This is a genomic window from Sphingobium sp. TA15 (assembly GCF_037101235.1).
GTDB lineage: Bacteria > Pseudomonadota > Alphaproteobacteria > Sphingomonadales > Sphingomonadaceae > Sphingobium > Sphingobium indicum.
Window position 1 is genome coordinate 1,850,901 of record NZ_AP025355.1, and the last position, 450,072, is coordinate 2,300,972.

The 450,072-nt window shown below is 65.3% G+C and carries 447 protein-coding genes, 4 tRNA genes, 7 pseudogenes and 3 riboswitches (2 of these 461 running past the window's edge); of the genes and pseudogenes, 203 read left to right on the forward strand and 255 right to left on the reverse strand.

Annotation, left to right across the window (positions count from 1 at the left end; all coding sequences use genetic code 11):
* Positions 1-603 carry the 3' portion of a dienelactone hydrolase gene (locus Sj15T_RS09180; RefSeq protein ID WP_013040742.1) on the forward strand. 321 nt of this gene lie to the left of the window's left edge, so 603 of the gene's 924 nt are visible here — the last part of the coding sequence; the start codon falls outside the window, past its left edge; its stop codon occupies positions 601-603.
* A gap of 257 nt (positions 604-860) precedes the next feature.
* Here Sj15T_RS09180 and Sj15T_RS09185 read toward each other — a convergent pair whose 3' ends face one another.
* Positions 861-1,652, reverse strand: coding sequence for a sulfite exporter TauE/SafE family protein (locus tag Sj15T_RS09185; protein ID WP_020818272.1), 792 nt, complete (start codon positions 1,650-1,652; stop codon positions 861-863).
* Positions 1,653-1,830: 178 nt separating this feature from the next.
* Here Sj15T_RS09185 and Sj15T_RS09190 point away from each other — a divergent pair, with 178 nt between their 5' ends.
* Positions 1,831-2,505 carry a glutathione S-transferase family protein gene (locus tag Sj15T_RS09190; RefSeq protein ID WP_013040744.1) on the forward strand — a complete coding sequence of 225 codons (675 nt, stop codon included), beginning with the start codon at positions 1,831-1,833 and terminating at the stop codon, positions 2,503-2,505.
* 250 nt (positions 2,506-2,755) lie between these two features.
* Here Sj15T_RS09190 and ndk read toward each other — a convergent pair whose 3' ends face one another.
* The 3 genes from ndk to Sj15T_RS09205 all read right to left on the reverse strand — a co-directional run bounded on the left by ndk (position 2,756) and on the right by Sj15T_RS09205 (position 5,166).
* Positions 2,756-3,178, reverse strand: coding sequence for a nucleoside-diphosphate kinase (ndk, locus tag Sj15T_RS09195; RefSeq protein ID WP_007684133.1), 423 nt, complete (start codon positions 3,176-3,178; stop codon positions 2,756-2,758).
* A gap of 93 nt (positions 3,179-3,271) precedes the next feature.
* Positions 3,272-3,721 carry a DNA polymerase III subunit chi gene (locus Sj15T_RS09200; protein ID WP_013040745.1) on the reverse strand — a complete coding sequence of 150 codons (450 nt, stop codon included), beginning with the start codon at positions 3,719-3,721 and terminating at the stop codon, positions 3,272-3,274.
* Positions 3,721-5,166 carry a leucyl aminopeptidase gene (locus Sj15T_RS09205; RefSeq protein ID WP_013040746.1) on the reverse strand — a complete coding sequence of 482 codons (1,446 nt, stop codon included), beginning with the start codon at positions 5,164-5,166 and terminating at the stop codon, positions 3,721-3,723. Before Sj15T_RS09205 ends, Sj15T_RS09200 begins: the two co-directional genes overlap by 1 nt.
* 177 nt (positions 5,167-5,343) lie before the next feature.
* On the opposite strand from Sj15T_RS09205, the gene lptD reads away from it, so the two are divergent.
* The 4 genes from lptD to rsmA all read left to right on the forward strand — a co-directional run bounded on the left by lptD (position 5,344) and on the right by rsmA (position 10,931).
* Complete coding sequence (gene lptD, locus Sj15T_RS09210; protein WP_013040747.1) at positions 5,344-7,608, forward strand: LPS assembly protein LptD; 2,265 nt, start codon at positions 5,344-5,346, stop codon at positions 7,606-7,608.
* 86 nt (positions 7,609-7,694) lie between these two features.
* Positions 7,695-9,080: a peptidylprolyl isomerase gene (locus Sj15T_RS09215; RefSeq protein ID WP_013040748.1), complete on the forward strand. Its 1,386-nt coding sequence runs from the start codon at positions 7,695-7,697 to the stop codon at positions 9,078-9,080.
* Positions 9,058-10,083 (forward strand): 4-hydroxythreonine-4-phosphate dehydrogenase PdxA, encoded by a 1,026-nt coding sequence (gene pdxA / locus Sj15T_RS09220; RefSeq protein WP_041386001.1) that lies wholly within the window; start codon positions 9,058-9,060, stop codon positions 10,081-10,083. Before Sj15T_RS09215 ends, pdxA begins: the two co-directional genes overlap by 23 nt.
* Before the next feature lie 5 nt (positions 10,084-10,088).
* On the forward strand, positions 10,089-10,931 hold the full coding sequence (rsmA, locus tag Sj15T_RS09225) for a 16S rRNA (adenine(1518)-N(6)/adenine(1519)-N(6))-dimethyltransferase RsmA (protein ID WP_013040750.1): 843 nt from the start codon (positions 10,089-10,091) through the stop codon (positions 10,929-10,931).
* Positions 10,932-11,009: 78 nt separating this feature from the next.
* Here rsmA and Sj15T_RS09230 read toward each other — a convergent pair whose 3' ends face one another.
* From Sj15T_RS09230 to Sj15T_RS09265, 8 genes are all read right to left on the reverse strand, one after another.
* A complete protein-coding gene (locus Sj15T_RS09230; RefSeq protein WP_148225557.1) occupies positions 11,010-11,414 on the reverse strand; it encodes a hypothetical protein in 405 nt (134 codons plus the stop codon).
* 258 nt (positions 11,415-11,672) lie between these two features.
* Positions 11,673-12,191, reverse strand: coding sequence for a tetratricopeptide repeat protein (locus Sj15T_RS09235; protein WP_037510035.1), 519 nt, complete (start codon positions 12,189-12,191; stop codon positions 11,673-11,675).
* A gap of 92 nt (positions 12,192-12,283) precedes the next feature.
* Positions 12,284-13,459 (reverse strand): RsmB/NOP family class I SAM-dependent RNA methyltransferase, encoded by a 1,176-nt coding sequence (locus Sj15T_RS09240; RefSeq protein WP_013040753.1) that lies wholly within the window; start codon positions 13,457-13,459, stop codon positions 12,284-12,286.
* Between the two features lie 123 nt (positions 13,460-13,582).
* Positions 13,583-15,040: an IMP dehydrogenase gene (gene guaB, locus Sj15T_RS09245; RefSeq protein ID WP_013040754.1), complete on the reverse strand. Its 1,458-nt coding sequence runs from the start codon at positions 15,038-15,040 to the stop codon at positions 13,583-13,585.
* 252 nt (positions 15,041-15,292) lie between these two features.
* The gene (locus Sj15T_RS09250) at positions 15,293-15,985 is read right to left on the reverse strand and encodes an amino acid racemase (RefSeq protein WP_025161047.1); all 693 of its coding nucleotides are present in this window, start codon (positions 15,983-15,985) and stop codon (positions 15,293-15,295) included.
* A gap of 59 nt (positions 15,986-16,044) precedes the next feature.
* On the reverse strand, positions 16,045-16,842 hold the full coding sequence (locus Sj15T_RS09255) for an NAD(P)(+) transhydrogenase (Re/Si-specific) subunit beta (RefSeq protein WP_148225558.1): 798 nt from the start codon (positions 16,840-16,842) through the stop codon (positions 16,045-16,047).
* An 8-nt stretch (positions 16,843-16,850) separates the two neighbouring features.
* Positions 16,851-17,117 carry a proton-translocating transhydrogenase family protein gene (locus Sj15T_RS09260; RefSeq protein ID WP_041386507.1) on the reverse strand — a complete coding sequence of 89 codons (267 nt, stop codon included), beginning with the start codon at positions 17,115-17,117 and terminating at the stop codon, positions 16,851-16,853.
* A 134-nt stretch (positions 17,118-17,251) separates the two neighbouring features.
* Positions 17,252-17,359, reverse strand: a complete 108-nt coding sequence (locus tag Sj15T_RS09265) for an aa3-type cytochrome c oxidase subunit IV (RefSeq protein ID WP_021223190.1) — start codon at positions 17,357-17,359, stop codon at positions 17,252-17,254.
* Positions 17,360-17,529: 170 nt separating this feature from the next.
* Between Sj15T_RS09265 and Sj15T_RS09270 the strand changes: the two genes are divergently transcribed.
* Together Sj15T_RS09270 and Sj15T_RS09275 are read left to right on the forward strand one after the other, a co-directional pair.
* A complete protein-coding gene (locus tag Sj15T_RS09270; protein ID WP_013040757.1) occupies positions 17,530-18,975 on the forward strand; it encodes a sigma-54 dependent transcriptional regulator in 1,446 nt (481 codons plus the stop codon).
* A 123-nt stretch (positions 18,976-19,098) separates the two neighbouring features.
* On the forward strand, positions 19,099-19,725 hold the full coding sequence (locus Sj15T_RS09275) for a hypothetical protein (RefSeq protein WP_013040758.1): 627 nt from the start codon (positions 19,099-19,101) through the stop codon (positions 19,723-19,725).
* 225 nt (positions 19,726-19,950) lie between these two features.
* Here the strand turns inward: Sj15T_RS09275 and Sj15T_RS09280 are convergent, their stop codons facing one another.
* The 9 genes from Sj15T_RS09280 to Sj15T_RS09320 form a co-directional block, all read right to left on the reverse strand.
* The gene (locus Sj15T_RS09280) at positions 19,951-20,454 is read right to left on the reverse strand and encodes an asparaginase domain-containing protein (RefSeq protein ID WP_013040759.1); all 504 of its coding nucleotides are present in this window, start codon (positions 20,452-20,454) and stop codon (positions 19,951-19,953) included.
* A gap of 67 nt (positions 20,455-20,521) precedes the next feature.
* Positions 20,522-21,334 (reverse strand): pyrroline-5-carboxylate reductase, encoded by an 813-nt coding sequence (locus tag Sj15T_RS09285; RefSeq protein WP_013040760.1) that lies wholly within the window; start codon positions 21,332-21,334, stop codon positions 20,522-20,524.
* 11 nt (positions 21,335-21,345) lie between these two features.
* Positions 21,346-21,852 carry a YbjN domain-containing protein gene (locus Sj15T_RS09290; RefSeq protein WP_013040761.1) on the reverse strand — a complete coding sequence of 169 codons (507 nt, stop codon included), beginning with the start codon at positions 21,850-21,852 and terminating at the stop codon, positions 21,346-21,348.
* A 91-nt stretch (positions 21,853-21,943) separates the two neighbouring features.
* Entirely contained in the window at positions 21,944-22,234 is a 291-nt protein-coding gene (locus Sj15T_RS09295; protein WP_007683948.1) for an accessory factor UbiK family protein, read from the reverse strand.
* Between the two features lie 46 nt (positions 22,235-22,280).
* Positions 22,281-22,829 (reverse strand): TspO/MBR family protein, encoded by a 549-nt coding sequence (locus Sj15T_RS09300; protein ID WP_007683946.1) that lies wholly within the window; start codon positions 22,827-22,829, stop codon positions 22,281-22,283.
* Between the two features lie 20 nt (positions 22,830-22,849).
* Positions 22,850-25,954: an efflux RND transporter permease subunit gene (locus tag Sj15T_RS09305; protein WP_013040763.1), complete on the reverse strand. Its 3,105-nt coding sequence runs from the start codon at positions 25,952-25,954 to the stop codon at positions 22,850-22,852.
* Positions 25,955-25,966: 12 nt separating this feature from the next.
* Positions 25,967-27,025, reverse strand: coding sequence for an efflux RND transporter periplasmic adaptor subunit (locus Sj15T_RS09310; RefSeq protein ID WP_007683943.1), 1,059 nt, complete (start codon positions 27,023-27,025; stop codon positions 25,967-25,969).
* Between the two features lie 59 nt (positions 27,026-27,084).
* Positions 27,085-27,849, reverse strand: coding sequence for a TlyA family RNA methyltransferase (locus Sj15T_RS09315; protein WP_013040764.1), 765 nt, complete (start codon positions 27,847-27,849; stop codon positions 27,085-27,087).
* Complete coding sequence (locus Sj15T_RS09320; RefSeq protein ID WP_013040765.1) at positions 27,849-29,870, reverse strand: protein-disulfide reductase DsbD domain-containing protein; 2,022 nt, start codon at positions 29,868-29,870, stop codon at positions 27,849-27,851. Before Sj15T_RS09320 ends, Sj15T_RS09315 begins: the two co-directional genes overlap by 1 nt.
* Before the next feature lie 77 nt (positions 29,871-29,947).
* Between Sj15T_RS09320 and Sj15T_RS09325 the strand changes: the two genes are divergently transcribed.
* Entirely contained in the window at positions 29,948-31,600 is a 1,653-nt protein-coding gene (locus Sj15T_RS09325; RefSeq protein WP_013040766.1) for an alkaline phosphatase family protein, read from the forward strand.
* A gap of 259 nt (positions 31,601-31,859) precedes the next feature.
* Here Sj15T_RS09325 and epsC read toward each other — a convergent pair whose 3' ends face one another.
* The 9 genes from epsC to Sj15T_RS09370 all read right to left on the reverse strand — a co-directional run bounded on the left by epsC (position 31,860) and on the right by Sj15T_RS09370 (position 40,565).
* Positions 31,860-32,864: a serine O-acetyltransferase EpsC gene (gene epsC, locus Sj15T_RS09330; protein WP_013040767.1), complete on the reverse strand. Its 1,005-nt coding sequence runs from the start codon at positions 32,862-32,864 to the stop codon at positions 31,860-31,862.
* Positions 32,865-32,969: 105 nt separating this feature from the next.
* Positions 32,970-34,289 carry an ATP-binding protein gene (locus Sj15T_RS09335; protein ID WP_007683938.1) on the reverse strand — a complete coding sequence of 440 codons (1,320 nt, stop codon included), beginning with the start codon at positions 34,287-34,289 and terminating at the stop codon, positions 32,970-32,972.
* A complete protein-coding gene (locus Sj15T_RS09340; protein ID WP_007683937.1) occupies positions 34,286-34,996 on the reverse strand; it encodes a response regulator transcription factor in 711 nt (236 codons plus the stop codon). The genes Sj15T_RS09335 and Sj15T_RS09340 overlap by 4 nt, the downstream gene beginning before the upstream one ends.
* Before the next feature lie 165 nt (positions 34,997-35,161).
* Positions 35,162-36,019, reverse strand: coding sequence for a TorF family putative porin (locus Sj15T_RS09345; RefSeq protein ID WP_013040768.1), 858 nt, complete (start codon positions 36,017-36,019; stop codon positions 35,162-35,164).
* A 298-nt stretch (positions 36,020-36,317) separates the two neighbouring features.
* Positions 36,318-37,814: a SulP family inorganic anion transporter gene (locus Sj15T_RS09350; RefSeq protein ID WP_013040769.1), complete on the reverse strand. Its 1,497-nt coding sequence runs from the start codon at positions 37,812-37,814 to the stop codon at positions 36,318-36,320.
* A 4-nt stretch (positions 37,815-37,818) separates the two neighbouring features.
* Positions 37,819-38,517 carry a carbonic anhydrase gene (locus Sj15T_RS09355; protein WP_013040770.1) on the reverse strand — a complete coding sequence of 233 codons (699 nt, stop codon included), beginning with the start codon at positions 38,515-38,517 and terminating at the stop codon, positions 37,819-37,821.
* 206 nt (positions 38,518-38,723) lie between these two features.
* Positions 38,724-39,434 (reverse strand): response regulator transcription factor, encoded by a 711-nt coding sequence (locus Sj15T_RS09360; RefSeq protein WP_007683919.1) that lies wholly within the window; start codon positions 39,432-39,434, stop codon positions 38,724-38,726.
* A complete protein-coding gene (locus tag Sj15T_RS09365) occupies positions 39,431-39,883 on the reverse strand; it encodes a hypothetical protein (protein ID WP_013040771.1) in 453 nt (150 codons plus the stop codon). The genes Sj15T_RS09360 and Sj15T_RS09365 overlap by 4 nt, the downstream gene beginning before the upstream one ends.
* A gap of 91 nt (positions 39,884-39,974) precedes the next feature.
* On the reverse strand, positions 39,975-40,565 hold the full coding sequence (locus Sj15T_RS09370) for a hypothetical protein (RefSeq protein WP_013040772.1): 591 nt from the start codon (positions 40,563-40,565) through the stop codon (positions 39,975-39,977).
* Positions 40,566-40,841: 276 nt separating this feature from the next.
* On the opposite strand from Sj15T_RS09370, the gene Sj15T_RS09375 reads away from it, so the two are divergent.
* The 3 genes from Sj15T_RS09375 to Sj15T_RS09385 all read left to right on the forward strand — a co-directional run bounded on the left by Sj15T_RS09375 (position 40,842) and on the right by Sj15T_RS09385 (position 45,067).
* Positions 40,842-41,936, forward strand: a complete 1,095-nt coding sequence (locus tag Sj15T_RS09375; protein WP_013040773.1) for a glycosyltransferase family 4 protein — start codon at positions 40,842-40,844, stop codon at positions 41,934-41,936.
* A 61-nt stretch (positions 41,937-41,997) separates the two neighbouring features.
* Positions 41,998-44,247 (forward strand): amylo-alpha-1,6-glucosidase, encoded by a 2,250-nt coding sequence (locus tag Sj15T_RS09380; protein WP_013040774.1) that lies wholly within the window; start codon positions 41,998-42,000, stop codon positions 44,245-44,247.
* Positions 44,248-44,317: 70 nt separating this feature from the next.
* Complete coding sequence (locus tag Sj15T_RS09385) at positions 44,318-45,067, forward strand: SDR family NAD(P)-dependent oxidoreductase (RefSeq protein WP_013040775.1); 750 nt, start codon at positions 44,318-44,320, stop codon at positions 45,065-45,067.
* Here the strand turns inward: Sj15T_RS09385 and Sj15T_RS09390 are convergent.
* Positions 45,064-45,264 (reverse strand): hypothetical protein, encoded by a 201-nt coding sequence (locus tag Sj15T_RS09390; RefSeq protein WP_338756027.1) that lies wholly within the window; start codon positions 45,262-45,264, stop codon positions 45,064-45,066. The two genes, Sj15T_RS09385 and Sj15T_RS09390, sit on opposite strands and share 4 nt — an antisense overlap.
* A 190-nt stretch (positions 45,265-45,454) precedes the next feature.
* On the opposite strand from Sj15T_RS09390, the gene Sj15T_RS09395 reads away from it, so the two are divergent.
* From Sj15T_RS09395 to Sj15T_RS09410, 4 genes are read left to right on the forward strand one after another with little or no spacing between them, the layout of a single operon-like run.
* Complete coding sequence (locus Sj15T_RS09395; RefSeq protein WP_049775092.1) at positions 45,455-47,062, forward strand: MBL fold metallo-hydrolase; 1,608 nt, start codon at positions 45,455-45,457, stop codon at positions 47,060-47,062.
* Between the two features lie 11 nt (positions 47,063-47,073).
* Positions 47,074-47,745, forward strand: a complete 672-nt coding sequence (locus Sj15T_RS09400; RefSeq protein WP_013040778.1) for an NAD(P)H-dependent oxidoreductase — start codon at positions 47,074-47,076, stop codon at positions 47,743-47,745.
* A 7-nt stretch (positions 47,746-47,752) separates the two neighbouring features.
* The gene (locus tag Sj15T_RS09405; RefSeq protein WP_013040779.1) at positions 47,753-49,240 is read left to right on the forward strand and encodes a thymidine phosphorylase family protein; all 1,488 of its coding nucleotides are present in this window, start codon (positions 47,753-47,755) and stop codon (positions 49,238-49,240) included.
* Complete coding sequence (locus Sj15T_RS09410; RefSeq protein WP_013040780.1) at positions 49,237-50,121, forward strand: ribose-phosphate diphosphokinase; 885 nt, start codon at positions 49,237-49,239, stop codon at positions 50,119-50,121. The genes Sj15T_RS09405 and Sj15T_RS09410 overlap by 4 nt, the downstream gene beginning before the upstream one ends.
* 160 nt (positions 50,122-50,281) lie before the next feature.
* Here Sj15T_RS09410 and Sj15T_RS09415 read toward each other — a convergent pair whose 3' ends face one another.
* Entirely contained in the window at positions 50,282-51,478 is a 1,197-nt protein-coding gene (locus Sj15T_RS09415) for an IS256 family transposase (protein ID WP_007684572.1), read from the reverse strand.
* Positions 51,479-51,677: 199 nt separating this feature from the next.
* Here Sj15T_RS09415 and Sj15T_RS09420 point away from each other — a divergent pair, with 199 nt between their 5' ends.
* The 11 genes from Sj15T_RS09420 (at position 51,678) to Sj15T_RS09470 (ending at position 59,941) form a co-directional block, all read left to right on the forward strand.
* The gene (locus tag Sj15T_RS09420; protein WP_041386007.1) at positions 51,678-52,007 is read left to right on the forward strand and encodes a DUF308 domain-containing protein; all 330 of its coding nucleotides are present in this window, start codon (positions 51,678-51,680) and stop codon (positions 52,005-52,007) included.
* Between the two features lie 180 nt (positions 52,008-52,187).
* Positions 52,188-52,490, forward strand: coding sequence for a hypothetical protein (locus Sj15T_RS09425; protein WP_148225559.1), 303 nt, complete (start codon positions 52,188-52,190; stop codon positions 52,488-52,490).
* Positions 52,487-52,981, forward strand: a complete 495-nt coding sequence (locus Sj15T_RS09430) for an Hsp20/alpha crystallin family protein (RefSeq protein WP_013040783.1) — start codon at positions 52,487-52,489, stop codon at positions 52,979-52,981. The genes Sj15T_RS09425 and Sj15T_RS09430 overlap by 4 nt, the downstream gene beginning before the upstream one ends.
* Before the next feature lie 59 nt (positions 52,982-53,040).
* Positions 53,041-54,039 (forward strand): efflux RND transporter periplasmic adaptor subunit, encoded by a 999-nt coding sequence (locus Sj15T_RS09435; protein WP_013040784.1) that lies wholly within the window; start codon positions 53,041-53,043, stop codon positions 54,037-54,039.
* Positions 54,036-55,286 (forward strand): ABC transporter permease, encoded by a 1,251-nt coding sequence (locus Sj15T_RS09440; RefSeq protein ID WP_013040785.1) that lies wholly within the window; start codon positions 54,036-54,038, stop codon positions 55,284-55,286. The genes Sj15T_RS09435 and Sj15T_RS09440 overlap by 4 nt, the downstream gene beginning before the upstream one ends.
* Entirely contained in the window at positions 55,283-55,975 is a 693-nt protein-coding gene (locus tag Sj15T_RS09445; RefSeq protein ID WP_013040786.1) for an ABC transporter ATP-binding protein, read from the forward strand. The genes Sj15T_RS09440 and Sj15T_RS09445 overlap by 4 nt, the downstream gene beginning before the upstream one ends.
* Positions 55,972-57,237: a DUF4010 domain-containing protein gene (locus Sj15T_RS09450; RefSeq protein ID WP_013040787.1), complete on the forward strand. Its 1,266-nt coding sequence runs from the start codon at positions 55,972-55,974 to the stop codon at positions 57,235-57,237. Before Sj15T_RS09445 ends, Sj15T_RS09450 begins: the two co-directional genes overlap by 4 nt.
* Positions 57,238-57,300: 63 nt before the next feature.
* Positions 57,301-58,218, forward strand: a complete 918-nt coding sequence (locus tag Sj15T_RS09455) for an MBL fold metallo-hydrolase (protein WP_041386515.1) — start codon at positions 57,301-57,303, stop codon at positions 58,216-58,218.
* Positions 58,215-58,652: a YeeE/YedE thiosulfate transporter family protein gene (locus Sj15T_RS09460; RefSeq protein ID WP_013040789.1), complete on the forward strand. Its 438-nt coding sequence runs from the start codon at positions 58,215-58,217 to the stop codon at positions 58,650-58,652. Before Sj15T_RS09455 ends, Sj15T_RS09460 begins: the two co-directional genes overlap by 4 nt.
* Complete coding sequence (locus tag Sj15T_RS09465) at positions 58,652-59,125, forward strand: DUF6691 family protein (protein ID WP_338756029.1); 474 nt, start codon at positions 58,652-58,654, stop codon at positions 59,123-59,125. Before Sj15T_RS09460 ends, Sj15T_RS09465 begins: the two co-directional genes overlap by 1 nt.
* Before the next feature lie 15 nt (positions 59,126-59,140).
* Positions 59,141-59,941, forward strand: a complete 801-nt coding sequence (locus tag Sj15T_RS09470; RefSeq protein ID WP_013040791.1) for a sulfite exporter TauE/SafE family protein — start codon at positions 59,141-59,143, stop codon at positions 59,939-59,941.
* Between the two features lie 16 nt (positions 59,942-59,957).
* On the opposite strand, the gene Sj15T_RS09475 is transcribed toward Sj15T_RS09470, so the two are convergent.
* Together Sj15T_RS09475 and Sj15T_RS09480 are read right to left on the reverse strand one after the other, a co-directional pair.
* Positions 59,958-60,401, reverse strand: a complete 444-nt coding sequence (locus Sj15T_RS09475; protein WP_013040792.1) for a potassium channel family protein — start codon at positions 60,399-60,401, stop codon at positions 59,958-59,960.
* A 43-nt stretch (positions 60,402-60,444) separates the two neighbouring features.
* Complete coding sequence (locus tag Sj15T_RS09480) at positions 60,445-60,657, reverse strand: NUDIX hydrolase (protein ID WP_148225560.1); 213 nt, start codon at positions 60,655-60,657, stop codon at positions 60,445-60,447.
* Between the two features lie 485 nt (positions 60,658-61,142).
* On the opposite strand from Sj15T_RS09480, the gene Sj15T_RS09485 reads away from it, so the two are divergent.
* The 3 genes from Sj15T_RS09485 to Sj15T_RS09495 all read left to right on the forward strand — a co-directional run bounded on the left by Sj15T_RS09485 (position 61,143) and on the right by Sj15T_RS09495 (position 63,526).
* A complete protein-coding gene (locus Sj15T_RS09485; protein WP_013040795.1) occupies positions 61,143-61,550 on the forward strand; it encodes a hypothetical protein in 408 nt (135 codons plus the stop codon).
* 67 nt (positions 61,551-61,617) lie between these two features.
* Positions 61,618-62,949, forward strand: a complete 1,332-nt coding sequence (locus tag Sj15T_RS09490; RefSeq protein WP_013040796.1) for a DNA methyltransferase — start codon at positions 61,618-61,620, stop codon at positions 62,947-62,949.
* A gap of 136 nt (positions 62,950-63,085) precedes the next feature.
* Complete coding sequence (locus tag Sj15T_RS09495; RefSeq protein ID WP_013040797.1) at positions 63,086-63,526, forward strand: DUF5681 domain-containing protein; 441 nt, start codon at positions 63,086-63,088, stop codon at positions 63,524-63,526.
* A gap of 41 nt (positions 63,527-63,567) precedes the next feature.
* Here Sj15T_RS09495 and Sj15T_RS09500 read toward each other — a convergent pair whose 3' ends face one another.
* From Sj15T_RS09500 to Sj15T_RS09510, 3 genes are all read right to left on the reverse strand, one after another.
* Positions 63,568-64,224, reverse strand: coding sequence for a hypothetical protein (locus Sj15T_RS09500; RefSeq protein WP_013040798.1), 657 nt, complete (start codon positions 64,222-64,224; stop codon positions 63,568-63,570).
* Complete coding sequence (locus Sj15T_RS09505) at positions 64,221-65,042, reverse strand: hypothetical protein (RefSeq protein WP_013040799.1); 822 nt, start codon at positions 65,040-65,042, stop codon at positions 64,221-64,223. Before Sj15T_RS09505 ends, Sj15T_RS09500 begins: the two co-directional genes overlap by 4 nt.
* Positions 65,043-65,523: 481 nt before the next feature.
* Positions 65,524-67,473, reverse strand: a complete 1,950-nt coding sequence (locus Sj15T_RS09510; RefSeq protein ID WP_013040801.1) for a hypothetical protein — start codon at positions 67,471-67,473, stop codon at positions 65,524-65,526.
* Positions 67,474-67,844: 371 nt separating this feature from the next.
* On the opposite strand from Sj15T_RS09510, the gene Sj15T_RS09515 reads away from it, so the two are divergent.
* Both Sj15T_RS09515 and Sj15T_RS09520 read left to right on the forward strand, forming a co-directional pair.
* Positions 67,845-69,389 carry a CehA/McbA family metallohydrolase gene (locus Sj15T_RS09515; RefSeq protein ID WP_041386012.1) on the forward strand — a complete coding sequence of 515 codons (1,545 nt, stop codon included), beginning with the start codon at positions 67,845-67,847 and terminating at the stop codon, positions 69,387-69,389.
* A complete protein-coding gene (locus Sj15T_RS09520) occupies positions 69,376-70,560 on the forward strand; it encodes a DUF2235 domain-containing protein (protein WP_013040803.1) in 1,185 nt (394 codons plus the stop codon). Before Sj15T_RS09515 ends, Sj15T_RS09520 begins: the two co-directional genes overlap by 14 nt.
* Before the next feature lie 179 nt (positions 70,561-70,739).
* On the opposite strand, the gene Sj15T_RS09525 is transcribed toward Sj15T_RS09520, so the two are convergent.
* The 5 genes from Sj15T_RS09525 to Sj15T_RS09545 all read right to left on the reverse strand — a co-directional run bounded on the left by Sj15T_RS09525 (position 70,740) and on the right by Sj15T_RS09545 (position 73,456).
* Entirely contained in the window at positions 70,740-71,231 is a 492-nt protein-coding gene (locus Sj15T_RS09525; protein WP_253720714.1) for an IS5 family transposase, read from the reverse strand.
* Positions 71,129-71,497: an IS5 family transposase gene (locus tag Sj15T_RS09530; RefSeq protein ID WP_013040805.1), complete on the reverse strand. Its 369-nt coding sequence runs from the start codon at positions 71,495-71,497 to the stop codon at positions 71,129-71,131. The genes Sj15T_RS09525 and Sj15T_RS09530 overlap by 103 nt, the downstream gene beginning before the upstream one ends.
* A 535-nt stretch (positions 71,498-72,032) precedes the next feature.
* Entirely contained in the window at positions 72,033-72,617 is a 585-nt protein-coding gene (locus Sj15T_RS09535) for a hypothetical protein (protein WP_049775093.1), read from the reverse strand.
* The gene (locus tag Sj15T_RS09540) at positions 72,617-73,003 is read right to left on the reverse strand and encodes a hypothetical protein (RefSeq protein ID WP_013040808.1); all 387 of its coding nucleotides are present in this window, start codon (positions 73,001-73,003) and stop codon (positions 72,617-72,619) included. The genes Sj15T_RS09535 and Sj15T_RS09540 overlap by 1 nt, the downstream gene beginning before the upstream one ends.
* Before the next feature lie 156 nt (positions 73,004-73,159).
* A complete protein-coding gene (locus Sj15T_RS09545) occupies positions 73,160-73,456 on the reverse strand; it encodes a DUF2513 domain-containing protein (protein ID WP_081440656.1) in 297 nt (98 codons plus the stop codon).
* A 72-nt stretch (positions 73,457-73,528) separates the two neighbouring features.
* On the opposite strand from Sj15T_RS09545, the gene Sj15T_RS09550 reads away from it, so the two are divergent.
* A protein-coding gene (locus Sj15T_RS09550) for an IS5 family transposase (RefSeq protein ID WP_115288555.1) occupies positions 73,529-74,286 on the forward strand; the annotation gives its coding sequence in 2 pieces (ribosomal slippage) (positions 73,529-73,865 and positions 73,865-74,286; 759 coding nt in all).
* Between the two features lie 174 nt (positions 74,287-74,460).
* On the opposite strand, the gene Sj15T_RS09555 is transcribed toward Sj15T_RS09550, so the two are convergent.
* A complete protein-coding gene (locus Sj15T_RS09555; RefSeq protein WP_148225562.1) occupies positions 74,461-74,649 on the reverse strand; it encodes a hypothetical protein in 189 nt (62 codons plus the stop codon).
* A 229-nt stretch (positions 74,650-74,878) separates the two neighbouring features.
* On the opposite strand from Sj15T_RS09555, the gene Sj15T_RS09560 reads away from it, so the two are divergent.
* From Sj15T_RS09560 to Sj15T_RS09580, 5 genes are all read left to right on the forward strand, one after another.
* The gene (locus tag Sj15T_RS09560) at positions 74,879-77,161 is read left to right on the forward strand and encodes a TonB-dependent receptor (protein WP_253720656.1); all 2,283 of its coding nucleotides are present in this window, start codon (positions 74,879-74,881) and stop codon (positions 77,159-77,161) included.
* Positions 77,162-77,344: 183 nt separating this feature from the next.
* Positions 77,345-77,806, forward strand: a complete 462-nt coding sequence (locus Sj15T_RS09565; protein ID WP_013040812.1) for a helix-turn-helix transcriptional regulator — start codon at positions 77,345-77,347, stop codon at positions 77,804-77,806.
* Positions 77,807-77,872: 66 nt separating this feature from the next.
* A complete protein-coding gene (locus Sj15T_RS09570; protein WP_013040813.1) occupies positions 77,873-78,217 on the forward strand; it encodes a hypothetical protein in 345 nt (114 codons plus the stop codon).
* 392 nt (positions 78,218-78,609) lie between these two features.
* Positions 78,610-79,056, forward strand: coding sequence for a JAB domain-containing protein (locus Sj15T_RS09575; RefSeq protein ID WP_161601885.1), 447 nt, complete (start codon positions 78,610-78,612; stop codon positions 79,054-79,056).
* A 194-nt stretch (positions 79,057-79,250) separates the two neighbouring features.
* A complete protein-coding gene (locus Sj15T_RS09580; RefSeq protein ID WP_013040815.1) occupies positions 79,251-79,913 on the forward strand; it encodes a S24 family peptidase in 663 nt (220 codons plus the stop codon).
* Positions 79,914-79,920: 7 nt separating this feature from the next.
* On the opposite strand, the gene Sj15T_RS09585 is transcribed toward Sj15T_RS09580, so the two are convergent.
* Both Sj15T_RS09585 and Sj15T_RS09590 read right to left on the reverse strand, forming a co-directional pair.
* On the reverse strand, positions 79,921-80,202 hold the full coding sequence (locus tag Sj15T_RS09585) for a hypothetical protein (RefSeq protein WP_013040816.1): 282 nt from the start codon (positions 80,200-80,202) through the stop codon (positions 79,921-79,923).
* A 392-nt stretch (positions 80,203-80,594) separates the two neighbouring features.
* Complete coding sequence (locus Sj15T_RS09590; RefSeq protein WP_013040818.1) at positions 80,595-82,202, reverse strand: hypothetical protein; 1,608 nt, start codon at positions 82,200-82,202, stop codon at positions 80,595-80,597.
* Positions 82,203-82,355: 153 nt separating this feature from the next.
* Between Sj15T_RS09590 and Sj15T_RS09595 the strand changes: the two are divergent.
* The 7 genes and pseudogenes from Sj15T_RS09595 (at position 82,356) to Sj15T_RS09625 (ending at position 91,134) form a co-directional block, all read left to right on the forward strand.
* Positions 82,356-83,234 (forward strand): annotated as a pseudogene (locus Sj15T_RS09595) (bacteriophage abortive infection AbiH family protein).
* 101 nt (positions 83,235-83,335) lie between these two features.
* Positions 83,336-84,661 (forward strand): HEPN/Toprim-associated domain-containing protein, encoded by a 1,326-nt coding sequence (locus Sj15T_RS09600; RefSeq protein ID WP_013040821.1) that lies wholly within the window; start codon positions 83,336-83,338, stop codon positions 84,659-84,661.
* A gap of 377 nt (positions 84,662-85,038) precedes the next feature.
* A complete protein-coding gene (locus tag Sj15T_RS09605; RefSeq protein WP_013040822.1) occupies positions 85,039-86,853 on the forward strand; it encodes an AAA family ATPase in 1,815 nt (604 codons plus the stop codon).
* Positions 86,850-88,118, forward strand: a complete 1,269-nt coding sequence (locus Sj15T_RS09610; protein ID WP_041386023.1) for an ATP-dependent helicase — start codon at positions 86,850-86,852, stop codon at positions 88,116-88,118. Before Sj15T_RS09605 ends, Sj15T_RS09610 begins: the two co-directional genes overlap by 4 nt.
* A gap of 417 nt (positions 88,119-88,535) precedes the next feature.
* Positions 88,536-89,075: a DUF3489 domain-containing protein gene (locus Sj15T_RS09615; protein ID WP_013040825.1), complete on the forward strand. Its 540-nt coding sequence runs from the start codon at positions 88,536-88,538 to the stop codon at positions 89,073-89,075.
* Positions 89,075-89,476, forward strand: a complete 402-nt coding sequence (locus Sj15T_RS09620) for a DUF2924 domain-containing protein (protein WP_013040826.1) — start codon at positions 89,075-89,077, stop codon at positions 89,474-89,476. The genes Sj15T_RS09615 and Sj15T_RS09620 overlap by 1 nt, the downstream gene beginning before the upstream one ends.
* The gene (locus tag Sj15T_RS09625) at positions 89,473-91,134 is read left to right on the forward strand and encodes a recombinase family protein (RefSeq protein WP_013040827.1); all 1,662 of its coding nucleotides are present in this window, start codon (positions 89,473-89,475) and stop codon (positions 91,132-91,134) included. Before Sj15T_RS09620 ends, Sj15T_RS09625 begins: the two co-directional genes overlap by 4 nt.
* A 190-nt stretch (positions 91,135-91,324) precedes the next feature.
* Here Sj15T_RS09625 and Sj15T_RS09630 read toward each other — a convergent pair.
* The 5 genes from Sj15T_RS09630 to Sj15T_RS09650 all read right to left on the reverse strand — a co-directional run bounded on the left by Sj15T_RS09630 (position 91,325) and on the right by Sj15T_RS09650 (position 93,811).
* Positions 91,325-91,401 (reverse strand) — tRNA-Arg (locus Sj15T_RS09630).
* 34 nt (positions 91,402-91,435) lie between these two features.
* Positions 91,436-91,918 (reverse strand): DUF1178 family protein, encoded by a 483-nt coding sequence (locus tag Sj15T_RS09635; protein WP_007683721.1) that lies wholly within the window; start codon positions 91,916-91,918, stop codon positions 91,436-91,438.
* On the reverse strand, positions 91,915-92,745 hold the full coding sequence (locus Sj15T_RS09640) for a carbon-nitrogen hydrolase family protein (RefSeq protein WP_013040828.1): 831 nt from the start codon (positions 92,743-92,745) through the stop codon (positions 91,915-91,917). Before Sj15T_RS09640 ends, Sj15T_RS09635 begins: the two co-directional genes overlap by 4 nt.
* A 5-nt stretch (positions 92,746-92,750) precedes the next feature.
* Positions 92,751-93,008 (reverse strand): glutaredoxin 3, encoded by a 258-nt coding sequence (grxC, locus tag Sj15T_RS09645; RefSeq protein ID WP_007683719.1) that lies wholly within the window; start codon positions 93,006-93,008, stop codon positions 92,751-92,753.
* A gap of 44 nt (positions 93,009-93,052) precedes the next feature.
* Complete coding sequence (locus tag Sj15T_RS09650; RefSeq protein ID WP_041386027.1) at positions 93,053-93,811, reverse strand: ComF family protein; 759 nt, start codon at positions 93,809-93,811, stop codon at positions 93,053-93,055.
* Between the two features lie 40 nt (positions 93,812-93,851).
* Here Sj15T_RS09650 and Sj15T_RS09655 point away from each other — a divergent pair, with 40 nt between their 5' ends.
* Entirely contained in the window at positions 93,852-94,700 is an 849-nt protein-coding gene (locus Sj15T_RS09655) for a class I SAM-dependent methyltransferase (protein WP_041386537.1), read from the forward strand.
* Between the two features lie 21 nt (positions 94,701-94,721).
* Here the strand turns inward: Sj15T_RS09655 and Sj15T_RS09660 are convergent, their stop codons facing one another.
* From Sj15T_RS09660 to Sj15T_RS09670, 3 genes are read right to left on the reverse strand one after another with little or no spacing between them, the layout of a single operon-like run.
* On the reverse strand, positions 94,722-95,531 hold the full coding sequence (locus Sj15T_RS09660) for an SDR family NAD(P)-dependent oxidoreductase (RefSeq protein WP_013040831.1): 810 nt from the start codon (positions 95,529-95,531) through the stop codon (positions 94,722-94,724).
* A 14-nt stretch (positions 95,532-95,545) separates the two neighbouring features.
* Complete coding sequence (locus Sj15T_RS09665; RefSeq protein WP_013040832.1) at positions 95,546-96,736, reverse strand: zinc-dependent alcohol dehydrogenase; 1,191 nt, start codon at positions 96,734-96,736, stop codon at positions 95,546-95,548.
* Positions 96,736-97,305, reverse strand: coding sequence for an SRPBCC family protein (locus tag Sj15T_RS09670; RefSeq protein WP_013040833.1), 570 nt, complete (start codon positions 97,303-97,305; stop codon positions 96,736-96,738). The genes Sj15T_RS09665 and Sj15T_RS09670 overlap by 1 nt, the downstream gene beginning before the upstream one ends.
* Positions 97,306-97,483: 178 nt before the next feature.
* On the opposite strand from Sj15T_RS09670, the gene Sj15T_RS09675 reads away from it, so the two are divergent.
* From Sj15T_RS09675 to Sj15T_RS09695, 5 genes are all read left to right on the forward strand, one after another.
* Positions 97,484-97,768 carry a hypothetical protein gene (locus tag Sj15T_RS09675; RefSeq protein WP_013040835.1) on the forward strand — a complete coding sequence of 95 codons (285 nt, stop codon included), beginning with the start codon at positions 97,484-97,486 and terminating at the stop codon, positions 97,766-97,768.
* A 108-nt stretch (positions 97,769-97,876) separates the two neighbouring features.
* Positions 97,877-98,389 carry a hemerythrin domain-containing protein gene (locus Sj15T_RS09680; RefSeq protein WP_013040836.1) on the forward strand — a complete coding sequence of 171 codons (513 nt, stop codon included), beginning with the start codon at positions 97,877-97,879 and terminating at the stop codon, positions 98,387-98,389.
* 143 nt (positions 98,390-98,532) lie between these two features.
* Positions 98,533-98,697 (forward strand): hypothetical protein, encoded by a 165-nt coding sequence (locus tag Sj15T_RS09685; RefSeq protein ID WP_013040837.1) that lies wholly within the window; start codon positions 98,533-98,535, stop codon positions 98,695-98,697.
* Positions 98,698-98,820: 123 nt separating this feature from the next.
* On the forward strand, positions 98,821-100,701 hold the full coding sequence (gene htpG, locus Sj15T_RS09690; protein ID WP_013040838.1) for a molecular chaperone HtpG: 1,881 nt from the start codon (positions 98,821-98,823) through the stop codon (positions 100,699-100,701).
* Between the two features lie 105 nt (positions 100,702-100,806).
* Positions 100,807-102,048: an FAD/NAD(P)-binding oxidoreductase gene (locus tag Sj15T_RS09695; RefSeq protein ID WP_013040839.1), complete on the forward strand. Its 1,242-nt coding sequence runs from the start codon at positions 100,807-100,809 to the stop codon at positions 102,046-102,048.
* 12 nt (positions 102,049-102,060) lie between these two features.
* On the opposite strand, the gene Sj15T_RS09700 is transcribed toward Sj15T_RS09695, so the two are convergent.
* Positions 102,061-102,534: a 2'-5' RNA ligase family protein gene (locus Sj15T_RS09700; RefSeq protein ID WP_031286122.1), complete on the reverse strand. Its 474-nt coding sequence runs from the start codon at positions 102,532-102,534 to the stop codon at positions 102,061-102,063.
* A 138-nt stretch (positions 102,535-102,672) separates the two neighbouring features.
* On the opposite strand from Sj15T_RS09700, the gene Sj15T_RS09705 reads away from it, so the two are divergent.
* Entirely contained in the window at positions 102,673-103,092 is a 420-nt protein-coding gene (locus tag Sj15T_RS09705) for a hypothetical protein (protein ID WP_013040841.1), read from the forward strand.
* 64 nt (positions 103,093-103,156) lie between these two features.
* Here the strand turns inward: Sj15T_RS09705 and metA are convergent, their stop codons facing one another.
* From metA to Sj15T_RS09720, 3 genes are all read right to left on the reverse strand, one after another.
* Positions 103,157-104,089: a homoserine O-succinyltransferase gene (gene metA, locus Sj15T_RS09710; protein WP_013040842.1), complete on the reverse strand. Its 933-nt coding sequence runs from the start codon at positions 104,087-104,089 to the stop codon at positions 103,157-103,159.
* 43 nt (positions 104,090-104,132) lie between these two features.
* Positions 104,133-104,239, reverse strand: a riboswitch (SAM-I-IV-variant riboswitch).
* Positions 104,240-104,386: 147 nt separating this feature from the next.
* A complete protein-coding gene (locus tag Sj15T_RS09715) occupies positions 104,387-105,355 on the reverse strand; it encodes a diacylglycerol kinase family protein (RefSeq protein ID WP_007683697.1) in 969 nt (322 codons plus the stop codon).
* 9 nt (positions 105,356-105,364) lie between these two features.
* On the reverse strand, positions 105,365-105,859 hold the full coding sequence (locus Sj15T_RS09720) for a DUF2141 domain-containing protein (protein ID WP_007683695.1): 495 nt from the start codon (positions 105,857-105,859) through the stop codon (positions 105,365-105,367).
* A gap of 130 nt (positions 105,860-105,989) precedes the next feature.
* On the opposite strand from Sj15T_RS09720, the gene lptF reads away from it, so the two are divergent.
* On the forward strand, positions 105,990-107,213 hold the full coding sequence (gene lptF, locus Sj15T_RS09725; protein WP_013040843.1) for an LPS export ABC transporter permease LptF: 1,224 nt from the start codon (positions 105,990-105,992) through the stop codon (positions 107,211-107,213).
* 3 nt (positions 107,214-107,216) lie between these two features.
* Entirely contained in the window at positions 107,217-108,320 is a 1,104-nt protein-coding gene (lptG, locus tag Sj15T_RS09730) for an LPS export ABC transporter permease LptG (RefSeq protein ID WP_007683689.1), read from the forward strand.
* A 1-nt stretch (position 108,321) separates the two neighbouring features.
* On the opposite strand, the gene Sj15T_RS09735 is transcribed toward lptG, so the two are convergent.
* Positions 108,322-109,389: a fatty acid desaturase gene (locus Sj15T_RS09735; protein ID WP_013040844.1), complete on the reverse strand. Its 1,068-nt coding sequence runs from the start codon at positions 109,387-109,389 to the stop codon at positions 108,322-108,324.
* A gap of 158 nt (positions 109,390-109,547) precedes the next feature.
* Here Sj15T_RS09735 and Sj15T_RS09740 point away from each other — a divergent pair, with 158 nt between their 5' ends.
* Positions 109,548-110,705, forward strand: a complete 1,158-nt coding sequence (locus Sj15T_RS09740; RefSeq protein ID WP_013040845.1) for a hypothetical protein — start codon at positions 109,548-109,550, stop codon at positions 110,703-110,705.
* Between the two features lie 401 nt (positions 110,706-111,106).
* On the opposite strand, the gene Sj15T_RS09745 is transcribed toward Sj15T_RS09740, so the two are convergent.
* Entirely contained in the window at positions 111,107-112,009 is a 903-nt protein-coding gene (locus Sj15T_RS09745; protein ID WP_013040846.1) for a diacylglycerol kinase family protein, read from the reverse strand.
* Positions 112,010-112,075: 66 nt separating this feature from the next.
* On the opposite strand from Sj15T_RS09745, the gene Sj15T_RS09750 reads away from it, so the two are divergent.
* On the forward strand, positions 112,076-112,957 hold the full coding sequence (locus Sj15T_RS09750; RefSeq protein ID WP_013040847.1) for a metallophosphoesterase: 882 nt from the start codon (positions 112,076-112,078) through the stop codon (positions 112,955-112,957).
* A 180-nt stretch (positions 112,958-113,137) separates the two neighbouring features.
* On the opposite strand, the gene xth is transcribed toward Sj15T_RS09750, so the two are convergent.
* The 6 genes from xth to Sj15T_RS09780 form a co-directional block, all read right to left on the reverse strand.
* Positions 113,138-113,908 (reverse strand): exodeoxyribonuclease III, encoded by a 771-nt coding sequence (xth, locus tag Sj15T_RS09755; RefSeq protein ID WP_013040848.1) that lies wholly within the window; start codon positions 113,906-113,908, stop codon positions 113,138-113,140.
* 66 nt (positions 113,909-113,974) lie between these two features.
* Positions 113,975-114,301, reverse strand: a complete 327-nt coding sequence (erpA, locus tag Sj15T_RS09760) for an iron-sulfur cluster insertion protein ErpA (RefSeq protein ID WP_007683676.1) — start codon at positions 114,299-114,301, stop codon at positions 113,975-113,977.
* A 76-nt stretch (positions 114,302-114,377) separates the two neighbouring features.
* Complete coding sequence (locus Sj15T_RS09765) at positions 114,378-115,100, reverse strand: M23 family metallopeptidase (protein WP_338057847.1); 723 nt, start codon at positions 115,098-115,100, stop codon at positions 114,378-114,380.
* A 108-nt stretch (positions 115,101-115,208) separates the two neighbouring features.
* Complete coding sequence (locus Sj15T_RS09770; protein ID WP_013040850.1) at positions 115,209-116,018, reverse strand: ferritin-like domain-containing protein; 810 nt, start codon at positions 116,016-116,018, stop codon at positions 115,209-115,211.
* Positions 116,015-116,476 carry a thioredoxin-dependent thiol peroxidase gene (bcp, locus tag Sj15T_RS09775; protein ID WP_013040851.1) on the reverse strand — a complete coding sequence of 154 codons (462 nt, stop codon included), beginning with the start codon at positions 116,474-116,476 and terminating at the stop codon, positions 116,015-116,017. The genes Sj15T_RS09770 and bcp overlap by 4 nt, the downstream gene beginning before the upstream one ends.
* A gap of 2 nt (positions 116,477-116,478) precedes the next feature.
* Positions 116,479-119,166, reverse strand: coding sequence for a bifunctional [glutamine synthetase] adenylyltransferase/[glutamine synthetase]-adenylyl-L-tyrosine phosphorylase (locus Sj15T_RS09780; protein WP_013040852.1), 2,688 nt, complete (start codon positions 119,164-119,166; stop codon positions 116,479-116,481).
* 82 nt (positions 119,167-119,248) lie between these two features.
* Here Sj15T_RS09780 and Sj15T_RS09785 point away from each other — a divergent pair, with 82 nt between their 5' ends.
* Entirely contained in the window at positions 119,249-119,440 is a 192-nt protein-coding gene (locus tag Sj15T_RS09785) for a hypothetical protein (protein ID WP_013040853.1), read from the forward strand.
* A 268-nt stretch (positions 119,441-119,708) separates the two neighbouring features.
* Here the strand turns inward: Sj15T_RS09785 and Sj15T_RS09790 are convergent, their stop codons facing one another.
* A complete protein-coding gene (locus tag Sj15T_RS09790; protein WP_013040854.1) occupies positions 119,709-120,047 on the reverse strand; it encodes an antibiotic biosynthesis monooxygenase in 339 nt (112 codons plus the stop codon).
* A gap of 106 nt (positions 120,048-120,153) precedes the next feature.
* Entirely contained in the window at positions 120,154-120,807 is a 654-nt protein-coding gene (gene fsa / locus Sj15T_RS09795; RefSeq protein ID WP_013040855.1) for a fructose-6-phosphate aldolase, read from the reverse strand.
* 144 nt (positions 120,808-120,951) lie between these two features.
* Between fsa and Sj15T_RS09800 the strand changes: the two genes are divergently transcribed.
* Positions 120,952-121,617, forward strand: a complete 666-nt coding sequence (locus Sj15T_RS09800) for a DUF2490 domain-containing protein (protein WP_013040856.1) — start codon at positions 120,952-120,954, stop codon at positions 121,615-121,617.
* A 45-nt stretch (positions 121,618-121,662) separates the two neighbouring features.
* Positions 121,663-123,834 (forward strand): primosomal protein N', encoded by a 2,172-nt coding sequence (locus tag Sj15T_RS09805; protein WP_013040857.1) that lies wholly within the window; start codon positions 121,663-121,665, stop codon positions 123,832-123,834.
* Here the strand turns inward: Sj15T_RS09805 and ada are convergent.
* Positions 123,827-124,906: a bifunctional DNA-binding transcriptional regulator/O6-methylguanine-DNA methyltransferase Ada gene (gene ada, locus Sj15T_RS09810; RefSeq protein ID WP_041386540.1), complete on the reverse strand. Its 1,080-nt coding sequence runs from the start codon at positions 124,904-124,906 to the stop codon at positions 123,827-123,829. The genes Sj15T_RS09805 and ada overlap by 8 nt on opposite strands.
* A gap of 117 nt (positions 124,907-125,023) precedes the next feature.
* On the opposite strand from ada, the gene Sj15T_RS09815 reads away from it, so the two are divergent.
* From Sj15T_RS09815 to Sj15T_RS09855, 9 genes are all read left to right on the forward strand, one after another.
* Positions 125,024-126,574, forward strand: a complete 1,551-nt coding sequence (locus tag Sj15T_RS09815) for a serine protease (RefSeq protein WP_013040859.1) — start codon at positions 125,024-125,026, stop codon at positions 126,572-126,574.
* A gap of 216 nt (positions 126,575-126,790) precedes the next feature.
* Positions 126,791-127,345, forward strand: a complete 555-nt coding sequence (locus Sj15T_RS09820; RefSeq protein WP_013040860.1) for a F0F1 ATP synthase subunit delta — start codon at positions 126,791-126,793, stop codon at positions 127,343-127,345.
* A gap of 10 nt (positions 127,346-127,355) precedes the next feature.
* Entirely contained in the window at positions 127,356-128,885 is a 1,530-nt protein-coding gene (gene atpA, locus Sj15T_RS09825; protein ID WP_013040861.1) for a F0F1 ATP synthase subunit alpha, read from the forward strand.
* Positions 128,886-129,004: 119 nt separating this feature from the next.
* Entirely contained in the window at positions 129,005-129,631 is a 627-nt protein-coding gene (locus Sj15T_RS09830) for a LysE family translocator (protein ID WP_013040862.1), read from the forward strand.
* A gap of 3 nt (positions 129,632-129,634) precedes the next feature.
* Complete coding sequence (locus Sj15T_RS09835; protein WP_013040863.1) at positions 129,635-130,519, forward strand: F0F1 ATP synthase subunit gamma; 885 nt, start codon at positions 129,635-129,637, stop codon at positions 130,517-130,519.
* A 25-nt stretch (positions 130,520-130,544) separates the two neighbouring features.
* Positions 130,545-131,990, forward strand: a complete 1,446-nt coding sequence (atpD, locus tag Sj15T_RS09840) for a F0F1 ATP synthase subunit beta (protein ID WP_013040864.1) — start codon at positions 130,545-130,547, stop codon at positions 131,988-131,990.
* A gap of 161 nt (positions 131,991-132,151) precedes the next feature.
* The gene (locus Sj15T_RS09845; RefSeq protein WP_007683647.1) at positions 132,152-132,406 is read left to right on the forward strand and encodes an ATP synthase F1 subunit epsilon; all 255 of its coding nucleotides are present in this window, start codon (positions 132,152-132,154) and stop codon (positions 132,404-132,406) included.
* A gap of 251 nt (positions 132,407-132,657) precedes the next feature.
* The gene (locus Sj15T_RS09850) at positions 132,658-134,184 is read left to right on the forward strand and encodes a CpaF family protein (RefSeq protein WP_013040865.1); all 1,527 of its coding nucleotides are present in this window, start codon (positions 132,658-132,660) and stop codon (positions 134,182-134,184) included.
* Positions 134,185-134,309: 125 nt separating this feature from the next.
* Positions 134,310-135,116, forward strand: coding sequence for a class I SAM-dependent methyltransferase (locus tag Sj15T_RS09855; RefSeq protein ID WP_007683645.1), 807 nt, complete (start codon positions 134,310-134,312; stop codon positions 135,114-135,116).
* A 234-nt stretch (positions 135,117-135,350) separates the two neighbouring features.
* Here the strand turns inward: Sj15T_RS09855 and Sj15T_RS09860 are convergent, their stop codons facing one another.
* Positions 135,351-136,166, reverse strand: a complete 816-nt coding sequence (locus Sj15T_RS09860; protein WP_007683644.1) for a CoA ester lyase — start codon at positions 136,164-136,166, stop codon at positions 135,351-135,353.
* A gap of 74 nt (positions 136,167-136,240) precedes the next feature.
* On the opposite strand from Sj15T_RS09860, the gene Sj15T_RS09865 reads away from it, so the two are divergent.
* Together Sj15T_RS09865 and Sj15T_RS09870 are read left to right on the forward strand one after the other, a co-directional pair.
* Positions 136,241-137,212, forward strand: a complete 972-nt coding sequence (locus Sj15T_RS09865; RefSeq protein WP_007683643.1) for an SPFH domain-containing protein — start codon at positions 136,241-136,243, stop codon at positions 137,210-137,212.
* Between the two features lie 11 nt (positions 137,213-137,223).
* Complete coding sequence (locus Sj15T_RS09870; protein ID WP_031293183.1) at positions 137,224-137,670, forward strand: NfeD family protein; 447 nt, start codon at positions 137,224-137,226, stop codon at positions 137,668-137,670.
* Here the strand turns inward: Sj15T_RS09870 and Sj15T_RS09875 are convergent.
* Positions 137,621-138,622, reverse strand: a complete 1,002-nt coding sequence (locus tag Sj15T_RS09875; RefSeq protein ID WP_013040867.1) for a LysR family transcriptional regulator — start codon at positions 138,620-138,622, stop codon at positions 137,621-137,623. The two genes, Sj15T_RS09870 and Sj15T_RS09875, sit on opposite strands and share 50 nt — an antisense overlap.
* Before the next feature lie 167 nt (positions 138,623-138,789).
* Between Sj15T_RS09875 and Sj15T_RS09880 the strand changes: the two genes are divergently transcribed.
* Genes Sj15T_RS09880 through Sj15T_RS09895 form a run of 4 tightly spaced genes read left to right on the forward strand, consistent with a single transcriptional unit; the run spans position 138,790 to position 142,775 of the window.
* Positions 138,790-139,905: a phosphotransferase family protein gene (locus tag Sj15T_RS09880; RefSeq protein ID WP_253720657.1), complete on the forward strand. Its 1,116-nt coding sequence runs from the start codon at positions 138,790-138,792 to the stop codon at positions 139,903-139,905.
* Positions 139,902-141,179 carry an acyl-CoA dehydrogenase family protein gene (locus Sj15T_RS09885; RefSeq protein ID WP_007683637.1) on the forward strand — a complete coding sequence of 426 codons (1,278 nt, stop codon included), beginning with the start codon at positions 139,902-139,904 and terminating at the stop codon, positions 141,177-141,179. The genes Sj15T_RS09880 and Sj15T_RS09885 overlap by 4 nt, the downstream gene beginning before the upstream one ends.
* Positions 141,176-141,919, forward strand: coding sequence for an SDR family oxidoreductase (locus tag Sj15T_RS09890; RefSeq protein ID WP_013040870.1), 744 nt, complete (start codon positions 141,176-141,178; stop codon positions 141,917-141,919). The genes Sj15T_RS09885 and Sj15T_RS09890 overlap by 4 nt, the downstream gene beginning before the upstream one ends.
* 28 nt (positions 141,920-141,947) lie before the next feature.
* The gene (locus Sj15T_RS09895; RefSeq protein ID WP_021223215.1) at positions 141,948-142,775 is read left to right on the forward strand and encodes an SDR family oxidoreductase; all 828 of its coding nucleotides are present in this window, start codon (positions 141,948-141,950) and stop codon (positions 142,773-142,775) included.
* A 94-nt stretch (positions 142,776-142,869) separates the two neighbouring features.
* On the opposite strand, the gene Sj15T_RS09900 is transcribed toward Sj15T_RS09895, so the two are convergent.
* From Sj15T_RS09900 to Sj15T_RS09910, 3 genes are read right to left on the reverse strand one after another with little or no spacing between them, the layout of a single operon-like run.
* Positions 142,870-144,303 carry an efflux transporter outer membrane subunit gene (locus Sj15T_RS09900; protein ID WP_013040872.1) on the reverse strand — a complete coding sequence of 478 codons (1,434 nt, stop codon included), beginning with the start codon at positions 144,301-144,303 and terminating at the stop codon, positions 142,870-142,872.
* Positions 144,300-145,907, reverse strand: a complete 1,608-nt coding sequence (locus tag Sj15T_RS09905; protein ID WP_013040873.1) for an MFS transporter — start codon at positions 145,905-145,907, stop codon at positions 144,300-144,302. The genes Sj15T_RS09900 and Sj15T_RS09905 overlap by 4 nt, the downstream gene beginning before the upstream one ends.
* On the reverse strand, positions 145,904-146,932 hold the full coding sequence (locus Sj15T_RS09910) for an HlyD family secretion protein (RefSeq protein ID WP_148225563.1): 1,029 nt from the start codon (positions 146,930-146,932) through the stop codon (positions 145,904-145,906). The genes Sj15T_RS09905 and Sj15T_RS09910 overlap by 4 nt, the downstream gene beginning before the upstream one ends.
* A gap of 88 nt (positions 146,933-147,020) precedes the next feature.
* On the opposite strand from Sj15T_RS09910, the gene Sj15T_RS09915 reads away from it, so the two are divergent.
* Positions 147,021-147,656 carry a TetR/AcrR family transcriptional regulator gene (locus Sj15T_RS09915; RefSeq protein ID WP_013040875.1) on the forward strand — a complete coding sequence of 212 codons (636 nt, stop codon included), beginning with the start codon at positions 147,021-147,023 and terminating at the stop codon, positions 147,654-147,656.
* A gap of 64 nt (positions 147,657-147,720) precedes the next feature.
* On the opposite strand, the gene Sj15T_RS09920 is transcribed toward Sj15T_RS09915, so the two are convergent.
* Positions 147,721-147,795: transfer RNA gene (locus tag Sj15T_RS09920), tRNA-Gln, on the reverse strand.
* Between the two features lie 298 nt (positions 147,796-148,093).
* Here Sj15T_RS09920 and Sj15T_RS09925 point away from each other — a divergent pair.
* From Sj15T_RS09925 to Sj15T_RS09935, 3 genes are all read left to right on the forward strand, one after another.
* Entirely contained in the window at positions 148,094-148,615 is a 522-nt protein-coding gene (locus Sj15T_RS09925) for a MarR family transcriptional regulator (protein WP_013040877.1), read from the forward strand.
* 72 nt (positions 148,616-148,687) lie between these two features.
* Positions 148,688-149,002: a hypothetical protein gene (locus Sj15T_RS09930; protein ID WP_013040878.1), complete on the forward strand. Its 315-nt coding sequence runs from the start codon at positions 148,688-148,690 to the stop codon at positions 149,000-149,002.
* 58 nt (positions 149,003-149,060) lie between these two features.
* Entirely contained in the window at positions 149,061-149,963 is a 903-nt protein-coding gene (locus tag Sj15T_RS09935) for a DMT family transporter (protein WP_041386545.1), read from the forward strand.
* Between the two features lie 174 nt (positions 149,964-150,137).
* Here the strand turns inward: Sj15T_RS09935 and Sj15T_RS09940 are convergent, their stop codons facing one another.
* Positions 150,138-150,893, reverse strand: coding sequence for an enoyl-CoA hydratase (locus Sj15T_RS09940; RefSeq protein ID WP_007683622.1), 756 nt, complete (start codon positions 150,891-150,893; stop codon positions 150,138-150,140).
* A gap of 118 nt (positions 150,894-151,011) precedes the next feature.
* On the opposite strand from Sj15T_RS09940, the gene Sj15T_RS09945 reads away from it, so the two are divergent.
* The 11 genes from Sj15T_RS09945 to Sj15T_RS09995 all read left to right on the forward strand — a co-directional run bounded on the left by Sj15T_RS09945 (position 151,012) and on the right by Sj15T_RS09995 (position 161,885).
* A complete protein-coding gene (locus Sj15T_RS09945; RefSeq protein WP_013040880.1) occupies positions 151,012-152,001 on the forward strand; it encodes a bile acid:sodium symporter family protein in 990 nt (329 codons plus the stop codon).
* 144 nt (positions 152,002-152,145) lie between these two features.
* Entirely contained in the window at positions 152,146-153,303 is a 1,158-nt protein-coding gene (locus Sj15T_RS09950) for an aromatic ring-hydroxylating dioxygenase subunit alpha (RefSeq protein WP_013040881.1), read from the forward strand.
* Positions 153,300-154,910: an NAD(P)/FAD-dependent oxidoreductase gene (locus tag Sj15T_RS09955; RefSeq protein WP_041386547.1), complete on the forward strand. Its 1,611-nt coding sequence runs from the start codon at positions 153,300-153,302 to the stop codon at positions 154,908-154,910. The genes Sj15T_RS09950 and Sj15T_RS09955 overlap by 4 nt, the downstream gene beginning before the upstream one ends.
* 58 nt (positions 154,911-154,968) lie before the next feature.
* A complete protein-coding gene (locus tag Sj15T_RS09960) occupies positions 154,969-155,964 on the forward strand; it encodes an aspartate carbamoyltransferase catalytic subunit (RefSeq protein WP_013040883.1) in 996 nt (331 codons plus the stop codon).
* A gap of 106 nt (positions 155,965-156,070) precedes the next feature.
* Positions 156,071-157,294 (forward strand): dihydroorotase, encoded by a 1,224-nt coding sequence (locus Sj15T_RS09965; protein ID WP_013040884.1) that lies wholly within the window; start codon positions 156,071-156,073, stop codon positions 157,292-157,294.
* Between the two features lie 168 nt (positions 157,295-157,462).
* Positions 157,463-157,538: transfer RNA gene (locus Sj15T_RS09970), tRNA-Trp, on the forward strand.
* 170 nt (positions 157,539-157,708) lie between these two features.
* A complete protein-coding gene (secE, locus tag Sj15T_RS09975; RefSeq protein WP_007683611.1) occupies positions 157,709-157,915 on the forward strand; it encodes a preprotein translocase subunit SecE in 207 nt (68 codons plus the stop codon).
* Positions 157,916-157,974: 59 nt separating this feature from the next.
* Positions 157,975-158,511 carry a transcription termination/antitermination protein NusG gene (nusG, locus tag Sj15T_RS09980; protein WP_007683610.1) on the forward strand — a complete coding sequence of 179 codons (537 nt, stop codon included), beginning with the start codon at positions 157,975-157,977 and terminating at the stop codon, positions 158,509-158,511.
* A 204-nt stretch (positions 158,512-158,715) separates the two neighbouring features.
* Entirely contained in the window at positions 158,716-159,147 is a 432-nt protein-coding gene (gene rplK / locus Sj15T_RS09985; protein WP_013040886.1) for a 50S ribosomal protein L11, read from the forward strand.
* Positions 159,148-159,151: 4 nt separating this feature from the next.
* Entirely contained in the window at positions 159,152-159,850 is a 699-nt protein-coding gene (gene rplA / locus Sj15T_RS09990; protein WP_013040887.1) for a 50S ribosomal protein L1, read from the forward strand.
* Positions 159,851-160,154: 304 nt separating this feature from the next.
* Positions 160,155-161,885, forward strand: a complete 1,731-nt coding sequence (locus Sj15T_RS09995; RefSeq protein ID WP_013040889.1) for a DEAD/DEAH box helicase — start codon at positions 160,155-160,157, stop codon at positions 161,883-161,885.
* Positions 161,886-161,927: 42 nt separating this feature from the next.
* Here the strand turns inward: Sj15T_RS09995 and ybaL are convergent, their stop codons facing one another.
* The 3 genes from ybaL to Sj15T_RS10010 are packed head-to-tail and all read right to left on the reverse strand — an operon-like array spanning position 161,928 to position 164,232.
* Positions 161,928-163,586 (reverse strand): YbaL family putative K(+) efflux transporter, encoded by a 1,659-nt coding sequence (gene ybaL / locus Sj15T_RS10000; protein WP_007683606.1) that lies wholly within the window; start codon positions 163,584-163,586, stop codon positions 161,928-161,930.
* Between the two features lie 58 nt (positions 163,587-163,644).
* On the reverse strand, positions 163,645-163,782 hold the full coding sequence (locus tag Sj15T_RS10005) for a hypothetical protein (RefSeq protein ID WP_007683605.1): 138 nt from the start codon (positions 163,780-163,782) through the stop codon (positions 163,645-163,647).
* Between the two features lie 51 nt (positions 163,783-163,833).
* Positions 163,834-164,232, reverse strand: a complete 399-nt coding sequence (locus tag Sj15T_RS10010) for a hypothetical protein (protein ID WP_041386032.1) — start codon at positions 164,230-164,232, stop codon at positions 163,834-163,836.
* Between the two features lie 199 nt (positions 164,233-164,431).
* Between Sj15T_RS10010 and rplU the strand changes: the two genes are divergently transcribed.
* The 6 genes from rplU (at position 164,432) to Sj15T_RS10040 (ending at position 169,293) form a co-directional block, all read left to right on the forward strand.
* The gene (gene rplU, locus Sj15T_RS10015; RefSeq protein WP_007683601.1) at positions 164,432-164,728 is read left to right on the forward strand and encodes a 50S ribosomal protein L21; all 297 of its coding nucleotides are present in this window, start codon (positions 164,432-164,434) and stop codon (positions 164,726-164,728) included.
* A 30-nt stretch (positions 164,729-164,758) separates the two neighbouring features.
* The gene (gene rpmA, locus Sj15T_RS10020) at positions 164,759-165,028 is read left to right on the forward strand and encodes a 50S ribosomal protein L27 (protein WP_007683600.1); all 270 of its coding nucleotides are present in this window, start codon (positions 164,759-164,761) and stop codon (positions 165,026-165,028) included.
* 273 nt (positions 165,029-165,301) lie between these two features.
* Positions 165,302-165,892 carry a GNAT family N-acetyltransferase gene (locus Sj15T_RS10025; protein WP_013040891.1) on the forward strand — a complete coding sequence of 197 codons (591 nt, stop codon included), beginning with the start codon at positions 165,302-165,304 and terminating at the stop codon, positions 165,890-165,892.
* Between the two features lie 123 nt (positions 165,893-166,015).
* Complete coding sequence (gene obgE, locus Sj15T_RS10030; protein ID WP_013040892.1) at positions 166,016-167,107, forward strand: GTPase ObgE; 1,092 nt, start codon at positions 166,016-166,018, stop codon at positions 167,105-167,107.
* A gap of 121 nt (positions 167,108-167,228) precedes the next feature.
* Positions 167,229-168,359, forward strand: coding sequence for a glutamate 5-kinase (gene proB / locus Sj15T_RS10035; RefSeq protein ID WP_013040893.1), 1,131 nt, complete (start codon positions 167,229-167,231; stop codon positions 168,357-168,359).
* A gap of 4 nt (positions 168,360-168,363) precedes the next feature.
* Positions 168,364-169,293, forward strand: a complete 930-nt coding sequence (locus tag Sj15T_RS10040) for an NAD(P)-dependent oxidoreductase (RefSeq protein ID WP_013040894.1) — start codon at positions 168,364-168,366, stop codon at positions 169,291-169,293.
* A 94-nt stretch (positions 169,294-169,387) separates the two neighbouring features.
* Here the strand turns inward: Sj15T_RS10040 and folP are convergent, their stop codons facing one another.
* Positions 169,388-170,509, reverse strand: a complete 1,122-nt coding sequence (gene folP / locus Sj15T_RS10045; protein ID WP_013040895.1) for a dihydropteroate synthase — start codon at positions 170,507-170,509, stop codon at positions 169,388-169,390.
* A gap of 44 nt (positions 170,510-170,553) precedes the next feature.
* Positions 170,554-171,678 (reverse strand): site-specific DNA-methyltransferase, encoded by a 1,125-nt coding sequence (locus Sj15T_RS10050; RefSeq protein ID WP_041386034.1) that lies wholly within the window; start codon positions 171,676-171,678, stop codon positions 170,554-170,556.
* A 289-nt stretch (positions 171,679-171,967) separates the two neighbouring features.
* On the opposite strand from Sj15T_RS10050, the gene Sj15T_RS10055 reads away from it, so the two are divergent.
* The gene (locus Sj15T_RS10055) at positions 171,968-172,309 is read left to right on the forward strand and encodes a metalloregulator ArsR/SmtB family transcription factor (RefSeq protein WP_013040897.1); all 342 of its coding nucleotides are present in this window, start codon (positions 171,968-171,970) and stop codon (positions 172,307-172,309) included.
* A gap of 57 nt (positions 172,310-172,366) precedes the next feature.
* Here the strand turns inward: Sj15T_RS10055 and Sj15T_RS10060 are convergent, their stop codons facing one another.
* Both Sj15T_RS10060 and Sj15T_RS10065 read right to left on the reverse strand, forming a co-directional pair.
* Positions 172,367-173,164: a nucleotidyltransferase family protein gene (locus Sj15T_RS10060; RefSeq protein WP_013040898.1), complete on the reverse strand. Its 798-nt coding sequence runs from the start codon at positions 173,162-173,164 to the stop codon at positions 172,367-172,369.
* Positions 173,165-173,200: 36 nt separating this feature from the next.
* A complete protein-coding gene (locus Sj15T_RS10065) occupies positions 173,201-174,730 on the reverse strand; it encodes a M23 family metallopeptidase (protein WP_013040899.1) in 1,530 nt (509 codons plus the stop codon).
* 431 nt (positions 174,731-175,161) lie between these two features.
* On the opposite strand from Sj15T_RS10065, the gene Sj15T_RS10070 reads away from it, so the two are divergent.
* The 4 genes from Sj15T_RS10070 to Sj15T_RS10085 all read left to right on the forward strand — a co-directional run bounded on the left by Sj15T_RS10070 (position 175,162) and on the right by Sj15T_RS10085 (position 179,414).
* The gene (locus Sj15T_RS10070; protein WP_253720658.1) at positions 175,162-177,777 is read left to right on the forward strand and encodes a helicase-related protein; all 2,616 of its coding nucleotides are present in this window, start codon (positions 175,162-175,164) and stop codon (positions 177,775-177,777) included.
* Entirely contained in the window at positions 177,770-178,066 is a 297-nt protein-coding gene (locus Sj15T_RS10075) for an RNA-binding S4 domain-containing protein (protein ID WP_013040901.1), read from the forward strand. Before Sj15T_RS10070 ends, Sj15T_RS10075 begins: the two co-directional genes overlap by 8 nt.
* 202 nt (positions 178,067-178,268) lie before the next feature.
* Entirely contained in the window at positions 178,269-178,607 is a 339-nt protein-coding gene (gene fdxA, locus Sj15T_RS10080; RefSeq protein ID WP_013040902.1) for a ferredoxin FdxA, read from the forward strand.
* Between the two features lie 279 nt (positions 178,608-178,886).
* On the forward strand, positions 178,887-179,414 hold the full coding sequence (locus tag Sj15T_RS10085; RefSeq protein WP_007683582.1) for a CarD family transcriptional regulator: 528 nt from the start codon (positions 178,887-178,889) through the stop codon (positions 179,412-179,414).
* 513 nt (positions 179,415-179,927) lie between these two features.
* Here Sj15T_RS10085 and Sj15T_RS10090 read toward each other — a convergent pair.
* Both Sj15T_RS10090 and Sj15T_RS10095 read right to left on the reverse strand, forming a co-directional pair.
* Entirely contained in the window at positions 179,928-180,176 is a 249-nt protein-coding gene (locus Sj15T_RS10090) for a hypothetical protein (protein ID WP_013040904.1), read from the reverse strand.
* A 70-nt stretch (positions 180,177-180,246) separates the two neighbouring features.
* The gene (locus Sj15T_RS10095) at positions 180,247-180,714 is read right to left on the reverse strand and encodes a hypothetical protein (protein WP_007683580.1); all 468 of its coding nucleotides are present in this window, start codon (positions 180,712-180,714) and stop codon (positions 180,247-180,249) included.
* A gap of 128 nt (positions 180,715-180,842) precedes the next feature.
* Here Sj15T_RS10095 and Sj15T_RS10100 point away from each other — a divergent pair, with 128 nt between their 5' ends.
* The 3 genes from Sj15T_RS10100 (at position 180,843) to ahpF (ending at position 184,196) form a co-directional block, all read left to right on the forward strand.
* Complete coding sequence (locus Sj15T_RS10100; protein ID WP_013040905.1) at positions 180,843-181,481, forward strand: TetR family transcriptional regulator C-terminal domain-containing protein; 639 nt, start codon at positions 180,843-180,845, stop codon at positions 181,479-181,481.
* A gap of 323 nt (positions 181,482-181,804) precedes the next feature.
* Positions 181,805-182,368 carry an alkyl hydroperoxide reductase subunit C gene (gene ahpC, locus Sj15T_RS10105; RefSeq protein ID WP_013040906.1) on the forward strand — a complete coding sequence of 188 codons (564 nt, stop codon included), beginning with the start codon at positions 181,805-181,807 and terminating at the stop codon, positions 182,366-182,368.
* 247 nt (positions 182,369-182,615) lie between these two features.
* Positions 182,616-184,196 carry an alkyl hydroperoxide reductase subunit F gene (ahpF, locus tag Sj15T_RS10110; protein WP_013040907.1) on the forward strand — a complete coding sequence of 527 codons (1,581 nt, stop codon included), beginning with the start codon at positions 182,616-182,618 and terminating at the stop codon, positions 184,194-184,196.
* Between the two features lie 241 nt (positions 184,197-184,437).
* Here the strand turns inward: ahpF and Sj15T_RS10115 are convergent, their stop codons facing one another.
* The 5 genes from Sj15T_RS10115 to glmM form a co-directional block, all read right to left on the reverse strand.
* Positions 184,438-185,046 (reverse strand): L,D-transpeptidase family protein, encoded by a 609-nt coding sequence (locus Sj15T_RS10115; protein ID WP_013040908.1) that lies wholly within the window; start codon positions 185,044-185,046, stop codon positions 184,438-184,440.
* Between the two features lie 79 nt (positions 185,047-185,125).
* Entirely contained in the window at positions 185,126-185,725 is a 600-nt protein-coding gene (locus Sj15T_RS10120; RefSeq protein WP_013040909.1) for a ribonuclease HII, read from the reverse strand.
* Positions 185,718-186,491 carry a bifunctional hydroxymethylpyrimidine kinase/phosphomethylpyrimidine kinase gene (thiD, locus tag Sj15T_RS10125; RefSeq protein WP_007683569.1) on the reverse strand — a complete coding sequence of 258 codons (774 nt, stop codon included), beginning with the start codon at positions 186,489-186,491 and terminating at the stop codon, positions 185,718-185,720. The genes Sj15T_RS10120 and thiD overlap by 8 nt, the downstream gene beginning before the upstream one ends.
* Positions 186,488-186,712 carry a DUF1272 domain-containing protein gene (locus tag Sj15T_RS10130; RefSeq protein ID WP_013040910.1) on the reverse strand — a complete coding sequence of 75 codons (225 nt, stop codon included), beginning with the start codon at positions 186,710-186,712 and terminating at the stop codon, positions 186,488-186,490. Before Sj15T_RS10130 ends, thiD begins: the two co-directional genes overlap by 4 nt.
* Positions 186,712-188,052: a phosphoglucosamine mutase gene (gene glmM, locus Sj15T_RS10135; protein WP_013040911.1), complete on the reverse strand. Its 1,341-nt coding sequence runs from the start codon at positions 188,050-188,052 to the stop codon at positions 186,712-186,714. Before glmM ends, Sj15T_RS10130 begins: the two co-directional genes overlap by 1 nt.
* 89 nt (positions 188,053-188,141) lie before the next feature.
* On the opposite strand from glmM, the gene Sj15T_RS10140 reads away from it, so the two are divergent.
* The 6 genes from Sj15T_RS10140 to ispZ all read left to right on the forward strand — a co-directional run bounded on the left by Sj15T_RS10140 (position 188,142) and on the right by ispZ (position 195,467).
* On the forward strand, positions 188,142-189,515 hold the full coding sequence (locus Sj15T_RS10140; protein ID WP_013040912.1) for an amino acid carrier protein: 1,374 nt from the start codon (positions 188,142-188,144) through the stop codon (positions 189,513-189,515).
* Between the two features lie 570 nt (positions 189,516-190,085).
* Positions 190,086-191,486, forward strand: a complete 1,401-nt coding sequence (locus Sj15T_RS10145) for an amino acid permease (RefSeq protein ID WP_338756037.1) — start codon at positions 190,086-190,088, stop codon at positions 191,484-191,486.
* 40 nt (positions 191,487-191,526) lie between these two features.
* Positions 191,527-192,327, forward strand: a complete 801-nt coding sequence (gene dapF, locus Sj15T_RS10150; protein ID WP_013040915.1) for a diaminopimelate epimerase — start codon at positions 191,527-191,529, stop codon at positions 192,325-192,327.
* Between the two features lies 1 nt (position 192,328).
* A complete protein-coding gene (mtaB, locus tag Sj15T_RS10155; protein ID WP_013040916.1) occupies positions 192,329-193,657 on the forward strand; it encodes a tRNA (N(6)-L-threonylcarbamoyladenosine(37)-C(2))-methylthiotransferase MtaB in 1,329 nt (442 codons plus the stop codon).
* Between the two features lie 107 nt (positions 193,658-193,764).
* Entirely contained in the window at positions 193,765-194,697 is a 933-nt protein-coding gene (ftsY, locus tag Sj15T_RS10160) for a signal recognition particle-docking protein FtsY (RefSeq protein ID WP_013040917.1), read from the forward strand.
* Positions 194,698-194,801: 104 nt separating this feature from the next.
* Positions 194,802-195,467 (forward strand): septation protein IspZ, encoded by a 666-nt coding sequence (gene ispZ, locus Sj15T_RS10165; protein WP_013040918.1) that lies wholly within the window; start codon positions 194,802-194,804, stop codon positions 195,465-195,467.
* Between the two features lie 34 nt (positions 195,468-195,501).
* Here ispZ and Sj15T_RS10170 read toward each other — a convergent pair whose 3' ends face one another.
* A complete protein-coding gene (locus Sj15T_RS10170; RefSeq protein ID WP_013040919.1) occupies positions 195,502-196,059 on the reverse strand; it encodes a urate hydroxylase PuuD in 558 nt (185 codons plus the stop codon).
* Between the two features lie 213 nt (positions 196,060-196,272).
* On the opposite strand from Sj15T_RS10170, the gene Sj15T_RS10175 reads away from it, so the two are divergent.
* Positions 196,273-196,887: a superoxide dismutase gene (locus Sj15T_RS10175; RefSeq protein ID WP_013040920.1), complete on the forward strand. Its 615-nt coding sequence runs from the start codon at positions 196,273-196,275 to the stop codon at positions 196,885-196,887.
* A 123-nt stretch (positions 196,888-197,010) separates the two neighbouring features.
* Entirely contained in the window at positions 197,011-197,448 is a 438-nt protein-coding gene (locus tag Sj15T_RS10180) for a hemerythrin domain-containing protein (RefSeq protein ID WP_007682318.1), read from the forward strand.
* 2 nt (positions 197,449-197,450) lie between these two features.
* On the opposite strand, the gene Sj15T_RS10185 is transcribed toward Sj15T_RS10180, so the two are convergent.
* Complete coding sequence (locus Sj15T_RS10185) at positions 197,451-197,789, reverse strand: DUF1636 domain-containing protein (protein ID WP_013040921.1); 339 nt, start codon at positions 197,787-197,789, stop codon at positions 197,451-197,453.
* On the reverse strand, positions 197,762-198,310 hold the full coding sequence (locus Sj15T_RS10190) for a J domain-containing protein (RefSeq protein WP_013040922.1): 549 nt from the start codon (positions 198,308-198,310) through the stop codon (positions 197,762-197,764). The genes Sj15T_RS10185 and Sj15T_RS10190 overlap by 28 nt, the downstream gene beginning before the upstream one ends.
* A 529-nt stretch (positions 198,311-198,839) precedes the next feature.
* On the opposite strand from Sj15T_RS10190, the gene Sj15T_RS10195 reads away from it, so the two are divergent.
* The gene (locus Sj15T_RS10195; RefSeq protein WP_013040924.1) at positions 198,840-201,173 is read left to right on the forward strand and encodes a patatin-like protein; all 2,334 of its coding nucleotides are present in this window, start codon (positions 198,840-198,842) and stop codon (positions 201,171-201,173) included.
* Positions 201,170-201,778: a hypothetical protein gene (locus Sj15T_RS10200; protein ID WP_013040925.1), complete on the forward strand. Its 609-nt coding sequence runs from the start codon at positions 201,170-201,172 to the stop codon at positions 201,776-201,778. The genes Sj15T_RS10195 and Sj15T_RS10200 overlap by 4 nt, the downstream gene beginning before the upstream one ends.
* A gap of 4 nt (positions 201,779-201,782) precedes the next feature.
* Here the strand turns inward: Sj15T_RS10200 and Sj15T_RS10205 are convergent, their stop codons facing one another.
* Complete coding sequence (locus Sj15T_RS10205; RefSeq protein ID WP_007681938.1) at positions 201,783-202,070, reverse strand: 4a-hydroxytetrahydrobiopterin dehydratase; 288 nt, start codon at positions 202,068-202,070, stop codon at positions 201,783-201,785.
* A gap of 86 nt (positions 202,071-202,156) precedes the next feature.
* On the opposite strand from Sj15T_RS10205, the gene Sj15T_RS10210 reads away from it, so the two are divergent.
* The 4 genes from Sj15T_RS10210 (at position 202,157) to Sj15T_RS10225 (ending at position 204,991) form a co-directional block, all read left to right on the forward strand.
* Positions 202,157-202,582, forward strand: coding sequence for a metallopeptidase family protein (locus Sj15T_RS10210; protein WP_007681931.1), 426 nt, complete (start codon positions 202,157-202,159; stop codon positions 202,580-202,582).
* The gene (ccmA, locus tag Sj15T_RS10215) at positions 202,579-203,187 is read left to right on the forward strand and encodes a heme ABC exporter ATP-binding protein CcmA (protein WP_013040926.1); all 609 of its coding nucleotides are present in this window, start codon (positions 202,579-202,581) and stop codon (positions 203,185-203,187) included. The genes Sj15T_RS10210 and ccmA overlap by 4 nt, the downstream gene beginning before the upstream one ends.
* Positions 203,184-203,831 carry a heme exporter protein CcmB gene (locus Sj15T_RS10220; RefSeq protein WP_013040927.1) on the forward strand — a complete coding sequence of 216 codons (648 nt, stop codon included), beginning with the start codon at positions 203,184-203,186 and terminating at the stop codon, positions 203,829-203,831. Before ccmA ends, Sj15T_RS10220 begins: the two co-directional genes overlap by 4 nt.
* A gap of 263 nt (positions 203,832-204,094) precedes the next feature.
* Positions 204,095-204,991, forward strand: a complete 897-nt coding sequence (locus Sj15T_RS10225; protein ID WP_013040928.1) for a DMT family transporter — start codon at positions 204,095-204,097, stop codon at positions 204,989-204,991.
* A 10-nt stretch (positions 204,992-205,001) separates the two neighbouring features.
* Here Sj15T_RS10225 and Sj15T_RS10230 read toward each other — a convergent pair whose 3' ends face one another.
* Positions 205,002-205,283 carry a chorismate mutase gene (locus tag Sj15T_RS10230; protein WP_007682458.1) on the reverse strand — a complete coding sequence of 94 codons (282 nt, stop codon included), beginning with the start codon at positions 205,281-205,283 and terminating at the stop codon, positions 205,002-205,004.
* 155 nt (positions 205,284-205,438) lie between these two features.
* Here Sj15T_RS10230 and Sj15T_RS10235 point away from each other — a divergent pair, with 155 nt between their 5' ends.
* The 4 genes from Sj15T_RS10235 to Sj15T_RS10250 all read left to right on the forward strand — a co-directional run bounded on the left by Sj15T_RS10235 (position 205,439) and on the right by Sj15T_RS10250 (position 210,206).
* Positions 205,439-206,467 carry a polyprenyl synthetase family protein gene (locus tag Sj15T_RS10235; protein ID WP_007682456.1) on the forward strand — a complete coding sequence of 343 codons (1,029 nt, stop codon included), beginning with the start codon at positions 205,439-205,441 and terminating at the stop codon, positions 206,465-206,467.
* A gap of 124 nt (positions 206,468-206,591) precedes the next feature.
* Entirely contained in the window at positions 206,592-207,371 is a 780-nt protein-coding gene (locus Sj15T_RS10240; protein WP_013040930.1) for a TSUP family transporter, read from the forward strand.
* Positions 207,372-207,412: 41 nt separating this feature from the next.
* On the forward strand, positions 207,413-209,869 hold the full coding sequence (gene hrpB, locus Sj15T_RS10245) for an ATP-dependent helicase HrpB (protein WP_041386550.1): 2,457 nt from the start codon (positions 207,413-207,415) through the stop codon (positions 209,867-209,869).
* 58 nt (positions 209,870-209,927) lie between these two features.
* Positions 209,928-210,206: an ETC complex I subunit gene (locus Sj15T_RS10250; protein ID WP_007682450.1), complete on the forward strand. Its 279-nt coding sequence runs from the start codon at positions 209,928-209,930 to the stop codon at positions 210,204-210,206.
* 144 nt (positions 210,207-210,350) lie between these two features.
* On the opposite strand, the gene Sj15T_RS10255 is transcribed toward Sj15T_RS10250, so the two are convergent.
* Positions 210,351-210,905 carry a Pycsar system effector family protein gene (locus Sj15T_RS10255; protein ID WP_013040932.1) on the reverse strand — a complete coding sequence of 185 codons (555 nt, stop codon included), beginning with the start codon at positions 210,903-210,905 and terminating at the stop codon, positions 210,351-210,353.
* Between the two features lie 81 nt (positions 210,906-210,986).
* Between Sj15T_RS10255 and Sj15T_RS10260 the strand changes: the two genes are divergently transcribed.
* From Sj15T_RS10260 to Sj15T_RS10270, 3 genes are all read left to right on the forward strand, one after another.
* Positions 210,987-211,229: an acyl carrier protein gene (locus Sj15T_RS10260; protein ID WP_007685626.1), complete on the forward strand. Its 243-nt coding sequence runs from the start codon at positions 210,987-210,989 to the stop codon at positions 211,227-211,229.
* A gap of 149 nt (positions 211,230-211,378) precedes the next feature.
* On the forward strand, positions 211,379-212,596 hold the full coding sequence (locus tag Sj15T_RS10265) for an aminotransferase class I/II-fold pyridoxal phosphate-dependent enzyme (RefSeq protein ID WP_013040933.1): 1,218 nt from the start codon (positions 211,379-211,381) through the stop codon (positions 212,594-212,596).
* Positions 212,597-212,718: 122 nt separating this feature from the next.
* Positions 212,719-214,710 (forward strand): ATP-binding protein, encoded by a 1,992-nt coding sequence (locus Sj15T_RS10270; protein ID WP_013040934.1) that lies wholly within the window; start codon positions 212,719-212,721, stop codon positions 214,708-214,710.
* Here Sj15T_RS10270 and Sj15T_RS10275 read toward each other — a convergent pair.
* Positions 214,667-215,548 (reverse strand): hypothetical protein, encoded by an 882-nt coding sequence (locus tag Sj15T_RS10275; protein ID WP_013040935.1) that lies wholly within the window; start codon positions 215,546-215,548, stop codon positions 214,667-214,669. The two genes, Sj15T_RS10270 and Sj15T_RS10275, sit on opposite strands and share 44 nt — an antisense overlap.
* A gap of 255 nt (positions 215,549-215,803) precedes the next feature.
* Here Sj15T_RS10275 and Sj15T_RS10280 point away from each other — a divergent pair, with 255 nt between their 5' ends.
* Positions 215,804-216,577, forward strand: coding sequence for a hypothetical protein (locus Sj15T_RS10280; protein ID WP_013040936.1), 774 nt, complete (start codon positions 215,804-215,806; stop codon positions 216,575-216,577).
* Positions 216,578-216,608: 31 nt separating this feature from the next.
* Here the strand turns inward: Sj15T_RS10280 and Sj15T_RS10285 are convergent, their stop codons facing one another.
* The 27 genes from Sj15T_RS10285 to Sj15T_RS10415 all read right to left on the reverse strand — a co-directional run bounded on the left by Sj15T_RS10285 (position 216,609) and on the right by Sj15T_RS10415 (position 247,441).
* Complete coding sequence (locus tag Sj15T_RS10285) at positions 216,609-217,256, reverse strand: DUF938 domain-containing protein (protein ID WP_013040937.1); 648 nt, start codon at positions 217,254-217,256, stop codon at positions 216,609-216,611.
* Positions 217,253-218,824: an aminomethyl-transferring glycine dehydrogenase subunit GcvPB gene (gene gcvPB / locus Sj15T_RS10290; RefSeq protein WP_041386037.1), complete on the reverse strand. Its 1,572-nt coding sequence runs from the start codon at positions 218,822-218,824 to the stop codon at positions 217,253-217,255. Before gcvPB ends, Sj15T_RS10285 begins: the two co-directional genes overlap by 4 nt.
* Positions 218,825-218,978: 154 nt before the next feature.
* Complete coding sequence (gene gcvPA, locus Sj15T_RS10295) at positions 218,979-220,337, reverse strand: aminomethyl-transferring glycine dehydrogenase subunit GcvPA (protein ID WP_013040939.1); 1,359 nt, start codon at positions 220,335-220,337, stop codon at positions 218,979-218,981.
* A 124-nt stretch (positions 220,338-220,461) separates the two neighbouring features.
* Positions 220,462-220,833 carry a glycine cleavage system protein GcvH gene (gene gcvH, locus Sj15T_RS10300; RefSeq protein ID WP_013040940.1) on the reverse strand — a complete coding sequence of 124 codons (372 nt, stop codon included), beginning with the start codon at positions 220,831-220,833 and terminating at the stop codon, positions 220,462-220,464.
* 61 nt (positions 220,834-220,894) lie between these two features.
* Positions 220,895-222,046 carry a glycine cleavage system aminomethyltransferase GcvT gene (gene gcvT / locus Sj15T_RS10305; RefSeq protein WP_021223548.1) on the reverse strand — a complete coding sequence of 384 codons (1,152 nt, stop codon included), beginning with the start codon at positions 222,044-222,046 and terminating at the stop codon, positions 220,895-220,897.
* A gap of 178 nt (positions 222,047-222,224) precedes the next feature.
* A riboswitch (glycine riboswitch) is annotated at positions 222,225-222,324 on the reverse strand.
* A gap of 131 nt (positions 222,325-222,455) precedes the next feature.
* Positions 222,456-223,613, reverse strand: a complete 1,158-nt coding sequence (locus Sj15T_RS10310) for a deoxyguanosinetriphosphate triphosphohydrolase (RefSeq protein WP_041386552.1) — start codon at positions 223,611-223,613, stop codon at positions 222,456-222,458.
* A 68-nt stretch (positions 223,614-223,681) separates the two neighbouring features.
* Positions 223,682-225,460 (reverse strand): tetratricopeptide repeat protein, encoded by a 1,779-nt coding sequence (locus Sj15T_RS10315; RefSeq protein WP_041386039.1) that lies wholly within the window; start codon positions 225,458-225,460, stop codon positions 223,682-223,684.
* 123 nt (positions 225,461-225,583) lie between these two features.
* Positions 225,584-227,053, reverse strand: a complete 1,470-nt coding sequence (ftsZ, locus tag Sj15T_RS10320) for a cell division protein FtsZ (protein WP_013040944.1) — start codon at positions 227,051-227,053, stop codon at positions 225,584-225,586.
* Positions 227,054-227,164: 111 nt separating this feature from the next.
* Entirely contained in the window at positions 227,165-228,451 is a 1,287-nt protein-coding gene (gene ftsA / locus Sj15T_RS10325; RefSeq protein WP_007685600.1) for a cell division protein FtsA, read from the reverse strand.
* Positions 228,452-228,457: 6 nt separating this feature from the next.
* On the reverse strand, positions 228,458-229,405 hold the full coding sequence (locus Sj15T_RS10330) for a cell division protein FtsQ/DivIB (protein WP_007685597.1): 948 nt from the start codon (positions 229,403-229,405) through the stop codon (positions 228,458-228,460).
* Positions 229,398-230,363, reverse strand: a complete 966-nt coding sequence (locus tag Sj15T_RS10335; protein WP_013040945.1) for a D-alanine--D-alanine ligase — start codon at positions 230,361-230,363, stop codon at positions 229,398-229,400. The genes Sj15T_RS10330 and Sj15T_RS10335 overlap by 8 nt, the downstream gene beginning before the upstream one ends.
* On the reverse strand, positions 230,360-231,307 hold the full coding sequence (murB, locus tag Sj15T_RS10340; RefSeq protein ID WP_013040946.1) for a UDP-N-acetylmuramate dehydrogenase: 948 nt from the start codon (positions 231,305-231,307) through the stop codon (positions 230,360-230,362). Before murB ends, Sj15T_RS10335 begins: the two co-directional genes overlap by 4 nt.
* Complete coding sequence (locus Sj15T_RS10345) at positions 231,304-231,501, reverse strand: hypothetical protein (RefSeq protein WP_013040947.1); 198 nt, start codon at positions 231,499-231,501, stop codon at positions 231,304-231,306. Before Sj15T_RS10345 ends, murB begins: the two co-directional genes overlap by 4 nt.
* Positions 231,501-232,922, reverse strand: coding sequence for a UDP-N-acetylmuramate--L-alanine ligase (murC, locus tag Sj15T_RS10350; RefSeq protein WP_013040948.1), 1,422 nt, complete (start codon positions 232,920-232,922; stop codon positions 231,501-231,503). The genes Sj15T_RS10345 and murC overlap by 1 nt, the downstream gene beginning before the upstream one ends.
* Positions 232,923-233,061: 139 nt before the next feature.
* Positions 233,062-234,228, reverse strand: a complete 1,167-nt coding sequence (murG, locus tag Sj15T_RS10355; RefSeq protein WP_020821206.1) for an undecaprenyldiphospho-muramoylpentapeptide beta-N-acetylglucosaminyltransferase — start codon at positions 234,226-234,228, stop codon at positions 233,062-233,064.
* Complete coding sequence (locus Sj15T_RS10360; RefSeq protein WP_007685587.1) at positions 234,225-235,427, reverse strand: putative peptidoglycan glycosyltransferase FtsW; 1,203 nt, start codon at positions 235,425-235,427, stop codon at positions 234,225-234,227. Before Sj15T_RS10360 ends, murG begins: the two co-directional genes overlap by 4 nt.
* A gap of 25 nt (positions 235,428-235,452) precedes the next feature.
* Positions 235,453-236,778, reverse strand: a complete 1,326-nt coding sequence (gene murD / locus Sj15T_RS10365) for a UDP-N-acetylmuramoyl-L-alanine--D-glutamate ligase (protein ID WP_041386041.1) — start codon at positions 236,776-236,778, stop codon at positions 235,453-235,455.
* Between the two features lie 5 nt (positions 236,779-236,783).
* On the reverse strand, positions 236,784-237,857 hold the full coding sequence (mraY, locus tag Sj15T_RS10370; protein WP_007685584.1) for a phospho-N-acetylmuramoyl-pentapeptide-transferase: 1,074 nt from the start codon (positions 237,855-237,857) through the stop codon (positions 236,784-236,786).
* Entirely contained in the window at positions 237,857-239,233 is a 1,377-nt protein-coding gene (murF, locus tag Sj15T_RS10375) for a UDP-N-acetylmuramoyl-tripeptide--D-alanyl-D-alanine ligase (protein WP_013040951.1), read from the reverse strand. The genes mraY and murF overlap by 1 nt, the downstream gene beginning before the upstream one ends.
* Before the next feature lie 109 nt (positions 239,234-239,342).
* Complete coding sequence (locus tag Sj15T_RS10380) at positions 239,343-240,785, reverse strand: UDP-N-acetylmuramoyl-L-alanyl-D-glutamate--2,6-diaminopimelate ligase (RefSeq protein ID WP_013040952.1); 1,443 nt, start codon at positions 240,783-240,785, stop codon at positions 239,343-239,345.
* Positions 240,785-242,485 (reverse strand): penicillin-binding protein 2, encoded by a 1,701-nt coding sequence (locus Sj15T_RS10385; protein ID WP_013040953.1) that lies wholly within the window; start codon positions 242,483-242,485, stop codon positions 240,785-240,787. The genes Sj15T_RS10380 and Sj15T_RS10385 overlap by 1 nt, the downstream gene beginning before the upstream one ends.
* Positions 242,486-243,139, reverse strand: coding sequence for a hypothetical protein (locus tag Sj15T_RS10390; protein ID WP_013040954.1), 654 nt, complete (start codon positions 243,137-243,139; stop codon positions 242,486-242,488).
* Positions 243,136-244,116, reverse strand: a complete 981-nt coding sequence (rsmH, locus tag Sj15T_RS10395) for a 16S rRNA (cytosine(1402)-N(4))-methyltransferase RsmH (RefSeq protein WP_013040955.1) — start codon at positions 244,114-244,116, stop codon at positions 243,136-243,138. Before rsmH ends, Sj15T_RS10390 begins: the two co-directional genes overlap by 4 nt.
* Complete coding sequence (locus Sj15T_RS10400) at positions 244,113-244,610, reverse strand: division/cell wall cluster transcriptional repressor MraZ (protein ID WP_013040956.1); 498 nt, start codon at positions 244,608-244,610, stop codon at positions 244,113-244,115. The genes rsmH and Sj15T_RS10400 overlap by 4 nt, the downstream gene beginning before the upstream one ends.
* Before the next feature lie 185 nt (positions 244,611-244,795).
* Positions 244,796-246,046: a hypothetical protein gene (locus tag Sj15T_RS10405; protein ID WP_013040957.1), complete on the reverse strand. Its 1,251-nt coding sequence runs from the start codon at positions 246,044-246,046 to the stop codon at positions 244,796-244,798.
* Positions 246,047-246,097: 51 nt separating this feature from the next.
* Positions 246,098-246,403 (reverse strand): hypothetical protein, encoded by a 306-nt coding sequence (locus Sj15T_RS10410; protein ID WP_013040958.1) that lies wholly within the window; start codon positions 246,401-246,403, stop codon positions 246,098-246,100.
* 42 nt (positions 246,404-246,445) lie between these two features.
* Positions 246,446-247,441, reverse strand: a complete 996-nt coding sequence (locus Sj15T_RS10415) for a cysteine synthase A (protein ID WP_013040959.1) — start codon at positions 247,439-247,441, stop codon at positions 246,446-246,448.
* Between the two features lie 174 nt (positions 247,442-247,615).
* Between Sj15T_RS10415 and Sj15T_RS10420 the strand changes: the two genes are divergently transcribed.
* Positions 247,616-248,584 carry a cell wall hydrolase gene (locus tag Sj15T_RS10420; RefSeq protein ID WP_013040960.1) on the forward strand — a complete coding sequence of 323 codons (969 nt, stop codon included), beginning with the start codon at positions 247,616-247,618 and terminating at the stop codon, positions 248,582-248,584.
* A 389-nt stretch (positions 248,585-248,973) separates the two neighbouring features.
* A complete protein-coding gene (locus Sj15T_RS10425) occupies positions 248,974-249,102 on the forward strand; it encodes an entericidin A/B family lipoprotein (protein WP_025160740.1) in 129 nt (42 codons plus the stop codon).
* 40 nt (positions 249,103-249,142) lie between these two features.
* Here Sj15T_RS10425 and tatC read toward each other — a convergent pair whose 3' ends face one another.
* The 9 genes from tatC to Sj15T_RS10470 all read right to left on the reverse strand — a co-directional run bounded on the left by tatC (position 249,143) and on the right by Sj15T_RS10470 (position 256,529).
* On the reverse strand, positions 249,143-249,928 hold the full coding sequence (tatC, locus tag Sj15T_RS10430) for a twin-arginine translocase subunit TatC (protein WP_013040961.1): 786 nt from the start codon (positions 249,926-249,928) through the stop codon (positions 249,143-249,145).
* Positions 249,925-250,371, reverse strand: a complete 447-nt coding sequence (gene tatB, locus Sj15T_RS10435) for a Sec-independent protein translocase protein TatB (RefSeq protein ID WP_013040962.1) — start codon at positions 250,369-250,371, stop codon at positions 249,925-249,927. The genes tatC and tatB overlap by 4 nt, the downstream gene beginning before the upstream one ends.
* Positions 250,372-250,400: 29 nt before the next feature.
* Entirely contained in the window at positions 250,401-250,631 is a 231-nt protein-coding gene (locus tag Sj15T_RS10440) for a twin-arginine translocase TatA/TatE family subunit (RefSeq protein WP_007685564.1), read from the reverse strand.
* A gap of 29 nt (positions 250,632-250,660) precedes the next feature.
* A complete protein-coding gene (gene scpB, locus Sj15T_RS10445; RefSeq protein WP_013040963.1) occupies positions 250,661-251,254 on the reverse strand; it encodes an SMC-Scp complex subunit ScpB in 594 nt (197 codons plus the stop codon).
* Complete coding sequence (locus tag Sj15T_RS10450; RefSeq protein WP_007685561.1) at positions 251,251-252,033, reverse strand: ScpA family protein; 783 nt, start codon at positions 252,031-252,033, stop codon at positions 251,251-251,253. Before Sj15T_RS10450 ends, scpB begins: the two co-directional genes overlap by 4 nt.
* 37 nt (positions 252,034-252,070) lie before the next feature.
* Positions 252,071-253,084 (reverse strand): beta-N-acetylhexosaminidase, encoded by a 1,014-nt coding sequence (nagZ, locus tag Sj15T_RS10455; protein WP_013040964.1) that lies wholly within the window; start codon positions 253,082-253,084, stop codon positions 252,071-252,073.
* Between the two features lie 257 nt (positions 253,085-253,341).
* The gene (locus Sj15T_RS10460; protein WP_013040965.1) at positions 253,342-254,058 is read right to left on the reverse strand and encodes an SPOR domain-containing protein; all 717 of its coding nucleotides are present in this window, start codon (positions 254,056-254,058) and stop codon (positions 253,342-253,344) included.
* Positions 254,059-254,077: 19 nt separating this feature from the next.
* Positions 254,078-255,805, reverse strand: a complete 1,728-nt coding sequence (argS, locus tag Sj15T_RS10465; protein WP_013040966.1) for an arginine--tRNA ligase — start codon at positions 255,803-255,805, stop codon at positions 254,078-254,080.
* A gap of 115 nt (positions 255,806-255,920) precedes the next feature.
* Positions 255,921-256,529 carry a hypothetical protein gene (locus tag Sj15T_RS10470; protein ID WP_025161076.1) on the reverse strand — a complete coding sequence of 203 codons (609 nt, stop codon included), beginning with the start codon at positions 256,527-256,529 and terminating at the stop codon, positions 255,921-255,923.
* A 154-nt stretch (positions 256,530-256,683) separates the two neighbouring features.
* On the opposite strand from Sj15T_RS10470, the gene ispH reads away from it, so the two are divergent.
* The 3 genes from ispH to rnhA are packed head-to-tail and all read left to right on the forward strand — an operon-like array spanning position 256,684 to position 259,071.
* Complete coding sequence (gene ispH, locus Sj15T_RS10475; protein WP_013040968.1) at positions 256,684-257,631, forward strand: 4-hydroxy-3-methylbut-2-enyl diphosphate reductase; 948 nt, start codon at positions 256,684-256,686, stop codon at positions 257,629-257,631.
* 4 nt (positions 257,632-257,635) lie between these two features.
* Positions 257,636-258,628, forward strand: coding sequence for a homoserine kinase (thrB, locus tag Sj15T_RS10480; RefSeq protein WP_007685547.1), 993 nt, complete (start codon positions 257,636-257,638; stop codon positions 258,626-258,628).
* Positions 258,625-259,071, forward strand: coding sequence for a ribonuclease HI (gene rnhA / locus Sj15T_RS10485; protein WP_007685546.1), 447 nt, complete (start codon positions 258,625-258,627; stop codon positions 259,069-259,071). The genes thrB and rnhA overlap by 4 nt, the downstream gene beginning before the upstream one ends.
* A 12-nt stretch (positions 259,072-259,083) precedes the next feature.
* Here the strand turns inward: rnhA and Sj15T_RS10490 are convergent, their stop codons facing one another.
* Entirely contained in the window at positions 259,084-259,596 is a 513-nt protein-coding gene (locus tag Sj15T_RS10490) for a CAP domain-containing protein (protein ID WP_007685545.1), read from the reverse strand.
* Positions 259,597-259,717: 121 nt separating this feature from the next.
* Between Sj15T_RS10490 and hemW the strand changes: the two genes are divergently transcribed.
* Positions 259,718-260,893 carry a radical SAM family heme chaperone HemW gene (hemW, locus tag Sj15T_RS10495; RefSeq protein WP_013040970.1) on the forward strand — a complete coding sequence of 392 codons (1,176 nt, stop codon included), beginning with the start codon at positions 259,718-259,720 and terminating at the stop codon, positions 260,891-260,893.
* A gap of 68 nt (positions 260,894-260,961) precedes the next feature.
* Here hemW and Sj15T_RS10500 read toward each other — a convergent pair whose 3' ends face one another.
* The 9 genes and pseudogenes from Sj15T_RS10500 to Sj15T_RS10540 form a co-directional block, all read right to left on the reverse strand.
* Positions 260,962-262,467, reverse strand: coding sequence for a M56 family metallopeptidase (locus Sj15T_RS10500; protein WP_013040971.1), 1,506 nt, complete (start codon positions 262,465-262,467; stop codon positions 260,962-260,964).
* The gene (locus Sj15T_RS10505; protein WP_007685539.1) at positions 262,464-262,841 is read right to left on the reverse strand and encodes a BlaI/MecI/CopY family transcriptional regulator; all 378 of its coding nucleotides are present in this window, start codon (positions 262,839-262,841) and stop codon (positions 262,464-262,466) included. Before Sj15T_RS10505 ends, Sj15T_RS10500 begins: the two co-directional genes overlap by 4 nt.
* A gap of 368 nt (positions 262,842-263,209) precedes the next feature.
* A complete protein-coding gene (gene grxD, locus Sj15T_RS10510) occupies positions 263,210-263,542 on the reverse strand; it encodes a Grx4 family monothiol glutaredoxin (RefSeq protein WP_007685536.1) in 333 nt (110 codons plus the stop codon).
* Positions 263,543-263,597: 55 nt separating this feature from the next.
* The gene (locus Sj15T_RS10515; RefSeq protein WP_013040973.1) at positions 263,598-263,831 is read right to left on the reverse strand and encodes a BolA family transcriptional regulator; all 234 of its coding nucleotides are present in this window, start codon (positions 263,829-263,831) and stop codon (positions 263,598-263,600) included.
* Positions 263,832-263,850: 19 nt separating this feature from the next.
* Entirely contained in the window at positions 263,851-264,174 is a 324-nt protein-coding gene (locus Sj15T_RS10520) for a DUF1476 domain-containing protein (RefSeq protein WP_007685532.1), read from the reverse strand.
* Positions 264,175-264,234: 60 nt separating this feature from the next.
* Positions 264,235-264,828, reverse strand: a complete 594-nt coding sequence (gene leuD / locus Sj15T_RS10525) for a 3-isopropylmalate dehydratase small subunit (protein WP_007685530.1) — start codon at positions 264,826-264,828, stop codon at positions 264,235-264,237.
* A gap of 109 nt (positions 264,829-264,937) precedes the next feature.
* Positions 264,938-266,392, reverse strand: coding sequence for a 3-isopropylmalate dehydratase large subunit (leuC, locus tag Sj15T_RS10530; protein WP_013040974.1), 1,455 nt, complete (start codon positions 266,390-266,392; stop codon positions 264,938-264,940).
* Between the two features lie 96 nt (positions 266,393-266,488).
* Positions 266,489-267,173: pseudogene (locus Sj15T_RS10535) on the reverse strand (glutathione S-transferase family protein).
* A 220-nt stretch (positions 267,174-267,393) separates the two neighbouring features.
* Positions 267,394-268,986 carry an isocitrate lyase gene (locus Sj15T_RS10540; RefSeq protein WP_013040976.1) on the reverse strand — a complete coding sequence of 531 codons (1,593 nt, stop codon included), beginning with the start codon at positions 268,984-268,986 and terminating at the stop codon, positions 267,394-267,396.
* 150 nt (positions 268,987-269,136) lie between these two features.
* On the opposite strand from Sj15T_RS10540, the gene Sj15T_RS10545 reads away from it, so the two are divergent.
* Positions 269,137-270,534 (forward strand): helix-turn-helix transcriptional regulator, encoded by a 1,398-nt coding sequence (locus tag Sj15T_RS10545; protein WP_013040977.1) that lies wholly within the window; start codon positions 269,137-269,139, stop codon positions 270,532-270,534.
* Positions 270,535-270,784: 250 nt separating this feature from the next.
* Here Sj15T_RS10545 and Sj15T_RS10550 read toward each other — a convergent pair whose 3' ends face one another.
* Positions 270,785-270,988 carry a hypothetical protein gene (locus Sj15T_RS10550; RefSeq protein WP_013040978.1) on the reverse strand — a complete coding sequence of 68 codons (204 nt, stop codon included), beginning with the start codon at positions 270,986-270,988 and terminating at the stop codon, positions 270,785-270,787.
* Between the two features lie 99 nt (positions 270,989-271,087).
* On the reverse strand, positions 271,088-272,026 hold the full coding sequence (locus Sj15T_RS10555) for a right-handed parallel beta-helix repeat-containing protein (RefSeq protein WP_041386045.1): 939 nt from the start codon (positions 272,024-272,026) through the stop codon (positions 271,088-271,090).
* A gap of 199 nt (positions 272,027-272,225) precedes the next feature.
* On the opposite strand from Sj15T_RS10555, the gene Sj15T_RS10560 reads away from it, so the two are divergent.
* Together Sj15T_RS10560 and Sj15T_RS10565 are read left to right on the forward strand one after the other, a co-directional pair.
* Positions 272,226-273,740, forward strand: coding sequence for an ABC transporter substrate-binding protein (locus tag Sj15T_RS10560; protein ID WP_041386047.1), 1,515 nt, complete (start codon positions 272,226-272,228; stop codon positions 273,738-273,740).
* A 32-nt stretch (positions 273,741-273,772) separates the two neighbouring features.
* On the forward strand, positions 273,773-274,195 hold the full coding sequence (locus tag Sj15T_RS10565; protein ID WP_007685512.1) for a DUF4112 domain-containing protein: 423 nt from the start codon (positions 273,773-273,775) through the stop codon (positions 274,193-274,195).
* A 75-nt stretch (positions 274,196-274,270) separates the two neighbouring features.
* On the opposite strand, the gene nadC is transcribed toward Sj15T_RS10565, so the two are convergent.
* From nadC to Sj15T_RS10585, 4 genes are all read right to left on the reverse strand, one after another.
* Positions 274,271-275,119: a carboxylating nicotinate-nucleotide diphosphorylase gene (nadC, locus tag Sj15T_RS10570; RefSeq protein ID WP_013040981.1), complete on the reverse strand. Its 849-nt coding sequence runs from the start codon at positions 275,117-275,119 to the stop codon at positions 274,271-274,273.
* On the reverse strand, positions 275,116-275,301 hold the full coding sequence (locus Sj15T_RS10575; RefSeq protein ID WP_013040982.1) for a hypothetical protein: 186 nt from the start codon (positions 275,299-275,301) through the stop codon (positions 275,116-275,118). The genes nadC and Sj15T_RS10575 overlap by 4 nt, the downstream gene beginning before the upstream one ends.
* Positions 275,301-276,287: a quinolinate synthase NadA gene (gene nadA / locus Sj15T_RS10580; RefSeq protein WP_013040983.1), complete on the reverse strand. Its 987-nt coding sequence runs from the start codon at positions 276,285-276,287 to the stop codon at positions 275,301-275,303. The genes Sj15T_RS10575 and nadA overlap by 1 nt, the downstream gene beginning before the upstream one ends.
* 118 nt (positions 276,288-276,405) lie before the next feature.
* Positions 276,406-277,284, reverse strand: a complete 879-nt coding sequence (locus Sj15T_RS10585; protein WP_041386555.1) for an MBL fold metallo-hydrolase — start codon at positions 277,282-277,284, stop codon at positions 276,406-276,408.
* A 65-nt stretch (positions 277,285-277,349) separates the two neighbouring features.
* On the opposite strand from Sj15T_RS10585, the gene Sj15T_RS10590 reads away from it, so the two are divergent.
* A complete protein-coding gene (locus Sj15T_RS10590) occupies positions 277,350-278,246 on the forward strand; it encodes a tyrosine recombinase XerC (RefSeq protein ID WP_013040985.1) in 897 nt (298 codons plus the stop codon).
* A 60-nt stretch (positions 278,247-278,306) separates the two neighbouring features.
* Here Sj15T_RS10590 and Sj15T_RS10595 read toward each other — a convergent pair whose 3' ends face one another.
* The 4 genes from Sj15T_RS10595 to rsmI form a co-directional block, all read right to left on the reverse strand.
* Positions 278,307-278,906: a DedA family protein gene (locus Sj15T_RS10595; protein ID WP_013040986.1), complete on the reverse strand. Its 600-nt coding sequence runs from the start codon at positions 278,904-278,906 to the stop codon at positions 278,307-278,309.
* Between the two features lie 13 nt (positions 278,907-278,919).
* Positions 278,920-279,894: a glutathione synthase gene (gene gshB, locus Sj15T_RS10600; protein ID WP_013040987.1), complete on the reverse strand. Its 975-nt coding sequence runs from the start codon at positions 279,892-279,894 to the stop codon at positions 278,920-278,922.
* 141 nt (positions 279,895-280,035) lie between these two features.
* Entirely contained in the window at positions 280,036-280,389 is a 354-nt protein-coding gene (locus tag Sj15T_RS10605) for a YraN family protein (RefSeq protein ID WP_007685502.1), read from the reverse strand.
* Complete coding sequence (gene rsmI / locus Sj15T_RS10610; protein ID WP_013040988.1) at positions 280,386-281,243, reverse strand: 16S rRNA (cytidine(1402)-2'-O)-methyltransferase; 858 nt, start codon at positions 281,241-281,243, stop codon at positions 280,386-280,388. The genes Sj15T_RS10605 and rsmI overlap by 4 nt, the downstream gene beginning before the upstream one ends.
* Before the next feature lie 56 nt (positions 281,244-281,299).
* Here rsmI and Sj15T_RS10615 point away from each other — a divergent pair, with 56 nt between their 5' ends.
* On the forward strand, positions 281,300-282,454 hold the full coding sequence (locus tag Sj15T_RS10615) for a penicillin-binding protein activator (protein ID WP_013040989.1): 1,155 nt from the start codon (positions 281,300-281,302) through the stop codon (positions 282,452-282,454).
* A 37-nt stretch (positions 282,455-282,491) separates the two neighbouring features.
* On the opposite strand, the gene Sj15T_RS10620 is transcribed toward Sj15T_RS10615, so the two are convergent.
* The gene (locus tag Sj15T_RS10620) at positions 282,492-283,271 is read right to left on the reverse strand and encodes an ABC transporter ATP-binding protein (RefSeq protein WP_013040990.1); all 780 of its coding nucleotides are present in this window, start codon (positions 283,269-283,271) and stop codon (positions 282,492-282,494) included.
* Positions 283,265-284,260: an iron ABC transporter permease gene (locus tag Sj15T_RS10625; protein ID WP_013040991.1), complete on the reverse strand. Its 996-nt coding sequence runs from the start codon at positions 284,258-284,260 to the stop codon at positions 283,265-283,267. Before Sj15T_RS10625 ends, Sj15T_RS10620 begins: the two co-directional genes overlap by 7 nt.
* A gap of 95 nt (positions 284,261-284,355) precedes the next feature.
* On the opposite strand from Sj15T_RS10625, the gene Sj15T_RS10630 reads away from it, so the two are divergent.
* Positions 284,356-285,231: an ABC transporter substrate-binding protein gene (locus Sj15T_RS10630; RefSeq protein WP_013040992.1), complete on the forward strand. Its 876-nt coding sequence runs from the start codon at positions 284,356-284,358 to the stop codon at positions 285,229-285,231.
* 7 nt (positions 285,232-285,238) lie between these two features.
* On the opposite strand, the gene Sj15T_RS10635 is transcribed toward Sj15T_RS10630, so the two are convergent.
* Positions 285,239-287,059: a TonB-dependent receptor gene (locus tag Sj15T_RS10635; protein WP_013040993.1), complete on the reverse strand. Its 1,821-nt coding sequence runs from the start codon at positions 287,057-287,059 to the stop codon at positions 285,239-285,241.
* Between the two features lie 171 nt (positions 287,060-287,230).
* Positions 287,231-287,445, reverse strand: a riboswitch (cobalamin riboswitch).
* Positions 287,446-287,524: 79 nt separating this feature from the next.
* Here Sj15T_RS10635 and Sj15T_RS10640 point away from each other — a divergent pair.
* Positions 287,525-288,064 carry a molybdenum cofactor guanylyltransferase gene (locus Sj15T_RS10640; RefSeq protein ID WP_013040994.1) on the forward strand — a complete coding sequence of 180 codons (540 nt, stop codon included), beginning with the start codon at positions 287,525-287,527 and terminating at the stop codon, positions 288,062-288,064.
* Between the two features lie 78 nt (positions 288,065-288,142).
* Here the strand turns inward: Sj15T_RS10640 and cobA are convergent, their stop codons facing one another.
* The 10 genes from cobA to Sj15T_RS10690 form a co-directional block, all read right to left on the reverse strand.
* On the reverse strand, positions 288,143-288,925 hold the full coding sequence (gene cobA / locus Sj15T_RS10645) for a uroporphyrinogen-III C-methyltransferase (protein ID WP_013040995.1): 783 nt from the start codon (positions 288,923-288,925) through the stop codon (positions 288,143-288,145).
* Positions 288,912-291,518, reverse strand: coding sequence for a nitrate reductase (locus Sj15T_RS10650; RefSeq protein WP_013040996.1), 2,607 nt, complete (start codon positions 291,516-291,518; stop codon positions 288,912-288,914). The genes cobA and Sj15T_RS10650 overlap by 14 nt, the downstream gene beginning before the upstream one ends.
* A gap of 130 nt (positions 291,519-291,648) precedes the next feature.
* Positions 291,649-291,984: a nitrite reductase small subunit NirD gene (nirD, locus tag Sj15T_RS10655; RefSeq protein ID WP_007687600.1), complete on the reverse strand. Its 336-nt coding sequence runs from the start codon at positions 291,982-291,984 to the stop codon at positions 291,649-291,651.
* Positions 291,985-291,989: 5 nt separating this feature from the next.
* Positions 291,990-294,521 (reverse strand): nitrite reductase large subunit NirB, encoded by a 2,532-nt coding sequence (gene nirB / locus Sj15T_RS10660; RefSeq protein ID WP_013040997.1) that lies wholly within the window; start codon positions 294,519-294,521, stop codon positions 291,990-291,992.
* A gap of 292 nt (positions 294,522-294,813) precedes the next feature.
* Entirely contained in the window at positions 294,814-296,070 is a 1,257-nt protein-coding gene (locus Sj15T_RS10665; protein WP_007687596.1) for a nitrate/nitrite transporter, read from the reverse strand.
* Positions 296,071-296,459: 389 nt separating this feature from the next.
* A complete protein-coding gene (locus tag Sj15T_RS10670) occupies positions 296,460-297,662 on the reverse strand; it encodes a CmpA/NrtA family ABC transporter substrate-binding protein (protein ID WP_041386557.1) in 1,203 nt (400 codons plus the stop codon).
* A gap of 5 nt (positions 297,663-297,667) precedes the next feature.
* Positions 297,668-298,246 (reverse strand): ANTAR domain-containing protein, encoded by a 579-nt coding sequence (locus tag Sj15T_RS10675; protein WP_007687592.1) that lies wholly within the window; start codon positions 298,244-298,246, stop codon positions 297,668-297,670.
* A gap of 207 nt (positions 298,247-298,453) precedes the next feature.
* Complete coding sequence (locus Sj15T_RS10680; protein ID WP_007687590.1) at positions 298,454-299,983, reverse strand: DHA2 family efflux MFS transporter permease subunit; 1,530 nt, start codon at positions 299,981-299,983, stop codon at positions 298,454-298,456.
* Between the two features lie 12 nt (positions 299,984-299,995).
* Positions 299,996-301,147 carry an EmrA/EmrK family multidrug efflux transporter periplasmic adaptor subunit gene (locus Sj15T_RS10685; RefSeq protein WP_013041000.1) on the reverse strand — a complete coding sequence of 384 codons (1,152 nt, stop codon included), beginning with the start codon at positions 301,145-301,147 and terminating at the stop codon, positions 299,996-299,998.
* Complete coding sequence (locus Sj15T_RS10690) at positions 301,140-302,681, reverse strand: efflux transporter outer membrane subunit (RefSeq protein ID WP_013041001.1); 1,542 nt, start codon at positions 302,679-302,681, stop codon at positions 301,140-301,142. The genes Sj15T_RS10685 and Sj15T_RS10690 overlap by 8 nt, the downstream gene beginning before the upstream one ends.
* A gap of 154 nt (positions 302,682-302,835) precedes the next feature.
* Between Sj15T_RS10690 and Sj15T_RS10695 the strand changes: the two genes are divergently transcribed.
* Entirely contained in the window at positions 302,836-303,411 is a 576-nt protein-coding gene (locus Sj15T_RS10695) for a TetR/AcrR family transcriptional regulator (protein WP_007687586.1), read from the forward strand.
* 53 nt (positions 303,412-303,464) lie between these two features.
* On the forward strand, positions 303,465-304,088 hold the full coding sequence (locus tag Sj15T_RS10700) for a response regulator (protein ID WP_020821195.1): 624 nt from the start codon (positions 303,465-303,467) through the stop codon (positions 304,086-304,088).
* Positions 304,089-304,194: 106 nt separating this feature from the next.
* Here the strand turns inward: Sj15T_RS10700 and Sj15T_RS10705 are convergent, their stop codons facing one another.
* Genes Sj15T_RS10705 through argH form a run of 5 tightly spaced genes read right to left on the reverse strand, consistent with a single transcriptional unit; the run spans position 304,195 to position 308,859 of the window.
* The gene (locus Sj15T_RS10705) at positions 304,195-305,148 is read right to left on the reverse strand and encodes a zinc transporter ZntB (protein WP_013041003.1); all 954 of its coding nucleotides are present in this window, start codon (positions 305,146-305,148) and stop codon (positions 304,195-304,197) included.
* Positions 305,145-305,903 (reverse strand): bifunctional precorrin-2 dehydrogenase/sirohydrochlorin ferrochelatase, encoded by a 759-nt coding sequence (locus Sj15T_RS10710; protein WP_013041004.1) that lies wholly within the window; start codon positions 305,901-305,903, stop codon positions 305,145-305,147. Before Sj15T_RS10710 ends, Sj15T_RS10705 begins: the two co-directional genes overlap by 4 nt.
* Positions 305,903-307,183: a diaminopimelate decarboxylase gene (gene lysA, locus Sj15T_RS10715; protein WP_013041005.1), complete on the reverse strand. Its 1,281-nt coding sequence runs from the start codon at positions 307,181-307,183 to the stop codon at positions 305,903-305,905. Before lysA ends, Sj15T_RS10710 begins: the two co-directional genes overlap by 1 nt.
* A gap of 33 nt (positions 307,184-307,216) precedes the next feature.
* A complete protein-coding gene (locus Sj15T_RS10720) occupies positions 307,217-307,480 on the reverse strand; it encodes a hypothetical protein (protein ID WP_041386559.1) in 264 nt (87 codons plus the stop codon).
* A complete protein-coding gene (argH, locus tag Sj15T_RS10725) occupies positions 307,480-308,859 on the reverse strand; it encodes an argininosuccinate lyase (protein ID WP_013041007.1) in 1,380 nt (459 codons plus the stop codon). Before argH ends, Sj15T_RS10720 begins: the two co-directional genes overlap by 1 nt.
* Before the next feature lie 55 nt (positions 308,860-308,914).
* Here argH and Sj15T_RS10730 point away from each other — a divergent pair, with 55 nt between their 5' ends.
* Entirely contained in the window at positions 308,915-309,490 is a 576-nt protein-coding gene (locus Sj15T_RS10730; protein ID WP_013041008.1) for a TlpA disulfide reductase family protein, read from the forward strand.
* Between the two features lie 81 nt (positions 309,491-309,571).
* On the opposite strand, the gene Sj15T_RS10735 is transcribed toward Sj15T_RS10730, so the two are convergent.
* Positions 309,572-309,790, reverse strand: coding sequence for a hypothetical protein (locus tag Sj15T_RS10735; protein ID WP_253720659.1), 219 nt, complete (start codon positions 309,788-309,790; stop codon positions 309,572-309,574).
* A gap of 2 nt (positions 309,791-309,792) precedes the next feature.
* Here Sj15T_RS10735 and Sj15T_RS10740 point away from each other — a divergent pair, with 2 nt between their 5' ends.
* Together Sj15T_RS10740 and Sj15T_RS10745 are read left to right on the forward strand one after the other, a co-directional pair.
* Positions 309,793-312,354, forward strand: coding sequence for a TonB-dependent receptor (locus Sj15T_RS10740; protein ID WP_013041010.1), 2,562 nt, complete (start codon positions 309,793-309,795; stop codon positions 312,352-312,354).
* 64 nt (positions 312,355-312,418) lie between these two features.
* On the forward strand, positions 312,419-312,820 hold the full coding sequence (locus tag Sj15T_RS10745; RefSeq protein ID WP_013041011.1) for a RidA family protein: 402 nt from the start codon (positions 312,419-312,421) through the stop codon (positions 312,818-312,820).
* A 27-nt stretch (positions 312,821-312,847) separates the two neighbouring features.
* Here the strand turns inward: Sj15T_RS10745 and Sj15T_RS10750 are convergent, their stop codons facing one another.
* The 10 genes from Sj15T_RS10750 to Sj15T_RS10795 form a co-directional block, all read right to left on the reverse strand.
* Complete coding sequence (locus Sj15T_RS10750) at positions 312,848-313,243, reverse strand: hypothetical protein (protein WP_013041012.1); 396 nt, start codon at positions 313,241-313,243, stop codon at positions 312,848-312,850.
* Between the two features lie 93 nt (positions 313,244-313,336).
* Entirely contained in the window at positions 313,337-313,921 is a 585-nt protein-coding gene (locus tag Sj15T_RS10755; protein ID WP_013041013.1) for a hypothetical protein, read from the reverse strand.
* A gap of 24 nt (positions 313,922-313,945) precedes the next feature.
* A complete protein-coding gene (locus Sj15T_RS10760; RefSeq protein ID WP_013041014.1) occupies positions 313,946-314,497 on the reverse strand; it encodes a demethoxyubiquinone hydroxylase family protein in 552 nt (183 codons plus the stop codon).
* Positions 314,494-314,979 (reverse strand): disulfide bond formation protein B, encoded by a 486-nt coding sequence (locus Sj15T_RS10765; protein ID WP_013041015.1) that lies wholly within the window; start codon positions 314,977-314,979, stop codon positions 314,494-314,496. Before Sj15T_RS10765 ends, Sj15T_RS10760 begins: the two co-directional genes overlap by 4 nt.
* A gap of 141 nt (positions 314,980-315,120) precedes the next feature.
* Positions 315,121-316,470, reverse strand: coding sequence for a S41 family peptidase (locus Sj15T_RS10770; protein ID WP_013041016.1), 1,350 nt, complete (start codon positions 316,468-316,470; stop codon positions 315,121-315,123).
* 223 nt (positions 316,471-316,693) lie between these two features.
* On the reverse strand, positions 316,694-317,683 hold the full coding sequence (locus Sj15T_RS10775; protein WP_013041018.1) for a nucleotidyltransferase family protein: 990 nt from the start codon (positions 317,681-317,683) through the stop codon (positions 316,694-316,696).
* Positions 317,680-318,543, reverse strand: a complete 864-nt coding sequence (locus Sj15T_RS10780) for an HprK-related kinase A (RefSeq protein WP_013041019.1) — start codon at positions 318,541-318,543, stop codon at positions 317,680-317,682. The genes Sj15T_RS10775 and Sj15T_RS10780 overlap by 4 nt, the downstream gene beginning before the upstream one ends.
* Positions 318,540-318,821 carry an HPr-rel-A system PqqD family peptide chaperone gene (locus Sj15T_RS10785; protein WP_013041020.1) on the reverse strand — a complete coding sequence of 94 codons (282 nt, stop codon included), beginning with the start codon at positions 318,819-318,821 and terminating at the stop codon, positions 318,540-318,542. The genes Sj15T_RS10780 and Sj15T_RS10785 overlap by 4 nt, the downstream gene beginning before the upstream one ends.
* Before the next feature lie 67 nt (positions 318,822-318,888).
* Positions 318,889-320,073, reverse strand: coding sequence for a glycosyltransferase (locus tag Sj15T_RS10790; RefSeq protein ID WP_013041021.1), 1,185 nt, complete (start codon positions 320,071-320,073; stop codon positions 318,889-318,891).
* A 97-nt stretch (positions 320,074-320,170) separates the two neighbouring features.
* On the reverse strand, positions 320,171-320,587 hold the full coding sequence (locus Sj15T_RS10795) for a hypothetical protein (protein ID WP_013041022.1): 417 nt from the start codon (positions 320,585-320,587) through the stop codon (positions 320,171-320,173).
* A gap of 98 nt (positions 320,588-320,685) precedes the next feature.
* Here Sj15T_RS10795 and Sj15T_RS10800 point away from each other — a divergent pair, with 98 nt between their 5' ends.
* The 7 genes from Sj15T_RS10800 (at position 320,686) to phoB (ending at position 328,020) form a co-directional block, all read left to right on the forward strand.
* Complete coding sequence (locus tag Sj15T_RS10800) at positions 320,686-321,942, forward strand: ATP-binding protein (RefSeq protein WP_013041023.1); 1,257 nt, start codon at positions 320,686-320,688, stop codon at positions 321,940-321,942.
* A 155-nt stretch (positions 321,943-322,097) separates the two neighbouring features.
* Positions 322,098-323,150 (forward strand): substrate-binding domain-containing protein, encoded by a 1,053-nt coding sequence (locus Sj15T_RS10805; protein WP_013041024.1) that lies wholly within the window; start codon positions 322,098-322,100, stop codon positions 323,148-323,150.
* Between the two features lie 10 nt (positions 323,151-323,160).
* Positions 323,161-324,555, forward strand: a complete 1,395-nt coding sequence (gene pstC / locus Sj15T_RS10810; RefSeq protein ID WP_013041025.1) for a phosphate ABC transporter permease subunit PstC — start codon at positions 323,161-323,163, stop codon at positions 324,553-324,555.
* Positions 324,555-325,799: a phosphate ABC transporter permease PstA gene (gene pstA, locus Sj15T_RS10815; protein ID WP_013041026.1), complete on the forward strand. Its 1,245-nt coding sequence runs from the start codon at positions 324,555-324,557 to the stop codon at positions 325,797-325,799. Before pstC ends, pstA begins: the two co-directional genes overlap by 1 nt.
* 5 nt (positions 325,800-325,804) lie before the next feature.
* Positions 325,805-326,605 (forward strand): phosphate ABC transporter ATP-binding protein PstB, encoded by an 801-nt coding sequence (gene pstB, locus Sj15T_RS10820; protein WP_276525108.1) that lies wholly within the window; start codon positions 325,805-325,807, stop codon positions 326,603-326,605.
* Between the two features lie 18 nt (positions 326,606-326,623).
* A complete protein-coding gene (gene phoU / locus Sj15T_RS10825) occupies positions 326,624-327,316 on the forward strand; it encodes a phosphate signaling complex protein PhoU (RefSeq protein ID WP_013041028.1) in 693 nt (230 codons plus the stop codon).
* Positions 327,317-327,318: 2 nt separating this feature from the next.
* Entirely contained in the window at positions 327,319-328,020 is a 702-nt protein-coding gene (gene phoB, locus Sj15T_RS10830; RefSeq protein WP_013041029.1) for a phosphate regulon transcriptional regulator PhoB, read from the forward strand.
* Between the two features lie 48 nt (positions 328,021-328,068).
* Here the strand turns inward: phoB and Sj15T_RS10835 are convergent, their stop codons facing one another.
* From Sj15T_RS10835 to Sj15T_RS10860, 6 genes are all read right to left on the reverse strand, one after another.
* Entirely contained in the window at positions 328,069-328,248 is a 180-nt protein-coding gene (locus tag Sj15T_RS10835; protein ID WP_013041030.1) for a Trm112 family protein, read from the reverse strand.
* The gene (locus Sj15T_RS10840) at positions 328,245-328,853 is read right to left on the reverse strand and encodes an LON peptidase substrate-binding domain-containing protein (RefSeq protein ID WP_007687538.1); all 609 of its coding nucleotides are present in this window, start codon (positions 328,851-328,853) and stop codon (positions 328,245-328,247) included. Before Sj15T_RS10840 ends, Sj15T_RS10835 begins: the two co-directional genes overlap by 4 nt.
* 13 nt (positions 328,854-328,866) lie before the next feature.
* Positions 328,867-329,778, reverse strand: a complete 912-nt coding sequence (locus Sj15T_RS10845) for a tetratricopeptide repeat protein (protein WP_007687531.1) — start codon at positions 329,776-329,778, stop codon at positions 328,867-328,869.
* A 250-nt stretch (positions 329,779-330,028) separates the two neighbouring features.
* On the reverse strand, positions 330,029-330,427 hold the full coding sequence (locus Sj15T_RS10850; RefSeq protein ID WP_049775172.1) for a DUF2141 domain-containing protein: 399 nt from the start codon (positions 330,425-330,427) through the stop codon (positions 330,029-330,031).
* Between the two features lie 35 nt (positions 330,428-330,462).
* On the reverse strand, positions 330,463-331,188 hold the full coding sequence (locus tag Sj15T_RS10855; protein ID WP_041386053.1) for a sterol desaturase family protein: 726 nt from the start codon (positions 331,186-331,188) through the stop codon (positions 330,463-330,465).
* A gap of 64 nt (positions 331,189-331,252) precedes the next feature.
* Positions 331,253-332,143 (reverse strand): prephenate dehydratase, encoded by an 891-nt coding sequence (locus tag Sj15T_RS10860; protein ID WP_013041033.1) that lies wholly within the window; start codon positions 332,141-332,143, stop codon positions 331,253-331,255.
* A gap of 186 nt (positions 332,144-332,329) precedes the next feature.
* Between Sj15T_RS10860 and Sj15T_RS10865 the strand changes: the two genes are divergently transcribed.
* Positions 332,330-332,953: a cytochrome c family protein gene (locus Sj15T_RS10865; protein ID WP_013041034.1), complete on the forward strand. Its 624-nt coding sequence runs from the start codon at positions 332,330-332,332 to the stop codon at positions 332,951-332,953.
* Between the two features lie 97 nt (positions 332,954-333,050).
* On the opposite strand, the gene Sj15T_RS10870 is transcribed toward Sj15T_RS10865, so the two are convergent.
* The gene (locus tag Sj15T_RS10870; protein WP_013041035.1) at positions 333,051-333,854 is read right to left on the reverse strand and encodes a kinase; all 804 of its coding nucleotides are present in this window, start codon (positions 333,852-333,854) and stop codon (positions 333,051-333,053) included.
* A 1-nt stretch (position 333,855) separates the two neighbouring features.
* The gene (locus Sj15T_RS10875; protein ID WP_013041036.1) at positions 333,856-335,172 is read right to left on the reverse strand and encodes a hemolysin family protein; all 1,317 of its coding nucleotides are present in this window, start codon (positions 335,170-335,172) and stop codon (positions 333,856-333,858) included.
* A 151-nt stretch (positions 335,173-335,323) separates the two neighbouring features.
* Between Sj15T_RS10875 and Sj15T_RS10880 the strand changes: the two genes are divergently transcribed.
* Entirely contained in the window at positions 335,324-336,004 is a 681-nt protein-coding gene (locus tag Sj15T_RS10880) for an OmpA family protein (protein WP_007687515.1), read from the forward strand.
* 41 nt (positions 336,005-336,045) lie between these two features.
* On the opposite strand, the gene Sj15T_RS10885 is transcribed toward Sj15T_RS10880, so the two are convergent.
* From Sj15T_RS10885 to Sj15T_RS10900, 4 genes are read right to left on the reverse strand one after another with little or no spacing between them, the layout of a single operon-like run.
* Positions 336,046-337,560 (reverse strand): Ppx/GppA family phosphatase, encoded by a 1,515-nt coding sequence (locus Sj15T_RS10885; RefSeq protein WP_007687514.1) that lies wholly within the window; start codon positions 337,558-337,560, stop codon positions 336,046-336,048.
* Between the two features lie 5 nt (positions 337,561-337,565).
* Positions 337,566-339,704 carry an RNA degradosome polyphosphate kinase gene (locus tag Sj15T_RS10890; RefSeq protein ID WP_025771596.1) on the reverse strand — a complete coding sequence of 713 codons (2,139 nt, stop codon included), beginning with the start codon at positions 339,702-339,704 and terminating at the stop codon, positions 337,566-337,568.
* Between the two features lie 27 nt (positions 339,705-339,731).
* On the reverse strand, positions 339,732-340,346 hold the full coding sequence (locus Sj15T_RS10895) for a chromosomal replication initiator protein DnaA (protein WP_013041039.1): 615 nt from the start codon (positions 340,344-340,346) through the stop codon (positions 339,732-339,734).
* Entirely contained in the window at positions 340,343-341,566 is a 1,224-nt protein-coding gene (locus Sj15T_RS10900) for a heavy-metal-associated domain-containing protein (RefSeq protein WP_148225600.1), read from the reverse strand. The genes Sj15T_RS10895 and Sj15T_RS10900 overlap by 4 nt, the downstream gene beginning before the upstream one ends.
* 151 nt (positions 341,567-341,717) lie before the next feature.
* Between Sj15T_RS10900 and purM the strand changes: the two genes are divergently transcribed.
* The 5 genes from purM to nadB all read left to right on the forward strand — a co-directional run bounded on the left by purM (position 341,718) and on the right by nadB (position 346,973).
* On the forward strand, positions 341,718-342,812 hold the full coding sequence (purM, locus tag Sj15T_RS10905) for a phosphoribosylformylglycinamidine cyclo-ligase (RefSeq protein ID WP_013041041.1): 1,095 nt from the start codon (positions 341,718-341,720) through the stop codon (positions 342,810-342,812).
* An 88-nt stretch (positions 342,813-342,900) separates the two neighbouring features.
* Positions 342,901-343,848 (forward strand): phosphoribosylglycinamide formyltransferase, encoded by a 948-nt coding sequence (purN, locus tag Sj15T_RS10910; RefSeq protein WP_013041042.1) that lies wholly within the window; start codon positions 342,901-342,903, stop codon positions 343,846-343,848.
* A gap of 133 nt (positions 343,849-343,981) precedes the next feature.
* The gene (locus Sj15T_RS10915) at positions 343,982-344,923 is read left to right on the forward strand and encodes an ABC transporter ATP-binding protein (protein ID WP_013041043.1); all 942 of its coding nucleotides are present in this window, start codon (positions 343,982-343,984) and stop codon (positions 344,921-344,923) included.
* Positions 344,920-345,360, forward strand: a complete 441-nt coding sequence (locus tag Sj15T_RS10920; RefSeq protein ID WP_013041044.1) for a DUF559 domain-containing protein — start codon at positions 344,920-344,922, stop codon at positions 345,358-345,360. Before Sj15T_RS10915 ends, Sj15T_RS10920 begins: the two co-directional genes overlap by 4 nt.
* Positions 345,361-345,368: 8 nt before the next feature.
* Positions 345,369-346,973 (forward strand): L-aspartate oxidase, encoded by a 1,605-nt coding sequence (nadB, locus tag Sj15T_RS10925; RefSeq protein ID WP_013041045.1) that lies wholly within the window; start codon positions 345,369-345,371, stop codon positions 346,971-346,973.
* A 275-nt stretch (positions 346,974-347,248) separates the two neighbouring features.
* Here the strand turns inward: nadB and Sj15T_RS10930 are convergent, their stop codons facing one another.
* A complete protein-coding gene (locus tag Sj15T_RS10930; RefSeq protein ID WP_013041046.1) occupies positions 347,249-348,085 on the reverse strand; it encodes an alpha/beta hydrolase in 837 nt (278 codons plus the stop codon).
* A 157-nt stretch (positions 348,086-348,242) separates the two neighbouring features.
* Here Sj15T_RS10930 and Sj15T_RS10935 point away from each other — a divergent pair, with 157 nt between their 5' ends.
* Complete coding sequence (locus Sj15T_RS10935; protein WP_007687495.1) at positions 348,243-349,412, forward strand: serine hydrolase; 1,170 nt, start codon at positions 348,243-348,245, stop codon at positions 349,410-349,412.
* Between the two features lie 118 nt (positions 349,413-349,530).
* Here the strand turns inward: Sj15T_RS10935 and metH are convergent, their stop codons facing one another.
* The 4 genes from metH to Sj15T_RS10955 all read right to left on the reverse strand — a co-directional run bounded on the left by metH (position 349,531) and on the right by Sj15T_RS10955 (position 355,344).
* Positions 349,531-352,143, reverse strand: coding sequence for a methionine synthase (gene metH / locus Sj15T_RS10940; protein ID WP_013041048.1), 2,613 nt, complete (start codon positions 352,141-352,143; stop codon positions 349,531-349,533).
* Between the two features lie 119 nt (positions 352,144-352,262).
* A complete protein-coding gene (locus tag Sj15T_RS10945; RefSeq protein WP_013041049.1) occupies positions 352,263-353,309 on the reverse strand; it encodes a homocysteine S-methyltransferase family protein in 1,047 nt (348 codons plus the stop codon).
* Between the two features lie 137 nt (positions 353,310-353,446).
* The gene (gene metF, locus Sj15T_RS10950) at positions 353,447-354,376 is read right to left on the reverse strand and encodes a methylenetetrahydrofolate reductase (RefSeq protein WP_013041050.1); all 930 of its coding nucleotides are present in this window, start codon (positions 354,374-354,376) and stop codon (positions 353,447-353,449) included.
* A complete protein-coding gene (locus Sj15T_RS10955; RefSeq protein WP_013041051.1) occupies positions 354,373-355,344 on the reverse strand; it encodes a metalloregulator ArsR/SmtB family transcription factor in 972 nt (323 codons plus the stop codon). Before Sj15T_RS10955 ends, metF begins: the two co-directional genes overlap by 4 nt.
* A gap of 214 nt (positions 355,345-355,558) precedes the next feature.
* On the opposite strand from Sj15T_RS10955, the gene Sj15T_RS10960 reads away from it, so the two are divergent.
* A complete protein-coding gene (locus Sj15T_RS10960) occupies positions 355,559-355,786 on the forward strand; it encodes a hypothetical protein (protein WP_007687485.1) in 228 nt (75 codons plus the stop codon).
* Positions 355,787-355,916: 130 nt separating this feature from the next.
* Here the strand turns inward: Sj15T_RS10960 and Sj15T_RS10965 are convergent, their stop codons facing one another.
* On the reverse strand, positions 355,917-356,333 hold the full coding sequence (locus tag Sj15T_RS10965) for a glycine zipper 2TM domain-containing protein (RefSeq protein ID WP_007687483.1): 417 nt from the start codon (positions 356,331-356,333) through the stop codon (positions 355,917-355,919).
* Between the two features lie 230 nt (positions 356,334-356,563).
* Here Sj15T_RS10965 and Sj15T_RS10970 point away from each other — a divergent pair, with 230 nt between their 5' ends.
* The gene (locus Sj15T_RS10970; RefSeq protein ID WP_013041052.1) at positions 356,564-357,553 is read left to right on the forward strand and encodes an esterase-like activity of phytase family protein; all 990 of its coding nucleotides are present in this window, start codon (positions 356,564-356,566) and stop codon (positions 357,551-357,553) included.
* A 178-nt stretch (positions 357,554-357,731) separates the two neighbouring features.
* On the opposite strand, the gene rpmB is transcribed toward Sj15T_RS10970, so the two are convergent.
* Complete coding sequence (gene rpmB, locus Sj15T_RS10975; RefSeq protein WP_007687480.1) at positions 357,732-358,025, reverse strand: 50S ribosomal protein L28; 294 nt, start codon at positions 358,023-358,025, stop codon at positions 357,732-357,734.
* A gap of 148 nt (positions 358,026-358,173) precedes the next feature.
* Between rpmB and Sj15T_RS10980 the strand changes: the two genes are divergently transcribed.
* Together Sj15T_RS10980 and Sj15T_RS10985 are read left to right on the forward strand one after the other, a co-directional pair.
* A complete protein-coding gene (locus Sj15T_RS10980; protein WP_013041053.1) occupies positions 358,174-358,395 on the forward strand; it encodes a hypothetical protein in 222 nt (73 codons plus the stop codon).
* Between the two features lie 97 nt (positions 358,396-358,492).
* On the forward strand, positions 358,493-358,951 hold the full coding sequence (locus Sj15T_RS10985; protein WP_041386567.1) for a nucleoside deaminase: 459 nt from the start codon (positions 358,493-358,495) through the stop codon (positions 358,949-358,951).
* On the opposite strand, the gene Sj15T_RS10990 is transcribed toward Sj15T_RS10985, so the two are convergent.
* The gene (locus tag Sj15T_RS10990) at positions 358,913-360,814 is read right to left on the reverse strand and encodes a hypothetical protein (protein WP_013041055.1); all 1,902 of its coding nucleotides are present in this window, start codon (positions 360,812-360,814) and stop codon (positions 358,913-358,915) included. The two genes, Sj15T_RS10985 and Sj15T_RS10990, sit on opposite strands and share 39 nt — an antisense overlap.
* A gap of 44 nt (positions 360,815-360,858) precedes the next feature.
* On the opposite strand from Sj15T_RS10990, the gene Sj15T_RS10995 reads away from it, so the two are divergent.
* Positions 360,859-361,275, forward strand: coding sequence for a GtrA family protein (locus Sj15T_RS10995; RefSeq protein WP_013041056.1), 417 nt, complete (start codon positions 360,859-360,861; stop codon positions 361,273-361,275).
* An 85-nt stretch (positions 361,276-361,360) separates the two neighbouring features.
* Here the strand turns inward: Sj15T_RS10995 and Sj15T_RS11000 are convergent, their stop codons facing one another.
* The 4 genes from Sj15T_RS11000 to Sj15T_RS11015 all read right to left on the reverse strand — a co-directional run bounded on the left by Sj15T_RS11000 (position 361,361) and on the right by Sj15T_RS11015 (position 364,250).
* Complete coding sequence (locus Sj15T_RS11000; protein ID WP_013041057.1) at positions 361,361-361,654, reverse strand: GIY-YIG nuclease family protein; 294 nt, start codon at positions 361,652-361,654, stop codon at positions 361,361-361,363.
* 117 nt (positions 361,655-361,771) lie between these two features.
* Positions 361,772-362,572, reverse strand: a complete 801-nt coding sequence (locus Sj15T_RS11005; protein ID WP_007687468.1) for a LytTR family DNA-binding domain-containing protein — start codon at positions 362,570-362,572, stop codon at positions 361,772-361,774.
* Positions 362,569-363,675: a histidine kinase gene (locus tag Sj15T_RS11010; RefSeq protein ID WP_007687467.1), complete on the reverse strand. Its 1,107-nt coding sequence runs from the start codon at positions 363,673-363,675 to the stop codon at positions 362,569-362,571. The genes Sj15T_RS11005 and Sj15T_RS11010 overlap by 4 nt, the downstream gene beginning before the upstream one ends.
* Before the next feature lie 95 nt (positions 363,676-363,770).
* A complete protein-coding gene (locus Sj15T_RS11015) occupies positions 363,771-364,250 on the reverse strand; it encodes a winged helix-turn-helix transcriptional regulator (RefSeq protein WP_007687456.1) in 480 nt (159 codons plus the stop codon).
* Between the two features lie 111 nt (positions 364,251-364,361).
* Here Sj15T_RS11015 and Sj15T_RS11020 point away from each other — a divergent pair, with 111 nt between their 5' ends.
* The 4 genes from Sj15T_RS11020 to rplL all read left to right on the forward strand — a co-directional run bounded on the left by Sj15T_RS11020 (position 364,362) and on the right by rplL (position 368,337).
* Complete coding sequence (locus tag Sj15T_RS11020; protein WP_013041058.1) at positions 364,362-366,467, forward strand: bifunctional (p)ppGpp synthetase/guanosine-3',5'-bis(diphosphate) 3'-pyrophosphohydrolase; 2,106 nt, start codon at positions 364,362-364,364, stop codon at positions 366,465-366,467.
* A 30-nt stretch (positions 366,468-366,497) separates the two neighbouring features.
* On the forward strand, positions 366,498-366,644 hold the full coding sequence (locus Sj15T_RS11025) for an endonuclease (RefSeq protein WP_013041059.1): 147 nt from the start codon (positions 366,498-366,500) through the stop codon (positions 366,642-366,644).
* 707 nt (positions 366,645-367,351) lie between these two features.
* Positions 367,352-367,867: a 50S ribosomal protein L10 gene (rplJ, locus tag Sj15T_RS11030; RefSeq protein WP_007687448.1), complete on the forward strand. Its 516-nt coding sequence runs from the start codon at positions 367,352-367,354 to the stop codon at positions 367,865-367,867.
* An 89-nt stretch (positions 367,868-367,956) separates the two neighbouring features.
* A complete protein-coding gene (rplL, locus tag Sj15T_RS11035) occupies positions 367,957-368,337 on the forward strand; it encodes a 50S ribosomal protein L7/L12 (protein WP_013041061.1) in 381 nt (126 codons plus the stop codon).
* Positions 368,338-368,555: 218 nt separating this feature from the next.
* Here the strand turns inward: rplL and Sj15T_RS11040 are convergent, their stop codons facing one another.
* Positions 368,556-369,449, reverse strand: coding sequence for an N-formylglutamate amidohydrolase (locus tag Sj15T_RS11040; RefSeq protein WP_013041062.1), 894 nt, complete (start codon positions 369,447-369,449; stop codon positions 368,556-368,558).
* Between the two features lie 150 nt (positions 369,450-369,599).
* Between Sj15T_RS11040 and Sj15T_RS11045 the strand changes: the two genes are divergently transcribed.
* A complete protein-coding gene (locus tag Sj15T_RS11045; protein WP_007687442.1) occupies positions 369,600-369,977 on the forward strand; it encodes a response regulator in 378 nt (125 codons plus the stop codon).
* A 3-nt stretch (positions 369,978-369,980) separates the two neighbouring features.
* On the opposite strand, the gene Sj15T_RS11050 is transcribed toward Sj15T_RS11045, so the two are convergent.
* On the reverse strand, positions 369,981-371,315 hold the full coding sequence (locus Sj15T_RS11050) for a dicarboxylate/amino acid:cation symporter (RefSeq protein ID WP_013041063.1): 1,335 nt from the start codon (positions 371,313-371,315) through the stop codon (positions 369,981-369,983).
* A 128-nt stretch (positions 371,316-371,443) separates the two neighbouring features.
* Here Sj15T_RS11050 and Sj15T_RS11055 point away from each other — a divergent pair.
* Positions 371,444-371,518: transfer RNA gene (locus Sj15T_RS11055), tRNA-Val, on the forward strand.
* Positions 371,519-371,806: 288 nt separating this feature from the next.
* On the opposite strand, the gene Sj15T_RS11060 is transcribed toward Sj15T_RS11055, so the two are convergent.
* Complete coding sequence (locus tag Sj15T_RS11060) at positions 371,807-372,049, reverse strand: hypothetical protein (RefSeq protein ID WP_065846227.1); 243 nt, start codon at positions 372,047-372,049, stop codon at positions 371,807-371,809.
* A gap of 1 nt (position 372,050) precedes the next feature.
* Here Sj15T_RS11060 and Sj15T_RS11065 point away from each other — a divergent pair, with 1 nt between their 5' ends.
* From Sj15T_RS11065 to Sj15T_RS11075, 3 genes are all read left to right on the forward strand, one after another.
* Entirely contained in the window at positions 372,051-373,088 is a 1,038-nt protein-coding gene (locus tag Sj15T_RS11065) for a site-specific integrase (RefSeq protein WP_013041065.1), read from the forward strand.
* 149 nt (positions 373,089-373,237) lie between these two features.
* Positions 373,238-373,435, forward strand: coding sequence for a type II toxin-antitoxin system VapB family antitoxin (locus Sj15T_RS11070; protein ID WP_013041066.1), 198 nt, complete (start codon positions 373,238-373,240; stop codon positions 373,433-373,435).
* Entirely contained in the window at positions 373,432-373,803 is a 372-nt protein-coding gene (locus Sj15T_RS11075) for a type II toxin-antitoxin system VapC family toxin (protein WP_013041067.1), read from the forward strand. The genes Sj15T_RS11070 and Sj15T_RS11075 overlap by 4 nt, the downstream gene beginning before the upstream one ends.
* Positions 373,804-374,207: 404 nt before the next feature.
* Here the strand turns inward: Sj15T_RS11075 and Sj15T_RS11080 are convergent, their stop codons facing one another.
* Both Sj15T_RS11080 and Sj15T_RS11085 read right to left on the reverse strand, forming a co-directional pair.
* Positions 374,208-376,061, reverse strand: coding sequence for a HipA domain-containing protein (locus tag Sj15T_RS11080; protein WP_013041068.1), 1,854 nt, complete (start codon positions 376,059-376,061; stop codon positions 374,208-374,210).
* A 127-nt stretch (positions 376,062-376,188) separates the two neighbouring features.
* The gene (locus Sj15T_RS11085) at positions 376,189-376,341 is read right to left on the reverse strand and encodes an IS110 family transposase (RefSeq protein WP_139111437.1); all 153 of its coding nucleotides are present in this window, start codon (positions 376,339-376,341) and stop codon (positions 376,189-376,191) included.
* 332 nt (positions 376,342-376,673) lie between these two features.
* Between Sj15T_RS11085 and Sj15T_RS11090 the strand changes: the two genes are divergently transcribed.
* Positions 376,674-376,916 (forward strand): tyrosine-type recombinase/integrase, encoded by a 243-nt coding sequence (locus Sj15T_RS11090; RefSeq protein ID WP_013041071.1) that lies wholly within the window; start codon positions 376,674-376,676, stop codon positions 376,914-376,916.
* A gap of 198 nt (positions 376,917-377,114) precedes the next feature.
* Here the strand turns inward: Sj15T_RS11090 and Sj15T_RS11095 are convergent, their stop codons facing one another.
* The gene (locus Sj15T_RS11095; RefSeq protein ID WP_041386061.1) at positions 377,115-377,513 is read right to left on the reverse strand and encodes a type II toxin-antitoxin system death-on-curing family toxin; all 399 of its coding nucleotides are present in this window, start codon (positions 377,511-377,513) and stop codon (positions 377,115-377,117) included.
* The gene (locus Sj15T_RS11100; RefSeq protein WP_013041073.1) at positions 377,503-377,637 is read right to left on the reverse strand and encodes a hypothetical protein; all 135 of its coding nucleotides are present in this window, start codon (positions 377,635-377,637) and stop codon (positions 377,503-377,505) included. The genes Sj15T_RS11095 and Sj15T_RS11100 overlap by 11 nt, the downstream gene beginning before the upstream one ends.
* A gap of 249 nt (positions 377,638-377,886) precedes the next feature.
* Between Sj15T_RS11100 and Sj15T_RS11105 the strand changes: the two genes are divergently transcribed.
* Entirely contained in the window at positions 377,887-378,318 is a 432-nt protein-coding gene (locus Sj15T_RS11105) for a tyrosine-type recombinase/integrase (protein WP_013041074.1), read from the forward strand.
* Positions 378,319-378,534: 216 nt separating this feature from the next.
* Here the strand turns inward: Sj15T_RS11105 and Sj15T_RS11110 are convergent, their stop codons facing one another.
* The gene (locus tag Sj15T_RS11110; RefSeq protein ID WP_013041075.1) at positions 378,535-379,569 is read right to left on the reverse strand and encodes an IS110 family transposase; all 1,035 of its coding nucleotides are present in this window, start codon (positions 379,567-379,569) and stop codon (positions 378,535-378,537) included.
* A 110-nt stretch (positions 379,570-379,679) separates the two neighbouring features.
* Between Sj15T_RS11110 and Sj15T_RS11115 the strand changes: the two genes are divergently transcribed.
* From Sj15T_RS11115 to Sj15T_RS11125, 3 genes are all read left to right on the forward strand, one after another.
* Entirely contained in the window at positions 379,680-379,931 is a 252-nt protein-coding gene (locus tag Sj15T_RS11115) for a hypothetical protein (RefSeq protein ID WP_148225565.1), read from the forward strand.
* A gap of 11 nt (positions 379,932-379,942) precedes the next feature.
* Positions 379,943-381,055 carry a Fic family protein gene (locus Sj15T_RS11120; RefSeq protein ID WP_013041078.1) on the forward strand — a complete coding sequence of 371 codons (1,113 nt, stop codon included), beginning with the start codon at positions 379,943-379,945 and terminating at the stop codon, positions 381,053-381,055.
* Between the two features lie 295 nt (positions 381,056-381,350).
* Positions 381,351-381,917 carry an HAD family hydrolase gene (locus Sj15T_RS11125; protein ID WP_148225566.1) on the forward strand — a complete coding sequence of 189 codons (567 nt, stop codon included), beginning with the start codon at positions 381,351-381,353 and terminating at the stop codon, positions 381,915-381,917.
* A gap of 25 nt (positions 381,918-381,942) precedes the next feature.
* Here the strand turns inward: Sj15T_RS11125 and Sj15T_RS11130 are convergent, their stop codons facing one another.
* Positions 381,943-382,248 carry a type II toxin-antitoxin system VapC family toxin gene (locus Sj15T_RS11130; protein WP_013041080.1) on the reverse strand — a complete coding sequence of 102 codons (306 nt, stop codon included), beginning with the start codon at positions 382,246-382,248 and terminating at the stop codon, positions 381,943-381,945.
* A 163-nt stretch (positions 382,249-382,411) separates the two neighbouring features.
* On the opposite strand from Sj15T_RS11130, the pseudogene Sj15T_RS11135 reads away from it, so the two are divergent.
* Positions 382,412-382,588: pseudogene (locus Sj15T_RS11135) on the forward strand (IS21 family transposase); the annotation flags it as partial.
* Positions 382,588-382,819, forward strand: a pseudogene (locus Sj15T_RS11140) (IS21 family transposase); the annotation flags it as partial. The pseudogenes Sj15T_RS11135 and Sj15T_RS11140, both read left to right, overlap by 1 nt.
* Here the strand turns inward: Sj15T_RS11140 and Sj15T_RS11145 are convergent.
* Positions 382,781-383,077: a hypothetical protein gene (locus Sj15T_RS11145; protein WP_148225567.1), complete on the reverse strand. Its 297-nt coding sequence runs from the start codon at positions 383,075-383,077 to the stop codon at positions 382,781-382,783. The pseudogene Sj15T_RS11140 and the gene Sj15T_RS11145 overlap by 39 nt on opposite strands.
* A gap of 164 nt (positions 383,078-383,241) precedes the next feature.
* On the opposite strand from Sj15T_RS11145, the gene Sj15T_RS11150 reads away from it, so the two are divergent.
* Genes Sj15T_RS11150 through Sj15T_RS11165 form a run of 4 tightly spaced genes read left to right on the forward strand, consistent with a single transcriptional unit; the run spans position 383,242 to position 388,438 of the window.
* Positions 383,242-384,261 (forward strand): glycosyltransferase family 2 protein, encoded by a 1,020-nt coding sequence (locus Sj15T_RS11150; protein ID WP_013041083.1) that lies wholly within the window; start codon positions 383,242-383,244, stop codon positions 384,259-384,261.
* A complete protein-coding gene (locus Sj15T_RS11155) occupies positions 384,254-384,943 on the forward strand; it encodes a class I SAM-dependent methyltransferase (RefSeq protein ID WP_013041084.1) in 690 nt (229 codons plus the stop codon). Before Sj15T_RS11150 ends, Sj15T_RS11155 begins: the two co-directional genes overlap by 8 nt.
* Before the next feature lie 16 nt (positions 384,944-384,959).
* A complete protein-coding gene (locus tag Sj15T_RS11160) occupies positions 384,960-386,882 on the forward strand; it encodes a GtrA family protein (RefSeq protein ID WP_013041085.1) in 1,923 nt (640 codons plus the stop codon).
* Positions 386,879-388,438: a glycosyltransferase family 39 protein gene (locus Sj15T_RS11165; RefSeq protein WP_161601888.1), complete on the forward strand. Its 1,560-nt coding sequence runs from the start codon at positions 386,879-386,881 to the stop codon at positions 388,436-388,438. The genes Sj15T_RS11160 and Sj15T_RS11165 overlap by 4 nt, the downstream gene beginning before the upstream one ends.
* A 177-nt stretch (positions 388,439-388,615) precedes the next feature.
* On the opposite strand, the gene Sj15T_RS11170 is transcribed toward Sj15T_RS11165, so the two are convergent.
* The 13 genes from Sj15T_RS11170 to Sj15T_RS11230 form a co-directional block, all read right to left on the reverse strand.
* The gene (locus Sj15T_RS11170; protein WP_013041087.1) at positions 388,616-388,843 is read right to left on the reverse strand and encodes a DUF2274 domain-containing protein; all 228 of its coding nucleotides are present in this window, start codon (positions 388,841-388,843) and stop codon (positions 388,616-388,618) included.
* Positions 388,844-388,852: 9 nt separating this feature from the next.
* Entirely contained in the window at positions 388,853-390,115 is a 1,263-nt protein-coding gene (locus Sj15T_RS11175) for a TrbI/VirB10 family protein (protein ID WP_013041088.1), read from the reverse strand.
* The gene (gene trbG / locus Sj15T_RS11180; protein ID WP_013041089.1) at positions 390,112-390,969 is read right to left on the reverse strand and encodes a P-type conjugative transfer protein TrbG; all 858 of its coding nucleotides are present in this window, start codon (positions 390,967-390,969) and stop codon (positions 390,112-390,114) included. The genes Sj15T_RS11175 and trbG overlap by 4 nt, the downstream gene beginning before the upstream one ends.
* Complete coding sequence (gene trbF, locus Sj15T_RS11185) at positions 390,966-391,742, reverse strand: conjugal transfer protein TrbF (protein ID WP_013041090.1); 777 nt, start codon at positions 391,740-391,742, stop codon at positions 390,966-390,968. The genes trbG and trbF overlap by 4 nt, the downstream gene beginning before the upstream one ends.
* 1 nt (position 391,743) lies before the next feature.
* Positions 391,744-393,039, reverse strand: coding sequence for a P-type conjugative transfer protein TrbL (trbL, locus tag Sj15T_RS11190; RefSeq protein ID WP_013041091.1), 1,296 nt, complete (start codon positions 393,037-393,039; stop codon positions 391,744-391,746).
* Positions 393,040-393,164: 125 nt separating this feature from the next.
* A complete protein-coding gene (trbJ, locus tag Sj15T_RS11195) occupies positions 393,165-393,914 on the reverse strand; it encodes a P-type conjugative transfer protein TrbJ (protein ID WP_013041092.1) in 750 nt (249 codons plus the stop codon).
* A 1-nt stretch (position 393,915) separates the two neighbouring features.
* On the reverse strand, positions 393,916-396,366 hold the full coding sequence (trbE, locus tag Sj15T_RS11200) for a conjugal transfer protein TrbE (protein WP_013041093.1): 2,451 nt from the start codon (positions 396,364-396,366) through the stop codon (positions 393,916-393,918).
* Positions 396,360-396,620 (reverse strand): VirB3 family type IV secretion system protein, encoded by a 261-nt coding sequence (locus Sj15T_RS11205; protein ID WP_013041094.1) that lies wholly within the window; start codon positions 396,618-396,620, stop codon positions 396,360-396,362. Before Sj15T_RS11205 ends, trbE begins: the two co-directional genes overlap by 7 nt.
* A complete protein-coding gene (locus Sj15T_RS11210) occupies positions 396,617-396,964 on the reverse strand; it encodes a TrbC/VirB2 family protein (protein WP_197532066.1) in 348 nt (115 codons plus the stop codon). Before Sj15T_RS11210 ends, Sj15T_RS11205 begins: the two co-directional genes overlap by 4 nt.
* Positions 396,961-397,917, reverse strand: coding sequence for a P-type conjugative transfer ATPase TrbB (gene trbB / locus Sj15T_RS11215; protein ID WP_049775175.1), 957 nt, complete (start codon positions 397,915-397,917; stop codon positions 396,961-396,963). The genes Sj15T_RS11210 and trbB overlap by 4 nt, the downstream gene beginning before the upstream one ends.
* A gap of 62 nt (positions 397,918-397,979) precedes the next feature.
* Positions 397,980-398,396, reverse strand: coding sequence for a hypothetical protein (locus Sj15T_RS11220; RefSeq protein ID WP_013041097.1), 417 nt, complete (start codon positions 398,394-398,396; stop codon positions 397,980-397,982).
* Positions 398,393-400,414 (reverse strand): conjugal transfer protein TraG, encoded by a 2,022-nt coding sequence (locus Sj15T_RS11225; RefSeq protein WP_013041098.1) that lies wholly within the window; start codon positions 400,412-400,414, stop codon positions 398,393-398,395. The genes Sj15T_RS11220 and Sj15T_RS11225 overlap by 4 nt, the downstream gene beginning before the upstream one ends.
* A 145-nt stretch (positions 400,415-400,559) precedes the next feature.
* Positions 400,560-401,480: a HEPN domain-containing protein gene (locus Sj15T_RS11230; RefSeq protein WP_041386066.1), complete on the reverse strand. Its 921-nt coding sequence runs from the start codon at positions 401,478-401,480 to the stop codon at positions 400,560-400,562.
* 225 nt (positions 401,481-401,705) lie between these two features.
* On the opposite strand from Sj15T_RS11230, the gene Sj15T_RS11235 reads away from it, so the two are divergent.
* Entirely contained in the window at positions 401,706-401,930 is a 225-nt protein-coding gene (locus tag Sj15T_RS11235) for a CopG family transcriptional regulator (protein WP_041386067.1), read from the forward strand.
* A gap of 125 nt (positions 401,931-402,055) precedes the next feature.
* On the opposite strand, the gene rlxS is transcribed toward Sj15T_RS11235, so the two are convergent.
* The 19 genes and pseudogenes from rlxS to Sj15T_RS11330 all read right to left on the reverse strand — a co-directional run bounded on the left by rlxS (position 402,056) and on the right by Sj15T_RS11330 (position 420,737).
* Positions 402,056-404,068, reverse strand: coding sequence for a relaxase/mobilization nuclease RlxS (gene rlxS, locus Sj15T_RS11240; RefSeq protein ID WP_013041101.1), 2,013 nt, complete (start codon positions 404,066-404,068; stop codon positions 402,056-402,058).
* Between the two features lie 379 nt (positions 404,069-404,447).
* Positions 404,448-404,594 (reverse strand): hypothetical protein, encoded by a 147-nt coding sequence (locus Sj15T_RS11245; protein ID WP_167532622.1) that lies wholly within the window; start codon positions 404,592-404,594, stop codon positions 404,448-404,450.
* A 272-nt stretch (positions 404,595-404,866) separates the two neighbouring features.
* Positions 404,867-405,555 (reverse strand): annotated as a pseudogene (locus Sj15T_RS11250) (pentapeptide repeat-containing protein).
* A 93-nt stretch (positions 405,556-405,648) separates the two neighbouring features.
* Entirely contained in the window at positions 405,649-406,299 is a 651-nt protein-coding gene (locus Sj15T_RS11255) for a lytic transglycosylase domain-containing protein (protein ID WP_013041105.1), read from the reverse strand.
* Positions 406,287-406,859, reverse strand: coding sequence for a signal peptidase I (gene lepB / locus Sj15T_RS11260; protein ID WP_013041106.1), 573 nt, complete (start codon positions 406,857-406,859; stop codon positions 406,287-406,289). The genes Sj15T_RS11255 and lepB overlap by 13 nt, the downstream gene beginning before the upstream one ends.
* Entirely contained in the window at positions 406,856-407,113 is a 258-nt protein-coding gene (locus tag Sj15T_RS11265) for a helix-turn-helix domain-containing protein (protein WP_013041107.1), read from the reverse strand. Before Sj15T_RS11265 ends, lepB begins: the two co-directional genes overlap by 4 nt.
* Before the next feature lie 175 nt (positions 407,114-407,288).
* Positions 407,289-407,609 carry a DUF736 domain-containing protein gene (locus Sj15T_RS11270; protein ID WP_013041108.1) on the reverse strand — a complete coding sequence of 107 codons (321 nt, stop codon included), beginning with the start codon at positions 407,607-407,609 and terminating at the stop codon, positions 407,289-407,291.
* Between the two features lie 873 nt (positions 407,610-408,482).
* Positions 408,483-408,818 (reverse strand): endoribonuclease MazF, encoded by a 336-nt coding sequence (mazF, locus tag Sj15T_RS11275; protein ID WP_013041111.1) that lies wholly within the window; start codon positions 408,816-408,818, stop codon positions 408,483-408,485.
* Entirely contained in the window at positions 408,818-409,060 is a 243-nt protein-coding gene (locus Sj15T_RS11280; protein WP_013041112.1) for an AbrB/MazE/SpoVT family DNA-binding domain-containing protein, read from the reverse strand. The genes mazF and Sj15T_RS11280 overlap by 1 nt, the downstream gene beginning before the upstream one ends.
* Positions 409,061-409,184: 124 nt before the next feature.
* Positions 409,185-409,394, reverse strand: coding sequence for a hypothetical protein (locus Sj15T_RS11285; RefSeq protein WP_013041113.1), 210 nt, complete (start codon positions 409,392-409,394; stop codon positions 409,185-409,187).
* 180 nt (positions 409,395-409,574) lie between these two features.
* Positions 409,575-411,449, reverse strand: a complete 1,875-nt coding sequence (locus Sj15T_RS11290) for a ParB N-terminal domain-containing protein (protein ID WP_013041114.1) — start codon at positions 411,447-411,449, stop codon at positions 409,575-409,577.
* Between the two features lie 116 nt (positions 411,450-411,565).
* The gene (locus tag Sj15T_RS11295; protein WP_013041115.1) at positions 411,566-411,967 is read right to left on the reverse strand and encodes a DUF2958 domain-containing protein; all 402 of its coding nucleotides are present in this window, start codon (positions 411,965-411,967) and stop codon (positions 411,566-411,568) included.
* Positions 411,964-412,218 (reverse strand): annotated as a pseudogene (locus Sj15T_RS11300) (zincin-like metallopeptidase domain-containing protein); the annotation flags it as partial. The gene Sj15T_RS11295 and the pseudogene Sj15T_RS11300, both read right to left, overlap by 4 nt.
* 56 nt (positions 412,219-412,274) lie before the next feature.
* Positions 412,275-413,177, reverse strand: coding sequence for a zincin-like metallopeptidase domain-containing protein (locus Sj15T_RS11305; RefSeq protein ID WP_013039035.1), 903 nt, complete (start codon positions 413,175-413,177; stop codon positions 412,275-412,277).
* Positions 413,178-413,221: 44 nt separating this feature from the next.
* Positions 413,222-415,447: an integrase gene (locus Sj15T_RS11310; protein ID WP_013039034.1), complete on the reverse strand. Its 2,226-nt coding sequence runs from the start codon at positions 415,445-415,447 to the stop codon at positions 413,222-413,224.
* Positions 415,444-417,231, reverse strand: coding sequence for a hypothetical protein (locus tag Sj15T_RS11315; RefSeq protein WP_013039033.1), 1,788 nt, complete (start codon positions 417,229-417,231; stop codon positions 415,444-415,446). The genes Sj15T_RS11310 and Sj15T_RS11315 overlap by 4 nt, the downstream gene beginning before the upstream one ends.
* Positions 417,228-418,619 (reverse strand): site-specific integrase, encoded by a 1,392-nt coding sequence (locus tag Sj15T_RS11320; protein WP_013039032.1) that lies wholly within the window; start codon positions 418,617-418,619, stop codon positions 417,228-417,230. The genes Sj15T_RS11315 and Sj15T_RS11320 overlap by 4 nt, the downstream gene beginning before the upstream one ends.
* A 153-nt stretch (positions 418,620-418,772) precedes the next feature.
* Entirely contained in the window at positions 418,773-419,621 is an 849-nt protein-coding gene (locus Sj15T_RS11325) for an ArdC-like ssDNA-binding domain-containing protein (protein ID WP_013041117.1), read from the reverse strand.
* A gap of 462 nt (positions 419,622-420,083) precedes the next feature.
* On the reverse strand, positions 420,084-420,737 hold the full coding sequence (locus Sj15T_RS11330; RefSeq protein WP_161601889.1) for a DUF2285 domain-containing protein: 654 nt from the start codon (positions 420,735-420,737) through the stop codon (positions 420,084-420,086).
* A gap of 372 nt (positions 420,738-421,109) precedes the next feature.
* Here Sj15T_RS11330 and Sj15T_RS11335 point away from each other — a divergent pair, with 372 nt between their 5' ends.
* The 7 genes from Sj15T_RS11335 (at position 421,110) to Sj15T_RS11365 (ending at position 426,774) form a co-directional block, all read left to right on the forward strand.
* Positions 421,110-421,877, forward strand: coding sequence for a LuxR family transcriptional regulator (locus Sj15T_RS11335; protein ID WP_253720660.1), 768 nt, complete (start codon positions 421,110-421,112; stop codon positions 421,875-421,877).
* Between the two features lie 56 nt (positions 421,878-421,933).
* Positions 421,934-422,533: an acyl-homoserine-lactone synthase gene (locus Sj15T_RS11340; protein ID WP_013041121.1), complete on the forward strand. Its 600-nt coding sequence runs from the start codon at positions 421,934-421,936 to the stop codon at positions 422,531-422,533.
* A gap of 16 nt (positions 422,534-422,549) precedes the next feature.
* Positions 422,550-423,416 (forward strand): phytanoyl-CoA dioxygenase family protein, encoded by an 867-nt coding sequence (locus Sj15T_RS11345; protein ID WP_041386071.1) that lies wholly within the window; start codon positions 422,550-422,552, stop codon positions 423,414-423,416.
* A gap of 6 nt (positions 423,417-423,422) precedes the next feature.
* On the forward strand, positions 423,423-424,028 hold the full coding sequence (locus tag Sj15T_RS11350; RefSeq protein ID WP_081440666.1) for a GntR family transcriptional regulator: 606 nt from the start codon (positions 423,423-423,425) through the stop codon (positions 424,026-424,028).
* 165 nt (positions 424,029-424,193) lie between these two features.
* Positions 424,194-424,313, forward strand: a complete 120-nt coding sequence (locus tag Sj15T_RS11355; RefSeq protein ID WP_126516753.1) for a benenodin family lasso peptide — start codon at positions 424,194-424,196, stop codon at positions 424,311-424,313.
* A 53-nt stretch (positions 424,314-424,366) separates the two neighbouring features.
* Positions 424,367-425,023, forward strand: coding sequence for a lasso peptide biosynthesis B2 protein (locus tag Sj15T_RS11360; protein ID WP_013041124.1), 657 nt, complete (start codon positions 424,367-424,369; stop codon positions 425,021-425,023).
* Positions 425,023-426,774 carry an asparagine synthetase B family protein gene (locus Sj15T_RS11365; protein WP_013041125.1) on the forward strand — a complete coding sequence of 584 codons (1,752 nt, stop codon included), beginning with the start codon at positions 425,023-425,025 and terminating at the stop codon, positions 426,772-426,774. The genes Sj15T_RS11360 and Sj15T_RS11365 overlap by 1 nt, the downstream gene beginning before the upstream one ends.
* On the opposite strand, the gene Sj15T_RS11370 is transcribed toward Sj15T_RS11365, so the two are convergent.
* The 4 genes from Sj15T_RS11370 to Sj15T_RS11385 all read right to left on the reverse strand — a co-directional run bounded on the left by Sj15T_RS11370 (position 426,771) and on the right by Sj15T_RS11385 (position 433,111).
* Complete coding sequence (locus Sj15T_RS11370) at positions 426,771-428,876, reverse strand: Atxe2 family lasso peptide isopeptidase (protein ID WP_148225569.1); 2,106 nt, start codon at positions 428,874-428,876, stop codon at positions 426,771-426,773. The genes Sj15T_RS11365 and Sj15T_RS11370 overlap by 4 nt on opposite strands.
* 5 nt (positions 428,877-428,881) lie before the next feature.
* Positions 428,882-431,452 carry a TonB-dependent receptor gene (locus Sj15T_RS11375; protein WP_013041127.1) on the reverse strand — a complete coding sequence of 857 codons (2,571 nt, stop codon included), beginning with the start codon at positions 431,450-431,452 and terminating at the stop codon, positions 428,882-428,884.
* Between the two features lie 77 nt (positions 431,453-431,529).
* Positions 431,530-432,537: a FecR domain-containing protein gene (locus tag Sj15T_RS11380; RefSeq protein WP_013041128.1), complete on the reverse strand. Its 1,008-nt coding sequence runs from the start codon at positions 432,535-432,537 to the stop codon at positions 431,530-431,532.
* The gene (locus Sj15T_RS11385) at positions 432,530-433,111 is read right to left on the reverse strand and encodes a sigma-70 family RNA polymerase sigma factor (protein WP_013041129.1); all 582 of its coding nucleotides are present in this window, start codon (positions 433,109-433,111) and stop codon (positions 432,530-432,532) included. Before Sj15T_RS11385 ends, Sj15T_RS11380 begins: the two co-directional genes overlap by 8 nt.
* Positions 433,112-434,182: 1,071 nt before the next feature.
* Between Sj15T_RS11385 and Sj15T_RS11390 the strand changes: the two genes are divergently transcribed.
* Complete coding sequence (locus Sj15T_RS11390) at positions 434,183-435,325, forward strand: site-specific integrase (protein WP_253720661.1); 1,143 nt, start codon at positions 434,183-434,185, stop codon at positions 435,323-435,325.
* 62 nt (positions 435,326-435,387) lie between these two features.
* Here the strand turns inward: Sj15T_RS11390 and Sj15T_RS11395 are convergent, their stop codons facing one another.
* Positions 435,388-436,251, reverse strand: a complete 864-nt coding sequence (locus tag Sj15T_RS11395) for a class I mannose-6-phosphate isomerase (protein WP_013041133.1) — start codon at positions 436,249-436,251, stop codon at positions 435,388-435,390.
* A 360-nt stretch (positions 436,252-436,611) separates the two neighbouring features.
* On the opposite strand from Sj15T_RS11395, the gene Sj15T_RS11400 reads away from it, so the two are divergent.
* Together Sj15T_RS11400 and Sj15T_RS11405 are read left to right on the forward strand one after the other, a co-directional pair.
* Entirely contained in the window at positions 436,612-437,694 is a 1,083-nt protein-coding gene (locus tag Sj15T_RS11400) for a mannose-1-phosphate guanylyltransferase/mannose-6-phosphate isomerase (protein WP_041386589.1), read from the forward strand.
* Between the two features lie 29 nt (positions 437,695-437,723).
* Complete coding sequence (locus Sj15T_RS11405; RefSeq protein WP_013041135.1) at positions 437,724-439,217, forward strand: phosphomannomutase; 1,494 nt, start codon at positions 437,724-437,726, stop codon at positions 439,215-439,217.
* 14 nt (positions 439,218-439,231) lie between these two features.
* Here Sj15T_RS11405 and Sj15T_RS11410 read toward each other — a convergent pair whose 3' ends face one another.
* Together Sj15T_RS11410 and Sj15T_RS11415 are read right to left on the reverse strand one after the other, a co-directional pair.
* Positions 439,232-440,473: a glycosyltransferase family 1 protein gene (locus Sj15T_RS11410; protein ID WP_013041136.1), complete on the reverse strand. Its 1,242-nt coding sequence runs from the start codon at positions 440,471-440,473 to the stop codon at positions 439,232-439,234.
* A gap of 32 nt (positions 440,474-440,505) precedes the next feature.
* On the reverse strand, positions 440,506-441,564 hold the full coding sequence (locus Sj15T_RS11415) for a polysaccharide biosynthesis/export family protein (RefSeq protein WP_338756102.1): 1,059 nt from the start codon (positions 441,562-441,564) through the stop codon (positions 440,506-440,508).
* A gap of 191 nt (positions 441,565-441,755) precedes the next feature.
* Between Sj15T_RS11415 and Sj15T_RS11420 the strand changes: the two genes are divergently transcribed.
* The 4 genes from Sj15T_RS11420 to Sj15T_RS11435 all read left to right on the forward strand — a co-directional run bounded on the left by Sj15T_RS11420 (position 441,756) and on the right by Sj15T_RS11435 (position 444,636).
* Positions 441,756-441,893, forward strand: a complete 138-nt coding sequence (locus Sj15T_RS11420; protein WP_013041138.1) for a hypothetical protein — start codon at positions 441,756-441,758, stop codon at positions 441,891-441,893.
* A gap of 88 nt (positions 441,894-441,981) precedes the next feature.
* Positions 441,982-443,172: a capsular polysaccharide export protein gene (locus Sj15T_RS11425; RefSeq protein WP_013041139.1), complete on the forward strand. Its 1,191-nt coding sequence runs from the start codon at positions 441,982-441,984 to the stop codon at positions 443,170-443,172.
* A 7-nt stretch (positions 443,173-443,179) separates the two neighbouring features.
* On the forward strand, positions 443,180-443,980 hold the full coding sequence (locus Sj15T_RS11430) for an ABC transporter permease (protein ID WP_013041140.1): 801 nt from the start codon (positions 443,180-443,182) through the stop codon (positions 443,978-443,980).
* Positions 443,977-444,636, forward strand: coding sequence for an ABC transporter ATP-binding protein (locus Sj15T_RS11435; protein ID WP_081440667.1), 660 nt, complete (start codon positions 443,977-443,979; stop codon positions 444,634-444,636). The genes Sj15T_RS11430 and Sj15T_RS11435 overlap by 4 nt, the downstream gene beginning before the upstream one ends.
* A 2-nt stretch (positions 444,637-444,638) precedes the next feature.
* Here the strand turns inward: Sj15T_RS11435 and Sj15T_RS11440 are convergent.
* Positions 444,639-444,775: pseudogene (locus tag Sj15T_RS11440) on the reverse strand (IS5/IS1182 family transposase); the annotation flags it as partial.
* 176 nt (positions 444,776-444,951) lie between these two features.
* Between Sj15T_RS11440 and Sj15T_RS11445 the strand changes: the two are divergent.
* The 5 genes in view from Sj15T_RS11445 to Sj15T_RS11465 are tightly spaced (at most 50 nt apart) and all read left to right on the forward strand, a layout consistent with a single transcriptional unit that may run on beyond the window.
* Positions 444,952-447,339: an FkbM family methyltransferase gene (locus tag Sj15T_RS11445; protein ID WP_081440668.1), complete on the forward strand. Its 2,388-nt coding sequence runs from the start codon at positions 444,952-444,954 to the stop codon at positions 447,337-447,339.
* A gap of 7 nt (positions 447,340-447,346) precedes the next feature.
* Positions 447,347-447,991 (forward strand): acetyltransferase, encoded by a 645-nt coding sequence (locus tag Sj15T_RS11450; protein ID WP_049775112.1) that lies wholly within the window; start codon positions 447,347-447,349, stop codon positions 447,989-447,991.
* 50 nt (positions 447,992-448,041) lie between these two features.
* Positions 448,042-449,025, forward strand: a complete 984-nt coding sequence (locus Sj15T_RS11455; protein ID WP_197532068.1) for a glycosyltransferase family 4 protein — start codon at positions 448,042-448,044, stop codon at positions 449,023-449,025.
* On the forward strand, positions 449,022-450,065 hold the full coding sequence (locus tag Sj15T_RS11460; RefSeq protein WP_013041146.1) for a glycosyltransferase family 4 protein: 1,044 nt from the start codon (positions 449,022-449,024) through the stop codon (positions 450,063-450,065). The genes Sj15T_RS11455 and Sj15T_RS11460 overlap by 4 nt, the downstream gene beginning before the upstream one ends.
* Positions 450,065-450,072: the start of a glycosyltransferase family 4 protein gene (locus Sj15T_RS11465; RefSeq protein ID WP_013041147.1), read on the forward strand. Its footprint extends 1,294 nt past the window's final position; 8 of the gene's 1,302 nt are visible here — the first part of the coding sequence; its start codon is at positions 450,065-450,067; the stop codon falls past the right edge of the window. The genes Sj15T_RS11460 and Sj15T_RS11465 overlap by 1 nt, the downstream gene beginning before the upstream one ends.

Sequence of the window (450,072 nt, forward strand, 5' to 3'; positions counted from 1 at the left end):
CCCGCGCAGCTCGTCGCGCGCGTCGATGACGTGCATTTCGTGCTCGATGAGCTGGGGCGCCGACCACGCGAGGGGAAATGCGATCTGCGACGGGCGGATCTCGCCCACATCGGCATGTCCGGTCACAGCTTCGGCGCGCACACGACTCAGGCGATCGCGGGTCAGCGCTTTCCCATGGCCGGGATCACAGCCGACCCGCGCGTCAAGGCGGCAATGGCTTTCAGCCCTTCGCCGCCGATGCGAGGATCCGACGCTGCTGCGTTCGGCAGGGTCACCATTCCGTTCTTCTCGATCACGGGCACGAAAGACGCGGTGCCGATCATGCCGAGCATCACGCCAGGGGATAGGGAGCGTCCATTCCGGGCGATGCCACCGGGCGGGAAATACCTGCTGGTGCTCGAGGGTGCCAACCATATGGTGTTCAACGGCCAGGACGGGCTGCGCGGACCGGCATCCACCGCCACGCCGCATGTTCGCGAAACCGTGATTGCGGCGACGACCCTGTTCTGGCGCGCAACACTCCTCGGCGACGCGTCCGCGAGAGTCACGCTTGGAGGATTTGGAGCAAGCCTGCCCTCCGGCGATCGATTCGAGCAAAAATAGGTCCCGCCTCCTTCGTCTCCTCATACTTGTCCGGTAGAGCGGCTTCGACCGGCGTCATCCCCATCTTTTTGAAAAAAGCTGTCCGCCAATCTGAACGCGAATTATCGCAGTGCCGCCGGTCTCTCGCGTGGACATAAATCAACGGCGGCCAATGAACCTCCAGTTTCGGTCAGGCCCAAATTCGGGGCATAATTTCGTAGCACTATCAAATCGCTAAGCGATAAATTCGATTCCAGCTTGGTCCAGGCATGCCCCACTCAGGCGATCAGCCGCCATCCCACCACCACCAGCACCGCCGCCAGCAGGGGCTGGAGCACGCGATCCGACGCGCGCGTGGCCAGCAGCGATCCGATCACGATCCCCGGCAGCGATCCGGCCAGCAGGTTGACCAGCAGCACCGGATTGACATTGCCGATCCACAAATGCCCCAACCCGGCCACCAGCGTCAGCGGCACGGCGTGGACGATGTCGGTGGCCACCAGCCGCTGCATCCGCATGCGCAGCGGATAGAGCGCCAGCAGCAGCGTCGCCCCGATCGCGCCCGCGCCTACGGAGGTCAGCGTCACCATCGCGCCCAGCAAGGCCCCGGCCAGCATGGTCAGCGCCGGCTGCCAGCGGGTGAAGCCGTCCGCCGTGCCCACCCGGCGGGCCAGCGCCCAGGCGTGGAAGCGTCCGCGCAGCAGGGTCGCGGCCGCCGTGCCGATCAGCACCATGCCCAGGGCCGCGGTGATCACGCCGGTCTTGATCTGCCCCAGATGCATTTGCGACAGGATCGCCAGGACGATCAGCGACGCGGGAATGCTGCCGATCATCAGGCGCTTCACCACCTCATAGTCCGGGCCGCCCTCGGCGCCGCCCTGATGGTGGTGCACGGCGCCCCCGACCGCCTTGGTGATCGATGCGAACCACAGGTCGGTGCCGACCGCCGTGGTGGGCGCAACGCCGAACAGCAGGATCAGGATCGGCGCCATCAGCGATCCGCCGCCCACCCCGGTCATGCCGACCATCAGGCCGACAAAAAGGCCCGCTACCGCGTGCAACCAATCCATATTCCGCCCCAGATTCATGACGCCGTGCAATCGACCGACCTGTAGGGCCGAAAAACCATGCCAGCCAGCCCCCTTTTGGATCGGAAATTTATCGCCGCGGAAACAAATGCTGCCGGCGGGAGGAACGATGGCCGCGATCCTCTCGACTTCCCTTGCCCCTGCCGTCTAAGACAGGGGCATGATGAAGCTGTTTATTGGCAACAAGGCCTATTCGAGCTGGTCGCTGCGCGGCTGGCTGGCGTGCAAGCTGTCCGGCCTTCCCTTCGAGGAAGTGGTCGTGCCGCTCTATGACGAGGCGTGGGAAAAGCGGCGCGAAGGCGACGAATTCGCACCCTCTTCCGGCAAGGTGCCGATCCTGTGGGACGGCGACGACATCGTCGTATGGGACAGCCTGGCGATCGTCGAATATCTGAACGAGAAGTCCGGCGGCGGCGCATTCTGGCCCGCCGACACGGCCGCCCGCGCCATGGCCCGGTCGATGGCGGCGGAAATGCATTCGAGCTTCGCCGCGCTGCGCCGCGAGCACAGCATGAACATCCGCCAGATCTATGCCCCCGTCCCGCCATCCGAAGCGGTGGCGCAGGACATAGCGCGCATCATGCAATTATGGGCGGAGGCCCGCGCCCGCCATGGCGGCGCGGGGGAATTCCTGTTCGGGGATTTCAGCGCGGCCGACGTGATGTTCGCGCCGGTCGTGACGCGCTTCATCACCTATCAACTGCCCGTGGCCCGCTTTGCGGACGCCTATATGCGGGCGGTGATCAACCATCCCTGGATGCAGGAATGGATAGGCGGCGCCCAGGCGGAGGAATGGGTGATCGACAGGTTCGAGGCGCCCCCGCAATTGGGATGAGGCGGGTTTTGGCGGGTAGCTGCCCCTAAAATCCTCCCTGCGCGAAGCGTGGGGAGGGGGACCATGCGGAGCATGGTGGAGGGGAAATGGCGTGACCTGCGCATTTTCCCCTCCACCACGCTTCGCGCGGTCCCCCTCCCCATCTATCGATGGGGAGGAATAGGATGGGTCCGCTCTCCACCCGAAGCGGCCACGAAAATGGGGTCGGAAGCATGCGCCCCGACCCCTTCTCTCAAAATATCGCGCCGGGTCAGCCGACGATTTCGTCGGGCTTGAAGAAATAGGCGATCTCGATCGCGGCGTTTTCCTCGCTGTCCGAACCGTGGACCGAATTGGCCTCGATCGATTCGGCATATTCCTTGCGGATGGTGCCTTCATCGGCATTGGCCGGGTTGGTGGCGCCCATGATGTCGCGGTTGCGCTTCACCGCGTCTTCGCCTTCCAGAACCTGCACGACCACCGGGCCGGAGATCATGAAGGCGACCAGATCCGCGAAGAAGGGGCGTTCCTTGTGGACGGCGTAGAAGCCCTCGGCCTGTTCGCGGCTCATGCGGATGCGCTTCGAAGCGACGACGCGCAGGCCCGCCTCCTCCAGCTTCTTGGTCACGGCGCCCGTCAGGTTGCGACGGGTCGCGTCGGGCTTGATGATCGAAAAGGTGCGGGTGACGGCCATGAGGCTCAAAAGCTCCGAATTATTGGGATGAGTTGGCGCGCCCTTTAGACCGGGCGGATGGCTATCGCAAGAGGGGGTGGATTCCGGTCCCCGCTACGGGCCTTGCACCCATTTGCGTCCTTCCTGCCGCCAGAAGCGGGGGATCACGCCTTCCCGCTTGGCGAGTTCGCGCCAGCTTGCCCGCGCCCCGTCGATGGTTTCGGCGTCGAAGAAGTAGAAGGCGCGCTCGAAACCCAGCGCTTCCTCGCGCCATAGGCCGTCGGCCAATGCGACATGCCGTGCCCCGTTGGCGACCAGATCGGCGGCCGGGCAATGCTGCGCCAGCAGCACCGGCTGCACCGATTCGGCATCATCGCCCGCCCGGCCATGCGCCAGGAAGCTCTCCGGCGGCCCGGCCCATAGTCCGGCTGAGATCCGCTCCAACCGTTCAGGCTCCCGCGCCACCACCAGCAGGCGCGCGCCCATGTCCAGGACGCGGCCCGCTATGGCGGGCAGCACCTGTTCCACGGGATCGCGGCTGAGCTGGTAGAAATCGACCTGCATTATTGCTCGAATTTATCCGCGACATAGCGGTCGAGCAGGCGCACGCCATAGCCGGTCGCGCCCTTGTCCCAGGTCGCGCCCGGCTTGTCGGCCCAGACCATGCCGGCAATGTCGAGATGCGCCCATTTCACGCCCTCGTCGACGAAGCGCTTGATGAACTGCGCCGCGGTGATCGACCCGCCATAGCGCGGGCCGATATTCTTCATGTCGGCGATCGGGCTGTCGATCAGCTTGTTATAGGCGTCGCCCAGCGGGAAGCGCCACAACTGGTCGCCCGACGCCTTGCCCGCCGCGATCAGATCGTCGGCCAGGCCGTCGTCATTGGCGAAGATGCCCGCATATTCGTTGCCGAGCGAGATGATCATCGCGCCGGTCAGGGTCGCCAGATCGATGATGATTTCCGGCGCATAGGTCTTCTGCGCCCAGGTGATGACGTCGCACAGCACCAGACGGCCTTCGGCGTCGGTGTTCAGCACCTCGATCGTCTGCCCGGACATGGAGGTGACGATGTCGCCCGGACGCTGCGCGTTGCCGTCCGGCATGTTCTCCACCAGGCCGCAAATGCCGACGACCCGAACCTTCGCCTTGCGCCCGGCCAGCGCCTTGATCGCGCCCGCGACCGCGCCCGCGCCGCCCATGTCCCACTTCATGTCTTCCATGCCCGGTCCGGGCTTCAGCGAGATGCCGCCGGTGTCGAAGGTCACGCCCTTGCCGACGAAGACCAGCGGCCTTTCGGCCGCGCCACCCGTGCCGTCCCATTCCATCGCCAGCAGGCGCGGCTCGCGCGCCGAACCCTGCGCCACGCCCAGCAGCGACCCCATGCCCAGGTCGGTCATCGCCGCCTTGTCCAGCACGGTGAGCTTGACGCCCAGTTCCTCCAGATGCCTGCACCGTTCGACGAAGCTTTCGGGATAGAGGATGTTGGCCGGTTCCGACACCAGTTCGCGGGTGAAGGCCACGCCCGCCGCGACCGCCGACCCGCGTTCCCAGGCGGCCCCGGCATCGCTCGAAACCAGCGTGATCTGCTTGAGGGTCGGCTTGGCCTTTTCCGCCTGGCGCGTGCGATAGGTGTCGATCCGCCAGCCGCGCAGCGACGCGCCGAAGGCCAGCGCCGCCGCGCTCTCGCCGCTCGCGCCGCCGAAGAATTCCACCGCCGCATGGGTCGCGCCGCTGGTCGCGAGCCGCGCCGTCAGCGCGCTGCCGGCGCGCTCATGATCCGCGTCGCTGCCCGCGCCGGTGCCCACCAGCACCACGCGCAGCACCTTGCCGCCCTCTTCCACGAAGCTCTCGAAGCTGGACCCCGCCTCCCCCGTGAAGCGCGCCGCCGCGGCCCCCGCCGCCAGCACGGCCGCGGCGGCCAGGGGCAAGGCGTCGAATCCGCCCTTGGGCACGGCGAAGACCAGCGTATCGGCTTCGGGGCGGACAGGGCTGAACGCGATTTCCATCTATGGTCCTTTATTTCCTGCGGGGCTTCATGTCTTCCGCCCCCAGATAGTGCGGGTTCGACCGTCTGGCAAAGCCGTTCGACCGATTTCGGGCAAAAGACTGGCGGTGAAAGATTGCGGCGCGCGCAAAGCAGTGCGATAGGCGGAAACAAAGCGCCCCCGAAGAGGCCCCCACCTTTGCAGATTTCCCCTTTCCCCTTGCGTTTCAAAAAGGCCCTGGCCGCGAGCGTCGCCCTTTCGTGGCTGGGGATCGCCCCCCATGCCGCCGCGCAGCAGTTGCAGGAACCGCAGACGACGGTCAGCGCGCCCGACGCGCCGGTGCCGGAAAATGACGACCAGATCGGCTTCGCCGCCGACGCTCTGGAATATGACAGCGACAGCGAGGTCGTGACCGCCAGCGGCAATGTGCAGTTGCTGCGGGAAGGCAACCGGCTGCGCGCCGACAAGGTCGTGTGGAACCGCACCACGGGCAAGGTGGAGGCGACCGGCAACGTGTCCGTCACCGATCCCGAAGGCAATATCGCCTATGGCGACAGGTTCGACGTCACCGATTCCCTTCAGGACGGCATGGTCCGCAACATGCTGCTGGTGCTGCAATCGGGCGGTCGGCTGGCCGCCGCCGACGGCCAGCGGGTGAACGGCGTCTACACGCTGCGCAAGGCCGCCTATACCGGCTGCGCGGTCGAGGATCATGAGGGCTGCCCCAAGGAGCCGACCTGGCAGATCAAGGCGGTCCGGGTCGTCTACGATCCGGTCAAGGCCCGCGTCAAATACAGCAACGCCAGCGTGGAGCTGTTCGGCCTGCCGCTGATCCCGCTGCCGGGCTTCTCCCATCCGGTGGGCGACAATGGCGGCAGCGGCCTGCTGGTTCCGAACCTGCGCTACGACCGGAACAACGGGTTCGAAGTGGCGCTGCCCTATTATATGAAGCTGGCGCCCAATCGCGACCTGACCGTCACGCCGCATGTCTATACCGAAACGCTGCCGATGCTGGAGGGCAATTACCGGCATCTGTGGGACAGGGGCGCCTATCAGATCACCGGCTACGCCACCTATGGCAGCCGCGTCGCCACCGGCAACCCGTCCTCCACAGCGCCGGCGGGGTCGGAAAAGGATTTTCGCGGCCATCTGGACGCCAGCGGCGCGCTGCAACTGACGCCGGAATGGAGCATAGGCGGCTCGATCCGCGCCGCGACCGACCGCACATTCCTTCGCCGCTACGACATCAGCAATGACGACCGGCTGCGCTCCACGCTCAACGCCCGACGGATCGGGGAGAGAAGCTATTTCTCCATCGCCGGCTGGGCGGTGCAGACGCTGCGCACCGGCGATTCGCAGGGGCAGATGCCGATCGCGCTGCCGGTCATCGACTATCGCCTGCGGATGAAAGACCCGCTGCTGGGCGGCGTGGCGCAGTTGCAGGCGAACAGCCTGGCTATCACCCGCACCCATGGCCAGGACACGCAGCGCGCCTTCGCCGCCTTCGAATGGAATCTGCGCAAGCTGACGCCGATGGGGCAGGAAGTCACCTTCACCACCTATCTGCGTGGCGACGTCTATCACAGCAGCGACAATCTGATGAACAGCGTGGTCAGCTACGCCGGCGATCCGGGGTGGAAGGCGCGGGGCATCGCGGCAGCCGCCGTCGACATGCGCTGGCCCTTCATGGGCCAGGCGTTCGGCGGCGCGCAGCGCATCGCGCCGCGCGTCCAGATCGTCGCCGCGCCCAGGATCGCGAACCTTTCCGTCCCCAATGAGGACGCCCGCGCCATCGACCTGGAGGACAGCAACCTCTTCGCCCTGAACCGCTTTTCCGGTTACGACAGGTTCGAGGATTCGACCCGCGTCACCTATGGCCTGGAATATGGCCTGTCATTGCCGAACTTCTCGCTGGAGAGCGTGGTCGGGCAAAGCTATCGCCTGAACAGCCGGGAGAGCATCCTGCCCGACGGCACCGGCCTGTCGGACCGCCTGTCCGACATCGTCGGCCGCACCACCGTCCGCTACAGGGATTTCATCAGCGTCACCCACCGCTTCCGCGTGGACAAGGACAAGCTGGCGGTCCGCCGCAACGAAATCGACGCGACGGTCGGCAGCCGCAAGACCTATGCGACGGTCGGCTATCTCCGCCTCAACCGCGACGCCGACCGCAATCTGGAGGATTTGCAGGACCGGGAGGAATTGCGCTTGGGGGCGCGCGTCCAGTTTGCCCGCTTCTGGTCGGTCTTCGGCTCGACCGTCATCGACCTGACCGACACGAAGGAAGACCCGCTGTCGGTAGCGGACGGCTATGAACCCGTCCGCCACCGCCTGGGCATCGCCTATGAGGACGATTGCCTGACGCTCGGCCTCACCTGGCGGCGCGACTATCAGGTGCTGGGCGACGCACGAAAGGGCAACAGCTACCAGCTTCGGCTGGCTTTTCGCAATATTGGCATATAAGGATCAGCCTTCCCGCTTCCTGCTCAGGGTCGGTTAAGGCGGATCGGCGCATCTCGTGCCGAACCGATTGGAGATTTTTGTCGACGATGCAGCCTGTCGTTTCCCCGTTTTCCCGCATTGGCAGCCATGTCCGGTCGGGTTTTCGCACCATGCTCCTGTCCTCGGCCCTCCTGGCGACGGGCGTGAACGCCGTCGCGGCCCAGACGGTCGGCGACGATGACGGCGTCGCCTCGCAGCAACTCAACCTGCCCAGGGACGTGACCATCTTCGGCAAGAGCGACCCCAATGTCCGCAAGGCGACGGCCATCGTCAACGGCCGCATCATCACCGGCACGGACGTCGACCAGCGCCTGGCCCTGATCATCACCGCCAATGGCGGCAAGGTGTCGGACGAGGAGAAGGAAAGGCTGCGCGTCCAGGTGCTGCGCAACCTCATCGACGAAACGCTCCAGATCCAGGAAGCCGCCGCCAACGACATCAAGGTGGACAAGGCCGAGATCGACCAGAGCTATGAGCGGGTCGCGGCCAATTTCCGCCAGTCCCCCGCCCAGTTCGACCAATATCTGCGCCAGCAGGGCAGCTCGTCGGCCAGCATCAAGCGGCAGATCGAGGGCGAGCTGGCCTGGAGCCGCCTGCTCCGCCGCAATATCCAGCCCTTCGTCAACGTGTCGGAGGATGAGGTGAAGTCGGTGGTGGACCGCATGAACGCGGCCAAGGGCAGCGACGAATTCCGCATCGGGGAAATCTACCTGTCGGCCACACCGGAAAACCAGCAGCAGATCATCGCCAATGCCCGCAACATCATCGACCAGATCAAGCAGGGCGGCAGCTTCGCCGCCTATGCGCGGCAATTTTCCGAAGCCTCCACGGCGGCGGTCGGCGGCGACCTGGGCTGGGTCCGTCCCGTCCAGTTGCCCGACGAACTGGCGCAGGCGGCCGCCGAGATGCAGGTCGGCCAGATCGCCGGCCCGATCGGCGTGCCGGGCGGCGTCTCGATCATCTATGTCATGGACAAGCGCAAGGTGCTGACCGCCGATCCGCGCGACGCGCTGCTCAGCCTCAAGCAGCTTTCCGTCAGCTTCCCCGCCGGCACGACCAAGGAGCAGGCGAGCACCAGGGCGGCCGCCTTCGCCGCGCAGGTCAAGGCGGTCAAGGGCTGCGGCCAGGCCAATGAACTGGGCGGCAAGATCGGCGCCGACGTGGTCGACAACGACAATGTGAAGCTGCGCGACCTGCCGCCGCAGTTGCAGGACATCCTCCTGAACCTCCAGGTGGGAGAGGCGACGCCGCCCTTCGGATCGATCAATGACGGCGTGCGCGTGCTGGTCGTCTGCGGCCGCGACGAAGCCTCCTCCGCCGCCGCGCCCAACGCCGAACAGATCATGGCGCAGTTGGAGGAGGAACGGGTCAACAAGCGCGCCCGCATCTATCTGCGCGATCTTCGCCGCGATGCCGTTATCGACTATAACTGATCCGGCGGATATGCCGCCCTTCGCCGTGTCGCTGGGCGATCCGGCGGGCATTGGCCCGGAAATCGTCGCCAAAAGCTGGGTCATGCGGGAGGCGCGGGGCCTGTCGCCCTTCTTCGCCGTGGGCGACGCCGCGTCCCTGCGCGCCGTCTGGCTCGGCCCGGTCGAGCCGGTCAGCACGCCGGAGGAAGCGGCGGAGGTCTTCGACAAGGCCCTGCCCTGCCTGCAAGTGGCGGACGCGGGAGAGATCACGCCCGGCACGCCCAGCATCGACGGCGCGCGCGCGGCGTTCCAGGCGCTGGAAGTCGCCGTGGGCCTGGCCCGCAGCGGTTCGGCGGCCGGGATCGTCACCGCCCCGGTCGGCAAGGAACAGCTTTACGGCGTCGGCTTCGCCCATCCGGGGCAGACCGAATTCATCGCGGAACGCTGCGGCGTGGCGCCCCACAACGCCGTGATGATGCTGGCGGGGCCGTCGCTGAAGGTCGTGCCGATCACCATCCACATCGCCCTGGCCGACGTGCCGTCCGCGCTGACAATCGACCTGATCCGCGCCCGCGCCATCACCACCGCCAAGGGGCTTCAGCGCAATTTCGGCATCGGCCGTCCCCGGCTGGTGGTCGCGGGCCTCAACCCCCATGCCGGCGAAGGCGGGGCGCTGGGGCGGGAGGAGATCGACATCATCCGCCCCGCCGTGGAGTCGCTCCAGGCGGAGGGTTACGACATCAGCGGCCCGCTCGCCGCCGACACGCTGTTCCATGCCCGCGCCCGCGAAACCTATGACGCGGCGCTGTGCATGTATCACGATCAGGCGCTGATCCCGATCAAGACGCTGAATTTCGACGAGGGCGTCAACATCACGCTGGGGCTGCCCATCGTGCGCACCTCGCCCGACCATGGCACCGCCTTCGGCATTGCGGGCACGGACAGCGCCAATCCCGGCGCGATGATGGCGGCGATCAGGATGGCCGCCGAAGCCGCCCGCGCCCGGCTGACCCCCGGCTGCTGAGGCCCATGGCTGCTGAGACTCGCGCCAAGCTCCCGCCGCTGCGGGAAGTGATCGCCGCCCATGGGTTGCAGGCGAGCAAGGCGCTGGGCCAGAATTTCCTGCTGGACGAGCAGTTGCTGGACCGCATCGCCGCCATTCCCGGCCCGCTGGAAGGCCAACCCGCCTTCGAGGTCGGCCCCGGCCCCGGCGGCCTGACCCGCGCCATCCTGCGCGCCGGGGCGAAGCTGGTCGCGGTGGAGCGGGACCGGCGCTGCCTGCCCGCGCTGGCCGAACTGGACGCGGCTTTTCCGGGCCAGCTTCGAGTCCTTTCCGGCGACGCGATGGAGGTCGACGCCCGCGCCGAGGCGGGCGAAGGCGCCCATATCATCGCCAACCTGCCCTATAATGTCGGCACGGCGCTGCTGATCGGCTGGCTTTCGGCGGAGTGGAGTCCGCTTCCCTGGTGGTCGACCCTGACGCTGATGTTCCAGATGGAGGTGGCGGAACGGATCGTCGCGAAGCCGGGCGGCGACCATTATGGCCGCCTGGCGGTGCTCTCCCAATGGCGCAGCGACGCCCGCATCGCGATGAAGGTGCACCGCAGCGCCTTCACGCCGCCGCCGAAGGTGATGTCGGCGGTGGTCCACATCACGCCCAGGCCCGCGCCTGAGGGGGTGCAGTTGAAGCATCTCGAACGCCTGACCGCCACCGCCTTCGGCCAGCGCCGCAAGATGCTGCGCCAGAGCCTGAAAGGCCTGCCCGGTGCGCTGGAGGCGCTGGAGGCGGTCGGCATCGACCCGCAACGACGGGCTGAAACGGTGAGCGTCGAGGAATTTGTTGAGGTCGCGCGGGTGTTGGGGCGGCTTTAGTTTTTGAGGCTGGCTTGGGTGGATAGCTGACCGCCCACTTTCAGTCAGATTGAGTGTTTATCCGTCATTCTGGCTGCATCATTCAAAGGTGCCTTGAAAACACCTGCCTGTATTGGAGCAATGCAGATGCTTGATCATCAATTTTCGAACGACGGCGATCCTTGCACAAGGTGCGCCAGCATCGAAATCTAAGGCCGTGACAGGTTGGGGGATCTGTAAGGAGTTTAGGTCCGTCAGATAGGTTTCAAGCGCCGCCTCACCATCGTCATGCATTGAGGAGAGATCGATGCCGTTCCACGTGATGCTGCCGGACTTATCGACCTTCACGATGTTGGCATAATGCCCGTCTATTGGGGCGGACCAGTGTTCGGCGAAATCTCGCGAGCGGAAACTATGAAAGCCGGGGATCGGGGTCGCGCAATTTGCGAAGGGATCGACGTTCGATTTCGAACCACAACCAATCGTCGCGGCTACCAATATCAAGATCGCGGTTCTCATTGACACGAATTAGCAAAATAGGAAGATCAAACAAACTCGTTCGATGAACGGCTGTTTTTGGGAAGATTAGCGGTCGTCCCCGGATGGCGGCTATTGGTCGATTGCGGCCGGGCCGATCCGGGGACGCGGCGCATGATCCTGCCGTAACGAGCCTCGCTGCGCTCGGCTACCCACCCCCGGCCCCTCCCTGGGAGGGAGGGGAGGAGAAAGGTTGTGGGGCTCGGCGGCAGCGTGGCTTGTGGATCAAGGCGTCTCGGTTGCCGATCCCTTGGGTGCGGGGACGCTATCCTTCGCGCTCAGCACGGTCGCGGGCGGACCCTTTTCTATCGCCGCCGCCAGTTGGCCGACAGCCGCGCAGTTCGCCTTGCAGAGTCCCTGCGCCTGGGCGAGATTTTCCTTGGCCTTCGCGATGGCACCCTTTTCGACCATCGCCTCGCCCTGGCCCACCAGAGCGGCGACGTCATTGGGCTCCAGCAACAGCGCCTCGCGATAGAGGCGGATCGCCTTGCCCTGCAAACCCTGCGCCCGCGCCACCTGCGCCAGTTCGATATAGGCGGTGCGGTTGCGCGGATCGACCGCCAGCGCGCTTTCCAGCGCATCGGTCGCGCCCTGATAATTGCCCGCCTTGCGCGCCGCCTCGCCCGCCTTCTGCCATTCGACCGACAGCGGCGAAATCTGCGAATCCGGGCGCTGCGACAGGCCTGCGCTGGAAACGGTGGTCAGCAGGACGGCCAAAGCGACCGAAGCAGGGGTAAAACGCATGCACAACTCCAGCCATGTTTCAGGCGCTGATTCCGGTCCGGATTCCGGTGGCCAAGTCTCGCGATTTTGCGGGCGCTTGTCCATCGACTCTTTCATGCCGTCCGTCGCAGCCGCGCGAAATAGAAACCGTCCGTCCCGTCATGGCCCGGCGTCAGCAGCAGCCCGTCGCCATGGGCGCGGCCCATCGCCGCTTCGATCCGTTCGACGGTCCAGCCGTCATGCCGTTCCAGAAATGCCCGCACCTGATCCCGCCCCTCCCGGTCCGTCAGCGCGCAGACAGCATAGATCAACGCCCCGCCCGGCGCCAGCAGGGGGGCCGCGAAATCCAGGATGCGCGCCTGTTCCGCCGCCAGCCGGTCGAGCCGCGCAGGGGTCAGCCGCCAGCGCGCCTCCGGATTGCGCCGCCATGTGCCGGTGCCCGAACAGGGCGCGTCGACCAGCACCACATCGGCCCGACCCTTCAGGCTTTCCAGCGCGCCCGCCTCATGCCCCTGGTCCAGCAGCAGCGTCTCGATGAAGGTCGCCCCGGCGCGATCGGCGCGTGGATCGAGCCGGGCGAGGCGCGAGCGGATGGTGTCGGCGGCGATCAGCACGCCCTTGCCGCCCATCGCCGCGGCCAATGCCAGCGTCTTGCCCCCCGCCCCGGCGCAAAGGTCGATCACGGTCATGCCCGGCGCGGCGGCGCAGGCGGCGGAGATCAACTGGCTGCCCGCATCCTGCACCTCGACCTGCCCCCATTTCCAGGGGTCGCTCTGCTCGACCGGCGCGCCTTCGGGCAGGCGAAGGGCGTCGGGCAGTCCGGCGATCCGGACCGCATCGGGATAATGTTGCGCGACCCGGTCCGGAGCGCCCTTCAGCCGGTTGACGCGCAGGTCGACCGGCGCCCGGCCCAGCAGGGCGTCCCGCTCCACCGGCGCGGCGAGCAGCGGTTCGATCCAGCCGGGCACGACGCCCGCCGGAGCGCCCGCTTCGCTGTGGGCGATCGGCGCCGGGCCATGGGCCGATCCGTCGAACAATGCGGCCAGTTCGGCCCGCTCCCGCGCCAGCCCGACCATGGCGGCGCGTCCGCTCTCCGGCCGTTCGGCCACGCGGCGCACCGCGTCATAGACATGGTCGCGCACCGCCCGCCGGTCGCGGGAGCCGGCATAGCGCCGTTCCTTGAAATAGCGGGCGATCAGCGTGTCCGCCGCTGGCCCGCCATCCCGCGCCGACGCCATGATGGCGTCGAGCAGTTCGATGGCGGCCTGGACACGGGCGGATGGGGTCATGACGAAACAAGCCCCTCCCCTTCAGGGGAGGGGTTGGGGTGGGGGATCGATACAGGGCACAGCGTTTGAGGCACGCCCCCACCCCCAACCCCTCCCCTGAAGGGGAGGGGCTTGATCGAGGGGTCAGCGCGTCGGGTAATTGGGCGCTTCCCGCGTGATCGTCACGTCGTGGACATGGCTTTCCGACAGGCCTGCATTGGTGATCTGAACGAAGCGGGCGCGTTCCTGCAAATCCTTGATCGTGGCGCTGCCGGTATAGCCCATGGCCGCCTTCACCCCGCCGACAAGCTGGTGGATCACATCCTTCGCCGGACCCTTGAAGGGCACCTGGCCCTCAATGCCTTCGGGCACCAGCTTCATCTGGTCCTTGATGTCCGCCTGGAAATAGCGGTCCGCCGAACCGCGCGCCATCGCGCCGACCGAACCCATGCCGCGATAGCTCTTATAGGCGCGGCCCTGATAGAGGAAGGTTTCGCCCGGCGCTTCGGCCGTGCCCGCCAGCAGCGACCCCACCATGACGCAGCCCGCGCCCGCCGCCAGCGCCTTCGCCACGTCACCCGACGTGCGCAGGCCGCCGTCTGCGATCACCGGCACGCCCTGCTTCGCCGCTTCCTCGGCCGAATCCATGACGGCGGTCAACTGCGGCACGCCCACGCCCGCGACGACGCGGGTGGTGCAGATCGATCCCGGCCCGATGCCCACCTTCACGCAGTCCGCGCCCGCGCCGATCAGCGCCTTGGTCGCCTCGGCCGTGGCGACGTTGCCGGCCACCACCTGAACATGGTTGGAGAGTTTCTTCACCGCCTCCACCGCGACGGCCACCTGCCGGCTGTGGCCGTGCGCGGTGTCGATGACGATCAGGTCGCATTCCGCATCGATCAGCGCCTTGCTGCGCTCCAGCCCCTTGTCGCCCACGGTCGACGCAGCGGCCACGCGCAGGCGGCCCGAAGCATCCTTGGTCGCCTGCGGATAGGTGACGGCCTTTTCGATGTCCTTGACCGTGATCAGGCCGACGCAATGATATTGATCGTCCACCACCAGCAGCTTTTCGATGCGGCGCTGGTGCAGCAGGCGCATCGCCTCCTCCTGGCCCACGCCGGTCTTCACGGTGGCGAGATTGTCGTGGGTCATCAGTTCGCTGACCGGCTGGGCCGGGTTTTCGGCGAAGCGCACGTCGCGGTTGGTGAGGATGCCGACCAGCTTGCCCGACGCCTCCACCACCGGAATGCCGCTGATCTTGTGCCGGGTCATCAGCATCTGCGCATCGGCCAGCGTGGCATTGGGCGTGATGGTGATGGGATTGACCACCATGCCGCTTTCGAAGCGCTTGACCGCGCGCACCGCGTCCGCCTGCTCCTCCACCGACAGGTTGCGGTGCAGCACGCCGATCCCGCCCAACTGCGCCATGACGATCGCCATGTCCGCCTCCGTCACCGTGTCCATGGCGGAGGAGAGGATCGGGATGTTGAGCTTGATCGCGCGGGTCACATGGGTGCTGGTGTCCGCCTGGCTGGGCAGCACATCGGATTCGGCGGGCTGAAGAAGCACGTCGTCAAAGGTGAGGCCGAGGCGGATATCCATGTGAAAGCCACTTTCTGCTGCGCGCCCGGCCAGTGGGGGGATAGCCGGTCGCTGGGGGATTCGTGGCGGCCCATGTAACCATTAAGCAGGAAAACAGCCAGACCCCCGAAAGCATTTTATTGCCGGGGAAGCGCAGGCCTGCACGCGATGCGGAATCGGGCGGAAGGGGCGGGCCGGAAGAGAAGCGTGGGGACTCGTCCGCTCCCCGCCCGAATTTCCAAAAACTCCACGCCCCGGAAGGGCCGACCCGCCTCAATCCCCCAGGATCACGTCCACGCCTGCCCGCGCATGGATGCTCGTGCCGTCGTAGATCGGCAGGACGTTCGCCTTCACATCGACGATCATCTCCAATTCGGTGCAGGCCAGGATCGCGGCCTGCACATTCTCCTTGGCGATGTCGGTGAGTTCGGACTTCATATAGCGCTCGGACTCGCGGCTCACCTTGCCGATGGTCAGCTCGTCATAGACGATCCGGTCGATCCGATCGGCCAGTTCCATGTCGGGCGGCAGCAGCGATATGCCGTGCGCCACCAGCCGCTGGCGGTAGAATTTCTCCGTCATCACGTTGCGCGTGCCGATCAGCGCGGCCTTTTCGATGCCGTCGGCCTGCATCTTGCGCCCGACGGCCTCCGCGATGTTGACGATCGGAATATCGACGCCGGCCTGCACCTCGTCATAGACGCGGTGCATGGAATTGGCGCAGATCAGCAGGGCGGCCGCCCCGCCCTGCTCCAGCCGCCTGGCGGACGCGGTCAGCACATCGGCCGCATGGGCCCATTCGTCGGGCGTGGTGGAGCGGCCTATGTCCGCGAAGTCCAGGCTTTCGATCAGCAGCGGAGCGCTGTGCTGGCCGCCCCTGGCGCGGTACACGGCCTGGTTGATGATCTGATAATAGCGCGCCGTCGACGTCCAGCTAAGACCGCCTATCAGGCCGAGCTTCTTCATGAATCCGCTTATCCCCATGCGCCGACGAAGCCGGACGGGCTTGTCCATCGCGCAAATCGTTAGGGGCGGCGTCCCGCATCGGCAAGCCCCTTCCTGCCCGCGCTGCCGCAAAGCCGCGCGCGGAACAGGGTGCCGGCCGCTCCCGCCAGCCCTCCCGCGACGACCATCGGCATATTTTCCAAGAAGAAGGCGGACGCCGCCACGGCCCAGCCGGCAAAGCCGCCCGCCAGCGCCAGCGCAGGTCCGGTCCCCGACCGCAAGGCCGATGTCGTCGCCGCCCAGCCCGCAAGTAGCGCGACTGCGATGCAGCCAAGGAGCCTCAACAGGTCGGGAGACGCCGCGAAGGCCGCAACCAGCCCGCCAGTCGCCGGCAGCGTGGCGGCGGCGATGACGGGGTGCCGCCACCCCGCCCCGCGCCGCAGGATCGCCGCCGCACCCGCGCAGGCCATCGCCCCGCAGGCGAGCGCGGCGCCGATCGCGGCAGCTGCCTCCATGCGCAGCCGGTCCGACATTTCGTCCAGCAGGCCGAAGGCATTGGGATCGCGCCAGGCCGCTCCTGCCAGGAAGACCGCCCCCAGCCCCGCCAGCCCGCCAAACCCGCCCAGCAGCGACGGCAGCGCGGATCGCGGAACGCCGCGCCCCAGCGCCAGCCCGACGGCGCTTCCGGCGATCAGCGCCGCGCAGATTTGCGGCAGCGCCATGACATCATGGCTGTAGAGGGTCACGGCCGCCGCGACCGTCATCGCGGCGCTCGCCAGATGCGCGCCCCGCCGCAACCCGCCGCCAAGCGGGGCCAGCAAAGCCGCCGCGAACAGCAAGGCAGCCAGCGACCAGCCGGCCAGGAGCGTCGCGTTCACGCCTTCCATCATGCCCGGGGCGGCATGTCGATCCGCCGCGCCGCCACGAAGCCGCCGCAAAGCCCGGCGCTGCCCGCCACTATCGCCAGCAGGCCGAATATCCGAGCCAGGCTGCTGCCCGCTTCCGCCGAGACGATCAGCGCGCCGAGCAGAATGGCGGATGACAGCATCTGGAGGACGGAAACGAGCGCCCAGCCCTCATCCGGCCGCGTCCGCCATGCGACGAGCGCCCCGACGATGCAGGCCGCCAGGAAGAAGGGGAGAAGGAACGCCATCATCTGCTCCCCCTCATTGCGGGACGTCGACGACCGTCCAGCCCCGCCGGGCCGAAGGAGATCGTCGGGAAACCGACCGCTCCTTCATCCTCCGGGGACAGGCCGTCTCGCCCACCCCGGCGACCAGGCGCGTCTTAGCTGGCGATCAGCAGCACGACCAGGGCGGCGACGACGACGCTGGCGATGGTTCCCCATTTGATGAGGGCCACGAACCCTTCATAGGTCTGGGTTGCGCTGTTCATATTCCCGTCCGAAGCCATGCACCGTCCCTCTCTGTCCGTTTCGCGGGCATCCTCTTATCGCCAAGGCCGCTCCCCCTCAAGCCGTCAGCGAACAAGAAAATTTTTCCGGTTAAGCCAGTCTTTACCCCTCTTCCCTACTTTCGGCGCCAGTTCGCATAAGAGGGGTAAGGATGGCGCGCGACGGCGTTCCGATGCTGATGTTGATCGACGACGAGCCGGCGCAGCGCAGGCTGGTGTCGGCTCTCGCCGCCCGCGCGGGATGGCGCACCATCTTCGCCAATGACGGCGACACCGCGATTGCGATGCTGGGCACGCAGGACGGCATGCGGCTGGACGCCGTGCTGCTCGACCAATGGAGTCCCAGCTACGAGCCCACCGGCCTGGTCCGCGAACTGCGCGCCCGCCGCCCTGCCCTGCCCATATTGATCCTGACGGCGCATAACAATGTCGCCGTTGCGGTGGAGGCGATGCGGGCCGGCGCCACCGACTATCTCGCCAAGCCGATCGCGCCCGAACGGCTGCTCGCCGCGCTCAACGCCACGCTGAACGGCGAGCATGGCAAGGGCGAGTTGCGCCCGCTGACCGAGAAGATTCCCGCCGCCCTGTCCTTCGAGGATGTGGTCGGCGCCGCGCCGCAGTTCCGCGCCGCGCTCGCCATCGCGGCCAAGGCTGCCCGCGCCCGCGTCCCCGTGCTGATCGAGGGCGAGAGCGGCGTCGGCAAGGATGTGATCGCCCGCGCGATCCACGCCGCATCCCCCCGCCACAAGCAGGCGATGATCACCGTGAATTGCGGCGCTATCCCTGCCAATCTGGTGGAATCCGACCTGTTCGGCCATGAACGCGGCGCCTTCACCGGCGCCTTCGACCGGCAGGTCGGCAAGTTCGTCGCGGCCGACATGGGCACCATCTTCCTCGATGAAGTGAGCGAAATGCCGCTGGACGCGCAGGTGAAGCTGCTGCGCGTGCTTCAGGACGGCGAGGTCCAGCCCATAGGCGCGCGCCGCCCGATCCATGTCGATGTCCGCGTCATCGCCGCCACCAACAAGCGGCTGCATGACGAGATCGAGGCGGGGCGCTTCCGCGAAGATCTATATTACCGCCTCAACGTCGTGCAGCTCACCATTCCGCCGCTGCGCGAACGGCTGGGCGACGTGCCGGCGCTGTGCCGCCATCTGCTCGCCCGCATCGCGACCCAGCCGGGATTGCGCGGCCTTGGCCTTACCGACGACGCGCTGGCGCTGCTGATGCAGCATGACTGGCCGGGCAATGTGCGCCAGCTTCAGAACGCGCTGTTCCGCGCCGCGGTGCTGTGCGAGGGCGATGCGCTGACCCCCCAGGACTTCCCGCAGATCGCCGCGCAGATCCGCGGCCGCGCCCATGGCGAGTCCCGTGGCCGGCTCCATGCCGTGCCGCAGCCGCATCGGGAAGCCGCCGGCATCACCCTGTTCGAAGGCGACGGCCATGTCCGTCAACTGGCGGAGATCGAGGCGGACGTCATTCGCCTGGCCATCGGCCATTATCGCGGGCGCATGACCGAAGTGGCCCGGCGGCTGGGCATCGGCCGTTCGACCCTTTACCGCAAGCTCGCTGAACTGGGCATCGACAGCGCCGCCTGATCTTTTCGGGCTGCCTTTTCTGGGCGGCCTGATCGGGCCGGACGCCCCGCGTCGTCGTCGCTCCATCGCGCCGCGTTCGGTTGCGGCGTTGAAATGTCGCGGCGGCTATGCTTTGGGGGAGCGATGAAAAGCGCCACCCTCGCCGCCGCCATGCCCCTCCTCCTGCTGGTCGCCTGCGGGCGGGCCGAACCTGTAGAGGATCTCCCGAGCCAGGACGAACTCGCCGCCGCGGCCAACGCCGCCGCGGCCAGGGCGATGGCCGAAGCGAAGGCCGACACCCCCGAATCGCGCAACTATGTGAATGTGGAACGCGGCTTTTCCATCACCTTCCCCGAAGGCTGGCAGAAGGACGCGGCGTCCAGCAATGCCGACGGCGTGGTCTATCAGGATCCCGGCGCGGGCGCGGACGTCCGCATCTTCTGGCAGAAGAAGGAGGGCGACCAGACGCTGCAACAGATCGTCGAGACGGTGAGCGAAGGCTCCGAAGGAGTAAGCGGCGATTATATCGGCGACAATGAATATCGCGGCACGGCCAATGACGGCGAGGGGAACAACGTCGCGCTGCGGCTTATGAAGCAGCCGGACGGCGCCATCGTCACGGCCAGCTTCGTCTATCCCGAAATGCTGAGCGAGCAATATCAGGCGATGGCGGAAAAGACGCTCGACAGCCTGCGCATCTTCGCGCCCAAGGCGCAGACGCCCGACGGCGCCGCCGTTCCGGCGGCTGCGGGGAATGCCGGCACGCGTTGAGGCGGCCGGTGATGAAGTGATCATCGGTGGGGAGCGAACATTCCATTCCCCCTCCCGCAGGCGGGAGGGGGCCAGGGGGTGGGCCGGCGCAACATCCGCGTTGTTTTACAACGGTTAAGTCAGAAGCTCCCCCGGATCAAGTCCGGGGTCGCGCCCACCCCTAGCCCCTCCCGCCTGCGGGAGGGGAATGTCTTAAACTGGCCAAAAACCACCCCCAGCGCGAACTCACTCGTCGATCGGAACGAAGGCGCCCTTTTCCCGGTCCTTCATCACCTTGTCGGCCCGAAAGACCGACCCGCTCATCGTGATGTAAACCCCCGGCGCGGCAAGCTGCGCCGTCGCGAAGGCCATGCCCAGGTTGAAGCTGGCGTCGCTTTCCCCGAAACGCGCCGGGGCGAGCGCTCCCACCAGCACCACCGTCTTGCCGGCAATGGCGGAAAGCGACTTCGCCGTCTCCGTCATCGTGTCGGTGCCATGGGTGATGATGATGCGGCTTTCCGGGGCGGCGGCGACCCGGTCGCGGATCAGGGCGCGGTCGGCATCGTCCAGTTCCAGGCTGTCCTTGCGCACCACCTCCTCGATGCGGAAGGGCCGCTTGACCCGGCCGATATCGAGCAGCTTCTCCACCACGGTTTCGCCCACCTGATAGTCCGACAGCGCATCGAAATAGATCTTGTCGATGGTCCCCCCGGTGGTGAGGACAAGAATCGGCGTTTCGGGGGACGGCATCGCAGGACTCCAAAGCGGACGGTTGCCCCCTCTAAAGCATTTCCATGAGGAGGTGAACCGCCCGGCCCTATTCGCCCCTGGCCATGGCCTCGCCCCGGTCGCGGGCGGCGACCAGCGTGTCGGTCAGCAGCTTCAGCAGCCGGTCGTCGGCGTCGAGCACGTTCAGGCCCTGCCGCGTCATGCCGCCGGGGCTGGCCACGCGGTCCGCCAGCGCGGCCGGGCTTTCGCTCGCCATCGCGGCCATGCTGGCCGATCCGCGCACGGTGGCGAGCGCCATGCGCGCGGCCTGATCGGCGGGCAGGCCGATCGCTTCGCCCGCCCGCGCAAGGGCATCGACGAAGCGGAACAGAAAGGCGGGGCCGCAGCCGGACAGCGCGGTGACTTCGTTGAACCGCCCTTCATCCGCAATCCATTCGGCAAGGCCGAGCGGAGCGATGAACGCCTCCACCGCCGTTCGCGACGCCACCGAGAGGGCGGCTTCCGCATGGAGCGCGATGACCCCCTCCCCTATGCCCACCGGCAGGTTGGGCATGGCGCGGACGATTTCCGCCGCCGCGGGAAAGGCGGCGCGCAGATCGGCCAGCCGCGTTCCTGCAAGGATCGAGACGATCCGCACGTCGGCACGGCAAAGCGGCGCAAGCAGGGCCGCGACTTCGCCAAGCTGATAGGGCTTCATGCCCAGCACGACGGTGGTGCCGGCGGGCAGCGAGGCGGGATAGTCGGTGACGACCGCCACCCCCTGCGCCACCGCCCTGCCGCTGGGACGCAGCACGGTCGCCCGCGCCGGATCGAGGCCGCAGGCGAGCCAGCGCCGCAACATCTGCCCCGCCATGTTGCCGCAGCCGACAAGGAAGAGATGGTCGGGCCAGATGTCGGTCATGGGAAGGGGTCTCAGGCTTCGCCGCGCGTTTCGATGAGGCTGGCGGAAATCGCCTCCGCCGGGGTCTTGCCGCCCCAGAGGACGAACTGGAACACCGGGTAGAAACGCTCGCATTCGTCTATGGCGGTTTCGACCAATATCTGCGCCTGGTCGAGCGTCAGCGTGCCGCCCGCGCCCAGCAGCGCGCCGTGGCGGAACAGCACGATGCCGCTGGACGACCAGAGTTCGAAATGGCCGAGCCAGAGCTGTTCGTTGATCAGGCCCAGCGTTTCGTAGATGGCGCCGCGCTTGTCCTCATTCACCCTGATGTCGGGCAAGGCGAGCATTTGCAGCACCTGGTCTTCGTCCCGCCAGATGCCGCGAAGCTCATATTGCGCCCAGGAACCCTGGGTGCTGGCGACGATCTCATCCTCACCGACCTGATCGTAGCTCCAGCCATGCGCCTCGAAATAGGCGGCCAGCATGTCGATCGGCGCGGCCTCCTGGCCGCCATTTTCATATTCGTCGCTGTCCATCATCTGCGCACCTTAAAGCATTTTTGTGCGCCGGTGGAAACCGGGGCGGCATGGAAAATGCGTGGACAACCCCGCTTTCGCCTGGAAACGGCGGTTATTCGCCGTCCCTGGGCTTGGCGCGGACGGTCTGCTTGACGGGTTCGGACGCCTTGCCCTCCAGCGCGTCGAGGCGGGCCTTCAGCAATTCCACCTCCTCGCGGGCGGCGGCGGCCAGCGCCTTCACCGCGTCGAATTCGTCGCGGCTGACGAAGTCCATACCGCCGATCCATTGCTTGGCCTTTTCGCGGGCGTTGGTTTCGAATTCGCGGCTCATGCCCGCGACGGTTCCGGCCGCGCCATTCACCAGCTTGGCAAGGTCGTCGAAAAAGCGGTTTTCGCTCTGCATGATGCTATGTCCTTCCGTGCGGCGTCGCGACGGGCGGCGCCAAAAATCATATCTGGGTCTGGAGAGCGGGTTTGCCAAGGCTTTCCGCGTCCGGATTGAGGCGGCCGATCTCATAGTTGAGGTAGGAGGCGAAGGCCAGCCAGCACAGATAGGGCAGCAGCAGAAGTCCCGCGACCCGGCGGACGCGCCAGAAAAGCGCGGTCGTGACGGCGACCAGCACGAACAGGACGACGATCAGCGCCAGGGCCTGATCCACCTGATGCGCCCGGAAGAAAAGCGGCGACCAGAGGAGATTGAGGATGAGCTGCGCGACGAAGGCGATGATCGCCGCGCCCCTGCCCCTGGCGCCGCGGGCGTGGAGCACGATGGCGAAGGCCAGCGCCATCAGCACATAAAGCACGGTCCAGGCGGCGCCGAAGACCCAGCCGGGCGGGATCAGTTCCGGCTTGGCGAGCGCGGCGAACCAGCGATTGCCATAGCCACTATTGGCGAGCTTGCCCGAAAGAAAGCCAAGGAAAACAATCGCGGGCACAGTAACCAGCGCCCAGCGCGCATAGGCAAGACGTAATTGACCCGGAGACGCAATCTCGTTCATCGGCAACGAAGCTCCACCTTTTACTCGGCGGCTTCGGGCGAATCCTTCAAGGCCGAGTCCAGCCGCCGACTGACGGTTTGCGGTGAAACGGTTCGTCCCGCAACCCGCGAATAGAGGATCGGGATCAGGAACAGCGTGATCAGCGTCGCCAGGCTGACGCCGGACACCACCACCACGCCGATGGAATGACGCGCCGCCGCGCCCGCGCCGCCGCGTATGACCAGCGGCAGGGCGCCGATGACCGTGGCGATGGAGGTCATCAGGATCGGGCGCAGGCGACGGGCGGCCGCCTGACGGATGGCCGCGCCGATCTCCAGCCCCTCGTCGCGGAGCTGGTTCGCGAATTCGACGATCAGGATGCCGTTCTTCGCCGCCAGCCCCACCAGCATGACGATGCCGATCTGGCTGTAGAGATTGACCGACCCGCCCGTCAGCGCCAGGCCCAGCACGCCGCCCGCGACCGCCAGGGGGACGGTGGCGATGATGACGCCGGGGTGGACGAAGCTTTCGAACTGGGCGGCCAGCAGCAGGTAGACGATCAATATGGTGAGGCCGAAGACCAGCCAGATCGACCCGCCGGTCTCGCGCAGCGACTGGCTCTCGCCCCGATAGCCCAGCGCCAGCACTTCGGGCGACTGGCGGGCCTGATCCTCCAGGAAGTTCAGCGCCTCGCCCAGCGAATAGCCCGGCGCCAGGGCAGCGGTCAGGGTGATGGCGCGCAGCTTGTTGAAACGGTTGAGCTGGCGCGGCCCCGCGACTTCGCGAAGGGTGACGACGGCGGACAGGGGCACCAGCATGCCGGTGCGGCTGCGCACGTTGATGCGCTCCAGGTCGGCCTGGGTCTGCCGCCCCTCCCGCTCCGCCTGCACCAGCACGCGATATTCCTCGCCCCGGTCGACATAGGTGGTGACGCGGCGGGAACCGAGCAACGTCTGCAAGGCCTGGCTGATGTCGTTGGCCGATACGCCCAGATCGCCCGCCCGCTGCTGGTCCACCTCGATCCGCATCTGCGGCTTGGTTTCCTTGTAATCGGAATCGAGGTTGATGAAGCCCGGATTGGTCGCGGCGGCGGCCATGATGCGGTCGCGGGCTGCCACCAGCCCCTCATAGGTCGACCCGGCCAGCACCAGATTGACCGGCAGGCCGCGTCCCCGCCCAAGCCCCGAACGCGGCGCGACATTGCCGCGCACGCCGGGCTGGCTGGCGATGATCTTGTTGATCGTGTCGGCCACCTGCGCGGTGGTGACGGTCCGGTCCTCCCACGGCCGCAGGAAGGCGATGATGTTGCCGCCGTTGAAATCGTCGCTCGCCCCGAAACCGGCAGGCGCGCGCATGTTCAGCACCTGAAGAATGCCCTTGTCGCGCAACGGCTGAAGATCGGTTTCGATCTTCTCCATATAGATTTTCATGCGGTCGAAGCCGGTGCCTTCGGGGGCCGTCACCTGGCCGTCGACCACGCCGGTATCCTCCGCCGGGGCGAGTTCGGTTGGCAGCATGGTGAACAGCGCGCCGGCGATTCCAAGGAACAGCAGCACGGGGACGACAGCCATGAGCGGCCGCCTGAGCACGCGGTCGAGCAGGCGTCCATAGGCCGCCTCCAGCCGCTGGAACCTGTCGTCCACCCAGCGCGACAGGCGCGAGCGTTCGGAATGGCGTAGCAGCTTCGAACAGAGCATCGGCGCGAGGCTCAAGGAAATGAAGCCGGAAAAGGCGATGGCGGCGATCATCGCGATGGCGAGTTCGCGGAACAGCAGGCCGGTCTGCCCGGCCAGGAACATCACCGGCACGAACACCGCGCAGACGACCAGCGTGGTCGAAATGATCGCGAAGCCCACCTGCCGCGTGCCGAGATAGGAGGCGACCAGCGGGTCTTCCCCCTGTTCGATGCGGTGATAGACATTTTCCAGCACGACGATGGCGTCGTCCACCACCAGCCCGATCGCCAGCACGAAGGCCAGCAATGTCAGCAGGTTGATCGACAGGCCCAGCAGCCACATGACGGCGCAGGTCGCCAGCAGGCAGATCGGCACGGTGATCGACGGGATGATCGTAGCCCGCATCGACCCCAGGAAGAGGAAGATGACCAGCACCACCAGCAGGGCCGCTTCGCCCAGCGTGTCGTAGACATTGTCGATGGCGCGGCCGATGAACAGCGATTCGTCCGATCCGATGGTGACCTTCATGCCCGGCGGCAGGGTGGTCCGCAGTTCGGCGATCAGCGCCTTCGCCTTTTCCGCGACTTCCAGAGTGTTCGCGCCCGACTGGCGGATAATGCCGACGCCCACGCCGGTCGCGGCGTTGGAGCGGAAGGAGGTGTAGGGATTTTCCGCGCCCTGCTCGATCCGCGCCACGTCGCCCAGCTTCACCTGATAGCCGTCCGCGCCGCGCCCGACGACAAGCTGCGCGAACTGTTCGGGCGTGGAGAAGGCGCGCTCGACGCGCAGCGTCTGGTTCTGGTCCTTGGACTCGAAACGCCCGGCGGGCAGTTCCACATTCTGGGCGCGCAGGGCGCTTTCGATGTCGCCCGGCGTGATGCCGAAGGCGGTCAGCTTCTCCGCATTCAGCCAGATGCGGGTGGAGGGCCGCTCGTCGCCGCCGCCGGTGACGCGGGCGACGCCGTCAATGGCCGAAAAGCGGTCCAGCACGTTGCGGTCGAGATAATCGGCGATCTGGGTGGGGGTCCAGCCGTCCCTGGTGAAGACGATGAACAGGATCGCCCGCGCATCGGCGTCGACCTTCCGGATTTCGGGGGCCAGCGCGTCCTCCGGCAAATCCTCCACGATGCCGCTGACGCGGTCGCGCACGTCGTTGGCGGCGGAATCGATGTCCCGCGACGGGTCGAATTCGATATTGACCGAGGAAACGCCGTCCCGCGAGGTCGAATTGATGTTCTGGATGCCCTGGACGCCCGCGACGCCATCCTCGATGATCTGCGTGATGCGGGTTTCGACGACCGAGGCCGCCGCGCCGGTATAGCTGGTCTCGACCGAGACGATGGGCGGGTCGGTGTCGGGATATTCGCGGATGGACAGGCTGAGATAGCCGACCACCCCGACGATGCAGAGCAGCACCGCGACGACCGCCGCGAAGACCGGACGGCGAACGGACAGGTCCGAAAGCTGCATGACCCGCCTCCCTTAACCGGCCGCCCGGCCGGCGCTCGCGCTCTTCGCCTCCGGCTTGTCGCCCGGCAGGCGCACCGGCACGCCGTCGGTCAGCTTGACGACGCCGTCGGTGACGACGGTCTGGCCCGCCTTCACGCCGCCCAATATCTCGACCAAGCCGTTCTGGCGAATGCCGGTGTCGACCTTGGTTCGCTTGGCCTTGCCGTCCTCCACCACGAAGACGAAGCGATCCTCGCCATCGCCCACCACCGCCAGTTCGGGCACGGACAGCGACTGGCGCTGCTTCGCGATGACGTTGACGGTCAGCAGCATGCCGGGCTTCAGGGCGCGGTCGGGATTGGGCAGGATCGCCCTGATCCGGACGGCGCGGGTGGCGGGGTCGATCACCGGATCGATGGTGGCGATGGTGCCGGTGAAGGGCCGGTCGGGCCAGGCGGCGGAAACCGCCTTGATCGCCTGCCCTTCCCGAACCATCGACAGGCGGGTTTCGGGAATGGTGAAGTCCAGCTTGATCCGCGAAATGTCGCTGACCGTGGCGATGGGCGTCCCGGCGGTGACGATGGCGCCGGGGGACACGGTGCGCAGGCTGACCCAGCCGGAGAAGGGCGCGCGCACCACCCGGTCGCCGATGGAGGCGCGGGCCTGCTGCGCGCTGGCGCGGGCGGCATTGGCCAGCGCCACCTGACTGTCCAGGCTGGCCGCGGTCGCGAAGCCCCGCGTCTTCAACGCCTGGATGCGATCCAGTTGCTGCTGGGCGGCCAGCGCCTGGGCCTGGGCGGCGGCGAGTTCGGCCCGCTCCTGTCCCGCCGCCAGGGTCGCGATCACCTGCCCCTTGCCGACATAGCCGCCGTCGCTGAAATTGAGGGAGGTGATGCGCTCCGTCACCGGGGCGGACAGCACCACCTGCTCATTGGCGAAGGCGGTGCCGACGGCGTCCAGATTGTCGGTGAAGGTTTCGGACGCGATCGGCGCGGCCTCCACCAATGCCGGGGGGCGCGCCTTCTTCTCCTTTTGACCGCCGCAGGCGGAAAGGGTGAGCGCAATCAGGAAGATAGGCAGGATGGTGCGCATGGGATCGGGCTAATCGGCCTTTGCAAGCGACTCAAACGGACGTTTGTCGCAGATGGTTACTATAGCGGCGAAACGAACAGGGGGGGATTATCCGCCAAATATGCGGAGAGGAGAAATTCGACATTGCCCTGGGGTCCAGTGATCGGGCTGGCGACGATGCCTTCGACCTGCCACCCCCTGGAAAGCGCCCAGTCCCGCACTTCGCCGCACACCCGTTCATGGATGGCGGGATCGCGCACGACGCCGCCCTTGCCGACTTCCTCCCGCCCCGCCTCGAACTGCGGCTTGATGAGGGCGACGAGGCGCGCGCCGGGGCGGGCGAAGCCCATGGGGCGCTCCAGCACCTTGGCGAGGGAGATGAAGCTGGCGTCGCAGACGATGATGTCGACCGGCTCCGGCACATGGTCGGCGGTCAGGATGCGGGCGCTGGTCTGTTCATGCACGATGACGCGGGGGTCGGACCGCAGCTTCCACGCAAGCTGGTTGGTGCCGCTGTCCACCGCATAGACCCGCGCCGCGCCATGGGTGAGCAACACGTCGGTGAAGCCGCCGGTCGAACTGCCGACGTCGATGGCGACCGCGCCGGCCACGTCGATCTGGAAATGCTCCAGCGCATGGGCGAGCTTGATGCCGCCCCGCGACACCCAGGGATGGTCCCGGCCCTTCACCTCCAGTTCCGCGTCGGCGGCGACCTGCTGCCCGGCCTTGTCGATCTTCCGGTCGCCCAGGAAGACGAGACCGGCGAGGATCAGCGCCTGCGCGCGGGCGCGGCTCTCCGCCAGGCCATTGTCCACGAGCAATTGGTCGGCGCGCACCTTGGCCATCACGACACCAGAGCGGTCAGCGTGGCGGGGGTGAGGAGCTGGGGCAATGTCCGCGCTTCCCTGCCCGGCGCGTACCAGAGGTAGAGCGGGACGCCGGAACGCCCCTGCGCCTCCAGGAAGCGGGTGATGGCAGGATCGGCATTGGTCCAGTCGCCCACCATCACCGTGACGCCCGCCTTTTCGAAGGCGGCGCGGGTTTCGTCGCGGTCGATGGCGGCGGCTTCATTCGCCTTGCAGGTGAGGCACCAGTCGGCGGTGAAGTAGAGGAAGACCGGCTTTCCGGCGGCGCGCAGGCTGGCGAGGCGGGCTTCGTCGAAGGGCAGGCCCTTTTCCGAAGCCGCAGCGGCAGGGGCATGAGTGGGGAGAAGAATGGCGGTTCCCGCGAAGAGGATCAGCGCCGCGCAGGCCACCGCCAGCCCGCCGCGCCGGCCATGAAGCTGCCGCCGCCCCAGCCACCACAGGCCGATTGCAAGAGCCGTCGCCGCGCAAAGGCCCAGCAGGATCGCCGGAACGCCCCTTTGCTGGCCGAGCAGCCACAGCAGGCCGAGCGCGGTCAGCGCCATGGGAATGGCCAATATCTTCTGGAGCCGCCCCATCCACGGCCCCGGCCGGGGCAGGCGGGTGCGGAGCGCGGGAATATGGGCCAGCGCCAGGAAGGGCAGCGCCAGGCCAAGGCCAAGCCCCGCGAAGATCGCCAGCGCCGCGCCAATCGGCAGGACTAGGGCGGCCCCCATGGCCGCGCCCATGAACGGGCCGGTGCAGGGCGTCGCGACGAAGGCGACCAACGCGCCGGTCCAGAATGCGCCGGTCGCGCCGCCCTTCCCCGCCAGACGGTCGCCGCCGCCGAAAGCGCTCAGTTCGAACAACCCGGCAAGGTTCAGCGTGATCGCCGTCACCAGCAGCAGCAGCAGCAGGATGATGCGGGGATCCTGCAACTGGAAGGCCCAGCCCACCGCCGCACCGGCGGCGCGCAGGCCAAGCAGCAGGCCGCCCAAAGCGAGGCAGGTGAGGATGATGCCGAGGCTGTAGGCCCATGCCTCCCGCCGGACGGTGCGCTCGTCGCCGCCTGCGCGGGCGAGCTTCATTGCCTTGAGGCCGAGGATCGGGAAGACGCAGGGCATGATGTTGAGCAGCAGGCCGCCGAGCAGCGCGCCGCCCAGCGCAATCAGGACGGTCTGCGCCGTGACGGAGCGGGCGGCGGGGACGGCGCCCGGCCGGGCCGTCAGCAGGAAGCCGACATGGTCGCCGGTGCGCAGCACGGCCTGCACCGGGTCGGATTTCAGGCCCTGCCCGGCTTCGGTTTCGATGATCAGCCGGTCGCCCTGCCGCGTGACGCTCTGCGAGGCGGCATAGCGGGTGAGGCCGTCGGCAAGCGCGAAGAGATGGACGTCGCGGGCGCTGGCCGCCGCCGGAAAGGGCACGGACAGGCGCAGGCGGCCGTCGGCGATGGCATAGCTTGCCTCGCTGCCCAGCGGACGCGGCAGGTGGCTGCGCCAGCCGTCGAACTGCGCCCTGCCGCCCGGCAGGATCGCGCCGTCGCCCGCGACCAGGTCCAGCGCCAGATCGGCACCCTCCGGCACGCAGACCTTGTCCGTGCAGGCCAGCCAGTCGGCGCGGACCCGGACAGGCAGCTTCGTGCCCAGGGGCACGTCCGGCGCGACGGTCAGCTTCGCCAGCACGCCATAGGGGCCTTCATAGACATGGTTCATCAGGCCGGAGATCAGCAATGTTTCCGGCACCGGATAGCGCAGCGGGCCGATGGCGACTCCCTTTGGCAGCGTCCATTTGACGGTCATGCCCAGGCCCGCATCGCCCGGATTCTGCCAATAGCCGTGCCAGCCCGGCTCCGGCGTCATGGAAAAGGCGATGGCGGCGTCCTTGCCCGGCTGCGGCGCGGCGCTTTCCGCTCTCAATTCCGCCGCAATATGCGGCGCGCCTCCGCCGAACGCGCCCTGCGCCCGCGCCGCGGCGGGCGCGAACAGCAAAAGCATTGTCATCAGAAGGACATGAAAAATCCGCATCGGGCCTCTGTTCCGGTGGACGGAAGCGGGCTAGGTCTCGATGCTTCCGCCGTCAAGGCATGAGAAGGTATCGCATAATGTTGAAGAATGTCGCGGCCGCGCTGCTTCTCGCCGCTTCGCTGCCCGCCATGGCCCAAGGCCCGGTTCAGCCCGCCGCTCCCGCCACTCCGCCCAAGCTGATCGTCGCCATCTCCGTCGACCAGTTTTCCGCCGACCTGTTCAGCGAATATCGCCAATATTATACGGGCGGCCTGCGGCGGCTGACGGAACAGGGCGTCGTCTTCCCCCGCGGCTATCAGGGCCATGCCGCGACCGAGACCTGCCCCGGCCACAGCACGATCCTGACCGGCAGCCGACCGGCGCGCACCGGCATCATCGCCAATAGCTGGTTCGACCTGAACGCCGCCCGCGCCGACAAGCTGGTCTATTGCGCGGAGGATGAGACGCAGCCGGGCAGCAGCAGCGCCGACTATCAGGCCTCGCCGGTGCATCTTCGGGTGCCGACGCTGGGCGGGCGGATGAAGGCCGCCAATCCCGCCACCCGCGTCGTGTCGGTGGCGGGGAAGGACCGCGCCGCCATCATGATGGGCGGGCCGACCGCCGATCAGGTCTGGTGGCTGGGCGGGCCGCAGGGCTATGTCAGCTACAAGGGGGTGGCGACGCCGCCGCTGGTGGCCAAGGTCAATGAAGTCATGGCCCAACGCCTGGCCCAGCCCAATCCCGGCTTCGAACTGCCGCCGCAATGCGCGGCCAAGGATTTCCCGGTCAAGGCGGGCAGCATCACCGTGGGCACCGGGCGCTTCGCGCGGGAGGCGGGCGACTACAAGGGCTTCCGCGTCTCGCCGGAGCAGGACGCGATGACCCTGGCCTTCGCCGCCGCCGCGATAGAGGCCATGGCGCTGGGGCGTCAGGCGCAGACCGACATCATCTCCATCGGCCTGTCGGCCACCGATTATATCGGCCACGCCTACGGCACGGAGGGGACGGAAAGCTGCATCCAGGTCGACCGGCTGGACCGCGAACTGGGCGCCTTTTTCGACCGGCTGGACAAGGATGGGCTGGACTATGTGGTGATGCTGACCGCCGACCATGGCGGCCACGACCTGCCCGAACGCCACCGGCTGAACGCCATGCCGATGGAGCAGCGCGTCGACAAGGCGCTGACGCCCAAGGCGCTGTCCGCCGCCATCGCGGAGAAGACCGGCATCAGCGGCAAGAGGTTGATCTGGGGCGACGGTCCGGCGGGCGATCTTTATTTCGACAAGGGCCTCACCGCTGCGCAGCGGACCAAGGTGGAGGCGGCGACGCTGGCCCTGCTGCGCGCCCATCCACAGGTGCAGACCGTGTTCACCAGGGCGGAGATCGCGGCCACCCCCTCTCCCTCCGGCCCGCCGGAAAGCTGGTCGCTGATAGAGGAGGCCCGCGCCAGCTTCGACCCGCAGCGGTCGGGCGACCTGCTGCTGCTGCTGAAACCCCGCGTCATGTCGATCCCGGAAGCGGCGGTGATGGGCTATGTCGCGACCCATGGTTCGCCCTGGGACACGGACCGCCGCGTGCCGATCCTGTTCTGGCGCAAGGGGCTGGTTCATTTCGAACAGCCGCTGGGCGTGGAGACGGCAGACATATTGCCGACGCTGGCGGCGCTGATCGGACTGCCGGTGCCGAAGGATCAGATCGACGGGCGCTGCCTGGACCTGATCGCCGGGGATGGGGATAGCTGCGCAAACTGACCATGCACAGCCTTTTCCTGCGCAGGCAGGAACCCAGTTCAGACGTTGCCTTATCACGTCAAGCGCGGAACTGGGCTCCTGCCTCCGCAGGAGCACGAGGCGCTTGGCGCCGCCCTAGGACCAGTCGACATTCAGTTCAGGGCGAGCCGAAAATGGTAGTTTTTCGTGACCCGGAGCGCAGCGTACTTAAAGTAGGTGAGCACCGGAAGCACGGAAAACTGCCATTTGCAGGCCGCCATGGGCTGAATGTCGACTGGTCCTAGATATTCTCCGCGATGCCGTCGCGGCCTTCGTCCAACAAAGCGTGGACGCGGTGGGGGGCGGAAACCTCGACCCGGCTGGTCACTTCATAATGCGCCTTGGCCTGGCGGACATTGCTGTCGGCGGGCACGCTGTCGGTCAGCCAGACATTGCCGCCGATCACCGAACGGCTGCCGATGATGATGCGCCCCAATATCGTCGCCCCGGCATAGATCACCACATCGTCCTCGATGATCGGATGGCGCGGCAGGGCCTTTTCCAGCGCGCCCTTCTCGTCCGCCGGAAAGCTGCGCGCGCCCAGCGTCACGCCCTGGTAGATGCGCACCCGGTCGCCGACGATGGCGGTTTCGCCGATGACCACGCCGGTGCCATGGTCGATGAAGAAGCTGCGGCCGATCTTCGCGCCGGGATGGATGTCGATCCCCGTGCTGCCATGCGCGATTTCGGAGATGATCCGCGCCACCAGCGGCGCCCCCAATTGATGGAGCCGGTGCGCCAGCCGATGGTGGATGATCGCCATCATGGATGGATAGCAGATCAGCACCTCGTCCACGCTGCGCGCCGCCGGATCGCCCAGGAAGGCCGCCTCCACATCGCTGTCCAGCAATTCGCGCAGCGCGGGAAGGCTGTCGGCGAAACTGCCGATGATGCGGGACGCCTCCCGGTCCACATGTTCGGCCGGCTCGCCCTTCATCGCATAGATGAGTTCCAGCCGGATCTGCCCGTAGAGGCGGCTCAGCACCGTCTGAAGGGTCTGGGCGACATAGGCGTCCTCATTATGCAGGCGCACGAAGCTGGGGCCGAGGCGCAGCGGAAACAGCGCACCGCACAAAGCCTCCATGATCTTGGTCAGCGTGGCGCGGGAGGGGAAACCCTCCGCGCCATATTCGGCATGATGGTCCTGCCCCTGCCGCCAGCGCCGCCGCACCGCGCCCAGTTCGGCCGCCAGCCGATCGATGTCCCAATAACCCTGGGCGATTTCCTTTTCGCCTTCTGCCGTCATAAGCGCCTCTTTCGATACAGGCGCCCGGCATAGCGCGGCATGTTGCTTCGCGGTAAATGAGTTTTGCTTGGGGGCAGGCAGATTCTCTTTGTCAGCGCCCTTGGATCAGCGCTTTTGCGCTTCGGCCGGAAGATGCAGGCAGATTTCCGCCCGCAATCCGCCTTCGGGCCGGTTGGCGAGGGTCAGCTGGCCCCCCTCCAGTTCCACCGCCCGCGCAACGATGGCCAGGCCCAGGCCCAGCCCCCGCGTGTTGCGCTGCCGCGCCTCGTCCAGGCGGGTAAAGGGCTTGAGCACCTCGTCCAGCTTGTCGCGGGGGATGCCGGGGCCGTCATCATCGACGCGGATCAGCACTTCCCGGTCGCGGCGTTCCAGCGTGACCCGCGCCCGGCTGCCATAATGCAGCGCATTTTCGACGAGGTTGACGACCGCCCGGCGCAAGGTGAGCGAGCGCACCTCCATTTCCAGATGGTCGGGCCCGACATAATCGACCTGCCTGCCCTGATCCTGGAAGGCGTCGACCACCGTCGCCGCCAGCACGGCGAGATCGGTGCGCACCGCCGGCTCGCCATTCTTCTCTCCGCCCAGGAAGGCGAGCAGCGAATCGATCATCTCCCCCATTTCGGTAAGGTCGCCCTCGATCGCCTCCCGCGCCTCATTGTCGGGCAGGTTCTCCAGCCGCAGCCGCAACCGGGCGAGCGGGGTGCGCATGTCGTGGCCGACCGCCGCCAGCGTCTCCGTCCGTTCGGTGATCAGGCGATGGATGCGCTTCTGCATGGCGTTGAAGGCGCGGATGAGGTTGCGGACGTCGTTGGACCCGCCCTCCTCCACGATCACTTCGTCGCTCAGGCCGATGCGCTCGGTGGCGCGGGTAAGGTCGCGCAACGGGGCCAGCGTCCGCCGGATCATGATGCCGCCGACGATCAGCAGCGCCAGCACCGGGATCAGCGCCAACCCCATGCGGCCGATGGCGAAGGTCCATTTGCCGCCGCTGTGCCGCATGCCGAAATAGAGCCAGCTTCCGTCCGCCAGGCGCAAGCCGCCGTTGATCTCCGAAACGCGGCCTGGGGAAGCCAGGCGCAGCCACAGGCCCGACTGCTCCAGCGTCGGTTCCCAGTTGACGATCTGGCGGCGCATCCGCTCCAGCCCTGGCGCCAGGGCGGGCGGCGGGGGCGAGGAGGGTGCCCAATGTATGTCGTAACGGTCGGTGGTCAGTTGCAGAGACAAGGCATGCCGCTCATCCGCCGGATGCTCGGTCAACAGCTTGCGCGCGATCACCAGATGCTCGGCCAGGCGGCGCGCCTCGTCATCCTGGAGCGACAGGTGATTGGCCCGCTCGTTCAGGAAGACGCCGACGGCGAATTCCATCGTCAGGGTCAGCAGCAGGATGGCGAATATCTGCCCGACCAGGCTGACATGCCGCCTCAAGCGCGGCTGACCTCCGCATTGAACATGTATCCGACGCCGCGAACGGTGGTGATCGGCGCCGAACGATCGTCCGTCGTCAGCTTGCGGCGCAGGCGGCTGACCAGCACGTCGATGCTGCGGTCGCTGCTGTCGCCCATGCGGGTGCGGGACAGTTCGATCAGCCTTTCGCGGGCGATGACGCGCTGCGGGTGGCTGAGGAAGCTGCCCAGCAGGTCGAACTCCGCGCCGGTCAGATCGACGATGGCGCCGGTGGGGGAACGCAGTTCGCGGCGGGGGAAGTTGACGATCCAGCCGTCGAAGCGCGCCTCATTCTCGCGATGCTCGTCCGGGCCGCGCTCCACGCCGACGCGGCGCAATATGGCGCGGATGCGGGCGATCAGTTCGCGGGTGCCGAAGGGCTTGGGCAGATAATCGTCCGCGCCCAGTTCCAGCCCGACGATGCGGTCGGTCTCGCTGCCCTTGGCGCTGATGAAGATGATGGGGACGTCGCTCTTGCGCCGGATCTGGCGGCACAGGTCAATGCCGTTGGTGCCCGGCAGCATGACGTCCAGCACGACCAGATCGACCGGCCCCGCGTCGAACGCCACCCACATTTCAGGACCGGAGGAAGCCGGCCGGACCTGATAGCCATGTTCCTGCAAGGCCCGCGCCGTCAGCGTGCGCAGCGGCGGGTCGTCTTCGACAAGGATGATGGTCGGCGCGGTCATGAAAATGTCGGCACGGCTGTGGGCATGACAGCGGGATAGGGACGGCCGGAGCCAGGGTCAACCGCACCGGCGGCCGGAAAGCCCCGGACGCGACAACAGAAACAATTTGTCACGTCCGGGAAAGAAGCATGGCCGGGCCTGGCGAACCAGGCCCGGCCCATCGGGTCAGAATGCAGCGGTCAGCGAGAAGAGGACCGTGCCGCGCGCGATCGACTTGCCGGCATCCTTGCTGTCGTTGACCATGAAGTTCGGACGCAGATAATCTTCCTCGACCCGGGCGATGTCGGTGTCGACAAAGGAGACGCCGACGGTCAGCGGCGTGCCCGGAATGGCCAGGTCGGCGCCGACCAGCCAGTCGAGATATTTGCCGGTGGGCGCGACCGAAGTGCCGTTCGGGCCAAGGCCCGGATTGCCGTTCGACCAGCCGACATGGGCCTTCAGCGTGACGGGGGTGTTGGGAACCGCGGCGCTGAGGTCGCTCCAGACGTAGAAATTGTCTTCCTTGTCGCCGGGATTGTCGGGCGTGCCGGCGAGATAGCTAGCTGCGCTGTTATACGTCCTGCCAAGCGCTTCCTGCTTGGGCGCGTAGGCAACGCCGACCAGGCCCTTGACCGGACCGAACTGGTGCGACAGCTTCACATAGGGTTCGGCGAAGTCGGTCTTGTCGGCGCCCGACGGGTACATGTACCAGGTCAGGCCGATGTCGACCGTGGTGCCCTCGCCCAGCGCGGCCGAATAGCCGGCGACCAGGTCGAGTTCCATGTTCGCGCCGCCGAAACGGCCCCAGCCGCCCAGGTTCGAACCCCAGGTGCCGACATAGAAGCCGCTTTCATGCGTGGCGGTGATGCCGCCCTGGATGGCCATGCCGCGGTCGCTCTGCGACACGCCGCGGAAGCGGTAGTCGGACACCAGACCGACGCTGCCAGTGACGGTGACGGGGCCTGCCGGCTCTTCCTGAGCGAAAGCCGGAGCGCTGGAAAGCAGCGCAAGCGCGGCACAGGCAATATGATACTTCATGAACATTCCCCTTTACGTAAGAATGTTCCTTCCTGCGTCCGCTCCCTCCGAAGATCTTTGGGTCTTATCGTCTTCGATACCGGCGGTTCGGCAAAAGGTTTAGGGGGAGAAGGCGGAATGGGGAAACGGCTTTTCCGCAAATGCGAAAGGGCGTGAAGTCACTGTGTTATCCGCAACACGATTATTGTCTTCTATCGTTCCATATATTGCTATTATGTTTCTATTTCGCATCATAAAGCAAAACCGCCGCATCGCCCTGGGGTGATGCGGCGGTTCGTTCATCGCCTGAGGAGGGGGTGAAGGATCAGGCGGCGAGATGACGCATGCGGCCGGTGGCGCCGAACAGTTCGACCTGCGCGCCGGTCCCCCGGCGACGGTCGACCCATTCGCGGACCATCTCCGCGCAAGTATGGTCGATATGGCTGAGACGCTCGACATTCAGGATGACGAGCCGCCCGGCCGGGAGCGCCTCCAGCCTGGCCGACAGCTTCGGCAGGCTGAGGAAGGTGGCGGTGCCGTGCAGCGCAACCTCATGCGCGTCGTCCCGCGCCTCCTCGTCCACGCCCAGGCGGAGGCGCCGGGCATGGGGCAGAAGCTCGATCAGCGACAGGCCGATGCCGACCAGGACGCCGGTCAGCAGGTCGGTCGCCACGACGCAGATCAGCGTCGCCGCCCACACCACGGCCGGGAGCGGGCCATAGCGGTGGAGGAGATGCTTCACATGGTCGACGCTGACCAGGCGCACGCCGGTGACGACCAGGACGCCGGCCAGCGCCGCCATCGGGATTTCCCGCAGCAGCCAGGGCAGCAGGGCGACAAAGCCCAATATCCAGGCGCCGTGCAGGATGGTCGACAGCCGCGTCCTGGCGCCGGCCTGGACGTTGGCCGAACTGCGGACGATGACCCCGGTCATAGGCAGCGCGCCCGCCACGCCGCAGAGCAGGTTGCCCACGCCCTGCGCGCTGAGTTCGCGGTTATAATTGGTACGCACGCCGTCATGCATCCGGTCCACTGCCGCCGCCGACAACAGCGTTTCCGCGCTGGCGATGAAGGCGATGGCGATGGCCGTGGTGATGATCGTCGGGTTCAGAAGCTGTTGCACCAGATCGTCGCCCGGCAGCGAAATGGCCGAGACGATGGATTCCGGCACGACGACCCGCGCCACCGGCAGGCTCAGGATAAAGGCGGCCAGCGTCGCCAGCACCACGCCGACGAGAGCGCCCGGGAGCAGCTTCATAGACGCGGGACGCAGCTTCTCCCACCCCAGCATGCCGCCGATCGTGAGCAGGCCGACCGCGAAGGCGGTCGCCGCGTCCTGGTTGGAAAGACCGAAAATCTGCCCCGGCATGGCGACCAGATTGGCAAGACCGCTCGACAGCGGCTTGTCGTCGAACAGCACATGGAACTGGCCGACCACGATCAGCACGCCGATGCCCGCCAGCATGCCGTGCACCACGGCGGGCGATATGGCGCGAAACCAGCCGCCGACCCGCATCAGTCCGGCCACGACCTGGATCGCGCCCGCCAGGATCAGGATCGGCCCCAACGCGGACAGGCCCTGTTTCTGCACGATTTCGAAGACGATGACCGCCAGGCCCGCCGCCGGGCCGCTGACCTGAAGGGGCGATCCCGCCAGCAGGCCGACGATCAGGCCGCCGATCATGCCGGTGATCAGGCCCTTTTCCGGCGGCACCCCGGAAGCGATGGCAATGCCCATGCACAGCGGCATCGCGACCAGGAAGACGACGATGGAGGCCGTGAAGTCGCGGCTGAAGTTGCCGCCGGAAAATGCCTTGAGCATCAGCTTACTCCGCGGCCTGCGCATAGGCGATGTCGACCGCCAGGCGCTTGGCGTGCGGCAACGCCACGGGCAGCGGCTGGCCTTCGCGCAGCGGCAGGAAACGGCCGGTCTCGCCGTCCAGGCCCAGAACCTGACCCGCGTGGATGTCGACATACCAGCCGTGCAGCGCGATCTCGCCCCGCGCGATGCCCGACGCGACCGACGGATGGGTGCGCAGATGGGCGAGTTGCACCACCACATTCTCCAGCGCCATGTTGCGCAGCTTCTCCGCATCGCTGAGGTCGGCGGGGTAGCTTTCGCGGCACACCTTCTGCGCGGCATGGCTGTGGCGCAGCCAGGCGGCGACATTGGGCATGGCGCTGAGGTCGGCATTGGTGGACAGCGCCTTCATCGCGCCGCAATCGCTGTGGCCGCACACGATGATGTCGCGCACGCCCAGCACCATGACGGCATATTCGACGGTGGAGGTGACGCCGCCATTCTGCGTCGCGTGCGGCGGGACGATGTTGCCGGCGTTGCGGCAGACGAACAGGTCGCCGGGGTCCGCCTGCATGATATGTTCCGGAACGATGCGCGAATCCGCGCAGGAGATCATCAGCGCCTTGGGGCTCTGCCCGTCGCTGGCGAGGCGGTTGTAAAGCGCGCTCTGGTTCGGAAAGACATGGCTTTCGAAGCTGAAGACGCGACCGATCAGATCGTTCATGTCGTTGCATCCTTCTTGTCTGATGGCCGGTCAGGGGGCAGACCGGCCTTGAGGATGCACGATAGGGAGGCGTTTTTGCTGCGTCGCAGCGGCTTTGTTAAATAATATGTCTGAGTGATGGAAAGCGCGATAGGCGCGGCGGCTCGCCCGATTTTCCAGCAGAATCAATGTAATGGATGGGAAACATTGGACCGGGCCGAAGCGGCTCAGCGCCGGTCGACCACCGCGCTGAACATATATCCGCCGCCCCGCACCGTAACAATGGGCGCTGGCCGGCCGCCATGGCTGAGCTTGCGCCGCAGCCGGCTGACCAGCACGTCGACGCTGCGGTCGGAGGATGGCGCATCGCGCACGCCGCCCAGTTCCATCAGGCGCGGACGGGCGATCACGACCTGCGGATGATCCAGCAGCACGAGCAGCAACGCAAATTCGGCGGCGGTCAGGTCGACCTGCGCGCCGTCGGGGGCCAGAACCTCGCGCCGGGAGGAATCCACCACCCAGCCGTCGAACCGCGCCTCGGTCGGTCGGCGCACGCCCAGGGCACGTTCATTGCGTCCCCGGCGCAGCACGGCGCGCAGCCGGGCGGCCAGTTCGCGGGTCGAATAGGGCTTCGCCATATAATCGTCGGCGCCCAGTTCCAGCCCGACCACGCGGTCGACCTCGCTGCTGTTGGCGCCGACCAGGATGATCGGCACGTCGCTGCGTTCCCGGACGTCGCGGCACAGATCCATGCCGTCCGGGCCGCGCAGCGCGGCATCCAGCACGACCGCTCCCACGGGCATGCTGTTCATCGCATCCCAGATTTCGCTCGCGGAGGCGGCGGCCATGGCCCGAAACCCGCTTTCCTCCAGCGATTGGCGCACATCCTGGCGCACGTCCTGCTGGGCGTCCGCGATCAATATCAGCGGTGGGTTCATCCGCCCGTTACGGCGCCCTTCGCGGACAGCGCGTGAATGCCGTCAAGCTCGCCCAGCAGTGTGGCCCGATCCTGCCGCGCCACGGCGACGGCTTCGGCCGCGCGGGCCCCGGCGTGGCGGGCGACTTCCGCCTCGATCTCGTCGCGGGCGGCGGCGCAGCTGCCGGCATGGCTGCCCGACAGCGGAGCGAAGCGGTGGATCGGCTTGGCGACGGCGGCCAGGGCGCGGCCCTGCATCGCGACGTCGCGGTTCACGACCAGTTCGGCCTGCCAGCGGCACACCGGCATGGACGGCCGATTGGCGAAGCGCGATTCGACCTCTCGGAAGCGGACCGTCGATTCGGTCTCGTAGCTCGCCCGATAGGCGTTCGACGCATGGGTGATTTCAGCGCTGTGGATCGGCGTGGCGACGGCAATGGCCGCCGCGCTGGACGCGAGAATGAGCAACATGGGGCCTTCTCCCTGACAACCGGAAATGATCGGTCCGGGTTTTAGGCGGGCTGAATGTCTCTGAAATTTGCCGAGTGTTACAAATTATTGCTCAAGCATTTTCCCGTTGCGGGCGGCGCGGGCACGATCCTTCCCTTCTTCCGACTGGAGCCAGGCCATTCGCGTCAGGGGCATGGATCGTCCGGCCGCTCACATGATCCAGCAGCGCCGACAGCCACAGCGCGTCGCTCGCCGCCCGGTGGCGATGCGGGTGGAGCGCGTCGGCACGGGCGACCGCCTCCATGATCCGCCGTTCGTCCGCGCGATGCTCGTCAAGCAGCAGCGAGACATGGTCGATGAGGAAGGGCGTCGCCTGCCCCGCCGCGTCGGCCAGCGTGTCGAGCCAATATTGGTCGATCATGCTGTCGGCCACCATGCGCCGCCCCGCGCAGGCGTCGGCCAGTTCGGACAGCACGGTTTCGACAGGCTGGCCCTCGCGCTCCACCCGGTCGCGGTCCAGGCCGTGCAGCGCCTCCGCCTCGGCGGACCAATGCCATCCCGCCCAATCGTCATGCGGCCGGATCAGCCAGCTTCGCGCCTTGCCCTCGCGGGCGATGCCGACTTCAATGGGGTAGGACAGGCCGTGCCGGGGCAGGCACGACGCCTCGAAATCGATCGTGAGGATCGTCAAGATGCTCTCCATATTTCAAGGCCATGCCTGCCCCTCTTCAGACCGGCCAGTCAGTTTTCCGCTGTGGCTCACCTAAGCGGCGACTATGTCAGTCCGAAGTCAGGGGCGCGAAAAATGATGCGGACGGGCGCATTGCGTCGACCGGCCGAAAGGGCGCGTCCATCGGAAAATCCCGACATGGAAGCGCGATCGCCATGCAACCTGCGGGGCTTTCGCGCTTTTAACGGGGGCGCCCACCGCAAGTCGGGGGGATCGGTGGCGGCGCGGCCTTCAAAGGGATGCCCGACCATGAAAATCGCACAGATTGCTCCGCTTGCCGAAAGCGTGCCGCCGCGCCTCTATGGCGGCACCGAACGCATCGTGTCCTACCTGACCGAGGAACTGGTGCGGCAGGGGCATGAGGTGACGCTGTTCGCCAGCGGCGACTCCGTCACCCGGGCGGAACTGGTGCCGGTGACCGACATGGCGCTGCGGCTCAATCCCAAGGTGCGCGACCCCATCCCCTACCACATGATCCTGCTCGATGCCGTGCGCCGCCGGGCCGACGAGTTCGACGCGCTGCATTTCCACATCGACCTCATCCACATGCCGCTGGTGCAGGATTTCATCGGCCGCTGCGTGACGACGCTGCACGGCCGGCTGGACCTGCCCGACCTGCCCGCCTTCTACCGCGCCTTCCCCGATCACAGCCTGGTGTCGATTTCCGACCATCAGCGGCTGCCGATGCCGCCGGTGAACTGGGCAGGGACGATCCACCACGGCCTGCCCGCCGACCTGCTGCCGCCCCGCATCGGCCCCAGCGACGGCTATCTGGCCTTTCTGGGGCGCATTTCCCCCGAAAAGCGTCCCGACCGGGCGATCCGCATCGCCGCGCGTTCGGGATTGCCGCTCAGGATCGCGGCGAAGATCGACGCGGTGGACCGCGCCTATTGGGAGCGGGAGATCGCGCCGCTCGTCGAACGCTACCCCAATGTCCACTATGTCGGGGAGATCAACGAGGCGCAGAAGGCCGAATTCCTGGGCCGGGCAAGCGCCCTGCTGTTCCCCATCGACTGGCCCGAACCCTTCGGCCTGGTGATGATAGAGGCCATGGCCTGCGCCACGCCGGTCATCGCCTTCCGCTGCGGTTCCGTCCCCGAAGTGATCGACCACGGGCGGTCAGGCTATATCGTCGAGAGCGAGGATGAAGCGGTCGCGGCGGTCGGCCGCCTCCGCGAACTCGACCGCGCGAAGGTGCGCGCCGCCTTTGACGCACGCTTCACGGCAGAGCGGATGGCCGCCGATTATGTTCAGCTTTATCACGACCTTCCCGGCGCGCGGACGCAGGCGGCGATGCTGCGGCGGCTGCGCGGAGAAGGTTCGGAACTTCAGGTCGTGGGATAGAGCATTTTCAACTTGGCCGTTTACGGGCAGCGCCCCGGAAATGCGGCATCAGGAGAGAGGCATGACGGCAAGCCAGTTGCAGCCGGAAAACCCCAGCCCTTCGGTCCCGAACGCCGGTCACGGCATTGATCCGGGGCAGGCGCTGTCGCAGGCGCAGACGCAATTCTTCATCCCGGCGACGGCGTCGCTCCATGAGCGGCGGCCGCGGACGCTGAAACATGGGGACAGCTTCGCCGTGTTCGACCATAGCGGCGACGCGATCGCGGGTCCGGGCAGTCCGGAAGGGCTGTATCACCGCGACACGCGGCATTTGTCGCATCTCTACCTCACCATCAACGACACCCGGCCGATCCTGCTGAGTTCTGGCCTTCGCGACGACAATGCGATGCTGACCTGCGACCTCACCAATCCCGACTTCGCGGGCGGGGATGGCCGCGTGGCGGTGGAGCATGACCTCATCCACCTGCGCCGCACCCGCTTCCTGTGGGAGGGCGCGGTCCATGAACGGATCACGATCCGCAATTTCGACACCGAAGTCCGCACCGTGGAGGTGAATATCAGCTTCGCCGCCGACTTCGCCGACCTGTTCGAGATACGCGGCATGACCCGGCTGCGGCGCGGCACCGTGCGGGAGCCTGCGATCGGTCCCCAGTCCGTGCGGCTGGGCTATGACGGGCGCGACGGCAAGCGGCGCGAAACGCTGCTGCGCTTCGATCCCGCGCCGCAGGTCCTGACGGAAAGCCGGGCGCGGTTCGAGGTGACCGTGCCGCCCGGCGAGCGGCGCACGCTCTACCTGCTGATCTGCTGCCAGCCGCGCGACGACGAGCCGGCGGGCGACCTGTCCAAGCATTTCCTGAAGACCCTGCGCGAATCCATGCATGCGCTGAAGCAGGCGCGCACGCGGGGGGCGACCGTGCGGTCGTCCAACCAGCTTTTCAACGAAGTCGCCCGGCGGTCCGTGGCAGACATCACCATGTTGTCGACCGACACGGAATATGGCCCTTATCCCTATGCCGGCATTCCCTGGTTCAGCACCGTGTTCGGGCGCGACGCCATCATCACCGCGCTGGAGACGCTGTGGCTGGACCCGGCGATCAGCCGGGGCGTCCTGGGCTATCTGGCCGCGCACCAGGCGACCGAGTTCAACGCCGCCGCCGATGCCGAACCGGGCAAGATCCTGCACGAAGTGCGCCATGGCGAAATGGCGGAACTGGGGGAAGTCCCCTTCCGCCATTATTATGGCAGCATCGATTCGACGCCCCTGTTCGTGATGCTGGCCGGGGCCTATCTGGAACGAACCGGCGACAGCGGCTTCATCGCCTCCATCCTGCCCCATGTCGAAGCCGCGCTGAGCTGGATAGACGAGCATGGCGACCGCGACGGCGACGGCTTCGTCGAATATGGCCGGCTGACCGACCAGGGGCTGGTCAATCAGGGCTGGAAGGACAGCCATGATTCGGTCTTCCACGCCGATGGCGGCATAGCTCGCGGCCCGATCGCGCTGGCGGAGGTGCAGGCCTATGTCTATGGCGCCTGGCGGGCGGCGGAGGCGATCTTCACCACGCTGGGCGATCCGGACAAGGCCCGCACCTACCGGATGCGGGCGGACGATCTGCGGGAGCGGTTCGACGCCGCCTTCTTCGACGCCGGGATCGGCACCTATGTGCTGGCGCTGGATGGGGAGAAAAGGCCGTGCCGCGTCCGATCCTCCAATGCGGGGCATGTGCTGTTCACCGGCCTCGCGAAAGAGGAGCGCGCGGACATGGTGGTGCACACGCTGATGGCCCCCGCCTCCTTTTCCGGCTGGGGCGTGCGGACCATCGCCTCCACGGAGGCGCGCTACAATCCGATGAGCTATCATAACGGCTCCATCTGGCCGCACGACAATGCGCTGATCGCGGCGGGATTCTCGCGCTATGGCTATCGCGCGCAGGCGGCGCAGATATTCGAGGGGCTGTTCGCGGCGGCGACCTATGTCGACCTGATGCGCCTGCCCGAACTGTTCTGCGGCTTTCCCCGGCGGCGGGCGCAGGGGCCGACCTTCTACCCCGTGGCGTGCAGCCCGCAGGCCTGGTCGGCCGCCGCGCCCCTGTCGCTGATCCAGTCGAGCCTGGGTCTGGGCTTCGATGTCGGCGGGGCGGAAATTTCGCTGCGGGAACCCGCGCTGCCCCGTTTCATCGACCAGCTCACCCTCTATGGGCTGCGCGTGGGGGAAGCCTCCGTCGACATCGCCTTCGACCGGATGGGGGACAAGGTGGTGGTGAAGCCGCTCGACCGGAAGGGCCGGGCGCGGGTCGTGACCATTGCCTGAAAACTGGCGCTTGGCATTGCCGCAAATAGGCTTACATCCCGGCCCATTGGGCTGAAAGGATGGAAAGAGCATGGCAGGAACGGCGCTGATCACCGGAGCGACCGCAGGCATCGGCGCCGCATCGGCGCGGCGTTTCACGGGGGCGGGGTGGAAGGTGATCGTCACCGGGCGCCGCGCCGAACGGCTGGACGCGCTGGTGGCGGAACTGGGCGCGGACAAGGCGCATGCGGTCAGCTTCGACATGCGCGACGAGGCCGCCATCGACGCCGCACTGGCGGCCCTGCCCCCGGATTTCGCCGATGTCGACCTGCTGATCAACAATGCCGGGCTGGCGCTGGGCACCGCGCCGGCGCAGCAGGCCGACCTGGATCAATGGCGCCAGATGATCGACACCAACATCACCGGCCTCGTCACCATCACCCGCAAGCTGCTGCCTCGCCTGATCGAGCGCAAGGGGGCGATCATCAACCTGAGTTCGGTCGCGGCGACCTATCCCTATGCGGGCGGCAACGTCTATGGCGGGACCAAGGCGTTCGTCAGCCAGTTCTCGCTGGGCCTGCGGTCGGACCTGCACGGCACCGGCGTGCGCGTGACATCCATCGAGCCGGGCATGGTCGAAACCGAATTCACCCTGGTCCGCACCGGCAGCCAGGCCGCGTCGGACGCCCTGTACGGTTCCGCCAATCCCATGACGGCGGAGGATATTGCGGAAACCCTGTTCTGGGTCGCCAGCCGCCCGCCCCATCTCAACCTCAACCGCATCGAACTGATGCCGGTCAGCCAGTCCTTCGCCGGGTTCCAGGTGGCCCGGGAAAGTTAGGCCGTAAACTCCACCTCCGCCAGCACCAGCCCCTCCGCCGCCCCGGCAAAGACATCGACTTCCCGGACCCTGCCCTCATGGGGCACGCGAGGCGCGAAGGGGCCGGCCGCGACGCGCACGCCGGTGCCGCCCAGCCGCCCGAGATCGCCGCGTCCGATCGCGTCGAACCGGAGGACCACCTCATCCTTGGCCGACAAGGGCGGCCTTGTTGCCGCTTCGCTGCCCATGCCATCACTGTGCCGGGACGACAGGTCCGCGACATAGGGAAAGATACGGATGTGCAGCCGCTCATCAGTATAACTACGGACTGCCTGTCCCTGACATTGGTTTATTGATGATGGCCCGAAAACAAAGCGCGGGAGAAACGGCGTGCCCCCTGCCATAACCATGACCTTCCACGGCGCGGCAGGCACCGTTACGGGTTCCTGCATGGAACTGCGGCTGGGGGACAGGGCCATCCTTGTCGACTGCGGCCTCTTCCAGGGATCGCGCACGCTCGAGACGCTGAACCATGGCGCATTCGGCTTCGCCCCCGCCAGCATCGATGCGGTCGTGCTCACCCACGCCCATATCGACCATTGCGGCCTGCTGCCCAAACTGGCGGCGCAAGGGTTCGACAGGCCGGTCTGGTGCACGCCCGCTACCTCAGACCTGCTCGAATATATGCTTGCCGACGCCGGGCGCATCCAGGAAAGCGAAGCGGATCGCCGCAACCGCCGCCGCGACCGCGCAGGCGAAAGCCGCTTCGAACCGCTCTATACCGAAGAAGACGCGCTCAACGCCTGGCGCCTCACCCATCCAACGCCGCTTTGCCAATGGTTCGATCCCGCCCCCGGCTTTCGCGCGCGCTTCTGGAACGCCGGACATATATTGGGCGCGGCCTCGGTTGAGATCGAGGCAGCGGGAATGCGCCTCCTCCTGTCCGGCGATCTCGGCCCGATCAACAAGGCTTTCCATCCCGACCCCCTGTCCCCAACCAGCCTGGACCATGTGGTCTGCGAAGCCACCTATGGCGACCGCGCGCGGGAAAAGTTGACCATCGAACAGCGCCGCACCCAGCTGGAAGCAGAGATCAAGGAGGCCCTGTCGCGCGGCGGCAACCTCGTCATCCCCAGCTTCGCGCTCGAACGCACGCAGGAACTGCTGCTCGACCTCGCCAAGCTGGCCGACGCCAACCGAATTCCCAACGCTCCGATCTTCGTCGACTCTCCCCTCGCCAGCCGCGCGACCAAAGTGTTCGCAGCCCATGCGTCTGAGCTGGAGGATATGGGCGGCGAAGACGTCTTCCGTCACTCCTCCATCCATTATGTCGAGGATGTCGCGGAATCGATCCGCCTGAACGCGATAAGCGGCGCTATCATCATGGCAGCGTCGGGCATGTGCGAAGCCGGCCGCATCCGCCATCACCTGAAGCATAATCTGTTTCGCCGGGACTCCACCATCCTGTTCGTCGGCTTCCAGGCCAAGGGAACGCTCGGCCGCGTCCTGCTCGACGGAGCCCAGCGCGTGCGCATTTCCGGCGAGGACGTCAACGTCCGTGCCCGCATCCGCCGGATCGACAGCTACTCCGCCCATGCAGACCGGGATGAACTCCACAGCTGGATCCGCGCCCGCGGGCCGATAAGCGGCAGCCTGTTCCTCGATCATGGCGAACCCGAGGCCGTGGCTGCGCTGCGCACCCTGATTCAAGCGGACGATCCCGCCGCCAGCATCATCGCCCCGCAGATCGGCGAAGTCTATGCGCTGGAACCCGGCAAGCCTGCCCGCCGCATCCAAACCGGACGGGTGGACATGGAGCAGCTTAGCGGCCTGGACTGGCAGAATGACTATGCCGACTTCATCACCCATCTGAAACAGCATCTCGGTCGCATCCGCAGCGAACGCGCTCGCCGCGAAGCGCTGGCCCAGATGCGGCGCGTGCTCGACGCCTATCGAGAGGCGAAGCAGCACCAGCCCGCCAAATGCCAGCCCGCCAAATGCCAGCCCGCCAAATAAGGGACAAGGCCATGCCCAGCGCTTCCCTGCCGCCCATCCGCCATGCGGTGGTGCTCGCCCATCCCGATCCTCGCAGCTTCAACGCCGCCATCGCCCAAACCTATTGCAAGGCGGTCGAAGCGGCAGGCCAACAGGCGATCTTGCGCGACCTCTACGCCATGAACTTCGATCCGGTGCTCAAGGCACAGGAACGCCCTGGACGCGGCGACTTCCGCCTCTCCCCTGACGTGCAGGCCGAACTTGCGATCATGCGTGGCGCCAATGTCATCACCTTCGTCTATCCAGTATGGTTCGGCATGCCCCCCGCCATCCTCGTCGGCTATATCGACCGGGTGCTGGGCGCGGGAACGACCGTGGGGCAGGTCCAGCACGGGATCGGCCAGGGCCTGCTCGACAAGGGCCATCTGTGCGCCATCACCACCTCAGGCGCGCCGCAGGAGTGGCTGGAAGCACAGGGCCAGACACAGGCGTTGCGCGAACTTGCCGGCACTTACCTGTTCCGCGCCTTCGCCATGCATTCCGCGGAGGCATTGCACATCGGCAATGTCGTCGAAGGCGCGACTGCCTCCTTCATCGAAGACAATCTAAGCCGCGTGCGCCAGCGGGCGGCGAGCATCTGCGCACGGCTTGCCGAGGAACTGCACGGCATCCCCCTTCCCCCGCAGCCGGGCGATGGTAGCTGATCCCCCCATGCTGACGATCAAGCGCCTCGCCATCGACACCTATCCGGAAAACACCGCCTTCATGCTGCGCGAAAGCAACGGCTATTCGGCCGAGCAATTTCAGGCGCTGCGCAAGATCCGCGTCAGTGACGGCAGGGCCGAAATCCTCGCCACCCTTGCGCTGGTGGACGAACCGGCATTGCTGAAGCGGGGCGAAATCGGTCTGGGCGAGCAGGCCTTCCGTCGACTTGCCCTGCCCGAAGGAGCCTCGGTCGCGATCGAACAGGCGATGCCGCCCCCCAGCCTGGAATTCGTCCGGCGCAAGATCGACGGCGACACGCTTCAGGATGACGAAGTGTCCGCGATCATCCGCGACATTGCCGCCCACCGCTATTCTCCGATGGAAATCGGCGCCTTCCTGGTCGCCTGCGCCGGTTTCATGAGCACGCAGGAAACCCTCGCCGTCACTCGCGCCATGGCCGACGTTGGCAATCGCTTGGATTGGAGAGCACCGCTCGTCGTCGACAAACATTGCATCGGCGGGATCCCCGGCAACCGCACGTCGATGATCGTGGTGCCGATCGTGGCGGCGCACGGCCTCATCATGCCCAAGACATCGTCGCGGGCGATAACCTCCCCGTCCGGCACCGCCGACACGATGGAGGTGCTGGCGAGCGTCGACCTCAGCGAGGAGGCGATGCGCGCGATCGTCGCGAAGGAAAAGGCCGTGCTCGCCTGGGGCGGCAAGGTGAACCTGTCACCCGCCGACGATGTGCTGATCTCCGTCGAACGCCCGCTGCGGATCGACACATTCGATCAGATGGTCGCCTCCATCCTCTCGAAAAAGCTCGCGGCGGGTTCCACCCATCTGGTGCTCGACATACCCCTTGGCCCCACCGCCAAGGTGCGCACGCAGGATGACGCCGTTCGCCTGCGCAAGCTGTTCGAACATGTCGCGGACAAGATCGGCCTCGTCATCGACATCGTCGTCACTGACGGATCGCAGCCCATCGGCCGCGGCGTCGGCCCTGTGCTGGAGGCGCGCGATGTCATGGCGGTGCTGCGCAACGATGCCGACGCGCCGCAGGACTTGCGCGAACATGCGCTGTTCCTGGCGGGCCGCGTCCTCGACTTCGATCCCGCCCTGCGCGGCGGCAGGGGCTATGCACGGGCGCTGGACCTGCTCGCCTCCGGCAAGGCGCTCGCCGCCATGGAACGGCTGATAGAAGCGCAGGGGCGGCAGCCTGTGAAGTTCGCCCTTGGCGAACATGTCCATGAAGTGCTCGCCACGCAGGAGGGGCGGGTGGGCGCCATCGACTGCCATCGCATTGCGCGCATCGCCCGCCTCGCCGGTGCGCCGATGGACAAGGGCGCGGGCATCGACCTGTTGCACAAGGTCGGCGCGCAGGTGCGAAAGGGGCAGGCGCTCTACCGCATCCACGCCCAGTCGCGCACCGGCCTCGGCTTCGCGCGGGACCTGGCGGCGGAAGACTCCGGCTATGAGATGGCCGGGTGAGCGCGATCATCCTTGCCTTCGGGGACAGCATGGCGGCGGCGGGCAGGCTGGGCGCATCGCTCGACCTGCCGGTCCATCAAGTCGCCGTCCACCGCTTCCCCGACAATGAAGCCCTCATACGCATCCCGGCATCGGCGCAGAGCGTCATCCTCTACCGCTCGCTCGACGATCCCGACCACAAGCTCATCGAACTCCTGCTTGCTGCCGCCGCCGCACGCGACGGCGGGGCGGGGCGCGTTATCCTTGTCGCCCCCTATCTCGCCTATATGCGGCAGGACAAAGCTTTCCATCCCGGCGAAGCGGTCAGCCAGAAGGTCATGGGCGGCCTGCTCGCCAGCCATTTCGACGGCCTGATCACGGTCGATCCCCACCTCCACCGCGTTGCTACCCTGTCGGAAGCCATCCCCGGCATCCTAGCCATCAGCCTGTCCGCAGCCCCCCTGCTGACCACGCTGATCGACGCGATGGACAATCCGATCATCATCGGCCCCGACAGCGAATCCCGCCAGTGGACGGAAGCGATCGCGAGACCGCTCGGCCTGGAAACCCTCATCGCCACGAAACAACGCCTGGGCGACCGCCGGGTGAGCCTGACCATCGCGGAAGCGGAGCGTGCAAAGGGCCGCCGCGCGATCATCGTGGATGACATGATCTCCAGCGGCCGCACACTAACGGAGACGGCAAAATTGCTGCGCCGGGCTGGCGCAACCTCCGTCGAAGCCATCGCCACCCACTGCCTCGCTCGCCCCGCCGATCTGGCATTCATGAACGCCCATGGGATCACGGCCATCGCCAGCAGTGACAGCATAGACGGTCCGACAAGCAAGGCGGTGCTCGCCCCCCTCATCGCCCGCGCGCTCAGGGACAACAAGCTGGCTTAGATCACCGGAGCACCAACGGCCGGTCGGGCTGAGCTTGTCGAAGCCTCCTGCTTCCCCAACAAATCCCGCAGGAATATCCGCCCATGCAGCACAAGCTGGGCTGACAGCTTTCACGCGGTTGTGTGCGTCAAGTTCTGCAAATTGGCGGTCATGGTGCTGGTCATGCGGCTTTGCGTAGTTCGGTTTTCTTCTGCTCGCGCAGTTCGTCCATATTGAGGTAGCGGTTGGCTTCGAGCCAGTTTTCGTGGGTTTCGACGGCGAGTGCGCGGACCAGGCGCAGGCAGCTGGGGGCGTTGGGGAATATCCGCACGACATAGGTTCGCCGCCGGATTTCCTCATTGAAGCGTTCGAGCATGTTGGTGCTTTTCATGTGCTTGTGATGCCTGCGTGGCAGCCGGTAGAAGGAGAAGGTCTCCTCGATCGTCTCCTCGGCCCAGTCGGTGAGCCTGGGATATTTGGCGCTCCATCGGGCGAGCCACTGGGCGAGATCGGCGCGGGCCTCGGCGAGGTTGCGCCGGTCGTAGAGCCAGCGCAGTTCCTGCAGGCAGTCGTCGTCGGCCTTCCTTGGCAAGTGATCGAGCGCGTTCCTCAGGAAGTGCACGTAGCAGCGCTGGTATGCGGCGCCGGTCAGCACCTCGCGGATCGCCGCGCGCAGGCCGGCATGATCGTCGGCGACGACGAACTCGGTGCCATGCAGGCCCCGGTCACGCAGGCGCAGCAGGAAGTCCTTCCATGACGTGGCGCTCTCGCGATTGGCCATCTCCACGGCCAGTATCTGCCGCCTGCCGTCCCAGTCGATGCCGATCGCGATCAGCACCGCCTGGCTTCCAACCACGCCGCCTTCGCGCACTTTCTCGTAGCGGGCATCAAGGATCAGATAAGGGAACGGCTCGTCGAGGCGGCGCTGGGCAAAGGCCGCCAGGCTGCCATCGAGCTTCTTGTTGATCGCCGAGATCGTCGAGGCCGAGAAGGCATGGCCGCACAGCTCTTCGGTGATCGCCTTGACCTTGCGCGTCGAAACGCCCTGGACATACATCTCGGCCAGCGTCGCCACCAGCGCCTGCTCCGACCGCTGGTAGCGCTCGAACAGCTCGGTCGAGAAGCGCCCGGCACGGTCCTGCGGCACCCGCAGCTCCAGCTTGCCGACCCGCGTCACCAGCGTGCGCGGGTAATGCCCCGAACGGTAGCCGAGCCGCGCATCGCTGCGCTCGCTCTTGCCCGCGCCCAGCGCCTCGTCCATCTCGGCTTCCAGCATCGCCTGCATCACGCTGCGCACAATCTCGCGAAGCGCATCCGGCTCCTGCGCCAGCAACTCTTTGACAGCGGATACAGCAGGCTTAATCTCGGTCCTGGTCATGGCGGGTCTCCTCGGTGACGTTGAACATCACCAGCCTGCCATGACCGCCTCGCTCCTCAAGCGATTTTGCAGAACTTCACGCACACTACCTTTCACGCCGACTGCCCGCTCCATAACACCCGCGCGTCATTCAGCAACCTCACCACTTCCTCGTCGCTCGTCTGGTCGAACGCGACATGATGCGCCCCGACCGCATAGAATGGGTAACTTTCTCTTCACAGCCATCCTCGCCACCTATATTGTCAACGCGACCTTGTTCGCAGGTGCGATCTTCCAACTGTTTCACGCCCGCAGCGTCCGGCGCTTCTCGTCAGGCCTTATGTGGGGCATCGCGGCGCTGCCATACCTCGTCGCGGCCAGCATCATGATCATCGATCCTCTGCTCGATGCCAGCGTGCTGACGGTTTTCATCGGCTTGACGCTCGCGGCGTCGGGCATCGCTCGGCTTGCCCTGGCCTTCCGCCATCCCGGAGGCAGGCCATGGATGTTACTGTCCGGCCTCATCAGCACGTGGCCGCCGTGCTGGTAGCTGTCTCATGGCCGTGGAGCAGCCTCTGGCTGCTGGGGATGGTGCTCGCCATCGACCTCATATCCCAAGGCGTGGACCCGCTGTCCTTGTACCGCCGGCAGTGACTTCGTGACTCTACTTATGGCGCGGCATCCCGCGCCGGGCGACAATTCGGCATCGAATCCGCAGCGGAGGAAGCCCATGCGCCGACATTTAACCAGCGCCGCGCTCCTGCAATTGTCGCTCATCGCCGCCGCATCCGCGCAGACCGCCCCAAATCGCGCGCCGCCTACGGGCAAGCCCGCAACGGAATGCCCGATGCGCGACCAGGCATGCGGACACATGATGCAGCCGGGCGCGATGCCTATGCACCACGGCCAACCCATGCCTGAAGCGATGGAGCATTGCCGCACGATGCATCGCCCAGCCGGGGACGGACAACAGCAGATGATGATGCATCATCCCGGCAAGCCGCCACATTCACGAAAGGAGAATGACCAATGACTGATTTTCGTTCACTCATCCCCTTTGGTCGCAGCACCATCTTCCGCGCCGGCTTTGATCCCTTCGCCGATCTGCGCAAGGAAATGGATCGGATCAGCGAGGATCTGGGCCGCGGTTGGCTCACGAACGGCGATGGCGGCAGCAAGGGCTTCAACCTTCCCCGCGTCGACATTGCGGAAACCGACAAGGGCCTAGAGTTGACCGCCGAACTGCCAGGCTTCGACGAAAAGGACGTGTCCCTCGACGTGCAGGACGATGTCCTCACCATCAAGGCCGAGCATAAGGAGGACCGCGAGGAAAAGGATGAAAAGAAGAACTATCATCTGATCGAACGCAGCCGGGGGAGCTATCTGCGCCGGGTTGCCCTGCCCTTCGAGGCGGATGCGGAAAAGGCCAGCGCGCATCTGGAAAAGGGCCTGCTGAAGGTCGTGGTGCCGCGTCTCGCCACGGAAGGAAGCAAGCCGCGCCAGATCCCTGTCGGATCGAAATAGTCCAGGGAGAAATCGATACGAACAAGCAATGATCTTCGCGTGATGCTATATACCCTCTCATGAAACGCATCGCGCTCTGGCTGTTGCCGCTCGCGCTGGTCGCGGCGGCTGCGGCATGGTGGTTGCTCGGGGGCCGGGCGCAGGAGGTCGAACTCGCGCCCGTCCGGATCGGTCAAGCGGTCGAACTGGTCTATGCCACGGGCTTTGTCGAGGCGCAGCAGCCCGTATCGGTATCGGCGCGTCTCACCGCTCCGGTTCGCCAAATATTAGCTGAGGAAGCGCAGACTGTCGTGCGCGACCAGCCGCTCGTCCTTCTTGATGACGAGGAACAGCAGCACGTGCTGCAACAGGCAACGGCGCAACGCCGCCTCGCGCAGCAGGATGAGCGGCGCGCTCTGGCGCTCTTCGCCAAGGGCTGGGTCACACGGGCCGCTCGGGACTCGGCCGTCGCCGCCGCCGACAGTGCAAGGGCGGCAGAAGAAGGAGCCCGCGCCCGGCTCGACCAGATGATCGTACGCGCGGGCATAGGTGGCGTCGTCCTGCGCAAGGATGTGGAGCCTGGTGACCTCGCCAGCCCCGGCCGTACCCTCATGACGCTTGGCGACCCCGCCCGCATATGGATCACGGCCACCATAGACGAGCGCGACGTCGCTCGCGTCCATGCCGGTCAGGAAGCATTGATGTCGAGCGACGCCTGGCCCGGCAGGGTGCTGCACGGTCATGTGCGCGCGGTGACGCCGGGCGGCGATCCCGAACAGCGCGCCTTCCGCGCCCGCATCGTGACGGACGGCGCGGTGGCGCTGCCGCTGGGCCTGACGCTGGAGGTCAATATCATAACGCGCCGGGCGGAACGGGCGCTGCTGGTGCCCGCGAGCGCGATGGAGGACGGCAAGGTCTGGGTCATTCGCGGCCGCCGCGTATATGCGAGGACCGTCAGAACCGGCATTGCCGGAACCAGCGACGTGCAGATCCTCTCCGGCCTGTCTCCCGGCGACAGGATCGTGAAAAATCCCGAAGGAAAGCTGAAGGACAATATGCGCGTGCGGGTCGCCCAATGACCGGCCAGCTGCGACTGCTGGCGAGCGTCGCTGCGCGGCATCTTGTCGGCCGCCGCCGCCAGACGATCGTCGCGGTCAGCGGCGTGGCCGTCGGCGTCGGCTTCTTCCTTGCCGTATCCGCCATGATGATCGGCAGCCAGAACGACTTCATCAGGACGCTGATCGACGCCGCCCCGCATATCATCATTTCCGACGAGCTGCGCAGCCCTCCACCCCAACCTGGTGTCAGCCTCTACAAGGGCGCGGCGGTCAAGCTTCGCCACTACAAGGTCCGCAACGAGGTGCGGGGGCTTAAAAGCTGGCCGGAGATATTGCGCACCGTCGATGCGCTGCCCGGCGCCATCGGCTCGCCCAGTCTCAGCGGCGCGATCACCCTGCGCAGCGGCGGACGCGAGGAAGCGCTGACCATCGTGGGCGTCGATCCCGCAATCGAGGAAAAGGTCAGCACCATTCAGGACCAACTGCGCATCGGACGCCTGCGCGACCTGGAAAGCACGCAGGGCGGCATCATCATCGGCGAGGAAATGGCCCGGCGTCTCGGCCTTGGCGTGGGTGACGTGGTTGGCGCGACCTCCGCTTCGGGAAAGAGCCGGTCGCTCCGCATCGTCGGCCTGTTCAAGCGCGGCCAGACGCAGATTTCATCCGGGTTCGGCTATGTCCTGCTGCGGGAAGCGCAATCGCTGCTCGGCCGCCCCTTCATCATCAACCGCATCGGCGTCCGCCTTGCCGACCCCTATGAAGCACAGCCGGTCAGCCGCCGTCTGGAGGCGCGCTATGCCTACAAGGCGGAAAGCTGGCAGGAGCGGTCCGCCGACTTTCTCTCGCTGCTCGTGACCCGCAACGTCATCATGTACAGCGTCGTGTCGGCCATCCTGCTGGTCGCCAGTTTCGGCATCTACACCGTCGTGTCGAATAGCGTGTCCGACAAGAGACGCGACATCGCGATCATGCGCTCCATGGGCTTTTCCGAGCGCGATCTTCAACTGATCTTCGTGTTCGAAGGGCTGGCCCTGGCATTGATCGGCATCGTTGCGGGATGGTTGCTGGGCTATGGTCTGATGGCGATCCTGGAGTCGCTCAAATTCCCCATCGCCGGGGAGGATCAACGCCTGCCGCTCGACCGTTCCGCGCGGCAATATGCCATCGCGGCGGCCGCCTCCCTCCTGTCCGGCGTCATCGCCGCATGGCTTCCCGCGCGAAAGGCGGCACGCGTCGATCCCGTCGATATATTGCGGGGCGCCGTATGAGCGCGATCATGGAGGTCGAGGGTCTCTCGCGCAGCCTTCCCGGCACACCGCCGGTGACGCTGATCACAGATGTGTCCCTGTCGATCCAGCCGGCGACCTTCGTCGCCATCGTGGGGCCATCCGGCTGCGGCAAATCCTCGCTCCTCTATCTGCTCGGCCTGCTCGACCGGCCGACATCGGGACGGGTGCTGTTCAACGGACAGGACATGAACCTGCTGAGTGGCGATACGCGCGCCCAGATTCGGCTGGCAAGCTTTGGCTTCGTCTTCCAGTTCCACTTCCTTCTCCCGGAGTTCACGGCGCTGGAAAATGTCATGCTGCCGATGCGCAGGCTCGGCAAATTGCCGCCGGGCGCAATACAGGCCAAGGCGCAGGCGCTGCTTGCGGGCATGGGCCTGGGCGAAAAGAGCGCGAAGACGCCCAATCGCCTGTCGGGCGGCGAGCGCCAGCGCGTCGCCATCGCCCGCGCCATCGCAAACGATCCGGTACTGGTGCTGGGGGACGAGCCTACAGGCAATCTCGACAGCCAGAACAGCGCCCGCGTGATCGAGATGTTCCGCAATCTTGCCCATGATCAGGGCCGCGCCGTAGTCTGCGTCACGCATGATCCCGATGTCGCTGCGGCTGCCGATGTGCAAATCTCGATGCTGGACGGCCGCATCGATGAAACCAGCGTGAGGTCGCGATGACTGCCGGCGTCAACCCCGCCATCATACAGCCCTATCTGCCCCTGCTGGCCGCCATGGCCATCGGATTGCTGATCGGCATGCAAAGGGGTTGGGCGCAAAGATCGTTCGGCGCCGGTCGCCGCGTGGCCGGGTTCCGCACCTTCGGCCTTGTCGGCCTGATCGGGGGCATAGGGGGGCTTGTACCGGACATGGTGGCAGCCGCGCTCGTGATCGGCGTGGCGGCGGTGATGACCGCAGGCTATATCCGCAGCGCGGATCAGGACCATCTGTCGGCCACCACCACGCTGGCAGGCGTCCTAACCTTCGCAGCCAGCTTCTGCGCTACCCGCCTGTCACCTTCGCTAGGCCTCGCGATTGGCGGCGCGACCTTTGCGATACTCAGCGCGCGGCAATCGCTGCACACCCTGCTGAAAGGCATGGACGATCAGGAGATCGAGGGAGTCTCGCGATTCCTGCTCGTCGCGCTCGTCATCCTTCCCCTGCTGCCGGACCGGGCGATGGGCCCCTATGAAGCCTGGAACCCGCGGGACATCTGGCTGGTCGTGGTATTCGTCACAGGCCTGTCCTTCGCGGGCTATGCCCTGTCGCGTCGGCTGGGGCAGGACAGGAGCATCCTGCTGGTCGCGCTGACCGGCGCGATCGTGTCTTCAACGGCAGTGACAGCCGAATATGCACGGCGCCTGCGGGACGAACCCGCCCTTCGCGGCCCTCTGGCAGCTGGCATCGCCATCGCCTCGATCGTGATGTTCGTCCGGGTCCAGCTGCTGACGCTGGCACTGATCCCCCGCGCGCTGCCGAACCTGGCTCTCACCATGGCGCCGGCGACGCTCATTTCGGTTTCATTCGCTATCCTCGCTTTCCGCCGTCATCGCGGCGACGGCGCAAAGGTGAACATCTCCAACCCGCTCGGCTTCGGCCCCGCGCTGATGCTGGCGGCCATGGTTATCGTGCTGTCGCTGGTGGCGAGGTGGGCGCTTCATCGCTTCGGAGAGCAGGGCATGGCCATCGTGCTGACGCTGACCGGCATATCCGACGTCGACGCGGCGGTCATCACCATGTCGGGGTTGCCTGCCGCGATGCTGAACGATCAAACCGCCGGATTGTCACTGGCCTGCGCGGTCCTTGCCAACACCTTCGCCAAAGCTGTCATGACGGTGGTCATTGGCTGGGGCCATGGCGGGGTGCGGGCATCGATCCCGCTTTTTGCGGCGCTGGCCACGGCAGCGGCCAGCATCCTAGCCTGGGCCATACTACCCTGGTGATGCGGACAATCCCTTACTGAAACATGCCGCGAAATGCGCAGAATGGGAAAGGTGGAGAAACTCATGTCCGACGATGCACTAGCCAAAGCCTCGCAGCAGGTGACCGCCGCTCGAAACGCCATGCCCGTGATCCGGGCCTTTTTCGACGCGACGACCTTCACCGTGACCTATGTCGTCCACGATGCCATGACCCGGCGCGCGGCCGTCATCGACAGCGTTCTCGCCTATGATCCGGCGTCCGGCCGAACCAGTCTGGATGCCGCCGATCCCGTCATCGCCCATGTCGAGAAGGAAGGGCTGACGGTCGACTGGCATCTGGAAACGCATGCCCATGCCGATCACCTGTCGGCTGCCCCCTGTCTCCAGCGAAAGCTTGGCGGAAAGATCGCCATCGGCGCGCATATCCGCGAAGTGCAGCAGACATTCGGCAAATTGTTCAATGCAGGCGCCGCGTTCGCGCACGACGGATCGCAATTCGATCATCTCTGGGAGGATGGGGACAGCTTCTCCATCGGCGATCTTCCCGTGACGGTGCTTCACGTGCCGGGCCACACGCCTGCCTGCGTCGCCTATGTCGTGGGCGACGCCGCGTTCGTGGGGGATACGATGTTCATGCCCGATTATGGCACCGCGCGCGCCGATTTCCCCGGCGGCAATGCCCGCCAGCTATTCCGCTCCCTGCGCCGCCTTCTCGAATTGCCTTCCGAAACGCGTCTCTTCATGTGCCACGACTATCTGCCGGAGGGGCGGGATCATTATGTTTGGGAAACAACGGTGGCGGAACAGCGCCGGGCCAATATCCACGCCCATGACGGCGTCAGCGAAGACGCATTCGTCGCCATGCGCGAAGCGCGCGACCGCACGCTCGACATGCCGCGCCTCATCCTGCCGTCGGTGCAGGTGAACATGCGCGCGGGTCACCTTCCGCCGCCAGAGGATAATGGCGTCGTCTACCTCAAGATCCCGGTGAACCAGCTATGATCCCCGCCTTCCCCCACGCACAACCGGTCGAAGGCCTGATCGGCGGCCTGATGATCGGTATCGCCGCCGCCATCATGCTGCTCGGCCTTGGCCGCATAGCAGGCGTCAGCGGTCTCGCTGCCCGTGCCACCGGCCTTGCCGACAGCGGAGCGCCGCGCAACATAGCGATCGCTTTCATCATCGGCCTGCCGGTGGGAGCGCTCATCACATCCCTGCTGTCGGGCGGAGCGCCTGCGCGCTTCCCTTCGATCGGCCTGCTGCTGATCGCTGGTCTCATCGTCGGCTTCGGCACCCGGCTCGGGTCCGGCTGCACCAGCGGCCATGGCGTGTGCGGCGTGTCCCGCCTCTCACCCCGGTCTCTCCTGGCGACGGCGCTGTTCATGGGCAGCGGCTTTGCGACCGTTGCGGTCCTTCGTCTTGCAGGTGCGATATGATGAAGATCGCCCTCGCGCTGATCTCAGGCGCCCTGTTCGGCGCGGGTCTTGCCCTGTCGGGCATGGCGGACCCGATGCGGGTGCGCGCCTTCCTCGACCTGCTCGGCCCGTGGGACCCGACGCTCGCTTTCGTGATGGGCGGCGCCATGATCCCGATGGCGATCGCCTGGGCGGTGCGCAAAAGGCTGGAGCGGCCCTTTGCCGGAGCAGCCTTCAACCTGCCCGAGACGCGCGGCCTCGACTGGAAACTGGCGTCGGGCGCGGTGCTCTTCGGCATAGGCTGGGGCCTTGGCGGCCTCTGCCCCGGCCCCGCCATCGCCAGCCTTGCGCTCAGGCCGATCCATGCCGCGCCCTTTGTGCTCGCAATGCTGGCGGGCATGGCGCTCCACCGCCTTCTGCCCGGCGGCATGGCAAGTCCGATCAGGAACGGAGCCAGCCACCCTCCCCCGGCGTCCGAAACGCCGCGCGGCTGAAAGGCGACCGCTGTCATGGATAGTCTTCACTACGCATTGGGAGCCATATCGGGCGGCATTGTAGGCTTCGTGCTCGGCCTCGTCGGCGGTGGTGGATCGATACTCGCAGTGCCGTTGATGGTTTATCTGGTGGGCGTGCCAAGTCCCCATGTGGCGATCGGCACCAGCGCTCTCGCGGTCGCCGCAAATGCGGCCGCGGGCCTCGTCAACCACGCCCGCGCGCATCATGTGAAGTGGCGCTGCGGGAGTATGTACGCGCTGGCGGGCGTCGCAGGAGCCTTTGCCGGATCAAGCCTTGGCAAGACGGTCAATGGGGAAAAGCTGCTGTTCCTGTTCGCCCTCGTCATGCTGCTGGTCGGCGCGCTGATGCTGCGGGGCCGCGGCAATCCCGGCGATCCCGGCGCGGAATGCAATCGCGAAAAAGCACCGCAGGTAATCGCCTACGGACTTGGATCGGGCCTGTTTTCCGGCTTCTTCGGCATAGGCGGCGGATTCCTGATCGTGCCGGGCCTCGTCGCGTCAACCGGCATGCCGATGCTGATGGCGGTCGGCACTTCGCTTATCGCCGTTACCGCCTTCGGTCTCACCACGGCGGCCAACTACGCCTTTTCAGGGCTGGTAGACTGGCTGCTGGCACTGACCTTCGTCCTGGGCGGAGTAGCGGGCAGCGTCGCGGGAACGCGTGCAGCGGAGAAATTGGGCGAACGGACAGGACGCCTCACCAGCATCTTTGCCGGGCTCATCTTCGTCGTCGCCCTCTACATGCTCTGGCGCAGTGCCGCCATTTTCATGTCAGGCATCGAAGAGGCACTTTAAGGCGGATTCGCGTAAGTCAGCCTTTTTGCAGGTTCCGCTCCAACAGCTTCAACCGATCGACGATCGAAAAGAAGAAAGCGGTCGACCAGCCGATCAATATGATGCCGTTAGCTCCCTCGATCACGCCCAATATCCTCTCGCCTGCTGGCAGGACGACATCGCCATAGCCGATGGTTACATAGGTGGATGTCGAAAAATACAGCGCTTCTTCGAGACCCGGAAAGATGCCCAGCAGTCGGTACAATGCAGCCCAAAGCCAGATTTCAATGGCATGAAGCGCAAACAGCCCGAATGCGGCAAGCAGGATCGCCATGCCATTTACCACCAGGGCCACGACCATCCGCGTCGCATGGCGATGACGGCGCAATATGGCGAGCAGGGCCGCCAGCCCAGCCAGATGGACGATCACGGTCGCCGCAACGGCGCCGGTCGCGATGAAAAGCTGCGCCGCCAGGCTCATGCGTTTGTCTCCTGCTGAATATCCCATCGCGGCTGACCCTGTTTCAGCGCGCCGGCACCGCCTGCTCCAGCGCCGCAAGCAACGCCGTCTGGCTGGCCAGCATCTTGTCACACGCATCGGCAAGGGTGAACCAGTCTGCCCGGTCAATCTCCGGGAAGGACCGGACGATCCCGCTGCGGGGCGGCCATTCCAGTTCGAACAGATTGCTCACCAGATCGGCTGGCTCAATCTCCGTCTCAACCGCGAAGGCGCTCACCCATTTGCCCCCTTTCTGCCGGATCCGGGCGAGCGGCCATGGAATGGCGGGCGGGCGCATGCCGCCTCCCCCTCAATGCCCCAGCAGCAGGGGATATAGCGATTGCAGCCCCGTCCTGATCACAGTCGACCCATTTTCGAGGCCCGGCACAGGCACTGCCTAAAAGGCCTCGTAATAGGAGAATGCGTGGTGCAGGACGCAGTCTGGAGCGAACCTGTCTCTTCCCTGCATTTCCCTGATATCGGACGAGATGACATTCTGCGGCGAAATCAGCATCGCCAGTGTCGAGAAAAGGGCGGAAAACAGGCATATTCGCTGGCAAATTCCCTGGAACTAGCAGCAGGGAAAATCTCTGGAGATTACAGGGAATTTGGTCGGCGAACGATTCGCAGCAGCTAACGAAAAAAGTCGTCCCGTCTCAAACGTTGGTAGGCCCGACAATCAAAGCCGTGCTTTTCACGTTCTCCAACAAACGGAGAACCACAATGATGCAAGGCCCCTGGTATTTCTTCCATCCCGATAGCCCGGGCTATCTCCAGCGCAAGCTGGATGAAGGCGAGCCGGTTTCAAGGGCAGAGCTTGTGAGGGTCTTCGAAGCCAATCCCGGCTTCGCTTGGCAAGGCGCTCTTCATAAGCTCTACAGCCAAATCCTGAATGGGTCATTCAAGGGCAAGCCCGGGCCGAAGGATCGTTTCAGCTGGTCGATGTGGCAGTGCATCAACGCCTGGGTCGATCTGGAGGCCGACGATATCAGAAGCGAGCGCGCGGGTCGTCCTCGCATTGGGGCGGATCTGTCGCCAGTACAGGAGGCGTATGAAAGAACGGCCCGGGCGTTTCGGCTGGGGACTGGCCCGAGCCTGGCTAACAGCCTGAGCTTACGCAATTTGCGCTAAGATTCCATGATCGCGGTGGGGGACCGCGCTGTGACATCTGACTGCCTTCTGCAACGAAGGAGGTTTTATGCAATCACAGCGCGGTCCCCTCTCGCGGGGGGATCTGGTGGAGCGCGACATCACGCTTCTCAAGCCGCATGCGCGCAATGCGCGTACCCATTCAAAGAAGCAGATCGACCAGATCGCCCGCAGCATCCAGAAGTTCGGGTTCACCAACCCGATCCTCATCGATGAGCAGGACAGGATCATCGCCGGTCACGGCCGGGTCGAGGCTGCAAAGAGCCTTGGCCTGACGCAGGTTCCGGTTCTGCTGCTCGACGGCATGAGCGAAGCGGACCGCCGTGCCTATATCATTGCCGACAACCGGCTCGCCGAGCTGGCCGGATGGGATCGCGAGCTGCTTGGCCTGGAACTGGGCGATCTGTCCGCAATGGTTCCGGATTTCGACTTTGACGTGATCGGCTTCGACGTCGCGGAGATCGAGGCGCTGCTGAACGGCGTTGATGAAAAGGAGGTGGTGGAAGACACGGCCGAAGAGCCGGAACAGAAGGCATCGCCCGTCACGCGTCCGGGCGACATGTGGCAGCTTGGTGGACATCGGCTGATCTGCGGCGACTCGACCAAGGGCGAGGTGTTCGAAAAGCTGATGGGCGATGAGCTGGCCCAGATGGTCTTCACCGATGCGCCCTATAATGTACCTGTGAACGGTCATATCTGCGGCCTTGGCAAGGTTCAGCATGACGAGTTCATAATGGGCGCCGGAGAGATGAGCCGTGCAGAGTTTACGGACTTCCTTGCAAGGGTGATGGACAACCTTGCCGCGTACAGCGTTGATGGTTCGATCCACTATCAGTGCATGGACTGGCGGCACATGGGCGAGATGCTCGAAGCTGGCGAGCGGGTCTATGACAGCCTTCGCAACCTTGTTGTCTGGAATAAGGACAATGGCGGCATGGGCACCTTCTATCGTTCCAAGCATGAACTGATTTTCGTGTTCAGAAAGGGCAGCGCGGCGCACATCAACAATTTCGAGCTGGGACAGCATGGCCGCTATCGCACCAATGTCTGGGACTATGCCGGCGTCAATTCACTCAAGGCCGACCGCAATGAAGAGCTGGCCATGCATCCGACGGTGAAGCCGGTGAAGATGGTGGCCGATGCGATGCTGGACTGCTCTCGCCATGGCGGTATCGTCCTTGATGCCTTTTCGGGGTCGGGAACCACGATCATCGCGGCAGAGCAGACCGGAAGGCTGGGGCGCGCGGTTGAGATGGACCCGCGCTATGTCGATGTGGCCGTGCGACGCTGGCAGAAGCTCACCGGCCAGAAGGCGATCCTGTGCGGTAGCGATCTCAGCTTTGACGAGATCGAGACGGTGGTGAACGAGGTCGACATCTAACGGACAGGGCAGCGCCGGTTTATGCCGGCGCTGTTCCTCACCGAATTCTCGGAGGGTTTCCATGACAGACTTTCCCTGCATTCCCGGTCTATCGCCATGTCATTGCAGTGCTGCAGGGAAATGGAGGTTCTATCGAATGGCAGATGATTATGAGGTGGGCTACGGAAAGCCACCGGCCGCGACGCGGTTCAAGCCGGGGCAATCGGGAAACCCGAATGGAAGGAAGCCGAAGCCAAAGGCTGAAACCAAGCTGAAGCCGGTGCTGAAGAATGTTCTTGAAGAGCCCGTTAAGATCGGAGGACGGAACTACACGCCGATGGAGGTGATCGCACGCACGCTGATGAACAAGGCGATGAAGGGCGATATGCGGGCAATCAAAACGGTGATGGAACTGGAGCAGAAGCTGGGACTCGACAAGCCGGAGGGCCGCTCTGGTGTCCTCAAGATCACCAGAGTGCCGCCTGAGTTGCGCGAGCTGTGGGCTAAAATGCAGCAGGCCAAGTTCCGCGGCGAAGATCCTGAAGGTCTGGCCGCGCTGGACGCAAATCTTCCCGAGGAAGAGCGCGGCCGCTACTGAAAACGGAGAGCCGCGCCCGCGGGGGCGCGGTTCCTCTCCCTCTATATCCCGCAATCCGCAAGCGCGCTCGCCAGCGAGGCATCCAGCGGCACGGGTTTGAGACCGTCCTTCGTGATCTGCCCGACCCGGTACATGCCCGAATCGGGGAGACCCGTATCGGCGGCTGCGGCTTTCGCACGGAACAGCAGGCCATGACCGGCACGCAGCTCGGCAAGCATCGCGCGGGCGGTATCGCCCATCGCGAAGCTGCTGGTTGCGGTTGCCGCCATGATCGCGCGACCCGACACCGCCATGGCATCGGCCATCGCCTTCGCTGCGACCGGGTCCTGCGGCGTGAGACCCGCCGGCATTGCAGACATGTCAGTGGTCACTGGACCATCTTCCGGCCGCACTTCCCGGAAGGGCTGGTCATCCACCCGCCAGAGGATGGTGCCCGTCGGCAGCCGGAAGCGTCCGCCGCTGCTCACGCCCACCAGCAGGCCATGCTGGGGATGATTCTCGATCACGGGATAGAGAAAGCCGGTACGGGAATATCGGGTCTTGCCGACATAATCGAGCGCCGACACCACACAGCGGGAAACGCCGGTCACCGGATCGGTGGTGCGGGTCGCCTGCCAGGCCCGCTGCATCTTCTCTTTCGCTACGGCGGGTGAGATGGCGCAGGCGACTGCCGCGAGCGTGAGGATCAACTTCTTCATGACGTAAGGGCCTCCCTGAGCTGGCGGACAAGGGTATCGAGGAGCGTGCGCTGCCCGGGATCGGGTTCATGCGGGCTGGCGAATCGCCAGCGGCGGTGCTCGAGGAACAGTGCGATCCAGAGATCGCTGGCTCCTCCGGGCCAGCGGCCGGTCTTGCCCGCGGCCGAAAGCGCCTCATCCGCAAAGTGGCCGGCCTCTCCCCTCCCCTGCTCTTCAAGCAGGGCATAGCCGTCGATCAGATGGGCAAGGACAGCCGAGCTTTCCCAGTCGCAATCGTCGGGGATGGCATTGAAGCGACCAGTCCTCACGGCGGCCAGCCATGGTTCGGTCGGCTCGGGCTGGGCGGCCATATGGTCTATCAGAGCGGAGATGTCGGGATGTCGCCTCCCGAAAAGGCGGTCCACCAGCTCTTCGAGGTCGGCCACCTTCTCGAACCGCTTGGCAAATATAACGCGGTGATCGGGACGCTGTTTCTTCTTTCCGCGGCTGTGAGTGGCGATCCGATCGCCAAGCGGCGGGATTTTCTCGCCGGGCGGGTTGCCAAAGAAGCGGTATGACACCGGCCGCATGGTCAGCGGGTCATAGGTCATCCAGATGATGCAGGCTGACGGCTTGGTCGCAAGGTTCACATGGGCGGTGACCTCTCGCGCCGTACCGCGCAGCACCTGCCCCTTGAGCTGGATATGGCGGATGATGCCGTTCGCCTCGATGACCAGATCATAGCCGTCGCGATCGCAGTCGGTGCGCAGCAGTTCGAAAGGCTGGTCGCGTATCAGAAGCTCGGAGGTGATAGCGCCGCTCAGATGATATTCCAGCACCTTCTCTATGAGGGAGGAATGGCGCGATAGCTGCGCCCTGGCGGCGGCGTTGCGGATGGCGGCAGGTGTCAGCGGTCATGCTCCTCTTCATCGGGAGCGCCGCTGATGCCGTGGCCTCATTCGTCGCTCCTATGTCCTCTCGGGGCGACGGCCAGAAGCCGGATGTTGGAAACCTGACCAAAGGAACAGGCGCATGCGCCTTTACCGTTGCCGGCTGGACATGCGCGCATGCCACCCGGCCCCAGTAAACTGTGACCGAGTACCTTTGGTTGGGGTTTCCACGCCCCGCTTCCCGGCTTTCACGGGAAGCAGGGCCACATTGCTCGACTTGCCGCGACAGGCAAGTGGAATGTCAGGAAAATCTTATAGAAGCGCCGGGCCACGGGAGAGCCGCAACTACGCGTCCGTCGCCTTTCCCTTCAGGATCTACACACGCCGAAATGAATCGGGAGGCAGCATAAACGGCCTCCCGGGCAATATCTCAGGCGGCTTCCCATACCTGGTTGAGAATCCGGGCGGCCATCGCCGCCTTGTCCTGCGGCAGGAACCGCCCATAATGTTTGGCGACCATCTCCGGCGTGTCCTGAATGGCATAGCTTGCCTGTTCATAGGAACCGGTATGCTTGAGGATGTGGGTGGCCAGGACGTCCCGCACATTATGGGGACCATGCGGAAGTAGACCCTTGATTGCACCGCGCCCGGTATAGGGGTTGAAAACACCGTAGCGCTGTATCACCAGCCTCCATGCCTCATAAAATGTGCTCTGGTTGTATGACGCGTCGCGGCTCGTTCTCTTGACCGTTTTGATGAAGAAGGTGCCGGGGTCATTCGCGCCGTTCAGCAGAGCCAGACGGTGCCGCTCGATATAGGTGGCGATATGATCGTAGAGACCGCCTAGATCAGGCAGCACAAGCCGGAAGGGTTTTCCGGCGAAAAATGATGAATGCGCGTTCTTGAACGCAACGGCTGGAACAAGGACTTCCCAACCCTGATCGCGTTCGTTCCAGCGGAGCTCTCCCCGCTTCAGCGATTCAAGCTGGCGTTCCGAGCGCGGCAGAGTCCCACGCGGGCAGACCAGCAGTTGCCGAAGGTTCTTCTGCCGCAGGCCAAGGTGAAGGCCCAGCCGAATGAGCAGGTAGGAACGGGCCGTCTCGGCGGCCGCACGCGGATAGCGCCGCGCATCCGGGCGCAGCTTCATGATCTCGTCGGCGATCTTCAGATACTCGGCGACCGGACTTGGGGCTTCAAGGATGGGCAGGATCGGCTCGAAGGGATCGCGGTGGATCCGCGCCACGCGGTCGATTTCCTTCACGCGGGCACGTGCATGCGCATGGAGAATGTCGCATGCCCCCGGCCAATCGGCACGGGCAGACTCGATATCCTCTACCGATACAAGGCCATCTATCGGCACGAGGCGCGAAGCAAGCTCCGGATGCTGCCGCAGCCATCCTGTTTCCTGGCGGACCAGCGCCATGGCATTGCGCAGCATGTCGCATTCCCAACGGGTGAAAAAGCCGCGTCGACGTTCACGCCACTGGACATACCAATCCCAGACACGCGGAAATATGAGCATGGCAAAGGATATGTTTTCGAGCGGAACGCCATGACCCTGCACCTCCCCGCTGGGTGAGGCCGCCAGGGCGCCAAACATGAGGCCGAAATGTTCGATCTTCTGTGCAGTGGTTTCTTCGTTCCACACGCCGATGCGCTGAAAACCGATGTCCGTCAGCGTGGCGGTCTTGAAGCGAACAAGCTCATTCAGTTCCGCCACAAGACGGGGCGGTGCATCCACCACCCCAACATGGTCGACCTGATCATCGAGATCAGACAAATCTTCAGGCTCCGGCGACGTCCTGATCTTCCTGCCCGTCAGAGAGGGGAAGCGGACGGCGTAGCGCAGCTTCATGGCCAGCGCCTGGAAGCGGCGATATTCTGTGGCGCCGGAAATCACCACGTTCTGAACCCAATCCAGGATCTTCGCCTGTTCCTTCAGCGGCCTTGAATTGAAATCGTCAGGCAGATGCCAGGCCAGCCGACGCTGCTCGGCCCTGGGCATGCCTGTCACCGTCAATCCCGAGACGGCACGAGCGGGATTGGGCAGCTTCGCCCTGAAATAGCCCGAGGGCAAACCGTAGCGTTGCTCGATCCGCGTGAGAATTTCGAAGCTGGTGGCGCTTTGGGGAGTGCGGCGACCCTCCGTCCAGGATTGCAGCGTTGCACGATCCAGCTTGTCTCCAGGGCGGATAATGCATCGGTGAAGCTGATAATAGCTTTCCGAGAAGCGCCGCAGATGCAGGACGAATGCTTCACGAAAGGTGGGTGGATCAACCCATTCTGTGAAAGCCGGGGCGGGATATTCGATTATCGGCAGCGCCTTGCGCCCACGCTTTGATGAAGTGCACTGCTGCTTGTCGCCGTTGATCCGGCGCATTGTCGTTGGCATTTAGATAAGGTTCCAGATTCTATTGTCATGATCCAGTTCAAGCTGGGCGTGCCTGATACAGGCGTGAGCGGATGACAACAGAGGGTGGATGAAAGCGGGTGGCCAGCCAAATGAACCCAGCTCTACAAGGGCGGCTCACAGACTGCATTGTCTGGGACGAGGGGAAGCGGATCGGCCGCATCTTCACGTGTCCTTGCAATAGCTGTCGTTGACAAAGTGCCTCCCCTACATTGCCTGGCGGTTTGGGAACGCTGTGGCCTGAATGAGCAAATGCAACATCCGATAGGCAATCACAGCATCTCGACGTCAGCCAGGACTTGCTCTAACCTTCATGAATCGCAGCGTTTTAGGGGGACGGCATGCGAACGAACATCTGTGCGATATTCTTTCTCGCGATACTGACGACGGTGGCAAGCGCTCAGACCACGATCATCCGGTTCGGCAATCTTCATGGCCATACCTCGTACAGCGATGGAAGCGGTACGCCACAAGACGCTTTCGCCATGGCGTGCGCCGCCGGTCTGGATTTCTTCGCCATTACCGAACATAACCATCCCAAGGGCGATGGTTCGGGCGATCGCAGGGACGGCATATTAATAGCGACCCAGCCGGCGCTCTACCGCACCGCCCCCAATTCGCTTGTGAAGATGGCGGATGCGGCCGATCAGCCTGGTGCCTGCGTCACATTATACGGCCAAGAATTCTCCACCATCTCCAGTGGCAATCATGTTAACATATTCGACATCGACCAGGTCATCGATGTTCCCAATGGGCGCTTCGACCTGCTTCTCGAATGGCTGAGGCTGCATCCTGACGCTGGCGGCGGAGGGCCGCTGGTTCAATTCAACCATCCCGAGTCCGGACGGCGATCGCTCAAGGACTATGGCCGCGACGATTTCAGCGGCGGCGAGGAGAACTGGGTCCAGGCAATGGCGCCCCATGTTTCGCTCATCGAGATCATGAACGCGCCAGCCCTGCAAGATGGGCAGCATCAGCGCACGAGCATCCGCGAAGGCCAATATTTTCGCTATCTTAATCTCGGCTTCCATCTGGCGCCCAGCGTCGGACAGGATAATCATTATCGCAACTGGGGCATTTCGACCGACGCGCGGGTAGCCGTCATCGCGGCGGATTTCTCACGACGCGGGATCATCAACGCGCTCAAGGCTCGACACGCCTATGCCACCGAAGACAAGAATTTGCGGGTGCTCTTCCGATCCGGCAATGCCCTGCAGGGTGATATTATCGACCCGCCGACGCTCGGGGCGGAACTTCCACTAACGGTCGAAATCGTGGACGATGACGAGCCCGATGCGATCTATCGCGTCGATGTCTTCAAGGATGTCGCGGGTGGCAAGCCAGCCAGCGCGCCCGTGGAAACTTTCGAACTCGTCGGCAATCAGGCCGCGCCCGTGCCGCTTGAAGGCATCCGCCTCGAAGCCTTGAGTGAATATGTGCTGCTGCGGATCACCCAGCTCAGCGATCAGGACGAGGAACATGCCGAGGATGACCGCCTATGGACCGCGCCTATCTGGTTCGAGAGTAGCGCCTTCCACCACCATATGGATCAGCAACCGCGCCTCAGGATCGTGCGGTTTGTCCCCGACCCCCAGGGCGATGATTTCACCAGAGAGGAAATCACCCTTGCCAATCGGGGAAGTGCCGCGCTGAATCTGTCTGGTTGGCGTGTTCGTGATCTTGCCGGAAATGTCTGGGTCCTCGATGGCTTGCTCGGGATTGAGCCAGGAGAGGAGAAAACCATGCTGCGTGGCGGCCAGCCCATGTCGCTCAACAACGGCGGCGACGAAATCGAGTTGGTCGCACCTGACGGCACCGTCGTGCAGACCATAGCTTATGGGCAGGTGGCGGTTGACGAGGAGATCCGGCCCGATGCCATCGACTGAGGAGAATTCGCGGGCAACGGGGCGCAATCTCGTCATCCTGCTGGACGGAACTGGCAATGAGCTTGGCCGCAACCTTTCCAATGTCCTGAAGCTCTTCCGCATCGCGGAAAAGGGCAAGCGCCAGCTTGTTTATTATAATCCGGGGGTCGGCACGGTCGGACGGATCAACCCCTGGCACCGGGCACGGCAAAAGCTCATCGAGATCATCGGACTCGCGACGGGCTATGGCCTCGACGGCAATGTCCTTGGCGCTTATCGCTTTCTGGTCGAAAACTGGCAAGAAGGAGACCGCATCTTCCTGTTCGGCTTCAGCCGCGGGGCATGGACGGCCCGCGTACTGGCGGGCTTCATTGAACTAATCGGCCTAGTCCGCCGCGAACAGCTGAACATGTGCGACAGCGCGCTTGGCACCTACAAGCGGGCGGCGGCCGAAAACGACCTTCCCCTTGCCTGGCATTTCTCCCGCGTGATCGGCGCGCGCAAACCGCGCATTCATTTCCTGGGACTTTGGGATAGCGTAGCATCGGTCCTCGTGCCGCGTCCCGACCGGTTCTGGATTCCGAGCGTGGAGACTCTCCCCTATACCCGCAACAATCCTGCGGTTGCGATCGTGCGCCATGCGCTCGCGCTCGACGAACGGCGTCGCATGTTTCGCGTCGCGCCCTGGGACGCGCCGCAAACCCATTTGCCCAATCCCTTTGACCATGACGCAGGCATAGCACAGGACATTGAGCAACGATGGTTTCCCGGCGTCCATTCCGACGTCGGTGGCGGCTACAGGGAAGAAGAGAGCGCCCTCTCCAAACGACCACTCATCTGGATCGTGGGCGAAGCCGACAAAGCCGGTTTACGCATTAATCAGGCCATGTACAGGCATCTTGCTGAGGGAGAAGCTCGCGCAGGCAACAAGCATGATTATGTGCCGCCCAACGCCGCGGGTCAGATACACAATTCACTGACATGGGCGTGGTGGATTCTGGAAGTCATTCCCAAACTCAAACGTTTCAAGGAATGGAAACGTCCTACCCTCTTGGGTTGGTACCTTCCATTGGGCGAACCGCGTTGCGTGCCTCCCGGGCATGATATCGATGAAAGCGTTCGGGAGCGGATCGCGACCAAAGCTGATTATCGTCCACCCAATCTGGAACCTAGCGATCCAGCTCCGCTATAGCGAGATTGAGAGCGCAAAGTCTGGGGGGACCATGCCCAATTCATCAAACAAAAATGGCGGCTGTGGGCTGATCCTTTTTTTGCATGCTCATCATCTTTGCCATCGGCAAGTGTAACGGTGGCGGCACTTCCTCCGTCGAACCGAGTGATTTATCGCAGCCCCCTAGGCTCTGTCTGCATTCACCGTATCCATATCATGGCGCATGCGAGATGGACGAAGCCCATGAAGGCAGAGAGGGTTTTCTCGCAGCGCAGGGCGATCCTTCGGAAGCGCTTGAGTTTGTTGAAGAAGCATTCGACCTGATGGCGCTCCTTGTAGAGCCTCCAGTCGATGGCAGGGGCGATAGCGCGGCTGGGATTGGCCTTGATCTGCGCGATTGCGCCAAGGTCATCGGCAATGAAGGCGCGTAGCGGATCGGCATCGTAGGCAGCATCGGCGATGACGTGGCCGACGCCTTCCAGCCCGGACAGAAGCGTCTGGGCCTGCGGGCAATCGCCACATTGCCCTGGTGTCGGACATATCCGAAGCGGCAGACCGATCGCATCGACGGCGGCGTGCAACTTGGTCGTCAGGCCGCCGCGCGAACGACCGATGGCGGCACTTTCAGCCCCCCTTTTGCGCCGCTTGCATCGGCGTGGACCTTCGAGATCGTGCTGTCGATCATCACATATTCGAAGTCCGGCGTGTCGGCCATGGCATGGAAAAGCCCCTCCCATACCCCGTTGCGTGACCACCGGCGGAAGCGCGCATGAACCGCCGTCCATTTGCCGAATATATCCGGTAGATCGCGCCAATGCGCCGCGTTCCCCGCCATCCACAGGATCGCATCGACAAACAGTCGATTATCAACGCCGCTCCGTCCAGGCGTCCCGGCACGACCCGGAAGATACCCCTCGATCCGGTTCCATTGCTCGTCCGTCAGCACCCGTCTGCTCAAAGATCGTCTCCTTCAACGACCTTGAATCAGAACTCTCATAAAATGGGAATCCCATGAATGCAGACAGAGCCTAACGCGTCGTCGGCCCAAACCATGCTTATGTACGTCACGGCGGCTAGCCTTAGCTGCCGTGCAGAGCCGAAATCTGGCGCCAGCGTGGTCGAGAAGCTCACCCGAGGAGATAATGTCCTGGCAGGTGAGACCTTGGGCCATTGGGCCCATCTGGACCGAATTGGTGAAGATTGCTGGGTCGCTCAGCGTTTCTTGTCCGAGAACGATCCTGGGTCCGAGCCGCTCCCCCGTCGCGCCCAGCTTTATGGGCCGCGGCGGGACATCGTGGAAACCCTCTCATCGCAGCCCATTGGCCCAAGCTGCGGATCCAAATGGAAGTGCGGGCAGATGGACAGCTGCTCGGAAGCCTACCACTATCTGAATGAGTGTGGTCTAAGCCGACTGGATGGCGATGGGGACGGCGTGCCCTGCGAAAGCATATGTTAGCCCTGACAGTCGCGATTGTGCCCAAGCGTTGATCGGCTCATGCCGCTGGTTCGGGCGCCGATATGTCCTTGGTGGCTGGCGGCGATGGAAGTGGTGAAGGTCCGTCCACATAGCCCGTAAAAATATCCCCGGCCTTGAGGCGAGCGCTGTCCCCTCCGGTGAGCAGGCCAAGAAGGCCGAACCCCACGACCGCCAGCACCACGCCGGCGCCATTGCCACCACCCCGGTCGGCATAGTCTCCTCGCAGGCGAACCTGGCCCGACGGCAAATCGAGATAGAGAAGTTTCGCGCCCAACCGACCGCCCTTGCCCACTGCGCCGTTCTTTTCGACGCTCGCGATCTCGCCCCACGCTGTCGAGCCAACAGGCACCACTGGCACCCCATTGATGTAGATCGGCTCATCAACGCGCAGTTTGAACCGGTCGCCTAGCCGGGCCGTGCGACTGTTGATTTCCTTAAGAACCATAAGGCGTACGGGGGTACCCGCCGGAAGCACGGGAGCCATGCCTCCCGGAGTACCGGGCGGCGCGACTGACTGCGCCGGCACTCCTTGCATGATCTGGTCGCGGGGCGCCGCCGTCTCGGGCAGGGAGACGGCAAGCGCAACGGCGAGGACAAACATCAATTGCTCGCGGGCGGCGCGGGATCGAGGAATTTGATCGCAACGCCGGTGGCGGTGCTGGAACCCCAGCTCAGCGCCGTCACATGCGCATCACCATATTGCGCCTTGATCACCGCGTCCGCACCCAACTTCTCGCCGCGCTCCCACAGCTCACGATAGATTTTTTCCTGACTGGGCGCCTTGCTAAAGATCGTCGCCTTGCGAACGCCGGCCTTTACTTCGCCAATCACCTGATAAGGACGATCCGTGATGTCGTAGGGGAAGACGGGAACGCCTACCTCTTCATTGACGATGGCATAATGCTTGGCCGTATCCGCCACAGTCGCTTGAGCGGACAGAATAACGACCGACGCGACCGCGACGGCAAAAAATGCTTTAACTTTCATGATATCCCCCGATTTGGAGGCGAACGATTGCACCACCCGCGATGCTCGTCAAGCCATGCCACATATCACTGTCATCCAGATCGGTTGGATCAGGAACGTGTTCCCCGCAGCGGTCTGCTGCCGGATTGCGGCGGATCGGAGGGCAACAGATACTGATTACATTCTCACATCGACACCCATTGATCCCAGCTTCGCAAATATGAGCGACTTCGCGATGGCTCCCATCGTTTCCAAAGACCAGATACCCGTCTTGCGCATCGCTGCCTTGGTGAAACGCCAGACCTCGGGATCGCGAACCTGATCAAGATATTCATGTCCACGCCAGGTTAGACGCACCGCGATCCAGCAACGGTCATTTGGAGAAATATATCCTGCTGTCGCAAGGCCGGCCTCCACCAACAAACGAAAATGATGCTCCACCTGGTGTGGCTCGCGTCCGACCAGCCTTGGCACTTTAAGGCTTGTTGAGATTCAGGATTCCCCTTTAGGCTTTGATCTGATTCAAGCTCCTTGAAGGAGTTTGTGATGGAAGCTGAACGACTTGTCCTTCGGGACGATCAGTGGGCAAAGATGGCGCCATATTGTCTTGGCAAGGCAAGCGATCCGGGTCGGAGCGGCCACGACAATCGGCTATTTCTGGAGGCGGTGTTGTGGATTGCGCGCACGGGCAGTCCATGGCGTGATCTTCCGGCTGCATTCGGGAAGTGGAACACGATCTTCAAGCGCTATCGGGATTGGGTGAAAGCCGATGTTTTCCAACGGCTTTTCGACGCCGCGTCGGATGATCCAGACATGGAGTTTGCAATGGTCGATGGCACGATCGTCAAGGTCCACCGCCACGGCCAGGGCGCAAAAGGGGGACTCAAAGCCAGGCCATAGGGCGGTCGAAGGGCGGCATGACCACCAAGATCGTCGCACTCACGGATGCCTTGGGCAATCTCGTTCGCTTCGTGCTGCTACCGGGTCAGCGCTGCGACATCATAGGTGTCCCGCCCCTCATCGAGAACCTCGCCTTCGCTGGCTTCATGGCCGACAAGGCGTTCGACACCAACGCCATCATTGCTGAACTCGACGCGCGGGGCGCAAGGGTCGTGATCTCACAGCATCCCGGACGGGCCAGCAAGCGCCGGATCGACGCAGAACTCTACAAATGGCGTCACCTCATCGAGAACTTCTTCTGCAAACTCAAGGAGTTCAAACGAATCGCCATGCGTTCCGACAAGACCGATCAGAGCTTCTCAGCCATGATCTATCTCGCCAGTGCCGTCATCAACTCTCGATGAATCTCAACAAGCCTTAAGCAGCTCGGCACTTTTTTCGCTCTCCATTGCGAGCATCAGATCACGAATCAGTTCAGGATCTCGTTTCATGGCGAACAGAAGAACAAAACAAGTTCATGTAGGAAAGCCCAGTTGGCGTTACGCGCGTCCGGAAACATCGGTGAGGCTCGCCGCCTGTCATTGAGGCCGACGAAACATGACCTTGCCGATGAGGGCGAAAGCGGCCATCAAAATCCAGGCAACAGCGAAATGTCCCAAGACGAATGTCCAGCCATAGCCGTCGTCACCGCCGACCACCGCCACAAATGCGGCAATAATAGTGATGAGAGCGTAAGAGGCCCAGCTGAGACCAGAATTTGTCCGCATGATTTGCCTTTCCGAGCCTCCCCTACGCATCATCGACAGGGACTGCAATCGACACCGTCAGAGAGATTTCTCCTCTGCCCGACAAACCTGGCTGGTTCCAGGTCACACTCATCTTTTGCGGCATCAGCCGCAGAAGAAACGTATCGGGATGCCTATAACTCCTCGCCTACTCTTTCATTCTCGCACCGGCATCGCCAGAAAGTCAGATGGGATGTGTTCCGGGGGGATCATGAGAATCAGTGTTGTTGCGTCCGCCATCGGGCTGGCCTGCGTGATGTCCGATGCTTCGGCGCGCGAGCCAAACAACGAAGCCGTTGCCGGTCCTGACACAGCGGGGGTGGGATTGATTGTCACAGGCGAGAAGTTCCGCCGTTCCCTGAAGGAAACGCCAGCAAGCGTGGCTATTGCGACAAGCCGTGTCATCGACGAGCAAGCGATGGTCTCAGCCTATGATGTCCTTGACCGGACGCCCAATGTGGCCGTCGACGGAAGCCGGACCAGCTTTTCGATCCGCGGCATCGATGCGTTCAATGTGTCGGGAGCCGGGGAGGGCGCGCTGGCCAGCGTGTATGTGGATGGCGCGGCCATTCCCCGCCTCGCGTTGGCCTCAGGGCCGCTGGATCTCTTCGATGTAACGCAGGTCGAGATATTGCGCGGCCCGCAATCCACCGTTCAGGGACGCAATGCGCTCGCCGGAGCGGTCATCATCAATACAGCGGATCCCACTTTCAACTGGAGTGGAAAAACCCGGTTGCTGCTATCGGACAAGGATGGCCAAAGGCGGCTCGGGATGGCGATCGGCGGCCCCATCTCGGAAGGCCAGGTCGCTTTCCGTCTGGCAGGTGAAGCCTCCAAGACGGCTGGCCTCATCCATAATGTGACAAACCAGGCCGATGGCGATCCGCAGCGCTCGCGGACATTGCGAGGAAAGCTATTGCTGCAACCAAGAATCCTACCGGGCCTGCGCCTGATCAGCGCGCTCCTTTATGACCAGCATCAACGCGGCACCTTCTATACGGAACTTGATCCGCCCTATGACCCACGCGCACGTATCACCACGTCCGACGCTCAGGACAGGAAGCGGGTCACCAGTGCAATCGGAACGGTCTTGGTGGAATATGAAGTCGACGCCGGGTCCGTTCTCAAATCCGCGACCAGCTACAGCCGCATCCGCTTCCGCTCGCGCTCTGACGCCAACCGCACTGCCGTGCCAGGCCAGCTTAGCCATATCGACGAGCTCAATCGGGCCTTCCAGCAGGAAGTCCGCTTCCATTTTCGCAGAAGCTGGGTCGAGGGACTGGTTGGCGCCTATTATCTGCGGGAACGGCGTGCCTATGCCTATAACGCATTGCAGAGTCTTAGCCTTGCGAGCCTCGGAATCGGGCGGCAGCTGCAGGCAGCCGGCCTCGGGCCGGCGACGGTGGAGGCGGTCCTCGATCTCTATGGCGGCACGCTTCCCATCAGCAATGATCTCACTCGTCCAGGGATAACGGACAATCATGCGGCATTTGCCGACCTGACATTTCCGCTCGGTCGCCAACTGCGTATCCGCATGGGCATGCGCTATGATATCGAGACATCGAGTCAGCGAGCAATGCAACATATCTCGATCGACCATCCTCTACCCAATCCTGATAAACTTGGGGTTCCAGCTCTTGGTCCAATAGTCCGCCGGCTGAACGGCCTGCTCCTCAATCTTGTCCAGGGCGCTAACAGCGCCGAACCGCCCCGCCGCGTACGCTATGATGCCTGGCTGCCCAAGCTGGGCCTCAGCTATGATCTCGCTTCGAATATGGCGTTGAGCCTGACGGCGCAACGTGGCTACAGGGCGGGAGGTTCGGGCTTCAACGCGCAGCGCGCGGAAAGCTATGATTTCGAGCCCGAGTACAGCACCACCTATGAATGGGCGCTGCGCTCGTCATGGCTCGGAAACCGGCTTTCGCTCAACGCCAATCTCTATTGTACCGACTGGAGAGACCAGCAGGTGCTGGTTCAACTGACCCCAGGAGCTCTTTACGATACCAGGATCATAAATGCAGGCAAATCCCGGCTCCAGGGCTTTGAGATGGAGTCGCATGGGGTTATCTCCCAAACGCTCACCCTGCACGCAGGCCTCGGATTTGGAAGCGCCCGGCTGAAAAACTTCCCCCAAGCCGAAGGCAACACGCTCGAGAGCACCCCGGGCAAGGCGTTTCCCCGCGCTCCTCGTTGGACGCTTTCAGGCGCCGCAAGCTTCACCCATCCCAATGGGTGGTTCGCGAACGTCAACGCCAATTATCGCACCGCCTATTACCAGAATGTCATGGATCAGCGTGTTCGCGACATCCCTTCCCGAACCCTCGTCAACGCGAAGTTGGGATGGCAAGGGAAGCATCTGGGCGCCTTTCTCATGATTGCAAACATCTTCGATGTCCAGAAACCCAACCAGTTTTTTGTCGATGTCGACGGGCGCAGACGCGGCACACTGAACGCGCCGCGCATATTGGGCGTTTCCCTGGAAGGCCGCTTGTGATCAGAGCCGAGAGCGTAGGAAGATTCAGCGCTCGCACCCGTCGCCAGGATCTGGGTGTCCCCGCTATACACCTAGACCCTGCATGGGGTTGTCCTGCCTCGTTTTTTTCCGCGAATTTGCTCTACACAGCCTAGGAAATTTCCGCCACAGATATGGTTAATGAGGGGAACTACCGGGAGGCGCATGTTGGACGATCGGATCGCCAAATTATCCGATGTGCAAAAGCGGTGCCTTCGCTTTGCTGCGGAGGGACGAAGTTCGAAGGAGATTGCGCCGCTGGTGGGCCTGACTCATCAGACCGTCGACCAGTATCTTCATCGTGCCCGAATGATTCTGAATGCTGAGAATCGGCGCGAAGCGGCACGGATTTTCGCGGAAATCGACCGCGCAGTCCCGTTCAAACAATTTGAATTAAAACCGACCGACGTTGAAATCCGCGAGGAGGCAGGCATTTCCGAGGAACCGGTCGAGCGGCGACAGGCGCAGCCCAAGTCGCTCGGCCTTCCCCCTATCGGAGGTCCAACCAATGACCTGACACGCACTCAGCGCCTCATGGCGATCGGCAAGATCGCGCTCTTTCTGACGATCATCGTCCTGACGGTGATCATCCTCTTTGCGGCAGCACTCGACGCCCTGTCGAGGTGACGCTCCGCTTCACGACAACCCGATCTTACAAACGCACGCTCCAAGGGGTGGTGCGAAGGAGACCTCATGACCGAATTCAATCCGCTGCAGGCCCGCAAGATCGTGACCGATCTTGGTCGGACGCAACTTCTGATCGATGGTGCGCTCAAGAAATTTTCCATGCTGACGACCGATGTGATCGAAGCCTTTTCCGAAGCCAAGCTGAGCGATGCGGCGAGCCAGCCGGCGCTCGAGGAGCTGGCCGATGGCTTCAAGACCTTCGTGGAAGGGCGCCGCAACTTCGTGAACGCTCACAAGATGCTGATCGACATGAAGCAGGACTCAAACCTGCGCACCGTCGAGATAGGCTGTGACCCTGGCCCACTGTGCCCTTGGATCGCGCCGGAATCGCAGTTGCAACTGGTTGCCTAAGGGCTGTTTCGGTGCTTTGGCCGTCTTGCACAATATGGAAGACGGCCAGAGTTCATGCTTTTGATCTTGTATTGGATTATGACGCTATGCTGCTGTCTATATGCCGCATGCGCAGGCGGTCCGGTAGGGCGCATCGGCGCGGGATTGATCGTGTTCAAGACAATTGCGGGATTCTACACCTCAATCCTCGATCAAAGCTGGGGCCACACTCTCTACCCGGTGCTGTCTGTGGACGTGATATGTCTTGTGGCATTCGTCATTCTCGCACTTCAGGGCGACCGGCATTGGCCCCTTTGGACCAGCGGCTGCGCGCTCGCTGCTGTTGCGGTCCATATGGGATCAATCGCTCAGATCGGGATCGATCCGAAGATTTACCATGGTCTGAGGAGTCTATGGGCTTTTCCGATGCAGCTCTTCATGGTGCGCGGAATCGTGCTCGACATCCGATATCGGCGATCCTGCGCGAACATGGCTGCCAAAGCCTTGGCCTGATACCCTATTTCGAAGCGCGCATGGCCGCGCTGGCCGAGGAACAAGTCCGCGTTCTATTCTTCAACGATGCTTGCGACGCCATAGCCGACGAACGCATCTGGCCCGGCACGAGCACGCATGTGGAGCTCCCTTTGGGCGAGCTTGTGCGGCATGCCATAGCCTGCGGATCGCCAAGGCTCCTCTTCGCCCACAATCATCCCTCGGGCGCGCCCCAGCCTAGCCGGGCAGACGTTGAATTCACGCGAAGACTGGTCAGGATCTGCAAGGACCTGCAGATCAGGGTGCATGATCATATCATCGTTTCCCGGCACGGCTCGTTCAGCTTCCGGGACCGGGGCTATATGTAGGCTTTCTTCCCGACCGCATGCCTGCATTCGCCGCTTGACCGATTACTCATAGGTAGAATCCCGTATTACCGTCGAGCAGGAAATATGTCCCTGGGAATTGCGATCATCCGAGAGGGTATCGACAACAGAAATTTGCCAAAGCGTGATTTTAAATTAACGTAAGATAAGTCCGGAACCCCAGCTAGCAAGATATGATGATGGAAGACGTTCGTGCGCTATTGGATGAGAAGATTGCCCAAAGCAAAGCCACCTATTCCGACATCTCGCGTCTGATCGGCAGAAATCCGGCTTATATTCAGCAGTTCATCAAGCGCGGAACCCCCCGCAGGCTGGATGAGCAGGATCGTCGAACGATCGCACGGTTCCTTGGCATATCCGAACATCTGCTCAGCGGGCTTCCGTTGGAAGGGGCCGAGCCCGCACCGCCTTCCAAACCGGCAAGGTCGGTCTCCGTGCCGAGACTTTCTCTGGGCGCTTCGGCCGGGGCGGGCGCGCTCGACATTGATGAAAGCGCATCTGACAGCGTGGCAATCGACAGTCGCTGGCTCCAGGAAATCGGGGTTCGGCCGCCCTATGTCTCGATCATACGTGTCGATGGCGAATCCATGACCCCGACCCTGAACCATGGCGACGAGATCATGGTCGATCACAGCGATAATATGAGCAGGCTTCGAGACGGCATCTATGTCTTGCGCCTGGACGACGTGCTCCTGGTCAAGCGCGTTGCAATGGGGCTGCGACGCGACGAGTTCAGCATATTGAGCGACAACAGCCTCTATCCGAATAGGACGAACGTCAATCCAGAGCTCGTCACTATTGTGGGCCGGGTCGTTTGGTCAGGGCGCATTCTCCGTTGATATGCGGTTAAGGCTCTGATGGAACAGCCGGCAAGTCGGCAATCAGATCGAGCAACTCGATAGGCGGCACGGCTGCTTGCCCAGGCAATGCGTCGATCGCCGCGCCCAGATGCGCTCCTGCTTGAGACAGGCCCAGTTCATCCAAAAACCTCAGGCACTTGTTCAGAATCTTGGCGATGTCCGCCACAGGCTGATCGAGCTGCACTTCAACGCGCGAGGTTTGCAGATTCTCCGGCGCTTGCACCGAAGAACTGCAAGCTTTTTCCACTATTTCGGCCTTCCACTTCATGAAGCCCTGCTACTCCTGCCTAAAGCCAATGCGAAAATCTTTCGAATCCGAAATGGCCTAGTGAATGGTTCAAAGAGGATGAAGCCGATCAAAAATAGCGCTGGCGTTCCGTTCAGCGCCTACCTGGCCAGCTGAATTTCACTTGAAACAAACAGGCATGTTGCCATCCTTCGACCCTTCCCCGCCGCTCAGCGGTCAAATTTCGTTCGCCAGCAGCGGACATCTCATTGCTGCCTTCGGGCCGGTCATCATGTCCGCTTTGTTGGACTGTCCGGTAAGTCCGCTTCCGGGCGGCAACTGGCTGAAACGGTCGTTCGTTCATCCAACCTAGAAATGGCAGTAAGGCGCCCCATCAAACTCAGTGTCGATCGAAGGCGATGGACGCAACACCGCTAGACCAGAAGGCCCACGATCGCATCCAGCGTATCGACGAAGCTCTGGATCAGCTGCCGTCCCTGCATAGCCGGCGGATCGGCATCATTGACGCCGGCACGCGCCTTTCCGCTCGCAACCTTGCCACCGCCCAGATGCGCGTCAGCGAGGCGGAGGTCGTAGATGCCGAACAGGGGGGCCATCGTCGCCGCAGCGTCGCTCGCCGAGCCATGCGCGGCAGCCAGCTTCTCCAGAGCTTTCAGCGATCCGGGCTTCTTGTCGGATTTCGGGAGTGAGAGGGCAGTAGCGATCGCATCGACATCGATGCGCTCGATGAAGAGGCGGGTGAGTTCCTTGGACAATTCGAGCAGGCCATCCGGGTCCGCGGCAAGAAACCGATGCGCACGCCGCAGGAGACCCGGCACGCTCTCATGGTTGCGGAGGAGCGGGGCTCCATACTTCCCCTGAAAAGCGGCATCGACCGCCTCGATCGACTTCGCGAGCTTCTTCTCCGGTGCGACTGTTGCCGCAGGGTTGACCTCCATCTGCGCCGCGAACAGTTCCTGCGATACGCCGCCGTCGGGCGTTACATTATGCGCACTCCAAACCCGCTGTTCCCAAGGCTTAAGGCCCCCAATATCCTTTGCAAACACGGTAATCAGCCCCAGGCAATTGACGCCGAAGTGAACACCATAAGCTGTAGCCCCGACCATGCCTGTTTCGCCGCTCGCCCAGCGCAGGGCCGCGCTGCGGTGCCGGAGCAATGCAGCCACGATGGCTGGATCGAAATAGAGCCATGACATCGCGCCAGCCAGTTCCTTGGCACTGACGCGCGTGCCATCGTTCTTCAGCGCGAAACTGGTCGTGTGCGGGTCCGCGTCTCCGCGCACCCGCGTGCTGAGCGGCCCAGGCTCTACCCACTCGGTCCGCCACATCGCGCCACGCATCCAGAAGTGCCCTGTGGGGTCCGGATATTTGGAATCGACGATAATGCACTCGTGCCTATCGCGTCCGTTGGTTTCCCGCAACTCGTCGCCGGGCCAGCTATAGCCTGGCTTGGTCGCCGTAACCGCGACCCGCTCGCGATAGCTCGAGCAATAGAGCGCCATCCCCCGCGCGGCGAGATAATCGCGCAGGAATTCCGCTTTGATCTCCAGCTCTGCCGGGCTGCCATTGTCGTCACGCTTCAGGCGTGCCACCTCGGCCCATCCTTCTTCCGGCCGGAACCAGATATCCTCTTCGCGCATCAGGCTGAGCGCGACGACAAGGTCGGGATGGAGGTGCCAAACGCTTCGGCCCTCTTCCTCGATGTGCTGATCGATGACGAGATTGATCCCGATCTGACGGCTGCCAGACCTGAAGACATCGGCGCTAACATAACCCCAACTTTCCATTCCTGCACGGTGCGGACTCATGTCTAGGTCGCCGCTCCAGCCCATCTTCGAAGCGATCGACCTGTGCGTTTCCTCGACCGCAGCTGTCGCTATTCCCGTCCATTCCTCGAGTCGCACGATGTCAGCCTTCAGCGGCTTGAGCTCGGCTTCGCATACCAGCCGCAACGGAATCCAGGATCGGCCCTGCAATGGCTGGATGTCGCGCAACTCAAAGTAGGACTGTGGTATCGGCATCGGATATCCTTGTCGGGGTGGTATGGGCGCTAGTGCGCGTCGCGCGGAGGCATTGCTCTCCATACCCGGCACATGGCAATGGACAGCGTCCAAAGAAAGCCTTGGTGCAAACAATTCAGCGTAGTGACCATGACCAACGCCGACCTCTTCCAAATGCGGGCGCCTTTGAGGCTCCTCTATATTATCGGCAATGGCTTCGACCGATATCACGGGATCCCATCTGACTCTCGCGACTTCGCTGCCTATCTCGCCGCCACCGATCGCACGGTACATCGGATGGTCGAGGAATATTTCGCGGCGGATGCCGAGTTCTGGGCAGAGTTCGAGTCGCGCCTTGCCGAATTCGACGAGCATCAGGCGGTCGATTACGCGTCTCAATTCTTGGACGACAAAGGCTATGGTGACTTCCAGTATGAGCTTGAGCAGATCGCGACAGGACTTTCATCGGGCCTGCGGTCGCGGTTTTCCGATTGGGTGCGCGGACTACCGATACCGGACCGAAGGTCGGTCAGATCGCCGCTGAACATCGATCGTTCCGCGCTTTTTCTGACGTTCAACTACACACCGACACTGGAGCGCGTGTATGGCGTGTCGAGCTAGCGCGTTCTTCACATTCATGGCGATGCCGCCAACGCGGCGGCGGAGCTGGTGCTCGGGCACGCCTGGGAGCGCGCGCCGGAGGACAGCCTGAATTTCAAGCCCGATGGGCCCGATGACGACTGGCGGGTGCGTAACGGGATTGAATATATCGACCAGTTCTTCGCCGACACCTTCAAGCCCACCGCCCGGTTGATCGAGCAGAATGCTACGTTCTTTGCGGGCCTAGCGAATGTGCGGGAGATCAAGATCATGGGTCATGGCCTTGCCGAGGTCGATGCGCCCTATATCGACGAGATCATGCGGCAGGTGGATTTGACGACCACGCGCTGGACCGTGAGCATATATGGCGATTTGGACGCTAGACGCGCGCAATTTGGACAATACCCTATCGCGCCAAACCTGGTCGACTATCGCTCTCTTGCCGATTTCTAGGAGCGTTTGCTCGAGCTGATCGGCGCAATGACATTAGGCAGTTGCGCGGCACCGGGCAACCGGCCAGCCTTCAGCCTGTTCATGAAGGATGATCGAGTCGCGTGGGTACGGAGATTCAGCTCAAGCTCGGCGGTCTGGGCCTCACCTATGCCAAGAACCACCGAGGCCCCGATCATGGTGCGCTGTTCCAGCCCGCCGACCGGCAGAGGATACGGAGCGATCAGGTCGACTATGAATATTGTGAGGAGGAGGGCGAAGACCCTTCGCCGATGGAATGGGCGTTTGCTCGCAAGCTGAAGCACGTCGTGCCCCGCTTGCAGCTCTTGGGCTTCACCATCGATCTCGCTCGTGAGGCCTATTCGAATTGGGTAGTCGACTGGAAGGAGGAGCGTGAGTCGCTCCAGGATGACGATGATCCTCCTATTCCTGAGCCGCTGTCATTCGACGAATTCTGCGCGTTCGCGACGCGACAATCGATCCTCGACCTCGACGATACCTTTCTCTCCGGCGACGAGGAATGGCGAGATCGCCGGAAGCCGAAGGGGCGGTTCGCTTCGGATATGGCCATCATAGAGCGGATTCCGATCGGGTTTGATCATGACGATATGGCTTGGTCGGAGCGGAGCTACTTCGGCAGCCGCGTCAACATCCTCCACCCTTATCTGATGCTCCAAATCCTCGCCGGCAACGCCGCCAATCTGGAGACGGACGTCACCTGGCAATATGGGCCGCTCGTCGAAAATGGCTATACCGCCGCCGCCGCGTTCACGCCGTCCGCGCGCCGGACCGAGACGTTCCTCATTGCGACCGAAGGCAGCTCCGATGCGCATATTCTGCGGCACGGGTTCGAACTGCTGCGCCCCGATGTTGCCGACTTTTTCCGCTTTATTGATGTCAGCGAGCGTCACCCGTTTCCGGGCACCGGCAATCTACTGAAATTCGCCGAGGGGCTCGCCAAGATCGACGTTCACAACCAGACAATCTTCGTGTTCGACAACGATGCAGAGGGGGCAGACGCCTTTGACAAGCTCGGCGGGCTGACGCTGCCCCCAAATCTTCGCGCGATACTATTGCCGTCGCTGGAATGCTTCCGCTCATTCGCGGCGCGCGGCCCGGAAGGCGACCATGAAGCCGACATCAACGGACGGGCGGCGGCGATCGAATGCTATCTCGACCATCGGCTTCGCGGCTATCCGCCACCTCGGATTATCTGGACCAATTACAAGAGGGACACAGATACCTACCAAGGCTCGCTTGAGCACAAGGAGTCCTATACCCGCGCGTTCCTGAAGCTCACCGCCGAAAAGCTACAGGCTTCAGGGTACGACACGGGCAATGTTGAGCGGCTGCTTGATACGCTTGTCGCCGAGTGTATTGCGATGGCATCAGCCGGCGTTGCAGCCCGTTTCGAAGCTCCAGAGGCCTGAGTTCGCTGCCATGACCCGCCAGGTAAGCGAATGAATGAAGGTCCCGATCCGCTTCATTACGCAGACATCATTAAGGTGAACGCCTTCGGACTCATCCGAGGGCTCTACCTCGACATGGAGCATCAGATCGTCGTGACGACGCACGACGAGCAGCAAGCCAGCTTGGTCTCGCGTAAGTTCGAGTCGGCCGGACTTGCGTCGAAGCTCGTCCGTTCGAGCGCTAGTTTCCGACGATGACCGCCTAAGAACGACTGGGTCAACTTCTTCCGGAGAAGGCTGGCGCCAACTCAAATAGTGAATTGATCGGATCCGACTGATCTCTTGCTGACAGCCTGATACGCCTCCGATAGCTATCCAATTGATAGAGGGGGGATAGAATGGAGATCGCCAGCTTAAAGATCGAGAATTTCCGGGGCGTGCAGAACGGTATGATCCGTTTCTCGCCGCACACGGTGCTGGTCGGCGCGAATAACTGCGGCAAGACCACGGTGATCGAGGCGCTAGCGCTGCTGTTCGGCCGCGACCGGATGATCCGCCAGCTGACCGAGCATGATTTTCACGGCAGCAACCCGCAGCCAGCAGATCGCATCCGATTGACCGCAACGGTGATCGGGTTCCATGACGAAGATCCGGCCCAGCATCCCGAATGGTTCCGCGACGACAGGGGCATCGTAAAGTGGTGGAACGCGGCGACCGGCACCATCCATCCCGCGCGTACCGATCCGGCATGGAGGCTCGCCTGCCAGATCGCCTTCTCGGCGCGGTTCCACCGGCCGTCGCTCGAAGTGGAGACGCTGCGCTATTTCCACGACGACGACAGTGTCGGCGATGTGTTTGACGACGAGACGGCGACCCCGCTTCCCACCCGTCTGATCCGCGAACTCGGCTTCTTCTTTGTGCCTGCCGCGCGGACCTGGGACCGGACAGTGTCGTTCGGCTCCGAGCTCTTCCGACGCGTTGTCGCCGCCGGCGATGGACAGCCTTCGGAATCAGTTCTCGCCGAGCGCGACCGTCTGCGCGCGCCGGAAGCGAGGCTCGAGCAGGACGAACGGCTCTTGCCGATTGTCGACCGACTAAATCAGGAACTGCGCGGCTTTTTCCGGACAAACCCAACGCTGCATCTGCGGGTGACACCCACCGATTCCGATGGGCTGCTCGAGTCCGTCGTGTCGCATTATTCGCACAACGGGGCGGACGTTCCGCTGCCCGCTAAACGGCATGGCAGCGGGCTTTTGTCACTCCAGCATCTGCTGTTGCTCCTGCAATTCGGACGACTGCGCGTCGAGGCAGAAGAAAATTTTTGGATGGCGCTGGAAGAGCCCGAGCTGCATGTCCCCCCGGCGTTGCAGCGTCGGCTGGTGCATCGCATCCAGTCACTGTCACGCCAGACCCTGGTCTCGACCCACTCGCCGATGGTCGCTGCGCTGGCGGATCCGAGCGGCGTCGCGGTCCTGCGCAACGAAGGCGGCGTCCTGACCTCGGTGCCGCTGCTGCAGTCGACCTTGCCGGCTGACACGCCTAACAGCGTCCGCAAACTGTTCCAGGTGAACCGCGTCGAGACGATTGCGGCGGTGATGCACGAGTTCGTGCTGATCCCCGAGGGCAGGACGGATTATGAATGGCTGGCTCTCCTCGTCCGAGCCGTCGACCTGCATCAGAGTTGGGCCGCGGCCGATGAATGCCGGTTCGACGCCTTTGTCGGCGTGATTCCGACCCATGACGGGGCTGTCGTGCGCACCGCGGCGGCGATGTCGCCGCTCCACCCGCGCGTTGTCGCACTGGTCGATGGCGATCCCGAGGGCGTGGGCTATGCCAACGCCCTCGCCGCAGCCGGCGCTCCGAATTCGGGGATTATCCTGCGCTGGGCCGCCGGCCAGATGCTCGAGGATGTGATCGGCTGGATCATCGATGCCGACGCGGCGGCCTGCCTGCCGACCATCTCGATCGACAATCCCCCCGCAAATGTCGCCAATCTCGTCGCGCGCCTCAAGGACGAGGTGCGGGCGACAGGCGGGCTCAAGAAGGACAGCTCGAGCTACGAGGCGATTGCGGGGGCGATCGGCGCAAGCGACGCGTGTTGTGCGCGAGCGCGATCGCTCCTCAACGCTATCACTGAAGTCGCCCAGGGTGTCGACAATCCACTGTTCGTGGCGGACCCGAACCATCCAACGATCAAGGTCTTCACGCCGTGACTATCCAAGCTGTCGAAGGCGGTGCCGGGTGCGGGAAGACACATCGGCTCATGGCGATGCTGGCTGATCGCCTTGGGACCCACCCGCTGAACGACGGTCAGCGTGTTCTAGCGCTCACCTTCATGCACGGGTCGCGGCGGCGCCTGTCCGAACGGCTGCGCTCGGTCGTCAACCTTCGCGGACGCGTGGAATGCTGCACGATCGATGCCTTTGCGTGGCGCATCTATCGCCGGTGGCGGGGGTTGGCAGGCGCGCTCGCCATCGCTCCCGCGACCGAGGGCGAGTTCGATCACGTCTGCGAGGCAGCCGGATTGCTGCTGGAGCAGCCGCAAGTTTGCGCTTGGGTCGCGACGAGCTTCCCGATTGTGCTCGTCGATGAAGGTCAGGACCTCAAACCCGAGCGCCTGCGCATGCTCAAGGCGCTCGCGGGCACCGTCCATGTGCTGATTGCCGCCGACGAGTTCCAGTGTCTGGATCAGGCGCTTCGCCCCAATCCACTGGTCGCATGGCTGCAACAGCATGCAGAACCGGAGACATTGGTGCAGGTACGCCGCACGAATGCGCCGGGTCTGCTGGCGGCAGCGACTGCGATTCGCGCGGGAAATGCGCCGGCCAACGGCGCCGGATTTAAGCTGCTGCCGCCGGGAGCCAGCGTGCCGCTTGCCACGACGTTGCTCGCCAATGCCATCGCCTGGCGGCAGGGCGGCGATGTCGCGGTGATCACACCGGCGCTGCAAGGCGGGTTTGCCACGTCGGTTGTCGCCCGGCTCGCTCTGGGCCCGTGCGGCAGACATAACAACGGGCCTTACACCGTCCATTGGGAGGGCAATGACCGCGACGAGGCGCAGGCGATCATCGCAGGTCTCGACCTTGCGGCCGATGCGCCTGCGGCTGTTGCCTGCGCAGCGCTGCGAGCGATGCCGCGGAACGGCCCCGTGCGTGCGACACTGTCGTGGGTCGAAAACCAGGTTCACGCCTGCGGACGGGTAAATTTCACCCGTGCGGAGATCGAGGCCGTAATTGCGCGACAGGTCTCGCTGCGACGGCAGTATGGTGGCGGCGCGTCGCATCAACTGACGGCGATGACGGTGCAGCAGGCCAAGAACAGGGAGTTCGAGGGCGTCGTGGTCATCTGGCCCTATCAGGTGGGCGGCGATGCTGAACACAAGCGTCGCCTGCTCTACAACGCGATCACTCGGGCGAAGCGATGGTGCAATGTTATCGTCCAGAGCCAGAATATTCTCGCTGCCGCGCCGTTTGCCTGAATGCTCGACCCCGTGTGGCTGCCTTGGCGCCGGGGCGCATATGATGGATCTTAGAATCCGCCTCCGAACCGCACCCCAATGAACGAAGGGCAGGTTTCGGTGAGCCGGTTCGAGCCATCGAATGTCGCCTTTGTTCGCGGACTCTGCCTATTACAGCGTCTTGTCGGGACCGTCCGCTATTCCATGGTGGTTGCTCTGAAGCCGACTGGGCGGAAAGTCCCATCTGCAGTCGATCAGGCCACCTCAATAGTCTCAAAATATTGCGCAGATTTCGTTCGACTTCGCTGACGAATGGAGCGAACGCTGTGGACATGGAATCGTGGCTCGCTAAGGAGCCCCTGCCCCGCAAGGCTGCGCGCCACGGGGCTCTGGGTGGTGGGAACGGCAATAGCGCCGCTCCAAAAACGGAGACCATCCATGAACAGCCTTATTCGCTTTACCGACATCCAACTGGTACTGCTCGCCACCGCCGCACAGCGCGACAATGGCAGCCTGCTGCCGCCGCCCGAGGCGGTGGGGGAAGGCCCTGCGCGCATTCGCAAGGTCGTCGAGCAGCTCATCCGGCGCGGGCTTGCCGGCGAGGTCGATCTCCCCTCAGGGGCCGACGCCTGGCGCACGGATGGCCTCCGCTCGATCGGGGTCATCATCACTGACGCGGGCCGCGCCGCCATCGGCGTAGAGCCCGAGGAGGCAGAAGAACCCGCTACGGATCTACCTGAGCCGGAGGTCACGCCGATCGCCGAAGCCCCGTCACCTGCCGCACACAGCAAAAGCGCGCTGGTCCTGAAGATGCTCCGCCGCGAGAGCGGCGCCACGCTGGATGAACTGATCAGCGCCACCAACTGGCTGCCGCACACCACGCGAGCCGCGCTGACCGGCCTGCGCAAGAAAGGCCACGCGATCGATAGGCGCAAGCGCGGCGAGGTTACCTGCTATCATCTGGGGAACCAGGCCTGATGAAGCTGGACGCGCAGATCGCTGCCTTGGCAGCAATGAAGCCGACCGAGCTCAAGGCGGAGTGGCGAACGGTGCACGGGGCTGAGCCCCCGCGCATCGCCGCCAGCCTGCTCGCCCGCGCCCTGGCGCATGATCTGCAATGCGCCGCCCAGGGCGGCCTCGGTGAGCGGGTGCGGGTGCGCCTTCTTGGTGCGGGAGTGGCACGCGCTGCGTCCGCACCCAAGCTGACCCCAGGAACGCAGCTGGTGCGCGAATGGGGCGGAACCAGCCATCATGTGTTGATGGAAGAAAAGGGCCGCTGCAGCTATAAGGGCACGAGCTTCACCTCCTTGTCTGCCGTGGCACGCCACATCACGGGCGCGCACTGGTCGGGCCCGCGCTTCTTCGGGGTGAAGCCATGACCCAGAAGAAGCGGCTGCGCTGCGCGGTCTATACGCGCAAGTCGACCGAAGAGGGGCTGGATCAGGCCTTCAATAGTTTGGATGCACAGCGCGAGGCCTGCGCCGCCTATGTCCAGAGCCAGAAGAGCGAGGGCTGGACGCTCGTCCCCACGCTCTATGATGATGGCGGCTTCTCGGGCGGCAGCATGGAGCGCCCCGCCCTCGCCCGCCTGATAGCCGATGTTCGCGACGGCAAGGTCGACATCGTCATCGTCTATAAAGTTGACCGGTTGACCCGCAGCCTCAACGACTTTGCCCGTATCGTTGATGTATTCGATGCGGCCGGCGCCTCCTTCGTATCGGTCACGCAGCAGTTCAACACGACGACAAGCATGGGGCGACTGACGCTCAATGTTCTGCTGAGCTTCGCACAGTTCGAGCGCGAGGTGATCGCCGAGCGCATCCGCGACAAGATCGCCCAGTCGAAAGCCCGGGGCATCTGGATGGGCGGCCCGGTGCCGCTCGGCTATGATGTCGTCGATCGCAAGCTCGTGCCCAATCCACAGGAGGCAAAGACTGTCGAGCATATCTTCCGCCGCTATCTGGCGGTGCCTTCGATCATGGTGCTGATGGAGGAGTTGAAGACGGAGGGGATCGTCACCAAGCGGCAGACCATGCGCGACGGGTCTGTTCGCGGCGGCCAGTCATTCGTGCGTGGACCGCTCCATCATCTTATCGCCAATCCCATGTACATCGGCAAGATCCGGCATCGCGACCAGGTCTATGACGGCGAGCATCCGCCGATCATCAATCAGGCGCTGTGGGATGCGGCGCAGGCGAAACGCGCAGGAGCGATCGGCACCCGTCGCGCAGGCGGCAATAGCGAACATAGCAGCCTGCTCACGGGCATGATTCGAGACCATGTCGATCGGCCAATGTCGCCCAGCCATGCCGTGAAGCAGAAGCGCCGCTATCGTTATTATGTGTCCAGCATCGCATCCGCCACGAACGAAGCAGCGATCAGGGCCCCTGCCCTGCGGTTGCCAGCTACCGAGCTGGAGCAAGCCGCGGTCGATACAGCCGCTGCACTCTTGGCCGATCCGCAAACCATCATGGTGCTGCCGAAGGTTGACGCCCAAACGACCAGGCGCCGGATCGAAGCCGGCCAGGCACTTGGATCAGCGATGCGCGGCAAACGGAAGAGCGAGGTTCGTAGAACGCTGCAAGCTCTCGATCTTGCTCTTATGGTCCACACCGACAGGATCGACGCCTCGATCAGCCGCCGCCGTCTTGTTGCGTTGCTGGATGGCACGGCGCCAATCGTGGAAGACGACGGCCACCGCCTGCCGCTCCACATCGAAACCGCGCCGGATCGGCATGGGCGCAATCTCAAGCTGGTGCTGCGATCGGGCGAAGAGCAGAAGCCCAACGTCGATCTGGAGCTGATCACTCTGATCCGCAAAGCGGAAGTGGCTCGGCAGCAGCTCTTCACGCAAACTTCCGCGACGAACGATCGCACAGCCGAGCGGGTCGCGCGACTGGCTTTCCTCGCGCCGGACATCATCACCGCCATTCTTGAAGGCCGGCAACCGGCGACACTCACGTCCCGGCGACTCATGAAGCATGCTGCCATTCCGCTGGACTGGAAAGCGCAGCGCGAGGTGCTCGGCTTCCAGTGAGCCTTGGCAAAACCGTGTGCCACCCGACGAGGCCCCGTGAGACGCGGGGCCTTTTTTGTGGCTCTGAGGCCCAAAAGCACGTCTCTGCGGCACTCGGTTCTGCGGCACCTCGACAGAATGGCGCGGAACTGCGCCATTTTCGAAGCCCGGCACAGGCACTGCCTAAAAGGCCTCGTAATACAAGAATGCGTGGTGCACCCGACAGGATTCGAACCTGTGGCCCTCAGATTAGGAATCTGATGCTCTATCCTGCTGAGCTACGGGTGCCCGGTGACGGCTCTATTGCGGGAGAGCGGCGCGGTCAATTCTTCGCGTCGGGGGGAATGACCGGAAATGGCAGAGGCGCCACCTCCACCCCCTCCGCGATCAAGGCCCGCGCCTCGCTGAGCGCGACCTCGCCATGGATGCTGGCGCGGTCCTGCTCGCCATAATGCATGGCGCGGGCCTGTTCGGCGAAATCGCGCCCGACCCAGGTCGAATCCTCCAGCGCCTTCTGCTGCGCCTTCGCCAGCGCCAGCACCAGTTCGCGCATCTTCGCTTCCTCGCCCGCGCCCATGACGATGGACGCGTCGCCCGATGATGCGACTTGCGGCATGGGTTCCGGCCGGCTGTTGCCCTTGGGCGCGACGGCCGGGGCCATCACCGCCTTGCCGACATGCTCGTCGCCGCAAAGGGGGCAGGCGATCAGCCCCCGCGCCTTCTGGTCCTCATAATCGGCGCTGGAACCAAACCACGCCTCGAACACATGGCCTTGGGATTCGCATTTGAGGTCGAAAACGATCACGATAGCGTCACATCCATGGGCAGGGATCGCCGGTTGGCGAGCGCGGGCACCCGCCCGCGCACGTCCTCTATGCGCGACAGGTCGATCTCCGCAAGGGCAAGGCCCGCCTGCTCGCCCATGTCGAGCACCAGGTCCCCCCATGGGTCGACGACCAGGCTGTGCCCATAGGTGTCGCGGCCGTCCGCATGATGGCCCGTCTGCGCGGCGGCGATGACGAAGCAGCCCGCCTCTATCGCCCGCGCCCGCAGCAATATGTGCCAATGCGCCTTCCCCGTCGGCACGGTGAAGGCAGCCGGCATCAGCAACACCGTCGCGCCCGCATTGGTGAGCGCCCGGTAGAGATCGGGAAAGCGCATGTCGTAACAGACCGACAATCCCATGCGCGCCCAGGGCGTATCGACCGCGACAACCTGTTCGCCAGGCCCGTAGACCGACGATTCGCGCCAGCTTTCGCCCGTCGCCAGATCGACGTCGAACAGGTGGATCTTGTCGTAACGGGCGCGAATCTCTCCCCTGTCGTCGATCATAAAGCTGCGATTGGCCCACCGACCGTCGCTGCGCTCATCCTTGAGCGGGGTGGAGCCGAGATGCACCCACAGGCCCTGCTTGGCCGCCGCCTCCCTTAGGGCGGCGAGGACGGGGTCGTCCGCCTCCGACCGCAGGGTCGCCGCCGCCCTTTGCCGGTCGCGGTCCAGATAGCCGGCCATTTCCGGCGTAAAGAGCATGTCCGCCCCCTCCCCGCTGGCGCGCGCGGCCATGTCCGCGATGGCGGCGGCATTGGCGGCGGGATCGATCCCGCTGGTCATCTGGAAGATGGCGGCGCGCATCCGGCCTATGCCCCCAGCAAGGCGTCGAGCTTGCCCTGCCGGTCGAGCGCCGCCAGGTCGTCGCTGCCGCCGACATGGCGGCCGTCGATGAAGATTTGCGGCACGGTCGTCCCGCCATTGGCGCGGTCCAGCATTTCCTGCCGCTTCGGACCGCCCATGGTGACGTCATATTCCTCGAACGCCACGCCCTTCTCGTTCAGCAGAGCCTTTGCCCGCGCGCAATAGCCGCACCAGGCCTTGGTATAGATTTCGACCTTTGCCATGTCTTACTCCTCGATCGCCGAAATTGTGGTTCGGCGCCTGTTTGTCAATCGCCGCCGTCCGGCAGCACCCGCGCCCAGCACAGCAGATGAACGCTCGCCGCGCCGCCGCGTTTCAGCGCCCGGGCGCAGGCGGCGGCCGTCGCGCCGCTGGTGTGCACGTCGTCGATCAGCAGAACGGCGCGCCCCTTGAGCTCATGGCCCGGACTAAGGGCGAATGCGCCGCGGACTGCCCGCGCCCGCGCCTTCGGGGTCATTCCGCGCAGGGGCTGGGTCCGGCGGATGCGCAGCAAGGCGTGATTGTCCGCCCGCAGGCCGGTCAGCCGCGCCAGGTGGCGGGCGATCAGCGCCGACTGGTTGAAGCCGCGCCACCACAAGCGCCAACGGTGCAAGGGCACCGGCACGATGACGGCATTTCCGATGGCCGGCACCTGCCGCGCCATCTGCTTCGCGATCAGCCGGGAAAGGCCGATGCGCCGTCCATATTTCAGCCGCAACGCCACGGCGCGGGCGACATCGCCATAGGCCAGCACCGCCCGCGCGCTGTCATAGGGCGGCGGATCGGCCAGACAGGCGCCGCATTCCGCGCCGTCCCCGCGATCATATTCGAACGGCAGGCCGCAACGGGCGCAGCAGGGTTCGCCCAGGAACCGCATCCCGCTCCAGCAGGCCAGGCAAAAGGCATGGTCGGCATCCACGATCTCGCCGCAGCCGGGGCAGCGCGGCGGCAGGGCGTAATCGGCCAACGGGCGAAGCGCGGCCTTGAGCAGCGGAACGCTCTTGTGAAGGAGGAGGCGGGACATCATCTCCCTTGTTCCCGCTCCTTCGCCCATGCACAAGGCCCCCATGACCAGTCCCGACATCTTCGACCGAGCCTTGCGCGCCAGGCGGCGCGACCGGATGATGGCGCGCTTTGCCGAACATGACTTCCTCTATCGCATGATGCTGGACGAACTGCTCGACCGGCTGGGCGACGTGCAGCGCGAGCTGAAGGAAGCGCTGGTGATCGGCTGCCCGGACGGCAGCGCCAGGACGGCGCTGGAGGCGATGGGAAAGAGCGTCGTCTGCGTCGATCCCGGCTTTGCGGCGGCCAGGGCGCAGGGCGGCGTGCAGGCCGACGAGGACGCCCTGCCCTTTGCCGATGACAGTTTCGACCTGGTGATCGCCTGCGGCACGCTGGACAGCGTCAACGACCTGCCCGGCGCGCTGATCCTGATGCGGCGGATATTGCGGCCCGACGGGCTGATGCTGGCGGCCTTCGCGGGGGCGGGTTCGCTGCCCCGGCTGCGCGCCGCGCTGATGGCGGGCGAAGGGGACCGGGCCGGGCAGCATGTCCATCCGCAGGTCGACGTGCGCTCGGCGGGCGACCTGCTGGCGCGGGCGGGCTTCACCATGCCGGTCGCGGACGGCGATGCGCTGACGGTGCGCTATGGCGATATGCTGCGGCTGATGCACGACTTGCGGGGCATGGGCGCCGGCAATGTTCTGGCTTCGCGGCCCCCCGCGCTGCGGCGCGACGCGCTGGTCGGGGCGGCCGAGCATTTCGCGGCGGCGGCGGACGAGGACGGCCGCACGGCGGAGCAGATGGCCGTCCTCTATCTCAGCGGGTGGAAGGCGGACCCCAGCCAGGCGCAGCCCGCGCGGCGGGGCAGCGCGACCGTTTCCCTGGCGGAGGCGCTGAAGCCGAAGCGCTGAATCGAACGGAAGAGGCGGGGTTCAGCCCGATCGGCCGCTCGCCTCCACCTCTTCGGCGGTGCCCGGCTCGGCCATCTTGCGGTGCCGTTCCGCCAGGACGCCCGCCGGCGTCACGTGCGCCGCAGCGGCCTGCAGCTTGTTCTTCCATCCCGACACGATATGCGCCTTCCCGTCCATCAGCGCGTCCCAGCCGTCCCTGGCGACCTTGGCCGGATCGTCCTTCTCATCCGCGCCGACCTTGGTGTCCAGCATCTCGGCGCGGTCGAAAAATTCCGTTTCCGTCGGGCCGGGCATCAGGTTGGTGACGGTGACGCCATCGGCATCCTTGATCTCGTTCCGCACGGCATCGACGAAACTGTCGATAAAGGCCTTGGTGCCGTTATAGACCGCCTGGAAGGAGCCGGGCATGAAACCGGCTATGGACCCGGTGACCAGCACCTTTCCCGCATTGCGGGCGACCATCGGCCGCAGGACTTGCTGGAGCAGGTAGACGGTGCCCGTCACATTGGTGTCGATCACCCGGCGCCAGTCGGCCGCGTCCTGCTCCAGAAAGGCATGGCCCAGGCCCCTTCCCGCATTGGCGCAGAGCAGGTCGACCTGCCGCCCGCCGGTGCAGGCGATCAGGCGGTCGACCCCTTCCATGGTGGAAAGGTCGGATTCCACCGGCTGCACGTCGACGCCATGACGCCGGAAATCCTCCGCCGCCGCGTGGATCAGCGGTTCGTCGGCCACGACCAGCAGGTCATAGCCGTCCTGCGCGGCGAGATGGGCGAGTTCGAAGCCGATCCCGGTCGACGCGCCGGTCACGATCGCGAATTTCTGCGAAGCCATGCGCTTCTCCTTTTTCAGGCCTGGGCGGGCTGCAGGCCCGGCTTCAGGACGATCTTGGTCACTTCATTCTGCTCGTCATGGAACATGCGATAGCCCTCCGCCGCCTGCTCCAGCGGCAGGCGATGGCTGATCAGGAAGGTCGTATCGATCCTGTCCTCCATGATCGCGTTCAACAGGCCGGGCATGTAATGCTGCACATGGGTCTGGCCGGTCTTCAGCGTCAGCCCCTTCTCCATGAAGGCGCCCAGCGGGAATTTGTCGACGAAGCCGCCATAGACCGCCGGCATGGAAATCCGCCCGCCCTTGCGGCAGGCCAGGATCGCCTGCCGGATCGAATGGGCGCGGTCGGTGCCCATGAAGGTTGCGACCTTGATCTGGTCCCAGACATTGTCCGCGAAGAAGCCGTGCGCCTCCAGCCCGACGGCGTCGATGCAGGCGTCGGGACCGATGCCGCCGGTCATCTCCATCAGCGCCTCATAGGTCTTGCTTTCCTCATAGTTGATCGTCTCCGCGCCGAAACGGCGGGCCAGTTCCAGCCGGCGCGGGAAATGATCGATGGCGATCACCCGCTCCGCGCCCATCAGGAAGGCGGACTGCACCGCGAACAGGCCGACCGGGCCGCAGCCCCAGACGGCGACCGTGTCGCCCGGTTCGATCTGGGCATTTTCGGCGGCCATCCAGCCGGTCGGCAGGATGTCGGACAGGAACAGCACCCTGTCGTCGTCGACCCCGTCCGGGACGACGATGGGACCGACATCGGAAAAGGGCACGCGGACATATTCCGCCTGCCCCCCCGCATAGCCGCCCGTCATGTGGCTGTAGCCGAACAGGCCGGACATGGGCTGGCCGTAGATCGTCTGCGCGATGTCCTGATTGTCGGCGGGCAGGCCGTTGTCGCAGGCCGAATATTGGTGCTTGCCGCAATGGAAGCAGCTTCCGCAGGATATGGTGAAGGGCACGACCACCCGCTGTCCCTTCTTCAGGGTCGATCCCGACCCGGTCTCCACAACTTCGCCCATGAATTCATGGCCCAATATGTCCCCCGCCTTCATCGTCGGGATATAGCCGTCATAGAGATGGAGGTCCGACCCGCAGATCGCCGTGGAGGTGATGCGGATGATGGCGTCGCGGGGATTGACAATTTCCGGATCGTCGACGGTATCGACCCGGACGTCATGCTTGCCATGCCATGTGAGAGCGCGCATCAGGAGCCTTCCTCTTCATATTCGCGGCGGTTGCGGGCGGCGGTCGCGATCTCGCCCGTTTCCATCAATTGCTTGAAACGGCGCAGGTCGCGGCGCGCCTGGATCGCCGGTTCGCGCTGGAACATCTTGGCGATGGCCTTGCCGATGAAGCCGCCCGGCGGATCGTAGAGGATCGTCGCCGTGACCCAGCATCCCCGGCCGCCCGGCGCGTCGCGAAAGTCGACGCGCCCGCTATTGGGCACGTCCGCGCCTTCCTCCGAAGCCCAGGCGATGGTTTCTCCCGGACGATCCTGCGTGATCGCGGACACCCATTCGACGGTGCTTCCCGCCGGGGCCTTCACCACCCAGCGGGACCGGCGGTCGTCCAAAGGCTCCACGGCGACGACATTCTCCAGAAACAGCGGAAGATTGCCGACCTCGCGCCAGAAGGCGTAAAGCTCCTCGCGCGGGCGGTCGATCGTCACGGTCTTGCCGCTCAGATCGTCGCCCTTCGCTTCCGCCAGCCCATCGGCGGCCCGTGCCGCCGCGTCGTCCTGTTTCGCCGTGGTGAGCGGTGCGTCGTCACTCATGCTGACCTCCTTGAACGGTCAGACAGCAACCAGTTCATCCGCTCCGCCGTTCCGCCGCCAATCGCCTGAAAAGGGGGCAAAGCGCCGGTCCGCTAACATGGATAAGTCGCGGCGGAAGCGGAGGAACAGGCTGCCGACGGCCCTCGTTCTCATGGCGGGACCATCGCAGGAGAAGATCATGGACAAGCCCCGCAGGATACGGACCCGCCCGACCGAACATACACGCAACCCGAACCTCTCGACGGAGAACCAGCCGGAAGGCGCGGCCCGCCGTCCCAGCGACACGCTGGACCGCGAACCGCGGCGCGATCCGCAAAGCGGCGGCGCGATCCCGTCCAATTACGACCCGCGCACGATGACGCGGCGGGGCGAGGAAGGGGACAGCCGCGCCGGGCAGGATGAGGTCGGCGCCAGGAGCCGGCGGGAAGGCGGCGGACCACCGGCGGACGATCCTTCGACCTGACCCGATCCGCGCTTCGACCGCCGATTCCGCTTTTGCGAACGGTTCGCTTGGAACCGACGCATGGCTCGCGACTTCCACCGGAAGGACCGTGCAAGGAGGAGGAAGACCATGGCCAATCCGCAGTTCACCGACGCGATCGCCCTTCTGAAAGCCGACCATCGCAAGGTGGAGGATCTGTTCGAACAATTCGAAAAGGCCGGATCGCCGGCGCGCAAGAAGACGCTGGCGCGGCAAATATGCCTGGAACTCAAGATCCACACGCTGATCGAGGAGGAGATTTTCTACCCCGCCTTTCGCGGCAGGATAGAGGACGATACGCTGGATGAGGCCTATGTCGAGCATGACGGCGCCAAGCTGCTGGTCAACGACATAGAGGAAGGCGACCCGGCCGACGATTTCTTCGATGCCAAGGTCAAGGTGCTGTCCGAAGAGATCAAGCACCATGTCCATGAGGAGGAAATGCGCGGCGAGGGCATGTTCGCGCAATGCCGCAAGACCGACGTCGACCTGATCCAGCTCCGCGACGCGATGCTGGCGCGCAAGCAGGAATTGTTGAAGGAGGCGGAAAATGGCGCCCTCCCGCCGGCCAAGCCCCGCGTCATCCAACTGACGCCCGCCTGACGGGTTCGGAGGCTGGCCGCGCCGCTCCCCCGCCAGTCCCAGGGGCGCGGCAGCCTCCACAAGGCCGATTTCGACTAACCTGGGTGATGGGCGGTCCGGCCCGCTCCCGCTATGATCGCAAGGCAAAGACAAGGAGACAGCCCGTGTCCCGCCATGACGACGCGTCCTATTTCGAAGCCCGGGCCAAGGAGGAAATCCGCAAGGCGAGCGAAGCCAAGCAGCGAGGAGACAATGGCGCGATGATCGCCGTCCATGCCGAACTCGCGGTGCGCTATCAGGCCAAGGCCCTGCAATTGCAGCGCGGCTGATCCGATTCCCCGACCCCGCTTTCCCCCGCATGTCGGGAAGGCGGGGCGCCAGGCCTTGAAAGCCGCCCCTTTCCCCGCCATCTGGCGGTTCGGATTCAACTGGGGAGAGCTTTCGAAACCGCCATGACCAGCACGACCGACACCGCACCTGAAACCCGTTCCTTCGAGGCCGACGTCGCCCGGCTGCTGCACATGATGGTGCACTCCGTCTATTCGGACAAGGACGTCTTCCTGCGCGAGCTGATCTCCAACGCGGCCGACGCCTGCGAAAAGCTGCGCTACGAACTGCTGAGCGATCCAGCGCTTGCCGGGGACGATGGCCAGCCGCGCATCACCGTCACGCTCGATCCCGAAGCGCGCCGCCTCATCGTCGAGGATAACGGCATCGGCATGAGCGAGGCCGAACTGGCCGAGGCGCTGGGCACCATCGCCCGCTCCGGCACCCGCGCCTTCATGGAACGGGTCACGGCCGCGAAGGAGGGAGAAGGCGCGCAACTGATCGGCCAGTTCGGCGTCGGCTTTTACTCAGCCTTCATGGTCGCGGACAAGGTGGACGTCTTCTCCCGCCGCGCCGGGGCCGCCACCGCCGCGCACTGGGCGTCGGATGGTCTGGGCAGCTACACCATCCAGCCGGTCGACCCGGCGGAGGCTCCGGCACGCGGCACCCGCATCGTCCTGCACCTGAAGGAAGACGCCGCCAGCTATACCGAGGCGTTCACCACCCAGCGCATCGTCACCGCCCAGTCGGGCCATGTCCCCGTCCCCATCTTCCTCAAAGAAAAGCCGGATGCGGAGGAAAAGCAGATCGCGGACGGCGCGGCGCTCTGGACCCGTGCCAAATCCGACATCACGGCGGAGGAATATGCCGACTTCTACCGCAGCGCCGCCGGTCAGTTCGACGAACCCGCGCTGACGCTGCATTATCGCGCCGAGGGGCTGCACGAATATTCGGTGCTCGCCTTCCTGCCCTCCATGCGTCCGTTCGACCTGTTCGACCCGGACCGGGCCGGACGTATGAAGCTCTATGTCCGCCGCGTCTTCATCACCGACGAGGCGCAGATATTGCCGCGCTACCTGCGCTTCGTGCGCGGGCTGGTCGACAGCAACGACCTGCCGCTCAACGTCTCGCGGGAGATGATCCAGGAAAGCCCGGTCCTCGCCGCCATCCAGAAAGGCGTCGCCAACCGCATCCTGTCCGAACTGGACAAGCTGGCCGAGAAGGATGGCGAAGCCTATCTGAAGTTCTGGGACAATTTCGGCGCCGTCCTGAAGGAAGGGCTGTACGAGGATTTCGCCCGGCGCGAGACGCTGCTCGGCCTCGCCCGCTTCAAATCCACCGCTGGGGAGGGCTGGCGCTCGCTCAAGGACTATGTGGAGGCGATCAAGGACAACCAGACCGCCATCTACTACGCCACCGGCGCCGATCTCGACCGCCTCGCCTCCTCCCCGCAACTGGAGGGGTTCCGCGCCCGCGGCATCGAAGTGCTGCTGCTCACCGACCAGGTCGACAGCTTCTGGGTCACGGCCAGCGTCGATTATCAGGGCAAGCCTTTCAAGTCGGTGACGCAGGGCCTGGCCGACCTCAGCCTGATCCCGCTGGCCGAGGGCGAAGCGCCCGCCGCGCAGGCATCGGCGGAGGTCGACGGCTTCATCGCCTATGTGAAGGGCGTGCTGGGCGATGAAGTGTCCGACGTCCGCGCATCGGAACGGCTGACCGAAAGCCCTGTCTGCCTCGTCGCGCCCGACAATGCGATGGACCGCCAGCTTGAAAAGCTGCTGGCCGGGGCCGGTCGGCTCGACAATGCGGCCAGGCCGGTGCTGGAGATCAACCCGCGCCACGACCTGATCGCCCGGCTCGGCACGCTGGCGGAGGACAGCGCCCTGCGCGAGGATGCGGCGCGCCTGCTGCTGGACGAAGCCCGCATCGCCGATGGGGAGCTTCCCGCCGACCCCCGCGCCTTTTCAGGGCGCCTCGCCCGCATGATCGGCGGCGCGATCCGATGAAGCGCAGCGGCGGCCGGGTTCGTTCCGGCCGCCAATATCCGCTTGCCAGCCCCGCGAAAGCGGGCCAATCACGCGGCAACAGAAAAATGAGAGGATAGCGCGTCGATGAGCTATTATGACGTTCTGATCGTGGGCGCCGGACATGCCGGGGCGCAGGCGGGCATCGCGCTGCGCCAGCTCGGTTTCGAAGGCTCGATCGCGATGGTGGGCGATGAAAAAGACCCGCCCTATGAACGTCCGCCGCTGTCGAAGGAATATTTCGCGGGCGACAAGAGCTTCGACCGCATCCTGATCCGCCCGGCCAGCTTCTGGGAAGAGCGCAAGATCGACATGCTGCTCGGCCTGCGCGTGAAGTCGGTCGACCCGGCGGGCAAGTTCGTGACGGCGGGGGCCAAGGAAACGGGCGATAGGGAAATCGGCTATGGCAAGCTGATCTGGGCGACCGGCGGTTCCCCCCGCATGCTGACCTGCAATGGCGCGGACGCGCCCAATGTCCACGCCGTCCGCCGTCGCGACGATGTCGACGCGATGATGGCGAAGCTCGACCGGATCGGCCATGTGACCGTCATAGGCGGCGGCTATATCGGGCTGGAGGCGGCGGCCGTCCTGTCGAAATTCGGCAAGAAGGTGGTTCTGCTGGAAGCGCTGGACCGCGTGCTGGCCCGCGTCGCGGGAGAGGAACTCTCGCGCTTCTACGAGGCGGAGCATCGCGCCCATGGCGTCGACCTGCGCACCGGCGCGCGGATGGACTGCATCGAGGTCACGGACGGTCAGGCGACCGCCGTGCTGATGCAGGATGGCGAGCGGATCGCGACCGACATGGTGATCGTCGGCATCGGCATCGTCCCCGAAACCGGCCCGCTGATCGCGGCGGGCGCGGCTGGCGGCAATGGCGTGGACGTCGACGAATATTGCCGCACCAGCCTGCCCGACATCTATGCCGTGGGCGATTGCGCCGCCCATGCCAACAGCTTCGCACGGGGCGCGCAGATCCGCCTGGAATCCGTGCAGAACGCCAATGACCAGGCGAAGACCGCCGTGGCCCATATCATGGGCAGGGAAGAAGCCTATCATGCCGTGCCCTGGTTCTGGTCGAACCAATATGACCTGAAGCTCCAGACCGTGGGCCTTTCGACCGGCCACGACCAGACGATCCTGCGCGGCGACCCGGCAACGCGCAGCTTTTCCGTCCTCTATCTCAAGGGCGGCCGGCTGATCGCGCTCGACTGCGTCAATGCGGTCAAGGACTATGTGCAGGGCCGCGCCCATGTCCTTTCCGGCGCAGTGCTGGACCAGGCGCAGCTTGCCGACGCCACCATACCGCTCAAGGAAGTCGGCCTCGCCTGAGCGGACCGAAGGTCAGCCGCGAAAGCTGGCCTTCACCGCCAATTCCCACGGGCCGCCGCGATAATGCCAGGCCGCAAGCCCCGCGATGGCGAGCGGCCTGGGGCGAAAGGCGCGCCGCAATTCGTCCGCCAGCGCCTTCGCCTCCGCCGGTTCGACCTTGTTCTGCACCGTGATGTGAAAGCGCGGCCGTCCCTGGTCCTGCGGCACCAGCAGCCCGGCAAAGGCCTCCGCCAGTTCATCGCGCAACGCCGTCAGTTCCGGGCTTTCCACCCGATAGGCGACGCCCCGCCCCAACAGCATCACCTCCGCCAGCCGGGCGGCGGGCGGCGGCCCCGCGCACAGCGCCTTCAACCGCCGCGCCACTTCATCGAGGGCGGAGGGCGGCAGATGATGGAACAGCGTGACATGCGCCGGAACCCGGTTGCGCCCGGGCGGGAAATGCGCCCGACGCAGCCCTTCGGCCCAGCCGAAATCGGCCGCGCCCATGAGGGCCGTCACGATGATCGGTGCGGCCGAAGCCTCCTGCGCCAATGACCTGTCCCTTCTTTCGCCAAAGCCCGCCATCCCTTATGATCGATCGGGCGGGTGTCCACGCAAATCGCCCGCCCAAAGGGGGAAACAGCCATGACCGCGCCACGATCCTTCCGCATCGTCGGAATCCTGCTGCTGCTCTGGAACCTGATGGGGGTCGGCGCCTTCATCATGCAATATACCGCCGACCTCGACCAATTGGCGAAGACCGATCCCTATACCGCCCGCATCTTCGCGGCCATGCCCGGCTGGGCTTGGACGGCCTATGCCCTCGCGGTCGGCGGCGGCACGCTGGGCGCGATCCTGCTGCTGCTTCGCAAGGCTGCCGCCGCGCCCCTTTTCCTGCTCTCGGTCATCGCCGTGATCGCGCAGTTCGGCTACAGCTTCATCGGGACCGACCTGCTGGCGGTGAAGGGCGCCACCGCCGCGATCTTCCCGGCGGCGATCCTGATCGTCGCCCTCTTCCAATGGCGCTATGCCCGCGGCCTGATCGCCAAGGGCGTCCTTCGTTAGCGGCTGGAGCAGCTTGGGGCGGCATCGGTCCGCCCGCTCCAGGCTCCATCCGCGCAAAGGGGCGTCAAGCCGCCGACAGCGCCGCCGCCTGCCCCACCGCGTCGAGATCGAAGGGCGCGGTCTGGTACATTTCGTCGATCCAGTTGCCGAACAGCAGATGCGCGTGGCTGCGCCAGTGGTTTTGCGGCGTCCGCGCCGGATCGTCGCCGGGGAAATAATGCGCGGGCAACTGCCTTGCCCCATCGCGCGCATATTCCTCGGCCAGCGTAAGCGTGTCATATTCCAGATGGTTGAACATATGCAGGAAACCGCGCCCCGGATCGCCGATCAGGCACAGGCCCGATTCCTCGCTCTCGGCCAATATCTGCAATCCCCGCCCTGCCGGAATATCCTCCCGCCGCACTTCCGACCAGCGCGACACGGGGACGATGAAATCATCCGAAAAGCCCCGCATCCACGGCGATGAAGATGAAGGCACATGGACATGATGGCGGAACAGGCCGAAGGCCTTGCGGTCCAGCGGATGTTTCCCGACGCCGTGGAAATGGTGCAGCGCCGCCTGCGCCGCCCAGCAGATGCTGAGCGAGCGATGCACATGGGTCTGCGTCCAGTCGAATATGGCGCGCAGTTCGTCCCAATAGCTTACCGCTTCGAACGGAAGCTGCTCCACCGGCGCCCCGGTGATGATGAAGCCGTCGAACCGTTCGTCCCGCACGTCGCTCCACGGCCGGTAGAAGGACGCCATATGATCGGCTGAGGTGTTGCGCGACACATGGTCGCTGATCCGCACCAGCGTCAGTTCGACCTGCAGGGGCGTCGCGCCGAGCAGCCGGGCAAGCTGCGTCTCCGTGCTGATCTTGTCGGGCATGAGGTTCAGCAGCGCGATCCGGAGCGGACGGATGTCCTGCCGGACGGCATCGGCTTCGCGCATGACGACCACGCCCTCGGCCTCCAATGTGCGGCGGGCGGGCAGGTCGTCGGCTATCTTGATCGGCACGTCACGTCATTCCTCGTTGCGGAGCGACGCTTCACGATGTGGCTTGGGTCCGCTTGGTTGCCGGATCGGCCACATCCTCCTTGACGGAGTGCCACCTTGCCCGGATCGGCAGGTTGGCGTTGGGCGTCGCCCCAACTCTTGATGCTGTGCGCTCAATAGGGCGATGCCGGTCGTTTGGCAACCGCTGCTTTCGCCGAGAAAAGGAAAACTTGGAGGCTTGTCGGCGGATTTTCATATGAAATCTTCCCCGAGCACAGCGCGCGGCGGGGAGGATGGGAATGACGGCCGATCGCCCCCTTACGCCGCCAACCTCAGGAAAGGCACGGGTTGCGTCGAACGCAGCACGATGGGCCTGCCTTCCGACGCCTCGAACAGTTCGCCGTCCAATATGACGCTGCTATGGTCGCCCTCTATGCGGATGACGTCGCCCTGTTCCAGATGGATGCCCTGCATCTGCGACTTGCCGACGCGCCTGGTGATGCTGGCCCAGAACAGGCGCAGCAGGGCGGACAGGCTCTGGTCCACCGCCATCAGCTTCATGTTGCCGCGCCGGCTGTCCCCCGGCTGCACGCCCAGCAGCAATCGTTCCAGGGTGGTCACGATCAGCACCGCGAAGCGCCCCGCCAACTGCCCGTCGCGGATCAGGGATATGCGCACCGGCCGGCTGGATTGCGGCAGGAATCGGGCGCGGATGCCGAAGATCAGCGACACCAGCACCGCGATCACCGTCAGGAAATGGCTGAGACCGTTGGACAGGCCCAGCGGATAGATCTGGTTGCGGCAATAGAGCATGTAGTCGGCGAGGCCCGCCCCCCCCAGGAACATGCCCAGCACCGGCCGGCTTTCCGCCTGCCCGTCCGACAGGGCGATCAGCTCCCGCGCCACGACATGGTCGTCGACGCCCGCCTTGGCGATCTGGACGATCCTCTCCAGCGCCTTGATCGGATCGCCATGGATGCCCAGGTCCAGCGCGATCAGGTTGGTCTTGCCGTTGGGCAGCACCGCGATCGGCGGCACGCGGCCCTTGAAATGCTCGCCCTGGTACAGTTCCGTCAGCGCCGCCTGCACCGTGCCGTCGCCGCCGTTGATGACGATGACGACCGGATCGACGCGGGCGATGGTCTGCAGCGCCCGGCCGATCTGTTCGACATGCTCCACCTCATAATGGAAGATGTCGGGATTGCTGGCGCAATAGCTGCGCACGCGCGGAAGCGTCTGCCGGTTGCCCGTGGACTTGGGATTGGACAGAAGGGCGACGCGGACCATGGCGGGGGATCACATATATTTGAGGTTGATGGTGATCTTCGTCACGCCCGGCCCCGCATAGAAGGCGGCCTTTTCGACCCCCGGCTTGCCCAGGTTGAAGATGTTGATCGACGGATTGTTGGAAAATCCGCCGCCGTCGCGCGAAATATCCGTCTTGCCGTTGCCGTCGCGGTCGTGGCGCACGGCGATGCCGTAGCGGCCGGGCTGCGGCACCGGCATGCAGAAGCGCATGGCGCCATTGCTGGCCTTCACCGGCACGTCGATGCGGCCCAGCCATTCGCCCTTGGCCAGCCATGCGGCCTTGGTGGCGGGATAGGATTGCACGCGCACCTTGCCGGTCGAGGCGGCAAAGCCGCGCACGTCTACCAGAACCGCCGGGCCCTTGGCGTCCGCAGAGCAGCGTTCCAGGTCGTTGCCGATCTCCATACCATGGGCCAGGGCCGGCGCGACGGCGAACAACGCCCCTGCCGACATCAGACCCATTGCAACTTTGAACATGACCATCCAACTCCGTGAAGCTATAGCCGCCCGGTGACACCGGACGGCGAGCCCCTGTTCGCCCCGCAACTTGCCTGACTCGCATATGGGCGGGGTTTGCGGCCAAATCATGGTGATGGGACGACCACATAGAGAAATGCTGACCGCCACCGACAGATATCTCGCCCGCCTGATCGCCCTGCCCATGCTGGGGACGCTGGTGATCTCGGCCATGCTGCTGGTGCTCGACAAGATGCTGAGCCTGTTCGACTTCGTCGCGGCGGAGGGCGGGCCGGTCAGCGTCGTGTGGCGGATGCTGGCGAACATGATGCCCGAATATCTGTCGCTGGGCATTCCCATCGGCCTGATGCTGGGGATTTTGCTCGCCTTCCGGAAGCTGGCGCTGTCGTCGGAGCTGGACGTGATGCGGGCGGTCGGCCTGTCCTACGGCCGGCTGCTGCGCGTCCCCTATATGTTTGCGATCGCGCTGGCGCTGCTGAACTTCGGCATTGTCGGCTTCGTCCAGCCGCTGTCCCGCCATGCCTATGAGGCGTTGCGGTTCGAGCTGCGGTCGGGCGCGCTGGGGGCGTCGATCAAGGTGGGCGAGTTCACCAATCTGGGCAAGCGCATGACCCTGCGGATAGAGCGCAGCCTGGACGAGGGGCGCAACCTCCAGGGCATCTTCGTGCGCGCCGTGGGCAAGGACGGGCAGACCGTGGCGGTGACGGCGGCGCAGGGCGAGTTTCTGGCGACGGACGACCCCGACACCATCATTTTCCGCCTGCGCGACGGCGTGCTGGTAAACGACGCGCCCAAGTATAAATCGCCGCGAATCCTGTCCTTTTCCAGCCACGACCTGCCCATCGACCTGCCGCAGATAGAGCGGTTTCGCGGCCGCGACGTGGATCGGGAAAAGACCATCCCCGAACTGGTGACGATCGGCCATGATCCGGCCACGCCCGAAAAGCTGCGCAATGAAATCCGCGCCAATTTCCATTTCCGCATGGTGGAGGTGGCGATGATGCTGCTGCTGCCGCTGGCCGCGCTCGCCTTCGCGATTCCGCCGAAACGGTCGACTTCCGCGCTCGGCGTGTTCCTTTCCATCGTGTTCATCGTGACCTATCACAAGGTCAACGAATATGGGCAGGGCGTGGGATCGCTGGGCAGGATCGACCCGATCATCGCGCTATGGGGACCGTTCCTGCTGTTCGCGGGGCTGATCCTGTGGATGTACCATGTGATCGCGCACCGGCCCGGCGGCCAGCCGATCGCCGCGCTGGAATATGCCTTCGCCAAGATCGCCAAGCAGTTCCTGCGGCTGATCGGCCTTGTCCGCCGGCGGCGGCCGAAGGCGGAAACCCTGGCGGAAGGAGCCGCCTGACCCATGCATCAGTTCAACTTCTTCCCCTCGCGCCAGCTTGGCTGGTACATGGCGCGGCTGTTCCTGACCCGGACCTTCGCGGTTCTGGCGATGCTGGTCGCGGTGCTCCAGACGCTGGACCTGCTGGGCGAATCGGGCGACATCCTGGCCTATGCCGGCAATGGCGACGCGCAACTGTGGCACTATGTGGCCCTGCGCGCGCCGCAGATCGTGGCGCGGTTCCTGCCCTTTTCCGTGCTGCTCGGCACGCTGATCATGCTGGCCAGCCTCAATCAGAACAGCGAGATCATATCGATGAAGGCGGCGGGGCTGTCGGCGCATCAGATATTGGCGCCCCTGCTGGCCGCCGCGCTGGGCGTGGCGCTGATCAGCTATGCCTTCAACGAGCGGATCGTGGCGCGGTCGACCGCCCGGCTTTCCGCCTGGCAGGCGGTGGATTACGGCCCCCTGCCCCCCGAAACCGGCGTCAAGGCCAGTCCATGGGTGCGCGACGGCAACAATCTGGTGACGGCAGCCATTGTCGCCGGGCGCGGGACGGCGGTCCAGCTCCGCAAGGTGGAGATATTCAACCGGATCAACAACACGCTGACCACCATCGTCCAGGCGCCCAGGGGCCATTATGACGCTTCGACCAGAAGCTGGGTGCTGGAGGATGCGCGGCAGTTCGACGTGGCGCGGGGGACGGAACGGCAGATCGGCACCGTCCGCTTCGGCCGCGACATAAGGCCCGATCAGTTCACCCTGGCGAAGGTCGATCCGGACGCGCTCACCTTCAGCCAGTTGCAGGCGGCGATCAGCGACCTGCACGACGCCGGCCGCCCCACGGCCGAACTGGAGGGCAGCCTCTGGCACAAGCTGTCGGGGCCCTTGTCGGCCCTGCTGATGCCGATTTTAGGTTCCGTGGCCGCCTTCGGCCTGGCGCGGTCGGGGCAGTTGTTCGTGCGCGCCGTGTTGGGGATGGCGCTGGGCTTCGCCTATTTCGTGGCGGACAATTTCTCGCTCGCCATGGGCAATCTGGGGGCCTATCCCCCCTTCCTGGCGGCTTGGGCGCCATTCCTGCTGTTCCTGCTGGTGGGCGAAACGGTGCTGTTCCGGACGGAGGAGTAGATTAGCGCTTCCCCATCGTCGAACGCGCTATCTTCCCGACCAGCGGCCACATGCCGGGGTAATTGCCCCGATGATAGGGCGAATCGCTCGCCAGCGTTGCGACCAGCCGCTTATGCGCCTCGCCCAGCGCATGATAGGGCACGCTCGGCAGCAGGTGGTGCAGCGCGTGGTAGCGCAGGCCCACCGGCGCCCAGATCGCCGCGAAGGGCGATGGCGGCGGCACATTCACCGAATCCAGATATTGCGCGGTGACGGTCATCGCATCGCCCTCATTTTCCCAGAGATGCGCGACCAGCGTGCGAAGCTGGTTGATGACGGTCATGCCAGAATGCACCGCCATATAGGTGAGCAGCGGCTTCCACCCGAAGGCGAAGACGCTGCCGACCAGCGCCAGCGCGAACAGGCTGGCGCCCGCTTCCTGCCAGGCCCATTGGCGGGCGAAATCCCCCTCCGGCGCGCGGCGGCGATAGGCGGGGTTGATGGAAAGCGCGGAAAATTCCGCCACGATCCTTCGCCGCAATGGCGGGACGACCAGGCTGAGCGGCGTCAGCAGGCCGAAGCGCAGGATCAGGCCGACGGGGGCCAGCGACGCCACCAGGATGAACAAGGGCAGCGACCAGGGCTTCATCAGCGCCAGCGGCAGATATTCCGGATCGCTCGCCGTGCCGTAGCGGGTGCGGGCATGATGCTGCGTATGCACTTCCTCATACATGAAGCTGGGGATCATCAGCGGAATGCCGACGATCAGGTTCCAGCCGAAGCGGAAGCCGGGCAGCGCGCCCTTGCGGATATGGGTCAGTTCATGGATGAAGCTCGCGGCGCGGTAGAGCGCCAGCATCGCCGCCAGTCCGAACGCCAGCATGAGCGCGCTATTGTCGGTCAGGATCGCCCCGGCCAGCGCCGCATAGCCGACAAGGGCAGACGCCAGCATGTCGGGCCAGTAGATGGCGGGCCGCGCCGTCGACAGTTCGCGGGTCAGGTCGGCCGCCGCGCGCAGCATCGCCGCATCGTCGGGGATCGCGCTTCGCGTCCGCGACGCGGCTGCAATAAGGGGATCGTGCACAGTCATGCCGTGGTTCCTAAAGGGTAAATGCGCTGCAATTGGGGCAGCAACATGACGATTTCGTCATCCCGATCCGATCCGTTCATGTCCCGATTGACATTCCCGAAACAAGCGACGATCCGTCCTGATCCAACTCCCCTGCTCTTGCGAAAGCTCCCCCCGCCGTGGCCAATAACGAACTGGTGATCACCCCCGTCATGTCCAAGGCGGACCGCAAGGCTTTCGTGGACCTGCCCTGGCGGCTTTATGCCGACGATCCCCATTGGGTGCCGCCGCTGAAGGATGAGGTCTACAGCCTGATCACGCCGGGCAAGAACCCCTTTTTCGGTCATGCGGAGGCGCAATATTTCCTGGCGCGCCGGGGCGGCAGGGTGGTCGGGCGCGTGTCGGCCCATCTCGATCATCTGGCGCTGGCCCAGCCCGCCGAACAGGGCATGGGACCGGGCACGGGCAATTTCGGCCTGTTCGAGGCGGAGGACGCAGAAACCGGCGCGGCCCTGATCGCGACGGCGGAGGGATGGCTGCGCGCCAAGGGCATGACCCGCGCCCTGGGGCCGATCTCGCTGTCCATATGGGAGGAGCCGGGGCTGCTGATACAGGGCTTCGACCACAGGCCGACGGTGATGATGGGCCATGCCAGGCCCGAATATCAGGCCATGGTCGAAGGCGCGGGCTATAGCCCGGTCAAGCAGCTCAAAACCTATGAACTGGACATCACCCAGCCCTTCCCGCCGCTGATCCAGCGCATCGTCCAGTCGGGCGAGAAGAATGAACGCATCCGCATCCGCAAGGTCGACAAGTCGAAATTCGACAGCGAGGCTGCGATCATCCTGGCCATATTGAACGACGCCTGGGGCAATAATTGGGGTTTCGTACCGATCACCGACGAGGAAGTCGCGCATTTCGGCAAGCAGTTGAAGCCCATCGTGTTCAACGACCTGATCATGATCGCGGAACTGGAAGGGGAGCCGGTGGCGTTCATGATGACGCTGCCCGACCTCAATGAGGCGATAGCGCCGCTCAACGGCTCGCTCTTCCCCTTCGGCTGGGCGAAGCTGCTCTGGTGGCTGCGCAAGCCCCAGGTGCGGACCATGCGGGTGCCGCTGATGGGCGTGGTGCAGCGGCTGCAATCGTCGCGCCTGGCGAGTCAGCTCGCCTTCATGATGATCGAATATATCCGCCGCGCCGCCATCGCCAATTATGGCGCGACCAGGGGCGAGATCGGCTGGGTGCTGGACGACAATCAGGGCATGAACGCCATCGCCGACGCCATCGAGAGCAAGGTGAACAAGGTCTATCAGCTATATGAGAAGGCACTTTAGGGTGTGTGGGGATTCAGTCCATGGCGGGCTGCAAATAGCGGCTTTCTCCGCTTCCGGTGCTCACGTACTTAAGTACGCTCCGTCGAAACGAGTCACGCGCCTCGTTTCGAGGTTCTCGAAATCCACTATTTTCGCCGCGCCCTGAACTGAATCCCCACACACCCTAGACGGCGGTCGAATTCGGAATTTACCGGCTGGTCGATTTGCGTGGTTAGCGGACCTATCCTATTCCTCCCCATCGGGAGATGGGGAGGGGGACCATGCGAAGCATGGTGGAGGGGAAATGGCGCGACCTTCGAATTTCCCCTCCACCAGCCTACGGCTGGTCCCCCTCCCCACGCTTCGCGCAGGGAGGATTTCAACGTCAGTTATCGGCCATTTCCGGGCAATTAAAGTCTCGCTCAGGGCACGGCCACATCCACCGCTCCGGGCGCGATCCTGATTGTCGCGGGCGTCTTCGCCAGCACCTCGCCGTCGATGGAAATGCGCTGCGGCGGCACCGTTTCGATCCGGAAAGCCTTGCCGCGAAACTCCTCCGTCTGCGCGTCCCGGTCGCGCAGCTTGAAGAATTTGGCGTACCAGTCCCAGGCGAGCCGCGCATGGCTGCGGCCCACCACCGCCTGGACCACGATTTCCCCCGTGTCCACAGCGGCCTGGTCGGACAGTTCCACCCCGCCATGATAGGGGCCGTTGAGGATGCGCACCTCTGTCGCCCACATCCGGCGCTGCCTGACCCCATCGTCCAGCATCAGCCGGAAAGCGCGGAACCCTATGGAGCATTTGACCGCCCAGAGCAGATAGCCGATCCGCCCCAGATAGCGCTTCAGCTTGTGCGGCACCGTCTCCCCGATCCGGGGCGACAGGCCCAGCGAGGCCGCATTCACGAAATAGTCCCGGTCGATCATGCCCAGGTCGATGCGCCGCCGCCGGCCGCTGGATATGGCCGCCACCGCCCCCTCCAGGTCGAGCGGTATGCCCAGGGTGCGCGCAAAACTGTTCGCCGTGCCCAGCGGCAACACGCCGAAGACGCAATCCTTGCCCACCAGTTCGTCGACTGTCCCGGAAAGCGATCCGTCGCCGCCGCCGACGATCACCATCGGCGCGCCGTCCGCGACGGCATCGCGCACCGTTTCCTGCAATCGTTCCGGCTCCCTCACCGCATGCGCGGCGATCAGGCGCAGCCCCGCTTCCTCCAGCCTGGCCCTGGCGTCCTTGAACAGGGCCTCCCCCCGGCGGGAATGCACATTGACGATCAGCACCGCCTCACGGGGCAGATCCTTGGCGGGCGGCGATGTCGTTCCCATGCCTCAACAACACGCAACTGCGCCGCAAGGTCCGAAACCATAAAGCGGCTTGCCCGTTCATGGGTGATGGCCCGCATCGCTCATCTGTCGGACGTCCATTTCGGCGCCCATGATCCCCGCATCGTCGCCGCCACCGAAGCCTGGCTGCAACGGCATCGCCCGGACCTGGTGGTCATCAGCGGCGACTTCACCCAGCGCGCAAGGCCCGAACAGTTCCGGCAGGCCGCCGCCTGGCTCAACCGGCTGCGGGCGGCGGGCATGGAATTGCTGGTCGTTCCGGGCAATCACGACGTTCCGCTCTATGATCTTGCGCGCCGCTTCGGGGCGCCGCTGCGCCGGTACAAGCGCTATATCAGCAATGACCTCTGCCCCTTTTTCCAGGATGACGCGGTCGCGATACTGGGCCTCAACACGGCGCGGTCGCTGACGATCAAGGATGGGCGGATCAACCATGACCAGATGGACATGCTTCGCGCCAGCTTCGCGTCGGTCGCGCCGGAAAAGACGCGCATCCTCGTCACCCATCACCCCCTTTTCGCCATGCCGATCGGCAAGGGCGGGGAATTGAGCGAGGCCGTCGGACGGCATGAGGACGCCGTGCGCGCGGCGGCCGAGGCAGGCATCCACATCGCGCTGGCCGGCCATTTCCACCGCACCTATGCGGAGGCGGCGGACAGGATGGTGGCCCATGCCGGCGGCGCGCTGGTGATCCAGGCGGGAACGGCGACCTCCACCCGCCTCCGCAATGCCGAGCCGCAGAGCTTCAACTGGCTGCACGTCCACCGCCATGACGAGATCGAATTGCAGGTGGTGGTCTGGGACGGCGCCAGTTTCCAGCGCGGGCATCATGTCGCTTATTTCCGCCAGGGGGGCGCGTGGATCGGACAGGACATGGCCGATCCAGCGGCCTTGCCGGGCATCAAGGTGGCGGAGGCGGCGAAGGGGTGAAGGGTGGTTCGCCGTCATTCCCCCTCCCGCAGGCGGGAGGGGGTTAGGGGGTGGGCGCGACCCCGGACTTGATCCGGGGGAGCTTCCGCCTTCTCGGTTAGGGAAGGACGCCGCTGGCGCGGCGACCCACCCCCGGCCCCTCCCGTCTACGGGAGGGGAGAAAAATGTCGTCAAAGCAGGTTACGACAGTTCCACCCAGGTCGGGGCATGGTCGCTCGCCTTTTCCCGCCCTCGGAAATCCTTGTCGACCTGCGCGTCGATCAGCCGGTCGGCGGCGGCGGGACTGAGCAGCAGGTGATCGATCCGGAACCCCGCGTCGCGCGGCCAGGCGTTCATCTGATAGTCCCAATAGGTCCATACCCTGCCCGCCGGATGCCGGGAAGCGATGGCGTCGGTCCATCCGTCGCCCAACAGGCGGCGATAGGCGGCGCGGCTTTCGGGCTGCATCAGCGCGTCTTCGGCCATCGCCTTGACCGAATAGACGTCCCTGTCGCGCGGAATGACGTTGTAATCGCCCGCCAGGATCGCCGGCACTTCCTCCGCCCAGATTTGCGCGGCGCGGTCGCGCAGGCGCTTCATCCAGCGCAGCTTGTAGTCGAATTTCGGCCCCGGCTGCGGATTGCCGTTGGGCAGGTAGATGCTGGCGACGCGCAGCCCCTTCACATCGGCTTCCAGATAGCGGCTATGCTCGTCCTCCGGCTCCCCCTCCAGGCCCCGGCGGACCTCCACCGGCGTCTCTCCCCGCGCCAGTATCGCGACCCCGTTGAACCCCTTTTGCCCGTGCCAGATCGCGCCATAGCCGACATCCTCAATATCCCTGACCGGGAACGTGTCGTCGGATGTCTTGATCTCCTGCAGGCAGGCGATGTCGGGGCGCGTCTCGTCCAGCCACTCCAGCAGGCGCGGCAGGCGCGCCTTGATCCCGTTGATGTTGAAGGTGGCGATGCGCATGGCCGAAATCTCCCTGCGCGCATCCCTAAAGAGGAGAGACCCCCTCCGACAAGGGCGGGACAGATTTTAAATCGAAAAGCTGGTGCCGCATCCGCAACCGGCGGTGGCGTTGGGGTTCGTGACCTTGAACGCCTTGCCGCCCAGATCGGAGACGAAATCGACCGCCGATCCGCGCACCAGATCGATGCTGACATCGTCCACCACCAGCGTCACGCCGTCGCGCTCGACCATGATGTCATCCGCCTCAACCGCTTCGGCCAGGCCGAAGCGATATTGGAAGCCCGAACAGCCGCCGCCTTCGACAGCCAGGCGCAGGATGGCGGGCTTGCCCTGCTTGGCGGCTATGGCGGCCACGCGGGCAGCGGCGGAGGATGTGAGATCGATGTCGGTCATCGCGCTTAAATAGGATCAAGCAAAAGGCCCGACAAGCTCTCGCCTGCCGGGCCTTGGTAAAGAGACATCGGCCGGCTCAGTCCGCCGCCTTTTCCTGGGCCTTGGTCGGGCCGCCGATGGCGATCGGCGGCTTGGTGTTCATCGCCACCAGATAGTCGGGGCCGGCGACGAAGGGGATCGGGTTGATCGCCTGGCCGTCGACGCGCACTTCATAATGCAGATGGCTGCCCGTCGAGCGGCCGGTCGAGCCCATGAGGCCGATCAACTGGCCGCGATGGACATAGCTGTTGGGGGAGACCAGCAGCTTCGACATATGGCCGTAGCGCGTTTCCATGCCGCCGCCATGCGAAATCTGGACCAGGTTGCCATAGCCGCTGGCCCATCCGGCGCGGCTGACGATGCCGTCGGCGGTCGCGTAGATCCGGGTTCCCGTGGGACCGGGGATGTCGATGCCCTTGTGCATCCGGGCGCCGCCGTTGAACGGGTCGGAACGGACGCCGAAATTGGAGGTCAGGGAGAGTTTCTCGACCGGACGGCCGGAGGGGATGTAATTGGCCGACTTCGCCTGGCCGTCGAGCCGCTGGAGGCTGGAGAAGAGGTTGGAAAAGCCGACATCGGCCGGGCCGAGCGCGCTGGTGTTGATTTCCGACGCATCGCCATAGGGATCGTCCTCGTCCGCCTTGGCCTGGGCCGGGACGGCGGCGCAGAGCGCGCCTGCCATGCCCATCGCTCCGGCAATTTTAAGTGCAGAACGGAACCATCGCGCAACGCGCGCATTTTCAAACTGTAGAACCAACATGCCGACCCCGACTCTCGACCGGAGGCTTTGCGCCCCTCGGCCTATCCCCACGTTTACAAAATGCGGCTGATGCCGCCACCCGCTGTCCGCAAGAGGACATGTCGCGGCTCATTGTGCAAGCGGAGTGTAAAATTCCCGCGTTAAACCGGCTTGTCGGCGCGCCGAGTCGTTGAACGGCGGCTTCAACGCCCCCCGAAAGTGGCGTTTCACAAGGATTTGGTAATGATTTGCGGGGTTCAGCCCCATTCGCTTCGTCGCATGGCCGAACCATGTCGTCCCGGCGGAGACGTGGCGGATTTCATCGGTCATGATCCGCTGCAACATGCGCGCCGACGCTTCGTCCCCCGCGTCCCGGAAGCGGACGATGGTGGCGGGCGTGATGTCCAGCGCCCGCGCCTCCAGCACCATCGGCACGATGGCCAGGCGGGCGAGCGCATCATGCGCCGTCTCGCTCGCCGCCTGCCACAGCCCGTCATGCGCCGGCAGGGCGCCGTAATGGCTGCCGAACTGCCGCAGCCGCCGGTCGAGCAGCGCGAAATGCATCGCCTCGTCAGCGCCCACCCGCATCCATTCGCCGGTGAATTCCCGCGGGAATTCCGCTCCGAACCGCCCGATCAGGTCGAAGGCGAGGTCGATGGCCACGAATTCGATATGGGCCAGCGCGTGCAGCATCGCGATCCGCGCCCGTTCCGAACCGATCCTGCCGCGCTTGGGCATGCGGTTGGGCGGCAGCAGTTCGGGCAGTTCGGGGCGCGCGGGCCGTTCCGGCATGACGGCGTCGAAACGATGCGCCAGCCGCCCCAGCCGCCAGTTCCGCGCCGCGGCCCGCGCCGCCATCAGCTTGGCCAGCGGATCGGGGGTCAGCAGCACATGGGCGCATGCCGCGCCGACGCTGTCGATGGAAACGGGCAGCGTCAAAGGCCCTGTCCGGCCTCCAGCACTTCGGCGGCGTGCCCCTTGACCTTCACCTTGGGCCAGGCGCGCAAGATCTTCCCATCGGCGCCGACCAGGAAGGTCGCCCGCTCGATCCCCATATATTTGCGGCCATAGAGCGACTTTTCGACCCAGGTGCCGAAGGCTTCGCACATCGCGCCCGTCTCGTCGGAGGCGAGCGTGACGGCGAGGCCATATTTCTCCGCGAATTTCTTGAGCCTGGCCGGCTTGTCCTTCGATATGCCGACGACCGGCATGCCCAACGCCGCGAAATCGGCCGCCAGCGCCGTGAAGTCCCTGGCTTCGCTGGTGCAGCCGGGCGTGTCCGCCTTGGGATAGAAATAGACGACCAGCGGCTTGCCCCTGTAGCGCGCCAGGGTGAAATCCGCGCCGTCCGCATCCTTCAGCGTCACTTCCGGCACGGCATCGCCCACGTCCAGCATCGTCATTCCTCCTTGAAGGGCGCGGCCAGCGCCGCCCATGCGTCACCCACCCTTTGCCGGGCCTCGCCGTAGCTTTCAAGCAGCGCATCCCAGCTTTCGACGCCGCAAGCCCGCGCCACCAGAGGCCGCGTGGCGTGCGGAGGCTCCGTCGATTTCGGCGAAACGAGGCGGGAAACGACGAGAAAGCGGGTGATGAGATCGTGGGCCGGGATCAATTCGCCCGGCAGGTGGCCGGCCGCCGCAAGCTGCTCCAGCGCGGCGCGCAAATCCGGGTCGAACGCCATATTATGGCGGAACTGGGTGATGTGGATCAGGAATTCCAGGTCGACCAGCCCGCCCGGCACCAGCTTCACGTCCAGATCGCTTGCGGGCGGCTTGTGCCGGGCGATGTCGCCGCGCATCTTCACCGCATGGCGCGCCAGCTCGTTGAAATCGCGCGGCCGCTCCAGCGTCTCGGTCAGGATCGCGCCCAGCGCCGCCCGCGCCGCGTCGGAGCCGAAGACCGGGCGGGCGCGGGTGAGCGCCAGATGCTCCCAGGTCCAGGCCTCCTCCCGCTGGTAGCGGGCGAAGCTGTCGAGGCTGACCGCCAGCAGGCCTTGCGCGCCGGAGGGGCGAAGGCGGGTGTCGACCTCGTACAGCGGCCCCGCCGCCGTTTGCACCGACAGGGCATTGGTGATGCGCTGGCCGAGCCGGTTGAAATATTGCGTCGCGCCCAGCGGCTTCGCCCCATCAGATTCGGTTTCGAAGCTGCCGGTGAAGAGATAGACGAGGTCGAGGTCGGACGCATGGGTCAGCACCCCGCCGCCCAGCCTGCCCAGCGCCAGGATCACCATCTCGCCGCCCGGCACCTTTCCATGGGCGCGCTCGAACTCCGCGACGGTAGCGGCCGTGAGCGCCTCGATCGCGGCTTCGGCGACGCGGCTATAGCCCCGACCCGCCTCCAGCGGATCGCCGCCCCGGATGATCTGCGCGCCCAGGGCGAAGCGGCGGTCGTTCACCCGCTGGCGCACCCGGTCCAGCAGCGCCTGATAATCCTCCCCCTCCTCCAGCCGCGCGAACTGGGCGGCCAATATCCCGACAGGCGGCGGCGGGTCGAAGGCGGAGGTGTCGATCAGCCCGTCGAGCAGCTCCGCCCGCCGCCCCAGCGCGTCGGCCAGCGTCGGCGCATGGCTCAGCAGTTCGGCCAGCAGTTCCACAAGGCCGGGGCGCGCCGCCAGCAGCTTGAAGAAGTTGATCGCGCTCGGCAGCCGCCCGATCAGGTCGTCCAGCCGGTTGAGCGCCCGCGCCGGATCGGGCGCCGCCGCCAGCGTGCGCATCAGCCCAGGCAGCAATTGCTCCAGCGCCTCCCGCGACGCGCCGCTGCGCAGCGCCCGGACCGTGCCCGAACGCCAGCGCGCTATCCGCGCCAGCGGCGTTTCCGGATCGGCAAAGCCCAGTTCGGCAAGCTGCGCCTTCAATCGATCCTCGTCCAGCGACAGCGATTCGCCGGGAGCCGCAGGGGTCAGCCGGTCGTAATTGCCGCCCACCCACTGCACATGCGGGCGCAGCAGGTCGAGCAGCGCTCCGCCATGCTCCAGCCCGTGCAGGCGCGCGACATTGTCCATCGCCTCGGCCGACTTGGGCAGTTCATGGGTCTGGCGATCCTCCACCATCTGCAATCGATGCTCGACGGTGCGGAAGAGGACATAGGCTTCGTCCAGCTTCGCGGCGACCTCCGCTTCGAACACGCCCGCCGCCGCCAGGGCGCGCAAGGCCTCGCGCGTATTGCCCGACCGCAGCGAGGGATCGCGCCCGCCATGGATAAGCTGGTGCACCTGCGCGAAGAATTCGACCTCCCTTATGCCGCCGCGTCCGCGCTTGAGGTCATATCCCGGCCCGAAGGCCTGCCCCTGCGAATAATGGTCGCGGATGCGGCGCGAAATGTCGGTGATCGCGTCGATGGCCCCGAAATCCAGGCTGCGCCGCCAGACGAAGGGGCGGATCGCCTGCATGAAATAATCGCCGAGCGCCAGGTCGCCCGCCGCCGGCCGCGCCCGGATGAACGCCGCCTGCTCCCAGCCGAGCGCGGTCGATTCATAGTAGCCGATCGCCGCTTCCACCGGCAGGGCGATCGGCGTCGCCTCCGGAGAGGGGCGCAGGCGAAGGTCGACGCGGAACACATAGCCGTCGCCGTCGCGGGCATTCAGCAGTTCGCTGACCCGCCGGCCGATGCGCACGGCCGCGTCCGCCGGATCTTCCCGCTCGCCATGGGGCAGCGTCCTGGGATCGTAGAGCAGGATCGGGTCGATGTCCGATGAATAGTTCAGTTCCCGGCTGCCATGCTTGCCCAGCGCCAGCACGACGAAACCGCGCTTCTCCGCATCTGGATAGCGCTCCGCCATGGCGGCGGCCAGCGCCTCCTCCAGGGCCTGGTCGGCAAAGTCCGACAGGGTGCGCGTGACCCGGTCCAGTCCCCAGGCGCCCGCCAGATCGGCGGCGGCCGTCACCAGCGCCACCGCGCCGCGCCTGCGCCTCAGCGACCGGGCGATGCCGTCATCAGGCGCCGCCACCCGCTGCGCGGCGGCCCAGGCGCCCTCGAAGTCCCCGCTCCCGACCAGATCGGCGACATCCGGAAAGCGATCCCATTGCCGGGCCAGGAAGGGCGAATGCGCCCTGATCCTCGCCGCGACCGCCAGACGGTCCGTCACCATGAATCTCCCATAATGGAGCCGATATTGCGTGCCATCGTGACGAACGCCAGAAACTTTTGCGCGGCTGGGCAGTTATTCCACCATGGAAATGCAACGAAAACCCTTTAGCCGGTCGGCCCGGGTTCAGGACGGCGCGATCCGCCGCGTCCTGAACATCGGCGTGCCGCAGCCCTATGAGGGCATCGGCAATGCGTTGCGTTCGACCTTCCGCGCAGGCGGCGGGGCGGTTCCCGACGACATGCTCGACCTTCTGGCGAAACTGGACGAACATTAGACGGCGTTGATGCGGAGTGACCTGGGTGGGAAGCCGCCAATCCCCTATTCGTCACCCCTCCCTCTATTCGTCACCCCGGACTTGATCCGGGGTCCCGCTGTCTTGGACGAGGCGCGGCACTCAGACAAGAAAGCGGGACCCCGGGTCAAGCCCGGGGTGACGGGAAACTAATGACCGCAACTGGCCAATTCCCGAAATCACGGAATGTCCCCGTCCGAGGCAGCATCGACGCCCTCAGCCGTTCGCAAAGGGCAATCATGGAAAATCCTCATTCCTCCGGCCCTCCCGCCGAGCGCAGTAGCAGGTCGTCCGTCACCGTCATGGTGAAGATGGGATCGGCGTCGGCCGGCACTTCTGCGATGGCGTCGACGAAGGCGGCGCGGGTTTCGGGGTCGTCATAGACCATCTTCCGGTCGAACGCCGCGCGCCAGGTCGCCTCGTCCGGCCATTCGGCATAGCCCACGAAGCGGCCGTCGGCGTCTCGGTGCAGGCGCGAACCGTAGCTGCCATATTTCTCGCGGATCAGGTCGGTTCCCCGGCGCCAGGCCTTGCGGAACTGATCCTCCTTGCCGGGGTGGACGCGCCACCAATAGACCGCGACGAACATCGGCTCTCTCCTTTGGGAAGAGAATGAACCGCCCGGCCAGGAGTTGCGACGGAAAAGATATGCCACCGCGCTCCTGCGCAGGCAGGAGCCCAGTTCAATGCCGGAATTACAGAACCGACTGCCCGGTCTTTTCCCAATCCGCCAGGAAGCCGGCAATGCCCTTTTCGGTCAGCACATGGTTGAACAGCGCCTTGATGACGGAGGGCGGCGCGGTCATCACGTCGGCGCCGATCTTGGCGCTTTCCAGCACATGGATCGGGTGGCGGACGCTGGCCACCAATATTTCGGTGGCGAAGGCATAATTGTCGTAGATCAGGCGGATGTCCTCGATCAGCTTCATGCCGTCGAAGCCATTGTCGTCATGCCGCCCGACGAAGGGCGAGATGAAGGTCGCGCCCGCCTTCGCCGCCAGCAACGCCTGGTTGGCGGAGAAGCAGAGGGTGACGTTCACCATCACGCCCTCGCCCGTCAGCGCCTTACAGGTCTTCAGGCCGTCGATGGTCAGCGGCACCTTGATGCAGACATTGTCGGCGATCTTCCGCAGGACGGCGGCTTCCTTCATCATCGTCTCATGGTCGAGCGCGACGACCTCCGCCGAGACCGGGCCATCCACGATGCCGCAGATTTCCTCCACCACTTCCAGGAACTTGCGCCCCGACTTGTGGATCAGCGAGGGGTTGGTGGTCACGCCGTCGAGCAGCCCGGTGGCGGCAAGGTCGCGGATTTCGTTGGTGTCGGCGGTGTCGACAAAGAACTTCATGGGGTCTGCTCCGGCGGAGGAAAGGTCGAATCGCCTTCCCTTTAGCCGCTCCCTGACGGATTAGCCATTATTGCCGGACGCAGCCCCTTTACCTGCCGCACGGCGCGACATTATGACGGCGGCACCTTTCCAAAGGACCGATCCATGCTCCGCCGCCAGCGTCCCCGCCACATATCGGACGCGCTGATCCCCGTCGGCCTGCTGGCCGCCCCGCCCGCCCTTGCCGCCAACCCGGAAAACCAGTTCTGGATGACCGAATCGCTGGTCGTGCAGGCAAGCGATGCGGACATCGTGTCGCTCGACCTCAGCCAGCGTTTCCGCAAGGCCTCCTCCAATGGCGAGCAGCAGACGGTGCGCGTCCTGATCGACCATCGCATTGCAAAGGCGGTGCAGGTCGGCGGCGGGCTAGCCTATTTCCGGTCCGGGCCGGAACAGGAGATGCGGCTGTTCCAGCAGGTGACGCTGACGAAAGGCGTCTGGGTGAGCCGTACCCGGATCGAGCAGCGCTTCTTCGATACGGCCGACGGGGCAAGCTGGCGGCTGCGGCAGCGGGCGCAGGCTTCGGTGCCGCTCGACGCGGCGAAGCGGTGGACGCTGATCGCGGCGGCAGAATTCATGTTCCACCTGAACCGCGCCCGCCCCGGCGACAGGCTGGGCCTTGCCGTCCTGCGCAACCAGATCGGCCTGCGCCATCCGATCGGCAAGGCGCTGGACGCGCAACTGCTCTACATGCGGCAGCAGACATTCCGCGATGGCCGCCCCGATGCGGTGGCGCACATCCCCTGGCTGACATTGAGCTGGAGGATCTGACGCTTCTGCCTTGCCTCGCCCGCCCCTGCCATTAGGGAAGGGGCCATGAGTTCGCGCGCCCGTGTCATCCTGCTGAACGCCGCCCTGGGGCCGCTGGACTATCGCGTGTCGCACGGGATGAGCGTGCAGCCCGGCAGCATCGTCGTCGCGCCGCTGGGTCCGCGCCAGATCGTCGGCGTGGTGTGGGACGAGGACAGCTTTCCCGAAATCGAGACAGTGGGCGACAACCGCCTGCGCAACATCGTGGGGCCGGTCGACGCGCCGCCAGTGCCCGAAACGCTGCGCCGCCTGATCGAATGGACGGCGGACTATTATCTCGCCCCCATCGCCGCCGTGCTGCGCATGACGCTGGCTTCCATGGCGGCGCTGGAGGGGGCGCGGACGGTCATCGAATATCGCGCCACGGGCGACCTTCCCGACCGCATAACCGAACAGCGCGCGCAGGCCATGGAGCGCATCGGGGAACGGCAGGGGCTGATCCGCGAACTGGCGCTGATCGGCGGGGTCAGCGACGCGGTGATCCGCGGCCTCGTCAAGGCGGGCGCGTTCGAGGCGGTGGAGGTCAGTGTCGACACGCCCTTCCCCATGCCGAATCCCGACCATGCCCCGCCGCTATTATCCGACAAGCAGGGCGCGGCCGCCGACCAGTTCATCGCGGCGGTCAGGGAACGGACCTTCGCCCCCTTCCTGCTCGACGGCGTGACCGGATCGGGCAAGACGGAGGTCTATTTCGAGGCGATAGCCGCCGCCGTCCGGGAGGGACGGCAGGTGCTGGTGCTGCTCCCTGAAATCGCGCTGACCGAACCGTTTCTGGAGCGTTTCGAAAAGCGCTTCGGCACGGTGCCGGTCAACTGGCACAGCGGCCTGCGCCAGAGCGAGCGGCGGCGCGCCTGGCGGGCCATCGCGGCGGGCGAGGCGTCGGTGGTGGTCGGCGCCCGCTCCGCCCTGTTCCTGCCCTATCCCAATCTGGGCCTGATCGTGGTCGACGAAGCGCATGAGGCCAGCTTCAAGCAGGAGGACGGGGTCCATTATCACGCCCGCGACGTGGCGGTGATGCGCGGCCTGATCGAGAAATTCCCCATCATCCTCGCCTCCGCCACCCCCGCCATAGAGACGCGGCATCAGGTGGAACTGGGCCGTTACAAGGAGATCAAGCTCCCCTCCCGCTTCGGCGGCGCGACAATGCCGGAGATCAAGGGCATCAACCTGCTGACCGACCCGCCGGAACGCGGCCGCTGGATCGCCCCCCCGCTGGTCCGCGCCATCGACGAGACCATGGGAAAGGGCGAGCAGAGCCTGCTCTTCCTCAACCGCCGGGGCTATGCGCCGCTGACGCTGTGCCGCCATTGCGGCTATCGTTTCCAATGCCCCAATTGCACCGCCTGGATGGTCGAGCATCGGCTGACCCACCGCCTCGCCTGCCATCATTGCGGCCATGTCGTCCCCGCCCCCCGCTTCTGCCCCGAATGCAAGGAGGAGGACAGCCTGGTCGCCTGCGGCCCCGGCGTGGAGCGGATCGCGGACGAGGTGAAGGCGCTCTGGCCGCAGGCGCGCACCGCCATCGTCACCTCCGACACGCTCTGGTCCCCCGCCAAGGTCGCCGAATTCGTGAAGTCGGTGGAGGCGGGCGCGGTCGACATCATCATCGGCACCCAGCTCGTCACCAAGGGCTATCATTTCCCCAACCTGACGCTGGTGGGGGTGATCGACGCCGATCTGGGGCTGGAGGGCGGCGACCTGCGCGCGTCGGAACGCACCTTCCAGCAGATCGTGCAGGTGGCGGGCCGCGCCGGGCGAGGGCAGAAGCCCGGCCGCGTCTTCATCCAGACCCGCATGCCGGAGGCGGAGGTGATCCAGGCCCTGATCGCGGGCGATTCGGAGCGTTTCTACGAAGTGGAGACGGAAAATCGCCGCCGCGCCAACGTCCCGCCCTTCGGCCGCTTCGCCGCGATCATCGTGTCCAGCGAGGATGCCGACGAAGCCGCCGAGGTCGCCCGGCTGATCGGCAAATCCGCCCCCTCGATCGACGGGATGCGCGTTTACGGACCCGCCCCCGCCCCGCTGTCGGTGCTGCGCGGTCGGCATCGCCATCGCCTGCTGATCCACGCCGCCCGGCAGGTCGACGTGCAGCGGGCCATAAGCGAATGGCTGGGCAATCTCACCTGGAAATCCGGAACGCGGGTCGCGGTCGACGTCGATCCCTACAGCTTCATGTGATCAAGGCGCGGCCGAGGGGCCTTTCCCGCTCCAGCAAGGCCCGCTTGCGTTGCGTCCCATAGGCATAGCCGCCCAGGCTGCCGTCGCTGCGCAAGACCCGGTGGCAGGGGATCAGCACGGCAAGATTATTGTCGCCGCAGGCCGTCCCGGCCGCCCGCACCGCGCCGGGCCTGCCGATCGCCGCCGCGATTTCGCCATAGGTCCGGGTCTCGCCCGGCGGGATGGCGCGCAACGCGGCCCACACCGCCTGCTGGAAGGCGGTTCCGCTGACGTCCATCGGCAAGTCGGGCGGTGCCGCCGGATCGTCGATCAGCCGCGCGACCTGCGCCGCCAGCGCCGCCAGCCCCTCATCGGCCGGCAATATCTCCGCCTTCGGGAAGCGCCGGCGCAAATCCGCCTCCCCCTCGTCGAAGCTGATCCGGCACAGCCCCCGCGCCGTGCCAGCCACCAGCACCGGACCCAGGCCGGTCGGCACCACCGCATGGCGAATCGCCGCGCCCCGTCCACCGTCCTTCCAGGCGCTGGGCGTCATGCCCAGATGCCGCTCCGCATCGGCATAGGCGCGGCTGGGCGCGTTATAGCCCGCCTCATAGATCGCGCCAGTGACGCTGCCGCCCTCCTCCAGCGCGCTTTTCAGCCGCTCGGCGCGCAGCGACCGGGCATAGGCGGCGGGCGTCATCCCCGTCTCCCGCTTGAACAGGCGGTGGAAATGATGCGGCGCATAGCCCGCATGCGCCGCCACCTCCTCCAGCGAGGGCGGCGTCGGCGCGGCGGCGATGAAGGCGACGGCCGCCTCCACCGCCAGCCGGTCGCGCCCCACCTCGTCGGGGCGGCAGCGCAGGCAGGCGCGGAAACCCGCCGCCCGCGCCGCCTCCGGATCGGCCAGGAAGATCATATTCTCCCGCCGGGGATGCCGCGCCGCGCAACTGGGCTTGCAATAGATGCCGGTGGTCAGCACAGCCCCCACGAACCGCCCGTCAAAGCCGCGGTCGCGCCTCAGAAAGGCATTCCAGCAGACATCGGCGTCGGGCATCGCCTGCATCGGTGCGTCGATCTGTCTCATCTCGCTCATGAATAGGCGATAGCCGCACCCGACGCACCAGGCTTCCCGCCGCTTGCGGTCAAAAAGCGGTTTCGCGCTTTTTGCGCATTGCCTCAATCCCACCATCGCATATGAATGCCGCCAATCATGGTCGCACTGTTCCGTCGCCTCGCCCCTCTGCTGGCCGCCCTCCTGGCTCTTGCCGGACCGACGGGCGCGCGCGCCGAACAGCAGGACATCGCCGCCGCCGCGCGCGGCGTCGTCCGCATCGTGCTGGTCGCGACCAACGGCTCCGAAGCCTATTTCGTCGGCCATGGCAGCGGCTTCGCGGTCGCGCCGGACAAGATCGTCACCAACGCCCATGTGGTCGAACTGACGCGGGAGGAGAAGGATCTCGTCATCGGCGTCATCCCTTCGGAGGGGACCAGGACCTATGGCGGCCGGATCATCGCCTTCTCGCCCGGCAACGACCTGGCGCTGATCCAGTTGGAGGAAGGCCGGCTGCCCGTCAGCACCTTCTATGCCGGGGCGGTGAGCGACGGGCAGCATGTGACCGCCATCGGCTATCCCGGCACGGTGGACCGCGCGCAGGGCCTTGGCCTCAAGCAGTTGGTGGAACCGCTCGGCACGGTGAAGACCAGCGGCAATGTCTCCTCCGGCCGGGCCAGCCGGAATTTCGACACGGTGCTGCACACCGCGCCGCTGGCGGCGGGAAACAGCGGCGGGCCGCTGGTGGACGATTGCGGCCGGGTGCTGGGTGTCAACAGCTTCGGGTCGGTCTCCGACGGCAATGACGCGGAATTCGGATTCGCCGTGTCCTGGCGGGAGGTCGCCTCCTTCCTGCGGCAGGCGGGGGTTTCCTCGCTGCACACCATCGTCCCCTGCCGCTCCATGGCGGAGGCGGACGCCGCCGAAGCCGCCCTCACCCAGCGGGAGGAGGCGCGCAGCGAACAGTCGGAGCGCGCCCGCGCCGACGCCCGCGAAGCTGCGCTGGACAAGGCCCGCGACACAGCCGAACGCGACGTCATCTCCGCCCGGGAGAACGCGATGGCGGGCGCGGCCGTGCTGCTGGCGCTGGCGGTGCTTGGCTTGGGCGCGGGCGGCCTGCTCTACAGCCAGGGCCGGGAAAGGCGCGCGACCTGGTGGCTGGCGGGCGGCGGCGTCCTGCTGTTCGCGGCGATCGGACTGTTCTTCCTCAAGCCCAGCTTCTCCAGCATAGAGGAACGGATCAAGTTGCCGGAGGACGTGAGCGTCACGGGCAACAGCGCCTATGCCTGGGCGGGCGACAATGTCTGCCGGGTGGACATGAACCGCAGCCGCCTCACCATATCCCAGCCCAACGACATAGCCTTCCACTGGGCGGAGGGCGGCTGCGTCGACGGCGACACCCAATATGTCTCCTCCGGCACCGGCTGGCAGCGGGCCGCGGTTCCCGACGATCATAATTACGTGACCGTCAGCCGCTTCGACCCCGCGACCGGCACGCTCCGGGTCCAGCGCTGGCTGCCCGACATCGACACCATGGCCAAGGCCCGCGCGCTTGGCGGCGGCGCCATCAAGGGATGCGGGGGCGATTCCGCCCTGCTCGCGAAAATCGCCGCCTTGCGGAACGATCTTTCCGCCTTGCTCCCGGCCCAGCCCAACGAACGGATCGTCTACCATTGCCAAAAGGGTCGGCTGACGCCGGGCGAAGGGTGAAGGCGGGGGCCGCCGATCCGCGATTCGGCGCATATGGAAACCCCGTCAAATCGCGATGATTTCATACTGACGGTCGAATCGCGTTCCATGGCTTGCATAGTCACAATCCCACTGCTAACCGGCCCCCCAACAGGGGACCGGGACGAACAGAACCGCGCCCCCTTTTTGCATGACCGGCGGATCAGGGCCGGGTATCAAGTGGAGGACGGTAAGCGCGTGGAGACGACCGGCGGTATTCAGGCCAGCCTCAGCGGCCGCTATGCGGTGGCGCTGTTCGATCTGGCCCGCGACGGCAAGACGCTCGACACCGTCGCGGCGAGCCTTGCTGCGCTCAAGGCGGCACTGGCCGAATCGGCGGACTTCAAGGGGCTGGTGAACAGCCCCGTCCTCAGCCGCGATACAGCAGGCAAGACGATCGCCGCCGTCGCATCCGCCATGGGTCTCGATCCGCTGACCACGAATTTCCTGGGCGTGCTGGCTCAGAACCGCCGCCTCTCGCAATTGCCCGCGATCATCCGCGCCTATGAAACGCTGCTGTCGAATCACAAGGGGGAGGTCCGCGCAGAAGTGACGAGCGCCCATCCGCTCGACGCCGGACAGGTCAGCGCCCTGCAACAGGGCCTTCGCGCCCGCGTCGGCCGCGAGGTCGCGCTCGACGCCAGGGTCGATCCCGCGATCCTGGGCGGGCTGGTCGTCAAGATCGGCAGCCAGATGATCGATTCCTCCATCCGCACCCGTTTGAATAGTCTCGCCCACGCGATGAAAGGCTGAAAGGCTGAACATGGATATCAACGCCGCAGAAATCTCGAAGGTCATCAAGGACCAGATCGCCAATTTCGGCACCGAAGCGCAGGTGAGCGAAGTCGGTTCCGTGCTGACCGTGGGTGACGGCATCGCCCGCGTCCATGGCCTCGACAACGTCCAGGCGGGCGAAATGGTCGAGTTCGCCAATGGCGTGCAGGGCATGGCGCTCAACCTGGAAGCCGACAATGTCGGCGTCGTGATCTTCGGCTCCGACGCCGAGATCAAGGAAGGCGACACCGTCAAGCGCACCGGCACCATCGTCGACGTTCCGGTCGGCAAGGGCCTGCTGGGCCGCGTGGTCGACGGCCTGGGCAACCCGATCGACGGCAAGGGCCCGATCCAGTACACCGAGCGCAAGCGCGTCGAAGTCAAGGCGCCGGGCATCATCCCCCGCAAGTCGGTGCACGAACCCGTGCAGACCGGCCTCAAGGCCATCGACGCCCTGGTCCCCGTCGGCCGCGGCCAGCGCGAGCTGATCATCGGCGACCGCCAGACCGGCAAGACCGCCGTCGCCATCGACACCTTCATCAACCAGAAGGGCATCAACGCGGGCGACGACGAGAGCAAGAAGCTCTACTGCATCTACGTCGCCGTCGGCCAGAAGCGCTCGACCGTCGCGCAGATCGTCAAGCAGCTCGAAGAAAATGGCGCGATGGAATATTCGATCGTCGTCGCCGCGACCGCTTCGGAGCCCGCTCCGCTCCAGTATCTCGCCCCCTACACGGGCGTCACCATGGGCGAATTCTTCCGCGACAACGGCATGCACGCCGTGATCGTCTATGACGACCTTTCCAAGCAGGCCGTCGCCTATCGCCAGATGTCGCTGCTGCTGCGCCGTCCTCCGGGCCGCGAAGCCTATCCGGGCGACGTCTTCTACCTGCACAGCCGCCTGCTGGAACGCGCCGCGAAGATGAACGACGCCAACGGCGCCGGCTCGCTGACCGCGCTGCCGATCATCGAGACGCAGGCGGGCGACGTGTCGGCCTATATTCCGACCAACGTGATCTCGATCACCGACGGCCAGATCTTCCTGGAAACCAACCTCTTCTACCAGGGCATCCGTCCGGCCATCAACGTCGGCCTGTCGGTGTCGCGCGTCGGTTCCGCCGCGCAGACCAAGGCGATGAAGAAGGTGTCCGGCTCGATCAAGCTGGAACTGGCGCAGTATCGCGAAATGGCGGCCTTCGCCCAGTTCGGTTCGGACCTCGACGCCTCGACCCAGAAGCTGCTGAATCGCGGTGCGCGCCTCACCGAACTGCTGAAGCAGGCCCAGTTCTCGCCCCTCCCCTTCGAGGAGCAGACCGCGTCGATCTTCGCGGGCACCAACGGCTATCTGGACAACATCCCGGTCAAGGACGTGACCCGCTACGAGGAACTGATGCTGGCCTATCTGCGCCACGACCATGCCGACGTGCTGGCCGCGATCCGCGACAGCAAGGATCTGGGCGATGACGCCAAAGGCAAGCTGAAGGCCGCGCTGGACAGCTTCGGCAAGACCTTCGCGTAACGCACAACCCCCGTCATCCCAGCGAAAGCTGGGATCTCAGGCCGGATAGGACGACCCTGGAGGCAAGAGATGCCAGCTTCCGCTGGCATGACGAGAAAAGGAAGAATGAAGCCGCGATAATGCTCACCGCCCATTCCCTCCTCGCCTGGACCGTGATGTCGATCGGTCTGGTGCTGCTGCCGGGACCGGACACCATGCTGGTGGCCGGCCACGCCGCGCGCCGTGGGCTGAGGGCGGGGATGGCGGCCATCGGCGGCATCCAGCTTGGCGGGCTGTTCTACATGGCGCTGTGCGGCTTCGGCTTCCTCAGCGTGCTGAACGCGGTGCCGGGCCTGTTCATGGCGGTGAAGGTCGCGGGCGCGATCTATCTCGCCTGGCTCGGCCTGCAGATGGTTCGCAGCGCGCTCAAGCCCGCCCCGGCTTCGGAAGCCCCCCGGATGCGCATCGGCGGATCGCCCTTCATGCAGGGTTTCGTCAGCACCGTGCTGAACCCGAAGGTCGCGATCTTCTTCCTCGCCGCGCTGCCGCAGTTCGTCGGCACCGGCCCGGACGCGCCGTGGCAGGGCATGCTGCTGATCGCCATCGTCTATGCGCTGGGCTTCCTCTGGTGCGCCCTTCTCGCCATCCTCGCCACCAAGGCGGGACGCAAGGTCGGGCAGAGCAGCGCGATGCGCTGGTTCGAAGGCGCCATGGGCGTCGGTTTCTTTGGTCTCGCGGGCCGTCTGGCCCTTGCTCGGAATGTTTGAACTATGGCTAGCCTCAAGGAACTGAAGCTGCGCATCGGGTCGGTGAAATCGACCCAGAAGATCACCAAGGCGAAGCAGATGGTCGCCGCCGCGAAGCTGCGCAAGGCGCAGGCCGCCGCCGAAGCCGCCCGCCCCTATTCCAGCCGCCTGGAAGCGGTCGTCGCCAGCCTGGCGTCGAAGATCGCGGGCGGTTCGGGCGAAGGCGCGTCCCCGCTGCTGGCCGGGACCGGCAAGGACGAGGTTCATCTGCTGGTCGTCGCCAATTCCGACCGCGGCCTTGCCGGCGCGTTCAACGCCAACATCGTCAAGGCCGCCCGCGCCAGGGCCGACGAACTGATCGCGCAGGGCAAAACCGTGCGCTTCTACCTCATCGGCCGCAAGGGCCGCCCGGTCATCAACCGCACCTTCCCCGGCATGATCGTCGCCCAGTTCGACACCACCGGCGTCAAGGAACCGGGCTATGCCCAGGCCGAGGAGATCGCCCGCGAACTGACCGACATGTATCTGAACGGCAAGTTCGACGTCGCGCACCTCTTCTTCTCGCAGTTCAAGTCGGCCCTCGCCCAGATCCCGACCGAACAGCAGATCATCCCCGTCAAGATCCCGGCCGACGCCGACCGCGACGCCATCGGCGCGACGGTGGAATATGAACCGAGCGAGGAAGCCATCCTGGACGACCTGCTGCCGCGCAACGTCACGGTGCAGATCTTCAAGGCGCTGCTGGAAAACAACGCATCCGAACAGGGCGCGTCGATGACCGCCATGGACAATGCGACCCGCAACGCAGGCGACCTCATCAACAAGCTGACCATCCAGTATAACCGCAGCCGCCAGGCCGCGATCACCACCGAACTGGTCGAAATCATCTCGGGCGCAGAAGCCCTTTAAAGATCACGCACGCAAGGAAGCAGTCATGGCAACCACCAACAATGTAGGCCGCATTTCGCAGGTCATCGGCGCCGTCGTCGACGTGACCTTCCCGGATGCGCTCCCCGCGATTCTCTCCGCTCTGGAAACCAGCAACAACGGCCAGCGCCTCGTGCTGGAAGTCGCCCAGCATCTGGGCGAGAACACCGTCCGCACCATCGCGATGGACTCGACCGACGGCCTGACCCGCGGTCAGGAAGTCACCGACACCGGCGCGCAGATCAGCGTTCCCGTCGGCCCGGCCACGCTCGGCCGCATCCTGAACGTCGTCGGCGAACCGATCGACGAGCGCGGCCCGGTGGAAACCACCCTTTCCGCCCCGATCCATGCCAAGGCGCCGGAATTCGTCGACCAGTCGACCGACGCCAGCATCCTCGTCACCGGCATCAAGGTCATCGACCTTCTCGCCCCTTACGCCAAGGGCGGCAAGATCGGCCTGTTCGGCGGCGCGGGCGTGGGCAAGACCGTGCTGATCCAGGAACTGATCAACAACATCGCGAAGGGCCATGGCGGCACCTCGGTCTTCGCGGGCGTCGGTGAGCGTACCCGCGAGGGCAACGACCTCTATCACGAATTCCTCGACGCGGGCGTCATCGCCAAGGACGCCGACGGCAACGCAATCTCCGAAGGCTCCAAGGTGGCGCTGGTCTACGGCCAGATGAACGAGCCGCCGGGCGCCCGCGCGCGCGTCGCCCTGTCGGGCCTCACCATCGCGGAATATTTCCGCGACCAGGAAGGCCAGGACGTGCTGTTCTTCGTCGACAACATCTTCCGCTTCACCCAGGCTGGCGCGGAAGTGTCGGCCCTGCTCGGCCGTATTCCTTCGGCCGTGGGCTATCAGCCGACCCTCGCCACCGACATGGGCGCCCTTCAGGAGCGCATCACCTCGACCAACAAGGGGTCGATCACCTCGGTGCAGGCCGTCTACGTCCCCGCGGACGACTTGACCGACCCGGCGCCCGCGACCTCGTTCGCGCACTTGGACGCCACCACCGTTCTCAACCGCGCCATTTCGGAACTCGGCATCTATCCGGCGGTCGACCCGCTGGACTCGACCAGCCGCGTTCTGGAACCCCGCGTCGTCGGCCAGGAACATTATGAAACCGCCCGCGCGGTCCAGGCGATCCTCCAGAAGTACAAGTCGCTGCAGGACATCATCGCGATCCTGGGCATGGACGAGCTCAGCGAAGAGGACAAGCTGACCGTCGCCCGCGCCCGCAAGATCCAGAAGTTCCTGTCGCAGCCCTTCCACGTCGCGGAGGTCTTCACCGGCATTTCGGGCAAGTTCGTCCAGATCGAGGACACGGTAAAGTCGTTCAGGGCCGTGGTCGAAGGCGAATATGACCATCTGCCCGAAAACGCCTTCTACATGGTCGGCGGCATCGACGAAGCCATCGAAAAGGCGAAGAAGCTGGCTGCGGAAGCGGCGTAGAGCGACCTGTTCCCCTCCCGCAAGCGGGAGGGGCCAGGGGTGGGCAGCGACCCCGGACTTGATCCGGGGGAGCCACCTATCCCAAAGCGTTGCAGGCGATTGCTTGCGCAATCGCACCCACCCCCTGCCCCTCCCGCTTGCGGGAGGGGGGAGAGTCAAAGATGGCACTGCATTTCGAACTCGTGACCCCGGAAAAGCTCGTCCGCTCGGAAGAGGTCTATCAGGTGGTCGTCCCCGGCACCGATGGCGACTTCGGCGTGCTGGAGGGCCACGCGCCCTTCATGTCGACCGTCCGCGACGGCGCGATCCAGGTTTTCGCCAGCGCCGGCGCCGCGCCGGAGGTGATCCCGGTCCGCGGCGGCTTTGCCGAAGTCAACGAAAAGGGCCTCACCGTCCTTGCGGAGCATGCCGGCTGACAGGCCGATCGACAGCCCGACCGCCCCGCTGATCCCAAAAAGGCCGCGCTCCTCATCGGAACGCGGCCTTTTTGGGATCAGCGGCTCCATCAGAACGAAATAAATCCGCTTCGATTCCGCGCTGATCATGCGAAGCCGAACCAGGCGTCGCCACGGCCCCGCCATCCCCGCCGCATTAGCCATTTATCAAAGTTTCCGCGCTATTCACCTTTAACAGGCATGGCTGATGCACATCATTTCGGCGGAGAATCATGAGCGCGTTCGGACGTAAAAATGGACCTTCGGGCATAAAGCCCGGCTTCGGCCTTGCTCGCCCCATGCAAGGCGGCGCGCCCAGGGAAGAGGCCAAGGGCGGCGATCAATTTCCCCCCCTGGACATGACGGCCCTGCCTCCGGAAGCGCCGCTCGACCCGCTCTCCGCCCCCACCAGCCAGATGCAGCGCAACGCCGACGCGATGCAGCGCCTGTCGGATCGCGCCAATGCCGAACATGCCGCGGATGCCGGGCCGCAGGGTTTCGAAGCCTCCGTCCACAAGATCAAGGAGCAGGTGCTCCCCCGCCTGCTGGAGCGCGTCGATCCCGAAGCCGCCGCCACGCTGACCAAGGATGAACTGGCCGAGGAATTCCGGCCCATCATCATGGAGGTGCTGGCGGAACTGAAGCTGACCCTCAACCGCCGCGAACAGTTCGCGCTGGAAAAGGTGCTGGTGGACGAGCTGCTGGGCCTCGGCCCGTTGGAGGAGTTGCTGGCCGATCCCGACGTCAGCGACATCATGGTCAACGGCCCGGAACAGACCTATATCGAAAAGAAGGGCAAGCTCCAGATCGCGCCGATCAAGTTCCGCGACGAGGAGCATCTGTTCCAGATCGCCCAGCGCATCGTGAACAAGGTCGGCCGCCGCGTCGACCAGACCACGCCGCTGGCCGACGCCCGCCTGCCCGACGGCAGCCGCGTCAACGTCATCGTGCCGCCGCTGTCCCTGCGCGGGACCGCCATCTCCATCCGTAAATTCTCCGCCAAGCCGATCACGCTCGACATGCTCGCCCAATGGGGCGCGATGAGCCAGAAGATGTGCACGGCGCTGAAGATCGCCGGCGCATGCCGCTTCAACATCGTGATTTCGGGGGGTACGGGTTCGGGCAAGACGACCATGCTCAATGCCCTCTCCAAGATGATTGACCCCGGCGAGCGCGTGCTGACCATCGAGGACGCGGCGGAGCTTCGCCTGCAACAGCCGCACTGGCTGCCGCTGGAAACCCGCCCGCCGAACCTGGAGGGCCAGGGCGCGATCACCATCGGCGACCTCGTCAAGAACGCCCTGCGCATGCGTCCCGACCGCATCATCCTGGGCGAAATCCGCGGCGCGGAGTGTTTCGACCTGCTCGCCGCGATGAACACCGGCCATGACGGTTCCATGTGCACGCTGCACAGCAACTCGCCCCGCGAGTGCCTGGGCCGTATGGAAAACATGATCCTGATGGGCGACATCAAGATTCCCAAGGAAGCCATTTCCAAGCAGATCGCCGACTCGGTCGACCTGATCGTGCAGGTGAAGCGCCTGCGCGACGGTTCGCGCCGCGTCACCAACGTGACCGAGGTGATCGGCATGGAAGGCGACGTCATCGTCACCCAGGAACTGTTCAAGTTCGAATATCATGACGAGGACGACAGCGGGAAGATCATCGGGGAATATCGCTCCATGGGCCTGCGTCCCTATACGCTGGACAAGGCGCGCCAGTTCGGCTTCGACCAGCCTTTCCTGGAAGCCTGCCTGTAGGCACCGGCCCGCAAAGCGCATTCCGTAACAATCTGTTGCCGGCGGACGGATTTTCCCGCCGGCACGCTTGCGCGCGGCCTGCATCGCGGGCACATCGGACATCCCCCAGGAAAAGAGGAATGCCAATGAACCGCTTAGCCCGCGCCGCCCTGCTGCTGACCGGCCTGTCCCTGCCGCTGCTTCCCCTCGCTGCCCAGCATGCGCACCATCACCAGGCGGCCGATCCGATCGCCGCCGCCATCGCCGCGCCCAGCCGCACCCCCGCCAATGTCGCCCGCGACGCCTATCGCCATCCGGCCGAAACGCTCGCCTTCTTCGGGGTGCAGCCGAACCAGACCGTCGTCGAATATGCACCCAGCGGCGGCTGGTACACGGAAATATTGGCGCCGCTGCTGCATGAAAAGGGCACCTTCTACGCGCTCCAGCCCACCGGCCGCTCGCTGGACGGCTACAAGGCGTTCCTCGCGGCAAAGCCGGACGTCTACGGCAAGGTGAAGGTCGTCCCCTTCCCGGACCAGACCGGCCTCATTCCGGCGGGCAGCGTCGACACGCTGCTGACCTTCCGCAATGTCCACAATATGGTGATGGGCGGGACGGAAGCGGCGACGTTCAAGGCCTTTTACGACCTGCTGAAGCCGGGCGGCACGCTGGGCATCGTCGACCACCGTCTGCCCGAAGGGCGCGACACGGCGCGGGAGAAGACCAGCGGCTACCTCAAGGTCTCGACCGTCCGCCGCCTCGCCGAAGCGGCCGGCTTTGAATATGCCGGATCGTCGGAGATCAACGCCAATCCCAAGGACAGCGCCGACTGGGAAAAGGGCGTCTGGACGCTACCCCCGACGCTGCGCCATGGAGAGGTCGACAAGGCGAAATACCTCGCCATAGGGGAAAGCGACCGGATGACGCTGCGCTTCCGCAAGCCGGCGAAGTGAAACGACGCGGACAAGTTCAGAACGCGCCGAATGGCTGATTTGGGTGGGGAGCGGCCATTCTCCTATTCGTTACCCCTCCCCCTATTCGTCACCCCGGACTTGATCCGGGGTCCCGCTGCCTTGGACGAGGCGGGCGCTCAGACAAGAAAGCGGGACCCCGGATCAAGTCCGGGGTGACGGAAAACTGATGTCAGCGATTGGCCATTTCCCCCACTCCAGGTTTGTCGACACGGCCTAACCCGACACCGCGTCAGCCCTGGCGATCAGCGCCCTCGCTTCCTCGACATGCATGCTCTCGATCATCCGTCCCTCGAACCGCTCGGCCCCGCCTGTCGCCGCCTCGATCAGCCGCCGCGCATCGGCAACCGCCTGTGGGTCCGGACCGAACACCTGATTGGCGACCGGCACCTGACTAGGGTGGATCAGCGTCTTGCCGTCGAAGCCCAGCGCATGCCCCGCCGCGCATTCGCTTTCGAAGCCGGCCTCGTCGTCCAGCCGGTTGAACACGCCGTCGAACGCGGCGATGCCCGCCGCCCGCGCCGCCAGCATGACGGACTGCAGGGACAGGGCCAGCCCTTCCCGCCCGGCCGAGGGCGGTATCCCCAGATCCTGCCGCAGGTCGTTATTCCCCATGAACAACCCCGCGCAGCCCTCCGCCGATGCAATCGCCTGCACCGCCAGCACGCCCGCCGCGCTCTCGATCATCGCGATCACCGGCTTCTGGCAGACGCTGAACACGTCCTTCACCTGGCGGGCATTCTCCACCTTGGGCAGCACCACATAATCGGCGGCGGAGCCTTTCAGCGCCACCATCTCCCGCCCGTGCGTCGGCGCGCCCTCCACATTGATGCGCACCGCGCAGAGCCGTCCGCCGAAACCCTCCGCCACCGCCGCGACGGCGTTCCCCAGCGCGTCCTCCTTGCGGTCGTCGGGCACCGCATCCTCCAGGTCCAATATCACCATGTCGCAGGGCAGCGTCCGCGCCTTGGCGATGGCGCGGGGGTTGGACGCGGGCAGGAACAGCAGCGATCGGGCGTGGCGCAACAACATGACGATACTCCTTTGCCTTTCCCCATTGATGATTTCGCGTCATAGTCCAAGCGGATTTCTGGGGGAGTGCAGGCATGCTGACGACATTCGCGCTGACGGTGACATTACTGGTGCTGTTCTACCTGGCGGTGAGCGTCAAGGTCGTGCGCCAGGGCTATCAATATACCATCGAACGCTTCGGCCGCTTCACCGAAGTGGCGCGCCCCGGCCTCAACTTCTACCCCGCCTTCTTCTACGCCGTCGGGCGCAAGATCAACATGATGGAGCAGGTGGTCGACATTCCGGGGCAGGAGATCATCACCAAGGACAACGCCATGGTGTCGGTCGACGGCGTGGTCTTCTTCCAGGTGCTGGACGCGGCCAAGGCGGCCTATGAAGTGTCGGAACTCTATGTCGCGATCATGCAGCTCGCCACCACCAACCTGCGCACGGTGATGGGGTCGATGGACCTGGACGAGACGCTGTCGAAGCGCGACGAGATCAACGCCCGCCTGCTCTCCGTGGTCGATCACGCCACCAACGCCTGGGGCATCAAGATCACCCGCGTGGAGCTGAAGGACATCCGCCCGCCCGCCGACATCGTCAACGCCATGGGCCGCCAGATGAAGGCGGAGCGCGAGAAGCGCGCCCTGATCCTGGAGTCGGAGGGCCTGCGCGCATCGGAAATCCTGAAGGCGGAAGGGCAGAAGCAGAGCCAGATACTGGAAGCCGAAGGCCGCCGCGAAGCCGCCTTCCGCGACGCCGAAGCCCGCGAGCGCGAAGCGGAGGCGGAGGCCAAGGCGACGCAGATGGTCTCCGAAGCCATCGCCAGCGGCAATGCGCAGGCGATCAATTATTTCATCGCCCAGAAATATGTCGAGGCGGTGAGCCAGTTCGCCACCTCCCCCAACGCCAAGACGATCCTCTTCCCGGTCGAGGCGACCCAGTTGATCGGCACGCTGGGCGGCATCGGCGCGCTGGCGAAGGAGGCCTTGGGCGAAGGCGCGCCTCCCACGCCGCCCGCCGCGCCGACCCGCCGCGGCCCGTTCGGACAGGGGCCGGCGTGATGGACGCGGGCATGACCGGCTGGCTCGCCATGCTGGACGATCATTGGGGCTGGCTGGTCTTCGCCGCGCTGCTCGCCATGGGCGAGGTGGTGATACCGGGCGTGTTCCTGATCTGGGTCGCGCTGGCGGCCGCGGTGACGGGCCTTGTCGCGCTTGCCTTCCCGATTTCCGTGCCGCTGCAACTGCTGCTGTTCGCGGGCCTCTGCCTCCTGTCGGTCTGGGGCGGGCGGCGCTGGTACACGGCCAATCCGGTGGATTCGCAAGACCCGCTGCTCAATGACCGCGCCGCCCGGCTGGTGGGAGAGGTCGTCACCGTGGTCGAGCCGATCGACAATGGCCGGGGCCGTGTGAAGGTGGGGGACGGCGTCTGGTCCTGCCGCGGCCCGGACGCGCCGATGGGCGCCAGGGTCAGGGTGACGGGCGCGGAGGGTTCGGTCCTGACGGTCGAACCGGCGTGACGCCCGCCTGAGGCAGCGCCCCGGCCGCATCGCCCGCGCCTTCCTTCATGAGATCCCAGAAACGATCGACGGCGGCGCGGGCCGGCCGACGGCTGCGGATGGCGACCAGTTCCGTCTCGATGCCCAACCCCTCGACCGCGACCTGCTTCAATCGCCCGCCCTCCCTTTCCTCCGGCATGGCGAACCATCCCAGCGATATGACCGGGATGCCGAAGATCGGGGCATAGCGGATCAGCGCGGGCGCATCGCCTTCGGGCAGGTTCACAAGCTCGGCCCCGGCCTGGCGAAGCCCCCTGGCGATCACCTCCGACAGGCGGACGCCATGGGCGCGGCTGAGCGATCCGATCCGGCATCCGTCAAGCTGCGACAGGGCGACCGCGTCGACGCCATGGAGGGCATGGCCGGGCGGGACGGCCAGCGCCACGGGCCGCCTGCCCAGCACGATGCGGGGAAATTCGTCCGCCATCCCGGTTTCCACGGCGGAACGCGATGCGCCCGATCCCCCTACTTCCAGGTTGATCGCCACCTCGATCATGCCGTCCGCCAGTTCCTGATAGAGCTGGGCCGGCGCCCGGCCATGGATGCGCAGCCTGTTGTCCGGCCGCGCCGCGAGGAAGCGGTCGACCAGGGCATTCCGTTCGGGAATCCCCGCCATGTGGTGCGCGATCCCGACGCGCAGCCAGTCGCGGCGGATTTCCTCTGCCGCGCGGCCGATCAGGGCGGTTTCCAGGATGATGCGCCGGGCATTGTCCAAAAACAGCGTTCCCTGCGCCGTCAATTCCACATTGTGCCGGGTGCGCGTGAACAGCGGGAAGCCAAGTCGGCGCTCCAGTTCCCTGATCTGCGCGGACAAGGCGGGCTGGGAGATGTTATGCGCTTCGGCGGCGCGCCGGAAGGACAGCTTCTCCGCCACCGTGACAAAATAGCGATATGGTCGTGCATCCAGATCCATGGGCTTCTTCACCGCCTGCCTGGGGACGTTGATAGGCCTTGCCTATCACCAGCACAAGAATTCCGTATTGGACTGGCTGGCGGCTCTCTCCTACGCTCCATTCCAGCCGCCGGAGCCGCCAAGGCTCGGCGCGGACCCAAGGTGCGGCCGAAAAGGCAGGAGAGGATGTGCAAGCGGTGAGATTCCCGTCCGAAACGCCGCCGCCAGGCGCAGCCGAGGATTGGGCCGGGGATTGGGCCGGGAATCAGGAACGCCTGGTCCCGGTCGACCGGCTGAGGTCGTGGATGGACGGGCAGGGCCTGGGCCGGGGGCCGTTGCAGCATCCCGTCGCGCTCCAGGGCGGCACCCAGAACATCCTGCTTCGCTTCGTGCGGGACGGCCGCTCCTATGTCCTGCGGCGGCCTCCGCCCAACCCCTATCTGGACGGCGACAAGACGATCCAGCGGGAAATCCGCGTGCTCGGCGCCCTTGCCGACACGGATGTGCCCCATGCCCGGCTGGTCGCCGCATGCCTGGATCGCGAGCCGCTCGGTTCCGCCTTCTACCTGATGGAGGCGGTCGACGGCTTCGCCGCGACGCGGGGCATGCCCGATCTTCATGCCGGCGACGCCGACGTGCAGCATGCCATGGGGCTGGAGATCGTCGACGCCCTTGCCAGGCTCCAGGCGGTCGATCCCGCCGCCGTCGGGCTTGACGGCTTCGGCCGGCCGGAAGGTTTCCTGGAGCGGCAGGCATCGCGCTGGCTGCGCCAGCTCGACAGCTACGATCAATATGCGGGCTGGGACGGACGCAGGGATCTTGCCGCTGCCGAACGCCTCGCCGCCTGGCTGGACGCCCATCTTCCGCGGGACTTCAGGCCGGCCGTCGTCCACGGCGACTTCCACGTCGGCAACCTCCTCTTTTCCCATGACGGCGCGGCGCTGCTGGCTATCGTCGACTGGGAACTGGCGACGATCGGCGATCCGCTGATCGACCTTGGCTGCCTGCTCGCCACCTGGACCGACCCCGACGGCTCCCATCCGGGCTGCCTGCCCGTCGAACCGTGGCTGGGATTTCCCACCGAAGCCGAACTGGTGGAACGCTATGCCGCCCTCACCGGCCGCGACATGACGCATTACAACTGGTTCGTCGTCCTCGCCTGCTTCAAGCTCGGCATATTGCAGGAGGGCAGCTACGCCCGCGCCTGCGGCGGCCTGGCCGACATGGGCGTCGCGCGCTGGATGCACGAAACCTCGATCAATCTTTTTCAACGGGCCCTCGGCCGCATCCAGGAGCTGCCATGAGCTGGAGTTTCGCCAATGATCCCGGGTTTCAACCCGAACTCGACTGGATCGATCATTTCGTCAGGGAAGAGGTCGAACCGCTCGACCATCTGCTGGGCAGCCAGTGGAACATCCACGATCCGGAATTTCAACGGCTGGTCCGGCCCCTGCAGGCGAAGGTCAAGGCGCGCGGCCTGTGGGCCTGCCACCTGGGACCGGACCTCGGAGGCAAGGGCTATGGCCAGCTGAAGCTGGCGCTGATGAACGAGAAATTCGGCCGCTCGCGCTTTGGCCCCATCGTCTTCGGCGCGCAGGCGCCCGACACCGGCAATTCGGAGATATTGGCGCATTACGGGACGCCCGAGCAGAAGAAACGCTATCTGGAGCCGCTGCTGGCGAACGAGATCGTCTCCTGCTTCTCCATGACGGAGCCGCAGGGCGGGGCGGACCCGCTGGTCATGCGCATGGCCGCGACGCAGGTGGATGGCGGATGGGTGCTGGACGGGGAAAAATGGTTCGCCTCCAACGCCCGCTGGGCCGCCTTCTACATCGTCATGGCGGTGACCGATCCCGACGCCGATCCGCACCGCCGGATGTCGATGTTCATCGTCCCGGCCGATTCCCCCGGCATAGAGATCGTCCGGAACTACGGCTTTTACGGCGAGCCGGAGGACGGGCATGCGCATGTGCGCTGGAACCGGGTCTTCGTCCCGGCGGACAATATGCTGGGCGGGCGCGGCGACGCCTTCGTCGTGGCGCAGGTCCGGCTGAGCGGCGGGCGCATGCACCATGCGATGCGCACCCTGGCCCAGGCGACGCGCGCGTTCGAAATGATGTGCGAACGCGCCGTCTCCCGCTTCACCAAGGGGGAGCAACTGGCCAGGAAGCAGATGGTGCAGGAGAAGATCGCCGATTCCTGGATAGAGCTTCGCCAGTTCCGGCTGCTGATACTGGAAACCGCATGGCTTGCCGACCAGGGGCATGACTGGCGCGCCATCCGGGCCAATGTCGCGGCGGTCAAGGCCGCGATGCCGAAGCTGCTGCACGACATCGCCGCCCGCGCCCTGCATATCCACGGATCGCTGGGCCTCAGCCATGAGATGCCCTTTGCGGAATGGGTCATCAACTCCTTCCACATCGGCCTGGCCGACGGCCCGACGGAGGTCCACAAGGTAACGCTCGCCCGCGAAATCCTGAAGAATGTCGAACCGTGCGGCGACATGTTCCCCGCCTATATTCGCCATGAGCAGCAGGCCCGCGCGGCGGAGCGCCACGGCGCGGGGGCCATGGCATGACCGGCGCCAACCCGCTGGACTTCACGGGGAAGACCGCGCTTGTCGTGGGCGGGTCGAGCGGCATCGGCAACGGCATCGCCCGCGCCTTCCTCGACGCGGGGGCGCAGGTGCTGGTCTGGGGCACGCGGCCGGACGCGGCGGACTATTCCGCGTCCGAAGGCAGCGATCTGGCCGGACTGCTCTACAGCCAGGTCGATGCGGCCGACTGGGACGGCGTGGAACGGGCGGCGCGCGACATTCCCGCGGTCGACATCGTCGTCCTGTGCCAGGGCACCGTGGTATATGGGCGCGGCGAATTCGAACGCGACGGCTGGGACAGGGTGATGGGCGTCAATCTCGACAGCCTGATGGCGTGCGCCCGCGCCTTCCGCCCGGCGCTTCGGGACAGCGCGGGATCGCTGATCATCGTCAGCTCGATTTCGGGCTATCAGGCGAACCGCGGCAATCCGGCCTATGCCGCGTCCAAGGCGGGCGCCATCGGCTTGACCCGGACCCTGGGCCAGGCCTGGGCGCCGGACGGCATCCGCGTCAACGGGATCGCGCCGGGAATGGTCGCGACGAAGCTGACGAAGGTGACCACCGACCATCCCGGGCGGCTGGACCGCACTCTTGCCGCGATTCCCCTGGGGCGGATGGGACAGCCTTCGGAACTGGGGTCGGCCGCGCTGTTCCTCGCCTCGCCCCTCGCCTCCTATGTGATCGGGCACACGCTGGTGGTGGATGGCGGATTGCTTCTTTGAGGGGCGGTTCCATGGCAGGGAGGACGGAATGGAGCGCATAGTCGAAGGGAGGGTGTCGATCGTCACGGGCGCTGCGCGGGGCATCGGCCGCGCCACGGCCGAACTGCTGTGCCAGCATGGCGCGCGCGTCGTGATCTGCGACGCGGATCGCGAAGCGGCCGAACGGACGGCGCGGGAAGTGGAAGGGGAAACGATGGTCTTCGCCGGCGACCTCGTCCAGCCCGGCATGGCGGAGGCGCTGATAGAGGCGACGATGGACCGCTGGAACGCGATCGACATCATCGTCAACAATGCCGGCTATGTCCTCAATGCCCGCGCCGAACGGATGACGGACGAGGAATGGGACCGGATGCTCGCGATCCACGCGACCGTGCCGTTCCGCATCCTGCGCGCCGCCGCGCCGCATATGATCAAGGCCGCCCAGGCCGAACGGGCGGCGGGGCGGGAGGTGTTCCGCAAGATCGTGAATGTCGCCTCTACCGCCGTGATGGGCAGCGTCCGCCAGGCCAATTACGCCGCGGCGAAGGCGGCGCTGGTCGGGCTGACCAAGTCGCTGGCGAAGGAATGGGGCGAACATCTGATCAACGTCAATGCGGTGGGCTTCGGTTCGGTCGATACGCGGCTGGGCGGCTTGCGAAGCGAGGATAATGTGCTGGAACTCGGCGGCGAGCGCATCCAGCTCGGCCTTTCGCAAAAGGCGGTCGACAGCATCCCCGCATCGGTTCCCTTCGGCCGCCCGGCCACGCCCGCCGAAGCGGCAGGCGCGATCTTCATGCTGTGCACGCCCTGGAGCAACTGGGTGAACGGCCAGTTGCTGATGGTCAATGGCGGCCAGGTCTACGGCATGTCGGCATAGCCCGGCAGGACGTTGAGGCGACAAGGAAGAGATCCGGCCGGTGCGCGGTGCGTGACGGGATGGACGGCCACGCGGCGCAAAATGCCTCGCGCCGTCAGGCCGGCCCGTTCCCGACCGCTTCCCAGCCGCCGCCCAGCGCCTTGTAGAGCGCGGCCAGTTGTTGCAGTCGCGCCGCCTGCGCCAGCACGTGCAGGCGATCGGCCGCACTGTAGGCAAGCTGCGCCTGCAACAGGGCGGTCAGATCCTCCTCGCCCGCCGCGTACCGTCGCCTCGCCAGTTCGACCGCCTCCGCCGCCGCGTCGCGCGCCGCGGCGCGCTCGACGCCGACAAGGCCCGCCGAGGCGTAGCGGTTGATGCTCGTTTCGCTGTCGGCGAGCGCGGTCAGCACCGCCCGTTCGTAGCGCGCCGTCGCGGCCTCGACACGGGCGTCCGCCGCGCGGATCTGGGCACGAATGCGCCCGCCAGAGAAGATCGGCCAGCGCAGCGACGGGCCGAACTGAAAGCGCAGGCTGCTGTCGGAAAGGAGATCGCCCGGCTCCCGCGCTTGCAGCCCGATGCCGCCGATCAGCGAGAAGCGCGGGAAAAGCTCCGCCGTCGCGACTCCGACATCGGCGGTCGCCGCGGCCAGGCCGCGTTCGGCAAGGCGAACATCGGGACGACGGCGCAGGAGGTCAGACCGCAGGCCGGCGGCGACGTCCAGGCTTGCCGCGGGCATGGGCGCGACCCGCCTCAGCCGCTCATGCAGCGCCTCGGGCGGCTGCCCGACGAGAAGCGCGAGACGGAAGGCGGCCGCCGCTTCGTCGCTCTCATGGGCGGGGATCGTCGCCGCGGTCGACCGCGCCTGCGTTTCGGCGCGCAGGAAATCGGCACGCGAAGCCGCCCCGACGCGCAGCCGCTCGCCGACCAGCCGCGCTATGTCGCCCTGTCCCCGCGCTTCGACGACCGCGTTGGCGCGCAGCGCCTGTGCGGCGCGCAGGTCGATATAGGAGCGGACAACCTCTGCGACGACCTGGATGACCGTCCCTCGCCGCGCCTCCTCGGCCGCCTCCGCGCGCGCCTCGGCGCTTTCGACCGCCCGGCGCGTTCCGCCCCACAGGTCGATCTCCCACGACGAGTCGAAACCGGCGTCGTAGATCGAAAGGCCGCGGCCCAGCCCCGGAACCTTGCCGACGGGCAACTGGCCATTTTCGCTGAGCCGGCTTTCGGTCGCGATCGCCGAAACCCCGGCCTGCGGCAGTTCGCGCCCGTGGACCGCGTCGCGATTGGCGCGCGCCTCGCGCAGCCTCGCCCCTGCTTCGGCCATGTCCTTGTTGCCCGCGATCGCCGCTTCGACAAGCTCGGTCAGCAACGGATCATTGAACTTGCGCCACCAGGCGCCGTCGACGGCTTCGCCGCTCGCTTGCCCGACCCAGCTTTCGCCGACGGCGATTTCAGGACGCCGATAGTCGGGGCCGACCGCCGCGCAGCCCGCCAGACCGGCGGCGAGAACCGCCGCCAGCGCGATTTTCACGGGTCGCTGCCGCTTCATGATCTTGCCTCTGCTGGAAAGGATTTCGGTTTCCCCATCGTCTTGGCGAGCAGGATCTTGAACGCCAGGATGCAGGGCGCGCCGAAGACGAAAAGCAAGGCGACGAGGGTGAAGGCGGTGTCGAAAGCGATCACCGCGCCCTGCCCGCCGACCGCGCGGCCGACCATCGCGGTCGCGGCCTTCGCGGCCACGCTCGCCTCGACGCCGCGCGATACCAGCAGGTCGGTCGTCGCCCCGATCCGTTCGGCGAGCGCGGGCGATCCCGCATGGATCGCCGCGCCCAGCACAGCCTGGTTATGGACCATCCCGTCATCGATGGAGGTCTGGAGCGCCGCGACGCCGATCAGCCCGCCGAGCTGGCGCCCGATATTGAAGATGCCGATGCCGAACGCGACGCTGGCCGGGGGCAATTTGCCGAACGCGATCAGCATGATGGAAAGGAACAGGAAGCCGAGGCCGAAACCGCGCAGCAGGACCGCCGGCATCATGTCGGCGGCGCCGCTTTGGCCGTTCGAGCCGGAAAGCATCCACATGGCCGTCATGATCGACAGGATGCCGAAGGGCACCGTCGCCACCGGCGGCACCCCGCGGGCCTGCATCAGCCAGGCGGCGAGCAGCAGCGTCGCGAGGAAGCAGCCGCCGCTCGGCAGCAGCAGCGCGCCCGCCTCGGTCGGCGTGAAGCCCAGCACCGATACCGCGAAGGCCGGAATCACGAAGCCGCTGCCGAACAGCACCGCGCCCGCGATGAAGCTGACGAAGAAGGCAAAGGCGAAATCCGCCGTCCTGAAGGCCGAAGGATCGAGAATTCCGGCGCTCCCCACGCGATATTGCCGGGCCGCGAACAGCAGCAGGCCGGCCGCGGCGACAGCGGTCATCCAGCCGATCCGGCTCGCCTCGAACCAGTCCCATCGGCTTCCCTGGGTCAGCACATAGGTGGCGCAGGACAGCGCCATGCCCAGCCCAAGCAGGCCGACCCAGTCCAGCCGGCGCGGCGGCGCGGGCCGGGCGGGCGTCGGATCGGCGATGAGCAGCAAGCCCGCAGCGCCCAGGGAAAGCGGCAGGACCGCAAAGAAAATCCACCTCCAGTCGTGATTGTCGACCAGCCATCCTTCGAACAGGGGCGCCGCGGTCGCCGGGGCAACGACCGATCCCATGGCGAACATCGCCTGCAGGATCGGCTGGCGCGCCGCGGGGAAGTTCCAGAACAGGATCGCCTGTCCGCTGATCAGCAAGGTCGCCCCGGCGATCCCCTGAACCATCCGCAGGACGATCAGGAAATCGAGCTCGGCCGTCGACGCCGCCCCCGCGCACGCCGCGCCCATCGCCAGCGTGGCCACCAAAAGCGACCGGCGCGGATCGATGCGGGTCAGGAGCCAGGGCGCGAAGGCGAAGCCGATGAACTTGAACGCGGTATATCCGACGTCGAGCCATGCGAACTCGTCGGGCGTGGCCGAGGTGTCTCCGATGATGTCGGCGCGGCCCAGCGCCAGCAACGTGCCCGCGACCGCTTCCGTCAGGCTGGAAAGGATGATGCCGGCGACGAGGAGCCGGCCGGTCGCGGCGCTTGAAGGCGCCGCTGCCGCCGGGGCAGCTAGGGCGGTCATGACCTTGCGCCGCGCTCGACTTCGACCCGTGCCGACAGGCCTGGGACCAGCCGTCCGGGAAGCGGGTTGCGCTGGATTCGGATCTTCACCGGCACGCGCTGCACGACGCGGACGAAATTGCCCGTCGCATTGTCGGTGGGGATCAGGGCAAATGCCGATCCGCTGCCGGGCGCGAGGCTGTCGACGACGCCCTTGATCACGACGTCGGGATAGCCGTCGACGCGTATCCGCGCGCCCTGTCCGGGGCGGATGTGCTCCAGTTGCGTTTCCTTGAAGTTGGCGACGACGTAGAGATCGGCAACGGGAACGATGTCGAGCAGCGAAGCGCCGGGCGCGACGAGCCGACCGACGCGAACCTGCCGATTGCCCACGACGCCGGCGATCGGCGCGCGCACCACCGTATTTTCCAGGTCGATGCGCGCCAGATCGCGCGCGGCGATCGCCTGCGCAAGGGCCGCGACGGCTGCCTGGCGCTGCGTGCCCAGAAGCTCGACACGCTGGCGCTGGGCATCGATTGCAGCGGTCGAGACGGAGACGCCCGCCTCCGCGCGCGATCGCGCCGTCTCGCTTTCGTCGACTTGCGCCTGGCTGATGGCGCCGCCGTCGATCAATTCGTTACGGCGATCGCTCGTCCTGCGCGCAAGACCCAGGTCGGCGACCGCCGCGCCGCGCTGCGCCGCCGCCTGACGGACCAGGATATGCTGCAACCGTATGTCTTCGCCGCTGTTCGCCAGCCGCGCCTGGGCTGCCTTCACATTGGCTTCGGCCTGCGCCAGCTTGGCCCGATAGTCGCGATCGTCGATGCGGAACAAAATATCGCCCGGCCGGACGGCCTGATTGTCCCTCACCGCGACCGAAACGACATATCCGCCCACCTTCGGCGCCATGGAGGTCACGTCGCCGCGCACATAGGCATTGTCGGTTTGCGCCGCGCCGCTGCCGCCCCACACCCACGCGCCCAGCGCGACGCTCGCGGCCGCGACGCATAGCAGCATGCCAATCTTCTTCCCGTCAGCGCTGGCCATGAAATCTCCGGTAATAGGAATTACCATTGACCCATAGGGTAATCCCAATTACCAGTCAATGGCGTAGGCGAGGGAAGGAGAAGTGCCAGTGAGCCAGACGCCGGGCCGGAGCCGCATCAAGGTCGGTCGCGACGAGCTGCTTGCCGTTGCGGCGAAGATCTTTTTCGAACAGGGCTACGCCGCAACGCGCATCGACGACATCATCGAGCGGACGGGCGGTTCGAAGCGCAACATCTATGCCGAGTTCGGCAACAAGGAGGGGCTGTTCGCCGCGATCGTCTCCGAACAGGCCGGCCAGGCGCTGGCCCCGCTGGCGATCGACAATGCGGCGGGCCAGAAACTTGAGGAGGTGCTGCTCGACTTCGGGCGCCGGCTGATCGACATCTACATGTCACCCGCCCTGCTGGGCGTTTACCGCATCGCGATCACCGAATGCGCCCGCTTTCCCGAACTCGTGCGGCGCTTCTACGATCTCGGCCCGGGACGCGCGGGCGCCACGCTCGCGGACGTGCTCAGGGCAGCCAAGGCGCGCGGAGAGATCCAGACCGACGATTGCGCCGTAGCGGGCGATCATTTCGTCAGCATGATCCGCGGGAACATGCATCTGCACGTCATGCTTGGCCTGCGCGACCCGCCGGATGCCCAAGAGCGACGCCAATTCGTGGCGTCCGTCGTCGATCTTTTCCTGAACGGCCTCGTCCATGCCAGGCCGGAACAGGACTAGCGACCCGAATCCGCAGCGCGTCGCATCGCGGGGAGACCTTGTTGGTCATAATGGGCCAAAATAGTGGCTGGGGCGGCAGGATTCGAACCTGCGCATGGCGGTACCAAAAACCGCTGCCTTACCGCTTGGCTACGCCCCAGCATGGGCCGGACACCGCCGGCGCGGACCGCCATATAGCGCCTGTTGCGCGAAAGGAAAGCCTAAGGCTGTATCGACATTCAGAAGATGGCGAGCCGAAAATGGTGGTTTCCCGTGACCCGGCGCGCAGCCTACTCAAACTAGGTGAGCACCGGAAGCACGGAAATTGAAGCGAGGCACGCGACTCGCTTCAACCATTTGCAGGCCGTCAGGGCTGAATGTCGATACAGCCTAGTCATTATTTTCCGGAACCGCCAATATGCGCGCCGCCCCTTCCTCTCAGCCTGGAACCGACCGGCATGTCCGCGCCCCATTCCCCGACCCCCGCCTCCACATCCCAGATCGCGCCCGCTTCGCCGCTGTTCCTGCGCGAGGATGAGATCCGGCGGGGCATAGAGATGCTCTATTTCGGCTATTCCGCGCTCACCCGCTCGATCGACGAGGGGCTGGCCGCGCAGGGGCTGGGCCGGGCGCATCACCGCGCGCTCTATTTCATCTCGCGCCAGCCCGACCTGACGGTGAAGGACCTGCTGCGCCTGCTCGCCATCACCAAGCAGTCGCTGGGCCGCGTGCTCAACGACCTGATCGAGCAGGGCTATATCGAGACGCGGCAGGGCGCCAGCGACCGGCGGCAGAAACTGCTGCGGCTCAGCCCCGCCGGCGTCGCGCTGGAGGCGGAGCTGTTCCGCGCGCTGCGGGAAAAGATGGCCGCCGCCTACGCCCAGGCGGGGCAAGGCTCCGTCACCGGATTCTGGCGCGTGCTGGAGAGGCTGATCCCCGATCAGGACAGGTCCATGGTGTTCGGACTGCGCGGCCGGTGAAGGGCCGTCGCGCAACCTTATCGCCGTGGGAGCGCTTATCACCCCTGTGTTGAAGGCAAGAAGGGTGAATCCATGCGCACAAAATTCCTGGCCGCCATGTCGGCGCTGGCCATGCTCGGCGCGTCGGCCTGTTCGGAAAAGGCGGCCGACAATCTGGAAAATGCCGGCTCCGCGATCGGCAGCGACGTCGGCAACACGGTCGACCGGGCGGGCGACAGGATCGACCGCGGCCTGGACGCGGCGGGCAATGCCATAGGCGAAGGGTCCGACCGACTGGGCGCGGCCATGGACAATGCGTCCCGCGATGCGGAGCGGGAGGCGCGCGAAGCCAAGCAGGACGTCGGCGCGGCCATGGAACGCGCGGGCAACGACATCAGCAAGGAGTGACGGCCCGCGAAGGGCGCGGCGCTTGACCTTGGCGGCCATCGGCCGCACCAGCGACGGCATGTGCGCCGCGTCCCGACATCCCGCCCCCTCCCGACTGATGATCGGACGCCCGGAACTGGCGCTGATCGGCATCACATTGCTGTGGGGCGGGACCTTCCTGATCGTGCACCAGGCGATGCGGCACAGCGGGCCGCTGTTCTTCGTCGGGCTGCGCTTCGGCACGGCGGCGCTGATCGCGCTCCCGCTCGCCTGGCCCGTCCTGCGCGGCGTCACGCGACGGGAATGGCTGGCGGGGACGATGATCGGCGTCGGCATCTTCACCGGCTATACGCTCCAGACCTGGGGGCTGCGGACGATCCCCAGCAGCACATCCGCCTTCATCACCGCCGCCTATGTGCCGCTGGTGCCCATCCTGCAATGGATCGTCCTGCGCAGGCGGCCGCGCCTGGCGAGCTGGATCGGCGTGGCGCTGGCCTTCGCCGGCCTGCTGCTGATCGCCGCGCCGAGGGACGGGCTGTCGCTCGGCCGGGGGGAGGCGCTGACGCTCATCAGCACGCTCGCCATCGCGCTGGAGATCATCTTCATCAGCCTGTGGGCGGGCCGCGTCGACGTGGCGCGGGTGACGTTCATCCAGTTGGCGGTGACGTCGCTGCTCGCCTTCGCCTGCATGGTCCCGGCCGGAGAGGCGATCCCGCCCTTTTCCTGGATCGTCATTCTGTCGGCCTGCGGCCTGGGCCTGATGACGGCGCTGATCCAGCTCGCGATGAACTGGGCGCAGCGCAGCGTGTCGGCCACCCGCGCCACACTGATCTATGCCGGGGAGCCGGTCTGGGCGGGCCTGATCGGCTGGATCGCGGGCGACCGCCTGCCCGCCAGCGCCCTGCTGGGCGGCGCGCTGGTGGTCGCCGCCGTGATCGTCAGCGAAATCCGCTTCGGCAGGCCTCAGGGCATTGCGCGTTAAATCAAATCCCCGCCATTTGTGAGTTTACGGCCTAGGGTGTGTGGGGATTCAGTCCATGGCGGGCTGCAAATAGCGGCTTTCTGCGCTTCCGGTGCTCACGTACTGAAGTACGCTGCGCGCCAGTTCTCGAAATCCACTATTTTCGCCGCGCCCTGAACTGAATCCCCACACACCCTAGCGGCGAAACACCGGCGCCCGCTTCTCGAAGAAGGCGGCGAACGCCTCCCGCGCCTCGTCGGAGGCCAGCGTCTCCCTGAACAGCCGCGCCTCCTCCTCGATCCGCTGGTTCAACACCGCCGGATCGCCCTTCATCAGGCGGCGGGTCGCGGCCAGCGCCCCAGGCGGCTTGGTCATCAGCAGCGCCGCCTTCTTCCGGGCATGGTCCAGCAGCGCGTCGGCCGGAACGATCGCCGTGACGAAGCCCGCATGGTCGGCGGTCTGCGCATCCATCGGCTCGCCCAGAAGCAGCATCGACGCCGCCTTGGCATAGCCCATCGTCGCCGGAGCCAGCAGGCTGGAGCCTGCCTCCGGCACGATCCCCAGATTGACGAAGGGCATGGTGAAGCGCGCGTCGGGCGCCGCATAGACCAGGTCGCAATGGAACAGCATGGTCGTCCCCACGCCCACGGCCAACCCCTGCACGGCGGCGACCGCCGGCTTGCCGAAATTGGCGATGGCGCGGATGAAGGCGAAGGCCGCCTCCCCGCCCTGCGGGCCGGACATGAAGTCGTTGAGGTCGTTCCCCGCGCAGAAGGCGTCGCCCTTCCCGGCGAACAGCACGGCGCCGATCTCGTCCCGGGCGGACGCATCCGCCAGCGCGGCGGTCATGGCGCGGTACATGTCGGCGGTCAGCGCGTTCTTCTTGTCGGGACGGTCGATGTGGATTTCGATGACGCCCTGGTTCTCGACAATGGCTATCCCTTCGCTCACGACCGGAGCCTCCTTGCTGTTCTTCCGCCTTGCACGGGTCTTGTGGTTCGTCGCGACTGTTGGCGCATCTGCGCGGGCGCGTCTATCCTTTTCCGCCCGTCCTGCCTAAAGGCGACCCATGCAACGCCTGCGCGAGATACTGGACCCTTTCCTGCTGCTGCTGATCGGCACCGTGGCGCTCGCGTCCCTGCTGCCCGCGCGCGGGGAGGCCGCCGGCCTCGCCGGGGCGGCGGCGGACGCGGGCATCGTCCTGCTTTTCTTCCTGCACGGCGCGAAGCTGTCGCGGCAGGCGATCTGGAACGGCGCCAGGGCGTGGAGGCTGCACCTGGCGACGCTGGGAACGACCTTCGCGGTCTTTCCCCTGATCGGCCTGGCGACCCAGCAGGCGACGGCGATCCCGCCATCGATGCGCGCCGGCTTGCTGTTCCTGACGCTGCTCCCCTCCACGGTGCAATCCTCCATCGCCTTCACCGCCATCGCGCGGGGCAATGTCGCGGCGGCGGTGGTCAGCGCATCCTTCTCCAACCTGCTGGGCATCGCGCTGACGCCGCTGCTGGTCGCGCTGACGATGGAAAGGGGCGGAACGGGCGGCCTGATCTCGCTCTCCTCGATCGAGGACATCGTGCTGCAACTGCTGCTGCCCTTCATCGTCGGCCATCTGGCGCGGCCATGGATCGGCGGCTTCGTCAGCCGGCACAGGGCGATGCTGGGGCGGGTGGATCGCGGGTCGATCCTGCTGGTGGTCTATGCCGCCTTCAGCGCGGCGGTGGTGGAGGGATTGTGGCAGACGGTGTCGCGCGGCGAATTGCTGCTGCTGGCCGCGGCCTGCATCGCCATGCTGGGCGTCGTGCTGGTCTTCACCCTCCTGCTCGGACGGCTGCTGGGCCTGTCGCGGGAGGATGCGATCGTGCTGCAATTCTGCGGATCGAAGAAAAGCCTGGCGACGGGGGTGCCCATCGCCGGGGTGCTGTTCCCCGCCGGCGCGGTGGGGCCGATCCTCCTGCCGGTCATGCTGTTCCACCAGATACAGTTGATGGCCTGCGCCGTGCTCGCCCGCCGCTACGGCGCGGCGGCGGACGCCCAGGCCCGCCTGGCGGCGGCGGGCTGAGGCGATGGACCGGCCGGTCCCGACCCCCGTCGCCATGGGCTGAATGTCGATCGGCCCCAGGACCGATCCGATCGCCGCCATTGCCGGAAAGGCGCGGTATGTTATACATGCGTAAAATATATCGGCTGGGGCGGGCGCGCGATAGTGACGGATGACGGGCAAGGGGAGGATCCGGACGCGGCATGGAGCCTGCCGGCCTGGACCTATCGCGATCCCGAATTTTTCGATCTGGAGCTGCGCCGGATATTCCGCCCCTCCTGGCAAATCGTGGCGCATGAAAGCGACATCCCCGCCCCCGGCGATTTCCGCCTGCTCGACTATATCGGGGAAAGCGTGATCCTGATGCGGGGCGGGGATGGTCTCGTCCGCGCCTTCGCCAATGTCTGCCGCCATCGGGGCGCGCGGATCGTCGACGCCGCCGCGGGCTGCGCCAGGACGCTCACCTGCCCCTATCATGGCTGGACCTATGACGATCGGGGCCGGCTGTCCGGCGTGCCGCTGGAGGAAAGCTACGGCCTCGACCGCGCCCGCCATGGCCTCCACGCCGTGGAGGTCGAGAATTTCCACGGCTTTCTCTTCGTCAGGCTGGAGGATGACGGCGGCCCCTCCGTTGCGGAGATGATGGCGCCTTATGTTCAGGAGATCGCGGCCCACCGCTTCGGCGACTTGCGGGCCATGGGGCGGGTGACGCTGCGCCCCCGTGCGGTGAACTGGAAGATCGTCGGCGACAATTATGCCGACGCGCTGCATGTCGCCGTGGCGCATCCCGGACTGCGGCGGCTGATGGGCGAGGGCTATCGGGTGGAGGCCGCCGCCCATGCCGACCGGATGAGCGCGCCGATCCTGCGCCGGCCATCCGCCAAGCTGTCGGAACGGGCCTATCAGCATTTCCTGCCGCGCATACCGCATCTGGGGGATGAGCGGCAGCGGCTTTGGACCTATTTCAGGCTGTGGCCCAATATCGCCTTCGACATATATCCCGACCAGGTGGACTTCATGCAGTGGCTGCCGCTGTCCCCCACCCGATCGCTGATCCGGGAGGTTGCCTATGCGATCCCTGACGAGCGCCGGGAAATGAAGGCAGCCCGCTACCTCAACTGGCGGATCAACCGGCGCGTTAATGCGGAGGACCGCGCCCTGCTGGAACGGGTGCAGGCGGGCCTTTCCTCCGACAGCTTCACCGTCGGCCCCCTTTCGACGCAGGAGGTGGCGCTCCGCCATTTCTGCGCGCGGATGCGGCGCATCATTCCGCAGGCGCGGCTGCGTCGCGCCCCCGCCCCTGGATGGAGCCGGGCGGCATGACCGGGGCCTATGACGCGGTCATCATCGGCGGCGGGCATAACGGGCTGGTCTGCGCCTTCTACCTGGCGCGGGCGGGATACCGGGTGCGCATCCTCGAACGCCGCGCCATCGTCGGCGGCGCCGCCGTGACGGAGGAGTTTCACCCCGGCTTCCGCAATTCGGTGGCAAGCTATACCGTCAGCCTGCTCCACCCCAAGGTGATAAGCGACATGCGGCTGGTCGAAAATGGCTATCGCGTGCTGGAACGGCCGATCGGCAATTTCTTCCCCCAGCCGGACGGCCGCTATCTGAAGCTGGGCGGCGGGCTGGAGCGGACCCAGGCGGAGTTCGCGAAGTTCAGCGTGAAGGACGCCGCCGCCCTCCCCGCTTATTATGACGCGCTGGAGGTGGTGGCGGACCTGCTGCGCGACATGACGCTCAAGACCCCGCCCAATGCCGGCGACGGGCTGGCGATGGTCGTCGCCGCGCTGCGCCAGGGCCGGCGGATCGGCGGCCTGACGCTGGAACAGCAGCGCGACGTGCTGGAACTGTTCACCCGGTCGGTGCGCGGCTTCCTCGACGGCTGGTTCGAGAGCGAGGCGGTGAAGGCGGCGTTCGGCTTCGACGCGGTGGTCGGCAACTACGCCTCCCCCGACGCGCCGGGCAGCGCCTATGTGCTGCTGCACCATGTCTTCGGGGAGGTGAACGGGAAGAAGGGCGCCTGGGGCCACTGCGTCGGCGGCATGGGCACGATCACCCGCATCATGGCGCAGGTGGTGCGCGACCTGGGCGTGGAAATCAGCCTGGAGGCGCCGGTCGCGTCCGTGCTGGTCGACGGATCGCGGGCCGTGGGCGTCCGGCTGGAAAGCGGGGAGGAGGTGATGGGCAGGGCCGTCATCGCCAATGTCGGGCCGAAACTGCTCTACGAACGATTGATGGACCCCGCCGACCTGCCGCCCGATTTCCTGAAGCGCATAAGGGGGTTCAGGGCGGCGTCGGGCACCTTCCGCATGAACGTCGCGCTGTCGGCGCTGCCCGACTTCGCCTGCCTGCCCGGCGCGGGCGAGCATCACCAGTCGGGCATCGTCATCGCGCCGACGCTGGACTATATGGACCGCGCCTATATGGACGCGAAGCGCGAGGGCTGGTCGAGGGAACCGATAGTCGAGATGCTGATCCCCTCGACCGTGGACGAAAGCCTCGCCCCGGCGGGCTGCCATGTGGCGAGCCTCTTCTGCCAGCAATTCGCGCCGATCCTGCCCGACGGCCGCAACTGGGACGACGAACGCGAGGCGGCGGCGGATCACGTCATCGCCACCGTCGACGCCCACGCGCCCGGCTTCGCCCGGTCGGTGATCGCCCGCGACATCCTCTCCCCGCTCGACCTGGAACGGAAATTCGGCCTTGTCGGCGGCGACATCATGCACGGCAACATGACGCTGGACCAGCTATGGGCGGCGCGGCCGGTGCTGGGCCACGGCAACTATCGCGGCCCGCTCAAGGGCCTCTACATGTGCGGCGCGGGCACGCATCCGGGCGGCGGCGTGACCGGCGCGCCGGGCCATAATGCGGCGCGGGAAGTGATCAGGGACGGCGCGCTGCTGGGGCGGTGGTTCGGGCGGGGGTGAAACGGCATGCGCCGCCATGCCTTGCCCTCTCCCCCACCCTCGCCTAAAGGATCGGTTCATGCCCGACATCACCGTTCCATCCGCCCAGTCCGACCTGACCGGCCGGGCGTTGTTTCCGCACCGGCATCTCCTGTCCATCGCCGACCTCAAGCCCTGGGAAATCCGCTTCCTCCTCGATGAGGCGGAACATTGGGCAAAAAGCAACCGGGGCGGCGCGCGCAAGCATGACGACCGCCTGGCGGGCATGACCCAGATCAACGCCTTCTTCGAAAACAGCACCCGCACCCTCCTCTCCTTCGAGATCGCGGGCAAGCGGCTGGGCGCGGACGTCGTCAACATGGCCGCCGCCACCTCCAGCGTGAAGAAGGGCGAGACGCTGATCGACACCGCCATGACGCTGAACGCCATGGCCGCCGACGTGATCGTCATCCGCCACGCCAGTTCCGGCGCGGTGGCGCTGATCGCGGACAAGGTCGATTGCCCGGTGCTGAACGCGGGCGACGGCTGGCACCAGCATCCGACCCAGGCCCTGCTCGACGCGCTCACCATCCGCCGCCGCAAGGGCGGGTTCGAAGGGCTGGTCGTCGCCATCTGCGGCGACGTGCTGCACAGCCGGGTGGCGCGCTCGAACATGCTCTGCCTCGCCGCCCTGGGCGCGCAGGTCCGCGCCGTCGCCCCGCCCACGCTGATGCCGCCCGAAGTCGAGATGCTGGGCGCGACCCCCTATAGCCGCATGGACGAGGGGCTGGACGGCGCCGACGTGGTGATGATGCTGCGCCTCCAGAATGAGCGGATGGACGGGGCCTTCATCCCCTCCCCCCGCGAATATCACATGCTCTACGGCCTGACCCCGGAACGGCTCGCCATCGCCAAGCCCGACGCGCTGGTCATGCACCCCGGCCCGATGAACCGGGGGGTGGAGATCGCCAGCGTCGTCGCCGATCACCCGGACCGCTCCGCCATCACCGAGCAGGTGGAAATGGGCGTCGCCATCCGCATGGCCTGCCTCGACGTCCTGACCAGAGGCGCGCGCGGCGTGGAGGGCTGGGCATGACGACCACCACCCCCGCCCCCGCCCCCGCCCCCTCCCCCGTCATCCCCGCGAAGGCGGGGATCCATCTCCCGCCCCATCCCGAGGCGCAAGGCAGGGGGAACGCGCAATGACCAGACTCGCCATCGCCAACGGCAAACTGGCCGACCCGTCAGGCAAAGACCTCACCCCCGGCGTCATCCTGATAGAGGATGACCGCATCCTCGCCTCAGGCGACGTCGCCATCCCCCCGGACGCCGAAACCATCGACGCGAACGGCCTGGTCGTCGCCCCCGGCCTGATCGACCTGGGCGTCTTCGCCACCGACAAGCCCGCCTTCCATTTCGGCGGCATCACCCGCGCCGCGCTGATGCCCGACCAGTCCTCCCCGCTGGACGATGCGGGCCTCATCCGCCAGGCCACCCGCGCCGGGAAACCCGATTTCTGGGTCCACCCCATCGCCGCCGCCACGCGGGGCCTCAAGGGCGCGGAACTGGCCGAAATCGGCATGATGCAGGCGGCGGGCGCCAAAGCGGTCGGCACCGGCCGCCAGTGGATCGCGGATTCGGGCGTGATGATGCGCGTCCTCTCCTACGCCTCCGGCCTCGGCCTCACCGTCATCACCCATGCCGAGGATGCGGGGCTGGCGGGCAAGGCCGTCGCCACCAGCGGAGAGACCGCGACCCGCCTCGGCCTGCCCCACGCCCCCGCCTGCGCCGAAGCCATGGCCATCGCCCGCGACATCATGCTGGCCCGCGCCACCGGGGCGGCGATCCACTTCCGGCTGGTGACGACAAGGGCAGGCTTCGACCTGATCCGCGCCGCCAAGGCGGAGGGGTTGAAGGTCACATGCGGCATCAGCCCGGCCTATCTCTTCCTCTCCGATAATGCGGTGACGGATTTCCGCACCTTCGCCCGCCTCTCGCCCCCCCTGCGGTCGGAGGACGATCGCAAGGCCTCCATCGCGGCGGTCGCGGACGGCACGGTCGACGTCATCACCTCCAGCCACGACCCTCGCGGGCCGGAGGACAAGCGCCTGCCCTTCGCCGACGCCGCGCCGGGCATGGCGGGCGCGGAAACGCTGCTCGCCCTGTCGCTCAACCTGGTGCGGGACGGGCATGTGACGCTCAACCGGCTGATGACCCTGCTCAGCGCCAATCCGGCGAGGATATTGGGCGTGGACGCGGGCGGCTTCGCGCCGGGCAGCGCGGCGGACCTGATCTTCATCGATCCCGACGCGCCCTGGATCGTCGATTCGGGGAAAATGGCCGCACAGGCCGGAAACACCCCGTTCGACCGCATGCCCGTGCAGGGCCGGGTAAGGCGGATCATGAAGGGCGGGAATTTCCTCTAGAGTGATTTCAAGTGAAATGTTCCATTTCACGGCTCGGAAATCACGGCAAGCAAAGAAAAATGAGAGCATATTCCGATTCAATTCAATCGGGACATGCTCTCAGTTTCCCGCTTGCCCAACCCGGTCCGCCACGCTAAAGCGCCCTCCTTCGCTGGCCCCGGCCAGTGCAGGAGTGTAGCTCAGTTGGTAGAGCGTCGGTCTCCAAAACCGAATGCCGGGGGTTCGAGTCCCTCCACTCCTGCCAAGCGAACTGGCCGCGAAACCTTGAATTATCGGGGGTTCGCGGCTAGCTGTGCTTGACGAAGCATGGGTCGCGGAGCGCGGCCGCACCCCCGGACGCCGAACAGGGCGGGATCGGGAGGGCGGACTGTTGCTTCGCGCTTTGGTGTTTGTTGGAAGGATTTGGTGCGGGCGATGGCGAAGGTTTCTCCGGGCGAATTCGTCAATCAGGTGAAGGCCGAAGCGTCGAAGATCGTGTGGCCCACCGGCCGCGAAACGATCATGACCGGCGTGATGGTGGTCATCATGACCTCGCTGCTGGGCATCTTCTTCTTCGGCATCGACACCTTCTTCGGCGCGATCGTCCAGTGGCTGCTGGCGTTCGCCGCCGGCCAGGCTTGAGAGTTTTTGATTACCGCGATTTCCCAGTGAATCGCTTAGTGGGAGTTTGAGACGGCAACATGGCGCGCTGGTACATCATCCACGCCTATTCGGGCTTCGAGAACAAGGTCAAGGAATCGATCCTGTCCGAAGCCGAGCGCATGGGCCTCTCCCAACTGGTCGAACAGGTGGAAGTCCCCACCGAGACCGTGACGGAGGTGAAGCGCGGCAAGAAGGTGCAGGTCGAGCGCAAGTTCATGCCCGGCTATGTCCTCGCCAAGCTGGCGATGAACGACGACATCTACCACCTGGTCAAGAACACGCCGAAGGTGACGGGTTTCCTGGGGTCGAGCGGCAAGCCGCAGGCCATCAGCGAGGCGGAGGCCGCCCGCTATTTCGGCGCGCAGAAGGCCGCCGAGGCCGCGCCCAAGCACAAGATCAACGTCGATTACGAGATCGGCGACAGCGTCAAGGTGCTGGACGGCCCCTTCGCCAGCTTCAACGGCACGGTCGAGGAACTGGATTTCGAAAAGAACCGGGTCAAGGTGTCCGTGTCGATCTTCGGCCGCGCCACCCCGGTCGAACTGGACTTCGAACAGGTCGAACTGTCCAAATAAGGAAGCCTGGCGAAGTAAGAACAACATCCGTCACCCCGGACTTGATCCGGGGTCCCGCTTTCTTCTCGAAAAGGCGGCATGACGGCAAAGGAATTTCCGGGAAACCGGGAATAGCTGCGGGAGGATCGCTCCGGTGATCCGTCAATACCGCTAAACTTGAACCGGGCGCATCCTCGGACGCGCCCAGCAACAGAGTGAGTGAACATGGCCAAGAAGATTACGGGCTATATCAAGCTCCAGGTGCCCGCTGGAGCCGCCAACCCCTCGCCGCCGATCGGCCCGGCGCTGGGTCAGCGCGGCGTGAACATCATGGAATTCTGCAAGGCGTTCAACGCCTCGACGGAAAAGATGGAAAAGGGCACCCCGCTGCCGACCATCATCACCGTCTATGCGGACCGTTCGTTCAGCTTCGTCACGAAGCAGCCGCCCGCCACCTATCTGATCAAGAAGGCCGTCAACCTGAAGTCGGGTTCGAAGGAACCGGGCAAGGTTTCCGCCGGAAAGATCAAGCGCTCGCAGCTCGCCGAAATCGCGCAGGCCAAGATGGCCGACCTCAACGCGAACGACATCGATGCAGCGACGAAGATCATCGAAGGCTCCGCCCGCGCGATGGGCCTCGAAGTGGTGGAGGGCTAAGACCATGGCAAAGCTGACGAAGAAGGCGAAGGCCCTGGCCGCTGCCGTTGACCGCGAAAAGCTGCACGGCGTCGACGAGGCGCTGGGCCTGATCAAGACCCATGCGACCGCCAAGTTCGACGAAAGCGTCGAAATCGCGATCAACCTGGGCGTCGATCCGCGTCACGCCGACCAGATGGTCCGTGGCGTCGTCACGCTTCCGGCCGGCACCGGCAAGGACGTCCGCGTCGCCGTGTTCGCCCGCGGCGACAAGGCTGAGGCCGCGACCGCCGCCGGCGCCGACGTGGTGGGCGCCGAAGACCTGCTGGAATCGATCCAGGCGGGCAATATCGACTTCCAGCGCGTGATCGCCACCCCCGACATGATGGGTCTGGTCGGCCGCCTCGGCAAGGTTCTGGGCCCCAAGGGCCTGATGCCGAACCCGAAGCTGGGCACGGTCACCCCGAACGTCGCCGAAGCGGTCAAGGCCGCCAAGGGCGGCCAGATCGAATTCCGCGTCGAAAAGGCGGGCATCATCCACGCCGGCCTCGGCAAGGCCAGCTTCTCGGCCGAAGACCTGCGCAAGAATTTCGACGCCTTCGTCGACGCCATCGTCAAGGCGAAGCCGTCGGGTTCGAAGGGCAAGTACGTCCGCAAGATCGCCCTGTCCTCCTCCATGGGTCCGGGCGTGAAGGTCGACGTGGCGGAAGTCGCCTCGGTCTGATCCGACGCACAAACAGATAGGGGAGCCTCCTTCCTCCACATGGGGAAGGAGGCTTTCGCTTTTTATGCTATGCCGTGCTCCTGCGAAGGCAGGAGCCCAGGGTCCAAGGTCGCGCACCTCGCCCTAGGCTCCTGCCTTCGCAGGAGCACAGCATTTCCAAACACCGCCGGGGACACCCCCAGCAACGGTGTGAACTTCGGGGCGCACGACCTTGCACCCCGGCTCCAAAAACCCCCGGAGCGCATTGAGGTCACCTTCGTATCCGTCGGGAATGGCGGGTCGCCTTTTACCGATGGAAAATAGAATGTCTTTCGAACACCTCCCCCCTCTCCTGTCCGGCGCCCTGACGCGAAAGGGCTATGAAAGCCTGACCCCCGTCCAGGCCCAGGTCACCCAGCCGGAAGCCGAAGGCCGCGACCTCATCGTCTCGGCCCAGACCGGCTCCGGCAAGACCGTCGCCTTCGGCCTGGCCATGGCGAAGGAACTTCTGGGCGACGCCAGCCGCCTCCCCGCCCCCGGCCTGCCGCTCGCCCTCGCCATCGCCCCGACCCGCGAACTGGCGCTGCAGGTCGCCCGCGAACTGGAATGGCTCTATGGCGAGGCCCGCGCGCGTATTGCCACTTGTGTGGGCGGCATGGACGCCGCCAAGGAACGCCGGGCGCTTGCCCATGGCGCGCATATCGTCGTCGGCACGCCGGGCCGCCTGCGCGACCATCTGGAACGCGGCGCGCTCGACCTGTCGGGCCTCAAGACCGTCGTGCTGGACGAAGCCGACGAGATGCTCGACATGGGCTTCCGCGAGGATCTGGAGGAAATTCTCGACGGCGCGCCCGAAGGCCGCCGCACCCTCCTCTTCTCCGCCACCATGCCCAAGCCGATCGTGGCGCTCGCCAAGCGCTACCAGAAGGACGCGCTGCGCATCTCCACCGTCAGCGATGAGCGCGGCCATGGCGACATCAGCTATCAGGCCGTGACCGTCGCCCCCGCCGACATCGAAAATGCCGTGGTCAACCTGCTGCGCTATCATGAGGCGGAGACGGCGATCCTCTTCTGCGCCACCCGCGACAATGTCCGCCACCTCCACGCCAGCTTGACCGAGCGCGGCTTCGCGGCGGTGGCGCTGTCGGGGGAGCATAGCCAGAATGAACGCAACCATGCCCTCCAAGCGCTGCGCGACCGCCGCGCCCGCGTCTGCGTCGCGACCGACGTGGCGGCGCGGGGCATCGACCTCCCCAATCTCAGCCTTGTCGTCCATGTCGAACTGCCCCGCGACGCGGAGACGATGCAGCACCGCTCCGGCCGCACCGGCCGCGCAGGCAAGAAGGGCACGGCGGTCCTCATCGTCCCCTATCCCCGCCGCCGCCGCGTCGAATCCATGCTGCGCGGCGCGAAGATCCCGGTCGAATGGGGCACCCCGCCCAGCAAGGAAGCGATCCAGGAACAGGACAATGCCCGCCTGCGCGAGAAACTGATGGAACGCGCCGACCTCGACGAGCAGGACTGGGCGCTGGGCGCCGAACTGCTGGAGGCGAAATCGGCCAAGGAAATCGCCGCCATGCTGGTGAAGAGCGCCCGCGCCGCCCTGCCCGCGCCGGAGGAACTGCTGGACGCCAGCGAAGCCCCGCAACGCCGCGACGGGCCGCGCCCCGGCTTTGAGGACACGGTCTGGTTCCGCATGGACATCGGCCGCCGCCAGAACGCCGACCCGCGCTGGATATTGCCGCTGATCTGCCGTCGCGGCCATGTGTCGCGGCAGGACATCGGCGCGATCCGCATCGCCGCAAACGAGACCCTGTTCGAAATCCCCAGCGCCATCGTATCGCGCTTCATGGGATCGGTGAAACGGACAGGCGAGGCCAATGACGAGGGCGCCGACATCGCCTTCGAGCAGGTCGAGGGCACGCCACGCGAAGCCGCCCGCGAAAACCGCCACGGCAAGGGCCGCCCCAATGATCGCGGCCCCCGCCCTCCCGCGCACAGCCCCCGCCCGTTCAAGGGCGGCCCCAGGCGGCCCGGTCCGCGCAAGCCCCGATAACAGGAAAGGGCCGCCCTTCGACGGAGCGGCCCTTTCTCCTGACTAGCCCGCCCCGCAAAGGGCCAGCATCCGCGCCGCCAGTTCCCGTTCCCCCATCACGACATGGGGCACGCCCAGCCCCTCCAGATGCCTGACCTCCGCATCGGAATGGGCGCGGGCGATGACCTGGAGGTCGGGGTTCAAATGGCGCGCATGTTCGTGGATCGCGCCGCCCTCGAACCCTTCGGGCACGGCGATCAGCAGGCGCCGAGCCTCGCTTATGCCGGCCGCCCGCAGATGCCGGTCCTCCAGCGCGCTGCCGCGCACGACGGTGAGGCCGGTCTCCTCCGCCTCCTCCGCCCGGTCGGAGTCCGCTTCGATCACCACCAAATGCGCGCCCTTTTCCGCCAGCCGATCCGCGATCAGCTTGCCCACCCGGCCATAGCCGACCAGGATGACATGGCCGATGCGCGGCTTGGCCCTGGCCTTCTGCGCCTCTGCCTCTTCCTCGACCTCCTCCTGCTTGTGCCCGCGCACGATGAGGGAGAAGATCAGCGGATTGAGGAAGATCGACACGATCGCGCCGGCAAGGATCAGGTCGCGCCCTTCGGCGGGCAGCACGCCCAATCCCGTCCCCAAGGATGCCAGGATGAAGGAAAATTCGCCGATCTGCGCCAGGCTGGCCGCGATGGTCAGCGCCGTGTCGCCGGGATGGCCGAAGGCGCGGACGATGGCGAAGGCGGCGATGGACTTGCCGATGATGATGATCGCCACCGTGGCCAGCAACGGCAGCGGTTGTTCGACCAGCACCGCCGGATTGAACAGCATGCCGACCGAAACGAAGAACAACACCGCGAAGGCGTCGCGCAACGGCAACGTCTCCTCCGTGGCGCGGCGGCTGAGCGGCGTCTCGCCCAAAATCATGCCGGCGAAGAACGCCCCCAGCGCGAAGGACACGTCGAACGCCACCGCCGCGCCAAAGGCCACGCCCAGCGCTATCGCCAGCACGGCCAGGCGGAACAGCTCGCGCGATCCGCTATGCACGACCCAGTGCAGCGCCCAGGGAATGACGCGGCGGCCGACCACCAGCATCAGCGCGACAAAGCCCGCGACCTTGAGCAGCGTGCCCAGCAGCGGCGCGAGCAAGGCACCGGCCCCCGCTCCGGCCCCCGCATCGGCCCCGGCATCGGCATTGTTCATCACCCCGGCCAGCGCGGGCAGCAGCACCAGCGCCAGCACCATCACCAGATCCTCGACGATCAGCCATCCCACGGCGATCCTGCCCCGGCGCGTTTCAACCAGATCCGCCCCCTGCAAGGCGCGCAGCAGGACAACCGTGCTCGCCACCGACAGCGCCAGGCCGAAGACCAGCCCGCCCATCAACGGCCAGCCCATATAATAGGCCAGGCCCATGCCCATCAGCGTCGCCACCGCGATCTGGCCGAGGGCGCCGGGCACGGCGATATTCTTCACCGACAGAAGGTCGCGCAGCGAAAAATGCAGGCCGACGCCGAACATCAGCAATATGACGCCGATTTCCGCCAGTTCATTGGCCAGGCTGGCATTGGCGACGAAGCCCGGCGTGAACGGCCCGACCATGATCCCGGCGATCAGATAGCCGACCAGCGGCGACAATTTCAGGCGATGGGCGATGGCGCCCATGACGAAGGCAACGACAAGGCCCGCGACGATCGTTCCGATCAGGGGCGTGTGATGGGGCATGGAGTGTCTTTCCCTGGCTGCCGACGGAGGAACGCCCTCCATCGGCAGCATATCCTATTCATTCAGCGACGGTCAGCATCGCCGCCGACAACAGCGCGCCGGCCGCGCCCAGTCCCGCCATGACGGCCGGCATGAACCACCATGGCGGACGGCGGGACGGCCCCGTGCCGCCGCGTCGCGATCTTCTGCGGGTCATGAAGAGGCTCCTTTTTCCTGACGGCGGCCTTAAAACGGCCGCCCTGATGCGTCAGGAAAGGGCCGGCGGCGCCCGCGCCCGCTGGCGGGACAGCAGGTGAAAGGACGGGAAAGAAACCAAGGAGGGCGAGAATCGGTCGCCGGGGCGCAGCGGGATTGCGCCCGGCAGCATCGCTATGGCCATCGGCCCGCCCGCGGCGAGCGCCGGCAACGGCGAGCGCCCATCGCCATCCGGCTTCATGGCCTGCACGGTGAGGGGGGGCGCATGGGCGCGGGCCTTCAGCACCACGCCGGTGGTGGCCGGATTGAAGGCGGAGCCGGTGAACCGACTGGACGGCGGCCCCAGGGGCGCGAGCGCGCTCAGCAGGGCCACGCCCAGCGACAGCCACAGGGTCAGGATGAACGGCAGCCGGCCGGCCAAGGCTTCCTTCCTGTACGGCGCTGGCGTCATCCGTGATATAGTCCCTTCGCTGGCCCTTCGCCGCGCCAGGATAGGGTCGGACAAGGCCAAAAACCAGCCCCGAATGCCGCGCTTGCCGGTTGACATCGGCGAGTCATTCCAGTAGCGGGCCACATTCCCGCGCGGGTCCAACAGGGCATTGTCCCTCGACGATCTGCGTAAAGCAGATTTGAACGAGAAGAGAAGAGCCATGTTCGCAGTCGTGCGCACGGGCGGCAAGCAGTATCGCGTCGCCGCCGGAGACAAGATCGTCGTCGAGAAGCTGGCCGGAGAGGCCGGCGACAAGGTGACGCTGGATGACGTCCTGTTCGCCGGCGAAGGCAGCGACGTGAAGGACGCGGCCAAGCTGACCGTCGCCGCCGAAATCGTCGCGCAGGCGAAGGGCGAGAAGGTCATCGTCTTCAAGAAGCGCCGCCGGCACAATTATCGCCGCCGCAACGGCCACCGCCAGAATCACACGATCCTCAAGATCGTGTCGATCGCCTGAGCCGCAGCAAAGTCACGAGGAGTTTGAGTCATGGCACATAAGAAAGCTGGCGGTTCGTCGCGCAACGGTCGCGATTCGGAATCGAAGCGCCTTGGCGTTAAGAAGTTCGGCGGTCAGGAAGTGATCGGCGGCAACATCATCATTCGCCAGCGCGGCACCCGCGTCTATCCGGGCCGCAATGTCGGCATGGGCAAGGACCATACGCTGTTCGCGCTGGGCGAAGGCCGCGTGGTATTCCACACCGGCAAGCTCGGCCGCAAATATGTGTCGGTCGACGCCATGGCCGAAGCAGCCGAATAACGGACGATCGATGACGGATCGTCCCACGCAAACGGGGCGATCCTCCTGACGGAACGGCTTACAAGCCACCGCCAGGGTTCGAGGGAAACAAGGGGCGCCCCATCCGGGAGCGCCCCTTTTTCGCGTCGAAGGGCGTCTCCCCTGAATTTCCCTCAGGCCGCTGGAACCCCCGCCTTTCTCACGCGTCATGCGGGCGGGGCCCAGCCAGAGAAGATAGTCGTCATGCCGTAACTTTTCGCGGTCATTGGCGCGCAGGAGATTAGGAGACTTTCGATGTTCGCCCGTACCCCCCGCCTGTTGCTGCGGCCCGGCTGGATGGAAGACGCGCCGGCCCTTGCCGACGCGATCGGCGATGCGGCCGTGCTGCGCAACCTGACCCGCGCGCCGGCCGCCTACGACCGGGCCGATGCGCAGGCGTTCCTGGCCCAGCCGCAGGACGCGCGCCTGCCCAGCCTGCTCGCCTTCACCCGCACCAAGGGCGCGCCGCGCCTGGTGGGCGGCTGCGGCCTCCATGCGGCGGATGACGGCAGGGTGGAACTGGGCTATTGGATCGCCCGCCCCTATTGGGGGCTCGGCTTCGCCACCGAAGCGGCGGGCGCCGTCATGCACATGGCCCGCGCCTTGGGCATACGCGACGTGCGCGCCGCCCATTTCGCGGACAATCCCGCGTCCGGCAACGTCCTGCGCAAGCTCGGCTTCCGCGACACGGGTCGCATCGAGCGCCGCTTCAGCCTGGGCCGGGGCGCGGCGGCGGATTGCCTGGTCTTCGAGGAAGGCTCCCCTGGGGAAGAGGGCGCGATCCCCATGACGGCGGATTCGTCCGCCGATCTTTACGGGGATTCGCTGCCGGCTCTGGCGGCCTGAACCCCGCGACCGGGGAGGGCGGCGCCGGGCCGCCTTCCCCCGCCCCCGCCGCGTTTCGGAAGAAGCGGCCGCTTTTGCGGCGCGCCTGTTTAATTCCGCCGCATAAACCGCTATGGGCGCGCGATGCATTTTCTTGATCAAGCGAAGATTTACATCAAGTCCGGCTGGGGCGGTCCCGGCGCGGTCAGTTTCCGGCGGGAAAAATATGTCGAATATGGCGGCCCGGACGGCGGCAACGGCGGCAAGGGCGGCGACATCATCTTCGAGGCGGTGGCCGGGCTGAACACCCTGATCGACTTCCGCTACACCCAGCATTTCAAGGCGCAGCGCGGCATGCCCGGCGCGGGCAAGAACCGCTATGGCGCCGGCGGCGAAGACCTGGTCATCAAGGTGCCGGTGGGCACGCAGATCCTGTCCGATCCCACGCCCATAGAGGGGACGGAGGATGAGGACGGCACGATGGAATATGAGCAGGAACTGCTCGCCGACTTCACGCAGGTCGGGCAGCGCATCGTCCTGCTGCGCGGCGGCGACGGCGGGCGCGGCAACCTGTCCTACAAGACCAGCACAAACCGCGCCCCGCGCCAGCATGGCACGGGCTGGCCGGGGCAGGAAATGTGGGTGTGGCTGCGGCTGAAGCTGCTGGCCGACGTCGGCCTGGTGGGCATGCCCAATGCGGGCAAGTCGACCTTCATCAACCAGGTCACCAACACCAAGGCGAAGGTGGGCGCCTATGCCTTCACCACCACCAAGCCGCAATTGGGCGTGGTGCTGCATCGCGACCGGGAATTCGTGCTGGCCGACATTCCGGGCCTGATCGAGGGCGCGGCCGAGGGCGCCGGCATCGGCGACCGCTTCCTAGGCCATGTCGAACGCTGCCGCGTGCTGCTGCACCTGATCGACGCGACCGGCGACGACCCGGTCGAACAGTTCCGCATCGTGCAGGACGAACTGGCGGCCTATGGCGGCGGGCTGGACGAAAAGCCGCAGATCGTGGCGCTCAACAAGGGCGACCTGCTGGGGCCGGAACTGATGGAGGACATTGCCGGCCAGCTTCGGGACGAGGCGGGGGTGGAGGATGTGTTCATCATCTCCGGCGCGACCGGCGAAGGCGTGCCCGCCCTGCTGGACGCGGTGCTGCCGCTGCTGGACCAGCCCGGCGGGGAGGAAGAGGATGGGACAGAAGAAGACGAGAAGCCGTGGTCGCCACTGTAACTCCTCCCCTCCCCTTCAGGGGAGGGGTCGGGGGTGGGGGCTTGCCGGATAGGGCTTCCCCCGCCTTGTCTCCTCACCCCAACGCCTCCCCTGCAGGGGAGGAGCGCATTCGGACCGCTTCATGACCCCTTCCCTCTCCGGTTTCCCTCCTTCGCAAATCCGCCGGCTGGTCATCAAGATCGGCTCGGCCTTGCTCGTCGATCCGCAGGGCGAGGTGCGCGAAGCCTGGCTCCGCACGCTGGTGGCCGACGTCGCGGCGCGCAAGCAGGCGGGCCAGCAGATCATCATCGTCTCCTCCGGCGCCATCGCGCTCGGCGCCCGCAGGCTGAAACTGCCCAAGGGCGGACGCGGCTCCCTGGAGGACGCGCAGGCGGCCGCCGCCACCGGCCAGATCGCGCTGTCGCAATGCTGGGCCAGCCTGCTCCACGAAAGGGGCATCACCGCCGCGCAGATGCTGGTGACGCTGGACGATCTGGAAAACCGCCGCCGCTATCTCAATGCGTCGGCCACGCTGGAGCGGCTGATGGCGCTCGACGTCGTGCCCGTGGTGAACGAGAATGACAGCGTCGCCACGGCGGAAATCCGCTTCGGCGACAATGACCGTCTGGCGGCGCGCATCGGACAGGCGGCACGGGCTGACGCGGTTGTGCTGCTGTCGGACGTCGACGGGCTTTACAGCGCCAATCCGCATGTCGATGCGAACGCCATGCTGATAGAGACAATCGAGCGCATCGATGCGCGCATCGCCGGGATGGCGGACGGCGGCTCCGCCTCCGGCATGGGGTCGGGGGGCATGACCTCCAAGATCGAGGCGGCGCGCATCGCGACCGGAGCGGGCGCGCATCTGGCGATCATCTCCGGCAAGGTGGATTCGCCGCTGTCGCATTGGAGCGATGGCGGGAAAGGATCGATCTTCCTCGCCGCGCAGGCCAGGGGCGCGCGCAAGGGCTGGCTCGCCGGGCGGCTGACGGTGCGCGGGCGGATCGTGGTCGACGCCGGGGCCGAAGCGGCCCTGCGGCGCGGCAACAGCCTGCTTCCAGCTGGGGTTGCACGGATAGAGGGCATCTTCGCCCGCGGCGACGTGGTCGACATATTGGCGGAGGATGGACGGGTGATCGCCCGCGGCCTCATCGAATATGACAGCGAGGAAGCGGCGCGCATCGCGGGCAAGCGCAGCGAGGACATCGCGACGCTGCTGGGGCACCTGCCCCGTTCCGTGCTGGTCCACCGCGACCATATGGCGATGGTCTGATCCCATGTCCCTGCGCATTGCGATGACGGGCGCGACGGGTTTCGTCGGCGCCGAAACGCTCCATCAGGCCCTGGCGGCGGGGCACCATGTCTCCGCCATCACCCGCCGGGCGCAGCCGCCCCGCGCCCATCTCAAATGGGTGCCCGGCGCGCTGGAGGACCGGGCCGCGCTCAACACGCTGGTCCGCGACGCCGATGTGGTGATCCACATCGCCGGCGTGGTGAACGCGCCCGACCGCGACGGGTTCGAGACCGGCAATGCGCGGGGCACCATGGCGGTGGTCGACGCCATGCGCCAACGCGGCGTCAAGCGGCTGATCCACGTCTCCTCCCTCTCGGCGCGGGAGCCGGGCCTGTCCGACTATGGCTGGTCGAAGGAACTGGCGGAACGGCATGTGAAGGCGAGCGGGCTTGACTGGACCATCATCCGTCCCCCCGCCATCTACGGGCCGGGCGACCGGGAGATGCTGGAACTGTTCCGCATGGCGAAGCGCGGGTTCATGCTGATGCCGCCGGGCGGACGGCTGTCGGTGATCGAGGTGAGCGACCTTGCCCGGCTGTTCCTGACGCTGGCGGTCGAAAAGGACATGAAGAGCCTGACCCATGTCTATGAGGTGGACGACGGCACGCCCGGCGGCTGGGACCATATGGACTTCGCGCAGGCGATCGGCCGCGCCGTCGGGCGGCCTGGAGAGAGGGCGGTGCGGACCTTCGCCACGCCCGCCTGGCTGCTGGGCATGGGCGCGCGGCTCGACCGGCTGGTGCGTGGCCGGAACGCCAGGCTGACGCCCGACCGGGTCAGCTATTTCTGCCACCCCGACTGGGTGGTGAAGAAGCGCAAGCAACCGCCCAGGAAGCTGTGGGCGCCCAGGGTGCCGACGGAAGAGGGATTGAGGGCGACCGCCGAAGCCTATCGGGCGAAAGGCTGGCTCTGACGACCGGAAGCCTGGAACGGAGCCTGTCCTGGCAAGTTCTTGTTGTCGCATCGTTTTGAGCGGAAAACCGGTTCCCGCTTTCCCGCACGATGCTCTAAACGCCGCTCAACCCCGCATCCGCCAGACCGCGCCAAAGGTGCAGCGCCTGCACGCTTTCCGCGACATCGTGCACCCGCACCATCTGCGCGCCCAGTTCGGCGGCGCGGAAGGCCAGGGCCACCGAACCGCCCAGCCGCTCCGCCGCCGGCGCCTCGTTCGACAAGGCCCCGATCAGGCGCTTGCGGCTGCCCGCGAACAGCAGCGGCACGCCCAGCCCCTGCAACGTCGCCAGCCCGTTCACCAGCGCCAGATTGTCGCCCAGCGACTTGCCGAAGCCCAATCCCGGATCGACCATGATCTTCCCGCGCGGCACCCCCGCCGCCAGACAGGCGTCCACGCGCTCCTCCAGCATGTCGAATACATCGGCCACGACATCGCCATAGCCCCCGGCATTGTCGTGCGGATCGTCCCCGGCCGACGGCGCATGCATCAGGATGACGGGGCATCCCGCCGCGACCACCACCTCCATGGCGCGGGAGTCGTGCCGCAGCGCGCTCACATCGTTGACGACCGCCGCTCCGGCGGCCAGCGCGGCTTCCATCACCGCAGCCTTGCGGGTGTCGACGGACATGGGAACGCCTGCCGCCGCCAGCCTTTCGATCACCGGCACGACGCGGGCGATCTCATCCCCTTCCCACAGGCGCGGCGCCCTGGGCCGGGTGGATTCGCCGCCCACATCGATCAGCGCCGCCCCTGCCGCCGCCATGGCGAATCCCGCATCGGCCGCCGCCTGCGGATCGTCCATATGCCTGCCGCCGTCGGAAAAGCTGTCCGGCGTGATGTTGAGGATCGCCATCACCTGCGGCGCGTCGAACCGGATGGTGCGTTCCCCCAGCACCAGGGGCTGCCTCTGCGCCGAGATATTGGCCGCCAGCAGCCGCGCCCGCTCCGCCAGCGCATCGGGCAATCCCGCGATGGCGTCGGCGAACTCCGCGACCGGCACCGTCGCCCGCGCCACGCGCCGCCCGTCCTTGCGCGCCGTCAGCTCATAAGCCTGGAACCACAGCAACCCATTGCCCATCCGCGCCGTCGACCCGTCGGCCAGACCGACGGGCGACGGCACGAACCAAGTGGGACGCAGGTAAAGCCGCGCATCGGCAGGAAGCTGTGGCAACATCTTCAAACTCCGTCGCCCAGAGCCCGAAAGGAAATCCGGGATCGTTAAGGCTCGTTCGCCAGCAAATAGGTCTGCCGCAGCGCATCGATCGGCTTCAGCACGCCCTCCACCTCGCAATGCCAGAAGGTCCAGCCATTGCAGCTCGGCGCGCCCTGCAGGGTCGCGCCCATCTTGTGGATCGAGCCGGTATCCGTGCCCACGCTGAGCGAACCGTCCGCCCGCACCACCGCCTGCCAGCGCCGCTTCGAGTCCGTCAGCACCGCGCCGGGCTGGAGATAGCCGGTCTCGACCAGCGTGCCGAACGCCACCTTGGGCTGCGCCTTCGCGCTCTGCATGATGGTGAGCGCGCTCTCATCGAGCGGCAGCGCCGCCTCGATCCGCTCCAGCGCGACCTCGATATAATCCTCCTCGCGCTCGATGCCGATCCACCTGCGGCCCAGGCGCTTGGCCACCGCGCCCGTCGTCCCGGTGCCGAAAAAGGGATCGAGCACCACGTCGCCCGGCCTGGTGCAGGCCAGCAGCACGCGATAGAGCAGGGCTTCGGGCTTCTGCGTCGGATGCGCCTTGGTGCCGTTGCGCTTCAACCGCTCCTGCCCGCCGCAGATCGGCAACACCCAGTCGGAGCGCATCTGCAACTCGTCGTTCAGCGTCTTCATCGCCTTGTAGTTGAACGTATATTTCGCGTCCTCGCCCTGGCTCGCCCAGATCAGCGTCTCATGCGCGTTGGTGAAGCGGGTGCCCTTGAAATTGGGCATGGGGTTGGACTTGCGCCAGACGATGTCGTTCAGGATCCAGAAGCCCTCGTCCTGCAACGCCGTGCCGACGCGGAAGATATTGTGGTAGCTGCCGATCACCCAGATGGTGCCGTTGGGCTTCAATATGCGCCGCGCTTCGCGCAGCCAGGCCTTGGTGAAACGGTCATAGCTGCCCAGCGTGTCGAACTTGTCCCAATCGTTGTCGACCGCGTCCACCCGGCCGCCTTCGGGCCGGAACAGGTCGCCGCCAAGCTGGAGATTATAGGGCGGGTCCGCGAAGATCATGTCGATGCAGGCGTCGGGCAGCTTCGCCATTTCCGCGATGCAGTCGCCGCGCAGCAGGCGGTCTGCCTCGACCTCTACGGGCGCAACCGCCTTTTTCCGCCGCGGCGCGACGCCTTCCATGACACCCATTAGATGACCCCCGTTTCCTTCTGAGGTCCAGCGATGAGTCCTTGGGAGTCGGCCGTCAAGATCAGCGACTTAGGGTCCAAGCCTGCCATAATGGTTAACGCGGGCGGGAACGAACCGGGTAGCCACTAGATATTGAGTCGACCGCGACTCGAAAGACTCTAGATCGGCTAGTGTGGCGCAAAAGACTCAGCGGGGAAGGGGCGCGAAGTTTTTTTGGTTAACGCCGCTTGGAAGGGTAAAAATCGCCTTCACCTTGACCCATTCATAACCCTGCGATTATGAATTGGCCATGACGGAACATATTATAAGGGGCGATCGATCGGCCTCCTGCGACGAACTTTTCAAGGCCCTGTCGGACGGCACCCGACGCGCCCTGCTGGAATATCTGGTGCGCGAGGGGGAACAGAGCGTCCACGCCCTCACCGCCATTTCCGGCGTATCGCAACCCATGGTGTCCCGCCATCTCGGCAAGCTGAAGCGCGCCAGCCTCGTGACGGCCCGCAGGTCCGGCCGCGAAACCTACTATACCGCCCGCGCCAAGGGCCTTGCGCCCGTGGTGCAGTGGATGGCGGTCTATGGCGCGCTCTGGTCGCAACGCTTCACCGCGCTGGAGGCGCTGGACGGCTACTGAGATAATTAGTGCGGCTGCGGAAATACGTGCTCCTGCGCAGGCAGGAACACGAAAGTTCTATTCTGCTGCGTCAGCCAGGATCCCCTCGATCAGCATCACGTCATCCACCTTGTCCGCGTCGATGCAGGCCTCCGCCTTCTCCATCGCCACCAGGCGCGCCACGATCCCGAACCGCCGTCCTACCCGCGCGATCCCGCCCCGCAGCGTCGCAATCCGCAGCACCGCCCCCAGCAATGTCAAAGGACCGAAGGCGGACACTATCTTCCACCCCTTCTTCCGGTCCTGCTCGACCTCCTGCCACAGCGCGATCACCGGCCGCGCCTTGCCACTGCCGAACCAGAAGATATTTGCCCCCGACCACCAGCCGTCGCGGAATTTCAGCCAGGTCCGCCGCGACCCCGGATAGCGCGCCAGCAATGTCCTCCGCTCGACCATCGCCACGGCGATGTCCGCGCCCGATGCCTCCCGCACCATCTGGTCCAGCATGGACCCGTCCAGCAGCACATGATCCGCCGTCGTCATCAGCAGGGGAAAGGGCAGATCCCCCCGGTCCAGCAACGCGATGAGCGAAGACGCGATCCCGCCTCCGCTCCTTTCGAACCGCACTTCGGGATGCTCCGCCAGCCAGGCCGTCGCGGGATCGGCCGCGAACAATTCGGGCGCCTGGGTCAGCACCACCAGCCGCCCGACCGCCGGATGCGCCAGCAGGGCGCGGGCCGGGCGGTTGATCATCGGCTCCCCCGCCACCGGCACCAGCGGCTTGACGGCGACGCCCGCCGCCACCGCCAGGGGATCGGGGACCGGCCGCGCCCCGGCCAGCAGGATCGCGGTGATGTCGGAAGCCGCTGCGTTCATTCCCGCCCGTTAGCCGACGGCGTCGCCCGCGAAAAGCTATTTCCCGGTGGCCGCCGGCGCCGCATTCCTATGCGCAACCTGCACGGGCAGGCCGATGCGCAGGCCCTTCAACTGCGCCAGCCGCGCCCGGAAGGCCGCCAGTTCCCGCCCGGCCAGTTGCGCCGTGGTCGTGAAGCGAACAGACAGCGGATTGATCGTCCGTCCGTTGCGATAGAGTTCATAATGCAGATGCGGCCCGGTCGACAGGCCGGACGATCCGACATAGCCGATCACCTGCCCCTGCCGCACCCGCTGCCCCGGCGACGCGGCAATGCGGCTCATATGCGCATAGCCGGTGGCAAGGCCGTTGCCATGCTCCAGCCGGACATAATTGCCATGCCCGCCATGCCGCCCGGCATAGGACACGAAGCCGTCGGTCGCCGCATAGATGGGCGACCCGTAATGGGCGGCAAAGTCGATCCCCGCATGCATGCGGGTATAGCCCAGTATCGGATGGCGCCGCATGCCGAAGCTGGACGACATGCGCCCAGCCACCGGCGCCGACAGCACGCCCCGCCGCTGGCCGACGCCCGACGCCTCGAACCACTGGGTCCGCCCGTCCTGCGTCCATTTCAGCATGTCGATGCCGCGCCCGCTGGCCCGGTGAAGCCCGGCGAACAGCAGGTCGCCCACCTCCACGTCGCCGGTGTCGGCCCGACGATATTCGGTGATGATGTCATAGCGATCCCCGGCCGAGATCGATCCGAGATCGACCTGCTGCGCGACGACGCGCAGGAAGCTCTGGATCGCCTTGGGCGGAGCGCCCGCCGCCCGCGCCGAACGATAGAGGCTCTCGCCCACCACGCCCTGGATGCGCAGCGGCGTCTCGTCCACATGGATCGCCGTCCGCTGCACCTGCAGGACCCCGCCGACCCGCGCGATCTCTATCCCCAGGTCGAGCCGCGCCCGGAAGGCCAGCTTGTCCAGGGGCCGCGGCACGTCCCGGCTCGCCCGGCGGCCCAGCACGATGTCCAGCGGCGTGCCCGGCTTCAATCCCGCGCCGGTGTCGCCCGCGACCAGGCTCGTCACCGTGGCCACGTCGCCGCCGCTCACGCCCGCCCGCGCCAGCGCCCGGCCCAGCGAATCGCTGCCGCCGATCTGCGCGCGCAATTCGATCTGCGGCCGCTCCGGCGTTTCGCGCAGCGGCTGCACCGCGTCGGTCGGCCCCATGCGCCGCCCGCTATCCGCGCCCAGGGCAAGGGGCATGATCATCTGGCTGCGCACTTCATCGAACTGCCTGGCCGGCATCAGCGGCTGCGGCGCGCCGGGCAGGGGGTGGAAGCCCGGCGACAGGTAAAGCGCCGCCGCGCACAGCCCAAGGCAGGTCGCAAGTCCCCGGAACCAGGTGAAACTTCCCACCCGCTGGCCAAGGTCGGGGACCAGTTCCACATCCTCGGCCCAATCGCGCAGCTTCTCTCGCCAGCCGCGCCGATCCTGGGCCGATCCCCCATTGCGGATCGAGTCAGTCAGCCACAGGGACGCGGAGGCGCCACCCTGCTGGGCATTGATCTGACCTTCATGAAACACGGTGAACCAGGCCCCCCGGGGCAAATATCGCCCGACCCCCGCCGCGCGTTCATCCCCAATCCTGTAAAGGCATAGGGTTAAAGTCAAATAAAGACGGCTTTTTTAACCCTTTTTCCTGCGGCCGGACGTGCTGCGCGAAGGACCGGCGGCCGACAGCGCGTCGCGCCGATTTGCCGGCGCGGATAAATTCGGAATGCGGGAAATGGCCATGAGCGGTCATTACCCCCACCGTCACCCCGGACTTGATCCGGGGTCCCGCTTTCTTTCGAGTGCACGCCCATCCCAAGCAGCGGGACCCCGGGTCTAGCCCGGGGTGACGAAAGGAGCAGTGGCGGGAACCACCCAAATCAACCCCCGAAACCCCCATTCGACCTCCCGCCACGCCCTTCCCCCTTGCCCTTCCCCGATCCATGCCCGACATAGCGGGAACCATGGCCCTATTCGCCCGCTCGCCCGTCACCGCCGTCCTGGGGCCCACCAACACCGGCAAGACCCATCTGGCGGTCGAACGCATGTGCGGCCACAGTTCCGGCATGATGGGCTTTCCGCTGCGCCTGCTGGCGCGGGAGGTCTATGACCGGGTGGTCGGCATGAAGGGCCCGGCGCAGGTTGCCCTCATCACCGGCGAGGAAAAGATCGTGCCCCCCGGCGCCCGCTATTTCCTCTGCACGGCGGAATCCATGCCCATCGGCGGGGGCCGCGAACCCGCGCAGGAGGGCCTGAAGGATTACGCCTTCGTGGCCCTCGACGAAGCCCAACTCGGCGCGGACCCGGAACGCGGCCATATCTTCACCGACCGCCTGCTGCGGGCGAGGGGCCGCGAGGAAACGATGATCCTCGGCTCGGCCAGCATCGGCCGCCTGGTCAAGGCGCTGGTCCCCGATGCGGAGATCATCGGCCGCCCCCGCTTCTCCACTCTCAGCTATGCGGGCGCGAAGAAACTCTCCCGCCTGCCCAAGCGGTCCGCCATCGTCGCCTTCTCCGCCGAAGAGGTTTACGCGGTAGCCGAAATGCTCCGCCGCTTCCGGGGCGGCGCTGCGGTGGTGATGGGCGCGCTGTCCCCCCGCACCCGCAACGCGCAGGTGCAGATGTTCCTGAATGGGGAGGTCGACTATCTGGTCGCCACCGACGCCATCGGCATGGGGCTGAACCTGGACGTCGCCCATGTCGCCTTCGCCTCCCTGCGCAAGTTCGACGGCCGCCGCACCCGCCGCCTCACCGTCAGCGAAATGGCCCAGATCGCGGGCCGGGCAGGCCGCCACCACCGGGACGGCACCTTCGGCAGCCTCGGCCATGAAGATGGCGACGCCGCCTTCACCCCCGAAGAGATAGAAGCCATCGAGGCCCATCGCTTCCCGCCGGTCGAACAGCTTTTCTGGCGCGACGGCACGCCGCGCACCGACCGGCTCGACCATCTGCTCTCCGACCTTGAACAGAAGCCCGAACGCCCCGAACTGCGCCCCGCCCCCGAAGCGGTGGACCTGGCCGTCCTCAAGCGGCTGGCCGACGACCCCGTCGTCATCGAACGCGCCAGGGGGAAGAAACAGGTCGAACGCCTCTGGGCCGCCTGCGGCCTGCCCGATTTCCAGAAGCTGGGCGCGGAACATCATGCCCGCGCCGTCAGCCGCATCTGGCGCTTCCTTTCGGAGGGGAGCGGCCACATCCCCCGCGACTGGTTCGCGCAGCAGATCGCCCGACTCGATTCGGTGCAGGGCGACATCGACACGCTTTCGGGCCGCATCGCGGCGGCGCGCACATGGTCCTACATCGCCCATCGCGCCGACTGGCTCGCCCATCCGGCGGAAATGGCCGAACGCACCCGCGCCCTGGAAGAAAAGCTGTCCGACGCCCTCCACGCCGCGCTGACGCAGCGTTTCGTGGACCGGCGCACCACCGTTCTGCTAAGGGACATGGGCCAGAGCGCGGCCAACCTGCCGGTCGAAATGGAGCCGGACGGGACAGTCTGCGTCGATGGCGAGACGATCGGGCGACTTGACGGATTTCGTTTCTCGGTCGATCCCGCTACCCGGCATCAGGACAGGAAGATGCTGCTGGCGGCCGCTGAACGGCGCCTTGGAAGGATATTGCGAGTGAAGGCTGACGAATTACTGGGCGCGCCCGATACTGATTTCGCGCTCACGGACGAAGCGGGTCAGGCCCCCGGCATAAGCTGGCAGGGCAATCCGGTGGCGAGCCTGCACGGCGGCTCCGCGCTGCTGGCCCCCGAAATCCGGCTGGACCGCGCCCTCCTCGCCCTGGGCCAGGACGTGCAGAAGCAGGTCGCGACCCGCCTCGCCGCATGGTTCGACGCGCAGAAGGGAAAGCATCTCCTTCCCCTCACCAAGATGGTCGCGAGCAGCGCCGACCCCGAAGTCCCCGCCGTCGTCCGCGCCGTCTTCGCGCAGCTTGCCGATGCGGGCGGCGTTATCGCGCGCACCGACCTCGATTCGGCTCTCGGCCATCTCGACAAGGACCAGCGGCACCTGCTGCGCCGCGCAGGCATCGATATCGGCGTGCTCGACATCTACCATCCCGGCCTGCTGAAGCCCGGCTCCGCCCGCTGGCGCGCCGCCCTGCTGGCCGCCCGCCTGGGCAAGCCCTGCCTGCCGCTGCCCGGCCCCGGCCTCACCCTGATCCCGGCGGGCGAGAAATTCGACCAGATGGGCGCCCGCATCGCCGGTTTCCGGGGTTTCGGCGACCAGATGCTGCGCATCGACATGGCCGAACGCATGGCCCGCACCGCGCATGAAGCCATCGCCAAGAACGAAGCCTTCACCGCGCAAAGCCCGCAGATCGTCTCGCTGGGCCTGTCGGAAGAAGCCTTCCTGCAACTGATGCGCCTCGCCGGTTTCCGCCCTGTGGAAGCGCCCGAAGAGGGCGGCCCCAACTGGGTCTTCCGCGGCCGCCAGAAGCCCCGACCCCACCAGCAGCAGCGCGGCGACAAGCGCGGCGACCGCCCGCCCCGCCCCGCCGCCTCGTCCGGCCCGGCGCCCACCGGCAACCACGCCTTCGCCGGCCTGGCCGAACTGCTGGGCCGCAATGGCTGACGCGGGCCTGGTTCCGGCCCACGGCCCCAGCCTGCGCATCGACAAATTCCTCTGGTTCGCGCGCCTCGCGAAGAGCCGCTCGGTCGCGCAGAAAATGGCGGAGGACGGCCATATCCGCCTGAACGGCCGCCGCATCGAGCGCTCCCATTCTCCGGTGCGGGCTGGCGACCTCATCACCTTCCCCCACCCCAGCGGCGTGCGCGTCGTCCGCATCCTCCAGCTTCCCGGCCGCCGCGGCCCCGCACCAGAAGCCCAGTCCTGCTATGAGGAGCTGACGGTCGGCGCCTGACCCTCCCCACCGTCATTCCCGCGAAGGCGGGAACCCATCTCCCGACTTTGCCCCAAGCTCATCGGCAGGGGAGAGAATCCCCACCTCCGCAGGGATGACGGGAAAAGCCCGCTACCCGCCGCCCAACAATATCCTCATTGACCTTCGCGCCCGCCGCGCATAGCAGGGCGCCGAATTGTCTCCATACCAAGAGTGCTGACCCATGACCTATGTCGTGACCGATAACTGCATCCGCTGCAAATATATGGATTGCGTCGAGGTTTGCCCCGTGGATTGCTTCTACGAGGGCGAGAACATGCTGGTCATCAACCCGAACGAGTGCATCGATTGCGGCGTGTGCGAACCGGAATGCCCGGCCGAGGCGATCCTGCCGGACACGGAGAACGGCCTGGAAAAATGGCTGGAACTCAACACGAAATTCTCCGCCGAATGGCCCAACATCACCGTCAAGGGCGAAGCGCCAGCCGACGCCGACGACATGAAGGGCATCGAAAACAAGTTCGAACAGTTCTTCTCGCCCGAACCCGGCGCCGGTAGCTGAACCGCCGCGCCGCAGCGCCGTCGCGAACGGCCCGGCATTTTCCGAACGACTATCTATTGCGTTTAATTTGCGCGACCACTCCCGGATTTTGTGTCCGGGGGTGGCAATTTTGTTACGAATCTGCTAAATAGAGGCCAACAGGCGGACATGGTCGCATCCGCTACGGAGATAAATGCCTGATGACTTGATGGTGGCGCCGCATCCCCCTCGGCTCGTGCATCCGTTCGCACCTGCAAGGCGAACGCCACCGCTCCTCCCGGAATAATGGAAAGGTTTCAAATGGCTGCCAAGGCGCTGTCCTTTGACGTAGGTGATTATGTTGTTTACCCCAAGCATGGCGTTGGCCGCGTCATAGAGCTTCAGAAGGAGCAGATCGCGGGCATGGAGCTGGAACTCTATGTCCTGCGCTTTGAAAAGGAGCGGATGACGCTCCGTGTGCCCACCAACAAGGCCGAGGGCGTCGGCATGCGCAAGCTGTCCTCCAACAAGACGCTGGAGGAAGCGGTCGAGACGCTGAAGGGCAAGCCCAAGGTGAAGCGCACCATGTGGTCGCGCCGCGCCCAGGAATATGAAGCGAAGATCAATTCGGGCGACCTGGTGTCGATCGCCGAAGTGACCCGCGACCTGTTCCGCGCCGACGACCAGCCGGAACAGAGCTATTCCGAACGGCAGATCTTCGAAGCCGCGTCCAGCCGCCTCGCCCGCGAACTCGCGGCGATGGAGGAAACGGACGAACCGAGCGCGCTCAAGAAGATCCTGCGCATCCTCAACGAAGCCGCCCCCAAGCACGCAAAGGTGGAAGGCTAAGCAACTTCGGCTGAGCCGGAACAGCAGACAAAGGAAAGGGCGCTCCTCGACGGAGCGCCCTTTTTTTGATTTCGATGGTTGGCCGTCATCCCCCTCCCGCAGGCAAGAGCGGGCTAGGACCGATCGACATTCAGCCCATAACGGCCTGCAAATGGCAGTTTCCCGTGCTTCCGGTGCTCACGTACTTTAAGTACGCTGCGCTCCGGGTCACAGAAAACTACCATTTTCGGCTCGCCCTGAACTGAATGTCGATCGGTCCTAGGGCGAGCGGACAAATTCGAAAATGTCGGGATGGGCAGTGCGGTCATCCGTTTTCCGTCACCCCGGGCTTGACCCGGGGTCCCGCTGCCTTGGACGAGACGCGCGCTCAGAAAGGGCGCGCGCTCAGAAAGAAAGCGGGACCCCGGATCAAGCCTGTCCTGAGCTTGTCGAACGGCCCGGGGTGACGGATAGGGACATGCGCTCCCCACCCAGATCACCCGGTCCGACAAGTCCTGAATGCGTCCAGGCCGATCAATTCGCCGGTTGTTCCTTCACAGTCCCGGCCGCGTCCTTGGCCGCGTCGCCAACATCGCTCGCGGCCTGGCCGACCTGGGTGGCCGCGCTTTCGACGGCGCTGTCCTTCCGGCTCTCGCTGCCGATCAGGAAGAAGGCGGCGATCGCCACCACCACGACCAGCAGCAGAACCGCCACCATGGTGCCACCGCCGCCGCGCTTTTCGATGATCGTGGTCGTCGCCGGACGTTCCTGATAATCCGCCATATGAATCCTCCTCGTCTTCACGCCTCCCGGCGGCATAATGCGCAAGCGAGCGAGGGGGTTCCTGACCGGATCAGCGGCAATAGCCCTCCCGCCCCGGCAGCACGATCAGGCAATCCTGCCGGCCGGCCAGATCCTTGAACCCGGTTTCCGCGCCCGTCCCCGGACGAATGACCAGATCCCTGCCGTCGCGCGCGAAGCGGATCGTCGCGCCCTCCGCCACCCCGGCATAGTCCCCCTGCCGGTCCAGATTGTCCTGGTTGGCGATGGCGTAATGGCCGCGCCGCCCGTCGGGCGAAGGCTGGATGTCCAGGAACAGCCCCTCCGGCCCGTTCCACCGCCCGACCCACGCGTCGGTGGGCGGACCTGTCGCCTCATTGGCGGCCGCGTCGACGGCGTCCGGCTCCGCCATCGCCTCCACCTCCGCCGGCCGTCCGGCATTGTTCGCGGCCCCGCCTTCGTCCACGCCCTTGGCGCAACCGGACGTTAGCGCTCCCATCGCGATGAGCGGGAGGATCAGGCCCATATTGCGACATGTCATCCATATTTCTCCTTGCAATTGACCCCATAAACCGCTGAACGCGGGGCTTCGATCCCTTTTCCTGGCAGGGGACGGGCCGCCTGTCGGCGGCTTCGGCGGGAAGGGCGGATCATGGGCGGGGAAAAGACATGGAGCACAAGGTTGAGGGGCGCCCCGAAAGGGCACGGTTCGTTCGCGAATCCGCCGATGTCCGGCGGCAGGCCCTGATCGAGGCGACGGCGCGCTGCCTTGCGGAAAAGGGGGTGGGCGGCACGTCCGTCCGCGCCATCTGCGCCTATGCCGGCGTTTCGGCGGGCCTTCTCACCCATTATTTCGACGGCGTCGACGCGCTGATCCTGGCCACCTATCGCGATGTCGGCGAAAAGGTCGCCGCCGCGATGGAGCGCGCCGTGGCGGAGGCTGGCCCCTCCCCCCGCGACCGGCTCTGGGCCTATCTGCGTTCCAATTTCCAGCCGCCGGTGCTGGACCCCAATCTGCTGGCGACCTGGATTTCCTTCTGGAGCCTCAACAAGACCAATCCGGCCATCGCCGCCACCCATGCCGAAACCTATGGCGGCGGGCGCGAACGCATGGAGGTGCTGCTGCGGGAGGCCGCCCCCCAGATCGCCCGGCCGGAGGCGCGCATCGCCGCCATCGCGCTGACCGCGATGATCGACGGCCTGTGGCTGGAACTGTGCCTCGATTCCTCCACCTTCACCATAGAGGAAGCGCTGGGCATGCTGGAGGAGGCGATGAACTATGTCCTGGAAAAGCCGAGGAACGGCTAGCCAGCGTCGACAAATTCAAGACTCGCCAGATTGCGTGATGCGGGTGGTTCCCGCCATTCCCCCTCCCGCAGGCGTTCAAACGCGGCGCGTGACTCGTTTGAAGGGGCCAGGGGGTGGGCTGGCGCGACATTTAAGGGGTCACGGAAGACCGCCATCTGCCGACTCGCCATCGTCTGAATGCAGTTACAGCCCAAGCCGATCAATGAACCGGCAGTGATCGCTTTTATCAATCAACCTGGTCGATAAAACCAATTTCACGCCGCCGTGCGCATTCCCTACATGGGTCGGGCAACAGCAACCCCTGAAAAGGAACTGGAAAGCCCATGGCGCTTATCAATACGACCATCAAGCCGTTCAAGGCCACCGCTTACAAGGAAGGCAAGTTTGTCGACGTGACCGACGCCGACGTGAAGGGCAAGTGGGCCGTCTTCTTCTTCTACCCCGCCGACTTCACCTTCGTCTGCCCGACGGAGCTGGAAGACCTGGCCGACATCTACCCGACGCTGCAGAAGCTGAACGTCGAGGTGTATTCGGTGTCGACCGACACGCATTTCAGCCACAAGGCGTGGCACGATACCTCGCCGGCCATCGGCAAGATCAACTATTACATGCTGGGCGACCAGTCGGGCCAGATCACCAATAATTTCGACGTGATGCGCCCGGGCGTCGGCCTGGCCGACCGCGCGACCTTCCTGGTCGATCCCGAAGGCGTGATCCAGTTCATGGAAATCACCTCGGAAGGCGTCGGCCGCAACGCGACCGAACTGCTCCGCAAGGTGAAGGCCGCCCAATATGTCGCCGCCAACCCCGGCGAAGTCTGCCCGGCCAAGTGGGAAGAAGGCGAAGCGACCCTTGCTCCGTCGCTCGACCTCGTCGGCAAGATCTAAAGACCTGAAAGGGCATCTGCCGGATCGGGTAGAGTTCCTCCCTGATCCGGCAGGGCCTTTGCATGCTGCGTGCTCCTGCGAAGGCAGGAGCCCAGTCCAGCCGCTTGAACCGCAGTCCTGCCTTCGCAGGAGCAGGGAACGGCAAGACCGCCAGATCATTAGCAAAAACGCCGGGCTTTCGGATCGCACCATCCCGGCGATCGTCAAGCCGCGCCCCGGATAGGCGCGCCCAACCATGGAGACCGATATGTTGGACGCAAATCTCAAGGGTCAGCTCAAGGCCTATATGGCGAACATCACCCAGCCCATCGAACTGGTCGCATCGCTGGACGACGGCGCGAAGAGCCGCGAACTCAAGACCCTGCTGGAAGAGATCGCCGAACTGTCGGACAAGGTGTCCATCGCCACAGGCAGCGACAGGCGCGTCCCCAGCTTCATGATCCGCCGCGCCGGAACGGACATCGGCGTCACCTTCGCGGGCCTCCCCATGGGCCATGAATTCACCAGCCTTGTCCTCGCCCTGCTCCAGGTCGGCGGCCATCCGTCGAAGGCGGCGCAGGACCTGATCCAGCAGATCAAGGATATCGACGGCGACTTCGCCTTCGAAACCTATTTCTCGCTCTCCTGCCAGAACTGCCCCGACGTGGTGCAGGCGCTGAACCTGATGGCGGTCCTCAACCCCCGCATCCGCCACACCGCCATCGACGGCGCGCTGTTCCAGGAGGAAGTCGACGCCCGCAAGGTCATGGCCGTCCCCACCGTCTTCCTGAACGGCGAACCCTTCGCCAGCGGCCGCATGGAACTGGAGCAGATCGTCGCGAAGATCGACAGCGGCGCGGCAGCGCGCGCCGCCGCGAAGATCAAAGCCCAAGACCCGTTCGAGGTGCTGATCGTCGGCGGCGGCCCTGCGGGCGCGGCGGCGGCCATCTACGCGGCGCGCAAGGGCATACGCACCGGCATCGCGGCGGAACGCTTCGGCGGCCAGGTGCTCGACACCATGGACATAGAGAATTTCGTCTCGGTCAGCCGCACCGAAGGCCCCAAATTCGCCGCCGCGCTGGAGGCGCACGTCAAGGATTATGATGTCGAGATCATGAACCTGCAAAAGGCTGCGAAGCTGATCCCGGCCAGGACCGAAGGCGGCTATCATGAAGTCGTGCTGGAAAATGGCGCCTCGCTGAAAGGCCGCACCGTCATCCTCTCCACCGGCGCCCGCTGGCGGCAGATGGGCGTCCCCGGCGAGGAGGAATATCGCAACAAGGGCGTCGCCTACTGCCCACATTGCGACGGCCCCCTCTTCAAGGGCAAGCGCGTGGCGGTGATCGGCGGCGGCAACAGCGGCGTGGAGGCGGCCATCGACCTGGCCGGCATTGTCGCCCATGTGACGCTGATCGAATATGACAGCCAACTGCGCGCCGACGCCGTGCTCCAGCGCAAGCTCGCCAGCCTGCCGAACGTGAAGATCGTCACCTCCGCCCTCACCACCCGGGTGGACGGCAATGGCGAGCGCGTCACCGGCCTCAGCTACAAGGACCGCAACAGCGGCACGGAACATGATGTCGAGCTGGAGGGCATTTTCGTCCAGATCGGCCTTGTCCCCAACACCGAATGGCTGAAGGACAGCATCGCCCTCTCCCCCCGCGGCGAGATAGAGATCGACGCGCGCGGCGAAACCAGCCTGCCGGGCATCTTCGCGGCGGGCGACTGCACGACCGTGCCCTACAAGCAGATCGTGATCGCCTGCGGCGCGGGATCGACGGCGGCGCTCTCCGCCTTCGACTATCTCATCCGCCTCCCCGCAACGGAGGAAACCGCCGAAGCGGCCTGATCATCCGGCCGGAATCACGAAGAACTGCCACCAATTCCTCCCTACGCAAAGCGTGGGGAGGGGGACCGCTCGCGAAGCGAGTGGTGGAGGGGAAATACGAAGGTCGCGCCTCTTCCCCTCCACCACGCTTCGCGCGTCGAAGAGAGTCACGTGCCTCTCTTCGACCCTCCCCATCTCCCGATGGGGAGGAACAGGATAGCTATACTTCCCACCCCTTCCGTCCTCCATCCCCTGATACCCCCTATCGCCGCATCAACCGCAGCCGGAAAATCCCCGGATCGACCTCCAGCATAGGCATCGGCGGCACCGCCTCATCCCGCTGCGCCAACACCACCGGCGCGGCCTGCGGCGAGAAGGTCACGACCGCGCTGCCCGGATCGCCCGCCACCAGCGCATCCACCATCAGCACCGGACTCAAGCGATCCGACGTCACGCTCACCAAAGTCCCGACCTGCGTCATCCCGAACAGCCTGCGCGCAAAATCATAGGGCAGGCGGATGCACCCATGGCTCGCCGGATAGCCCGGATTATGCCCGGCATGCAGCGCGATCCCGTCCCAGGTCAGCCGCTGCATGAAGGGCATGGGCGCGTTGGAATAGAGGTTCGACCGATGCCATTGCCGCTTCTGCAGCACGGAAAATTCCCCGGTCGGCGTGCGATGCCCCTTCATGCCCGTCGACACGCTGGCCATCCCCACCAGCCGGTCGCCGTCATAGACATGCGCCATCTGCCGCTCGATGCTGATCACCAGATAGAGCGGCCCGGCAAAGGGGCCTTCCTCCAGCCAGCGATAGCCGCCCGCCCCCACCGGCTCCTGCGCCCCGGCCGGAACGGCAATGGCGCAGAACATAAGCAGCATTGAGGTCAGAAAAGCGCGCATAAACGCTTTTTTAACCATAAGACGCGCCAGCACCAGCCCCGGATGCGTTCTACAGCAAACTCAACTGCGCCACCGGCGCAAAGCTCCTGCGATGCAGCGGCGTCGGACCATGTTCCCGCAGCGCCGCGAGATGCCTGGCGCTGCCATAGCCCTTGTTGCTTTCCCAGCCATAATGGGGATGCGTCGCCGCCGCCTCCACCATCATCCGGTCGCGCGCCTCCTTGGCCAGGATGGATGCCGCCGCGATGGACAGGCATTTGGCGTCCCCCTCGACGATGGCGGTCGACGCCCAGCGCCATTGCGGGCAGCGATTGCCGTCCACCAGCACATGCGCGCAATCATGGGCCAGCGCCTCGACCGCCCGCGTCATCGCCAGCATCGTCGCCCAGAGGATGTTGATGCTGTCGATCTCCTCGACCGAGGCGACCCCCAGCCCCCAGCACAGCGCCCGCGCCTTGATCTCCCCCTCCAGCACGGCGCGCCGGGCCGCGCTCAATTGCTTGGAGTCGTTGAGGCCTTCGGGGCAGTCCTCCTGCCGCAGGATCACCGCCGCCGCCACGACCGGCCCGGCCAACGGCCCGCGCCCGGCCTCGTCCACCCCGGCCACCAGCCCCGGATGGTGCAGCAGTTCATGGGCGAAATCAGGCATGGTCGTGAAATCCGAAGGGCGCGCCCATCGGCCCATGGCCCTGCCCCAGACCCGGCGCCAACGCCAGCGCCGCCCGCACATATTTGCGCGCCCGCTCGATGGCGTCGATCAGGTCCAGCCCCTGCCCCAGCCCGGTCGCGACCGCGCTGGCCAGCGTGCAGCCCGTGCCATGGCTGTGCCGCGTGTCGATCCGCGCATTGCTCCACGCCTTCACCACGCCCCGCGGCCCGATCAGCCGGTCGGTCAGCATCGGCCCCTCGCCATGCCCGCCCTTGGCCAGCACATGCGTCGCGAAACGGACCGCGATCTCCTCCCCGCCCAGCGCCGCCAGTTCCGGAATATTGGGCGTCACCAGCGTGGCGAGCGCCATCAGCCGCTCAAACGCCGCGATGGTCTCCCCGTCCGCCAGCACGGACCCGCTGGTCGCGACCATGACCGGATCGAACACGATGGGCACGCCCTCCAGCGCCGCGAGCCGCTCCGCCACCGCCACGGCGGTCTCCGCCGATCCGATCATGCCGATCTTCACCGCGTCGACGCCGATGTCGCCGATCACGCTCTCCATCTGCCGCAGCACCATGTCGGTCGGAACGGGATGGACGCCCTGCACGCCCCCCTGAACTCCCAGCGTATTCTGCGCCGTGATCGCGGTGATCGCGGTCATCGCATGGCCGCCCAGCAGCGTCACGGTCCGGATATCCGCCTGGATGCCCGCCCCGCCGCCGCTGTCGGACCCGGCAATGATCAGGATGCGGGCGACACTCATGCCTTATATTTGCGCTCCTTCGACGCCGGATGCCGCGTCAGCGCATCCCCCATCCGCGTCGGCCGGTCCATCAACTCCCCGCCGCAATTGGGGCAACGGTCGTCCAACGCCTCCGCACAGGGCGCGCAATAGGTGCATTCGAAGGAGCAGATGAACGCCCCCGGCTCATCGGCGGGCAGGTCGACCCCGCAACGCTCGCAATCGGGCCGCATTTCCAGCATCACGCCGCCGCCTTCGCCACCGCGTCGCAGATGCGCTCGACGACGTCCTTCACCTGATCCTCCCGGTCGCCCTCGGCCATCACGCGGATCACCGGCTCCGTGCCCGAAGGCCGGATCACCAGACGCCCGCTGCCGTTCAGCTCCGCCTCCGCCTGGGCGATCACCCGCTTCACATCCTCATGCTCCAGCGGCTTGCCGCCGGAAAAGCGAACATTCTTCAGCAATTGCGGCACCGGATCGAACTGGTGCAGCACCTCGCTCGCGGGCTTGCCGGACCGCACCAGCGCCGCCAGCACCTGCAACGCCGCCACCGTGCCGTCGCCGGTGGTCGCATAGTCGGACAGGATCATATGCCCCGACTGCTCGCCGCCGACGTTGAAGCCGCCCTCCCGCATCCGCTCCAGCACATAGCGGTCGCCGACCTTGGTCCGCTCCAGTGCCATGCCCTGCCCGGACAGGAACCGCTCCAGCCCCAGGTTGGACATCACCGTCGCCACCAGCCCGCCGCCGCGCAGCGTCCCCGCCCGCGCGAAATTGCCCGCGATCAGCGCCATGATCTGGTCGCCGTCGACAATGGCGCCATGCTCGTCCACCACGATCAGCCGATCAGCGTCGCCGTCCAGCGCAATGCCGATATCCGCCCCCGCCGACACGACGCTTTCCTGCAAAAGCTGGGGCGCGGTCGAACCGCAACGGTCGTTGATGTTGATGCCGTTGGGCGTGACGCCGATCGCCACCACCTCCGCCCCCAATTCCCAGAAGGCGGAGGGCGCGACCTGATAGGCCGCCCCATTGGCGCAATCGACCACGATCTTCAGCCCGTCCAGCCGCAGATCGGCCGGAAAGCTCGATTTGACCGCATGGATATAGCGGCCCCGCGCATCCTCGACCCGGCGGGCGCGGCCGATATCCTGCGACGCGGCGAGCGGAATCTCCTGCTCCAGCATCGCCTCGATCTTCATTTCATCCTCGTCCGACAGCTTGTAGCCGTCCGGCCCGAATAATTTGATGCCATTGTCGAAATAGGGATTGTGGCTGGCGGAGATCATCACGCCCAGATCGGCGCGCATCGAATGGGCCAGCAGCGCCACCGCCGGAGTCGGGATCGGCCCGAACTGCACCACGTCCATGCCCACGGCGGTGAAGCCCGCGACCAGCGCATTCTCCACCATATAACCGGAAAGCCGCGTATCCTTGCCGATCACCACGCGATGGCGATGCGTGCCGCGCTTGAAATGCTTGCCCGCCGCCATGCCGACCTTCATCGCCAGTTCGGCGGTCATCGGCCATTGGTTGGTGCGCCCGCGAATGCCGTCGGTGCCGAAATATGTCCTGCTCATCGTCCCTGCCCGCCCAGCGGTGAAGCTCTCATGCTTCCCATAGCAATCTTTGTTCGACTTTCCAGCAAGGACCGGCCATCCCCTTGCAAATGGACGGATTCAACGCAGCGGTCGACGCCCTTTCCGGCGCGGTCTTCATGAAGGTGCCGGTGCTGGGCGCGCAGATCGAACTGATCGTGCTCTACCTCGCGCTCCCGATGCTGTTCTTCACCCTCTGGCTCGGCTTTCCCAACCTGACCGCGGTGGGCCGGGCGCTCCGCATCCTCAAGGCGCAGCCGCATGCGGGCGAGGCGAAGGGCGACGTCAGCCAGTGGGGCGCGCTGTCGACGGCGCTGTCGGGCACCATCGGCCTCGGCAATATCGCGGGCGTCGCGGTCGCGCTGACGATGGGCGGGCCGGGCGCGATCCTCTGGATGTTCGTCATCGGCTGGTTCGCCATGACGGTGAAGATGGCGGAAGTGACGCTGGGCCTCAAATATCGCGTCTTCGACGCGCGGGGCCATGTGCATGGCGGGCCGATGTATGTGCTGAAGGCCGTGGGCGCGGCGCGCGGCTGGCCGAAGGCGGGGCTGATCCTGGGCGGCTTCTACGCCTTCTTCGCGCTGTTCGGGGCGATCCCCATGGTGCAGGTCAACCAGAGCTTCGCGCAGGTGAAGGTGGTGACGGGTTTCGCCAATGGCTGGGCCTATGGCACGATGCTGGCCGGCGCGGTGGCGCTGGTGACGCTGGGCGGCGCGGCCTGGCTGGGCGAGGTGGCGAAGCGGCTGACGCCGCTCAAGGTCGCGGTCTATCTGATCGGCGTGGCGACCGTGCTGATCCTCCATGCCGCCGCCATTCCGGGCGCGCTGGCGGACATCTGGCGCGGCGCATGGAGCGGCCAGGCCGCGACCGGCGGCGCGGTGGGCGCCTTCGTCGCGGGCATGCGGCGCGCCGTCTTCGCCAGCGAAGCGGGCGTGGGATCGGCGGTGATGGCGCACAGCCTGGCGCGGGTGCGGCATCCGGTGTCGGAGGGGCTGGTCGCCCTGCTGGAGCCGCTGCTCGGCACGATGATCGTCTGCGCGCTGGGCGGGCTGGCGCTGGTCGTCGCCGGAACCTGGAAAAGCGGGCTGGAGGGGATCGCCATCACCTCCGCCGCCTTCGCGCAGGTTTCGCCCTCCTTCCCCTGGCTGCTGGCGGTGGTGGTGGTGCTGTTCGCCTATTCGACGCTGGTGGCGTGGGGCTTTTACGGGCTTCAGGCCTGGGGCTATCTGTTCGGCAACGGGCCGAAGGCGCAGTGGAGCTACAAGATCCTCTACATCGTCGCCCTGCCCCCCGCCGCCGCCATCGACCTGGGCCGAGTGGTCGGCATCGTCGACAGCAGCTTTTTCCTGATGGCGATCCCCAACGTCATCGCGCTCTATCTCTGCGCTGGCGAACTGCGGCGCGACGTGCGGGAATATCTGGCAACGCCCGAAGAGAATTAACGCCCTTTATTTCAGCAAGCCGTGCTCCTGCGAAGGCAGGAGCCCAGTTCCGCCCTTGGGGCCAGGCAGCGTGGACAAAATTCAAGAGAGCCGCCGGATCGAGAGATTTGGGTGGAAAGCGGACCTACCCCATTCCTCCCCATCGAAGGATGGGGAGGGGGACCGCGCGAAGCGTGGTGGAGGGGAATGGGGCACGACCTGGGTATTTCCCCCTCCACCACTCGCTTCGCGAGCGGTCCCCCTCCCCACGCTTAGCGTAGGGAGGAATTAACGTCGGCTATTGGCCATTAGCTGACATTACCACCGTCACCCCGGACTTGATCCGGGGTCCCGCTTTTCCCTCCACACCGCGCCTCGTCCAAGGCAGCGGGACCCCGGATCAAGTCCGGGGTGACGAATAGGGGAACGTCCGCTCTCCACCCAAATTTGTCGCTCCCGCGAAGGCGGGAATGACGATAGCCTTACGGAAAGACCTTACCCCCACCAGCCCCCATTACAGAACGCTCGAAAAAAATTCCCCTTGCCAGCCACCCCCAACCCGGCAACCCCTGCACAGGAAGGGAGACCGCAATGAGCTGGACGCGCCGCAAACCGATGGAGGCGATGATGCCCGCCCATGAAGGGCACAGGCTGGCGCGCACCCTGTCCTGGCCGCATCTGCTGGCGCTGGGCGTGGGGGCCATCGTCGGCACGGGCATATTGACCCTGATCGGCGTCGGCGCGGACCGGGCGGGACCGGCGGTGCTGCTGTCCTTCGCCATTGCGGGCGCGATCTGCGCCTGCGCCGCGCTGGCCTATGCGGAACTTTCCACCATGATGCCCGCCGCCGGGAGCGCCTACAGCTACAGCTATGCCGTGCTGGGGGAGGGCATCGCCTGGATCGTCGGATGGAGCCTGATCCTGGAATATTCGCTGGTGGTGTCGACCGTGGCGGTCGGCTGGTCGGGCTATGCCGCGCCGCTGCTGACCTCGGCGGGCTTCCCGGACCTGCTGACCAGAGGGCCGGAACTGGGCGGCCTCGTCAACCTGCCCGCCATCTTCATCATCGCCGTCGTCGCCGCGCTGCTGATGCTGGGCACGCATGAAAGCGCCCGGCTCAACAGCCTGCTCGTCCTCATCAAGATCGCGACATTGAGCCTGTTCGTCGCCATCGCTCTCCCCGCCTTCGACGCGCAGAATCTCCAGCCTTTCATGCCCTTCGGCTTCGCCAAGTCGATGGGACCGGACGGGGTGGAGCGGGGCGTCATGGCGGCGGCGGCGATCATCTTCTTCGCCTTTTACGGCTTCGACGCCATCTCCACCGCGGCGGAGGAGGCGAAGAATCCGGAACGCGACCTGGCCATCGGCATCGTCGGTTCGCTGTTTGCCTGCACGCTCATCTATGTACTGGTCGCGGCGGCTGCGGTGGGGGCGATGCCCTTCACCCGCTTCGCCGACAGTCCGGAGCCGCTGGCGCTGATCCTGCGCGAAATGGGCGAGGGGCAGGTGGCGCGCATCGTCGCCATCGCGGCGGTGATCGCCCTGCCGACCGTGCTGCTGGGCTTCCTCTACGGCCAGAGCCGCATCTTCCTGGTCATGGCCCGCGACGGTTTCCTGCCGCAAGGGCTGGCGCAAATCTCCAGGCGCGGCACCCCCGCCCGCATCACCGCCGTCACTGCCCTATTGGTCGCCATCGTCGCAGGCCTGCTGCCCATCGACGAGATCGCGGCGCTGGCCAATGCGGGCACGCTGATCGCCTTCACCGCCGTGGGCGCCTGCCTGCTGATCCTGCGGCGGCGCAGCCCGGACATGAAACGCCCCTTCCGCACGCCCGCCGGATGGCTGGTGGGCCTGGGCGCCATCGGCGGCTGCGCCTATCTGTTCGTCAGCCTGCCGGTGAAGACCATCATCGCCTGCCTGATCTGGAACGCCATCGGCCTGGCCGTCTATTTCCTCTATGGGCGCAGGCGGGCATCCCTGAGCACCGCTTAGGGTGGCTTTTTCGCCTCACAGGCCCTACATGCGCCGCACTATGGGCCGTTTTTCGAAAATGCATGGACTGGGCAACGACTTCGTCGTGATCGACGCGCGGGAAAGCACGCTCGACATGACGGAGGCGCGCGCCATGGCCATAGCAGACCGCCACGCCGGGATCGGCTGCGACCAGTTGATCCTGATCGGCAATAGCGACCGCGCCGACGTGTCGATGCGCATCTTCAACAGCGACGGCAGCGAAGTGGAGGCCTGCGGCAACGCGACCCGCTGCGTCCCCCTGTTCGTCGGCCGCGACGTGCTGATCGAGACGAAGGCGGGCCTGCTCGACGCAAAGGCCGTCGACGGCGGCGCGAGCGTCGACATGGGCCAGCCCCGGCTGGAATGGGACGCGATTCCGCTCGCCTACGCCATGGACACGCTCACCATGCCGGTAAGCTGGGAAGACCTGCCCGCCCCGGTGGCGGTCAATGTCGGCAATCCGCACGTGATCTTCTTCCTGGACGATCTGGACGGTGTGAACTTCGACCGTCTGGGACCGCTGATCGAGCATGACCCCCTCTTCCCCGCCCGCGTGAACGTGAACTTCGCTCAGATCGCCGGCAACAATCATATCCGCCTGGTCGTCTGGGAACGCGGCGCCGGGCTGACCCGCGCCTGCGGCACCGGCGCCTGCGCCACGGCGGTGGCGGCGGTCCGGCGCAAGCTGGCGAGCGGCCCCACCACGGTCAGCCTGCCGGGCGGCGATCTGGTGATCGACTGGACGCCGGGCGGGCACATCATGATGACCGGCCCCGCCACCCATGTCTTCGACGGCGAGGCTGACTGGGCGCGCTTCTGACATGAGCGGCCCGCAGATCATCACGCTCGGCTGCCGCCTCAACATCGCGGAGAGCGAGGCGATTCGGGAGATGGCGGGCGGCCGGGACGATCTGATCGTCGTCAATAGCTGCGCCGTGACGGCCGAAGCGGTCCGCCAGACGCGGCAGGCGATCCGCCGCGCCCGCCGCGACCGCCCCGATGCGCGAATCATGGTGACCGGCTGCGCGGCCCAGACCGAACCGGAAACCTTCGCCGCCATGGCCGAGGTCGACGCAGTGATCGGCAACCGGGAAAAGATGGACGCCAGTCACTACACGTCATCCCAGCGAAGGCTGGGATCTCAGGCGATAGGGCACGGCGTCGGGCCTGGGATCCCAGCTTTCGCTGGGATGACGGATGAGATGGGAACGGCGGAGAGGGTCAAAGTCTCCGACATCATGTCTGTCCGCGAGACCGCCCCCCATATGGCCAGCGCCTTCGCCGAACATGCCCGCGCTTTCCTGGAGGTGCAGAATGGCTGCGACCACCGCTGCACCTTCTGCATCATCCCCTATGGCCGGGGCAACAGCCGCTCCGTCCCGGCGGGCGCCGTCATCGACAAGGCCCGCGAACTGGTCGATGCAGGCTATCGGGAAATCGTCCTCACCGGCGTCGACGTCACCAGCTACGGCCCCGACCTGCCCGGCGCGCCTTCCCTCGGCCTGCTGATCGAGCGCCTGTTGAAGGGCGTGCCCGACCTCCCGCGCCTGCGCCTCTCCTCGCTCGACAGCGTGGAGATTGACGAGCGGCTGTTCGACCTCATCGCCCATGAACCGCGCATGATGCCGCACCTCCACCTCTCGCTCCAGGCGGGCGACGACATGATCCTGAAGCGCATGAAGCGTCGCCACGGCCGCGCCGACGCCGTCCGCATCGTGGAACGGCTCAAGGCCGCCCGCCCCGGCATCAGCATCGGCGCGGACATCATCGCGGGCTTCCCGACCGAGGATGAGGCCATGTTCGAAAACAGCCTCAGGCTGGTGGAGGAATGCGCCATCGTCCACGGCCATATCTTCCCCTATTCCCCCCGCGCCGGCACCCCCGCCGCCCGCATGCCGCAGGTCGACCGCGCCGCCGTCAAGGCCCGCGCCGCCCGCCTCCGCTCGGCCTGCGAGGCGCAGCGGGAAGGCTGGCTGCGAAGCCTCATCGGTTCGACCCAATCCGTGCTGGTCGAACGCAACGGGCTTTCGGGCCATGCCGAAAATTTCGCCCCGGTGCGTTTCGGCGCGCCGCAAACGCCTTCCTCCATCATCCATGCGACTATCACGGGCCTTGAGAATGGCGCGCTGATCGCGCAAGAGGCGGCGTGACAGGGATTTGTCATTCCCGCGAAGGCGGGAATCCATCTCCGGAGCAGGCAGTTACGGATAAGGCGGGAGATGGATTCCCGCCTTCGCGGGAATGACGGTATTGCATAATGGCTGAAACATCCTGGCGCGATCGCCTCTTCGGCGGCCTGAAGCGCACGTCCGACAAGCTCGGCGAAAATCTCACCGGCCTCTTCACCAAGGCCGCGCTGGACGAGCAGACGCTGGACGAGATCGAGGAAGCGCTGATCGTCAGCGACCTTGGCCCCGCCATGGCCGCCCGCGTGCGCGACCGGCTGTCCGAGGGACGCTACAATCGCGAACTGACCGAAGATTATCTGCGCGAGATCATCGCGGAGGAGATCGAGAAGACCCTCGCCCCCGTCGCCCGCCCGCTGGAGATAGAGGCGTTCCCGCGCCCGCAGGTCATATTGGTGATCGGCGTCAACGGCTCCGGCAAGACCACCACCATCGCCAAGCTCGCCAATCTGTTCCTGGAGCAGGATTATGGCGTGATGCTGGCGGCGGGCGACACGTTCCGCGCCGCCGCCATCGGCCAGCTCAAGGTCTGGGCGGATCGGCTGGGCATCCCCATCGTCGCGGGCAAGGAGGGCGGCGACGCGGCGGGCATCGTGTTCGACGCCGTCAAGCAGGCGACCGCCACCGGCATCGACGTGCTGATCGTGGACACGGCCGGGCGCCTCCAGAACAAGACCGAACTGATGGACGAACTGGCGAAGATTCGCCGCGTGCTGGGCCGGTTGAACCCGGCGGCGCCGCATGACGTCGTGCTGGTGCTGGACGCCACCACGGGGCAGAATGCGTTGAGCCAGATCGAGGTCTTCAAGGAAGTCGCGCAGGTGACGGGGCTGGTCATGACCAAGCTGGACGGCACGGCGCGCGGCGGCGTGCTGGTCGCGGCGGCGGAGAAATATCGCCTGCCCATCCACGCCATCGGCGTGGGCGAGAAGATCGAGGATCTGCGCCCCTTCGATCCGGGCGACATGGCGCGGGCAATCGCGGGGACGGCCTATGCGCGGTGAAATCATGCGCTGCAAAGAAATAGCGTGCTCCTGCGAAGGCAGGAGCCCAGTTCGGACGGCGGGCCTGGGCTCCTGCCTTCGCAGGAGCACCGGAGCACCTAGTCATGGCTGACCCCCAAAAACCTACCTCCAAAAAATCCGCCCATAACGGCAATCTCAGCCTCGCGCTGGACTTCGGCCCGCTCCTCGTCTTCTTCCTGACCTACAAGGGCGCGGGGTGGCTGTGGGGTCCGGGCAATCCGATCACCGCCATGACGTTCGGCACCGCCGCCTTCATGGCCGCCATCGTCGTCGCCGTCATCGTGTCGAAGGTGAAGCTGGGCCGCGTGTCGCCCATGCTCTGGCTCTCGGCGCTGCTGATCCTCTTCTTCGGCGGCCTCACCATCTATTTCCGCGACCAGAGCTTCATCCAGATCAAGCCGACCATCATCTACGCCTTCTTCGCGCTGATGCTGTTCGCCGGGCTGATGCGCGGCAAGGCGCTGCTCAAATATCTGCTCCAGGCCGCCTATGACGGGCTGACCGAAGAGGGCTGGCGCAAGCTGTCGCGCAACTGGGCCTTTTTCTTCGTCTTCATGGCGCTCGCCAACGAAATCATGCGCCGGACGATGAGCTTCGATAGCTGGCTCGCCGTCAAGGTGTGGGGCGTGACCGTCGTGTCGGTCGTCTTCGCCGCCGCCAACATACCGATGCTGATGCGCCACGGCCTGGACCTGGGCGAAAAGCTGGACAGCGAGGATGTCGGCGAAACCACTCCGCCGCAGGGATAGGGGCAGGCGCCACGGGACGCCCGCCCCTTCCTGATCAACTGAAATTGACCATGCAATAGAGCATCGCCAGCGACAGCAGGGTGTTGAGGCGGCTGAACATCATCGCGGTCGTTGCCGCCTTCGCCTTCGCGTCGTCCTCCGCCGGAACGATGCCCAGCGCCTTCTTCTGGTTCGGCCAGATCAGGAACCAGACGTTGAACGCCATGATCAGCGCCAGCCACATGCCGATGCCGATCAGCGTGTAGGGCGCCTGCACCAGCAGCGCCTGATGCACATAACCCGCCAGCCAGGCGACGATCAGGCCCGTCAGCACCGTAAAGGCGGCCGCCCAGCGAAAGTAGAACAGGGCGGCGGGCGCGATATGCTTGGAAACGCCCGGTTTCAATTCCGCCGGGATTTTCGGCATGGTCGGGATCTGGACGAAGTTGAAATAATAAAGCAGCCCGATCCAGGTGATGCCGAAGAAGAGGTGCAGCCAGCGGAAGACCGCGTTGGCGTCGACCAGCCCGGCATGCGCGCCGAACATAACCACGATCGCGAGCAGCAGCCCCGCGACCAGCACGAGATTCAGATTGCCGAAGAATTTTGCCATGGACCCTTCCCCCAAGTTCCGACCGCCGCATTCTCCGGGCGGCCTGACCGGCAATTCTAAGCCATCGTTACGCCGCTGTCACATGGATATTTCCGCATCTTGGACGAAAATATCCTGTTTTCCGTAAGGCGGTAACACTGCTAGGGGCGGGGAGCCTTCCGGCCGCATCGTCGTTATGCGGCCACCCGACCCAAGAACCCGAGGAGTTCCGACATGGCCTTTGTTCTGCCCCCCCTTCCCTATGCCAAGGATGCCTTTGGCGACATTCTGACCGCCGAAACCTTCGACTTCCACCATGGCAAGCACCATAATGCCTATGTCGTGAAGGCCAATGAACTGGTCGCCGCCGACGCCTCGCTCCAGGGCAAGTCGCTGGTCGAACTGATCAAGTCGTCCAAGGGCGGCCTGTTCAACCAGGTCGGCCAGATCTGGAACCACACATTCTACTGGCAGTCGCTCTCGCCCGCCAAGACCGCGCCCAGCGGCGACCTGCTCGCCAAGATCGAGGAAGCCTTCGGTTCGGTCGACGCCCTGATCGAAAAGCTGAAGGCCGAGGCCGTCGGCCATTTCGCCAGCGGCTGGGCCGCGCTGATCCTGAAGGACGGCAAGCTGGAAGTCACCAGCTATCACGACGCCGACACGCCCGTCGCGCATGAGGGCCATGCGCCGCTGCTGATCCTCGATGTCTGGGAACATGCCTATTATATCGACTATCGCAACGCCCGCCCCAACTATGCCGACCGCGTCCTGAAGGAAGCGATCAACTGGGATTTCGCCGCCCAGAATCTGGACGGCCAGGGCGTCAGCCGCGCCGACCAGCCGGCCTGAAAGCCGGGATGCCCGCCGCGTGGAATGCGTGGCGGGCATCCGTTCAAACCTTTGTAAATTCCCGACAACCGTTTCTTAACCCCGTCATTGGAAAATGCCCGGCGGGGATGAGGAAAACGGTGCATGGACCTCGACGAATTGCAGAGGCAGCATGATGAGATCGAGGCGATGATCGCCCGCTTTCATCAGGCGATCGCGGATGAGAATATTCCGCAAAGGCTTGGCCCGCTGCGCTGGCAGTTCGCGCGCCTGCTGATGGCGCATCTGGCGCTGGAAGATCGCATCTTCTACCCCAATATGCAGCGGCAGCCGCATGAAAAGCTGCGCGGCACGGCGGCGCGCCTCGAAAGCGAAATGGCGCCCATGGCCAGCGACTTCGCCGCCTATATGGCGCGCTGGAGCGATGATCGGATCGAACGCGAATGGGCGGATTTCTGTCGTGAAACCCGTGAGATGCTGGCCGGCATCCTGAACCGCCTGCAAAAGGAGGAAGGGCTGCTGATGCCCTTGCTGTTCGACGCCGGGCTGATCGAATCGTCCCGGATCAGGCGGGCAGGCTGATTTCAGCCTCGCCTTCCGGCAGGCAGGTTCAGCGCTCCGGCCAGTTCATCCAGATCGGCGCCGGGACGCACCAGCAACCAGTCGCGCGATTGCGCGCCGTCCACGACCGTCACCGCCCCCTTGGGGCAGACGCCCAGGCAATTGACCTCGACGATCCCCACCGCCGCCTTGCGCCCCTTTTTCAGCGAAAGGTGCCGCCGCAGCGCTTTGGCCAACCGCTCGCCGCCATCGGGACCGAAACCGCCGTCCAGCCTCTTCGAACATTTGCGGCAGACGAGCACCGCATGGTCCCAGTCAGACCGGATGCGATCCTTCAATCCGCCCGCTCCCGCGGTTTCCACGTCCGCCGCTCCTCCGCGGCGCGCAGCACTTCATAGGCGGCCTGGATCGTCTGGAAGCGCACGGCCGCCTGCGCGTCGCCGGGCTTCACGTCGGGATGATATTCCTTCGCCAGACGCCGCCAGCTTTTCTTCACCGCCTCGAAATCGGCGTCATCCTCCAGCTCCAGCGCCTGGAGCGCGTGCATCTCGTCCCGCGAGCGGCTGCCGTCGCCCGGTCCGCCCCAGCCATGATAGGCGCTGTTCTGATAGCCGCCCGCGTCGCGCCGCTCCGTCCGCTCGCGCTGTTCGCGTTCCTCCTGGTCGAGGCCCTGAAAATAGTCCCAGTTGCGGTTATATTCCGCCGCATGGTCGGTGCAGAAATACCAGCGTTCGCGGCTATTGGGCGATTTGGGCGCGGGACAGTCGCCGGGCCGGTCGCAACCATGCCGGTCGCACAGGCGCACCTGCTGCGCCTCACGCGATGCGCCATAGCTGCGCCAGCGGGGAAAGCCCCAGTCGTTGGATCGGCTGCTTCTTGCCATGGTTCCAAATTAGGCAGGCCGCAGGCAGAACGCCACCCCGGAAGGCAATGAAATTGCGGTTATGGGTGGAAAGCGCACCTATCCTAGTTCCTCCCCATCGGGAGATGGGAGGGGGACCGCGCAAAGCGTGGTGGAGGGGAATGGGGCACGACCTCCGAAATTTCCCCTCCACTATTTGCTTCGCGAACGGTCCCCCTCCCCATGCTTCGCATAGGGAGGAATTTAGTGGCAGCTAATGGCCAATGGCGGACATCAGTTTCCGTCACCCCGGACTTGATCCGGGGTCCCGCTTTCTTTCTGAGTGCGCGCCCAGCCCAAGGCAGCGCGACCCCGGATCAAGTCCGGGGTGACGAATAGGGGGGAGGGGTGACGAATAGGGGGAACGTCCGCTCTCCACCCCAATCTCTCGGTCCGGCGGCTGTCTTGAATTTGTCCACGCTGCCCAGGCTCCTGCCTTCACAGGAGCACGTTTCCCCGGAACGGAAACACACCCTCGACAAGTCCATCGCCCTCTGCAACTCTCAACCCCATGAAAGAGCGGGAACTCAGGCTCGCACTGGTCTGCTATGGCGGGATCAGCCTGGCTGTCTACATGCACGGCATCACCAAGGAAATCTGGCATCTGGCCCGCGCCAGCCGGGCGTTCCATGACGGCGTGCCGTCCGGCAACAGCAGCGAGGCGGTCTATCGCAAGCTGCTGGAGGATCTGGAAAAGGCCTGCGGCATCAAGTTGCGCGTGATGCCCGACATCATCGCCGGGGCCAGCGCGGGCGGCATCAACGGCATCTTCCTGGCGCAGGCGATAGAGACGGGCCAGTCGCTGGACCCGCTGACCGACATGTGGCTGGACAATGCCGATGTCGAAAAGCTGCTGGACCCCGACGCCCGGCCGACGCGGCGGATCACCAAATTCTGGGCGACGCCGCTCGTCTGGATGGCGGCGCGGCATCCGGGCGACACGGTCGAGCGCACCGTCGCCCCCGACACGCGGGAGGAGGTGCGGCACAAGCTGTCCCACTTTATCCGTTCCCGCTGGTTCGAACCGCCCTTCGGCGGGGACATCTTCACCGCCATGATCCTGGACGCCTTCGACGCGATGGAGGCGACCGGGCACGGCCCCGCGCTGCTGCCGCCCGGCCATCCGCTGGACCTGTTCGTCACCGTCACAGATTTCGAGGGGCATCCGCAAAGCCTGAACCTCAACAGCCCGCCCCAGGTGGTGGAGACGGAACATCGCCTCTCCATCGGCTTTCGCGCCCGCGGCCATGGCGAGCGCAATCTTGCCGATCCCGCCGAACTGGTCTTCGCCGCCCGCGCCACGGCCAGTTTCCCCGGCGCTTTCCCGCCCTTCACCGTGCGCGAGCTGGACAGGGTGCTGAAACGCCGTCATCGCGCCTGGCCGACGCGGGACGCCTTCCTGGCGCGCGCGCTGCCCCGCCATGCCGCGCGGGGCCGTGCCGAGGATGCGGTGCTGATCGACGGTTCGGTGCTGGCCAACGCCCCCTTCGCCCAGGCCATCGGCGCGCTCAGGAACCGGCCCTCCCGGCGGGAGGTCGACCGGCGCTTCGTCTATATCGATCCCAAGCCGGGCCATCGCTCGATCCAGCTCAATCGCCACGGCGAGGCGGAGGACGCGCCCTCGGGCGCGGATGCGCCGCTGCCCGGCTTCTTCCGCACCATCTTCGGCGCGCTCAGCGACATTCCCCGCGAACAGCCGATCCGCGACAATCTGGACGCGATAGACCGGCACAGCGCCCGCATCCGCCGCATGGCGCGCATATTGAACGCGCTGCGGCCGGGCATAGAGGCGGAGGTGGAGAGCGCCATCGGCGGCATGCTGTTCCTGGACCGGCCGACGCCGGCCCGGCTGTCCGCCTGGCGCAGCAAGGCGCAGCAGCGGGCGGCCGGTTCCGCCGGTTTCGCCTTCCCCGCCTACGGACATCTGAAACTCTCCGGCATCGTCGAGGATCTGGCCGACCTGCTGTTCCGCCTGAGCGGGGAGGAAAGCCCGCTGATGCGCGAAAGCTACCGCCAGGCGCTGTGGGGCCATGTGCGCGCTGTCGGCGCGGACCGGCTGACGGAGGATGTCGGCCCCGCCTCCGCCCCGGTCGGCTTCTTCCGCCAGCACGACCTGTCCTTCCGCATCCGCCGCCTGCGTTTCCTGGCCCGGCGGCTGTCCGAAACGCTGGAGGTGGAGGCGACCGCCGACGACGCCGTCATCCAGAAGATGCACGACGCCATCTACGCCGCCCTGTCGCACTATACCGAATGCGAGGGCGCCGACTTCTACAATGGGGAGATCAAGGCGGCGGCCGGGCAAGTCCCCAACGATCCGGGCGCCGCGCTGGAGGCGGTCGCGCGGCTGCGCGGCCTGCGCGAACGGGACGAAGCGGTGGACATGATGCTGGCCGAAGCCCTGGCGGCGCTGCCCAAGGCGGCGCGTCGGACCATGCTGCTCGCCTATCTGGGCTTCCCCTTCTACGACATCGCCACCCTGCCGCTGCTGCAAGGCCATGGGATGGACGAATATGACCCGGTCAAGGTCGACCGCATCTCGCCGGAGGATTGCGGCGCGATCCGCTCCGGCGGGGCGGAAGCGACGCTGAAAGGCATAGAATTCAACAATTTCGGCGCGTTCTTCAGCCGCGCCTATCGGGAGAACGACTATCTCTGGGGGCGACTGCATGGGGTGGAGCGGCTGCTGGACATCGTAATTTCGGCATGTCCCGCGGCAAGCCGTCTTTCCCAGGAGGCCGTGCATCAATATAGGCGGACCGCTTTTCTGGCGATTCTCGATGAAGAGGAGAAGCGGCTGGACCATGCCGCCGACCTGATCGCCGGCTTGAGAGAGGAGATCGGGTGAACGCAGGCAAGACGCTGTTTCCGATGCTGGCGCTGGCGCTGGTCGCCGGTTGTTCTCCAGGCTCCAACGGACAGAGCGGCGCAAAGGCGGAGGAACGGCCGGGCGAGCCGCGTGAGGCCGTCGGTTCCCTCGCGATGCCCGACATGCCTCCGCGCCGCGAAGAGGCGGCCGAGGCGCTTCCCGCGTCTTCCGGCATTGACGCCGCGCCTTTGCACGCTGGCGAAAAGGGCGCCGGACGGCTGGCGGACGCCGGCGCGGCGAGCGCCGCGCCCCTGCAGCTGCTGCCGATGAAGCCTTCGGTGGTCAACATCCCCCCGCCGCCCTATGTCCCGGACCTGCCGCCATCGGACGGGGCGGCCGACCTCCAGCCCTTTCCCGATGAAGTGACGCGCTACATGGTCGACCGCGACGGGTGCGACCATTTCCGCGGCGAGGAAGCCTATGATGCGGAACGGCTGGCCTATTTGCAGGACAATATCGCCGCGCTCTGCACCGGCACCGATGCGCGGCTGGCGCTGCTGCGGCACCGCTACGCCCATGACCCGGCGGTCATGTCCGCGCTCAGCGGCTATGACGACCGGATCGAAGGGAACGCATCGCAATAGAGGCCTATAGAAGGGCGTCGATCCGAGCGGCCAGCTCGACGTCCCGGCGCGACAGGCCGCCCGCATCATGGGTGGTGAGCAAGATGTCTACCCGGTTGTAGACGTTCGACCATTCGGGATGATGGTCCGCCTTTTCCGCCAGCAGCGCCACCTGCGTCATGAAGCCGAAGGCGGCCGTGAAATCCCGGAAGGCGAAAAGGCGTCGGATGCCGTCCGGATCCTGCACCGGCGTCCATTCCGGCAGTTGCCTCAGCGCCAGCGCGCGTTCCTCCCCGTCCAGTTTCGCGATCATCTGTCTTTTCCCGTCCCTTGCCCGGCCGATTCCGGCGGCGTTAACTCATTTTCCCATGCGTCGGCGGTTTGCAGACGATTCGGAACATGCTTTATGTCTCTCCCATGGACGATGCCGGTCAACCGCCCCGATTTGCGCCGACGCGCGAGGATATAGAAAGCCTAGCGCTGGCGGCCCTGTCGCGCCTGCCCGAACCGTTCCGATCGCACCTGTCGAACGTCGTGCTGTTCGTGGAGGAATTTGCCGATCCGCAGGTGCTCAAGGAAATGGAGATCGACGATCCCTTCGGCCTCACCGGCCTCTACACCGGGCGGCCGGTCGGGGAAGCGGCGCAGACCGGCGACCTGCCGCCGACCGTCCACCTGTTCCGCCGGCCGCTGCTGGACGAATGGGTGGAAACGGGCGTGCCGCTCGACATGCTGATCACCCATGTGGTGGTGCATGAGATCGGCCATCATTTCGGCCTGTCCGACATCGACATGCATGTGCTGGAGGACATGGTCACCCTATGAGCCGGGCGGGATTGCACCTGTCGGGCGTCGCCTGCGCGCGCGGCGGGCGGCTGCTGTTTCGGGGCGTCGACCTGGCGATGGAGCCGGGCGGCAGCGCCTTGCTGAAGGGGCCGAACGGCATCGGCAAGTCCAGCCTGATCCGGATCTGCGCCGGGCTGCTGCGCGCGACCGCCGGAACGGTCGCGCGCCATGGCCGGGTCGCGATGACGGACGAGCGGCTGGCGCTGGACATGGAACAGCCGCTCGAAGCCGCGCTGCGCTTCTGGGCGCGACTGGATACCGCGGCGCCCATGGCGCTGGACGCGGCGATGGCTGCGATGGCGCTGGAACCGCTCCGCCAGGTGCCGGTGCGCATGCTGTCGACCGGGCAGCGCAAGCGCGCCGCGCTGGCGCGGGTGATCGCGAGCGGCGCGCCGATCTGGCTGCTCGACGAGCCGGGCAACGGGCTGGACGAGGCGGCGCTGGACCTGCTGGGGCAGGCGGTCGCGGGGCATCTGGCAAAGGGCGGCATGGTGGTCGCCGCGTCGCACCAGCCGCTGCCGCTGGCTAGCCCGGTCGTCCTGGCGATGCAGGACCATGCATGGGCGGAGGAGGAGGAGGCATGACCATCCTCCTGGTGCTGGCGGCGCGCGATTTGCGGCAATCCTGGCAATCCGCCGGGCTGTGGCTGCCGGTCGCATTCCTGTTGCTGGTCGCCAGCCTCTACCCCTTTGCCGTCGGCCCCGATGCGGCGCTGCTGCGGCGGAGCGGCGGCGGCATGCTGTGGATCGCGGCGCTGCTCGCCAGCCTGCTGCCGGTGGACCGGCTGGTGGCGCCGGACCGGGACGCGGGCGTGCTCGATCAGATCGCGCTGCGCGGCATCGGGGAAGAGACGGTCGTGCTCGCCCGGCTGGTCGCGCATTGGCTGGGCTTCGGCCCGGCGCTGATGATCGCGACCCTGCCCGCCGCCGCGCTGTTGAAGCTGGACGCGGCGACCATAGGCTTGCTGGAGGCGGGATTGCTGATCGGCACGCCCGCCCTGGCGGCGTTGGGACTGCTGGTGGCGACGCTGACGGCCGGATTGCGCTCCAGCGGCGCGCTGGCCGGGTTGCTGGCCCTGCCGCTTGCCGTGCCGTTGCTGATCTTCGGCGCGGGGACGCTGGGCGACGGCAGCGGCGCCGCGCTCAAATTCCTGGGCGCGGCCTCTCTGCTGCTGGTCGCGATCACGCCCTTCGCCGGCGGCGCGGCCATTCGCGCCGGGCGGGAATGAAGCGGGTTCGGTTGGAGAGCGGACCTATTCTATTCCTCCCCATCGATAGATGGGGAGGGGGACCAGCCGAAGGCTGGTGGAGGGGAATGGGGCACGGTCTGCGTATTTCCCCTCCACCATCGGCTGCGCCGACGGTCCCCCTCCCCACGCTACGCGTAGGGAGGATTTAATGTCCGCTATTGGCCAACCCCAGCCACACCCACCGCTTGCCTGACCCATCGCACGCCTCGACAGGCGGACGCCGATAGGCCAAAGGCCGGCGCATGATCGTTGGCCTCGCTTCCCTTCTGTTCGTCCTTATCTGGTCGACCGGCTTCATCGTCGCGCGGGCGACGGTGCCGCATGCGACGCCGGAGTTGATCCTGGCCGTGCGGCTGGCGCTGACGACGGCGTTGCTGGGCGGCGCGGCGTTCCATGCGCGGCAGGCCCTGCCGCGCGGGCGGCGACTGGGGCTGCATCTGGCGGCCGGCGCGATGCTGCACGGCTTCTACCTGACGCTGAGCTGGTGGGCGGTGAACAACGGCATGCCCGCGGGCGTCATGGCGCTGCTGGGATCATTGCAACCGCTGATGGTGGCGGCGGCGAGCGTGGCCTTCCTGGGCGACCGGCTGCCGCAGCGCGCCTGGGTCGGCCTGGCCGCCGCGATCATCGGCGTGGGGTGCGTATTGCTGCCCGCGATCGAGCGATCGGGCACCGGATCGATCGCGGTCGGCCCGGCGGTCGCGGCCGTGTTCGCCGTGCTGAGCATGGCGGGCGGCACACTGATCCAGCGCGGATCGATAGCGGGCGACGGCATCGCGATTTCTGGGGCGGTGCAGAATGGCGGCGGCGCGATGATCGCCATCGCGGCTACGCTGTTCGTAGGGGACTATCGCTGGGACGGCTCGCCCATGCTGTGGATCGGCCTCGCCTGGTCGGTGCTGGCGCTATCGACCGCCGGACTGTCCTTGCTGGTATGGCTGGTGCGGCACCAGGGACCGACGCGCATGTCGATGCTGTTGCTGCTGGTGCCGCCGCTCGCTGCCGTGGAGGCGTGGCTGCTGTTCGGGGAGCGGCTGGGGCCGGTGCAGCTTGTCGGCTTCGCGCTGGCGCTGGGCGGGGTGATGCTGGGCCGGTCGACGCGGCCCGCGCGCGACCGGGACATCGCCGAACCGGCTTAGGCTGTAATATTCAGCCCTCGCGCAACCTTTCATGGTGGCGGATCACCTCGTCGATGATGAAGCGCAGGAATTTCTCGGTGAAATCGGGGTCCAGATGGGCGTCGGTGGCGAGTTGGCGCAGGCGCGCGATCTGGCGTTCCTCCCGACCCGGATCGGCGGGGGGCAGGTCGTGGGTCGCCTTATGCTCGCCCACCGCCTGGGTGATCTTGAACCGCTCGGCCAGCATGAAGACCAGCGCCGCGTCGATATTGTCGATGCTCTCGCGATAGCGCTTCAAAGTCTCGTCCACCATGGTCCTCCAGCAGAGCATCGCCAGGAAAAGCGGGTACGGGTTTTCCGCCCGAGCGATGCGTCATCCAATATCGGGGGCTTTTTGCCTCTTCCGCGCCGTCAGGCAAGCTATTCCCGCTTGCCTTTAGCATTTCCCGCCGCCACATGGCGCTTGTCATGACAGCATCCGCCACCGGCAATGTCCATCCCATCGGCCGCGCCAGCAGCGCGCCTTCGCTCGCCCCCATGATGGCGCTGGTCGCCGAGGGCATGAACCAGGTGAACGCCGTCATCCTGGACCGGATGCAGTCGCGCATCCCGCTGATCCCCGAACTGGCCGGCCACCTGATCGCGGGCGGCGGCAAGCGGATGCGGCCGATGCTGACGCTCGCCTGCGCCGACCTGGTCGGCTATGCGGGGTCGCGCCACTACAAGCTGGCCGCCGCGGTCGAGTTCATCCACACCGCGACGCTGCTGCACGACGATGTGGTCGACGGATCGGGGCTGCGCCGGGGCCGCAAGACCGCCAACATCATCTGGGGCAACAGCGCCAGCGTTCTGGTGGGCGACTTCCTCTTCTCCCGTTCCTTCGAACTGATGGTGGAGGCGGAGTCGCTGAAGGTGCTGAAAATCCTCTCCAACGCGTCGGCCGTGATCGCGGAGGGGGAGGTCAACCAGCTTACCGCCCAGCGCAAGATCGACACCAGCGAAGAGCAATATCTGGACATCATCGGGGCGAAGACGGCCGCCCTGTTCGCCGCCGCCTGCCGCATTTCCGCCGTGGTGGCCGACCGCGACGAGGCGGAGGAGCAGGCGCTCGACGTCTATGGCCGGAACCTCGGCATCGCCTTCCAGCTTATCGACGACGCCATCGACTATGAATCGGACGGCGCGACCATGGGCAAGGATGCGGGCGACGATTTCCGCGACGGCAAGGTGACGTTGCCGGTCATCCTGGCCTATGCGCGGGGTTCGGACGAGGAGCGCGCCTTCTGGAAAGCCGCAATCGCGGGCAACCGGGTGAGCGACGAGGATCTGGCCCATGCGACCGGCCTGCTGCGCAAGACCGGCGCTATCGCGGACACGCTGGCGCGGGCGCGGCACTATGGCCAGCGGGCCATCGACGCGCTCGGCATGTTCGACAATGGCAAGGCCAGGGCGGCGCTGACCGAAGCGGTCGAGTTCGCCATTGCGCGCGCCTATTGAGGGAACAGGCGGCCGGTTCGTTTGAGTTTGGTGTTCCTGCGAAGGCAGGGACCCAGTTCAGACGGCAGGACCGGGTTCCTGCCACACATACCCTTTTTCATTCAGCAAGACCAAACCGCCGCTTATGATCCCCTCCCCTGAAACCATCGCCTTCCTGATGGCCGCCGCGTTGATCGCGGGGTGCATCGACGCGATGGCGGGCGGCGGCGGGCTGATCGCGATGCCCGCCTTGCTGGCCGCCGGAATCCCGCCGGTGGCCGCGGTCGCGACCAACAAGCTGCAAAGCTCGCTCGGCACGTTCGGCGCCTGCATCGCCTATGCGCGGGCCGGGCATATGGATTTGAAGGCCTATCGCTGGCCCATATTCGCGGCGTTCGCGGGATCGGTCGGCGGCGCCTGGCTGGTGCAGAGGGTCGATCCGTCCATCCTCGCCGGACTGATGCCCGCGCTGCTGATCGCGCTGGCGGCCTATTTCACCTTCTCGCCCAAGGTCGGCGAAATGGACCGGCACCAGCGGGTCGGCATGGTCGCGCTCAGCCTGCTGATCGGCGTCATCGGCTTTTACGACGGTTTTTTCGGGCCGGGCGCGGGGGCCTTCTACGCCACCATCTTCATCGCTCTCGGCGGCCTTGGCCTCGTGCGCGCCACGGCGCAGACCAAGGCGGCCAATTTCGCCAGCAACCTGGCCGGACTGGTCACCATGATCGCGGGCGGCCATGTGATCTGGATCGTCGGGCTGGCCATGGCGGTGGGCAGCATCACCGGCGGGCAGATCGGTTCGCGGCTGGCCATGCGCTTCGGCAGCCGGTTGATCCGGCCGCTGCTGATCATCCTGTCGCTGGCGCTGACCGCCAAGATGCTGCTGGACCCCAAAAACCCGATCCATATTCTGTTGTTCGGCTGAATCATTGCGTTGAGGCGCGAATGGCGCGAGAGGAAGCGGCGATGACCGCCCTGCCCATCCATGCCGTATTGCCCGACCTGCTCGCCGCCTTGCGCGAAGGGAGCAATGCCGTGCTGGTGGCCCCGCCGGGCGCGGGCAAGACGACCGCCGTCGGACCCGCCCTGCTGGACCAGCCCTGGTGCACGGGCCAGGTCCTGCTGCTCTCCCCCCGGCGGCTGGCGGCGCGGGCAGCGGCGGAGCGGATCGCCGAACTGATGGGCGAGGATGTCGGCGGCACCGTCGGCTATGCAACCCGGATGGATTCGAAGGTTTCGAAGGCCACGCGGCTGCTGGTCCTGACCGAGGGCATTCTCGTGCGGCGGATTCAGGACGATCCGGAGCTTTCTGGCGTCTCCGCCATCCTGTTCGACGAAGTGCATGAGCGCAGCCTGGACAGCGATTTCGGGCTGGCCCTGGCCCTCGACGCGCAAGGCGCGCTGCGGCCCGACCTGCGGATCGTACCCATGTCGGCCACGCTGGATGGCACGCGTTTCGCGGCCCTGCTCGACGGCGCGCCCGTGGTGGAGAGCGAAGGCCGCATCCAGCCGCTGGCGTTACGCCATGTCGGGCGCGCATCGGAAAAGCGGATAGAGGAGGAGATGGCGGCGACCATCCGCCGGGCGCTGAGCGAGGAGGCGGAGGGCGACCTGCTCGCCTTCCTGCCCGGCGTGGCGGAGATCGAGCGGACGGCGGAACGGCTGGAGGGCGCGGGGGCGGAGGTCCACAAGCTCCACGGCTCGCTCGACCCGGCGGCGCAACGGGCGGCGATCCGCCCCTCGCGGGAGGGACGGCGTAAGGTGATCCTCGCCACGTCCATCGCGGAAACCAGCCTGACCATCGACGGCGTGCGGATCGTGGTGGATAGCGGGCTGGCGCGAAGGCCCCGCTATGACCGGGCGGCAGGCGTGACGCGGCTGGTGACGGAACGCGCCAGTCAGGCGGCGGCGACCCAGCGGGCGGGCCGCGCGGCGCGACAGCGGCCGGGCGTCGCCTATCGCCTCTGGGAAGCGGCGGCGACCGCCGGCATGCCGCCCTTCGACCCGCCGGAGATATTGGAGAGCGACCTGTCGAGCCTGATCCTGGATTGCGCGCTCTGGGGAGTGAGCGATCCGGGCGAGCTGCGTTGGCTGGACCCGCCGCCCGCCGCCGCCGTGGCGGAGGCGCGCAGACGGCTGACGGCGCTGGAGGCGCTGGACGAGGACGGACGCATCACCGCCCATGGCAAGGCGCTCGCCGCCCTGCCGCTGGAACCGCGCATCGGCCATATGCTGGTGCGGGCGGGCGAAATCGGACTGGCGGAGGTCGCGGCGGAGGTTGCCGTGCTGCTGAGCGAACGGGGAATCGGCGGGCAGGACACGGACCTGACGCAGCGACGAATGCGCTGGCGGCGTGAGAGCGGCAAGCGCGCCGATGCGGCACGGGCGATGGCGAGACGATGGGCGAAGCTGGTTCCACCGCCTGCGGCCAAGGGAAGCCTTGGCGCGGAGCATGGCCATGAAACCGGCCTCTGTCTCGCTCTCGCCTTCCCGGATCGCGTTTCCAAGCGCCGCTCCGCCGACGGCGCGGACTGGGCAAGCGTCGGCGGACGCGGCTTCCGGCTCGATCCGCTCAGCCCCCTGGCGCGGGAGGAATGGCTGGCGGTGGGCGAAGTGCAAGGCAGCGCGGCAGGCGCCCGCATCCTCTCCGCCGCGCCGATCGGCGAGGCGGAGGTGATCGCCCTGTTCGCGGCCCGGATCGCGGAGCATCGCACCGTGCGATTCCGGGCCGCCAATGGCGGGATAGAGGCGTTGCGCGAAAGGCGGCTGGGCGCGGTGCGGCTCTCGTCCGGCTCGGATGACCGACCCGATCCGGATGCCGTAGTCGCAGCCCTGACCGACGGCGTGCGGCAGGGCGGGCTGGACCTTCTCCCCTGGTCCGACGCGGCGCGATCGCTCAGGATGCGCGCTGCCTTCGCCGGCGTGGAGGCGCTGTCGGATGCCGCGCTGATGGAGACGCTGGACGAATGGCTCCCCCCGCTGCTGCAAGGCAGGCGCCGTCTCTCCGACATCGACCGTTCGCAGCTTTCCGGCGTGCTGGAAGGGCTGATCGGCTGGGACGGCAAGCAGCAGGTCGACCGGCTCGCCCCGCCCGAATTCCGCTCCCCCGCCGGCAGCGGCCATGAGATCGACTATGCGGCGGAGGGCGGCCCCCGCGTCGAACTGCGCGTCCAGGCCCTGTTCGGCCTCAACGAGCATCCGGTGGTCGGCAGCGCGCGCGTTCCGCTGGTGCTTTCCCTCACCTCGCCGGCCGGCCGGCCGATCCAGACGACGCGCGACCTCCCCGGCTTCTGGGCGGGCAGTTGGAGCGCGGTGGCCAAGGAGATGCGCGGCCGATACCCCAGGCATCCCTGGCCGGACGATCCGGCGGCCGCCAGCGCCACGCTGCGCACGAAACGCGCCGACGCCAAGGGGAAGCCTTGACTTCGATCCATTCGCTGGTGCAACGCAACCCGATCTTCCCTCAGGAGTCTTCCTCGCGATGAGCGCGCGTATCTATCAGATCCAGAAGAACGCCATGCAGTCCGGCAAGGCGCTGACCCGCAAATGGGTGCTGGAATATGTGGCGGCCGAAGCGAAGAAGCCCGATCCGCTGACCGGCTGGGCGGGCTCCGGCGACACGAAGCAGCAGATCAGGCTGACCTTCTCCTCCGAAGAAGCCGCCCGCGCCTATGCGGAGCGGGAGGGGATCGCCTATGCCGTCATTCCGACCGCGCCCAAGACGCTGAAGATCCAGGCCTACGCCGACAATTTTCGGTAATTTGCCGGGGCATTCGCCCGCCCTTTCCCCGTCATGCTGAACTTGTTTCAGCATCCATTTCTCCGGATCGGGCTTGGTCTGCGGGGCGCGATGGATGCTGAAACAAGTTCAGCATGACGAATGGGGGCAAGCAAAGCGCTCCCCTCAACGCCACCCCAGCCCCAAATCCACCACCAGCGCGACAAAACTCGTCACTACGCCCGCCAGGAACAGCCGGTAGGCATAACCCAGCCAGCGATATTTCCGCCGCTGGAGCACCTGCCCGTTCTGGTACATGTCGCGCAGCATCGCCCGGCACAGCGCGTCGTCGTCCGACACCAGGGCCATCATCCTGTCGCTGAACTCCGCCTCGCTGAGGCTGGTGAAGATGCCGAAGAACAGCAGATTGTCGTCCGCTCCCACATTCCCGCGCGACCGGCCGACGCTGGGCAGCACGGCCATGATCGCGCAGGTCGCGGCCAGGAACACCCCCACCGCCAGCACCGCCACCGGCCAGACCAGCGCGCCCGACCGCAATTGCGCCACGCAAAGCGTGAAGATCACCATCGACGCGCCGATCAGCATGTTGGCCTTCTGATCGGCCATCTGGCTCAATTGCATATTGGTCTGCGCCGCCGTGCGCAGCAGGTGGATCGCATTGGGCACCGGAGCATTCGTCGCGTCCATCTTTTCCCCCTCCCCCTTTTTCGCGACAGTCATGCCCGATTGCCGCCTTATTCCCTTGCCAAAGAGCGACGCTTGAGGGCAAAAGCCGCTCTTTCACGGAAAGCACCACGGATAATGACGGATCGCCAGCCAATTTTCGACAGCGTTTTGAGCCAGATCGCGCCTTTCAACAAAAAGGGCGTCGAACTGACCGAAGCCACCACCTTCGCGGGCGATCTGGAATGGGACAGCCTGACGGTGATGGATTTCGTCGCGGCGATCGAGGATGAATTCGACATCATCATCACCATGAACATGCAGGCCGAGATCGAGACCGTCGGCCAGCTCGTGGACGCCGTGGCGAAGCTGAAGGGCTGAAAGCCGCCTGACTTTTATTGCCGTTCGTCCTGAGTAGCCATTGAGCCTGTCGAAATGGCGCATCGAAGGACAGGGACCGGCGCAGGGCGCTTCGATACGAGGCCTTTGCCTTCCCACCTAACTCAGCACGAACGGGTCGAGGAACCAATATGACGACGCAAACCCGCGACCTCTTCTCCAAATTCGACCCCCTGATCGCCGAGCGCGAGGCGCTGTTGGCGACAGGCGTGCGCGATCCCTTCGCCATCGTCATGGACGAGGTGAAGTCCCCCACCCAGGCGGTGATCAAGGGCAAGGACACGATCCTGCTCGGCACCTACAACTATATGGGCATGACCTTCGACCCGGACGTCATCGCTGCGGGCAAGAAGGCGCTGGACGATTTCGGCGCGGGCACCACCGGCAGCCGCCTGCTGAACGGCACTTATCAGGGGCACAAGGAAGTCGAGGAAGCGCTCAAGGACTTCTACGGCACCAGCGGCGCGATGGTCTTCTCCACCGGCTATCAGGCCAATCTGGGCATGATTTCCACCCTGGCGGGCAAGGGCGACTATGTCGTTCTGGACGCCGACAGCCACGCCTCAATCTATGACGGCTGCTTCCTGGGCGATGCGGAGATCGTCCGCTTCCGCCACAACAGCGTGGAGGATCTGGACAAGCGCCTGGGCCGCCTGCCCGCCGACGCACTGAAGCTGGTGGTTCTGGAGGGCGTTTATTCGATGCTGGGCGACGTCGCGCCGCTGCCGGACATGGTGGCCGCCGTGCGCAAGCATCCCAATTGCATGATCCTGGTGGACGAGGCCCATGGCATGGGCTTTTTCGGTCCCAATGGCCGCGGCGTCTATGAGGAGCAGGGCGTCGAGAAGGACGTCGATTTCGTGGTCGGCACCTTCTCCAAGTCGGTCGGCACGGTCGGCGGCTTCTGCGTGTCCAACCATCCGAAGTTCGAGGTGCTGCGCCTGGTCTGCCGTCCCTATGTCTTCACCGCGTCGTTGCCGCCCAGCGTCGTCGCCACCGCCGCGACGTCGATCCGCAAGCTGATGCATGCGGGCGAGAAGCGCGCCCATCTGTGGAAGAACAGCCAGCGGCTGCACAAGGGCCTCACCGACCTCGGCTTCAGGCTGGGCACGGAAACGCCGCAGTCCGCGATCATCGCCGTTATCCTGACCGACCAGGCCCAGGCGGTGGCCATGTGGCAGACGCTGCTGGAGCTAGGGCTCTACGTCAACATGGCGCGCCCCCCGGCGACCCCCGCCGGAACCTTCCTGCTGCGCTGTTCGCTTTGCGCGGAACATAGCGATGAACAGGTCGGCCAGATCATCGCCATGTTCGAAGCCGCGGGCAGGGCCACGGGCGCGATCGGCTGATCGCGCCTTCCTGTCGACACCGCGACCGGACGGGCATTTAACGCGATGGAATCTGCCGCAAAAGCGGAACCTTTCACCTGCGGCATTTCTCCGTTAATATTGTTCATCTAGTGTAACTGTCGATGGCGGACGGGTTTTTCATGGATGAACATGCGACAGGGTGGCGGGCGTTCGTGGCGCGCTTCCTGCCGCTGGTGCTCGTCATCCTGCTGGTGGGTTCTCTTGGCACGCTGCTCTACAGCGCCAGCCACGCGGCCCGCGACCATGAGCGTGCACTGAAGGAACAGCGCCGCAGTTTCGAGGTGATCGCCCTCGCCCGCGCTTTCGAGGCGAAGACGGCGCGGGCCGAAGTGACTCTGGCCCGCTATGTCATCAGCCTGGACCCCGATACCGGCCGCCTGTTCCAGGACCAGTGGCGCACCGCCGCAAGCCAGCTCAAGACGCTGAACTACACCACCCGCCATTCCGACTGGCAGCGCGGCAATGTGATGGCGTTGCAGGCGGCGTTCGAACAGCGCGGCAAGACGCTGAGCGAGATCGGCCTGCGCACCACCTACGACCAGAAGATGGCGGCGCTCGCCCAATTCCACCAAGCTGGCAAGTCCCGCGACCTGATGCGCATCACGGCGCTGCTGGACCGGGTCATCCAGGCGGAAAACGCCCGGTTGCAGGAACGCAGCCAGGCCGTGTCGCTGGCGGGGGACCGCAATGCATGGTTCGGCAAGACGTCCCAGCTTTTCGGGCTGGTGCTGCTGGTCTGCGTGCTGTTCGCGCTCTGGTTCGCCAATGCCGCCTATAGCGAGCGGCGCAATGCCCGCAGACAGGCGGACGACGAGGCGGAGCGCGCCGACCGGCTGGAGGAGGCCGTCGCCACCCGCACCGCCGAATTGTCGGACGCCTATGAACGGCTCAAGAAGGAGACCGCCGAACGCGCCGCCGCCGAGGAAAATCTGCGCCAGATGCAGAAGATGGACGCCGTGGGCCAGCTGACCGGCGGCATCGCGCACGACTTCAACAACATGCTGGCGGTGGTGGTCGGCGGGCTGGAACTCGCCAAGCGCAAGCTGCGCCTGAAACCGCAGGAGGCGAACCGCCATCTCGACAATGCGATGGAGGGCGCAAACCGCGCCGCCGCGCTGACCCGCCGCCTGCTGGCCTTCGCCCGGTCGGAACCGCTGCTGCCCAGCGCGGTGGATCCCGATGCGCTGGTGGCCGGGCTGTCCGACCTGATCGACCGATCGATCGGGGACCAGATCACCATGGCCTTCGAAAATGAGGCGAAGGGTTGGCGGATCTTCGTCGACCAGCATCAGATGGAAAATGCGATATTGAACCTGTGCGTCAACGCCCGCGATGCGATGGACGGACGGGGTCGCCTGATCATCCGGACCGGGCAGGTCCAACTCGCCCACCATGAGGTCGGCGAATGCGCCGGCGGGGAATATGTAACGCTCAGCGTCAGCGACGACGGCTGCGGCATGACGCCCGAAATCCTCTCCCGCGTGTTCGAACCCTTCTTCACCACCAAGCCGGTGGGCAAGGGGACGGGCCTCGGCCTCAGCCAGATTTTCGGCTTCGTGCACCAGAGCGAGGGCGAAATCCGCATCGATTCCGAACCCGGCAGGGGCACCAGCGTCCACCTCTATCTGCCCCGCCATATCGGCGCGGAAGGCGAGGACGCGATGGATGCGCCCGCGCTGGACCGGGAACCCGTGCTTCATCCCCCGACCCGCATCCTGGTGGTGGAGGACGACCCGCGCGTCCTCAACCAGACGATGGCGGCGCTGGCCGAACTGGGCCACCTGCCCGTCGCCTGCGACCATCCGTCCAAGGCGGTGAAGCTGCTCGCCAGCCATCGCGACATCGGCCTGATCGTCAGCGACGTGCTGATGCCCGACATGACGGGGCCGGAAATGGTCCGCACCCTGCCCGCCGTCTACGCGCACCTGCCGGTGCTGTTCGTCACCGGCTATGCCGGCGACACGGCCGAAAGTGCGGATTTCGGCGGGCATGAAGTGCTGCGCAAGCCCTATACGCTGACCGTCCTGGCACAGGCGCTGTCGAATGCGCTCAGCGGATCGCACCACCCCGGAACAGCCGCGGCAGCAGAGTGAGCGCGCCGATCAGCGGCCAGCGGCGCTGCCATGGCTTGATCTGTATCGCGGTGCCCGCATGGCGGTTGATCTTCCACGCCAGATAATCGATGCCGCCGGCATAGGTGAAGCTGGCCTTGGCAAGGCGGACGACGGACAGCCATTTGCCGCGCCTTTGCAGCACCCGCCAGAGGGCAGCCGCCTGATCCGGCTCCGGCGATGGCGGCAGGCCCTGGGCCAGCGCGGCGTTCCCGAAGCGGCGATAGCGGTCGGGATCGGCATCGACGATGGAAAGCGACCGGCCCTTCCGCTCGGCCCGCAATTCCGCGCCATAGGTCAGGGTGAAGCCGGTCCCCCAGAGCGACAGCGCGTCCTGCTCCTGCGCCATCGGGCGGGCGAGCGAGAGCAGGGTTGGGGCGGCGCCAGCTACGGCGGCGATGGCGCGTTGGCGGGCCAGATCGTCCGCCGCCCAGAGCAGCCGCGCAGGCTGGGCAAAGCGCGCCCAGACCGACACATTGTCGGCGGCGGGGCTGTTGAGACGGGCAAAGTCGGCCTCCGACAGCACGGCATATTTAGCGATCAGGCCATTATGCTCGAAGGGAAAGACATTGGGCGGGATCAGCCGGTTGGCGGTGGCGAGCCAGCGCTTTCCATAAGCTGCCCGATAGTCGGACACGATCAGGTAGAAATCCAGCATCAGGCCATCGAGATTCTTCTCCCGCAGGCAGGAGCCGTAAAAGAGCACCGCTCGCGAAGCGTCAGGATATTGCGCCGCCAGCGCGCCCGCCATGGCCGCAGCGCGCGGATCGGCGGGCGCGGCCAGTTCGGCGGTGACGAGGGAGAGGAGAGTGTGAGGCATTCATTCCGTTCGGCGCACGCCGTGCCCCCGCGAAGGCGGGAGCGCAGTTCCGGCGTTCGATCTGGCGTCCTGCCTTCGCAGGAGCGGGGGTGACTTTCAAGCCCGCCGTCCGAATATCGGGGACGGTTCATTCGCGGGACGGCGGGGCGAACGCCATTGCATCCAAATCCGACCGAAACCCGATCCCCGCGCCAAGCGTTTCGCTTGCGCAATGTCTTGATCTATGCCCTTATTCTTCCATCAAGGGAGTGATCTATGACCGACAGCCAGGATGCCGAAATGCGAACCCACGACCGCCGGAACGCTTTGGCGGCGATGGCCGCCATTGCCGCTGGCGTCGGTTTCGCGTCGGAAGCGTCCTCGCAGATCATCAAACGCACGGATTTGGGAGGGATCGATCCTTTCGACCCCACCAATTTCGTGCCTATCGAGCCGATTCAGGTTCCCAAGGTCAAGATATTCGACGGAACGACCGAGGCGGAAGTCTATTGGGCATCGCTGGCAGAAAAGAAAAGACGCGCCCTGATGTCGAATCAGGATGCGAAGGTCACTGTCGAAAAGGTGAATGACGGCGGTGGCCTGACATTCCTGACGGGCGCGCTGACCGGCGAAAAGGGCCGCTATCGCGTCACTGTCGACTATATGCGGTTCATGCAGGACAGCATCATGATGGACGGGAAAACGGCCGGCCGCGCAAAAGTAGGCGTGGGACTTCGCGTGATCGCGAACATCAACACGAAGAAAGCCGGACTGAATCTGAACGGCCTGTTCCCGATTGGCTTCAACGCTTCGACCGATGCGCTTTCGGGAGATTTGGAGGTCAAGACCATCGGATTGAATTCGGATCAAATCTCCAAACTGATCACGACTCCATCGGAATTGAACCAGACGTCGATCACCAAGGCGCTTGAGGCGATGGGAGCCGTTCGCGTCCTCGTTGATGCCGAAACCACGGAAAGCGTCCCTCATATATTGGCGGTCAGCCGGAATGTGCGGAATACGCCCGATCTGATCAAATTCCTCGGTTGAACCTCGCCGATTCAGTTCCCGGCCGTTTCGATCAGGACCGGCGCGAACGGTAAATCAGGATGAGATTGTTGGCCGGCATTTCCATCCGCCGGACTTGCGCAAGGCCGAATGCCTCGCCGACCCTATCGAGATCGGCGACATCGCGAAGCCCCCATTCGGGGTTACGCGCCTTCAGCGAGCGATCGAACGCCCTATTGGTCGGAGCCGTTTCGACGTCGGCTTCAAGGAAGGGGCCATAGATTATCAGCGGAGCGCCGGCGGGCAGCAGTTTAGCGCGTCCTTTGAACAGCCCGGCGGTGGCCGCCCACTCGCTGATGTGAACCATGTTGATGCACAGGACTGCGTCAGCCGCTTCCACCGGCCAGTCGGCGGCTGCATCCAGCCGGATCGGTGGACGCACATTGGCAAGGCCCGCTTCCTCCCGCCATGCCTCTATGGAGGCGAGCGCCGCCGGATCGGGATCGCTCGGCTGCCAGTCGAGCGCGGGCAAGGCTGCGGCAAAATGGACTGCATGCTCGCCGCTGCCGCTCGCCACCTCCAGCACGAGGCCGGAGGAAGGCAGTTCCTCGCGAAGGACAGCCAATATGGCGTCGCGGTTGCGCGCCGTCGCAGGCGCGTGGCGCTTGCCCGCAGCGGCGGGGCCGGAACCGGGTTCCCACGGTTCCGGCCCGTCCGTCATTCGGCGGCTTCCGCCAGTTCCGGCTCCGTCCAGGTCAGGACCGGCTTACGGGCGGCCAGCGTCTCGTCCAGGCGGCGCCGGGGCGCGAAATAGGGCGCGCCCTTCAGCGCCTCGTCGCCCGCCTTGGCGCGTTCCGCCAGGCTGCGCAGCGCCAAGATGAACTGGTCGAGCGCGGCCTTGCTTTCCGTCTCGGTCGGTTCGACCAGCATCGCGCCGTGGACGACCAGCGGGAAATACATGGTCATCGGGTGGAAGCCCTCGTCGATCAGCCCCTTGGCGATGTCGAGCGTGGTGAAGCCTTCGGCCAGCCCCTTGTCGCTGAACAGCGCCTCATGCATGCAGGGGCCGCTGCCGCCGAAGGGGGCGTCCAGCACGTCATCCAGGCTGCGCAGGATATAGTTGGCGTTCAGCACCGCGTCGCTCGCCACCTGCCGCAGGCCGTCCGCGCCGTGGCTGAGGATATAGGTCAAGGCGCGTGTGAACATGCCCATCTGGCCATGGAAGGCGACCATGCGGCCGAAAGTCTGGCCATGATGGTCTTCCGCCGTCTCTTCCTCGACGAGCACGAACTTGTCGCCCTGCTTTTCCACGAAGGGCAGCGGCGCGAAGGGCGCAAGCGCCTTTGACAGCACCACCGGGCCGGAGCCGGGACCGCCGCCGCCATGGGGCGTGGAGAAGGTCTTGTGCAGGTTGATGTGCATCGCGTCGACGCCCAGGTCGCCGGGGCGAACCCGGCCGACAATGGCGTTGAAGTTCGCACCGTCGCAATAGACGAAGGCCCCGGCGGCGTGCACCGCGTCGGAGATCGTCTTCATGTCCCGCTCGAACAGACCGCAGGTGTTGGGGTTGGTGATCATCACCGCCGCGACATCGGGGCCGAGGCGGGCCTTGAGCGCCTCCAGATCGACGCGGCCGTCCGGGGTCGCCGGAATATCCTCGACCTTGTAGCCGCAGAAGGCGGCGGTGGCGGGGTTGGTGCCGTGCGCGCTTTCGGGGACCAGGATGACGCTGCGCGCGTCGCCCCGGGCTTCCAAGGCGGAGCGGATCGCCAGCAGGCCGCAAAGCTCGCCATGCGCGCCCGCCTTGGGGCTCATCGCGACGGAGTGCATGCCGGTCAGCGTCACCAGCCAGGCGGCCAGTTCATGGATCACCGCCAGCGCGCCCTGCACCGTCGATTGCGGCGCAAGCGGGTGGAGATCGGCGAAACCGGGCATCCGCGCCACCTTCTCGTTCAGGCGCGGATTATGCTTCATCGTGCAGGAGCCGAGGGGGAACAGGCCAAGGTCGATAGCATAGTTCTGGCGGCTGAGGCGGGTGTAATGGCGCACCGTCTCCTGCTCCGACAGGCCGGGCAGGCCGATGCCGTCGGTGCGGGCAAGGTTGCCCAGGCGGCTGGCGACCTTGGGCGCTTCGGCGAAATCGACGCCGGTGGTCTCGGTCGAGCCGATCTCGAAGATCAGCGCCTCCTCCAGCATCAGCGCGCGGTTGCCCGTGGCGGTCGCGGGGACCGTATCGGTATCGTTCAGGGCTTGCGGCGCGGTGGGGCGGCCTTCCTTCAGCATGGTCATGCCGCAATCTCCTTGATCCAGATGCCGTTTGCTTCGAGCGAAGTCGAGAAGCGGCAAGCGCACTCATATCGTTTCTCGACCTTGGCCCGTCCTGAGCGCCTGCCTTGGCAGGCAGTCGAAGGGCTCGAAACGAACGGAGGTTGGTCGGTATCTGTCATGCCAGTTCCTCCTCAAGCGCCTTGGCAAAGGCTTCGACATCCTCCGCGGTCACGGTTTCGGTGACGGCGACGACCAGCCCGTTGCCGATCTCCGGCGCATCCGGAAACAGGCGGCCGAGCGAGACGCCGCCCAGAACCCCCTTGTCCGCGAGGTTGCGGACGACTTCGCGGGCATCCTTCGACAGGATCAGGGTGAATTCGTTGAAGAAGCCGTCGTTGAGCAGCGTGACGCCCGGCACCTGCGCCAGACGGTCGGCCGCCTGACAGGCAAGCCCATGGTTGAGCGTGGCGAGTTCACGCAGCCCCTTTTCCCCCAACAGCGTCATATGGATGCTGAACGCCAGCGCGCAGAGGCCGGAATTGGTACAGATATTCGACGTCGCCTTTTCGCGGCGGATATGCTGCTCACGGGTCGAAAGCGTCAGCACGAAGCCGCGCTTGCCCGCCGCGTCCACCGTCTCGCCGCAGAGGCGGCCCGGCATCTGGCGGACATATTTCTGCTTGCACGCGAACAGGCCCAGATAAGGCCCGCCAAATTGCAGGCCGACGCCGATGGACTGGCCCTCGCCCACGACGATGTCCGCGCCCATATGACCCGGCGCCTTGATCGCTCCCAGCCCCACAGGCTCCGTGACGACCGCGACCAGCAGCGCGCCCGCCGCGTGGGCGGCTTCGGCCAGCGGCGTCAGGTCAGCGATGCGGCCGAGAATGTCGGGATATTGGACGACGACGCAGCTTGTATCCTTGTCGATCCCGGCGACCAGCGCGTCGATGTCGGTGGCGGCGTCCAGCGTCGGCGCCTGATGCACCAGCGCGTCGCCGGTGAACTTCGCCATGGTGTTGGCGACCGAGACATAATGGGGATGCAGGCCGGATGACAGGATCGCCTTGCCGCGCTTGGTGATGCGGCGGGCCATGCCGATCGCTTCCCAGCAGGCGGTCGACCCGTCATACATGGAGGCGTTGGCAACGTCGCAGCCCAGCAGGCGCGCCACCTGGGTCTGGAATTCGAACAGCACCTGGAGCGTGCCTTGCGCGATTTCCGGCTGATAGGGCGTGTAGGCGGTCAGGAACTCGCCGCGCTGGATCAGATGATCGACGCTGGCGGGAACATGATGGCGATAGGCGCCCGCGCCCAGGAAGAAGGGCGCTTCCCCTGCCGACAGATTCTTCCGCGCAAGGGCCGCCATATGCCGCTCGACCGCCAGTTCGCTGGCATGATCGGGCAGGCCCGCGATCTTGCCGGGAAGCCGGGCTTCGGCGGGAACGTCCACGAACAGGTCGTCGACCGACGATGCGCCGATGACGGTCAGCATGTCCTGCCGGTCAGTGTCGGTAAGGGGTAGGTAGCGCATTTTACATATCTCCTCTCCCCTCCCCTTCAGGGGAGGGGCCGGGGGTGGGGGCTATCCACAGGCGCGGCGCTCAGGGCGATCCCCCACCCCAACCCCTCCCCTGAAGGGGAGGGGCTATTTGTCCTCAAAGGCTCGCCACGAACTTCTTGTAGGCGGCTTCGTTCATCAGGCCTTCCAGTTCGCTCGCATCAGTGACGCGCAGCTTGAAGAACCAGCCATCCTCTTCGGCATCGCTGTTCACCAGCGCGGGTTCGTCCTCCAGCGCGCTGTTGGTTTCGACCACTTCGCCCGAAATAGGCGCATAGACGTCCGACGCGGCCTTGACCGACTCCACCACGGCGGCGTCGTCGCCCTTTTCGAAGGTCGTCCCCTCGGCGGGCAGTTCGACGAACACGATGTCGCCCAACTGCTCCTGCGCATAGTCGGTGATGCCGACGGTAGCGATTTCGCCCTCGACATCGATCCATTCATGTTCGTCGGTGAAATAACGGCTCATAATTTACTTCCCTCCGAGTGATTTGCTTGAAAATCACGACCAATCAGAAACCAGAAAGGACTCAGGCTTTGCGGCGATAACGGTGCGGAACGAACGGCATCTGCGCAACCTCCGCCGCGATGCGCTTGCCGCGCACCTCGATCTCCAGCGCGGCGCCGATCGCGCTGTGCGGCAGGCTGACCCAGCCCATGGCGATTGGCGCGCCCACGGTCGGCGCGAAGCCGCCGGACGTGACCTCGCCCACCCGCGCGCCGCCGGCAAAGATAGGCGCGCCCTCGCGCGCGGGCAGGCGACCCTGGATCCTCAGGCCCACGCGCTTCGAACCCGGCCCGTCCGCCAATTCCTTCATCACCCGCGCATGGCCGATGAAGCCGCCTTCTTCGCGCCTGCGCTTCTGGATGGCGAAGCCCAGATCGGCGCCGATGGTGCTGACGGCAGGCGTCAGGTCATGGCCGTAGAGCGGCAATCCCGCCTCCAGGCGCAGCGAATCGCGTGCGCCAAGTCCGATCGGCTTCACCTGCGGCAACGCGCAGAGCGCATCGGCGAGCAGAGCGGCATCGGCGGCGGGAACGCTGATCTCGAAGCCGTCCTCGCCGGTATAGCCCGACCGGCTGATCCACAGCGGAACGCCGCGCCAGGTGAAGAGACCGGATTGCATGAAGATCAGATCGGCGGTTTCGGGGATCAGCGTGGCCAGCGCCTCCCCCGCCTCCGGACCCTGCAAGGCGAGCAGGGCCTGCTCGTCCATGTGGTTCATCACCACTTCGTCGGGCAAATGCTCGATCATCCAGCCCATGTCGTCATATTTGGTCGCGCCGTTGACCACCATATAGATGTCCGCGCCGCCGAAAGCGCCGTCCCCCAGGCGGGAGACCATCAGGTCGTCCAATATGCCGCCTTCTTCGTCGAGCAGCATGGAATAACGCTGGCGAAAGGGCTTCAGCCCCTTGATGTCGCTCGGCAACAGGATTTCCAGCGCGTCGTCCACGCCCTCGCCGGAGAAGCCGAGCTGGCCCATATGGCTGACGTCGAACAGCCCGGCATGTTCGCGAGTCCAGACATGTTCGGCCATGATGCCTTCATATTGGATCGGCATGTGATAGCCCGCAAAGCCGACCATGCGCGCGCCCCTGGCGCGGTGCCAGCCATCCAGCGGCAGGTCCTGCAACGGCAATTCTTCTTCGATATGGGCGATGTCGTCATTGCCGGACATGAGGGGCGGCCTTTCCATGCGAGGGTCATTGGCGACAGACGCGCCCGTCCGGAGTCGGACTCATCGCGTTTGCCACCCCCTCTGTCACGGAACCTGAGAGCTTTGACCACCGGCCAGGCGACCGGATGGCTTACCCCTTCGGTGGGACGGAATGAACCGTCCGCTTTCCAGAGTGCCTGCCCATGATGCGGTCCATTGGCCTGAGAGATTCCGGGGCGGTTGCTCCTTCGGCGACGGGCTGGCCTGAAAGGCCTCCCATGCTCTCCCGCATCAAGTCCGATAGCCGAATCCACGGCACCGGCGACAGTTCCGCATTGCGTGAAACGCGCCGCGCCGTCAATCGCTCAATCGGCGCGTTCCTCTTTTGCCGGCCGTTCGGCCCTATGCCCCCGGCCTGCCGCCGTCCGCCTCAGGCCAATGCCGCTTCGCCGAAAATCTCGGCATGACGCTTTTCGGCGTAGCGGTCGGTCATGCCGGCGATGAAGTCCGCTATATGGCGGCTGCGCCGGGGTTCGAAAGTCGCGCAATCGTCGCGCCACTCCTGCGGCATCAGCGTCGGGTCCGCCTGATAGGCGCGGAACAGGTCGGTCACGATCACGCGCGCCCGGTCGGCCGCCGCCAGTTGCGAAGGGTGGTGGTAGAGCGTCGCATACATGAAGCGCTTGAGGTCGCGCTCCTGCGCGGCGAGTTCGGGCGAAAAGCCGACCAGCGCGCGCCCGGCCCGGCGGACGTCGTCGACGCTCTCCACGCCCGCCGCCGCGATATTGGCGCGGGTGGCGGCGATCAGGTCGTTCGCCATCACGCCGATCTGCTCCCGCACCAGTTCGCGCAGCAGGCGATCCTGCGCCACATCGGGATAGCGCGCGCGAACCCGGTCCCAGCAGCCCTTCACCAGCGGCACGCTCAAAAGCTGGTCCAGCGTCAGCAGGCCGGCGCGCAGCCCGTCATCGATGTCGTGATTGTCATAGGCGATGTCGTCCGCAATCGCCGCCAACTGCGCCTCCAGCGACGCATGGCTGGCAAGGTCGAGCGGGAACAGCCCGTCCACCTCCCGCATCGCCCAGCCGGGGTTGATTACCGGGCCATTATGCTTGGCCAGCCCCTCCAGCATGTCCCAGCTCAGATTGAGGCCCCGGAACAGCGGATAGGGACTTTCCAGCAGCATCAGCGTGCGCAGCGTATGGGCATTATGGTCGAAGCCGCCATGCGCGTCGAGCGCCGCCTCCAGCGCGTCCTCCCCCGCATGGCCGAAGGGCGGATGGCCGATGTCATGCGCCAGGCACAGCGCTTCGGTCAGGTCTTCGTTGAGGCCCAGCGTCCGCGCCGTCGTGCGGCCGATCTGCGCCACCTCCAGGCTGTGGGTCAGGCGGACGCGGAAATGATCGCCGTCGGGCGACACGAACACCTGCGTCTTGTGGCGCAGGCGGCGGAAGGCGATGCTGTGGATGATGCGGTCGCGGTCCCGCTGGAACATGTCGCGTGGCCCCCGCACCTCCCCGCCGGGTTCGGCGTGGAGGCGGCCCCGGCTGCGGCCGGGATGCGAGGCATAGGGTGCAAGCAGCGTCATGCCGCGCCCTTTAAAGTCCTTTTCGGCCATTGCCGAGTCGTTCGATGTGCCCGCCGTGGTAAATCGCCTTATTCGGCCGGGAGCCGCTCGACCACTTCCCCGGCATCGCTTTTCCAGGCGAACACGTCCGCGCCCGCCGCCTTCAGCTTGTCCTCCAGCGTCCTGGCCCGCGTGAAGCTGCTGAACGGCCCGACAAGCAGGCGATTGGTGCGGCCCCAGCTCGCCACCCAGGCGTCCTGCGGTTCGAGCGACGCATATTTCTTGCGCAAGCCCTTCATGGTGAAGGCCAGCGCGCCCTTGTTCGCACCCGTACCCACCTGGAGCCAGCTGCGCGAGGGATTGGCGGCAAGGCGCGCCTTTTCCTCGGCCGCCTTCTTCTTTTCCTCGGCCAGTTGCTTGGCCTTGGCGTCCGCTTCGGCCTTCGCCTTGGCGGCGGCGGCCTTCTTCGCCTTGTCCGCGGCGGCGGCCGCCGCCGCGTCCCGCTCGGCGCGGCGGGCGGCCTGGATCTGGGCGATCTCCGACAGGTCGACCGCGACGACGCTCGACTGGCGCTCGGATTCGGGCACATCGATGGCGTGGATGATGTCCGCCAGCGAACGGGTGACGGCCGGGTCGATCTGCTGCTGCGGCGGGGGCGCCGGGGCCGGCGTCGCGGCGGCCGGCGGGGCGGGGGGCGCCGTCTCGCCCTGCGGCGAGGTGGATGTGCGCGGCGCCGACGCCTGGGCGAGCGTGATCGCGTTGAGCTGGCTGGGCGGCGGACTGGCGGGTGCCGGGCTTTGCGCCGGGACGGATTCGAAGCCGGGCGCTGGCGGACCCTGCACATTGGAGGCGGCGGGAGCGGCAGCCCGCGGCGGCGCCTGCATCTGTGGAGCGGAGGCGGCGGGAACGGGCTGGCTTGGCGCCGGCGCGCTACGGGGCGGCGCTTCGGCCTGCGCGAGCCTCGTGGCGGTTTCGGTGCGGCGCGAACGACGATCCTGCTGCGCGGACCGGGTCGGCGGCGTCTGGGCGGCAGGTTGGCCGGCCGGGGACGCGGCAGGGGTGGCGGAGGCGAAAGCGGGCGGGGTCGGCGTGATCGCGGCCATGGTCGAGCCGACATTGGCCGGGAAATGCCCGAAATGCACCGCCGCCGCCTTCTGCGCGGCGGTCAGATAAGGCATTTTCTGCATATAGGGCAGGATCGCCGCGGCAAGCTGCGACGGCATGGTCTGCTCCGCGATCTTCCTGGCGTCCGCCTGTCGGTTGTTCATCGCCAGGATGAACGCGCGGTAGCGCCAGGCGGCCCGGTCGCTCTTGTAGAGCAGCGGTTTCAGCACCCGCTCCGCCGCGTCCACCTGGCCGGAAATGCCCAGCGAGGCGGCATAGCGATGGGTGAGTTCGACATCGTCCGGCGTCCGCTGGAGCGCCGCCTGATAGTCGCGCTGCGCCCCCGCCTGATCGCCGGTCATGTCCCTTGCAAGCCCCCGGTCGGACAGCAGGGTCGCTTCGGGAAAGCCCAGCCGCGTCGCCTGGTCGAACAGGCGCAGCGCTTCGGCGGGGTTCTGGTTCTTCAGCATGACGCGGCCAAGGCCCGCCTTCACCTTGCCGTTGTTCGGCGCCAGCGTATCGGCCCGGGCGAAGAAACCCGCCGCCGCGCGCGCATCGTCCATGTCCAGCGCCGCCTCGCCCGCGCCGATCAGCGCCGTCACGTCGCGCGGATTAGACGCCAGGCGCGCCAGATGATTGTTGAGGTTTTCCGCGCTGGAGGGACGCATCGCCTGCACCTGGGCGGGCTGCGCCAGAGCCGGTTGCGCCAACGCGGTGCCCGCTAGAAGCAGTCCGCGGAGAATCCAAATGTCATAACGTCTCACAGACAGCCCTTTAGCGGATGGAGGCGGGACAAGGGAATATGTCGAAAGAAAAAGCGCGCCCGGTTGCCCATGGCAGCCGATGGCGCGCTTTCATAGGGCGTGTGGGGCGAACCCCGTGGCCGCTTACTGGTTGCTCTGGCGGTTCAGGAAGCGCGGAATGTCCGGAGCGGGCGTTCCTTCGTCGCTGGCGGCAGCGCCCTTTTCGGCGCCGCGGGTCAGGCCCGCCATGCGCTCGAACAGCGTGCCCCCGGTGGCGACGCGGGGCGCGGCCTGCGGCGCCGGAGCGGGCTGGGCCGGCGCTGCCTCGGCCGCGTCCTCGCCCAGCAGCAATTCGTCCTGCGCCGGGTCTTCGTCCGAAAAGACAGCGGCGGGACGCGACGGACTGAAGGGCGCGGGCTTCGCCGCCGCCGGCGCGGCGGCGGGCGGAGTCAGCGGCGCCGGGGCAGGCGCGGCGGGTACGTCGAGTTCCAGCGTTTCAGGCTCGGCTTCGGGCGCGGGATCGGGAGCCGCCACCGGAGCCGGAGCGGCCTGCGGCGCGGGCTTGGTCGCGGCGGCGGTCGGCACGGCGACGGCCGGACGGCTGGCGAAGCTGAACGGCTGGGTCAGCGGCGCGGCATTGGCGGCGGCATCGCTGTCGATGCCGGTGGCGACCACGGAGACGCGGATCTTGCCGTTCAGATTGTCGTTGAACGCCGAACCCCAGATGATGTTCGCGTCGGGATCGACCAGTTCGCGGATATGGTTGGCGGCCTCGTCCACTTCCATCAGGCGCATGTCGTCGCCGCCGACGATGGAAACGATCACGCCCTTCGCGCCGCGCATCGACACGCCGTCCAGCAGCGGATTGGCGATCGCCTTTTCAGCGGCCTGCAGCGCGCGGCCGTCGCCCTCGGCTTCGCCGGTGCCCATCATCGCCTTGCCCATCTCGCCCATCACCGAACGGACGTCCGCGAAGTCGAGGTTGATGAGGCCCGGCATGACCATCAGGTCGGTGATGCCGCGCACGCCCTGCTGCAACACCTCGTCCGCCATCTGGAAGGCTTCCTTGAAGGTGGTGTTGGGGTTGGCGATCAGAAACAGGTTCTGGTTCGGGATGACGATCAGGGTGTCGACATGCTTCTGCAGTTCCTCGATGCCCGCCTCCGCAGACTTCATGCGGCGATTGCCCTCGAAGGTGAAGGGCTTGGTCACGACGCCGACCGTCAGGATGCCGCGATCGCGCGCCGCCTTGGCGATGACCGGCGCGGCGCCGGTGCCGGTGCCGCCGCCCATGCCGGCGGCGATGAAGCACATATGCGCGCCGTCCAGCGCCTGCTCGACCGAGGCGATGGTCTCTTCCGCCGCCGCCTTGCCGATTTCGGGGCGGGAGCCCGCGCCCAGCCCTTCGGTGATCTGCGGACCAAGCTGGATGCGCCGTTCGGCGGGCGACGCGTTCAGCGCCTGCGCGTCGGTGTTGGCGACGATGAAATCCACGCCCTCGACGGAGGCGGCGATCATGTTCGCAATGGCGTTGCCGCCCGCGCCGCCGACGCCGATCACCGCGATGCGTGGCTTCAACTCGTCCACATGCGGCGGGCTGATTTCAATGCTCATAAACTTTAGCTCCCTCCAGCTTCGGTGACGTGAGCGAAACTGTCATCGAAGGTTAATGCAACAGATAATGGCGTATTTCACCAGTAAAATTCGTCTGACCTGTGTTTTATTTCAATAGTTCGTCTTCATCGCCTTCACCATTCTCTGCCACCATGCTGGCGCGCCGATACGATGAACGGTCTGGGGAGCGGGCGCTATCGTTCTAAGGTCAACCGGGTTCGAAGCGCCGTAAAGCGCAAGTCCGGCCAGCGTCGCGAACGCCGGGCCGCTATGCGCCTCCGGCATGGCGGCAAGGCCTCTCGGCCGCCCGATCCGCACCGCGCGACCCAGCGCGCCCTGCGCATAGTCGGCAATGCCCTTCATTTCCGCGCCGCCGCCGGTCAGCACGACCTGCCGCCCGGTGGGGGTGTTGAAGCCCATGCCGGCCAGCGCGGCGTTCACCTCCACCATGATCTGGTTGAGCCGTTCGCAGATCACCGCCACCAAAGCGGCGCGGGTGATCTTGCCGCCGTCGGCATTGGGACCGGCGCTCTGCCCCGGAATGGCGACGTCGCCATGGGGGGCGGCGATCTCTATCATGTCGCGGAAATCGCGACGGTTCTGCATGGCGGACCCATAGAAGCATTTGATCCGCTCCGCCTGGCTGCGGCGGATGCCGAAGGCCGAGGCGATGTCGTCGGTAATGTCCGACGCGCCGATGGGAATGCTGTGCAGCCCGACCAGCATGCCGCCCGCATAGAGCGAGACATTGGTGACGCCAGCGCCCAGTTCGACCAACGCCACGCCCAGGTCGCGCTCCTCCTCCGACAGGCAGGCGAGGCCGGTGGCGATGGGAGACGCCACGATGGAGTTGACGTTGAGATAGGCCCCGCGCACGCAAAGGTCGAGATTGGCGAGCGGCGCCCCGTCGGCCAGCACGACATGGATGTCGACGCCCAGCAGGTCCGCATGCATGCCGAGCGGCTTCTTCACCGGCACCCGGCCGTTGATGGTGAAGCAGGTCGGCTGAGCGTGCAGAACCACGCGACCGTCCGGATCGATCCCCTGCTGGCCGGTGGTCAGCAGGTCGTCGATGTCCGCCTGTTCGACGCGATAGCCGCCCATGTCGCGCTCGACCGTGACGACGTCGCTGACCAGCGAGCCGCCGGAGAAGCTGACCCACACATCCTCTATATTGGTGCCCGCGACGCGTTCCGCCTGTTCCACGGTTTCCCGGACGGCGAGTTCGGTCCGCTCCATGTCCGCGATGAAGCCGCGCCGCACGCCCCGGCTTTCGCGCTGGCCGGTGCCCAGGATCGCCAGTTCGCCATTTTCGGTGCGACCCGCGATCAGCGCGGACACCTTCCACGATCCGATGTCGATCGCGGTGACGAACTTATCGACCTTGGGCTGGGCCATGGGGGTTCAGCCTTCCTCGCCCTTGGCAGGCGCTTCGGCGCTCGCGGCCGGCTCGTCGCCGGACGACCCGCTTCCCTGGCCCTGCGGCAGGCGCAGCACGAAACGGTCGGGATCGCGCATGTCGAACTTGACGATGCCCCGGCCCAGCAGGCGGTTCACCCCGTCCATCCGCGCGAAATTGACCAGCGCGGTGGCGGACGGCCTGTCGCCTTCGGGCAGGGAAAGCGTCTCGCCCGACTGAAAGCGCAAGTCCCAGCGCCGGTTCCCGACCCAGGTGGCGCCCGCCAGCATGGGTTTGAGCGCGGGCGCATTTTCCATCAGCTTGTTAAGGCCGGCGGTCTGGAGATTGGCGTTGGGACCGACCACCAAAGGCAAGTCCGGCATCGCCCCGGCGGACACGGATTGCAGCACAACCCCAGTCACGTCGATCAGGTGAAGCTGGCCGTCATGCTGCCACACCGCGACCGGATCGCGCTCGACGATGTCGACCACCAGCGTATCGGGCAGGCGGCGGGAAATGCGCGCATCCTTGACCCAGCCCAGCTTCAGCATGTCGGCGCGCACCTTGGGCAGGTCGAGCGAGAGCATGGACCGGCTAACCTGGCCCAGGGCGATATTGTAGATGGGCAGTTCGTCCATCCGCTCGACGCCGCGCACCTCGACCTTCTCGACTTCGAAACCGGCCTGGGCGGCAAGTTCGGACGCCTTCTGCCCCGCCATGGCGGGAACGCCCATCAGCATGGCGATGCCGACCAGAGCCGCCAGCACGATGCCGACGATGGTCCAGCTCGCCATGCGCTGGAGCGTCTCCTCGCTGACCGGCAGCAGGTCGATCAGGCCGTCGATCCAGCTTCGCTGCCTGGCCGAACGCCCTCGTCCCCCGCTGCGGCCGCGCGCGCCGGTCGTGCGCGTCAGCCGCGCCGTTCCGCCACGGCGAATGCGTGCTTCAGCCATGCTTCGCCCCCCCATTGGCTGCAATTCGGGCGCCGTTCAGCGCGTCCTCGACTATACGCTCCACCAGTTCGGCATAGTCAATGCCCAGCCTGGCCGCCTGTTCGGGGACCAGGCTGAGCGGCGTCATGCCCGGCTGGGTGTTCACTTCCAGCAGGAACAGCCCCTCGATGCCCTGCTCGTCATCCCAACGGAAATCGGAGCGCGAAGCGCCCTTGCACCCCAGCAACTGGTGCGCGCGCAGCGCGATGGCCTTGCAGGCTTCGCCGATCTCCGGCGGAATATCGGCGGGGCAGACATGCTCGGTCATGCCATCGGTATATTTGGCGTCGAAATCGTAGAAGCCGCTTTTGGGACGCAATTCCGTCACCAGCAGCGCTTCGTCGCCGAGCACGGCGGTGGTCAGTTCCCGCCCGCGAATATAGGGTTCGGCCAACAGTTCCTCGAAATGCAGCCACGGCCCCTCGACATCGCGGCCGATGGGCGAACCGTAATTGCCCCCCTCCGTCACGATGGCGACGCCGACCGAACTGCCCTCATTGACCGGCTTCACCACATAGGGACGCGGCAGCGGATCGCCCTCGAACAGGCTTTCGCTGGGGACGATATGACCGCCGGGCATGGGGATGCCATGGGGAACCAGCGCCTGCTTGGTGAGCTGCTTGTCGATGGCGATGACCGAGGTGGCGAGGCCCGAATGGGTGTAGGTGAAGCCCATCAGGTCCATCATGCCCTGGACCGTGCCATCCTCGCCCGGAACGCCGTGGAGGGCGTTGAACACGACATCGGGTCGGGTTTCGGAGAGCCGCAGCGCGACGTCGCGGTCCATGTCGATGCGCGTGACCCTGTGGCCGCGCGATTCCAGCGCCTTGGCGACGCCCTCGCCCGACGAGAGCGAAACCGGCCGCTCGGCGGACCAGCCGCCCATCAGGACGGCTACATGCCAGGGGCCACGGGTCATGATTTCTGTTCCTTCAAATAGTCCCCCTCCCACTTGCGGGAGGGGGACTGGACGCCCACCCGCTGAATTTCCCATTCAAGGTCGATGCCGCTCTTCGCCTTCACGCGACGGCGGACCTCCTCGCCCAGGGCCTCGATGTCCGCGCTGGTCGCATCGCCCAGGTTGAGGAGGAAATTGGTATGCTTTTCCGAAACCTGCGCGCCGCCCAGTCGCAGGCCGCGACACCCGGCCTCGTCCACCAACTGCCAGGCCTTGTGGCCATCGGGATTCTTGAAGGTCGAACCCCCGGTCTTGCTCCGCAACGGCTGGCTTTCCTCGCGGGCGGCGGCGATGCGGTCCATCTCTGCCTGGATCGCGGCCGGTTCGCCCGGAACGCCCCGGAAGACCGCGCTCACCACCACCGCGCCTTCGGGCAGAATGCTGTGGCGGTAAGTATAGCCCAGCGCATCGAGCGGCATCGTCACCCGTTCGCCCGAACGCAGCACGACCCCGCACTCCAACAGAATATCGCAAGTCTCGCGCCCATAGGCGCCCCCGTTCATCCGCACGAAGCCACCCACCGTTCCTGGAATGGAGCGCAGGAATTCAAGCCCCGCTATGCCCGCATCCCGCGCGGTCGAGGAAACGAGGATGCCCGATGCTCCTCCCCCGCAGCGCAGGCTGGTCGCATCGACTTGCTCCACCCTGGCGAATGGCTTGCCAAGGCGGACCACCACGCCCGGAACCCCGCCGTCCCGCACGATCAGGTTGGAGCCAAGCCCCAGCGCCATCACCGGAATCGCCGGGTCAAGCCGCGCCAGAAAATCGGAAAGATCGTCCGCATCCTTCGGCTCGAACAGCCATTGCGCGACACCGCCCGCCTTGAACCAGACGAGAGGGCCAAGCGGCGCATCGGCCTTGAGCGAGCCGCGAACCGCAGGAAGGGACGTGGTCGCCAGCGTCAATCGCGCATCCCCCAGAGCCGCATCCAGCCCTTCATCGCCTTCATCCCCGCCTCGCCGGCCCTGGTCGCGGCAAGCCCTGCCTCCGCATTGCGCTGGGCCGCGTCGACCATCTGCCGCGCGGCTTCGACGCCCTGCATCTGGATGTCGATCATCCGCTTCTGCATTTCGAGGCCGACATTGAAGAGTTCGAACATCAGGCGGCTTCCTTCTCCGCAACGGCGGAGGCAAGCCCCGCCGCCCATTTGGTGATGTCGCCTGCGCCCAGGCAGATGATCATGTCGTCCGCCTGCACATCGGCGGCGATCAGGCGGGCAAGGTCGTCCGCGCCCTCGACCGTCGCGGCGTTGCGATGACCCCGGCGCTTGAGGCCCGCGACCAGTTCCGCGCTGTCCACGCCCTCGATCGGCTGCTCGCCCGCCGGATAGACCGGAGCGGCGTAGACGATGTCGGCGTCGTTGAAGGCCTGCTGGAACTCATCCATCAGGTCGCGCAGGCGGGTGAAGCGATGCGGCTGGACCACGGCGATGACCCGGCCTTTCGCCCCTTCGCGGGCGGCGGCCAGCACCGCCTTGATCTCGACCGGATGGTGGCCGTAATCGTCGATCACGGTCGCGCTGCCGCCGCCGACGGCGATTTCACCGACCTTGGTGAAGCGCCGCTTCACGCCCCCGAACTTGGCAAAGCCGGTCTGGATCGTCGCGTCATCGATGCCCATCTGCAACGCCACGCCGATGGCCGCCATGGCGTTCAGCACATTATGACGGCCCGGCATCGGCATTTCGATGCCCTCGATCCGGCGGAGCGAACCGTCCCGCTCGCGAATCTGCACGTCGAAGCGGTTGCCGCCGGGGATCGGCTGGACATTCTCGCCGCGTATATCGGCCTGCGCGGAGAAGCCATAGGTAACGATGCGCCGATCCTGGACGCGGGGCAGGATCGCCTGCACTTCGGGATGGTCCAGGCACAGCATCGCCGCGCCGTAGAAGGGCACATTCTCGACGAATTCGACGAAGGCGTCCTTCACCTTGTCGAAGCTGCCATAATGGTCGAGATGCTCCGGATCGATATTGGTCACGACCGCCAGCGTGCCGTCCAGCCGCAGGAAGCTGCCGTCGCTCTCGTCGGCCTCCACCACCATCCACTCGCTGTTGCCGAGGCGGGCGTTGGAACCATAGCTGTTGATGATGCCGCCGTTGATCACGGTCGGGTCCACCCCGCCCGCGTCCAGCAGCGCCGCGACCATGGAGGTGGTCGTGGTCTTGCCATGGGTGCCCGCGACCGCGACGGTGGATTTGAGGCGCATCAGTTCCGCCAGCATTTCGGCGCGACGGATGACGGGCACGCGGCGTTCCAGTGCCAGATCGACTTCGGGATTGCCCTTCTTGATCGCGGTGGAGGTCACGACCACGGCCGCATCGCCCAGATTTTCGGCCTTGTGGCCGATCATTACCGGGATGCCCTTCTTGCGCAGCCCTTCCACGACATAGCCTTCGGCGACGTCGGACCCTTGGACCTTGTAGCCCAGATTGTGCATCACCTCGGCAATGCCGGACATGCCGATACCGCCAATGCCGATGAAATGGATCGTGCCGATGTCGGTGCCGACACCCTTCATGCCTGATATTCCTTGTTCCAATGTCCGTTCGCCCTGAGCGAAGTCGAAGGGCCACGCTGAGCCGCAGGCGAAGTCGCCTCGCTCCTCTCGGCAAAGGGCTTCGACAGGCTCAGCCCGAACGGGGAGAGGTTGAAGCTCTTCACGCAGGGACGCCCTGCAAATTCAGGCTGGTCGGCGTCGGGCCGACTTTCAGCGGATCGTTCATGATCGGCGCCGGCCCGATGCTTTCCAGCAGGTCCGCCATGTCGCGGGCCGCATCGGGACGGCCGCAGGCGCGGGCGCGCTTGGCGGCATTCTGGAGGGCGCCGGGTTCCAGCGCCATCTTCTGCATCTGCTTGGCGAGTTCGACCGCGGTAAAGCGCGCCTGCGGGATGGTGCGCGCCCCGCCCGCCTCGGTCATCTCGCGGGCATTGGCGGTCTGATGGTCGTCCATCGCGCTCGGCAGCGGGATCAGGATCGCCGGACGCCCCGCGCAGGTCAGTTCCGCCAGCGTCGAAGCCCCCGCCCGCGCGATCACCAGATGCGACCAGCCCAGCTTTTCCGGCACGTCGTTGAAATAGGTCGCAAGGTCGGCCGGGATTTCCAGGTCGGCGTAGAGCCGGCGCACCCGCTCAATATCCTCCGCGCGGCATTGCTGCGTCACCTGCAACCGACGACGCAGGCTCAAAGGCAACATACCCAGGCCATCGGGCACAACGCTGGAAAGGATCGTCGCACCCTGGCTGCCGCCGATCACCAGAACGCGGAAGACGCTCTCATCGGTCAGCGCGGGAAATTCCTCCTCGCGAAGCTGCTTCACCTCCTCGCGCACCGGATTGCCGATCAGGTGGACCTTCCCGGCATATTTGTCCTTCAGGCGCTCGACATCCGGATAGGCGGTGGCGATGGCGTCCACCCGGCCCGCCAGATAGCGGTTCACCCGGCCCAGCACCGCATTCTGCTCATGGATCGCGGTCGGAATCCCGTCGGCCAGCGCCCCCAGCAAGGCGGGCATCGCCGGATAGCCGCCGAAACCGACCACGGCGGTGGGGCGGAAGGTCTCGTTCAGCCGCCGCGCCATCGCCCGGCCCGCCAGGATCGCCTTCAACGCGCCCGGCCAGCTTTTCGGATTGCTGGTCATCCGCCCGGCGGGCATGACATGGACCTGAGCCTTATCGAAAATGCCGGGAATCTTCGCGCCGCGCTCATCCGTGACCAGCGCGACATGATGCCCGCGCAGCATCAGCTCCTCAGCGACGGCATGCGCCGGAATCATATGCCCACCCGTCCCGCCCGCGGCGAGGACGAAGTGTCGGGAAATGCTCATCGACCACTCCATTTGACGACCGTGTGCCGACCCATGAAGGGATTGCGCCGCGTGAACGCGAGCAACAGGCCGACGCCGATACAAAGCGCCAGCATAGAGGAGCCGCCATAGCTGATAAAGGGCAGCGTCATGCCCTTGGACGGAAATATCTGGGCATTGACGCCCATGTTGATGATCGCCTGGAGCCCGAACTGGGTGGTCAGGCCCGCCGCCGCCAGGATGGTGAAATTATCGTCCTCGTCCAGCATGCGCAGGAACACCCGCACGACGATGGCCAGATAGACGCAGGCAATGCCGATGCAGGCGAGCAGGCCGAACTCCTCCCCGATGACGGAGAAGATATAGTCGGTATGCGCCTCGGGCAGGCGGAACTTGTTTTGCCCGCCGCCCGGCCCCACGCCCAGGAAGCCGCCATGGGTGATCGTGCGGAAGGCAAGCTCGGTCTGGTCTGGTCCGACATCCTGCGCCACGCCGATGCCCAGGAAGTCGTTGATGCGCTGACGGCCATTTTCATAGAACATGTACATCAGCACCAGCCCGCCAAGTCCCGCGCCCGCCATCGCGCCGATGAAGCGCATCGACACGCCCGACAGCAGCAGCAGGCCGCCCCAGCAGGCGAGGAAGATCACCGTCTGGCCGAAGTCGGGCTGCTTCATCAGGATCGCCGCGATCAGCAATGTCAGCACGCCGGTCAGCGGGATCACGGGCAGCGTCATGTCCTTGCCGCGCAGCGACAGCAGCCAGGCCATGGTGACGACATAGACGGGCTTCAGGAACTCCGACGGCTGGAAACGGAAGCCCGGCAGGTCGATCCAGCGCTTCGCCCCGTTCACCACGGACCCAAGCACCGGCACCAGCAGCAGCGCCACGGCAAAGACGATGCACAGGATGAAGGCCAGCCTGCGCGCCTGCGTCCGGGGGAGCATGGAGATCACCAGCATGATCGGCAGGCCGATGAACACCCACATCAACTGGCGGTAGAAATAGATGAGCGGCGTCACCGAAACCGTGCTGGTCGACCGATCGATCGCCGCCACGGGGGAAGCCGCCGCAACGGCGACCAGCCCGATCGCCATCAGCGCGACGATCAGCGACAACAGCACGCGGTCGATTTCCCAGAACCAGATGGCCAGCGCCGTGCGCTCGCGCGGGACGGTGCGGTTCCTGAACTCCTTTACAAGGTCGCCTGCCCTCGACATGCCTCCCAAGCTCCTCCGCTTCCCTCTATTCCAACGCGGCGACGGCAGCGGCGAAGGCATCGCCCCTCGCCTCGAAATCGCGGAACTGGTCGAAACTCGCGCAGGCGGGCGACAACAGCACCACGTCCCCCGGCTGGGCCACCCGCGCCGCGCGGCGGACGGCGGCGGACAGCATTTCGGAATCGTCCACCGCCATATGCGGGCGCAGCAGTTCCGCGAACATGGGGCCAGCCTCGCCAATGGTATAGGCCTGCGCGACATGGCCGAACCAGGGCGCGCACTCGTCCAGATTGTCCGTCTTGGCAAGGCCGCCGACGATCCAGTGCAGCCGCTTGCGCCCGTCGACCGGGGGATAGGCGGCGAGGGCGGGCGCGGTCGAGGCGGCGTTGGTCGCCTTGCTGTCGTTGACGTAGAGGACGCCGTTCAACTCCCGCACCCGCTGCATCCGGTGCGGGAGGGAGGCATAGCTTTGCAGGCCCTGTTCGATGGTCGCTTCGTCGATGCCCAGCGCGCGGGCGACGGCGATGGCGACGGCGGCGTTCTGGGCGTTGTGCGGGCCTTGCAATGCGGGCCAGCCGGCCTGAGCGGAGGGTTCGATGTCGCTCGACTGCACCTCCACAACCCCGTCATTCCCGCCTTCCCGGGAATGACGGACGGAATAGAATATCCCCCGGCTCGGTTCATCTTCCGTCGCGATTACCGCGACATGGCCGGCCGACTGCATCGCAAACAGCCGCGCCTTGGACGCCACATAGCCCTCAAAGCCATTATAGCGATCCAGATGGTCCGGCGTGATGTTGAGCAGCACCGCCACGTCGCAGTCGAGGCTCTGCGTCAGGTCGATCTGGTAGCTCGACAGTTCCAGCACATAGACGCCGCCCTCCGGCAACGGGGTCTGGCCGAGGATCGGAAGCCCGATATTGCCGCCCATGCGCGTCGGGATGCCCGCCGTCTCGATGATATGATGGACCAGCGCGGTCGTGGTTGACTTGCCGTTGGTTCCGGTGATCCCGACCACCCGATGCTTCGGCAGGCTGGGCCGGGCGAGCGCGAACAATTCTATGTCGCCAATGACCGGCACGCCCGCGAGCTTCGCATGCATGGCGATGGGATGCTTGTTGAGCGGCACGCCGGGCGACACCACCACGCCGTCAAAGCCCTTGAGGTCGATTTCGGTGGGATCGGCCAGTTCCGCCTTGTCCGCGACCGCCTCACGCGCTTCCTCGCGGCTGTCCCATGCCACGACCTGCGCTCCGCTCCCCGCCAGGCATTCCACCGTGGCGAGGCCGGACCGCGCCAGGCCCAGCACCGCATATTTCCTGCCCGCAAAGACGTCGGAGACGATCCCCATGGCGCTCACCGCAGCTTCAACGTGGCGAGTCCCGCCAGCGCCAGCACGAAGGAGATGATCCAGAAGCGGATCACGACCGTGGGTTCGGCCCAGCCCAATTGTTCGAAATGATGGTGGATCGGCGCCATCTTGAACACGCGCTTGCCGGTGCGCTTGTAGAAGAAGACCTGGATGATGACGGACATCGCCTCCACCACGAACAGCCCGCCGATCACGCCCAGCACGATCTCATGATGCGCGGTGACGGCGATCACGCCGATGGTGCCGCCCAGCGCCAGGCTGCCCGTATCGCCCATGAAGACGGCCGCGGGCGGCGCGTTGAACCAGAGGAAGGCCAGCCCCGCGCCGATGATCGCCCCGCACAATATGGTGAGGTTGCCCGCCCCCGGCACATGCGGAATGCCAAGATAGCCCGCAAAGTCGGCGCGCCCCACCAGATAGACGATGGCCATGAACGCCATGCAGGCGATGATGACCGGCATGGTGGCCAGCCCGTCCAGCCCGTCGGTCAGGTTCACCGCATTGCCGAACGCCACGATCACGAAGGCGGCGAACAAGAAATAGAAGGGCCCCAATTCGATGGCCGGACCATTGTAGAAGGGCACGTAAAGCGCGGTATTGCCATGCTGGCTGACGATCAGCCACGCCGCGAAACCGGCGATCAGGAACTCGAAGGCGAGGCGCATCTTGCCCGAAAGCCCCTTGTGGCTGGCCTTCGTCACCTTGTCATAATCGTCGAGGAAACCGATGGCGCCGAAACCAAGCGTCACGAACAGGCAGGCCCAGACATAGATGGAGGACAGGTCCATCCACAGCAGCACCGACGACACCATGGAAGTCAGGATCATGAGGCCGCCCATGGTCGGCGTGCCGCGCTTGGCGAGGTGCGTCTGCGGGCCGTCGTCGCGGATCGGCTGCCCCTTGCCCTGCCGCACCCGCAGCCATCCGATGAAGCGCGGGCCGATCAGCAACCCGATGACCAGCGCGGTGGCGATGGCCGCCCCGGCCCGGAAGCTCAAATAGCGGATGAGGTTGAAAACACCCGCGAAATCCATGGTCTGGGCAAGCCAGTAGAGCATCAGTTCTTCGCTTCCTGTAGCGCGGCGACGAGGCGGGACAAACCGATGCCGTTCGACCCCTTCACCAGGATCGCATCGCCGGCGCGCATTTCATTTCGAATGAGATCGATGGCCCTGGCGGCGTCAGGCACATGGTCGAAGGCCATGACGCCGCCCAGCGCCTGCGCCAGCGGGTCCATCTCCTCCCCCACCAGGACCGCATAATCCACCTGTCCCGCCGTCAGCGGCTCGACCAGCCCGGCGTGCAGTTCGCGGCTGCGGTCACCCAACTCGCGCATCCCGCCCAGCACGGCAATGCGGCGATCCGCCTGCTCGCGGCCCAACTGCTTGAGCGTGGCGGCCATGCTCAGCGGATTGGCGTTATAGCTTTCGTCGATCAGCAACGCCTCGCCGCCCTCGACCGGCAGAACGCTCCGCTGACCCCGGCCCGGCAGGCCGGGCATTTCCGCCAGCGCCAGCCCCGCCGCCGCCAGATCGCCGCCCAGCGCCTCGACCGTCGCCAGCACCGCCAGCGCGTTGGAAACCCAATGTTCGCCCGGCGCGCCCACGGTGAAGCACAGTTCCACGCCCGGCAGCGCCGCCGTGACCAGCGTGCCGCCGCCCGCCGCCGGCACGGTTTCGCGGGCGCGAACGTCGGCCTGCGGATCGAAGCCGAAGGTCAGGATGCGCGCCGCATGCTTCTCCGCCTTGGCATAGAGGGTCGCGACATGCGGGCTGTCATAGGGGATGACCGCCGTGCCGCCTGGCTCCAGCCCTTCGAAAATCTCGGCCTTGGCCTCTGCGATCTTCTCTTCCGTGCCGAAAAATTCGATATGGGCGGGCGCGATAGCGGTGACGATGGCGACATGGGGCCGCACCTGCCGGGTCAGCGCGGCCAGTTCGCCCGCATGGTTCATGCCCATTTCGAACACGCCAAAGGCCGATTCCCTCGGCATGCGCGACAGGCTCAGCGGCACGCCGACATGATTGTTGTAGCTCTTGACCGAGCGGTGCACCTCCCCCGGACAGACGCGGTCGAGCGCATGGAACAGCGCCTCCTTGGTGCCGGTCTTGCCCACCGATCCGGTGACGCCGACCACCTTGCCCTGCATCCGCGCGCGAGAGGTCCGGCCAAGCGCCTCCAGCGCCGCCGCGCTGTCAGGCACCAGCACATGGGGCTGGGCGATGGTCTGGCTGACGATCGCGCCCGCCGCGCCCTGGCCGAACGCCTTGTCGACGAAGCGATGGCCATCGGTCGCCTCGCCCTTCATCGCGACGAACAGGTCGCCGCCCGTCACTTCGCGGCTGTCGAACGCCACGCCAGAAACGGCGAAGGGCGCCGAAGCGACGCCCCCCGTGGCCTGCGCAATCTCTTCGGAGGTCCAGAGGTCAGTCATTCACCGCCCTCCATTCGGTTCGAGCGAAGTCGAGAACCGCTGCGCATAACCGCTTCGACCTTGGCAGACAGTCGAAAGGCTAGACGCGAAAGGCTGGCGGGAAAATGCATCATCCGGCGCATTCCCGCGCCACCGTCACGTCGTCGAAGGGCAGCACCCGGTCCCCGATGATCTGGCCCTGCTCATGCCCCTTGCCCGCGAGCAGGACGATGTCGTCCGCGCCCGCCTGCGCGATGGCGGCGGCGATGGCGGCACGGCGACCGCCGATCTCCTCCGCGCCCGGCGCGCCGGCCATCACGGCGGCGCGGATGGCGGATGGCTCCTCCGAACGGGGATTGTCGTCGGTGACGATCACATGGTCGGCGAGGTCCGCCGCCACCTTGCCCATTTGCGGCCGCTTGCCCGCGTCGCGATCCCCGCCAGCGCCGAACAGCGCGATCAGCCGGCCCCGCGTATGCGGTCGCAGCGCCTCTATGGCGGCGCGCAACCCATCGGGCGTATGGGCATAGTCGACATAGACCGGCGCCCCCGCCTTGGTGATGACGGCACGCTCCAGCCGCCCGCGCACGGGCTGCACCCGGCCCAGCAGTTCCAGAACCTTGCCCGCATCCTCGCCGCCCGCGATCGCCAGACCCGCGGCGGTCAACGCATTGGCCGCCTGATAAGCGCCGATCAGCGGCAGGTTGACCTTGTAGTTCTTGCCCTCGACCTCGATGTCCAGCGTCTGGCCCAACTGGGTCGGGGTGCGGTTGGCAAGACGCAATGCCTGCCCCTGCACCCCGACGCTCAGCACACGAAGCCCCCGCTTCGTAGCCCGCTGGATGACCTTGTCCGACCACTCGTCATCGGCCCAGACGACTGCGGCGCCCTGCGGAGCGACCACTTCGTCGAACAGGCGCATCTTGGCCTCGAAATAGCTGTCCATGTCGCCATGATAGTCGAGATGATCGCGCGACAGGTTGGTGAAGGCCGCCGCCGAAACCGGCAGCCCTTCGGTGCGATATTGGGCAAGGCCATGGCTCGACGCCTCGAATGCTGCATGGGTGATTCCCTCGCGCTTCAGGCCCGACATGTTGGCAAGGAAGGTGACGATGTCCGGCGTGGTGAGGCCCGTCGATACCTGGTCGACTGACGTGGTGACGCCCAAGGTTCCGATAGAGGCCGAATGATGCCCCAGCATCCGCCACAATTGGCGAGTCAGTTCCACCGTGGAGGTCTTGCCGTTGGTGCCGGTGACGGCAACGGTCACCTCCGGAAATGGGGCAAAATAGCGGGCGGCAAGCTGCGCGAACAGGCGGCGCGGATTGTCCGACGCGATATGGATCGCGCCCTCGACCCTGGCTTCCGGCCGGGCGACAACCGCCGTCGCCCCGGCCTGCACGGCGGCGGGGATGAAATCCTCGCCATTCACCCGCGCTCCCTGGAAGGCGCCGAACACCGTGCCCGGCGCGACCTTCCGGTTATCGATCGCAAAGCCCGACACCGGAACGTCCAGCGACGCCCCGGCATCGGGCTTTGCATCCAGCCCCTCGATCAGCGACCCGAGGCGCATTATTCTTTCTCCTTGTCGCCGTGCAGCAGCGGCATGAGGTCGGAAATGTCGACGTCGCGCCGCTCGTCGGGCAGCACGCCCAGCATCGGCCCGGTGCGCTCCACCACCCGCTTCACCACCGGCGCCGCTGTCCAAGCGGCCGTGCGCAGGCCATATTGGCCCGTCGCCTCGTCCATGGTGACGAGGACCACATAGCGCGGATTGTCCATCGGGAAGGCAGAAGCGAAAGTCGTCACCAGCGAAGTCTTGTTGTACCGGCCCTCTTGGGGCTTTTCGGCGGAACCCGTCTTGCCGCCCACCCGGTATCCCTTGGCGTCGGCGCTGCGACCTGTACCCGCCGCCACGATCATGCGCAACAGTTGGCGCATGCGCGCGCTGGTCGCGGCGGAAAAGACGCGGCGGCCCTCCGGCACCTCTTCCGCCTTCAATTTGCGCAGCGTAGCGGGCCGCCACAGCCCGCCGTTCACCAGCGCCGCATAAGCCGAAGCGAGATGCAAAGGCGTCACGGCGATGCCATGCCCGTAGGAAACCGTGAGCGTCGTGATGCGCCCCCAATTGGCCGGCCACAGCGTGCCCGCCCGTTCGTTGAGTTCGATCGGAGCGCGCTGGTCGAAGTGCAACTCCCGGAAAAGATGCTGCAACGGCTCCGCGCCCATCTGGTCGGCGATCCGCGCCGTGCCGATGTTGGAACTGTGCACCAGTATCTCCGGCACGTTGATCCAGCGGCCGAGCGGATGGTCGTCCTTGATCCGGAAACCTGCAATGCCCAGCGGCGCCGTCGCATCATAGGTCTTCGACATGGAGGTGACGACGCCGCGATCCATCGCCGCGGCAATCGACAGCGGCTTGAACGCCGATCCCAGTTCGTAGCGCGCCTGCACCATATGGTTGCAGAGCGGCGATTCGCTACACGACTTGCCCGCATAATTTTGCAGCTTGTTGGGATCGAAGACGGGAATCGACGCCATGGCGATCACTTCGCCGCTATTGGCGTCCAATATCACGCCGCTCGCGCCCTTGGCCCGCGTCTGCACCAGTTGCGCGTAAAGCTCGCTCTCCAGCGCGCCCTGCACCCGGCTGTCGATGGACATGGCGAAGGGTTGACCGCGCATCGCCGCGTCGGTCAGCCGGTCGTTGAACGCCGCTTCCACGCCCATGCCGCCCTTGCCGTCCGCATTGGGCGCAAAGCCCATGACATGGGCCGCCAGGGTGCGCTGCGGATAGAGCCGTTCCTTCTCTCGCGGGAATTCGATGCCGATCTCGCCCAGGGCGTTCACCGCCGCCACCTCTTCCGGCAGCGCGCGACGGCGCAGATAGGCCCAACCGCGCCCGGTCAGCTTCTTGTAGAAGGCTGCCGCCGGTTCGTCGGGGAAGATCTCGTGCAGCTTGCGCGCCAGCTCGGACGGGTCGCCGATCAGCTTGGACGGCCGCACCGCAATCGAATAGGCGTCCATGGTGCGCGCCAGCGGCACGCCGTTGCGGTCGACGATGTCCGCCCGCGCCGGAAGCCCGCCCATCGCGTCGCCGCCGCGCCCGTTGCCGGCGAAGACCCCTACCCAGGTCAGGCGCAGGATCAACACCGCCGTGATCGCCATGAACAGGATCAGCAGCAGCATCAGGCGATTATGCGCGATCGCCGTCAGGTCGACGCGCTGCTTGCCCGCCCTCGCGCCGCCCGGCTGGACGATGATCGTCGCCATCTAGCGGTCCCCCCTGGCGCGCTCGCGCTTCGCCTTGGCGCTGATGTCGCCCAGCGTGCTGTCGTCCAGCAGCTTCGCGTCCAGCATCGCCATCCGCTCCGCGCGGCGGGCGACGGGGTTGGGCTTCGTCGTGTCGGCGTCGTCCTTCGCCTTTTCCTTGGGCGTCTTGACCGGCGCGGCCTTGGCGATCTTGTCGACATTGTCCGCCGCATGCGCTTCCCTGATGACGGCGATGTCGCTGCGAATCTGCGTCGGCGCGGGGCTGGCGGGGGCGGCCTGCGGCGCGGACGGCAGGTCGGCGGGGGTCTGCACCATCGCCACCATCACCGGCGGCGCGACATAGTCCGGCCCGTTGGGCTGCACCCCGTCCAGATGCGCGAGCGCCCGCTCGCCCGCCAGATATTGCTGGGCGGTGGGCGTCGCATACAGGAAATCGTCCTGGTTCCAGCGCTCAAGCTGCCGCATGTTCGCCCTGGCGCCGAACTCCGTCTCCAGATAGCGGATGTCGGCCTTCGCCCGCGCGATCTGCGCCCGCACCTTCATCAATTCGTTGCGCTCGGTCGCGACCTTCAGCGACACCATATAGGCGCCGAGCGCGCCCAGCGCGACGAGCAGGATCCAGATCAGGCTCTGCAATCTCTTGACCGCGATCATGAGCGGAGATTCCTGGTTGAGATCGGGAGGGACGAAACAGGGGCGGACGTGCGAACGGCGCTGCGCAGCGTGGCGGATCGGGAGCGGGGGTTGCGCGCCAGTTCCACCATGCCGGGCCGCACCGCCTTGGCGGGCCTTTCGAAGGTCGGCGCGGGGCCGGACTGGCGCTGGGGCAGGTGACGCGAACCGCTCGCCTCGCTGCCGCTGCGGTTGCGCAGGAACTGCTTGACGATGCGGTCCTCCAGGCTGTGGAAGGTGACGACCGCCAACCGGCCGCCCTCCTCCAAAATCGCCTCGGCCGCCTCCAGCCCGCGCTCCAGTTCCTCCAGCTCGCGATTCACATGGATGCGGATCGCCTGGAAGGTGCGGGTGGCCGGATCCTTCTTGTCATGCGGCTTGTGGCCCAGCGCCTTGCGCACGACGTTCGCCAACTGTCCAGTACGTTCCAGCGGGCGCGCTTCGACAATCGCCTTCGCCACGCGGCGCGAGCGCGGTTCCTCGCCATAGCGATAGAGGATGTCGGCAATCTCCTGCTCAGGGGCATTGTTCAGGAAGTCGGCGGCGCTCATCCCGCTCCGGCTCATCGTCATGTCGAGCGGCCCGTCGCCCTGGAAGGAAAAGCCCCGCTCCGGCCGGTCGAGCTGCATGGACGACACGCCGATGTCCAGCGTGACGCCGGAAACCGATGTCACGCCCCGTTCCGCCAGCAATTCCTCCATCCGCGAAAATTCGCCAGCAATCAGCGTGACGCCCTTTTCCTCGGCCAGCGCCTGTCCTTCGCGAATCGCATCGGGATCGCGGTCGAAGGCGAAGACCCTCGCCCCCCTGTCCGCCATCGCGCCCGAATAGCCGCCCGCGCCGAACGTGCCGTCGACATGGACCTCGCCGGGGTTGATGGCGAGGGCGTCGAGCACTTCGTCGATGAGCACCGGAATGTGGCGCTCAGGGCTTTGGGCATGGTCGGGGGAAGCGCTCATTTGCCCTCTCCCGCCGCCCGCTGGTCCAGCCAGCGGCGGACCTTGTTGCGGATCAGTTCCGGCCGGTCCTTGCTGTCGACCAGCGTTTCGGGCTTCCAGATCTGGATGTAGCGACCCACGCCATAGAAGAAGACGGCGTCGGTGATGCCATACTCATCCTTGATGTCGGGGTGCATGGCGAAACGGCCGCCTTCGTCGAAATTCACTTCCTCGATGGTGCCGAGCCGCCGTTCCAGTTCCAGATCGGCGTCGTAATCGCGACCAGCGGCGCGCGCTTCGCGGGCCAGTTCCTCGACCTCGGTGAACAGGTGGCGGCGGTGCGATTCGCCAAAGGCCGTGGCGCAGGGGTTGCCGCCATGGACCGAAAGGAAAAGCCGCGTTTCATTGCCGCTGGACAGCTTGACCTGCCGGCGCATCTCCAGGGGCAGCACGAAACGGCCCTTGCCGTCCGCGACGCTGAACGCGTTGCCCGTGTAGAGAATGACGTCCGACACTTTTCGACTGCTGCCCCTCTGTTCCCAGGACGCAGGCCGTCGCCAGCCGGATTCGCGCAGAGGCGAACCGGCTCACAGGACTAGCAAAGCCTGACAAACCCCTATGGCTTTCAAATACCAAGCCGCGGGGTTCAAGAAAAGGGATATTTTGGGAAAAGCCGGGAAATCCTGTTTTGTTCTGGTAATTAACCTTCTTTAACAGGCTTTGGCCGGTCGGGCCGTGGCGGAGAAAGGCCGGAAGGAGCCGCCGCGCGCCGCGGGAAAAGCACCGTTCCCAAGGCTGCCCAGAAAATCCCGACGACCACCGCCCAGCGGAGGGCGTTGACCAGCGCCTCGCCCGACCGCACCCAGCGCCGTCCTGCCGGAAGCGGCGCGCCCAGCGCTTCCGCCACGAATTGCGGCGTATCGGCGGTCCATTGCGCCGACTCCAGCGGCGTAGCGGAATCCGCCAGCCAGAGCCGGTCATCGATCAGGTCGGCATCCGCGACGATGGTCACGCTGCCCTTCCCCACCATGCACCGCGCCACCAGCCCGCGCCCGAAGATGCGGCAATCCGGTCCCGCATTCTCGAAAGCGGCGGCGGAATAAATGGTCAGCACCCGCCCATCGCCCAGGAAATGGCGCTGTTCGCCGGGAGAAGGCGGCGTCATCCGCACGCCCCAATATTCGATCATCGCGGCGAGCAGGGTCACCGCCGGCGGCCTGCGCCGGTCCCCCAACGGCCAGTCCATCGGCCAACGCAATTGCGGGTCGGCGAGGATCAGCGCCTTGCCGCCCTTGCCGACCCAGGCGTCGAGAGCAACCTGCTCGTCCAGGGAAAAAGCCCGTGGCTGGGCAAGCAGCAACATTCCGGCGGCGGCCTTTTCGAGAGCCAGCGGACTGTCGACAGGTCGCACGTCGAAGCGCTGGCGCAGGACCGTGATGATCGGGGCGTCAGCTTTTACGCCATTTTCCCGCCAGAATAACGGCAGGCCGCTGATGACCTCCAGCTCTGCTCGCTTCCCCGGCGAGGGTTCAATGCGATGCTCTCGCGCAAACCAGCTAATCGCCAAGGCGAGAAGCGCGAACCCCAGTCCCGCCATCTGCCGTGTTCCTGCGAAGGCAGGAACCCAGTCCGACCATTTGAACTGGGTTCCTGCCTTCGCAGGAACACGGAACATCAATCCCGCAACCGTCGCCGCCAGAACCCCAGCGAGCAGCCAAGCCACCGACACCAATCCCGGCACTCGCCACGTTGCCAGAAATGCACAGGACAGCACTGTCCCGACCGTTCCTACCCCCACCCACCAGGCCGCCCCCTCACCCCGCCGCGCCCGCAGCAGAGCCGCCGCCGGCACCAGCAGCAACGCCGGAACCATCCACCCACGCGGATCGACCTGTCCCGTGCGCAACAGCGCGGGCAACCCGCCGAACAGCACCAGCAGGATCGGCGCCAACAGAAGGAAAAATGTCCGAAACGCAGCCCTCAAGGCCAAAGCCGCCGCCAATCAGCGCGAAGCCGGCGGAATCTCGCGATCCATGGGTTTCTTGAGATTAGGGTCCGGTTGCAGGTCCGGCACGATCGGCGCCTGTTCCGGCGCGGGCTGCACGCCCAGTTCCGCCAGCGGCTCCTTGGGCGACACGGCATTGACGTCCAGAGTCGGCACTGTCGGCGGCGGCACCGACGGATCGTCGATCCGCGCCTTGTCGATCACGATATTCGCCAGACCCACGAGCAGCACCACGCCCGCCAGCCCGGTGAGGCCGATCTGGACACGCTGCAACCCTTCCTGTTGGCGGGGTGTTTCAGCCATGAAGCGCTCTTTTTCTTTTACCGCCGAGACCCGTATCGGCAGTCAACGAGTGTGCGCGAGCCAGGGGAAGACAGTCAAGCCCTTCGATTCCAGCCATTCGCGATTGTAGAGCGTTGAAAGATAACGGAATCCGGTATCGCACAAGATCGTGGCGATCCGCTTGCCCGGCCCAAGCTGCTTCGCCAGCGCCACCGCGCCCGCGACATTGATGCCCGACGACAGGCCAAGGCACAGCCCTTCCTCCGCCAGCAGACGCCGTACCCAGAGCAGCCCCTCCTCATCGGAAATGCGGAACTGCGTATCGATGGGCGCGCCCTCCAGATTGGCGGTGACGCGCCCCTGCCCGATGCCCTCCGCCACCGAAGACCCTTCCGCCTTCAACTCGCCATGGGCGTAATAATTATAGAGCGCCGCGCCATGCGGATCGCTCAAGGCGATGGTGATATTCTCATCATGCGCCTTCAGCCCCAGGCCGACGCCCGCAATCGTCCCGCCGGTCCCCGCCGCGCAGGTGAAGCCGTCGATCTGCCCGTCCATCTGGGTCCAGATCTCCTCGGCCGTGCCAATGATATGCGCCTTGCGGTTGGCGATATTGTCGAACTGGTTGGCCCAGATCGCGCCCTCCGTCTCCTCCGCCAGGCGGCGGGAGGTGTGGACGAAATGGCCGGGATTGGAATAGGGCGCCGCCGGCACCGTCACCAGTTCCGCCCCCAGGGCGCGCAGCGTGTCCATCTTCTCCCGGCTCTGCGTCTCGGGCATGACGATGATCGTCCTGTACCCCTTGGCATTGGCCACTAGCGCCAGCCCGATGCCGGTATTGCCCGCCGTCCCCTCGACAATGGTGCCGCCGGGCTTCAACAGCCCCCTTTCCTCGGCATCATTGACGATGAACAGCGCCGCGCGATCCTTCACCGAAGCGCCGGGATTGGCGAATTCGCACTTGGCGTAAATGTCGCAACCCGATTCCGCCGAAGGGCCGGCAAGGCGCACCAACGGCGTGTTGCCAATCAGGGCGAGGCTATCTTTCTGAACCAGCATGGCCACCGCATAGCGGACCAGATACGCGCTTGCCAAGCAACGGATTGATGGGCGCGCGAAAGTCGGGATTGTCGTCAGGCTCGTTAAGCATTGCCTTGCCCGCCGTCTCAAGGCGGGACAGGCCGGATTCCGCAGGGGAACCGGCAAGGCTTTTCCCCTATGAGGAGCGGCAACATGGGGATTTTCGGCGCAAATGGGGCTTTTAAGGGCCAGCGGGCGGGAGCGAGGCACGGCGCCGTCGCGGCGTTGGCGCTGATCGCGCTCGCCGCGCCGCGCCTGATCACGGCGGCGCCGCTCGACATGCTGGCCGCCGCCCAGGCGCAGGATGACCCCGCCGAGAAGCCGGGCGAGAATTTCCCCGGATCGGCCTTTTTCTTCGCGCAGGGCGCCTTCGATCCAGCGCCCGGCGCCGCGACGCTGCAAAGCGAGCATGTGCTGGGACTCGACGCCGTGGAGGCCGCCCCCGCCATGGCCTTCCGCGGCCTGACCGCGCTGGACAGCTATCGGGCGCTCAACTGCCTGACGTCCGCCATCTATTATGAGGCGGGGAACGAGCCGGAGGACGGCCAGCGCGCCGTCGCGCAGGTGGTGCTGAACCGCGTCCGCAACCCCGCCTGGCCCAGGAGCGTCTGCGGCGTCATCTACCAGGGGTCTGAACGCACCGACTATCGCTGCCAGTTCACCTTCAGTTGCGACGGCGCCATGGCGCGCATGGCGAGCGCGGAAGGATGGGCGCGCGCCCGCCGCATCGCCGCCCAGGCGCTGTCCGGCTTGGTCTACCGGCCCGTGGGCCTCGCCACCTATTACCATACGCTGGCGGTGCGGCCGGAATGGGCCGGGGCGATGCGGCCGGTGGCGGTGATCGGTGCGCATATCTTCTACCGTCCAGCCGGGGCAGGCGGCACGGCCGCCGCTTTCCGCATGGCCTATTCGGGGCGGGAAACGCAGTCGGGGCCTGCCCGGTCGGCATGGCCCGCGAAGCCCCCCATGTTCGATCCGGTCGTGGCGACGTCCATTATCGCGCCGCCCTCCGCGGCTCTGCCCCTTGCCGGAACCGCCGGCGCTCCGCCCGCCGACGCGCCGGGTCTTCCCCAGTCGGCGGTCCGCCCCGAATATCGCAACAGCGGTCGCCCGCTGATCTGACGAGCCGTTTTTTTTCGGGAAAATGCCGAATTTTTTACGGTTTCCGCCTCATAAATCATTCAACTCACTGAAAATAAACGAAATATATTTCTGATCATTTTTTCGGGCATGGGGAACCTAATCCTTCCTTCGGCAGTTCTGCACTGCGGATAGCAAATCTTTTGCCCCCCGCTCTTGCTATCCAAAAAAACATGAGCCCGGAACGCATCTCCCCCCCCCGACGCGTTCCGGGCTCAGAATTTTTTGGGCTATCCCACGGAAATCCAGGATATTTTCGCTCTCGGAACGCTTTTCCGGGCGGCGGGTTGTTCCCTGGTCGCCGGCATGAGGTTCGGTTGAGGCATCCTGCCAAGGGATGCGGGACACAGGCTCTGAAAAAGGAGACGATGATGACCAGGAAGATATTAGCCGCCCTTCTGCTGACAGGTTCGCTGATGGTCGCGGCCTGCAACACGGTCGAGGGCGCGGGCAAGGACGTGCAGAGCGCCGGCCAGGCGGTCGAGAACGCCGCCGACTGATCCGAATGGAAAAGGCTCGCTTCCCTGCGAGCCTTTTTCTTCACCCCGCGGCGTCCGCCGCTTCGCTGGTGGCCAGATCCTTCGACTGCTTCCGGTCGGTAAACCAGATGGCGACGATGGTGATTTCATAAAGCGCGAGCAGCGGGATCGCGAGCATGAGCTGCGACACCACGTCCGGCGGCGTCAGCATCGCCGCCAGCACGAAGGCGGCCACGATCATGTAGCGGCGCAGGCCGATCAGCTGCGCCCGGCTCACGAAACCCGCGCGATTGAGCAGCATCAGCAGCACCGGCATCAGGAAACTGATGCCAAAGGCCAGGATGAACTGCATCACCAGCCCCAGATAGCTGTCCGCGCTCGGCAGCGCCTCCACCTGCAATCCGCTGCTGTTCCCCTGGAATTCCAGGAAGAAGTGGAAGGCCGTCGGCATCACCACGAAATAGGCGAGCGACGCGCCCATGGCGAAGAGGAAGGGCGTGGCGATCAGGAAGGGCAGCAGCGCCTTCTTTTCCTTCGCGTAAAGCCCCGGCGCGACAAAGGCCCATAGCTGGTTCGCGATGATCGGGAAGGACAGGCAGAAAGCACCGAAGACCGCGATCTTCACCTGAACGAAAAAGGCTTCATAGAGCTTGGTGTAGACCAGCCGCCCGCCGGCATCGCCAAAGGCTTCCTTGAGCGGATGGACCAGGATCGCGAACAACTGTTCGGAAAAATAGAAGCAGATCGCGCCCGTGATGAACAGCGCATAGACGCATTTGAGCAGCCGTCCGCGCAACTCGATCAGATGGTCGAGCAAAGGCGCCTTGCTGTCGTCGATGTCCTTCATGCCGCAGCGCCGCCCTTCCGCGCGGGTTCCTGCGCGACATAGGGCGGCCCTTCCGCGGCAGGCCGAGCGATAGAGGGCGGCCCCTCGCCTGCCGGCTCCGGTTCCGCGATGAAGGGCGCCTCCCCGGCTGCCTCCCCGGCTGCCGACGCGGCGGCGGGGGCAGGCAATGCGACGGCTTCGCCGACGCTTTCAGCCGCGACGGTTTCCGGGGGATGCTCCTCCATGATCCGCTTGTTCTGCGCGGCCCATTTCTTCTCCAGCTCCTCCAGCTCGACCTCGCGCACCATCGCGTCGATGCCGGTGCGGAAATGGCGCGCCATGCCCTGCGCCTTGCCCACGATCTGCCCGATCTTGTAGAGCGCGCGGGGCAAATCCTTCGGGCCGATGACGATCACCGCGATGATGACGATCACCAGAAGTTCAGACGAATCGATGCCAAACATGCGTGCCTACCGCCCCGGCCGAAGGAAAATCAGGCCTTGGTCTTTTCTTCCGTCGCGGTGGGCGCGTCCTGTTCGGGCACGCGATGGCCCTCTATGCGCGTGGCGGGCTTGGTGGGGACGTCGTCGTCCTCCATGCCCTTCTTGAAGCTCTTGATGCCCTTGGCTACGTCACCCATCAGCCCGGAAATGCGGCCGCCGCCGAACAGCAGCATGACCACCAGGAGAACGATGACCCAGTGCATCAGCGAAAAGGAACCCATTTTAACTTTCTCCTGAAACTCAGCCTTATCTAGGCGTCTTCCTCGTCATTTTCCACAACGGATTGGGCGCCCAGACCCTCAAGCGCCAAATCGACCGGATCGAGCAGGCCGGCAGCCCGCAGATCGTCGATACCCGGCAGGTCGCGGCGGCTGCCAAGGCCGAAATGGGACAGAAATTCCACCGTGGTGGCGTAGATCAACGGCCTTCCCGGCACCTCCCGGCGCCCGGCGGGCCTGATCCAGCCCGCCTCCATCAGCACGTCCAGCGTGCCTTTCGCCACCTGGACGCCGCGAATGGCCTCTATCTCCGCGCGGCTGACGGGTTCGTGATAGGCAATGATCGCCAGCGTCTCCATGGCGGCGCGGGACAGCTTGCGCGTCTCGTCCTTTTCCCGGCGAAGGATATGGGAAAGGTCGCCCGCCGTCTGGAAATGCCAGCGCCCGCCCCGCTCGACCAGATTGACGCCGCGCCCCGCATAATGGGCGCTCAATGCCGCAAGCGCGGCAGCCAGGTCACCCGCCTCCCCCACGTGGAGCTTCAATTCCCCCGGCGTCAGCGGCTGTTCCGACACGAACAGCACCGCCTCCACCGCGCGAAGGAAATCATCCTGTTCCTCGATCACAATAGGCGCCCCGCAGTCGTTTCGGGCACCGCGGCGCGCAGGAATATGGGTTCGAAAATCCCGTCCTGCTGGATTTCCAGCCGTCCCTGCCGCGCCAGTTCCAGCGCGGCGACGAAACTGCTGGCCAGCGCCGACCGTGCCATCGGCCCATCCTGCCCGCTCGGCAGGAAGGCTTCAAGCGCGGTCCAGTCGATCGCCGCCCCCACCAGCGCGCCGACGCGCTGGATCGCCTCGTCCAGGGTCATGACCGGCCGCACCGCGACCATGTGCACCACCGGCTGAGTCCGTGCGCGGACCTGGCCGTAGGACTGGATGAGGTCGAACAGGCCGGCCGCCCATTTCGCCTTGCGGACGAGCCGCAACCCCTCGGGCTTTTCGCGGACGAACACGTCGCGGCCGATGCGGTCGCGCGCCATCAGCCGGGCGCCCGCCTCCCGCATCGCCTGAAGCCGCTGGAGCCGCAATTGCAGCCGCAGCGCCAGTTCCTCCGGGCTGGGTTCGGGCTGCGCCTCCCTGGGCAGCAGCAGCGAGGATTTGAGATAGGCCAGCCACGCCGCCATCACCAGATAGTCGGCCGCCAGTTCCAGCTTCAGTTTCCGCGCGCCCTCGATATAGGCGAGATATTGTTCGACCAGCGCAAGGATGGAGATTTCGCGCAGGTCGACCTTCTGCGTCCGCGCCAGCGCCAGCAACAGGTCGAGCGGCCCCTCCCAGCTTTCGAAGCTGACGGTCAGCATGTCGGGCCGGGACGCAGCGGGAGGAGTGAAGAAATCCTCCATCGCTAAAGCGGCGCCTTCCGGCAATCGGCGCGCCCCCTCATGCCGGCGCCATCGCCAGCAGGGCGTCGCGGGTGGCGATCAGTTCCTCCAGCGGCGGGCCGTCCGGCAGGGTGCGCCTCGACGCCATCGCCCGGTCCAGCCGTGCCTTCGCCGCCGCCCCGATGTCCGGCAGAAGGCCGGCAATGCCGGCCATGTCGTCCATCCGTCCCCAGCAGTTGAGCGCCAGGTCGCAACCCGCCGCGACCGTCGCCGCCGCCAGTTCGGGGATGCTGCCCTTGAGCGCCTTCATGTCGAGGTCGTCGGACATCAGCAGCCCGTCGAAACCGATCCGACCGCGAATGATCGTCTCGATCACGGAAGGGGATAGGCTGGCCGGCAGGTCGGGATCCCAGGCGGTATAGACGACATGCGCGGTCATCCCCATGGGCACGTCCTTCAACGCCTGGAACGGCGCGAGGTCGATCGCCAGCGCATCCTCGTCGGCGGTGACGATGGGCAGTTCGTGATGGCTGTCGACCATCGCCCGGCCATGGCCCGGCATATGCTTGACGATGCCGACCACGCCGCCGTCGGCCAGCCCTTCGATCACGGCCCGCCCCAAGGCCGCGACCCGCATCGGCTCCGCGCCCAGCGTCCGGTCTCCCATGATGTCGCTCGCCCCTTCCTGCCGCACGTCCAGCAGCGGAAGCGCGTCCACGGTGATGCCGACTTCCGCCAATGTCGCGGCAATGGCCCGCGCATTGGCGCGGGCGGCCGCGATGGCGCTGGACGGGGCGATTTCATAGAGCCGGTCGAACGCCGCGCCGGGGGGAAAGCTGGGCCAGACAGGCGCCTGCATCCGCGCCACCCGGCCGCCTTCCTGGTCGATCATGATGAGCAGATCGCCGCGGCCATGCAAGGCGCGCAGATCGTCGGTCAGGGCGCGAAGCTGCGCCCGATCCACGATATTGCGCCGGAAGAGGATGTAACCCGCCGGATCGGCGTCCGCGAAGAAGGCGCGTTCGTCGGAAGTCAGGGTCTCGCCGGAAAGGCCGAAGATAACGGGTTTCATGCGGGGCGATGGTAGCGGCTGAAAGAGGCCCTGTCGAAGGGGTTATTCCGGCATTGACGGGATTTGCGGGATTTTGGCCAAGGGACGCAAAGGGGTAGAGAGCGGACGTTCCCCATTTCGTCACCCCGGGCTTGACCCGGGGTCCCGCTTTCCTTCTGGGTCCGCGCCCAGCCCAAGGCAGCGGGACCCCGGATCAAGTCCGGGGTGACGGGAAACTAATGACCGCAATCGGCCATCTCAGGCCAAATCCCTTCCCCTTAATTCACTACCATGCAGCTTTCGCCCGCGACCTTGAGCTTGCCGCATAGCGTGCTGGCCTGCCCGCCGGCCGCGGCGCGCAGGCGATAGACGGTGCTGCCGCCCACCTCGGCCTGCTCGATCGACATCGGCAACGGCTCCAGATAGGTGAAGCGCTTGGACAGCCGCTTCCACGCATCCTTGGCGAAAGCCTGGTTGCCATAGGCGCCGAGCTGGATCATGCCGCCGCCCGCAGGCCGCGCAGCCGCCGTCGCCGGCCTGGCGCTGGTCTCGTCCGCCACTCGCGCCGTGACGCTCTGCGACGGCTTGCCCTTTACGGCGGGGCGCGCATTGTCCGCCGTCCCGGTCGGCGTGATCGGCGCCTCCGGCACGCGGGTCGGATCGATTCGCCCGTCGCGCGCCACGCCCTCGCTCGCGGCATAGCTGGCGTCGCCCTCGCCATCGAACTTCCTGGCGTCGGCTTCCTGGGCCGGAATCTTATAGTCGCCGGCAGGCGCGGCGATCAGCTTGCCCTCGCCCCCGGCGCCGCCCGTCCGGTTCTGGATCAGCCAGACCCCGGCGACGACCGCCCCGATCAGCACCAGGCCAAAGAGGATGAAGCCCAGCAGCCGCAACGGCGACAACCCCGGCTCCTCCTCATCCTCGATGGCGGGTTCCAGCCAGGGCAGACGTTCCTCGTCGTCCAGGTCCAGCCTTCCCCGCGCATAATCGCCCATCTCGATCAAACTCCGCCGGTCATTGCATCTCTGTCAGGGCCGCAACGCCCATCAGCGCCAACCCGTTGCGGATGATCTGCCCGATTCCACGGCTCAAGAAAAGCCGCGCAGAGGTGGTGGCCGGATCGTCCGTCAGTATGACCCGCGCCCGCGGGTTGTCGTTGCCCAGATTCCACCAGCCATGGAAGGCCGAGGCCAAGTCGTTGAGATAAAAGGCAATACGATGCGGTTCGCGGGCCAGGGCAGCCCCCTCCACCACGCGGGGGAACTGCGCGGCCAGCTTCACCAGCCCCAATTCCTCCGTCCCAAGGCGGGACAGGTCGGGCGCGGGCAGGTCCATCCCCGCCTCCTCCGCCCGGCGTCCGAGCGAGCTAATCCGCGCATGGGCATATTGCACGTAGAAGACGGGATTGTCCTTCGACGCCTCCACCACCTTGGCGAAGTCGAAATCCATCTGCGCATCGGCCTTGCGCGTCAGCATGGTGAAGCGGACCACATCCTTGCCGACTTCGCGCACCACATCGGCCAAAGTCACGAAATTGCCGGCGCGCTTGGACATCTTCACCGGCTCGCCGTCGCGCAGCAGGCGGACCATCTGGATCAGCTTGACGTCGAAGCGCGCCTTGCCCTCCGTCAGCGCGGCGACGGCGGCCTGGATGCGCTTCACCGTGCCGCCATGGTCGGCGCCCCAGATGTCTATCAACTGGTCGGCCGTCTGCGCCTTCTGGTAATGATAGGCCATGTCGGCGCCGAAATAGGTCCAGCTTCCGTTGGACTTCCTGATCGGCCGGTCCTGATCGTCGCCGAACCTGGTCGAGCGGAACAGCGGCAGCTCGACCGGCTCCCAATCCTCCGGCGTCTCGCCCTTGGGCGCTTCCAGCACGCCGTCATAGACCAGGTCATGCTCGCGCAGCCATTTTTCGGCCGCTTCGGGCTTGCCTGCCGCCTGCAACTCGGCCTCGGAAGAGAATATGTCGTGATGGATGCCCAGCAGCGCCAGGTCGCTGCGGATCATCTCCATCATCGCGGCGACCGCCTTTGTGCGGAAGAGGACCAGCCATTCGCCCTCCGGCGCGCCCACATATCTGTCGCCATATTCGGCGGCCAGCGCCTGCCCCACCGGCACCAGATAATCGCCGGGATAGAGGCCTTCGGGAATCTCTCCCACCGTCTCGCCCAATGCCTCGCGATAGCGGACATGCGCAGACCGGGCGAGCACGTCCACCTGCCCGCCCGCGTCGTTGATATAATATTCGCGGATCACCTTGTGCCCGACATGCTCCAGCAGCGTGGCGAGCGCGTCGCCCACCACCGCGCCCCGGCAATGACCCATATGCATGGGTCCGGTCGGGTTGGCGGAGACATATTCGACGTTCACCGTCACGCCCGCGCCTGTCGAGGAGCGGCCATAATCCTCCGCCTCGACATGGATGGCGGCCAGTTCGGCGCGCCAGGTGGCGTCGGTCAGCCTGAGGTTGATGAAGCCGGGTCCGGCGATGGACGCGCCCTCCACCTCGTCCAGCCTCTCCAGGCCCGCGGCGATCTTCTCCGCCAGCGCGCGCGGATTGCTGCCGGCGGGCTTGGCCAGCACCATGGCGGCGTTGGTGGCCAGGTCGCCATGGCTGGCATCGCGCGGCGGCTCGACCGTCACCGGCTTGCGGTTGAGGCCGGCGGGCAGCGTGCCGTCGGCCTCCAGCGCGTCGAGCACGGCGTCGAGATGGGCGGTGAAGCGGTTGTAAAGAGACACTGGGGCGAACTTTCTAACAGGACCCGTTCAACCTGAGCCTGTCGAAGGGCCGCCCTTTTTCTTCAAGAAACAAGGGCTTCGACAAGCTCGGCCCGAACGGGGGAATGAACTGAGCTTAGCGGGTCGCGTTGTAACGGAACTGATCCTGGGTCAGGTTGAAACCCACGAGCAGCTCGAAGCTGGTTCGCTGCAAGGCCGCCTTGACGTCCGGCTGCGCGAAGGGGTCGATCGCCGCGTCGGCATCCCCCGCCTTGCGCTTCTCGGTGATCTTGCGCTGGATGTCGGCCGGCAGCGTCGCGGCGGCCCGGTTCACATAGGAGCCCGCCTTGGCGGTCGTGGTGGCGCGATATTGCCCGGCCGGGAAGTCGAGAACCACCTGGCCCACGCGCTTGGCGACGACCGCGTTGCCGCCCCGCACCACGGCGGAATAATAAGGCAGCGTCACCTGCCGCGCCGCGCCCGCGTCGCTGCGGCGGGCGTTCACGGTGAAGGTCGCCTCCGTGTAAAGCTGGTCCCCTTCCGAACAGGTCGAACGCAGATTGGTGATTTCCGCCACCACGTCGATCGCGCGGGCATCCGTGCTGCCCGCCGGGTTGAACAGGGTGATGTCGCCGGTCTGCGCCGGGATCGCCGCGACGGGACAGGCCGATCGCACGGCCACGATGCCGCCCGTGGGATCGATTTCGCCCCGCTGGGAACAGCCCGCAAGGGCCATGGCGATCATTCCGGTCAACGCAAATCGAGAAAAGGTCACAGGCAATCCCTTGGGAACAGGCGTTGGGCTTCTTATCCATAGCCCGTCCACCACGCAACTCAAACTGCACAGGGCCGCAAGGAAGCGGCTTTCCTCCAGGGCCACATTGGCCTAAGCGGCAGGGATGACCGCCCTTCCGCCCATGAAGCTGCTGATCGCCGCCCCGCGCGGCTTTTGCGCCGGTGTCGACCGCGCCATCGTAATCGTCGAAAGGGCGATCGAGAAATATGGCGCGCCGGTCTATGTCCGGCATGAGATCGTCCACAACAAATATGTGGTCGACGGGCTGAAGGCGAAGGGCGCGATCTTCGTGGAGGAACTGGACCAGGTTCCCGACGGCGTGCCCGTGGTCTTTTCCGCCCATGGCGTGCCCAAGACGGTGCCGGCCCAGGCGGAGCAGCGCGGGCTCGACTATCTGGACGCCACCTGCCCGCTGGTCAGCAAGGTTCACCGCCAGGCCGAACGGCAGGTGGAGGCGGGACGCCATATCCTCTTCATCGGGCACCGGGGCCATCCGGAGGTGATCGGCACCTTCGGCCAAGTCGAGCCGGGCTACATGACCCTTATCGAAACGGTGGAGGATGCGGAGGCCTTCACCCCTGCCGATCCCGACAATCTCGCCTTCCTGACGCAGACGACGCTGTCGGTCGACGACACCGCCGCCATCGTCGCCGCGCTCCAGCGCCGCTTCCCGGCCATCCAAGCGCCCAAAGGGGAGGACATCTGCTACGCCACCTCCAACCGGCAGGCGGCGGTGAAGGCCATCGCCGCCCGATGCGACGCCGTCTATGTGATCGGCGCGCCCAACAGCTCCAATTCGCTGCGGCTGGTCGAGGTGGCGGAGCGCGAAGGCACGCCGGCCCGCCTGATCCAGCGGGCTGACGAGATCGACTTCGCCTGGCTGGAGGGCGTCGGCACGCTGGGCCTCACAGCCGGGGCATCCGCCCCCGAAGTGCTGGTGCGCGAGGTGGTGGGCCGGATCGGCGAGCGATTCCGCGTGGCCGAGGAACAGGTCGAAACCGCCCGCGAAAGCATTGCCTTCAAGCTCCCCCGCGGACTGGAGGCGGCGTAGCTCCATGGCCGTCTATACCCAGGTTCCCGCCGAAGAGATCGACGCTTTCCTCACCCGCTACGACGCCGGACGCCTCGTTTCCGCCAAAGGCATCGCGGAGGGGGTGGAGAACAGCAACTACCTGCTCGAAACCACCGGCCATGACGGCGCCTTGGGTTCCGGGGGAGGCCACCGCTATATCCTGACCCTCTATGAAAAGCGGGTGGACGAGGCGGACCTGCCCTTCTTCATGGACCTGCTCGACCATCTGGGCGCGCGCGGCTGCCTGGTCCCGCGCTTCATCGCGGATCGGGAGGGGAAGCGGCTTCAGCAGCTCGCCGGCCGCCCCGCCTGCCTGATCGAATTCCTGACCGGCATCTCCGTGACCGAGCCGACCGTGGGCCAGGCCCGCGCAGCGGGCGCCGCGCTGGGCGAGATGCATCGCGCGGCGGAGGGCTTCACCGGCGAGCGGCGCAATGCCCTCGACCTGCCCGGCTGGCATGAACTGGCGGCGAAATGCGGCGAGGATTTCGACCGGATCGCCCCCGGCCTGGGTGCGCGGGTGGCGGACGAACTGGCCTTCCTCGACGCGCATTGGCCCGCCGACCTGCCCCGGTCGGTGATCCATGCCGATCTCTTCCCCGACAATGTGCTGATGCTGGGCGATGAAGTGACGGGCCTCATCGACTTCTATTTCAGTTGCACCGACATCCGCGCCTACGACCTGGCCGTCACGCACAGCGCCTGGTCGTTCAGCCATGACGGCGCGACCTGCCATGGGGATCGGGCGGCGGCGCTCTGCGCCGGCTATCGGGAAACGCATGGGCTGACCGAAGCGGAACGCGCCGCCTTTCCCGTCCTCTGCCGGGGCGCGGCGCTCCGCTTCCTGCTGACCCGCGCCTATGACTGGATCAACACGCCCGCCGACGCGCTGGTGACGCGCAAGGATCCGCTCGCCTATCTGCGCCGCCTGGAATTCTACGCCAGCGCCGATCCGGCCGTGCTGCTCGGCGCATGAGCGACCTTCCGCAGGTCGAAATCTTCACCGACGGCGCGTGCAAGGGCAATCCCGGCCCCGGCGGCTGGGGCGCGGTGCTGCGCTTCGGAGAGAAGGAGAAGGAAATCTCCGGCGGGGAAGCGCAGACGACCAACAACCGCATGGAGATGATGGCGGCCGTGCAGGCGCTGGAGACGTTGAAGCGCCCCTGCCGGGTGACGCTCCATACCGACAGCAAATATGTGATGGACGGCATCACGAAATGGGTCTTCGGCTGGCAGAAGAATGGCTGGAAGACCGCCGACAGGAAGCCGGTGAAGAATGCGGAACTCTGGCAGGAGCTGGTCAGGGCCGCGGCGCGCCACAAGGTGACGTGGCAGTGGGTGAAGGGCCATGCCGGCCACCCCGAAAATGAGCGGGCCGACCAACTCGCCTGCGCGGCGGCGGAGCAATTTCGGAAATAGGCCGCCGTCCCGTCAGGATTGGGCGCCATCCTCCCCATCCAGCGGATTGCGGCCGAAGACATTGCCCGCCGGATAATAGCGGCAGACGAGATAATCGTAGCTCTGTCCTTCCGCGAGGGCGCAGCCGACCTTGCGGGTGCCGCGCCAGATGATCTGGGTGTAATGGCCGACATCCTCCCATCGGCCGGTGACGCTGAGGTCGGGCAGCTTGCCGCTCCGCCGGAACAGCCGCTTCTCATCGAGGAAGGAGCCGACCATCACCTCATAATCGTACAGGCCACGCGATCCCATCCACAGATTCTCGCCGCTGGGAACGGCGCGGCTGGCGCGGGCGGAATGGCGGAAGATGTTGGTCTGCGCCATCTGCCGCGCATAGCGGGCCGCATCGGCGGCCAGGGCGCTGTCCCAGGCCAATGGCGAAAGCCCCAGCGATTCCCGCTCCTCATTGTGCATGCCCAGCACGACGTCGCGCATCAGCCCCTCGTCCCGGTCCGCTTCCTCAAGGCCGTAATAGGAAGCGGGCATGGCGGGCGGCAACGGCCTCGCCCCCGGCGACGGCTCCGCGCCGCCCTGCCCCGCCGCTGCCGCCAATATCCCCAGCAGCGCTAGCCGCGCAGGCCAAAGCCGTTTAAGAACGCCCCCACTCATGTCTCCCGACCCCTTTATCCCCGCTGCCGCGCCCGATGAACCCCTGGCCTTATATGTGCATTGGCCATTTTGCGTTTCCAAATGTCCTTATTGCGATTTTAACAGCCATGTCCGGGCGGAGATCGACAACGACGCCTGGCGCGCGGCGCTGCTGAGCGACCTTGCCCATGAAGCGGCGCTGAGCGGCGGCCGGCCGCTCTCCTCGATCTTCTTCGGCGGGGGCACGCCGTCGCTGATGCCGCCCGACATCGTGGAGGCGCTGATCGACGCGGCCACGCGCCGCTGGCGGCCGACAAACGACATCGAGATCACGCTGGAGGCCAATCCCAGTTCGGTGGAGGCCGCCCGCTTCGCGGACCTGGCGGCGGCCGGGGTGAACCGGGTATCGCTGGGCCTTCAGGCGCTGGAGGATGAGGCGCTGCATTTCCTCGGCCGCGCCCATGACGTGCGGGAGGGGTTGGCGGCGCTGGACGTGGCGCAATCAGCGTTCGGCCGGGTGAATTTCGACCTGATCTATGCCCGCCCCGACCAGAGCCTGACGGATTGGGAAAGCGAACTGGCGCGGGGGCTGTCCTTCGGCACCGGCCATCTCTCCCTCTACCAGCTCACCATCGAACCGGGCACCCGCTTCGCGACGCTGGCGGCGCAGGGCAGGCTGAAGCCGGCCGATCCGGACCATGCCGCCGATCTCTATGAAGCCACGCAGGCGATGACCGCGGCCGCCGGCCTGCCCGCCTATGAGATCAGCAACCACGCCCGGCCGGGGCAGGAAAGCCGGCATAACCTCACCTACTGGCGCTATGGCGACTATGTCGGCGTAGGCCCCGGCGCGCATGGCCGCCGCGATGGGCTGGCGACGCTGCGGCACAGGAAGCCGGAAAACTGGATGAACGCCGTGGCGCGCAATGGCCATGGCCTGCAAGGCGAGGAGCCGCTCGACGGGCGCGACCGGGCCAGGGAAGCGCTGTTGATGGGGCTGCGGCTTGCCGAGGGCGTGGAGTTGGAGAGGATCGCACGGCTGTCGAGCCTGCCGGTGGAGGATTTGGTCGATGCGGAGGCGGTAGCGCGGCTGGCCGGCCATGGCCTGGTGCGGCAGGAAGGTCGGGGGCTTTGCGTCGAGCCTGCCGGGATGCTGCTGCTCGACGCCATCCTGCCGGAGATCGTGGCGGTCTGAACCATGGGCGCGGCAGCCGCGCCAAAGCCGTCATGGGGCAGGTGGCGGCGCGCCTTGGGCCTGGCCCGTCAATCCTCTCCGTCCATATGCGCGATCTCCCGGTCCAGATCGCGCAACACCTCGGCCCGGACCTTGTCCGACATCCGGGCGGCCGCGGCGATCTGGGCGCGGGCCGCGATCAATCCGGCGCGGGCGGCGCGATGGGCCTGCGCCTCGATCTCCTCCTGGCAGATGCGGACGCGGATATGGCGGCGGCCATCGGCGTCCACCGTCTCCCGCTGGCTCACGCCCTTGCCGTTCTCGCAGCCATTGGCGACATCGACATGCGGCACCATGCGGCGGATTTCCGCTTCGTTCGGCACGGCGTGGGACAGGGCGCGGTCGCCCCGGTCGCGCAGGCCTGCGGGCGGCGCCGGGGGAACCGGCGGGACAGGCGGGACCATGTCGGCCACGGGCGCCGGAGGAGCAGGCGGCGCGGGAGGCGCCGGGGGCAGGGCGGCCATCTCCCCGGCGTCCTTCGGATCGGACGGGGAGGGCGACGGAACGGCGACTTCCGGCGCTTCGGGCAGCGCGATCTCGCTGGCGGAGGCGGGCTGCGCGACCAGATCGGCCAGCCTGCCGAAGTTCATCGAATCCACCTTGTCGGTGATCGCGGCGACCTGCTGCGCCGCCCGGCTGCCGGACGCGGTCAGCGCCAGGCCGGATGCCGTCACCAGGGCGACGGCCGCCATGCCCCAACTGATGCGGCGCAGCGACATTTCATGGGCAGACAGCATTTTCAGCCTCCCTTTGAGCGCGGTTATGCGATTGAGATGACAGGCGCCGGCAAACTGGCGGCCACCGGCGGCCTTCAGGATGGCCCGGCCATAGACATGCGCCTGATCCCGGCCGTGGAGCGACAAGACCCGCGCATCGCAGGCCTGCTCCTGATCCGCCCGATAGGCGCGATAGGCGATCCAGGCGACCGGATTGCACCAGTGCAGGCCCAGCAGCAGCAGCGCGACCATATTGGCGGCCAGGTCGCCGCCCTGATGATGGGCGCGCTCATGGGCGATCGCCATGGCCTGTTCCTGCGGGTCGAAGCGCAGCGCGAAGTCGACGGGCAGGACGATGACGGGGCGGAACACCCCGAAGGCGAGCGGTCCGCCCGCCTTCGGGCTGCTGACGATGCGTATCCGGCCCTCTTCGCCGATCGGCGTCGCGCCCTTCAGGATGAAGCGGCGGAAGCGGACATAGCCGATCGCCTGCACCGCCAGGAAAAGGACGACACCCAGAAGCCAGAGCGAGGCCGCGATCTCCAGCCAGGGAATGCTCCATTCCGACCGGACCGGGAGCCCCGCCGGCGCCGCATCCAGCAAGCGGGGCAGGCCCGCCTGGTCGACCGCCCGCTGCAGAGGCGAGGGGCTGGCGACATCCCGCGGCAGGGCGGGCAACGCCATGCGGGCGAGCGGCAGCAGCCACAGCCAATAGGCCGCCCCCGCCCCCAGCCAGCGCGCCACCGGACGCCGCAGCAGCATGACCAGCGCCATCAGCAGGGTCGTCGCGATCAGCGTTTCGGCGATCCACACGCTCATGATCTCAACCCCTTCAGGATTTCCTCAAGTTCGGCGATGTCCTCCGCCGTCAACTGGTCCTGGCTGGCGAGCTGGGCCACCAGAGGCGACACCCGCCCGCCGAACAGCCGGTTCACCAGGCGCCCCGACTCGCTGGCAACATACTCCTCCCGCGCGACGAGCGGGCGATATAAAAAGCGGCGGCCGTCCTGGTCGGCGGCGATGACATCCTTGGCCATCAGCCGGGACAGCAGCGTCTTGACGGTCTGGACGCTCCAGTCGCGCCCGGCGGCGACCCGGTCCGCCACATCGGCGGCGGTCTGCGGCGCGCGCTCCCACAGCGCCTCCATCACCACCAGTTCCGCCTCGCTGATCTTCTCGCCCACGACCATCATCCGCACCAGAATCGACTACACACGTAATCGCATTAATTACATCTGTAGTCAAGCTTGCGGTCACGGACCGTCGGCCGGGTTTACAGCCTGGCGATCGGCTCCGGCGGCGTTAACCTTTCCGCGACGCCGATAGGGCTGATTCCCGATGGCTGGCACGGGCTTTGCGTTGCCTTTGCCATACCCATCGTTTGACTGCCCGGGAGGATGCGGCGCCAGTCTCCGCCGCATCCTCCTACCCGGTCTTCCTTAAGTCGAGCGAGCGCCAAACCAGACCGGCGACGCAAAAGGGCGGCCTCAATGACAGGAGGACATGAAAAAGGCGGCCCGGATGACCCGGACCGCCTGCCACATTCGTTTCGTCCAGCCGTTCAGTTGGCTGCGGCGACGCCCTGGTCGGCCATCAACTGCTGCAATTCGCCGGCCTCGTACATCTCCATCATGATGTCGCTGCCGCCGACGAATTCGCCCTTCACATAAAGCTGGGGAATGGTCGGCCAGTCGGAAAAGGCCTTGATCCCCTGACGGATCGCCTGATCCTGCAAGACGTCCACGCTGTCATAGGCGACGCCCAGATGCTCCAGGATCGCGATGGCGCGGCTGGAAAAGCCGCATTGCGGAAAGAGCGGCGTGCCCTTCATGAAAAGCACGACGTCATTGCCGTTCACGATGTCGGCGATCCGCTGCTGCACGGCGTCGGTCATTATCTGGTCCATTCCTGTCAGGCGCCAAAACGGCGCGGGCTTTGTCCAATGGCGGTTAATTGGGGACGGCGGTTGTCAGTTGCAAGGCGTGGAGCACCCCGCCCATGCGCCCGTCCAGCGCGGCATAGACCGCCCGCTGCTGCGCCACGCGGCTCATGCCCCGGAAGCTTTCCGCCACGACGCGCGCCGCATAATGGTCGCCGTCGCCGGCAAGGTCGGTGATCTCGACCTGCGCGTCGGGGATCGCGGCGCGGATCATGTCCGCTATTTCTTCGGCAGCCATCGGCATGGCGGAACGGTCCTGACGCTTATTGGGCTTCGATGAACATGCGGCGGGCGATGACCTGCTGCTCGTCCAGCGCGGCGCGGACGCCTGCTTCGTCGATGTCGATTCCGGCCTGGGTCATGTCGCCCATCAGCTTGCGGATGACATCCTCGTCGCCTGCTTCCTCGAAATCGGCCTGCACGACCGCCTTGGCATAGGCGTCCGTTTCTTCGGGCGTCAGGCCCATCTTCGCCGCCGCCCATTCGCCGAGCAGCCGGTTGCGCCGCGCCTGGATGCGGAACTGCATCTCCTGGTCGTGCGCGAACATGTTTTCAAAGGCCTTTTCGCGGTCGTCGAAAGTGGTCATGCCTGTGCCCCGTAAAAGGTGGAACGGATCGTCCGATCCGAAATAGGAAGATCGCGACGCTTACGCAACGGCGGGCGCCAGCCAGGGACGCGCGCCGGCGTCCTTCGCCTCGAACGCGCCGATCGCGTCCGCCTGCCCCAGCGTCAGTCCGATCTCGTCCAGACCGCCGAGCAGGCAATGCTTGCGGAAGGGATCGATCTCGAACTGGAAGCGGTCCTGGAACCGGGTCGTGACCGTCTGATGCTCCAGATCGACATGGATCGGGTCCGTCCGGGCGACCTCCATCAGCCGGTCGATGGCCTCCTGCGGCAGGACCACGGTCAATATGCCGTTCTTGAAGGCGTTGCCGGAGAATATGTCGGAAAAGCTGGGCGCGATCACCACCTTGATGCCCAGGTCGGCCAGCGCCCAGGCGGCATGCTCGCGGCTGGACCCGCAGCCGAAATTGTCGCCCGCGATCAGGATCGGGCTGCCCGCATATTCCGGATCGTCGAAGACATTGCCCGGCTCCTTGCGCAGCACTTCGAACGCGCCCCGGCCCAGGCCGGCGCGGCTGATGGTCTTGAGCCAATGCGCCGGGATGACGATGTCGGTGTCGACATTCTTCATCCCGAACGGATAGGCGCGGCCTTCGACGATATTCAGCTTGTCCATCAATGCGCCTGCTTGCTCTCCGGGCGCGGCGTGTCTTCCGCGCGCCCCAGGGTCGCCGCCATGGCGGCACTTGCCAGCGCGCCCAGCGCCAGCAGCCAGAATACCTTTTTCATGCGACCGCCTCTCCCCTTTTTTCACCCATCAATTCGCGCACGTCGGTCAGATGTCCGGTGATGGCGGCCGCCGCCGCCATGACGGGCGAGACGAGGTGCGTCCGCGACCCCGGCCCCTGCCGACCCATGAAATTGCGGTTGCTGGTGGAAGCGCAGCGCTCGCCCGCAGGCACCTTGTCCGGGTTCATGCCCAGGCAGGCGGAACAGCCCGGCTCGCGCCATTCGAAACCGGCCTCCACGAAGATGCGGTCCAGCCCTTCGGCTTCCGCCTGGCGCTTGACCAGCCCGGAACCGGGCACGACCATGGCATGCTTGATGCCGCTGGCGATATGGCGGCCCTTGAGCAGGGCGGCGGCGGCGCGCAGATCCTCTATCCGGCTGTTGGTGCAACTGCCGATGAAGACATGTTCGATGACCACATCCTCCATCCGCTGCCCGGCGGAAAGCCCCATATAGTCGAGCGACTTCTGCGCGGCCGCCCGCTTGGAGGCATCCGCGAAGCTCTCCGGATCGGGCACCGCACCCGTCACCGGCACGACATCCTCCGGGCTGGTGCCCCATGTGACGTTCGGCACGATGTCGGCGGCGTCGATGACCACGCTCTTGTCGAACACCGCGCCTTCGTCCGTCGCCAGCGTCTTCCAATAGGTGACGGCCGCCTCCCATTCCGCGCCCTTGGGGGCCATGGGGCGGCCTTCCAGATAGGCGAAGGTCTTTTCGTCGGGCGCGAACAGGCCGGATCGCGCGCCCGCCTCGATCGACATGTTGGCGACGGTCAGGCGACCCTCGATCGACATGTCGCGGAAGACGGAACCGCGATATTCCATGACATAGCCGGTGCCGCCCGCCGTGCCGATGCGGCCGCAGATCGCGAGCGCGACATCCTTGGCCGTGACGCCGAAACCCAGCTCGCCCTCGACCACGACTTCCATCGTCTTGGACTGCTTCAGAAGCAGCGTCTGGGTGGCGAGGACATGCTCGACCTCCGACGTGCCGATGCCGAAGGCCAGCGCGCCCAGCGCGCCGTGCGAACTGGTATGGCTGTCGCCGCAGACCAAAGTCGTGCCCGGCAGGGTGAAGCCCTGTTCCGGCCCCACGACATGGACGATGCCCTGTTCCGGGTCCGCGTCCCCGATCAGGCGGACGCCGAATTCCGGCGCGTTCCGTTCCAGCGCCGCAAGCTGCTGCGCGCTTTCCGGATCGGCGATGGGAATGCGGTTGCCCGCCGCGTCGCGGCGCGCCGTGGTCGGCAGGTTATGATCGGGCACCGCCAGCGTCAGATCGGGACGACGCACCTTGCGGCCCGCAAGGCGCAGTCCTTCGAACGCCTGGGGACTCGTCACCTCATGCACGAGATGGCGATCGATATAGATCAGGCAGGTGCCATCGGGACGGCGTTCGACGACATGCGCGTCCCAAATCTTCTCATAGAGCGTGCGAGGCTTGACCATAATGATTTCCCCCTAGACCCAGACAGGACAGGGGAAAAGGGGAAAAGCGGCCAAATTTCCGCTTTTCGCGGACGGCCCCTGCGCGGGGGCGCAAGGTCAGGCGGCGCGATGATCCTCCACGATGCGCCCGGCCGCGCCGACTTCCGCTTCATGGCTTTCCTCCCGCCATGTTTCGGCAAGGGCGGCGCTTTCCCATTCGCGCATCGCGGATCGCCAGCATATGATCGACCCAGGCCTGCGCCGCCGGCCCGACATTCAGTCCATAGGTGCGCACCCGGAAAGCGACCGGCGCGTAAAAGGCGTCGGCGGCGGTGAAGGCAGGACCAGCCAGAAACGGCCCGCCGAAGCGGGAAAGCCCCTCCCCCCACAGTTCCGCCAAGCGGGCGATGTTCCGGTTGAGCGCGGGAGAAGGCAGATGCGGCTCCACCCGCACGCCGACATTCATCGGGCAATCGTTGCGCAGGGCGGCGAAACCGCTGTGCATTTCCGCCACGGCCGATTGCGCCCACGCCCGCGCCGCCTCTTCCTTCGGCCAGACCTCCGCATGCCGATCCGCCAGATAAAGCGCGATGCCCAGCGAATCCCAGACCGTCCTCTCGCCGTCGATCAGCACGGGCACCTGGCCGGTGGGCGAAAAGGCGCGGAAGGCGGCGTAATTCTCGGCGGCGGCGAACGGCTCCATCCGGTCGGTGAAAGCTATGCCCAGCGCCTTCATCAGCACCCAGGGGCGCAGCGACCAGCTTGAATAGTTCCGGTTGGCGGTGATGAGGGTGTAGGACATCGGCTTTTCCCCTTTGCTGGACGGCGCAAAGGATAATCGCCTTCGCTTCTCGGCAAAAGCTGGAACGGGCGGAGCGTTCACAAGCTGCGCTTATGAAAAAAACGGCCCGGAGCGCGAAGCTCCGGGCCGTCAAGTCCTTCCACCCTGATTGCGGGGCTTGCACCCCCGCAATCCGGACTGTTTAGCGGCTTCAGGCCGCGAACTGATTCCCCCGCGGCCGTCAGGCCGCAAACTGATTCATCGTGTTGTGGATGCCGCCCGCCTTCAGCGCCGCTTCACCCGCGAAATATTCCTTGTGATCATCGCCAATGTCCGAACCGGACATGTTCTGGTGCTTGACGCAGGCGATGCCCTGGCGGATTTCCTTGCGCTGGACACCCGCGACATAGCCGAGCATGCCCGCCTCGCCGAAATATTCCTTGGCAAGGTTGTCGGTCGACAGGGCGGCCGTGTGGTAGGTCGGCAGGGTGATGAGGTGATGGAAGATGCCGGCCCGCGCCGCCGCATCCTTCTGGAAGGTGCGGATCTTCTCATCGGCCTCAAGGCCCAGTTCGGTCGCGTCGTAATCGGCGCTCATCAGCTTCGCCCGGTCATAGGCGCTGACATCCTTGCCCTCGGCGGTCCAGCGGTCGAACACCTGCTGGCGGAAGTTCAGCGTCCAGTTGAAGCTGGGCGAGTTGTTGTAGACCAGCTTCGCATTGGGGACGACTTCGCGGATGCGGTCGACCATGCCCGCGATCTGCTCGACATGCGGCTTTTCGGTTTCGATCCACAGCAGGTCCGCGCCGTTCTGGAGCGAGGTGATGCAGTCGAGGACGACGCGGTCTTCGCCGGTGCCGGCGCGGAACTGGAACAGGTTCGACGGCAGGCGCTTGGGACGGAACAGCTTGCCGTCGCGGGCCAGGACGACATCGCCGCGCAGGGTGGTGATGTCGGTGACCTCTTCGACGTCGAGGAAGCTGTTATACTGGTCGCCCAGGTCGCCATCTTCCTTGCTGTAGGCAATCTGCTTGGTGAGGCCAGCGCCCAGCGAGTCGGTGCGGGCGACGATGATGCCGTCGTCGACGCCGAGTTCCAAGAAGGCGTAGCGGACGGCGCGGATCTTCGCGAGGAAATCCTCATGCGGAACCGTGACCTTGCCGTCCTGGTGGCCGCACTGCTTTTCGTCCGAGACCTGGTTTTCGATCTGGATGCAGCAGGCGCCCGCTTCGATGAACTTCTTGGCAAGCAGGTAGGTCGCCTCGGCATTGCCGAAGCCCGCGTCGATGTCCGCGACGATGGGGACGACGTGGGTTTCGTAATTGTCGATGTCCTGCTGGATCTTCTGCGCCTTGACTTCGTCGCCGGCTTCGCGGGCGGCGTCGAGGTCGCGGAACATCATCCCCAGTTCGCGGGCGTCGGCCTGCTTCAGGAAGGTGTAGAGTTCCTCGATCAGCGCGGGGACGCTGGTCTTTTCATGCATCGACTGGTCAGGCAGCGGGCCGAATTCGCTGCGCAGGGCGGCGACCATCCAGCCGGAGAGGTAGAGATAACGGCCCTTGGTGGTGCCGAAATGCTTTTTGATGCTGATCATCTTCTGCTGGCCGATGAAGCCGTGCCAGCAGCCCAGCGACTGGGTGTAGTTGGCCGGGTCGGCATCATAGGCGGCCATGTCGCGGCGCATGATCCCCGCGGTGTAGCGGGCGATGTCGAGGCCGGTGTGAAAACGGTTCTGGAGGCGCATCCGGGCGACCGATTCGGCGGCGATGCCATCCCAATGGCCTTGCCCGCCGATGGTGGCGCCCGCTTTCGTGATTTCCTGGCTGTAGGTCATGATGGCTCGATTCCATGAACGAAGTGGAGAAGTGATGACGGTTTTCTAAAGGGGGTTTCGCTGGTGCGGCAGGGGCTGCGAAGTTCAGTTGTAGAAGTTTACAAGATTTGCGTGTAAAGTTGTAAAGCCTGCACAGGAGCGCTTTACGACATGGCCAAGGATCGTCCGGTTTACATGGGGCCGCGCCTGCGCAGGCTGCGGCGGGAACTGGGGCTGACCCAGGCGGACATGGCGTCGGACCTGGAGATTTCCGCCAGCTATGTGGCGCTGCTGGAGCGCAACCAGCGGCCGCTGACCGCCGACATGCTGTTGCGGCTGGCGCGCACCTACAAGATGGACATGAGCGAACTGGCGGGCGACGGCGGCGCGGAGCAGACGGCGCGGTTGCAGGCGGTGCTGAAAGACCCGATGTTCGCGGACATCGACCTGCCCGCGCTGGCGACCGGGGACGTGGCGGTCAATTATCCGGGAATCACCGAGGCCTTGCTGCGGTTGCACACGGCCTATCGCGAGGAGCAACTGGCGCTGGCGGACCGGGGGGTGGAGCGGGAGGATGCCGCCGAAGCGCCCGATCCGGTGGCCGAATCGCGGCGCTTCCTGGGGGCGCGGCGCAACAGCTTTCCGATGCTGGACGACGCCGGGGAGAAGCTGGCGCAGGAGATGGAGGCGGCGGGCGGCCTGGCCGGATGGCTGAAGGCGAAGCATAACCTGCGGGTACGGCGCCTGCCGTCCGACGTGATGGCGGGGTCGATGCGGCGGCTGGACCGGCATCGCGACGCGGTGCTGCTGGACGACGCGCTGGACGGGGCGAGCACCCAGTTCCAGCTAGCCTTGCAGATCGCCTATCTGGAGATGCGGCGCGATTTCGACGCGCTGCTGAAGGACGGCCAGTTCGCCAGCGAGAGCGGGCGGCGGCTGACGCGGCGGGCGCTGGCCAGCTATGGCGCGGCGGCGATAGTGATGCCCTATACCGTCTTCGCCAGGGCGGTGGAGGCGCGGCGTTACGATGTGGAGGCGCTGGCCCGGCAGTTCGGCGCGAGTTTCGAGCAGACCGCGCACCGGCTGACCACGCTGCAGAAGCCGGGGCAGGAGCGCATCCCCTTCTTCTTCCTGCGGGTCGACCATGCGGGCAATGTCAGCAAGCGGCTGGACGGCGCGGGCTTTCCCTTTGCGCGCCACGGCGGTTCCTGTCCGCTCTGGTCGGTGCATCATGCGTTCGAGCGGCCCCGCGAGGTGCTGACGCAATGGCTGGAACTGCCGGACGGGCAGCGATTCTTCTCCATCGCGCGGACGGTGACGGCGGGCGGCGGCGGATGGGGCGCGCCGAAGATCGAGCGGGCGATTGCGCTGTGCTGCGCGGCGGAGCATGCGCATCGGCTGATCTATGCGGCGGGGGAAGCGCCGCCGGAGCCTACGCCGATCGGGGTGACGTGCCGCCTGTGCCATCGCAGCCAGTGCATGGCGCGGTCCGCGCCGCCGATCGGGCGCGACATGCTGCCGGAGGATTTCCGGCGGACCCACGCGCCGTTCGGCTTCGCGGACGGTTGAGGCGGCCGGGCCAGGCAATGCGGACAAATTTGGAAATGTCGGGAATGGCCATGAGCGGTCATCAGTTTTTCGTCACCCCGGACTTGATCCGGGGTCCCGCTTTTGCCTCTACACCGCGCCCAGCCCAAGGCAGCGGGACCCCGGATCAAGTCCGGGGTGACGAATAGGGGGGGGAGGGGTGACGAATAGGGGAACGTCCGCTCTCCACCCAAATCGCCCGGTCCGGCGGATCCTGAATTTTCCACGCCGCCTATCCCTCGATCAGGTCGAGATAGGCGACGACATCATTGTCGGTGGCAAGGAACAGGCCGTCCTGCATGTCCTGCGGCTGCCGCTCCGCGATGCGCAGGGCTTCGCTCAGGGGACCGTAGAACAGCGTCGTCGCACCGCCGCCGCCATCGGCGTCGCTGAGGTGGTAGAGGCGGACGGTGGCTGAGCCATAGGTGGTGCGCATGGGACGATTATCGGCGCCGCGGCGCGGGCATGCAAGCGGGATGCGTCGGGCCGGCGCGGACATGCCTTCCCGATCGCCTGGAAATCGATCCAGGAACCGTCAGCGCCGGTCCGTCACCTTGATCCCGCTCGCCAGGCGGTTCGGGCCGATCTTCACCGCATCGTCGGTGAAATTGGCGACGAAGCTGCTGCTGCGCTGCAGTCCCGGCACGAAGGAGGCGCTGTTGTTCGCGATGGAAAGGTTCGTGCTGTCCTGTTCCCGCCCCTCCGGCGCCACGGTGATGAAGGCGCTGTAATTGTCCTTGTCGCGTCCCTGCACCATCTCGTTGCCGCTGATCGTGCCGCTCGCCCCGTTGGACAGGTCGATCATATAGTTGGTGAGCCGCCCGCCGCTGTCGTCGAAGCTGTTGTCGGTGATGGTGACGCGGGGCGTGCGGGTTTTCAGATAATGGCCGCCATCGCCCTGGTCGAAGCGCGAGCGCGTGACCGACAGGCTGCCATAGCGGCCCGCATAGATGCCGTGGGCGCAGGCGAGGTCGCGGTCGCAGCGCCCCAGATGGCGGAAGGTCGACCTGTCGATGCTGATCGCGTTGCCCGGCGCGTCGCCCGTCAAGATCCCTTCCTCGCTGTTGCGGAACAGGCTGTTGGTGACGGTCAGGTCGCCGCTTTCCAGCCGGATGCCCGCGCCATTGCCGTCGGGCACGCGCAGGTTCTGGAAGATGAGGCCGTCGATGCTGCTCGACCGTCCGCGCAGCACCAGCGCCGCCTTCTCCTCGCAGGCCACGCCGTCCAGGATCGCGGTGCCCGGCTTCTGCGCGCGGATGGTGACGTCGCCGCCCTGCTGCACCGCGCATTGCGCATAGCTGCCCGGCGCCACCAGAACCGTGCCGCGGCCGTCGCCGATCGCCCTGATCGCCTCCCCCAGCGTCGCATAGCTTCGCCCGCTTTCCGCCACGGTGAAGGGCGAGGTCACGCCCTGCGCCAGCGCGGTTGCCGTCACGGCGGCGGAGATCAGCAGGATGGTGGAAAAAAGGCGCATATCGAAGGATATAGAAGAAGGCGCTTTGCCGGCCAATGCGGAGTCATGGTTAACGAAATCTTGTTCCGCTATGGGACAGCGGGCAAAGGCCTCTTGCATTTGGCGAGCCGCCCGCGATTCCGCGACTTTGGCCGCGCCGCGCAAATGCGCATCATGACGGTTGGCGCAGGCGCGGTTGCGGGTTAAGCCTTGTCCGGACATGATTTCCGCCCCTTCCCGTCCCTTTCCAGCCTGGCTGACCCTTGGCGGAGCCGCCCTGATGGCGGCGATGTCGGGAAGTTGCTCGAATGAGGGGAGCGGCCCGGTCACGGTCAGCGTGATCGGCAGCCCCGCCGATTTCGCCAAGCCGCTCGAAAATCTGCCCGATCCCGGATCGAAGCTGTTTCTGGAAGCCACCGCGCAGGGGCTGGTGGCGTTCGACGCCGGGGGGGAGATATTGCCCGCCCTGGCCCAGCGCTGGATCGTCGAGGACGATGGCCGCAGCTACATCTTCCGCCTGCGCCGGGCGTTCTGGCCGGACGGCCGCAAGGTGCTGGCAAAGGATGTCGGGCGGCTGCTGATGGCGCGGATAGAGGCGCTGCGCCGGCTGGACCCCGCCGGGCCGCTGGACGCGGTGCAGGACGTGGTGGCGATGACGGGCGAGGTGATCGAGATCAGGCTGGCGGCGCCGCGCCCCTATGTGTTGCAGATGCTGGCCCAGCCGCAGATGGCGATCCTGTCGCGGGAAGGCGGGACCGGCCCCTATCGGCGGGAGAACCGGGGCGGCATTCCGGACAAGGCGCTGGTGCTGACGCCGGTGGAGCGGGCCACGAACGAATCCGGCGACGAACTGCCGGTGCCCGCCTGGCAGACCCGGATCGTCCGGGCGGAGCGGGCGGCGCTCGCCATCACCCGTTTCCAGCAGGGCAAGGCCGCGCTCGTGCTGGGCGGGCGCTTTGCCGACCTGCCGCTGCTGGTGCCCGCCGGGGTGGACCGCGACGATGTGCGGATCGATCCGGTGCAGGGGCTGCTGGGGCTGGCGGTGACGGGCCGGAGCGGGGCGAGCGGCAAGCTGCTGGAGGATGACGGCGTGCGGCGGGCCATCAACATGGCGATCGACCGCAGCCGCCTGCCGGTGATGTTCCCCGTCGGCGGCTGGGCCACGACCGAGCAGATCGTGCCGGGGCAGATCGACCTGCCCGGACCGCCCGCCGCGCCGGATTGGTCCGGCCTGCCGCAGGAGGAACGCTGGGCGCAGGGACAGGCGGTCATGAAGCGCTGGCGCAGCGAGCATGGCGACCCGCCGGTTTTGCGCGTGGCCCTGCCCAAGGGGCCGGGCTCCACCCTGCTGTTCGGGCTGGTGCGGCATGACCTGGGCATGATCGGCCTGGCGGTCGAGCGGGTCGACATGACGGCCGACGCCGATCTGCGGCTGGTCGACGAGGTCGCGGCCTATGACAGCGCGCTCTGGTATCTGGGGCGGATCGGCTGCGCGCGGAAGGTGCATTGCTCGGCGGAGGCGGAGGCGCAATTGCAGGCGGCGAGCCTTGCCGCCAGCCTGGACGAGCGCATGGCCCGCGTGGCGCAGGCGGAGGCGCTGATGCAGGCGCATAACGGCTTCATCGCCCTGGGCGCGCCCGTGCGCTGGTCTCTTGTGGCGCGGCGGCTGACCGGCTTCATGGCGTCGCCCAGGGCGCGGCACCCATTGAACCATCTGTTCAGGAGCACCAACTAGAGCATCGAAAGCCGATGCTTGGAGGACGGATGATGGCGATTTCGCAGGACCAGTTCGACCGGATCGTGCGCGACATGCCCGGATTCGGCCGCGATCCGGCTTCGGTGCGCAGGCGGATCGAGATGATGGAGGCGATGCTGGAGGGGCTGTTCGTCCTTCCCGGCACCAACCGGCGGGTCGGGCTGGACAGTCTGGTCGGGCTGATCCCCGTGGTAGGCGATTTCGCCACGGCCGCCATGGGGGCGTGGATCGTGTGGGAAGCGCGGAACCTGGGCATGTCGAAATGGCAGCTCACGCGCATGGCGGCCAATGTCGGCTTCGACACGCTGATCGGCGCCATTCCCTTTGCCGGGGACGTTTTCGATTTCTTCTACAAGTCCAACAGCAAGAATCTGCGCATCATCCGCAGGCATCTGGACCGGCATCATCCTTCGACGGTGATCGTCGAGGGTTAGGCTGTATCGACATCCAGCCCTGGCGGCCTGCAAATGCGCCTAGCGGCCGGCAAGCGCCGCGGCGCATGCGCGACTTCAGGCAAAGGCGAAATCGAGGCCGATGTCGGCGGCCGGGGCCGACTGGGTGAGGCGGCCGACGCTGATATAGGTGACGCCGGTTTCCGCCTTGGCGCGGATGCTGTCCAGCGTGACGCCGCCCGACGCTTCGGTGGGGACGCGCCCGCCGACCAGCGTCACCGCGCCGCGCAGGGTGGGCGCGTCCATATTGTCGAGCAGGAGGTGCGTGGCCCCGGCGGCAAGCGCGGGTTCGATCTGGTCGATGCGGTCGACCTCCACGATGATGCTGGCGATCCCGGCGGCGGCGGCGCGGCGGACGGCCTCCTCCACCGATCCGGCAACGGCGACATGATTGTCCTTGATCATCGCCGCGTCCCAAAGCCCCATGCGGTGATTGGTCGCGCCGCCCATGCGGGTCGCATATTTTTCCAGCACGCGAAGGCCCGGAATGGTCTTGCGCGTGTCGAGCAGCGTCGCTCCGGTGCCCAGGATCGCGTCGACATAGGCGCGGGTCATGGTGGCGATGCCGGTCAGGTGCTGGACGGTGTTGAGCGCGGACCGCTCGGCCGTCAGCATGGCGCGGGCCTTGCCCCGGATGCGCATGATGTCGGTGCCCGCCGCCACGCGGTCGCCATCCTGCCGGAGCAGTTCGATCTCCACATCCGGGTCGAGCGCGCGGAAGAAGGCGGCGGCGATGGGCAGGCCCGCCAGCGTCACGGCGTCGCGGCTGTCCATCACGCCGTCGAACATCGCGTCGGCGGGAATCACCGCCTCGCTGGTGACGTCGCGGCCGTCCGGGCCAAGATCCTCCGCCAGGGTGGAGGCGATGAAGGCGTCGAGATCGAAGCCGGGGAGAGGGAAGCTCATGCTGCCGCCAGCCTTTTCGCGATCATCTCCATCATCGCCGCCTGCTCGCTGCCCGCCGGGAAGGTCCAGAAGTCGTGCTTGCACCGCGGCCATGGCCAGTCGCGGCGCAGAATGCCGCGCAACCGCTTGTCCGATATGTGGTGGCGGCGCGCGATTTCCACGGCCGTGACCATGCGTTCCATCAGCGCGCGCCCAGATCACCCTGCCCGACCGTGCCGCTCGCCATTTCGAGCATGCGGTCGAGGCTTTTCTTCGCGGCGAGGCGCAGCCCCTCCTCCATCTCGATGCGCGGCTGGAGGTCGCGCAGCGCCAGATAGAGCTTCTCCATGGTGTTGAGCGCCATATAGGGGCAGATGTTGCAGTTGCAGTTGCCGTCCGCGCCGGGGGCGCCGATGAAGGTCTTTTCCGGCACCGCCTTCTGCATCTGGTGGATGATGTGCGGTTCAGTCGCGACGATCAGCGTGTCGCCGGCCATGGTCTTGGAAAATTCCAATATGCCGCTGGTGGAGCCGATATAGTCCGCATGGTCGACGATGTGCGGCGGGCATTCCGGATGCGCCGCCACGGGCGCGCCGGGATGCTGGGCCTTCAGCTTCAGCAGTTCGGTTTCGCTGAACGCCTCATGCACGATGCAGACGCCCGGCCAGAGCAGCATGTCGCGGCCGAGCTTGCGCTTCAGATAACCGCCCAGATGTTTGTCGGGGCCGAAGATGATCTTCTGCTCCTTCGGAATCTGCGCCAGGATCTTTTCCGCCGAGGAGGAGGTGACGATGATGTCGGAAAGCGCCTTCACCTCCGCCGAGCAGTTGATGTAGCTGAGCGCGATATGGTCGGGATGCGCCTCGCGAAAGGCCTTGAACTGGGCGGGCGGGCAACTGTCCTCCAGGCTGCATCCCGCGTCCATGTCGGGCAGCACCACGATCTTCTCCGGCGAGAGGATCTTCGCCGTTTCCGCCATGAAGCGCACGCCGCAGAAGGCGATGACGTCCGCGTCCGTCTCCGCCGCCTTGCGCGAGAGTTCCAGGGAATCGCCCACGAAATCGGACAAGTCCTGGATTTCCGGCTTCTGGTAATAATGGCCGAGGATGACGGCGTTGCGTTCCTTGCGCAGCCGGTCGATCTCCGCGCGCAGGTCGATCCCCTGCGGGATTCCGGTGATGGCGTTCATGTCCCTACCCTGCTCCTTGAAGGGCCTTCATCCAGCGCGCCCTAGCGGGCGTTGCGCCTGTTGGCCAGTACCTCGTTGACGGGGACCATCCCTATTGGGATCGACCCGGCGAAGCGCCTCAGCGCAGCCGCCATCGCCCGTCCCCCGTCGCGGCGGCGATGCCGCGCCCGTCGAGGTCGATGAGATGCGCCAGCACCGAACGCCCCGCCGCGCTGTGCAGGCGCGGGTCGACGCCCTTGTACATTTCCACGACCATGTCGGGGATTTCCGACGCGCCGTTGCGTTCCAGGAAGCGCAGTATCTGGCCCTCCCGCTGCTTGCGATGGCCCATCATGCCGCGCACCAGCCGCTGCGGATTGTCGACCGGGTCGCCATGCGCCGGATAATAGACGGTGTCGGTCCGGTCGAGCAGCCGCTGCATCGAGGCCATATAGGCCGCCATGTCGCCGTCGGGCGGGGAAACGATGCTGGTGGACCAGCCCATCACATGATCGCCGGTGAACAGGGCCTTTTCCTCCAGCAGCGCGAAGCAGAGATGGTTGGAGGTGTGGCCGGGCGTGGCCACGGCGGCGAGCGTCCAGCCCCGGCCGCCGATCCGTTCGCCGTCCGCCAGCACGCGGTCCGGGCGATAGGCCGCGTCGAAGGCGGCGTCGGCGCGGGGGCCGTCATCCTCCAGCGTCAGCGGCGCGCAGCCGATGACCGGCGCGCCGGTCCGCTCGCCCAGCGGCGCGGCGGCGGGGCTGTGGTCGCGATGGGTGTGGGTGCAGAGGATCGCCATCACCGGACGGCCGTCTATCGCCTCGATCAGCGCGGCCAGGTGCGCCGGATCGTCGGGACCGGGATCGATCACCGCCACATCCTCCGCGCCCACCAGATAGGTCTGCGTGCCCGTATAGGTGAAGGGCGACGGATTGGGCGCCAGCACGCGCCCCACCAGCGGGGAAAGCCGCATCAGCGCGCCGGTCGGAAGGTCGGCCAGATCGAAGGGAGTTGCCATGTCCCATCCCATGTGCCCATTTCCGGGCGGTTTTCAAGGGCGATCCCCTGCCCTATCATGGCGCCATGGCGGCAGCGGACGATCTTTGCGAACAGTGGCGGCGGCATCTGGCGCTCGACCGGCGGCGCTCGGTGCATACGGTGCGCGCCTATGTGGCGACCGCCGAGCGATTGCTGGCCTTTCTGGAGGAGCATCGCGGCGAAGCGGCGACGGCGGCGATGCTGGCGGGGATCGAACAGGCCGACCTGCGCGCCTTCCTGACGGTGCGGCGGATGGACGGGATCGGCAATGTGTCGGCGGCGCGGGAATTGTCGGCCGTGCGGGGTTTCCTGCGCTTCGTCGGCGGGGAGGATGCGCGGGTGCCGATGCTGAAGGGGCCTCGCGTGAAGCGCGGCCTGCCCCGCCCGGTCTCGCCCGACGAGGCGGTGGCGCTGGCCGGGGACATCGCCGAAACGGCGCGGGAGGAATGGATCGGCGCCAGGGACTGGGCGGTGCTGCTGCTGCTTTACGGGGCAGGACTGCGCATCGGGGAGGCGATGGCGCTGACCGGCGCGGTGCTGCCCCTGGGAGAGACTTTGCGAGTGACGGGCAAGCGGGGCAAGACGCGGATCGTGCCGCTGCTGCCCCAGGTGCGGAAAGCGATGGAGGCCTATGTGGCGCTCTGCCCCTTCGGGCAGGAGAAGGACGCGCCGCTGTTCCGGGGGGCGCGGGGCGGGCCGCTGTCGCCTGCGTTGATCCGCCGGGCCGTGCAGGGGGCGCGGGGGAGGCTGGGGCTGTCCGACCGGACGACGCCCCATGCCTTGCGGCACAGCTTCGCGACGCACCTGCTGGGGCGCGGGGCGGATTTGCGGTCGTTGCAGGAGTTGCTGGGCCATGCCAGCCTGTCCTCCACGCAAATCTATACGCAGGTGGATGCGGCGCATCTGCTTGATGTTTACCGGAACGCGCATCCACGGGCGTGAAGTCCATTCCCCCGTCTGAACTGGGTTCCTGCCTTCGCAGGAACACGGCATATCCCCGGATCAGCCCCTGGGTTTCCAGGTTGCCAGCCGCCAGAGGTAGAAGAGGACCGCACCGACCACGCAGGCCGTCGCCACCGGCCCCACATATTTGTCGATGTCGCGGAAATTCTGGCCGAGTATGTAGCCCGCATAGGCGAGAATGATGTTCCAGATCAGCGCCCCGCCGCTGGTCCACAGCAGGAAGCGGACATGCCCCATGCGGAACAGCCCGGCGGGCAGCGAGATCATCGTGCGGAAGGCGGGCATGAAGCGGAAGACGAACACCACGATCTGCCCATATTTGCCGAAGATATGGTCGAGCGCCTCGACATCCTTCCACTCCAGCGTCGCCCAGCGGCCATAGCGGTCGACGAGCGGCTTCAACCGGCCGAAGCCCAATATATGGCCGACCAGATACCAGAAATAATTGCCGACGGTGGTGCCGACGGTGCCCGCGAACAGCAGCCATCCCATCTCCATCCGGCCCTGGCCGACGCGGATGCCGCCGATGCCCATGATGAGTTCGGACGGGATCGGCGGAAATATGTTCTCGATCACCATCAGGGCGAAAATGCCCCAATAGCCGCCCGCGTCGATCAGGCGGAGAACCCAGTCGGTCATGATGCGACGTGGCTCAGGCGGCCGCCCGCGCCGCCAGCCGGGCGTCGATCGCGTCCCAGATCATGCCGCCCGTGTTGGTGCCGTTGAAGGCGTCGATGGAAACGATGCCGGTGGGCGATGTCACGTTGATTTCCGTCAGCCATTCGCCGCCGATCACGTCGATCCCGACGAAAAGAAGCCCGCGCCGCTTGAGTTCCGGGCCAAGCGCTTCGCAGATTTCCAGTTCGCGTTCGGTCAGCACGGTCTTGGCCGCCGATCCGCCGACGGCGAGGTTGGAGCGGATCTCGCCCGCGCCGGGAATGCGGTTGACCGCGCCCGCGACTTCGCCGTCGACCAGCACGATGCGCTTGTCGCCCTCCGCGACGCCGGGAATGAAGGCCTGGACCATGAAGGGTTCGACCCAGGATGCGTTGAACAGTTCCACCAGCGCGGACAGATTCGCGCCGGACCGCCCGACATGGAAGACGGCGTTGCCCGCATTGCCGTAGAGCGGCTTCACCACGATCTCGCCATGCTGGGCGAGAAAGGACTTCACCTGCTCCAGGTCGCGGGTGATCATGGTGGGCGGCATGAAGCGCGCATAATCCAGCACGAACAGCTTTTCCGGCGCGTTGCGGACAGAGGCGGGGTCGTTCACCACCAGCGTCTCCTCCTGCACCCGCTCCAGAAGATGGGTGGCGGTGATGTAGCTGAGGTCGAAGGGCGGATCCTGCCGCATCAGCACCACGTCGACGTCGCGGCCGAGGTCCAGCATCTCCGGCTCGCCGAAGACGAAATGGTCGCCCTCGACCTTCTGCACCTTCACCGGGCGCGCCTTGGCCAGCACGCGGCCGTCGCGATAGGTGAGGTCGGGGGCGAGATAATGATAGAGCCGGTGCCCCCGCGCCTGCCCCGCCAGCATGATGTGGAAGGTCGAATCGCCGCCGATCCTGATCCCCTCCATCGGGTCCATCTGCACGGCGACGGTGAGCGGGTTGAGCTGGGTCACTGCAATCTTTTCCTCTTCTTCCGTTCGCGCTGAGTAGGGCTGAGCTTGTCGAAGTCCCGTATCGAAGCACCGTCCCGCACCCGCCCTTCGATACGCCCCTTCGCCAAGCTCAGGGGCTACTCAGGGCGAACGGAGGTCGAGTCAGCCCCCATGCCAGACATTCGCCAGATGGCGCGGCGGGCGGCCCGGTGCAAGGAGCATCACGTCGATTCGCATGTCGTCGCCCGGTTTCGCGAGGTCGTGGAACAGGATTTCCGCCGCCGCGGCGACCCGCGAAAGGCGGCGTTCGTCGATGGCGAGGTCGAGATCGGCGCCGGTGGCGCGGGCCTTCACCTCGACAAAGGCGAGCATCCCGCCGCGCCGGGCGACCAGGTCGACCTCTCCGGCGGGCGTGCGCATGCGGCGACCGACGATCTGCCAGCCCTTCAGGCGCAGCCACCAGCCGGCGATCCGTTCCGCCTGCCGCCCGCGTTTTTCGGCGGCCTGACGCCTCACGCCTTGAGTTCCAGCGCCCGGTCGTAGAGGGCGCGGCGGTCGAGGCCGAGTTTCTTCGCCACCTCCCCCGCCGCCTTGGAGACGGGGAGGCGTTCCATGGCTTCGAGCAGCGCGGCGTCGGCATCCTCCGCGCTGGCGGGCGGGGCTTCGCCGGGCGGGCCGACGATGACGACGATCTCCCCCTTGGGCGGGGCGTCGGCATAGCGGGCGGACAGTTCGGAGAGGGTCCCGGTGGCGGTTTCCTCGAACGCCTTGCTGATCTCGCGGGAGACGGCGGCTTCGCGGTCGCCCAGATGCTCGGCCATGGCGGCCAGGCTCTCCGACAGGCGCGGGCCGCTTTCGTAGAAGACCAGCGTGGCGCGCAGGGCAGCGATCTCAGCCAACGCGTCACCCCGCGCCTTCTGCTTGGACGGCAGGAAGCCCATGAACAGGAAACGGTCGGTCGGCAGGCCCGACAAAGTGAGCGCGGCGATGGCGGCGCTCGGCCCCGGCAGCGTCGTGATCCGGCGGCCGGCGGCGCGGGCGTCGCGCACCAGCTTGTACCCCGGATCGGAGATCAGCGGGGTTCCCGCGTCGGACAGCAGCGCCACCGATTCGCTCGCCATCCGCTCGATCAGGCGGGCGCGCACCCCTTCGGCGCTATGGTCGTGATAGGGGACCATCGGCCGGTCCGACCCGGCATGGCGCAGCAGGCGTGCGCTGACCCGTGTATCTTCCACGGCGATCACGTCGGCAAGGCGCAGGACTTCGGCCGCGCGGGGGGTAAGGTCTCCAAGGTTGCCGATCGGCCCTGCAACGATGTAAAGCCCAGCCTCAAGCCCAGAACCATCAAGATCAACAATATCAGTTTCCATAAGGATGCCAGATGACAGAGACGGATGCCCCCCGGCAAGCGGACTTGTTCGCTTCCATGAAACGCGCCGGGCGGATTTTGTTCGCAGCGACCGCGCTGCTGGTCGCCGCCTGTCAATCCATCGTGCCCAAAGGCCCCGGCCCGGCCCAGACCGGCCCGACGCAGACCGGCCCCGAAGTGACCGAGGGCCTGCCCACCGACACGCTGCGCCACCGCGTCGCGCTGCTGGTGCCGATGAGCGGTCCCAATGCGGGCGTCGGCCAGTCCATCGCCAATGCGACCACGCTGGCACTGCTGGACACCAAGGCCGACAAGGTGCGCATCACCACCTATGACACCGGCGTGGGCGCGGCGGCGGCGGCGAACAAGGCGCTGGCGGACGGCAACAAGCTGATCCTGGGGCCGTTGCTGGCGGAGGATGCGCGGATCGTCGGACCCATCGCGGCACGGGCGAACGTGCCGGTGATCAGCTTCTCCAACGACACCAGCGTCGCCGGAAACGGCGTCTACATCATGGGCTACAACCCCAACCAGTCGATCGAGCGGGTGGTGGAATTCGCCAAGGGCAAGGGCCTGTCCAAATTCGCCGCGCTGGTGCCCAAGGGCGTCTATGGCGAGCGGTCGGGCACAGCCCTGCTGCGCGCAGTCGAGGGCGCGGGCGCAACCGTGGTGTCGATGCAGACATTCGACCGCAGCGCCGCCTCCATCACGGCGGCGGTCAGGAAATTGCAGGCGTCCTCCAGCTATGACGCGCTGCTGATCGCGGACAGCGGCCGCGTGGCGATGCAGGTCGCGCCGATCGTGCGGAAGAATGGCGGCGCTACGGCGCGGCTGCTGGGCACCGAATTGTGGAATACGGACAGCGGCCTGGCGTCCAGCCCCGTGCTGCGCGGCGCGTGGTTCGCCAGCGTTTCGGATGGGCTCTACAGCCAGCTCGCGACCAAATATCGGGCGCGTTACGGCAATGCGCCGTTCCGGCTGTCGGCTTTGGGTTATGATTCGGTGCTGCTGACGGTGCGGATTGCCCGCGACTGGAAGCCGGGCACGACCTTCCCGGCGGCGCGGCTGCGCGATGCGGGGGGCTTTGCCGGGATCGACGGGGCGTTCCGCTTCGGCCGCGACGGCATTGCGGAACGGGCGCTGGAAGTGTCGGAGATCGGCGCGGGAGCGTTCACGGTGGTGGCTCCGGCGCCCCGGTCTTTTGCGGAGTAAGGGCGCCTCCCCGCTTCTCGCTGGAACGACAGGGAGTTCAGCTTTTGACTCGCCCCACGGGCAGGATCAGCGGCCACTTTCCGTCTGCCTCGATGCGCGCTACAATGCCGTACACTTGGGCGAGATTCCGCTCCGTCAGCACCTCCAGCGGCGGGCCGTCCGCCACCGGCGAACCGCGATCCATCAGCACCAGCCGGTCGCAATAACGCGCCGCCATGCCGAGATCGTGCAGCACGGTGACGACCAGCGATCCCGCCCGCGCCTCCGCCTTCAGCAGGTCCATGACGTCGATCTGATGCCCCGGATCGAGCGCGGCCAGAGGCTCGTCCGCGATCAGCGCGGGGGCGCCGACCGCCAGCGCCCGGGCCAGCAGCACGCGGGCGCGCTCGCCGCCGGACAGTTCGGTCGCCACCCGCCCCTTCAGATGCAGCGCATCGGCTCGGGCCAGCGCGGCGTCGATCAGCGCTTCGTCCTCCAAGGAAAGGCGGGACAAAGGCCCCAGATGCGGCATCCGGCCCAGCGCCACCAGTCGCTCCACCGCCAGCGGCCAGTGCAGGCTCTGGCCCTGCGGCAGATAGGCGATGCGCCTGGCGATTTCCCGCCGGGTTAGACGCGCGCTGTCCACGCCGTCGATCAGCACCGAGCCGCTTTCCCGCTTGATCAGGCCCAGCATCGCCCGGATCAGCGTCGACTTGCCCGCGCCATTGGGGCCGATAATGCCGACAAGCTGTCCCGGCTCCAGATGAAGGTCGATGCCGTTCACCGCCGGATGACGGCCGAGACGGACGGAAAGCCCCTGCGCGCGGATCGTCACCATAGCCGCCGCTCCCGCATCAGGTAGATCAGGAAGACGGGCACGCCCAGCAAGGCCGTCAGCACCCCCAGCTTGAGTTCGCTGCTGGTGGGTATCAGCCGCACGCCGATGTCCGCCAGCGTCAGCAGCGCCGCCCCGCCCAGCATGGAGGGCAGCAGGATCGCGGAGGGCGAACGGTCGGTCAGCGGCCGCACCAGATGCGGCACGATCAGCCCGACGAAGCCGATCGCCCCGGACACCGCCACCGCGCCGCCCACGCCGATGGCGACGCCCAGCATCAGCCGCAGCCGCGCCCGGCGCAGGTCGATGCCCAGCGCCTGCGCGCCATCTTCGCCCAGCGTCAGCGCGTCCAGCGTCCGTCCGTCCGCGATCAGCAACGCAGCGCCGACCGCCACGCAGGGCAGCGCGATCCAGACATGGCCGTAGGCGCGGTTTTCAAGGCTGCCCATCAGCCAGCTCATGATCTCCATGGCGGCGAAGGGATTGGGCGACAGGTTCAGCGACAGGCTGATCCCCGCCCCTGCCAGCGTCGCGATGGCGATGCCGGCGAGGATCAGGGTGAGCGGGCTTTCGGCAGGGCCGGCCAGCAGGAACAGCGCGCCGATGCCGATCAGGCTGGTGAGGATGGCGAGCGCCGGAAGCGCCAGCGGATGCACCTGCGCCAGCCCGAAATAGAGCGCGCCGACCGCGCCCAGCGCGGCGCAGTTGGATGCCCCCAGGACCGAAGGTTCGGCCAGCGGATTGCGCAGATAGCCCTGAAGCGCCGCGCCCGCCAGCCCGAGCATCGCGCCGACGATCAGGCCAAGCAGCATGCGGGGCAGGCGCAGGTCGAGAAGGATGGCGCTGGCGATGTCATCGCCGCCGCCGCCGAGGACGGCGAAGATGCGCGCCGGGGAGAGCGGAACCGCGCCAAGAGTGAGGGAAGCAAGGGCGGCCAGCAGCGCCAGCGCCGTCAGCGCGGGGATCAGCAAGGGGTGACGGCGGACGCTCATGGCTTGCGCGGCCTTCGTTGCTTGCTACAGCGTGCCGTGCTCCTGCGAAGGCAGGAGCACGGTGGTTTGTTGAGGCACAATCCGGGAGCAGCAGCGTGCGGCGCAGAATAATCTTTACAGCGTTCTGCGCCCTGGCCCTGACCGGCGCGGCGCCCGCCCAACCCCGGCGCATCGTGTCGCTCAACACCTGCGCCGATCAATATGTGCTCGCTTTGGCCGACCCGGCGCAGATCGCGGCGCTCAGCCCCTATGGCCACGACCCGGAACTGTCGGCGGCGGTCGGCAAGGCCCGCGCCTTCCGCACGCTCAAGCGCCCGGCGGAGGAAGTGCTGGCGCTGCGGCCCGACCTGCTGATCGGCTTTCCTTCCGGCGGCAGCGTCGTCGGCGCGCCTCCGGGCCGATGGCGGACTTTGGGGCTGGCGAGCGCCGACAGCTATCCCATGATCCTCCAGCAGATCCGTCAGGTGGCGGCGGCGGTCGGCCATACCGAACGGGGCGAAGCGCTGATCCGGGCCATGAATCGCGACCTCGCCGCCCTGCCCCGTCCGAAGCGTCGGGGCGTAGCGGCCTATTATCAACGGCGCGGCTATATGACCGGCACCGGCACGCTGGTCGACGACCTGATGCGGCGCGTGGGGCTGGTCAATCTGGCGGGCAGGCTGGGCAAGCCGGCGCTGTCGCAACTGTCGCTGGAGGAGATGATCGCCGCCCGCCCGGACTGGCTGATCGTGGAGAGCGGCAGCGAAGAGGTGGTCGATCAGGGGACGGAGATGCTGCGCCATCCCATATTGCGCGCCATCCCGCGCATCCGCGTGCCCCAGGCGTGGACGGTGTGCGGCGGCCCCGCCTATGTCGATGCGGCGCGGAGCATCGCTGCGCAGCTTGACGGCGCTGCGCACAAGGGCATGGCGCAGCTTGACGGAGCCGTGCGCAAGGGCGCGGTGCGGGTGAACGCCGCGCCGCGCCATTAGGTTATTTTCAGAAGCGCACACGCACGCCGCCGAAGGCCGACCGGCCATAGGTGCCATAGCCATGGACCGTGGCATATTTCTCATCGGTCAGATTGTCGATGCGGCCGTAGATCTCCAGATTCTCCCGGATCGGGAAGGATGCCCGCACGTCTGTCACGGCATAGCCGTCCAGCCGGATCGCGTTGGTCGCATCGTTGAAGCTGTCGCCCACCATCGTCACCGTCGCGCCGGTCGACAGGCCGAAGGGCCAGACATAGTCCGCCGAAACGCTGACCGCATCGGCGGCGCGGCGCGGCAGCCGGGCGTCGGTATTGCGGTCGCGCGCATCGACATGGCTGTAGGCGGCGGTGACGGTCAACGCATCGACAGGCTTCAGAGCCAGCATCGCCTCCACCCCCTTGGCGCGGGTGCGGTCCAGATTATTGTACCCGCCGTAAAGGCCGATCGAATAGTCGTAATTGATCTGGTCCTTCGTATCGCGGCGGAAGGCTGTGACGGACAGGATCGCCCGGTCGCCGTCCAGCCTTTGGTCGAAGCCGATGTCGTAGCTTTTCGACCGCTCCGGACGCAGGCCCGCATTGCCGACGTCGGCGCCGTAAAGCTGGTAGAGCGAAGGGGCCTTGAACCCCTCGCCATAGCTCATGCGGATATTGGTCGCGCCGGCGTTGGGCGTGTAGTTGGCATTGGCGCCGAAGGTGGTAGCGCCGCCGAACTGGCTGTGATCGTCATGCCGCGCGCCGGCGGTCAGCGACAGGCCGGCGACCGGCTTCACGATGGCCAGCGCATAGACGCTGTCCATATCGGCCCGGTGGCTTTCGGTCGAGCCGAAGCCGGAGAAGTCGTAATCGGGCCGTTCATGTTCATAGCCGAAGACCAGCTTCGCCTGATCGACCGGCTGATAGACGCCCTCATATTCGAAGCGCAGATTGGTGCCCGAATAGCCATAGGGGCCGAATGCGGATGTATAGTCGCGGTCCATGCGGAACCAGGTCACGGCCGCCCGGTTGGTGAGCCTGCCGTCGAACAGCGCCAGGTTCAGCCCAGCATAGCCGACATATTGATCGGATTTGGAAGTGTCCGCCGTGCTGTCCAACACGCCGTTGTCGGTATCCAGATCGGCATGGATATAATAGCCGCGCAGGTCGAGGCTGAGCGTATCGGTGAAGGCCAGCTTCAGCTTGGCATTGGCGGCGATATTCTCATAGCCGTCCTTTTCCGCGCCGTTGGCGGCGGAGGAAATGCCGTCGGTGTTGAAATAGGCGATGCCGACGCCGCCCGATGCGATGCCGCTGCCGCCCGAAACGTCCGCCTTGGCGTTCAGCGTGTCGCTATAGCCGTAATCGACCGACGCGTTGCCCGCGAAACCGGCGGCAGGCGTGCCGGTCATGACGTTGACGACGCCGCCGACCGCCTGGCTGCCATAGGCGATGGAGTTGGACCCCCGCAAAATTTCGATCCGCCGGATATTGCCGGTCAGCAGATTGCCGAAATCGTACATGTCGCCGATGCCGCTGGTGTCGTTGACCTTGACCCCGTCGATCAGCACCAGCGTCTGCGTCGTTTCCGCGCCGCGCAGCGAAACGCCGGTCACTCCGCCCAGGCTGCCGCTGCGGTTGAAGCGCACGCCCGGCGTGGTGGCCAGCAGGTCGACGACGCTGACGCTCTGGCGGGTGCGGATGGTTTCGGCGTCGATGACGGTGACGGCCTGGCCGACCTCGTCGCGGGGCTGCTCGATGCCCAGCGCGGTGACGATGATCTCGTCATCATCGGCGGCGAGGGCGGGCGCGGCCGCGAGCAAAGCGGCAAGAGAGATGGTGGCTTTCAACATTATATCTGTTTCCCTGAGCGTCGCTGCGACTTCATGGCTCAGGGCATCCGCTCATCGCGGTCGGCGCAGGGGGAAGTCGACGCCAGTGCCCTCCCCCGCACCGATGCGGCCCTGCGCCGCTTCGTCGCTCAGACGGAAAACACCGTGCCATGGCCAACCCCTGGGCCAGGGCAAGAGCGACCATGCGCCGGCAGGTCTCCTGGCTCGCGGGTCAATGCAGCGATGCACGCCTTCCCGGACTTGCGTCCAGTGGCCGGTCCATGGACCGAAGTGCATCGCGCTCACCGCTTACAGTTGCAGGGACAGCCGCGGAATAGGACGGTTTCCCGTCCGCACCGCATTCCCGTTTTCAGCCCTTTGAGGGCACCGGCGCGATCTTCTTTGCGCGCGAGGGTTTGTCCCCGCCCGCGCCGCGCGCCATAAGGGAAAGCGAGGACAATGCCAAGCGGCATGAGGAGGGACGGAATGCGATTGCTGGGCGCGGTTCTGGCCGGGGGACGATCCAGCCGCTTCGGCAGCGACAAGGCCTTGGCGATGCTCGATGGGCGGACATTGCTGGATCATGCGGCGGCGGCGCTGGGCGCGCATGTCGAGACGGTCGTGATTTGCGGGCGGCACGTTCCGGGAATGACCGGGCTGGCGGACCGGCCGGCGGCGGACATGGGACCGTTAGGGGGGCTGAACGCCGCGCTGCATCATGCGGCGGCGCAGGGTTATGACGCGGTGCTGACGACGGGGTGCGACGTTCCGGTCTATCCGGACGGGTTGGCGCAGGCCTTGATCGGGGATGGCGCGGCGATCCTGAAGGGGCAGCAACTGGCCGGATTCTGGCCCGCTTCATTGGCGGGAGAGCTGGATGCGCATCTGGCCGAGGAGAATAGCCGGTCGATCCATGGCTGGCTGGAGCGGGTCGGGGCGCGGATCGTGGAGCGGCCGGAGTTCGTGCTGCCCAATATCAACCGGCCGGAGGATCTGGAGCGGTTCACTTTTCCCCGATTGGGCTGAGCCTGTCCAAGGGTTCGGCTTCTCTTGAGGAGAAGAAGAGGGCTTCGACAGGCTCAGCCCGAACGGAGGAGATGTACGTCAGACCGTGATAGAGGCGCTTGCGGCCATGTCGGCGGGGAGATTTGTCCCCGCCACCGCTTCTCCGATCAGCAGCAGGGTCGGGTCTTCGTCGCTGATCGTCGCCACCAGAAAGGCCAGCGCCGACAGCTTGCCCCGGATCAACCGCTCATTGGGGAGCGAGACATTGACCGCCACCATCACCGGCGTCTCCGGATCGCGCCCGGCGGCGATCAGGGAGCGGCTGATTTCTCCGGCAGCGGCGCGGCCCATATAGATGCCCAGCGTGCCGCCCGGCCGGGCCAGCGCTTCCCAGTCGAGCTTCAGCGGCTCGCCCGCCTTCAGATGCGCCGTCACCAGCGTCAGCCCCCGCGCCACGCCGCGCAGGGTGAGCGAGGCATGGCCGCTCGCCGCCGCCGCGCTGGCCGTGGTGATGCCGGGGCAGATGCGCACGGCAACGCCCGCCTCCGCCAGATGCTCCATCTCCTCCGCCGAGCGGCCGAAGACCGAGGGGTCGCCGCCCTTCAGGCGGACGACGCGCTTGCCCGCCTTCGCCGCCGCCAGCAGCAGGTCGTTGATGCTTTCCTGCGCCTTGCTGTGGCGGCCGGAGCGTTTGCCGACGCTGACCCGCTCGACGCCCTGCGGGATCAGGCCCAGCACCCCCGGCCCCACCAGCGCGTCGTGGAAGACGATCTCCGCCGCCGCGATCAGCTTTTCGGCCTTGCGGGTCAGCAGGTCCGGATCGCCGGGGCCTGCGCCCACCAGCCAGACCTCGCCCGGGGCGATAAGCTCATTCGGCTGCATGAAGCGTCTCCTGCGATGTCCGGGTGAGGATGTTGGCGAGCGCGGGGCGGCACGATCCGCAATTGGTCCCCGCCCCCAGCGCCTTGCCGATGGCGGCGACGTCGACCAGATCCTGCTCGCGGATGGCGGCGACGATCTGGTTCAACCCGATGTCGAAGCAGACGCAGACGGTCGCACCCTTTTCCGGCTGGCTGCCCGGCCCCCGCGCCGCGAGGACGGAGCCGCCGACCCCCTCTGCCTGCAACTGGCCGATCAGCCAGTCGCGCGACGGCAGCAGGCCGGTGCGCGTCACGAACAGCACGCCGTTCAGCCTGCCCTCGCCGATGGTCGCGACGCGCCGGGTGCCGCGGGAGGCGTCCATGGCCTCCACCCGGTCGCCCTTCGGAAGGAAGGCGTCGAGGCGGGCCGGATCGCCATTGCCGGCGATCTCGTATAGCGCGCCGCCCGGAACGGTGATCCGGGTGGACCAGAGGCAGGGCAGCTTCGCCGGCTCATCGCCGCGCAGGATGAGGAAACCGCTCCACTCGGTCGCGACCTTCTCGACGCTGGCCGGGGTGGATTTGAAGCCGGGCTGGCCTGAATGCGGATCGACCAGCGGACGGGGGAGCAGGCCGGTGCGGCCGCCGCTCGACATCCGGTCGGTCCAGTGGATCGGCGTGAAGATCTCGCCGGGGCGCTGGCCTTCGCTCAGGCTGACGCGGAAGATGCTGTTGCCCTGCGCCGTCTGGACGCGGGCGAGATCGCGGTCGACGATGCCCAGCGCCTCGGCGTCCTTGGGATGGATTTCGACCTGCGGCTCCTCGCGATGGCGCGCGAGTTTCGGAGACAGGCCGGTGCGGCTCATCGTGTGCCACTGGTCGCGGTAACGCCCGGTGTTGAGCGTCATCGGCCAGTCCCGCAGCGGCTCCTGAACCTCCATCTGCCTGGTCAGGACCAGTCGCGCCTTGCCATCCGGCGTCGGGAAGCGACCGTCGGCGAAGGGCGTGCCGCCCCAGCGGAACGGCTCCATGGCGTCATAGGCGTCATTGCCGATGGTCGCATGGGAGCGCAGGTTGAGCAGCCGCTCCCCGTCATTCCGATAGGCGGTCAGGCGCGCATGTTCGCGCCAGATGTCCGCAGGCCGGTCATAGGCGAAGGCGCTGCGCCATCCCATGCGGCGGGCGACTTCCTTGACGATCCACCAGTCCGGCTTCGCCTCTTCCGGCAGCGGCAGGAAGGGTCGCTGGCGGCTGATCGTGCGGTCCGAATTGGTGACGGTGCCGTCCTTTTCCCCCCATCCGGCGGCGGGCAGGCGGACATGGGCATGCGTGCTGCTGTCGGTGTCGGCCATGATGTCCGACACGACGAGGAAGGGGATCGCCTCCAGCGCTTCGCGCACGCGGCCCGCATCGGGCATGGAGACGGCGGGGTTGGTCGCCATGATCCAGAGCGCCTTGATCCGGCCTTCGTTGATGGCGCGGAACAGGTCGACGGCTTTCAGGCCCGGCTTGGTGGCCATGGCGGGGGCGGCCCAGAAGCGGCCCACCCGCTCCACATTTTCCGGCGCGAAATCCATATGGGCGGCAAGGCTGGAGGCAAGGCCGCCGACTTCGCGGCCGCCCATGGCGTTGGGCTGGCCGGTGATCGAGAAGGGCGCGGCGCCCGGCTTGCCGATGCGGCCGGTGGCGAGGTGGACGTTGATGATCGCGTTCACCTGGTCGGTGCCGCGGATCGACTGGTTGATGCCCTGGCTGAACAGCGTGACGGTGCGCGGCGTGGCGGCGAACAGCTTGTAGAATTGCTCCAGCAGCGCGGGCGCGATGTCGCAGGTCTTCGCCGTCGTCCAGAGGTCGTGCCCGTCGCGGACATGATCCCAGAAATCTTCGGGCGCGCTGACATGATCGGCGAGGAAGGCGGGGTCGGTGGCGCCCTCCGCCGCTACCCAAGCGAGCAGGCCGTTCATCAGGGCGACGTCGGTGCCGGGCTTCACCGGCAGATGCAGGTCCGCGCCTTCGCAGCTTTCGGTGCGGCGCGGATCGATGACGACGAGCTTCGTCCCGCGCGCGGCGCGGGCCGCCTGGATGCGCTGGTAGACGATGGGGTGGCACCATGCGGTGTTGGAGCCGACCAGCACGATCAGGTCCGCTTCGTCCAGATCGTCATAGCTGGCGGGCACCACATCCTCGCCAAAGGCGCGATTGTGCCCGGCGACCGCGCTCGACATGCAGAGGCGGCTGTTGGTGTCGATGTTCGCCGAGCCGATAAAGCCCTTCATCAGCTTGTTGGCGACATAATAATCCTCGGTCATCAATTGACCGGAGACGTAGAAGGCCACGCTGTCGGGACCGTGGCGGTCGATGGTTTCGCGGAATTTCCGCGCCACCAGGTCCAGCGCCTTGTCCCAGCTTGCGCGCCTGTTGCCGATCATCGGGTGCAGCAGGCGCCCCGTCAGGCCCACCGTTTCGCCCAGATGCGTGCCCTTGGAGCAGAGGCGGCCGGCATTGGCGGGATGCGCCTCATCGCCCTTGATGTCGGCCGAGCGCGGCCCGGTCGGCGTGGCCGAAATGCCGCAGCCGACGCCGCAATAGGCGCAGGTGGTGCGGACACTTGTCATAGCCCCTCCCTTTCAAGGGAGGGGTTGGGGTGGGTGGGAGCCTGCAGCACTACCGTCGCGGGCGCCGCGGGCGCGGCGCACCCACCCCCGGCTCCTCCCTTGAAAGGGAGGGGAGAAAGGAGACTGACCTTCATGCAGCCGCCTTGAGCGAGGCCGGGCGGGCGATCAGGATGCGGCCGCCCTCCTGCTTGACCGCGACGGTCGGGGTGCAGCCCTCGTCATTGCCCTGCGCCTCGCCCGTCTTGAGCGCGATGTTCCAGTTGTGCAGCGGGCAGGCGACGCTGTGGCCGTGGACGATGCCCTGGCTCAGCGGGCCTTTCTTGTGCGGGCATTCGTTGACCAGCGCGAAGACATGGTCGTCGCCGGTGCGGAAGACGGCGATTTCCTTCTGTCCGGCAATCCGCACCGTGCGGGCGCCGCGCTGGGGAATGTCGGCCAGCGTTCCGATGTCGATCCAGTCGGTCATGTGGTTCACTCCGCGGCGATGGCGCCAAAGGGCATTGGGGGTTCGAGGTGCTGGTGCAGTTCGCTGTCCGCACCGGCCGCGCGCTGCGCCCAAGGGTCTTCCTGGGAGAAGCTCTGCGAATAGAGGAAGCGGCTGCGCAGCGCCTCGCGGCCCGCTTCGTCCTCGACGATCCGCCGCTTCACATAATCGACGCCGACGCGCTCGATCCAGGGCGCGGTGCGCTCCAGATAGCGGGCTTCCTCGCGGTAGAGCTGGATGAAGGCGGCGCAATAATCCAGCGCCTCCTGCTCGGTCGAGACCTTGCACAGCAGGTCGGTGGCGCGGACATGGATGCCGCCATTGCCGCCGACATGCAGTTCATAGCCCGAATCCACGCAGACCACGCCGAAGTCCTTGATCGTTGCTTCCGCGCAGTTGCGGGGGCAGCCCGACGCCGCGATCTTGAACTTGTGGGGCATCCACGATCCCCAGGTCATCCGCTCTATCTTGACGCCGAGGCCGGTCGAATCCTGCGTGCCGAAGCGGCACCATTCGGACCCGACGCAGGTCTTCACCGTGCGCAGCGACTTGCCATAGGCATGGCCCGAAACCATGCCCGCGGCGTTGAGGTCCGCCCAGACGGCGGGCAGGTCTTCCTTCCTGATGCCGAAGATGTCGAGGCGCTGGCCGCCCGTCACCTTCACCATCGGGGCGTCATATTTCTCGACCACATCGGCGATGGCGCGCAGTTCGCGCGGGTTGGTGAGGCCGCCCCACATGCGCGGCACCACCGAATAGGTGCCGTCCTTCTGGATGTTGGCGTGCATGCGCTCATTGACGAAGCGGCTCTGCTGGTCGTCCTGATATTCGCCGGGCAGCGCGCAGAGCAGATAATAGTTGAGCGCGGGGCGGCAGGAGGAGCAGCCGTCCGGCGTCGACCAGTGCAGCAACTGCATCACCTCCGGGATGGAGCGCATATTCTGCGCCACGATCTCCCGGCGGACATCGTCATGGGTGAAGCTGGTGCATTTGCATAGGGTCTTGGGGCCGGACTGAACCTCCTCGCCCAGCACGACGCTCAGCAGGTTTTCGACAAGGCCGGTGCAGCTTCCGCAGCTTGCCGACGCCTTGCAGGTGGCGCGCACCGCGTCCAGGCTGCATGCGCCCTTTTCGATGCAGGCGACGACCTGGCCCTTGGCTACGCCGTTGCAGCCGCAAATCTCGGCATCGTCCGAGAGCGCCGCAACGGCCGCCTTAGGGTCCAGCGCGCCCCCTCCGGAGGCGAAGGCCTGGCCGAAGATCAGCAGGTCGCGGATTTCGCTGACATCCTCCTCGCGCTTCAGCAGGTCGAAATACCAGCCGCCGTCCGCCGTGTCGCCATAGAGCACGGCGCCCACGATCCGGTCGTCCCTGACGACGACGCGCTTGTAGACGCCGCGAGACGCGTCGCGCAGGACGATGTCCTCGCACCCCTCGCCGCCGGAAAAGTCCCCGGCGGAGAAGACGTCCAGACCCGCGACCTTGAGCTTGGTGGAGGTGACCGACCCCCTGTAGCCGCTATGCCGGTCGGTCAGCCCGTCCGCCAGGCTGCGGCACATGTCCCACAGCGGCGCGACCAGGCCATAGACATTGCCGTCATGCTCGACGCATTCGCCGACCGCCAGCACGTCCGGGTCGCTGGTCACCATATGATCGTCGACCTTGATGCCGCGATTGACCTCCAGCCCGGCTTCGCGGGCGAGAGCGGTCGAGGGGCGGATGCCCACCGCCATGACGACAAGGCTGGCCGGGATTTCGCGGCCGTCCTTCAGGCGGACGCCCTCGACCTTGCCGTCGCCATAGATGGCTTCGGTGTTGGCGCCGGTCAGGATGGTCTGGCCGCGCCCTTCCAGCGCCGACTTCAACAGCCAGCCCGCCGCCTCGTCGAGCTGCCGCTCCATCAGCGTGTCCATGAGGTGGATGACCGTGACCTTCATGCCGCGCAGGGTGAGGCCATGCGCGGCCTCCAGCCCCAGCAGGCCGCCGCCGATCACGACTGCGTGGCCGCCCCCCAAAGCCTTGCCGGCTTCGGCGGCGGCCAGCATGGTGTCGACATCCTTCATGTCGCGGAAGCTGATCACGCCGGGCAGATCCTTCCCCGGAACCGGGATGATGAAGGGGTCCGAACCCGTCGCGATCAGCAGCTTGTCATAGCCGACGGTGCGACCCGATTGGCTCGTGACGGTCCTGGCGGCGCGGTCGATGGCCGTCACGGGGTCGCCCGCGATCAGTTCGATACCATTGTCTTTGTACCAGTCGCGGCCGTTGATGATGATGTCGTCGAAGCTCTTTTCCCCGGCCAGCACCGGGGAGAGCATGATGCGGTTATAGTTCACATAGGGTTCCGCGCCGAAGATGGTGACGCGATAGCGGTCCTTGTCCCGCGCCAGCAGTTCCTCGACGGCGCGGCAGCCGGCCATGCCGTTGCCCACGACCACCAGATGTTCCCGAACATCTTGGGACGGCGCGAAGCGTTGTTCTTCGCTGGCCGTTTCCGGTCCGTTGTTCTGAAAATCCATCCCTCGACTCCAGAAAAGAAAAAGGCCGCCATCCGGACCCTCGGTCTTTGAAACCGGAGGGTCTGGATGGCGGCCTTGCCATCATAAGCGCCTTGATCGTCCGTCCCTGGACCATCGCGGCTATGGAAGAAGGACAACCCTGTCCTTTGCATTGCAGCATAGGCTTTTGGCGATTCGCGTCAAGCGATTCCTCGCAGAACGATGTATTTTCGTTTCGCCGTCCATGCGCCCTATCGCAGGCGCGAAAAGGGCGGCGGCCTGCGCGGGCCGCCGCCTCCCTCTCCTTGACCGATCAGATGCGCGCCGCGCTGGTCCAGGTGGCGCGCCAGCGGGCGCGGACCAGCGAGATGCCGAGAAACGCGACCAGCGCCAGGCCCGCGAAGATCAGGAAGCCGGGCGCGAAGCTGCCGGTGAACTGCTTGGCGATGCCCAGCGACGAGGCGAGATAGAAGCCGCCAATGCCGCCCGCCATGCCGACCAGGCCGGTCATGACGCCGATTTCCGCCTGGAACCGCTGGGGCACGAGTTGGAAGACCGCGCCGTTGCCGACGCCCAGCGCCAGCATCGCCGCGACGAACAGGCCAAGGGCGGAAAACAGCGTCGGTGCATAGGCGACGCCCGCCAGGGCCAGGGCGGCGGCGACATAGACCATCATCAGCGCCTTGACGCCGCCGATCCGGTCCGCCAGCGCCCCGCCCATCGGGCGCACCAGCGACCCGGCGAAGACGCAGCCCGCCGTGCAATAGCCCGCGACCACCGGCGTCAGGCCGAACTGGTCGGTGAAATAGATGGGCAGCGAGGCGGCAAGCCCCACGAAGCCGCCGAAGGTCACCGAATAAAAGCCCATCAGCCACCAGGCGTCGGCGCTTTTCAGCGGGTGGAAATAATCGACCAGCTTCTTGGGCGCGGGCGCGTCCGGCGCGTTCTTCGCCATGATCATGTACAGGATGAAGACGATGGTCAGCGGAATGCAGGCCAGGCCAAGCACCGCGTTCCAGCCGAACAGCTTGGCCAGCATCGGCGCGAACAGCGACGCCAGCACCGTGCCCGAATTGCCCATGCCGGCGAGGCCCATGGCCTTGCCCTGATGTTCGGCGGGATACCAGCGGCTGGCGAGCGGCAGCGCGATGGCGAAGCTGGCCCCCGCAAAGCCCAGTATGACGCCCAGCGCCAGCGTGCCCGCGAAGCTGTCGACGCCCATGGACCAGGCGGTGAAGAGGCCAAGGATGACGATCGCCTGGCTGATCGCGCCCGCCTGCTTGCAGCCGATCCGGTCAACCAGCAGGCCGTTGACGACGCGCAGCACGGCGCCCGCCAGCGTGGGAACGGCAACCATCAGGCCCTTTTCCGCCGGAGTCAGGCCCAGCGTCTTGGAGATGGAGGGCGCCAGCGGCCCCAGCAGCACCCACACCATGAAAGCCAGGTCGAAATAAAGGAAGGCGGCGACAAGAGTGGGCGTGTGCCCGGCCTTCCAGAAGCTGGTCTGGCCGGTTTCCCCCTCAGCCTCCGGAGCCTGGCCCTCCGGGCGCTCCCAATAAGCAGTTGCCATGATGTCGTCCCTCAATCTTTATGAAATGGGCATGAAAAAAGCCGCTTCCGGACCTCGCTCCTTGCGAAATCCGGCCAGCGGCTTTGCTGTAGAATCGAAGGGAGAACGCGATCCCGACCTTGGGAAGGCCTCATCCCGGAAAACGCGCCTCGTCGCGCGACTCCGATATTATCTCGCGATTCGACCTATGTTGCAAGGCACAAAATTTCGGGAAGCAGAGGGGAGTTACGCCGCAGGTCGGAAAATGGCCAATAGCAGTCATCAGTTTTCCGTCACCCCGGGCTTGACCCGGGGTCCCGCTTTCCTTCTAAGTGCCGCGCCTCGTCCAAGGCAGCGGGACCCCGGGTCAAGCCCGGGGTGACGAATAGGGGAGCGTCCGCTTTCCACCCTTAAAAGCTCGCCAGGAAATCCTCTATCCGTTCCGGATCGAACATGCGGCCGTCGAAGAAACTGTCCGGTCCCAGCGTCAGTTCGCCCCGCTTCGATCCGACGGCCAGCGGGGACGCCACCGCCCCTTCCACCTTCATGCTGGCCCCCGGCATCGCCACGTCGCTGTCGGCCAGCGCCCGGCGGAAGATGTCGGGGCGGAAGACCGAGGCGGCCTTGGCGGCGTTTTCCGCGCTATGGTCCACCATCTTCCAGCGGACGAGCTGCGAATAGATCCACAGCGCCTGGCTGCGCCACGGAAAGGGCGTCGCCTCCCGCGAAAAGAGCATGAAATCGGGCATGGAGAGCGGCGCCATGTCCACCCGCGGGACGATCCTGCCCGACAGGGCGCGCAGGATCAGGTCGGCGGGCTGGTCGACATAATGCGGTTGCGACAGGAGATGCGCCAGCGCCTCATGATGGTCCGGATCGTCGCACCAGGCGCCCGCCCTTACCAACGCCCGCAGCAGCCGGTCGACGCTGTCGGGATTCTCCTCCAGCCAGGGGGTGCGGAAGGCCAGCACCTTTTCAACCCCGCGCCGCCAGATGCGCTCGCCAATGGCGACCCCCTCCGCCAGGCCCGCGTCCACCGCCGCGCTGCCCCAGGGTTCGCCCGCGATGAAGCCGTCGATCTCCCCGGCGCGGATCGCCTCCACCGTCAGCGAGGGCGGCAGCACGCGCAGGATGACGTCGCGATCCGGGTCCACCCCCGCGCTCGCCAGCCAGTAGCGCAGCATGACGGCATGGCTGGAATAGCGATGGACGACGCCGATCACCGGCTTGCGTTTCCACAGGCCAATGGCCGCCGCGAAGTCATGCGCGGTCCCCAGCGGATCGTCCAGCCGCGCCGCCACGTCCGGGTCCAGCGCCTGGGCGAATTCGCTGGCCATCACCAGCATGTTGCCGTTGACGTTGAGCTTGTAGGGGGCAGACAAGGAAGCGGCCTGCTGGCTCAATCCCAGCGTCACCGCGACGGCCAGCGGCGCCAGCATATGCGCCGCCTGCACCTGGCCGAACACCAGCCGGTCGCGCAGCGTCGCCCAACTGGTCGTGCGGACGAGGTCGAGATGCAGCCCCTCCTCCTCCGCGAAGCCCCTTTCCCGCGCCACCGCCAGCACGGCGGCGTCGGTCAGCGGCAGGAAGGCGATGCGCAGGTCGGTCGTCATCACCATCACATCCCTCCCAACAGGTCGCTGGCCGTGATGAGGGCCTGGGCGACGTCCACGATCTTCTTTCCCTGATTCATCGCGCTCGACCGCAGCAGCGCATAGGCCTCCGGCTCGCCAAGGCCGCGCTGGCTCATCAGGATGGATTTGGCGCGGTCGATGATCTTGCGGTCGGACAGCGCCGTGCGCGCCTCGTCCAACTCGCTCTGGAGCCGGGCGAAGGCGTTGAAGCGGCGCACCGCCAGTTCCAGCACCGGCTTCACCCGTTCCTTGCGCAGCCCGTCCACGACATAGGCGGAGACGCCCGCGTCGATGGCCGCGCCGATCATGCTTTCGTCCGACTGGTCCACGAACATGGCGATGGGCCGGGCCAGGGCGCGGCTGACCGTCAGCATCTCCTCCAGCGTGTCGCGGCTGGGGCTGCCCAGGTCCATCAGCACCACGTCGGGCGCCATGCGCTCCAGCCGCGCGACGAAGCCGCCGCGCGGGGGGACGATGTGAATATCGTCATAGCCCGCTTCGCGCAGCCCTTCCTCCAGGACCGTCGCGCGCAGGCCGCTGTCGTCGATGATGACGATTCGCATGAGACCCCAAGCCTTTTTTGCCACTCAGTGACCGCGATGTCGCGCCGCGTCAATCGGGCGCGGCAGAGGGGAGACGCCGACGGCGGCGCGCCGCCCTGTTCCCGCTCCCCTCCGGCGGAGGATGCCGCGATGGACAAGTCGCTGATCGCAAAGCCCAATCAAGCCGCTTCCGGGGACAGGGGGCCGTCCCTGCCCTCCGCCCTCCGTTCAGTGCGCCGAGGACGTATCGACCTTCGCCATGGGGCGCGGCGCCAGCCACACCAGGGCGGCCGCCGCGAACATGACCAGAGCGGCGATGAAGAAGACGTGGTTCATCGACACCACCATCGCCTGCGCGTCGACCAGGTTCGCCACCATCTGCCGCGCCTGTTCCTGCGTGAAGCCGCGGCTCGTCAGGTCGGCCAGGGTCGCGTCCGGATGGAGCGTGCCGACCATCTCGTTGCGCGACACGCGCTGCCCGTCGCCCCAGCCGGTCAGCACGATGGAGGTGGAAATGGCGATGGCGAGCGTGCGCAGGAAATTCTGCATGCCAGCGGCAGAGGCGGTTTCCTCCGGCCGGACAGATCCCAGGGTCAGCGTCGTCAGCGGGATCATGAACAGCGGCATGCCGAAACCCTGGACGAGTTGCGGCAGCGCGACCGTCCAGAAATCCGCGTCGGTCGTCCAGTGCGCCCGCCACAGCGTCACGGCGCCGATCCAGAGCACGCCGCTGGAAATCATCAGGCGCACGTCCAGCTTGCCGACGACGCGGCCGACGATCGGCGCGATGACCATGGCGGACATGCCGACGAAGGACGCCGCCAGGCCTGCCCAGGTGGCGGTATAGCCCATCGAGATCTGCAACCATTGGGGAATGATCACGATGCCCGCGAAATAGGCGCCGAAGCACAGCGCCAGGGTGAAAACGCCCGATGTGAAGCCGATATGGCGGAACACGCGCAGGTCGACGATCGGATGTTCCTCGGTCAGTTCCCAGATCAGGAAGATGCAGAAGCCGATCCCCGCCATCAGCGCCAGCGCGACGATCATCGGATCGCCGAACCAGTCATGGTCCCGCCCGATGTCCAGCATGATCTGGAGGGAGCCGATCCAGAAGACCAGCAGGGCGAGGCCGATATAGTCGATGGGCAGCTTCACCCGCTCGGTTTCCACCGGGCGCAGCAGCGTCAGCGCGGAAAAGATGCACAGGGCGGCGATAGGCAGGTTGATGAAGAAGATCCAGTGCCAGCTCCAATTGTCGCTGATATATCCCCCGACGATCGGGCCCAGGGCGGGGCCCAGCATGGTCGTCATCGCCCACAGCCCCATCACGCGCCCGCGCTGCTGCGGGGGGAAGATGCGCATCAGCAGGGTCTGCGACATCGGCATCAGCGGCCCGCCGCACAGGCCCTGGCCGATGCGGCAGGCGACGATCATGCCCAGCGTCATGGACAGGCCGCACAGCAGCGAGAAAAGGCCAAAGCCCAGCATGCTCATGGTGAACAGCCTGACCGCGCCGAAACGCTGCGCCAGCCATCCGGTCAGCGGCACGCAGATCGCCTCCGCCACGGCGTAGCTGGTGATGATCCAGGTGCCCTGATCGGGCGAAATGCCCAGATTGCCCGCGATGTGCGGCACCGAGACGTTCGCGATGGTCAGGTCGAGCACGACCATGAAATTGCTGAGCGCCAGCGTCATCCCCGCCAGCAGGCGATGACGGGGCGACAGGAGCGTGAACGTCTCGGTCGGGCGGCTCACCGGCGGGCTTCCTTATTCGCCGGAAAGGTCGATTTCGGCTTCCATGGAAAGCCCGATGCGCAACGGATGCTCGGCCAGTTCGCGCGGGTCGAGCGCGATGCGCACGGGCAGGCGCTGCACCACCTTGATCCAGTTGCCGGTGGCGTTCTGCGCGGGGATCAGCGCCATCGACGCGCCCGTGCCGCCGGAAAAGCCGACCACCTTGCCATGATAGACGACGCCGCCGCCGTAAAGGTCCGACGTGACCGTCGCCGGCATGCCGATCTTGACCCGGCGGAGCTGGCGTTCCTTGAAATTGGCGTCGACATAGACCCTGGCGAGCGGCACGATGGTCATGATCGGGCTGCCCTGCGCGACGCGCTGGCCGACCTGCACCGACCGCCGGGTCACGACGCCGTCGATCGGGGCGCGGATGACGGAGCGGTCGAGGTCGAGCCGGGCATTTTCCAGCTTCGCCTTGGCGGCCAGCACGGCGGGGTCGGTGTCGATGGTGGACCCGCGCACCAGCGCGTCATTGGCGGCAAGCTGCCCGCTGGCCGCGCCCCGCGTCGCTTCGGCCGTCGCCACCCCGGCCTTCGCCAGGTCGAGCGCCGCCTGCGCCGCGGCATAGGCCTTGCGCGCGCTGGTCAGTTCCTCGCCGGAGACGGCGCCATTGGGGGCCAGCGCCTCGCGCCGCCGCAGGTCGATGCGCGCCTTGTCGAAATCGGCCTGCGCCGTCGCGAGCTGGGCCCGCGCCTGGCTGATGTCGGCGCCCCGCGCCTCCACCTGCGCGGCCAGCGAACCGCTGGTCGCGACAGCCTGGCGGAAACGGCGGCGGGCCTCGGCCAGGTCGGCCTCCGCCTGCGCCACGGCGATGCGGGCGTTGGTGGGGTCCAGCTTCACCAATATGTCGCCGCGCTTGACCGCCTGGGTGTCCGTCACCAGCACCTCGACCGCCTGGGCGGAAATGAGCGGCGTCACCTGCGCCACTTCGGCATTCACATAGGCATTGTCGGTGCTGACATGGTTGCGGCCGACCAGCAGGTACCACAGGGCATAGGCCGCGCCGACGGCCAGCACGGCCAGCGCCAGCCGCAGCAGCCATTTCTTCCGGGCTTCCATGCGCTGCGCGGCGGCGTCGGCCTTGCTCGCGTCGGACGTGAATTCGGGCTTTGCGTCAGCCATGGGGCGTATCCTTGGACAACTGGAGCGGTGCCTGCGCGCCGTTTCCGGCAAAGCCGCCGCCCAGCGCGCGAATGAGGGCGATGTCGAGCGTGAAGGCGCTCGCCTCCAGCTCCGCAACGGCCTGGCGGGCGGCCAGAAGCTGGTCCTCCACGTTCAGCACGTCAAGATAGGTGTTGAGGCCGCCTTCATAGCGCTGGCGGGCGATGCCATAGGCTTCCTCCGACGCGGTCAGCGCGGCGCGGGCGTCGGCCAGCCGCCGGTCCAGCGCTTGGCGGCCGGTCACGGCGTCGGCCACCTGCTGATAGGCGCCGAGCACCGTCTTGTCATAATTGGCCACCGCCTGGTCATAGACGGCGCGGGCGCCGCGATACTGGCCGCTGAGCGCGCCGCCGTGGAAGATGGGCAGGCTGATCGCCGGGCCGGCATTGCCGAACAGCGAATCCTTCTTGAACAGCGTGTCGGTGAAGGGGCTGGGGCCGCCGGCAAAGCCGCCGTTCTGAAGCACTGTCTGGTAGCCCAGCGACTGGACGCCGATCAGGGCGTTCAGGCGGATGGCGGGGAAGAAATCGGCGCGGGCCACCTTGATCCGCTTGGCCGCCGCCTCCGTCCGGGCGAGCGCGGCGGCGATGTCCGGGCGGCGGGCGACCAGATCGGTGGTCACGTCCGCGGGCAGGCCGAGGGGACCGGGCCTGCCCAGGCGGGGACGGGCGATGGCAAGGCCGCGGTCAGGCCCCGCGCCGATCAGCGCCGCAATCTGATGCCGGCGCACCGCGATCGCCTGGTCGGCGGCGGCGAGTTGCGCCTTGGCGGAGGAGACGGTGGCGTCCGCCTGCCGCTCGCTGCCGCGCGTTTCCAGCCCGTTGGCGCGGCGGTCCGCCACCAGTTTCCGGCTGGCGGTGCGGATTTCGAGCGCCCGCGCCTGGATGTCGCGCTCGTCATGCAGGCGGGCAAGGTCGGCATAGGCGTCGGCCACGCCGGTCGCCAGCGCCAGCCGCGCCTGCCGGGCGTCGATCTCCGCCGCCCGCGCTTCGGACGTCGCCGCCGCCAACGCCGCCCGGTTCCTGCCCCAAAGGTCGAGGTCGAAGCCGAAATTCAGCGCCACCCGGCCCGTGCCCAGCCAGCCCTTGGGCACGAATTCCTTGGGCATGCCCATATTGTAGCTGGACTTGGTCACGCCGCTATTGGCGTCGAGGTCTATCGCGGGCAGCAGCGGCGCGCCCGCCTGCTGCGCGGCGGCATTGGCCTCAGCGAAGCGGGCGGCGGCGGCGGCGACGTCCGGCGATCCCTTCAGCCCCTCCTCTATCAGCGCGTCGAGTTGCGGATCGCCATAGGCCTTCCACCATCCTTCCGCCGGCCATTGGGTGGCATTGTCGGCCTGCAGGCTGCGTTCCGCCGCGATGCTGGCCGGCCCGCGCGCGACCGGCTGCGGACCCAGGTCCGGCACAGCCGCGCAGGCGGACAGCAACGCCGCGCCGGCGAGAAGCCCGGTCCGGGCGGAAAAGCGCGAAGGATTCGGATGGCGACTCGCGGGCATAAAAACCGTACCAGATAGTATGAAATCAGGCTTTGCGCCGGTTGCGAATCCTTGTCAACAGAAATAGCGTACTATATGGTACGATTTCATGACAAAGCCCCTTCCCCCGCTCAGCCGCAGAGAGGCACGGCGTAGAGATCGACGCAAGGCCATATTGGACGTGGCGTCGCGTTCCTTCATGGAAAATGGCTATGCCGCGACGACGATGTCGTCGATCGCCGCGACGCTGGGCGGATCGAAGGGCACGCTCTGGAGCTATTTCCCGTGCAAGGAGGCGTTGTTCGCCGCCGTTCTGGACGACGCGACCACCGCCTATCGGGCGCGCCTCGCCGAAATCCTGGATCCTGAGGGCGACCTTGCGGGAACGTTGCGGACGCTGGGGTTGAACCTGCTCACGAAAATCACCTCGCCCGAAAGCATCGCGCTCTATCGGCTGGTGGCGTCCGAATCGGGCCGCTTTCCCGAAATGGGCGCGATCTTCTACCAATATGCGCCCGGCAGCACGCGGCGGCTGATAGCCGAATTCCTGGAAAGGGCGATGGACCGCGGCCTTTTGCGCCGCGCCGATCCCGAACTGGCGGCGCGCACCTTCGCCGTCCTGATGCTGTCGGGCTGTCACCAGTCGCTGGTCTGGGGACAGATCGAACGGGCGACGGCGGAACAGATCGAGGCCGATGTCGAACATGGGCTGGACTGTTTCCTGCGCGCCTATGCGCCGCCGGCCCGTTAACCATTTCTTTGCCCGCCGATCCTATGCTGCGCGCCTGCAACAGGTGGGACGCCATGCAATTCTGGAAACGCGAAAGCATCAGCAGGCCGCAACGGGCGCAGGCCCAGGCAAATGGGCGGGCGCCCCGGCGATTGCGCCTTCTGCTGGTCGATGAAGACGCCACGTCCCGCGCCGTCGTGGCGCGGCGGCTGTCGCATCTGGGCTATGACGTCGCGCTGGCGGAACATGGCTTTTCCGCGCTCAACATGCTGGTCACGCGGCCGGTGGACATCATCCTGATCGACATGGGGCTGACGCTGCTGCCCGCCCTGACGACGATGCGGAAGATCCGGGCGGCGGGCTTGGCCGACAATGCCTGCTTCGTCATGATCGGCGGGCGGAACGACAGGGTCTCCGCAGTGGAGGCGCTGGACGCGGGCGCCGACGACCATGTGGTCAAGCCGTTCGATTTCGACCTGCTGGATGCCCGGCTGCGCCATCTGTGCGCCCGTGCCGAGCAGGTCGGCGCGCTGGCGCGGCACAATGCCGAACTGGACGCCCGGATCGCCCGGCGCGCCCTGGAACTGGGCGAAACGCGGGACGCGCTGGCGGAAATGCAGGCGGACCGGGCGCGGCTGGTGTCGTCGATCCAGGCGCTGCATGACGAGATCGCCCGGTTGAACGCGGCGCGGAATTAGGGAGCGATTTAGATAGGTCGGGCGGAAGAGGCTCGACCTGCGCAGTTCCCCTCCACCACCGCCTTTGGCGGTGGTCCCCCTCCCCATCTTCGATGGGGAGGATTTTTTATTTGAGCCACTGCGTTGCCGCGAACCAGCCGCTGATGCCGGCGGCCATGGCGACGCAGACGCCGACCACGCCCCAGAAGGCCCAGGGTTCGTGGGCATAGGGGATGCCGTCGACATTCATGCCCAGCAGGCCGGTCAGGAAGGTCAGCGGCAGGAACACCAGCGCCACCACCGATATGATCAGCGCCTGCCGGTTCATCTGTTCGGCGCGCAGGTCGGTCAATTCTTCATGGGCGAGCGCGGAGCGTTCGCGCACCGCCTCCAGTTCCTCGGCCATGCGGGCGCAGCGGTCGGCGGCTTCCTGCAGGTGCAACCGGTCGTCCGGTTCCAGCCAGAGGGCGTCGGCGGCGGACAGTCTTTCCAGCGCCTGCCGCTGCGGCGCGATGAAGCGGCGATAGCCGATGGCGGTGGCGCGGATTTCCGACACCCGCCGCCGCGCCTCCGCCGGGCCATGTTCGGTCAGCGCGCTTTCGATCTCATCCAGTCCGTCGCCCAGATCGGCGACTTCGGGGTCCAGCGCTTCGGTGATCTGCTGCGCGAAGGCGGCGATCAGGTCGCCCGGATCGCGTATCCTGCCCGCCAGCATCTGCGCCGCCACGGGTTCCATCGCGGCGAGCGGACGATAGCTGACGGAGATGACCCGCGCCTGTTCGGCCCAAAGGCGGATCGACACCAGCGGATCGCCCACCCCGTCCTCCGCCGCGCCCAGCCCGCGCAGGTTCACCAGCGCGCCATGCCCCATCAGCGTGCAGCGGGGGCGGGTTTCCTGCGCCAGCAGCGCGGACAGCGCGGCTTGCGGCATATGGTCGCAGCGGGATACGACCGTGCGGGCATCCTCCCGCCAGCCGTCGGCATGCACCCAACTGAAGGGCGCGTCCTCCGTCCGCTCGCAGAAGGCGTCCAGCGAGATTTCCCGCGCCTGCCCGCTCTCGAAAAGGAAGACCCGGCTCATGGCGCCATCTCCAGCCAGAGCGACAGGCCCGACTCCAGACGAGCGGGCGGCGCGCTCGCCGCGATGCGCGCCGCGTCGGCGCGGGCGCGGTCCAATATGGCGGCGGGCACGCCGGGCGCGTGATAGACGCGATCCGCTTCGCCCAGCAGGCGGGCGGCCCGCAGCGTCAGATCGTCGGGATCGGCGGACAGCAGGCGGATCGTCTCCAGTCGGTCGGCATCGGCATCGCCGCTTCTGGCCAGCCAGTCCGGCACGGCATCCGCCGCAAGGCCCGACAGGGGATCGATCGGGCCGCCAGCAGCCAGTCCGGCGTCGATGCCGCGCCGCCGCGCCGCCGCGTCGGGCCAGCGCTTGCGGATCGCGGCCCGCGCATCGCGCAGCGCCGTCGCCAGCGCGCCCAGCCGGGCGGGCAGCAGAGCCTCCAGCCGTTGCCGCAGCGCCTTGGCCAGCCCGGCCGAAGCGCCGCCGGTGCCGATGGCGATCAACACCGGATCGCGGTCGACGATGGCGGGCAAAGTGAAGTCGCACAGGTCCGGCCGGTCGGTGGCGTTCACCCATATGCCGCGCGCCTGGAGCCTCTGCACGGTCGCCTCGTCACCGTCCGCGACGATGGCGAGCGCGGCCTCCTCCCCCTCGCCCACGATGCGCGCCCCGGCCCGTTCCAGCAGGCGGCGCTTGGCGTCCGCCGCCTCGCCCTCGCCGGTCAGGATGACGGCCCGCCCTTGCAACCGCAGGAAGACGGGCAGGCTGTGCATCAGTCCTGCACGCCTTCCGACGCTATCCAGGCGGGAATGCTGTCGCCCTCGATCAGCGCCTCTATCGGCGGACGAGCGCGGACCACGGCCCATTTGTCGCCCGACACCAGCACTTCGGGGGTCAGGGCGCGGCTGTTATAGGTGCTCGCCATGGTCGCGCCATAGGCGCCCGCGGTCATGAAGGCGACCAGGTCGCCCGCGCCCACCACGTCCATGTCGCGATGCATGGCGAAGGTGTCGCCGGTCTCGCACACCGGCCCCACGACATTGGCGGCGGCCCGCTCGCCCTTCGGATGGACGGCGCGGATGTCGTGCCATGCGTCGTAGAGGCTGGGGCGCAGCAGGTCGTTCATGGCGGCGTCGACGATGACGAACGGGGCCTGCGCGCCCTGCTTCACCCGCACCACCTGCGACAGCAGCACGCCCGCATTGCCGACAATCAGGCGGCCCGGCTCGAACATCAGGCGGACGTTCCAGCCCTGCGTGATCCGCGTCACCATCGCGCCATAGTCGGCGGGGCTGGGCGGCAGCGGCTGCGACGGGTCATAGGGGACGCCGAGGCCCCCGCCGAGATCGGCGGTGCGGATGTCGTGACCCTCCGCCCGCAGCCTTTCGATCAGCGCGCCGACCTTGATGAAGGCGGCCTCCAGCGGCGTCAGGTCGGTCAACTGGCTGCCGATATGGACCGCCACGCCCTGCACGTCCAGGCCGGGCAGGTCGCGGGCGGCGGCATAGCTGGCGAGCGCCCGGTCATAGGGGATGCCGAACTTGTTTTCCGACTTGCCGGTGGAGATTTTCGCATGGGTGCCCGCGTCGACGTCCGGGTTGATGCGGTAGGCGACCGGCGCCTTCCTGCCCATCGACAGCGCCACTTCGGAAAGCATTTCCGCTTCGGGTTCGCTTTCCAGATTGAACTGGTAGATGCCCTGTTCCAACGCGATGCGCATTTCGTCCGCCGTCTTGCCGACGCCGGAAAAGACGATGCGCTCCGCCGGGATGCCCGCCGCAATGGCGCGCAGCAATTCGCCTGCCGACACGACGTCCGCGCCCAGGCCCAGCTTCGCCAGCGTCGCCAGCACGGCGGCGTTGGGATTGGCCTTCACCGCGAAGGCGATCAGCGGATCGTGGATTTGCGACAGCCCCTCGCGAAACACGGCGACATGGCGGGTCAGGGTCGCGGTGGAATAGATATAGACGGGCGTGCCGACCTGCGCGGCGATGTCCGCCATCGGCACCTGCTCCGCCAGCATCGCGCCATCGACATAGGTAAAATGGTCCAAGTCAGTCTATCCTAGAAATGCCGGCGCCAAAATCTAGCGCGGGTCGCTTTCGGGCGGCAGGTCGAATTCGTCGTCGCCGCGCACCCTGGACTGGGTCAGCAGTTCGACATTGCGTTCCGGCCGCGCCTGAATGGGGGGCGTGGTCAGCTCCGCCGCGGTCGGCGCGGCCGCAGCGCCCACCGGCACGGCGGGCAGGCGCTGCCCTTCCAAGGGCTTGAGCGGCTGGCGGCCGCCGCAGGACGCCAGGGTCAGCGCCAGCGCGGCGAGCGCGCATGCCTTGGCGATCCGTGCGGTCATCACTTGCCCTGCCCTTTCGCCTTCTTCCGGGCCTCGGCAATGCGCGCGCGCACCTGATCGGGCGCGGTGCCGCCATGGCTCCTGCGGCTGGCGACCGAGGCGTCGACCGTCAGCACCGCATAGATACGCTCATCGATCCGCGCATCAATGGCCTTGAGCGTTTCCAGCGGCAGATCGGCAAGCTGCACGCCCGCCGCCTCCGCCGCCGCGACGGCGCGGCCGGTGATGTGGTGCGCCTCGCGGAAGGGGACGTCGCCTTCGCGAACCAGCCAGTCGGCCAGGTCGGTGGCGGTGGCGAAGCCGCTTTCCGCAAGGCCGCGCATGCGGTCGGTGCGGAAGGTCACGGTCTCTATCATGCCGGTCATCGCCGCGATGGAAAGGCCGAGCAGGTCGTGCGCCTCGAACACCGGCGGCTTGTCGTCCTGCATGTCCTTCGAATAGGCGAGCGGCAGGCCCTTCATCGTGACGCAGAGCGCGTTCATGCAGCCCATGATCCGCCCGGCATGGCCGCGCACCAGTTCGGCGGCGTCGGGGTTGCGCTTCTGCGGCATGATCGAGCTGCCGGTCGAATAGGCGTCGGGCAGCTTCACGAAGCCGAAGGGCTGGCTGGCCCAGATGATGAATTCCTCGGCCAGGCGCGAGAGGTGCAGGCTGCACTGGGTCGCGGCCATCAGGTAATCGAGCGCGAAGTCGCGATCCGACACGCTGTCGAGGCTGTTGTCGGTCGGCTTGGCGAAGCCGAGCGCCGCCGCGGTGGCGTGACGGTCTATGGGAAAGCCGGTTCCGGCCAGCGCCGCCGCGCCCAGCGGGCATTCGTTGAGGCGCGCGCGGGCGTCGGCGAAGCGGCTGCGGTCGCGGCGGATCATTTCATGATAGGCCATGAGGTGATGGCCGAGCGTCACCGGCTGCGCGGACTGAAGGTGCGTGAAGCCGGGCATCACCGCGTCGGCATGTTCCTCGGCGCGGGTCAGCAGCATGTCGGACAGGCCCTGCAGGCCCGCCTCGACCTCATCGATGGCGTCGCGCACCCAGAGGCGGAAATCGGTCGCCACCTGGTCGTTGCGGGAGCGGGCCGTGTGCAGCCGCCCGGCCGCCGGGCCGATCAGTTCCGCGAGGCGCGACTCTGTGACCATGTGGATGTCCTCCAGGTCCAGGTTCACCGGCACGCCGTCCGCCTCATATTCGGCGGCGATGCGGGTCAGCCCCTCGGTGATCGCCTGCGCGTCCTCGCCATCGACGATGCCCTGCTTGGCCAGCATCGCGACATGGGCTTTCGATCCGGCGATGTCCTGTTTCCACAGGCGCTTGTCGAACGGGATGGACGCATTTATCTCCCGCATGACCGAAGCCGGACCGGCCGCGAAGCGTCCGCCCCACATGCTGTTGGAGCTTTTTCCCGTGCGATCATCCCCGTTCCGATCTTTGCCCTGCGTAATGACACTGCTCCTGCTGGCTGGCCTTGGCGCGTGCGATAAGCAATCCCCGCCCGCCGGGCAAGGGCCGAACGCCACCAGCGGCGAGGCGACGGGGCCGGCGCAGAGCGGGAAGGGCGCGTTCAGCTATACGCTCGACAAGTCGAAGGCTGGGACGCCTGCCCCCGGCTTCACCTTCCAGAACCCGGACGGGAGCGATGCGAAGCTGAGCGATTTCGCGGGCAGGCCGATGCTGGTCAACCTCTGGGCGACATGGTGCGCGCCCTGCGTGGCGGAGATGCCGACGCTGGACGCGGTCGCGGCGGAATATGGCAAACAGGGCCTGGCCGTCCTCACCATATCGCAGGACAGCCAGGGCGAGGCGGTGATCAAGCCCTTTTTCGAAAAGCATCCGCTGCCGCATCTGAAGGGCTGGATCGACCCGGAAAACCAGTTCGGCTTCCACTACAATACCGGCATGCTGCCCACCACGGTCATCTATGACGCGCAGGGCAGGGAAACGGCGCGGGTGGTCGGCGCGATGGATTGGAACAGCAGGGAAGGCCGCGCATTGATCGAGGCGGCGATGGCGAGTTGATCCCCATCCCCTCCCCGCTCGTCATGCCGACCATGGCTGGCATGACGGCTGAGGGCGGAATTTAATTTAAACGAACTTCGGTCAAAAATCCGCCATGCGCGCGGCTTGCAAAATGCGCAGCGCCACATGCACCCTAATCAATTGCCATTTCGCCACGCAGCATGGCAGCCTGTCCTGATTTTTAGCGGAAATGAAGAAGAAATATTTAATTTTTTCTATCATTTTGTGCGGTGCGGTAGAGGTTTCGTCCAGGAACTTCGTTGAGCCCCTTGTCATAAATAAATGCAGAACAGGGGGCATAGATGACAAGATTATCCGCACTTCGCCTTTCATTGGTGCTGGCCTCGTCCTGGTCGGCCTGCGCGATGGCCCAGGAGGCGCAGTCGCCGCAGGTCGATGACGGCGGCGCCATCATCGTCACCGGCACCCGCGCCGTCGGCATGCAGGCAGCCGAAAGCGCCGCGCCGATCCAGGTGCTGAACCAGGAGGCGATCAGCCATGTCGGCCAGCCGAACCTGAACCAGGTGCTGACCCAGATCGTGCCGAGCTTCACGGCCCAGACGCAGGGCACCGACCTTTCCAGCTTCTCGCTTTCCGCCCGCCTGCGCGGCCTCAGCCCGAACCACACGCTGGTGCTGGTCAATGGCAAGCGCCGCCACGGCAACGGCATCCTGCAGGTGATCTCCGGCGCGTTCCAGGGTTCGGCCGCGCCCAGCATCGACCTGATCCCGCCGGACGCCATCGCCCGTGTCGAAGTGTTCCAGGAAGGCGCGGCGGCCGTCTACGGCACGGACGCCATTGCGGGCGTCATCAACTTCATCCTCAAGGACAATAACGAGGGCGGCAGCTTCAAGGTCACCGGCGGCCAATATTATGACAGCGAAGGCGAGCTGTTCTCCGCCTCCGGCAATATGGGCTTCAAGCTGGGCGAAGACGGCTTCTTCAACCTCAGCCTGTTCCACCGCCGCCAGGATTACACCACCGTCGGCACCGGCCAGGTCCAGATCACCAGGCCCGACGGCACGCTTCAGCCCAACACCCCCGCCCAATGGTCCAACCTGGCGGGCGACGCCCTGTCGGGCATCAACGGCGGCCAGCCCAAAACCTACCTGACCGAAGCCTTCTACAATATGGGCTATGATTTCGGCGGGATCGAACTGTACAGCTTCGGCGACTATGCCCGCCGCATCGGCTACGCCAAGCAGGGCTATCGCCATCCCAAGCGCATCTGCTACGAAATCGGCAATCTGAGCGGCGGCATCACGGCCGCAGCCTATGATCCCAGCATCTGCTATGGCGATACGGGTACCTGGGGCATGGTTCCGCTCCAGCATGTGATCGAGGACGAATATAGCTTCACCGTCGGCGCCAAGGGCGAGGCTTCGGGCTGGAACTACGACCTCAGCACCACCTATGGCTATCAGAAGGACGACATCTGGACCGAAAGCTCGGCCCATCGCGAAGTCTGGCAGGAAAGCTACGCCGCGTCGCTGCAGGGCATCGGGGCTCCCAACACGGTGGACAAGGCCTATGACGGCGGCTTCCGCCTGAGCCAGACCACGGTTACCGCCGACATCCGCAAAGAATTCGAAGTCGGACTGGCCGGTCCCCTCACCTTCGCGTTCGGCGGCGAATATCGCCGGGACACCTATGAGATCGTCGCGGGCGATTATTATTCGACCTACAAGACCGGCGTTCAGTCCTTCCCCGGCTACAAGTCGACCGACGCGGGCAAGTTCCGCCGCAGTTCGCGCGCGGGCTATATCAACCTAATCGCGGAGCCGGTCGAAAACTGGTCCGTCGACCTTGCCGGCCGTTACGAAGATTATACCGACTTCGGCGACACGACCATCGGCAAGATCACGACCCGCTACGACTTCAGCGACGCCTTCGCGCTGCGCGGCACGGTCAGCACCGGCTTCCGCGCTCCCACGCTGGCGGAGCAGAAATATTCGACCATCAACGTCGGCCCGACCAGCGCCGTCGCGCAACTCCCTGCCGGCACGCCTGCTGCCGTGCTGTTGGGCTTCCAATCGCTCAAGCCCGAAAAATCGACCAATTTTTCGAGCGGCGTCGTGCTGCGTCCCATCCCCAAGCTCGCCATCACCTTGGACGGCTATTATATCAAGATCAAGGATCGCATCGCCGGCACCGCTCCCCGCTTTGCGGTGCAAGGCGGCGTGACGCAGCCGGGCGGCGCCGCCATCTTCAGCGCGTTGAACGCTGCGGGCATCGTCCTTGATCCGGCGCTTCCTAACGTGGGCGTGGCTAGCTTCACCAACGGCATTGATACGCGCACCTGGGGCATCGACTTCGCCGCCGCTTATCCGATCGCGCTGGACTTCGGCAAACTCGACCTGTCACTGACAGCGAACTACAACAAGACGAAGATCACGCAGAACAAAATCCCGACGGTCTTCAGCGCCGTATCCGAAAGCAATATTGAAAGGGCCTCGCCGGAATATAAGATCGTCGCAGGCTTCCTCTTCACCAGCGGTCGCTTCACGTTCAACGCGCGCGAAACATTCTATGGCAAGACCAGCGTGCTCGTCACGCCCCAGGTGTCCTGCTCCACGCTGACGGCAGCCAACCAACCCTGCACCTATGAAGGCGTGGTCAAGGCGACGGCGCTTACGGACGTGGAGGCCAGTTACGATTTCACCGATTTCGTGACCTTCTCGGTCGGCGCCAACAATCTGTTCGGCAAGCGTCCCGAAACGCCCAGCCTGTTGCAGGGCGTCACCATCCCGGCGGGCACGTCGCCGTTCATCAACGGCGCCGGATCCTACAACAGCTATTATGGCCACAGTCCCTACAGCACGTCAGGCGGCTATTATTACGCCCGCCTCGACTTCAAGTTCTAAAGCGTCACGAAGGGAGGGCCGGTCCGGAAAGGACCGGCCCTTTTTGTATCGGGGAAATAGGCATATGAAGAAATGGCTCGCCCTGTTCCTGGCCCTCGGCGCCACGCCGCTGGCCGCGCAGCAGCCCCCTTTCTCCCCCGCCGTGCGGGCGGGCGACATTCTCTATCTTTCGGGCCAGATCGGCCGGGTGCCGGACGGCATGGACCCCCATAAGGAGGGCTTCGACGCGGCGGTTCGCGGCGCGATGGATTCGATCGGCAGGATCCTCAAGGACAATGGCCTCGGCTTCGGCCATGTCGTCAAATGCACGGTGATGCTGGACGATATGGCGGACTGGCCCCGGTTCAACGGCACCTATGTCAGCTATTTCCAGGGCAAGCGGCTGCCCGCCCGAAGCGCATTCGGCGCGGACGGGTTGGCCATGGGCGCGCCGCTGGAGATCGAGTGCATCGCGAGCTTCAAATAGAAGCGCCGATGGCGACGACCGAAGGCCCTAAGGTTCGCCCTTCGACTCCCGCATCCGCCGTTCCGCGAACCATTGCTCCAGCATCTTGGCGGTGCAGCCGGTGAAGCCGTTGCTGCCGATGGCGGAGCAACCGCCCGGCAGGGCCTGCCGCTGCACCTGCTCCATGGTCGCGACCTGGCTGCCCCAGCCGGGGCCGCCGGCAGGCTCCGGCTTTTCGCGCAGTTTCCGGGGAATGCGATAGCGTTCGGATTCGGGCTTGCGCGCGCAGACGATGATCTCGTCGCCCTGCCCCTTGGGGCAAGGATCGTCGCCATAGACTATCAGGTTGAAGATTTTTTGGGGCGGTTGCGCATGGGCCGCGCCGGCGAAAGCCAGGGGCGCCAGCGCGACGGCGGCGAGGGGAAGGGCGGTGAGGAGGCGCATCGATCCATATTCCTTGTTCGTCCCCTGTCCCGCCGTCCGGATTGCCCGGTTTGCGGCAGCCTTCTTCCAGACGGCGCGCCGCGGCGCATGCCGTCACTGCTGCGGCGTCGTTCCCTGCGGCGTCGCTTCAGCCGCACCTTGCTGCTGTTGCTGGGCGGCCCGCGCCTTTTCCTCCGCGACGGCCTGCGCCTCGATCGCCTTGCTTTCCGCATCGATGGTGGAGAGGCGCCGGGCCCGCTCCGCCTCGACCAGATCCTTCCAGTTCGCATTGTCCGCGGCCTGCCGCTCCGCCTTGGCGAGCCGCGCCAATTGCGCGAAGCAGCCGGTGGCCCCCCCGCCGCCGACCGGCGAGCAGCTTTCGGTGCCGCTGCGGCCGACATATTCCATCGACCTCACCCGTTCTCCCCAGGCCTGGTGGCTGGGCTGGTTCGGATCGCCGCGCAACGGTTCGGGAATGCGATAGCGTTCCTCCTCGCCCTTGCGGGCGCACACGACGATGTCGCTGCCCTGACTCTGCGGACAGGGATCGTCGCCATAGACGATGACCAGGTTGACGCGTTCCGACCCCGCCTGCGCGGCGGGGGGCTGTTCCTGCGGCACGCTTGGCCCCTGCTGCGCCAGCACGGGGGAAGCCGTGCCCAGCAAAAGCATGGCGGCGATCAGGCTGGTCTTCATCATGCTTCTCCTCAGATGCGCTTCGCCTTAGATATACCTAGAAAGGGCGATGGCGGCACGACAGCCCAATCGGATGGCGCCCGACAATAAGGGATAGGCCGGAGCCTGCTCCGCGCCATGGGCGATGGCGGTTTCGCGATGCTCCACCTCCTCCGCCTGGAAATCCGCGATGACGGTGGAGAGTTCCGGATCGTCCTCTCCCAATTGCTCCAGCTGCTCGGCATAGTGCCGGTCGATCTCCGTCTCGATCGCGGCGGTGCAGGCCATGGCGGCGCGCGGCCCGATCGCCGCCGTCACCGCGCCCAGGGCAAAGCCCGCCAGGTTCCAGACCGGCTGCAAGGCGGTCGGCCGCACCCCCCGCCGCGCGATCATCGCGTCGAAATGCTTGCGATGCCGTTCCTCCTGCGCGGCCATGCCGGCGATCAGGCGGGAATCGGGATGCCGATCCCCCATGACGGCCAGTTGCCCGGCATAGATGCGGGTCGCGCCGAATTCCCCCGCCTGATCGACGCGCAGCATGGAGGCGCGCTCCGCGTCGGTCACGCGGCGGCCGGGGCGCGGGAAGTCCTTTACGCTCATGCCTTGCTCCCTTTTCCGATCAGCAGCGCCAAGATGAGGAGCGCGGCCGCGCCCGACAAGAGGCCGTTATAGCCCGCCATCGAAATGCCCAGCAGGCTCCAGGGCGCCACGTCGCAGCGGGTGATCGGCGTCGCCATGATCTGGTTGAGGATGTCCGCCGGATTGCCGCCGGCCGGGCTGGTCGAGCAGGCGGTGAGCCCTTCCCACCAGCCATATTCGACGCCCGCATGGAACAGGCCGATGCCGCCGCCGATGCCGATGGCAAGGCCCGCCAGGCCCGTGAACAGCGCGCTCACGCAGGCCTTGCCGCGCATCGCATAGGCGACCAGCGCCAGCGGGATCGCGGCCATATGGGCGTAACGCTGCCACCAGCACATTTCGCAGGGGTGCATCCCCCCAACATATTGGAAGGCATAGGCGCCCGCCAGCATGGCCAGGGGAAAGATCAGCGCCAATGCGCGGGCGAGGGGCAGGTTTGTCATAGCGTTCGCTTAAACCGTCCCGCGGCTTTCGTCATGCTGAACTTGCGGTGGTGAAAGGGAACGGGGAAGGTTCTATCCGCTTTATGTAACCTGCTCCTGCGAAGGCAGGAGCAGGTTGGTTTGTGGGGGTCGCCCTCGCTGTCAGTGCGTGGCGGGTTTGCGGGCGGGAGTGGCCTGCGCCACCGCCCCGCCCGGCCTGGCCGCCAGGCGGGCGATGGTCTTCAACGCATAGTCGAGCTGGAAATCCTCGATCCCCTTCTTCTTCAACTCCTCGGCCGTGGCGGCGAAGCGGGGGTCGTCCTTGCTGTCCTCTTCCAGCGCCGCATTGTCGGTCTTGATCTCGTTGATCAGGTGCCGGCGCAGGTCGCTTTCGCGGAATTTCGGGCGATTCTTGTAATCGGGGTCGCTCAGTTGCGGCACCCTGACGTCCGGTTCGATCCCGCCTTCCTGCACGGAGCGGCCCGACGGCGTGTAATAGCGCGCCGTGGTCAGCTTGAGCGCCGTGGTGTTGCTGAGCGGCAGCATGGTCTGAACGCTGCCCTTGCCGAAGCTGCGTTCCCCCATCACCAGCGCGCGATGCTGGTCCTGCAGCGCGCCCGCGACGATTTCCGATGCGGAGGCGGAGCCAGCGTCCACCAGCACGATCACCGGCAGGCCCTTCGCGTCGTCGCCGGGCTTGGCATAATAGCGCTCGACATCGCCCTTGTTGCGGCCGCGCTGCGACACGATCTCGCCGCGCTCCAGGAAGGTGTCGCTGACCGACACGGCTTCGTCCAGCAACCCGCCGGGGTTGGACCGCAGGTCGAGGATATAGCCGGTGGGCTTGCGGCCCAGCGATTTGTCGATGCTGCGGATCGCCTGGCGCACGTCGGCGCCGGTATTGGCGGAGAAGCTGACGATGTTGATGACGCCGATGCCGTTCTTCACTTCCCATTTCACCGGCTTCAACTGGATGATCTCACGCGTCAGGGTGAGGTCGATCGGCTTGTCGCGGCCGGGGCGGACGATGGTGAGCTTGATCTGCGTGCCCGGCGCGCCGCGCATCTTGTCGACCGCCTCGTCCAGCGTGCCGCCATAGATGAGCTGCCCGTCGAGATGGGTGATATAGTCGCCCGCCTTGATCCCGGCGCGCCAGGCCGGGGTGTCCTGCGTCGGCGCGATCACCTTCACCGCGCCGTCCTCCTGCGTGACGGAAAGGCCCAGGCCGCCATAGCTGCCCTCCGTCTGGGTGCGCAGGTTCTGGAAATCGCGGGCGTCGAGGAAGCTCGAATGCGGGTCCAGGCTGGCCAGCATGCCGTCGATCGCGCCCTTGATCAGCTTTTCGTCGTCGACCTTCTCGACATAGTCGCTGCGGACCTTCTGGAACACGTCCATGAACTCGTCGAGCGCCTTGTAGCTGCTTGCCTCCCCATCGGCGAGCGCCGCGGTGGTGGCAGGGATGAGCGCGAGCGCGCCAAGGGCGACGGCGCCCCGGAAGAAATTGGATTTCATGCGTGTCCTGAGTCCTGGCATCGAAACGGCAATATAGGGCATTTCCGTGCAGACGCAAAAATCTTGCTCGCGCCCCTTCCTAGGGTGTGTGGGGGATTCAGTTCAGGGCGCGGCGAAAATAGTGGATTTCGAGAACTGGCGCGCAGCGTACTTCAGTACGTGAGCACCGGAAGCGCAGAAAGCCGCTATTTGCAGCCCGCCATGGGCTGAATCCCCATACACCCTAAACAGGCCGATGCCCCCTGCGCCATTTGGCGAACAGATGCCGCGCCAGCATGGCGGGCGGCATCCGCAGCCAATGGGACCGCAGGTAGAAGGCGAAACGCAGCAGCCTGCGCCTTTCCCGTCCCCACCCGTCGCGCGCCAGCAGCCGGGCCATGACGATCCGGTCCCAGAGCGTGAGCCGCGCCCCTTCGCCATAGAGCGCGTTGGCCAGCCGCCGCGCCTGCCGCACATGGGGCAGCAGGCCATGCCGCGCCGCCCGCGCCTCCAGCGCCGCGCCGTCAACGCCGTCGAGCAGGCAATATATGTCCCAGAGGTTGCGAAGCCCCCCCGCCAGATCGCCGTCCGCCAGCAGATGCGCCGCCGCGTGGCAGACCCGGTCCTCGGGCGAGAGCATGGACAATTGGTTGGTGATGGGAACCGCCTGCGCGATCATCGCCGCCGCATCCGGCGTCTGCCGCGCCGTCAGCGGCAGGACGGTGTGGTGCACGTCGATCATCCGGTCCCGCGCCGCATGGATCATCGGCGGCAGTTCATGCATCCACTGCCGGTAATAGGCGTCGTCATAGGGGTCGTCCTTGACCCATTCCCATCCGGCGTCGATCAGCGCCCGCTCCACCCGCTCCATCGCATCGCGCGGCACCAATATGTCGAGATCGCCGATGAAGCGCCCCTGCCCGGCGCGCAGCCCCGCCGCCGCATAGGCCGTGCCCTTGAGCAGCACGACCGGCACGTCCTGGCCGGCAAGCGCCTCCGCCGCGCGATCCGCCTCCCACAATGCCTGCCGGGCCTCGCGTTCCGCATCCAGCCGGGCGTCGGACAATATCGGCCGCACCGCCGCGGGCACGGGCCGATCCCCGATTCGCAGGGCGAGCGTGCCGATCAGCCGTTCCGCCCTCGCCATCGCGACAAGGGCGTTCCACCCGCCCGCATCCAGCGCCGCCACCCCGTCGGGGTCGCGCAGGGCCTGCGCCAGCCGCCGGGCATTCATGCCAGTTCCTCCCAGAGCCGCTCTACCAGGGCGATGGCTTCGTCGCCCGACGGAAAGTCGATGGCGCGCGCGGGGACATTCCCGACAAAGCGGCTCAACGCCGCAAAGCCCGGCTCGCCCAGCGCGACATAGTTGGTCGATGCCTGGGTCAGCCGCATGAAGACCTCCCCCTGGCCGACCGGGCGCACGTCCGCTTCATGGCCGAAACGCGGGAACAGCAGCAGCGCGGGCGGCGCGCCTTCCGTCATCCGCGCCACCGCTTCCCCGCGGGGGACGAGGTGGCGAATATCGCCCTTGGCCGTCCCCGCGAGCATCGGCCCCATGCGCTGCGCCGGCGCCTCCGCCGCGATGACGTCGATGGCGCGGTTCTTGAGCGAGACGAGGCGGGGAAAGGGAAAGATCGCCCCGGTTTCCAGGTCGAGCAGCGCGAATTCGTCGCCCATCAGCCGCCAGCCCCGCTCGCCCAGTTGCGCGGCCAGCGTCGACTTGCCGGAACCCGATTCGCCGGTCATCACCAGCGCCCGCCCATCCTTTTCCACGCTGGAGGCATGGAGCAGCAGGTGCCGCCGCCAGCCGAGCGCCATTTGCAGGTTCATCCCCATTTCCGCCGCCAGCAGCCCGTGGGCAAGGCTCATCGGCGCGGCGTCGGCCAGCCCATGATCGCCGGTGATGAAGATGGATGGCCGAAACCAGCGCCGGAACGGCCCCGCAGGCTCCAGCCGCACGGTGAAGTCGGCTATCGCGTCGGCCGGCATGGGATAATCGGCATAGAGCCGCGCCAGCGCCTCCACCGGCTGCCGCCATGCCGATCCGATGCGGAAGGTCGCCGGACCGATCGTCAGGGTCAGGTCATGGTTCACGCGATGCGGACCAGTCCAAGCGCGGCCAGTTCCGCCAGATGCGCCTCCACCAGCGGCAGGGCCTCCCCCGGCTCGCCCGGATCGTAGCGCAGGGCCAACTGCCCCAATATCTCGTCCGCCGTCAGCGCCGCGCCATCGTCCAGCGTCGCCAGTATCTCCGGCACCGGGCTGATCGTCATATTGGTCTGCCCCGATGGGCGGTGGTAGAGCAGCACCATATCCTCCAGCGCGCAGCATAGGATGGCGTCGGGGCTGTCCTGGCAATAGCGGGCTGGCATGGTTGCGGAATTCGGCCTTCGGATGGGACTGTCGCGCCATCCTTAAGACAAAGGCGTAGCCAAGTGCCTAACGCGACAAGCTGTTTTGCGCGACGCCCCGCCACCGCATGCCGCCGGATCGCGCCAGCCGGACAAAGGCGCGCAAATAGGCGTCGAGCGCGCTTTCGACGCCATGCTCCTTCACCGCCTCCCCCAGCCGCGCCGCCGGCGCTGGATGGGCGAGCGCCCAGAGGATCGCATCGGCAAAGGCATCGGCATCGCCCACCGGCACCGGCGCATGCTGGCCCGCCGCGGCGAGCACCGGGCGGATATTCGGCGTCGAATCGGTTGCGACGACCCCCGTGCCGCAACCGAGCGCCTCGATGAGCGTCGCGACGAGTCCCTCCCAGCGCGAGGGTTGCAGCAGCAGGTCGGCCTGCGCCATTAACGCCGCCAGTTCCGCCGGATCGCCGACGAAGCCCGCAAAATCCACCCGTTCCGCTATCCCCAGCCGCTCGCAAAGCGCCTTCAGGTCGCGGCGCAACGGCCCCCGTCCGACGATCTTCAGGCGCCAGTCGAGATGCTTCAGCCGGGCAAGCGCCAGAAGCGCCGTCGCATGGTCCTTCTGCTCGACCAGCCGCCCGACCATCAGGAAATGCCATGGGCGCCCGTCGGTCCTGGCTCCGCGTTGCCGCCGCAGCCGTTCCAGCAGCGGCGTGACCGTCGGGCGCGGCAGCAGCGTCACCTGCCGGCCCGCGAGCGGCCCGGCCTGCGTCAGCGTCATCCGGTCCGCCTCGCCCATCACGATGGTCATGGCGCTGGCCCGGGCGATCGCGCGGAATCGGCTGCGCCTGATCCAGGCGGACAGGCCGCGCTGGCCGGGGCGGACGATCGGGTTGGAAATCCGGCCCACCGCCCGCGTCGCCGTGCCCAGCGCCGCCAGCGCGCACAGCATGTTGCTCTGATTGCCCGCGGAATAGAGAATATCCGGGCGCCGCCGCCGCACCATGGCGGCCAGCGCGGGGAACTGCGCGATCATCGACAGCCGCCGCGAAAAGGGCGGCGCCGGTACGCGACGGACCGGCACGGCGGGATCGATGAGGCCCGCCACCGGGCCGTCAGTCCGCGTCATCCACAATTCCACGTCCACGCCGCGCTTCAGCAGATGATTGGCGAGCAGGATCGCCACCCGATCCAGGCCGCCATCGCCGGGTTCATAGAGGTAGATCGCGACCGAACAATCTTGCTTCACCCAATGGGGTGCATGGAACATGGGGCCGCCCTTGCTGCGCCTGACCGGATCGTCGAAGCCTCGACGCCGTCAACGCCATCGATCCGTAAAAGTTCGGGTGGAAATGATGCGCCCCCCCTCAGCGGGGCATTTGCAGCGATGCGTAGCAGGTGAAGCCGCTCGTCCCCGACTGGAGGCGGCGGATATAGTTCAGATAGGCCTGATTCTGCTCATAGCCGGCGCCCGGCAGCCGGCCGCCGCGCATGGCCTGGCGGACCTGTTCCCCGCTGAAGCTCTTGCCGGCGGGGAAGGCGCCCTGCGTGCCCGCCGGCACCACCTGACCGTTGGCCGCGATATAATTGCCGGCCCTGCCCTGGTCGGGAACGGGTATCGTGCAGTTGAGCACCGACGCGGCCGTGTTCGCCAGCGCCGGACGGATCGATATGATCGCCGATGCCGCGACGGCGCCGCCCATCAGCAACTGGCGGCGCGACGGCGCGGCAGGGGCATCGTCCCGCGACTCGGCTTCCTTCTGTGGGGGGAACGGCTCGCTCATGTCATCCTGATCCGCTATCGCGCTTGCCAAATTGTAAAAATTGCCGGCTACTGCGGCCCTCTTTGCAGCAAATGCCTCAAATTTCCAGCATGGTAACCATGAATCGCCTGACCGCTTCCCAGATCACCGCCTCGCTGGCCGTTCTGCTGCTCGGCACCGGGGGCGCGTTGATGATGGGCGCAGGGCCGCTCGACATCCTCCTGCCGGTGCTGGCGGCGCTGCTGGTGCTCGCCATCTGCGCGGCCGGGCCGGATCGCGCCGAACCCGCCCTGTCGACCATGCTGGCGGAGGTGCCGGACATCGTCGCCCATCCCGACGCGCGCGACCTGATGGAGGCCATGGCCGACCCGCTGATGCTGATCGAGCGGGGCCGGATCGTCGCCGCCAACCGCGCCGCTCAGCGGCTGCTGGGCGCGCATATAGAGGGGGAGGATGCCCGCATCGCCATCCGCCATCCCGCCGCCGCCGAACGGCTCGCCAGCCAGGCACCGCTGGCCGAGCCGGTGACGATCGAACTGGTCGGCCTGGGCGCCCGCGACCAGCGCTGGCAGATGCGGATCGCGCCGGTGGGGGAGGACGGCCATGTCCGGCGGCTCGTCCATCTGGCCGACCATAGCGGCGCCCATGCGGCGGAAAAGATGCGCGTCGATTTCGTCGCCAACGCCAGCCACGAACTGCGCACCCCGCTCGCGGGCATATTGGGCTTCATAGAGACGCTGGCCGACCCGGAACTGGGCAAGGACGACGAAACCCGGCAGCGCTTCCTGAAGATCATGGACGGGGAGGCGCGGCGGATGCAGCGGCTGATCGACGACCTCATCTCCCTTTCCCGCATCGAGGCGGAGAAACACAGGCTGCCCGAAAGCGCGGTCGACCTGTCCGGCCTGGTGGCCGAAGTGGTGGGCGTGTTCCGCGCCAGCCACAGCGAACGCGGGCGCGACGTGGAGATGGAGATCGCGCCCGGCCTGCCCGAAGCGCAGGGCGACCGCGCCCAACTGTCCCAACTGCTCCATAATCTGATCGGCAATTCGGTCAAATATGGCCGGGCCGGCACGCCGATCCGCGTGTCCCTGTCCGATGGGCCGAACGGCCTGTTGCGGCTGACCGTCGCGGATGAGGGCGAAGGCATCGGCCCCGATCACCTGCCGCGCCTCACCGAACGCTTCTACCGCGTCGATTCGGGGCGCAGCCGGGCGGTGGGCGGCACGGGGCTGGGCCTCGCCATCGTCAAGCATATCGTGGAACGGCATCGCGGACGGCTGGACATCGCCAGCGTGCTGGGCAAGGGCACCACCATCTCCATCCTGCTTCCCCGCTTCGCCGCCGAGGAAAAGGCGGTCGCGGCAAAGGCCTGAACGAAAAAAGACGGCGACAGCGCGGCCTTCCGCCGTCAATGTCATAAAAATGCAATCCCATTGTCACAAAGGCGCGACGTACCGCGGCTACGGCGCGTGCCCAGAGGGGGGCGGCGAAAAGCGAATCGCGGCCTTTTGACGAAGGAGATTTTCCGGTGAAGCATTTTGCCCTGATGACCGCGACCGCCGCCGCACTCACTCTTGCCGGCTGCGGCCAGCAGTCCGGCGGCGGGGCCGGCGCCACCCGCGACCAGATCCGCGCCGTCGGCTCCTCCACCGTCTACCCCTTCGCCACCGCGATTGCCGAGATGTTCGTTCAGGGCAATCCCGGCATGAAGTCGCCCATCGTCGAATCGACCGGCACCGGCGGCGGCATGAAGCTGTTTTGCCAGGGCGTGGGGGCGCAGCACCCCGACATCGCCAACGCCTCGCGCCGCATGAAGAAGTCGGAATTCGAGGATTGCCGGAAGAACGGCGTCACGGACATCGTCGAAATCCAGATCGGCGTGGACGGCCTGGCCTTCGCGGAATCGAAGAACGGTCCCGGCCTCAAGCTGACCCCCAGGATCGTCTATGAGGCGCTGGCCGCCAATCCCTATGGCAAGGGTCCGAACAAGGCGCAAAGCTGGAAGGATGTCGACCCCAGCCTGCCCGCCACGCCGATTTCCGTCTTCGGCCCGCCGTCCACCAGCGGCACCCGCGATTCGCTGGCCGAACTGATCCTGACCAAGGGCTGCGAGAGCGACCCGGCGATGAAGGCGCTCAAGGAAAAGAGCGAGGACGAGTTCAAGGCCACCTGCACCCGCATCCGCGAGGACGGCAAATATGTGGACTCCGGCGAAAACGACAATCTGATCGTCCAGAAGCTGGGCGCCAATCCCAACGCGCTCGGCGTGTTCGGCTACAGCTTCCTGGAGGAGAACAAGGACAGGCTGAAGGACGTTTCCATCAACGGCGTCGAGGCGACCTATGAAACCGTGTCCACCAGCCAATATCCCGGCGCGCGCCCGCTCTACATCTACGTCAAGAAGGCGCATATGCAGGCCATTCCGGGGCTTCAGGCCTATCTCGACACTTTCGCGGCGAACTGGGATCCCAACGGCGCGCTGACCAGGCGCGGCATGGTCGCCGCGCCGGAGGACGTGCGCAAGGCGAGCGCGGCAACCGTCAAGTCGCTGGCGGTCCTCGACGGTTCGCAGCTCAAGTAAGACAGGCGAGATGACAGGTTCCGCCACCTTCCTGCTGCTGGCTGGCCTGGGCGCCATAGCCTGGGTCAGCGCCCGCGCCCGCGCGCTGCGGCTGCAAGGCGCGGCGCGGGCCTCCGGCCGCCGCGACGCCGTGCATAGCCTGCCGGGCTATCATGGCTGGTATGTCGCGCTCTGGACGCTGATGCCCGCCGGCATCTTCCTGGCGGTCTGGGCGAATGTCGCGCCGGGCCTGGTCACGCAGGACGTGCTGGGCAGCCCGGCGGCGCAGGCCCTGCCCGCCGACGATTTCTCGCGCTCCGCCATATTGGGCGAGGCGCGGGCCATCGCCACGGGGATGCAGGCGGGGGCGTTCAACCCGCTGTCGCAGGGCCTGGTCGAACCATATAGGGACGCCATCGGCAAATATGGGCTGGCGGGCACGGCGCTGGCGATCATGCTGGCCTTTGCCGGGGGGGCCTATGCCTTCACCCGCGTCCGCCCCGATTTCCGGGCGCGCACGCGGGTCGAGCGGCTGGTGATGGCGACCCTGCTGATCGCTTCCCTGCTGGCCATCGTCACGACGCTGGGCATCGTCGCATCCCTGCTGTGGGAGAGCTTCCGCTTCTTTTCCATGGTCAGCCCCCTCGATTTCCTGTTCGGCGCCAAGTGGAGCCCGCAATCGGCCGCGCTCGGCTATGGCAATGACGACGCCTTCGGCGCGGTGCCGCTGTTCTGGGGGACCATCTTCATCGGCGCGATCATCGCCATGGCCGTCGCCATCCCGCTCGGCCTGATGAGCGCCATCTACCTCACCCAATATGCCAGCCCGACCGTGCGCAGGTGGATGAAGCCGACGCTGGAGATGCTGGCGGGCGTCCCGACCGTGGTCTACGGCTATTTCGCGGCGCTCACCATCGCCCCGGCGCTGCGCGACTTCGCCGTGGCGATCGGCATCCACGGCGCGTCTTCGGAAAGCGCGCTGGCCGCGGGGCTGGTGATGGGCGTGATGATCATTCCCTTCGTCTCCTCCATGGCCGACGACAGCATCGCCGCCGTGCCCCAGTCGATGCGCGACGGCAGCCTCGCCATGGGCGCCACCACCAGCGAGACGATCCGCCGCGTGCTGATCCCCGCCGCGCTGCCCGGCGTGGTCGGCGGCGTGCTGCTGGCCGTCAGCCGCGCCATCGGCGAGACGATGATCGTGGTGATGGCGGCGGGCCTGGCCGCCAACCTGACGCTCAACCCCTTCGCCAGCGTGACGACGGTGACGACGCAGATCGTCCAGCTTCTGACCGGCGACCAGGAATTCGACAGCGCCAAGACGCTGGCGGCCTTCGCCCTGGGGCTGGTGCTGTTCATCGTCACGCTGCTGCTCAACATCGTGGCCCTGCGGGTCGTGAAGAAATATCGCGAGGCTTACGACTGATGACCGCTGAACGCCTCCCCACCGACTGGAAGTCGGACGCGATGCGCAGGCGGATCGCCCGGCGCTATGCCGCCGAGCGCCGCTTCAGGGCCGCAGGGCTGTTCGCCGTGCTGCTGTCCGCCGCTTTCCTCGCTTTCCTGCTGTTCACCATGGTCGGCAACGGCCTGCGCGGCTTCACCGGGACGGAGATCGCGGTGAAGGTGGACTTCCCCGCCTCCCCGCTGCTGCTCGACCCCAACGCCATCACCGACCAGGCGCTCGCCAACGCCAACCTGCCGATGGTGACGGGCGAGGTCGTGAAGAAGGCGCTGGGCGCCGATGCCGAACAATGGGTGGCACCCACCGCCTGGACCGCGCTGCGCGACGCGATCAAGGCCGATCCGAAGATCCTGGCGCAGACGGTGACGATCAGGCTGCCCGCCGCCACCGCCATAGACCTGGCCGCCAAGAGCGACGGGTCGCCCGAAGCGGAAGCGGCGGTGGCCCGGCTGGATAAGGCGGGCCTGCTGACGACCGGCATCAACTGGGGCTTCCTGACCGCGAGCGACGGCACCGATCCGACCCAGGTCGGCATCTGGGGCGCGTTCAAGGGGTCGCTGCTGACCATGCTGGTGACGCTGGCGCTCAGCTTTCCCATCGGGGTCGCGACCGCCGTCTATCTGGAGGAATATGCGCGCAAGAACTGGATGACCGACATCATCGAAGTGTCGATCAACAACCTTGCCGCCGTCCCCTCCATCATCTTCGGCCTGCTGGGCCTGTCGATCTTCCTCAACTTCCTGCACCTGCCGCGATCGGCCGCGCTGGTCGGCGGCATGACGCTGGCGCTGATGACCATGCCGGTCATCGTCATCGCGGGCCGCAACGCCATCAAGTCCGTGCCGCCCAGCATCCGCGACGCGGCGCTCGGCATCGGGGCCAGCCCGGTGCAGGTGGTGTTCCACCATGTCCTGCCGCTGGCCCTGCCCGGCATCCTCACCGGCACCATCATCGGCATGGCCCGCGCCTTGGGGGAAACCGCGCCGCTGCTGATGATCGGCATGCGCGCCTTCATCGCCACGCCGCCCGGCGGGATCACCGATCCGGCGACCGTGCTGCCGGTGCAGATCTTCCTCTGGTCCGACGAAGTCTCCAAGGGCTTCGTCGAAAAGACCTCCGCCGCCATCATCGTCCTGCTGGTCTTCCTGCTCGCGATGAACGGCCTCGCCATCTACCTGCGCAACAAGTTCGAAAGGCGGTGGTGACCGCGATGACAGCCATGATGCATGAACAACAGACGCTGGCCCCTGCCGCAGAGCCCAAGATGACGGCCCGCGACGTCAGGGTCTTCTATGGCGACAAGCAGGCCATCAAGGGCGTGTCGATCGATGTCGACATGGACAATGTCACCGCCTTCATCGGCCCGTCGGGCTGCGGCAAGTCGACCTTCCTGCGGACGCTCAATCGCATGAACGACACCGTGGCCAGCGCGCGTGTCGAAGGCGCGATCACGCTGGACGGGGAGGACATCTACGCCCCCAGCATGGACGTGGTGCAACTGCGCGCCCGCGTCGGCATGGTGTTCCAGAAGCCCAACCCCTTTCCCAAGTCGATCTACGAGAACATCGCCTATGGCCCGCGCATCCATGGCCTGGCCCATGCGAAGGCGGACCTGGACGTGATCGTCGAGAAATCGCTGCGCCGGGCGGGGCTTTGGGACGAGGTGAAGGACCGGCTGCACGACAGCGGCACCGCATTGTCGGGCGGTCAGCAGCAGCGCCTGTGCATCGGCCGCGCCATCGCCGTCGAACCGGAAGTGATCCTGATGGACGAGCCATGCTCCGCGCTGGACCCCATCGCGACGGCGAAGATCGAGGAACTGATCCACGAACTGCGCGGCCGCTACGCCATCGTGATCGTGACGCACAATATGCAGCAGGCGGCCCGCGTGTCGCAGCGGACGGCCTTCTTCCACCTGGGCGAACTGGTCGAATATGGCGTGACGTCGGACATATTCACCAATCCGAAGCAGGAACGGACGAAGGATTACATCACCGGACGCTACGGCTGATACCGGGGGAGAACGGACATGGCAGAACATACGATCAAGGCGTTCGATCAGGAGATGGACAAGCTGCGCGGCCTGATCGCCGAAATGGGCGGCCGCGCCGAATCGGCCATCGAAAAGGCGATGCTGGCGCTGCAACGCCATGACGAGGCGCTGGCGGCGGAGGTCGTCGCCGACGACAAGCGCATCGACGCCATAGAGGCGGAGGTGGAGAAGCTCGCCATCGAGATCATCGCGCTCCGCGCCCCGATGGCCAACGACCTGCGCGACGTGATCGCGGCATTGAAGATCGTCGGCGTGGTCGAGCGGATCGGCGACTATGCCAAGAACATCGCCAAGCGCGTGCCCCTGATCGCCGCCAACCAGCGGACGCAGGAACCCATCGCGCTTCTTCCCTCCATGGGGCAGGTCGCGGCGGAGATGGTGCAGGATGCCCTCAACGCCTTCGCGGCGCGGGATGCGGAACTGGCCGTCGCCGTGGTCGAGCGCGACACGGTGGTGGACGATTTCTACAACAGCGTCTTCCGCACGCTCGTCACCTTCATGGTCGAAAATCCCAAGACGATCAGCGAATGCGCCCATCTGCTGTTCATCGCCAAGAATATCGAGCGGATCGGCGACCATGCCACCAATGTGGCGGAGATGGTCTATTATGCCGCGACCGGCCAGACCCTGCCCGACCGCGAACGCGGCGGCGCGGCGGCGGAGGGCTGAACATGGCGCGGGCCAGGATGCTGCTGGTGGAGGATGACGCGGCGCTGGCCGAACTGCTCATCTGGCACTTCAAGCGCGAGGATTTCGAGGTCGTCCATACGGTGGACGGCGAGGAAGCGCTGCTTCTGGCGCAGGAAAACATGCCCGACATCGTGCTGCTCGACTGGATGGTGGAAAGCCTGTCGGGCATAGAGGTCTGCCGCCGCCTGCGCCGCATGAACGGCACGGCCAACGTGCCGATCATCATGCTGACCGCGAGGGGCGAGGAGGAGGATCGCGTGCGCGGGCTCGAAACGGGCGCGGACGATTATGTGACCAAGCCCTTCTCGCCCCGCGAACTGGTGGCGCGCGTCGGCGCGGTGCTGCGGCGCGTGCGCCCGGCGCTGGCGGGCGAGACGCTGACCTTCGCGGATGTGGAGATGGACACGGTGGGGCACAAGGTCCGTCGCGGCGGCCAGGTGATCCCGCTCGGCCCCACGGAATTCCGCCTGCTCAAGCATTTCCTGGAGCATCCCGGCTGGGTCTTCTCCCGCGAGCGGCTGCTGGACAGCGTATGGGGGCAGGACAGCGACATCGAACTGCGCACGGTGGACGTGCATATCCGCCGCCTGCGCAAGGCGATCAACGCGGACGGCCGCCATCGCGACATCATCCGCACGGTGCGCTCGGCCGGCTATGCGCTGGATACCGACGGAGCGGCGTGAACCGGCGCTTGGGATCGCTGGAGACGGAAATAGGCCGGTAGCGCCGCGTCACTCCGCCATGGCCCGCGCTTCCCGCACCACCAGCACGGGGACGCCATCCCGCACCGGAAAGGCAAGCCCCGCCGCATCGGACAGCAATTCGCTCCGCTCCGCATCCCAGCGCAGCGGCATGCGCGTCACCGGGCAGACCAGCTTCGCGAGCAGCGCCGGGTCGAGCGTGGCGCTCATTGCATGGTCGCGCCGCCGTCGCGTTCGATCCGCCCGACGATCTGCATCAACTGGATGATCCGGTCGGCCCTTTCGCCCAGCGTATCCGCCTCCAGCAGGGTCTGCTTGGCCGCCGGATCGAAGGGCACGATCTGGGCGATCCCGTTCACCAGCGCCATGTCGTCCAGCCGCGACACCGCCGTCCAGTCGACCACATAGCCCAGCGCATCGGCAAAGCGTCGCGATTCCTGCTCCAGCGCCGCCCGCTCCACGGCGGAGAGGATTTCATCCTCCTGCGCAACCGGCTCCACATCCGCCTCGATCTGGCGGAAGGCGGTCGGCACGGCCAGTTCCCGCACCACCCGAAAGCGCGCAATCCCCTTCAGCAGGATATTGTAGCGGCCGCCGTCCAGCGCCTCGATATGGGTGATGTGGCCCAGGCATCCCATGTCGAACAGCGCGGGCTTCACCCCTTCTTCCCTCGGCTGGATCATGCCGATGCGCCTGTCCCGCGCCATGGCGTCATGGATCATCGCCTGATAGCGCGGCTCGAAGATATGGAGCGGCAATTCCATGCCCGGCAGCAGCAGCGCGCCCGGCAGGGGAAAGATCGAGACGCGCGCCATGCCGCAGCGCCGGTCAGGAAAAGAGAATCTGCGAAAGCCTGCGCCGCTGGGCCGCGACCCAGGGGTCTTCCAGCCCCGTCGCCTCGAACAGCTTGAGGAGCTGCGCCCGCGCCGCGCCGTCGTTCCACGCCCGGTCGCGCCGCACGATCTCCAGCAATTGTTCGGCCGCGCCGTCGCGGTCGCCATTGGCCATCAGGCCGTTCGCCAGTTCGAAGCGGGCTTCATGATCGTCCGCGTCGGCAGCCACTTTCGCCTCGATGCCCGACAGGTCGGCCACCGGCTTCGCGTCGCGGGCGAGCGCGATGGCGGCGCGGGCGCGCTCCACCGCCTGGTCCTTCGCCACGTCGGCGGGCAGGGCCGCCAGCGCCGCCTCCGCCTCGTCCAGCCGCCCCAGCGCCACCAGCGCCCGCGCCTCGCCCGAAGCGACGTCGGCATTGTCCGGCACCATCTGCGCAATCTGCTGGAACACGGAAAGCGCCCGTTCCGGCTCTCCGCCCGCCAGCATCTCCTCGCCCATGGCGATCAGCGGCGCGATTTCCTCAAGCTGCGCCTTCTCCTCCGATTCGATCGGCAACTGGCTCAGCAACTGGTCGAGATATTGCTTGAACTGCCCCTCGGTCCGCGCCTGGCTGAGGTCGGCGACAGGCTGGCCCTGGAACACGGCATAGACGGTGGGGATCGACTGGACGCGGAACTGGGCGGCGATGAACTTGTCCTCATCGACGTTGATCTTGACCAGCTTGACGCCCTTGGCCGCATAGTCGGCGCACACCTTCTCGATCACGGGCGCAAGCTGCTTGCAGGGGCCGCACCATTCGGCCCAGAAATCGACGATCACCAACTGGTTGCGCGACGGCTCCACCACATCGCGGCGGAAAGCCTCCACCGATGCCTTGTCGGCCTCGCTCAGTCCAAGGGTCGCCACTTCACTCATCTCCTGCTGCAAACGCGGTTTTCAAGCCGCCCTCATACAGCGCCTTATGTGGGGCGTCACCCCATTGGAACAAGGGAGGGTGGGCGCTTGATCTTCCCCTCCCCTTAAGGGGAGGGGATTGAGGGGTGGGGGCGTGCCTTACAGGCCAAGTCGGATGGTTGGGCGCGCCCCCACCCCAACCCTTCAAACGAGTCACGTGCCTCGTTTGAACCTAAAGGGGAGGGGCTCTGATGGTCATTTCTCAGAGGAAATATTTGACCTTTATGTCCTGCCGCACCGCCGCGCCCGTCACGGCGAATTGCGCCGAGCGGAAGCTGGGCGCGCCGAAGCGGATCGCGGGGTTGCGGGAAAAGCCCACGCCCTCGCGCGGGATGCCTGCGAACGTGTCCAGTTTTCCGTTGCCGTTTTCGTCGTGGATGATCGCGATGGCATAGGTGCCCGGCTCCATCCGGCCGAGCGCGACGGCGCCGGAGGTTACGGGCAGGGTGAAATGCCGTCCCTCCGGATCTTTGCTGCAATCGGGGAAATGGGCCGCCTGCCGCGTGACGCAGATCAGGAAATTGCCTCTGGCCGAGCGCAGGCCCTGCACGTCCATGCTGAGCGGCTGGCCCATGTCCGGCGGGGCGGCGGCCACCGCCATCGCCGCCGCCGCGACCAACAAGACCGTTCCGATTCTCACGCCGCCTCCCTGAAGCTGCCCAATCCCGCGTCGGTGCCGCACAGCCGGTCCCAGAATCGGAAATAGAGGCCGTAATTGCACGCATATCGTTCATGGTGCCGCTGGTGATGGCTCGCGGTGATCAGCCAGCGGCCTGCAGGCCCCCGCACCATCCGGCGCGGAAACATCTCCCACCCCATATGGTTGCTGACGCCCATCACCGTCATGATCGTCAGCACCACGCCCAGCGCGCCGACATGGATGGGGATCAGGAAGACCAGCGCGGGGATCACCACAGCGCCGGTAACGGCCTCCCAGGGGTGGAAGCTCATCGCGGCCCAGGCCGTGGGCGGGCGGCTGGCATGATGCACGGCATGGGCGATGCGGAAGGGCCGGGGCCGGTGCATCCACCGATGCGTCCAGTAGAACCATGTGTCGTGCGCGGCGAGGTAGAGCAGCACCGACAAAGGCAGATACCAGAGCGGAAAGGCATGGACGTCGGCATAGACCAGCGTCCAGCCATGCGCCTGCCAGCCCCAGGCGACGATGCCCGCGGGCGCGCCATAGATCAGCGCGGACGCCAGCGACCAGGCGATTTCGCGTCGGATCTGGCGGTCCAGCCCGGTATAGAGGCCCGGCCTGCGATGGCGGGTGGCCAGCGCGAAGGCCCCGCTCGCCAGCAGGTAGCGCGCGCCCACGATCAGGCTCATGGCGAGGGCGGACAGAAGGATCGCGGCGAACATGGGGCCGACCATAGGCAGTCCCGCGCCCGCCGTCACGCGCCGTTCAGGTGCGGGGACGCGGATTTTAAGTGCGGGGGCGGGCCTGGCGATAGCTGCCGAGGATGCGCACCCATTTGGTGTGGAATTCCAGTTCCGCCAGCGCCCGGTCTATCGCGGGATCGCCCGGCATTCCCTCTATGTCGCAGAAGAATTCGGTCGCCGCGAAGCTGGCCCCGCGCTGGTAGCTTTCCAGCTTCGTCATGTTGACGCCGTTGGTGGCGAAGCCGCCCATCGCCTTGTAGAGGGCGGCCGGGATGTTCTTCACCTCGAACAGGAAGGTGGTCATCACCGGGCCGACGCCCGCGGCCGGCATCTTCGGCTCTCGCGAGAGCACCAGGAAGCGCGTCATATTGTCGTCGCTATCCTCGATATTCTCCGCCACCAGCCGCAGGCCATAGAGTTCCGCCGCCAGATAGGGGGCGATGGCCGCTTCGCCGGGAACCTTCGTTTCCGCGACCAGCGCCGCCGCGCCCGCCGTGTCGGCATAGCTGACCGGCTGGATGCCGCGCTCGCGCAGATAATGGCGGCACTGGCCCAGCGCCTGCGGGTGGCTGACCGCGCTCGTCACCGGCGCGGTGTCGGCAGCCATCAGGCAGTGCCGGATGCGCAGGAAATATTCGTCGACGATGTGCAGCCCGGATTCGGGCAGCAGGAAATGCATGTCGGCGACGCGGCCATGCAGGCTGTTCTCGATCGGGATGATCGCCCGCGCCGCGCGCCCTTCCCGCACGGCGTCTATCGCATCCTCGAACGCGAAGCAGGGCAGCGGCACGCAATCGGGCGCATAATCCAGCGCGGCCAGGTGCGAATTGGCGCCCGGCGCGCCCTGGAAGGCGACGGCGCGAGCGGGATCGACGGCGGCCTTCGCGGCGAGGTCCGCGACCAGGTCGCGGGCGGGGGCGGGATAGTTTTCCATGGGCGCCTGCGCGCTTATTCACTTCATCGCGCCCGCGCAAGCATCCTCTCCGGCCGCAAAGCCATGAAAAGCGTGCGCGATCCCGTTCAAGCCCGCTTGCGCGTTCGCGCTTGCGCCATTATGGCAGCGCGCTAGAGGGGACGCGACACTAGCGGCCAGAACAGAAATCCAGGGGAATTCGAGCGAATGGGCGATCGTTTCAACACCGCTGCCGGTTGGGCGTTGTTCGCGGGTATCATCGCGCTGGGCGGTGCCATCGTCAGTTCCAAATTCTTCCATGAGGAACGGCCCGAGAAAATGGGCTACGCCATCGAAGGCGTCGAAGCGGAAGGCGAAGGCGGAGCGGCCAGCGGCCCCGGCCTCAACACCCTGCTCGCCAGCGCGGACGTCGCGGCGGGCGAAAAGGTCTTCGCCAAGTGCGCGGCCTGCCACACCATCAACCAGGGCGGCGCCAACGGCATCGGCCCCAACCTCTACGGCACGGTTGGCGAGCCGATCGGCCAGGGCAAGGGCGGCTTCGCCTTCTCCGACGCGCTCAAGAGCAAGGGCGGCAACTGGACGTTCGAGAATCTCGATCACTGGCTGACCAGCCCGCGTGAATTCGCGCCCGGCACCAAGATGACCTTCGCGGGCCTGGGCAACCCGGCCGACCGCGCCAATCTGATCGCCTGGCTGAACACCCAGGGTTCGAACCTGCCGCTGCCCGCCGCCGATGCGGCCCCGGCAGCCGGCGGCGACAATGCCGCTGCCGAGGGCGGCAATGCCTCCGCCAACGCGGCAGAGGCGCCCGCCGCCAACGCCGCCGAATAAGGACTGACGGCGCGGTCCCTGCCGGCCGCGCCCTCCTCCATCCCGTCGCCTGGATCGGGTCCGGCGCGACGGGCATGCACTGCCCGGAAACAGCCCGTCAGCCGCCGCGAATCGCGACCGCCCGGCGCATCTCGTCCAGCGCGATCGTCAGTTCGGCCCGGCGCGGCATCTCCGTCAGGATATGCCGCGTCAGCCTCTCATAATGCTGGATGAAGCGCGCCACCCCGGCATCCGACATGCCGCCTCCCCTTTCCTTGCGCAGTTCATGCTCCTGCTGCGTCCGCCAGCGCCGGACGATCCCGAAGCCGGGCGCGGCCAGCAGCACCAGCCGGTCCAGCCGCCCGAACAGCGGCCGATAATCCTCCGCCAGCGCGCGATTCACGAAAGCGCGCCAGACGCCGTCCGCATCCTCCTCCCGCTCCAGCGCATTGACCGGCTCCGCCAGCGCCGCCGGCGCCTGCGGCAGCGCCCCGACGCACCAGCCCTCCAGCAGCAGCAGCCGCGTCCCCGCAGCCGCCCTTTCCCAGCGCGCCTCCGGCAAGCGGTCGTCGGACGCCTTGTCGAAGCGCGGCAGCAAGGCCGCCTCTCCCCGTTCCAGCGCGTCGATCACCCGCAGCCCCAGCGCCACGTCATGCGTCCCCGGCACGCCGCGGGTGCGCAGCAGCGGATGGATCGACCGCGCCATCGCCTCCCGCTCCGCCCGCGTCAGATACAGATCGTCGATGGAAAGGACCGCTACGGGAACCCCGCCGCTTTCCAGCCTTTGCCGCAATCCCGCCGCCAGCGTCGACTTGCCGCTGCCCTGCGCCCCGCACAGCCCGATCGCCAGCAGCCGATCGCCCGACCCCGCCAGCGCCCGCCGCGCCAATCCCTCCACCGCGTCCAGCGCAGCGCCGTCCATGCTATCGTTCCGCGATCAGCAGCTTGTCGATCTTGCGTCCGTCCATGTCCACGATCTCGAACCGCCAGCCCTGATCGTCGATGAAATCGCCCACCTCCGGCAAGCGCTTGAGCAGCCACAGCGCATGGCCGGCGACCGTCGCATAGTCGCGATCCTCCGGCAGGTCGATGCCGATCCGGTCCGCCAGCAGGTCGACCGGCATCTGCCCCGACACCAGCAGGCTGCCATCCTCCCGCTCGACCAGTTCAGGCTCGTCCGCGCTGTCCAGGTCGGACACGAAATGGCCGGCAATGGCCGACAGCAGGTCGGCGGGCGTCGCGATCCCTTCGAAATGGCCATATTCGTCATGCACCATGACCATCGGCACCTCGGCCCGGCGCAGCACCTCCAGCGCGTCCATGGCGTCGACCTGGTCGGGCACCACCTCCACCTTGCGCATCAGGGTTTCGAGGTTCAGCCCCTCGCCCCGGAACAGCGCCGTCATGATGTCGCGCGCCTGCACGACGCCTATGATGTCCTCCACCGTGCCCCGGCCCACCGGCAGGCGCGTGTGCGGCGTGTCGAGCAGCTTGGCGCGAATCGCATCCTCATCGGCGTGGATGTCGATCCAGTCCACGTCCATGCGCTGGGTCATCACCTCGCGCACCGGACGGTCGGCCAGGCGGACGACGCCGGAGATGATGGCCCGCTCGCTCTCCTCGATCACGCCGGACCTGCTGGCTTCGGCGACGATCAGGTGCAGTTCCTCCGCCGTCACATGCTGTTCCGATTCGCGGGTCATTCGCAGCAGGCGGAAGATAAGGGCGCTGGACCCGTCCAGCAGCCAGACGATGGGCGCGGTCAGCTTCGCCAGCCACAGCATCGGCCCGGCGACCAGCACCGCGATCGGTTCCGGAGCGCGCAGGGCGAACTGCTTGGGCACCAGTTCGCCGACGATCAGCGAGGCATAGGTGGTAAGGCCGATCACCAGCGCGAAACCGGCATTTTGCGCGGCGTTGGGCGACAGGCCCAGCATCTGCAATCGCTCGCCGGTCGGCCCGCCCAGGCTGGCCCCGGAATAGGCGCCCGCGACGATGCCGATCAGGGTGATGCCGATCTGCACGGTGGAAAGGAACTTGCCGGGATCGCTCGCCGCCGCCAGCGCGGAGCGCGCCCCGCGCCGCCCGGCCTTCTCCATCGCCTGGAGGCGCGGCCTGCGGGCGGAGACGATGGCCAGTTCCGACATGGCGAACAGGCCGTTCAGCGCGACCAGCGCCAGGATGATGACGAGGTCGACCCAGGGAAAGGGCGTCGGAGCGTGCGGGGGGATATTGGCCATGGCGGTCGGCGGCCACCTATAGCCTTGATTCTGTCAATTTCACAACCGTCGCATCATGTGCAGTTCAGTTCGCTTGTGGAACAAAGGCCCCGTCTCAACCATTGGGGGTGCATCCGATCCGTTCGGGCGCACGAGAAAGGGAAACATATCCATGCGGAATTTTCATCGCATCGTCGGCGCGACCGGCCTGGCCGCCATGCTGGCGACCACGGCCTGCACCACCGATCCCAACACCGGCAACCGCACCATTTCGAAGGCCGCGATCGGCGGCATCGGCGGCGCGCTGGGCGGCTATCTGCTGGGCGACCTGGTCGGCGGCCGGCATGACCGCACCGAAAAGATATTGGGCGCGGGCATCGGCGCGGTCGCGGGCGCGGGCATCGGCGCCTATATGGACGCGCAGGAACGCAAATTGCGGGAGGAAACCGCCGGCAGCGGCGTGGACGTGATCCGCGACGGCGACAATCTGGTGCTGCGCATGCCGTCGGGCATCACCTTCGCCACCGACAGTTCCGCCGTGCAGCCGCAATTCCAGCCGACGCTGAACGACGTCGCTTCGGTGCTGGCGCAATATCCCAAGACCTATATCGACGTGTACGGCCACACCGACAGCGACGGCACCGACACCTATAACCAGGCGCTGTCGGAACGGCGCGCCCAGGCGGTGGGCGATTATCTGACGACCCACGGCGTCCAGTCGGCGCGCATCGCCACCCGCGGCTTCGGCGAAACCCAGCCGATCGCATCCAACGCCACGGCGGAGGGCAAGGCGTCCAACCGCCGCGTCGAAATCAAGATCGCCCCCGTGACGGAGCAGGACGTCCGGAGCTGAGGCGCCAGCAGCCGATGCCCCGTTTCAGCCGGGGCATCGGCCTACCAGGCCAGCCGGTGCTTCACGCCCATGGCCTGGGCCAATTGCCGCTGCCGCCGCTCGACCGCTTCCCCGAAAAGGTCGGCATCCACGCTCCGCAACCGCAGTTCGAGCACATTGCCCTCCATCCCCAGCCGGGACGCCAGCAAAGGCCCCTCCACCCCGCCGGACAGCCTTTGCCCCAGCCTGATCGCCAGACCCCATAGGGTCGCGCGCCGCAGCGCTTCGGGCGGGGCGAGGCGTTCGATGCCGGGCGGGGTGGACAGGCCGCCGCCGAAATTGCTGTGCAGCGCCTGCGCCAGCATGGCGCGCTCTGCGGCGTTGATGCCCACCCAATTGCTGTGCAGCGCGATCTCCACGCCCCGTTCGGACCGGAAATCAGGGTTGGCGCGCCAGCCAACATCGGCCAGCAGGCAGGCGGCGCGGCGGATGCGGCGCCAGGCGTCGCCGTCATCCAGGAACAGCGGCGCGATCCAGCGTTCGATCATGTCGCCATGGCCGGTGAAGCGGGCCTGCGCCTCCCCCTCCGCCTCCGCCGCGACCAGCAGCGGGTCGTGCGCCCGGATGTCCGGCGGCAGGTCGCCGAACAGCAGGCCTTCGCGCAGGCCATAGGCCGAGACCACCAGCCTGCTCGACTTCAACTGGCGGACGATCACCGACAGCAGCGCCGCCGCGTCCGGCAGGGTGGGCACCCGCGATCCGGTGATCTGGGGAATATCCTTGAACCGCGCCTTGCCGACATGGGACACGATGCGCGTCAACTGTTCGGCGCGGGTGGCGGGCATTTCATATTGGTGGACGACCGGCAGCGGGAACCGGGTCAGTTCCATGTCGAACCGGGCCAATGCGCGCCACGACCCGCCGACCAGGTAGAAGGGCAGGTCCGCAGGCGCGTCCCAGCCCGCCTTCGCCAGCATCTTCCGGACCATCCGTTCCAGCACCGCCGGACCCTTGGCGCGGATCTGCGGCAGGCGCAGCACGCCCAGCGGCAGCGATATCGTCTCATGCACCGCGCCGTCGCGGATGCGGGCCAGTTCCAGGCTGCCGCCGCCCAGGTCGCCGACGATGCCGTCCGCGCCGGGAATGCCCGACAGCACGCCATGGGCCGCGGCCACCGCCTCCTGCCCGCCGGTCAGCAGTTCGACCTCCAGCCCCATCTCCCTGGCGCGGCGGATGAATTCGTCGCCATTTTCCGCGTCCCGGACGGCGGCGGTGGCGACGCAGCGCACCTCCTGCACCTCCATCTCGCGGCAGAGATGGGCGAATCGGCCGGCGGCGCGCAGGCCGCGCTCCATCGCCTCCGGCTCGATCCGGCCGGTCCTGCCCAGCGATGCGCCCAGCCCGGCCATCACCTTTTCGTTGAAGAGGATGAAGGGGATGCGGCGCGGCCCGTCATAGACGACCAGGCGCACGCTGTTGGAGCCGATGTCGATGATCGCCGTGCGCGCCTTCGCCTGTTGGGGCGAGGTCGCCATGCCCGGCGCGATCGCCCGGACCTGGCTCAGCATGGAATTCATGCGCGTCAGGCCCGCCCGCGCAGGCGCAGCGTCGGCACCGCCACGCTGTCCAGCGACGCGCCGCGGCCCGACAGCGACGGGTTGGTCATGAAATAGCGGTGCAGGTTGAACGGCCGGTCGGTCGCCTCCACCCGGCTGTAATGGCCCTCGCTGTCCAGCACCCAGCTTTGTTCGGTGTCGATCAGGTTCGCGACCATCACCTGGTCCAATATCTGGTCGTGCACGGTGGGGTTTTCGACCGGGGCCAGGAACTCGACGCGCCGGTCGAAGTTGCGCGGCATCCAGTCGGCCGAACTGATATAGACTTTCGCGCCGTTGTTGGGCAGCGCCTTGCCGTTGCCGAAGACGGTGATGCGGCTATGTTCCAGGAAGCGGCCGACGACCGACTTCACCCGGATATTGTCCGACATGCCCGGCACCCCCGGCCGCAGGCAGCATATGCCGCGCACGATGAGGTCGATCTGAACCCCCGCATTGCTGGCCGCATAGAGTTTTTCCATGATCGCCGGATCGACCAGCGAATTCATCTTCGCCCAGATGGTTCCGGGCCGCCCGGCGCGGACATGCTCGATCTCCGCATCGATCAGATTGCACAGCCGGTCGCGCAGGTCGCGGGGCGACATGACCAGCTTTTCCAGCCGCTGCGGCTCGACATAGCCGGTGATGTAGTTGAACAGCGCCGCAGCGTCGCGGCCATAGGCGGGGTCGGCGGTGAAGAAGCTGAGGTCGGTGTAGATGCGCGCCGTCACCGGATGATAGTTGCCGGTGCCGAAATGGCAGTAGGTGCGGAACTGCTCCCCCTCCCGCCGGACGACCATCGACACCTTCGCATGGGTCTTCCAGTCGATGAAGCCGTAGACCACCTGCACGCCCGCGCGTTCCAGCGCGTCGGCCCACATCAGGTTCTGCTCCTCGTCGAAGCGGGCCTTCAACTCCACTACGGCGGTCACGGACTTGCCCGCCTCCGCCGCGTCGATCAGGGCGCGGATGATCGCGGACTGCTTGCCGGCGCGGTAGAGCGTCTGCTTGATCGCGACGACATCGGGGTCGGAGGCCGCCTGTTTCAGGAAGGAGACCACCACGTCGAACGCCTCATAGGGATGGTGGACGACGATGTCCTTCGCCCGGATCGCGGCGAAGCAATCGCCGCCATATTCGCGGATGCGTTCGGGGAAGCGGGGGGCATAGGGTTCGAACTTCAGGTCCGGCCGGTCCTCCTCGACGATGCCGCTGAGGTCGCCGATGCCGACGAAGCCCTCCACCTCCGCGATGATCGCCTCATGGCCCTGGAGCATGTCCTGCAACATCTCCTCGACGGGTTCGGGGATGCGCTCCTCTATCTCCATGCGGATCACGCGGCCGCGGCGGCGGCGCTTGATGGCGCTGCGGAAATAGCGGACCAGATCCTCCGCCTCTTCCTCTATTTCGATGTCGCTGTCGCGGATGATGCGGAACACGCCGCTGTTGCGGACGCGGTAGCCGGGGAAGAGATCGGCGGAGAAGCGCCGGATCACCGCCTCCAGCGCCATGTAGCGCGCTATGTCCCCCGGCATGCGCACGAAGCGGGCGAGCGAGGAGGGGATCATCACCAGTTCGCGGATCGATTCCTTGTCCGACAGCCGTTCCAGGTCGAAGACGATGGACAGCCCCTGATTGGGGATGAAGGGGAAGGGATGCGCCGGGTCCAGCGCCTGGGGCGTCAGGATGGGGAAGATCTGGGTCAGGAAATGGTCGCGCAGCCAGTTTTCGCAGCTTGCGTCCAGCGGGGTCGAAGGGCCGATCACCTCTATCCCCACCCGCCCCAGTTCGCCGTGCAGCGCGCCCCACACCTTCTGCTGCGCGCCCATCAGCCGGGCCGTCTCCTCCGTGATGGCGGCAAGCTGCTGCGCGGGGGTCAGCCCGTCGGCGGAGCGCATGTCGACATCCTGCAACTGCTGCCCCTTCAGGCCCGCCACGCGGACGGAGAAGAATTCGTCCAGATTGGCGCCGGAGATGGACAGGAAGCGCAGCCGTTCCAGCAGCGGATGGGCGCGGTTCATCGCCTCCTCCAGCACGCGCTGGTTGAACGCCAGCCAGGACAGTTCCCGGTTGAAATAGCGGTCGCCGGGCAGCGTCAGGCTGGCGGAGGGGTCGGCTTCGGCCACATGTCTCTCATCATTTTCAGAACCGGGTCAGTCCGGGACTATAGGCAAAAATCCCGCGCCTTGCAGGACATGTTTCGCCATAGCGGTAGAAATCTTGCGTCCCGATGACAATGCGGCCTCATCCAGCAGGCGCGTCGCCGCCGTGATGGCGGCATAGCTGCGCTCGATGCGGCGCAGCAGCCATTCGGGCAGGTCGGCGGCATAGCTGGCCCCGGCCGAGGACAGGGAACGTTCGATCAGGGCGCGCGCCAGCGCCTCGTCCGGTTCCTCCAGCGCGACATGCGGCGCGGCGGCGAGCCGGGAACGCAGGTCGGGCAAGGCCACCTGCCAGATCGCGGGCGGCGCGTCGGCCATCAGCAGCAAGGGGCGCTGCGCCGTCTGCGCGTCATTCCAGGCGTTGAACAGGGTCCGCTCGTCCTGCCGCTGCGCGTCGTCGATCACCGTGCCGCCGCTCTGCGCGGCGAAATGGCGGCCCAATGTCGAACGGCCGGACAAGGGCGGGCCGCTCAGCACGCTGACCGCCAGCGGCCAGTTCCGCCAGTTCTCCAGATGGCGAACGGCGATGCGGTTGGCGTCGCTGACCAGAAATTCGTCGGCGGTCGCATGATCCGGCCGGTCGAACGGCAGGCTGATCTGTCTCATTGCGCCGGAGCGGCTCCGGCGGCGGCGCGGCGGATGCGCAGCGTGTTGCCGGACACCGCCACGCCATAGCCCCTCGCCGTCAGCGCGGCGCGCAGCGCGTCGACCGTGCCGTCGAAGCTGACCTGCATGACCGACGTGCCGCCCAGCGCCAGGCTGCTGGTCGCGGCGGAGCGGACGCCGGGGATGGAGCGCAGCGCCGCCTCCCCCTGCGCCACCGATCCAACGTCGGGCGTGTCGAACTGGATCGCGAAGCTGCCGGTCGCGGCGGCGGGCGGCGGCGCGTCCAGCATCTCCACGGGCAGGTCGGCGGCGTTTTCGATGGCCAGCGCGTCGGGATCGACCGGCTCCTCGATGATGAGCGACGGATCGGGGCGCAGGCGGCCGTCGCTGAGCGCCTGGGTGTAGAGCTGGTCGATCCGCTGCGCCGCCTGGTCCATCATCTGCGGGATCGCGCTGTCGCTGGAGGCGCGCAGGGAAAAGCTGCCGATCAGGAAATTGTCGGGGCCATAGCGGGCGGTGAAGGTGCCGGTCACGGGGCCGCCGGGATATTGGCGGTCGAGCCGGGCGATGGGGATCACCACGTCCGCCGCGCCATATTGGTCGAGCAGCACCCGCCACCACAGCCGCCCGCGCCGTCCGGTCTGTCCGGCGTTCAGCAGGATCGGATCGGCGATCGACCCGGCCACGCGCACATAGTCGATGGCGCTGTCCCCGGTGCGGAAGCGCGCCCACGCCTTCTGCCACTCATTGATCCGTTCATAGGACACGGCCGAACCGCCGTCCCACAGGACCGGGATCACCAACAAGGGCGGCGAATGCACGACATTGCTGCCGGTGACGCCCAGCACCTGCCCGGTGCGCGCCCGGTCGAACATGACGCCCAGCGTCGCGACATAGCGGTTCGGCCCGGCCTGCTCATATTCGATCTCTATGCCGGAGATCATGCCTTCAAGCTGCGAATCGGTCAGGCCCGGCGCGCCGGTTCCGCCATGGGTGCGGGTCCAGAGCATCTGCCACGCCCGCCGCTGCGCCAGCCGCCAGCCCGCCTGCCGGGCGCTGAACGCATCCTTGGCGAAGACGTCGACCTTCACATGGCTGACCTGAAAATCGCCGCCGCTGGCGATGGGCGGAACGCCGCGCTCCCCCTCCATCTGCGCGAACAGGGCCGCCGCCGCGAGGCCGAGCGCAATGGCGCCCAGAATCTGGAAGGGCCGCGACATCACGCGAATCAGGTTCAGAGGCCGAAAGGACAGGCCGCGAAGGACAATGGGCAGGCTCACGCGCGTCCTTTTGGCGGGATTTGCCTGCCCTGCCAAGCGGCAACCCATTTCCCGTTCCGTTTTCCTGTACATTGCTCTAGTGGCGCTCAGCATGAGCGACACCGAATCCTACAGCTACGCCAAGGCTGGCGTCGACATCGCCGCAGGCAATGCGCTGGTCCGCGCCATCGCCCCGCTGGCCAAGGCCACCCGCCGCCCCGGCGCCGACGCGGAACTGGGCGGCTTTGGCGGTTTCTTCGACCTGAAGGCGGCGGGTTATGACGATCCGCTGCTGGTCGCGGCCAATGACGGCGTGGGCACCAAGCTGAAACTAGCCATCGATCATGACGCCCATGACGGCGTAGGCATCGACCTAGTCGCCATGTGCGCCAACGACCTGATCGTGCAGGGGGCCGAGCCGCTCTTCTTCCTGGACTATTACGCCACCGGCAAGCTGGAGAGCGGCGTCGCCGAGCGGGTGATCGCGGGCATCGCCGAAGGGTGCAGGCAGGCGGGTTGCGCGCTGATCGGCGGCGAGACCGCCGAGATGCCGGGCATGTACGGGCCGGGCGACTATGATCTGGCGGGCTTCTGCGTGGGCGCGGTGGAGCGGTCCCAGGCGCTGACCGGCAACCGGGTGAAGGTGGGGGACGTGCTGCTGGGCCTTGCTTCGTCGGGGGTGCACAGCAACGGCTTTTCGCTGGTGCGCCGCCTGGCCGCCGACAAGGGCTGGAAGCTCAACCGTCCGGCGATCTTCGACAATGAAGTGCTGCTGATCGACGCGCTGATGGCGCCGACGCGGATTTACGTGAAGTCGCTGCTGCCGCTGGTGCGGGCGGGGAAGATCCATGCGCTGGCCCATATCACCGGCGGCGGCCTGCTGGAGAATATTCCGCGCGTGCTGCCCGAAGGAACCCATGCGGTGGTCGATGCCGATGGCTGGGAACAGCCGCGGCTGATGGCCTTCCTGCAGGCGCAAGGGAATATCGAGCCGGAAGAGATGGCGCGCACCTTCAACTGCGGCGTCGGCATGGTGCTGGCGGTGGATGCGGATGGCGCGGACGCCGTGGCCGCCGAACTGGAAGCGGCGGGCGAGACGGTGGTTCGCATCGGCGCCGTGGAAGCGGGCGAGAAGGGCTGCACGGTCAGGGGATCGCAGGAAACATGGAGCGCCAAGGCGGACTGGACCGCGACGCATCTGGGGTGAGTCATACAAGCCCGTTCGTTTCGAGCGAAGTCGAGAAACGGCGTCACAGGGTTCTCGACTTCGCTCGAACCGAACGGAGACTGGGTAAGTGAAGGCAAAGGTCGGCGTTCTGATTTCCGGGCGCGGTTCGAACATGGCGGCCTTGCTTTATGCCGCCAGGCATCCGTCCTGCCCCTATGAGATCGTGCTGGTCGCGGCCAACGATCCCGAAGCGCCCGGCCTGGCGCTGGCCGCCGCCGAGGGCGTCGCCACCTTCGGGCAGAGCCACAAGGGGATGAAGCGCGCCGCGTTCGACGCCGTCATCGACGCGGAACTGCGCAGGGCGGGCGCGGAATATGTGGCGCTGGCGGGCTATATGCGCCTGCTCTCGCCGGAGTTCGTCGCGGGGTGGGAGGGGCGGATGCTCAACATCCATCCCAGCCTGCTGCCCAAATATAAGGGTCTGGACACCCACCAGAAGGCGCTGGACGCGGGCGATTCCCATGCGGGCTGCTCCGTCCATATCGTCACCGCCGAACTGGACGATGGGCCGGTGCTGGGCCAGACCGAAGTCGCGATCCTGCCCGGCGACACCGCCGACAGCCTGGCGGCGCGCATCCTGATCGCCGAGCATCAGCTTTATTCCCGCACGCTGGCCGATTTCGTGACTCGCGAGCGGCAGCCCGAATGGCTGCTGAACAAGGTCCGCGAGCGCGCCCTGGCCCTGCCGCAGGTGGATGAGGTGACGTCGCACGGCATGCCCTGCTTCGGGATCGAGAAGGGCAAGAAATTCGCTTATTTCACGCAGGACCGTCATGGCGGCGGGGTGATCGCCATCCTCGTCAAGACCACCGCGCCCGAAGAGCAGGCGATGCTGATCGAAAGCGATCCGGCGCGCTATTACCGGCCCGCCTATTTCGGGGACGGCTGGGTGGGCATCCGGATCGACCTGGGGGATACGGACTGGGACCAGATCGGCGAGCGGCTGCATCGTAGCTGGCGGGAGGTGGCGCCGAGGAAGCTCACCGCCCTGCTGAACGCCGCCGACGAATTTTAGAGGACGCCTTGGCTTTACAGCCTGCCGTGCTCCTGCGAAGGCAGGAGCCTAGTTCCGATGTTTGATCTAGGCTCCTGCCTTCGCAGGAGCACGCAGCTTTGATTTTCTGCTGTTTCGCACCAGATAGGCAGCCATGACCGACACTTTCCCCTCCCCCGCCCCGCAAGCCGCCATCGAGATCACCAATCTTTCCAAGGTCTATAAGGGCGGCAAGCGCGCGCTCGACAATATCAGCCTCTCGATCCCGCGAGGGCAGATTTACGGCCTGCTGGGGCCGAACGGCGCAGGCAAGTCTACCACGATCAACATCCTGGCCGGGCTGGTCAACAAGACCAGCGGCAGCGCCAGGATATGGGGCTTCGACATCGACCAGAATCCCCGCAACGCCAAGAACAGCATCGGCATCGTGCCGCAGGAGATCGTCTTCGATCCCTTCTTCACCCCGTTCGAGACGCTGGAGAATCAGGCGGGCTATTATGGCGTGCCGAAGGACCGCCGCCGGTCGATGGAATTGCTGCGCGCCGTGCATCTGGAGGACAAGGCGGACGCCTATGCCCGCACCCTGTCGGGGGGCATGAAGCGCCGGTTGCTGGTGGCGAAGGCGATGGTGCATTCGCCGCCGATCCTGGTGCTGGACGAGCCGACCGCCGGCGTCGACGTGCAACTTCGGCAACAGCTTTGGGCCTATGTGCGGGAATTGAACCGGCAGGGCGTGACCATCGTGCTGACGACCCACTATCTGGAGGAAGCCGAGGAGCTGTGCGACCGCATCGGCATCATCAACCATGGCAAGGTGATCACCGACAAGCCGACCCGCGAACTGATCGCCATGGCGCAGGAGAAGGTGGTGCAGGTGACGGTGGACCGCGACATCGCGACGCCGCCCGCCGACCCCTGTTTCGAGAAGGTCGAACTGTCCGACGAGCGCACGCTGACCATCACCTATATGAAGAACCGCGCCAATGCCGGGCAGGTGCTGAGCGCCGTGCAGGCGAGCGGGCTTTCCATCGTCGACGTGGTGACGCGCGACCCGGACCTGGAGGATGTGTTCCTGAACCTGACCGCGGCGGCGTGAGGGAGAGCCAAGATGTTCCCCCTCCCGCAAGCGGGAGGGGGTTAGGGGGTGGGCTTGCGCAACCTTTCAAACCACGCGCTACCGCTCGCGCAAAAGAACTGCGCAACGCCGCCCCGATAGCAGAACGGCTGTTATGGCAACAACTTCGCGGCCGAAAGCTGGGCTTCAAGTTCAGCCGCCAGATGCCGATCGGCCCCTATTTCGCGGACTTCCTGTGCCGTGAACTCAGGCTCATGATCGAGCTGGACGGCGAAAGCCACGATCACAGCGTGCAATATGATTCGAGGCGAGACGATTACTGCCGTTCCCGGGGCTATCGAATCTTGCGCTTTTCAAATGCCGATGTGATGGAAAATCTCGAAGGCGTCGTATCGCATGTTCAGGCGACGCTTGCGCAAGCCCACCCCCAGCCCCTCCCGCCAGCGGGAGGGGAGTAAGGTATAAGATGCCCACTACCACCTATGACGTCGTCATCATCGGTTCCGGCGCGGCGGGGCTGACGGCCGCCATCAACCTGGCGCAGGACCGCAAGGTCGTGGTGCTGGCCAAGGGGGCGCTGGACGGCGGATCCACCAACTGGGCGCAGGGCGGCATCGCCGCCGTGCTCGACGCCGGGGACAGTTTCGAGGCGCATATCGAGGACACGATGGTCGCGGGCGCGGGGTTGAACGACCGCAGCACCGTCGAATTCGTCGTTTCCGAAGCCCCCGCCGCCATCGAGCGGCTGGCGGAACTGGGCGTGCCCTTTAACGGGGGCGAGGAATTCGGGGAGCGCTGGCACCTGACCCGCGAGGGCGGCCACAGCCACCGCCGCATCGTCCATGTCGACGACGCCACCGGCCATGCCGTGCAGGTCGCGCTGCTGAAGGCGGCCCGCGCCAATCCCAACATCACCCTGCTGGAGGACCGGATCGCCGTCGACCTGATCACCAGCCGCCATGGAGAGCGCTATTCGGGCGACGGCCATGTCTGGGGCGTCTACGCCTTCAACAAGCAGAGCGGGCATGTGGACGCCATATTGGGCAGGGCGACGATCCTCTGCACCGGGGGCGCGGGGCGGACCTATCTTTTCTCCACGGCGCCCAGGGGCGCGACCGGGGACGGCATCGCCATGGCCTGGCGCGCGGGATGCCGCGTCTCCAACATGGAGATGAACCAGTTTCACCCGACCTGCCTCTACAATCTGGAGGTCAAGAATTTCCTGATCACCGAGGCCGTGCGCGGCGAGGGCGGGCATCTGAAGCTGCCCCCCGGCGTGCCCGGCGGCGGGGAGCGGTTCATGCCCCGCTTCGACAAGCGCGCCGAGTTGGCCCCCCGCGACGTGGTGGCCCGCGCCATCGACCATGAGATCAAGCGGCTGGGCCTGGACTATGTCCATCTGGATATCAGCCACAAGCCGCCGGAATTCGTGCGCACGCATTTTCCGACCATCTATGCGCGCCTGCTGGACCTGGACATCGACATCACGAAGGAACCGATCCCGGTCGTCCCGGCGCAGCATTATACCTGCGGCGGGGTGGTGATCGACCTGGACGGGCGCACCGACCTGCCGGGCCTCTACGCGGCAGGGGAAGTGACCGAGAGCGGGCTGCACGGAGCAAATCGCCTCGCGTCCAATTCGCTGCTGGAATGTTTCGTCTTCGGGGAGGCCGCCGCCCGGCATATCCGCGCCCATTGGGACGAACTGCCCGCGCCGCCGCCGGTCCGCCCGTGGGACGAAAGCCGCGTCACCAATTCCGACGAAGAGGTCATCGTCCAGCATAACTGGAAGGAAATCCGCCGCTTCATGTGGGACTATGTCGGCATCGTCCGCACCACCAAGCGGCTGGAGCGCGCCCAGCATCGCATCGACCTGCTGGCAAAGGAAGTGGACGAATATTACGGCCATTTCCGCGTGACGCCCGACCTGATCGAATTGCGCAACCTGCTGGAGGTGGCGCGGCTGGTCGTGCGTTCGGCGTTGCATCGCAAGGAGAGCCGGGGGCTTCACTATACGCTCGACTATCCCGACATGCTGCCGCAGGCGGTGGATACCGTGCTGGCGCCTTAGGACCAGTCGACATTCAGCCCATGGCGGCCTGCAAATGGCAGTTTTCCGTGCTTCCGGTGCTCACGTACTTTAAGTACGCTGCGCTCCGGGTCACGAAAAACTACCATTTTCGGCTCGCCCTGAACTGAATGTCGACTGGTCCTAGGCTGTATCAACCTAATGCACGAAAAAAGGTGGCGCAGCGGTCCATCGCGCTGCGCCATGAGGAAGAGGAGTGACGCTGCAAGCGCCGCGATCCTTATGGGCGGGCCATGCCGCCCCCGCTTTGATCGGCGTCAAACCGTCCTCAGAAAATCGCCCAGCACCGCGTTGAAGCGCGCAGGCTGGTCCGCCATGACGACATGGCCGCTGGGACCGATGGGCACCAGCCGCACGCCGCGCTTGGCGGCATAGGCCGTGCGGAAGGTGCGGCCGATCTCGCCCGCCTGCTTCGCGTCGCCGCCCACGGCATAGACCACCTCCATCGGCGCGGTCAGCCGCGCCAGTTGCGGGCCGAGGTCGACATTGGCGAGGTCGCGCAACGCATTGGCGATGACGTCCGGGTCGCTGCCCCTGGCCCCCGGCATTTCCGCCAGCATCTGCGCCAGATAGGCGCGTCCCGCCCTGGTCCCCGTGAAATATTGGCCTAGCTGGTCGGCCAGGAAGCCCAGCCCCTGCGCCGTGCCGCCGACCATCGCCGCCCCTTCGGGCAGCATGTCGACCACCATCAGCCGCCCGGCCAGCCCCTTCAATCCCAGCATCATCGCCAGCGTGCCGCCCATGCTGTGGCCGACGATGGCGGGCCGGTCCAGCCCCGCCGCCGCGATATAGCGGGCGATCTCGTCCGCCAGCGGCTGGACCAGCGGGCCGCTGGCGTTGGCGTCGGCGGGCAGGCCCGCGAAACCCCGCACATGAACCAGATGCCAGCGATAGCCGGGCAGCGCGCCGACCACCCCGTTCCACAGCCCCGGCCCGCTCGCCAGTCCGGCGATCAGCACGACGTCGCGCCCGGCCCCCCGCGCCGTCACCGCGATCCGGCGGGAGGTGAAGGGCGCCGCCCAGCCCTTCGCGGGCAGCATGCCGCCAGCGATCAGCGCCGCCGCGCCCTGCATCATGGTTCGCCGGTTCATCATGGGCGCTTTCTTGCAGGCCTTCGCCTGAACCTCAACTGAGTTAAGGCATGTCCCGTTCAGCCTCCTTACATCGCATTTGTGGAATCGTTCGTCGCATGATTCTTGTCACCCGTCGCGGGTCTGAACCCTAATGGACAAGGAGAGTGCGGGGATTTCGATGATCATTTCCAAGGAAGGGCGCGGCGGGCGTCCAAATGGCGGCGGCCCGAATGGCGGCAGGGGCGGCTGGGGCCGTCCCGTGCTGTTGATGGCGGCGCTTTCGGCCTGCGTCAGCGCGCCGCAGCAACCCTATGCGGCGGTCCAGCAGCGGCCGCAGCCCTCCACCGCGACCTTCCCGATCAAGCCGGTCGCCAATCCGCCCAAGCCCTTCGAGGCGCTGAAGGTCGACCAGCGGGAAACGCCGCCGCCCGGACTGGTCAGCGTGGTCCGCAATCTGGGGCAAAGCTTCAACGGCAAGGTCGGCATCGCCGTGCGCCGCATCGGCAGCGACTGGACGGTCGCGTGGAACGGTAATCTGCTCTTCCCGCAGCAGAGCGTGTCGAAATTGTGGGTGTCGATGACCTTCCTGGACGCGGTGGACCGGGGCAAGATCCGTCTGAGCGACAGCACCACCATAACGAAGAAGGACCTGACCCTGTTCCACCAGCCGACCGCCGCGCTGGTGGGCAATTCGGGCTGGACGACCACCTATTCCGACCTGATGCGCCGCGCCATGACGCAGAGCGACAATACCGCCAACGACGCGCTGCTGCGCGCCGTCGGCGGGCCGGACGCGGTGCGCGGCTATCTGGCGCGTCGCTACATCAAGGATATCCGCTTCGGCCCCGGCGAGCGGCTGCTGCAATCCACCACGGCGGGGCTGGAATGGCGGCAGGATTATTCCATCGGCCGCAATTTCTACGCAGCGCGGGCCAGGCTGCCCATGGCGGTGCGGCAGAAGGCGCTGGACAATTATCTCGCCAGCCCGCCGGACGGGGCCGCGCCCTCCTCCATCGTGCAGGCGCTGGCGAAGTTGAAGCAGAACGACATGCTCTCGCCCGCGTCGTCGCAACTGCTGATGTCGATCATGAGCGAGGCGAAGACCGGGCCGCAACGGATCAAGGGCGGCGTGCCGGCGGGCTGGCATTATCTGCACAAGACCGGCACGGGGCAGGAACTGGGCGCGCGGTCGACCGGGTTCAACGACATCGGCATCATGACCGCGCCGGACGGCACCAGCTATGCGGTGGCGGTGATGATCGGCAGCACCACCGAGCCGATCCCCACGCGCTGGCAGTTGATGCAGGCGGTGGCGAAGGCGGTCGCGGCGAACCACGAGGCGCGTTAGGCGCAAGCACCTAGCGTTCCTGCGAAGGCAGGAACCCCGTTCCGCCGTCCGTCTATCATCGAACCGTCTGAACTGGGCTCCTGCCTCCGCAGGAGCACGGTGTTCATAAGGCCAGGGTTCAGTCCAGATTGGGCCGCAGCCAGCGTTCCGCCGTTTCCATGTCGACCCCGCGCCGCCGGGCATAATCCTCCAACTGGTCGCGCCCGATCCGCGCCACGCCGAAATATTCGGCCTGCGGGTGCCCGAAATAGAAGCCGCTGACCGCCGCCGTCGGCAGCATCGCGAAGCTCTCCGTCAACGAAATCCCGGTCGCGTGATGCGCGTCCAGCATGTCGAACAGCAGCGGTTTCAGGCTATGTTCCGGACAGGCGGGATAGCCCGGCGCCGGGCGGATGCCGCGATATTGTTCCTTGATCAGCGCTTCGTTGGTGAGCTGCTCGCCCTCCGCATAGCCCCATAGCGCGGTGCGGACATAATGGTGCAGCCGCTCGGCGAAGGCTTCGGCCAGGCGGTCGGCCAGCGCCTTGAGCAATATGTCCGAATAATCGTCGATGGCGTTCTTGAAGCGGGCCAGATGCGGCTCGATGCCGTGGATCGACACGGCGAAACCGCCCATCCAGTCGCCGTCATGGCTGATGAAGTCGGCCAGGCACATATTCGCCCTGCCCTCCCGCTTGGCGATCTGCTGGCGCAGCATCGGCAGGGTGACATGCTTTTCATCCTCGACATGGACGATGATGTCGTCGCCCTCCCGGCGGCAGGGCCACAGGCCCGCCACGCCCCGCGCCGTCAGCCATTTTTCATCGACGATGCGGTCCAGCATCGCCTGCGCGTCGTTGAACAGGCTGGTCGCGCTTTCGCCGACCACCTCGTCGTCCAGGATCGCAGGATAATTGCCCGCCAGTTCCCAGGCGCGGAAGAAGGGCGTCCAGTCGATATAGTGGCGCAGATCCTTCAAGTCCCAGTCCGGGAAGCGATGGACGCCAGGCAGGCGGGGCTTGCCGGGTTTCAGGCTCTCATCGATCTCGAAGGCGTTGGCCCGCGCTTCCTCGATGTCGAGCAGCTTGCTCTGGCCCTTGCCCTCTCGCGCCTTGCGGACATGGTCGTAATCGTCCTTGGTCCGGGCGACGAAATCATCCTTCTGCGTCTCGGACACCAGCGCCGTCGCCACGCCCACCGCCCGGCTGGCGTCCAGCACATGGACCACCGGCCCCTTGAACGCGGGATCGATGCGCAGCGCGGTATGCACCCGCGATGTCGTCGCGCCGCCGATCAGCAGCGGCATGGTCATTTCCGCCCGCTGCATTTCCGCTGCGACCGTCACCATCTCGTCCAGCGAGGGGGTGATGAGGCCCGACAGGCCGATCATGTCGGCGTCATTCTCGTTCGCGGCCCTGATAATGTCCTGCCACGGCACCATGACGCCCAGGTCGATCACGTCGAAGCCGTTGCACTGGAGCACGACGCCGACGATATTCTTGCCGATGTCGTGGACGTCGCCCTTGACCGTGGCCATCACGATCTTGCCCTTGCCCTTGGCGCCCGGCTCCTTCGCCGCCTCGATGAAGGGGAGGAGGTGCGCGACCGCCTTCTTCATGACGCGGGCGGACTTGACGACCTGCGGCAGGAACATCTTGCCCGCGCCGAACAGGTCGCCGACGACGTTCATGCCGTCCATCAGCGGGCCTTCGATCACCTGGATGGGCTTTTCGGCGGCGAGGCGGGCTTCCTCCGTATCCTCGACCACATACATGTCGATGCCCTTGACCAGCGCATGTTCCAGCCGCTTGGCGACCGGCCAGCCGCGCCATTCCTGCGCCGCCTTTTCGGAAGCCGCATCCTTGCCCTTGTAGCTTTCCGCCAGCGCGACGAGGCGGTCGCCCGCTTCGGGATCGCTGTTCAGCAGCACATCCTCGCACGCCTTGCGCAGCGCCGGGTCGATGGCGTCATAGACGTCTAGCTGGCCGGCGTTGACGATGGCCATGTCGAGGCCGGCGGGAATGGCGTGGTAGAGGAAGACGCTGTGCATCGCCCGCCGCACCGGCTCATTGCCGCGGAAGGAGAAGCTGAAATTCGACAGGCCGCCCGAAATATGGACGTGCGGGCAGCGCTTCTTGATCTCCCGGCACGCCTCGATGAAGTCGACGCCGTAATTATTGTGTTCCTCGATCCCGGTCGCCACGGCGAAGATATTGGGGTCGAAGATGATGTCCTCCGGCGGGAAGCCGATGGACAGCAGCAGCTTGTAGGCGCGCTCGCAAATCTCGACCTTGCGGTCTTTCGTGTCGGCCTGGCCGGTTTCGTCGAAGGCCATGACGACCACCGCCGCGCCATAGGCCATGCAGAGGCGGGCGTGGTGCAGGAAGGCTTCCTCGCCCTCCTTCATGCTGATCGAGTTCACGACCGGCTTGCCGCTGACGCATTTCAGGCCCGCCTCGATCACCTCCCACTTGGAGCTGTCGATCATCACCGGAACCCGGCTGATGTCCGGTTCCGACGTCATGAGCTTCAGGAAGGTGGTCATCGCCTCGACCGCGTCGAGCAGGCCCTCGTCCATGTTGACGTCGACGATCTGCGCGCCGTTCTCCACCTGATCGCGGGCGATGTCGATGGCCGCGGCATAATCGCCCGCCATGATCAGCTTCTTGAACTTGGCCGATCCGGTGACGTTGGTGCGTTCGCCGATGTTGACGAAATTGGCGCGGGAAAGATCGGGGGAGGTCTCAGTCATTTTACTACCTGCTCCCCTCCCGCAAGCGGGAGAGGCTGGGGGTGGGCTTTTCCGGGGACAGCGCCTGGATCGGCCCACCCCCCTAACCCCCTCCCGCCTGCGGGAGGGGGAACATTATTTTACGCCGCGATATGCATGGGTTCCAGGCCCGCGAGCCGCGTCACCACCGGCAGTTCCGGCACCTGGCGCGGCTTCTGCCCCGCCAGCGCCTTCGCCACCGCGCCGATATGCGCGGGCGTGGTGCCGCAGCAGCCGCCGACCATGTTCACCAGCCCCTCATCCACCCATTGACGGATCAGCTTCGCCGTCGTTTCGGGCAGTTCGTCATATTGCCCCAGTTCATTGGGCAGGCCCGCATTGGGATAGGCCAGGATCAGCGTGTCGGCATTCTTCGCCAGTTCGCTGAGATAAGGCCGCAGCAGGTCCGCCCCGAAGGCGCAGTTCACGCCGATGGTCAGCGGCTTCAAATGCCGCAGCGAATACCAGAAGGCGTTGATCGTATGGCCGGACAGGTTGCGGCCCGACATGTCGGTGATGGTGAAGCTCAGCATCAGCGGCACGGGCCGTCCGGCCGCCGCCTCCGCCTCCCGCGCCGCCATGCCCGCCGCCTTGGCGTTCAGCGTGTCGAAGCAGGTTTCCACCAGCAGGAAATCCACCCCACCCTCGATCAGCGCGTCGCATTGTTCGCGATAGTCGGCCTTCAGCGTGTCATAGTCGACCTCCCGATAGGCGGGATCGTTGACGTCCGGCGAAATCGACAGCGTCTTGTTCGTCGGGCCGATGGAACCGGCCACGAAGCGCGGGCGGCCGTCCTTCGCGCTCGCGGCTTCGCATGCCTTGCGGGCGATCCGGGCGGCGGCGACGTTGATGTCCCGCACCAGATGCTCGCAGCCATAATCGGCCATGGCGATCTTGGTGGAGGAGAAGGTGTTGGTCTCGATCATGTCCGCGCCGGCATCCAGATAGGCGGCGTGAATGCCCTCCACGATGTCCGGGCGGGTCAGGCACAGGAGGTCGTTATTGCCCTTCTGGTCCTTCGCCAGGTCGAGCGACCCGCGATAATCCGCCTCGGTCAGGCCGTGCTTCTGGATCGACGTGCCGTAGCCGCCGTCGAAGATCATGATCTTTTCCGCCGCCACGGCGCGGAATTGTTGTTCGGGCGTCATTCCACCAAACTCGCTTCCTGAATAACCACTGTTCGTCCTGAGTAGGGGCTGAGCTTGTCGAAGACCCGTATCGAAGGGCGGTCCTTCGATACGCCATTTCGACGGGCTCAATGGCTACTCAGGACGAACGGAAAATTTCAAACCGCATTTGTCGCCACCGGCCGCAACCCCAGCAGATGGCAGATCGCATAGCTCAGTTCCGCCCGGTTGAGCGTGTAGAAATGAAAGTCGCGCACGCCGCCCGCATAGAGTTTGCGGCACAGTTCCGCCGCCAGCGTCGCGGACACGAGTTGCCGGGCGGCGGCGTGGTCGTCCAGCCCTTCGAACAGCTTGCCCATCCAACCCGGCACGTCGGTGTTGCACATGGCCGACATGCGCTGGACCGCCGCGAAATTGCTGACCGGCATGATGCCGGGGATGATGTCCGCGTCGATCCCCGCCGCCGCTGCCGTGTCGCGGAAGCGGAAGAAGGTGTCCGGCTCGAAGAAGAATTGGGTGATCGCCCGCGTCGCGCCCGCGTCCAGCTTGCGCTTCAAATTGTCGATGTCGCTCTGCGCGCTCTGCGCGTCGGGATGGGTTTCGGGATAGGCGGCCACGGAAATCTCGAACGGGTGACGCTTGCGCAATCCCTCGACCAGTTCCGCCGCGCCCTTATAGCCATCCGGATGGGGTTCGAACTTCGCGCCCATTTCCGGCGGATCGCCGCGCAGGGCGACGATGTGCCGCACGCCCGCCTCCCAATAGGCGTCCGCCACCTCGTCGATCTCGGCCCTGCTCGCCGCCACGCAGGTCAGATGCGCCGCCGCCGACAGGGGCGTTTCCTTCGCGATCCGGGCGACGGTATTGTGCGTCCGCTCCCGCGTCGATCCGCCCGCGCCATAGGTGACGGACACGAATTTCGGGGCCAGCGGCGTCAGCGTCTGGATGGCGGACCATAGCTGCTCCTCCATCTTCTCCGACTTGGGGGGGAAGAATTCGAAGCTCACATTCACGTCGCCCGCCAGATCGGCGTAGAGCGGCGCCTGCCAGGCCTGGGCCGCTTCGACGGAGGGGAAACCAAGGGTCATGCGGAAAGTCGTCCTTCGATTGGCAGGACGCGCGCGCCACGGCGCCGCCCCAGCCATAATTGCACCGTCAGTTCCTGGCCGGGCAGCACCTCCACCCGCTCCAGTTCCAGGCCCGCGTCCGCGAACCAGCTTTCGATCTGATCGTCGGAAAAGCCCAGGCGCGCATGCTGGTCGCGCAGCCGCAGTTCCTCCCGTTCATGCGCCGCGAAATCGGCGATCAGGACGCGGCCGCCCGCCGCCGTCACCCGCGCCGCTTCCTCGATCACCGCTTCGGGCGCCTGCGCATAGTGCAGCACCTGATGCAGCACCACCGTGTCGGCGCTGCCCGGCTCCAGCGGCAGGGCGCCGAAATCGCCCAGCACCAGCGCGTATTTGTCGCCCGCATCCTCCGGCAGCTTGGCGCGGGCCAGCCGCAACATGTCGGGGCTGCGGTCCAGCGCCGTCACCTGGTCCGCCGACGGGCCGAACAATTCGATCATGCGCCCGGTGCCGGTGCCGATGTCGAGCAGATGGCCGATGGGTTCCGCCCCCAGCAGAGCGGTCATCGCCGCCTCCACATCCCCCTCCGGCACATGGAGCGACCGGATCGCGTCCCATTCCTCGGCATGTTCGGCGAAATAGCTTTCCGCCGCCTGGGCGCGATCCGCCCGCACCGCGGCCAGCCGGGCGAGGTCCGCCTTCTGCCACAGCAATTCGCCCTCCGACGGGACAAGCTGGTCGAAAAGCGTCAGGAAAGGCGCGATTTCCGCCTTTTTGCTCAGGCGCAGGAAAACCCAATTGCCTTCCTTGCGCCGTTCGACCAGATCGGCTTCGGCCAGGATGCGGACATGGCGCGACACGCGGGGCTGGCTTTGCCCGACGACCTGCGCGATCTCGCCCACGGCCAGTTCCATGGCGCGCAACAGATGGATGATGCGCAGCCGCGTGGGATCGCCCAATGCCCGGAAAATGTCGAGTGCCGCGCTCATGACAGGATCATATAAAGAAATCTTTATATACGTCAATGGCCGTTCGGAACGGCGCCGTTCGACCCCTTGCAGCCCCAAATCACGGGCTTGGCGCATGATTGGGATTGCCATGAGTCGCCGGATTCATTACGAATCGCGGCGCAGACGCAATGGGGGGTGAACTTTTCTCCGAGAGTGGTCTGCGCCGTTATTATTCTCAGAGAGGGGTTAACCCATGACCAAGTCGATTGCTCTTTCGCTCGTTCTCGCCGCGTCGCTCGGCCTGGCCGCCTGCTCGGGCGGTGCGGAAAATGCCGCCAACGCGTCGGCCAATGCTGCCGAGAACGCGTCGAACGCTGCCGACAACGCCATGAACGCCGCGATGAACGCCGCCGACAACGCTTCGAACGCCGCTTCGAACGTTGCCAACACGGCCGGCAACGCTGCCGCGAACGCGATGTAATTCCCTATCCGGGAATTGTCTGGAACGGGCCGCGCCGGAAACGGGGCGGCCCTTTTCTTTGCCTTGCCCGAACGAAAAAAGGGCCGCCCCGGTGGAGCGGCCCTTTTTTCGTTCATCTTTAGGCGATGGATCAGCAATCCCGGTCGATCGCCCGCCCGGCCAACGCGCCCACGCCCGCGCCGATGATGGCGCCCGTGGTGCCGTCGCCGCGACGGCCATAGCGGCCGCTGCCCTTGCCCACTTCATTGCCCAGCAGCCCGCCGGCGATCGCGCCGATGATGGTGCCGCCCGTGCCGTTGTCCCGGCAGCGATAGCCGCCGCGATAGCCGCGATAGCCCCGATAATAGCGATCGCCGCGATAATAGCCGCCGCCCCGGTAATAGCCGTCGCGATAGCCGCGATAACCCCGGTCGCCGCGATAATAGTCGCCGCGTTCATAATGGCGGCCCCAACCGTCGCGGGCCATGGCCGGCGTTGCGGTGACGGCAAGAGAGGCAGCGCCCATCGCCAGCGCCGCCCCCAGATTGATCAGAAACTTCGTCTTCATGGCGTTGCTCCTCATTAGCCCTCGATCCCGGCAGGGTCTTCCCAAGCGGGGACTCGCCATCGATTGAAGCCCTTTCTGCCCGATTCGCATTGAGCCAAGCCTGAATGGCGATGTCAGCCGCCGTTCAGCATCGGAGCGACCGCCCGACAGCTTATCGCGCTTTTCGCGCGCCGAGGCCAGCGCCGCGAAAAACCCTGCACGGCGGCCGATTATCCCCTATGGCAGGGGCGATGCGCCGAATCCTGATCGTCCTGCTGCTCGCGATCCTGCTGCTTCCCGCGCCGCACAAGAACAAGCCCGAACCCTTCGGCCCCGGCCCGCTGCTGGTGAGGGCGCGCCCCCTGCCGCTGAACGCCGCCGATCCCGGCCAGCGCGACCTGGGGCCGCTTCATTATCTGGGCGGATGGCAATTGAGCAGCGCGCATCATGGGTTTGGCGGCATATCGTCCCTGCTGGCGGAACCGGACGGGCAGATTTTGGCGCTGAGCGATTCCGGCACGCTGATGGGGTTCCACGTAGGTTCCGGCAGGGGGGAGCGGCGGCCGTTCATCGCCCCCCTCCCCATCCGGCCGCAGGACCGCGACCGCCCCTGGTGGGCCTGGGATTCGGAAGCGATGGCCCGCGACCCCGCCACCGGGCGCTATTGGGTGGGTTTCGAATTGCAGCAGATGGTCTGCCGCTATTCGCCCGGCTTCGCCCGCGTGGAGGCCTGCCGCACCTGGCCGGAGATGGAGGCCTGGCCCGAAACCGGATCGATCGAATCGCTGGCGCGGCTGTCCGATGGGCGTTTCCTGGTGCTGGCGGAGATGGGCATGACCGCCGACGGCAGCCACGACGCGCTGCTGTTCGCGGGCGACCCGGCGGAGGCCGCGACCGCGCACCCCATGCACCTGCGCTATGTGCCGCCGCGGGGCTATCGCCCGACCGATGCGGTGGCGCTGGACGAGCGGCATGTGCTGGTGCTCAACCGGCGGCTGACCCTGCAATCCTTGTTCACCGCGACGCTGGCGATGATCGAACTGCCGGAACGGCCGCGCCCCGGCGACCGGCTGAAGGCGCGGGCGCTGGCCCGGCTGGCGCCGCCGCTGCTGGCGGACAATTTCGAAGGGCTGGCCGTGACGCGGGAGGGCGGGCGCAGGATCGTCTGGATCGCATCCGACGACAATCATGAATTCTTCCAGCGGACCCTGTTGCTGAAATTCGGGTTGGATTGGGAATAAGGCCTCTTGGGAGTTGACCTACCCTATTCCTCCCCATCGGTAGATGGGGAGGGGGACCAGCCGAAGGCTGGTGGAGGGGAAGGGGGCACGACCTCCGCAATTTCTCCTCCAACATCGGCCAACGCAAAAAAGCGGCCCGTCGCCGGGCCGCTTCTTCAAGCGAACGAATCGAACCGAATCAGGCCGCGACGGCAGCCTTCTTCTTCGCGATATCGCGCTTCAGGCGGCGGGCCTTCAGCGACAGCTTGTCGTCGCTGGTCTTCAGCAGCCAGTTGTCCAGGCCGCCATTATGCTCGACCGAACGCAGGCCATGGGTCGACACGCGCAGCTTCACGGTCGTTTCCAGCGCTTCGGAGATCAGCGACACGTTCTGCAGGTTGGGCAGGAACACGCGCTTGGTCTTGTTATTGGCGTGGGAAACATTGTGACCCACCTGGCGACCCTTGCCGGTCAGCTCGCAAATGCGCGACATAGTCAATCAACCTTGTAATTCGGGTTCGTTCGGAAAGCGGCGCGGATAACGGGATTCCCCGCGCGCGTCAACCCGCCCAGCGCCTTTCCGGGCCGCAACCCTTTCCGACTCATGAGCGTTGAAGGCCCATAAGCCAAAGGAGGCGGAAATGCGATTCATTGGTGGCCTGTTGCTGATCCTGCTGCTGGTCCTGGCCGGCGGCATCGCCACCGGCTTCATCGACCTGCAAAAGACGCAGGAAGGGCGCCTGCCGGAAATCGCGGTCAAGGGTGGCTCCCTGCCCAAATATGAGGCCAGCGTGGCCAAGGTCGAGGTCGGCAAGCGCAAGGAAACGGTCGAGGTGCCGACGGTGGATGTGCAGAAGCCGTGAAAAGACCCTCCATGTTCCTGCGAAGGCAGGAACAGGTTGCTTTCCGCGGAACCGCCCCCCCTCCCCTCGCGCGCGCTTATCCTCTATGGGCGAAGCCATGCCTTCCCCCTTCCCCCTGCCCGAACCGATGCGGCGCGCGCTGGAGCTGGCCCGCGCCGCCGGCGAAGCGGGCGAAGTGCCGATCGGCGCGGTCGTCACCCTGGACGGCCGGACCATCGGGGAGGGGGAAAATCGCAACCGGCGCGACAATGACCCCACGGCCCATGCCGAAATGGTCGCGATCCGCGCCGCGGCGGCCCATCTGGGCGACTTTCGCCTCGCCGGATGCGACCTGTGGGTGACGCTGGAACCGTGCGCCATGTGCGCCGGCGCGATCTCCCACGCCCGCATCGCCCGCCTCTATTACGCCGCGGCGGACCCCAAGGGCGGCGCGATCGAACAGGGACCGCGTTTCTTCACCCAGCCGCAATGCCTGCACCGGCCGGAAGTCTATGGCGGCCTGGCGCAGGCCGAGGCATCAACGCTGCTGCGGGATTTTTTTCTCGCCCGGCGCTGAATAATCGATGCGGTAGAGCGTGTAGGGCAGCGTCATCCCCGTCCTCAGCGGCACCGGCCTTAGCCAGCCGGGCACGTCGCCCCGCATCAGCCCGGCATAAAAGCCCCTGGGGCTGCGCGCCTGATAGATGGTGCCTTCGGGAAAGCCGGGGCACACCAGCAGATAGGCGGCATGGTGCTTCGCCGCGATCGGCCGGAACGCGTCGGCAGGGCCGTCATAGGCATGGTGCATGTCCAGGATCGTCGCGCCGTTGCGGTGATAGGGGCCAGCCACGGCGCTGTGATGCGTCGCGACGATCAGGCGCGGCCCCAGGTCGACCATGGTGAAGATGGTGGCGGGCGGCACCTGATTGAGCACCTCCAGCGCCGGCAGGGTGCGGCAACGGCCATTGGCGTTGGCGATGGCCTTCCGCCGCGCCTGCGCCTTGGGCTTTTGCGGCTTGGGCTGCTCGCCCGTCGCCATGACCCAGAGCCGGTTGATCTGCGGATAAAGCGGCGTCGCGAAGGCCGCGCCGGCCAGGGCCGCCGCGCCCAGCGCCGCGACCAGTCGAACGGCGGGCCTTCCCGTCGCGATCAGGCACAGCAGCCGATAGGCGGCCCAGGCGGCGGGCGGTATGGCCAGCAGTTGCGCCGCCGGACCGGCCCGAAGCTGCCAGAACAGCAGCGCGGTGGAAAAGAGCATCATCAGGCCCACCGTGGCCCAGGCCCAGAGCCGGTCGGCGTCCCTGCGCGCGTCCCACAGCGCCCAGAGCAGGCCGATCAGGCCCGCCGCCGGTATCGCCATCAACGGCACCACCAGGCTGCGCGCCTGCACCGTGATCGGCTTGGCCTCGCGGATGTTGGCCAGCCACAGCTTCTGCAATTCGGGCGAGATCTGATAGGCGCCCGACAGGCATTGCGGCCAGTTCGTCCAGGCGAAGGCCGCCACCGCCGCGCCGACCACCAGCCCCGCGCCAAGCCGCGCAGGCCAGTTTTTGAGCGGCAGCAGCGCCAGCAGCGCCATCCCCGCCGACGCCGCCGCGAAGATCGCGACCCAGATGGGCGAGATGGCGTCGCACAGCATTTCCCGGTTCGCGTAGCTGGCGAACAGCATGAACAGCACCGACGTCGCGCCGCCAAGGCTGATCGCATAGGGCAGCATCCGCCGCGCCGCGCCGTCCTTGAACACCCAGCGCAGCGCGATGAGCGCGCCGCCCGCCGCCAGATAGACGATCATCTCCATGCCGATGGCGATGGACAGCGCGCTGCTGACCCCCGCGACGATGCCGCCGCGCAGCCAGTTGCGGTCGACCACGCCCGCCAGCATCAGCACGGTGAAGGCCAGTTGCCAGCCATGATGGTCGATCCGCATCGGCAGGAACATGCTGATGCCCATCTGCGCGGCGAAGGGCGCCAGCGCCGCCAGGAACCAGCTGTTCCCCCCCGCCAGCCGCCGGGCGATGAAGCCCAGCCCCAGCATCAGCGGCAACAGCGGGATCATCGGCGCGATGCCGCAGGCCAGCCGGTCGGCCAGCCCCTGGTCCAGGAAGGCGCGGAAGAACAGCATCAGCCCCGCCAGCGGCAGGTCCACCAGCCGCGACCAGTGGATGTCGAACCCGGCGGGCGGATCCAGCCGATATTGCCGCAGGTCGTACCAACCCTGCCCGGCCAGCCAGTCCTTCACCTGCAGATAGCGGATATTGTCGTCGGTATCGTTCAGCGTCAGCCACTGTATCTGCGGCCAGCGGGTGGAAACCATATAGGCCATGGCGCCGATCCACAGCAGGACGGTCAGCCACTTCCAGTTCCGTTCCGCGTAGAGCGACAATTTCGCCGCCAGGGGAAGGATGCGCGCGCGCAGGACAGGCCAGCTTTGCAGTTTCATGGTGGCTCGATTAGAGGGTCCGCATCAAAGCGCAACGGGGCGGCATGAAAATCCTTCATATCTTCACACCGGAAAAGCAGGCGCTGTTCTGGCAGATCGTCCGTTACGGCCTGACCGGGCTGTTCGTGACCGCCTGTCAGGCGACGATCTACTGGACGCTGGCCGCGCCGGTCGGGCTGCATCCGCAGGTCGCCAACGGCATCGGCTATCTGGCGGCGGTGGCGGTCGGCTATGTCACGCACAGCAGCTTCACCTTTCGTGGGCATGGCGGGCGCGACAACCAGGCGGCGCGGGGGGTCCGCTTCGTCGCGGTGTCGCTGGTCAGCTATGCGCTGAACGCGCTATGGGTGTGGTTGTGCGTGACCCATATGCAATGGCCGGAATGGTCGCCCATCCCGGCCATGCTGTTCGTAACCCCGGCGGTGGTTTTCGGGCTTAATCGGCAATGGGTGTTTCGTTAGAATGAGTTGAACCATGTTCTAGCGCCGGCGGGAACCCGGTCGGACGTTGGAACTGGGCTCCTGCCTTCGCAGGAGCACGGATATTTTATTGGGCGACGTCTTCGAACAGATCGCGCCAGCCGGGGTTTGCTGTCTCGATCAGGCGCAGCTTCCAGTCGCGTTTCCATTTCTTCATGCGAAGTTTGCGGAGGCGGGCCTCCTGAAGATCGTCATAGGCCTCGTACCAGACCAGGAAATGGCAGCGATATTCGGCGCTGAATTCGCTGCCCAAGCCGTTGCGATGCTGCCAGGCGCGTTTGACGAGATCGCTGGTTACGCCCAGGTAAAGCGTGCCGTTGCGGCGGCTGGCCATGATGTAGACGTAACCGGGCTTGCTCACCGGCTTTCTCTACCGTGTTCCTGCGAAGGCAGGAACCCAGTTCTGCCTTCGACCTGCAACCGCACCGTCTGAACTAGGCTCCTGCCTTCGCAGGAGCACGTCACTCTTACACTCCGATCAATGCACGAACCGCGCCACCACGTCGCGATAGGAGCGGCTGACCTTCACCTGCGCGCCGGATTCCAGCACCAGGAAGCATTCGCCGTTGGTGTGCGGCTTCACCTGCCGCACCTGGCTTAGATTCACGATGGTCGAACGATGCACCCGCTGGAAATTGCGCGGGTCCAGCCGCTTTTCCAGATCCTTCATCGTCTCGCGCAGGATCAGCGAATTGTCGGCGGTATAGATGCACATATAGTCGCCCGCGGCGTCGATCCGCTCGATGGAATCGACGTCCACGCGGAAGATCTGCCCGCGATCCTTGATGTTGATGAGCTTTTCGAAGCGGTTGGCGGCGGGCGCGTCGCCATCGCCCGCAAAGTCGTTCATCGCGTCCGGCGCGACCTCCGCCAGCACTTCGCGCAGCTTTTCCACTTCCTGCACCTGGCGTTTTTCGGACAGGCGCTGGCGCACCCGGTCCAGCGCGTCGGCAAGCCTTCCCTCCTCCACCGGCTTCATCAGATAATCGACCGCCTGCGCCTCGAAAGCGCGGATCGCATGGTCGCTATAGGCGGTGCAGAAGATGAAGAGCGGCGGTTCCACCTCCATCAGCCCCTGCACGACGGAAAATCCGTCGAAGCCGGGCATCTGTATGTCGAGGAACACAAGGTCGGGCTTGTGCGTCTTTATGGCGCGGATCGCTTCGCGGCCGTTGGAGCAGGTTTCTACGATTTCGACATCCTCATGCGCTTCCAGACGCAGCTTGAGGCCTTGTATAGCCAGGCTTTCGTCGTCGACGAGGATTGTTCTGATGGTCATGCGGCCACTCTCGATGGTTCATCCAGGTTAAGCGGCATTTCGATCAGGACCGAAAAGCCGCCAGGCGTGGAACGCGTTTCGAAGCTCTGTCGTTCCCCGAAGGCCTGAATCAGCCTGTCGCGGATGTTCGCCAGCCCGACGCCCGTTCCTTCGCTGACGGGATTGTTCGGGCGGGTGAACCCCTCATTCAATCCCGGACCCGTATCGGATACGATGATCCGGACGTTTTCACCGGCAGGCTGCGCCGTGACGGAGATTTCCGCGCCTTCTTCCTTGGGCGTGACCGCGTATTTGATGGCGTTTTCGACCAGCGGCTGGAGCAGCAGGGAGGGCAGGCGCGATTGCGCCACCGCCGGATCGATGTTGAAGACCGGCCGCAGACGGTCCTCGAACCGCATCTTCTCGATCTCCAGATAGAGTTTCAGCGTCTCGATCTCCTGCTCTATCGTCACCTGCGCGGTCGGTTCGTTGATCAGGGTATAGCGCAGGAAGGAGGACAGGCGCGACAGCATGGCATTGGCCCGGTCCGTCTGCTTCAGCAGCACCAGCGTGGAGATGCTGTTCAACGTATTGAACAGGAAATGCGGATTGAGCTGATAGCGCAGCATGGCGAGTTGCGCGCTGGACGCCTGATTTTCCAGCCGCAGCAACTGGTCCGCCTGCTCCTCCACCGTCAGGTAGAAATTGATCGCATAATAAAGCGCCGACCATGCGCCCAGCAGCGTCATCGAAAGGTAGAAGGCGCCCAGGAACAGTTGCAGCCCTGCCGTGTCGCTGCCCCTATTCTGGGTCGAGAACACCCAGGCGTCGATGAACGCCACCAGCCCCGCCGCGACCACCACCGTGACGATGGACGCGCCCCAGGTGACGATGGGCCGCTGCCGCTGGAGGAAGCGGAACACCACCGCGATCAGCAGCGTCACCGAATAGCCCGACACGGTGGAGATCATCACCGGGATCAGGCTGGAAAGCGGCTGCCCGTTGGCGATGGTGGACGACCCGCGCAACAGGAACGCGCCGGCCCATCCCACGGACTGGAGGTTCCAGAAGGCGCGATTCTTGTCCGCGAAAAAGGGCTGGGGCTGGAAACGATGCACTGACATTGGCGTCAGCCTAAAGCATCATAGGCTGTCAGAACAACCGTCATGCTGAACTTGTTTCAGCATGACCGACCGATGCAGGGCGCGCGCCCATTGCGTCAGGCGACGGCGGCTTCCTGCCGGACCGGCGTTTCCTCATCGACGCAAAGCCAGATCAGGTCGCCCGGCTCCAGCACCCGGCCGTCATGGGCCTGGATGGTCATCTTGCGGATCGGCTGCCGGTCGCGGCCGTCGGCCAGCACCTGGCAGGATGCGGGGCCGCAGCCCCATTTTTCGCCCCATTGGCGCAACGCGATCATCGCGGGGGCCAGATCCTCCCCCTTCTGGGTCAGGCGATATTCGACCTTGCGCCGGTCGCACTGCATGGGCTGACGCACCATGATGCCGTTTTCCACCAGCCGGGCGAGCCGATTCGCCAGGATGTTGCGGGCAATGCCGAGAGTCGATTGAAACTCCTCGAAATGCCGGATTCCCGAAAGAGCGCCCCGCAATATGAGGAACGACCAGCGTTCTCCCATCGCTTCCAATGCGCCGGGCAGCGCGCATTGCTCCAGATCCTGCGCCAGAATATGTGTCATCGTCTCACTTGATAGCTCAAAGCCACCCGCGTTGCAAAAGCGCATCGCTATTCACCCAAGATGGGATTTTTTTGTTGCACAGCAAGGGGCATCGCGGACAATCGCAACAGGATGCTACGCCAGTACGAACTTGTTGAACGGGTAAAGCGCTACGATCCGGAAGCGGACGAAGCGATGATCAACCGCGCCTATGTGTTTTCGGTCCAGAAGCACGGCAGCCAGAAGCGCGCCAGCGGCGACCCCTATTTCAGCCATCCCATTGAAGTCGCAGGCATTTTGACCGACTTCAACCTGGACGACCAGACCATCGTGACCGCGCTGCTGCACGACACGATAGAAGATACGCTGGTCACCTATGAGGAGATAGAGCAGGCCTTCGGCAAGGACGTCGCCAGGATGGTCGACGGCGTCACCAAGCTCAGCAAGATCGAGGCCATGTCCGAAAATGAGCGGGCGGCGGAAAATCTGCGCAAATTCCTGCTCGCCATGTCGGACGACATCCGGGTGCTGCTGGTGAAGCTGGCCGACCGGCTGCACAATATGCGCACGCTGCACTTCATCAAGAATGAGCAGAAGCGCCGCCGCATCGCCCGCGAGACGATGGACATCTACGCCCCGCTGGCGGAGCGGATCGGCATGTACGACTTCATGCGCGAGATGCAGCTTCTGGCTTTCCGCGAACTGGAGCCGGAGGCCTATGACAGCATCACCAAGCGGCTGGAGCAACTGAAGGAAGGCGGCCATGACAAGGTCGACCGGATCGGCGCGGAACTGCAACTGCTGCTGGGCGGCAAGGGGCTGCCGGTCACGGTGTCGGGGCGGGAGAAGCATCCCTATTCCATCTGGAAGAAGATGCAGGAACGCCATATCAGCTTCGAGCAACTGACCGACGTCATGGCCTTCCGCGTGATCACCGAGACGGCGGAGGATTGCTACCGCGCCCTGGGCGTCATCCACCAGACCTTCAAGATGGTGCCGGGCCGGTTCAAGGATTATATCTCCACGCCCAAGCGCAACGGCTATCGCTCGCTGCACACCACGGTCATCCATCAGGACAATGCCCGGATAGAGGTGCAGATCCGCAGCCGCGACATGCATCATGACGCCGAACTCGGCCTGGCGGCGCACTGGGCCTACAAGCAGAAGGGCGACGCCAGCGACCATCAGGCGGCATGGCTGCGCGACCTGGTCGAAATATTGGAACAGAGCCAGGACGCGGACGAACTGCTCGAACATACGCGCATGGCGATGTATCAGGACCGGATCTTCGCCTTCTCCCCCAAGGGCGAGCTGCACCAGTTGCCCAAGGGGTCGACGCCGGTGGACTTCGCCTATGCGGTGCACACGTCGCTCGGCAACCAGACCGTGGGCGCGAAGGTCAACGGCCGGGTCGTGCCGCTGCGCACCATGCTGGAAAATGGCGACCAGGTCGAAATCCTGAAATCCGAGGGGCAGGAACCGCAGCCCGGCTGGCTGACCTTCGCCATCACCGGCAAGGCCCGCGCCGCCATCCGCCGCTATATCCGCCAGAAGCAGCGCGGCGAGGAAGTGGCGCTGGGCGAGAAGCTCTATGAGGAGATTATCGGCCGCTTCTCCCCCGAACTGGCGAGCGAACTGGGCGACAAGGCGCTGAAGGCGGCGCTCAAGCGCCTGAAGCTGGACGACCGCGCCTCGCTGATGGTCGCCATCGCCACGCACCGCCTGCTCGATTCGGAGGTGATGGAGGCGCTGATCCCCGGCTCCACCAGCGCGGAGGGGGTGGAGGAAGCCCATCCGCGCCAGCACGCCCCGGTGTCGATCCGCGGCCTGACGCCGGGCATCGCCTATAATCTGGGCGACTGCTGCCACCCCGTTCCCGGCGACCGCATCGTCGGCGTCCGCCGCACCGGCGAACCGATCGAGGTCCACACCATCGACTGCCGCTCGCTGGAGGTGGATCAGGACGACGATTGGGTGGATTTGAGCTGGGACAGCAAGTCCAAGGGCGGCACGGCGCGGCTCCAGGTGATCGTCAAGAACCAGCCGGGCGCGCTGGCCGCCGTCACCAACGTGTTCGGCGCGACCAAGGCGAACATTCTGAACCTGCAACTGGTGAACCGCGAAGGCCCGTTCCACACCGACATCATCGACCTGGAAGTGGCCGACGCGCAGCATTTGAACCGCATATTGTCGGCGCTGCGGGGTCTCGACACGGTGGTGCAGGCGGACCGGGTATAAGCATGGCCATGGCGTGAGATCGGCCGCCTCATGCTCGTCGCCCCGGGGCTTGGCGAGGACATCGCAACCTGCGTCAAACAGGAAAAACGTCTCAAGCGTTGGCGACGCGCATGGAAATTCGACCTGATCGAACGCAACAACCCCGACTGGCAGCACATGTTTAACCTGCCCGCCTGAAAGGCAGAAGGCAGCGAGACCCCGGCTCAAGGCCGGGGTGACGGGGTTGGGTGGTCAGCCGTCATTCCCCCTCCCGCAGGTGGGAGGGGAATGTCTTGGATGGTCGCTTCCAGACAGCCTCCTTCCCGTCATCCCGGCCTTGAGCCGGGATCCCGCTCCTTGGCCGCAAACTGCGCTGCTCTGCCGGCTGTCACCCACAGGCCACAGCTTGCGCAAAAACCATCCTATTTCCCGCAGCCCCTCCCCTTTCTTCTGTCCTACATCCCCCGGCCCGCCTATCCCGCCCCCGTCTTTGAAATGTCGATCCGCTTCCCACCACGCCTACGCGCGCTCACGCCCGCGCGCGCATACACTGTGAACTTCGACGGAAAACCGCGCTTTTCCGCGCTCCGATCCGACCCTTCGTCAGAATCCGCGTGACATGCCTCCTGTAAATCTGTAGGGGCGCACGCAGCAGGCCCCTGGCAGCAGTGCCGGTGGCCTTCCGTCCGAGACAGTCGGTGAAGGGAATCTGCCCTTCTTAATTTCCGGCCTAGACGGGGAAAAGTTCTTTGCCGGCCGGGCGCAAGCGCCTGTCCGGGTCTGCCTGTTCTCCTTGAGGGATACGGGCCAGTCGATCTCTCCCCTTCGGACCAATGCCCCGCGGGTTCGCCCGTGGGTTTTGCCGTTCATCGGGCCGTCCGGTGAACATGAAGTGGAGTAAAGGCATGGATCGTAATCAGAAAGCTGAGGTCGTTTCCGCGCTGAACGCACATCTGGCAGAGGTCGGCGTGGTCGTCGTGACCCGCAACCTCGGGCTGACGGTCGCCCAGTCGACCCAGCTCCGCCAGAAGATGCGCGAAGCCGGCGGCACCTACAAGGTTACGAAGAACCGCCTCGCCAAGATCGCCCTTGAAGGCACCGACTATACCGGCATCAGCGACCTGCTGACCGGCCCGGTCGGCCTCGCCTCCTCGGCCGATCCGGTCGCAGCCGCGAAGGTTGCGGTCGAATTCGCCAAGACCAACGACAAGCTAGAGATCGTTGGCGGCGCGATGGGCGAAGTGCTGCTGAACGCGGAGGGCGTCAAGGCGCTCGCCTCGATGCCGTCGCTGGATGAACTGCGCGCCAAGATCGTCGGGTTGCTCGTTGCGCCCGCGACCAAGCTCGCGACCGTCACCCAGGCGCCGGCTGCCCAGCTCGCGCGGGTCTTCAACGCCTATGCGGAAAAGAACGCGGCCTGATCGCCGCGGGATTTCCCGAAAAGACTGTTTTCAACTCTCGTTTAAGGGGCCTTCCAACGCCCCGCCCAGAAGGGAATAGGTAAAGTAACATGGCAGACATCAATGCTCTGGTCGACCAGCTCTCGGCCCTGACCGTCCTCGAAGCCGCCGAGCTTTCCAAGGCTCTGGAAGAAAAGTGGGGCGTTTCGGCCGCCGCTGCCGTCGCGGTTGCCGCTCCGGCCGGTGGTGGCGCCGGCGCTGCTCCCGCTGAAGAAGCCAAGGACGAATTCGACGTCGTCCTGACCGGCGACGGCGGCAAGAAGATCAACGTCATCAAGGAAGTCCGCGCCATCACCGGCCTGGGCCTCACCGAAGCCAAGGCGCTGGTCGAAGGCGCGCCGAAGGCCGTCAAGGAAGGCGTCGGCAAGGACGAAGCCGAAAAGATCAAGAAGCAGCTGGAAGAAGCCGGCGCGACCGTCGAACTCAAGTAAGTTCGGTCAAGCCCCGCGCAAGCGGAACTGCTTTCCGGCCGCGGCCGGAGGAAATGGGGGCGGCGCCTTGTGCGCCGCCCTTTTTCCGTAGGCGCCGTTTTTGGGCGACGATGCGCCGGAAGCGCGGAAATTGCAGCGAGACACGTGGCTCGCTTCACCCATTTTGCAGGCCGTCATGGGTTGAATGCCGATCGGCCCTGACGCCCTATTCTTCCCAATCACTCCGCCGCCATCGCATAGTCCGAACGCGGCAACTCATGCGCCAGGGCGTTCACGATGGCCGCCACCACCTTCTGCATGGCGGCAAGGCCAGGCCCCGGCTGGTCCATGGCCTCGTCCAGATAAAGGCTTCGGTCGCATTCCACCTGGATGGCATAAAGCCCATGCATCGGCCTGCCATGGCGCTCCACCATGTGATCGCCCGCATAAGGATGATTCTGCGCAACCGCGATGCCGTGGGCGGCCGCCACGTCCGCCGCCAGCGTCATCAGCCGGGCCGAAGCGCTGCGGCCGAATCGATCCCCCAGCACCAGCCCGGCGGCAGCCTGGCCGGCCGTCGGCGGGGGCAGCGGAGGCATGGAATGCAGGTCGATCAGGATCGCATGGCCATAGGCATCCCGCGCCGCCCGCATCAGCCGCGCCAGCGTCGCATGATAGGGCCTGTGGAACAGTTCGATCCGGCGCACCACCTCCGCCCAGCCAAGCGAGCGCTGCCAGAGTTCATGCGCGCCCGGCAAGCGGCGCGGGATCAGGCCCAGCCCGCCGCGCAACTTGGCGCTGCTTTGCAGGGGGACGTCGCGGGGAATGCCGCCGACCATGGCCGCATCGATCTCCCGCTCATGCCGGTTGAGGTCGATCGCCGCCCGCGGCACCCGCGCCACCAATACCGGCACGCCCTGATCCACCAGCGGATAGGCCAGCATGTCCGCCCAGCGATCCTCCAGCCTTTGCAGAACATCCCGCCGCACCCGCGCCTGCGCCAGCAACGCCGCGTCATAATCACGGCCCGCATGCGGCACGGAAACGACCACCGGCCCGGCGGGGACAGCGGGCTCGTAAAGATCGTAGGCGGGCGTGGTTTCGGTCGGAACCGGCGGCGCGCTATGTCCCAAACAAGATCCTTTCACAGGCGGCCGCCCAAAAATGGTTACTCGGCTGGATAATATTTACACCTTGTCGCATATATAGTCGCTTCACGCCATCCGCGAAGGGGGCGATCAGGGGGTCGGCCGTCACAGGCCAGGGACGAGACGTACGGGGCAATGATTCGAATTCTGCTGGCGGAAGATGATGAAAGCATGCGCGCCTATCTGGCCCGCGCCCTGGAGCGCTCGGGCTATGAGGTCGTGTCCGTCGCTACCGGCGCGCAGGCGGTGCCGCATATCGACAGCGACCGTTTCGACCTGCTGCTGACGGACATCGTCATGCCGGAAATGGACGGGATCGAACTGGCCCAGCATGCCGCCGCGGTCGCGCCCGACATGCGAATCATGTTCATCACCGGCTTTGCCGCGGTCACGCTGAAGGCGGGCAAGGCCGTGCCGCAGGCAAAAGTCCTGTCCAAGCCCTTCCACCTGCGCGAACTGGTGCTGGAGGTGGAGCGCATGTTCGGTACGGAAAGCCTGACCGGGCTGAACTAGGCGTCAGCCGGCGACGACCTCTTCCATATCGGGCGTCGGCGGCAGAGGCTGCCCGGCCATGGCGGCGGCGAACCGCTCCCGGTCCAGCCCCTTCTCCCATGCCGACACCACGACCGTCGCGACCGCGTTGCCGATGAAATTGGTGAGGCTGCGGCATTCGCTCATGAAGCGGTCGACGCCCAGGATCAGCGTCATGCCCGCCACCGGCACCGAAGGCACGATGGAAAGCGTCGCCGCAAGCGTGATGAACCCCGCCCCCGTCACGCCCGCCGCCCCCTTGCTGGAGAGCATGGCGACCAGCAGCAGCAACATCTGCTCCTCCAGGCTAAGGTGCACATTGGTCGCCTGCGCGATGAACAGCGCCGCCAGCGTCATATAGATATTGGTGCCGTCCAGGTTGAAGCTGTAGCCCGTCGGCACCACCAGCCCGACCACCGATTTGCGGCATCCGGCCCGCTCCATCTTCTCGATCAGGCTCGGCAGCGCCGCTTCGGAGGAGGATGTGCCGAGCACCAGCAACAGTTCCGCCCTCAGATAGCGGATCAGGTGCAGGATGTTGAACCCGGCCAGCCGCGCGACCAGCCCCAGCACCACCAGCACGAACAATATCGACGTCAGGTAGAATGTCGCCACCAGGCCGGCCAGATTGGCCAGCGCCCCCACCCCATATTTGCCGATGGTGAAGGCCATGGCGCCGAAAGCGCCCAGCGGCGCCGCCTTCATCAGGAAGGACACCAGCTTGAAGATCGCATGGCTGGCCGATTCGAGCACCGTCATCAGCGGATCGGCCCTTTCGCCGATCATGGTGAGGGCGATGCCGAACAGGATCGCGACGAACAGCACCTGCAGGATATTGTGCCCGTCCGCCACGGCCGAAACCAGCGTGCCGGGAATGATGTCCAGCAGGAATCCGGTCAGCGTCCGGTCATGCGCCTGCTGCTGATATTGGGCGACCTTGCCCACATCCAGCGTGGCGGGATCGATATTCAGTCCCGCGCCCGGATGGACGACATTAGCGACGATCAACCCGACGATCAGCGCCAGGGTGGAAAATGTCAGGAAATAGGCAAAGGCCTTGGCCGCGACCCGGCCGATCGCGCCCAGCTCCTTCATCCCCGCCACGCCGGTCACGATGGTGAGGAAGATGACCGGCGCGATGATCATCTTGACCAGCTTGATGAAGGCCTCTCCCAGAGGCTGGAGCGCGACGCCGGTTTCGGGAAAAAAATGCCCGATCGCCACGCCCGCGGCGATGGCGATCAGCACCTGGACATAGAGCTGGCGATAGAATGGCAGGCGCACGATGGGCTGGTCAGACGGCGTTGGCGATGGCAGCATGGTGTTTGGCGTCCCCTTTTCGCGCCGCAACATATGGCTTGGCGGGCTGCTGTCCAGAAGAATAGCGGCACGGCTCAATTTCCCGCTTGCGCTGCCTCCCCCCCCCCGCTATTGGCCCACTCCACCGTGGGCGTGTAGCTCAGTGGTAGAGCACTGTGTTGACATCGCAGGGGTCGCAAGTTCAATCCTTGCCACGCCCACCATCGAAAACCCCGTCAAATCAACGGTTTGGCGGGGTTTTTGTTTGCCTGCAGGCCGACGCAGGTCGAACCTGGCCGCCGCCATTTTCGGCAAATTTTGGGCAAATCTCCCCCTTCTTTTGGCAAATTCTGGGCGTGCGGATGCTGGGCCAGCGCAGCCAATTCCCGAGTCGCGGACACGGTTCAAACCCCGCCAGACGAAGGCGGTCGACAATCATTCGGCGGCGGCGAACAAAGCCAAAAGGAAAGCTTCGCTGAAGCCGGCAAAGCTGGGCCGACGGGGTACACCGGTCAGCGGCCAGCGCGCCGATGCCAAGCGAAAAGCCTCCCGTTCGCTGAGAGCTCGGGCACCGCCGCAAGGTCGCGGACCAATTGCTTGCTGTCTCGCGACACTCCGCCCTGGTTCGCCGTGAAGCTCACGCCGATCTGGGCGACGGAATGCGCCCGACCTTCATAAAACATGACGCGCCGCTTGTTCACGCTTGCAGAAAAATCTGCCCGGTACAGGCCGCGATCAAATAGAAAGGAAACCAAGATGCTCTCCATCCGTACCCGTGGGAAGCACGGCATCTATTACATCCGGGGCTCAGTCGGACTCGGTAAGAAAAAGATCATCGTCAAGGAATTCAGCACAGGAACGAGCGACCGCGATGCTGCGGCGCACCTGATGGCGGAACATGAAACGAAGCTGCGGCACCGGCTGATGTTCGGTCCGGCCGCTCTCGTCGCGCAGGGAACCATCGCCCAGGCCTTCGATAGCTATCTGACGAAGGCAAAGCCCCCATGTGCGTCCGACGTCCTGCGCATCGGCAAGCTCAATGGCCTCATCGGCGACTTCAGCCTGCGCGAACCCAAGCAAGCGTGGGAGCATTTTCGCCGCGCCTACCTGACCGGCCATGATCCGGCGGGCCAGGATCGCTATCGCTCCGTGTTCCAGGCTGCGATCAATGTCTATCATGAGTTGCACGACCTCCCGCCTCTGCGGATCAAGGCGATCCCCTTCAACAATGAACGGGTGCGCTTCCTCAGCAAGGAGGATCGCGACCGGTTGATCGCGGCCTACTCACCGCACATACAGCCGATCATCACCCTGCTCGCCTTCCATGGCCCACGCATCCAGACTGCATTGCAGTTGCCGTGGGGCGTGAACGGCGTCGATATGAAGGAGGGTTCGATCCGACTCAATCACACCAAGAATGCGATCATCCGATCCGTGCCGATGCATCCACGTGTCATGGACGTGCTGCGCCCGATCTGGGAAAAGCAAGGTCAGCCGACGACGGGGCATGTGTTCCTCAACCGGTTCGGCAAACCCTATCAGGACACGCGCAAGGCGAAGATCCCCGGCGGCAACCCCATCAAGAACCAGCACGCCACCGCGTGCAAGCGCGCAGGGGTAGAGGATTTCACCGTCCATGACTGGCGCCACCACTGGGCGTCCCACTGCGTCATGGCGGGCATCGACCTCATCACCATCATGAACATGGGCGGCTGGAAATCGCTGCGGATGGTCCAGCGCTATTCCAGCGTCAGCGTCGATCACATGCGCGAGTCCATCAACAGGCTAAGCTGAGGTGGGGTCGTCTGGACCAAGGCGAGATTGGGGCACGCCGCGCGGTCTGCTCCATTTTCGCGCGAAAATAATAACCCCAAACGATCAACGAAGCCACTGGAAATAGCACCATTTGATGCTATATTTCGTGCCTGAAAAGGAGCAGTTTTATGCGGACTACAGTCGCTCTCGATGATGAACTTGTCGCGAAGGCACAGGCTTTCACCGGCCTGACCGAAAAATCGTCACTCGTTCGCGAAGCGCTGAAAGCCCTCATAGAAAGGGAGAGCTCAGCGCGGCTTGTCCGCCTTGGTGGCACTGAGCCTCATGGTGAAGCCGCGCCACGCCGACGCCCCGATCCTGTATGATCTTGGTCGACACTTCGGTCTGGATTGATCATTTGCGTCATGATGATCCCGTCCTTTCCCAATCGCTCAGCAAACGGCAGGTTCTCTCCCATCCTTTCATCATCGGGGAGTTGGCACTGGGCAGTCTTCGGCAAAGAGACCTCATTCTCGAAGCGCTACGTGGATTGCCTTCAGTTATTGTCGCCCACGACGAGGAAGTTCATGCCTTTATAGACCTTCATAGGCTCTTCGGTATTGGCATCGGCTACATCGATGCACACCTGCTGGCAGCAACCCTTCTAACGCCTGACGTGCAATTCTGGACACGTGACAAGCGGTTGCGGGCCGCGGCCTTGCGTCTGGGCGTGGATGCGAATCTGGATCACTAGCCTCGGCGGCTTAATCTCCGGCACCGGCTTGGGCGGAATCCAGTTGAGCCGCGCGGTGCCTTTTAGGCGCTGGCTGAACACCATATTCTTCAAACAGTCTGAAAATCTGGTATCAGCTGCAAAGCCAAACTGGCGGGCGATGAAATCGGCAAGCAAAGCATCCGGCGTGTGCTCTGGTAGACCGTTCAGGGCGTAATAATCTTCAATCCGCCGCCTCGCCGACCGCCAGATGGAAGGGCAAGAAGCCAGTGTGTGTCTGGTGAGGCTATCCTGCGGAGATTGGCACTCTTTATCTCCGCGCAAAATGCGGAGAATATGGCGACATACATAACCGCTGGCCCCAGTTGTGCTGGAAATGGGATCAGCTCGCCGCGGTCAAGGCACTGTCCCGATAGGCCTGCTCGCTAACCCGCATCGCCGGCAAGCGTGGTACAGCGCTCGCCGGTAAGGGCCAATACTTGGCCTTGGACTGTAATTGCGGCCTCGGCCTCCGCCGCAAAAGCCGGTAGCCGGACGGTTTCGACGGCCTGTGCGAGGCTGCCCGTCAATTCGGCAATCGCCGCCTCCGCATCGCTTTGAGGCAGGCCGATCGTGCGCGCCAGCGTCATGAAATCTCGGCGCGTCAGCCGATCATCCTTGCCGTTGAGCTTGAGCGCCATGCGGTCGTCGGCAAGACCCGGGAATACCCGCGTCGTGACGGCATCATAAAGCGGAGCGAAACGAACCGAGGTAAATGCCTTGGCATCCGGTTCGGCGATTTTGAGCAGCGCGAGGTTTTTGAGGTGCATGTCGCCATCGGCAATCAGCCAGGCGAAGACCGCGCGGCGGAAGAGGATGTCGAGATCGGCCGCAGGGTCGGTCGACAGCGGCCGCAGTCCGCGCGCCATCCGCTCTATCGTCCCATCATATTTGGCCGAAGCGGGAAGATCCAGGATCGAACAGAAATCCTCAAGCGCGATCCGCCTTTGATCGCCCGGTCCCTGGCGGATGTCAAACCGCTCCACGACGAGCGCTGGGGCGATGCCCTCGGGCATCGCCGTCAGGGCGACGTCAGGCGCCGCGAAGCCGGCCGCTCGGCCAAGCGCAAGGCAGAGCCATTCCACGATCGGCAGCATCTCGAAGCCAGCGGTGCCTGCCGGCTTGAGGATATGGGTGAATGGCAGATCGATGGCCGGGAGCAGTGCACCATCGGGCGCCAGGTGCATGGGTGCCTTGATCTGGACACCCGACAGGCGCGGCGTTTCCGCGCGAGCGAATATGCGCGCGAGGTTCTGCTCGAAGCCCTCCTCGATCGCGCCGCGCGCCGGGCCATCATAGCGGCCGGTGAAGCGGCCTGCGTCGATAAAGCCTTTCAGCCTCGTCGTGAGAATGTCCGCCGGCAGTGCCTCCAGCTCGTCGCGGGCCTCGACCACGGTGATGTTCGACATATATCGCCTGCCACGCTTCAAAGCCTCGCGCTCGTCGCGTTCGTGAAGCACTTGGGCGAGCCAGCCTTCCGGTAAGAGAGATTCGACAAATGCCGGGAGTTTCCCGGGTGTTGTCTCCCGGACGAGCGCCGGTTCTGAACGCCGGGCCGGCTTCCAGCGCCATTCAAAGCCGTCATGAGTCAGGCGGCCGAGCGGCTCACCGTGCCAGACGATCACCAGATCCAACGCCGCCTTGTTGACGGGTGCTTCGGATATGCTCGGCTGCGCCAAGAGGAAGCGTTCAGCACCTTCGCCTTCGCGATACCAGCCATTTCCCCGCGCCAGCGCCCAGACTGCATCGGCGGCACTCTTGGGCGTACCATACTCTTCCACGAGGCGCGCGGCCATCTGCACGCGCATCTCGGCAGTAATGGCGCTGGCATGTTCGCTGCGCAGGCGAAAGGCTTCCAAAAAGCGCTGCCGGGGTGAGGATGCGTCGATGCGCAACTCGCCCAGATCGTCACCCACTACCGCTGACGCGGTCGAAGGATGCGGCGGCGCTTCGTTCTGGACGATCTCCAGGCTGCGCAGCCTCGTGCGCTGGTTGCGCCTGCCGCTGATAAAGAGCCGGCCGTCGGGTGTCGGCGCAAGCAGCACTGCGCTTGCCGACGACAGATAGGCATGGGGATAGAGATAATGAGCGATGCGGATCGCATGGTTCATTATGGCGGCGTCTGCATCGACATTTTGATCGACATATACGCCCCGCATGAGCTGGACGAAATCGCCGGCTTGCGCGCGCTGGTGCGCGCGCTTGGCATCGATCGTCTCCCCAACCAGATGGATCGTCATATGATTATCTCGCATGTCAGATGCGAGATAATCCCACCGATCGATACAATGGGCAAGAATTATATCGCGTCTAAAATGCGCGTTAATTCCGAAGGTCGGACTGAAACGCTCCGATGAGCACCTAGCATCAGCGGGCTTCAAGCGGGTTTGCCGTCAAACCCGTGCCGCCATGCTCAAAACTGCGTTCGCCAACCTTGGAGCCATCGGCATCCGTCAATCGAACCTGGCGCGCCTGCGATGCCCAGTCGACACCCACAAACCATCGTCTTTCCTGATCCATAGCTGTTACTCTCTTCCAGTCGGAGCCAGCCGCGATCTTCGCCTTTCCCTGTATTGGCGTTCACGGCGCTTACTCCCTACGGGACGTCATCGAGGCCACACACCGGGGCACAGGTCCCCCCAGGTGCTCGAGGCGCAGGGGGCGAATGGTAGCTCCCGGTAGGCTGGCCCATCCGCAGCTTACAGCTTGACGGGCCTCAACGAGATACAGGGGGGGACGCGGCGCGCCCGTCTTTGCTGCGCCATCGGACCTTGTATCTTGGAGAAACGGCGATCAGCCGACAAGGGAATGTTTTCCTCCATCGGTTCGGCCAACCCTCTCAGGACACCCGCTTGGCGAAGATTCCCGGCGGCAATCCGATCAAGAACGAGCGCGCCACCGCCTGCAAGTGCGCCGAAATAGAGGATTTCACCGTCCATGACTGGCGTCATCACTGGGCATCCCACTGCGTCATGGCAGGGATCGACCTCATCACTATCATGAACATGGGCGGCTGGAAATCGCTGCGCATGGTCCAGCGCTATTCCAGCGTCAGCGTGGAGCATATGCGGGAGTCGATCAACAAGCTGAATTGAAGCCGGTGGGCAGAACCAGAGGTTTTTGGGGGCGTTCCCGGAGAATGGCCGCATTGCCAAGGTTGGATCGAGGGTCGAATTGCTTCGCTCGCTCCAATTTCCAGCGAAATCAAGAAGCACGGCAATAAAATAGTGTTCCTGCGCGAAACCATTGTCCCATCGCTTCGACAAGCGGCGCCAGCGGTGTCGACGCTTCGGTCAGCCCAAGCAGACGATCCAGGGCGCGATGTCTTCCGCGAACTCTTCCTCGCTGATCGAACCATCGATCAGTCCTTCGACCATCCGACCCGCAAGCGTGTCATCGTTCATGGCGATTGTGAAGCCGTTGAGTTCGAGGAAAACGCCCATGCCAGCAAAGGCCGCGCGCTTGTTGCCGTCATTGAAGCCATGATTCTTCGCTATCGCGTAGCAAAGCCGCACGGCGAGTGTCAGCAGATCATCGACATCGTCATAATGAAAGAGATTGCGAGGATTACTCAGGGCGCTTTCGACTAGGTTCCGGTCCTTGACCCCCGGCACGCCGCGAAAGCGCTCTATTTGAATGCCATGAACTGTTAGAAGGCGCTCGTAGGAGAGCCACAAGGGCTCAACGGGCAAGGTATTCGAGAGTCTTCTTGTAGCGGTCGCTGAAATCACGAACAGCCTGCTCGAACTCGGCGTCGGTCACCTCGCGAGGTCGCGCCTTCAACGGAGCGCGACGGGTTTTTTGCACTGATTGCATATCGAGCTCCTTTCTCTCTGCTTTGGGGTTTCTACGGCAATTAATATGGGTATATTGACGCGACGGTCAACAAACCATTTAAAAAACTCGGCCGAAATGCGCAGCAAAATTCGCAAATCGCTAAAAAGCCGTGTGTTTGCTGCTGCGATTCGCCAAATAATGGGCCTACGCCTTTACCATCCTGCTCGCCTTCCAGGGTCCAACGCATTCAGACCGCGTTGCAGTTGCCGTGCGCGTGGACAGCTTGATATGCAGGAAGGATCGATCCGGCTCGATCACACCAAGAATGCGATCATCCGGTACGTGCCGATGCATCCACATGTCATGGAGGTTCTGCGCCCGATCTGGGACAAGCGGGGCCAGCCGACAAAGGAGCCTGTTTTCCTCAACCGGTTCGGTAAACCCTATCAGGACACGCGCAAAGCGAAGCTCCCCGGCGGCAATCCGATCAAGAACCAGTACGCCACCGCCTGCAAGCGCGCGGGGATAGAGGATTTCACTGTCCATGATTCGCGCCACCACTGGGCGTCCCACTGCGTGATGGCGGGCATCGACCTCATCACCATCATGCACATGGGCGGCTGGAAATCGCTACGCATGGTCCAGCGCTATTCCAGCGTCAGCGTGGATCATATGCGAGCGGCAACGTATGGCCCGCCCCGTCTGCAAGCAGGAAATTGAGGTGGCAACCGATCAGTCTGCTCTAACGTATCCGGTCTCATGGGTAGGCCCATGGCCAAGATGGATATCCGCGCACCGAGAGCCACAATAATCAACACGGTTTCGTGAACCATTGCCACTGCAGGGCTTTCTCAATGCCGATCGACTGTCAGGCCATCTTTCCTTCCTTCTCGCAAACATCAGAGGCTACGTATCAATGACGCATAGCCGATCCCCTTATAAAGCCGTTGCAAGATAGGCGGCATCAAACCGCCTGCCTTTACTCAGGAGAGCCCAAGCGACGCGGGCCATTTTGTTGGCCAGCGCCACCACAGCCACATTGCGGTGCACGCCTTTTGCGAGCATGCCCTGGAGCCATCGTCCCACGGCCGTATCGCTGCGGGAGAGCGAAGGCAGGGCAGCTCGGGCACCATGGATAAGCAACGTGCGCAGATACACATTGCCGCGCTTTGTTATACCCAGCAGCCTCGCTTGTCCGCCGGTCGTATGCTGTCGCGGTACAAGGCCCAGCCATGCACTCAAATCGCGACCTCGGCGGAAGCTACTGGCGTCACCGACCGCTGCGACCAGCGCTGTTGCGTTCAGCACACCGATGCCAGGGATGCCAGTAAGACGGCGCATGGCATCGTCATCGCGCGCTAGCCTGACAAATTCGCCGTTCAGCGCCTCGATCTTTCCGTCGAGAACCTTCCACTCAGCATGCAAATCATGGATCAGTTGGAAAATGCGGTCGGACATGCTGCCATCCGATTCTGCCAGCAGCGCCGCCACGGCCCGTTCCAGTCGCCACCGGCCTTGGGCGAATATGAGTCCCCGCTCCAGCAATATCGCCCGCAATTGGTTGATCAACGTCGTGCGTTCCGCAACCAGCCGCGAGCGAACTCGATGCAGGGTTTGAATATCAAGTTGCTCCTGCGTCTTCAGATCGACGAAACGCATCGTTGGCCGTGACGCTGCTTCCGCGATGCCCTCTGCATCCCGATCATCGTTTTTCTGCGCCTTGATATAGGGCCGAACATATTCCGGAGACATCAGACGCACCTCATGCCCCTGACCAACCAGCAGACGTCCAATATGATGGGCGCCACAGCATGCCTCCATCGCAACGATGCATGACGGAAACTGAGCTATGAAATCAATCAGCTTGGGACGCCGCATCGAGCGCCGCAAAATGACCTCACCCGCCATGTCCACGCCAACAACGCTGCAAAAATTCTTGCCCAGATCTACGCCTAGAATATGTACAGACATCGGTCCGTTCCTTTCCTCTTCAGCACCGACATCATATCCGATGTCAGGGAAAAGGGGCGGGCCATCCCATAATCAACAAGCTGGACTGAAGCAGCGGTCTGGCGTGCAATGTGGAGCAGGCAACGAAGACCGGCTCCACATATTTTTCTGAAACCGGCCAAAACATCGGCCAAAAGAACAACTCCCAAGCCTGGAGGCCAAGAGAAAGAGCCAATTTCTTTGATACCAAGAGCGGTCAGATGATTGCTGAACAGCCTGATGAAAGCCCCATCCTGCGGAGATTGGCATTCTTTATCTCCGCGCAAAATGCGGAGATAAAATCTTTCACGTGCGGAAAAAGCATGTCATATTATCCGCATTAGGTGCGGAGAATATGGCGACATACATTTATCAACGGCACGGCTGGCCCCAGTTCCACTGGATACAAGATGAGCTTGTCGATCAGCTCGCCGCTGTCAGCCGCCATCAGGGACGGCTGATTGGTCGGATGGAAGCGCTCGGGCTGCATCTGCGAGCTGAAGCGGTGTTAGAAACGCTCACCGAGGAAGTCACCAAGTCGAGCGACATCGAGGGCGAGACGCTCGACCGCGAGCAGGTTCGCTCGTCGCTCGCCCGGCGACTCGGTATAGATGCCGCCGGCCTCAAGGCACCCGACCGGCACGTCGAAGGCGTTGTCGAGATGATGCTCGACGCCACGCAGAACTACGCGGCGGCGCTGACAGCTGAACGCCTATTTGGCTGGCATGCTGCGCTGCTCCCTACTGGACGCAGCGGTATGAGCCGCATTGTTGTCGGCACCTGGCGCACCGAAGATTCAGGTCAGATGCAGGTCATCTCCGGTCCCTTCGGTAAGGAAAAGGTGCATTACGAGGCGCCGGCCTTCGACCGGCTCGACGGCGAGATGGCCGTCTTCCTCGAGTGGTTTGAGAATGGACCGGCGATCGATCCCGTGTTGAAGGCCGCGATCGCGCATTTGTGGTTCGTCACCATCCACCCGTTCGACGACGGCAACGGCCGCATTGCACGTGCCATTGCCGACATGGCGCTGGCGCGGTCGGAAAACAGTCCGCAACGCTTTTACAGCATGTCGGCCCAGATCAGGACTGAGCGCAAAGCCTATTACGATATCCTGGAAAAGACTCAGAAGGGCGACATGGACATCACCGGCTGGCTGCGCTGGTTCCTGGCTTGCCTCGACCATGCTTTCGACGGCGCGGAAGTCGTCTTGGAGAACGTCATCAGGAAGGCGCGCTTCTGGGAGGCGCTTGCCAGCGAAAAGCTGAACCACCGCCAGCAGGCGATGCTCAATCGCTTGCTCGATGGCTTCGAAGGAAAGCTCACCTCCTCCAAATGGGCGGTCATCATGAAGACTTCACAGGATACTGCCTCACGCGACATCAATGATCTGATTGCGCGCAACATCCTGCGGAAGGACAAAGCTGGCGGACGCAGTACCTGCTATTCGCTAGCCGAAATCGCAGCATGACCCGTTCGAGCGAAAATGAAGCAGAAGAGGCAGCGATACGGGGATTTCTATAAATCATGATTTGCGTGATTTGTGATTTATAGAAGTATGGCTATCAATCACGGATCTGGTCGCAGCCGCCTTGCGGTGATGCCGACAGCCCGTCATCCGACCGTTGAGAGATAGGCCAACGGCGCGCGTTGCGCAGCCTCGCTCTCCATCCGGCCTGCCCGATAGAGCGTCAAGTCTTTATTCTTAAACCGCAATCGGCTACGCAACTTCGATGGATAGGAAAGCGCCCGACGTCGACAGGCCCTTGCTCATCCTTGATCTGGATGAAACACTGATCCATGCACGGGAGGAAGAGCTGGATCGGGCGGCGGACTTCCAAATCTTCGGCTACCATGTCTATCGACGGCCATATCTCGCCGATTTCCTCAGAAGCGTTCGGGCGGATTTCGACCTCGCTGTCTGGTCGTCCGCCTCTGACGACTATGTCGCCGCCGTCGTCGGCCATATTTTCGGCGTCGACTGTCCTCTGCGTTTCGTATGGGGCAGGAGCCGTGCGACGTTGATGCGGCTCGTCCGCGATGAATATGGCTACGCCTATGATCCCTGGGACCACCGCCGTTATCTGAAACCACTCAAGAAGGTAAAGCGGATGGGATGGCGTCTGGAGCGGATGCTGATCATCGACGATACACCAGAGAAATGCGTCAGGAACTATGGGAATGCGATCTACCCGCTTCCCTTCGAGGGCGACCAGGCCGATGCTGAACTCTTGTCGTTAGCGGCCTATCTCTCGACGCTCAAGGACGAACCAGACATGCGCCGGATTGAAAAGCGGCGCTGGCGCGAGTTGATGGCCGCCTCTGAGGATTAAGAAGGCTGGGTTGGTGCCCTGTCCGTTAGAACTTGCGGATCGGACCCGGATATTGACCGACAAGGCTGTCGGCAGTGAGCAAGACGATCCCTTCGACCATCGACTGAGCGATCAGCAGCCGGTCAAAGGGATTCTTGTGAATGGGCGGCAGCCCGTCGATCGCGACGGCATGTTCGCTAGCCACAGGCAGTTCGCCATAGCCATTGTCCAGTAGCCCGCGCCGCAACAGCCGCGCGACGACGACGAAATACTCCCACCCCAATGCGCTCTTGATCGCGACCTCCCCCGGTCTGGCGCTGCCGGCGCTGGTCGCGGCGCACGACGATGCCAAGGCGGCAGCGCTTCCTTGAGTTCTTCACGGTGACGATCCGCGATCCGCATAGCCCGGAGCCGGATCAGCAGGTGGCGATTGCGCCCTTTCTGGGGGGGCGTTTCTGGTGGTTGCGGCCGGTCAGGTACTCAGAGGCATAACTTCGCAAGAGGGGATGCCGCAGATGCCGGGTCGCCGCGTCAACGATCATCAGATGAGGCTCTACATGGAGCTCCGACAGACCCTCGCCGTGCCGGTGGCGGCCGCCAAGGCCGGCATCAGCCCGGCGACGGTATATCGCATCGAGGGAGATCCTCGGCTTCCATCTCAAAGACAGGGGCAGCGAGAGCGACGGCGCCCTTCATCGACGAGGTCGTCAGCCGCAAGAACCGGCGCAATGGCCCGCGCATCGACGCCGAGCGTGCGGTATTGCAACCGCTACCCGGCGCCCGCACCAGCGATTATGGAGACGATCGTTACGGTCACCTCGAGCAGCAGCTTCACCCTTGGCAAGGTGTTCTTCACCGTGCCGTCACGGCTGATCGGACACAGGCTACGGGTCCGGCTTTACGATGACCGGCTCGATATCTTCAGTCGACCATCGCGCTGGATCATCTTCGCGCAGCAGGACGTAACGACTCCAATCCGGGAACAGCGCCGAATGCTCGAACTGGGCGCGTATCACTGAAAGATGCGCGAGTTCATCGACCTTTACAGGAAAAGCAATGATGAGGGCGGAGCCGAATAGGATCGCAAAATAGGTCGTGATTACGATCCACACGGGCAATGCGGGATTGAGGCGGTTAACCCCATTCTTCGGTACTGCGGAAAAAGAATAGAGAGCCAGCATCCTATCGCCCAATAAGTCATTTCATTACGACCGGTTACCGGCGTTCGGTTGATATTCCGTTGCCACCCTGGCCGATCCTTGCACCTCGTTGGTTACCGAACATTCTTTACGATTTGTAAATTTGGCGTTGTTATGGGAAATTCCGATAAGGGGCGGGAAACGGCATGGATCAGCAATATCGTGATAAAGTTCCGGCGATTTCCGTCGTCGTGCCCTGCTTCAACGAGGAAGAGAGCCTGACGGTGCTGGTCGACCGAGTTTCGACGGTCTGCCATGACATCGCATCCGGCGATTACGAAATCGTCTTGGTCAATGATGGCTCCCGTGACAGCACTTGGGCGGTCATTGCCGAGCTGACCGAAAAATTCCCTCAGGTTGTTGGTGTAAATCTCGCCCGCAATTACGGTCATCAAATTGCGCTCAGCGCCGGTCTCCACATTTGCCAGGGAGAAACCGTGATGGTCATGGACGCGGATCTGCAGGACCCTCCCGAGTTGCTGTCCGCCTTGCTTGCAAAGATGGACGAGGGTTACGACGTCGTCTACGGCCAGCGCGTGAAACGCGCTGGCGAAACGATGTTCAAAAGAGCCTCGGCGAAACTCTTCTATCGGCTGTTCGATCAAATGGTCGACGTATCTGTACCAAGCGACACAGGCGATTTTCGCATCATGAGCCGCCGCGTCGTTGACCATCTGAATGCCATGCCGGAACGGTATCGGTTTGTGCGCGGCATGGTCAGCTGGATTGGTTTCCGGCAGGTGGCGCTGCCCTATGAGCGGGACGCGCGCTTTGCCGGGGAAAGCCATTATCCTCTTAGGAAAATGATCTCCTTCGCGCTTGATGCGATAACGAGTTTCTCGACGCTGCCGCTGCGCATGGCAGCACATCTTGGACTGGTTGCCGGACTACTGGGCATGCTCATGCTAGGCTGGGTTTTGATATCCTATGCCATGGGCGACACGCTGACGGGCTGGGCGAGCATCGCCAGCATCATCCTGATCCTTGGCAGCATTCAGTTGCTGATGCTGGGCATATTCGGTGAATATCTGGGCCGCATGTATTTGGAGTCTAAACGCCGACCGCTATTCATCGTACAGGAAGTGCGGGCGAAACCAACCCTATCGACAGACAGAAATCATACACGTCAGACACCCGTGAAGATCAAGCGAGCCATGCATGGCTGAGGCGGAGTTTGATATAGTCGCGTCCGATTATGCCGCGCAGCATGCCCGTTCCATCCGCTTCAGCGGGGAGGATGTCGGCTATTTCGCGGAGTATAAGGTCGCCGATGCGCGACGCATGGCCGAGCGGGAGGGGCTCACCGTCAACCGGGTCCTTGATTTTGGCGCTGGCGTCGGCAATTCGCTCAAGCCCTTGCGGCAAGCCTTTCCAGATGCGCATATCAGCTGCCTCGATGTCTCGGAACGGTCGCTGGACTTATGCCGTGAACAATTGTCCGACCGGATCAGCTTCCATGCCTATGATGGCCTGCATATGCCCGCCGCCATGGGGTCGTTCGACTTCGTCTTCACCGCTTGCGTCTTCCACCATATCCCAGAAGAGTTGCATGTAGCCTTGCTGGAGCAGATCCGTCGGCATCTGTCTCCCGGCGGCGTGTTCATGCTGTTCGAGCATAATCCCTGGAATCCACTCACTCGCTACGCAGTCGCCAATTGCCCGTTCGATGAAAATGCGGTGCTGATTAGCGCGCCTGAGATGAGACGGCGGTTGGTTAGGGCCGGATTTAATCATGTAAACACGAATTACCGAATTTTCTTCCCAGGTCCGCTTGCGGCGCTCCGACCGCTGGAACGTTCGTTGGCATGGTTGCCGATCGGCGCACAATATTCGCTGACGGCGTCCTGAGCACGGCCAGCCAACAATGACGATCATCAAATTTGGCCTGGTAGGGCTGGTCAACACCGCTCTTGGCTTTTCGATTATTTTGTCGGCTCTGGCCCTCGGCTTCGGCGACTATGCAGCCAGTGCCTTGGGCTATGGGCTCGGCTTCATCCTTTCGTATGTAGCGAATCGCCGTTGGACCTTCGCCGTGCGCGAACCGATGTCGGCCGCCGAACTGGCGCGTTTCGGAGTCGTGACGGCGCTAGCCTATGCCACAAACCTCTTGGTCGTCAGCGCCTTCCGCTTAGCAGGATGGATCGACCAACCTTTCGTGCACCTGGCCGGCGTGACGCTCTACTCCGCGTCATTTTATCTCCTTTCACGCCTACTGGTATTTGGGGACGACGCCGTCGAACGCGGCAAGTGGGTCGTCGACGTCTCCATGCGCGGTCTGCCGGAGATCGCATTATGCGTGACGGTCGTCGTTACGCTGATCTTGCTGCACGACATTCCGATCACACACGATGTGGTCTGGCAATTCTGGATCGCGCGCCAGATGATGAATGGCGCAATGCTATACCGGGACATATGGGAGATCAATCCGCCGCTCTGGTTCTGGTCGGCCGTGCCTATCCATCTTGCCGCGCAATGGCTTCATGTGCAGCCGCTCAGGCTGCTGGTAACTGCGATTGTGGGCGCCGGCGGAATGTCAGCACTTCTCGTGGGGCATCTGACAAGTCCTCCAACGCCGATGACGCGTTTGGTGACGATGCTGCTCGCCTATTGGCTTATGGTGGTCACGCCGCTCTACGACTTCGGCCAGCGCGAACAACTCTCCCTGATCTGCGCCCTGCCCTACGCCGCCTTAATCGCCCGTCGATCGCTGGGAAGTGTGGTTCCCGCCGCCTTGGCTCTGCCGGTGGGAATGGCCGCAGCCTACGGCTTTGCGCTGAAGCACTATTATGTCGTTATTCCGGTCATGCTCGAGGTTTGGCTGCTCGTCCGCGTTCGCGGGGAATGGCGAGCGGTGCGACCGGAAACCATCGCATTAGCGACTGCCGCACTGGTTTACGGAATTGCGGTCCTCCTTTTCGCACCTAGGTTCTTCACGGATGCAGTGCCAATGGTCCGGACGGCTTACCATGGTTTTGAGAACTCTTGGCACATGATGTTGGCGAGACCTTGGGTCGTGATCTGGATCTCAATCATAGCGTTCTTTCTGACTTATGGCGGTGCTTTCGGCAAAAGAGCCAAACCGCTGGCCTCCACCTTGCTGATCGTAGCAGCCGGGTTTGCCATTGCCTATTTTGTTCAGCGAAAAGGATGGCTTTACCATAGTGTGCCGGTTACGGGCGCCGCCGCCCTTGCAATGGGCGTACGGTTGACGACGGCGGATATGCGACGCCTGATTCCAATCAGCATCGGACTGACAATGCTGGCGTTGCCCATCTTGTTGCCGTACAAAACCGGGCCATATCTCAACTTCTTTCGCGCCGAAATCGATCCGGTTCTCGCTGATACGCCGAAAGGCAGCTCGGTTTTCATCGCAGCAGCAGATCCGATGTGGGGATGGCCCACCGTTGAGGATCATGGTCTTGCCTGGCCGTCGCGCCTCTATGCCTATTGGATGATTCCGGCAATCGCCCATGCCGAGGTGATCGGTCCGAATCCGCTGCCATTGCAGAAAATGGCAGAGCAGGTGCGGACCGAAGCTGCCATGGAGGTTCGCTGCTCTTCACCGGCGTTGATCCTGTTCGAACGGCGCCGCAACTATATATATCAGCCCCCGTCATTCGATGTGCGTAGGTTCTTCCTGCGCAGTGCGGCCATCCGTTCCTATCTGGCACAGCATTATCGCGAAGTGCAGCCCACCCCCTCCCTTCATGTCTATCGTCGGATCACTCCTCCTGATCCGGCACCTCGCGGGTCAGAATGCCCGACGTTTGTCCAGGCGGCCTCATGATCTCCTCACTCAGCATTGATCCGGCCTCGCGCGACGGACGTTCCAAATCCTTCATTCAACTAATGGAGCGCCATGCCGGGTTGCTGGTAATGATCGCAACTGCCCTGCTGTGCCTGCCTTTCACGCGATCGATCTGGTTGCTCGCAGATGAAGGAATATGGCTCCACGCCGCCCAGCGCATGATTGGCGGACAAGCACTATATCGTGACTTTTTCGAATTCCACCCGCCGCTGGGTTTTCTCATCACGGCTGGCTGGTTGTCTCTTTTCGGGCAGACGCTGTTGGCAGCCCGGTTGCTCATGGTCCTGGTGATCGCGCTGATCGCCGGGTTTGGTTATAGCTGCTGCCGAATGGTGTCGAACCGGCCCGGTCTGTCCGCCACGTTGGTGCTGGCGTGGTCGGTGTCGGTTCCTGGGCCGTGGATGCAGGTCAACCATCATTGGTTCACCAGCCTGTTTTCCATGCTGACCCTTTGGGCGATCCTAAGAGCCGAGGGAAAACCGGTTCGTCTGACCGTAGCGGGGTTGGCCGCGTGTGCGGCCACGCTGGTAACCACACACCGGGGTGGAATGATCGCTTTGGCCGGGCTGCTGTCGATCCTGTCGACCCGATCGGTGAGATCGCTGGCGGTTTACATCTCGAGTGGTTTGACGCTCGCGGTGTTGGCGCTGGCCTATCTTTGGTCGCAGGGGACAATGCTGGCGGCCTTCGATCAGGTCATCCTTTATGCCCTGAACCACTATTCGAACATTCAGGCCCTGCCATACGGCGCCTTCATGGATGTGCAGATGATCTTCGGGGTGCTCGCTTTCCCGCTCGCCGCCGCATTGTTATTGCTTTTGATGTTGCGGAAGGGGGCAGCCTACTTACATCAGCAGCCTTGGCCCACTCTCCTGCTGTTCGCCATTACAGGGTTCGGAGGATGTTTCCCTCGTCCTGACGCTGTGCATATCACTTTCTGCGCAGTACTGGTCCTCCCGCTGCTGGCTGCCGTTCTGGGACAGTTGTTGCCGTATGGAAAAAGCATGCTGCTGTGGCGAACGATAGGTTTTATTGCGATCTTCATGCCTCTGCCATCACTGACCGTCGCGGCAGTACGCAGCGTCAGCGCGCCACGAGTGGAAACACGGGCGGGCCTGTATGGCGTGGTGACCGGCGACGGTATCCTCCCGCTGCTGAAACGGTTGCAGACACTCCCTCCCGGTGACACTGTGTTCTTCTATCCTGCCGATCCCCTATTGCCTTTCCTGACTGGGCATCATCACGCCGCACGTCTTGACATGCTGCTGCCGCAATATTCGACACCGGCACAATATCAGGAGACTTGCCGACAGTTGATGCAGGGCGCACAATGGGTCGTATCGCATGTGGATATCACTCGGCCGGATTTCTATCGTACTGTGTTCCCGGCAATGACGGACCCTTCTCCACACGAGAAAATAGCCTTCGAAGTCGCCCTCGACAAAGCTTTCTTGCGAAATGGCACTTATGGCGGCTTTCAGGTCATGCGAAGGGCGGCAGCTGATGTCGCGCTATGCAAGGACATCGCGGGCTAATTTCGCTGAGCGATCATCCAAGGCATTCTCGCGGGAAACCTCATCTTGTTTGTTCTCGCCCCGCTATTTGGGTGATAAAATGCGTCGCCGGAGTTCTTCCTCCACAAGGCGCGAAGGTAGCTGGCTACCAACATGCGTGCGGTCCGCCTGCAAGGGATTTGACGGCAATTGTGCGTTTCAGCCGGACTTGAACCCATTCCTGCGCTTGGCACCAAACAATCGATCGCTTTCAAGAAAGGCCTCCAGCATCGCCGGTATCAATTCCGTGATGGGCTCCTCCCTGCCGTAAGTCTGGCTATATAAAGCCGCATATTCGATAATTGCCTGATGGAGGTGTGGGAGAATCGAAATTGTGAACTTCACGGGCTTCCGATCAGGAATACGCGGCAGTTTGAGATCAGCCATACGCTGCTCCTATTCTTTCCATGGCGGCAGGACGAGATCACGATGGACCAGCAATCGTACCGGCGTTCCCGGACGAATGATGATCGTCGGCTGCACCTGCAGATTACGCGAAATGATCTGATCGCCCGCCCGGGACACATTCTGCTGGGCCGCCTCGCGAACAGCCCGCACCAGATCGCTCTCACCGGAAATGGAGAGATTGGCGCCAACACCCAGCAAGGTCGATATCGCCACGCCCTGCAGCAATTGCAGGCTATGATGATCGACCTTGTCCGCCAGCCCCGCATAGCCGGATGTGTCGGTCGCCGGCGCATTGTCCAGCCGGATTGCACTGCCGTCGGGCATGATGATACGCTGCCAGATGACCAGGGCGCGGTTCTGCCCATAGCTGATGGCGCTACCGTAGCGGCCGATCAGCCGCGCTCCCTGGGGAATGAGCAAGGTTTGACCGCTTGGACTGTCGTAAACACGTTCCGAGACCTGGGCAGTCACAAGGCCGGGCAGGTCGGATCGCAGGCCAGTGATCAGACTTGCGGCAATCACACTACCGGCTGACACTATGTTTGGCGACATGGGCGGCTCCAGACTGTGCAAATTGACGTCGCCCTCTGTCTGAGACGACATCATGAAACGCTGCTTCCTCGCCTGCCCGTTTGGATCGAGATCCTGATCGGGCGCCGACGCCTCTGGCACGTTTGCTGCCGGCGTAACCTGCGGCTGCGCCACGAGTTGGGCGCTGGCTGCTTCTCCAGCCTTTTGCGCGGTGATCACCAGCAAGGAAGATTGCCGGGCAGCTTCTAGATCGGCAGCGGCTTTTTCGCGGGCGGCAGCCGCAGCTCTTGCATCAGCGTCATCGGGCCGTACACCAGCCAAATCACCCTCTTCCCGTTGCCGCTTCAGGATCGGGCGTCCCAGATCGCCGGGCAATGGCGGTCCCAACTGTGGCACTGCATCATAGCTTTTGGGCAATCCTGCCAACTGATCCGATGGCAGGCGCGAGGCCTCGGCCTCATTCACCGACATGCCGATGGCCATAGGTCGGCGTGGCGCCAGCGCCCACCACATCGTGACCGCCATTCCAATGGAAAAAATGGCGGCACCGCCTACCAGAATATTGCGCCTGAATCTCAGCGCTTTTACCGGTTGTGCCCGCATTTGCAGCGCGGCAGGATTTTCCTTTGGCCGGACTTCTTCCGTCGGTGGGTGAGCAGCGCTCTCTCCCAACCGTTCGTCGCTCGGCGGGATCGCTGTCGGCGCCTCCGATCCGCTCATGACGCCCTCCGTCGGCGAGATGCGCCAGTCCGTGTGATCCTCACAACCTGCTGCTTTCTGGTGCCAAAGCGGAGTTCAGCCTGATCGAAGATCCGGTCGACGATGTAGAAGCGGTCCCTGAGCCGATAATTGACGAGCTGCGCCTCCCCCTTGCCGTCGACCAGAAAGAGTGGCGGCGCATCGCCAACAACGATCGACGCTGGAAATTCGATATAGGTCTGGCGACCGTCATCAAAAGCGCGGAGCGGACGCCACGTCGGCGTATCGCCCGAAATTGCATAATTGAAATGCAGCTGCTCGACCTGAATGCCTGCGGCGATGGGTTCAGCGGCACGGGCAGCGTCATTCGCGCGGCGCAGCGCCAGCAGGGCATCTTCAGGATAGCTCCACGAAATCCCGGTAAGCGCGGTGCGTCCGGTGCTGACCAGCGCGAGATGATAGGCACGGCGATCGGTCATAATCAGAAGATTGGTCGACAGGCCCGTCAGGCTGGGCTTGACCAATATATGAGTCCGCTTGGTCGCTCCGTTGCCGCTGGACGTATCGCCTATGACCCAGCGAACCGTATCCCCGCTCGCGACGGAGACGAGCATTTCCCCCTGCTCCAGCGCGATGTCCGTTATACGTTCGGGCGCGGTGATCAGCTTGTAGATCGTCCCCGCCGAATAAGGGTAAATCTGTACCGCATTCAGGAATGCATCTGTTTTGGGGCCCAAGGTGGCATGGCGATTGGCGAGTTCGACATTTGCCAGGCCGCGATTCTGCGCCTGCGCCGACCTGTTTCTCCCATCAGCGATGGCGGGCGATGCGATCATAGCCAGCATGGCGAACGAAATGGTTGATTTATGGATCATGGCTGCGCCTCCATCCTGTCGGCCGATGGGTTGGAAATGGCTGTTGCCGCCGCTGTCCGGGACGGGGCCGATGGTAGCTGGGTGGCGTCGCCCTCGATCTCCCGGCTCCAGTCAATCGCATCAACATAGATGCCGAGCGGATTACGGCGGAGATCATCGGCGGTTCGCGGAACCTTGGTGACGATGGTCAATATCGCCGTCCAGCGCGACGAGCCAGCCTGACTTCCCCGCTCATATTCGCTCTCGGTCCATTTCACCTGAAAGGACCTGTTCGACGCGCGCAGGACGCTCGTCACCTGCACCGAAGCCGTCTGTTCGCCGATCCGGGCGAAGGGTTGCCGCACCCGCGCATATTCCCCGAGGAAAATGGCGCCCCGTTCGCTGGCAAAATCATAAGCCTGCAACCAGTTCCGGCGCATCAGCACAGGATCGAGCGACACGCCGCGCACATTCTCTATGAAGCGCGCCAGCTGATAGGCGATTTGCGGATCGGTCGGCTGATAATCCGCCTCGGCCTGCGACACCGCCCTCGCCTCACCCAGTCGATCCACCTCTACGACATAGGGCACAACGCGGCTTTGCAGCGATTGCCAGATCAGGCCTGATGCCATCGCGCTTGACAAGGCCAACGTACCGAAAGCCATTAATCGCCAGTTCCGCGCCTGCACGCGCGCGCTTCCGATCCGCTCTTCCCAGAGCTGGCCCGCTCGCTGGTACGGCGTTTCGGGCGCGGGAGTCTGCCCATAACGCTGGACTGCTCGTCGAAAGATCATCTCAGTCGTCCTTTTCGTGAATGTCGGGGGTAACGGCCGCGCCGCCGCGATCGCCTTCCTTCAATGTCTGCGCGGCAAGGTGACGGTGATGGCGCCCATCCTGCCGGCGTTGCATCGCCTGCGCCCAGTCCGGTACATCGCCCTGCTTTGCTCCGGCTGATTTTGCACCGCCCGTGCCCAGCGCCGACCAGGCCACCTCCCGTCCACGCTCGGCGGCGTCGGCGATACCCAGGCTGCTTGCAGCCTTGTTGCGGACGGCATGTCCGGCTGCCGTGGCGACACCACTCAGTCCGGTGGCCATGCCCGACGAGCCGGAAGTCTCCTGGCCTAGCTTGTAGGCTGCCTGCGCCGCCGTCCCCATCATGGTGCCGACCCGGATCGCGGATAGTGCGCCACCGGCAAGCGCTCGGCCGCCACCGATCGCGGCGGCACCGCCTAGAACCGCGACCCCGGCGGCACCAGCCGCGCTGCCAACGGCGGCGCCCGCTCCCAATTGCGGCGCTCCGGCGGCAAGGCCCGACGCCATGGCAGGCGCAAAGATGCCAAGGCCGAACAGGGCCAGAGCCGCCAGCACCAGGCTCATGGCGGCGCCGATGTCGGGTTCCTGCCCCTTGAGGGCATCTACCATCTGCGAAAAGAAGCTGGAGCCGATCCCGACAATCACGCCCAGCACCATGACTTTGATTCCGGAACTCACGACATGACCCAGCACGCGTTCAGCGAGGAAGCTCGTGCGGTTCCAGAGCGCGAAGGGAATGAGAATGAAACCCGCCAGCGACACGAGCTTGAACTCGATCACGGTGACGAACATCTGCACGGCAAGGATGAAGAAGGCGAGAATGACGATCACCCAGGCGAACAGCAATATGGCGATCGTCAGGAAATTGTCGAAGAAGCTGGTGAACCCCATCAGATCGGACGCCTGGTCGAGCAGCGGCCACGCCGCCTCGAAACCGGCTCCGGCCAACCTTCCGGGCTTCAGCAGATCCTCCGCCGGGATGCTGCCCCCACCCGCCGTCAGCCCGGCCGCGGCAAAGGAACGGAAGATGATTTCGGAAAGAGAGGAGAAGCTGTTGATGATGAAGGCAAAGGCGCCAACGAAGAGGATTTTCTTCAGGAACCGCCCGATCACATCATGCTCGCCGCCCATCGCCCAGAAAAGCCCTGCGAGGGTCATGTCGATGCCAATCAGCGTGGCCGTCAAGAACCGCACATCGCCGCCCAGCAGGCCGAAGCCGCTGTCGATATAGGCGATGAAGGCCGCGAGAAATTGGTCGATGACATTGAGATCATTCATGAGACAGGGTCCTCATGGGTTTGCTGTCGCGGAGCCCCGCTGCGAGAGGGGCTGTTGATGAGCGAGGCTCCGCGACGAGGCAGCGTCCGGCCGTGGGGGAGCGGCGGGACCGGCGCTGCCTCATCTCAATTCCGGTTATAGGCGGTGCCGGACCCAAGAAATTGCCTGGTCGCCGCCCGCGCATCGGCTTCCGCCTGGATCCGGCGCGCCTCTTCGACCGCCTGCGCGCGGAAATGCGCGGCCATCATATTCTGGATCTGAAGCTGCTGCTTGGTGGCCAATGCCAGCAACTGGTTGGTCGCCTGGGCCGCCTGCAATGCGCCCTCGGCGCCCTGGCTTTTCCCGACCAGCGTTTCGATGGCATCGGCGTCCTGGGCAACATTGCCCACCACCTGCGACTGGATGCGCATGGACTGCTGATACGCATCCTTGGCAGCGTCGAAACGTTCCCGCTCGGATGCCAGGCGTTCGTCGCTGCGCATCGCAGCGTCGTAATTGTCGGGAAACAACCGCTTGAACTGGCTGTCGAGCGTGTCGATCCGAAAGTCGATGCCCTGGGCAGCCGCCATCAACTGGTCGACGGCGCGCAATTTATTCGTCAGCTCGGTGAGTTCGGGAAAGCTGATGCGGCTCAGATTCTTCGCCATGCTGGTCAGCATCGACGCTTCATTCTGCAGCGACTGGATCTGCTGGTTGATCTGCTGGAGCGCTCGGGCAGCGGTCAGCAGGTTCTGCGCATAATTGGCGCTGTCGAATACGGGGATGGCATAAGCGGGCCCGCTCTGGAGGAACAGACCACCGCCGATCGCACCGGCCCCGCCCAATGCGAGGGCAGAAGCCACCAGATATTTGCGGAGTGGAATGCGCGCTTTCATCTCATTTCTCCTTGGACTGGAGGGAAACAGGGGATGGAAAAAGCTCAAGATCGTCCGCTGCTGCCGGGAGGCCGCAGCCGCGCAGGAAGTGGCCCGCAAATCCGTCGAGACCATGTCCGGTGATGATCGCATCGATCCGGCTCTGGGTGTCGGGGTCAGACGCACCGCATAGAGCGAGGGCGACCGGTCCCAGATCCAGTTCGAACAGACGGTTGCCGCGTTGGGACTGGAGATAATAATGGCGCTTGGGCGTCGCGCGGCTGATGAGCTCGATCTGGCGCGCATTGAGGCCGAAACGCTCATAGGCTGCCCGCGATTGCGGTTCGACTGCCCGATCATTGGGAAGCAGGATGCGCTGGGGACAGCTTTCGATGATGGCAGGCGCAATGCTGCTCTCGCTGATATCGGCAAGGCTCTGTGTCGCGAACAGCACCGCCACATTCTTCTTCCGGAGGGTCTTCAGCCATTCCCGGATGCGCGCGGCGAAGAGCGGATCGTCAAACAGGCTCCAGGCCTCATCCAGGATCATCAGCGTCGGCCGGCCGTCAAAGCGCTGCTCGATCCGATGGAAAAGATAGGTGAGGACCGGAGCGGCCAGCCCCTTGCGCCCCATCAACGCCTCGGTTTCAAAACATTGGACATCGCGATGCGCGAGGCGCTCCTCCGCGGCGTCCAGATATCCGCTATGGCTGCCATCCAGCATATAGGGCGCGAGCGCCAGCCGAAGGGCATTGGACTGGAGAAGAAGCGACAGGCCGGTCAGCGTCCGCTGTTCGACCGGGGCCGTTGCGAGACTGGAGAGCGCCGACCAGAGCGCGTCCTTGATCTCGGGGGTCAGCAGCACCCGTTCCTGGGCGAAAATGCCACCCAGCCATTCGGCCGCCCAGCCGCGCTCGCTTTCCCTGTCGATATTACGCAACGGCTGGAAAGAAAGCAGATCGCCTTCCCCATCACCGGCGCCCAGCGCATGGTGGCTGCCCCCCATGGCAAGCACCGCCGCGCGCGCCGAGCGGCCCATGTCGAACATGATGACGCGGGCACCGGCATAACGGCGGAACTGGAAAGCGATGAAGGAAAGGAGAACCGACTTTCCCGCGCCGGTTGGCCCCACGACCATCATATGCCCGACATCACCGACATGGGTCGACAGGCGAAACGGCGTCGATCCGCTGGTCTTTGCCTGGAACAGCGACGGCCCGGCGAGGTGACGATTGCCATCAGGCCCGGCCCAGACAGCGGAAAGCGGCATCAGATGCGCGAGATTGAGGCTGTGCACCAGCGGCTGCCTTACATTGGCGTAGACCTGCCCGGGCAGGCCCGACAACCAGGCCTCGACCGCATTGACGGTTTCGCGGATGCAGGTGAAGCCAAGCCCGTTCACAACCCGCTCGACGGCCCGGACCTTTGCCTCGACAGCAGCGGGATCGCGATCCATCACCGTGATCGTGGTGGTCAGATAGCCGAAGGCGACATGATCGCCGCCCAGCGCCTGCAGGGCGAGGTCCGCGTCGATCACCTTGTTGTCTGCGTCGCTGTCGAGCAGCTGGGCCGGCTGATTGTACATCACCTCGCGCAGCAGCGCCGCGACCGATTTGCGCTTGTTGAACCATTGCCGCCGGAGCTTCGTAAGCGCGCGGGCAGCGTCGCTCTTATCGAGCGCGATGTACCGCGTGACCCAGCGATAGCCGAAATTCTGGTGATTGAGGGCGTCGAGCAGGCCCGGCCTGCTCATATTGGGGAAACCAAGCAAACTCAGCGTACGGACGTGCTGCCCGCCAAGGCGGGGTTCAAGACCGCCGACAAGCGGCGTGTCCGCCAGCAGGCCATCAAGAAAGAAGGGTGTCTCGGGGACATGCACGCCATGATCCCGGTCCGACACGGCCGCATGGAGAAAGGTCAGGGTTGCGGCATCATCCAGCGGCTGGATTTCAGGCATGAAAGTGCTGAACAGATCGATGATCCGCCCTGTCTCGGCCATGAAGCCGCCGAGCGCCTGACGCCAATCACGCTGCCTGTCCTTCCCTTCGCGCTCGACAAGATGCCGTCCAGCCGCATCGCTGCTGTCAGCAGGCGGCAGCCACAGGAGGGTTGCATGATATACGCTCTCGAAATGCTGCTCGTGAGACGCGAATTGCGCACGCCGTTCCTGATCCACGAGCCAGGAAGCCGGATCGACGAAAACGCCATCGGGATAACCCTGCGCTTCCCGTCGGTGGGCCTCGAAGAAAATCGCCCAGCCCGAACCGAGCCTTTTCAAAACATTATTCGCGCGCGCGCAGGTGGCAACCAGTTCCGCTTCCGTTGCGCTCTCAAGGTCTGGCCCACGGAAGCGGAATGTGCGCTGGAAACTGCCATCCTTGTTGAGGACCACGCCGGGCGCGATGAGCGCGGCCCAGGGCAGATGGTCGGCGATGCGGTCGGCGCGGGAGCGATATTCAGACAGGTTCAGCATGCCCAATATCCCTTCTGGCGGAGATGGCGAAGCAGGACGGGCGCAAAATCAGGATCGCGGCGGGTCGCTATGACCGCGATGCTGTGCCCGATCGCCCATGCCGCAATCCCGACCAGCCATATCTGAAGGCCAAGGCCGATCGCAGCGGCCAGGGTGCCATTGAGGATCGACAGGCCCCGGGGCGCCCCGCCCAGCAAGATGGGCGAGGCGAGGCTCGCATGGATGGGGACGTCGAAGCCTTCGATCGCGCTCATGCCACGAGCGCCCCGCCGCCGAAGCTGAAAAAGGAAAGGAAGAAGGACGATGCGGCAAAAGCGATGGAAAGGCCGAAGACGATCTGGATCAGGCGGCGAAATCCACCCGAGGTCTCACCAAAGGCAAGCGTGAGGCCGGTCGTGATGATGATGATCACGGCGACGATCTTCGCCACCGGTCCCTGCACCGATTCCAGCACCTGTTCGAGCGGCTGTTCCCAGGGCATGCCGGAGCCGGCGGCATGCGCGGCGGCCGAAGCCATGGCAAGGCCAGCGGCGAGCATGATGGCGACTGACCCGGCACCGTGAAGGACGGCTGGTTGGGGGAATGATTTTCTGGTCATAAAGCTAATCCTGTGGGGGTTGGAGGGACGAGGAGTTCGATGAGCCGGTAGCCACCCTGCGGGTCGAGACCATCGACCCGCGCGAGGCTGGTGACGCGCCGCGACGCGCCGCGCCCGGACAGAAAGACGATGAGGTCGATGGCCTCTGCGATAAGGGCGCGCGGAACCCTCGCCACCGCCTCCTGCACCAGGCTTTCGATACGGTTGAGCGCAGCGGCTGGCCCATTGGCATGGACAGTCGCAATCCCGCCGGGGTGACCTGTATTCCAGGCCTTGAGCATATCGAGGGCTTCGGGTCCCCTTACTTCTCCAACGATGATCCGGTCGGGCCGCAAGCGGAGCGTGGAACGCACCAGGTCAGTCATCGTGACGATGCCCGCCCGCGTGCGCAGCGCCACGGTATCGACCGAAGGGCTTTGCAATTCGCGCGTGTCTTCGATCAGGATCAGCCGTTCCTCGGTCGCCCCAATCTCGCCCAGCAGGGCATTGGCGAGGGTCGTCTTGCCCGAGCTGGTGCCGCCGGCGACAAGGATGTTCCGCCGCTCATGCACCGCGCAACGCAGAAGCGCCGCGGCGGTGTCGCTGATGATGCCATCGCTGACATAATCGCTAATGCTGTAGGGCCGGGACGCCGACTTGCGGATCGCGAAGCAGGGACCGGCCGAAACCGGCGGCAGGATCGCCTCGAAACGCTCGCCGGCCCTTCCTTCGGCCTGCGGCGGCAGTTCCGCTGATAATATGGGTGCGCTGGCATGGACCTCGGCACGGACATGCGAGGCGACCAGGCGGATGATCCGTTCGACTTCGCTGGGCCCAAGGACAATATCGGTATCGACACGTCCTTCACCCAACAGATCAAGCCGCAGGGCGCCATCGGGATTGACCATGATCTCGATGACGCGGGGATCATCGAGCGCGGCAGCGATGGCCGGGCCCATCGCGCTGTGCAGCATGGCCTTGCGCCGTCCGGCTGCCGTTTCAGCGCGCGCCGTCGCCGTGGATGTTTCGTGCCTGGTCACCCCTCGCCTCCTTTAGCCGATGGGGCAGCGATCGTCCGCTTGCCAGTCGCGATCTGGCGGCCAACCTGGCTGATGAACGCCTCGAAGCGCTGGCGTCCCTGGGCGCGTCCAACCTCGTCATTGTCCCCGAGCGGGGGCGTCACCATGAGTTGGTAGCGGATGAAGAGAGCCAGGCTCTCGACCATTATGTCGATGTCGCGGCGGGCAGCTGCCAGTTCCTTCGACAGTTCATTGAGGCGCATGCGCAGCGCCGCTTCCGCCTCACTCGCGCCGCGATGGCGCAGCCATGTCCGCAACGCATCATTGACCAATCGGCTTTTATTCCCTGCATGGCCGGTAGCCATGGCATCGAGCGCATCGCCGATCTCGCGGTCGATATAGAGATTCTGGCGGATCTTGGGCGCGCGCTTCATAGCCCCAACGCCTTTTCATGGGTTGACGCGACATCGATGGCATGGCCGCGGATGACCGGCGCCATGCGCTGCGCCTGCTCCATCGCGCGCTTGTCGGAAACGACATCCTCATCCTCGATGATGGAGCGATCCATCTCCAATTCGGAATTCTGCCTGCCGGTCCGAATCTCGGTTTCAAACGCCGGATGCCGATGCTGCTCGCGCCCGCCTTCGTCTGCCGCCTGCCCGGTGACAGCTGCGGCAGCCAATGTGCCTCCCCGCTCGGCAGGCGCACTCCAATCATCTTGCCGCGACGGGGGAATGTCGGAATAGGCCTTGTCGCTCAGCAGCGGCGGCGCTCCGACACGAGCGGCGAAATTGGGATCGCTATAATAGCGCAGCTTCTTCGCGCGGATCGGCGCCATGCCGGCGACGAGAACCAGTTCCTCGTCGGCCGAAAGCTGCATCACTTCCCCTGGTGTCAGAAGCTGGCGCGCGGTTTCCTGGCGGCTGACCATGACATGGGCGAGCCACGGCGAGAGCCGGTGCCCCGCATAGTTGCGCATGGCGCGTTGTTCGGTTGCCGTCCCCAGCGCGTCGGATATACGCTTCGCGGTCCGATCGTCATTGGTCGCAAAAGCGATACGGACGTGGCAATTGTCGAGAATGGCGTTGTGTTCGCCATAGGCCTTCTCGATCTGGTTGAGGCTTTGCGCGATCAGGAAGGCCCGGATGCCGTAGCCGGCCATGAAGGCAAGGCTCGTTTCGAAGAAATCCAGCCGGCCAAGCGCGGGGAACTCATCCAGCATCATGAGGAGCTGGTGTCGGCTTGTCGTCCCGGCCTGCTGGTCGAGCCGTTCGGTAAGGCGCCGCCCGATCTGGTTCAGGATCAGCCGGATCAGCGGCTTGGTACGGCTGATGTCGGAAGGCGGCACCACCAGATAGAGCGAACAGGGCTGCGTGCCCTCCATGAGATCGGCGATCCGCCAGTCGCAGCGCGACGTCACTTGCGCGACGGTGGGATCGCGATAGAGGCCAAGGAAGGACATGGCGGTCGAAAGCACGCCCGATCGTTCATTCTCGCTCTTGTTCAGCAATTCCCGGGCGGCGGAGGCGACGACGGGATGGACCTGCGGATGCTCCTTCGTCCCCAGATGGTTGGCGGTCATCATAAGATGGAGCGTTTCCGCAAAGCTCCGGCGGGGATCGGAAAGAAAGGTCGCCACATGGGCGAGCGTCTTTTCCTCCTCGGCATAAAGAATATGGAGAATGGCGCCGACCAGCAGGGAATGGCTGGTTTTTTCCCAATGATTCCGGGTTGTCAGCGCGCCCTCGGGATCGACAAGGATATCGGCGATATTCTGGACGTCCCGGACCTCGTCCGCGCCACGGCGGACCTCAAGCAGGGGATTGTAGCGGGCGGAGCGCGCATCCGTTGGATTGAACAGCAGGCAATGCGAGAAGCGGGCGCGCCAGCCTGCCGTCAGAGTCCAGTTCTCCCCCTTGATGTCGTGAATGACCGCGGATCCGGTCCAGGACAGCAGGGTCGGGACGACCAGGCCAACGCCCTTGCCCGAACGCGTGGGCGCAAAGGCCATGACATGCTCCGGTCCCTCATGACGCAGATAATGGTCGCCATGTCGGCCGAGCATGACGCCGGCCGACCGATACAGCCCCGCCCGCCGGACATCCCTGGGGCTCGCCCAGCGCGCCGAGCCATAGGTCGTCACCTGCCGGGACTGGCGGGCGCGCCATAGCGAACCGAAGATGGCGGCTGCGCAGCCGACGAACCCGCTGGCGGCAGCCAGCGCGCCTGCCTTGTCGAAGACGATCGGCGCATAGGCGTCGAAATGATACCACCAGAGAAAGAGCGACCAGGGGCGATAGACCGGGATGTCGCCGAGCATAAACCAGGCGGACCCGAGCTGGGGCTGATAGGCGAGCATGGCCGCCGCCCATTGAGTGGCTGCCCATAGGCCTGCAAGGACGATGGCCAGCACAATGAGGATCTGGCCGATCAGCAATTTGGTCGGGGTCACGGTTTTGCTCCCGCCCGCCGGACTGGTCCGGTTCGAGCGGGTTCAAGAATCCGTCACGGCGCTTCGGAAGGACATGGTGCAGATCGGCGCAGATCGGCTCAGTTCGGACGTCAGCTACGGATTTAGGCGATCATCGCCCGATCGATCAGGCCCCGGCATCCACCCGAAGCTGTTCGATTCTTTCGCATGCCGATGTTTCGACGGCATCCCGCAACATGCGAACGGACCGGGCAATCGCCTCAAGATCCTCGATGCTAATGGCATACGCAGCCGAGTAACGCGCCTCGACATAGGCGCGCTTCAACAGTTCGAACAGGCGACGCTCTGCCCTTGTGCCCCGTGGCCAAGCGGAGATGAGACGCGAATCAATGTCTTCGGCAAGGGATCGGAGAAACTTGATATTATGAGAGCGTGGGAAATACAGTGTTTGGACGAGTAGGAAGCAGATGTACAATCGTTCTGTTGCTTGATGGAAAGAGAATGCAGCATCTTTCCGCCAACCTAAATCTTCAGATCCTTTCACAGCCTGATCATCTGCTGTGACTAGCGCACGGTTTGCACTTTCCATCCAACGTTGATGGTAGGCTAGTGCCATCTCATAAGCGTCCCGAGCCGTCAGCGGCTGCGGCGCTACCAAACTTGATCCCGGCAATTCGTAGAGCACGATTCCTTCACGAGCGATATCGACCCAGAAATATTCACCCTTCCGCAGTCCCTGATTCACTTCATCGAGCGTATGGACGATGATGTTGACGGGGCGGCGCACAGCGTCATCGTGCAGGATCTTGTCCTCGGCGATATACCAATAATCAGCGATGTCAGTGAGGTCGGCATGGCTGACGATGATCAGCAGATCGAAATCGGACTGATAGCCATTTTCGGGTTCATCGACCCAATCCGTGCGCGAATAGCTCCCAAAGAGGATGATCTTCAGAATCCGTCCGTTACGCTTCCAGGACTGGCTTGCGCGGGACGTCGCCTCGGCAAATTCACCAAGGAGAATTTTCTGGACCCGCGCCAACTCGCCGCGCTGGACATCCGGCAGGTGATCAAGATCCGCTTTCATGCCGGGATTCTCGCGGGATTTCCTTCCCTTGGCAAGCACCTATGAACTTGTCCTGGAGAAGCGAAGCGTGCACAATCATGGGGCAGGGACAAGAGCAGCGCTTCCCGACCACGGCTGTTGCATTTGCTTGCCAAGCCAAGAGCCTTTTGAACAACTTTCATGACGATTGGGAGTGATGAAGATGGCAACAGGAATCGGGGTCTTGACGGCCCATGTGCCGGTGGGATGGCCGATAAGATCGATGCCCCGGTCGCTCGCATCGAACGTTCACGAAGGTGGATCATGAAGCAGGCTCTGGCGGCATGGATCAATCAGGAGGAAGAGCGGCACAAGATGACGCTTGAAGCCTTGGCAGATGTAGACGCTGGCCGGGTGATCGATCATCAGAATATTCAGGCCTGGGCTGACAGCCTTGCGACCGACAGCCAGCGGCCTACGCCCACCGCGTGAAGATTCAGTGGACCAGCAAGGCCTCGTCGGTTCCTTTGCGCCTGGGGCCGGTCGCACCTGATGCATCCTCGCGTGTCGTATCGCGAGCGGCAGTCTCCACGTAAATGAAGACGGTCTTCCCAAGGTCAACTGATCGTCGGCCCGCCTCGACCCCGCCCGAAGGACCAACTCACCCCATCTTCGCGCATCAGGCCCGACACGCTTTGGCCGACACGCCGCTCCAGCACCGACCGCCAGGGCACAAGCGCGAAATCCCGCGACCTTTCGAGCACCGCAAAGCGCCCGGAGATCAGGTCGACGCGCCGCCTGTATATGCCCTCCAGCTTCTCGCCCTCCACGGTCTCGGCGAAGGGCAAGGCCAGTTCGCGCGACAACTGGCCGGCCACGCGCAAAAGCTCGCGTCGCCGCAGGACTGCAAGGAGATCCCTGCGATAGCGGATTTCACCTTCGCCCTGCTCGGCCAACCCCTCCTCCACCAGCCATTGCCGCCGGCGCGCCAGCGCATCAGCCATGTCTCGGCCAAACCCCGCATTGCGCAACTGGGGAGGATCGCCGTCGAGCAACGTGCGATCGAGCCAGGTTGCGGCATGGGCGGTCGCCAGGTCCGCGACACCCACGGGCGAGAGCATCTCGATCATGACGGGCTGGATCCTGAGTTGCCGACGCTCGAACGCCGCCACGCGACCGAAATGGTCGGGGGCGATGACCCAACTCCCGTCGCCCGAACGCCCGGGAATATCCCCGGCACGCGCAAGCGCCTCGAGCCTGCGGACATGCGCCTCGACATAGTCCGAACGCGCGCCCGGGTCATGGAGGCGATGCGCTTCGCGATCATAGCGCCCGCCATTGCCAGCCGCGATGGCGGCGATCGTTCGATCGACCTCGCGGACGACCGCTTCCCTCGGCCTGATAGCGACGACCGCGCCGCCCGGCTGAGAACTGTCCCCCTCAGCCTGCGATGGCGGGAGCAAATCGCCGGTGTCGCCCTTGCCGACCGGCACATAATGAGAGCGTCCGTCGATGCCGTCGATCAGCAGAAAATGACGATCCTCCAGTTCGCCCGCAAGCCCGTGCATGAGTATGCGCCCAATAAGCGGCGGAGTACCTGCCTCGGCCGGATCATAGATCAGCCGGTCGGCGCTCGACCGCTCCAGCAGCAGCCGTGAAAATTCGCGCTGCATCGTGCGGATAATGTCTCCCCGTTCACCCATGGCGCGGAGGACGGTTTCGAGATCGGGGTCAAGCCGATAGCGGCCGGTGGGCAAAGGCTCGGCCAGTCCCATGCGCACAAGACGCCCAAGCCTGCTCGCCTGCAGGTCATGCTCGAGAGGATCGAGAGCCACAGGTTTGACGACATGGCCATCAGCGATGCGGAGCAGCGAACGGTCGATCGATGTAAACCTGTCCTGCGTGATTTCCGCGCGGCGCGAGACGAGAATTTCGCGATCGCTTCTGGGGCCAAGATCGAGTTCAACGAGTTCCGCCGCACGCTCACGCAATCCCCTGCCGATATAGTCGCGCGCAATGACGAGATTGTCGCCATCCTGATCGACACCCCGGAGCAGGATATGGCTGTGCGGATGGCCCGTATTATAATGATCGACCGCGACCCATTCGAGCCGCGTGCCGAGATCCTCTTCCATCTGCATCATGAGACGGCGGACAAGGGGCTTCAGATCCTCATATCGATCGCCATCCTCCGGCGCGACGATGAAGCGGAACTGATGCCTGTCTCCATTGCCCTTCTCCAGAAAGGCCTTGCCGTCGGCATGGTCCTCCCCCGGACCGTAAAGCGCGCTGCGCTCACCCGCCCTATTGGTTCCGTCCCGCTGCAGATAGCGCAGATGGTCAACCGCCTGGTTCCCGCCCTTGCCGCCCAGCCTCACAAGCCGCGCCTTGACGATGACACGCCGGCGCCGGAAGAACGCATTGCTTGTCCCAACGCTAAGCAGCCGGCCGATGCCAGCGCCGCGCCCATAGCGATGGCCGGAAAAACCGGCTCGTCCCTTTCGTCCTGGCCCCGCGCCGCGCGCCAGATTGGCGGCGGCGACCACGCTGCTGGCATAACGCCGCGCCTTGGGCCCACGCGACGCGCCCTGCCGTCCAAGCCGGGGCGCGAAATCCTCATCATCGGCCATCGCATGGTTCCTGCTCTGGCCCCTCTCGTAGCCAGAGTGCGGCATCTTCCGCGCCATGGGAAGCGGTGCCGCCAGAAAGCCCGGAAATCCGCGCCTTTCAGATGGACTTGGCACTGGACAAGCATCCATCCCGAAATATGGCACCAAGAAAAATGATGTGCAGACAAGAGGTTAGACGGCCTCTGGTGCCGGCACCTTTATCTTGCCTTCCGCGACTCCCTCCGCACTGGGCCCTCTTCGACCGCCTGCCCTTCATCCCATCGATCCTGTACATCGCCGCCATCACGCACCGGAAAAGACATCCATCCGGTCCTGCCGCGAACGAAAGGAAAGCCCGGGACAGCGCCCAATGGCACTGTTCCGGGCATGGCTGGCGTCATCAAGGGGCTGCCTCGTACACCTCTGCTAGACGGTCTCGTTCGTCCAGCGCAACCTGCAATTCAGCCGCGATCTGCCGCGCTTCCCGACGGTCCCGACAGTGGCTGAGTTCAGCGCGCAGTTCCTCGATTTGCTGTTCAATCGACATTCCAGCCTCCATCATCTTGCGAAAGATGAAGACGTCGCCCGCGGTGGAACGGGCCGGGTCAAGGACCGCGAAGCGGCCGCGCCAGCGGCGATGGGGGTCACGATTTTTCGTGGGGAAAGCGCAGCGTCCCCCACGAAAAATGGTGGGGCCCCGTCGTCCTTGAGGCGGCCCGTTCCGCCCCGGCATCATGGGAAAGCCTGAGCGGATTTTCCTCTTTCCTCGCCTGGCCATGCGTGTGCCCTGGGCGACAAGCCCGCGAATTTTGCCTGGCGCTAGCGCACCTTCAGTCCGAGTTCGCCCAGCAATTCTCCGGCCTGCGCACGCGATAGGGTTGCGCCGCGGAAGAGGCTTGCATCGACGAGCCGCAGGCCGCCAATATCCGCGCCGCGCAGGTCCGCGCCGTCGAAGCGCGATCCCGCCATGCTGGCATCGCGCAGGCTGCACTCCTCGAACACCACCTGCCGGAAATCGCACTTTCGAAGATCGGCCTGGGAAAAATCGACCTTCCGCAGCCTGTCATGGCGAAAGGAAAATCCAGGCAATCGCGCATTGATGAGGAGCGTTTCCTCGATCCCGATCTCCATGGCGGAAGCATCGTAAAGTCCGCGCCAGTCAGCTTGCATCCGCTGAACCGCGCTCCATAAAGCTTCGCCCGACGGAAGGCGGCATTGTTGAAATCGCTGGCCTGGAAGCTGGATTCTGCAAGGGCGGCGCCGGTAAAATTGGCAAAGGCACCCCGACAGCCGTGCCAAGCCGCACCCTCCAGGTTCGCACCGCTCAGATCGGCATCCCGCAGGTTGCAGCGCTCGAAGTGCCAGCCGCTGAGGTCGAGCCGGGACAGGTCGGCCTCTTCCAGGTCGCAATCGACAAGATGGCGGCAAGTCGAGGGGCTGAGCTGCTGAACATCGTCACGCGACAGCGATCGGCCGCACAGCATATGCTCGGAGGAAAGGTCGTCCATCGCTCCCTCCTAAATCCGAAATGGTCGCTATTCCACAACCGCCTTGTGGTGCGGCCTGCCCCTGAATGCTGAACAACAGGACAAGGCCGATGCTCAATAGGCCCGGCGTACGGCGAAAAGCGGATCGGATTTCGCTATGCCCTCAGTTGGCGTGCCGGCAGGCTCGGCTGCGGGTGGCCTGGCACGATAGATGAACAGGAACGGAGGCTTTGTCGCCGGCGGGTTTAGCTGGGGTGGGCGTAGCGGCGACAGCGTCCGAGCGGCCCCGAGCGATGCAGTGATATTGGCCATATAAGCGCGCGTTTCCGGCGGCAACGGCCGGCCTTCGATGAGAAATTGCCGATAGCGCTCGGGACCGGCATGATAGGCACCGAACAGCCCCGGATAGCCGAAGCGCTGGTTCATGGCGGCAAGATAGGCGGTGCCCGCAACGATATTGTCATGGGGATCGTGCGGGTTCTGTCCGAGCCCATGAAGCCTTCGCATGTCCGCCCAGGTGCCGGGCATCAGCTGCATCAGGCCCATGGCCCCGGCGGAGCTGGTGATGGGCCTGCCCTGCCAGACCGTGCGGCCGCCGCTCTCCGCGCGCATGACCGCCTCGACCCATAGCCGGTCGACCCCGAAACGGACCGACGCCTCGGCTATCTCCCCGGCCCAGTCGGCAACTGGGTCGGCGCGCAGCGGTGTTGCCCAAAGGATCAGCCCCGTTGCGATCGACCGCAGGCATCGCGTCAGCCCAGCCATAGCGGGCTCGCCTTGCCGATGATGTCGGCCTCTCCCACCGGCCCGAAATAGCGGCCGTCGAAAGATGCCGGAACCTTGTCCATGAGGAGGAAATAGCGGCCGGGACGCAGACCCTCGCAGCCCTCCCACCAGGGCAAGGTCCGGCCCATGCTGTCATGCAGGAGGCGTCTGGCGACCAGCTTTCCGTCCAGCGTCACCCTCTCGCCGCGCGCGCAGATGATGTCGCCCGGAACGCCGATAACGCGCTTTACCAGCGGCACGTTCATGGGGAGATAATGCCGCCGCGCAGCAAGCAGGCGGGCCGGATAGGGCGCGCGCGCCACCACCATGTCGCCGCGCGCGAGCCTTGCCCCGGGGGACACCAGATAGAAGCCGACCGGGGCGCTCGCTGTCGCATTCCAGAGTAGGCGCGGGGGCGGCGGGAAGGCGATGGTCGCCCCCAGCGCAAACGCGCCCAACCCGATCCAGAGGGCATGGCGCCGCAGGCGGCGGCGCCTGGCGCGTGCCGCGCGCAACGCCTCACCCCAGGCGAAAAGCGGGAGGTCGCGGGGCCGGCTCATGCGCCTTCTCCCGACCTGTGGGCCGCCGACCACGCATCAAGATCATCGACATGATAGCGCCAGCTTCCGCCATGCATGCGGCAAAGCGGCCCCCGCCCCTGATGGCGCAAGCGCTTCAGGGTGTTGGCGGCGATCCCCAGATGAAAGGCCGCCTGCTTGGCGGTCAGATAGGGGCAGGTATTCCGCGCGACCCGGGCGCGCTCGGCCAGGTCCCGCGGTTGGGCGCCGGGCCGTTCCTTCGCATGATCTTCCATGGCTGTTTTCCTTCGCGACCCGGCCCCGGAAGGGGCATGTGGGTCAGATCGGCCCATGCTGGGGCGATCCGGCCCATCGCGGCACGGTCGGAAAATGGGGGGCGCCCTTTTCGACCCCCGTCGCGATCATCCGGTCCCGGCCGCATGGAAAGCGGCCGGGACCGGCGACGGACCATCAGTCAGCCGGATTCCAGATGATGGCGAAGGCATCCTCATCATCCTGCCCGGCGGCCCGGCCCAGATTGGCGTAAAGCCGACGGGGTCCGAATTCCGGGGCGGCAAGGCTGAGCGATACATAGTCCTTGCCGGAGGTTTCGCTGATCCGGATCCAGCCCGCCCCGATCTCAACCCCCGACGCCAGGACGCGATAGTCGGGCTGGGTACTGCCATTCTTGTGGCTGTTGGGGATGATCTCGACATCGGTACGGATCGAGAGGGTGCGAAGCTGGCCCTTGAAGCCATTTCCGTTGCGGGTGACATAACCGATTGCAGCCATTTTCTGTCTCCTGTCGTGTGCCCGCGAACCATTTCCGGGCGACAGCAGGCCAGGAGGGCCGGGCCGCAAAGGCCTCACGCACCGCAGGCCGAAGCGTCAGCGAAGGACCGGCCGGCCAGCCTTATTTGGTCCGCGAGGAGCCCTGCCAGGGGCGGGGAAATAAGGCGCAGCCGAGCCGGTTGCGGGAGGGTGGGCCCGGCCCAGAAGCCTGCTTTTCAAGGCGCCGGGATGGATCGCGCGGCAGCACAATCGGGAAACGATGGCATGCATGGCCCGTCAGTCCGACAACCAGGAAAGAAGGCCGCGTTGCATCATGCCACGGTCCGTTTCGAATGGCCCCAGATGCGTGAATGGCATGTGCTCATATCTTTCGTGGAGAGGTCAGCCGGGTGCGACAGAGGCGGCTGGCCAGTCAGGAATTCCGGTCACAATGGCCATCGCGGCCCGCGCTCCGCTATCGAGGACTCTCGCTCGACCCTATGCCAATCTCGGCCGGGCGCCCGTCAACCAGCAGCGCCCGCGCTTCACCCGCACGACGACTGATCGTCAAAAAGCGACGGGTGCATCATCCCGTCACACAAGGCCTGCGCTGTGGCTATCAGAAAATCCAAGGGTTCCGACTCCAGCCGGTCCACATCTTTTGGGAGAGGAAATATGCCGACAAGGCCGACATCAATGCCGCTATTCCTATGGCCGCGAAAGGGGCAAGCGACATTGTGCGGCCCTTCGGCAAAGGGTATCGACAAGTTGGCATCGTCCTCGGCCCTGGACCCGCTGGAGCGGTCGATCTGGCTGAATCAGGTCGACCGCTCCATTTCCCTGATTGACCGCGATTACTCAACCGTCAGATGATGCCATCTGACTGGAAATCGCTCAAAGACCCAGAAGTGTGCCTATCTTGGCGCGCACCTCATCGATCACGGCCGTTGATACGGAGCCCTTTTTCTTCGCTCCCCGCGCCTTCCAATCGAGGCTCTTGATCTGATCGGACAGCACGATGCTGGGCGGTGCCTGGGACACGGTCACTTCGAAAGGATAGCCCTTGATCTGGCTCGTCATCGGGCAGCAAATCATCATGCCCCGCAGCTTGTTGTAGGCCGCAGGTGAGAGGACGAGCGCAGGACGATGCCCCGCTTGCTCATGTCCGGCCTGGGGATCGAATTGCAGCCACACAATATCGCCAGTGTCCGGAATATAGCGACTGGCCATCAAAGCACTTCATTGCCGACCGGGGGACCAAAATCGACAATCTCGTGGAACGTCTCCGGCTTCATGTCCGCAAGCAATGCGTCGAGCGTATAGACAGGCTTCAGGACGGGCTCGATGATGAGCCGACCGCCTTCCTGGCGGACTTCGACCTCCTGACCGACATTCAGCGCGGCCGCCGCCATGATGGCGGAGGGAATCCGGATTGCCGCGCTATTGCCCCACTTCTTTACCTGAATACCCATCGGACACTCCCTTGTATCGACATTGATGATACACTAGCAGAATGACGCAATGTGTCAACAAATGTATCTACATTCCAGGCAGAAGAAGCCGGGTATCCAGGTGGCGCGCGCGGCCTGATGCCGGTCAGTGACGCCGGATCACCATGCCGCTCTGATCACACAGCCTGCAAACGCCCTTGAAGCGCTCAAAACCATGGCTTCCGGCCAGTTCATGGCTTACATCGCTGGCAAGCGCCACATCGTCCAGCGAGAGTTTCTGCGCGATGCAAGGGTCGCATACAGGTTCGGGCGCAAGGCGTGGGACGAAACGCGCTACCTCGTCCAATATCTTCATGATCTGCCCTACGACACGCCGTTCCCATGCGGGACGGCGCGGGGAGAGGCAAGGAGAAATGGGCCGCGCGCCCAGGCCGGAACGGCGTGGGCGCGCGGCCCATTTTTTTCATACTGTATCTCGCTCAGGCCCAATGGACGGGATCGCCGCGCGATCCCGTCCACCCCATATGAGCCTCCGTCAGGCCGCGAGCCGGTCCTGCTCGGCGCGATGCCCCAGCGCATCCCTTTCCTCTCCATCGGGGTCGGGCAGGGCCGCGCCGCCCTGCGGCGGCACCGGATCATCCTCGCGGTCCTCCGCCGCACTCGCCGCCGCCCAGGCCGCTTCATGGGCGCTGACCGATCCGACGCCGCCGCGCGCGGTATAGGCGGACGGCGGAAAGGCCATCCAGCGCGGCACCCATCCGGCGCGCGCCTGCCGCCCATTTTCCCCGCGCAGATGGTCGCCCAATATCCGGCGCTGGGTCCGGGCCTTTTCCTTCACATTGGCCGCCGCGACAGCTTCCCCTGCCACCTCAGCGAGCAAGGCACCCAGCAATTCGCGATCCCGCAGCAGTGCAAGAAAGGCGTCGTCGCTCGCCCACCATTGTCCCATGTCGAGCCCGAGAACGAGGCCGACCGCCTCGACGGCGGCGCTGCCGCTGGCGAGGCTTTCGCCCATGACAACCGCCACAATGTCCATGAGCGCGGCTTCGGGAAGGTCGAGCATGCGGTGAAACAGCGTGACAAGATCGGGTGCGTCATGGCCGCCGAGAAGATGGGCCTCGTCGGGATCAGCGCACAGCAGCGCCAGCACCGCGCGCCGCCGCTCGTTGAACAGGGCCTCGCCCCGGCTCGCGGCGAGGCTCTGCGCGACATCCTCATGGCGCGCCGTCTGGGGTTCAGGCCGTATCGACCAGAGCGATGAGCCTGCGACCGCATGGGCCAGCATCAACCGCAGCGCGATGCCGGGCCGGTCGAGCAATGCCGCGCGTACGGCGGCATGGCGATGGAGATCGACATAGATATTGAGGGTGGAGGTGAGTTCGGGACGAACCACCCTTGGCCGGTCTGCATCGCCCTGCCCTGCTGCCTTCAGCCGGGCTTCCTTGCGGCTGAGATAGCCCTCATGGATGACGGCCTCGCCATTGGAGCGCAGATCGACATAGACGCGCCCGCCCTTGCGCTTGGGCGCCTTCTCATATTCCCAGACCGAAAAATGCTCGTTGACGGGTATGATCACCACATCGCTCCAGCCCGCATCGAGCCACGCCTCCCGGCGCGCGGCGATGGCGGCATGTTGCGCATCCCAGAAGAGAGCGGCATCGGCAAAATAGGCGTCATCGCCAAAAAGGTCGGAGACGATGGCAAGGCCGCTTGCCTGCGCGTCAAACAGGGCATGGCGGACCGGAATGGACTGTCCGCCAAAAAGCCATGCCTTCAACTGATGCCCAATGGGCGCAGAGCCATCCTCGTCATCGAGCAGGGCAAGCCATGCACGCTGCTGGCCTTTCGATGCCATGGTGAGGTGCCGCACCGTCGCGCGGTCAACGGCCTCCCGGTCGTAGAGCTGGCGGATGCGGGGCAGGAGATTGCCCAGAGCAAGGATGCGCCGCACGGCGATGTCGGGAAGACCGAAGGTCGCGGCGATATCATCCACGCCGCGCCCTTCCTTCACCAGCCGGGTGAAGGCCTCCCATTGCGCTACTTCGGAAGGATCGCGGCGCGCGGCATTCTCGATCAGCGAAGCCTCGATTGCATCGGCATCATCACCCGCCTCGAGAATGGCGCAGGGGAGCGCGGCACATTCGGAATCGGCCTCGCCCGCCGCGCGTTTTTCCTGCCAGACGGCGCACGCGGCATGAAAGCGGCGGCTTCCGGCAATGATCTCAAACGAGGGCGCGCCAGTGGCTGCCTCTTCGGCTGCACATGGGCAGGGCCGCACGATGACGGGCTGGATGACACCGCGCCTGCGCACCGTCGGCAATATGTCGCTTATGTCGGGGGCCTTCCTGCTCCATCGCATATTGGCCTTGCTGATGCAGAGCCGGTCGAGGGGAATAAAGTCTAGTTTCATGGGATACTCCATTGTCGCAAATGGCAGGCCCTGCCGCGAACGGACCGTCGCGGTCGGCAGATGACAGGACCTGTCCTTGAATGGGCGGCAAGCGGCCGCCCGCGCCTTGCCGCCGCTCAAGGCGGCGGAAGCTCGTCGGTCGGCCGGGCCGTGAGGCTGCGGGCGAGAAAGGACTGGGCTGCAAGGATCGATCCGGCACGGCGCGCCGTGTCGGCCCAGACCGAAAGCGGATGCAGCGAGGTAAAGGCAAGGTCGCGCTCGATCCGCAGGCCAAAGGGCAGGCGGATGGCCTCGATCTCTCGCAGCGAAAAATATCCCAGTTCCGGGCAGCCAAAGCCGAGATCGGCGAGGCCGAACAATGTGTCGCCGTCCCGCGCCAATTCGGTGGCCAGCCAAGTCGCGGCTCCCAAGGGATTGAAGAATTTGGCGATGGGGCAAGGGTCAGAGCCCAAGGTTTCGGCGCTCGCCCGCGCCTGCGCGCGCAAGCGGGCGCGCAGTTCATAGGAAAGGAGGATCATGCCGCCCTCCCATCCATGGACGTGGCGGCGATGGCTGGATCGGGTGCGCCCTCTCCACCCACGCCCTGCCGGGCAGCGCGATGCTTCTCCAGCAGCCAGTCGGCGGCAAGGCTGGCCGCGCGCGCCGCGCGGAAAATGGCCCTGCTGTCCTCGCGAAGCACGGCCAGCCACGCGCCGATATAGTCGGCATGCCGCACGGTCGGGACGATCCCCAGCGAGGCGCAGAGGAAGGCCGATCCCATCTCGGCGACATATCCTGACAGTCCAGCCCTAATGTGACTTCTACCGCAAATTTTCGGGGCGCTTATCATGCGGCGATCTCCTCAGGCTGGGGCTGCTGGGCGTGCATCCAATCGGCGGCCGCCTGCGCCTTGCTGGCGGCGGTGAAGATGGCGCGAGGGTCGTCTTTGAGTGCGCGCAACCACGATGCTACGTAGGCGGCATGATCGGCCCGCGGATGGTGAGCGATCCTGAGGTCGGCGAGTACGAACGATGCGGTCAGTTCAGCGCAAATTTCCTCGATCGCCAAGCTGTCGCGCTTGAAACGTTCGGCAAAGTTGCGGTCGAGCCGGTGCTTTGCCCCTGTGGCGTGGGCCGCCTCATGCAAAAGCGTGCCCATCTGTGCTGATGCATCCCGAAACGAGGCAAAGGTCGGCATGAAGATGTGATCGAGGTCGATCCGGTAGTGCGCATCGTAGGCGCCCTCGGTGATCGGGATCTTGAGGGCCGCGACGAAAGCTTCGGCGTGCCCGAACCGCTCGCCCTCGGGTAGAACTGCGACAGGTGGGGGTTCATAGCCCTCGACCTGGGCGAGGTTGAACACGGTGAAGGCCCGCGCGAACATGCGGCCGGGTCCGGCTTCGCCATCGTCATGATCATCATCGGCGCGCGATGCGGCCTGTTTCCAGAACACAACCGTCGTTCCGCGTTCACCTTTGCGGACCTGTGCGCCAAGCGATGCCCACTGGCGATAGGTCCCCCAAAGACCGCTGGAATAGGCAGCCGCTTCGGCTGCGATCCAGAGCGCGAGCACGTTGACGCCGCGATAGCGGCGGCGAGAGGTGACGTTCTGCGGCCTGGTGGTGGCAGCGCCATCATGGTGCCAGGGCATGCGCCAATCGCCGGCCCCGGCTTCGATGGCAGATACAATCTCGGTGGTGATGCGCGAATAAACGTCGGCTCGCGGCGTCGCAGGGTAGGATCGGGACATGGCAGGTCTCCACGACGGGCGGAGGGAAACTGTCTTCCGCTCCTTCAATCCGTCACCCGCAAACCCGCCTCCTCTTCCTCTCCCGCCATACCGTTATGCGGTGTGGCGGTACCCGGTGCGATCTGTTCAAGAACACGCTGGATTCTGGCCACCTCGGCCTGAAGCGTCACCCGCTGCGGCTCTGGAAGCCGCTTCTCGCGCAACAACAACCGTGCCTCATCAGCACCGCGCTGCCATGCCGGGCGATGCCGTTCGGCGATGCAGGCATTGGGGCAGCGGACCGGTTCGCACATGGAGATCATTGGCCCGCTTGCGCCTGGCTCCGAACTCCGGTTCAGGCACAGGGCGGTTGCCGGATCAAAGAAGCAATCGGCCAGCGGGCCGACATGCAATGTCCGCGCGAGACTGCCCAGCATGGTGCGCAGACGTGGACGGTCGGCAATCATGGCAGGTAGCGGCGCCAACTCGTGGGCGGCAGTATCAAGCACAACTCCGACCCTGTTCGCGGCAGGTCCGCCAAGGCGTGCGCCACTTTGCCGCTCGTCGAAGTAGACAAGGATATCGTCAATCTGGCCAAGCGCACGCTGGGCTTCGATCTCTCCCCGAAATCCGGACCGGCTGCTGCCAGCATAGCCTTCGAAAGCCGCAACGCTCGCATGCTTGTACTGGATCATGCCGGCAATTGTTCCGAAGGGCCGGTTGGCGATGTGCCAGGCGATTGTGCGGCGAAACTGACGCGTTGTCAGACGCCATGGTCGGCCGTCGGGTCCGGCAGGAATGACGGGTGCCTGCGCGGATCCGAAGTGGTCATTGAGGTGATCGCGGAACCGGTTGAGTTGCCGGACTATCTCTGCAGAGACGTGCGTCTTGGTATTGGCCCGAAGCGTGAGGACTGGCCACAGGGTCGTTGTTCCGCGCGCTTGTCCCGCCCGCGCGGAAAGGCGTTCGAGGACATCGATGGCTTCAGCGACCGGCGCGATGGTAACCCACTCGGTCTCCTCGCCGCCGCCGCGCTTGCCCTTGTAAGCAGTGGACTTGATACGATGCCGCAAGATCGTACCGTCTTCGGCTTTGGTAATAGACAGGCATCCCCGCCTCATGGCTTGGATCTCGCTGTCCCGCATGCCTGAGAGAAAGGCACATACGATATAGGCTGCGGACTGCAGCATGACTTCCTCGAGGGGCAAAACCTTGGCATCGAAGCGGGTGCGCCAAGGCATGCCCGTATCGGGATCGGCAGAATTGGGCGTATCCATGCCGCCAATCTCGGTGCCGAGTTCTGCGATGGCAGCGGCGATGAGGTCTGGTGCACCCGTGGCCAGGCCAAGGTGCATGGCAGGTTCGGCCTGCGCGTTGATACCGGCATGGAGGTGGATCAGGTGGTAGTTGATCGGCGGCGTGACGGCGCCGGTTTGCGGATCTGTTCGCGTTGCGCCGTTATGTGCCGTGGTCCAGATCGGAATGCCGCGCCCATGCTGCCGCAAGGATGCAACATAGTCGAGGAGGCGTTGGCGTTGCCGTAACCGACGAACAGCGGGATCCAGACCTTCCTCAGCGGCAATCAGACGGTTGCGCGTTGCTTCAAGGCAATCGAGTTCTGCCCGTGCGGCAAGGATATCGCCTGCGTAGCAGGTCACGTAGCGCAACGACCAGGAGAGCAGCGGCGTCATGATCGCTTCAGGAATGCGCGGCGTCCGGTTCTCCCCTGCAATATGCTTTGCGCCCGCCACGGAAAACGGACTTCGTCCCGGCCACGGTTCGAAGGACAGGCGCGCAGTCGGCAGATGATGCTGCAACTCGTGCAGGTCAAAGACGATCCGCAGCAGCGCTGCCGCTGCAACTGGGCGCAGCCCGGCTAGGCGCAAGGCTCCGGCGTAGCGATCGACCAGAGCCTGATCGACCCGGGCGAGATCGAAACGCCCCAGCTGAGCCTTGACGAAGTCGAAAAAGCGCAAGGTCCGGTTGGCCTCGCCGCGCACCCCGGCCGGCTCAAGCCGCGAACGGTGACCGGGGAGATCGACATTGAGCCGCGCATGGAGAATCTGGCGCAGGGCATCAGCAATGGATGGGTCTTTGATACCGCCGAAATGTACCGTGACATGGCAGCGCCGCGCGTTGTCGCGAAATACGCCGGGAGCCAGATCCCACACTGGATCGCCGTATCGTGAAATATGCGCGCGATCGCAGCCGGGGCGCAAAGGCGCGGACATAAGCACAGGGAGGGCATCGCGCTCATCGTCGCTCTCCGCCAGAAGCTGGACAACGGTCATGCCCGTGCCTCTGGCGGCAGATAGACCGTGGGAGGGTCGTTCGCGACTTGCGCACGGGCCCTTGTCACGACGTCTTCGGCGAAGGCAGGCAGAATCTGCTGAACGATGCGATCATGGGCATGACCAAACTTGGCGGTCCAATCAGCAGCACTCAGGCCGATCCGCTGAGCGTCGACGAAGGAGAGAAAGGTGAGAATGGCAGGCAGCTTGCGCGCGGTAATGACCGCGTTGCGGCAATCGAGGCAGGCCCAGAACGGTGTAGGGCATGGCGTGCCGGCGGATGCGAAGGGACTGGAATAGAAGTTGCCACAGCTTGCAAGCCAGACGTCTTGTTCGCCATTGAGCAGTGCGGTTGAAATGCCCCCATCATCGGGATCAGGGCTTGCCAACTCGCCGCGCAGCCGGTCCTCGTCTTGAGGAGGCAGGATCATTGGACCAGCGAGCACCTCTTCGAGGGCATCTGCCACGGTTTGCTCGTGCAGCGGTCTGAGGGAGGGAATATCGGCGTAGTGCCGTGCCGCGATATCGACGGTATGACCTACGGCGAAGCGGGCCATGTGGCCTTCGGTCTTGAGATACCACAAGGCCTTGTGCGTCTTGCGCAGATACGAAAGACACAGGTGGAGCGGTTTACCCTGATCATCGGTAATACAATGGCGCTGCGTCCAGGCACTGACCTTCAAGCGCAGTTGACGAATACCTGCGGTGATCTCGCCCGGCTGAAAATAGACCCAAAGGTTATCGCTGGAGTTATGGACCCTGGCCTTGGACGATAGGGCGATGATGCGTCGGATCAGACCGCCAGCGGTGGATGAGCCGCGATCACGCACCCGGATTGTCTTGTGCTCGGCACCGTGTGCCCGCAGCTTGGTGTAGGCGATATCGACGGTACCCCCTGCGGCATTGCGCAGACAATCGAGGGTGAGCGACTTGCAGCACTCCAGCTCAAGCCCTGTCTCGATTAAGAGCAGAACAAGAAGCGGGACGATATCGTCGGCAGTAAGATAGTGGGCTGCGTGGAGGCTCAGGTTAAGCCTGTCACTGGTGAGATCGCGCTTTTTGCGCAGCTTGTACAGGCTCTGAAACGTGGGATCACGGTAGCCCAGAACACCGTATGTCTCGATGGCAGCATGGGCTTTGCAATATGCGCCATCGATCTGCGGCACCTCATCGAACTGCGGCCCCGACCGCAAGCGCGCCTCGATCGCAGCGATATCCGCGCGTGCCGCATCGCGCAGCTGGCGGGCTACATACGGACTGTAGGCATCGCGTGGACGGGAACGAACGTGTGCGTGTGAGCTGACGTAGCGCAGTCGTTCCCGCAAGCCGCAATCGACAAGCTCGGGGCTGTCGTCCGCGATGCGACGAAGGACGGAAACGACCTTGGCGACATAGGTTGGTCCATGCACGCAAGACTTGCCCTGCGCGCTGAGCCATGTCTCAAATCCATCAATGTGATGGGCACGAAGGTCAGCAGGGCCGTTGATCCCGTCGCCTGTCCCGGCCAGGTAGGAAAAGAAGCTTGGCAGCTGGTTGGCGTATGTCTTGAGCGACGAACGTACCATGATGGGGCCGCGCGGAGCAGCCAGCATGAACAGGCTCCGGGCAAATGCGAGCGCCAGGCCGCGTGGCCGCAAGCCCGTGAAATCGACGAGCAGCTCGCCGCCATATAAGGGATGAATCATGAAGCGCAGCGTGCTGATCTGCGACCATGGATCGGCTTGGGGCGCAGCCGTATCTGCCGCGAAGCTGACCTTGCGTCCTTTGCGTGGAGCAGCGGTCATGATCGAAGATAGCCTGGTACGAGTGCCAGCAGTTCTTCGACTGCCGCATCAACGGTATCGGCACGCGTGGCGAGGTGATCGAGATAAATAGAGGTCGTCGCGAGGCTCGAATGGCCAAGCAATCGCTGGACCTGTTGAAGCGGATCGCCGACCAGCTGGCGATAACCTTCCATGGCGCCCACTGGTGCCGCTGCGTCGGCGAGGCGGCGCTGGATCAGCATGGCAAGCATGTGGACTGCAAAGGAATGCCGGAGTTGATGGGGGCTAAGCCGGACCGGGATGCCGGCGTCCGTGCAGCGGCGGCTCGCCCGTGCGAAGATCGCTTCCCACGAGTTGGGCAACACAGGATGGCCCACCTCGGTCAGCCAGAGGACCGCGGCTTCGCGCGGCGTTCCATCGTCAGCGCAAATAACAAGCCTTGCGCGTTCATCCGGTGTGACGACCTCTATGTCCATCGTGCCACCGCCAACGAGATGCAATGCACGCTGCCCGAATGAGGGGCTGTGGATGAAGATCGGGCGGTCGATGGCTTCCCAGCCACGGCGCTGTGCGAACTTGGCGACGGCTGCGGCTCGCTCAACGGCGATGTAGGCGTCAAACACCGGCAACAAGCGGCGCGGCAGCAGCATGCTTCGCCCCCTGTCACCCTTGGTGAGTGCCGCCGGAAGCTCGACCCGCCGCTGACGTTCCGAGCGGGCGTCGCAAACCGGAATCTCAGCTGCGAGCAAGTGGGATGCCTCTTCCAGGCGCAGGCCGGTGGTGACCAGCAGATCGGCGAACAGCGCGTTGCGCGCGCCATTGCGGTCACGCGCTCCAGGACGCTCGGTCCCTTCAACGGTCAGGCCGCGCAAACCAACTTCCCGGAAGGCGCGGTAATCGGTGAGATCGATGAAACGGACGTCGGAACGACGGGCTGCGCGCTCATAGGCGTTATTGCGGCCCGTGACCGCCGCACGGCGCCCATCGTGCGATCGTCGCCAGACCTGACGATGCGTAAAAGGTGTACGCTCGATCAGCCCCTCCCGTTCGGCCCATCGATAAAGCTTGTCGAGCGAGGCAATCGCCCGGTTCCACGTCGATGCAGAAATCCGGAACTCAGCATCGCTGCGCCGCCGGGCACGATGATAGGCACCGACATCATCGGCATCGGCTTGCCAGACAGACTTGCCGCGGGCCGAAGCGAGAAAGCGAACCCAGACCAGAACATCATAACCATGGGCGCGCAACGAGTGTCGCGAACGCGAACCGTTCAGCGGCAAATCGAGGAAGTAGCGCTCAAGGTGGAGATCATAGATCGCACCATCACGCAGAATTACCGGGATGTAGGAGTCCAGGCCATCCGCCGTCCGGCGCTCCTGAATGACGATCGACGCACCTGAATTATCCACAGCTTGTCAGTCCCTCCCCCGGACCCCCTCCCGACTCCAGATCGCACACGTTGCGCGCCTGCGGGACGGTGGTCATCAGGCCGGATTACGCCAGCTTATGGATAGCGCTTCATCCGGCCTGATGCCCCCCTGCGTCGCGCCAAAGCATACCGTTCAATGGTGCGTCAGGCACGGTGCAGACTGTCCAGATAACGCGATCAGTTCCTCGCGGGCATAGCCCGCTGTCCCAAAGCCATGGGAAAGATCGCGGCCCAAGCGCGAGACATGCCCCGTCGCGTGGGTCAGCTCATGCAGGCAGGTCCGGTAAAAATTGATCTGCTCGAAAAAGGCCGGTTGCGGCGGCACCTGCACGATATCGAGCGAAGGCATATAATAGGCCTTGTCCCCGCCCATGCGAAAATCGACGCCGCTCGCCGTAATGATTTCCTCGGCTAGGGGCCTGATTTCGCGCTCAGGCAGCGGCGCGGGATCGGGCAGGATGCGATGCTCCAGCCCCTCGCACTGCGCGACATTGAAGACCGTGAAGCGCTTGAGAAAGGGAATGGCCCGCGCCTCCTCCCCGCTGTCCTGCGCCCGCGCCTTTTCGGTTTCGGGAATGAAGCGGTCGGCATAGACGACCATGCAGCCATGCTCGCCCTTGCGGACGGCGCCGCCTGCCTGCCTCGCCTGCCGGAAAGTCAGCCAGCTCTGGCTGGGATAGCCCTTGGCGATCACCTCGCCCCAAAGCAGCAGGATATTGATGCCGGAATAATTTCGGCCGGTCAGCGCATTGCGGGGCAGGGCTGGACCGCAGCCAGCGCCCTCGCCCGCCTTGCCCCAAGGCTGCACCCAAGGCAGCCGCCCGGCCTCCAGTTCGGCTATGATCCGGGCCGTCACCTGCTCATGGATAGTGGGCGGCGCATTGTCGCGCGCGCCTTGCGCCCAATCGCCTGCGTGGCTGCCTTTTGAACGTGCATGGTTCCGACGCCGGTCAAGCGCGAGGGATGAAGAATGGGACGTCATGCCTAGCCTCCAAGCACCACCCCAAAACCAAAATGGTCCCCCGCAGGGCGGGGGTGGGCGGCAAGGAGCACAGCAAGGCCCGCGGCCAAGCGCCGAGCGCACCCGACAGGGCCGAAGCGAAGCGGAGGAATGGCGGCCTGCCGCCATTTGCGGGAGGTGCGCGCGGACCTAGCAGGGCGAACAAGCCCATCCCCGCCTCAAGGGATGGACCACCATCGCTCACGCCGCGGCGCTCCGCGCCGCGTCCATCAGGGGGCCGGCATGACGGACCCAGGCGCCAGGTGAACCGTGAGACGTGCCTCGCTTCAACCACACCGCGGGGCCGAGACCCGAGGCAGGCAGCGCGAGGCAAACTCCTGTCGGCCAGGCACCGGCGATGGTCTCAAACAGCCCACCCAATCTTTCGCCCTGTCGCCATGGTCGACATCGACCATGCGCATGCCCTGCCGATCCTCTGCTCTCCTATTTCGATCGCATCAGCAGCCGATAGCCGCCCTGCGCCATGGCGCGGGCGGATTTCACCATGCGCCGCACGCGCTGGCGCACATGGTCGGTCCGGCCTTCCCAGCCCGCTTCCACCGCCTGCGCTCCGAACAAGGCTTCGCCGATTTCGCGGTGGCTGGCCCCCGACGCGCGCGCATCATGGACGCGCAGCAGCGCCAATCCCCGCCCGATCACGGGATCAGCGGGATAGAGCGGCGCGCGAAAACGGCCAGTCCTGACCAGATCAAGAAAGCGCTCGAGCGTTCTCAGGCGCCGGGCCGCCGTCTGCGAGCCCCATATCTCATAATGCAGCAACACAGCGCCCCGGGCATGGGTCAGGCTGCCTGCCATGATGTCGATTCTCAGATGCCGGAGTCCATCGCTCAGCACGGCATGTTCCCGGCCCATGGTATCGGTCGCGATCCGCAGCCACGGCAGCAGCTGCCCAAGCTCGATACTTTCCTCCACCGGCGCAGAATGGTTGGCAATGACGACAGGCAGGGTCGCAGGATCGATATCCGCACGCCAGATGATCCGAGCCTCCGGTGCCGGGAGGTCGGGATGTTCAGCGAAAGTGAAGCCCCCATGGCGACGGGTCCACGGCACCTCTGGTAATGCGGCTCGCCTGCGCATGCCAGGCGACATAGTCCGGATCGCGGCGCAGCCATTCCCACATCAGTCCCGCGCGATCGATTCCGTGCAGCCCGGCATAGCATGCCGGATCCTGCCAATTTTCGGCGGCAGGACCCGCGGCGCTCCGTCTCACCGCTCGCTTTCCGGGCGGACCGGCGGCGCTTTGGCTGCTTTGAATGATCGAAGTCGGCGATCTTTGCTGCACGGCAGCAAATATGTCCCCGGACAGGAAAAACCATGATATGTCAGTTTCATGACAAAACCTGCCGGTCGGCGGCATGAGGCCCCGCCTTTCGGCCACAACAATGAGGAAAGGCCGACTGCAGGACGCGCGGCAGCTTGAGATGCCGCCTGCGGCCGGGACGCGTGCGCATGAGCATGCATCAGGAAGCGATGCATTTCCTCCAATGCATCAACCAGGTTCGGACGCGCGACGACATGGGGTCCGTCATGCGCGTGATTGCAGAGCAGCTGGGCTTTCAATATTTTGCCCTGACCCAGCATGTCGATGTGGTCGCGGCGGGCAGCGGCGTGATCCACATCCACAATTATCCCGACCGTTGGGCGGATTTCTATGCCGCGAACGCGCTGGGCATCACCGATCCCGTCCACAGGGCCTGCCATATGACCAGCTGGGGGTTTCGCTGGACACAGATGCCGACGCTCATTCCCCTGACGAGCGGCGACCACAGGCATCTCGCACGCGGAAGGCAGGCGGGGATCGGCGACGGTTTTACCATTCCCTCCAATATCGGCGGGCAGCCCCCAGGATCCTGCACCTTCGCCAATGAGGGCGATCGCCCCCTGCGCGAGGACAGGCTTCTCCTGGCGCAGCTGCTTGGCAATTATGCGTTCGATGCCGCCCGGCGACTCTGGTCGATGCCCCGGCGGGCCATGACCGCGCCGCTCATCACCGACCGGCAGCGCGACTGCGTGCAGTGGGCGGCGCGAGGCAAGAGCGACTGGGAGACCAGCCAGATATTGGACATCAGCAGGGAAACCGTGACGAGCCATATCAAGGACGCCTGTGCACGCTACCAGGTCAACAAGCGGATATTGCTCGTCGGCCGGACGCTGGGTGACGGAACCCTGACGATCAGCGACATTGGCGGCTGGAGCCATCCCCATTTCTGGGAATAGCGGCGACTCAGCCTCCGAACCGACCCTTGATCGCCTACGACCAAGGGAGCTTATCCATGTTGCACATCGTGAAAGAACCGTTCCGGCCGCTGCCGGACACCGTGTTGCGCGCCATGTTCGCGGCCCGCAAATCCGTCTTCGTCGATCTCCTCAAATGGCAGATTCCGGTTCTCGACGGCCGGTTCGAGGTCGACCAGTTTGACGATGAACATGCGCGCTACATCATCCTGTCCGAACCCGACGGCACCCATCTCGCCTCGGCGAGGCTGCTGCCGACCCAGCGCCCCCATATTCTCGACAGCTTCTACGCCAGATTATGTGACGCGCCACCGCCGCGCGGCGGGGACATTTTCGAGATCACCCGCTTCTGCCTCGACCGGAACCTGCGGGCGGCCGAACGGCGGGTGGTCCGCAACCGCCTGGTGACCGCGATCGCGGAGCATGCGCTGGAGAACCGCATCAGCCGCTACGTCGCCATCGCCGAGATGAACTGGTTCCAGCAGATCCTGGCCTTTGGCTGGCAATGCCGGCCATTGGGCGCGCCGCAATGGCATGAGGGCTCGCTGCTCGTCGCGTTGGAGATAGAGATGGGCGCGGACACGCTCGACCGGCTCGCTGAGGCCGGGATCTATGATCAGGCACCGATGGCAGCGTGAGACGGGAGACGCGATCATGACCGAACCCCTTCCCACCAGTGCGTCGCGCCTGATCGAGCAATTGTTCGACCAGGGCTGGTCCGTCCTATCGCACGCCTTGCCCGAAAGCGTCATCGCCGCGCTGGACGCCGATCTGGCGCCGGCTTTTGCGGAGACTCCCTTCTGCCAGGGACCATTTTATGGCGAGACGACCAAGCGCTTCGGACGGCTGCTGACGCGGTCGCCCCATGCAGAAGCACTGGTGCGGCATCCGCTCATCACCCGGATCGCCCGGCAGATACTTAGCCCCTGGTGCGACTGCATCCAGCTCAATGTCGGGCAGGCCATCGCCATCCACCCCGGCGCGCCGGCGCAGGTGCCCCATCGCGACCAGGATATGTGGCAAGCGCCCAAGGGAGAGATCGAATATCTGGTCAATATCATCTGGCCATTGACGCCCTTCACCGCCGATAATGGCGCGACGCTGGTCTGGCCGCGCAGCCACGGCGCACAGGCGCTCATGCCCGGTCCAGTCACAGATCCGATCGCGGTCGGGATGGAGCCCGGCTCCGCCCTCATCCTGCTGGGATCAACCCTGCACGGTGCCGGCGCAAACCGGACCGCTGCTGTGCGGCGCGCGATCGTCACGGGCTATAGTCTGGGATGGCTCAAACCCTATGAAAATCCCTGGCTTGCCTATCCGCCCGCAGTCGCACGCCGATTTTCTCCTGAACTGGCCGCGCTCGCCGGCTATCGCCAGCACCGCCCCAATCTCGGCAATTTCGAGGGACAGTGTCCCTCGGTCCTGCTGACTGGCGCGCCTGATCGCCCGCTGGCCGCCATCGATGCGCTGCGGCCGGACCAGCAGGACATGGTGGCGGCCTTTGCGGCGCGGCAAAGCTGAATCAGGATGAACGCCGGTCCAACCTCCGAGCGGGTTCAGCAAAGCCTGAGACGCCTCATCATGGAACGGGGCTATCGTCCCGGATCCCGTCTCGATCCTGCGGAGCTTTCCGCAATGCTGGCATCGAGCACGACACCGATCCGGGAGGCGCTCAGCCACCTAGCGGGCGAGGGTCTCGTCGAAGCGCGAAGCGGCGGGGGCTTCCTTGTGCCGCTGATCGACGAGCCGGGCCTCAAGGATCTCTACGCCTGGTCGGGCGACATCGTCCAGCTCGCCCTGCGCAACGTCCGCTCTTCCCTGCTGCGATCGATCGAACTCGATCCGGATTCCTCATCGGGCGCGGACCGGGCCGCGCACCTCCTTCACCGCATCGCGAGCGCCTCCAGCAATCGCGAACATGGCGAAGCGATGGAACGCACCAACGCCCGCCTTCATGTCGCGCGTATCGGCGAAGAAGACATATTGGGCGGCACCGGGGATGAATTGCAGGCGCTGGCGCACAGCGCGCGCGCCGGTGACATCGGGCTGCTGCGCAGGAACTCATCGACCTATCATCTGCGCCGCCAGCGCGCCGCGGCAAAACTTCTCCGCGGCGTCTATCGAGACGAGTGACTGGCGAAACACGCCGCCTGCAACATATTGAAGAGCAATATCCATCCCTCCCGATCATTCCATATATTCGCGATATCGGATCCGTATAAATTTCGGATAGGGCCGTCCGCTTCCTACGCTCCATGGTGCTGCAAATAGTCGCAGCAAAACCAAGGAGTGACTATCATGGAACGTGACAATGACGTGATCGAACTCGGCGCGGTCAGCGTGGAAACCAAGGGTCCGGGCGGCATCACCGGCGATGTCGGGCTTGGTGAAAATAATTTCGGTCTTTCCGACGACTGAAGCGATGGCGCGCAGCTTCACAGCTGCGCGCCATCGTCCATTCGAGACATAGGATGACCGGCTTTACACTGCGCGATGGTCTGAGCTTCTGCCGGACCGAGGGACAGGTCATTTTCCTCGACCTCCATGCCGATCGCTATTTCGGCCTGCGGCCAGCGCTGGACCAAGCGTTCAGATTGCTCATCGACGCCAACCACATCGATGCCCGGCAGTGCGACGCCTTGCTGGAAGCGGGCATCATCATCCGGTCGTCGGCCGATATCAGGCCTGTTCCCTGCCCGTGGTCGCACGCGTCCGAGGCCAGGCTCCCCATTGCGAAACCGCGCCTGTCACCAGCCTATGTCGCAAGCGCCCTGACCCGCCGGTTCTGGTGGCGCGCGAGACTGAGACAATTGCCCTTCTCGCGGAACATCCGCTCGATCGAACAGCGCAAAAATGGCGTGGCGCCCCGGACGGCCCCGACCGACCGGCTTGCCCATATTGATCAGGCCTATCGCCGGGCCGCCATGATTGTCTCCGCCCGTGACCAGTGCCTCCCCACCGCGCTATCGCTCGCGTCATGGCTGATCGCGCTCGACATCCGACCGGATCTCGTCCTGGGCGTCAAGCTCAACCCCTTCCAGGCCCATAGCTGGGTCGAGGTCGACGGCATGATCGTCGCCGATGATCCCGATCAGGTCCGTCCCTTCTGCCCGATCAGGATCATCTGATGGAGAGATTTGTCGCCCTATTCGCGCCGAAACCGGAACGCAGTCCTATCGCGCCGCCGATCCGGAGCGCGATTTCTCGCGCCGAGGCGCTGTCGGTCATGATCGACCGGGACGATATGCTGGTCGCAAGCGGCGGCGGACAAGTCCGGCATCTGGGCGATGATATCGGCATGGTCATCGGCCCCATTTTCGCGACCGGCAAGAGCGATCCGGCGACCCCGCCCTCGGATGTCGCGTCCAGCGGCGATCCGTCAGATCTCCATCGCTTCAGCCAGGACTATTGGGGTAATTTCGTCGCGATCCTGCGCGATCGCGCGGCAGGCTTTCATGTTCTGCGCTCAGCCTTCGGGCGCCTGCCCTGCTTCCATGCGGTGCAGGGCGATCAACTCATTCTCGCTTCCGACATGGCGCTGCTGTCGCTTGCCGGATGGAAATCCCATGGGGTCGAATGGTCCGCCATATTGCGCCGCCTGGCGCTCAGGGATATCCCCTCGCCCTCCACCTGCCTCATAGGCGTGCAAGAACTGCGGGGCGGCTCCCGTCTCCATCTCACCCCAGAAGGGCTGAGCGTCACGCAGACATGGAACCCATGGGACCAAGCTGGCAGGCGCCACTGGATCGACGACCGGGACGAGGCCGCGTGCATGATCCGGCGCGCGGTATCGACCGCGACCCGCGCCAGCACCATGGGGACCAAGCGGGCCCTGCTCATGCTGTCGGGCGGGATAGACTCCTCCGTGCTGGCCGCCGCGCTCGGCACTCATGGCTGCCCCTTCACATGTTTCAATCTCGCCAGCCTCGGCGCCATGGGCGATGAACGCCATTATGCGCGGATGGTCGCATCCCGTCTGGGCGTGCCGATCGTCGAAGCGCAATGGGATGTCGCTATGGTCGACATCAGCCGTTCCGATGCCAAGGATCAGCCCAATCCGCTCGCGCGCAGCTTCATGCAGGGCACCTCCCGCCTGCTCCAAGAGGCGGTCGGGGCGAGCGGCGCCGATCTCTCCATCGATGGCGGCGGCGGGGACAATGTCTTCTTTTCCCTGCGGTCCATCGCGCCGGTGACCGACGCCTTCCTGCGCGGGCGGAGCGTAAGTGAAGGCTGGTCTACCGCCCAGTCGATCGCGGCCATGGCGGATGTGAGCACGATTACGGTGCTTGGTCGGGCAGCGTCACGGGCGTTCCGCCAGTCGCCGGCCTATCGCTGGCGGCCTATGACCCAATTTCTGTCCCCCCAGGTCATGGGCGACACAGCTCTTGTACCACGCCATCCCTGGCTGGAGCCGCCCCGCGGCAGTGAAACCGGGACGGCCGCCCATATCGCGCTCATCACCGCCGCCCAGGGCTGGGCGGAAGGCAATGATATCGGGAGCCCGGTGCGCCATGTGACGCCTTTGGCTTCGCAGCCGGTCGTGGAGGCATGTCTGCGGATACCGAGCTGGTGGTGGTTCAGACAAGGCCAGAACCGGGTCGTGGCACGGGATGCCTTTCGCGACCGCTTGCCAGCAGCCGTCGTCGACCGCAGGACGAAGGGCACGCCCGACAGCTATATCGCGGAAATCTTCACCGCGAACCGCTCCGTCATCCGCTCCATGCTGCTCGACGGAAATCTGCGCCGGGCCGGACTGCTTGACCTTCCCCTGCTCGAACATGCCCTGGACGGCGAGGGTTACGTCCAGGGCACGGCCTATCACCGCATCATGCATCTGGCCGATGTCGAGGCATGGGTGGCGGGGCAGACCCAGGATTAGGGAGGAAAGGGCTGTTTTAGGCGCAGCCTGTCCCAGATCGCATATTGCTCCGCCTTGCGCGGATCGGGATCCCTCTTGCCCCGAAGCCAGTAGAGGAACCAGTCGACATTGCGTTCGTAGATCGCCAGCCGGTGCAGCGGCTGCCATTTATTATGATATTCATCGGGAAAGACATACATGTCGACCGGCTTTCCCTGTTCGCGCAAGGCGGCGAAGACGTCGATCGCCGTCAGATATTCCCGATCCGCCAGCTGCATGAGCAATGGCGTATCGATCGACGCGGCATTGCGGATCATCGAACCGGGCTCCCAATAGTCCCGATCGTCGGATGTGGCGGGCGGGAAACCCTGCGACCGCATCTTCCGGGCAAAGGCCGGGCCGATGGTGGCGTTCACGGTCCAGGGTTCAAGACAGCAGGTACTGATCGCGGCGGCGGCAAAGCGGCGGCTGTTGATGAGGGCAAAGCCGACCGTGCTCGATCCATCGCTCAAACCGGTGATGCCGATGCGATCGGGATCGGCGATCCCCATGCCGATGACGCGCTGCACCCCGGTCATGACCGAGGACTGCATGCTGCGCCTCTCTCCCCAGTCCCGGTCATTCTCGACCAGCAGCTTTTGCCAGTCCTTGTTGAGCGGGTTGATCGCGCCGACATGGGGCGGTCGGTCCAGGCTGAGAACCGCAAAGCCTTTCGCTGCGAATAGATGGATCGGATATTCATTGCCGGTCGCGCCCCGCAGAAATCCGTTGCTGCGATAGGTCGTCACGATCATGGGCAGCCTCTCTCGTCCATCATAATCGGGCGGCAGGGCAAGATCGCCGGCGACTTCCAGGCCCCGGTCGTTCCGCCATTCGAGTCGCTCGACCCTGCCGAACCGGATGGATCGATATTCGGGATTGGGATCGTAGAGCAGATCGGTGCGCCCGGCTCCCGGATCGATCCGCACGATCCGCGGCGGCACGCTCGCGCTTTGGCGCAAGCAGACAAGGTCCCCACCTGCGAGCTCACAACCGCTGATGACATCGCTCGTAACAAATATTCTCCGTGGCGGGCCGGAGCCAGGCCGCCAGCGATAGAGCGCCGTCGACCGGTCATTCCAGCCCTCGCGGCGCAAGAAGAGCAAGGGGCCATCATGGGACATCCACCAAAGCCCGGCAAACTTGCCGCGACAGGCCTCACCCGGACAGGGGATTTTCACGCCAGCCGCGGAGGACATGGCCAGTGCCCATGGGCTGGCCGGATTGGCGGTGACATGCTCCGTCTGGACAAAGCGCCCATCATCGGCCCTCGCCGAAAGCGGAAGGATGGCATAGCCGATCGGATCGGGGCCCAGCAGCGCCCGGTCACCTTCTTCGCAGGGCCGGGCCTCTCCCCCGCCCGGACCGACGCGAAACAAGGACAGGGCTGTCGTGGCGAGCGGCATGGGCTTGTCGCCCATCATCGGCACATAGCGATCATCATAACGAAAGCCGGTCACGGCCTCGCGCGCCAATGCGGTCCGCTCCGCTATCTGTCCGGTCCGGCTCGCATAGATGAGCGACCTGCCATCAGGCCCCCAGGCAAATTGCTCCACATCGACGGGAGAATGGGTGACGGCCCGGGCGGGACCGGCATCGGCACGCACTGTCCAGAGTTGGGTGACACCCTTGTCCCGCCGCAGGAAGGCGATCCACCGGCCATCGGGCGACCAGGACGGCGCGAGCAGGATCGGAAATCCCGTCGGCAGGATGACCCCGCGATAATCGCCGGTCCCGCCAATAAACTCTCCGCCCTGATCGAGAAGCCGCGGCCTCGCGGATGGCTTCACATCCATCACCGCAAGGCCGATGCAATAGCTATTGGTCGATGCCTCCGCCCGGATCAGGATGAAGGCGAGCTGTCTGCCGTCCGGGGAAAGTCCGAGCGGGCTCTTGTTGCCAAGAAGGGCGCCATCGCCCCGCCCGATGTCGCGCACGCCGAGCAGGTCCTGCGCCGTGATGGCGCGTCGCTTCATCATGGGCGCAGGCACCGGCAGCAGGTCGCTGCAATCCGCCGTCGCCGTGGAAGGCAAGGCGAGAAGTCCAACGCCCGCGGCCAGCAGCGCGATCGATCTCCTGTCCATGACGCTCACCATTTCTTGACCAGTTCGAGCGCGATGAAGCGGCCGACCGCTGAATAGTTGGTCGAGTCATAGGGCGTGTCATAATAGAGGCTGGTCGCGACGACCGAAGGCAAGGCATTGAGAATATTCTGGACCGAAAGGCCAAGCTCGACGCCGCGCAGCAGCCCCCCTTCCTCGCCAAAGCGGTAACGGGCGCTGATATCGATCGTCGTCATGCCGTCAATGTGCAGAGCCGGGGTGGAGCGCACATCCTTGACGCCGCCGATCGTGCTGAGCGTGGCCGCGGTGCGGAAGCCGCCCTTGCTCCAGCCGATCATGCCCCTGCCGCGCCAGTGCGGCGGGTTGAACAATCGTCCCGCCAGTTGCTCGACCGGACCGTCCGCCAGAAGCTGCTGCTCGCTGTCGAGATAGGTGAGATTGGCCGACATCTCGATGTTCCCATCAGCAAGGCCGGTCCTGTAGGCAAGCTGGGCATCAATGCCCCGGATCGTCTGGCGACCGGCATTGATATTGGCGCGATTGATGATCGCGGCGACCTTTGCCGGATCATAGGGCACGCCCGCCCCGTTCAGAAACTGGCTCGCATGGGCGATCGCCGCCGCAAGCTGCTCGGGCGTCGGCGCGTAGGTGATCTGCCTGGCGTAGATGGGATTGACGAGCGCCAGCGCTGACGTCGGGATCGGGTTCACGATGCGGTCGACATAGCGGGTTTGGAAATAGCTGACTTCGAAGGAAGCGCCCGGAAGGGCGGGCGGACGCAGAGCCATGGTGGCCGACCAGCTGCGCGCCTTTTCCGGTTTGAGGTCGCTATTGCCCCCTGCGATCAGCAATGCGGTGGTCCCGGCGGGATAGCCCCTCCCCCCGAATGTCGTGATTGGATAAAGGATCGCCTGTTCGATCGAATAAAGCTGGATGAAGCTTGGCGCCCGGAAGGATCGGCCCCAGCTCGCCTTGATGTCGAGGAAATCGGCCGGTGCGTAGATCATGCCGAATTTGGGTGTCACGACATCGGCAAGGCCGCGATAGCGCTCATAGCGAAGCGCGGCGCTGAAACTGAGGCTATGCATCAACGGCACGGCCTGCGCAGGCCCCACAAGCGGGAAACTGGTCTCGCCAAAGGCATAGACGCTGTCCTGCGACGGCCTGGCGTTGTTGATATTGCCCACGCCCCGGAAGATTGCAAAGTCATTCGCCCGGATGCCGACCCCCAGGGCCAGCCTGGCGTCTCCGCCCGGCAAGGCGAACAAGGGGCCGTCGCCCGCGATCTCTCCGGTGATCGTCTGGTTATTGTAGCGTCCGAAAGCCCGGCTCGAAAACTGGTCGTTGATGAAGGTATCGCCCTGAAAATAGGTACGCCCCTTGCCGAAACTACCCGACAGGCCGAGCTCCCATGAACCCAGCAAGAGCCGCGCCGCTCCCGAAAAGGCCAGCGTATAGCTGTCAAAGCTCTGGGTGATCCGGCTGACCGACAGATTGGCGGCTCCGCTCGTGGGATAGGAAAATTCACCGGTCCGCTGGTTGTAGAGGCCGTCCAGTTCGATGGTCAGATTGTCACTGATGTCCTGATGGATGCTTCCCGCCACCGCATGGCGACGACTGGCCGGCAGCAGGGTCAGGTCCGGCCTGATCCGGCCATATTTACGCTGGTTCGTCATGAGCGCAGTGTTCCGGCCATATTCATAGGTCAGGAAACCGCCGCCGTCGTTCCAGCGGCTACCCGCCAGCACGCCATATTGCTGCTGGAAATTCCCGCCATCGGGCGATCCGCCGATGCGAGCCCGGGTTTCAACGCCATTATAGTCGCGCCTCAGGATCACGTTGACGACGCCGCCGACCGCGTCCGATCCGTAAATGGCCGAGGCGCCGTCCGCCACCACCTCGATCCGATCGACCGCTGCAAGCGGAATAGCGGAAATGTCGACGCCCTGCCGGGCCGAGTCATAGGGCACACGGCGACCGTTGAGCACGGTCAGCGTCGCGTCGCTTCCCAGGCCGCGCAGATTGACCGAGGACCCGCCTCCGACATTGCCGCCCGTGCTGGACGGCACGTTGAAGCCGACGCCCGGATTCTGCCCGCCGCCAAAGCTTTGTGGCAGGCTGCGCGCGACATCGCCAAGATCGGCAAGGCCGCTGTCCCTGACGACCCTGTTGTCGAGAACCATCACGGGCGAGGGGATCGGCGCGCCGCGGATGCGGCTGCCCGTGACCAGGAGGCTTGCGCCCTCGCCGCTTTCCCCGTCCTGCCCGGACCCGCGCCCTTTCCGGATAATGATAGTGCCCTCGATCCGCGTCCAGACAAGACCGGTTCCGGCAAGCAGTCGATCCAGGGCTGCCTCCACCGTGAACGCGCCCTGCAGGGCTGGGCCATTCACCCCCTCGACAACGTCCGCATCGACAAGGATTGTCTGCCCGGAGCGCAGGGCCAGTTCACGAATCGACGCACCAAGCGGCTGAGCGGGCAACGCCATTGCGATGCTGGAAGAATGCTGGGCAAGCGCCGCCGGGGCGCTGACCGCTAGCGCAGCGGTGACGATACTGCCGGACAGATATAGAGCGGATAATGAAAATCGAGACATTTGGCCTTCTCCCCCTTGCCGCCAATGGGCGGGACAGTGGGGAGACGCCGGCTTGCTAAAACACCCGACAGATTTTTTTACATATTCGATCCCGCCCGCTTGGGCGGCGCCACCAGCAGGATCGTGGCGCGGTCGGGCCGCTCCATCTTGAGATGGAAACTGGCCGCGACAGCGCGCGCGAACCCTTCCGGATCGCGAACCCTAAATGCACCCGTCACGCGCAGCGGCATGGCAAAGGGCTCGGCCAGCCGGATCTGTATCCTGTTGTAGCGGTTGATCGCTGCCACCGCCTCGGCAAGGGGCGTTGCATCGAGCGCCAGCATGCCCGATACCCATCGCGCCTCCACCGCCGATGCGGCCTGCCCGGTCCTATGCCCGTCAAGCGCGACGCTCTGTCCCGGTCCAAACGCCCTTGTCTCTGCACTGGCATCGGATCGGTGCAATTCCACTGACCCATTGAGAACGGTAACCAAGGGATGCGCACCGATCAGGCTGACGTCGAACATCGTGCCATGGGCGACAATTTCGCCACCCGCGACCCGCACACGGAAGACGCGCCTCTCATCCCCAGCGACCTCGAAACGCGCCCGCCCCCGGTCGAGGTCGAGCCGCCGTTCGCTGCCGGACAATTGCACGCGAAGCCGCGAGGCGGTGTCGAGGATGACGGTCGATCCGTCCGCAAGGCTGATCGTCCGGATCTCGCCCACTGCCGTTTCATAGACGGCCGCCTCAGCCGCCGTGGAAATGCCCAAGGGGCCGCCGAACCGCAGGAGGCTGACCGACGCCACCCCCAGCAGAACGGCGGCGCCAAGTCCGGCAGCCGCGATATGCGTCTTCTGCCGCATCCAGAATGGCGCGCGCGGGAGCGAGCGGTTCCGGCCGACATGCCGTTCCTGGAGCAGCGTGCCGAGCTGCCAATTGCGCTTAATCAGGTCATAGGCGACGCAATGCCGGGGATCCGCATCGATCCAGAGCGCAAAATCGCGCTCCAATGCCGGATCGGATTGTCCGGCACGCCGCGCCAGCCATTTTTCGGCGGCTTCATGGATGGATTGGGGAATCTCTGTCCCGCCGGGCTCAGTCATGCGCCCGCAGATGCCGTCCAAGCTGCCTGATCGCCCTGCTCATCTGCTTCTCGACCCCTCGCACGCTCAATCCGGTCCGTTCGGCAATCTCGGCATAGCTATAGCCATCAAGACGGCAAGCCAGAAATATCTCGCGGGTCAACGGCTTCAATCGCAGCATGGCCTCCTCGATCCGGAGGAGCCGGTCGCGCGCCTCCAGCGCGGCGACGGGATCGCCACCCGAAAGCGCCAGATCCTCGATCGGAACATGATGATGCGCACAACAGCGCTCTGCTACCCTGGCCTCGTCGCGCAGCACATTGCGCGCCGCTTGGCGGAGATAGGCTCCGGGTGCCCGGATCGCTCGACCATCATGGTCCGAACTTCCAGCCATGCGGCTGAAAACCTGCTGTATGACATCTTCCGCCTTGTCATGCCCCGTCCATCGCAAGAGGAAACGCAGCAGCGAGGGCCGCTCTTCCCGATACAGGCTTGCCAACGGGTCCGGCGAGAAAGCCGCACGATCATGCTGCGGCGGCAGGGGATCGCCTTCATCCAGCGGCAAGCGCGGCATTTCCGAAGCGGGCCGCCTCATGGCCTGCTCCTGCTATTTGTCCTGGCTTGCGATCCCATTCGCCGCTCCCTCGCACAAGACGAGGTTGCGCCGGATAAAACCGGGCGTTGAGCCGCGCTTGAGAACGCGTGTCGATGCCTTTGGCCATAAATGGCTTGGACATAACATCGACCACCCGGCCGCTTCCGCGACGAGTCTATCCTTCCCAAGCGAGGAGCTCAAACCTCGGCGCCTTCCAACGAAAACGCCACGACACATTATCGTAATGTCAAGTCGGTGCAACAGGTTAGAGAAAGATCGAAATCAGCTTTGTTCCACCCTGTCCGCATCGCCCTTGGTTGAGATAGGCAGCTCTGACGCGCCCTAAGTTCATGTGCGAGGCCAGACCGGTCGTCCACGTCGAGCATCGGCCGGGGCAGCGGTCCCACTATCGGCGCATATAAGTCCGATCGGGGCCGATCTGGGCCGATCTGGACCATTTCCTTGCAGGCCGCCGAAAAGCGATAGTCATTGATGGCAGCGGATCGCTTCTGCATCCCCGGCGTGGCGCTGGCCCGCGGCCATAGGACATCGTCATGAACAGGCCAACGCCCGATGAAGAACTACAAGACCCGGCATCAACTGTTCCTGCCCGAGGATATGAGCAGGCGGCTCGAGTATCTGGCGACAAGTTCGGGTCGGGGACGGTCGGAAATCCTGGTCGATGCCTGTTTCAACCTGCGACAGGCGCCAAGCTCTTGGCCCAGGGGCCGAGGAGCTTGCAAATGATGCCCGAACTTCCACCATTCAAGAACACGGAGCTTCCAAACCCCGGCATGATCGAGCTGATCGCCCTGTGCATATACTGCCGGACGCCGCGCCGCACACTCAAAGGCGCAGCGCGCCAGCAAGCCCTCGGTGGAACGATACGGGCGACGGCAGCTAAAGGGGCTTTTCCATGTCGACAAGACGTCGCCTAACCAAGTCACGCGGCCAAGCCGATGCGACAACGCTACATGGGGCACCGGCGGCTGGCGAAACGCCGACGGCAACTCTCCTAACCCCGCGTGACATCCTGTCGCGGCTGAACATGCACAGCACCGATCCCGCAAAATGGATGCGCCGGACCTTCGTGAAACATGGCGTGCCCTACATCCATGCGTGCGGAAAGACGCGCGCGACAGAGTCACAATATCAGCTGCTACTGGAGAAGATCACATGCTCTCCTTCCGTACCCGTGGGAAGAACCGGGTTTACCATATTCGAGGAACAATCGCCCTCGGCGACAAACGGATCATCGTCAAGGAGTTCAGTTCAGGAACGAGTGACCGCGATGCTGCGGCGCACCTGATGGCGGAACATGAAACGAAGCTGCGGCACCGGCTGATGTTCGGTCCGGCCGCGATCGTGGCGCAAGGCAAAATAGCCGACGCTTTTGAAAGCTACCTGACGAAGGCAAAGCCCCCCTGCCCGTCCGACATCCTGCGCATCGGCAAGCTCAATGGCCTCATCGGCGACTTCAGCCTGCGCGAGCCCAAGCAGGCCTGGGAGCATTTTCGCCGCGCTTATCTGACCGGGCACAACCCAGCGGGCCAGGACCGCTATCGCGCCGTGTTCCAGGCGGCCATCAATGTCCATCACGACCTGCACGACCTCCCGCCCCTGCGGATCAAGGCGATCCCCTTCAACAATGAACGGGTGCGCTTCCTCAGCAAGGAGGACCGCGATCGGTTGATCGAGGCCTACTCGCCACACATCCAGCCGATCATCACCCTGCTCGCCTTCCATGGCCCACGCATCCAGACGGCATTGCAGCTCCCGTGGGGTGTCGAGGGCGTCGATATGGAGCAAGGATCGATCCGGCTTAACCACAGCAAGAATGCCGTCATCCGGTCCGTTCCGATGCATCCCCGCGTGATGGACGTGCTACGCCCGATCTGGGAGAAGCGCGACCGACCGACCAAGGGGCATGTTTTCCTCAACCGGTTGGGCAAACCTTATCAGGACACGCGCAAGGCGAAGATTCCCGGCGGCAATCCGATCAAGAACCAGCACGCCACCGCGTGCAAGCGCGCAGGGGTAGAGGATTTCACCGTCCATGACTGGCGCCACCACTGGGCGTCCCACTGCGTCATGGCGGGGATCGACCTCATCACCATCATGAACATGGGAGGATGGAAATCGCTGCGCATGGTCCAGCGCTATTCCAGCGTCAGCATCGACCACATGCGCGAGTCCATCAACAAGCTGGACTGAGGCCGCCGTGATGCCGTGACGAAGTTAGCGAAACGATTGCCGAGTGCGTTGGCTTCGCGCGCTCAGCCACGGACGGCTTTACGAGGCAAAGACGGAACGTCAATCTGTTGCACGATTGGAGACATGGGCTGAGCAATAAGGGCGCTCATCTGTTCCAGAATCTCGATAGTAGCCTCACCCTCTATCAGCCAGCATTCGCCGGGCCGCCAGCTTTCACCATTGAGGATTCCCGTGCCGGCCAGGGGGATGAACCACGACATTTCGCCTTTGATCTGCTGAGATGTTTGGGCCTGCCCCTGAACGATATCAAGAGTGAAAGGAGCGGCAGAGCCAATCAGTCGTTCTTCAGCCGTCAAAGCAATGATGCGATCAGGCAAGCTGTAAGGCTCAGCCACGCTGACCGCCACCGCCTGATCGAGATGCAGTTCGCGCGGGCGCCCATAGTCATAAAGCCGATAGGTCACGTTGTTATTCTGTTGAATTTCTACCAGCGCCACGCCCCCACCAATCGCATGCACCGTTCCGGCGGGTATATAGTAGAAGCTGCCTGGCTTGACAGGTTTCCACTCCATCAATGTTTCAATGCTGCCGTCCAACGCCGCAGCGCGCAGTTGCTCGGACGTAACAGCCTGGCACATGCCGATACCCAGCCGCGCATCAGGCGCAGCATCCAACACATACCAACACTCCGACTTTCCGCCCGCCATCCCGTGCTGCTGGGCTTGTTCATCGTTTGGATGAACCTGAACAGAGAGATTATCGCTGGTAAAGATATATTTCACCAGAAGGGGTAAGTCGATCCTCTGTTCGGAAGAAAACCAGACTTCTCCAATGCGCCTGCCGTCATTGGCAGAAACGTGGGATGGAATATCGGTTCGGCCCCATGGTTTTTCGATAACTTGAGCAACAAGGCGATGAATTGGCATATGACCCTATATCCATTCCTACAAGAAGATCTTAACACTCATTTATTCTTAACCGCGTAGCCCTTTATTCATTTTTCACGGCCTCGGACAATAGTTTGGTTCGACGCCAGCCTATCAGTCGATATCATATTGTATCAGCGCCTCAGAACGCAGCGGCATATCGAGCACGCTGGTCAGATTGCCGCCGTGAGTGGCGAGCATGACCCTCCCTGGCTGCCCCTAGGTGCGGTAGCCTAACCGTCGCTCATTTGAAAATCGCCTTGGCAAACTGGCTCTTTCCGCGCATGAAGCGCATGATTGGGTCGGTTCACACCTCCGGATCGAACTCTCAACATCGTCTTTTCCTAAATGATGTGAATGATGACTAACAGACTTCCCAAAATCGTGCCGGTAATTTTGTCCGGTGGTTCGGGTACCCGACTTTGGCCCGTCTCAACACCGACGCGTCCAAAGCAACTGCTGCCGCTGACTGCGGACGAAACCATGCTGCAGCTGACAGTCAAGCGGGTTGAAGGCTTCAACGCTCTGCCGGTTGGGCGTCCGATCGTGGTAGCCAATGCCGCCCATGCGGGCATTATCGATGAGCAGATTACCCTCAGCGGGATTGAGGATTATCTCGTGCTGCTCGAACCCTTCGGCCGCAATACGGCTCCCGCCATCGCTCTGGCGGCGATCGAAGCGCAGGAAAACGATGCGATGCTCGTCATGCCGAGCGACCACACCATCGCCAACTTGCCCGCCTTTCACGCGGCCATCGCCCGCGCCCTGCCGCTGGTGGCGGAAGGCTGGCTGATCACCTTCGGCATCACGCCCGATGCCCCGGAAACGGGCTATGGCTATATCAAGATGGGTGAAACCTGTGGCGACATGATCCACGAGGTCGTCCGCTTCGTCGAAAAGCCCGATGCAAAGCGCGCCGCCGACATGCTGGCCGAGGGCAACCATGCCTGGAACGCGGGCATCTTCATGTTCCGTGCCGACGCCTATCTGGCGGCGCTGGAGCGTCATCAGCCCGCCATGCTGGCAGCGGTCAGGGCATCGCTCGACGGGGCCGAGCGAAAGGGCCATCACGTCGCCCCCAACCCGCAGGCCTTTGCCGCCTGCCCTTCGGATTCCGTCGACTATGCCATAATGGAACGGGAGGCCCAAGTGGCCTGCGTGCCGGTCAATATGGGCTGGTCGGATGTCGGCAGCTGGGATTCCCTGCACAGCGTCAGCGCGAAGGACGAGGACAATAACGCCGTCCGGGGCGAAACACTACTGCTGGGAGCGCAGAATTGCCTTGTCAACAGCGACGGTCCGCGCGTCACGCTGGTCGATGTCGACGACCTGATCGTCGTCGTTTCGCGGGGCGAAGTCATGATCCTTCGCCGGGGTGAATCCCAGAAAGTCCGCAAGGTGACCGAAGCCCTCAAGGCCGCGGCACCCACCACCGTCGCCTGAACGCTCCTTTCCACAGGTTCCTTGAAAATATGACTCAGCCTGTCTCGATCGCCGACCTGATGGCACAATCGGGCGTCGCCTTCGGCACCAGCGGCGCACGCGGCCTTGTCAGCGCGATGACTGACCGCATCTGCTTCGCCTATACTTGCGGATTTTTGCAGCATCTGGAGGACGTTGGGCAGTTCGCGCCGGGCAGCCATGTGGCGATCGCCGGCGATCTGCGCCCCTCTTCCCCGCGCATCATGGCCGCCTGCGCCGCAGCGATCCGCCATAAGGGCGGCCATGTCGACTTTTGCGGCTTCGCGCCCTCCCCTGCCGTGGCGGCCTATGGCTTTGAGCGCGGAATCGCGTCGCTGATGGTAACGGGGAGCCATATTCCTGACGACCGCAACGGGATCAAATTCAATCGCACCGATGGCGAGGTGTTGAAGTCCGATGAGCTGGGCATCCGCGCCCAGACCATCAGCTTGCCCGACCTGTTCGACCATCAGGACATGCTGCGGGAGTTTGTCGCTCCCGGCCCACTGATCGACGTCGCGACCGCTTATGTGGCCCGCTATGTCGACGCCTTCGGCGCGCAGGCGCTGAAGGGGCTGAAGCTCGGCGTCTATGAACATTCCGCCGTCGGCCGCGACATTCTGGCGGCGCTGGTCGAGAAATTGGGCGGCGAGCTCCACCGCCTTGGCCGGTCGGAACGCTTCATCCCGGTCGATACAGAGGCGGTCCGGCCCGAAGATCAGGCGTTCGCCCGCCAATGGTCCACCGAACTGGGGCTCGACGCCATCCTCTCAACCGACGGCGATTCCGATCGCCCGCTGTTGGCGGACGAGAGCGGGGCGTGGATACGGGGCGACATATTGGGCATTTTGTGCGCCCGCGCGCTGGGCATCAAGGCGGTGGCGACGCCGGTGAGCAGCAACAGCGCGGTCGAATTGTCGGGCCTGTTCGACGCGGTGCGCCGGACCCGCATCGGGTCGCCCTTCGTCATCGAGGCGATGAACGCCCTCGCCGCCGAGGGACAGGCCACGGTCTGCGGCTATGAAGCCAATGGCGGATTTCTGCTGGGCTCGGCGGTCGATGTCGGGCAAGCTCGCCTTGCGGCGCTGCCTACGCGGGACGCGGTGCTGCCGATCATCGCCACGCTGGTCGATGCGCGGCGGCAGGGTCTGCCCCTGTCGGCGCTTCAAGCCCAGTTGCCGACGCGCTATACATTCAGCGAGCGGCTGCAAAACTATCCCACCGCGCAGAGCCAGGCGCTGATCGCCCATCTTCTGGAGGGCGACCGGGGCGCGATCCTGACGCGCCTCACGCAGATGTTCGGCAATATTGCGGGGGCCGCCGACACGATCGACACCACCGACGGGCTGCGCATTCGCTTCGAGGGCGACGACATCATCCACCTGCGCCCCAGCGGCAACGCGCCTGAACTGCGCTGCTATACCGAAAGTGACACATCGGAGCGGGCGGCGTGGCTCAACGAACAGAGCCTGCGCCTGATCGCCGAGCATAAAGCCCCGGCCTGATCCCGCCGCTCGGCCTATGCGATGGCCGACAGCAGCCCTTGGGCAGAGGCCTTCCAGCTTGCGCTTGGCCGGGCCACCTTGATCCGGCCCGCCTGCGCCTGTTCGGCCCATTGCCGGATGCAGGCGCCCAGTTCATCAGCGTTCGCGCCCGCCGGGAAATAGTGGAGGCCAAGCGCCTCATGGACGCGGAAGATGGGCAGGTCGCGCGCTAGGACCGGCTTGTCATGCCCCAGCGCCTCAATCAGCGGCAGGCCGAAGCCCTCGGCATGGGAGGCGATGATGACACCATAGCACGCTTTGTAGATGCGCTCCAGCTCCAGATCGTCCACATCGTCGAACCAAAAGAGCTTGCCGCCATGTTCGGGATGCGTCCGGATCGCGTCGCGCAGATCCTCGACATTCCAACCCAATCGGCCCACCAGCACCAGGCGATCGTCCGCCCCCTGCCGCCAGAGCGCGCTGAAGGCGGCGAGAATGTCCGCATGGCCCTTGCGCGGCTCCAGCGTCCCCACCATCAGCGAGAAGGGCAGCGACATATCGAACCGCGCGCAATCCGCCGCATCTGTCGCGAGGCTCGGATTGTGCAGGGACTCACGAATATCGTGGCCCATCGCCACCACGGTCGTGCGATAGCCGGCCGTGAGGCCATAGCGCGCCGCCAGCACCCGCCGCAGGTCGCGCTCGGTCTGCTCGGAGATGCAGAGAAAGCCTTCGGCCAGACCGACGAGGGTGTCGAGCCATGCCTTGTAGCGAAGGACATTGTTGGGCGAGAACCAGTCCGACCTCTCGACCGGCAGAAGATCGAAGATGAGGAACCACAGGCGCCCGCCGTCGCGCCGGAATTGCGTCAACTGCCGCCGATAGCGGCGGATGGTATCGAGCGAAAAATCAAGCCCGATTAACAGGTCGCCAGGGCGCCCTTCCATTTCGGCGGGGTCGACGATCACGCCCGCATCGGGCCAAGCTATGCCATGGTAGGGCCGGCGTCGGTCCGCCGCCACGAAGCGGATATCCCACTCCCCTGCCCCTTCTTCCCGCAGTGCGAGCGCCAGCGCGCGCACCACGCGCTGGATTCCCGTCCCGGCATCATGCCGGCTGATGACCGCCAGATCGACATAAAGCCGCCGGGGCCGTGACGACTGCACCTCCGGCGGGACGATCTTGCGGCGCTGGAGCCTTGCGCGCAGTTTGCGGATCACGCCCGTAGTCGCGACCTGCTCGATATGGCGGGGCAAGAGATCCCAAAACGGCTTCACGACAACGCCTCTCCAACGTGCAGGCACAGCCCTTATCTCAACGTCGTCGCCGTCGTCGCCACCGGCAGAAAGGTCGAGTAGATCACGCTCACAAACTTCTGAATGTCCGCCAAAGGCGCGTTGGACACGTAGAGAACGTCCTTGTTCCGGATCGGAAAGCTTTGCGCGATAAAAAGGCTGGAAGGTTCCTTCATGTTGATGCGGTAGATGACCGGCACCTTGCCGTCCGGGGTGGTACGGGCGGCCGTCCGGATCGCCGGGTCGAGCGCGGCCGGATCCTCGAACCGGAAGATAAACACACCCTTCAAGTTGGCGCGGGCATCCTGCAAGCCGGCGATGCGGCCCAGCGCCTGCGCCAGCGTCAGTCCGGTCGCCTCGAAATTCACCTCGTCATTCTTGCCGATCGCGCCCAGAGCGGTGAAGCTGTAGGGCTGATACAGCAGGGTCATGACATCGTCGGGTTCAAGCCGGACATTCTGGCGGGGATCGCGGATCACCGTCTCCAGCGGGAGCGCGGACACCTTCATCCCGCGCGTGATCTGGACCGTCATCTTGCCGACCGGCTGACGCACCCCGCCCGCAGTCGCCAAAACATCTAGAATGCGCTCGCCCCGCGATGTCAGCGGCACGCGCGCGCTGTTGGCGACCTCTCCCACGACGGTGACGTTCGCGGCGGCGTTGCGCGACAGGCGCACAATCGCCTGGGGCTGGTGCGCCTTGCCGACAAGGCGGGACGTGATGGTCTGTGCGATCTGCTGCGGCGTGCGCCCCGCCGCCTGAACGCGGCCGACGAACGGAATGGTGATCTGGCCGTCGCTGTCGACCATCTGCTCCGGCAGCGGCGTGCCGCGCGAGAGCGAACCGGAGCTGACCGATCCTAGCCGCAAATCACTGCCGGAACTGCCGAACAGCGTTGCCGGCGGCGCTTCCCAAATCGCGATATCCAGTACATCGCCCTGGCCGATCACCGATCCGATCGGCCTGCCCTCCCCCAGATCTTCGACAAAGGAGGAATGAGGGGTGTTCGCGATAATGTCGCGGGCTACCGCATCCGTAACGTCTATGACCTTGATCTGGGCGTCATCGACCATGTGATCGCGCTCGGCCCTGACGGCGCGGGCGGACGGACCCGATGATGACATGATGGCGCAACCAGAAAGCGCCATAGCAAGGCATGTCGCCCCCACCATTCGTACTGACATCATTGTTTTGTTCATCGAGGGCAAGCCAGATCCAACTATTACAGACACGCGGCGCAATCATGGGCGAAAGGCGCTGATCTATGGCTGAACCCAACCCCCGGATCAAGGATGCTCAACATAAATTCCCCGCGCCCGCTGTAAAACCGGCACAGGGACGGCCCGCCACCCGCCGGACCACCGACCAGCGGTCTCCGGCTGATGTCTCGACCGTGGAATAAAATAGAGACTTTTTCCTCAGCCTTCTGGACGATGATGAGTGAGGCGGCTAGGGCCGGATGCTGACTTGTCTGGGAATTGATTAGGCTTATGAATATCGCTCACGCCAAAATGGAACCGGGCGTTGGACATGCACAGGACAATCAGAAAAGCGTGCAAAATGATGCAGAGATGCCCGAAATGATCGCAGCCAGGTTTAAAAAAATCCCCCCGCTCTTCCTGATTGCGGTCATCATCCCCACCCTGCTGGCCACCCTGTATTTCGGCTTCCTCGCCTCGGACGTGTATATCTCCGAGTCACGCTTCACCGTCCGAAGCCCTGAAAAATCGACACCTACCGGCCTTGGCGCGCTATTCAAAAGCTCAGGCTTCGCCAACGCGGGAGATGAGGTTTACGCAGCCCAGGATTATGTGCAGTCCCGCGACGCGCTGGAGGCACTCAACCGGAAAAACGCCTTTATGCGCGCCTATTCCGCCCCATCCATCTCTGTCCTAGACCGTTTTGCCGGTATGGGCTGGGGGACCACCTTCGAGGATTTGTATAAATATTATAAGAAGAAGGTGGATGTAAAATACGAATCCTCGTCCTCCATCGTTACTCTGACCGTCCGCGCGTATACGCCGCAGGATGCGGGACGGTTTAACGAGCAACTGCTGGAAATGGCCGAAGCCACTGTCAACAAGCTCAATGAACGCGGGCGACAGGACTTGATTCGTTTCGCCCAGAGAGAAGTCGACGACGCCAAAGCCAAGTCGCAAAGCGCGGCGCTAGCCCTGTCCGCCTATCGCAACGCGGCGGGGGTCGTGGACCCGGAAAAGCAAGCGACGGTCCAGATCCAGATGATTTCGAAGTTGCAGGACGAATTGATTGCCACCCGCACGCAACTGACAGAAACACGCACCGTATCCCCCCAGAATCCGCAAATCGAAGTGCTGACAGCACGGGCAGAAAGCCTGAGCAATGAGATTGACAAGCAGCTTGGCCTGGTAGCCGGCAGCAGTAAGTCGCTTTCGTCACGCGCCGCCCAGTATCAGCGCGTGTTGCTGGAAAACCAGTTCGCTGACAAGCAACTGGCCAGTGCGCTGGCGTCCCTCGATGAAGCCCGGAATGAAGCCAACCGCAAACAGGCGTATGTCGAGCGTATTGTACAACCCAATGTTCCCGATGAACCGTTGGAACCGCGGCGCTGGCGCGGCATCGTATCGACGCTTGTCCTGGGCCTTGCCGCGTGGGGCATCCTCAGCATGTTGATCGCAGGTATGCTAGAACACAAGGACTAGAAACCGCGTGACGACCTTTTCGCAACTCACCGCGATCCGCCGCAGCGCCGAGATCCAGGGCCGGGTGATCTATGCGCTTTTGATGCGCGAGATTCTCACCCGCTATGGTCGGCACAATATCGGCTTCCTCTGGTTGTTCGTCGAACCCATGTTGTTCACGACAGGCGTTACCATCCTGTGGACGCTATCCAAATCAGTCCATGGCTCGTCGCTACCCATTGTTGCCTTCGCGCTTACCGGTTATTCTAGCGTTCTTTTGTGGCGTAACATGCCAGCGCGCTGCATCGGGGCGATCGAGCCGAATCTTGCTCTCATGTATCATCGCAATGTTAAGGCGATCGATATCTTCATTGCCCGCCTTTTGCTTGAGGCTGGCGGGGCCACGATCTCATTTATCACCCTAAGCTTGTTCTACATCTACATCGGATGGCTCGATCCCCCCGAAGACGTTCTCACGGTTGTGGGAGGGTGGCTGCTACTTGCATGGTTTGGAGCCAGCCTAGCTATGTTTCTGGGAGCCATCAGCGAGAAGAGCGAGCTTGTTGAGCGATTCTGGCATCCGGTTTCCTACATCATGTTCCCCCTTTCAGGCGCGGCATTCATGGTTGATGCTCTCCCAACGGGCGCTCAGAAGTTTATGCTCTATGTCCCGATGGTGAATGGTGTGGAAATCGTCCGCAAAGGATATTTCGGAAACAATGTCCATTCCCATTATGACGTGCCCTACATAATGGGGTGGTGCATCGGGCTGACCCTGCTCGCGCTCGCGCAGGTAGCCATGATCGGTCGGGGAATTACACCAGAGTGATCAAAGCCGAAAATATATTCAAGGTCTACCCTACGAGATCGGGAGACCGCGTCGTACTGAACGACATCTCCTTCATCCTCAATCGAGGAGAGAAGTTGGGTATTCTAGGACGGAATGGCGCGGGTAAATCGACGCTGATCCGACTTATCAGCGGTGCGGAACAACCAACATCCGGTAGCATCAGCAGAACCATGTCTGTGTCTTGGCCGCTTGCATTTGGTGGTGCTTTCCAAGGAGCACTCACCGGCTTGGACAATGTTCGGTTTATAAGTCGAATCTATAAGCAAGATTATAAGAAAAACTTAGATTTTGTAACAGATTTTACCGAACTAGGCCTTTACCTTCGAGAGCCTGTTAAAACCTATTCTCAAGGGATGCGTGCACGACTTGCCTTCGCCATTTCAATGATCATAGAATTTGACTGCTACCTCATTGATGAAATCAGTGCCGTTGGTGACGCGCGATTCCACGAACGATGTGAGATGGAACTTTTCCAAAAACGCAGTGATCGTGCGATGTTAATTATTTCTCATGATACTGAATATGTTAGGAGACACTGCTCACATTTTGCGGTTCTTCATGATGGACACATAAATTTTCATTCTGATTTTGACCAAGCTTATGCACATCACATGCATAATCTTCATTGCCAATGATAGCGCCGAAGCGCCGCCACCAGCGGACCTGGAATAGCTCAAAGTCCACCACCGCCGGCAGCCGTTCCAGCGGATCGCCCGCCACACTCAGCGCCTCGTACCGGTCCGAAAGATCAAAGAAACCAGGCTGTCCCGCCATCCAAGCCTCCACGTTCGCACCAAGGCATTGAATCTTCTCAGCGATCAAACCCCATTGGTTTCTCGAGCTGTCCAACTGCAATGGCTTGACCTTTTGGATGAGTTATGCAGTAGCGACGATCGGGCCTAGCCTGATTATACCTCATGTTGGCGCCTCGTCCGGAGATTGTATAGAGCATGGATGAAGGTATTTTTCTGCCGATAGAGGACGTCATTGGAGATGTCTCCCTCAGAGCTCTGGATATTGTTCAGTCTGCGCAGATCGGGTGCAATTTCAATATTGAAATTGAAATAACTAACAGCGGCCCAAATGCGTTGGCATGGGATCAGAAACATCCCATCAATATTTCATACCGTTGGATCGATATAAATACGGGCCTCCCCCTTGTTATGGACGGCAATCGGACTTTTTTTAGAGATTTTCTGTGTCCCCATACAACACAAATCTATCAACTGTTAGTAACGCCGCCGTTATTCTGTGGAATGGCCCTGCTACGCATCTCTTTCGTTTGCGAAGGCCGCTTTTGGTTTTATGAGCGATTTGCAACCGGCTGGGCCGACTTGGACATCATGATCGTTGATCCTTATCCTTGGCCCGCCGAACTGAAGGGAGGTGTCGCCTCGCGCGCTCTGCGTGGTAGCGTAGCGGCAAGCGCGCTTCGCGCGCGTTTGGCTGCGGCGCCGATCCATTGCTTGGCGCCATTATCGATTGAAGAATCTGCGCCGGAGCCAACAGCCTTCCCCGCGAATGAGAAGACGCAGGGCGGGTTCAAGTTCTTCCCTGCTCCTGTGGAGTCGTTGGCGGCTGGGCCGTTAGACGCTTGCCCTCCTGCGTCTTGGCAAAGTTCAGTCGGCGTCGCAACCGTGCCAGAGATCGGTAGATGGCGGTCATGGCTTCGCCATCCCTTCACCACTTTAGGGCTATATTTGAATAATGCGTTGGTCAGATCGTCGCTGGGTCAGCGGCTCGAAGCGTCACAACGTGTAACGGAGGAGTTGCTGGAGCGTCTTCGTCAGTCTGCGGAGAATGAATTACATACGCAATTCATGCTCCAGCAGATGACTAGCTATTCGGAACGGCGCGATGCATTTTATGCTGAGAAACAGCATGCGCATCTTGATCTTTTGCAACAGGAGCTGAGCAGTTTTTTTCGTGAACAGGTTCAAGCTCTAGGCAAGATTGTTGCGGATGGGTTTCAGGCCAATGAAGCGGCCCGATTGAAGGTCTTGGAACAACAGCAAGCCTTGCGCGGCATGCTTCAGTCGATCCTCGATGCTTCACGTCGTTTGCAACTCGGTCAGTTGAAGGGCGATGAAGATCTAAAACATATCCAGGATTGGCAGGCTGGAATGACAGCCAAGTTCGAGGCCGTCCGGCAGAACCAATTATCTGCGCTATCGGAACTGCGAGAGGCGGTTCTTTTGTCCGCCAGCGACACGTCCAAAGCGTTACAGGCGCGCTTCGACGATCATGATGCAACATTCAGCAACGTCATGGCCGATATGCAGGAGGCGCTTGGAAACCGTCTCGGTGATCATGAAACGGCCTTGGATCAGGCCATCGCCGTATGGCCTCCTTTCAAGGAGGCTGTCTTCGCGTTCATACAGGATACACATCTGGCACTGGAAGCGCAAATTCGCGCGGCCTTGGCGGATATTGAATCCGGACGGACTATCCATGCGGGAAATCTAGAGCATCTGACCGGTGACATCGCAGGCGTGCGCGACTTCCTCTATACGAACCTGCCCTACATGTTCGCAAAGGTTGATGCGCTTCTTCACCGGCAAGTGTTCCCTGCGACGGGTTCGGGAAAAATCATATGCCGCAATGCCAAGGGGCTGTTCGCCATTCCCGAAAGAGATCTGGCGGCGCTTGCCTATTATACAGTAGGCCAGTTGCCTGAATCCGGATCGCTGACCGTGGTGGAAAGGCTCCTCCAGCCGGGCGATACATTCGTGGACGTGGGAGCGAATGTCGGCTTGTTCTCCGTCGCCGCCGGCCGGCGGGTTGGAAACATGGGCAATGTTATCTCGTTCGAGCCTGTGCCGGAAACGATGTCCGCTTTGGCGGCTACGATTCAATTAAACGGTCTCGGCGACATTGTGTCACTACATCAGAGTGCAGCTGGTCGCACAGCCGGAACTGCGACATTGTATGTCGGCCAGACATGCGGTCACAGTTCGTTGTTGCCACTCGATGAAAGCAGGGGAACGATCGAAGTGCCGATGGTCGCATTGGACGAGGTCATCGGCGACCGGAAAGTGGATTTGATCAAAATTGACGTGGAGGGATGGGAACTGGAAGTGCTTCAGGGTTTGCGCAATACCCTCGTCAATAACCCACAAGCCTCTGTTCTGCTGGAATTCGGCCCTTCTCATCTCCAACGCGCAGGCACGGACATATCGACCTGGATCTCTACGCTTCAGGCGTTCGGAATGCCCCTGTTCGAGATTGATGAGGACAGTGCTTCCCTTACTCCGCTCCGATCAGAAGGATTTGAGGATATCGCTAGCATCAACCTCTTGCTTTCCAGAAAGCCGGAAACTCACCTGAACCAAGGTTAACAAACCCATGCAAAGTTCCAACAAGCAGCTGTTGGTTATCGGTGCCGGCGGACACGCCAAGGTAGTGATTGACGTCGTCCGCGCAGCAGGCTGGAATCCGGTAGCCGCTCTGGATCCGATCGGGCCAGGCTATCATTGCGCCGAAGTGCCAGTGCTGGGCGATGACGACATGGCAGAAAAGCTCTTCGGCGAAGGCCTGCGTTTCGCTGTCGTCGCGATCGGGTCCAACCGGCTGCGAGCACGCCTTGGCGGTTGTCTTCAGGCGCTTGGCTTTCAATGCCCGGCCATAGTGCATCCGAGCGCAATAATCTCGCCCTACGCCCGGATCGGTGACGGGTCGGTGGTCATGCCGGGTGCTATCATCAATTCACACGCGGAGATCGGCAGCTTCGCCATCATTAACACAGGCGCGATCGTTGAGCATGATTGCTGCATCGGAAATGGCGCGCATATCGCGCCCCGTTCCGTCATGGGGGGGAATGTCGATATTGGCGACCTAGTCTTGTTCGGCATCGGATCGGTGGCAAGGCCCGAAACGACGATCGAACAAGGAGCCACGGTGGGTGCAGGCTCGGTGGTTATCTCCCGGATCGAAGCAGGGCAGACGGTTGTCGGCGCGCCCGCACGGCCTAAGCTGGAATCCGGATTGTGAAGATCGGGATTGTAAGTTCCACCGTTCCCCACATCAATGGGGGCTACAGGATGTTCGTGGATCAACTTGCGCCCGAACTTGAGAAAGCCGGGCACAAAGTCGAGAAGATCTGGCTCCCTTTCAGCGGCGATCCCACCACCATGTTTGAGGAAATGATCGGGTTTCGCATGATGAATCTCGAAAATATCTGCGACATGGTCATCTGCTGTCGCCCTCCCGCTCACGTAATTAAGCATTCTCGCAAGGTTGTTTGGTTTATTCATCACGAACGAATTTTCTACGATCTTTGGGACAGCGAATATAATAATTTTCCACGAACTCCATATTGGAACAGTTTTCGTAAAAATCTGATGAATGCAGATGGCAACGCGCTAGATGAAGCGTATAAGGTATTTTCAAATTCAAAAGTTGTTTCTGATAGGTTGAAGAATTTTAATGGGATTGAATCAGAAGTCCTTTATCCTCCGTTGAGCAGGGAAAAGAATTTTGTTTCGCACAACTATGGATCGGAATTGCTGTTTGTCTGCCGGATCGAGCATCATAAGCGTCAGCACCTAGCGCTTGAGGCAATGGCGCAGACGCATACGCCTGTCCGACTGAGAATCGCCGGCGCAGCAAGCAACAGCGAATATCTGGCCTCCCTCCATGGCTTGGTCAGGTCATATGGATTGCAGGATCGGGTTACGATCGACGGCCGCTGGATCAGCGAAGGCGAGAAGAGGCATTTACTCTCCCACGCTCTTGGTGTGGTTTATGCGCCGCTGGACGAGGATAGCTACGGCTATCCAACCTTGGAAGGCGCGCAAGCATGTCGGCCGATCATATCGGTTATGGATTCCGGCGGCGTTCGCGAATTCGTAGAAGATGGAAAGAGCGGTTACCTCACCACGCCGGAGCCAGTTGCGATTGCGGCGGCGTTCGATCGCCTATGGAGTGACCGGACACTGGCGGAAACGCTGGGTCGCGGAGCGCGCGAGCGCATCGACGCACTACGGATTAACTGGGATCACGTGGTAGCGAGGCTGACGGCATGAAAGTTCTTGTTATCAATACGATGGCGCCTTTCGTCTGGGGCGGCGCTGAAGAATTGGCGGATCACCTGGTTCGCAATCTCAGGTTACGCAACATCGACGCTGAACTTCTGCGCCTACCTTTTCAATGGGAACCCTATGACGGCATACCCGCCGAAATCGCCCGGTTTAAGGCAATGCGCCTGCCGAATGTGGATAGGGTTATTTCGATGAAGTTTCCGGCATATTTCATTCCGGCCGAACATCATACGACCTGGCTGATTCACCAGTACCGGCAAGCATATGACCTCTGGGCCTCTCCCTACAACAATCTACCGCATGATTGGTCCGGCGAAGCTGTTCGCGACATCATCCGGGCGCAGGATGATGCATTCTTTCCCAACCAGCCACGCCTGTTCACTATCTCTACGGAAGTCAGTCGCCGCCTGAAGCAGTTTAACGGTGTCGATGCTCCGCCGCTACGCGCGCCCATAAACGATCCTCAACTTTTCCGTGGGGGAGAATCGCAAAACTACATTCTCGCTCCTGGCCGTATCAACGATTCGAAACGGCAGTGGCTTCTGGTCCAGGCCATGCAGTATATGCCGACAAGCGCCCGCCTTATCGTCGCCGGCCCTCCGGAAACGCAAGCCGATGCTGCGCGGTTGCACGATCTCGTGGAGAAATTGGAACTTACGGATCAAGTAACGCTCGATCTGCGTTTTCTTGATCGGGAGGAACTGGGGAATTACGTCAATCACGCTGCGGCCGTGGCCTATTTGCCGTTTCAGGAAGATTCCTACGGTTATGTGACCATGGAGGCTTTCGAGGCGGGTAAGCCGGTCGTGACCTCCACCGATGCCGGGGAACTGCTCGATATCGTTATCGATCAAGACACCGGCTTCGTGTCGGAGGCGATCCCCGAATCCTTAGCCGCCGCAATGGCGACACTTCTCTACGACCCACCGCTTGCTCGCGAAATGGGCCAACGAGGACGGAATCTGTGGCGCAGCAAGGATATTAACTGGGACTCGCATATTTCCCGACTTTTGGGCGATAATTGATGCAAAT

Coding starts and splice junctions, on each gene's coding strand:
- Sj15T_RS09185 (WP_020818272.1), bottom strand. CDS start 1,652: ATGGATTGGTTGCACGCGGTAGCGGGCCTTTTTGTCGGCCTGATGGTC.
- Sj15T_RS09190 (WP_013040744.1), top strand. CDS start 1,831: ATGATGAAGCTGTTTATTGGCAACAAGGCCTATTCGAGCTGGTCGCTG.
- ndk (WP_007684133.1), bottom strand. CDS start 3,178: ATGGCCGTCACCCGCACCTTTTCGATCATCAAGCCCGACGCGACCCGT.
- Sj15T_RS09200 (WP_013040745.1), bottom strand. CDS start 3,721: ATGCAGGTCGATTTCTACCAGCTCAGCCGCGATCCCGTGGAACAGGTG.
- Sj15T_RS09205 (WP_013040746.1), bottom strand. CDS start 5,166: ATGGAAATCGCGTTCAGCCCTGTCCGCCCCGAAGCCGATACGCTGGTC.
- Sj15T_RS09215 (WP_013040748.1), top strand. CDS start 7,695: ATGCAGCCTGTCGTTTCCCCGTTTTCCCGCATTGGCAGCCATGTCCGG.
- pdxA (WP_041386001.1), top strand. CDS start 9,058: ATGCCGTTATCGACTATAACTGATCCGGCGGATATGCCGCCCTTCGCC.
- rsmA (WP_013040750.1), top strand. CDS start 10,089: ATGGCTGCTGAGACTCGCGCCAAGCTCCCGCCGCTGCGGGAAGTGATC.
- Sj15T_RS09235 (WP_037510035.1), bottom strand. CDS start 12,191: ATGCGTTTTACCCCTGCTTCGGTCGCTTTGGCCGTCCTGCTGACCACC.
- Sj15T_RS09240 (WP_013040753.1), bottom strand. CDS start 13,459: ATGACCCCATCCGCCCGTGTCCAGGCCGCCATCGAACTGCTCGACGCC.
- guaB (WP_013040754.1), bottom strand. CDS start 15,040: ATGGATATCCGCCTCGGCCTCACCTTTGACGACGTGCTTCTTCAGCCC.
- Sj15T_RS09250 (WP_025161047.1), bottom strand. CDS start 15,985: ATGAAGAAGCTCGGCCTGATAGGCGGTCTTAGCTGGACGTCGACGGCG.
- Sj15T_RS09260 (WP_041386507.1), bottom strand. CDS start 17,117: ATGGCGTTCCTTCTCCCCTTCTTCCTGGCGGCCTGCATCGTCGGGGCG.
- Sj15T_RS09265 (WP_021223190.1), bottom strand. CDS start 17,359: ATGAACAGCGCAACCCAGACCTATGAAGGGTTCGTGGCCCTCATCAAA.
- Sj15T_RS09270 (WP_013040757.1), top strand. CDS start 17,530: ATGGCGCGCGACGGCGTTCCGATGCTGATGTTGATCGACGACGAGCCG.
- Sj15T_RS09275 (WP_013040758.1), top strand. CDS start 19,099: ATGAAAAGCGCCACCCTCGCCGCCGCCATGCCCCTCCTCCTGCTGGTC.
- Sj15T_RS09280 (WP_013040759.1), bottom strand. CDS start 20,454: ATGCCGTCCCCCGAAACGCCGATTCTTGTCCTCACCACCGGGGGGACC.
- Sj15T_RS09285 (WP_013040760.1), bottom strand. CDS start 21,334: ATGACCGACATCTGGCCCGACCATCTCTTCCTTGTCGGCTGCGGCAAC.
- Sj15T_RS09290 (WP_013040761.1), bottom strand. CDS start 21,852: ATGATGGACAGCGACGAATATGAAAATGGCGGCCAGGAGGCCGCGCCG.
- Sj15T_RS09295 (WP_007683948.1), bottom strand. CDS start 22,234: ATGCAGAGCGAAAACCGCTTTTTCGACGACCTTGCCAAGCTGGTGAAT.
- Sj15T_RS09300 (WP_007683946.1), bottom strand. CDS start 22,829: ATGAACGAGATTGCGTCTCCGGGTCAATTACGTCTTGCCTATGCGCGC.
- Sj15T_RS09305 (WP_013040763.1), bottom strand. CDS start 25,954: ATGCAGCTTTCGGACCTGTCCGTTCGCCGTCCGGTCTTCGCGGCGGTC.
- Sj15T_RS09310 (WP_007683943.1), bottom strand. CDS start 27,025: ATGCGCACCATCCTGCCTATCTTCCTGATTGCGCTCACCCTTTCCGCC.
- Sj15T_RS09315 (WP_013040764.1), bottom strand. CDS start 27,849: ATGGCCAAGGTGCGCGCCGACCAATTGCTCGTGGACAATGGCCTGGCG.
- Sj15T_RS09320 (WP_013040765.1), bottom strand. CDS start 29,870: ATGCGGATTTTTCATGTCCTTCTGATGACAATGCTTTTGCTGTTCGCG.
- Sj15T_RS09325 (WP_013040766.1), top strand. CDS start 29,948: ATGTTGAAGAATGTCGCGGCCGCGCTGCTTCTCGCCGCTTCGCTGCCC.
- epsC (WP_013040767.1), bottom strand. CDS start 32,864: ATGACGGCAGAAGGCGAAAAGGAAATCGCCCAGGGTTATTGGGACATC.
- Sj15T_RS09340 (WP_007683937.1), bottom strand. CDS start 34,996: ATGACCGCGCCGACCATCATCCTTGTCGAAGACGACCCGCCGCTGCGC.
- Sj15T_RS09345 (WP_013040768.1), bottom strand. CDS start 36,019: ATGTTCATGAAGTATCATATTGCCTGTGCCGCGCTTGCGCTGCTTTCC.
- Sj15T_RS09350 (WP_013040769.1), bottom strand. CDS start 37,814: ATGCTCAAGGCATTTTCCGGCGGCAACTTCAGCCGCGACTTCACGGCC.
- Sj15T_RS09355 (WP_013040770.1), bottom strand. CDS start 38,517: ATGAACGATCTGATCGGTCGCGTCTTCAGCTTCGAAAGCCATGTCTTT.
- Sj15T_RS09360 (WP_007683919.1), bottom strand. CDS start 39,434: ATGAACCCACCGCTGATATTGATCGCGGACGCCCAGCAGGACGTGCGC.
- Sj15T_RS09365 (WP_013040771.1), bottom strand. CDS start 39,883: ATGTTGCTCATTCTCGCGTCCAGCGCGGCGGCCATTGCCGTCGCCACG.
- Sj15T_RS09370 (WP_013040772.1), bottom strand. CDS start 40,565: ATGGAGAGCATCTTGACGATCCTCACGATCGATTTCGAGGCGTCGTGC.
- Sj15T_RS09375 (WP_013040773.1), top strand. CDS start 40,842: ATGAAAATCGCACAGATTGCTCCGCTTGCCGAAAGCGTGCCGCCGCGC.
- Sj15T_RS09380 (WP_013040774.1), top strand. CDS start 41,998: ATGACGGCAAGCCAGTTGCAGCCGGAAAACCCCAGCCCTTCGGTCCCG.
- Sj15T_RS09385 (WP_013040775.1), top strand. CDS start 44,318: ATGGCAGGAACGGCGCTGATCACCGGAGCGACCGCAGGCATCGGCGCC.
- Sj15T_RS09395 (WP_049775092.1), top strand. CDS start 45,455: ATGACCTTCCACGGCGCGGCAGGCACCGTTACGGGTTCCTGCATGGAA.
- Sj15T_RS09400 (WP_013040778.1), top strand. CDS start 47,074: ATGCCCAGCGCTTCCCTGCCGCCCATCCGCCATGCGGTGGTGCTCGCC.
- Sj15T_RS09405 (WP_013040779.1), top strand. CDS start 47,753: ATGCTGACGATCAAGCGCCTCGCCATCGACACCTATCCGGAAAACACC.
- Sj15T_RS09415 (WP_007684572.1), bottom strand. CDS start 51,478: ATGACCAGGACCGAGATTAAGCCTGCTGTATCCGCTGTCAAAGAGTTG.
- Sj15T_RS09420 (WP_041386007.1), top strand. CDS start 51,678: ATGGGTAACTTTCTCTTCACAGCCATCCTCGCCACCTATATTGTCAAC.
- Sj15T_RS09425 (WP_148225559.1), top strand. CDS start 52,188: ATGCGCCGACATTTAACCAGCGCCGCGCTCCTGCAATTGTCGCTCATC.
- Sj15T_RS09430 (WP_013040783.1), top strand. CDS start 52,487: ATGACTGATTTTCGTTCACTCATCCCCTTTGGTCGCAGCACCATCTTC.
- Sj15T_RS09435 (WP_013040784.1), top strand. CDS start 53,041: ATGAAACGCATCGCGCTCTGGCTGTTGCCGCTCGCGCTGGTCGCGGCG.
- Sj15T_RS09440 (WP_013040785.1), top strand. CDS start 54,036: ATGACCGGCCAGCTGCGACTGCTGGCGAGCGTCGCTGCGCGGCATCTT.
- Sj15T_RS09445 (WP_013040786.1), top strand. CDS start 55,283: ATGAGCGCGATCATGGAGGTCGAGGGTCTCTCGCGCAGCCTTCCCGGC.
- Sj15T_RS09450 (WP_013040787.1), top strand. CDS start 55,972: ATGACTGCCGGCGTCAACCCCGCCATCATACAGCCCTATCTGCCCCTG.
- Sj15T_RS09455 (WP_041386515.1), top strand. CDS start 57,301: ATGTCCGACGATGCACTAGCCAAAGCCTCGCAGCAGGTGACCGCCGCT.
- Sj15T_RS09460 (WP_013040789.1), top strand. CDS start 58,215: ATGATCCCCGCCTTCCCCCACGCACAACCGGTCGAAGGCCTGATCGGC.
- Sj15T_RS09465 (WP_338756029.1), top strand. CDS start 58,652: ATGAAGATCGCCCTCGCGCTGATCTCAGGCGCCCTGTTCGGCGCGGGT.
- Sj15T_RS09470 (WP_013040791.1), top strand. CDS start 59,141: ATGGATAGTCTTCACTACGCATTGGGAGCCATATCGGGCGGCATTGTA.
- Sj15T_RS09475 (WP_013040792.1), bottom strand. CDS start 60,401: ATGAGCCTGGCGGCGCAGCTTTTCATCGCGACCGGCGCCGTTGCGGCG.
- Sj15T_RS09485 (WP_013040795.1), top strand. CDS start 61,143: ATGATGCAAGGCCCCTGGTATTTCTTCCATCCCGATAGCCCGGGCTAT.
- Sj15T_RS09490 (WP_013040796.1), top strand. CDS start 61,618: ATGCAATCACAGCGCGGTCCCCTCTCGCGGGGGGATCTGGTGGAGCGC.
- Sj15T_RS09495 (WP_013040797.1), top strand. CDS start 63,086: ATGGCAGATGATTATGAGGTGGGCTACGGAAAGCCACCGGCCGCGACG.
- Sj15T_RS09500 (WP_013040798.1), bottom strand. CDS start 64,224: ATGAAGAAGTTGATCCTCACGCTCGCGGCAGTCGCCTGCGCCATCTCA.
- Sj15T_RS09510 (WP_013040801.1), bottom strand. CDS start 67,473: ATGCGCCGGATCAACGGCGACAAGCAGCAGTGCACTTCATCAAAGCGT.
- Sj15T_RS09515 (WP_041386012.1), top strand. CDS start 67,845: ATGCGAACGAACATCTGTGCGATATTCTTTCTCGCGATACTGACGACG.
- Sj15T_RS09520 (WP_013040803.1), top strand. CDS start 69,376: ATGCCATCGACTGAGGAGAATTCGCGGGCAACGGGGCGCAATCTCGTC.
- Sj15T_RS09535 (WP_049775093.1), bottom strand. CDS start 72,617: ATGTTTGTCCTCGCCGTTGCGCTTGCCGTCTCCCTGCCCGAGACGGCG.
- Sj15T_RS09540 (WP_013040808.1), bottom strand. CDS start 73,003: ATGAAAGTTAAAGCATTTTTTGCCGTCGCGGTCGCGTCGGTCGTTATT.
- Sj15T_RS09555 (WP_148225562.1), bottom strand. CDS start 74,649: ATGCGGACAAATTCTGGTCTCAGCTGGGCCTCTTACGCTCTCATCACT.
- Sj15T_RS09560 (WP_253720656.1), top strand. CDS start 74,879: ATGAGAATCAGTGTTGTTGCGTCCGCCATCGGGCTGGCCTGCGTGATG.
- Sj15T_RS09565 (WP_013040812.1), top strand. CDS start 77,345: ATGTTGGACGATCGGATCGCCAAATTATCCGATGTGCAAAAGCGGTGC.
- Sj15T_RS09570 (WP_013040813.1), top strand. CDS start 77,873: ATGACCGAATTCAATCCGCTGCAGGCCCGCAAGATCGTGACCGATCTT.
- Sj15T_RS09575 (WP_161601885.1), top strand. CDS start 78,610: ATGGGCTTTTCCGATGCAGCTCTTCATGGTGCGCGGAATCGTGCTCGA.
- Sj15T_RS09580 (WP_013040815.1), top strand. CDS start 79,251: ATGATGGAAGACGTTCGTGCGCTATTGGATGAGAAGATTGCCCAAAGC.
- Sj15T_RS09585 (WP_013040816.1), bottom strand. CDS start 80,202: ATGAAGTGGAAGGCCGAAATAGTGGAAAAAGCTTGCAGTTCTTCGGTG.
- Sj15T_RS09590 (WP_013040818.1), bottom strand. CDS start 82,202: ATGCCGATACCACAGTCCTACTTTGAGTTGCGCGACATCCAGCCATTG.
- Sj15T_RS09605 (WP_013040822.1), top strand. CDS start 85,039: ATGGAGATCGCCAGCTTAAAGATCGAGAATTTCCGGGGCGTGCAGAAC.
- Sj15T_RS09615 (WP_013040825.1), top strand. CDS start 88,536: ATGAACAGCCTTATTCGCTTTACCGACATCCAACTGGTACTGCTCGCC.
- Sj15T_RS09620 (WP_013040826.1), top strand. CDS start 89,075: ATGAAGCTGGACGCGCAGATCGCTGCCTTGGCAGCAATGAAGCCGACC.
- Sj15T_RS09625 (WP_013040827.1), top strand. CDS start 89,473: ATGACCCAGAAGAAGCGGCTGCGCTGCGCGGTCTATACGCGCAAGTCG.
- Sj15T_RS09640 (WP_013040828.1), bottom strand. CDS start 92,745: ATGCGCGCCGCCATCTTCCAGATGACCAGCGGGATCGATCCCGCCGCC.
- grxC (WP_007683719.1), bottom strand. CDS start 93,008: ATGGCAAAGGTCGAAATCTATACCAAGGCCTGGTGCGGCTATTGCGCG.
- Sj15T_RS09650 (WP_041386027.1), bottom strand. CDS start 93,811: ATGATGTCCCGCCTCCTCCTTCACAAGAGCGTTCCGCTGCTCAAGGCC.
- Sj15T_RS09655 (WP_041386537.1), top strand. CDS start 93,852: ATGACCAGTCCCGACATCTTCGACCGAGCCTTGCGCGCCAGGCGGCGC.
- Sj15T_RS09660 (WP_013040831.1), bottom strand. CDS start 95,531: ATGGCTTCGCAGAAATTCGCGATCGTGACCGGCGCGTCGACCGGGATC.
- Sj15T_RS09665 (WP_013040832.1), bottom strand. CDS start 96,736: ATGCGCGCTCTCACATGGCATGGCAAGCATGACGTCCGGGTCGATACC.
- Sj15T_RS09670 (WP_013040833.1), bottom strand. CDS start 97,305: ATGAGTGACGACGCACCGCTCACCACGGCGAAACAGGACGACGCGGCG.
- Sj15T_RS09675 (WP_013040835.1), top strand. CDS start 97,484: ATGGACAAGCCCCGCAGGATACGGACCCGCCCGACCGAACATACACGC.
- Sj15T_RS09680 (WP_013040836.1), top strand. CDS start 97,877: ATGGCCAATCCGCAGTTCACCGACGCGATCGCCCTTCTGAAAGCCGAC.
- htpG (WP_013040838.1), top strand. CDS start 98,821: ATGACCAGCACGACCGACACCGCACCTGAAACCCGTTCCTTCGAGGCC.
- Sj15T_RS09695 (WP_013040839.1), top strand. CDS start 100,807: ATGAGCTATTATGACGTTCTGATCGTGGGCGCCGGACATGCCGGGGCG.
- Sj15T_RS09700 (WP_031286122.1), bottom strand. CDS start 102,534: ATGGGCGCGGCCGATTTCGGCTGGGCCGAAGGGCTGCGTCGGGCGCAT.
- Sj15T_RS09705 (WP_013040841.1), top strand. CDS start 102,673: ATGACCGCGCCACGATCCTTCCGCATCGTCGGAATCCTGCTGCTGCTC.
- Sj15T_RS09715 (WP_007683697.1), bottom strand. CDS start 105,355: ATGGTCCGCGTCGCCCTTCTGTCCAATCCCAAGTCCACGGGCAACCGG.
- Sj15T_RS09720 (WP_007683695.1), bottom strand. CDS start 105,859: ATGGTCATGTTCAAAGTTGCAATGGGTCTGATGTCGGCAGGGGCGTTG.
- lptF (WP_013040843.1), top strand. CDS start 105,990: ATGCTGACCGCCACCGACAGATATCTCGCCCGCCTGATCGCCCTGCCC.
- lptG (WP_007683689.1), top strand. CDS start 107,217: ATGCATCAGTTCAACTTCTTCCCCTCGCGCCAGCTTGGCTGGTACATG.
- Sj15T_RS09735 (WP_013040844.1), bottom strand. CDS start 109,389: ATGACTGTGCACGATCCCCTTATTGCAGCCGCGTCGCGGACGCGAAGC.
- Sj15T_RS09745 (WP_013040846.1), bottom strand. CDS start 112,009: ATGGGAACGACATCGCCGCCCGCCAAGGATCTGCCCCGTGAGGCGGTG.
- Sj15T_RS09750 (WP_013040847.1), top strand. CDS start 112,076: ATGGCCCGCATCGCTCATCTGTCGGACGTCCATTTCGGCGCCCATGAT.
- xth (WP_013040848.1), bottom strand. CDS start 113,908: ATGCGCATCGCCACCTTCAACATCAACGGGATCAAGGCGCGCCTGCCG.
- erpA (WP_007683676.1), bottom strand. CDS start 114,301: ATGACCGACATCGATCTCACATCCTCCGCCGCTGCCCGCGTGGCCGCC.
- Sj15T_RS09765 (WP_338057847.1), bottom strand. CDS start 115,100: ATGTTGGTTCTACAGTTTGAAAATGCGCGCGTTGCGCGATGGTTCCGT.
- bcp (WP_013040851.1), bottom strand. CDS start 116,476: ATGCTGGACGTGGGCGATGCCGTGCCGGAAGTGACGCTGAAGGATGCG.
- Sj15T_RS09780 (WP_013040852.1), bottom strand. CDS start 119,166: ATGGTGACGGACCGTCTGGCGGTCGCGGCGAGGATCAGGGCGCATTCG.
- Sj15T_RS09785 (WP_013040853.1), top strand. CDS start 119,249: ATGGAAATGCAACGAAAACCCTTTAGCCGGTCGGCCCGGGTTCAGGAC.
- Sj15T_RS09790 (WP_013040854.1), bottom strand. CDS start 120,047: ATGTTCGTCGCGGTCTATTGGTGGCGCGTCCACCCCGGCAAGGAGGAT.
- fsa (WP_013040855.1), bottom strand. CDS start 120,807: ATGAAGTTCTTTGTCGACACCGCCGACACCAACGAAATCCGCGACCTT.
- Sj15T_RS09800 (WP_013040856.1), top strand. CDS start 120,952: ATGCTCCGCCGCCAGCGTCCCCGCCACATATCGGACGCGCTGATCCCC.
- Sj15T_RS09805 (WP_013040857.1), top strand. CDS start 121,663: ATGAGTTCGCGCGCCCGTGTCATCCTGCTGAACGCCGCCCTGGGGCCG.
- ada (WP_041386540.1), bottom strand. CDS start 124,906: ATGAGCGAGATGAGACAGATCGACGCACCGATGCAGGCGATGCCCGAC.
- Sj15T_RS09815 (WP_013040859.1), top strand. CDS start 125,024: ATGGTCGCACTGTTCCGTCGCCTCGCCCCTCTGCTGGCCGCCCTCCTG.
- atpA (WP_013040861.1), top strand. CDS start 127,356: ATGGATATCAACGCCGCAGAAATCTCGAAGGTCATCAAGGACCAGATC.
- Sj15T_RS09830 (WP_013040862.1), top strand. CDS start 129,005: ATGCTCACCGCCCATTCCCTCCTCGCCTGGACCGTGATGTCGATCGGT.
- Sj15T_RS09835 (WP_013040863.1), top strand. CDS start 129,635: ATGGCTAGCCTCAAGGAACTGAAGCTGCGCATCGGGTCGGTGAAATCG.
- atpD (WP_013040864.1), top strand. CDS start 130,545: ATGGCAACCACCAACAATGTAGGCCGCATTTCGCAGGTCATCGGCGCC.
- Sj15T_RS09845 (WP_007683647.1), top strand. CDS start 132,152: ATGGCACTGCATTTCGAACTCGTGACCCCGGAAAAGCTCGTCCGCTCG.
- Sj15T_RS09850 (WP_013040865.1), top strand. CDS start 132,658: ATGAGCGCGTTCGGACGTAAAAATGGACCTTCGGGCATAAAGCCCGGC.
- Sj15T_RS09855 (WP_007683645.1), top strand. CDS start 134,310: ATGAACCGCTTAGCCCGCGCCGCCCTGCTGCTGACCGGCCTGTCCCTG.
- Sj15T_RS09860 (WP_007683644.1), bottom strand. CDS start 136,166: ATGTTGTTGCGCCACGCCCGATCGCTGCTGTTCCTGCCCGCGTCCAAC.
- Sj15T_RS09865 (WP_007683643.1), top strand. CDS start 136,241: ATGCTGACGACATTCGCGCTGACGGTGACATTACTGGTGCTGTTCTAC.
- Sj15T_RS09870 (WP_031293183.1), top strand. CDS start 137,224: ATGACCGGCTGGCTCGCCATGCTGGACGATCATTGGGGCTGGCTGGTC.
- Sj15T_RS09875 (WP_013040867.1), bottom strand. CDS start 138,622: ATGGATCTGGATGCACGACCATATCGCTATTTTGTCACGGTGGCGGAG.
- Sj15T_RS09885 (WP_007683637.1), top strand. CDS start 139,902: ATGAGCTGGAGTTTCGCCAATGATCCCGGGTTTCAACCCGAACTCGAC.
- Sj15T_RS09890 (WP_013040870.1), top strand. CDS start 141,176: ATGACCGGCGCCAACCCGCTGGACTTCACGGGGAAGACCGCGCTTGTC.
- Sj15T_RS09895 (WP_021223215.1), top strand. CDS start 141,948: ATGGAGCGCATAGTCGAAGGGAGGGTGTCGATCGTCACGGGCGCTGCG.
- Sj15T_RS09900 (WP_013040872.1), bottom strand. CDS start 144,303: ATGAAGCGGCAGCGACCCGTGAAAATCGCGCTGGCGGCGGTTCTCGCC.
- Sj15T_RS09905 (WP_013040873.1), bottom strand. CDS start 145,907: ATGACCGCCCTAGCTGCCCCGGCGGCAGCGGCGCCTTCAAGCGCCGCG.
- Sj15T_RS09910 (WP_148225563.1), bottom strand. CDS start 146,932: ATGGCCAGCGCTGACGGGAAGAAGATTGGCATGCTGCTATGCGTCGCG.
- Sj15T_RS09925 (WP_013040877.1), top strand. CDS start 148,094: ATGTCCGCGCCCCATTCCCCGACCCCCGCCTCCACATCCCAGATCGCG.
- Sj15T_RS09930 (WP_013040878.1), top strand. CDS start 148,688: ATGCGCACAAAATTCCTGGCCGCCATGTCGGCGCTGGCCATGCTCGGC.
- Sj15T_RS09935 (WP_041386545.1), top strand. CDS start 149,061: ATGTGCGCCGCGTCCCGACATCCCGCCCCCTCCCGACTGATGATCGGA.
- Sj15T_RS09945 (WP_013040880.1), top strand. CDS start 151,012: ATGCAACGCCTGCGCGAGATACTGGACCCTTTCCTGCTGCTGCTGATC.
- Sj15T_RS09955 (WP_041386547.1), top strand. CDS start 153,300: ATGACCGGGGCCTATGACGCGGTCATCATCGGCGGCGGGCATAACGGG.
- Sj15T_RS09960 (WP_013040883.1), top strand. CDS start 154,969: ATGCCCGACATCACCGTTCCATCCGCCCAGTCCGACCTGACCGGCCGG.
- Sj15T_RS09965 (WP_013040884.1), top strand. CDS start 156,071: ATGACCAGACTCGCCATCGCCAACGGCAAACTGGCCGACCCGTCAGGC.
- secE (WP_007683611.1), top strand. CDS start 157,709: ATGGCGAAGGTTTCTCCGGGCGAATTCGTCAATCAGGTGAAGGCCGAA.
- nusG (WP_007683610.1), top strand. CDS start 157,975: ATGGCGCGCTGGTACATCATCCACGCCTATTCGGGCTTCGAGAACAAG.
- rplK (WP_013040886.1), top strand. CDS start 158,716: ATGGCCAAGAAGATTACGGGCTATATCAAGCTCCAGGTGCCCGCTGGA.
- rplA (WP_013040887.1), top strand. CDS start 159,152: ATGGCAAAGCTGACGAAGAAGGCGAAGGCCCTGGCCGCTGCCGTTGAC.
- Sj15T_RS09995 (WP_013040889.1), top strand. CDS start 160,155: ATGTCTTTCGAACACCTCCCCCCTCTCCTGTCCGGCGCCCTGACGCGA.
- ybaL (WP_007683606.1), bottom strand. CDS start 163,586: ATGCCCCATCACACGCCCCTGATCGGAACGATCGTCGCGGGCCTTGTC.
- Sj15T_RS10005 (WP_007683605.1), bottom strand. CDS start 163,782: ATGACCCGCAGAAGATCGCGACGCGGCGGCACGGGGCCGTCCCGCCGT.
- Sj15T_RS10010 (WP_041386032.1), bottom strand. CDS start 164,232: ATGACGCCAGCGCCGTACAGGAAGGAAGCCTTGGCCGGCCGGCTGCCG.
- rplU (WP_007683601.1), top strand. CDS start 164,432: ATGTTCGCAGTCGTGCGCACGGGCGGCAAGCAGTATCGCGTCGCCGCC.
- rpmA (WP_007683600.1), top strand. CDS start 164,759: ATGGCACATAAGAAAGCTGGCGGTTCGTCGCGCAACGGTCGCGATTCG.
- Sj15T_RS10025 (WP_013040891.1), top strand. CDS start 165,302: ATGTTCGCCCGTACCCCCCGCCTGTTGCTGCGGCCCGGCTGGATGGAA.
- obgE (WP_013040892.1), top strand. CDS start 166,016: ATGCATTTTCTTGATCAAGCGAAGATTTACATCAAGTCCGGCTGGGGC.
- proB (WP_013040893.1), top strand. CDS start 167,229: ATGACCCCTTCCCTCTCCGGTTTCCCTCCTTCGCAAATCCGCCGGCTG.
- Sj15T_RS10040 (WP_013040894.1), top strand. CDS start 168,364: ATGTCCCTGCGCATTGCGATGACGGGCGCGACGGGTTTCGTCGGCGCC.
- folP (WP_013040895.1), bottom strand. CDS start 170,509: ATGTTGCCACAGCTTCCTGCCGATGCGCGGCTTTACCTGCGTCCCACT.
- Sj15T_RS10050 (WP_041386034.1), bottom strand. CDS start 171,678: ATGGGTGTCATGGAAGGCGTCGCGCCGCGGCGGAAAAAGGCGGTTGCG.
- Sj15T_RS10055 (WP_013040897.1), top strand. CDS start 171,968: ATGACGGAACATATTATAAGGGGCGATCGATCGGCCTCCTGCGACGAA.
- Sj15T_RS10060 (WP_013040898.1), bottom strand. CDS start 173,164: ATGAACGCAGCGGCTTCCGACATCACCGCGATCCTGCTGGCCGGGGCG.
- Sj15T_RS10070 (WP_253720658.1), top strand. CDS start 175,162: ATGGCCCTATTCGCCCGCTCGCCCGTCACCGCCGTCCTGGGGCCCACC.
- Sj15T_RS10075 (WP_013040901.1), top strand. CDS start 177,770: ATGGCTGACGCGGGCCTGGTTCCGGCCCACGGCCCCAGCCTGCGCATC.
- fdxA (WP_013040902.1), top strand. CDS start 178,269: ATGACCTATGTCGTGACCGATAACTGCATCCGCTGCAAATATATGGAT.
- Sj15T_RS10085 (WP_007683582.1), top strand. CDS start 178,887: ATGGCTGCCAAGGCGCTGTCCTTTGACGTAGGTGATTATGTTGTTTAC.
- Sj15T_RS10090 (WP_013040904.1), bottom strand. CDS start 180,176: ATGGCGGATTATCAGGAACGTCCGGCGACGACCACGATCATCGAAAAG.
- Sj15T_RS10095 (WP_007683580.1), bottom strand. CDS start 180,714: ATGACATGTCGCAATATGGGCCTGATCCTCCCGCTCATCGCGATGGGA.
- Sj15T_RS10100 (WP_013040905.1), top strand. CDS start 180,843: ATGGAGCACAAGGTTGAGGGGCGCCCCGAAAGGGCACGGTTCGTTCGC.
- ahpC (WP_013040906.1), top strand. CDS start 181,805: ATGGCGCTTATCAATACGACCATCAAGCCGTTCAAGGCCACCGCTTAC.
- ahpF (WP_013040907.1), top strand. CDS start 182,616: ATGTTGGACGCAAATCTCAAGGGTCAGCTCAAGGCCTATATGGCGAAC.
- Sj15T_RS10115 (WP_013040908.1), bottom strand. CDS start 185,046: ATGTTCTGCGCCATTGCCGTTCCGGCCGGGGCGCAGGAGCCGGTGGGG.
- Sj15T_RS10120 (WP_013040909.1), bottom strand. CDS start 185,725: ATGCCTGATTTCGCCCATGAACTGCTGCACCATCCGGGGCTGGTGGCC.
- thiD (WP_007683569.1), bottom strand. CDS start 186,491: ATGAGTGTCGCCCGCATCCTGATCATTGCCGGGTCCGACAGCGGCGGC.
- Sj15T_RS10130 (WP_013040910.1), bottom strand. CDS start 186,712: ATGCTGGAAATGCGGCCCGATTGCGAGCGTTGCGGGGTCGACCTGCCC.
- glmM (WP_013040911.1), bottom strand. CDS start 188,052: ATGAGCAGGACATATTTCGGCACCGACGGCATTCGCGGGCGCACCAAC.
- Sj15T_RS10140 (WP_013040912.1), top strand. CDS start 188,142: ATGGACGGATTCAACGCAGCGGTCGACGCCCTTTCCGGCGCGGTCTTC.
- Sj15T_RS10145 (WP_338756037.1), top strand. CDS start 190,086: ATGAGCTGGACGCGCCGCAAACCGATGGAGGCGATGATGCCCGCCCAT.
- dapF (WP_013040915.1), top strand. CDS start 191,527: ATGGGCCGTTTTTCGAAAATGCATGGACTGGGCAACGACTTCGTCGTG.
- mtaB (WP_013040916.1), top strand. CDS start 192,329: ATGAGCGGCCCGCAGATCATCACGCTCGGCTGCCGCCTCAACATCGCG.
- ftsY (WP_013040917.1), top strand. CDS start 193,765: ATGGCTGAAACATCCTGGCGCGATCGCCTCTTCGGCGGCCTGAAGCGC.
- ispZ (WP_013040918.1), top strand. CDS start 194,802: ATGGCTGACCCCCAAAAACCTACCTCCAAAAAATCCGCCCATAACGGC.
- Sj15T_RS10170 (WP_013040919.1), bottom strand. CDS start 196,059: ATGGCAAAATTCTTCGGCAATCTGAATCTCGTGCTGGTCGCGGGGCTG.
- Sj15T_RS10175 (WP_013040920.1), top strand. CDS start 196,273: ATGGCCTTTGTTCTGCCCCCCCTTCCCTATGCCAAGGATGCCTTTGGC.
- Sj15T_RS10180 (WP_007682318.1), top strand. CDS start 197,011: ATGGACCTCGACGAATTGCAGAGGCAGCATGATGAGATCGAGGCGATG.
- Sj15T_RS10190 (WP_013040922.1), bottom strand. CDS start 198,310: ATGGCAAGAAGCAGCCGATCCAACGACTGGGGCTTTCCCCGCTGGCGC.
- Sj15T_RS10195 (WP_013040924.1), top strand. CDS start 198,840: ATGAAAGAGCGGGAACTCAGGCTCGCACTGGTCTGCTATGGCGGGATC.
- Sj15T_RS10205 (WP_007681938.1), bottom strand. CDS start 202,070: ATGATCGCGAAACTGGACGGGGAGGAACGCGCGCTGGCGCTGAGGCAA.
- Sj15T_RS10210 (WP_007681931.1), top strand. CDS start 202,157: ATGCTTTATGTCTCTCCCATGGACGATGCCGGTCAACCGCCCCGATTT.
- ccmA (WP_013040926.1), top strand. CDS start 202,579: ATGAGCCGGGCGGGATTGCACCTGTCGGGCGTCGCCTGCGCGCGCGGC.
- Sj15T_RS10220 (WP_013040927.1), top strand. CDS start 203,184: ATGACCATCCTCCTGGTGCTGGCGGCGCGCGATTTGCGGCAATCCTGG.
- Sj15T_RS10225 (WP_013040928.1), top strand. CDS start 204,095: ATGATCGTTGGCCTCGCTTCCCTTCTGTTCGTCCTTATCTGGTCGACC.
- Sj15T_RS10230 (WP_007682458.1), bottom strand. CDS start 205,283: ATGGTGGACGAGACTTTGAAGCGCTATCGCGAGAGCATCGACAATATC.
- Sj15T_RS10235 (WP_007682456.1), top strand. CDS start 205,439: ATGACAGCATCCGCCACCGGCAATGTCCATCCCATCGGCCGCGCCAGC.
- Sj15T_RS10240 (WP_013040930.1), top strand. CDS start 206,592: ATGATCCCCTCCCCTGAAACCATCGCCTTCCTGATGGCCGCCGCGTTG.
- hrpB (WP_041386550.1), top strand. CDS start 207,413: ATGACCGCCCTGCCCATCCATGCCGTATTGCCCGACCTGCTCGCCGCC.
- Sj15T_RS10250 (WP_007682450.1), top strand. CDS start 209,928: ATGAGCGCGCGTATCTATCAGATCCAGAAGAACGCCATGCAGTCCGGC.
- Sj15T_RS10255 (WP_013040932.1), bottom strand. CDS start 210,905: ATGACTGTCGCGAAAAAGGGGGAGGGGGAAAAGATGGACGCGACGAAT.
- Sj15T_RS10260 (WP_007685626.1), top strand. CDS start 210,987: ATGACGGATCGCCAGCCAATTTTCGACAGCGTTTTGAGCCAGATCGCG.
- Sj15T_RS10265 (WP_013040933.1), top strand. CDS start 211,379: ATGACGACGCAAACCCGCGACCTCTTCTCCAAATTCGACCCCCTGATC.
- Sj15T_RS10270 (WP_013040934.1), top strand. CDS start 212,719: ATGGCGGACGGGTTTTTCATGGATGAACATGCGACAGGGTGGCGGGCG.
- Sj15T_RS10275 (WP_013040935.1), bottom strand. CDS start 215,548: ATGCCTCACACTCTCCTCTCCCTCGTCACCGCCGAACTGGCCGCGCCC.
- Sj15T_RS10280 (WP_013040936.1), top strand. CDS start 215,804: ATGACCGACAGCCAGGATGCCGAAATGCGAACCCACGACCGCCGGAAC.
- Sj15T_RS10285 (WP_013040937.1), bottom strand. CDS start 217,256: ATGACGGACGGGCCGGAACCGTGGGAACCCGGTTCCGGCCCCGCCGCT.
- gcvPB (WP_041386037.1), bottom strand. CDS start 218,824: ATGACCATGCTGAAGGAAGGCCGCCCCACCGCGCCGCAAGCCCTGAAC.
- gcvPA (WP_013040939.1), bottom strand. CDS start 220,337: ATGCGCTACCTACCCCTTACCGACACTGACCGGCAGGACATGCTGACC.
- gcvH (WP_013040940.1), bottom strand. CDS start 220,833: ATGAGCCGTTATTTCACCGACGAACATGAATGGATCGATGTCGAGGGC.
- gcvT (WP_021223548.1), bottom strand. CDS start 222,046: ATGTCCGGCAATGACGACATCGCCCATATCGAAGAAGAATTGCCGTTG.
- Sj15T_RS10310 (WP_041386552.1), bottom strand. CDS start 223,613: ATGACGCTGCTTGCACCCTATGCCTCGCATCCCGGCCGCAGCCGGGGC.
- ftsZ (WP_013040944.1), bottom strand. CDS start 227,053: ATGAGCATTGAAATCAGCCCGCCGCATGTGGACGAGTTGAAGCCACGC.
- ftsA (WP_007685600.1), bottom strand. CDS start 228,451: ATGGCCCAGCCCAAGGTCGATAAGTTCGTCACCGCGATCGACATCGGA.
- Sj15T_RS10330 (WP_007685597.1), bottom strand. CDS start 229,405: ATGGCTGAAGCACGCATTCGCCGTGGCGGAACGGCGCGGCTGACGCGC.
- Sj15T_RS10335 (WP_013040945.1), bottom strand. CDS start 230,363: ATGACCCGTGGCCCCTGGCATGTAGCCGTCCTGATGGGCGGCTGGTCC.
- Sj15T_RS10345 (WP_013040947.1), bottom strand. CDS start 231,501: ATGTTCGAACTCTTCAATGTCGGCCTCGAAATGCAGAAGCGGATGATC.
- murC (WP_013040948.1), bottom strand. CDS start 232,922: ATGAAGGGTGTCGGCACCGACATCGGCACGATCCATTTCATCGGCATT.
- murG (WP_020821206.1), bottom strand. CDS start 234,228: ATGAGCATTTCCCGACACTTCGTCCTCGCCGCGGGCGGGACGGGTGGG.
- Sj15T_RS10360 (WP_007685587.1), bottom strand. CDS start 235,427: ATGTCGAGGGCAGGCGACCTTGTAAAGGAGTTCAGGAACCGCACCGTC.
- murD (WP_041386041.1), bottom strand. CDS start 236,778: ATGGGGATCGTCTCCGACGTCTTTGCGGGCAGGAAATATGCGGTGCTG.
- mraY (WP_007685584.1), bottom strand. CDS start 237,857: ATGCTCTACTGGCTTGCCCAGACCATGGATTTCGCGGGTGTTTTCAAC.
- murF (WP_013040951.1), bottom strand. CDS start 239,233: ATGACTGACCTCTGGACCTCCGAAGAGATTGCGCAGGCCACGGGGGGC.
- Sj15T_RS10380 (WP_013040952.1), bottom strand. CDS start 240,785: ATGCGCCTCGGGTCGCTGATCGAGGGGCTGGATGCAAAGCCCGATGCC.
- Sj15T_RS10385 (WP_013040953.1), bottom strand. CDS start 242,485: ATGGCGACGATCATCGTCCAGCCGGGCGGCGCGAGGGCGGGCAAGCAG.
- Sj15T_RS10390 (WP_013040954.1), bottom strand. CDS start 243,139: ATGATCGCGGTCAAGAGATTGCAGAGCCTGATCTGGATCCTGCTCGTC.
- rsmH (WP_013040955.1), bottom strand. CDS start 244,116: ATGAGCGCTTCCCCCGACCATGCCCAAAGCCCTGAGCGCCACATTCCG.
- Sj15T_RS10410 (WP_013040958.1), bottom strand. CDS start 246,403: ATGGCTGAAACACCCCGCCAACAGGAAGGGTTGCAGCGTGTCCAGATC.
- Sj15T_RS10415 (WP_013040959.1), bottom strand. CDS start 247,441: ATGCTGGTTCAGAAAGATAGCCTCGCCCTGATTGGCAACACGCCGTTG.
- Sj15T_RS10420 (WP_013040960.1), top strand. CDS start 247,616: ATGGGGATTTTCGGCGCAAATGGGGCTTTTAAGGGCCAGCGGGCGGGA.
- Sj15T_RS10425 (WP_025160740.1), top strand. CDS start 248,974: ATGACCAGGAAGATATTAGCCGCCCTTCTGCTGACAGGTTCGCTGATG.
- tatC (WP_013040961.1), bottom strand. CDS start 249,928: ATGAAGGACATCGACGACAGCAAGGCGCCTTTGCTCGACCATCTGATC.
- tatB (WP_013040962.1), bottom strand. CDS start 250,371: ATGTTTGGCATCGATTCGTCTGAACTTCTGGTGATCGTCATCATCGCG.
- Sj15T_RS10440 (WP_007685564.1), bottom strand. CDS start 250,631: ATGGGTTCCTTTTCGCTGATGCACTGGGTCATCGTTCTCCTGGTGGTC.
- Sj15T_RS10450 (WP_007685561.1), bottom strand. CDS start 252,033: ATGGAGGATTTCTTCACTCCTCCCGCTGCGTCCCGGCCCGACATGCTG.
- nagZ (WP_013040964.1), bottom strand. CDS start 253,084: ATGAAACCCGTTATCTTCGGCCTTTCCGGCGAGACCCTGACTTCCGAC.
- Sj15T_RS10460 (WP_013040965.1), bottom strand. CDS start 254,058: ATGGGCGATTATGCGCGGGGAAGGCTGGACCTGGACGACGAGGAACGT.
- Sj15T_RS10470 (WP_025161076.1), bottom strand. CDS start 256,529: ATGATCGCCATGGCCCTTGCGGGCTGTTCCCAGCGGGGCGAAATCGAT.
- ispH (WP_013040968.1), top strand. CDS start 256,684: ATGACCGCCCTTCCGCCCATGAAGCTGCTGATCGCCGCCCCGCGCGGC.
- thrB (WP_007685547.1), top strand. CDS start 257,636: ATGGCCGTCTATACCCAGGTTCCCGCCGAAGAGATCGACGCTTTCCTC.
- rnhA (WP_007685546.1), top strand. CDS start 258,625: ATGAGCGACCTTCCGCAGGTCGAAATCTTCACCGACGGCGCGTGCAAG.
- Sj15T_RS10490 (WP_007685545.1), bottom strand. CDS start 259,596: ATGCCCGCTTCCTATTACGGCCTTGAGGAAGCGGACCGGGACGAGGGG.
- hemW (WP_013040970.1), top strand. CDS start 259,718: ATGTCTCCCGACCCCTTTATCCCCGCTGCCGCGCCCGATGAACCCCTG.
- Sj15T_RS10500 (WP_013040971.1), bottom strand. CDS start 262,467: ATGAGCGTGTGGATCGCCGAAACGCTGATCGCGACGACCCTGCTGATG.
- Sj15T_RS10505 (WP_007685539.1), bottom strand. CDS start 262,841: ATGATGGTCGTGGGCGAGAAGATCAGCGAGGCGGAACTGGTGGTGATG.
- grxD (WP_007685536.1), bottom strand. CDS start 263,542: ATGACCGACGCCGTGCAGCAGCGGATCGCCGACATCGTGAACGGCAAT.
- Sj15T_RS10515 (WP_013040973.1), bottom strand. CDS start 263,831: ATGCCGATGGCTGCCGAAGAAATAGCGGACATGATCCGCGCCGCGATC.
- Sj15T_RS10520 (WP_007685532.1), bottom strand. CDS start 264,174: ATGACCACTTTCGACGACCGCGAAAAGGCCTTTGAAAACATGTTCGCG.
- leuD (WP_007685530.1), bottom strand. CDS start 264,828: ATGGACAAGCTGAATATCGTCGAAGGCCGCGCCTATCCGTTCGGGATG.
- leuC (WP_013040974.1), bottom strand. CDS start 266,392: ATGGTCAAGCCTCGCACGCTCTATGAGAAGATTTGGGACGCGCATGTC.
- Sj15T_RS10540 (WP_013040976.1), bottom strand. CDS start 268,986: ATGACCTACAGCCAGGAAATCACGAAAGCGGGCGCCACCATCGGCGGG.
- Sj15T_RS10545 (WP_013040977.1), top strand. CDS start 269,137: ATGGCCAAGGATCGTCCGGTTTACATGGGGCCGCGCCTGCGCAGGCTG.
- Sj15T_RS10550 (WP_013040978.1), bottom strand. CDS start 270,988: ATGCGCACCACCTATGGCTCAGCCACCGTCCGCCTCTACCACCTCAGC.
- Sj15T_RS10555 (WP_041386045.1), bottom strand. CDS start 272,026: ATGCGCCTTTTTTCCACCATCCTGCTGATCTCCGCCGCCGTGACGGCA.
- Sj15T_RS10560 (WP_041386047.1), top strand. CDS start 272,226: ATGATTTCCGCCCCTTCCCGTCCCTTTCCAGCCTGGCTGACCCTTGGC.
- Sj15T_RS10565 (WP_007685512.1), top strand. CDS start 273,773: ATGGCGATTTCGCAGGACCAGTTCGACCGGATCGTGCGCGACATGCCC.
- nadC (WP_013040981.1), bottom strand. CDS start 275,119: ATGAGCTTCCCTCTCCCCGGCTTCGATCTCGACGCCTTCATCGCCTCC.
- Sj15T_RS10575 (WP_013040982.1), bottom strand. CDS start 275,301: ATGGAACGCATGGTCACGGCCGTGGAAATCGCGCGCCGCCACCACATA.
- nadA (WP_013040983.1), bottom strand. CDS start 276,287: ATGAACGCCATCACCGGAATCCCGCAGGGGATCGACCTGCGCGCGGAG.
- Sj15T_RS10585 (WP_041386555.1), bottom strand. CDS start 277,284: ATGGCAACTCCCTTCGATCTGGCCGACCTTCCGACCGGCGCGCTGATG.
- Sj15T_RS10590 (WP_013040985.1), top strand. CDS start 277,350: ATGGCGGCAGCGGACGATCTTTGCGAACAGTGGCGGCGGCATCTGGCG.
- Sj15T_RS10595 (WP_013040986.1), bottom strand. CDS start 278,906: ATGACCGACTGGGTTCTCCGCCTGATCGACGCGGGCGGCTATTGGGGC.
- rsmI (WP_013040988.1), bottom strand. CDS start 281,243: ATGGAAACTGATATTGTTGATCTTGATGGTTCTGGGCTTGAGGCTGGG.
- Sj15T_RS10615 (WP_013040989.1), top strand. CDS start 281,300: ATGAAACGCGCCGGGCGGATTTTGTTCGCAGCGACCGCGCTGCTGGTC.
- Sj15T_RS10620 (WP_013040990.1), bottom strand. CDS start 283,271: ATGGTGACGATCCGCGCGCAGGGGCTTTCCGTCCGTCTCGGCCGTCAT.
- Sj15T_RS10625 (WP_013040991.1), bottom strand. CDS start 284,260: ATGAGCGTCCGCCGTCACCCCTTGCTGATCCCCGCGCTGACGGCGCTG.
- Sj15T_RS10635 (WP_013040993.1), bottom strand. CDS start 287,059: ATGTTGAAAGCCACCATCTCTCTTGCCGCTTTGCTCGCGGCCGCGCCC.
- Sj15T_RS10640 (WP_013040994.1), top strand. CDS start 287,525: ATGCGATTGCTGGGCGCGGTTCTGGCCGGGGGACGATCCAGCCGCTTC.
- cobA (WP_013040995.1), bottom strand. CDS start 288,925: ATGCAGCCGAATGAGCTTATCGCCCCGGGCGAGGTCTGGCTGGTGGGC.
- Sj15T_RS10650 (WP_013040996.1), bottom strand. CDS start 291,518: ATGACAAGTGTCCGCACCACCTGCGCCTATTGCGGCGTCGGCTGCGGC.
- nirD (WP_007687600.1), bottom strand. CDS start 291,984: ATGACCGACTGGATCGACATCGGAACGCTGGCCGACATTCCCCAGCGC.
- nirB (WP_013040997.1), bottom strand. CDS start 294,521: ATGGATTTTCAGAACAACGGACCGGAAACGGCCAGCGAAGAACAACGC.
- Sj15T_RS10665 (WP_007687596.1), bottom strand. CDS start 296,070: ATGGCAACTGCTTATTGGGAGCGCCCGGAGGGCCAGGCTCCGGAGGCT.
- Sj15T_RS10670 (WP_041386557.1), bottom strand. CDS start 297,662: ATGACGACCGACCTGCGCATCGCCTTCCTGCCGCTGACCGACGCCGCC.
- Sj15T_RS10675 (WP_007687592.1), bottom strand. CDS start 298,246: ATGCGAATCGTCATCATCGACGACAGCGGCCTGCGCGCGACGGTCCTG.
- Sj15T_RS10685 (WP_013041000.1), bottom strand. CDS start 301,147: ATGGCTGACGCAAAGCCCGAATTCACGTCCGACGCGAGCAAGGCCGAC.
- Sj15T_RS10690 (WP_013041001.1), bottom strand. CDS start 302,681: ATGCCCGCGAGTCGCCATCCGAATCCTTCGCGCTTTTCCGCCCGGACC.
- Sj15T_RS10700 (WP_020821195.1), top strand. CDS start 303,465: ATGCAATTCTGGAAACGCGAAAGCATCAGCAGGCCGCAACGGGCGCAG.
- Sj15T_RS10705 (WP_013041003.1), bottom strand. CDS start 305,148: ATGAGCCGGGTCTTCCTTTTCGAGAGCGGGCAGGCGCGGGAAATCTCG.
- Sj15T_RS10710 (WP_013041004.1), bottom strand. CDS start 305,903: ATGCACAGCCTGCCCGTCTTCCTGCGGTTGCAAGGGCGGGCCGTCATC.
- Sj15T_RS10720 (WP_041386559.1), bottom strand. CDS start 307,480: ATGACCGCACGGATCGCCAAGGCATGCGCGCTCGCCGCGCTGGCGCTG.
- argH (WP_013041007.1), bottom strand. CDS start 308,859: ATGTGGGGCGGACGCTTCGCGGCCGGTCCGGCTTCGGTCATGCGGGAG.
- Sj15T_RS10730 (WP_013041008.1), top strand. CDS start 308,915: ATGACACTGCTCCTGCTGGCTGGCCTTGGCGCGTGCGATAAGCAATCC.
- Sj15T_RS10735 (WP_253720659.1), bottom strand. CDS start 309,790: ATGCCCCCTGTTCTGCATTTATTTATGACAAGGGGCTCAACGAAGTTC.
- Sj15T_RS10740 (WP_013041010.1), top strand. CDS start 309,793: ATGACAAGATTATCCGCACTTCGCCTTTCATTGGTGCTGGCCTCGTCC.
- Sj15T_RS10745 (WP_013041011.1), top strand. CDS start 312,419: ATGAAGAAATGGCTCGCCCTGTTCCTGGCCCTCGGCGCCACGCCGCTG.
- Sj15T_RS10750 (WP_013041012.1), bottom strand. CDS start 313,243: ATGCGCCTCCTCACCGCCCTTCCCCTCGCCGCCGTCGCGCTGGCGCCC.
- Sj15T_RS10755 (WP_013041013.1), bottom strand. CDS start 313,921: ATGATGAAGACCAGCCTGATCGCCGCCATGCTTTTGCTGGGCACGGCT.
- Sj15T_RS10760 (WP_013041014.1), bottom strand. CDS start 314,497: ATGAGCGTAAAGGACTTCCCGCGCCCCGGCCGCCGCGTGACCGACGCG.
- Sj15T_RS10765 (WP_013041015.1), bottom strand. CDS start 314,979: ATGACAAACCTGCCCCTCGCCCGCGCATTGGCGCTGATCTTTCCCCTG.
- Sj15T_RS10770 (WP_013041016.1), bottom strand. CDS start 316,470: ATGAAATCCAATTTCTTCCGGGGCGCCGTCGCCCTTGGCGCGCTCGCG.
- Sj15T_RS10775 (WP_013041018.1), bottom strand. CDS start 317,683: ATGAATGCCCGGCGGCTGGCGCAGGCCCTGCGCGACCCCGACGGGGTG.
- Sj15T_RS10785 (WP_013041020.1), bottom strand. CDS start 318,821: ATGCCAGCCCGCTATTGCCAGGACAGCCCCGACGCCATCCTATGCTGC.
- Sj15T_RS10790 (WP_013041021.1), bottom strand. CDS start 320,073: ATGTTCCATGCACCCCATTGGGTGAAGCAAGATTGTTCGGTCGCGATC.
- Sj15T_RS10795 (WP_013041022.1), bottom strand. CDS start 320,587: ATGAGCGAGCCGTTCCCCCCACAGAAGGAAGCCGAGTCGCGGGACGAT.
- Sj15T_RS10800 (WP_013041023.1), top strand. CDS start 320,686: ATGAATCGCCTGACCGCTTCCCAGATCACCGCCTCGCTGGCCGTTCTG.
- pstC (WP_013041025.1), top strand. CDS start 323,161: ATGACAGGTTCCGCCACCTTCCTGCTGCTGGCTGGCCTGGGCGCCATA.
- pstA (WP_013041026.1), top strand. CDS start 324,555: ATGACCGCTGAACGCCTCCCCACCGACTGGAAGTCGGACGCGATGCGC.
- pstB (WP_276525108.1), top strand. CDS start 325,805: ATGACAGCCATGATGCATGAACAACAGACGCTGGCCCCTGCCGCAGAG.
- phoU (WP_013041028.1), top strand. CDS start 326,624: ATGGCAGAACATACGATCAAGGCGTTCGATCAGGAGATGGACAAGCTG.
- phoB (WP_013041029.1), top strand. CDS start 327,319: ATGGCGCGGGCCAGGATGCTGCTGGTGGAGGATGACGCGGCGCTGGCC.
- Sj15T_RS10835 (WP_013041030.1), bottom strand. CDS start 328,248: ATGAGCGCCACGCTCGACCCGGCGCTGCTCGCGAAGCTGGTCTGCCCG.
- Sj15T_RS10840 (WP_007687538.1), bottom strand. CDS start 328,853: ATGGCGCGCGTCTCGATCTTTCCCCTGCCGGGCGCGCTGCTGCTGCCG.
- Sj15T_RS10850 (WP_049775172.1), bottom strand. CDS start 330,427: ATGGCGGTGGCCGCCGCCCCGCCGGACATGGGCCAGCCGCTCAGCATG.
- Sj15T_RS10855 (WP_041386053.1), bottom strand. CDS start 331,188: ATGTTCGCCGCGATCCTTCTGTCCGCCCTCGCCATGAGCCTGATCGTG.
- Sj15T_RS10860 (WP_013041033.1), bottom strand. CDS start 332,143: ATGGAAAACTATCCCGCCCCCGCCCGCGACCTGGTCGCGGACCTCGCC.
- Sj15T_RS10865 (WP_013041034.1), top strand. CDS start 332,330: ATGGGCGATCGTTTCAACACCGCTGCCGGTTGGGCGTTGTTCGCGGGT.
- Sj15T_RS10870 (WP_013041035.1), bottom strand. CDS start 333,854: ATGGACGGCGCTGCGCTGGACGCGGTGGAGGGATTGGCGCGGCGGGCG.
- Sj15T_RS10875 (WP_013041036.1), bottom strand. CDS start 335,172: ATGGCCAATATCCCCCCGCACGCTCCGACGCCCTTTCCCTGGGTCGAC.
- Sj15T_RS10880 (WP_007687515.1), top strand. CDS start 335,324: ATGCGGAATTTTCATCGCATCGTCGGCGCGACCGGCCTGGCCGCCATG.
- Sj15T_RS10885 (WP_007687514.1), bottom strand. CDS start 337,560: ATGAATTCCATGCTGAGCCAGGTCCGGGCGATCGCGCCGGGCATGGCG.
- Sj15T_RS10895 (WP_013041039.1), bottom strand. CDS start 340,346: ATGAGACAGATCAGCCTGCCGTTCGACCGGCCGGATCATGCGACCGCC.
- Sj15T_RS10900 (WP_148225600.1), bottom strand. CDS start 341,566: ATGTCGCGGCCCTTCCAGATTCTGGGCGCCATTGCGCTCGGCCTCGCG.
- purM (WP_013041041.1), top strand. CDS start 341,718: ATGAGCGACACCGAATCCTACAGCTACGCCAAGGCTGGCGTCGACATC.
- Sj15T_RS10915 (WP_013041043.1), top strand. CDS start 343,982: ATGACCGACACTTTCCCCTCCCCCGCCCCGCAAGCCGCCATCGAGATC.
- nadB (WP_013041045.1), top strand. CDS start 345,369: ATGCCCACTACCACCTATGACGTCGTCATCATCGGTTCCGGCGCGGCG.
- Sj15T_RS10930 (WP_013041046.1), bottom strand. CDS start 348,085: ATGATGAACCGGCGAACCATGATGCAGGGCGCGGCGGCGCTGATCGCT.
- Sj15T_RS10935 (WP_007687495.1), top strand. CDS start 348,243: ATGATCATTTCCAAGGAAGGGCGCGGCGGGCGTCCAAATGGCGGCGGC.
- metH (WP_013041048.1), bottom strand. CDS start 352,143: ATGACTGAGACCTCCCCCGATCTTTCCCGCGCCAATTTCGTCAACATC.
- Sj15T_RS10945 (WP_013041049.1), bottom strand. CDS start 353,309: ATGACGCCCGAACAACAATTCCGCGCCGTGGCGGCGGAAAAGATCATG.
- metF (WP_013041050.1), bottom strand. CDS start 354,376: ATGACCCTTGGTTTCCCCTCCGTCGAAGCGGCCCAGGCCTGGCAGGCG.
- Sj15T_RS10955 (WP_013041051.1), bottom strand. CDS start 355,344: ATGAGCGCGGCACTCGACATTTTCCGGGCATTGGGCGATCCCACGCGG.
- Sj15T_RS10960 (WP_007687485.1), top strand. CDS start 355,559: ATGACCAAGTCGATTGCTCTTTCGCTCGTTCTCGCCGCGTCGCTCGGC.
- Sj15T_RS10965 (WP_007687483.1), bottom strand. CDS start 356,333: ATGAAGACGAAGTTTCTGATCAATCTGGGGGCGGCGCTGGCGATGGGC.
- Sj15T_RS10970 (WP_013041052.1), top strand. CDS start 356,564: ATGCGCCGAATCCTGATCGTCCTGCTGCTCGCGATCCTGCTGCTTCCC.
- rpmB (WP_007687480.1), bottom strand. CDS start 358,025: ATGTCGCGCATTTGCGAGCTGACCGGCAAGGGTCGCCAGGTGGGTCAC.
- Sj15T_RS10980 (WP_013041053.1), top strand. CDS start 358,174: ATGCGATTCATTGGTGGCCTGTTGCTGATCCTGCTGCTGGTCCTGGCC.
- Sj15T_RS10985 (WP_041386567.1), top strand. CDS start 358,493: ATGCCTTCCCCCTTCCCCCTGCCCGAACCGATGCGGCGCGCGCTGGAG.
- Sj15T_RS10990 (WP_013041055.1), bottom strand. CDS start 360,814: ATGAAACTGCAAAGCTGGCCTGTCCTGCGCGCGCGCATCCTTCCCCTG.
- Sj15T_RS10995 (WP_013041056.1), top strand. CDS start 360,859: ATGAAAATCCTTCATATCTTCACACCGGAAAAGCAGGCGCTGTTCTGG.
- Sj15T_RS11005 (WP_007687468.1), bottom strand. CDS start 362,572: ATGACCATCAGAACAATCCTCGTCGACGACGAAAGCCTGGCTATACAA.
- Sj15T_RS11010 (WP_007687467.1), bottom strand. CDS start 363,675: ATGTCAGTGCATCGTTTCCAGCCCCAGCCCTTTTTCGCGGACAAGAAT.
- Sj15T_RS11015 (WP_007687456.1), bottom strand. CDS start 364,250: ATGACACATATTCTGGCGCAGGATCTGGAGCAATGCGCGCTGCCCGGC.
- Sj15T_RS11020 (WP_013041058.1), top strand. CDS start 364,362: ATGCTACGCCAGTACGAACTTGTTGAACGGGTAAAGCGCTACGATCCG.
- Sj15T_RS11025 (WP_013041059.1), top strand. CDS start 366,498: ATGCTCGTCGCCCCGGGGCTTGGCGAGGACATCGCAACCTGCGTCAAA.
- rplJ (WP_007687448.1), top strand. CDS start 367,352: ATGGATCGTAATCAGAAAGCTGAGGTCGTTTCCGCGCTGAACGCACAT.
- rplL (WP_013041061.1), top strand. CDS start 367,957: ATGGCAGACATCAATGCTCTGGTCGACCAGCTCTCGGCCCTGACCGTC.
- Sj15T_RS11045 (WP_007687442.1), top strand. CDS start 369,600: ATGATTCGAATTCTGCTGGCGGAAGATGATGAAAGCATGCGCGCCTAT.
- Sj15T_RS11050 (WP_013041063.1), bottom strand. CDS start 371,315: ATGCTGCCATCGCCAACGCCGTCTGACCAGCCCATCGTGCGCCTGCCA.
- Sj15T_RS11065 (WP_013041065.1), top strand. CDS start 372,051: ATGCTCTCCATCCGTACCCGTGGGAAGCACGGCATCTATTACATCCGG.
- Sj15T_RS11070 (WP_013041066.1), top strand. CDS start 373,238: ATGCGGACTACAGTCGCTCTCGATGATGAACTTGTCGCGAAGGCACAG.
- Sj15T_RS11075 (WP_013041067.1), top strand. CDS start 373,432: ATGATCTTGGTCGACACTTCGGTCTGGATTGATCATTTGCGTCATGAT.
- Sj15T_RS11080 (WP_013041068.1), bottom strand. CDS start 376,061: ATGACGATCCATCTGGTTGGGGAGACGATCGATGCCAAGCGCGCGCAC.
- Sj15T_RS11085 (WP_139111437.1), bottom strand. CDS start 376,341: ATGGATCAGGAAAGACGATGGTTTGTGGGTGTCGACTGGGCATCGCAG.
- Sj15T_RS11100 (WP_013041073.1), bottom strand. CDS start 377,637: ATGCAATCAGTGCAAAAAACCCGTCGCGCTCCGTTGAAGGCGCGACCT.
- Sj15T_RS11105 (WP_013041074.1), top strand. CDS start 377,887: ATGCAGGAAGGATCGATCCGGCTCGATCACACCAAGAATGCGATCATC.
- Sj15T_RS11110 (WP_013041075.1), bottom strand. CDS start 379,569: ATGTCTGTACATATTCTAGGCGTAGATCTGGGCAAGAATTTTTGCAGC.
- Sj15T_RS11120 (WP_013041078.1), top strand. CDS start 379,943: ATGGCGACATACATTTATCAACGGCACGGCTGGCCCCAGTTCCACTGG.
- Sj15T_RS11145 (WP_148225567.1), bottom strand. CDS start 383,077: ATGCTGGCTCTCTATTCTTTTTCCGCAGTACCGAAGAATGGGGTTAAC.
- Sj15T_RS11150 (WP_013041083.1), top strand. CDS start 383,242: ATGGATCAGCAATATCGTGATAAAGTTCCGGCGATTTCCGTCGTCGTG.
- Sj15T_RS11155 (WP_013041084.1), top strand. CDS start 384,254: ATGGCTGAGGCGGAGTTTGATATAGTCGCGTCCGATTATGCCGCGCAG.
- Sj15T_RS11160 (WP_013041085.1), top strand. CDS start 384,960: ATGACGATCATCAAATTTGGCCTGGTAGGGCTGGTCAACACCGCTCTT.
- Sj15T_RS11165 (WP_161601888.1), top strand. CDS start 386,879: ATGATCTCCTCACTCAGCATTGATCCGGCCTCGCGCGACGGACGTTCC.
- Sj15T_RS11170 (WP_013041087.1), bottom strand. CDS start 388,843: ATGGCTGATCTCAAACTGCCGCGTATTCCTGATCGGAAGCCCGTGAAG.
- Sj15T_RS11175 (WP_013041088.1), bottom strand. CDS start 390,115: ATGAGCGGATCGGAGGCGCCGACAGCGATCCCGCCGAGCGACGAACGG.
- trbG (WP_013041089.1), bottom strand. CDS start 390,969: ATGATCCATAAATCAACCATTTCGTTCGCCATGCTGGCTATGATCGCA.
- trbF (WP_013041090.1), bottom strand. CDS start 391,742: ATGATCTTTCGACGAGCAGTCCAGCGTTATGGGCAGACTCCCGCGCCC.
- trbL (WP_013041091.1), bottom strand. CDS start 393,039: ATGAATGATCTCAATGTCATCGACCAATTTCTCGCGGCCTTCATCGCC.
- trbJ (WP_013041092.1), bottom strand. CDS start 393,914: ATGAAAGCGCGCATTCCACTCCGCAAATATCTGGTGGCTTCTGCCCTC.
- trbE (WP_013041093.1), bottom strand. CDS start 396,366: ATGCTGAACCTGTCTGAATATCGCTCCCGCGCCGACCGCATCGCCGAC.
- Sj15T_RS11205 (WP_013041094.1), bottom strand. CDS start 396,620: ATGAGCGCGATCGAAGGCTTCGACGTCCCCATCCATGCGAGCCTCGCC.
- Sj15T_RS11210 (WP_197532066.1), bottom strand. CDS start 396,964: ATGACCAGAAAATCATTCCCCCAACCAGCCGTCCTTCACGGTGCCGGG.
- trbB (WP_049775175.1), bottom strand. CDS start 397,917: ATGCTGCACAGCGCGATGGGCCCGGCCATCGCTGCCGCGCTCGATGAT.
- Sj15T_RS11220 (WP_013041097.1), bottom strand. CDS start 398,396: ATGAAGCGCGCGCCCAAGATCCGCCAGAATCTCTATATCGACCGCGAG.
- Sj15T_RS11230 (WP_041386066.1), bottom strand. CDS start 401,480: ATGAAAGCGGATCTTGATCACCTGCCGGATGTCCAGCGCGGCGAGTTG.
- Sj15T_RS11235 (WP_041386067.1), top strand. CDS start 401,706: ATGGCCGATAAGATCGATGCCCCGGTCGCTCGCATCGAACGTTCACGA.
- rlxS (WP_013041101.1), bottom strand. CDS start 404,068: ATGGCCGATGATGAGGATTTCGCGCCCCGGCTTGGACGGCAGGGCGCG.
- Sj15T_RS11245 (WP_167532622.1), bottom strand. CDS start 404,594: ATGTCGATTGAACAGCAAATCGAGGAACTGCGCGCTGAACTCAGCCAC.
- Sj15T_RS11255 (WP_013041105.1), bottom strand. CDS start 406,299: ATGGCTGGGCTGACGCGATGCCTGCGGTCGATCGCAACGGGGCTGATC.
- lepB (WP_013041106.1), bottom strand. CDS start 406,859: ATGAGCCGGCCCCGCGACCTCCCGCTTTTCGCCTGGGGTGAGGCGTTG.
- Sj15T_RS11265 (WP_013041107.1), bottom strand. CDS start 407,113: ATGGAAGATCATGCGAAGGAACGGCCCGGCGCCCAACCGCGGGACCTG.
- Sj15T_RS11270 (WP_013041108.1), bottom strand. CDS start 407,609: ATGGCTGCAATCGGTTATGTCACCCGCAACGGAAATGGCTTCAAGGGC.
- mazF (WP_013041111.1), bottom strand. CDS start 408,818: ATGGCCAGTCGCTATATTCCGGACACTGGCGATATTGTGTGGCTGCAA.
- Sj15T_RS11280 (WP_013041112.1), bottom strand. CDS start 409,060: ATGGGTATTCAGGTAAAGAAGTGGGGCAATAGCGCGGCAATCCGGATT.
- Sj15T_RS11285 (WP_013041113.1), bottom strand. CDS start 409,394: ATGAAGATATTGGACGAGGTAGCGCGTTTCGTCCCACGCCTTGCGCCC.
- Sj15T_RS11290 (WP_013041114.1), bottom strand. CDS start 411,449: ATGAAACTAGACTTTATTCCCCTCGACCGGCTCTGCATCAGCAAGGCC.
- Sj15T_RS11295 (WP_013041115.1), bottom strand. CDS start 411,967: ATGATCCTCCTTTCCTATGAACTGCGCGCCCGCTTGCGCGCGCAGGCG.
- Sj15T_RS11305 (WP_013039035.1), bottom strand. CDS start 413,177: ATGTCCCGATCCTACCCTGCGACGCCGCGAGCCGACGTTTATTCGCGC.
- Sj15T_RS11310 (WP_013039034.1), bottom strand. CDS start 415,447: ATGACCGTTGTCCAGCTTCTGGCGGAGAGCGACGATGAGCGCGATGCC.
- Sj15T_RS11315 (WP_013039033.1), bottom strand. CDS start 417,231: ATGACCGCTGCTCCACGCAAAGGACGCAAGGTCAGCTTCGCGGCAGAT.
- Sj15T_RS11325 (WP_013041117.1), bottom strand. CDS start 419,621: ATGACGTCCCATTCTTCATCCCTCGCGCTTGACCGGCGTCGGAACCAT.
- Sj15T_RS11330 (WP_161601889.1), bottom strand. CDS start 420,737: ATGCGCAGGCGAGCCGCATTACCAGAGGTGCCGTGGACCCGTCGCCAT.
- Sj15T_RS11335 (WP_253720660.1), top strand. CDS start 421,110: ATGAGCATGCATCAGGAAGCGATGCATTTCCTCCAATGCATCAACCAG.
- Sj15T_RS11340 (WP_013041121.1), top strand. CDS start 421,934: ATGTTGCACATCGTGAAAGAACCGTTCCGGCCGCTGCCGGACACCGTG.
- Sj15T_RS11345 (WP_041386071.1), top strand. CDS start 422,550: ATGACCGAACCCCTTCCCACCAGTGCGTCGCGCCTGATCGAGCAATTG.
- Sj15T_RS11350 (WP_081440666.1), top strand. CDS start 423,423: ATGAACGCCGGTCCAACCTCCGAGCGGGTTCAGCAAAGCCTGAGACGC.
- Sj15T_RS11355 (WP_126516753.1), top strand. CDS start 424,194: ATGGAACGTGACAATGACGTGATCGAACTCGGCGCGGTCAGCGTGGAA.
- Sj15T_RS11360 (WP_013041124.1), top strand. CDS start 424,367: ATGACCGGCTTTACACTGCGCGATGGTCTGAGCTTCTGCCGGACCGAG.
- Sj15T_RS11365 (WP_013041125.1), top strand. CDS start 425,023: ATGGAGAGATTTGTCGCCCTATTCGCGCCGAAACCGGAACGCAGTCCT.
- Sj15T_RS11370 (WP_148225569.1), bottom strand. CDS start 428,876: ATGGACAGGAGATCGATCGCGCTGCTGGCCGCGGGCGTTGGACTTCTC.
- Sj15T_RS11375 (WP_013041127.1), bottom strand. CDS start 431,452: ATGTCTCGATTTTCATTATCCGCTCTATATCTGTCCGGCAGTATCGTC.
- Sj15T_RS11380 (WP_013041128.1), bottom strand. CDS start 432,537: ATGACTGAGCCCGGCGGGACAGAGATTCCCCAATCCATCCATGAAGCC.
- Sj15T_RS11385 (WP_013041129.1), bottom strand. CDS start 433,111: ATGAGGCGGCCCGCTTCGGAAATGCCGCGCTTGCCGCTGGATGAAGGC.
- Sj15T_RS11390 (WP_253720661.1), top strand. CDS start 434,183: ATGGATGCGCCGGACCTTCGTGAAACATGGCGTGCCCTACATCCATGC.
- Sj15T_RS11395 (WP_013041133.1), bottom strand. CDS start 436,251: ATGCCAATTCATCGCCTTGTTGCTCAAGTTATCGAAAAACCATGGGGC.
- Sj15T_RS11400 (WP_041386589.1), top strand. CDS start 436,612: ATGACTAACAGACTTCCCAAAATCGTGCCGGTAATTTTGTCCGGTGGT.
- Sj15T_RS11405 (WP_013041135.1), top strand. CDS start 437,724: ATGACTCAGCCTGTCTCGATCGCCGACCTGATGGCACAATCGGGCGTC.
- Sj15T_RS11415 (WP_338756102.1), bottom strand. CDS start 441,564: ATGGTCGATGACGCCCAGATCAAGGTCATAGACGTTACGGATGCGGTA.
- Sj15T_RS11420 (WP_013041138.1), top strand. CDS start 441,756: ATGGCTGAACCCAACCCCCGGATCAAGGATGCTCAACATAAATTCCCC.
- Sj15T_RS11425 (WP_013041139.1), top strand. CDS start 441,982: ATGAATATCGCTCACGCCAAAATGGAACCGGGCGTTGGACATGCACAG.
- Sj15T_RS11445 (WP_081440668.1), top strand. CDS start 444,952: ATGGATGAAGGTATTTTTCTGCCGATAGAGGACGTCATTGGAGATGTC.
- Sj15T_RS11450 (WP_049775112.1), top strand. CDS start 447,347: ATGCAAAGTTCCAACAAGCAGCTGTTGGTTATCGGTGCCGGCGGACAC.
- Sj15T_RS11455 (WP_197532068.1), top strand. CDS start 448,042: ATGTTCGTGGATCAACTTGCGCCCGAACTTGAGAAAGCCGGGCACAAA.
- Sj15T_RS11460 (WP_013041146.1), top strand. CDS start 449,022: ATGAAAGTTCTTGTTATCAATACGATGGCGCCTTTCGTCTGGGGCGGC.